Source organism: Agrobacterium sp. CG674 (genome assembly GCF_053521645.1).
The window spans coordinates 626400-1082482 of sequence record NZ_JBNWDZ010000001.1; the positions used below are offsets into that span (position 1 = coordinate 626400).

General features: G+C 56.9%; 455 protein-coding genes, 4 tRNA genes, 1 pseudogene and 1 riboswitch (1 of these 461 only partly in view). Of the genes and pseudogenes, 260 read left to right on the top strand and 200 right to left on the bottom strand.

Going from position 1 to position 456083, the window contains the following annotated elements; all coding sequences use genetic code 11:
- A protein-coding gene (gene ubiA / locus ACQZ51_RS02990) for a 4-hydroxybenzoate octaprenyltransferase (protein WP_448775085.1) crosses the window boundary here: on the top strand, nt 1–54 show its 3' end. It extends 900 nt beyond the left edge of the window; only the last 54 of its 954 coding nucleotides appear in the window; the start codon falls outside the window, past its left edge; its stop codon occupies nt 52–54.
- Nucleotides 55–114: 60 nt separating this feature from the next.
- On the opposite strand, the gene ACQZ51_RS02995 is transcribed toward ubiA, so the two are convergent.
- The 4 genes from ACQZ51_RS02995 to ACQZ51_RS03010 all read right to left on the bottom strand — a co-directional run bounded on the left by ACQZ51_RS02995 (nt 115) and on the right by ACQZ51_RS03010 (nt 4267).
- Nucleotides 115–681: a DUF6101 family protein gene (locus ACQZ51_RS02995; protein WP_042618424.1), complete on the bottom strand. Its 567-nt coding sequence runs from the start codon at nt 679–681 to the stop codon at nt 115–117.
- A gap of 444 nt (nt 682–1125) precedes the next feature.
- Nucleotides 1126–2553 (bottom strand): FAD-binding oxidoreductase, encoded by a 1428-nt coding sequence (locus ACQZ51_RS03000; protein WP_448775087.1) that lies wholly within the window; start codon nt 2551–2553, stop codon nt 1126–1128.
- Nucleotides 2554–2562: 9 nt separating this feature from the next.
- The gene (locus tag ACQZ51_RS03005; protein ID WP_448775088.1) at nt 2563–3552 is read right to left on the bottom strand and encodes an L-threonylcarbamoyladenylate synthase; all 990 of its coding nucleotides are present in this window, start codon (nt 3550–3552) and stop codon (nt 2563–2565) included.
- Between the two features lie 106 nt (nt 3553–3658).
- Nucleotides 3659–4267, bottom strand: a complete 609-nt coding sequence (locus ACQZ51_RS03010; RefSeq protein WP_448775090.1) for a DUF6656 family protein — start codon at nt 4265–4267, stop codon at nt 3659–3661.
- A gap of 322 nt (nt 4268–4589) precedes the next feature.
- On the opposite strand from ACQZ51_RS03010, the gene ACQZ51_RS03015 reads away from it, so the two are divergent.
- The 4 genes from ACQZ51_RS03015 to ACQZ51_RS03030 all read left to right on the top strand — a co-directional run bounded on the left by ACQZ51_RS03015 (nt 4590) and on the right by ACQZ51_RS03030 (nt 8216).
- Nucleotides 4590–5834 carry an aromatic ring-hydroxylating oxygenase subunit alpha gene (locus ACQZ51_RS03015; RefSeq protein ID WP_448775091.1) on the top strand — a complete coding sequence of 415 codons (1245 nt, stop codon included), beginning with the start codon at nt 4590–4592 and terminating at the stop codon, nt 5832–5834.
- Between the two features lie 5 nt (nt 5835–5839).
- Nucleotides 5840–6919, top strand: coding sequence for a 2Fe-2S iron-sulfur cluster-binding protein (locus ACQZ51_RS03020; RefSeq protein ID WP_448775749.1), 1080 nt, complete (start codon nt 5840–5842; stop codon nt 6917–6919).
- Between the two features lie 105 nt (nt 6920–7024).
- Nucleotides 7025–7495, top strand: a complete 471-nt coding sequence (locus ACQZ51_RS03025; protein WP_448775093.1) for a BA14K family protein — start codon at nt 7025–7027, stop codon at nt 7493–7495.
- Nucleotides 7496–7718: 223 nt separating this feature from the next.
- Nucleotides 7719–8216: a BA14K family protein gene (locus tag ACQZ51_RS03030; RefSeq protein ID WP_448775094.1), complete on the top strand. Its 498-nt coding sequence runs from the start codon at nt 7719–7721 to the stop codon at nt 8214–8216.
- Nucleotides 8217–8275: 59 nt separating this feature from the next.
- Here ACQZ51_RS03030 and ACQZ51_RS03035 read toward each other — a convergent pair whose 3' ends face one another.
- Nucleotides 8276–9271: a transporter gene (locus ACQZ51_RS03035; protein WP_448775096.1), complete on the bottom strand. Its 996-nt coding sequence runs from the start codon at nt 9269–9271 to the stop codon at nt 8276–8278.
- 249 nt (nt 9272–9520) lie between these two features.
- Here ACQZ51_RS03035 and ACQZ51_RS03040 point away from each other — a divergent pair, with 249 nt between their 5' ends.
- The 3 genes from ACQZ51_RS03040 (at nt 9521) to ACQZ51_RS03050 (ending at nt 12493) form a co-directional block, all read left to right on the top strand.
- Nucleotides 9521–11305: an acyl-CoA dehydrogenase gene (locus tag ACQZ51_RS03040; protein ID WP_448775097.1), complete on the top strand. Its 1785-nt coding sequence runs from the start codon at nt 9521–9523 to the stop codon at nt 11303–11305.
- Nucleotides 11306–11317: 12 nt separating this feature from the next.
- Nucleotides 11318–12076 (top strand): crotonase/enoyl-CoA hydratase family protein, encoded by a 759-nt coding sequence (locus ACQZ51_RS03045; protein WP_448775099.1) that lies wholly within the window; start codon nt 11318–11320, stop codon nt 12074–12076.
- Nucleotides 12077–12172: 96 nt separating this feature from the next.
- Nucleotides 12173–12493: a hypothetical protein gene (locus ACQZ51_RS03050; RefSeq protein ID WP_448775101.1), complete on the top strand. Its 321-nt coding sequence runs from the start codon at nt 12173–12175 to the stop codon at nt 12491–12493.
- A gap of 3 nt (nt 12494–12496) precedes the next feature.
- Here the strand turns inward: ACQZ51_RS03050 and ACQZ51_RS03055 are convergent, their stop codons facing one another.
- Both ACQZ51_RS03055 and ACQZ51_RS03060 read right to left on the bottom strand, forming a co-directional pair.
- Nucleotides 12497–13747 (bottom strand): class I SAM-dependent RNA methyltransferase, encoded by a 1251-nt coding sequence (locus ACQZ51_RS03055; RefSeq protein WP_448775103.1) that lies wholly within the window; start codon nt 13745–13747, stop codon nt 12497–12499.
- Nucleotides 13744–14496 (bottom strand): TlyA family RNA methyltransferase, encoded by a 753-nt coding sequence (locus ACQZ51_RS03060; protein WP_042618426.1) that lies wholly within the window; start codon nt 14494–14496, stop codon nt 13744–13746. The genes ACQZ51_RS03055 and ACQZ51_RS03060 overlap by 4 nt, the downstream gene beginning before the upstream one ends.
- A gap of 249 nt (nt 14497–14745) precedes the next feature.
- On the opposite strand from ACQZ51_RS03060, the gene ACQZ51_RS03065 reads away from it, so the two are divergent.
- On the top strand, nt 14746–16770 hold the full coding sequence (locus ACQZ51_RS03065) for a methyl-accepting chemotaxis protein (protein ID WP_448775104.1): 2025 nt from the start codon (nt 14746–14748) through the stop codon (nt 16768–16770).
- Between the two features lie 101 nt (nt 16771–16871).
- Here the strand turns inward: ACQZ51_RS03065 and dxs are convergent, their stop codons facing one another.
- The 7 genes from dxs to ACQZ51_RS03100 form a co-directional block, all read right to left on the bottom strand.
- Complete coding sequence (gene dxs, locus ACQZ51_RS03070) at nt 16872–18788, bottom strand: 1-deoxy-D-xylulose-5-phosphate synthase (RefSeq protein ID WP_448775106.1); 1917 nt, start codon at nt 18786–18788, stop codon at nt 16872–16874.
- A 92-nt stretch (nt 18789–18880) separates the two neighbouring features.
- On the bottom strand, nt 18881–19804 hold the full coding sequence (locus tag ACQZ51_RS03075; protein ID WP_448775107.1) for a pirin family protein: 924 nt from the start codon (nt 19802–19804) through the stop codon (nt 18881–18883).
- Between the two features lie 116 nt (nt 19805–19920).
- On the bottom strand, nt 19921–20175 hold the full coding sequence (locus ACQZ51_RS03080; protein WP_042618153.1) for an exodeoxyribonuclease VII small subunit: 255 nt from the start codon (nt 20173–20175) through the stop codon (nt 19921–19923).
- Nucleotides 20176–20177: 2 nt separating this feature from the next.
- Nucleotides 20178–21113: a histone deacetylase family protein gene (locus tag ACQZ51_RS03085; RefSeq protein ID WP_448775109.1), complete on the bottom strand. Its 936-nt coding sequence runs from the start codon at nt 21111–21113 to the stop codon at nt 20178–20180.
- Between the two features lie 33 nt (nt 21114–21146).
- The gene (locus ACQZ51_RS03090) at nt 21147–21710 is read right to left on the bottom strand and encodes a biotin transporter BioY (RefSeq protein WP_448775750.1); all 564 of its coding nucleotides are present in this window, start codon (nt 21708–21710) and stop codon (nt 21147–21149) included.
- A gap of 18 nt (nt 21711–21728) precedes the next feature.
- Entirely contained in the window at nt 21729–22349 is a 621-nt protein-coding gene (locus ACQZ51_RS03095; protein WP_448775110.1) for a CbiQ family ECF transporter T component, read from the bottom strand.
- Complete coding sequence (locus ACQZ51_RS03100; protein WP_448775112.1) at nt 22346–23026, bottom strand: energy-coupling factor ABC transporter ATP-binding protein; 681 nt, start codon at nt 23024–23026, stop codon at nt 22346–22348. The genes ACQZ51_RS03095 and ACQZ51_RS03100 overlap by 4 nt, the downstream gene beginning before the upstream one ends.
- A gap of 112 nt (nt 23027–23138) precedes the next feature.
- On the opposite strand from ACQZ51_RS03100, the gene ACQZ51_RS03105 reads away from it, so the two are divergent.
- Nucleotides 23139–24323: a winged helix-turn-helix domain-containing protein gene (locus ACQZ51_RS03105; protein ID WP_448775113.1), complete on the top strand. Its 1185-nt coding sequence runs from the start codon at nt 23139–23141 to the stop codon at nt 24321–24323.
- A 45-nt stretch (nt 24324–24368) separates the two neighbouring features.
- Here the strand turns inward: ACQZ51_RS03105 and ribB are convergent, their stop codons facing one another.
- The 3 genes from ribB to ACQZ51_RS03120 form a co-directional block, all read right to left on the bottom strand.
- Nucleotides 24369–25469, bottom strand: a complete 1101-nt coding sequence (gene ribB, locus ACQZ51_RS03110) for a 3,4-dihydroxy-2-butanone-4-phosphate synthase (protein WP_042618160.1) — start codon at nt 25467–25469, stop codon at nt 24369–24371.
- Between the two features lie 9 nt (nt 25470–25478).
- Nucleotides 25479–26576, bottom strand: coding sequence for a chorismate synthase (gene aroC / locus ACQZ51_RS03115; protein WP_448775114.1), 1098 nt, complete (start codon nt 26574–26576; stop codon nt 25479–25481).
- 153 nt (nt 26577–26729) lie between these two features.
- Complete coding sequence (locus ACQZ51_RS03120; RefSeq protein ID WP_448775116.1) at nt 26730–29867, bottom strand: EAL domain-containing protein; 3138 nt, start codon at nt 29865–29867, stop codon at nt 26730–26732.
- A gap of 287 nt (nt 29868–30154) precedes the next feature.
- Between ACQZ51_RS03120 and ACQZ51_RS03125 the strand changes: the two genes are divergently transcribed.
- Nucleotides 30155–30415, top strand: a complete 261-nt coding sequence (locus ACQZ51_RS03125) for a DUF1344 domain-containing protein (RefSeq protein WP_042618162.1) — start codon at nt 30155–30157, stop codon at nt 30413–30415.
- Nucleotides 30416–30427: 12 nt separating this feature from the next.
- Here ACQZ51_RS03125 and ACQZ51_RS03130 read toward each other — a convergent pair whose 3' ends face one another.
- The 4 genes from ACQZ51_RS03130 to ACQZ51_RS03145 form a co-directional block, all read right to left on the bottom strand.
- Nucleotides 30428–31030 (bottom strand): histidine phosphatase family protein, encoded by a 603-nt coding sequence (locus ACQZ51_RS03130; RefSeq protein ID WP_448775117.1) that lies wholly within the window; start codon nt 31028–31030, stop codon nt 30428–30430.
- A 146-nt stretch (nt 31031–31176) separates the two neighbouring features.
- Entirely contained in the window at nt 31177–31995 is an 819-nt protein-coding gene (fabI, locus tag ACQZ51_RS03135; RefSeq protein WP_042618164.1) for an enoyl-ACP reductase FabI, read from the bottom strand.
- 174 nt (nt 31996–32169) lie between these two features.
- Nucleotides 32170–33267, bottom strand: coding sequence for a DnaJ C-terminal domain-containing protein (locus ACQZ51_RS03140; RefSeq protein ID WP_448775118.1), 1098 nt, complete (start codon nt 33265–33267; stop codon nt 32170–32172).
- A gap of 218 nt (nt 33268–33485) precedes the next feature.
- Complete coding sequence (locus ACQZ51_RS03145; protein WP_042618429.1) at nt 33486–33935, bottom strand: RT0821/Lpp0805 family surface protein; 450 nt, start codon at nt 33933–33935, stop codon at nt 33486–33488.
- Nucleotides 33936–33992: 57 nt separating this feature from the next.
- Here ACQZ51_RS03145 and pdxH point away from each other — a divergent pair, with 57 nt between their 5' ends.
- On the top strand, nt 33993–34613 hold the full coding sequence (pdxH, locus tag ACQZ51_RS03150; protein WP_448775119.1) for a pyridoxamine 5'-phosphate oxidase: 621 nt from the start codon (nt 33993–33995) through the stop codon (nt 34611–34613).
- A gap of 2 nt (nt 34614–34615) precedes the next feature.
- Here the strand turns inward: pdxH and ACQZ51_RS03155 are convergent, their stop codons facing one another.
- The 4 genes from ACQZ51_RS03155 to ACQZ51_RS03170 all read right to left on the bottom strand — a co-directional run bounded on the left by ACQZ51_RS03155 (nt 34616) and on the right by ACQZ51_RS03170 (nt 37914).
- Nucleotides 34616–35275: an HAD family hydrolase gene (locus ACQZ51_RS03155; protein WP_448775121.1), complete on the bottom strand. Its 660-nt coding sequence runs from the start codon at nt 35273–35275 to the stop codon at nt 34616–34618.
- 16 nt (nt 35276–35291) lie between these two features.
- Complete coding sequence (locus ACQZ51_RS03160; RefSeq protein ID WP_042618167.1) at nt 35292–35729, bottom strand: bleomycin resistance protein; 438 nt, start codon at nt 35727–35729, stop codon at nt 35292–35294.
- A gap of 144 nt (nt 35730–35873) precedes the next feature.
- Entirely contained in the window at nt 35874–37289 is a 1416-nt protein-coding gene (gene tldD / locus ACQZ51_RS03165) for a metalloprotease TldD (RefSeq protein WP_448775122.1), read from the bottom strand.
- Nucleotides 37290–37392: 103 nt separating this feature from the next.
- Nucleotides 37393–37914: an invasion associated locus B family protein gene (locus ACQZ51_RS03170; RefSeq protein WP_042618169.1), complete on the bottom strand. Its 522-nt coding sequence runs from the start codon at nt 37912–37914 to the stop codon at nt 37393–37395.
- 324 nt (nt 37915–38238) lie between these two features.
- Here ACQZ51_RS03170 and coxB point away from each other — a divergent pair, with 324 nt between their 5' ends.
- The 12 genes from coxB to ACQZ51_RS03230 all read left to right on the top strand — a co-directional run bounded on the left by coxB (nt 38239) and on the right by ACQZ51_RS03230 (nt 47824).
- Nucleotides 38239–39135 carry a cytochrome c oxidase subunit II gene (gene coxB, locus ACQZ51_RS03175; RefSeq protein WP_448775124.1) on the top strand — a complete coding sequence of 299 codons (897 nt, stop codon included), beginning with the start codon at nt 38239–38241 and terminating at the stop codon, nt 39133–39135.
- Nucleotides 39136–39153: 18 nt separating this feature from the next.
- The gene (gene ctaD, locus ACQZ51_RS03180) at nt 39154–40848 is read left to right on the top strand and encodes a cytochrome c oxidase subunit I (protein ID WP_448775125.1); all 1695 of its coding nucleotides are present in this window, start codon (nt 39154–39156) and stop codon (nt 40846–40848) included.
- A 118-nt stretch (nt 40849–40966) separates the two neighbouring features.
- Nucleotides 40967–41920: a heme o synthase gene (locus tag ACQZ51_RS03185; protein WP_448775752.1), complete on the top strand. Its 954-nt coding sequence runs from the start codon at nt 40967–40969 to the stop codon at nt 41918–41920.
- On the top strand, nt 41920–42051 hold the full coding sequence (locus tag ACQZ51_RS03190) for a hypothetical protein (RefSeq protein ID WP_448775126.1): 132 nt from the start codon (nt 41920–41922) through the stop codon (nt 42049–42051). The genes ACQZ51_RS03185 and ACQZ51_RS03190 overlap by 1 nt, the downstream gene beginning before the upstream one ends.
- 27 nt (nt 42052–42078) lie before the next feature.
- Nucleotides 42079–42681, top strand: coding sequence for a cytochrome c oxidase assembly protein (locus ACQZ51_RS03195; protein ID WP_448775128.1), 603 nt, complete (start codon nt 42079–42081; stop codon nt 42679–42681).
- A gap of 104 nt (nt 42682–42785) precedes the next feature.
- Entirely contained in the window at nt 42786–43661 is an 876-nt protein-coding gene (locus ACQZ51_RS03200) for a cytochrome c oxidase subunit 3 (protein WP_243256527.1), read from the top strand.
- Nucleotides 43662–43745: 84 nt separating this feature from the next.
- Nucleotides 43746–44132 carry a DUF983 domain-containing protein gene (locus ACQZ51_RS03205; RefSeq protein ID WP_448775130.1) on the top strand — a complete coding sequence of 129 codons (387 nt, stop codon included), beginning with the start codon at nt 43746–43748 and terminating at the stop codon, nt 44130–44132.
- Between the two features lie 31 nt (nt 44133–44163).
- Nucleotides 44164–44874 carry an SURF1 family protein gene (locus ACQZ51_RS03210; RefSeq protein WP_448775753.1) on the top strand — a complete coding sequence of 237 codons (711 nt, stop codon included), beginning with the start codon at nt 44164–44166 and terminating at the stop codon, nt 44872–44874.
- 29 nt (nt 44875–44903) lie between these two features.
- Entirely contained in the window at nt 44904–45950 is a 1047-nt protein-coding gene (ispH, locus tag ACQZ51_RS03215) for a 4-hydroxy-3-methylbut-2-enyl diphosphate reductase (RefSeq protein WP_448775132.1), read from the top strand.
- Between the two features lie 39 nt (nt 45951–45989).
- Nucleotides 45990–46958 (top strand): homoserine kinase, encoded by a 969-nt coding sequence (locus ACQZ51_RS03220; protein WP_448775133.1) that lies wholly within the window; start codon nt 45990–45992, stop codon nt 46956–46958.
- A complete protein-coding gene (gene rnhA / locus ACQZ51_RS03225) occupies nt 46955–47395 on the top strand; it encodes a ribonuclease HI (protein ID WP_042618178.1) in 441 nt (146 codons plus the stop codon). The genes ACQZ51_RS03220 and rnhA overlap by 4 nt, the downstream gene beginning before the upstream one ends.
- Nucleotides 47396–47515: 120 nt before the next feature.
- Complete coding sequence (locus ACQZ51_RS03230; RefSeq protein WP_448775135.1) at nt 47516–47824, top strand: Dabb family protein; 309 nt, start codon at nt 47516–47518, stop codon at nt 47822–47824.
- Between the two features lie 55 nt (nt 47825–47879).
- Here ACQZ51_RS03230 and ACQZ51_RS03235 read toward each other — a convergent pair whose 3' ends face one another.
- The 5 genes from ACQZ51_RS03235 to ACQZ51_RS03255 form a co-directional block, all read right to left on the bottom strand.
- Nucleotides 47880–48779: a metal ABC transporter solute-binding protein, Zn/Mn family gene (locus ACQZ51_RS03235; RefSeq protein ID WP_448775137.1), complete on the bottom strand. Its 900-nt coding sequence runs from the start codon at nt 48777–48779 to the stop codon at nt 47880–47882.
- Nucleotides 48780–48796: 17 nt separating this feature from the next.
- Nucleotides 48797–49669: a metal ABC transporter permease gene (locus tag ACQZ51_RS03240; protein ID WP_448775138.1), complete on the bottom strand. Its 873-nt coding sequence runs from the start codon at nt 49667–49669 to the stop codon at nt 48797–48799.
- Nucleotides 49666–50409, bottom strand: coding sequence for a metal ABC transporter ATP-binding protein (locus ACQZ51_RS03245; protein WP_448775140.1), 744 nt, complete (start codon nt 50407–50409; stop codon nt 49666–49668). The genes ACQZ51_RS03240 and ACQZ51_RS03245 overlap by 4 nt, the downstream gene beginning before the upstream one ends.
- 352 nt (nt 50410–50761) lie before the next feature.
- Complete coding sequence (locus tag ACQZ51_RS03250) at nt 50762–51247, bottom strand: peroxiredoxin (protein WP_192063561.1); 486 nt, start codon at nt 51245–51247, stop codon at nt 50762–50764.
- A gap of 79 nt (nt 51248–51326) precedes the next feature.
- On the bottom strand, nt 51327–52181 hold the full coding sequence (locus tag ACQZ51_RS03255) for a protein-disulfide reductase DsbD domain-containing protein (protein ID WP_448775142.1): 855 nt from the start codon (nt 52179–52181) through the stop codon (nt 51327–51329).
- Nucleotides 52182–52316: 135 nt separating this feature from the next.
- On the opposite strand from ACQZ51_RS03255, the gene ACQZ51_RS03260 reads away from it, so the two are divergent.
- The 3 genes from ACQZ51_RS03260 (at nt 52317) to ACQZ51_RS03270 (ending at nt 54472) form a co-directional block, all read left to right on the top strand.
- Nucleotides 52317–52919: a YqgE/AlgH family protein gene (locus ACQZ51_RS03260; RefSeq protein WP_448775144.1), complete on the top strand. Its 603-nt coding sequence runs from the start codon at nt 52317–52319 to the stop codon at nt 52917–52919.
- A gap of 82 nt (nt 52920–53001) precedes the next feature.
- Entirely contained in the window at nt 53002–53193 is a 192-nt protein-coding gene (locus ACQZ51_RS03265) for a CsbD family protein (RefSeq protein ID WP_042618185.1), read from the top strand.
- Between the two features lie 145 nt (nt 53194–53338).
- Nucleotides 53339–54472 (top strand): zinc-binding metallopeptidase family protein, encoded by a 1134-nt coding sequence (locus ACQZ51_RS03270; RefSeq protein WP_448775145.1) that lies wholly within the window; start codon nt 53339–53341, stop codon nt 54470–54472.
- Here the strand turns inward: ACQZ51_RS03270 and ACQZ51_RS03275 are convergent.
- Genes ACQZ51_RS03275 through thrC form a run of 4 tightly spaced genes read right to left on the bottom strand, consistent with a single transcriptional unit; the run spans nt 54451 to nt 60723 of the window.
- Entirely contained in the window at nt 54451–57366 is a 2916-nt protein-coding gene (locus ACQZ51_RS03275; RefSeq protein WP_448775147.1) for an EAL domain-containing protein, read from the bottom strand. The two genes, ACQZ51_RS03270 and ACQZ51_RS03275, sit on opposite strands and share 22 nt — an antisense overlap.
- Before the next feature lie 4 nt (nt 57367–57370).
- Entirely contained in the window at nt 57371–57961 is a 591-nt protein-coding gene (locus tag ACQZ51_RS03280) for a GNAT family N-acetyltransferase (protein WP_448775148.1), read from the bottom strand.
- A 49-nt stretch (nt 57962–58010) separates the two neighbouring features.
- Nucleotides 58011–59306, bottom strand: coding sequence for a M16 family metallopeptidase (locus ACQZ51_RS03285; protein WP_448775149.1), 1296 nt, complete (start codon nt 59304–59306; stop codon nt 58011–58013).
- A gap of 16 nt (nt 59307–59322) precedes the next feature.
- The gene (thrC, locus tag ACQZ51_RS03290) at nt 59323–60723 is read right to left on the bottom strand and encodes a threonine synthase (RefSeq protein WP_448775151.1); all 1401 of its coding nucleotides are present in this window, start codon (nt 60721–60723) and stop codon (nt 59323–59325) included.
- Nucleotides 60724–60952: 229 nt separating this feature from the next.
- Between thrC and ACQZ51_RS03295 the strand changes: the two genes are divergently transcribed.
- Nucleotides 60953–61504: a PilZ domain-containing protein gene (locus ACQZ51_RS03295; RefSeq protein WP_448775152.1), complete on the top strand. Its 552-nt coding sequence runs from the start codon at nt 60953–60955 to the stop codon at nt 61502–61504.
- A 108-nt stretch (nt 61505–61612) separates the two neighbouring features.
- Here ACQZ51_RS03295 and ACQZ51_RS03300 read toward each other — a convergent pair whose 3' ends face one another.
- A complete protein-coding gene (locus tag ACQZ51_RS03300) occupies nt 61613–62302 on the bottom strand; it encodes an HAD-IA family hydrolase (protein WP_448775154.1) in 690 nt (229 codons plus the stop codon).
- A gap of 125 nt (nt 62303–62427) precedes the next feature.
- Here ACQZ51_RS03300 and ACQZ51_RS03305 point away from each other — a divergent pair, with 125 nt between their 5' ends.
- The 3 genes from ACQZ51_RS03305 (at nt 62428) to ACQZ51_RS03315 (ending at nt 64303) form a co-directional block, all read left to right on the top strand.
- Entirely contained in the window at nt 62428–63108 is a 681-nt protein-coding gene (locus ACQZ51_RS03305; RefSeq protein WP_448775156.1) for a GntR family transcriptional regulator, read from the top strand.
- A gap of 179 nt (nt 63109–63287) precedes the next feature.
- Nucleotides 63288–63866, top strand: coding sequence for a biotin transporter BioY (locus ACQZ51_RS03310; protein WP_448775157.1), 579 nt, complete (start codon nt 63288–63290; stop codon nt 63864–63866).
- Nucleotides 63863–64303, top strand: a complete 441-nt coding sequence (locus ACQZ51_RS03315) for a DUF1284 domain-containing protein (protein ID WP_448775159.1) — start codon at nt 63863–63865, stop codon at nt 64301–64303. Before ACQZ51_RS03310 ends, ACQZ51_RS03315 begins: the two co-directional genes overlap by 4 nt.
- Here ACQZ51_RS03315 and ACQZ51_RS03320 read toward each other — a convergent pair.
- A complete protein-coding gene (locus tag ACQZ51_RS03320) occupies nt 64293–65378 on the bottom strand; it encodes a hypothetical protein (RefSeq protein WP_448775161.1) in 1086 nt (361 codons plus the stop codon). The two genes, ACQZ51_RS03315 and ACQZ51_RS03320, sit on opposite strands and share 11 nt — an antisense overlap.
- Nucleotides 65379–65721: 343 nt before the next feature.
- Here ACQZ51_RS03320 and ACQZ51_RS03325 point away from each other — a divergent pair, with 343 nt between their 5' ends.
- Nucleotides 65722–66867, top strand: coding sequence for a DNA methyltransferase (locus ACQZ51_RS03325; protein ID WP_448775162.1), 1146 nt, complete (start codon nt 65722–65724; stop codon nt 66865–66867).
- Between the two features lie 404 nt (nt 66868–67271).
- Here the strand turns inward: ACQZ51_RS03325 and ACQZ51_RS03330 are convergent, their stop codons facing one another.
- Together ACQZ51_RS03330 and mutY are read right to left on the bottom strand one after the other, a co-directional pair.
- Nucleotides 67272–67883: an HAD family hydrolase gene (locus ACQZ51_RS03330; RefSeq protein WP_448775164.1), complete on the bottom strand. Its 612-nt coding sequence runs from the start codon at nt 67881–67883 to the stop codon at nt 67272–67274.
- A gap of 9 nt (nt 67884–67892) precedes the next feature.
- Complete coding sequence (mutY, locus tag ACQZ51_RS03335) at nt 67893–68984, bottom strand: A/G-specific adenine glycosylase (protein WP_448775166.1); 1092 nt, start codon at nt 68982–68984, stop codon at nt 67893–67895.
- A 98-nt stretch (nt 68985–69082) separates the two neighbouring features.
- Here mutY and ACQZ51_RS03340 point away from each other — a divergent pair, with 98 nt between their 5' ends.
- The 3 genes from ACQZ51_RS03340 (at nt 69083) to ACQZ51_RS03350 (ending at nt 73961) form a co-directional block, all read left to right on the top strand.
- Nucleotides 69083–69592, top strand: coding sequence for a DUF721 domain-containing protein (locus tag ACQZ51_RS03340; RefSeq protein ID WP_042618197.1), 510 nt, complete (start codon nt 69083–69085; stop codon nt 69590–69592).
- Between the two features lie 136 nt (nt 69593–69728).
- Entirely contained in the window at nt 69729–70409 is a 681-nt protein-coding gene (locus ACQZ51_RS03345; protein ID WP_192063573.1) for a DsbA family protein, read from the top strand.
- Between the two features lie 87 nt (nt 70410–70496).
- A complete protein-coding gene (locus ACQZ51_RS03350) occupies nt 70497–73961 on the top strand; it encodes a chromosome segregation SMC family protein (RefSeq protein ID WP_448775168.1) in 3465 nt (1154 codons plus the stop codon).
- Between the two features lie 24 nt (nt 73962–73985).
- On the opposite strand, the gene ACQZ51_RS03355 is transcribed toward ACQZ51_RS03350, so the two are convergent.
- Entirely contained in the window at nt 73986–74210 is a 225-nt protein-coding gene (locus ACQZ51_RS03355; protein WP_448775169.1) for a hypothetical protein, read from the bottom strand.
- Between the two features lie 114 nt (nt 74211–74324).
- Here ACQZ51_RS03355 and ACQZ51_RS03360 point away from each other — a divergent pair, with 114 nt between their 5' ends.
- Both ACQZ51_RS03360 and ppdK read left to right on the top strand, forming a co-directional pair.
- The gene (locus ACQZ51_RS03360; RefSeq protein WP_448775170.1) at nt 74325–76232 is read left to right on the top strand and encodes a HAMP domain-containing methyl-accepting chemotaxis protein; all 1908 of its coding nucleotides are present in this window, start codon (nt 74325–74327) and stop codon (nt 76230–76232) included.
- 200 nt (nt 76233–76432) lie between these two features.
- On the top strand, nt 76433–79159 hold the full coding sequence (ppdK, locus tag ACQZ51_RS03365; protein WP_448775172.1) for a pyruvate, phosphate dikinase: 2727 nt from the start codon (nt 76433–76435) through the stop codon (nt 79157–79159).
- A 4-nt stretch (nt 79160–79163) separates the two neighbouring features.
- On the opposite strand, the gene ACQZ51_RS03370 is transcribed toward ppdK, so the two are convergent.
- A complete protein-coding gene (locus ACQZ51_RS03370) occupies nt 79164–79433 on the bottom strand; it encodes a hypothetical protein (RefSeq protein WP_042618436.1) in 270 nt (89 codons plus the stop codon).
- Between the two features lie 260 nt (nt 79434–79693).
- Between ACQZ51_RS03370 and ACQZ51_RS03375 the strand changes: the two genes are divergently transcribed.
- Nucleotides 79694–80614, top strand: coding sequence for a DUF1499 domain-containing protein (locus tag ACQZ51_RS03375; RefSeq protein WP_448775174.1), 921 nt, complete (start codon nt 79694–79696; stop codon nt 80612–80614).
- A gap of 20 nt (nt 80615–80634) precedes the next feature.
- Here ACQZ51_RS03375 and ACQZ51_RS03380 read toward each other — a convergent pair whose 3' ends face one another.
- A complete protein-coding gene (locus tag ACQZ51_RS03380) occupies nt 80635–81543 on the bottom strand; it encodes an MBL fold metallo-hydrolase (protein ID WP_448775754.1) in 909 nt (302 codons plus the stop codon).
- 242 nt (nt 81544–81785) lie between these two features.
- Here ACQZ51_RS03380 and ACQZ51_RS03385 point away from each other — a divergent pair.
- From ACQZ51_RS03385 to ACQZ51_RS03395, 3 genes are all read left to right on the top strand, one after another.
- Nucleotides 81786–81860: transfer RNA gene (locus ACQZ51_RS03385), tRNA-Gln, on the top strand.
- A gap of 278 nt (nt 81861–82138) precedes the next feature.
- A complete protein-coding gene (locus ACQZ51_RS03390; protein ID WP_448775176.1) occupies nt 82139–82618 on the top strand; it encodes a chemotaxis protein CheW in 480 nt (159 codons plus the stop codon).
- Nucleotides 82619–82708: 90 nt separating this feature from the next.
- Nucleotides 82709–83371: a DUF2161 domain-containing phosphodiesterase gene (locus ACQZ51_RS03395; RefSeq protein ID WP_448775177.1), complete on the top strand. Its 663-nt coding sequence runs from the start codon at nt 82709–82711 to the stop codon at nt 83369–83371.
- Here the strand turns inward: ACQZ51_RS03395 and ACQZ51_RS03400 are convergent.
- Nucleotides 83368–85311, bottom strand: a complete 1944-nt coding sequence (locus ACQZ51_RS03400; RefSeq protein WP_448775178.1) for an AI-2E family transporter — start codon at nt 85309–85311, stop codon at nt 83368–83370. The two genes, ACQZ51_RS03395 and ACQZ51_RS03400, sit on opposite strands and share 4 nt — an antisense overlap.
- A 487-nt stretch (nt 85312–85798) precedes the next feature.
- Here ACQZ51_RS03400 and ACQZ51_RS03405 point away from each other — a divergent pair.
- The 3 genes and pseudogenes from ACQZ51_RS03405 to ACQZ51_RS03415 all read left to right on the top strand — a co-directional run.
- Nucleotides 85799–86140: pseudogene (locus ACQZ51_RS03405) on the top strand (PAS domain-containing protein); the annotation flags it as partial.
- Nucleotides 86141–86194: 54 nt separating this feature from the next.
- Entirely contained in the window at nt 86195–88063 is a 1869-nt protein-coding gene (locus tag ACQZ51_RS03410) for a PAS domain S-box protein (protein ID WP_448775756.1), read from the top strand.
- A gap of 142 nt (nt 88064–88205) precedes the next feature.
- Complete coding sequence (locus tag ACQZ51_RS03415) at nt 88206–89276, top strand: D-alanyl-D-alanine carboxypeptidase family protein (protein ID WP_448775180.1); 1071 nt, start codon at nt 88206–88208, stop codon at nt 89274–89276.
- A gap of 75 nt (nt 89277–89351) precedes the next feature.
- Here the strand turns inward: ACQZ51_RS03415 and mqo are convergent, their stop codons facing one another.
- A complete protein-coding gene (gene mqo / locus ACQZ51_RS03420; RefSeq protein WP_448775758.1) occupies nt 89352–91004 on the bottom strand; it encodes a malate dehydrogenase (quinone) in 1653 nt (550 codons plus the stop codon).
- A gap of 479 nt (nt 91005–91483) precedes the next feature.
- Nucleotides 91484–91894 carry a hypothetical protein gene (locus tag ACQZ51_RS03425; protein WP_042618216.1) on the bottom strand — a complete coding sequence of 137 codons (411 nt, stop codon included), beginning with the start codon at nt 91892–91894 and terminating at the stop codon, nt 91484–91486.
- A 416-nt stretch (nt 91895–92310) separates the two neighbouring features.
- On the opposite strand from ACQZ51_RS03425, the gene ACQZ51_RS03430 reads away from it, so the two are divergent.
- On the top strand, nt 92311–92685 hold the full coding sequence (locus ACQZ51_RS03430) for a tudor domain-containing protein (RefSeq protein WP_448775182.1): 375 nt from the start codon (nt 92311–92313) through the stop codon (nt 92683–92685).
- A 357-nt stretch (nt 92686–93042) separates the two neighbouring features.
- On the opposite strand, the gene ACQZ51_RS03435 is transcribed toward ACQZ51_RS03430, so the two are convergent.
- The 5 genes from ACQZ51_RS03435 to ACQZ51_RS03455 form a co-directional block, all read right to left on the bottom strand.
- Entirely contained in the window at nt 93043–93738 is a 696-nt protein-coding gene (locus ACQZ51_RS03435) for a hypothetical protein (protein WP_448775184.1), read from the bottom strand.
- 151 nt (nt 93739–93889) lie between these two features.
- Nucleotides 93890–95353, bottom strand: a complete 1464-nt coding sequence (locus ACQZ51_RS03440) for a glycosyltransferase family 2 protein (RefSeq protein ID WP_448775186.1) — start codon at nt 95351–95353, stop codon at nt 93890–93892.
- Between the two features lie 144 nt (nt 95354–95497).
- Nucleotides 95498–96973, bottom strand: a complete 1476-nt coding sequence (cysN, locus tag ACQZ51_RS03445; RefSeq protein ID WP_448775188.1) for a sulfate adenylyltransferase subunit CysN — start codon at nt 96971–96973, stop codon at nt 95498–95500.
- Entirely contained in the window at nt 96973–97926 is a 954-nt protein-coding gene (cysD, locus tag ACQZ51_RS03450) for a sulfate adenylyltransferase subunit CysD (RefSeq protein ID WP_448775190.1), read from the bottom strand. The genes cysN and cysD overlap by 1 nt, the downstream gene beginning before the upstream one ends.
- 27 nt (nt 97927–97953) lie before the next feature.
- Nucleotides 97954–98727, bottom strand: a complete 774-nt coding sequence (locus ACQZ51_RS03455) for a phosphoadenylyl-sulfate reductase (RefSeq protein ID WP_448775192.1) — start codon at nt 98725–98727, stop codon at nt 97954–97956.
- A 455-nt stretch (nt 98728–99182) separates the two neighbouring features.
- On the opposite strand from ACQZ51_RS03455, the gene ACQZ51_RS03460 reads away from it, so the two are divergent.
- The 4 genes from ACQZ51_RS03460 (at nt 99183) to ACQZ51_RS03475 (ending at nt 103109) form a co-directional block, all read left to right on the top strand.
- On the top strand, nt 99183–100208 hold the full coding sequence (locus tag ACQZ51_RS03460) for a sulfate ABC transporter substrate-binding protein (RefSeq protein ID WP_448775194.1): 1026 nt from the start codon (nt 99183–99185) through the stop codon (nt 100206–100208).
- Between the two features lie 129 nt (nt 100209–100337).
- Nucleotides 100338–101195 (top strand): sulfate ABC transporter permease subunit CysT, encoded by an 858-nt coding sequence (gene cysT / locus ACQZ51_RS03465; RefSeq protein WP_448775196.1) that lies wholly within the window; start codon nt 100338–100340, stop codon nt 101193–101195.
- Nucleotides 101188–102060, top strand: coding sequence for a sulfate ABC transporter permease subunit CysW (gene cysW, locus ACQZ51_RS03470; RefSeq protein ID WP_243256493.1), 873 nt, complete (start codon nt 101188–101190; stop codon nt 102058–102060). Before cysT ends, cysW begins: the two co-directional genes overlap by 8 nt.
- A gap of 11 nt (nt 102061–102071) precedes the next feature.
- On the top strand, nt 102072–103109 hold the full coding sequence (locus ACQZ51_RS03475) for a sulfate/molybdate ABC transporter ATP-binding protein (RefSeq protein WP_448775197.1): 1038 nt from the start codon (nt 102072–102074) through the stop codon (nt 103107–103109).
- Between the two features lie 310 nt (nt 103110–103419).
- Here ACQZ51_RS03475 and ACQZ51_RS03480 read toward each other — a convergent pair whose 3' ends face one another.
- From ACQZ51_RS03480 to ACQZ51_RS03490, 3 genes are all read right to left on the bottom strand, one after another.
- A complete protein-coding gene (locus tag ACQZ51_RS03480; RefSeq protein ID WP_448775199.1) occupies nt 103420–104421 on the bottom strand; it encodes an NAD(P)H-quinone oxidoreductase in 1002 nt (333 codons plus the stop codon).
- Between the two features lie 108 nt (nt 104422–104529).
- Nucleotides 104530–106323: a GGDEF domain-containing protein gene (locus ACQZ51_RS03485; RefSeq protein ID WP_448775201.1), complete on the bottom strand. Its 1794-nt coding sequence runs from the start codon at nt 106321–106323 to the stop codon at nt 104530–104532.
- Nucleotides 106324–106490: 167 nt separating this feature from the next.
- Entirely contained in the window at nt 106491–106718 is a 228-nt protein-coding gene (locus ACQZ51_RS03490) for a ribbon-helix-helix domain-containing protein (protein WP_448775202.1), read from the bottom strand.
- Nucleotides 106719–106994: 276 nt separating this feature from the next.
- On the opposite strand from ACQZ51_RS03490, the gene betI reads away from it, so the two are divergent.
- From betI to ACQZ51_RS03510, 4 genes are all read left to right on the top strand, one after another.
- A complete protein-coding gene (gene betI, locus ACQZ51_RS03495; protein WP_243256489.1) occupies nt 106995–107606 on the top strand; it encodes a transcriptional regulator BetI in 612 nt (203 codons plus the stop codon).
- Nucleotides 107607–107622: 16 nt separating this feature from the next.
- Nucleotides 107623–109086, top strand: coding sequence for a betaine-aldehyde dehydrogenase (gene betB, locus ACQZ51_RS03500; protein WP_448775760.1), 1464 nt, complete (start codon nt 107623–107625; stop codon nt 109084–109086).
- A 427-nt stretch (nt 109087–109513) separates the two neighbouring features.
- On the top strand, nt 109514–111166 hold the full coding sequence (betA, locus tag ACQZ51_RS03505; RefSeq protein WP_448775204.1) for a choline dehydrogenase: 1653 nt from the start codon (nt 109514–109516) through the stop codon (nt 111164–111166).
- 150 nt (nt 111167–111316) lie between these two features.
- The gene (locus ACQZ51_RS03510; protein WP_448775206.1) at nt 111317–112648 is read left to right on the top strand and encodes a chloride channel protein; all 1332 of its coding nucleotides are present in this window, start codon (nt 111317–111319) and stop codon (nt 112646–112648) included.
- Between the two features lie 69 nt (nt 112649–112717).
- Here ACQZ51_RS03510 and ACQZ51_RS03515 read toward each other — a convergent pair whose 3' ends face one another.
- Nucleotides 112718–113497 carry a DUF3750 domain-containing protein gene (locus tag ACQZ51_RS03515; RefSeq protein ID WP_448775207.1) on the bottom strand — a complete coding sequence of 260 codons (780 nt, stop codon included), beginning with the start codon at nt 113495–113497 and terminating at the stop codon, nt 112718–112720.
- A gap of 76 nt (nt 113498–113573) precedes the next feature.
- Between ACQZ51_RS03515 and ACQZ51_RS03520 the strand changes: the two genes are divergently transcribed.
- The gene (locus ACQZ51_RS03520; protein ID WP_448775208.1) at nt 113574–114575 is read left to right on the top strand and encodes an asparaginase; all 1002 of its coding nucleotides are present in this window, start codon (nt 113574–113576) and stop codon (nt 114573–114575) included.
- A gap of 6 nt (nt 114576–114581) precedes the next feature.
- On the opposite strand, the gene ACQZ51_RS03525 is transcribed toward ACQZ51_RS03520, so the two are convergent.
- Complete coding sequence (locus ACQZ51_RS03525) at nt 114582–115241, bottom strand: glutathione S-transferase family protein (RefSeq protein WP_448775210.1); 660 nt, start codon at nt 115239–115241, stop codon at nt 114582–114584.
- A 347-nt stretch (nt 115242–115588) separates the two neighbouring features.
- Between ACQZ51_RS03525 and ACQZ51_RS03530 the strand changes: the two genes are divergently transcribed.
- Nucleotides 115589–117058 (top strand): diguanylate cyclase domain-containing protein, encoded by a 1470-nt coding sequence (locus ACQZ51_RS03530; protein WP_448775211.1) that lies wholly within the window; start codon nt 115589–115591, stop codon nt 117056–117058.
- Between the two features lie 97 nt (nt 117059–117155).
- The gene (locus ACQZ51_RS03535) at nt 117156–117350 is read left to right on the top strand and encodes a hypothetical protein (RefSeq protein WP_448775212.1); all 195 of its coding nucleotides are present in this window, start codon (nt 117156–117158) and stop codon (nt 117348–117350) included.
- Here ACQZ51_RS03535 and ACQZ51_RS03540 read toward each other — a convergent pair.
- On the bottom strand, nt 117347–117835 hold the full coding sequence (locus ACQZ51_RS03540) for a MarR family winged helix-turn-helix transcriptional regulator (RefSeq protein WP_448775762.1): 489 nt from the start codon (nt 117833–117835) through the stop codon (nt 117347–117349). The two genes, ACQZ51_RS03535 and ACQZ51_RS03540, sit on opposite strands and share 4 nt — an antisense overlap.
- Nucleotides 117836–118033: 198 nt before the next feature.
- Here ACQZ51_RS03540 and ACQZ51_RS03545 point away from each other — a divergent pair, with 198 nt between their 5' ends.
- The 7 genes from ACQZ51_RS03545 (at nt 118034) to ACQZ51_RS03575 (ending at nt 125730) form a co-directional block, all read left to right on the top strand.
- Nucleotides 118034–119557: an MDR family MFS transporter gene (locus ACQZ51_RS03545; protein WP_448775213.1), complete on the top strand. Its 1524-nt coding sequence runs from the start codon at nt 118034–118036 to the stop codon at nt 119555–119557.
- A gap of 88 nt (nt 119558–119645) precedes the next feature.
- Nucleotides 119646–120656, top strand: coding sequence for a ligase-associated DNA damage response exonuclease (locus ACQZ51_RS03550; protein ID WP_448775214.1), 1011 nt, complete (start codon nt 119646–119648; stop codon nt 120654–120656).
- Between the two features lie 4 nt (nt 120657–120660).
- Nucleotides 120661–122286 (top strand): cisplatin damage response ATP-dependent DNA ligase, encoded by a 1626-nt coding sequence (locus tag ACQZ51_RS03555; protein WP_448775216.1) that lies wholly within the window; start codon nt 120661–120663, stop codon nt 122284–122286.
- Between the two features lie 92 nt (nt 122287–122378).
- Nucleotides 122379–123323: an alpha/beta hydrolase family protein gene (locus ACQZ51_RS03560; protein ID WP_448775217.1), complete on the top strand. Its 945-nt coding sequence runs from the start codon at nt 122379–122381 to the stop codon at nt 123321–123323.
- Between the two features lie 88 nt (nt 123324–123411).
- The gene (locus ACQZ51_RS03565; protein ID WP_448775218.1) at nt 123412–124302 is read left to right on the top strand and encodes a L,D-transpeptidase; all 891 of its coding nucleotides are present in this window, start codon (nt 123412–123414) and stop codon (nt 124300–124302) included.
- Between the two features lie 192 nt (nt 124303–124494).
- Nucleotides 124495–125232, top strand: a complete 738-nt coding sequence (locus tag ACQZ51_RS03570; RefSeq protein WP_448775220.1) for a L,D-transpeptidase — start codon at nt 124495–124497, stop codon at nt 125230–125232.
- Between the two features lie 159 nt (nt 125233–125391).
- A complete protein-coding gene (locus ACQZ51_RS03575; RefSeq protein ID WP_448775763.1) occupies nt 125392–125730 on the top strand; it encodes an NINE protein in 339 nt (112 codons plus the stop codon).
- Nucleotides 125731–125750: 20 nt separating this feature from the next.
- Here ACQZ51_RS03575 and ACQZ51_RS03580 read toward each other — a convergent pair whose 3' ends face one another.
- Nucleotides 125751–126209, bottom strand: coding sequence for a MarR family winged helix-turn-helix transcriptional regulator (locus ACQZ51_RS03580; protein ID WP_448775222.1), 459 nt, complete (start codon nt 126207–126209; stop codon nt 125751–125753).
- A gap of 194 nt (nt 126210–126403) precedes the next feature.
- On the opposite strand from ACQZ51_RS03580, the gene ACQZ51_RS03585 reads away from it, so the two are divergent.
- Nucleotides 126404–126826 carry an organic hydroperoxide resistance protein gene (locus tag ACQZ51_RS03585; protein WP_042618244.1) on the top strand — a complete coding sequence of 141 codons (423 nt, stop codon included), beginning with the start codon at nt 126404–126406 and terminating at the stop codon, nt 126824–126826.
- Nucleotides 126827–126917: 91 nt separating this feature from the next.
- Here ACQZ51_RS03585 and ACQZ51_RS03590 read toward each other — a convergent pair whose 3' ends face one another.
- Complete coding sequence (locus tag ACQZ51_RS03590; protein WP_448775224.1) at nt 126918–128483, bottom strand: helicase HerA-like C-terminal domain-containing protein; 1566 nt, start codon at nt 128481–128483, stop codon at nt 126918–126920.
- Nucleotides 128484–128694: 211 nt separating this feature from the next.
- Here ACQZ51_RS03590 and ACQZ51_RS03595 point away from each other — a divergent pair, with 211 nt between their 5' ends.
- The gene (locus ACQZ51_RS03595; protein WP_042618249.1) at nt 128695–129087 is read left to right on the top strand and encodes a DUF937 domain-containing protein; all 393 of its coding nucleotides are present in this window, start codon (nt 128695–128697) and stop codon (nt 129085–129087) included.
- Between the two features lie 10 nt (nt 129088–129097).
- Here ACQZ51_RS03595 and ACQZ51_RS03600 read toward each other — a convergent pair whose 3' ends face one another.
- Nucleotides 129098–129526 (bottom strand): winged helix-turn-helix transcriptional regulator, encoded by a 429-nt coding sequence (locus ACQZ51_RS03600; protein ID WP_448775226.1) that lies wholly within the window; start codon nt 129524–129526, stop codon nt 129098–129100.
- A gap of 103 nt (nt 129527–129629) precedes the next feature.
- On the opposite strand from ACQZ51_RS03600, the gene ACQZ51_RS03605 reads away from it, so the two are divergent.
- Nucleotides 129630–130388, top strand: coding sequence for an SDR family oxidoreductase (locus tag ACQZ51_RS03605; RefSeq protein ID WP_448775227.1), 759 nt, complete (start codon nt 129630–129632; stop codon nt 130386–130388).
- Between the two features lie 55 nt (nt 130389–130443).
- On the opposite strand, the gene ACQZ51_RS03610 is transcribed toward ACQZ51_RS03605, so the two are convergent.
- Entirely contained in the window at nt 130444–131271 is an 828-nt protein-coding gene (locus ACQZ51_RS03610) for an aldo/keto reductase (protein WP_448775229.1), read from the bottom strand.
- Nucleotides 131272–131432: 161 nt separating this feature from the next.
- Nucleotides 131433–132725: a TadE/TadG family type IV pilus assembly protein gene (locus tag ACQZ51_RS03615; protein WP_448775230.1), complete on the bottom strand. Its 1293-nt coding sequence runs from the start codon at nt 132723–132725 to the stop codon at nt 131433–131435.
- A gap of 393 nt (nt 132726–133118) precedes the next feature.
- Between ACQZ51_RS03615 and ACQZ51_RS03620 the strand changes: the two genes are divergently transcribed.
- Nucleotides 133119–134006, top strand: a complete 888-nt coding sequence (locus ACQZ51_RS03620; protein WP_448775231.1) for a branched-chain amino acid aminotransferase — start codon at nt 133119–133121, stop codon at nt 134004–134006.
- A 44-nt stretch (nt 134007–134050) separates the two neighbouring features.
- Here ACQZ51_RS03620 and ACQZ51_RS03625 read toward each other — a convergent pair whose 3' ends face one another.
- Nucleotides 134051–134950, bottom strand: coding sequence for a LysR family transcriptional regulator ArgP (locus tag ACQZ51_RS03625; protein ID WP_448775232.1), 900 nt, complete (start codon nt 134948–134950; stop codon nt 134051–134053).
- Nucleotides 134951–135039: 89 nt separating this feature from the next.
- On the opposite strand from ACQZ51_RS03625, the gene ACQZ51_RS03630 reads away from it, so the two are divergent.
- From ACQZ51_RS03630 to ACQZ51_RS03675, 10 genes are all read left to right on the top strand, one after another.
- Complete coding sequence (locus ACQZ51_RS03630; protein WP_448775234.1) at nt 135040–135648, top strand: LysE/ArgO family amino acid transporter; 609 nt, start codon at nt 135040–135042, stop codon at nt 135646–135648.
- Between the two features lie 69 nt (nt 135649–135717).
- Nucleotides 135718–136272, top strand: coding sequence for an N-acetyltransferase family protein (locus ACQZ51_RS03635; protein WP_448775236.1), 555 nt, complete (start codon nt 135718–135720; stop codon nt 136270–136272).
- A gap of 202 nt (nt 136273–136474) precedes the next feature.
- A complete protein-coding gene (locus tag ACQZ51_RS03640; RefSeq protein WP_042618259.1) occupies nt 136475–137077 on the top strand; it encodes a superoxide dismutase in 603 nt (200 codons plus the stop codon).
- Between the two features lie 96 nt (nt 137078–137173).
- Nucleotides 137174–138019: a metallophosphoesterase gene (locus ACQZ51_RS03645; RefSeq protein ID WP_448775238.1), complete on the top strand. Its 846-nt coding sequence runs from the start codon at nt 137174–137176 to the stop codon at nt 138017–138019.
- A 139-nt stretch (nt 138020–138158) separates the two neighbouring features.
- Complete coding sequence (locus tag ACQZ51_RS03650; RefSeq protein WP_448775241.1) at nt 138159–138794, top strand: LysE family translocator; 636 nt, start codon at nt 138159–138161, stop codon at nt 138792–138794.
- A 161-nt stretch (nt 138795–138955) separates the two neighbouring features.
- Nucleotides 138956–139387 carry a c-type cytochrome gene (locus ACQZ51_RS03655; RefSeq protein WP_448775764.1) on the top strand — a complete coding sequence of 144 codons (432 nt, stop codon included), beginning with the start codon at nt 138956–138958 and terminating at the stop codon, nt 139385–139387.
- 69 nt (nt 139388–139456) lie between these two features.
- On the top strand, nt 139457–140374 hold the full coding sequence (locus tag ACQZ51_RS03660; RefSeq protein ID WP_448775243.1) for a c-type cytochrome: 918 nt from the start codon (nt 139457–139459) through the stop codon (nt 140372–140374).
- 29 nt (nt 140375–140403) lie between these two features.
- A riboswitch (cobalamin riboswitch) is annotated at nt 140404–140659 on the top strand.
- A 152-nt stretch (nt 140660–140811) separates the two neighbouring features.
- Nucleotides 140812–140994, top strand: a complete 183-nt coding sequence (locus ACQZ51_RS03665) for a CbtB domain-containing protein (RefSeq protein WP_042618264.1) — start codon at nt 140812–140814, stop codon at nt 140992–140994.
- A 13-nt stretch (nt 140995–141007) separates the two neighbouring features.
- The gene (locus tag ACQZ51_RS03670) at nt 141008–141721 is read left to right on the top strand and encodes a CbtA family protein (RefSeq protein WP_448775245.1); all 714 of its coding nucleotides are present in this window, start codon (nt 141008–141010) and stop codon (nt 141719–141721) included.
- 1 nt (nt 141722) lies between these two features.
- Nucleotides 141723–142037, top strand: coding sequence for a hypothetical protein (locus ACQZ51_RS03675; RefSeq protein WP_448775247.1), 315 nt, complete (start codon nt 141723–141725; stop codon nt 142035–142037).
- Here the strand turns inward: ACQZ51_RS03675 and ACQZ51_RS03680 are convergent.
- The 3 genes from ACQZ51_RS03680 to ACQZ51_RS03690 form a co-directional block, all read right to left on the bottom strand.
- Nucleotides 142034–142600 (bottom strand): type 1 glutamine amidotransferase family protein, encoded by a 567-nt coding sequence (locus ACQZ51_RS03680; RefSeq protein ID WP_448775249.1) that lies wholly within the window; start codon nt 142598–142600, stop codon nt 142034–142036. The genes ACQZ51_RS03675 and ACQZ51_RS03680 overlap by 4 nt on opposite strands.
- 177 nt (nt 142601–142777) lie before the next feature.
- Entirely contained in the window at nt 142778–144682 is a 1905-nt protein-coding gene (locus ACQZ51_RS03685; protein WP_448775766.1) for a methyl-accepting chemotaxis protein, read from the bottom strand.
- Between the two features lie 310 nt (nt 144683–144992).
- Nucleotides 144993–145481, bottom strand: a complete 489-nt coding sequence (locus tag ACQZ51_RS03690; RefSeq protein WP_448775250.1) for an N-acetyltransferase family protein — start codon at nt 145479–145481, stop codon at nt 144993–144995.
- A gap of 309 nt (nt 145482–145790) precedes the next feature.
- Between ACQZ51_RS03690 and ACQZ51_RS03695 the strand changes: the two genes are divergently transcribed.
- The 3 genes from ACQZ51_RS03695 (at nt 145791) to ACQZ51_RS03705 (ending at nt 147411) form a co-directional block, all read left to right on the top strand.
- Nucleotides 145791–146246: an ankyrin repeat domain-containing protein gene (locus ACQZ51_RS03695; RefSeq protein WP_448775251.1), complete on the top strand. Its 456-nt coding sequence runs from the start codon at nt 145791–145793 to the stop codon at nt 146244–146246.
- Nucleotides 146247–146408: 162 nt separating this feature from the next.
- Nucleotides 146409–146867, top strand: coding sequence for a hypothetical protein (locus ACQZ51_RS03700; RefSeq protein WP_448775253.1), 459 nt, complete (start codon nt 146409–146411; stop codon nt 146865–146867).
- Between the two features lie 145 nt (nt 146868–147012).
- Nucleotides 147013–147411 carry a hypothetical protein gene (locus ACQZ51_RS03705; protein ID WP_448775254.1) on the top strand — a complete coding sequence of 133 codons (399 nt, stop codon included), beginning with the start codon at nt 147013–147015 and terminating at the stop codon, nt 147409–147411.
- A 645-nt stretch (nt 147412–148056) separates the two neighbouring features.
- On the opposite strand, the gene ACQZ51_RS03710 is transcribed toward ACQZ51_RS03705, so the two are convergent.
- A complete protein-coding gene (locus ACQZ51_RS03710; RefSeq protein ID WP_448775256.1) occupies nt 148057–148470 on the bottom strand; it encodes a MerR family transcriptional regulator in 414 nt (137 codons plus the stop codon).
- 130 nt (nt 148471–148600) lie between these two features.
- Here ACQZ51_RS03710 and dmeR point away from each other — a divergent pair, with 130 nt between their 5' ends.
- Together dmeR and dmeF are read left to right on the top strand one after the other, a co-directional pair.
- Nucleotides 148601–148873 carry a Ni(II)/Co(II)-sensing transcriptional repressor DmeR gene (gene dmeR, locus ACQZ51_RS03715; protein WP_042618272.1) on the top strand — a complete coding sequence of 91 codons (273 nt, stop codon included), beginning with the start codon at nt 148601–148603 and terminating at the stop codon, nt 148871–148873.
- A gap of 10 nt (nt 148874–148883) precedes the next feature.
- On the top strand, nt 148884–149912 hold the full coding sequence (gene dmeF / locus ACQZ51_RS03720) for a CDF family Co(II)/Ni(II) efflux transporter DmeF (protein ID WP_448775257.1): 1029 nt from the start codon (nt 148884–148886) through the stop codon (nt 149910–149912).
- A gap of 140 nt (nt 149913–150052) precedes the next feature.
- Here the strand turns inward: dmeF and ACQZ51_RS03725 are convergent, their stop codons facing one another.
- The 5 genes from ACQZ51_RS03725 to ACQZ51_RS03745 all read right to left on the bottom strand — a co-directional run bounded on the left by ACQZ51_RS03725 (nt 150053) and on the right by ACQZ51_RS03745 (nt 156340).
- Nucleotides 150053–150325 carry a hypothetical protein gene (locus tag ACQZ51_RS03725; protein WP_448775259.1) on the bottom strand — a complete coding sequence of 91 codons (273 nt, stop codon included), beginning with the start codon at nt 150323–150325 and terminating at the stop codon, nt 150053–150055.
- Between the two features lie 220 nt (nt 150326–150545).
- On the bottom strand, nt 150546–151640 hold the full coding sequence (locus tag ACQZ51_RS03730) for a quaternary amine ABC transporter ATP-binding protein (protein ID WP_448775261.1): 1095 nt from the start codon (nt 151638–151640) through the stop codon (nt 150546–150548).
- Nucleotides 151633–152541, bottom strand: a complete 909-nt coding sequence (locus ACQZ51_RS03735) for an ABC transporter permease (protein ID WP_448775263.1) — start codon at nt 152539–152541, stop codon at nt 151633–151635. The genes ACQZ51_RS03730 and ACQZ51_RS03735 overlap by 8 nt, the downstream gene beginning before the upstream one ends.
- 99 nt (nt 152542–152640) lie before the next feature.
- A complete protein-coding gene (locus ACQZ51_RS03740) occupies nt 152641–153654 on the bottom strand; it encodes an ABC transporter substrate-binding protein (RefSeq protein WP_448775265.1) in 1014 nt (337 codons plus the stop codon).
- Nucleotides 153655–154240: 586 nt separating this feature from the next.
- Complete coding sequence (locus ACQZ51_RS03745; RefSeq protein WP_448775267.1) at nt 154241–156340, bottom strand: S9 family peptidase; 2100 nt, start codon at nt 156338–156340, stop codon at nt 154241–154243.
- 238 nt (nt 156341–156578) lie between these two features.
- Here ACQZ51_RS03745 and ACQZ51_RS03750 point away from each other — a divergent pair, with 238 nt between their 5' ends.
- The 3 genes from ACQZ51_RS03750 to ACQZ51_RS03760 are packed head-to-tail and all read left to right on the top strand — an operon-like array spanning nt 156579 to nt 158744.
- Nucleotides 156579–156980 (top strand): DUF930 domain-containing protein, encoded by a 402-nt coding sequence (locus ACQZ51_RS03750; protein ID WP_448775268.1) that lies wholly within the window; start codon nt 156579–156581, stop codon nt 156978–156980.
- A 60-nt stretch (nt 156981–157040) separates the two neighbouring features.
- Nucleotides 157041–157961, top strand: coding sequence for a dihydrodipicolinate synthase family protein (locus ACQZ51_RS03755; RefSeq protein WP_448775270.1), 921 nt, complete (start codon nt 157041–157043; stop codon nt 157959–157961).
- A gap of 57 nt (nt 157962–158018) precedes the next feature.
- Entirely contained in the window at nt 158019–158744 is a 726-nt protein-coding gene (locus ACQZ51_RS03760) for a polysaccharide deacetylase family protein (protein ID WP_448775271.1), read from the top strand.
- A gap of 8 nt (nt 158745–158752) precedes the next feature.
- On the opposite strand, the gene ACQZ51_RS03765 is transcribed toward ACQZ51_RS03760, so the two are convergent.
- A complete protein-coding gene (locus tag ACQZ51_RS03765; RefSeq protein WP_448775273.1) occupies nt 158753–159919 on the bottom strand; it encodes an AI-2E family transporter in 1167 nt (388 codons plus the stop codon).
- A gap of 116 nt (nt 159920–160035) precedes the next feature.
- Complete coding sequence (locus ACQZ51_RS03770; protein WP_448775275.1) at nt 160036–160917, bottom strand: VOC family protein; 882 nt, start codon at nt 160915–160917, stop codon at nt 160036–160038.
- 187 nt (nt 160918–161104) lie between these two features.
- Here ACQZ51_RS03770 and ACQZ51_RS03775 point away from each other — a divergent pair, with 187 nt between their 5' ends.
- From ACQZ51_RS03775 to ACQZ51_RS03785, 3 genes are all read left to right on the top strand, one after another.
- Entirely contained in the window at nt 161105–161515 is a 411-nt protein-coding gene (locus tag ACQZ51_RS03775) for a universal stress protein (protein WP_448775277.1), read from the top strand.
- Nucleotides 161516–161646: 131 nt separating this feature from the next.
- The gene (trhA, locus tag ACQZ51_RS03780; RefSeq protein WP_042618284.1) at nt 161647–162315 is read left to right on the top strand and encodes a PAQR family membrane homeostasis protein TrhA; all 669 of its coding nucleotides are present in this window, start codon (nt 161647–161649) and stop codon (nt 162313–162315) included.
- Between the two features lie 67 nt (nt 162316–162382).
- Entirely contained in the window at nt 162383–162886 is a 504-nt protein-coding gene (locus ACQZ51_RS03785) for an N-acetyltransferase family protein (RefSeq protein ID WP_448775279.1), read from the top strand.
- Here the strand turns inward: ACQZ51_RS03785 and ftrA are convergent.
- A complete protein-coding gene (ftrA, locus tag ACQZ51_RS03790; protein WP_448775767.1) occupies nt 162867–163868 on the bottom strand; it encodes a transcriptional regulator FtrA in 1002 nt (333 codons plus the stop codon). The two genes, ACQZ51_RS03785 and ftrA, sit on opposite strands and share 20 nt — an antisense overlap.
- 89 nt (nt 163869–163957) lie before the next feature.
- Here ftrA and ACQZ51_RS03795 point away from each other — a divergent pair, with 89 nt between their 5' ends.
- On the top strand, nt 163958–164368 hold the full coding sequence (locus ACQZ51_RS03795; protein ID WP_448775282.1) for a rhodanese-like domain-containing protein: 411 nt from the start codon (nt 163958–163960) through the stop codon (nt 164366–164368).
- Between the two features lie 83 nt (nt 164369–164451).
- On the opposite strand, the gene bioB is transcribed toward ACQZ51_RS03795, so the two are convergent.
- From bioB to msrB, 3 genes are all read right to left on the bottom strand, one after another.
- Nucleotides 164452–165438, bottom strand: a complete 987-nt coding sequence (gene bioB / locus ACQZ51_RS03800; RefSeq protein ID WP_448775284.1) for a biotin synthase BioB — start codon at nt 165436–165438, stop codon at nt 164452–164454.
- Nucleotides 165435–166004, bottom strand: coding sequence for a biotin transporter BioY (locus ACQZ51_RS03805; RefSeq protein WP_448775286.1), 570 nt, complete (start codon nt 166002–166004; stop codon nt 165435–165437). Before ACQZ51_RS03805 ends, bioB begins: the two co-directional genes overlap by 4 nt.
- A gap of 203 nt (nt 166005–166207) precedes the next feature.
- Complete coding sequence (gene msrB / locus ACQZ51_RS03810) at nt 166208–166618, bottom strand: peptide-methionine (R)-S-oxide reductase MsrB (protein ID WP_448775288.1); 411 nt, start codon at nt 166616–166618, stop codon at nt 166208–166210.
- A gap of 150 nt (nt 166619–166768) precedes the next feature.
- Here msrB and ACQZ51_RS03815 point away from each other — a divergent pair, with 150 nt between their 5' ends.
- The 10 genes from ACQZ51_RS03815 (at nt 166769) to ACQZ51_RS03860 (ending at nt 174990) form a co-directional block, all read left to right on the top strand.
- Nucleotides 166769–169123 carry a putative monovalent cation/H+ antiporter subunit A gene (locus ACQZ51_RS03815; protein WP_448775290.1) on the top strand — a complete coding sequence of 785 codons (2355 nt, stop codon included), beginning with the start codon at nt 166769–166771 and terminating at the stop codon, nt 169121–169123.
- The gene (locus tag ACQZ51_RS03820) at nt 169120–169539 is read left to right on the top strand and encodes a Na(+)/H(+) antiporter subunit B (RefSeq protein ID WP_448775291.1); all 420 of its coding nucleotides are present in this window, start codon (nt 169120–169122) and stop codon (nt 169537–169539) included. Before ACQZ51_RS03815 ends, ACQZ51_RS03820 begins: the two co-directional genes overlap by 4 nt.
- Nucleotides 169539–169916 (top strand): Na+/H+ antiporter subunit C, encoded by a 378-nt coding sequence (locus tag ACQZ51_RS03825; RefSeq protein ID WP_448775293.1) that lies wholly within the window; start codon nt 169539–169541, stop codon nt 169914–169916. Before ACQZ51_RS03820 ends, ACQZ51_RS03825 begins: the two co-directional genes overlap by 1 nt.
- A gap of 16 nt (nt 169917–169932) precedes the next feature.
- Nucleotides 169933–171495 (top strand): Na+/H+ antiporter subunit D, encoded by a 1563-nt coding sequence (locus tag ACQZ51_RS03830; RefSeq protein ID WP_448775294.1) that lies wholly within the window; start codon nt 169933–169935, stop codon nt 171493–171495.
- The gene (locus tag ACQZ51_RS03835) at nt 171492–171971 is read left to right on the top strand and encodes a Na+/H+ antiporter subunit E (protein WP_448775296.1); all 480 of its coding nucleotides are present in this window, start codon (nt 171492–171494) and stop codon (nt 171969–171971) included. Before ACQZ51_RS03830 ends, ACQZ51_RS03835 begins: the two co-directional genes overlap by 4 nt.
- A complete protein-coding gene (locus ACQZ51_RS03840) occupies nt 171968–172345 on the top strand; it encodes a cation:proton antiporter (protein WP_448775297.1) in 378 nt (125 codons plus the stop codon). The genes ACQZ51_RS03835 and ACQZ51_RS03840 overlap by 4 nt, the downstream gene beginning before the upstream one ends.
- Nucleotides 172342–172683, top strand: a complete 342-nt coding sequence (mnhG, locus tag ACQZ51_RS03845; RefSeq protein WP_448775299.1) for a monovalent cation/H(+) antiporter subunit G — start codon at nt 172342–172344, stop codon at nt 172681–172683. Before ACQZ51_RS03840 ends, mnhG begins: the two co-directional genes overlap by 4 nt.
- A gap of 419 nt (nt 172684–173102) precedes the next feature.
- Nucleotides 173103–173531, top strand: a complete 429-nt coding sequence (locus ACQZ51_RS03850; protein ID WP_448775300.1) for a MucR family transcriptional regulator — start codon at nt 173103–173105, stop codon at nt 173529–173531.
- Between the two features lie 222 nt (nt 173532–173753).
- On the top strand, nt 173754–174173 hold the full coding sequence (locus tag ACQZ51_RS03855; RefSeq protein ID WP_448775301.1) for a hypothetical protein: 420 nt from the start codon (nt 173754–173756) through the stop codon (nt 174171–174173).
- Nucleotides 174166–174990 (top strand): DUF6456 domain-containing protein, encoded by an 825-nt coding sequence (locus ACQZ51_RS03860; protein ID WP_448775302.1) that lies wholly within the window; start codon nt 174166–174168, stop codon nt 174988–174990. The genes ACQZ51_RS03855 and ACQZ51_RS03860 overlap by 8 nt, the downstream gene beginning before the upstream one ends.
- Nucleotides 174991–175006: 16 nt before the next feature.
- Here ACQZ51_RS03860 and ACQZ51_RS03865 read toward each other — a convergent pair whose 3' ends face one another.
- Nucleotides 175007–175423 (bottom strand): SufE family protein, encoded by a 417-nt coding sequence (locus ACQZ51_RS03865; protein ID WP_243256430.1) that lies wholly within the window; start codon nt 175421–175423, stop codon nt 175007–175009.
- Nucleotides 175424–175608: 185 nt separating this feature from the next.
- A complete protein-coding gene (locus ACQZ51_RS03870; protein ID WP_448775303.1) occupies nt 175609–176055 on the bottom strand; it encodes a DUF5330 domain-containing protein in 447 nt (148 codons plus the stop codon).
- Nucleotides 176056–176532: 477 nt separating this feature from the next.
- Between ACQZ51_RS03870 and ACQZ51_RS03875 the strand changes: the two genes are divergently transcribed.
- From ACQZ51_RS03875 to ACQZ51_RS03885, 3 genes are read left to right on the top strand one after another with little or no spacing between them, the layout of a single operon-like run.
- The gene (locus ACQZ51_RS03875; RefSeq protein WP_448775769.1) at nt 176533–178065 is read left to right on the top strand and encodes a sensor histidine kinase; all 1533 of its coding nucleotides are present in this window, start codon (nt 176533–176535) and stop codon (nt 178063–178065) included.
- A complete protein-coding gene (locus tag ACQZ51_RS03880) occupies nt 178037–178999 on the top strand; it encodes a peptidoglycan-binding domain-containing protein (RefSeq protein ID WP_448775304.1) in 963 nt (320 codons plus the stop codon). The genes ACQZ51_RS03875 and ACQZ51_RS03880 overlap by 29 nt, the downstream gene beginning before the upstream one ends.
- A 12-nt stretch (nt 179000–179011) precedes the next feature.
- Entirely contained in the window at nt 179012–179356 is a 345-nt protein-coding gene (locus ACQZ51_RS03885) for a DUF1491 family protein (protein WP_448775305.1), read from the top strand.
- 9 nt (nt 179357–179365) lie between these two features.
- On the opposite strand, the gene ACQZ51_RS03890 is transcribed toward ACQZ51_RS03885, so the two are convergent.
- On the bottom strand, nt 179366–180343 hold the full coding sequence (locus ACQZ51_RS03890) for a DUF2336 domain-containing protein (protein ID WP_448775306.1): 978 nt from the start codon (nt 180341–180343) through the stop codon (nt 179366–179368).
- A 736-nt stretch (nt 180344–181079) separates the two neighbouring features.
- On the opposite strand from ACQZ51_RS03890, the gene ACQZ51_RS03895 reads away from it, so the two are divergent.
- Complete coding sequence (locus ACQZ51_RS03895) at nt 181080–181289, top strand: hypothetical protein (RefSeq protein WP_448775307.1); 210 nt, start codon at nt 181080–181082, stop codon at nt 181287–181289.
- A gap of 22 nt (nt 181290–181311) precedes the next feature.
- On the opposite strand, the gene ACQZ51_RS03900 is transcribed toward ACQZ51_RS03895, so the two are convergent.
- The 4 genes from ACQZ51_RS03900 to ACQZ51_RS03915 form a co-directional block, all read right to left on the bottom strand.
- A complete protein-coding gene (locus ACQZ51_RS03900) occupies nt 181312–181860 on the bottom strand; it encodes a DUF1254 domain-containing protein (RefSeq protein WP_448775309.1) in 549 nt (182 codons plus the stop codon).
- Complete coding sequence (locus ACQZ51_RS03905; RefSeq protein ID WP_448775310.1) at nt 181853–182440, bottom strand: DUF1214 domain-containing protein; 588 nt, start codon at nt 182438–182440, stop codon at nt 181853–181855. The genes ACQZ51_RS03900 and ACQZ51_RS03905 overlap by 8 nt, the downstream gene beginning before the upstream one ends.
- A 184-nt stretch (nt 182441–182624) precedes the next feature.
- Complete coding sequence (locus ACQZ51_RS03910; RefSeq protein ID WP_448775312.1) at nt 182625–184085, bottom strand: PQQ-dependent sugar dehydrogenase; 1461 nt, start codon at nt 184083–184085, stop codon at nt 182625–182627.
- Complete coding sequence (locus ACQZ51_RS03915; RefSeq protein WP_448775314.1) at nt 184085–184516, bottom strand: DUF2231 domain-containing protein; 432 nt, start codon at nt 184514–184516, stop codon at nt 184085–184087. The genes ACQZ51_RS03910 and ACQZ51_RS03915 overlap by 1 nt, the downstream gene beginning before the upstream one ends.
- Before the next feature lie 219 nt (nt 184517–184735).
- Here ACQZ51_RS03915 and ACQZ51_RS03920 point away from each other — a divergent pair, with 219 nt between their 5' ends.
- Nucleotides 184736–185068: a hypothetical protein gene (locus tag ACQZ51_RS03920; RefSeq protein WP_448775315.1), complete on the top strand. Its 333-nt coding sequence runs from the start codon at nt 184736–184738 to the stop codon at nt 185066–185068.
- Nucleotides 185069–185162: 94 nt separating this feature from the next.
- On the opposite strand, the gene ACQZ51_RS03925 is transcribed toward ACQZ51_RS03920, so the two are convergent.
- The 4 genes from ACQZ51_RS03925 to ACQZ51_RS03940 form a co-directional block, all read right to left on the bottom strand.
- Entirely contained in the window at nt 185163–185498 is a 336-nt protein-coding gene (locus ACQZ51_RS03925; RefSeq protein WP_448775317.1) for a contact-dependent growth inhibition system immunity protein, read from the bottom strand.
- A gap of 1 nt (nt 185499) precedes the next feature.
- Nucleotides 185500–186234, bottom strand: coding sequence for a hypothetical protein (locus ACQZ51_RS03930; protein ID WP_448775318.1), 735 nt, complete (start codon nt 186232–186234; stop codon nt 185500–185502).
- Complete coding sequence (locus ACQZ51_RS03935) at nt 186231–186830, bottom strand: hypothetical protein (RefSeq protein ID WP_448775319.1); 600 nt, start codon at nt 186828–186830, stop codon at nt 186231–186233. The genes ACQZ51_RS03930 and ACQZ51_RS03935 overlap by 4 nt, the downstream gene beginning before the upstream one ends.
- 181 nt (nt 186831–187011) lie before the next feature.
- On the bottom strand, nt 187012–189189 hold the full coding sequence (locus ACQZ51_RS03940; protein WP_448775321.1) for a transglycosylase domain-containing protein: 2178 nt from the start codon (nt 189187–189189) through the stop codon (nt 187012–187014).
- A 184-nt stretch (nt 189190–189373) separates the two neighbouring features.
- Between ACQZ51_RS03940 and ACQZ51_RS03945 the strand changes: the two genes are divergently transcribed.
- Entirely contained in the window at nt 189374–189850 is a 477-nt protein-coding gene (locus ACQZ51_RS03945; RefSeq protein ID WP_448775323.1) for a YcgN family cysteine cluster protein, read from the top strand.
- A 109-nt stretch (nt 189851–189959) separates the two neighbouring features.
- Nucleotides 189960–190793: a penicillin-binding transpeptidase domain-containing protein gene (locus ACQZ51_RS03950; protein ID WP_448775325.1), complete on the top strand. Its 834-nt coding sequence runs from the start codon at nt 189960–189962 to the stop codon at nt 190791–190793.
- 25 nt (nt 190794–190818) lie between these two features.
- Here ACQZ51_RS03950 and ACQZ51_RS03955 read toward each other — a convergent pair whose 3' ends face one another.
- Nucleotides 190819–191436, bottom strand: coding sequence for a DUF2799 domain-containing protein (locus ACQZ51_RS03955; RefSeq protein WP_448775327.1), 618 nt, complete (start codon nt 191434–191436; stop codon nt 190819–190821).
- 271 nt (nt 191437–191707) lie between these two features.
- On the opposite strand from ACQZ51_RS03955, the gene ACQZ51_RS03960 reads away from it, so the two are divergent.
- Genes ACQZ51_RS03960 through ACQZ51_RS03970 form a run of 3 tightly spaced genes read left to right on the top strand, consistent with a single transcriptional unit; the run spans nt 191708 to nt 194844 of the window.
- Complete coding sequence (locus ACQZ51_RS03960; RefSeq protein ID WP_448775328.1) at nt 191708–194209, top strand: heavy metal translocating P-type ATPase; 2502 nt, start codon at nt 191708–191710, stop codon at nt 194207–194209.
- Nucleotides 194206–194616 carry a Cu(I)-responsive transcriptional regulator gene (cueR, locus tag ACQZ51_RS03965; protein ID WP_448775330.1) on the top strand — a complete coding sequence of 137 codons (411 nt, stop codon included), beginning with the start codon at nt 194206–194208 and terminating at the stop codon, nt 194614–194616. The genes ACQZ51_RS03960 and cueR overlap by 4 nt, the downstream gene beginning before the upstream one ends.
- Before the next feature lie 27 nt (nt 194617–194643).
- Nucleotides 194644–194844 carry a heavy-metal-associated domain-containing protein gene (locus ACQZ51_RS03970; RefSeq protein WP_448775332.1) on the top strand — a complete coding sequence of 67 codons (201 nt, stop codon included), beginning with the start codon at nt 194644–194646 and terminating at the stop codon, nt 194842–194844.
- A 65-nt stretch (nt 194845–194909) separates the two neighbouring features.
- Here ACQZ51_RS03970 and ACQZ51_RS03975 read toward each other — a convergent pair whose 3' ends face one another.
- From ACQZ51_RS03975 to ACQZ51_RS03985, 3 genes are all read right to left on the bottom strand, one after another.
- On the bottom strand, nt 194910–195158 hold the full coding sequence (locus ACQZ51_RS03975; protein ID WP_448775334.1) for a hypothetical protein: 249 nt from the start codon (nt 195156–195158) through the stop codon (nt 194910–194912).
- Between the two features lie 28 nt (nt 195159–195186).
- Nucleotides 195187–195360 (bottom strand): hypothetical protein, encoded by a 174-nt coding sequence (locus ACQZ51_RS03980; protein ID WP_448775336.1) that lies wholly within the window; start codon nt 195358–195360, stop codon nt 195187–195189.
- Nucleotides 195361–195424: 64 nt separating this feature from the next.
- Entirely contained in the window at nt 195425–197140 is a 1716-nt protein-coding gene (locus ACQZ51_RS03985; RefSeq protein ID WP_448775337.1) for a GH32 C-terminal domain-containing protein, read from the bottom strand.
- A gap of 186 nt (nt 197141–197326) precedes the next feature.
- Here ACQZ51_RS03985 and ACQZ51_RS03990 point away from each other — a divergent pair, with 186 nt between their 5' ends.
- Nucleotides 197327–197899 (top strand): YcxB family protein, encoded by a 573-nt coding sequence (locus ACQZ51_RS03990; RefSeq protein WP_448775338.1) that lies wholly within the window; start codon nt 197327–197329, stop codon nt 197897–197899.
- Between the two features lie 213 nt (nt 197900–198112).
- On the opposite strand, the gene ACQZ51_RS03995 is transcribed toward ACQZ51_RS03990, so the two are convergent.
- Entirely contained in the window at nt 198113–199891 is a 1779-nt protein-coding gene (locus ACQZ51_RS03995) for a di-heme-cytochrome C peroxidase (protein ID WP_448775340.1), read from the bottom strand.
- Between the two features lie 205 nt (nt 199892–200096).
- On the opposite strand from ACQZ51_RS03995, the gene ACQZ51_RS04000 reads away from it, so the two are divergent.
- On the top strand, nt 200097–201563 hold the full coding sequence (locus tag ACQZ51_RS04000) for a protein adenylyltransferase SelO (protein ID WP_448775771.1): 1467 nt from the start codon (nt 200097–200099) through the stop codon (nt 201561–201563).
- A 213-nt stretch (nt 201564–201776) separates the two neighbouring features.
- Here ACQZ51_RS04000 and ACQZ51_RS04005 read toward each other — a convergent pair whose 3' ends face one another.
- A complete protein-coding gene (locus ACQZ51_RS04005; protein WP_448775342.1) occupies nt 201777–202877 on the bottom strand; it encodes a saccharopine dehydrogenase NADP-binding domain-containing protein in 1101 nt (366 codons plus the stop codon).
- A 121-nt stretch (nt 202878–202998) separates the two neighbouring features.
- Here ACQZ51_RS04005 and ACQZ51_RS04010 point away from each other — a divergent pair, with 121 nt between their 5' ends.
- Nucleotides 202999–203430, top strand: coding sequence for an Lrp/AsnC family transcriptional regulator (locus ACQZ51_RS04010; protein ID WP_448775344.1), 432 nt, complete (start codon nt 202999–203001; stop codon nt 203428–203430).
- Between the two features lie 9 nt (nt 203431–203439).
- Here ACQZ51_RS04010 and ACQZ51_RS04015 read toward each other — a convergent pair whose 3' ends face one another.
- Entirely contained in the window at nt 203440–205077 is a 1638-nt protein-coding gene (locus ACQZ51_RS04015) for an alpha/beta hydrolase (protein WP_448775346.1), read from the bottom strand.
- Nucleotides 205078–205322: 245 nt separating this feature from the next.
- Here ACQZ51_RS04015 and ACQZ51_RS04020 point away from each other — a divergent pair, with 245 nt between their 5' ends.
- The 11 genes from ACQZ51_RS04020 (at nt 205323) to ACQZ51_RS04070 (ending at nt 214943) form a co-directional block, all read left to right on the top strand.
- Nucleotides 205323–205856 carry a hypothetical protein gene (locus ACQZ51_RS04020; RefSeq protein WP_448775347.1) on the top strand — a complete coding sequence of 178 codons (534 nt, stop codon included), beginning with the start codon at nt 205323–205325 and terminating at the stop codon, nt 205854–205856.
- Between the two features lie 73 nt (nt 205857–205929).
- Nucleotides 205930–207189 carry a DNA-packaging protein gene (locus ACQZ51_RS04025; protein ID WP_448775773.1) on the top strand — a complete coding sequence of 420 codons (1260 nt, stop codon included), beginning with the start codon at nt 205930–205932 and terminating at the stop codon, nt 207187–207189.
- Between the two features lie 405 nt (nt 207190–207594).
- On the top strand, nt 207595–208233 hold the full coding sequence (locus ACQZ51_RS04030) for a hypothetical protein (RefSeq protein WP_448775775.1): 639 nt from the start codon (nt 207595–207597) through the stop codon (nt 208231–208233).
- A gap of 40 nt (nt 208234–208273) precedes the next feature.
- Nucleotides 208274–208582 carry a Dabb family protein gene (locus tag ACQZ51_RS04035; RefSeq protein WP_448775348.1) on the top strand — a complete coding sequence of 103 codons (309 nt, stop codon included), beginning with the start codon at nt 208274–208276 and terminating at the stop codon, nt 208580–208582.
- 50 nt (nt 208583–208632) lie between these two features.
- Entirely contained in the window at nt 208633–209796 is a 1164-nt protein-coding gene (locus tag ACQZ51_RS04040) for a phage portal protein (protein ID WP_448775349.1), read from the top strand.
- A gap of 354 nt (nt 209797–210150) precedes the next feature.
- Nucleotides 210151–210471 (top strand): DUF6107 family protein, encoded by a 321-nt coding sequence (locus ACQZ51_RS04045; protein WP_448775350.1) that lies wholly within the window; start codon nt 210151–210153, stop codon nt 210469–210471.
- A gap of 38 nt (nt 210472–210509) precedes the next feature.
- On the top strand, nt 210510–211082 hold the full coding sequence (locus ACQZ51_RS04050; RefSeq protein ID WP_448775352.1) for an HK97 family phage prohead protease: 573 nt from the start codon (nt 210510–210512) through the stop codon (nt 211080–211082).
- Nucleotides 211083–211123: 41 nt separating this feature from the next.
- Nucleotides 211124–212299: a phage major capsid protein gene (locus ACQZ51_RS04055; protein ID WP_448775353.1), complete on the top strand. Its 1176-nt coding sequence runs from the start codon at nt 211124–211126 to the stop codon at nt 212297–212299.
- 89 nt (nt 212300–212388) lie between these two features.
- Nucleotides 212389–214365, top strand: coding sequence for a recombinase family protein (locus ACQZ51_RS04060; RefSeq protein WP_448775776.1), 1977 nt, complete (start codon nt 212389–212391; stop codon nt 214363–214365).
- 93 nt (nt 214366–214458) lie between these two features.
- Nucleotides 214459–214608, top strand: coding sequence for a hypothetical protein (locus ACQZ51_RS04065; protein WP_448775354.1), 150 nt, complete (start codon nt 214459–214461; stop codon nt 214606–214608).
- Nucleotides 214605–214943, top strand: a complete 339-nt coding sequence (locus ACQZ51_RS04070) for a DUF2958 domain-containing protein (protein WP_448775356.1) — start codon at nt 214605–214607, stop codon at nt 214941–214943. The genes ACQZ51_RS04065 and ACQZ51_RS04070 overlap by 4 nt, the downstream gene beginning before the upstream one ends.
- On the opposite strand, the gene ACQZ51_RS04075 is transcribed toward ACQZ51_RS04070, so the two are convergent.
- From ACQZ51_RS04075 to ACQZ51_RS04085, 3 genes are all read right to left on the bottom strand, one after another.
- Nucleotides 214940–215107, bottom strand: coding sequence for a hypothetical protein (locus ACQZ51_RS04075; RefSeq protein ID WP_448775357.1), 168 nt, complete (start codon nt 215105–215107; stop codon nt 214940–214942). The two genes, ACQZ51_RS04070 and ACQZ51_RS04075, sit on opposite strands and share 4 nt — an antisense overlap.
- 92 nt (nt 215108–215199) lie before the next feature.
- Entirely contained in the window at nt 215200–215520 is a 321-nt protein-coding gene (locus tag ACQZ51_RS04080; protein WP_448775358.1) for a hypothetical protein, read from the bottom strand.
- An 18-nt stretch (nt 215521–215538) separates the two neighbouring features.
- Nucleotides 215539–216030 (bottom strand): hypothetical protein, encoded by a 492-nt coding sequence (locus ACQZ51_RS04085; protein WP_448775359.1) that lies wholly within the window; start codon nt 216028–216030, stop codon nt 215539–215541.
- A gap of 400 nt (nt 216031–216430) precedes the next feature.
- On the opposite strand from ACQZ51_RS04085, the gene ACQZ51_RS04090 reads away from it, so the two are divergent.
- The 11 genes from ACQZ51_RS04090 to ACQZ51_RS04140 all read left to right on the top strand — a co-directional run bounded on the left by ACQZ51_RS04090 (nt 216431) and on the right by ACQZ51_RS04140 (nt 222072).
- Complete coding sequence (locus ACQZ51_RS04090) at nt 216431–217429, top strand: hypothetical protein (RefSeq protein ID WP_448775360.1); 999 nt, start codon at nt 216431–216433, stop codon at nt 217427–217429.
- 73 nt (nt 217430–217502) lie between these two features.
- Complete coding sequence (locus tag ACQZ51_RS04095) at nt 217503–217745, top strand: hypothetical protein (RefSeq protein ID WP_448775362.1); 243 nt, start codon at nt 217503–217505, stop codon at nt 217743–217745.
- Nucleotides 217746–217786: 41 nt separating this feature from the next.
- Complete coding sequence (locus ACQZ51_RS04100; protein ID WP_448775364.1) at nt 217787–218272, top strand: hypothetical protein; 486 nt, start codon at nt 217787–217789, stop codon at nt 218270–218272.
- A gap of 194 nt (nt 218273–218466) precedes the next feature.
- On the top strand, nt 218467–219006 hold the full coding sequence (locus ACQZ51_RS04105) for a hypothetical protein (RefSeq protein ID WP_448775365.1): 540 nt from the start codon (nt 218467–218469) through the stop codon (nt 219004–219006).
- 110 nt (nt 219007–219116) lie between these two features.
- On the top strand, nt 219117–219554 hold the full coding sequence (locus tag ACQZ51_RS04110) for a lysozyme (protein WP_448775366.1): 438 nt from the start codon (nt 219117–219119) through the stop codon (nt 219552–219554).
- Nucleotides 219551–219874, top strand: coding sequence for an endodeoxyribonuclease (locus ACQZ51_RS04115; protein ID WP_448775367.1), 324 nt, complete (start codon nt 219551–219553; stop codon nt 219872–219874). The genes ACQZ51_RS04110 and ACQZ51_RS04115 overlap by 4 nt, the downstream gene beginning before the upstream one ends.
- Before the next feature lie 308 nt (nt 219875–220182).
- The gene (locus ACQZ51_RS04120) at nt 220183–220464 is read left to right on the top strand and encodes a hypothetical protein (RefSeq protein WP_448775368.1); all 282 of its coding nucleotides are present in this window, start codon (nt 220183–220185) and stop codon (nt 220462–220464) included.
- 120 nt (nt 220465–220584) lie between these two features.
- Entirely contained in the window at nt 220585–220995 is a 411-nt protein-coding gene (locus tag ACQZ51_RS04125) for a hypothetical protein (protein WP_448775370.1), read from the top strand.
- Nucleotides 220996–221038: 43 nt separating this feature from the next.
- Nucleotides 221039–221335 carry a hypothetical protein gene (locus tag ACQZ51_RS04130; RefSeq protein ID WP_448775372.1) on the top strand — a complete coding sequence of 99 codons (297 nt, stop codon included), beginning with the start codon at nt 221039–221041 and terminating at the stop codon, nt 221333–221335.
- A 9-nt stretch (nt 221336–221344) separates the two neighbouring features.
- Nucleotides 221345–221755: a hypothetical protein gene (locus tag ACQZ51_RS04135; protein WP_448775374.1), complete on the top strand. Its 411-nt coding sequence runs from the start codon at nt 221345–221347 to the stop codon at nt 221753–221755.
- A complete protein-coding gene (locus ACQZ51_RS04140; protein ID WP_448775375.1) occupies nt 221755–222072 on the top strand; it encodes a hypothetical protein in 318 nt (105 codons plus the stop codon). The genes ACQZ51_RS04135 and ACQZ51_RS04140 overlap by 1 nt, the downstream gene beginning before the upstream one ends.
- Before the next feature lie 19 nt (nt 222073–222091).
- Here ACQZ51_RS04140 and ACQZ51_RS04145 read toward each other — a convergent pair whose 3' ends face one another.
- The gene (locus tag ACQZ51_RS04145) at nt 222092–222967 is read right to left on the bottom strand and encodes a hypothetical protein (protein ID WP_448775377.1); all 876 of its coding nucleotides are present in this window, start codon (nt 222965–222967) and stop codon (nt 222092–222094) included.
- 318 nt (nt 222968–223285) lie between these two features.
- Between ACQZ51_RS04145 and ACQZ51_RS04150 the strand changes: the two genes are divergently transcribed.
- From ACQZ51_RS04150 to ACQZ51_RS04180, 7 genes are all read left to right on the top strand, one after another.
- Nucleotides 223286–224155 carry a hypothetical protein gene (locus ACQZ51_RS04150; RefSeq protein ID WP_448775378.1) on the top strand — a complete coding sequence of 290 codons (870 nt, stop codon included), beginning with the start codon at nt 223286–223288 and terminating at the stop codon, nt 224153–224155.
- 227 nt (nt 224156–224382) lie between these two features.
- A complete protein-coding gene (locus tag ACQZ51_RS04155; RefSeq protein ID WP_448775379.1) occupies nt 224383–225003 on the top strand; it encodes a recombinase family protein in 621 nt (206 codons plus the stop codon).
- A gap of 98 nt (nt 225004–225101) precedes the next feature.
- Nucleotides 225102–226028, top strand: coding sequence for an Abi-alpha family protein (locus ACQZ51_RS04160; protein WP_448775381.1), 927 nt, complete (start codon nt 225102–225104; stop codon nt 226026–226028).
- A 233-nt stretch (nt 226029–226261) separates the two neighbouring features.
- Complete coding sequence (locus tag ACQZ51_RS04165) at nt 226262–227188, top strand: STM4504/CBY_0614 family protein (RefSeq protein WP_448775383.1); 927 nt, start codon at nt 226262–226264, stop codon at nt 227186–227188.
- A gap of 45 nt (nt 227189–227233) precedes the next feature.
- Entirely contained in the window at nt 227234–227587 is a 354-nt protein-coding gene (locus ACQZ51_RS04170; protein WP_448775385.1) for a hypothetical protein, read from the top strand.
- A gap of 22 nt (nt 227588–227609) precedes the next feature.
- Entirely contained in the window at nt 227610–228278 is a 669-nt protein-coding gene (locus ACQZ51_RS04175; protein WP_448775387.1) for a hypothetical protein, read from the top strand.
- Nucleotides 228279–228385: 107 nt separating this feature from the next.
- Nucleotides 228386–228772 (top strand): hypothetical protein, encoded by a 387-nt coding sequence (locus ACQZ51_RS04180; protein ID WP_448775389.1) that lies wholly within the window; start codon nt 228386–228388, stop codon nt 228770–228772.
- A 523-nt stretch (nt 228773–229295) separates the two neighbouring features.
- Here the strand turns inward: ACQZ51_RS04180 and ACQZ51_RS04185 are convergent.
- The 7 genes from ACQZ51_RS04185 to ACQZ51_RS04215 all read right to left on the bottom strand — a co-directional run bounded on the left by ACQZ51_RS04185 (nt 229296) and on the right by ACQZ51_RS04215 (nt 233754).
- A complete protein-coding gene (locus ACQZ51_RS04185; RefSeq protein ID WP_448775391.1) occupies nt 229296–229733 on the bottom strand; it encodes a hypothetical protein in 438 nt (145 codons plus the stop codon).
- 96 nt (nt 229734–229829) lie between these two features.
- A complete protein-coding gene (locus ACQZ51_RS04190; protein WP_448775393.1) occupies nt 229830–230363 on the bottom strand; it encodes a hypothetical protein in 534 nt (177 codons plus the stop codon).
- Between the two features lie 72 nt (nt 230364–230435).
- Nucleotides 230436–231086, bottom strand: coding sequence for an AAA family ATPase (locus ACQZ51_RS04195; RefSeq protein WP_448775395.1), 651 nt, complete (start codon nt 231084–231086; stop codon nt 230436–230438).
- A gap of 77 nt (nt 231087–231163) precedes the next feature.
- Entirely contained in the window at nt 231164–231931 is a 768-nt protein-coding gene (locus tag ACQZ51_RS04200; protein ID WP_448775396.1) for a hypothetical protein, read from the bottom strand.
- Between the two features lie 57 nt (nt 231932–231988).
- Complete coding sequence (locus tag ACQZ51_RS04205) at nt 231989–233032, bottom strand: hypothetical protein (protein ID WP_448775398.1); 1044 nt, start codon at nt 233030–233032, stop codon at nt 231989–231991.
- Between the two features lie 66 nt (nt 233033–233098).
- Nucleotides 233099–233488: a DUF5681 domain-containing protein gene (locus tag ACQZ51_RS04210; protein ID WP_448775400.1), complete on the bottom strand. Its 390-nt coding sequence runs from the start codon at nt 233486–233488 to the stop codon at nt 233099–233101.
- The gene (locus ACQZ51_RS04215) at nt 233488–233754 is read right to left on the bottom strand and encodes a hypothetical protein (protein ID WP_448775402.1); all 267 of its coding nucleotides are present in this window, start codon (nt 233752–233754) and stop codon (nt 233488–233490) included. Before ACQZ51_RS04215 ends, ACQZ51_RS04210 begins: the two co-directional genes overlap by 1 nt.
- 102 nt (nt 233755–233856) lie before the next feature.
- Between ACQZ51_RS04215 and ACQZ51_RS04220 the strand changes: the two genes are divergently transcribed.
- From ACQZ51_RS04220 to ACQZ51_RS04290, 15 genes are all read left to right on the top strand, one after another.
- Nucleotides 233857–235272, top strand: coding sequence for a terminase large subunit domain-containing protein (locus ACQZ51_RS04220; RefSeq protein WP_448775404.1), 1416 nt, complete (start codon nt 233857–233859; stop codon nt 235270–235272).
- A 77-nt stretch (nt 235273–235349) separates the two neighbouring features.
- Nucleotides 235350–237590, top strand: a complete 2241-nt coding sequence (locus ACQZ51_RS04225) for a portal protein (RefSeq protein WP_448775406.1) — start codon at nt 235350–235352, stop codon at nt 237588–237590.
- 10 nt (nt 237591–237600) lie between these two features.
- Nucleotides 237601–237855 carry a hypothetical protein gene (locus tag ACQZ51_RS04230; protein ID WP_448775408.1) on the top strand — a complete coding sequence of 85 codons (255 nt, stop codon included), beginning with the start codon at nt 237601–237603 and terminating at the stop codon, nt 237853–237855.
- A gap of 60 nt (nt 237856–237915) precedes the next feature.
- Nucleotides 237916–238962 (top strand): hypothetical protein, encoded by a 1047-nt coding sequence (locus ACQZ51_RS04235; protein WP_448775409.1) that lies wholly within the window; start codon nt 237916–237918, stop codon nt 238960–238962.
- 16 nt (nt 238963–238978) lie between these two features.
- On the top strand, nt 238979–239932 hold the full coding sequence (locus ACQZ51_RS04240; RefSeq protein ID WP_448775411.1) for an SU10 major capsid protein: 954 nt from the start codon (nt 238979–238981) through the stop codon (nt 239930–239932).
- A gap of 144 nt (nt 239933–240076) precedes the next feature.
- Nucleotides 240077–240307 (top strand): hypothetical protein, encoded by a 231-nt coding sequence (locus ACQZ51_RS04245; RefSeq protein ID WP_448775412.1) that lies wholly within the window; start codon nt 240077–240079, stop codon nt 240305–240307.
- Nucleotide 240308: 1 nt separating this feature from the next.
- On the top strand, nt 240309–240899 hold the full coding sequence (locus ACQZ51_RS04250; RefSeq protein WP_448775414.1) for a phage adaptor protein: 591 nt from the start codon (nt 240309–240311) through the stop codon (nt 240897–240899).
- Complete coding sequence (locus ACQZ51_RS04255) at nt 240896–242434, top strand: hypothetical protein (protein WP_448775415.1); 1539 nt, start codon at nt 240896–240898, stop codon at nt 242432–242434. Before ACQZ51_RS04250 ends, ACQZ51_RS04255 begins: the two co-directional genes overlap by 4 nt.
- 24 nt (nt 242435–242458) lie before the next feature.
- Nucleotides 242459–242755, top strand: a complete 297-nt coding sequence (locus tag ACQZ51_RS04260; RefSeq protein WP_448775416.1) for a hypothetical protein — start codon at nt 242459–242461, stop codon at nt 242753–242755.
- Complete coding sequence (locus ACQZ51_RS04265) at nt 242755–243165, top strand: hypothetical protein (RefSeq protein WP_448775417.1); 411 nt, start codon at nt 242755–242757, stop codon at nt 243163–243165. The genes ACQZ51_RS04260 and ACQZ51_RS04265 overlap by 1 nt, the downstream gene beginning before the upstream one ends.
- Nucleotides 243166–243177: 12 nt before the next feature.
- Nucleotides 243178–244710 (top strand): hypothetical protein, encoded by a 1533-nt coding sequence (locus ACQZ51_RS04270; RefSeq protein ID WP_448775418.1) that lies wholly within the window; start codon nt 243178–243180, stop codon nt 244708–244710.
- A complete protein-coding gene (locus tag ACQZ51_RS04275) occupies nt 244710–246140 on the top strand; it encodes a hypothetical protein (RefSeq protein WP_448775419.1) in 1431 nt (476 codons plus the stop codon). Before ACQZ51_RS04270 ends, ACQZ51_RS04275 begins: the two co-directional genes overlap by 1 nt.
- A gap of 49 nt (nt 246141–246189) precedes the next feature.
- Nucleotides 246190–247176 (top strand): phage tail tip lysozyme, encoded by a 987-nt coding sequence (locus tag ACQZ51_RS04280; protein WP_448775421.1) that lies wholly within the window; start codon nt 246190–246192, stop codon nt 247174–247176.
- Nucleotides 247176–249026, top strand: coding sequence for a hypothetical protein (locus ACQZ51_RS04285; RefSeq protein ID WP_448775423.1), 1851 nt, complete (start codon nt 247176–247178; stop codon nt 249024–249026). The genes ACQZ51_RS04280 and ACQZ51_RS04285 overlap by 1 nt, the downstream gene beginning before the upstream one ends.
- Before the next feature lie 71 nt (nt 249027–249097).
- Nucleotides 249098–250918, top strand: coding sequence for a hypothetical protein (locus tag ACQZ51_RS04290; protein ID WP_448775425.1), 1821 nt, complete (start codon nt 249098–249100; stop codon nt 250916–250918).
- Between the two features lie 92 nt (nt 250919–251010).
- Here the strand turns inward: ACQZ51_RS04290 and ACQZ51_RS04295 are convergent, their stop codons facing one another.
- Together ACQZ51_RS04295 and ACQZ51_RS04300 are read right to left on the bottom strand one after the other, a co-directional pair.
- Nucleotides 251011–251208 carry a hypothetical protein gene (locus tag ACQZ51_RS04295; RefSeq protein WP_448775426.1) on the bottom strand — a complete coding sequence of 66 codons (198 nt, stop codon included), beginning with the start codon at nt 251206–251208 and terminating at the stop codon, nt 251011–251013.
- Nucleotides 251209–251322: 114 nt separating this feature from the next.
- Nucleotides 251323–251583, bottom strand: a complete 261-nt coding sequence (locus tag ACQZ51_RS04300) for a hypothetical protein (RefSeq protein ID WP_448775427.1) — start codon at nt 251581–251583, stop codon at nt 251323–251325.
- Nucleotides 251584–251614: 31 nt separating this feature from the next.
- On the opposite strand from ACQZ51_RS04300, the gene ACQZ51_RS04305 reads away from it, so the two are divergent.
- The 26 genes from ACQZ51_RS04305 (at nt 251615) to ACQZ51_RS04430 (ending at nt 276747) form a co-directional block, all read left to right on the top strand.
- A complete protein-coding gene (locus ACQZ51_RS04305; RefSeq protein WP_448775777.1) occupies nt 251615–252184 on the top strand; it encodes a head-tail connector protein in 570 nt (189 codons plus the stop codon).
- Nucleotides 252185–252187: 3 nt separating this feature from the next.
- Complete coding sequence (locus ACQZ51_RS04310) at nt 252188–252523, top strand: phage head closure protein (RefSeq protein ID WP_448775428.1); 336 nt, start codon at nt 252188–252190, stop codon at nt 252521–252523.
- Nucleotides 252520–252921: a DUF3168 domain-containing protein gene (locus ACQZ51_RS04315; RefSeq protein ID WP_448775430.1), complete on the top strand. Its 402-nt coding sequence runs from the start codon at nt 252520–252522 to the stop codon at nt 252919–252921. The genes ACQZ51_RS04310 and ACQZ51_RS04315 overlap by 4 nt, the downstream gene beginning before the upstream one ends.
- Before the next feature lie 30 nt (nt 252922–252951).
- Nucleotides 252952–253359 (top strand): phage major tail protein, TP901-1 family, encoded by a 408-nt coding sequence (locus ACQZ51_RS04320; protein WP_448775432.1) that lies wholly within the window; start codon nt 252952–252954, stop codon nt 253357–253359.
- Entirely contained in the window at nt 253359–253721 is a 363-nt protein-coding gene (locus ACQZ51_RS04325; protein WP_448775434.1) for a gene transfer agent family protein, read from the top strand. The genes ACQZ51_RS04320 and ACQZ51_RS04325 overlap by 1 nt, the downstream gene beginning before the upstream one ends.
- Nucleotides 253718–253939 (top strand): rcc01693 family protein, encoded by a 222-nt coding sequence (locus ACQZ51_RS04330; RefSeq protein WP_448775778.1) that lies wholly within the window; start codon nt 253718–253720, stop codon nt 253937–253939. Before ACQZ51_RS04325 ends, ACQZ51_RS04330 begins: the two co-directional genes overlap by 4 nt.
- Nucleotides 253940–254014: 75 nt before the next feature.
- Nucleotides 254015–254593 (top strand): phage tail tape measure protein, encoded by a 579-nt coding sequence (locus tag ACQZ51_RS04335; RefSeq protein ID WP_448775436.1) that lies wholly within the window; start codon nt 254015–254017, stop codon nt 254591–254593.
- A 47-nt stretch (nt 254594–254640) separates the two neighbouring features.
- Complete coding sequence (locus ACQZ51_RS04340) at nt 254641–255273, top strand: phage distal tail protein, Rcc01695 family (RefSeq protein WP_448775438.1); 633 nt, start codon at nt 254641–254643, stop codon at nt 255271–255273.
- Nucleotides 255270–256151 (top strand): DUF2163 domain-containing protein, encoded by an 882-nt coding sequence (locus tag ACQZ51_RS04345; protein ID WP_448775440.1) that lies wholly within the window; start codon nt 255270–255272, stop codon nt 256149–256151. Before ACQZ51_RS04340 ends, ACQZ51_RS04345 begins: the two co-directional genes overlap by 4 nt.
- Entirely contained in the window at nt 256151–256585 is a 435-nt protein-coding gene (locus ACQZ51_RS04350; protein ID WP_448775442.1) for a C40 family peptidase, read from the top strand. Before ACQZ51_RS04345 ends, ACQZ51_RS04350 begins: the two co-directional genes overlap by 1 nt.
- Before the next feature lie 3 nt (nt 256586–256588).
- A complete protein-coding gene (locus ACQZ51_RS04355) occupies nt 256589–260386 on the top strand; it encodes a baseplate multidomain protein megatron (RefSeq protein ID WP_448775443.1) in 3798 nt (1265 codons plus the stop codon).
- Nucleotides 260387–260419: 33 nt separating this feature from the next.
- Nucleotides 260420–260626, top strand: a complete 207-nt coding sequence (locus tag ACQZ51_RS04360) for a hypothetical protein (protein WP_448775445.1) — start codon at nt 260420–260422, stop codon at nt 260624–260626.
- Between the two features lie 158 nt (nt 260627–260784).
- On the top strand, nt 260785–261054 hold the full coding sequence (locus tag ACQZ51_RS04365) for a hypothetical protein (RefSeq protein WP_448775447.1): 270 nt from the start codon (nt 260785–260787) through the stop codon (nt 261052–261054).
- A 91-nt stretch (nt 261055–261145) separates the two neighbouring features.
- Entirely contained in the window at nt 261146–261817 is a 672-nt protein-coding gene (locus ACQZ51_RS04370) for a response regulator transcription factor (protein ID WP_042618337.1), read from the top strand.
- Entirely contained in the window at nt 261807–263207 is a 1401-nt protein-coding gene (locus ACQZ51_RS04375; RefSeq protein ID WP_448775449.1) for an ATP-binding protein, read from the top strand. Before ACQZ51_RS04370 ends, ACQZ51_RS04375 begins: the two co-directional genes overlap by 11 nt.
- A 108-nt stretch (nt 263208–263315) precedes the next feature.
- Nucleotides 263316–263744, top strand: coding sequence for a membrane protein (locus ACQZ51_RS04380; protein WP_042618463.1), 429 nt, complete (start codon nt 263316–263318; stop codon nt 263742–263744).
- 175 nt (nt 263745–263919) lie between these two features.
- Nucleotides 263920–265074, top strand: a complete 1155-nt coding sequence (ccmI, locus tag ACQZ51_RS04385) for a c-type cytochrome biogenesis protein CcmI (RefSeq protein WP_448775451.1) — start codon at nt 263920–263922, stop codon at nt 265072–265074.
- A complete protein-coding gene (gene ccmE / locus ACQZ51_RS04390) occupies nt 265071–265556 on the top strand; it encodes a cytochrome c maturation protein CcmE (RefSeq protein ID WP_448775453.1) in 486 nt (161 codons plus the stop codon). Before ccmI ends, ccmE begins: the two co-directional genes overlap by 4 nt.
- On the top strand, nt 265553–267544 hold the full coding sequence (locus tag ACQZ51_RS04395; RefSeq protein ID WP_448775454.1) for a heme lyase CcmF/NrfE family subunit: 1992 nt from the start codon (nt 265553–265555) through the stop codon (nt 267542–267544). The genes ccmE and ACQZ51_RS04395 overlap by 4 nt, the downstream gene beginning before the upstream one ends.
- Entirely contained in the window at nt 267541–268014 is a 474-nt protein-coding gene (locus tag ACQZ51_RS04400) for a cytochrome c-type biogenesis protein (protein ID WP_448775456.1), read from the top strand. Before ACQZ51_RS04395 ends, ACQZ51_RS04400 begins: the two co-directional genes overlap by 4 nt.
- Nucleotides 268015–268208: 194 nt before the next feature.
- A complete protein-coding gene (locus ACQZ51_RS04405) occupies nt 268209–269774 on the top strand; it encodes a Do family serine endopeptidase (RefSeq protein WP_448775458.1) in 1566 nt (521 codons plus the stop codon).
- An 84-nt stretch (nt 269775–269858) separates the two neighbouring features.
- Nucleotides 269859–270617, top strand: a complete 759-nt coding sequence (locus ACQZ51_RS04410) for a response regulator transcription factor (protein WP_155398866.1) — start codon at nt 269859–269861, stop codon at nt 270615–270617.
- Between the two features lie 9 nt (nt 270618–270626).
- Nucleotides 270627–272036, top strand: coding sequence for an ATP-binding protein (locus ACQZ51_RS04415; protein WP_448775460.1), 1410 nt, complete (start codon nt 270627–270629; stop codon nt 272034–272036).
- A gap of 96 nt (nt 272037–272132) precedes the next feature.
- Nucleotides 272133–275072: a bifunctional [glutamine synthetase] adenylyltransferase/[glutamine synthetase]-adenylyl-L-tyrosine phosphorylase gene (locus tag ACQZ51_RS04420; protein ID WP_448775780.1), complete on the top strand. Its 2940-nt coding sequence runs from the start codon at nt 272133–272135 to the stop codon at nt 275070–275072.
- Nucleotides 275073–275110: 38 nt separating this feature from the next.
- Nucleotides 275111–275494, top strand: coding sequence for a VOC family protein (locus ACQZ51_RS04425; protein WP_448775462.1), 384 nt, complete (start codon nt 275111–275113; stop codon nt 275492–275494).
- A gap of 134 nt (nt 275495–275628) precedes the next feature.
- The gene (locus tag ACQZ51_RS04430; protein ID WP_448775463.1) at nt 275629–276747 is read left to right on the top strand and encodes a metallophosphoesterase; all 1119 of its coding nucleotides are present in this window, start codon (nt 275629–275631) and stop codon (nt 276745–276747) included.
- A gap of 65 nt (nt 276748–276812) precedes the next feature.
- Here ACQZ51_RS04430 and ACQZ51_RS04435 read toward each other — a convergent pair whose 3' ends face one another.
- Together ACQZ51_RS04435 and pepN are read right to left on the bottom strand one after the other, a co-directional pair.
- Nucleotides 276813–279140 (bottom strand): PAS domain-containing sensor histidine kinase, encoded by a 2328-nt coding sequence (locus ACQZ51_RS04435; RefSeq protein ID WP_448775464.1) that lies wholly within the window; start codon nt 279138–279140, stop codon nt 276813–276815.
- A gap of 183 nt (nt 279141–279323) precedes the next feature.
- Nucleotides 279324–281972, bottom strand: coding sequence for an aminopeptidase N (gene pepN / locus ACQZ51_RS04440; protein WP_448775466.1), 2649 nt, complete (start codon nt 281970–281972; stop codon nt 279324–279326).
- Between the two features lie 489 nt (nt 281973–282461).
- On the opposite strand from pepN, the gene ACQZ51_RS04445 reads away from it, so the two are divergent.
- Together ACQZ51_RS04445 and ACQZ51_RS04450 are read left to right on the top strand one after the other, a co-directional pair.
- Complete coding sequence (locus ACQZ51_RS04445) at nt 282462–283400, top strand: DMT family transporter (protein ID WP_448775468.1); 939 nt, start codon at nt 282462–282464, stop codon at nt 283398–283400.
- A 337-nt stretch (nt 283401–283737) separates the two neighbouring features.
- Nucleotides 283738–284595 carry a hypothetical protein gene (locus ACQZ51_RS04450; RefSeq protein ID WP_448775469.1) on the top strand — a complete coding sequence of 286 codons (858 nt, stop codon included), beginning with the start codon at nt 283738–283740 and terminating at the stop codon, nt 284593–284595.
- A gap of 128 nt (nt 284596–284723) precedes the next feature.
- On the opposite strand, the gene ACQZ51_RS04455 is transcribed toward ACQZ51_RS04450, so the two are convergent.
- The 3 genes from ACQZ51_RS04455 to ACQZ51_RS04465 all read right to left on the bottom strand — a co-directional run bounded on the left by ACQZ51_RS04455 (nt 284724) and on the right by ACQZ51_RS04465 (nt 287294).
- The gene (locus ACQZ51_RS04455) at nt 284724–284912 is read right to left on the bottom strand and encodes a hypothetical protein (protein ID WP_448775470.1); all 189 of its coding nucleotides are present in this window, start codon (nt 284910–284912) and stop codon (nt 284724–284726) included.
- 150 nt (nt 284913–285062) lie between these two features.
- Nucleotides 285063–285956, bottom strand: coding sequence for a uracil-DNA glycosylase (locus ACQZ51_RS04460; RefSeq protein WP_448775471.1), 894 nt, complete (start codon nt 285954–285956; stop codon nt 285063–285065).
- A 45-nt stretch (nt 285957–286001) separates the two neighbouring features.
- A complete protein-coding gene (locus ACQZ51_RS04465) occupies nt 286002–287294 on the bottom strand; it encodes an Hsp70 family protein (protein ID WP_448775472.1) in 1293 nt (430 codons plus the stop codon).
- Between the two features lie 258 nt (nt 287295–287552).
- On the opposite strand from ACQZ51_RS04465, the gene blaOXA reads away from it, so the two are divergent.
- Nucleotides 287553–288344 (top strand): class D beta-lactamase, encoded by a 792-nt coding sequence (blaOXA, locus tag ACQZ51_RS04470; RefSeq protein WP_448775781.1) that lies wholly within the window; start codon nt 287553–287555, stop codon nt 288342–288344.
- Nucleotide 288345: 1 nt separating this feature from the next.
- On the opposite strand, the gene ACQZ51_RS04475 is transcribed toward blaOXA, so the two are convergent.
- Nucleotides 288346–288549 (bottom strand): hypothetical protein, encoded by a 204-nt coding sequence (locus ACQZ51_RS04475; protein ID WP_448775473.1) that lies wholly within the window; start codon nt 288547–288549, stop codon nt 288346–288348.
- Between the two features lie 70 nt (nt 288550–288619).
- A complete protein-coding gene (locus ACQZ51_RS04480) occupies nt 288620–289408 on the bottom strand; it encodes an SDR family oxidoreductase (protein WP_448775474.1) in 789 nt (262 codons plus the stop codon).
- Nucleotides 289409–289766: 358 nt separating this feature from the next.
- On the opposite strand from ACQZ51_RS04480, the gene ACQZ51_RS04485 reads away from it, so the two are divergent.
- The 9 genes from ACQZ51_RS04485 to ACQZ51_RS04525 all read left to right on the top strand — a co-directional run bounded on the left by ACQZ51_RS04485 (nt 289767) and on the right by ACQZ51_RS04525 (nt 298831).
- Complete coding sequence (locus tag ACQZ51_RS04485; RefSeq protein ID WP_448775476.1) at nt 289767–291431, top strand: electron transfer flavoprotein-ubiquinone oxidoreductase; 1665 nt, start codon at nt 289767–289769, stop codon at nt 291429–291431.
- 205 nt (nt 291432–291636) lie between these two features.
- Nucleotides 291637–292374 carry a pentapeptide repeat-containing protein gene (locus ACQZ51_RS04490; protein ID WP_448775478.1) on the top strand — a complete coding sequence of 246 codons (738 nt, stop codon included), beginning with the start codon at nt 291637–291639 and terminating at the stop codon, nt 292372–292374.
- 3 nt (nt 292375–292377) lie between these two features.
- Nucleotides 292378–293781, top strand: a complete 1404-nt coding sequence (locus ACQZ51_RS04495) for a coniferyl aldehyde dehydrogenase (protein WP_448775479.1) — start codon at nt 292378–292380, stop codon at nt 293779–293781.
- Between the two features lie 85 nt (nt 293782–293866).
- A complete protein-coding gene (locus tag ACQZ51_RS04500; RefSeq protein ID WP_448775481.1) occupies nt 293867–294706 on the top strand; it encodes an undecaprenyl-diphosphate phosphatase in 840 nt (279 codons plus the stop codon).
- A 172-nt stretch (nt 294707–294878) separates the two neighbouring features.
- Complete coding sequence (locus tag ACQZ51_RS04505; protein ID WP_448775483.1) at nt 294879–295658, top strand: ABC transporter ATP-binding protein; 780 nt, start codon at nt 294879–294881, stop codon at nt 295656–295658.
- Nucleotides 295659–295690: 32 nt separating this feature from the next.
- The gene (locus ACQZ51_RS04510; protein ID WP_448775485.1) at nt 295691–296464 is read left to right on the top strand and encodes a transporter substrate-binding domain-containing protein; all 774 of its coding nucleotides are present in this window, start codon (nt 295691–295693) and stop codon (nt 296462–296464) included.
- Between the two features lie 17 nt (nt 296465–296481).
- Nucleotides 296482–297204: an ABC transporter permease gene (locus ACQZ51_RS04515; protein ID WP_113092410.1), complete on the top strand. Its 723-nt coding sequence runs from the start codon at nt 296482–296484 to the stop codon at nt 297202–297204.
- 9 nt (nt 297205–297213) lie between these two features.
- Nucleotides 297214–297903 carry an ABC transporter permease gene (locus tag ACQZ51_RS04520; RefSeq protein WP_042618469.1) on the top strand — a complete coding sequence of 230 codons (690 nt, stop codon included), beginning with the start codon at nt 297214–297216 and terminating at the stop codon, nt 297901–297903.
- Nucleotides 297904–297922: 19 nt separating this feature from the next.
- Nucleotides 297923–298831 carry a homocysteine S-methyltransferase family protein gene (locus ACQZ51_RS04525; RefSeq protein WP_448775488.1) on the top strand — a complete coding sequence of 303 codons (909 nt, stop codon included), beginning with the start codon at nt 297923–297925 and terminating at the stop codon, nt 298829–298831.
- 31 nt (nt 298832–298862) lie between these two features.
- Here ACQZ51_RS04525 and ACQZ51_RS04530 read toward each other — a convergent pair whose 3' ends face one another.
- The 4 genes from ACQZ51_RS04530 to ACQZ51_RS04545 form a co-directional block, all read right to left on the bottom strand.
- On the bottom strand, nt 298863–299144 hold the full coding sequence (locus ACQZ51_RS04530; RefSeq protein WP_448775489.1) for a helix-turn-helix domain-containing protein: 282 nt from the start codon (nt 299142–299144) through the stop codon (nt 298863–298865).
- Nucleotides 299141–299470, bottom strand: a complete 330-nt coding sequence (locus tag ACQZ51_RS04535; protein ID WP_448775490.1) for a type II toxin-antitoxin system RelE/ParE family toxin — start codon at nt 299468–299470, stop codon at nt 299141–299143. The genes ACQZ51_RS04530 and ACQZ51_RS04535 overlap by 4 nt, the downstream gene beginning before the upstream one ends.
- Nucleotides 299471–299569: 99 nt before the next feature.
- Entirely contained in the window at nt 299570–300943 is a 1374-nt protein-coding gene (gene mgtE, locus ACQZ51_RS04540) for a magnesium transporter (protein ID WP_448775491.1), read from the bottom strand.
- 288 nt (nt 300944–301231) lie between these two features.
- A complete protein-coding gene (locus ACQZ51_RS04545; RefSeq protein ID WP_448775783.1) occupies nt 301232–302518 on the bottom strand; it encodes an MFS transporter in 1287 nt (428 codons plus the stop codon).
- Between the two features lie 190 nt (nt 302519–302708).
- Between ACQZ51_RS04545 and ACQZ51_RS04550 the strand changes: the two genes are divergently transcribed.
- The 3 genes from ACQZ51_RS04550 to ACQZ51_RS04560 all read left to right on the top strand — a co-directional run bounded on the left by ACQZ51_RS04550 (nt 302709) and on the right by ACQZ51_RS04560 (nt 305578).
- Nucleotides 302709–303620, top strand: a complete 912-nt coding sequence (locus ACQZ51_RS04550) for a diacylglycerol/lipid kinase family protein (protein ID WP_448775493.1) — start codon at nt 302709–302711, stop codon at nt 303618–303620.
- 111 nt (nt 303621–303731) lie between these two features.
- Nucleotides 303732–305102, top strand: coding sequence for an aspartate aminotransferase family protein (locus ACQZ51_RS04555; RefSeq protein WP_448775494.1), 1371 nt, complete (start codon nt 303732–303734; stop codon nt 305100–305102).
- A 5-nt stretch (nt 305103–305107) separates the two neighbouring features.
- The gene (locus ACQZ51_RS04560; protein WP_448775496.1) at nt 305108–305578 is read left to right on the top strand and encodes an OsmC family protein; all 471 of its coding nucleotides are present in this window, start codon (nt 305108–305110) and stop codon (nt 305576–305578) included.
- Between the two features lie 5 nt (nt 305579–305583).
- Here ACQZ51_RS04560 and ACQZ51_RS04565 read toward each other — a convergent pair whose 3' ends face one another.
- Both ACQZ51_RS04565 and ACQZ51_RS04570 read right to left on the bottom strand, forming a co-directional pair.
- Nucleotides 305584–307080: an ArnT family glycosyltransferase gene (locus ACQZ51_RS04565; protein ID WP_448775498.1), complete on the bottom strand. Its 1497-nt coding sequence runs from the start codon at nt 307078–307080 to the stop codon at nt 305584–305586.
- A gap of 4 nt (nt 307081–307084) precedes the next feature.
- Nucleotides 307085–308059: a glycosyltransferase family 2 protein gene (locus tag ACQZ51_RS04570; RefSeq protein WP_448775500.1), complete on the bottom strand. Its 975-nt coding sequence runs from the start codon at nt 308057–308059 to the stop codon at nt 307085–307087.
- Between the two features lie 141 nt (nt 308060–308200).
- On the opposite strand from ACQZ51_RS04570, the gene ACQZ51_RS04575 reads away from it, so the two are divergent.
- Nucleotides 308201–309148, top strand: a complete 948-nt coding sequence (locus ACQZ51_RS04575) for a lysylphosphatidylglycerol synthase transmembrane domain-containing protein (RefSeq protein WP_448775502.1) — start codon at nt 308201–308203, stop codon at nt 309146–309148.
- 3 nt (nt 309149–309151) lie between these two features.
- On the opposite strand, the gene amn is transcribed toward ACQZ51_RS04575, so the two are convergent.
- The 3 genes from amn to ACQZ51_RS04590 all read right to left on the bottom strand — a co-directional run bounded on the left by amn (nt 309152) and on the right by ACQZ51_RS04590 (nt 312282).
- A complete protein-coding gene (gene amn / locus ACQZ51_RS04580; RefSeq protein WP_448775503.1) occupies nt 309152–310657 on the bottom strand; it encodes an AMP nucleosidase in 1506 nt (501 codons plus the stop codon).
- 94 nt (nt 310658–310751) lie between these two features.
- On the bottom strand, nt 310752–310943 hold the full coding sequence (locus ACQZ51_RS04585) for a hypothetical protein (protein WP_155398867.1): 192 nt from the start codon (nt 310941–310943) through the stop codon (nt 310752–310754).
- 181 nt (nt 310944–311124) lie between these two features.
- Nucleotides 311125–312282, bottom strand: coding sequence for an esterase (locus tag ACQZ51_RS04590; protein ID WP_448775505.1), 1158 nt, complete (start codon nt 312280–312282; stop codon nt 311125–311127).
- Nucleotides 312283–312473: 191 nt separating this feature from the next.
- Between ACQZ51_RS04590 and ACQZ51_RS04595 the strand changes: the two genes are divergently transcribed.
- A complete protein-coding gene (locus ACQZ51_RS04595) occupies nt 312474–312710 on the top strand; it encodes a hypothetical protein (protein WP_448775506.1) in 237 nt (78 codons plus the stop codon).
- Between the two features lie 74 nt (nt 312711–312784).
- Here ACQZ51_RS04595 and ACQZ51_RS04600 read toward each other — a convergent pair whose 3' ends face one another.
- Nucleotides 312785–313123, bottom strand: a complete 339-nt coding sequence (locus tag ACQZ51_RS04600; RefSeq protein ID WP_448775507.1) for a DUF2147 domain-containing protein — start codon at nt 313121–313123, stop codon at nt 312785–312787.
- Between the two features lie 498 nt (nt 313124–313621).
- On the opposite strand from ACQZ51_RS04600, the gene ACQZ51_RS04605 reads away from it, so the two are divergent.
- Entirely contained in the window at nt 313622–313888 is a 267-nt protein-coding gene (locus ACQZ51_RS04605; protein WP_192063714.1) for a sel1 repeat family protein, read from the top strand.
- A 204-nt stretch (nt 313889–314092) separates the two neighbouring features.
- Here the strand turns inward: ACQZ51_RS04605 and ACQZ51_RS04610 are convergent, their stop codons facing one another.
- Both ACQZ51_RS04610 and ACQZ51_RS04615 read right to left on the bottom strand, forming a co-directional pair.
- Entirely contained in the window at nt 314093–315205 is a 1113-nt protein-coding gene (locus tag ACQZ51_RS04610) for a pyridoxal phosphate-dependent aminotransferase (protein WP_448775508.1), read from the bottom strand.
- Between the two features lie 131 nt (nt 315206–315336).
- Complete coding sequence (locus tag ACQZ51_RS04615) at nt 315337–315690, bottom strand: hypothetical protein (protein ID WP_448775509.1); 354 nt, start codon at nt 315688–315690, stop codon at nt 315337–315339.
- A 282-nt stretch (nt 315691–315972) separates the two neighbouring features.
- Here ACQZ51_RS04615 and ACQZ51_RS04620 point away from each other — a divergent pair, with 282 nt between their 5' ends.
- Entirely contained in the window at nt 315973–317190 is a 1218-nt protein-coding gene (locus ACQZ51_RS04620) for an NAD(P)/FAD-dependent oxidoreductase (protein ID WP_448775511.1), read from the top strand.
- Between the two features lie 11 nt (nt 317191–317201).
- Nucleotides 317202–317996, top strand: a complete 795-nt coding sequence (locus tag ACQZ51_RS04625) for an aldolase/citrate lyase family protein (protein ID WP_448775513.1) — start codon at nt 317202–317204, stop codon at nt 317994–317996.
- A gap of 7 nt (nt 317997–318003) precedes the next feature.
- Here ACQZ51_RS04625 and ACQZ51_RS04630 read toward each other — a convergent pair whose 3' ends face one another.
- The 3 genes from ACQZ51_RS04630 to ACQZ51_RS04640 all read right to left on the bottom strand — a co-directional run bounded on the left by ACQZ51_RS04630 (nt 318004) and on the right by ACQZ51_RS04640 (nt 318801).
- Nucleotides 318004–318180, bottom strand: a complete 177-nt coding sequence (locus ACQZ51_RS04630) for a hypothetical protein (RefSeq protein WP_448775515.1) — start codon at nt 318178–318180, stop codon at nt 318004–318006.
- Nucleotides 318181–318254: 74 nt separating this feature from the next.
- The gene (locus tag ACQZ51_RS04635; protein WP_448775517.1) at nt 318255–318605 is read right to left on the bottom strand and encodes a hypothetical protein; all 351 of its coding nucleotides are present in this window, start codon (nt 318603–318605) and stop codon (nt 318255–318257) included.
- Between the two features lie 105 nt (nt 318606–318710).
- Nucleotides 318711–318801 (bottom strand) — tRNA-Ser (locus tag ACQZ51_RS04640).
- Between the two features lie 509 nt (nt 318802–319310).
- On the opposite strand from ACQZ51_RS04640, the gene ACQZ51_RS04645 reads away from it, so the two are divergent.
- Nucleotides 319311–320366, top strand: coding sequence for a porin (locus ACQZ51_RS04645; RefSeq protein WP_448775519.1), 1056 nt, complete (start codon nt 319311–319313; stop codon nt 320364–320366).
- A gap of 297 nt (nt 320367–320663) precedes the next feature.
- Entirely contained in the window at nt 320664–321713 is a 1050-nt protein-coding gene (locus ACQZ51_RS04650) for a porin (protein ID WP_448775520.1), read from the top strand.
- A gap of 134 nt (nt 321714–321847) precedes the next feature.
- Here the strand turns inward: ACQZ51_RS04650 and ACQZ51_RS04655 are convergent, their stop codons facing one another.
- Complete coding sequence (locus ACQZ51_RS04655; protein ID WP_448775521.1) at nt 321848–323923, bottom strand: lytic transglycosylase domain-containing protein; 2076 nt, start codon at nt 323921–323923, stop codon at nt 321848–321850.
- Nucleotides 323924–324305: 382 nt separating this feature from the next.
- On the opposite strand from ACQZ51_RS04655, the gene dapA reads away from it, so the two are divergent.
- Together dapA and smpB are read left to right on the top strand one after the other, a co-directional pair.
- Nucleotides 324306–325190, top strand: coding sequence for a 4-hydroxy-tetrahydrodipicolinate synthase (dapA, locus tag ACQZ51_RS04660; RefSeq protein ID WP_448775523.1), 885 nt, complete (start codon nt 324306–324308; stop codon nt 325188–325190).
- Nucleotides 325191–325296: 106 nt separating this feature from the next.
- On the top strand, nt 325297–325782 hold the full coding sequence (smpB, locus tag ACQZ51_RS04665; RefSeq protein WP_448775525.1) for an SsrA-binding protein SmpB: 486 nt from the start codon (nt 325297–325299) through the stop codon (nt 325780–325782).
- Between the two features lie 35 nt (nt 325783–325817).
- Here smpB and ACQZ51_RS04670 read toward each other — a convergent pair whose 3' ends face one another.
- The 3 genes from ACQZ51_RS04670 to ACQZ51_RS04680 all read right to left on the bottom strand — a co-directional run bounded on the left by ACQZ51_RS04670 (nt 325818) and on the right by ACQZ51_RS04680 (nt 330333).
- Entirely contained in the window at nt 325818–327821 is a 2004-nt protein-coding gene (locus ACQZ51_RS04670) for an HWE histidine kinase domain-containing protein (RefSeq protein WP_448775526.1), read from the bottom strand.
- A 264-nt stretch (nt 327822–328085) separates the two neighbouring features.
- The gene (locus ACQZ51_RS04675) at nt 328086–329582 is read right to left on the bottom strand and encodes a methyl-accepting chemotaxis protein (protein ID WP_448775527.1); all 1497 of its coding nucleotides are present in this window, start codon (nt 329580–329582) and stop codon (nt 328086–328088) included.
- Nucleotides 329583–329760: 178 nt separating this feature from the next.
- The gene (locus ACQZ51_RS04680; protein WP_042618387.1) at nt 329761–330333 is read right to left on the bottom strand and encodes a LabA-like NYN domain-containing protein; all 573 of its coding nucleotides are present in this window, start codon (nt 330331–330333) and stop codon (nt 329761–329763) included.
- Nucleotides 330334–330617: 284 nt separating this feature from the next.
- Here ACQZ51_RS04680 and rpoZ point away from each other — a divergent pair, with 284 nt between their 5' ends.
- From rpoZ to recO, 11 genes are all read left to right on the top strand, one after another.
- Nucleotides 330618–331007 carry a DNA-directed RNA polymerase subunit omega gene (rpoZ, locus tag ACQZ51_RS04685; protein WP_448775529.1) on the top strand — a complete coding sequence of 130 codons (390 nt, stop codon included), beginning with the start codon at nt 330618–330620 and terminating at the stop codon, nt 331005–331007.
- Nucleotides 331008–331145: 138 nt separating this feature from the next.
- Nucleotides 331146–333380, top strand: coding sequence for a RelA/SpoT family protein (locus tag ACQZ51_RS04690; RefSeq protein WP_042618473.1), 2235 nt, complete (start codon nt 331146–331148; stop codon nt 333378–333380).
- A gap of 188 nt (nt 333381–333568) precedes the next feature.
- The gene (locus ACQZ51_RS04695; RefSeq protein WP_042618389.1) at nt 333569–333715 is read left to right on the top strand and encodes a hypothetical protein; all 147 of its coding nucleotides are present in this window, start codon (nt 333569–333571) and stop codon (nt 333713–333715) included.
- 121 nt (nt 333716–333836) lie between these two features.
- Nucleotides 333837–334406: a DUF2062 domain-containing protein gene (locus ACQZ51_RS04700; RefSeq protein ID WP_448775530.1), complete on the top strand. Its 570-nt coding sequence runs from the start codon at nt 333837–333839 to the stop codon at nt 334404–334406.
- The gene (acpS, locus tag ACQZ51_RS04705) at nt 334403–334807 is read left to right on the top strand and encodes a holo-ACP synthase (RefSeq protein ID WP_448775532.1); all 405 of its coding nucleotides are present in this window, start codon (nt 334403–334405) and stop codon (nt 334805–334807) included. The genes ACQZ51_RS04700 and acpS overlap by 4 nt, the downstream gene beginning before the upstream one ends.
- Nucleotides 334808–334927: 120 nt before the next feature.
- Complete coding sequence (lepB, locus tag ACQZ51_RS04710) at nt 334928–335674, top strand: signal peptidase I (protein ID WP_448775534.1); 747 nt, start codon at nt 334928–334930, stop codon at nt 335672–335674.
- On the top strand, nt 335671–336390 hold the full coding sequence (gene rnc, locus ACQZ51_RS04715; protein ID WP_448775536.1) for a ribonuclease III: 720 nt from the start codon (nt 335671–335673) through the stop codon (nt 336388–336390). The genes lepB and rnc overlap by 4 nt, the downstream gene beginning before the upstream one ends.
- An 11-nt stretch (nt 336391–336401) precedes the next feature.
- Nucleotides 336402–337358, top strand: coding sequence for a GTPase Era (gene era, locus ACQZ51_RS04720; protein WP_042618394.1), 957 nt, complete (start codon nt 336402–336404; stop codon nt 337356–337358).
- Nucleotides 337359–337435: 77 nt separating this feature from the next.
- Nucleotides 337436–338188, top strand: coding sequence for a Crp/Fnr family transcriptional regulator (locus ACQZ51_RS04725; RefSeq protein WP_448775539.1), 753 nt, complete (start codon nt 337436–337438; stop codon nt 338186–338188).
- A gap of 147 nt (nt 338189–338335) precedes the next feature.
- Nucleotides 338336–338692 carry a response regulator gene (locus ACQZ51_RS04730; protein WP_243256343.1) on the top strand — a complete coding sequence of 119 codons (357 nt, stop codon included), beginning with the start codon at nt 338336–338338 and terminating at the stop codon, nt 338690–338692.
- Nucleotides 338693–338762: 70 nt separating this feature from the next.
- A complete protein-coding gene (gene recO / locus ACQZ51_RS04735; protein WP_448775541.1) occupies nt 338763–339500 on the top strand; it encodes a DNA repair protein RecO in 738 nt (245 codons plus the stop codon).
- 12 nt (nt 339501–339512) lie between these two features.
- On the opposite strand, the gene ACQZ51_RS04740 is transcribed toward recO, so the two are convergent.
- The 5 genes from ACQZ51_RS04740 to ACQZ51_RS04760 all read right to left on the bottom strand — a co-directional run bounded on the left by ACQZ51_RS04740 (nt 339513) and on the right by ACQZ51_RS04760 (nt 346745).
- A complete protein-coding gene (locus tag ACQZ51_RS04740) occupies nt 339513–340739 on the bottom strand; it encodes an MFS transporter (RefSeq protein ID WP_448775543.1) in 1227 nt (408 codons plus the stop codon).
- 110 nt (nt 340740–340849) lie between these two features.
- Nucleotides 340850–341695, bottom strand: coding sequence for an MOSC domain-containing protein (locus ACQZ51_RS04745; protein WP_448775544.1), 846 nt, complete (start codon nt 341693–341695; stop codon nt 340850–340852).
- 22 nt (nt 341696–341717) lie between these two features.
- Nucleotides 341718–342359 carry an HD domain-containing protein gene (locus ACQZ51_RS04750; RefSeq protein WP_448775546.1) on the bottom strand — a complete coding sequence of 214 codons (642 nt, stop codon included), beginning with the start codon at nt 342357–342359 and terminating at the stop codon, nt 341718–341720.
- Between the two features lie 54 nt (nt 342360–342413).
- Nucleotides 342414–345125, bottom strand: a complete 2712-nt coding sequence (locus ACQZ51_RS04755) for a DUF2339 domain-containing protein (RefSeq protein ID WP_448775548.1) — start codon at nt 345123–345125, stop codon at nt 342414–342416.
- Nucleotides 345126–345170: 45 nt separating this feature from the next.
- Nucleotides 345171–346745, bottom strand: coding sequence for a VOC family protein (locus ACQZ51_RS04760; protein WP_448775550.1), 1575 nt, complete (start codon nt 346743–346745; stop codon nt 345171–345173).
- Between the two features lie 329 nt (nt 346746–347074).
- Between ACQZ51_RS04760 and ACQZ51_RS04765 the strand changes: the two genes are divergently transcribed.
- From ACQZ51_RS04765 to ACQZ51_RS04775, 3 genes are all read left to right on the top strand, one after another.
- Complete coding sequence (locus ACQZ51_RS04765) at nt 347075–348070, top strand: ABC transporter substrate-binding protein (protein ID WP_448775784.1); 996 nt, start codon at nt 347075–347077, stop codon at nt 348068–348070.
- A gap of 112 nt (nt 348071–348182) precedes the next feature.
- Nucleotides 348183–348971, top strand: a complete 789-nt coding sequence (locus tag ACQZ51_RS04770) for an ABC transporter ATP-binding protein (protein WP_448775552.1) — start codon at nt 348183–348185, stop codon at nt 348969–348971.
- On the top strand, nt 348968–349786 hold the full coding sequence (locus ACQZ51_RS04775) for an ABC transporter permease (RefSeq protein ID WP_448775554.1): 819 nt from the start codon (nt 348968–348970) through the stop codon (nt 349784–349786). The genes ACQZ51_RS04770 and ACQZ51_RS04775 overlap by 4 nt, the downstream gene beginning before the upstream one ends.
- 51 nt (nt 349787–349837) lie before the next feature.
- Here the strand turns inward: ACQZ51_RS04775 and ACQZ51_RS04780 are convergent, their stop codons facing one another.
- The 8 genes from ACQZ51_RS04780 to ACQZ51_RS04815 form a co-directional block, all read right to left on the bottom strand.
- Nucleotides 349838–350659 (bottom strand): mechanosensitive ion channel family protein, encoded by an 822-nt coding sequence (locus ACQZ51_RS04780; RefSeq protein WP_448775556.1) that lies wholly within the window; start codon nt 350657–350659, stop codon nt 349838–349840.
- Nucleotides 350660–350736: 77 nt separating this feature from the next.
- On the bottom strand, nt 350737–351255 hold the full coding sequence (locus tag ACQZ51_RS04785) for a tyrosine phosphatase family protein (protein ID WP_448775558.1): 519 nt from the start codon (nt 351253–351255) through the stop codon (nt 350737–350739).
- Nucleotides 351252–351863: a hydrolase gene (locus tag ACQZ51_RS04790; protein WP_448775559.1), complete on the bottom strand. Its 612-nt coding sequence runs from the start codon at nt 351861–351863 to the stop codon at nt 351252–351254. The genes ACQZ51_RS04785 and ACQZ51_RS04790 overlap by 4 nt, the downstream gene beginning before the upstream one ends.
- Before the next feature lie 2 nt (nt 351864–351865).
- Nucleotides 351866–352711, bottom strand: coding sequence for a CAF17-like 4Fe-4S cluster assembly/insertion protein YgfZ (gene ygfZ / locus ACQZ51_RS04795; protein ID WP_448775561.1), 846 nt, complete (start codon nt 352709–352711; stop codon nt 351866–351868).
- A gap of 70 nt (nt 352712–352781) precedes the next feature.
- A complete protein-coding gene (locus tag ACQZ51_RS04800) occupies nt 352782–353519 on the bottom strand; it encodes a hypothetical protein (RefSeq protein WP_448775563.1) in 738 nt (245 codons plus the stop codon).
- 14 nt (nt 353520–353533) lie between these two features.
- Nucleotides 353534–353791, bottom strand: a complete 258-nt coding sequence (locus ACQZ51_RS04805; protein ID WP_042618408.1) for a hypothetical protein — start codon at nt 353789–353791, stop codon at nt 353534–353536.
- Between the two features lie 104 nt (nt 353792–353895).
- Entirely contained in the window at nt 353896–354270 is a 375-nt protein-coding gene (locus ACQZ51_RS04810) for a TIGR02301 family protein (protein WP_448775786.1), read from the bottom strand.
- A 110-nt stretch (nt 354271–354380) separates the two neighbouring features.
- Complete coding sequence (locus tag ACQZ51_RS04815) at nt 354381–354800, bottom strand: NUDIX hydrolase (protein ID WP_448775565.1); 420 nt, start codon at nt 354798–354800, stop codon at nt 354381–354383.
- Between the two features lie 232 nt (nt 354801–355032).
- On the opposite strand from ACQZ51_RS04815, the gene ACQZ51_RS04820 reads away from it, so the two are divergent.
- A complete protein-coding gene (locus ACQZ51_RS04820; RefSeq protein WP_448775567.1) occupies nt 355033–355782 on the top strand; it encodes an SOS response-associated peptidase in 750 nt (249 codons plus the stop codon).
- 39 nt (nt 355783–355821) lie between these two features.
- Here ACQZ51_RS04820 and ACQZ51_RS04825 read toward each other — a convergent pair whose 3' ends face one another.
- The 6 genes from ACQZ51_RS04825 to ACQZ51_RS04850 all read right to left on the bottom strand — a co-directional run bounded on the left by ACQZ51_RS04825 (nt 355822) and on the right by ACQZ51_RS04850 (nt 363564).
- The gene (locus ACQZ51_RS04825) at nt 355822–357090 is read right to left on the bottom strand and encodes a GGDEF domain-containing response regulator (RefSeq protein ID WP_448775569.1); all 1269 of its coding nucleotides are present in this window, start codon (nt 357088–357090) and stop codon (nt 355822–355824) included.
- 309 nt (nt 357091–357399) lie between these two features.
- Nucleotides 357400–357534, bottom strand: coding sequence for a hypothetical protein (locus tag ACQZ51_RS04830; RefSeq protein WP_448775571.1), 135 nt, complete (start codon nt 357532–357534; stop codon nt 357400–357402).
- A gap of 177 nt (nt 357535–357711) precedes the next feature.
- Nucleotides 357712–358569, bottom strand: a complete 858-nt coding sequence (locus tag ACQZ51_RS04835; protein ID WP_448775572.1) for a CDP-alcohol phosphatidyltransferase family protein — start codon at nt 358567–358569, stop codon at nt 357712–357714.
- Between the two features lie 21 nt (nt 358570–358590).
- Nucleotides 358591–359289 (bottom strand): phosphatidylserine decarboxylase, encoded by a 699-nt coding sequence (locus ACQZ51_RS04840; protein ID WP_448775574.1) that lies wholly within the window; start codon nt 359287–359289, stop codon nt 358591–358593.
- A 249-nt stretch (nt 359290–359538) separates the two neighbouring features.
- Nucleotides 359539–361425: an ABCB family ABC transporter ATP-binding protein/permease gene (locus ACQZ51_RS04845; protein WP_448775576.1), complete on the bottom strand. Its 1887-nt coding sequence runs from the start codon at nt 361423–361425 to the stop codon at nt 359539–359541.
- A 120-nt stretch (nt 361426–361545) separates the two neighbouring features.
- The gene (locus ACQZ51_RS04850) at nt 361546–363564 is read right to left on the bottom strand and encodes a LysM peptidoglycan-binding domain-containing protein (RefSeq protein WP_448775578.1); all 2019 of its coding nucleotides are present in this window, start codon (nt 363562–363564) and stop codon (nt 361546–361548) included.
- Nucleotides 363565–363718: 154 nt separating this feature from the next.
- Here ACQZ51_RS04850 and ACQZ51_RS04855 point away from each other — a divergent pair, with 154 nt between their 5' ends.
- On the top strand, nt 363719–364339 hold the full coding sequence (locus ACQZ51_RS04855; RefSeq protein WP_243256320.1) for an LOG family protein: 621 nt from the start codon (nt 363719–363721) through the stop codon (nt 364337–364339).
- Nucleotides 364340–364365: 26 nt separating this feature from the next.
- Here the strand turns inward: ACQZ51_RS04855 and rarD are convergent, their stop codons facing one another.
- The 11 genes from rarD to ACQZ51_RS04910 form a co-directional block, all read right to left on the bottom strand.
- Nucleotides 364366–365280, bottom strand: coding sequence for an EamA family transporter RarD (gene rarD / locus ACQZ51_RS04860; RefSeq protein ID WP_448775580.1), 915 nt, complete (start codon nt 365278–365280; stop codon nt 364366–364368).
- Between the two features lie 169 nt (nt 365281–365449).
- Nucleotides 365450–366406 (bottom strand): prolyl aminopeptidase, encoded by a 957-nt coding sequence (gene pip, locus ACQZ51_RS04865; protein WP_448775582.1) that lies wholly within the window; start codon nt 366404–366406, stop codon nt 365450–365452.
- Between the two features lie 10 nt (nt 366407–366416).
- The gene (locus tag ACQZ51_RS04870) at nt 366417–366881 is read right to left on the bottom strand and encodes a GFA family protein (protein ID WP_448775584.1); all 465 of its coding nucleotides are present in this window, start codon (nt 366879–366881) and stop codon (nt 366417–366419) included.
- Nucleotides 366874–367353: a GFA family protein gene (locus ACQZ51_RS04875; RefSeq protein ID WP_448775586.1), complete on the bottom strand. Its 480-nt coding sequence runs from the start codon at nt 367351–367353 to the stop codon at nt 366874–366876. Before ACQZ51_RS04875 ends, ACQZ51_RS04870 begins: the two co-directional genes overlap by 8 nt.
- Nucleotides 367354–367464: 111 nt before the next feature.
- Nucleotides 367465–368850 carry a cysteine--tRNA ligase gene (gene cysS / locus ACQZ51_RS04880; RefSeq protein WP_448775588.1) on the bottom strand — a complete coding sequence of 462 codons (1386 nt, stop codon included), beginning with the start codon at nt 368848–368850 and terminating at the stop codon, nt 367465–367467.
- Between the two features lie 198 nt (nt 368851–369048).
- Complete coding sequence (locus ACQZ51_RS04885; RefSeq protein ID WP_448775589.1) at nt 369049–369789, bottom strand: SDR family NAD(P)-dependent oxidoreductase; 741 nt, start codon at nt 369787–369789, stop codon at nt 369049–369051.
- A 74-nt stretch (nt 369790–369863) separates the two neighbouring features.
- Nucleotides 369864–371357 (bottom strand): amidophosphoribosyltransferase, encoded by a 1494-nt coding sequence (gene purF, locus ACQZ51_RS04890; protein WP_192063754.1) that lies wholly within the window; start codon nt 371355–371357, stop codon nt 369864–369866.
- Between the two features lie 138 nt (nt 371358–371495).
- On the bottom strand, nt 371496–372083 hold the full coding sequence (locus ACQZ51_RS04895; protein WP_448775591.1) for a CvpA family protein: 588 nt from the start codon (nt 372081–372083) through the stop codon (nt 371496–371498).
- 96 nt (nt 372084–372179) lie between these two features.
- A complete protein-coding gene (gene radA / locus ACQZ51_RS04900) occupies nt 372180–373580 on the bottom strand; it encodes a DNA repair protein RadA (RefSeq protein WP_042618606.1) in 1401 nt (466 codons plus the stop codon).
- A gap of 107 nt (nt 373581–373687) precedes the next feature.
- Nucleotides 373688–374863 carry an alanine racemase gene (gene alr, locus ACQZ51_RS04905; protein WP_448775594.1) on the bottom strand — a complete coding sequence of 392 codons (1176 nt, stop codon included), beginning with the start codon at nt 374861–374863 and terminating at the stop codon, nt 373688–373690.
- 66 nt (nt 374864–374929) lie between these two features.
- Nucleotides 374930–376426 (bottom strand): replicative DNA helicase, encoded by a 1497-nt coding sequence (locus tag ACQZ51_RS04910; RefSeq protein WP_042618605.1) that lies wholly within the window; start codon nt 376424–376426, stop codon nt 374930–374932.
- Between the two features lie 317 nt (nt 376427–376743).
- On the opposite strand from ACQZ51_RS04910, the gene ACQZ51_RS04915 reads away from it, so the two are divergent.
- The 3 genes from ACQZ51_RS04915 to ACQZ51_RS04925 are packed head-to-tail and all read left to right on the top strand — an operon-like array spanning nt 376744 to nt 379951.
- Nucleotides 376744–377199, top strand: coding sequence for a MarR family winged helix-turn-helix transcriptional regulator (locus ACQZ51_RS04915; protein WP_448775596.1), 456 nt, complete (start codon nt 376744–376746; stop codon nt 377197–377199).
- Complete coding sequence (locus ACQZ51_RS04920; RefSeq protein WP_448775598.1) at nt 377196–378866, top strand: MFS transporter; 1671 nt, start codon at nt 377196–377198, stop codon at nt 378864–378866. Before ACQZ51_RS04915 ends, ACQZ51_RS04920 begins: the two co-directional genes overlap by 4 nt.
- Before the next feature lie 17 nt (nt 378867–378883).
- Nucleotides 378884–379951 (top strand): HlyD family secretion protein, encoded by a 1068-nt coding sequence (locus ACQZ51_RS04925; RefSeq protein WP_448775600.1) that lies wholly within the window; start codon nt 378884–378886, stop codon nt 379949–379951.
- Nucleotides 379952–379963: 12 nt separating this feature from the next.
- Here the strand turns inward: ACQZ51_RS04925 and ACQZ51_RS04930 are convergent, their stop codons facing one another.
- Nucleotides 379964–380677, bottom strand: a complete 714-nt coding sequence (locus ACQZ51_RS04930) for an ArsR/SmtB family transcription factor (RefSeq protein WP_448775603.1) — start codon at nt 380675–380677, stop codon at nt 379964–379966.
- Between the two features lie 119 nt (nt 380678–380796).
- Here ACQZ51_RS04930 and ACQZ51_RS04935 point away from each other — a divergent pair, with 119 nt between their 5' ends.
- Nucleotides 380797–381696, top strand: coding sequence for a DMT family transporter (locus tag ACQZ51_RS04935; RefSeq protein ID WP_448775605.1), 900 nt, complete (start codon nt 380797–380799; stop codon nt 381694–381696).
- Between the two features lie 79 nt (nt 381697–381775).
- Here ACQZ51_RS04935 and rplI read toward each other — a convergent pair whose 3' ends face one another.
- From rplI to ACQZ51_RS04960, 5 genes are all read right to left on the bottom strand, one after another.
- Complete coding sequence (gene rplI / locus ACQZ51_RS04940) at nt 381776–382351, bottom strand: 50S ribosomal protein L9 (protein ID WP_042618601.1); 576 nt, start codon at nt 382349–382351, stop codon at nt 381776–381778.
- A gap of 14 nt (nt 382352–382365) precedes the next feature.
- Entirely contained in the window at nt 382366–383340 is a 975-nt protein-coding gene (locus ACQZ51_RS04945) for a DUF2232 domain-containing protein (RefSeq protein WP_448775607.1), read from the bottom strand.
- Nucleotides 383341–383496: 156 nt separating this feature from the next.
- Entirely contained in the window at nt 383497–383745 is a 249-nt protein-coding gene (gene rpsR, locus ACQZ51_RS04950) for a 30S ribosomal protein S18 (RefSeq protein WP_042618600.1), read from the bottom strand.
- 12 nt (nt 383746–383757) lie between these two features.
- Entirely contained in the window at nt 383758–384228 is a 471-nt protein-coding gene (gene rpsF / locus ACQZ51_RS04955) for a 30S ribosomal protein S6 (protein WP_042618599.1), read from the bottom strand.
- Between the two features lie 336 nt (nt 384229–384564).
- Entirely contained in the window at nt 384565–385608 is a 1044-nt protein-coding gene (locus ACQZ51_RS04960; RefSeq protein ID WP_448775609.1) for an aldo/keto reductase, read from the bottom strand.
- 222 nt (nt 385609–385830) lie between these two features.
- On the opposite strand from ACQZ51_RS04960, the gene fabD reads away from it, so the two are divergent.
- The 7 genes from fabD to gmk all read left to right on the top strand — a co-directional run bounded on the left by fabD (nt 385831) and on the right by gmk (nt 392666).
- Entirely contained in the window at nt 385831–386775 is a 945-nt protein-coding gene (gene fabD / locus ACQZ51_RS04965) for an ACP S-malonyltransferase (RefSeq protein WP_448775788.1), read from the top strand.
- A gap of 28 nt (nt 386776–386803) precedes the next feature.
- Entirely contained in the window at nt 386804–387541 is a 738-nt protein-coding gene (fabG, locus tag ACQZ51_RS04970; RefSeq protein ID WP_448775611.1) for a 3-oxoacyl-[acyl-carrier-protein] reductase, read from the top strand.
- Nucleotides 387542–387826: 285 nt separating this feature from the next.
- The gene (locus tag ACQZ51_RS04975) at nt 387827–388063 is read left to right on the top strand and encodes an acyl carrier protein (RefSeq protein WP_006727438.1); all 237 of its coding nucleotides are present in this window, start codon (nt 387827–387829) and stop codon (nt 388061–388063) included.
- 242 nt (nt 388064–388305) lie between these two features.
- Entirely contained in the window at nt 388306–389574 is a 1269-nt protein-coding gene (gene fabF, locus ACQZ51_RS04980; RefSeq protein WP_448775613.1) for a beta-ketoacyl-ACP synthase II, read from the top strand.
- Between the two features lie 248 nt (nt 389575–389822).
- A complete protein-coding gene (mltG, locus tag ACQZ51_RS04985) occupies nt 389823–391046 on the top strand; it encodes an endolytic transglycosylase MltG (RefSeq protein WP_448775614.1) in 1224 nt (407 codons plus the stop codon).
- Nucleotides 391047–391101: 55 nt separating this feature from the next.
- Nucleotides 391102–391989, top strand: coding sequence for a YicC/YloC family endoribonuclease (locus ACQZ51_RS04990; protein WP_448775616.1), 888 nt, complete (start codon nt 391102–391104; stop codon nt 391987–391989).
- Nucleotides 391990–391994: 5 nt separating this feature from the next.
- The gene (gene gmk / locus ACQZ51_RS04995) at nt 391995–392666 is read left to right on the top strand and encodes a guanylate kinase (protein WP_448775617.1); all 672 of its coding nucleotides are present in this window, start codon (nt 391995–391997) and stop codon (nt 392664–392666) included.
- Nucleotides 392667–392731: 65 nt separating this feature from the next.
- Here the strand turns inward: gmk and rsmA are convergent, their stop codons facing one another.
- From rsmA to lptF, 6 genes are all read right to left on the bottom strand, one after another.
- Complete coding sequence (gene rsmA / locus ACQZ51_RS05000) at nt 392732–393574, bottom strand: 16S rRNA (adenine(1518)-N(6)/adenine(1519)-N(6))-dimethyltransferase RsmA (protein WP_448775619.1); 843 nt, start codon at nt 393572–393574, stop codon at nt 392732–392734.
- Nucleotides 393574–394593: a 4-hydroxythreonine-4-phosphate dehydrogenase PdxA gene (gene pdxA, locus ACQZ51_RS05005; protein WP_448775620.1), complete on the bottom strand. Its 1020-nt coding sequence runs from the start codon at nt 394591–394593 to the stop codon at nt 393574–393576. The genes rsmA and pdxA overlap by 1 nt, the downstream gene beginning before the upstream one ends.
- Nucleotides 394594–394609: 16 nt before the next feature.
- Nucleotides 394610–395554, bottom strand: a complete 945-nt coding sequence (locus ACQZ51_RS05010) for a SurA N-terminal domain-containing protein (protein WP_448775621.1) — start codon at nt 395552–395554, stop codon at nt 394610–394612.
- Between the two features lie 286 nt (nt 395555–395840).
- A complete protein-coding gene (locus tag ACQZ51_RS05015) occupies nt 395841–398216 on the bottom strand; it encodes an LPS-assembly protein LptD (protein ID WP_448775622.1) in 2376 nt (791 codons plus the stop codon).
- Entirely contained in the window at nt 398216–399304 is a 1089-nt protein-coding gene (gene lptG / locus ACQZ51_RS05020) for an LPS export ABC transporter permease LptG (protein ID WP_192063770.1), read from the bottom strand. The genes ACQZ51_RS05015 and lptG overlap by 1 nt, the downstream gene beginning before the upstream one ends.
- On the bottom strand, nt 399301–400470 hold the full coding sequence (lptF, locus tag ACQZ51_RS05025) for an LPS export ABC transporter permease LptF (protein WP_448775624.1): 1170 nt from the start codon (nt 400468–400470) through the stop codon (nt 399301–399303). Before lptF ends, lptG begins: the two co-directional genes overlap by 4 nt.
- A gap of 274 nt (nt 400471–400744) precedes the next feature.
- Here lptF and ACQZ51_RS05030 point away from each other — a divergent pair, with 274 nt between their 5' ends.
- The 3 genes from ACQZ51_RS05030 to ACQZ51_RS05040 are packed head-to-tail and all read left to right on the top strand — an operon-like array spanning nt 400745 to nt 403777.
- Nucleotides 400745–402235 carry a leucyl aminopeptidase gene (locus ACQZ51_RS05030; protein WP_448775626.1) on the top strand — a complete coding sequence of 497 codons (1491 nt, stop codon included), beginning with the start codon at nt 400745–400747 and terminating at the stop codon, nt 402233–402235.
- Between the two features lie 32 nt (nt 402236–402267).
- On the top strand, nt 402268–402717 hold the full coding sequence (locus ACQZ51_RS05035; RefSeq protein WP_448775628.1) for a DNA polymerase III subunit chi: 450 nt from the start codon (nt 402268–402270) through the stop codon (nt 402715–402717).
- Between the two features lie 31 nt (nt 402718–402748).
- The gene (locus ACQZ51_RS05040) at nt 402749–403777 is read left to right on the top strand and encodes a diguanylate cyclase domain-containing protein (protein WP_448775630.1); all 1029 of its coding nucleotides are present in this window, start codon (nt 402749–402751) and stop codon (nt 403775–403777) included.
- 19 nt (nt 403778–403796) lie between these two features.
- On the opposite strand, the gene ACQZ51_RS05045 is transcribed toward ACQZ51_RS05040, so the two are convergent.
- From ACQZ51_RS05045 to ACQZ51_RS05060, 4 genes are all read right to left on the bottom strand, one after another.
- Nucleotides 403797–404723 carry a Gfo/Idh/MocA family protein gene (locus ACQZ51_RS05045; RefSeq protein ID WP_448775631.1) on the bottom strand — a complete coding sequence of 309 codons (927 nt, stop codon included), beginning with the start codon at nt 404721–404723 and terminating at the stop codon, nt 403797–403799.
- A gap of 94 nt (nt 404724–404817) precedes the next feature.
- Nucleotides 404818–405660 (bottom strand): polysaccharide deacetylase family protein, encoded by an 843-nt coding sequence (locus ACQZ51_RS05050; RefSeq protein WP_448775632.1) that lies wholly within the window; start codon nt 405658–405660, stop codon nt 404818–404820.
- Between the two features lie 122 nt (nt 405661–405782).
- Entirely contained in the window at nt 405783–407666 is a 1884-nt protein-coding gene (locus tag ACQZ51_RS05055; RefSeq protein ID WP_448775633.1) for an ABC-F family ATP-binding cassette domain-containing protein, read from the bottom strand.
- Nucleotides 407667–407730: 64 nt separating this feature from the next.
- A complete protein-coding gene (locus ACQZ51_RS05060; RefSeq protein ID WP_448775634.1) occupies nt 407731–408771 on the bottom strand; it encodes a GGDEF domain-containing protein in 1041 nt (346 codons plus the stop codon).
- A 217-nt stretch (nt 408772–408988) separates the two neighbouring features.
- Between ACQZ51_RS05060 and ACQZ51_RS05065 the strand changes: the two genes are divergently transcribed.
- From ACQZ51_RS05065 to ACQZ51_RS05075, 3 genes are all read left to right on the top strand, one after another.
- Nucleotides 408989–409681: a glutathione S-transferase family protein gene (locus ACQZ51_RS05065; protein WP_448775636.1), complete on the top strand. Its 693-nt coding sequence runs from the start codon at nt 408989–408991 to the stop codon at nt 409679–409681.
- 100 nt (nt 409682–409781) lie between these two features.
- Nucleotides 409782–410204, top strand: coding sequence for a nucleoside-diphosphate kinase (gene ndk, locus ACQZ51_RS05070; RefSeq protein ID WP_042618581.1), 423 nt, complete (start codon nt 409782–409784; stop codon nt 410202–410204).
- A 102-nt stretch (nt 410205–410306) separates the two neighbouring features.
- Nucleotides 410307–410978 carry a class I SAM-dependent methyltransferase gene (locus tag ACQZ51_RS05075; RefSeq protein WP_448775638.1) on the top strand — a complete coding sequence of 224 codons (672 nt, stop codon included), beginning with the start codon at nt 410307–410309 and terminating at the stop codon, nt 410976–410978.
- Between the two features lie 18 nt (nt 410979–410996).
- On the opposite strand, the gene ACQZ51_RS05080 is transcribed toward ACQZ51_RS05075, so the two are convergent.
- From ACQZ51_RS05080 to ACQZ51_RS05100, 5 genes are all read right to left on the bottom strand, one after another.
- Nucleotides 410997–411461, bottom strand: coding sequence for a molybdenum cofactor biosynthesis protein MoaE (locus ACQZ51_RS05080; RefSeq protein WP_448775640.1), 465 nt, complete (start codon nt 411459–411461; stop codon nt 410997–410999).
- A 2-nt stretch (nt 411462–411463) separates the two neighbouring features.
- On the bottom strand, nt 411464–411718 hold the full coding sequence (gene moaD, locus ACQZ51_RS05085; RefSeq protein WP_448775641.1) for a molybdopterin converting factor subunit 1: 255 nt from the start codon (nt 411716–411718) through the stop codon (nt 411464–411466).
- Nucleotides 411718–412305, bottom strand: coding sequence for a CDP-diacylglycerol--glycerol-3-phosphate 3-phosphatidyltransferase (pgsA, locus tag ACQZ51_RS05090; RefSeq protein ID WP_042618577.1), 588 nt, complete (start codon nt 412303–412305; stop codon nt 411718–411720). Before pgsA ends, moaD begins: the two co-directional genes overlap by 1 nt.
- Nucleotides 412306–412407: 102 nt before the next feature.
- Entirely contained in the window at nt 412408–414450 is a 2043-nt protein-coding gene (gene uvrC, locus ACQZ51_RS05095) for an excinuclease ABC subunit UvrC (RefSeq protein WP_448775642.1), read from the bottom strand.
- Nucleotides 414447–415214 (bottom strand): SDR family oxidoreductase, encoded by a 768-nt coding sequence (locus ACQZ51_RS05100; protein WP_448775643.1) that lies wholly within the window; start codon nt 415212–415214, stop codon nt 414447–414449. Before ACQZ51_RS05100 ends, uvrC begins: the two co-directional genes overlap by 4 nt.
- Nucleotides 415215–415582: 368 nt before the next feature.
- Between ACQZ51_RS05100 and ACQZ51_RS05105 the strand changes: the two genes are divergently transcribed.
- Nucleotides 415583–416242 carry an outer membrane protein gene (locus ACQZ51_RS05105; RefSeq protein WP_448775644.1) on the top strand — a complete coding sequence of 220 codons (660 nt, stop codon included), beginning with the start codon at nt 415583–415585 and terminating at the stop codon, nt 416240–416242.
- A 60-nt stretch (nt 416243–416302) separates the two neighbouring features.
- Here the strand turns inward: ACQZ51_RS05105 and ACQZ51_RS05110 are convergent, their stop codons facing one another.
- Both ACQZ51_RS05110 and ACQZ51_RS05115 read right to left on the bottom strand, forming a co-directional pair.
- Nucleotides 416303–416899, bottom strand: a complete 597-nt coding sequence (locus ACQZ51_RS05110) for a glutathione S-transferase family protein (RefSeq protein ID WP_448775645.1) — start codon at nt 416897–416899, stop codon at nt 416303–416305.
- A gap of 21 nt (nt 416900–416920) precedes the next feature.
- Complete coding sequence (locus ACQZ51_RS05115; RefSeq protein ID WP_448775790.1) at nt 416921–417649, bottom strand: ribonuclease T2 family protein; 729 nt, start codon at nt 417647–417649, stop codon at nt 416921–416923.
- A gap of 208 nt (nt 417650–417857) precedes the next feature.
- Between ACQZ51_RS05115 and ACQZ51_RS05120 the strand changes: the two genes are divergently transcribed.
- Nucleotides 417858–418814, top strand: coding sequence for a lysylphosphatidylglycerol synthase domain-containing protein (locus ACQZ51_RS05120; RefSeq protein ID WP_192063784.1), 957 nt, complete (start codon nt 417858–417860; stop codon nt 418812–418814).
- On the opposite strand, the gene ACQZ51_RS05125 is transcribed toward ACQZ51_RS05120, so the two are convergent.
- On the bottom strand, nt 418815–419660 hold the full coding sequence (locus tag ACQZ51_RS05125) for a 23S rRNA (adenine(2030)-N(6))-methyltransferase RlmJ (RefSeq protein ID WP_448775647.1): 846 nt from the start codon (nt 419658–419660) through the stop codon (nt 418815–418817). It lies immediately after the preceding gene.
- Nucleotides 419661–419677: 17 nt separating this feature from the next.
- On the opposite strand from ACQZ51_RS05125, the gene ACQZ51_RS05130 reads away from it, so the two are divergent.
- The 3 genes from ACQZ51_RS05130 to ACQZ51_RS05140 are packed head-to-tail and all read left to right on the top strand — an operon-like array spanning nt 419678 to nt 423107.
- Nucleotides 419678–421885, top strand: a complete 2208-nt coding sequence (locus ACQZ51_RS05130; protein WP_448775649.1) for a molybdopterin-containing oxidoreductase family protein — start codon at nt 419678–419680, stop codon at nt 421883–421885.
- A 3-nt stretch (nt 421886–421888) separates the two neighbouring features.
- Nucleotides 421889–422485 (top strand): NUDIX domain-containing protein, encoded by a 597-nt coding sequence (locus ACQZ51_RS05135; protein WP_448775650.1) that lies wholly within the window; start codon nt 421889–421891, stop codon nt 422483–422485.
- Nucleotides 422486–422501: 16 nt separating this feature from the next.
- The gene (locus tag ACQZ51_RS05140; protein ID WP_448775651.1) at nt 422502–423107 is read left to right on the top strand and encodes an NUDIX domain-containing protein; all 606 of its coding nucleotides are present in this window, start codon (nt 422502–422504) and stop codon (nt 423105–423107) included.
- A 54-nt stretch (nt 423108–423161) separates the two neighbouring features.
- Here the strand turns inward: ACQZ51_RS05140 and purN are convergent, their stop codons facing one another.
- Both purN and purM read right to left on the bottom strand, forming a co-directional pair.
- On the bottom strand, nt 423162–423821 hold the full coding sequence (purN, locus tag ACQZ51_RS05145; RefSeq protein ID WP_448775652.1) for a phosphoribosylglycinamide formyltransferase: 660 nt from the start codon (nt 423819–423821) through the stop codon (nt 423162–423164).
- A gap of 11 nt (nt 423822–423832) precedes the next feature.
- Nucleotides 423833–424906, bottom strand: a complete 1074-nt coding sequence (gene purM, locus ACQZ51_RS05150; RefSeq protein WP_042618568.1) for a phosphoribosylformylglycinamidine cyclo-ligase — start codon at nt 424904–424906, stop codon at nt 423833–423835.
- A 239-nt stretch (nt 424907–425145) separates the two neighbouring features.
- On the opposite strand from purM, the gene ACQZ51_RS05155 reads away from it, so the two are divergent.
- From ACQZ51_RS05155 to ppx, 4 genes are all read left to right on the top strand, one after another.
- Entirely contained in the window at nt 425146–426300 is a 1155-nt protein-coding gene (locus ACQZ51_RS05155) for an AI-2E family transporter (protein WP_448775654.1), read from the top strand.
- 3 nt (nt 426301–426303) lie between these two features.
- Nucleotides 426304–427017, top strand: a complete 714-nt coding sequence (hdaA, locus tag ACQZ51_RS05160) for a DnaA regulatory inactivator HdaA (RefSeq protein WP_448775656.1) — start codon at nt 426304–426306, stop codon at nt 427015–427017.
- Between the two features lie 152 nt (nt 427018–427169).
- On the top strand, nt 427170–429371 hold the full coding sequence (locus ACQZ51_RS05165; protein WP_448775657.1) for an RNA degradosome polyphosphate kinase: 2202 nt from the start codon (nt 427170–427172) through the stop codon (nt 429369–429371).
- Nucleotides 429368–430888 (top strand): exopolyphosphatase, encoded by a 1521-nt coding sequence (gene ppx / locus ACQZ51_RS05170; RefSeq protein WP_448775659.1) that lies wholly within the window; start codon nt 429368–429370, stop codon nt 430886–430888. Before ACQZ51_RS05165 ends, ppx begins: the two co-directional genes overlap by 4 nt.
- 54 nt (nt 430889–430942) lie before the next feature.
- Here ppx and ACQZ51_RS05175 read toward each other — a convergent pair whose 3' ends face one another.
- The 3 genes from ACQZ51_RS05175 to rnd form a co-directional block, all read right to left on the bottom strand.
- The gene (locus tag ACQZ51_RS05175) at nt 430943–432304 is read right to left on the bottom strand and encodes an esterase-like activity of phytase family protein (protein WP_448775661.1); all 1362 of its coding nucleotides are present in this window, start codon (nt 432302–432304) and stop codon (nt 430943–430945) included.
- A 134-nt stretch (nt 432305–432438) separates the two neighbouring features.
- The gene (locus ACQZ51_RS05180; protein WP_448775663.1) at nt 432439–433464 is read right to left on the bottom strand and encodes an adenylate/guanylate cyclase domain-containing protein; all 1026 of its coding nucleotides are present in this window, start codon (nt 433462–433464) and stop codon (nt 432439–432441) included.
- Between the two features lie 202 nt (nt 433465–433666).
- On the bottom strand, nt 433667–434833 hold the full coding sequence (rnd, locus tag ACQZ51_RS05185) for a ribonuclease D (RefSeq protein ID WP_448775665.1): 1167 nt from the start codon (nt 434831–434833) through the stop codon (nt 433667–433669).
- A 300-nt stretch (nt 434834–435133) separates the two neighbouring features.
- Between rnd and aspS the strand changes: the two genes are divergently transcribed.
- Nucleotides 435134–436924 carry an aspartate--tRNA ligase gene (aspS, locus tag ACQZ51_RS05190; protein ID WP_448775666.1) on the top strand — a complete coding sequence of 597 codons (1791 nt, stop codon included), beginning with the start codon at nt 435134–435136 and terminating at the stop codon, nt 436922–436924.
- A gap of 132 nt (nt 436925–437056) precedes the next feature.
- On the opposite strand, the gene ACQZ51_RS05195 is transcribed toward aspS, so the two are convergent.
- Nucleotides 437057–438247 carry a hypothetical protein gene (locus ACQZ51_RS05195; protein ID WP_448775668.1) on the bottom strand — a complete coding sequence of 397 codons (1191 nt, stop codon included), beginning with the start codon at nt 438245–438247 and terminating at the stop codon, nt 437057–437059.
- Between the two features lie 224 nt (nt 438248–438471).
- Here ACQZ51_RS05195 and parC point away from each other — a divergent pair, with 224 nt between their 5' ends.
- Complete coding sequence (parC, locus tag ACQZ51_RS05200) at nt 438472–440751, top strand: DNA topoisomerase IV subunit A (RefSeq protein ID WP_448775669.1); 2280 nt, start codon at nt 438472–438474, stop codon at nt 440749–440751.
- A 191-nt stretch (nt 440752–440942) separates the two neighbouring features.
- Here parC and ACQZ51_RS05205 read toward each other — a convergent pair whose 3' ends face one another.
- Entirely contained in the window at nt 440943–441410 is a 468-nt protein-coding gene (locus tag ACQZ51_RS05205) for a PRC-barrel domain-containing protein (RefSeq protein WP_042618558.1), read from the bottom strand.
- 113 nt (nt 441411–441523) lie between these two features.
- On the opposite strand from ACQZ51_RS05205, the gene ACQZ51_RS05210 reads away from it, so the two are divergent.
- The 3 genes from ACQZ51_RS05210 (at nt 441524) to ACQZ51_RS05220 (ending at nt 443588) form a co-directional block, all read left to right on the top strand.
- Nucleotides 441524–442009, top strand: coding sequence for a hypothetical protein (locus ACQZ51_RS05210; protein ID WP_448775670.1), 486 nt, complete (start codon nt 441524–441526; stop codon nt 442007–442009).
- 77 nt (nt 442010–442086) lie between these two features.
- Nucleotides 442087–442512 (top strand): ImmA/IrrE family metallo-endopeptidase, encoded by a 426-nt coding sequence (locus ACQZ51_RS05215; RefSeq protein WP_448775671.1) that lies wholly within the window; start codon nt 442087–442089, stop codon nt 442510–442512.
- Nucleotides 442512–443588, top strand: a complete 1077-nt coding sequence (locus tag ACQZ51_RS05220; protein WP_448775672.1) for a beta family protein — start codon at nt 442512–442514, stop codon at nt 443586–443588. The genes ACQZ51_RS05215 and ACQZ51_RS05220 overlap by 1 nt, the downstream gene beginning before the upstream one ends.
- An 18-nt stretch (nt 443589–443606) precedes the next feature.
- Here the strand turns inward: ACQZ51_RS05220 and uvrB are convergent, their stop codons facing one another.
- Nucleotides 443607–446594: an excinuclease ABC subunit UvrB gene (gene uvrB, locus ACQZ51_RS05225; protein ID WP_448775792.1), complete on the bottom strand. Its 2988-nt coding sequence runs from the start codon at nt 446592–446594 to the stop codon at nt 443607–443609.
- Nucleotides 446595–446845: 251 nt separating this feature from the next.
- Between uvrB and ACQZ51_RS05230 the strand changes: the two genes are divergently transcribed.
- Entirely contained in the window at nt 446846–447199 is a 354-nt protein-coding gene (locus tag ACQZ51_RS05230; RefSeq protein WP_448775673.1) for a DMT family protein, read from the top strand.
- A 94-nt stretch (nt 447200–447293) separates the two neighbouring features.
- On the opposite strand, the gene ACQZ51_RS05235 is transcribed toward ACQZ51_RS05230, so the two are convergent.
- Together ACQZ51_RS05235 and ACQZ51_RS05240 are read right to left on the bottom strand one after the other, a co-directional pair.
- Nucleotides 447294–448709 carry a PepSY-associated TM helix domain-containing protein gene (locus tag ACQZ51_RS05235; protein ID WP_448775674.1) on the bottom strand — a complete coding sequence of 472 codons (1416 nt, stop codon included), beginning with the start codon at nt 448707–448709 and terminating at the stop codon, nt 447294–447296.
- A gap of 84 nt (nt 448710–448793) precedes the next feature.
- Nucleotides 448794–449318, bottom strand: a complete 525-nt coding sequence (locus ACQZ51_RS05240) for a DUF2946 family protein (RefSeq protein ID WP_448775676.1) — start codon at nt 449316–449318, stop codon at nt 448794–448796.
- A gap of 72 nt (nt 449319–449390) precedes the next feature.
- Between ACQZ51_RS05240 and ACQZ51_RS05245 the strand changes: the two genes are divergently transcribed.
- Both ACQZ51_RS05245 and ACQZ51_RS05250 read left to right on the top strand, forming a co-directional pair.
- Nucleotides 449391–450923: a DUF1800 domain-containing protein gene (locus ACQZ51_RS05245; RefSeq protein WP_448775677.1), complete on the top strand. Its 1533-nt coding sequence runs from the start codon at nt 449391–449393 to the stop codon at nt 450921–450923.
- Nucleotides 450924–450926: 3 nt separating this feature from the next.
- Nucleotides 450927–452102 (top strand): DUF1501 domain-containing protein, encoded by a 1176-nt coding sequence (locus ACQZ51_RS05250; RefSeq protein WP_448775679.1) that lies wholly within the window; start codon nt 450927–450929, stop codon nt 452100–452102.
- A 72-nt stretch (nt 452103–452174) separates the two neighbouring features.
- On the opposite strand, the gene ACQZ51_RS05255 is transcribed toward ACQZ51_RS05250, so the two are convergent.
- Both ACQZ51_RS05255 and ACQZ51_RS05260 read right to left on the bottom strand, forming a co-directional pair.
- Nucleotides 452175–452561: an acyl-CoA thioesterase gene (locus ACQZ51_RS05255; protein ID WP_042618551.1), complete on the bottom strand. Its 387-nt coding sequence runs from the start codon at nt 452559–452561 to the stop codon at nt 452175–452177.
- Nucleotides 452562–452598: 37 nt separating this feature from the next.
- The gene (locus ACQZ51_RS05260) at nt 452599–453480 is read right to left on the bottom strand and encodes a TrmH family RNA methyltransferase (protein ID WP_448775681.1); all 882 of its coding nucleotides are present in this window, start codon (nt 453478–453480) and stop codon (nt 452599–452601) included.
- A 303-nt stretch (nt 453481–453783) separates the two neighbouring features.
- Between ACQZ51_RS05260 and ACQZ51_RS05265 the strand changes: the two genes are divergently transcribed.
- The 3 genes from ACQZ51_RS05265 to ACQZ51_RS05275 all read left to right on the top strand — a co-directional run bounded on the left by ACQZ51_RS05265 (nt 453784) and on the right by ACQZ51_RS05275 (nt 454642).
- Nucleotides 453784–453868, top strand: a tRNA-Tyr gene (locus ACQZ51_RS05265).
- Between the two features lie 25 nt (nt 453869–453893).
- Nucleotides 453894–453967: transfer RNA gene (locus ACQZ51_RS05270), tRNA-Gly, on the top strand.
- 258 nt (nt 453968–454225) lie between these two features.
- The gene (locus ACQZ51_RS05275; protein WP_448775682.1) at nt 454226–454642 is read left to right on the top strand and encodes a PAS domain-containing protein; all 417 of its coding nucleotides are present in this window, start codon (nt 454226–454228) and stop codon (nt 454640–454642) included.
- Between the two features lie 355 nt (nt 454643–454997).
- Here ACQZ51_RS05275 and ACQZ51_RS05280 read toward each other — a convergent pair whose 3' ends face one another.
- The gene (locus ACQZ51_RS05280; RefSeq protein ID WP_448775683.1) at nt 454998–455630 is read right to left on the bottom strand and encodes a TerC family protein; all 633 of its coding nucleotides are present in this window, start codon (nt 455628–455630) and stop codon (nt 454998–455000) included.
- Between the two features lie 354 nt (nt 455631–455984).
- Here ACQZ51_RS05280 and ACQZ51_RS05285 point away from each other — a divergent pair.
- Nucleotides 455985–456083 (top strand): GTP-binding protein (locus ACQZ51_RS05285; RefSeq protein ID WP_141681087.1); only part of this gene is annotated, 99 nt, incomplete at its 3' end.

The window sequence follows — 456083 nt, forward strand, 5'->3', positions numbered from 1 at the left end:
CGCGTCGGGCTTCTGATTTTCGTCGGTCTGCTCTTGCCGCTAATCTTGCGTTGATACGAAAAACCCGGCGCCGTCTTGAGACGTGCCGGGCTTTGCGCGGAGGAAACGGATGGATCAGCTGCGGGCGATGATTTCCTTGCCCTGGATGCGCATGGTCATGCCCAGCGAGCCGGTGTTGCGACGCACGAGGAAGCGCGGGCGGCGCTCTGCGAAATAGGAATGGCGACGGCGTGGGCGCGTGGTCTTGGTGCGCACCTGGCCGAGATGGTCTTCCAGCGGGCGGGCAATGCCATCGGCCTCAACCATCAGCATCGGAATGCGATAGGCTTCAGACCAGCTGCGCCAATCCGCTGCAATGTCGCACAGGTCGTGCGCCACCAGCAGGGGAATGCAAAGGTCTGGATCGTCATGATGAAGTTCGAGCGTCACGGTCACCTGGCCATCACCATGGTCGATGGCGCGGGCGGCAACACCTTTGAAGGCACGGGCAGGAAGCGCGAAGGAAAGCGGCAGGCCACTGGAGTGGAGGACCTTGCGAAGCACAGCACCGCGTTCATCGAGCGTGATAGCGATATCGGTTGAACTCTTGTCCTTGCCATACGTCAGCTGCTGCGGGAACCGCGTTGGGTCGAGCCGGAGTGTCGCGCCTGCCCAGTCGGGCTTCAGAACAGTGTTGGTCATCATGCTATCCTTGTTTTACCTGAGAGCCGTTTCATGGCCTCGTCTGGGACTTTTCGTCCTCTGATAGGGTGAAGATAGCCGCCGTATCTTCGAGACAGCTTAAAAATCGAGGTTAAGAAAACTTTGCATTCCCAAATGGTTAGCAAAAGGCAGACTGATAAGGTTTCGAATTCCTGAACTGATACGCGCACGATCATGCGGAGGCTTTGGGCAAGCCTGCGGTGTCTGCTTCCTCAATGTCGCAGAAATATGCATGTGCTGTCTCGCACGCATCGCCCTGAAATGCAGGGTGCGCAGGACAATCCTGCTTCGGCAATGGCGAAAAATCCGAAGGCCAAAAATGGGCGGGGATGACGTGTGGGGAGCCCAAAAAAGGGCGACAAACCTGCGCGCCCGGCATGGTCGCAGGGCGCGCTATTGCAGGACGGTGGCGGCGAAACCCGGTTAGACGCTGACGACCTTGCCGGGGTTCATCACGCCCGCCGGGTCGAAAGCTGTCTTGATTCGGCGCATCAGTTCCAATTCGATACCGGGGCGGATATCGGCAAGCTCATCGCGTTTTAACTGTCCAATTCCATGCTCGGCGGAAATCGAGCCGCCATGGGAAAGTACGATGCCGTGGACGATGTGGTTGATCTCGCGCCAGCGGGCAATGAACTCAGCCTTATCGGCACCCACGGGCTGCGAGATGTTGTAGTGAATATTGCCATCGCCCAGATGACCGAAAGCGCAGATGCGCGCACCGGCAATTGCTTGCATGACGGCCGCTTCGGCCTCTGCCATAAATTCTGGTATCTTGGAGACCGGAACGGAAACATCATGCTTGATGGACCCGCCCTCTGGCTTTTGCGCATCCGACATGCTTTCGCGCATGTGCCACAGCGCCGTGCGCTGCGCGTCTGATGAAGCGATGACGGCATTCTGCACGACGCCAGCCTCAAACCCCTTCTCCAGCAGGTCCTCGATCATGGTCTGCGCGGTTTCCGCCGTGTCGGAGGTGGAGATATCGATGAGCGCATACCATGGATGCACCGTATCCAGCGGATCGCGGACACCTGGAATGTGCTTTGTGGTAAAGTCGATACCAATGCGGGGCATGAGCTCAAAGCCCGTCAGCGCCGCGCCACACAGCGTTGAGGCACGGTCGAACAGTTTCAAGGCATCTTCGGGCGAGTTGAGACCGGCAAAGGCAACTTGGTGCCCACGCGGCTTGGGAAAGAGCTTCAGAACCGCGCCGGTGATAACGCCGAGCGTGCCTTCCGAGCCGATGAAAAGGTCGCGCAGATCGTAGCCCGTATTGTCTTTCTTGAGGCGGCGCAGTCCGTTCCAGATTTCGCCCGTTGGCAGAACCACCTCCAGCCCTAGGCAGAGCTGGCGCATATTTCCGTAGGCAAGCACTGCGGTGCCGCCTGCATTGGTGGCAAGGTTTCCACCGATGCGGCAGGAGCCTTGAGAACCGAGCGACAGCGGAAACATCCGCTCAACCTTGTCGGCTTCCGCATGGACCGTATCGAGAATGCAGCCACCATCCACGACAATGATATTGGCGACGGGATCGATATCGCGCACGCCGCTCATCCGCTCCAGTGAGAGAATGATGTCGCTTGCGCCGCTGCGCGGTGTCTGGCCACCCACAAGGCCGGTGTTTCCGGTCTGAGGCACGATGGCCGTGCCGGTCTCGCTGGCAAGTTTCATAATGGCCGCCACCTCTTCAGTCGAGGCCGGTTTCAGCATTAATGGCGAAGCGCCTTTGTAGAGCCCGCGATTTTCCACAAGATGCGGGGCAAGATCAGCCTGATCGCGCACGGCGTTCTTGTCGCCAACGATGGTTACGAAACGCTGGATCAGGTCATCGGGCAAGGCGGTCATCATTATCGGTCCTCAATCAGCTTCGTCAGGGCGGGGGGCAGCGGCACGCGCCAGCCGGTCGTTGATGGCTTCGCCAAGCCCTGTAACCGGAATGGCCGTGATAGCGATGCTGGTTGCACCGCTGGCATCGGCTTTTTTCAAATGGTCGAACAGGTTGACGGCGGCTTGCGCGAGATCGCCACTGCGGCTGAGATCAAGAACAATCGCGGCACGGTCTTCGCCAGCGACGGCTTTGTCACCGAAGCGGATCAAGGCCTCACCGGGTTCAACGGAAACGGCATTCAGCCGCACAGCCGCGCCGGGCGCATAGTGCGAGGCGAGCATGCCAGGAGCTTCGATGGCGGCAGAGGCCTTCGCAGGTCGAACGAGTTTCGATCCGGCAACGCGCTCGATCTCTTCCGCCACCAATCCACCGGGACGAAGCAAGCGCACGGTGCCGTCCTGCTCGACCTTGATGATGGTGGATTCCACGCCGACATCAGCCGCGCCGCCATCCAGAATAAGGCTGATCTTATCACCGAGGTCAGCTTCCACATGGGCAGCGCTGGTGGCGCTGATCTTGCCGGAACTGTTGGCGCTGGGTGCGGCGAGCGGCTTTCCGAAATGTTCGATCAGCGCGCTAGCAAAGCCCTTGGGAATGCGAATGCCGACAGTATCCAGACCGGCTGTGGCAAGCGAATGGATTGCGCCACCTGGCTTCAATGGCAGAATGAGCGTGAGAGGGCCGGGCCAGAACGCCTCAGCCAGCTTTCGCGAGATGGGATCAAACACGGCGTAGTTTTCCGCCATCCCAATGCTGGCCATGTGGCAGATCAGCGGATTGAACTGCGGGCGCCCCTTGGTTTCATAGATGCGGGCAATGGCAACAGGGTTGGTGGCATCTGCGGCAAGGCCATAGACCGTCTCCGTGGGAATGGCGACGGGATGGCCTGAGGACAGGACTTCGACGGCGTCGCGAAGCGCCGTGGCCCGGTCGTTTTCTATGTCGATATGACGCGCCATGAATGCAGCACCTTCCGAGGGCGCGCGGCCTTTGACGCCGCACAGTTTCGCGCGGCATGCTTTAGAGGTTTTCAACCGGGTTGGAAAGCTGTTTGCCGCGTCAGTTTCAAAGTGTGCGGATGAACTTGCGCATCTCATTGGAGCGCGTGCCTAGCATCAGCACATTCTTCAGTGCAACCTTTGGGTCATGGGTGCGAAACAGTAGGCCATCGCGGTGGATGGTCTTGTCGATTTTCACCGACCTGTCACCGGCCACAGCCATCGCAACGGCAAAATACATGCGGGGATGCCGCGCATCGATATTCTCGAAGAACTGGTCGTCGCCGCACAGTTCCGCAAAGAAATTGGCGAAATAGAACGACCAGATCACTGGGTTGCGCAGGTCAAAACTGGTCCGCGATGCCGTGACATGGCAATAGCCCAGATGTGGGCTCTCTTCGATGGTGCGGTGAAATACCATGTTGGGAAAGCGGATGGACTGGTGGAAGGAATTCAGCCGCGAATAGGTCAATTCGCCAGCCGTTTGAAGCTTGCGCCCGGTAATCTCGGCCACCTGTTCATGCGTCAGATAGCGATGCTCACGCGGAACCCATTTCTCTTCATAACGGGCGATCTTGCCTGTGCGCAGGAAATCGGAATGAGCTGTTTTCGTGCGGGGAGGCGCGGGCTTGAGAGCGCTCGCATCAAAATAGCGTATCTGCGTGCTCTTTTCCATCGGAGAACTCCTGTGCCGATTTATGTGTTTTACGCGAAGGAGGTTAAAAAATCCTTTTAGCGCATCGGTCTGCATTAGAGATTATGGCGCACAAGCCCGCGTCACATTGCGACGGGTTTTCGTTTGATCGATCTATAAGTCACTGTTTCCGAAACAAAATCACGCGCTGCAACCGTTATTGCGCGTGTCGCAAATTGTCGCCAATGCGGAAGCCAATGTCGCTGTATGTGGTGCTGAAGATGCGCGTGAATGGTTAGATAATCGGCATCACACGCGGGAGATGGCCCCTAAAGGCTGGCCGCGACTTTTCGAGGACGTGGCCATGGATTTGCGTGACACCGTATTGCGGCAACTGAAAAACCGTCGTGAGGGTTTTACCCTTGATCAGCCTTTCTACGTGGACCAGGAATATTTCCAGCTGGATATGGAAAACATCTGGTACCGAGACTGGCTGTTCGTTGGCCATGATTGCGAAGTGCCAAAGGCCGGAACCTATATGACGGTTCAGATCGGTGACTACGCCGTTGTCATCGTGCGCGGCCGGGATGGCACTATTCGCGCTTTCCACAATTCCTGCCGCCATCGCGGCTCGCGCGTCTGCAGCAGCCAAAAGGGACAGGCAGCCCGGCTAGTTTGTCCCTACCACCAGTGGACCTATGATCTTGACGGCAAGCTTCTGTTTGCACGCCATATGGGCGATGATTTCGACAAGGGTGAATTTGGCCTCAAGCCGATCGCCTGTGAGACGGTTGCTGGATACGTGTTCATCTGTCTGGCCGAAAACCCGGCCGATTTCGCACCGGTCCGCGCCGAGATCGAGGGTTATATGGCGCCGCACCGCGTATGGGAGGCGAAAGTCGCCCATGAAAGCACAATCGTCGAGAAGGGCAACTGGAAGCTCGTCTGGGAAAACAACCGAGAATGCTACCATTGCGCCGCCAACCATCCGGAACTGTGCCGCACCTATCCTGAAAACCCGAGCGTGACCGGCACCGATGGCGGTGCGAGCGATCCCGAAATCGGCGGGCACTGGGCGCGCTGCGAGGCTGCCGGTCTGCCGAGCCGTTTCAAGATCGATCCTCAAGGCCAGTTCCGCGTGGCGCGCATGCCGCTGATTGGTGACGCCGAGAGCTACACCATGTCCGGCAAACGCGCCGTGAGTCGTCCGCTATCGGATGATGTGACGATAGACCATATCGGCGCACTGCTTCTTTTCCACTATCCAACGACCTGGAACCATTTCCTTGGCGATCACATGATTTCATTCCGCGTGCTGCCGCTTGGGCCGCAGGAAACTCAGGTCACGACCAAGTGGCTTGTGCACAAGGATGCGGTGGAGGGTGTCGATTACGATATCGAGAACCTGACCCATGTCTGGAACGAGACCAATGATCAGGATCGCCGTATTGTTGAGGAAAACGCTTTCGGCATCCGCTCTCCTGCGTATCAGCCGGGCCCCTATTCCATGGAAGATGAGGGCGGCGTGATGCAGTTCGTCAACTGGTACTCCGATTTCATGATCGGCCGTCTTTCGGGCGACAAGCAAAAACTCTCGGTTGTCGCATGACGACCATGAACATGAAAACGACATACAAGCATATCGATGAGATGAAGCCGTGGAGCGACAAGCTCCACCTGCTGGAGTGCATCTCCGTCACGCCTGAAACACCAGACGTGATGACTTTTCTGTTCCGCTCCGAAGGTACCAACTGGTTTCGCTATCTGCCGGGCCAGTTCGTGACACTCGAATTGCCTGTGGGGCCGGAGCCGCTGTTTCGCACCTATACTCTGTCATCAAGCCCGTCGCGGCCTTACGCAGTTGCCGTAACCGTTAAGGCGCAGGCCACGAGCATCGGCACCCGCTGGATGTTCGATCATCTGAAGCCCGGTATGAAAATCCGGGCGCTGGGGCCGCTGGGCGACTTTTCCTATGTGCGCCATCCCGGTGACAAATATCTGTTTATTTCCGCAGGCTCTGGCGTCACGCCGATGATGTCTATGGTGCGCGATATGAGTGACCGCGCACCGCAAAGCGATATTTCCTTCATCAACTGCTCACGCTCCCCATCCGACATCGTCTTCCGCCACGAGCTGGAATATCTGGCTCGCTTCATGCCGAACCTGTCACTTGGCTTTATCGTTGAGAACTGTGGGCGCACGGACCTTTGGTCTGGTCTGAAGGGCATGGTGGACAAGGCCAAGATTGCGCTGCTGTCCCATGACTTTATGGATCGCACGGTGTTTTGCTGCGGGCCGGGGCCTTTCATGGCGGCAATCAGCTCCATGCTGGAAGCATCCGGCTTCGATATGGCGCGCTATCATCAGGAAAGCTTTTCTCCCGCAGCGCCTGTGGCTGTCGGCCCAAGCGATTTGCCTGACGATGGCGAAGTGCTTGCCAAAATCAACTTCACGCTGTCCGGCAAGGACGTGCCATGCCAGTCAGGCCAGACCATATTGATGACGGCGCGTGCGGCGGGTGTTCGCATCGGTGCCGCCTGCGAGTCTGGTATCTGCGGCACATGCCGTGTTCTGAAGCTTTCCGGCGAGGTTGAGATGAGCCATAATGGCGGCATTCTCGATGAGGAAATCGAGGAAGGCTATATTCTCGCGTGTTGCTCGAGGCCTTTGACAGACGTTCAAGTAGAGGCGTGATTATACTTGTTCCGTTTTGCGCAATGGAACCAAAAGCAACATTCTCCGTTATTGTGACAATGAAAGCGCGGTCTCGACGCGCATCACAATACGGAGAACATCCAAATGAATTTGCGCAAAACGAGCATCGCGACAGCGGTTATCATGCTCATGACAAGCTTTACGCCATCGCAGGCATTCCAGGTGCCCGTTCCAATGCAGAAGCCTGCACAGACGGCGATGACAGACAATGTCGTTCAGGTGCAGTATCGTCGCGACGAGCGCCGCATCTACCGTGATCGAGGCTTCCGTGGTCGCGATCGTGATTACCGCAGACCAATGGCACGTCAGGGATATTACAACGGCCATCGCGGCTATCGTGATCGTCGTCCAGGCTACCGCCAGCACAACGGCATGTGGTTCCCGCTCGCGGCATTTGCTACAGGCGCCATCATTGGCGGTGCGATGTCGCAGGGTCGTCCGGCCTATGGCAGCAGCCATCAGCAATATTGTGCAAGCCGGTACCGTTCGTACCGCGCATCGGACAATACATTCCAGCCTAACAATGGCCCGCGCAGACAGTGCGTATCTAACTGATCTAGTATTTGAAGGGGCCCGGCATATGTCGGGCCTTTCGCATTTTATCTATTGAGAGCCCATCAATTGACTGTGAACGTGCTGTTAATGCTGGGTTCAGCTAAGTATTTATAAGTTGAGTAACATATAAAATTAGCCCGCAGCGCGGGTGAGAAGACCAAGAAAAAACATCGTTGTTCACAATGCACCGGCAGAGTAACCGGTCGTGGATGGAGGAAATCAGATGCAGAATTATATGAAAACAGCTTGGGCCGTAGGCTTCTCTGTTCTGGCTGTCACGGGTTCAATCGTTCCCGCGCAGGCCATGCCAATCAAGGTTGCTCCACCAGCCGTGGAAAAGGCCGATGACGGCGTTGTCAACGTTCAGTACTGGCGTGACCGTGGATACCGACGCGATTATGGCGGCGGCTACTACCGCGGTCACCGCGGCTACCGCGAATATCGCCCGGGCTATCGTCATCACAACGGATACTGGTTCCCGCTGGCAGCGTTCGGCGCCGGTGCCATTATTGGCGGTGCTCTCGCACAGCCTCGCGAAGTCTACCGTCCAGTGCCTGAGTATCGTCCACGTCCGGTTTACCGCCCCGTCCCGCGCGCTGCTGGCGTCAGCCAGAGCCATGTGAACTGGTGCTTCGGTCGCTATCGCTCCTATGATGCAGGTAGCAACACGTTCCAGCCCTATAACGGCCCACGTCAGACCTGCTATTCGCCTTACGGCTGATTGCTGACAGTGCCGATCTTGAAAGCGCCGCTCCGATGCCTCGGGGCGGCGTTTTGCATTTATAGAATTCCCACGCGGCGTATCAGCACCCATGCCAGCAAAATGGATGCGACAATAAAGCTGGCCGCGTAGAATGTGCCGCTTGCGCCCTCGGTGAAGGGCAGGGCTGATGTGTTCATGCCGAAAAAGCCGGTGACCAGCGTCGGTGGCAAGAGAAACGCTGTCATGAGCGAGAGAATATAGAGATGGCGGTTGGTTTCTGACGAAAGCTTCGAATCGACTTCTTCATGCAAAAGCCTGGCCCGTTCCTGCAAGGCATAGACATCATGATCGATGGCCTCCAACCGGCCTGTCAGCCGTGCGGCAATATCCTCGAAACCGGGTGGCATTTCGTCTTCATCTGCCGCCGAGGCCCTGCGCATGAGGGTCAGCACCGTGCGCAGATGCCGGTGAAGGCGCACGACAGTACGGCGCACGGGCGCAAGCCTTCGCCGTTCATCCCGTGGCGTGGAGTCGTAGACAATGTCCTCGATGGAATTCAGCTCTTCCGTCGTTTCCATGATGAGGGCGATCAGGCTGCGCTGAAACTCGGCAACCAGTCCCTCAAATACGTGTGATGGCGTGGAGTACCGTTTCGGGTTCTTGTCGATCGCGGCGCGCAGCCTGTCCACTGAACGCAATGGCTGAAGCCGCGTGGTGATGATGAAGCGTTCGCCCAGCGCAAAATGCAGCCAGCCGATGTCGCGTGTTTCCTGATCGAATTCGCGCTGGAAATCCACCAGCGTTCCATGCAGCGCGCCATCAACCACCACGATGGAAGGATGCGTTTCATGGGTGGTCAGGCTCGCCTTCATGCTCTCATCAAGGCCCTCCAGGGTTTCCAGAAAGCCCGTGACGCGTGAGTCGGCAAGGTTGAGGTGAAGCCAGAAGAACCCGTCTTCGGTTTGCAACTCGCTAAAGGCGACATCCGGTGGCAATCGCGTGCAGGTCTGCGCGCTGGGGCTGAAGCGATAGGCCCAGACGAGACCGGGTATGGCTGGATGGGGAATGTCCATGGTCGTAAATCCTGAAACGCGATCGCGGGCGGACAGCGGAGCGCAATCCGCTTGTGCGACATATCATGCAGACCAGAGTTTTGCGAAGGTTTGATTACGGCTATCATTGCCGCGGGCCAGACAAGCGCCGATTTTGGCTGAGAGCGAGAAGTTGAACACCTCTCAGATTTTTCAAATTGACGTTTACGTAAAAATCAATTAGCCCCAAAGGCTATCGCATTGCAAGCTGACGCTTCGGGAGGAGGCAGGATGTATATCGCACCGGTAGACGATATCGCTTTTACGCTGAAACATGTGGCGGGTCTCAAGGCCGCGCTTGACGAGGGCGCGTTTGGCGATCTCGACGAAGACACGGTCGATGCCATTCTCCATGAGGCGGGTCGCTTTGCCTCCGATGAGGTCGCACCTCTTGGCGATATTGGCGACAAGCAAGGTTCAAAGCTCGTGGATGGCGCGGTGCGCACGCCCGATGGCTGGGCCGATCTGTACCGCCGTTGGGCGGAAGGTGGCTGGAACGGCCTGACCGCGCCTGAAGAGTTTGGCGGGCAGGCGCTGCCGCATCTTCTGAATGTCGCCGCGCTTGAAATGTGGAACTCCGGTTCCATGGCCTTGGCGCTATGCCCCACGCTCACCATGGGTGCGGTAGAAGCCATTGCGGCCCATGGCAGCAGCGAACTCAAGGCGACCTATCTCGAAAAGCTGGTGTCCGGCATCTGGACCGGCACGATGAACCTGACCGAACCGCATGCCGGATCTGATCTCGCCGCCTTGAAGAGCCGGGCAGAACGCGCCGATGACGGAAGCTACCGTATCTTCGGCCAAAAAATATATATTACCTGGGGCGAGCACGACGCTGCCGAAAACATCATCCATCTGGTTCTGGCCCGCCTGCCGGATGCCCCTCCCGGCACACGCGGCATTTCCCTGTTTCTGGTGCCGAAGTTCCTTCCCGATGCGGCTGGAAATCCCGGCGAACGCAACGACCTCTTCTGCCATGCGCTGGAGCACAAGCTCGGCATTCACGGCTCTCCAACCTGCACGATGATCTTTGGTGACGGACGCTATGGTGCTGAAAAAGGTGCTATCGGCTGGATCGTCGGTGAAGAAAACAAGGGCTTGGCCTGCATGTTCACCATGATGAACAATGCGCGTCTGGCCGTCGGCATGCAGGGCGTTGCCATCTGCGAGGCGGCCACGCAAAAAGCCATCGCCTATGCGAAGGAGCGCACGCAGGGCAAGGCTCCCGGCACCAAAGCAACCGGCATGAGCCCCATCATCGAGCACCCCGATATTGCCAGAACACTTTTGACGATGAAGGCGCTGACGCAAGGGTCGCGTGCCATCTCCTTTTCCTGCGCCCATGCCACAGACATGAGCCACGCCCGGACCGAACCAGCTGAGCGAAAATTCTGGCAGGAGCGCGCTGCCCTTCTGACGCCGATTGCAAAATCCTTTTCCACCGATGCCGGGGTAGACGTCGCATCACTTGGCATACAGGTGCATGGCGGCATGGGCTTTATTGAGGAAACCGGTGCTGCCCGCTATCTGCGCGATGCCCGCATCGCCCCGATCTATGAAGGCACAAACGGCATTCAGGCCATCGATCTGGTCATGCGCAAATTGCCGCTCTCCGAAGGCAGCCACATGCGTGGCTTCATTGCGGAACTGAAAGAGCAGGCACAGGCCGTGCGCGCAGCCAACAATCCTGAGCTTGGTGAAACAGCCCGCTATCTCGACCAGAGCATTGCCGATCTTGAAGAGGCAACGGAGTGGCTGCTCGCTACGCTGGCCAAGGGTGAAGCAGCGGCTGTTCTGGCCGGTGCCACGCCTTACCAGCGTCTGTTCGGCTTGGCGCTGACAGGTGCATATCTGGCCAAGGGTGCGCTGGTGTCTGTTGATGACGGGCAGGGGGCAAAGCGTGTTGCCCTATGCCGCTTCACCGCTGAAAACCTGCTGGCGGAAACATCTGCCTTGAAGGACCGCGTGATCTCTGGTGCCGCGAGCCTTGAAGCCGCGCGCACCGTGCTGGGTTAAGGAGTGCTGTCCGTGGCTGTCGATCCTATTCTCGTTGAACGTCCGCAGGCCGCACCCGGCGTGCAGGTCATTCGCTTCAATCGCCCGGAGAAGAAAAATGCGATCACGGATGCGATGTACCGCACCATGATCGATGCCTTGCAGGCGGCGGATGAGGATGCCAATATTCGCGCCATCGCTTTTCTCGGCTCCAGCGGCTGTTTTTCGGCCGGAAACGACATGGCCGATTTCATGGCTTTCGCCATGTCCGGCGGCAAGGGGCGATTGGCGGCTGCAGATTTTCTGCACGCCTTGGTCGGCGTCCAGAAACCCATCGTCTCGGGCGTCGATGGCCTTGCCATCGGCATCGGAACGACGCTGCATTTGCATTGCGATTTGACCGTCGCGTCCAGCCGCAGCCTCTTCAAAACGCCTTTTGTGGATCTCGCACTGGTGCCGGAGGCTGCGTCCAGTCTGCTCGTGCCGCGCATCATGGGGCATCAGCGCGCCTTTGCGATGCTGGCTGCGGGTGAGAGCTTTTCTGCGGAACAGGCGCTTGCCGCAGGGTTGATCTGGAAAGTGGTTCCCGAGGCTGAAGTCGAGAGCGAGACGCTGAAGATCGCGTCGTCGCTCGCGGCAAAACCGCCCCAGGCATTGAAAATTGCCCGGGATTTGCTCCGTGGAGACGTGGCCGAGGTACGCGCGCGCATCGATGCCGAGATCGTGCATTTTGCAGCACAATTGCAAAGTGCGGAAGCCAGAGCCGCCTTTGAGGCATTCATGCGCCGTTAAGCGTGGACGTTGAAAATAGACGGGTCTTATGGAATTGCTGGCAAAGGCAGTTTAGTCTTTGCGCAAAACTGCCTGTCTTTCAAGAAAGCCTGTAACATGCGCCCTATCGTGCTCGCCACGCTCGCCCTTATGTCCCTCTCCAGCGTTGCGCAAGCGGCAAGCGTTCTGCCATTGCAGATGCCCCAGGCGCACCAGAGCGATGTGATCGAGGTCCAGAATTATAACAGCCAATCCAGGCGGCCTGATCGAAATAACAATTCCGACCGCCGCTATCAGCGCTTCGTCTGCGTTGTGACGCCACCAGATAGCGCCAATCGCTCCCGCCCTTACGTCTGCCCCGTTCAGCAGGGCCGCGTGGGCGGACGTTGCCGCTGCAACGGCGTGGTTGGCAGCGGCAATATCGATACGGCCTGGTAAGGCCTATTTTTCGAGCGTTGCGACCGCTTCCACATGCGGCGACCACAAGAACTGGTCCACAGGCGTGACCTTGGTGATGCGGTATCCACCCTCGACCAGAATGGCGAGATCCCGCGCCAGCGACAGCGGATTGCAGCTCACGGCGACAATCTTCTTGACGGTGCTGCGCGCCAGTTCCTTGCACTGGGCTTCCGCCCCTGCACGTGGTGGATCGAAAACCACCGCGTCGTAGTTTTTCAGTTCCTTGGCGGTCAGTGCGTGGCGGAACAGGTCGCGCTTTTCAATCGTCACGGGCTTCAGGCCCTGCGTATTGCGGGCCGCAAGATCCAGCGCCTTCAGCGCCTTTTCCTCGGCTTCGACTGCATGCACCTTGCCCAGACGCGCAAGGCGAAGCGCAAACGTGCCGGAGCCGCAAAACAGATCGGCAATGCGTTTGGATTTGCCCACATGCTCCAACACCAGCGCCGCCATTGCGTCTTCCGCCTGCCGGGTAGCCTGTGCAAAGCCGCCGGATGGCGGAGTGATGGAAATACCATCGAAATCGATCATCGGCTTTTGCGGCTCGATCAGAATTTCACCCGAGAGCGACACACGCGAGATGCCACGCATGGAGAGTACGGTTTCGGTGACCGCCCGGCGCTGCTTGTCATTGGCTGACTTGATGCCCTCAAACGCAATATCTAGCCCGGACAGTGTTTCCATCACGGCGATCCGGAAGGGCTCCGCATTGGATGCGAGCGGCAGGCTGATGGCTCGGATAGCATCGAGGCGCGAGACGATGCCATCCGAGCTGACGGGACATTCCTCGATAGCGACGATATGGTGGCTGTTGGCCTGGCTGAAACCCAGAAGCATGCCTTTTTCTGTCTTTCGGGCGGTAAAGACGACACGGCGTCTCTCGCCCGGACGACAGTGCACCAGCGTTTCCACCGGCACATCCAGCCCCTTGGACTTCAATGCCGCGACCACGAGGCTGCGCTTGAACACGTGATAGGGCTCATCTGCCAAATGTTGCAGCGAGCAGCCGCCGCAGGTGCCGTTCTTCCCATCCGGCCCGAAGTGGCGACAGGCGGGTTCTCGCCGCTCGGGTGCTGGCGTGGTGATGGACATGACCATGCCCTGATCCTTGACGCGGGCAATCGCTACCGTTTCGCCCGGCAGAGCAAATGGAACGTAGATCGGTCCATCTGAACCATGCACGATGCCGTCACCCTGTGCTCCCAGGCTCTGGATTGTTACTGTCTGGGTTGTCATGGCTTGCGGCCTCCGAGAAGATATTCCTCATTTCCATCGCCACCGGCAATGGGGGAGGGAATAAGGCCAAGGCTGACCCAGCCCATATCTTCCACCAGCCAGCGTTCAAGCTCTGCGGCAACGGCAGGTGCCGTTTCAGGTTCTTTCAGAAGACCGGCCTTGCTGATGGCATCACGCCCTGCTTCAAACTGCGGCTTGACCAGAAGAACGGCAAGCGCACCCGGCTCAGCCAGTTCCAGCGCTGGTGCCAGCGCCAGCTTGAGCGAGATGAAAGACACATCCGAAACGATGAAGCTGATCGGACGGTTGTCGATATCATCGCTGGTCAGGAAACGTGCGTTGAAACCCTCGATGCTGGTCACGCGTCTGTCGTTTTCGATGCGCGGGTGGATCTGGCCATGGCCGACATCGATAGACGTGACGTGGGAAGCACCGCGTTTTAGAAGAACCTCGGTGAAGCCGCCCGTCGACGCTCCGACGTCAAGACATTCGAGATTGCGTGGGTCGAGCTGGAAATGATCCAGTGCCGCAACCAGCTTGAGGGCGCCGCGTGAGACATAATCCTGAGCAGGATCGCTGATCTCGAAGACGACATTTCCAGGAAATGTCAGGCTTGGCTTGGTCACGACCTTGCCGTTGACGCGCACGGTTCCGCGCGCGACGGCGTCCCGGGCGCGAGAGCGGCTGGCGAACAGACCGCGTGAGACTAGAAGCTGGTCCAGTCGGTGATTTTCAGATGAATGAGACATAGCCGTTCAATGACTGTCAAAAGCCCGGAAAGCAAGCGTTTTGTGATGCCGCGACGGTGAGGGACACACCGGTTTGGCCGCCGGGTGGCAATTGTCGTTTAAGCGAAAATAAACGGCTTGATGCAATGGTGGCGCGAAGCTGAGTTCCGGCCCGATATTTCTGCCATGATGGCCCTCCCAGAATTAAACGACGTGATGCCAGTGGCCGTTTGGCCTTCGGTCACATCTGATGTGTCGAAAGATTTCGCTATGTCTTTAAAGAATTTACCTATTATCCTGAAGCTTGTTGCAACCTTCATTGCACTGATGGCAGTTTGCCTCGTCGCAACAGCTGCCGTCTTTTGGCAGACCCTTGAAGCCAAGCGCATTTCATACGAGCAAACCAATACCAGCAAGATCATTTCGACCGTTGATAGTGCTTTGGCTGCGATGCTGGAGCAAGCGGTCAATCAGCGCGGTTACATCCTGTTTCGGAGCGATAGCACATATAATGACGTGTTTGCCCAGCGGGCTTTGATGTTGCAAAAACTGGATGAGGCGCGCGCCCTTGCCGCTGATCAGCCAGATGTTCTGAAGTCCATCGATGACATGCAGACGGCGGCAACTGTGTTCTTCACGCAACTGATCGAGCCCCAGATGGCGGCCCGCAAGAACACCGAGGCCTCGATTGCGGAAGTGATCGAGATTGGACGCAGCAAGGGTAAAGGGCAGCTGGATGGTTTCCGCGCTGCTGCAGCCAAAATCAAGTCAGAGCTGTCAGTTGCTTCCCAAGGCCAGATAGAGGCTCAGGCTGGTGCCCATGATAATCTCCGTCTTGCCCTTCTGGGCGGTGGTGCAGCGGCTGGCGTCGTTGCCGTTCTTTTGATCTGGGCCCTGTCACGCGCAATCGTTTCGCCGATTGTAGGTATGACAAATGCCATGGGCCGCCTTGCTGGCGGTGACATGACCGTTGATGTTCCCGCACTCGACCGTCGCGATGAAGTGGGCAAGATGGCGCAGGCCGTACTGGTCTTCAAGGACGCCGGTATCGAGAAATCTCGCCTTTCGGGTGAAAGTGACAGAATGCGGGCAGCGACAGAGGCTGACCGTCGCCGCGACGAACTCGAAAAGTCACGGATGGAGGCAGAGCAAGCCTTCGCACGGGATGAACTCGCGAAGGGCCTGGAGGCCTTGTCCGATGGAAATCTGGTTTACCGGATCGACACACCGTTCGCAGAGGTTATTGAACCCTTGCGCGTGAACTTCAACAACTCGCTGGAAAAGCTTCAGGCGGCATTGCGCAAGGTCGGAGAAAACGCGTCTGCAATCAATGCCGGTGCGTCCGAGATGCTCTCGTCGGCCGATGACCTCTCGCGCCGCACTGAGCAGCAGGCTGCATCCATCGAACAGACGGCCGCAGCGCTTGAAGAAATCACCACAACCGTAAAGGACAGTGCCAAGGGTGCCGAAGAGGCAAGCGCCCTGGTGCAGCGTGCACGCTCCGGCGCAGAAAAGTCCGGCACTGTCGTTCGCAATGCAGTGTCCGCCATGCAGGCCATCGAGAAGTCATCCGGTGAAATTACCAACATCATTGGCGTCATCGATGATATTGCCTTCCAGACCAACCTTCTGGCACTGAATGCCGGTGTGGAAGCTGCGCGTGCGGGTGAAGCAGGCAAGGGCTTTGCCGTTGTTGCGCAGGAAGTGCGTGAGCTGGCACAGCGTTCTGCCAATGCAGCCAAGGAAATCAAGGCGTTGATCGGCGCATCCAGCCAGCAGGTTGAGAATGGTGTGAACCTCGTTGGCGAGACCGGCAAGGCGCTGGAGCTCATCATCGCCGAGGTCGAGGAAATCAACGCTCACGTCAGCACCATCGTCACCGCTTCCCGTGAACAGTCAACTGGCCTGCAAGAGATCAACACCGCCGTCAACACGATGGATCAGGGCACGCAGAAGAACGCTGCCATGGTGGAAGAGCAGACCGCAGCCAGCCACACACTTGCGCGCGAAGCCGAAGCCCTGAATGACCTCATTGCTCAGTTCAATCTGGGTAATGGCGCGCGCCCGGCACAGAGCTTTACGCCCGCTCCCGAAAAGGCGCAGCGTTCGCCATCCGCGCCAGCGCCTAAGCCAACCTATTCCGCGACGCCGCGCCCTGCCGCAAAGATCGCAAAGCCAACCGCCCGCCCGGTCGCGTCTCCAGCCCGTGCGCTTGGCCAAAGCCTTGCAAAAGCCTTCGCGCCCAGCGCCGATACCACTTCCAAACCTGCAGCGCAGGATTGGGAAGAGTTCTGAGAAACAGACACAGGCTGACATGCAAAACCCGCCGGAGCGATCCGGCGGTTTTTTTTATGAAGTGTGAAGGCAATGTCGCACTTTATGGGTGAACCGATGGTTCAGGCCACGCCGAGACCCACGCGTTTCTGGCCGAGGGCATCAAAAACGGTGGAAACGATGCCCGCCCGGTCGAGTCCGGCATTGGCATACATCACCTCCGGTTTCGCCTGCTCGACCCATTGGTCGGGCAGGGTCAGTGTGCGAACCTTGAGGCCCGTGTCCAGAAGTCCCGCGCTGGCCATGAAATGCAGCACATGAGCCCCAAATCCACCTGCGGCACCTTCTTCGATGGTAATCAGCACCTCATGGTGGCTGGCAAGCTGGCGAATAAGATCAATGTCCAGCGGCTTGGCAAAACGGGCATCCGCAACCGTGGTGGAGAGGCCAGCAGCATCCAGATCTTCCGCTGCGGCCAGACATTCTGCAAGGCGTGTACCGAAAGAGAGCAGGGCGACCTTGCTGCCTTCCTTGATGACCCGGCCCTTGCCAATGGCAAGAATTTCGCCGCGCGCTGGCATTTCGATACCGACACCTTCACCGCGCGGATAGCGGAAGGAAATCGGACCTTCATCATAGGCAGCAGCAGTGCGCACCATATGCTTCAGTTCCGCTTCATCCGCAGCCGCCATAACGACCATGCCGGGCAGGGTGGCAAGAAATGTCGTGTCAAACGAGCCTGAGTGGGTTGGTCCATCCGCGCCGACGAAACCAGCGCGGTCTATCGGAAAGCGCACCGGCAAGGACTGTATCGCCACATCATGCACCAGCTGGTCGTAACCGCGTTGCAGAAAGGTGGAGTAAAGCGCGCAAAACGGTTTGTAGCCATCAGCAGCCAGACCCGCCGCAAAGGTAACGGCATGCTGCTCGGCGATGCCGACATCGAAGCTTCGTTTTGGAAAAATTTCGGCCAGCTTGTCGAGGCCCGTGCCGTTCGGCATGGCGGCGCTGACGCCAACGATCCTCTCGTCCAGCATCGCTTCCTGCACCAGCGCTTCGGCAAACACGCTGGTGTAGCTCGGCGCATTCGGCTTGGCTTTGGCCTGTGTTCCGGTGATGACATCGAACTTGTTGACGCCGTGATATTTGTCGGCTGCGGCTTCGGCGGGCGCATAGCCCTTGCCCTTTTGCGTGACCACATGGATCAGCACAGGGCCTTTCTGGTTGTCGCGGACATTGCGCAGCACGGGCAGAAGATGCTCGAAGGAATGACCGTCGATAGGGCCGATGTGGTAAAAGCCGAGTTCTTCGAAAAGCGTTCCGCCTGTCACATAGCCCCGCGCATGCGTGACTGCGCGGGTAATAGCCCGGTCGATCGACTTGCCGAGATAGGCCGTCAGTTTCTTGCCAAGATCGCGAAAGCCCATATAGGTGCGCCCAGAGGCGAGGCGCGCCAGATAGGCGCTCATCGCACCCGTTGGTGGCGCAATCGACATATCGTTATCGTTGAGGATCACGATCAGCCGGGCGTCCAGCGCACCAGCATTGTTCAGCGCCTCGAAAGCCATGCCTGCGGACATGGAGCCATCGCCGATGACGGAAATCACTTTGCGGTCGCTGCCGTCAAGTTCGGCGGCAACTGCCATGCCGAGACCAGCGGAAATCGAGGTGGAGGAATGGCCCGCGCCAAAATCGTCATATTCGCTTTCGGCACGACGCGTGAAGCCGGAAAGCCCACCCTCCTGACGGAGCGTGCGAATGCGATCGCGGCGCCCGGTCAGAATCTTGTGCGGGTAACATTGGTGGCCGACATCGAAGATCAGCCGGTCTTCAGGCGTGTTGAACACCTTGTGGATTGCAATCGTCAGTTCCACCACGCCAAGCCCTGCGCCCAGATGCCCGCCTGTGGTCGAGACAGCATCGATCATCTCGTCGCGCAATTCCCGCGCAAGCTGCGGCAAATCGCGATCCTCGATCGACTTGAGATCGGAAGGGAATTTCACACGGTCAAGCAATGGTGTCTCTGGCATTCCGGTCAATCGTTCGGCCTTCGCTTTTTTTGTGGTAGATCTGCCGCTTCAGATGGTGTGTAGATCCGTCTTGGGCAAGATTTATTTTGTTTTAACGAATTTCAACCCTGCGGCAAAGGGACAAACTCTTCTTCATCCCCCGGTACGATGTCGAAGCGACCGGTTCTCCACTCATCCTTGGCTTTTTCGATGCGTTCTTTGGACGATGACACGAAATTCCACCAGATGTAGCGCTTGGAATTCAGCGCCGCGCCGCCGAAAAGCATGATGTGGCAGCCATAATTGCCGCCTTTCAACGTAATATCATCGCCCGCGCGAAATACGATAAGCTGATCGGCAGCAAACACATCGCCCGCCACATCCAGTGAACCGGAGAGAATATAGATCGCCCGCTCTTCGTGATCGGCTGGAAAGGGAAACTTGACCCCCGCATCCAGCGTCAGGTCGACGTAAAGCGTATCGGTCAACGTGTTAACCGTCGATGCAGCGCCTGCGAATGCGCCAATGACGACCCGGCCGGTCGCGCCCTTGATATCAATCACAGGCATGGCCTCGCGTCCCGTATGGGAAAAATCCGGCGCGATTTCTTCACTGCCGTCGGGCAGGGCAAGCCATGTTTGCAAGCCGGACATGGAGAGGGGGTGGCCGCGCAGGTTTTCCGGCGTTCGCTCGGAATGCACAATGCCACGCCCTGCTGTCATCAGATTGAGATCGCCGGGGCGGATCACCAGTTCGGTGCCGAGGCTATCGCGATGCTTGATTTCGCCATCAAACAAATAAGTGACGGTCGAAAGGCCGATATGCGGATGCGGTTTTACATCCAGCGCCTGGCCCGCTCTGAGAATGGCCGGGCCCATACGGTCAAAGAAGATGAAGGGGCCAACCAGCCGACGGTCCCGCGTCGGTAATGCGCGCCGCACGGCAAACCCGCCAATATCACTGGAGCGCGGAATAATCAGGTTTTCGATGGCGTCACAGGCAAAAGCATCGCCTGCTGCCGGGTCTCTTCCCGGAAAAAATGACATGGCAATCTCCTGAGATCAGGCGATAGCTTACCATGATTCAAGGCGTTCGTGAGGAATCAATAATGAACGGTCTGTTTTCGTGCCGTCCGTCGAAGCCGAGAACTGGGGAGGGGAGCCTATTCGCCGTCCAGCGGCTCCACGCCAACCGGCTTGCCTGCGCGATCCAGACGGATTTTTTCGATTCGCTTTTCAGCCGCCGTCAGCAGCGTCTCGCAATGCTTCTTCAAGGCTTCGCCGCGCTCGTAAATGGCAATGGATTCGTCCAGCGCCACATCGCCGCGTTCCAGACGGGCGACAATGCTTTCCAGCTCGGCGACAGCCTTTTCAAAAGAATAACCGCTGACATCGGCTGTGTTGGCATTTTCCGTCATGTTCAACCCTTCATCATTCTCAAAATATGCATGGCTGCTGATTCCGCCAACCCTTCCAGATCATAACCACCTTCAAGCAGGCTGACGACCCGGTTGGAGGCAAATTTGTCTGCCATCTCCAGAATTCGGCCCGTCGCCCAGTCAAAATCTTCGCCCACCAGATTGATCTGCGCCAGCGGATCACGGTGATGCGCATCAAAGCCGGCGGAAATGATGATGAGATCCGGCGAGAAATCGGCCAGCGCTGGCAGAACGCGGGACTTGAACGCCTCACGGAAATGGTCGCTGCCGGTATTGGGCGAAAGCGGAGCGTTGACGATGTTGTTCTTGATGCCCGTCTCGCGCTTGTCACCGCTCCAGGGGTAAAGCGGCATCTGGTGCGTGGAGCAGAACAGCACGGATGTGTCGTTCCAGAAAATATCCTGGGTGCCGTTGCCGTGGTGCACGTCCCAATCCACGATGGCGACACGCTCCGCTCCATAGGTTTTTTGCGCGTGGCGTGCAGCAATGGCAGCATTGTTGAACAGGCAGAAACCCATGGCCTTTTCGGTTTCCGCATGGTGGCCCGGCGGGCGGCTTGCCACGAAAACGTTGTCGGCAGCGCCGCTAAACACGTCATCGACCGCCGCCATGGCCGCGCCGATGCCGGTCAGCGCCGCCTGTAGCGATTTCGGCGAGGCATAGGTATCTGCCTCGATGCGGTTGATCTCACCTTCCTCTTCCGGAATTTGCCGCATGATCGAAATCAGATGGCTTTCCGGATGCGCCAAAAGAATGGCATCTTCATTGGCCTGAGGCGCTTGGCGGCGCTCCAGCCGCTCGAAATTGGGGTGCTCAAGCGCGATGTTGAGCGAGCGCAAGCGGTCGGGGCGTTCGGGATGCCCCTGCGGCGTGATGTGTTCCAGGAATATCGGGTGCTCGTAAAGCCGTGTGGCCATGGCGGGGACTCCTGAACAGCCCTAACGGAAGCGTTAGGCGCGTTGCGGCAACAATGGATATCCGGCCATAACGGCGCGGCCTGCGAGCGCTGCCAGCACGGCTTTGACGATATCGCCCGGAATGAAGGCCATCGAGCCGATGAAGGCTTTTTCGAAGCCGATGCCGGTAGCGAATGCGAGATAGGTGATGCCGAAGGCGTAAAGCGTAACCACGCCGCCCGCAGTGCTTGCGACAAAGAAGCCGCCGAGTTGCATGAGGGCCGACTGATCCCTGTTAACAAGCCGCTGCGCCAATGCACCGGTTACCAGTGCCGCAAACACCCAGCCAATCAGATAGCCGGTTGTCGGCGTGTAGAAGATCGACAGGCCACCGCGACCGCCCGACAGAACAGGAAGGCCAATGGCAGCAATGAGAATGGTGAGAAGAACGGCAAGCGCACCGCGTTTCGCACCCAGCACGACACCCGCCAGCATGACGCCGAGCGATTGCGCGGTGATGGGCACAGGAATGAAGCCGAGGGGAATGGGCGGCAACAGGCCAAGTGCGATGATGATTGCCGAAAACAGCGAAATCAGAACGAGGTCACGGGTCTTCATTCTCAACAGGCTTTCTCTTTATAAATCAGAAAACGAGGTTTGGCCTCTGAAACCGCGTGCGTCAATGGCATCGGCAATCGCATCCGCGTCCTTCAACGTCATAATGATAAGCGGAACGAGAATTAAATGTGGCTTGGTCTCTATTCCGCGAGCCCGATGCGCGTCGCGCAATGTATGGTAGCGGCTGATGACTTCCGGCACGAAACGCACGACGAGGCCCACGGCAAGCCCAACATCCGATGCATTGGCCAGCCCCAGCTTTTCGAGAGGGGCAAGCGCAAATGTGATTTCATCCATGAACTGCGAAATGCTGACACTGGCCGTGATCGCCGTTGCGAGCAGCGTCAGCGCGGTGAGCCGCAGCAGGGTAATCGTCGCATCGAGCGGCGAAATCAGCGCAAAGCTGACCAGCGCGATGACGGCTATGGTCAGCAAGACCGGACGAAGTCTGGCCACCGTTTCTCGCCAGCCAAGACCGGCCTGGGCCAGAACGAAAGCGGCCACGCCTAGGGCTGCCAAAAGAAGCAGCGGCTGTCGCGTCATAAACAGCGAGATGCTGAAACCGGCAAGGCCAATCAGCTTGATGCGTGGCGAAAGCCTAAAAAGCCAGCCCGTTCCGTCTACGTGAAGGCTTTTCATGACAGCGCCAGTTCGCGGTACAGCCTGATGGCATCCGCAGGTGATGCATCGGCGTGGAGCCCGCCGTGATGAAACACCAGAACGCGATCAAAGCTCTCCAGCAAGGGCAGGTCATGGGTGATGACGATGAGATCCTGTTCCAGCCCAGCCATCGTGCGCTCCACCAGCGCCCGGTTCCTGAGATCCAACTGGTTGGTCGGTTCGTCCATGATGAGGATTTTCGGGCCGGTAATGGTCAGCGCCGCTAAAGCGCAAAGCTGTAATTCCCCGCCGGAAAGCTCATGCGCCCGCCGCTTTGCAAGATGCTGAATATCGAAGCGATGCAGGGTCGCGTCCACTGCCGCATCAATGGCAGCCTTGTTCATGCCTCTGCTTTTGAGCCCGAAGGCGATGTCGTCACGTATAATGGGCAGGATGATCTGGTTTTGCGGATTTTGAAAAATGAAGCCGACATCGCGCAGGACGGCGGGGCCATCCGTCACCGTATCCAACCCGTTAACGCTGACACGGCCAGTGGTGGGTTTCGCCAGACCGTTGATCATCCGGGCAAAGGTGGTTTTGCCGGAGCCATTCAGCCCGATAATGCCGATGCGCCGCTCGGTCAGCCGCAGCGAAAGCGGCTCCACCGCCACCCGTCCTTCAAAGGACACACCCGCATCGTGAAAGCCTATATCCAAAACAGATCCTCAAAATTCCAAGCATCGTTCTATACCCATATGCCCGGATAAACGGAACAAGGAACAAAAAAAGAACATTGATTTTCGAGCGGCGCGACCCTAGGCTTTTGCCATGGCTATTTTGATTTCGAACGAAGCAGCGAGACGCATCTTTCTGTCCCATCAGGGGCTGTCGGCCCCGCCGGATCGCGTCATGAACAAAGCTGATCTGTTGGCCCTGATCACCGAGATCGGCTTCGTCCAACTGGACAGCATAGCCACGGTCGAGCGTGCGCATCACCAGATCATCTTTTCCCGCAACCAGACCTACAAGCGTCAGCACCTGACGGACCTTCTCGAAAAAGATCGATCACTTTTCGAACATTGGACACACGACGCTTCCATTCTTCCGACAGTGTTTTACCCCTATTGGAAACACCGCTTCCGCCGCCGCGAGCCTGTCATTCTGGAACGATGGCGCAAATGGCACGGGGAGGGGTTCGATTCCGCTTTCGAGGAAACCTATCGCCGTATTGCAGAAGGCGGCCCCGTTATGTCACGGGACATAAAGGCCGAGGGGCATCAGTCCGGCGGCTGGTGGAACTGGCATCCATCCAAGACCGCGCTGGAATTCCTGTGGCACACGGGCAAGCTCGCCGTCTCAGGGCGGGTGAATTTCCAGAAGGTCTATGATCTTGCCGAGCGTGTTATTCCGCCAGAACATCACGATCGTGAAGTAGTCCACGACGAATTCTTAGACTGGGCCTGCCGTCAGGCGCTGTCGCGGCTCGGCTTTGCGACATCGGGTGAGATCGCAGCATTCTTCGACATCATCACACCGCAGGAAGCCAGAGAATGGGTGTCGAACAACCGCGATGAACTCTATGAGGTCACGCTTGCCCATTCCGATGGCGGCAAGGACCGCGCGTCTTACGCCTTCGCAGGCTTTACGGGCGATGATGCTGTGGCGCCACCCCAGCGCATCCGGGTGCTGAGCCCGTTCGATCCGCTGTTGCGGGATCGTGCGCGCACGGAACGGCTGTTCGGTTTTTTCTATCGCATCGAAGTCTTCGTGCCAGAGCCGAAACGGCAATATGGCTATTATGTCTTCCCACTGCTGGAAGGAGACAGGCTGATTGGCCGCATCGATATGAAGGCAGACCGCAAGAACGGCACGCTGGAAGTGAGGCGTCTGTGGCTTGAAAAAGGGGTGCGCGCATCAACGGGCAGGTTGGAAAAGCTGGATGCCGAGCTAAATCGGTTGGCGAAGTTTACCGGTGTGGAAACCGTCCGCTATCTGGATGGCTGGCTGGGTTAAGCAAGACACCCCGCTGAGGTGCGGGGTGCTGCAATGGGCTGCAGATCAACCGATATCGGTCGAGCTTATCCTGATTCCGAACCCTTCAAGGCCGACATAGTGGCGTTCTCTAGACGTCAGAAGTTTGATGGAGCTGATGCCGAGATCCTTTAGGATTTGCGCGCCGAGGCCGATTTCCAGCCACTCATCATCGCGCGTGCGTGCCTGGGCGTGGTCTTCATCGGGGTCGCGGGATCGTCTGCGGCCTGATACCTGGCCGACGCCGACAGAACCCTCACGAAGATAGATGATGACGCCACGGCCTTCCGCGGCAATCTTTTCCATATAGTGCTGCACGGGCTGCTTCTTGCCGAAAACATCGCCGGCCACATTCTCCGGGTGGAGACGCACCGGAATATCGACGCCATCCCTAATATCGCCGAAGATGACGGCCATGTGTTCCATAGGGTCCCAAGGCAGGGAGTAGGTCTGCACCTTGGCGGGGCCGAACGGCGTATCGAGCGTGAATTCCGATTCCATTTCGACCAGCGTTTCCTTGCGCTGGCGATAGGCGATGAGATCTGCGACCGAAACCTGCTTCATGCCATGAGCCTCGGCGAAGGCCGAAACCTGCGGGCCACGCATGACAGTGCCGTCATCATTGACGAGTTCGCTGATGACGCCGATCAACGGCAAGCCTGCAAGCTTGCACAGATCGACAGCCGCTTCCGTATGGCCGGAGCGCATCAACACGCCGCCCTCGCGCGAGATCAGCGGGAAGATGTGGCCAGGACGGGTGAAATCGGCAGCGCTTGCGTTCGGATTGGCAAGATTGCGAACCGTAACGTTGCGGTCACTGGCGGAAATACCGGTCGTCGTGCCGTGTTTGAAGTCTACCGAAACCGTAAACGCCGTGGTGTGAGCGCTGTCGTTTTCCGCCACCATGGCGTTGAGGTTGAGGCGTTTGGCCTCATCCCGGGGCATGGGCGTGCAGACGATGCCGGATGTATGGCGCACGATGAAGGCCATTTTTTCCGGTGTGCAATGCACGGCGGCGACAATCAGATCGCCTTCGTTCTCGCGGTCGTCGTCATCCATGACCACAACGATTTCGCCAGCCTCGAAAGCCCTGATGGCTTCAACGACACGTTTCTGATCATATGCCATGCTTGCTTCCTATTTCAAACGTCCGGTCTGGCCGCGGTCTCTGAGATAATGATCGGCAACCGTGCAGGCCACCATGGCTTCGCCAATCGGTACGGCGCGGATGCCAACACATGGATCATGACGACCCTTGGTGCGCACATCGACATTGTTACCATCGGCATCGATGGACTGGCGCTCGGTCAGAATGGATGATGTCGGCTTGATGGCAAAGCGTGCCACGATGGGCTCACCGGTTGCGATGCCGCCCAGAATGCCGCCCGCATGGTTGGACAGGAAAATGGGATGCCCGTCGTTGCCCATGCGCATCTCGTCGGCATTCTCCTCACCCGTCAATTCGGCAGAGGCAAAGCCTTCACCGATTTCCACGCCCTTGACGGCATTGATCGACATGAGGTTGGAGGCGATATCCTGATCGAGCTTGGCATAGATAGGCGCGCCAATCCCTGCCGGAACGCCCTCTGCAACAACTTCCACGACAGCGCCAATGGATGATCCGGCCTTGCGGATGCCATCCAGATACTCTTCCCAAACGGGTACCATTGCTGCATCCGGGCAGAAAAACGGGTTCTGGTCGACTTGGCGCCAATCCCAGTTGGCACGGTTGATCTTGTGTTTGCCGATCTGCACCATCGCGCCGCGAACAGTGAGGCTCGGCACGACCTTGCGGGCCAGCGCGCCAGCGGCAACACGGGCGGCGGTTTCGCGGGCGGAAGAGCGTCCGCCACCGCGATAATCACGGATGCCGTATTTCAGATCATAGGTAAAATCGGCGTGGCCCGGGCGGAAACTACGGGCAATCTCGCCGTAATCCTTGGACCGCTGGTCGGTGTTCTCGATCATCATGGACACGGGCGTACCCGTGGTAATCATCGTCTCGCCATCCTCGTCCAGCATCACGCCAGACAGAACCTTGACGATGTCGTCCTCACGGCGCTGGGTCACGAAGCGGTTCTGGCCCGGCTTGCGCTTGTCCATCCACATCTGCACCTCGGCAAGCGTGAAGCGAATGCCGGGCGGGCAGCCGTCAATGACGCAGCCAAGAGCCGGACCATGGCTTTCGCCCCAGGTGGAAACGCGGAAAAGATAACCGAACGTATTATGCGACATATGATCAAACCGAAGCAGCGGCATTCCACGGGTGGAACGCATTTCAAGAAAGAAGCGGCCTTTTCATAGGGTAAAACATGAAAAGGCAAAAGCCTTTCTTTCGCGAGCGCGGTTCGCTTGTTTGCAAATCTTTGCAGCCAGCGGCTACGGCCGTCAGGAAACCATTTTCCATTTTTCCGCGGTGACGAATTTTGTGAATTCTTCTGGTGGAAGCGGTTTCGCAAAAGCGTAGCCCTGCAGCATGTCGCAGCCCATTTGCCGCAAAAGCGCAGCGTGGTCGTGTGTTTCCACACCTTCGGCGATGGTCTCCACCCCGAGCGAACGAGCAATATCGACAATTGAGCGCACAAGTGACCGCTCTTGTGGTGAGGTTGTGATGGGCATGACCAACTGCCGGTCAATTTTCAGGCGCTTCGGCTTGAGGCGCAGAAGGCTGATGATGGACGTGTGGCCGGTGCCGAAATCATCGATCTCTATGTCGATACCCATTGCCTTGATGCGTTCGATATTGCTGGTGGCGATATCCTCGTTCTCATCGAGAAAAATGGCCTCCACCAACTCGAATGCCACTTCACCCGGCTTGATCGGTAGTTGCTTGAGACTTTCAATCAGGTGATCGTCATGCAGGCGACGAACCGAAACGTTGACCGATACGCGCGGCACATCGATGCCCTTGATGCGCCAGATTTCCTTGTCCTGAAGCGCGTGTTGCAAAACGATATGGTCGATTGCCGATACGACGTTCAGCTCCTCGGCGATTTTTAGGAACTTGTCCGGCGTCAGAAGGCCGCGCTCCGGGTGGCGCCAGCGCACCAATGCTTCCACGCCGGTCAATGTGTGCGTATTGGCGCAGAATTGCGGCTGGTACCATGCCTCGAACTCGCCACGCTCCAGTCCGGCCAGAATCTCGTCAGCGGTTCGCTTGTGGTTGAGAATTTCCGCCTGGAGGTTTTCTGTGAAGAACTCATAGCGATTGCGGCCTGTTGCCTTGGCACGGTAGAGCGCGAGGTCGGCGTTAATCAGTGTACGGCGCGGATCCGCCGCAATGCCGTCCGAGAAGGCGATGCCTATGGACACGCCACACCGACAGGTAAAGCCTTCGAAATCGAAGGGATGGCTGAAAGCCGCGATGATCTTGGTTGCGATAGCCTTGATGCTGTCCTTATCGGACAGCGGAGAGATCAGGATGACGAACTCGTCGCCACCAATGCGCGCGACGGTATCTTCCTGACGCACGTTTCTGGACAATATGTTTGCCGCATGAACAAGAACCGCGTCACCAGCCGCATGCCCCAGAGTATCGTTGATCTGCTTGAAGCGGTCGAGATCGAGATGAAGGATAGCAAATTGCTTAGGCTCACCTGATGACAGGGCGTCCAGTGCGCCATCCAGCTTGCGCCGGTTGGCAAGGCCGGTGAGGGGGTCATGCAGCGCATTGTGCTCGATGCTGTTTTTGGCTTCCTCAAGCTCGGCGCTTCTGGCTTCGGCCTCGTCCTTGGCGGTGCTCAACTGCTCGGAGAGCAAGACATCTGCCGTCACATCAAAGGCGATGCCGACAATTTTTCTCGTTCCATCCCTGTTCGTGTTGAGACGACCGACAACCTTGACGTGGCGAATGCTGCCATCCGGCAAAATGATACGCTGGATGATCAGGCGGTTGGGATCGTCAGCTGCCCGATTTCCATCGCCGAGTGCGCGAGACCGTTCGTCGGGGTGAAGACAGTCGAGATAGGCTTGCCGGGTTATGCGCTTTTCCGGTTCTGGCGGCAGACCGTAAAGCTCGCACATGCGCTCGTTCCATATGGCCAGGGAATAGTCGTCTGTGGATTCCCATATGCCGCAATTGTAAGATTCCAACGCCAGTTTCAGGCGGCCGGAAAGCTCTTCCAGCTCATGTTCCCGGTTTGAAATTTCCTGCAAGGCAAGTTCGAGTTCGGCATTCTTGATGTCGCTGGTGTCTTTCGCCTCGCGCAGTTTCTGCGCCATGATCATGTCTGCGGAGACGTCCCAAAGGATACCTGTGGTCTGGTGTGATCCGTCGGGCTTGATGTAACTTGAACCAGCGGAGCGCAGATAACGCACGCCGCCGCCCGGCAGCGCGATTCTATACACTTCCGAAGACGTCTGTTGACCGGAGGAACAGTTGAAAAAGAACCGAGCCGCTTTGGACCTGTCGTCGGAAACCAGCGCCGTCAACCATTCCGTCAACAGCAGGCGCTGTTCCAGCATCGGAAAACCATGAAGGCTGGCCGCACGCTCATCCAGATAACAGCGCGATGTGTCATTCTCTATTTCCCAGATGCCGATGCTCGAGGAATCCATCGCGAGCTTGAAACGCTGTGAAAGCTCCAGCAGCTTGGCTTCGCGCTGGCGAAGCGTCTTGATATTGCGGTTTCGTTCGGAAAGAAGCAGCCCCGCAACGATGATCGGCAGCAGCATTGATGTAACAGCGATGATGAGCATCGTGCTCAGCGAGCGATAATAGGGCTTTACCGCATCCCAACCGGTTGCGGGCGTGGCGCGGATTTCCCAGTTGGAACCGGGCAGGTCTACGGGCAAGACAACCGGGTCTTCGTGCAATGGCTCCAGAGCCCGGCCCACGACTTCGTTCGTTACAGTATCGCGAATCTCAAAGCGAATTTTGTCAGCATGGACTTCGAGCGGAATCTCTGTGTCGTAACCAATCGTCCGCAGGAGCTTTTTCCGGTCGACCACGGCAAGGACGAGATCGTTCTGCGCAGCGGCGGCCGAGCCAACAGGCGGCACCGTGACGACGATCATGATGGTGCTGCCTTCCGATGCCTCAAAAACATGTGTCTCGGGCAATCGATCTTTTTCTGGCAAGGCAGCCAGCTTGGCCAACTGGTCGCTCAGCATCGTATTCAGGCGGTCGGTCGGAAAATCCTGCGCCTGTCGTGATGCATAAATCTTCTGGAGCTGGAAATTGCGGGCAAAACCGATGGCGATGAAATGATCGGTCTGTTGCAGTTGATAATCCGTGAGCTTGTCCAGACTTTGCGGCGCGTCAGCCGAGGTGACGGCGAAATGTCCAAGAGAGGTCAGCGTCGCGACGTCGTTGTGCAGACGCATCACCAGGCTGTCATGCAGGAGCTCAAGGGCATAGCGGGCACGGACTTGCAGATCGTCCCGCAGAGCGCTGGCACTTTTGTGATCCACGAGGTGAAACGCACTGAACATGATGCCGGCCATGGCCAGAGCAAGCAGTGCCGCCGCGACCCGCTTTTTCGTTATCTCATTAAGTCGGTCCCCAGCCGCAGCCCAAAAACTCACTCTGCATATCCCTCGGATTCATCGCGTTCTTCCGCTGTACAGACGAAAAAACAATATAGTCTGAATCCGATGATATAGTTCTTGTATCAAGAAATGGTAATTTAAAGCAATTTGCGATGACAGTATTTCTCCACAAGAAGAAACATTGCCTAAAGGCTTGATTAAAGGTTAAAATCCGTTCATCAATTATACCGAAAATGTCATGCTTGTGGGCGAATTCCGCCACATTCCGGAGGCAAATCTTGTTGCACTTGAAGCTCGTCAGCACCCTTAAGAAAGCAATAGCGATGCGTTTGATGATTGCCGCACTTTTGGCCACCGCCGGTCTTTTCGCTCCCTTCAACGCGTCGGCGCAGAGCGTTGATGTCGAATCGACGATCAGTAAGGTCGATGTGAAGGGCCTGACCATTACCCTGGCTGATGGCAAGAGCTATAAAGTGCCCGAGGAATTCAATTTCGATGGTTTGCAGGCCGGCGTGAAGGTTGTCGTTTTCTACACGGAAGTTGATGGCAGACGCGTCGTGGATGACCTTGAGGTCGTCCAGTAAAGGTCTCGCCGATTATTGAACCGGGTCGATCCACTCAGCAGTTCGGCTTTCGGTATCGACTTTTAAAATCCTGTCCTGCGGTATCGCAGTATCAGCGGCAAGCTGCTTTTCCATATCGGTGACAAGGCGGAAAATGGATCTGATAACGCCGCCATGGCCGACGCAGACGGTTTGACGATCAACAGACGATAGCCAGGCCCCGACTCTCCAGGATTGAATCTCATAGCTTTCAGCATCGTCACCGGGCGGAATGAAATCCCACTTCGCAGCTTTGCGTGCTCTGACTTTTTCGCGCTGGGTTAGTTTGAGTTCGGGAAGGGTGTGGCCTTCCCAATCACCGAAACACACTTCAACAAGTCGCTCATCGGTTCGGTAGGCGTGAGGGTCAAGGCCCATGGCGCCACGAACCAATTCCATGGTTTCGCGTGTACGGCCAAGAGGGCTGGCGACAAAATCGAAATCGCTGGCAGTTTCCCCAAGAATGCTGGAGAGCGTGATGCCGTTTGCAACAGCCTGAGACCGGCCAAGATCATTCAGCGGAATGTCTTTTCGGCCTTGCATCCTGCGCGTCGCATTCCAGTCTGTTTGTCCGTGACGGATGATGTAGACCAGCAAGGCGGCGCTCCTGTCTCAAACTACAAACAAAGGGCTATTCCTGTTGGAACACCCGCGTGCTCCGTCGCCTCAATGCCGGCCCATAGGCGTTGATGGCACACGTCGCGCGAAAGCACCTTACACTTTTGCGCGACGTGCGGCGTTCGTCAGTCCTTGACGACGGAAATATCAGGCGCGTCGACGGCCTTCATGCCAATCGCGTGGTAACCGGAATCGACGTGGTGAATTTCACCTGTCACGCCGGTTGAGAGGTCAGACAGCAGATAAAGCGCGGATTTGCCAACTTCCTCGATGCTCACAGTGCGCTTTAGCGGCGCATTGTATTCATTCCACTTGAGAATGTAGCGGAAGTCGCCGATGCCAGCCGCTGCCAGTGTCTTGATAGGGCCAGCAGATACTGCGTTGACGCGAATGCCACGGTTGCCGAGATCGACGGCCAGATAGCGAACGCTTGCCTCGAGAGCCGCTTTTGCAACACCCATGACGTTGTAATTCGGCATGACTTTTTCAGCGCCATAATAGGTCAGCGTCAGCAGCGCACCGCCATCATTCATCAGCGGCTCGGCGCGTTTTGCAACGGCGGCCAGGGAATATACGGAGATATCCATGGTGCGGTTGAAATTGTCGCGGCTCGTGTCGAGATACCGACCCGTCAGCTCATCCTTGTCGGAAAACGCAATCGCGTGGACGACGAAGTCGAACTTGCCCCAGTGCGCTTCAAGATTTGCAAAAACGGCGTCAACTGTTTCAAGATCGGTCACGTCACAGTGGCCGGCCATAAATGCGCCAAGCTCCTGGGCCAATGGTTCAACACGCTTCTTCAGCGCGTCGCCCTGCCATGTGAAAGCCAGTTCAGCGCCTGCATCCGCACACGCCTTTGCAATGCCCCAAGCGATGGAGCGATTGTTTGCGACGCCCATGATGAGGCCGCGCTTGCCAGCCATGAGGCCGGATGTCTGAGCCATTCGATGCTCCCTATACACAAATCAAACCTGCCTATTGCATAGGCTGAACGCAGGTTCAAGCAGGGCGGGATCATCTCGTGTAACCGAACGTAACAAAGGGCGCGTTGTTCACCTCTTTCAACGGGATGCTTCAACGCAAGAGCAGCGGTTACACACGAAAGGGTAGGTCGGCTCCTAGATATAGAGCCCTTCGCGCATATGCCGCATCAGGTCCATGACCTTCGCGTCTGGCGTATCCAGAAGCACAACGCGCAATTCAACGACAAAATCGCCGCAACCACCGGACGCATACTTCAGGCCTTTGCCCTCGATGCGAACCGCCCGGTCGGAGCCGGACCATGGTGGAACGGTCGCTTTCAATTCGCCGTGGGGCGATTGAACGGTCGCCTCGCAACCCAGAACCGCATCGGCAAGCGAGATGGAAAAGGTCGTGTGAATATCGAAATTGCGGATGGAGAATGTGTCATTGCGGGACGAAAGAAGCGTGACCACAAGATCGCCTCGGACGGTGTCCGGCAGTTTCAGCCCCTGTCCCTTCAACCGAACGACATGGCCGTCGGTCATGCCCGGCTCCAGCTGGAAGCGAACCTCCCGGTCCTCGGGCATGCCAATTGTGACCCATTTCTGTTCAAGGAGATCAGACACGGTAACGATTGCTTCTGCGGTGATATCAGGAGCTTTTTCGGCAGCAGGGGCCGTTCCCCGGATGCGACGCAACAGGCCACTGAAGAAGCTACCGACCTGTGCCGCGAGCGCTTCGCTTTTTTCCTTGCGTGCAGCAGCATTTTCTTCGCTGGTCATATTGGGATCGTCGGCTTCCGGCTTTGCTGCTGCCGCATGGGCTTTGGCATTTTCGCCGAAAATACGCTCGAGCATGTCCTCGGCTGATTCAGGCTTTGCGGAATCCTGTTTAGCACTTTCCGGATTGCGCTCGGTCTGGGCACGCGCCTGCGCCTTATCAAGCTCTTCCATGAGCTTCTCGGCAGCCTTGGCACGCTCGGCAGCTTCACGGGCGGCAGCGCGCTGTTGCATAATGGTCTGGTCGCGTTTTTTGGTCTCGGCGGCGCGTCTGGCCTGATCGTAAAGGCCACGCTTTTTCGGATCTTTCAGCAGATCATAGGCTTGACCGATTTCCGCAAAACGCGCTGTCGCGTCCGGGTCGGTCTGGTTTTGATCCGGATGCACGGCTTTTGCCTGAGAACGCCAGGCAGCCTTTATCTCGTCTGAGCCAGCATCTCTCTGAACACCGAGGATAGAGTAGGGATCACGCATCCGAACCACCAATTAAATATGTCGGTTCAGGCCGTATTCTTTCGTCATGAAAAGCCTGCAACACGAAAACCACCCATCTTGAACGTGCAGGCATTCTTTGCGTTGCATCGTTCAGCTTGAAATTGGATTTGACTGTCGCAAGAAGTTGCTAACCAGACCTTTACGCTACGAAGCCATGCGCTGATGCACATGGCCTTATGGCAGACAGGGTAAATGCTTTATTTCTGGCTGAAGCGGGTCATCAGCCACTCGCCAGTCTCCGAGAGACAAGCCTGGCCGCTGTAACTGGCCACACCCTCGAAGGAGTGGCGGGTCGTGTCAAACTCGCGGCACACGAAGCCGGTGTTTCTGTCTTCGCGAATGGCCGTTACCACGCCCGCACTGCCGGTTGCCGCATTGGCCCAAGGCAATGGTGCATCTGAAATCTTGGCAAGGTCTGCCGAGGTAACAGCATTGCGGATCGTTGCGTCATCGGAAAGAGTTTGCGTGTTTTGCTGGTTGGGAACGGAAGCCGTCGACAAGGATTTATCGACCTTCTCGCCGCCAAAAATATCGAGGCTGACGCAACCGGCCAACATGCCCAGCATCCCCAAGGTCGCGGAAACATTGACGACAGAGCTCAGGAAGCGCTTTGTTCGACTGTTCGACTTTGCTATGACGATCACCATCGTTAATCCAGAATCCATCTCTGGTGTGAAAATCAGCTCAGGAGCATTTAATTCAATATGTCGGAAAGTCGGTTAACATCCAGTGACTTTACTGAGGAAAATGAACCTTTTGCACTTTTTGCTAATTGGCTAAAAGACGCAACGGAGTCTGAAATCAATGATCCGAACGCGGTCGCGCTCGCCTCGGTTGACGAAGACGGCATGCCCAGCGTCCGTATGGTTCTCTTGAAACATGCAGACGAGCGCGGTTTTGTATTTTACACGAATTTCGAGAGTCGCAAGGGCACCGAACTGCTCGGCCAGCCCAAGGGCGCCATGTGTTTCCACTGGAAGAGCCTGCGCCGTCAGGTCCGCGTGCGCGGACTGGTGGAGGTTGTCAGCGATCAGGAAGCGGACGAGTATTACGCAACACGTGCTCGCGGCAGCCGCATTGGTGCATGGGCATCGAAACAGTCGCGCCCACTGGAAAGCCGTTTCGCGCTGGAAAAGGCGGTTGCCGCCTATACCGCGAAATATGCGATCGGCGATATTCCCCGGCCGCCACACTGGTCCGGTTTCCGCATCCAGCCGCTGACCATCGAGTTCTGGCAGGACGGCAAGTTCCGCCTGCATGACCGCGTCGAGTTCCGCCGGGAAACGGCAGAGGGCGACTGGGCGAAGGTGCGGATGTATCCCTGACGCTAGCGTGAAGCGGCTCTCAACATCTCTGCGACATCCAGAAGGCTGTCGCAGATCGCAACGCATTTCTCGCGCATCGCATCCGTTGCGGGCGCGACATCTGGCACCATCACGGTTTGCGTTCCCGCACTCCAGGCGGACTGGATGCCGTGGTAGGAATCCTCCAGCGACAGACAATCTTCCGGCGCAAAATTCAGACGCGTCGCGGCCGTGAGATAGGGCAGGGGAGATGGTTTCGGCTCGGCATAATCGCCACGTGCCAGAATATGGTCGAACCGCTTCATGATATCAAAGGGGCCGAGGTGGCGGTTGACGGATTCGTGACCGGACGAGGTCGCAATGGCACGGGGCAATCCTAGCTCATCCAGCAGATCGAGAATTTCGAGGACGCCAGTCTTCAGCGCCACCCCGTCGGCCATCTGCACGGCCAGATGCCGCAGCCACGCATCACGGAATTCTTCCATTGGGAAGTCCTGCCCATAGTCGGCACGGATGGTTGCCGTGATGACATCCCATGGACTACCGCAGACCTTTTGATAGACCTCCACCGCCATTCCATGTCCACCCTCATCCGAGGCGGCCAGAAACGAATCCCGGTAGTGTTTTTCGCTCTCAATCAGAACGCCGTCCATATCGAAGATGACGGCCTTAGGCCTGCGCAATAATTTCACCACAGCCTCAACCGAATCGGAATGGGCGCTCGCCCAGGCTTTCGAACGGACGGACAAGATATCCGTCAGGATCGGCCACGATGAATTGCCGGTTGCCGAGTTCCGTTTCGCCGCGGCGATACCACTTCTCTTCAAGCGGCAGGTAAAGCTCGATACCGGCACGCTCAAGGCGGTCAAGAATGGCTTCCAGCGATGGCACAACGATTTGCAGGTTCATGCCGCGCCCAAATGGATAATTGATCGGCACCTTTCCATCTTCAAACGTCCGTCCCGCACCCAGCTGGTCGATCATCAGTTGCGCATCGCCCAATGCAAGATAGGTGAAACCTTCCTCTGGCCGCTCATAAACCACATGAAAACCAATGAGATCGCAGTAGAAAGAGCGAGACTTTGGCCAGTCACTGACGGCAAGTTCGGGCACGAGAGCATTTGCAGTAAATGTCATTGGGCTGGGTATCACCTTTTGAAAATGAATTGCGCTGGATGTCTTTCCAATAAGCTATGATAACGTCAGACGAGCAGAATTGTTGCAGTGCAGAAGACCTGAGCCCGGCATCAGCATCCTGAAGTCGGGCTTCTCTTTCCGCATTTAAGTCTTGGTTCCACCAACGGTAATCTGGTCCATCCGCAGATGAGGCTGGCCGACACCGACTGGAACCCACTGACCGGCTTTCCCGCAATTTCCGACGCCGGTATCGAGTTTCATGTCATTGCCGATCATCGAAACGCGTTTCATCGCGTCCGGCCCGTTGCCGATGAGCATGGCACCCTTGACCGGCGCGCCGATCTTGCCGTTTTCGATGAGATAGGCTTCCGTGCAGCCGAAGACGAACTTGCCTGAGGTGATATCAACCTGGCCGCCGCCGAAGGAAACTGCATAGATACCCTTCTTGACCGAGGCGATGATTTCTTCCGGTGTCTTGTCGCCACCCAGCATATAGGTGTTGGTCATGCGCGGCATTGGCACATGGGCATAGCCCTGCCGACGGCCGTTTCCGGTGGCCTTCTGCCCCATAAGCCGGGCGTTCTGACGGTCCTGCATGTAGCCGACAAGCCTGCCATTTTCGATCAGCACATTATAGGCCGAAGGGGTGCCTTCATCGTCAATCGTGATCGAGCCGCGACGATTGTCGATGGTGCCGTCATCCACCACGGTCACGCCGGGGGCTGCCACCATTTCTCCCAACAGTCCGGCAAAGGCCGACGTCTTCTTGCGGTTGAAATCACCTTCCAGTCCGTGGCCAACAGCTTCGTGCAGCATGACGCCCGGCCAGCCAGCGCCGAGCACAACGTCCATCGTGCCAGCCGGTGCATCAATGGCGGTCAGGTTGACGAGCGCCTGTCTCAAAGCTTCATCAGCACCGCGCTGCCAGTTTTCTGTGGTGATGAAGTCGCCGAAACCGACGCGACCGCCGATACCGTAAGAACCGCTCTCCTGCCGGTCGCCTTCACCCGCCACGACAGATATATTGATGCGCGTCATGGGTCTGATATCACTGACCCGATGTCCATCGGCGCGCAGAATATCGACCATCTGCCAGCTGGCGGCAACGCTTGCCGTGACTTGGCGAACCTTCGGGTCTTTATCGCGCAGATAGGCATCGATCTCAGTTAGAAGCTTGACCTTCTCCTCAAAGCTCGGTGCGCCGATCGGATTTTCGTCGCCATAAAGTTTCTTGTTGGTGCGCTGCGGTGCGGCCGCATAGGAACCGGAATAGCCCTTCGTGACCGCGCCAACGGCGTCGGATGCGCGCCCAAGTGCGGCAAGGGAAAGCTCGCCCGCATGGGCATAACCCACCGTTTCACCCGCAACAGCCCGCAGACCAAAGCCCTGATCGGTATTGAAGCTGCCGCCCTTTAGACGACCATTATCAAAGGTGAGCGATTCTGCCTGCGCGTGTTCAACGAACAATTCGCCATCATCAGCACCAGAAAGCGCATCGGCGACCTTGGCGCGCAACTGCCCTTCATCGCAATCGAAAAGGGTCAAAAGGTCTTGTGTCATCGCGGGCTCCGGTCCTGGCTGTTCCTGAACATCGGATTGCGCTTTACCACGAACTCGATGCTTGAACGCATTTAAGTGCTGGAGCCCCGGCGCGCAAGATTGATCAAGGAAGCGTGTCGTAGCCTTCGGCAAAGCCGCGCAACTCGATGGGAATGCCCACGCGATCCTGATCGACGGATTCGCGCAAGGCAAACACCGCGTTCTTGCCGGCGCGGAGTACTTTCAGCAATTCGTCGTCAATATCCACTTCCACGTAGCACCCTTCGGAAAAGCAGCGGGTGAAATAGGCACGGCCGATATTGTTGTTGTCGATATAGAGTTCCATCCCGTCCTTCAGCAGTACGCCGAGCGGGGCCAGAATGCGTAGAATGCGGGATTTGCGATCCGCCGTTTTCAGGATGACAACAGAAAGGCCAACCTCCGGACGGTCATCCGCGATGACGTTCTGCATCAGAGCGCATTGCTCTTCAGATGCGCCCGCGGGCTTGTCACAGATGACGGACCACGCACCATGCGTCGATTTGGGCGTGCCGGGCTGCTGTTGCTGGGCAAAACCCGCAGCCGGAACGATAAGGGAAAGACCGGCGGCGATAATAAAACCGCGCGCAATCGGAGACAGACGCATGGATACCTCAGGAATTCGAATCAGTGTGGCTATTTTGACGTCCCGCAGCGGAAAGAAAAGAGCCGCCACCCTCAATTCCAAGCGAGTACGGCCAAAATAGGACTTTGCGGCGCATTGATCGCAGTCTTTATCGCAAACCAGCCGTCGCAAGTGGTGGCTGCGGCGCTTCGCTGGTAAGATGAAGCAGGATAGAGCTAAAAATGGTTCGGTTGCAAACCAAGGCGATATTGCGGCGACAGGCAAACTATGATTTGAAGTCTACTCTATATGCATGGATTCTGCGTTTGAGATTGATCATGATCAAACGCGTGAGGGAGAGGTACCGTGACTAACAGAATTTACGCAAGCTTGGTGGGCGGTATCTGTCTGCTCACGGCTGGCGGCGCAAGCGCCGATCAGCCGAAAGAGTGGCAGATGGGTTTGCAGGAGGCGGCAACGCCCATCATGCATGAAATTCGCTGGTTCGAACAATATACGCTTTGGTTCATTGTTCCTGTCACGCTGTTTGTGCTTGCATTGTTGATTATCGTCGCGGTCAAATTCCGCGCATCCGCAAATCCGGTCCCTTCCAAGACCAGCCATAACACGGCGATTGAGATTGTCTGGACGCTCGCTCCGGTCCTCATCCTGATGTTCCTGGCGTTCCCATCGTTCAACCTGCTGAACGCCCAGCTGACCCAGCCGGAAAATCCGGATATCACGCTGAAGGCGACGGCGACCCAGTGGCAGTGGAATTATGAGTACACGGCCGCCGAAGGTGCCGAGCCCCTGGCTTTCGACAGCTATATGCTGAAGGAAGCCGACCGTGCGACTGCTGGCAAGGTTGATGTGGCTCGCTATCCACGCCTTTTGGCTGTCGATAATGAAATGGTTGTTCCTGTTGGTAAAACAGTTCGCCTGCTCGTCACCGCTGCGCCAACAGACGTTATTCACGCCTTCGCAATGCCCGCTTTCGGCGTCAAGATCGATGCCGTGCCGGGTCGCCTGAACGAAACGTGGTTCAAGCCTGAAAAAGAAGGCCTGTATTACGGCCAGTGCTCCGAGCTTTGCGGCAAGGATCACGCTTACATGCCAATCGCCATACGAGTGGTTTCCGACGAGCAATACGCAACCTGGTATGCCGCTGCCGCCTCAGATCTTGGTGGTGCGAACCGGGCGCTCATGGCGTCGGTGGATGGTGCATCGCGCACCGTTCAGCTTGCCGAAAACGAAACCAAGTAAACGTAGGGAGTGAGCATAATGGCTGGACCATCCGCACACGACAATCACCAATCTCACGTCCATGACGTTCATCATGACGACCATGCGCACCACGCGCACACGCCGACTTTCTTTCAGCGTTGGTTTCTATCGACCAACCACAAGGATATCGGTACACTTTACCTGATCTTTGCAATCATTGCCGGTATTCTCGGTGGTGGACTTTCCGTTGTCATGCGCATGGAATTGCAGGAGCCGGGCATTCAGATTTTCCATGGTCTCGCAACCATGGTTTACGGTTTCGAAGGCGACGCTGCCATTGATGGCGGCAAGCACATGTACAATGTGTTCACCACCGCGCATGCGCTCATTATGATCTTCTTCATGGTCATGCCTGCTATGATCGGCGGTTTTGCCAACTGGATGGTCCCGATCATGATCGGTGCACCTGACATGGCGTTCCCGCGTCTGAACAACATTTCCTTCTGGCTGATCGTTCCTGCCTTCATCCTTCTCCTGCTTTCGCTCTTCGTTGAGGGACCAGCGGGTGCTTATGGTGTGGGTGGCGGTTGGACCATGTATCCGCCGCTTTCGACAAGCGGTATGCCGGGGCCTGCGGTGGATCTGGCGATCTTTGCACTTCACGTTGCCGGTGCATCGTCCATTTTGGGCGCGATCAATTTCATCACCACCATCCTCAACATGCGTGCGCCGGGCATGACCCTGCACAAGATGCCGCTGTTTGCCTGGTCCGTTCTGGTCACGGCTTTCCTTCTGCTCTTGTCCTTGCCAGTTCTGGCAGGCGGCATCACCATGCTGCTGACCGACCGTAACTTCGGCACGACATTCTTCTCACCAGAAGGCGGCGGTGATCCAATCCTTTACCAGCACCTGTTCTGGTTCTTCGGTCACCCTGAAGTTTACATTCTGATCCTGCCCGGTTTCGGCATCATCAGCCACATCGTGTCGACATTCTCCAAGAAGCCGATCTTCGGTTATCTCGGCATGGCCTACGCCATGGTCGCCATCGGCGCAGTCGGCTTCATCGTGTGGGCGCACCACATGTACACGGTCGGCCTTTCGCTGGAAGCGCAGCGCTACTTCGTCTTCGCAACCATGGTCATCGCGGTTCCGACAGGGATCAAGATCTTCTCCTGGATCGCCACGATGTGGGGCGGGTCTCTGACCTTCTCCACGCCGATGATCTGGGCAATCGGCTTCATCTTCCTCTTCACCGTGGGTGGTGTGACCGGCGTTCAGCTTGCCAATGCAGGTCTCGACCGTTCGCTGCATGACACTTATTATGTGGTTGCGCACTTCCACTACGTTCTGTCCCTGGGTGCCGTCTTCGCAATCTTTGCGGGCTGGTACTACTGGTTCCCGAAGATCACGGGCTACATGTACAGCGAGAGGATCGGCAACCTGCACTTCTGGGTCATGTTCGTCGGTGTGAACCTCATCTTCTTCCCGCAGCACTTCCTTGGTCTTGCTGGCATGCCGCGTCGTTACATCGATTATCCTGACGCCTATGCCGGTTGGAACGCTGTATCGTCCTACGGCTCTTACATCTCGGCCGTCGCGGTATTGATCTTCCTCGCCGGTGTTTGGGAAGCCTTTGCAAAGAAGCGCGTCGCGGGTGACAATCCTTGGGGTGAAGGTGCAACGACACTGGAATGGCAGCTGTCTTCTCCGCCGCCATATCACCAGTGGGAACAGCTTCCCCGTATCCGCTGAGGCATTTTGTCCAAGGGTGTCGTTGAGCTGAACGTGATAAATGTCAGCTTCACACTTGGACGAAAGACATCAAGGAGCGCCGCCGTTCTGCGCGGCGTTTCCTATGAAAGCAGGAAATATGACCGTTATCGACAACAGCGATACGCTGGATATGGATGGCCTCAGGCTGTCTGAAGCGGGTGCGCGTGATTTCTTCGAACTGCTGAAGCCCCGCGTTATGTCGCTGGTGGTGTTCACCGGTTTCGCTGGCCTCGTGCTCGCACCAGGCAGCATCAATCCGGTGCTGGCCGTTATCGCCATTCTCTGTATCGCAGTGGGTGCTGGCGCGTCCGGCGCATTGAATATGTGGTATGACGCCGATATCGATGCCGTGATGACGCGCACCGCCAAGCGACCTATTCCATCGGGCCGGATTGAGCCGCGTGAAGCGCTGGCTTTCGGTATGATCCTGTCGGTCTTTTCCGTGGCCATCCTCGGTCTTGCCGTCAACTGGTTTGCTGCTGGACTTCTGGCATTCACGATCTTCTTTTATGCTGTCGTATATACGATGTGGCTGAAGCGCTCGACACCGCAGAACATTGTTATCGGCGGCGCATCGGGAGCATTTCCCCCGATGATTGGTTGGGCCTGCGTCACAGGTGGCGTTTCTCTCGACAGCACGATCCTGTTCATGATCATCTTCCTATGGACGCCTGCGCATTTCTGGGCACTGGCTCTCTTCAAGATGCGGGATTATGGCTCCGTCGGTATCCCCATGATGCCGAATGTGGCGGGTGAACGTTCGACCAAAAACCAGATGATCGCCTATTCGCTTCTGACGGCGGTTGCGGCAGTTGCGCCCTATTTCACCGGGCTTGCAGGCACGGGATACGGTATATTCGCGGCTGTCCTCAGCGCGGTCTTCATATGGTGTTCCATTTTGGTCCGGCGTATGCCTGATGGCGATGAGCGCATGGTTCAAGCCAAGAAGATGTTCGCCTATTCGGTGTTCTATCTGTTCGCGATTTTCTCCGGCCTTCTAGCCGATCATCTGGCGCCATCGTTTCTGACGTTGGTGGGAGGGGCCGCCTGATGGAAACGATCAAACTGAATGACGCGCAGAAAAAGTCGAGACGCGGACGCAACATCGCGCTCGGAATTGTTCTGGCCGCTCTCGTGGTTCTCTTCTACATCATAACCATCATAAAAATCGGCGATTTTTGACCGCCGAGCGGCAGGAGGGGAGGCAACATGGCAGTGAGTGACAAAAGTGCAGCGAAGACAAGCAACGGCTCGATCCTTGTTCTGTGCCTGATTTTCGTCTGCTGCATGGTCGGCATGGCCTATGCATCGGTGCCGCTTTACCGCCTTTTCTGTCAGGTCACCGGCTATAACGGCACCACCCAGCGCGTCGAGCAATATTCGGATGTCATCCTCGACAAGAAGATGAAGGTGACGTTCGACTCCAATACGTCGAATGGCTTGAATTGGGATTTTCACCCTGTCGACAAGATGGTTGAGCCAAAGATTGGCGAGACTGTGCAGGTCATGTTCAGGGCAACCAACCGTTCGGCTGTCGCAACCACCGGGTCAGCGGTGTTCAACGTCACGCCGATGGAAGCCGGAGCCTATTTCAACAAGGTGCAGTGCTTCTGTTTCACCGAGACAACACTTCAGCCCGGTGAAACGTTGGAGATGCCAGTGGTATTCTTCATAGACCCTGAGATCGTCAGCGCTCGGGAAACGAGAAACGTCCATACTTTGACGTTGTCTTATACATTCTATCCGTCCAAGACGGAAAAACCAGTTGCGTCATTGCCGGTAAAGGCTGAACGTGATGAGGCGAAACTTTGAGAGAGGGAGGCGCGACCGTTTTCGGTCGTGCTGCATGGGTAGCCTTCGTTCAGAAGGCTTCTTAATCGAGTGAGACTAGGGAAGAGCCTGCGGGGATCGATCACATGGCAGACACACATCAGAAGAACCACGACTACCATATCATAGACCCCAGCCCATGGCCGCTTCTGGCCTCGATCGGCGCTTTTGTGCTGACCTTTGGTGGCGTCTGTTACATGCGCTATCTTTCTGGCGGCTCCATGAAGATGTTCGGAATGGAATGGGCCAACCCCTGGCTGTTCTATATCGGCCTCGCTATCGTGCTTTACACCATGTACGCCTGGTGGGCCGACACGGTGAAGGAAGGCAATGAGGGCCACCATACCCGCGTCGTCTCGCTGCACCTGCGCTATGGCATGATCATGTTCATTGCGTCTGAAGTCATGTTCTTCGTGGCATGGTTCTGGGCCTATTTCGACGCCAGCCTTTACCCGCACGAGGCCATTCAGGCTGCTCGTGTCGAGTACACTGGTGGGCAGTGGCCACCCAAGGGCATCGAGGTGCTCGATCCATGGCATCTGCCCCTCTACAACACCGTCATTCTACTTCTGTCGGGCACGTGCGTAACCTGGGCGCACCACGCGCTGCTGCACAATGATCGCAAGGGCCTCATCAGCGGACTGGCACTGACAGTTGCACTGGGAGCCTTCTTCTCCTTCGTGCAGGTCTATGAGTACATGGAAGCACCGTTCGACTTCAAAAACTCGATCTATGGCGCGACGTTCTTCATGTCGACAGGCTTCCATGGCTTCCACGTCTTCATCGGCACGGTCTTCCTGATGGTGTGCCTCATTCGCGCCATTGCTGGTGGCTTCACGGCCAAGCAGCATTTCGGCTTCGAGGCGGCTGCCTGGTACTGGCACTTTGTTGACGTGGTCTGGCTGTTCCTGTTTTTCGCCATCTATGTCTGGGGTGGCTGGGGCGCACCGCTCGCCCACTGAGATGACATAGGAGGTTGATCAAAGGGCGGCGCGTGCCGCCCTTTGTTTTTGTGTGAGCCGGACAATCATGTCGAGGAGGATATGATGACCCAAGACGATGAGCCGCAATACCCATCGGTCGACCCGGTGAAGGCTGGCCTGCAGAGCTGCTGCCCGCGTTGCGGCATGGGCGGGCTTTTCGCTGGCTTTCTGAAGCTGAAACCGAAATGCAGCGCCTGCGGCCTTGATTATGCTTTTGCCGATGCGGGTGAGGGGCCTGCCGTCCTTGTCATGCTGATTGTCGGTTTCCTGATCATCGGTCTAGCGCTTTGGTTCGATGCCAGCTTTGCGCCGCCGGTCTGGCTCCATGCCTTGATCTGGATACCCACGGCCATCATTCTGTCCCTTGTTCTTTTGAAGAAGATGAAAGGCGTAATGATCGCATTGCAATATCGCTATAAAGCCAGTGAAGGCCAGATTGACAGTGAGTGACAAAAACCTTCTTCAAGCCAACCATCGTCGCATGTGGTTTGCAGCGCCGCTGGTGCTTCTGGCGCTCGTCCTTTTGCTGGCGCTGGGCACATGGCAGGTCAAGCGCATGTATTGGAAGGAAGGGCTGCTTGCGGATATTCAGCAGCGCACCCAGGCGCCACCCGTGCCGTTGGCCGACATCGAAAAACTAGCAACATCCGGCGGTGATATAGAATACCGAACAGTGCAACTGTCCGGCACGTTCGACCACACCAGGGAACAACATTTCTTCGCAACCTTCCAGGGCCAGACGGGCTATTACATCTATACGCCGTTGAAGCTCGCTGATGATCGCACCATCTTCGTCAATCGCGGCTTTGTGCCCTATGATATGAAGGAGCATGCGACGCGCAAGGAGGGCGAGGTTGCCGGCAACGTCAGTATTGAAGGACTTGCGCGAGCGCGGCTGGGCTCAAAGCCCTCCAGCCTGCTGCCGGATAATGATCTGGCCAAGAATATCTATTACTGGAAAGACCTGACGGCGATGACGAGCCGTTCGGGCCTAGAGCCGGCGCAAGTCCTGCCATTCTTTGTGGATGCCAATGCCGCGCCCAATCCCGGTGGCTGGCCAAAGGGCGGCGTAACGCTGATCGATCTGCCAAATAATCACCTTCAATATGTGATTACATGGTACGGATTGGCGCTCGCCCTTGTCATTGTTGTCGGTTTTGCCTATGTCCGGGGCTTGAGAAAATCGGGTTGATGAACAAGCGGGAGGCTTAAGGAGAAGGAATGAATATCGCCGTTTCCAAACCGCCTCTGACGATCAGGCTCTGCGGCCCACGCGGCTTTTGCGCGGGCGTTGATCGCGCCATTCAGATCGTTGTACTGGCATTGAAGGCCTATGGCGCGCCGGTTTATGTCCGCCATGAAATCGTCCATAATCGTTATGTCGTCGAAGGGCTTGAGGCCAAGGGCGCAATTTTCGTCGAGGAACTGCACGAGATTCCTGCCGAACATCGCCAGCAGCCGGTGGTCTTTTCCGCCCATGGCGTTCCAAAATCCGTGCCGGCGGACGCGCAGGCCAGAAACCTGTTTTATCTGGATGCGACATGTCCTTTGGTTTCCAAGGTCCACAAGCAGGCCATGCGCCACCAGCGCCTTGGTCGCCATGTCATCCTGATCGGCCATGCCGGTCATCCCGAAGTCATCGGCACCATGGGACAGCTGCCTGAAGGCACCGTGTCTCTGGTCGAGACCATCGAGGATGCCGCACGCTACGAACCTGAAGACTCGCAGAACCTGGGCTTCGTCACGCAGACCACGCTATCGGTTGACGATACGGCTGGCGTGATTGCCAAGCTGCAAGAACGTTTTCCGGCCATGCAGGCCCCGGCAGCAGACAGTATCTGTTATGCCACCACCAACCGGCAGGATGCAGTGAAGCAGGCGGCCCCCGGTTGCGATCTTTTCATCGTGGTCGGCGCGCCAAACTCGTCCAATTCTAAGCGCCTTGTCGAAGTCGCCCTTCGCGCCGGTGCCAAACGTTCGGTTCTGGTTCAGCGCGCTGCTGAAATTGATTGGGATGAGATCGGCCCTGTCGAAACGGTTGGGCTATCTGCGGGCGCATCTGCACCAGAAGTCATTGTGGATGAGATTATTCAGGCCTTCAAGGCACGCTACGATACCACGCTTGATCTGGCCGTGACCGTTGAGGAAACAGAGCATTTTCTGGTCAATAAGGAATTGCGCGAAATCGAGCTGACAACGCAGGATATGGCCTTCGTCAATGGCACCGCAAGCGATGCGCTGCCACAAAAGCCAGCATCGCAGCCTTGATCCGCCACCAATCCATTTTTACGCATAAGAGATCACAAATTGGCAGTCTATACGGATATCAGCGAAGACGATCTGAAGCAGTTCCTGACGGAATATGATGTCGGCGAGCTGACGTCCTATAAGGGCATTGCCGAGGGTGTCGAAAACACCAATTTCCTGTTGCACACCACAAAGGATCCGCTGATCCTGACGTTGTACGAAAAGCGTGTCGAGAAGGCGGATCTGCCGTTTTTCCTCGGCCTGAAGCAGCATCTTTTCGAAAAGGGGCTATCTTGTCCCCTGCCATTGCCGCGCCACGACGGGGAATTGCTGGGCGAACTCTCCGGTCGCCCCGCCGCGCTCATCTCGTTTCTGGAAGGCATGTGGCTGCGCAAGCCTGAAGCCCGCCATTGCCGCGAAGTTGGCAAGGCGCTGGCCGCCATGCATCTGGCAGGCGAGGGCTTTGAGCTGAAGCGGCCCAATGCGCTGTCTGTCGAAGGGTGGAAGGTTCTCTGGGAGAAATCTGAGGCCCGTGCGGATGAGGTCGAGCCCGGCCTGCAGCAGGAAATTCGCACGGATCTCGGTTTCCTGGCCACCCACTGGCCGCAGGATCTGCCTGAGGGTGTCATCCATGCCGATCTGTTTCAGGACAATGTCTTTTTCCTGGGCGACGATCTCTCAGGGCTGATCGATTTCTACTTCGCCTGCAATGATATTCTGGCCTATGACGTCTCGATCTGCCTCAATGCCTGGTGCTTTGAGAAGGATGGTGCCTATAACGTGACCAAGGGAAAGGCGTTGCTGGAAGGCTATCAGTCCGTGCGGGCCATGAGCGAGGCGGAACTTACGGCACTGCCATTGCTGGCGCGGGGCTCAGCGCTGCGGTTTTTCCTGACGCGCCTCTATGACTGGCTGACGACGCCGGAAGGCGCGCTTGTGGTCAAGAAGGACCCGCTGGAATATCTGCAAAAGCTGCGCTTCCATCGCACCATTTCCAATGTCGGCGAATATGGTCTGGTCACGCAATGAAGCACGTTGAGATCTACACGGATGGTGCCTGTTCCGGCAATCCCGGCCCAGGCGGCTGGGGCGCGGTTCTGCGTTATGGCGAAACGGAGAAGGAACTCTGTGGCGGCGAGGCGGAGACCACCAACAACCGCATGGAACTGATGGCCGCCATCTCCTCGCTCAACGCATTGAAGTCACCCTGCGAGGTCGATCTTTACACGGATAGCGCCTATGTGAAAGATGGCATTACCAAGTGGATTTTCGGCTGGAAGAAAAAGGGCTGGAAAACCGCTGATAACAAGCCGGTGAAGAATGTGGAGCTTTGGCAGGCGCTGGAACTTGCGCGCGAACGCCACAAGGTCACGCTTCACTGGGTCAAGGGCCATGCCGGGCACCCGGAAAATGAGCGTGCCGACGAGCTTGCCAGAAGAGGCATGGAACCCTTCAAACGCCGCTAGCCCTCAAGCGAACGCGCGCTCGAACCCCACTGCGTTTCGCGCCCACACGCATTCGCACTTGCGCATTGCGCGTGCTCACCTATCTTCCTGCGAAAATACAAAACAGGCGAGGGACATTCCATGATCATGCACTGCGTATTCATACGCTTCAAATCGGCGACCGCAACGGCTGAAAAGCAGGGCATCTATGAGGCCATCACAGCGCTGAAGGATGTCATTCCGGGCATCACGGATGTGAGATGCGGCCAGAATGTATCGTCAGAGGGCCTGAATGGCGGCTTCATGGATGGCTTCATTGTCACGCTTGATAGCATCGAGGCGCGCGATGAGTATCTGGCCCATCCCCAACATATCGATGTTGGCCAGCGTTTGATGGGCCTTGTGGACGGCGGCGCCGCTGGCCTGCTGGTCTTCGATATGGCGACCTGACACATATCGAAAGGGCGCAGACCCACGGGATCTGCGCCTTTCTCTATTGGCGTGATCAGCTTGATTTGTTGATGGCTGCGGCCAGTTGCTCGACATTGTAGCGGAACATCTTTTCATAGGTTGGGGCAGGGCCATTGGCTTTGGACAACGCCTCCACGTAAAGCTCGCCGCCGGGCTTGGCACCCGTGGCCTTGGCAACCTGCTTCACCAGGCGCGGATCATTCGAGTTTTCAAAGAAATAGGTTTTGACGTTCTCTGATTTGATCTGCTCGATCAGCTTTGCAACGCTACCGGCAGACGCCTCGGTTTCGGTGGAAACACTCAGTGGCGACAGGAACGTGACCTTGTAGTCGCGCCCGAAGTAACCGAACGCATCATGGCTGGTCAGCACCTTGCGGCGATCTGCCGGAATGGTGTCGAATTTCGAATGGGCGAATGTATTGAGATCATCCAGCGTTTTCAGATAGGTATCGGCATTGGCCTTGAAGGCCGCAGCGTCCGCAGGATCTGCCGCTGCCAATGCTGTTTCGATATTCTTCACCCACACCTTCACGTTCACAGGGCTGTTCCACACATGCGGGTCGGTGATGGTCTTGCCATCCTCCTCCATGCTGCGGGTCTCGACACCCTCTGAAACGGTGATGGGATTGCCCTTGTAGCCAGAGGCTGAGATCAGCCGGTCCATCCAACCTTCAAGGCCGAGGCCGCTGACGAAGACGACATCCGCAGCTTTCAGGTGCTTGGCGTCTGAAGGCGAAGGCTCGAATTCATGCGGGTCGCCGTCCGGCTTCACGAGGCTGGTCACGGTCACATGCGTGCCGCCCACCTGTTTGGCGATATCTGCCAGCACCGTAAACGAGGCGACGGCCTTCAGTTCGGCAGCAGAAACAGGGGCGCAGAATGCTAAGAAAGCGGGGAGTGCGGCGGCAGTCATGAGAAGTTTGCGGGACAACATGGGGTAGTCTCCTGGGGTTAGCCCTTTAGATGAGGGCGGGTGAAATAGCGCCCGGCAAGCCCCGCCGGTGCGGTCAAGATGGATAGGCCGTAAAGACAGGTCGCAGCCATGATGATGGTCGGGCCCGAGGCCAGCTCGAAATGGTAGGAAACGACGAGGCCGAGATAGCCGGAAATGGCCGCGCTCAAAGCTGCAAGAACCAGCATTGTGGGCAGGTTGCGGGTCCATAATTGCGCGGTGGCTGCGGGCAGCATCATCAGCCCCACTGCCATCAGCGTGCCGAGAGCCTGAAAGCTCGCCACCAGGTTGATGACGACGAGCACCAGAAAGACGACGTGGTAGAGAGGGCCGCGTCCGCCAACGGCTCTCAGAAAGCCGGGGTCGAAGCACTCCGTCACCAATGGGCGGTAGATGATGGCGAGAACGACCAGTGTCAGCGAGGTGATGGCACCGATCTGGTAGAGCGCTGGCGCATCGATGGCGAGGATCGTGCCGAAGAGAACATGCAGGAGATCGACATTGGAGCCGTGCAGGGAAACGATCAGCACGCCGAGCGCCAGCGAGGCGAGATAGAAGCTCGCGAAACTGGCATCCTCCTGCAACGGCGTGATGCGGCTGACGATGCCCGATAAAAGCGCGACGGAAAGGCCTGCAACCAGCCCGCCGACGCCCATCGCGGTCAGCGACAGGGAGCCAGCGATGAAGTAGCCGATGGCGGCACCCGGCAGAATGGCGTGGCTGAGCGCGTCACCCATCAGGCTCATGCGGCGCAGCATCAGAAAGACGCCAATGGGGCTTGCACCTGCCGCCAGGCAAAAGCATGCAACCAGCGCACGGCGCATGAAGCCATAATCCTGAAACGGAGCGAGAAAGATGTCGTAGGCTGTCATTGTGCAGCCTCGCAAATATCGCTGTTCTCATCCCATCGTTCGGCCATGGTGCGGGCACGCAGAAGGTTGCTGGGCGACATGACCTCCTCTGTCGGCCCCCAGCCAATCAATTCGCGGGCAATCAACAATGTGTGCGGAAAATGTGCGCGCACCTGCTCGAAATCATGCAGTACGGCAATCACCGTTCTGCCCTCGCCATGCCAACGCGCAACGATTTCAAGAAGGTCGCGGGTCGTGCGTGCATCGATGGCGGTAAAGGGTTCGTCCAGAAGAATAACCCGCGCATCCTGCATCAGCAGCCGAGCAAACAGTACCCGCTGAAACTGACCGGCAGACAACGCGCCGATAGACCGCGCCTCAAAGCCGGAAAGTCCAACCGTCGCCAGCGCCTCCTGAGCCTGTTTCTCGATTGCTCTGCCGATGCTGCCGAAGGCGCCTGCGGTTTTCCACGCGCCAAGCGTAACGGTCTCGAGAACGGAGATTGGAAAACGCCTGTTGATCTCTGCTGCCTGTGGCAGGTAGCCAAAATCTGCACGGGTCAAGCTGTGCGCAATGCGGCCTTCAGCGGCCTTCAGATCGCCGATCATGGCTTTCAGCAGCGTCGATTTGCCCGCGCCATTCGGGCCAGCAATGGCCGTGAGGCTGCCATCCAGAAAATGGCCGGAAACGTGGTGCACCGCGGGATGGCGGTCATAGGCCACGGTCAGATTATCGAGTGTGAGTACCGCAGCCCCGCTCATGACAGCAATGCCGCCCAGCGGATGGCAAGCCAGAGAGGAGCAATGAGGGCAGACACAAGGAGAAGGCGGGTAGCGACGGATTGTCTTAACAAGCGGTGGAGGGCGAAGTGTTGCAGCATTTCATGCTCACGATAATGTTATATAGTAACTGTAATGATATAACAAATACGGCGGAAAAATGTCCTGACTTTTACAGTGGGGAGAGGTTCCAGAGCTGGCGGGGCGAGAGGCAGCGACTTGGGCTGCTCGGCGGCGGCATGGCATGCGCCTGATCGCAAATATGCGAGACGGGGAAAGGACGTCGTTGAAAACATCCCCGGCGCGGGGCCGGGGATGGGTATCCAATAGGCTATTAAAGCTGTTCGATCATGGTCGCTGCAGAGGAGACCGTGGCCTGGCCTGGATTTTCTTCGATGTTCAGAGACTTCACCACGCCGTCTTCAACGAGCATGGAGTAGCGCTTGGAGCGCACGCCGAGCGCGCCTGCGGACAGGTCGATATCAAGCCCGAGTGCCTTGGTGAAAGATGCGTCCCAATCAGCCAGGAAGTGGATTTTGCCCTGTCCGCCAGACGATTGTGCCCATGCACCCATGACATGCCAGTCATTGACGGACACAACGGCAATATCATCCACGCCACGGGCGAGGATGGCATCACGGTTTTCGAGATAGCCGGGCAGGTGGTTGAGCGAGCAAGTGGGTGTGAACGCGCCGGGAACGGCAAAAACGACAACCTTCTTGCCACTGAAAAGCGCGTCGGTGGTGGTTTCAACCGGGCCGTCGGCCGCCTTTTCCTTGAATGTCGCAGAGGGGAGTTTGTCGCCGATTTTGATGGTCATAATATCGCTCCTGTGGCAATGATCCGGCGCGACTATAGTCGATGAATTGACAAAGTCTCCATCGATTTTTGGGTTGTCCTCACGGAGGAAAATCCAGTGGCGCTTCCATGACCTGATCACCGGATTTGACCAGGATCGTCCACTGCTGGCCCTTCGGATTATAGGACTTTGGCAGCCCCTTGATGTTCATGTAGAAAGCCAGCTTACGCTTGTCGCGCACCATGTTCTGCGGCTCGAAATAGGCATAGCCCGATGGACCGGCCACGAAAATTTCCGTCTCTTTCGGTGCGCCTTCCGGCAGTCGCAACTCCACGCCAAGCAGGGTCTTGTCCGGCGTGATGTGGAAACTCTGGACTTTGAAGTCGTCTGTCGCTGGCATTGGCAAGCTTGTCTTGGCCTGTGCAACAGCCTCGGTTTCTTCCTCGGTTGCGGTCTCGCCCTTGCCCATGTCGATGTCGATGTCGAAACTCGCCTCGAAGGGGATGCAGATATTCAGACAGACGCCGATAAATGCCGTGAGGCGCACATTTCCGCTGTCGATGCCCGGTTGTGATTGCAGCTCGAAAGGCAGGGAAACAGGCGCATCGTAACCGATATCCTCGATCTCTTCATTCTTGATCAGCTTCGGCACCGGAAAGGATAGTGATGTGAGGCGCGCCTTGCTCGCATCATCAAGCGTTATCTTGGGCGGGATGCCCGATTCCCCCGGTTCGCGCCAGTAGGTGATCCAGCCCGGCTTGAGCTCGATCTGCAAAGCCGCCTGAATGCGGCCATCGGCATCGGCGGGCAGACTGACGACCCGCATGCGTCCACCTTCGCTTTGCTGCCACTCCGTCATATCGGCTTTTGCGGTGGCTGGCTGCAATGCCAGTGCAAGCGTGAGAGCAAATAGCGGCAGGGATGCGCGGGCGAAGAGGGAGAGCTTGGCGTTCATTCGTCCGGTCTAACCCAACATCCCCGAAGTGGAAAGTTACGATTTTACGCAGGTTATCATTTTCGGTTGATTGATCCGCGTCTATGCAGCATCTTTGTCGACACGCCAGCGCATCTCGCACAGGAGGCTACCGCGATGTTTGCCACCCTGATGAACAAGGGGGAGACCGGCTTTTTGGAAGGCCATTTTCTCATCGCAATGCCGGGGCTGGAAGGCGGTGTTTTCGAGCGGTCGGTGGTCTATATCTGCGCGCACTCCAGCGCAGGCGCCATGGGCTTCATCATCAACCGCCCACAACAGATCACCTTCACCGATGTGCTGCTGCATCTCAACATGCTCAGCCAGACTGATGCCATCATGCTGCCCGACCAAACCCGGCAGTTCCCCGTCTTGTGCGGCGGACCTGTTGAAGCTGGCAGAGGCTTCGTTCTGCATTCGGATGACTACAGCGGTGATTCCAGCATTCCCGTCAGCGAGGATATTTCCTTGACCTCAACGCTGGATATCGTCCGAGCCATCAGCAGCGGCGAAGGCCCGAAGAAGGCGACCTTGCTTTTGGGATATGCAGGGTGGGGGCCTGGCCAATTGGAGAACGAAATTTCCAGCAATGGCTGGCTGAATTGCCCGGCATCCGAGGACTTGATCTTTGATCGCTCCCTCAACAACAAATATGAGCGGGCGCTGGGCCTGATGGGCGTTGATCCGCGTATGTTATCCGCTGAAGCCGGTCACGCCTGAGTGCGGGAACAAAATTGTGATCCCAACGTTTTTACCTGCGCAGCCAGCTGAATGTCTGGCTTAGAATTTAGGGAGAAATATTATGGGTAGCACATCCGATAAAATCTCTGGCACGGCCAACGAAGTTGCAGGCAAGGTCAAGCAGGGCCTAGGCAAGGCAACCGGCAACGACCAATTGCGCGCCGAAGGTGCTGCGCAGGAAACAAAGGGCAAGATCCAGTCAACTATTGGAAAAGCCAAGGACGCCGTCAAAGGCGCGATTGACCGGGCTTAATTTACAGCATTTCAACCCTAGTGTTGAACACTCCATAAATAAGCGCATGTGTTTTCAAAGCACGTGCGCTTTTTCATCGTCAGCGTCTCATCACTTAAAGCGGCTTGGCGTTTGCGCTCGAAGCCGTTGTTTCCAGGAGCGACCTATGCGCCTATTTTCCTGCGCTGCGTGCGGACAGCCCGTTCATTTCGACAACCGCTCATGCGTCAAATGCGGCCATCGGCTGGTGTTCGTCCCGCAGACACTGTCTATGGAAGCCATCGAGCCTGCCGGTGAGCCGAACTGGTCGCTCGTTGCCAATCCAGAGAAGCAGATCCGTTTTTGCGCCAATGAAGTCAACGATATCTGCAACTGGTCGGTACCATCTGACAGCAACAGCAACTTCTGCCCGGCTTGCAGCCATAACCGGCTGGTGCCGGACGCCACCACCGAAGACGGTATCGAACAGTGGCGCAGGCTGAGCCAGGCGCAGCGCCATCTGTTCTATTCGCTGCTGCGGCTGAAGCTGCCTCACCCGAACCGCGATGTGCATCCCAACGGCCTCGTCTTTGACTTTCTGGTGGATGAAGTAGCACCTGATGGTTCGATCATCCCCGCCATGACCGGCCATGACGAGGGGCTGATTGCCATTCGCGCGGCGGAATCGGATGATGCGACGCGCGAGCAGATTCGCAGCAACATGAACGAGCCCTACAGAACGATGCTCGGACATTTCCGCCATGAGGTCGGCCACTTCATATGGAATATGCTCGTGCGCGACGCACACCGGCTAGAAGCCTGCCGCGAGGTGTTTGGGGATGAACGTGCAGATTATGGCGAGGCGCTGAAGCGCAATTACGAGCAGGGGCCACCACCCGGATGGCAGCAGAATTTCATCAGCGCCTACGCCGCAGTCCATCCATGGGAAGATTTTGCGGAATGCTTCGCGCACTATCTGCACATTGTTGATACGCTTGAGACGGCACACGCCTACGGTATCGCCATCGAGCCCGAGGGACATGAAGCGCTGGAAACCGAGGTTGCTTTCGACCCCTACAGTGCAAGAAGTGCCAAGCAGCTGGTCACGGCCTGGATACCGCTAACACTTGCCCTAAATTCGATGCAGCGCAGCATGGGCCTGCCAGACCTCTACCCGTTCGTGCTGACACAAGCAGTTGAAACCAAGCTCGAATTCATGCACCAGCTGTTGCACGACAGAATACCGGTCGGGCAGCCAGAACTGGCTGATGACGGGTTTCAGCCGATGCAGCAGCAGGATCAGGCTCTCTTGACCACCTGAAAACGCTCCCGAAGCAGCTTCAGCGCTGCGTCGGGCGTATCTGGCGTGCCGAACAGGAAGCTCTGCCCGTAGTGACAATTCATGCGGGCGAGTTCGGCCGCATCCTCAGGCGTTTCGATGCCCTCGGCAACAACCTGCATCTCAAGCGCACGGGCCATGGCAATGATGGAGCGAAGCAGCACGTTGCGCTTGTCGCTTGTATTGGCCACCAGCGCCTTGTCCAGCTTGATCGTGTCAAACGGGAAGCGCGTGAGATAGGCCAGCGATGAATAGCCGGTGCCGAAGTCGTCAAGAGCAAGGCTGAGGCCCGTTTCCTTCAGCTTTGCCAGCACAAGCCGCGCCTGTTCCGGGTTTTCCATGACGATGGATTCGGTCAGTTCCAGCTTGAGCTGTTTCGGATTGCAACGGGTTCGCTGCAACATGCTGCGCACATCATTGTAAAGCTCGTTGTTCAAGAGCTGGGCGCTGGAAATATTGACCGAAATGAAAATCGGCAACTTGTCGATTGCGTGCTGCCAGTCCATCAGGTCAGTCGCTGCACGCTCCAGCGCAAACATTCCGAGCGGCTCGATCAGGCCGGAAGCCTCGGCAATTGGAATGAATTCGCTTGGTGGAATCGGACCGCGCTTGGGGTGTTCCCAGCGCATCAGTGCTTCGAAACCGGCAAGATCGCCGTTGTCGAGCTTGATGATTGGCTGATAGGCGAGTGTCAGTTCCTTGCGCTCGATGGCGCGGCGAAGATCGCTCTCCATTTGCAGCCGGTCGGTGCCGGAGGTGCGGAACGCAGGCCGGAAAGGTTCGACGCGATTTCCACCGGCGCGCTTGGCCCGGTACATGGCAAGCTCGGCATCGCTGAGCAGACCCGCAGCGCTTTCCTGCTGGTCGATCCATGAAACGAGGCCGATGGAGGCGGTCAGCACGATTTCGCGATTGGCGAAGTTGATCGGTACCATGATGGCCTTGTTCACGGCCTCGGCAAAATCCGCCACGCGCTGGGGATCGCGCTCTGACACGAGAATCAGACCAAACTCATCGCCGGAAAGGCGGGCAAGCGTATCCTGTGGCTTCAGCAAGCGGCGCAAGCGGCGCGTGAGCGCGATGAGAATATTGTCGCCCGCAGCGATGCCCAGCGTGTCGTTGACCAGCTTGTAGCGGTCGATGTCGATGGCCATCACCGTCGGGCGAACCGTCTCGCCTTCGGGCGCAAGGTTGAGCACCGATTGCAGCCGGTCAAGGAAGACCTGGCGGTTCGGCAGGCCGGTCAGATTGTCGCTCAATGCATCCTGCAACAGGCGCTCGATGGAGTTCTTCTGCTCGGTAATGTCGGTGATCGTGCCAACGCAGCGAATGATTTCGCCGTTTGAGCCAAGCACAGGCCGTGCGCGAATTTGCAGCCAGTGGAAATGTCCGTCTTCGGCGCGAATGCGGAATTCGTGGTTGAGGCGACCCTTGCGGTGGTCCAGCAACACATCCAGCGTTGCCTTGAAGCGGTCGCGATCGTCAGGATGCAGGCGCGGCAGCCAGTTGCGGGCAGCCCCGTGCATGGTGCCATGGGCGAGCCCGAGCTTGATCGAAACGTCAGGCGTGGTGACAATGCGGTCGCGGGTCACGTCCCAGTCCCAGACGGTGTCGCCGCTGCCAGTTAGCGCTAGCGATTGACGCTCCAGATCGGAAAACAGTCCCTGCTGATAGGCGCTGCCGGCAAAGGCATGCTGGATGACCGTAAAGCCGATCAGCAGCACGATCAGAACCAAACCGCCGCCAAGGGCTGGCTGCACGATGTCGTTGTCCAACTGCCCGGTCACCGTCAGCCAGCTTCCAAACAGCCAGACGAGGATGAGCGCCCATGATGGCACCAGAAGAATGGCACGGTCATAGCGGTTGAAGCCGAGATAGATGATCAGCACCAATCCCGCCGTCGCCGTCAGCGCAAAGGACAGGCGCGCGATGCCGGATGCGATGGAGGGATCATAGATCGCGACGCCGAACAGCGCGCCGAGCCCGATGATCCACGCGAAGGTCGCATAGCCCAGATGGGCGTGCCATCGGTTCAGGTTGAGATAGGTGAACAGGAAGACCACGAAACTGGAGGCCAGTGCCACTTCCGCACCAGCGCGCCATATTCGCTCGTCGCTGGAGGTCACCGAAATCAGCTTTTCGAGGAAGCCGAAATCCACGCAGATATAGGCTAGAACCGCCCAGGAAAGTGCTGCGGATGCAGGCAGAACCGAGGTGCCCTTGACCACGAAGAGAATGGTGAGAAGAACCGCGAGCAGACCGGCAATGCCGAGCACGATGCCACGATAAAGCGTGAACGCATTGATCGTGTCCTTGTAGGCTTCCGGCTCCCAGAGATAGATTTGCGGCAATTGCGGTGTCGAGAGTTCAGCCACGAAGGTGATGACCGCGCCCGGGTTCAGCGTGATGCGAAACACGTCGGCGTCGGCGCTTGGCTGCCGGTCCAGCGCAAAGCCTTCACTGGGGGTAATGGCGATGATGCGCTGCGAACCAAGATCAGGCCAGAACAGCTTGGAATTCACCAGACGAAAGTGCGGCGCGACGATGACGCGCTCAAGCTGCTCTTCAGACACATTGGCAAGAGCGAACACCGCCCAGTCACCCTGGTGGGCGGGGGAGGAGGCGCGAACTTCGATGCGACGGCGGATGCCGTCGGGGCCGGGTGCGGTGGACACCTGAAAGGCTTCACCCTGATTGGCGTGGATATCGGTTGTCGCCGTCAGATCCAGCGCCGTATCGTCTCTGGAAATCTTCACCGGCTCGAAAGCATGCGCTTGAGCGGCGAACAAGATGCAGACAACGGTCAGCAGGGGCGTAAAGCGCGCTGCGGTCACAAGACGTCTGACGAAGTGCGACGCAAGGCTCATATATCTCATCAATCTACTGCGTCCCGCCGGGATTTTGCTTGTCGGTGATGAGGGAGAACATGAGGTGGTCCCGCCATTCGCCGTTTATTTTCAGATATTCCCGCAAGAGACCTTCTCGCTGAAATCCGGCATTTTCAAGCAGCCGTATGCTTTTGAAGTTATCTGGAATACAGGCTGCCTCAATACGGTGCAACTGAAGTCCGTTGAAGATGTAGGGTATTACCAGCTTTAATGCGGCAGACATATGGCCTTGGGCGGCAAAGGCCTCACCCATCCAGTACCCCACCATGCAGCTTTGCGCCGCACCGCGCCTGATATAGCCAATCGTTATGCCGCCCAGAAGTGTCTGCTGGCTGTTGAAAAGCAGCAGCGATATGGCTAGTCCGGAGGAAAATTCCTGCGCATTGCGTGTTACCCGCACGCGGTATGAACTCTCGGTCAACTCATCGCTGCGCCAGGTCGGCTCCCACGGCTGTAGAAACTGGCGGCTTTCCGAGCGCAGTCTGTACCACTGGCGGTAATCGGAATTACGCGGCAGTCTCAGCAGATATTCGGCATTGCGAAGTTCCGGCGCATCGCTGTTGCGGGAAAGAAAACGCAGCATGTAAGGTCAGACCTCATCCAATCGCCACGGTTCCTTAGCCCTTCGGGCGTTAGCCGTTTGCCATTTTGACGGACGGCGTCGCGGAAAGCTCTGCCGTGATATCCGAAAGCGGCAGGAGGTTCTCCAGCGGGCCGATGGCGGATAGTGTCGGAACTGTATCGAAAAACAGTCGTCCCGCAAGATCGGTCAGACGTGTGGTGGTGATATCGCCCAGACGCTGCATCATTTCATCATTGGGGATAGGGCGACCATAGAGCATCATCTGGCGTGCAACCTGTCCAGCGCGTGATGCCGGGCTTTCCTGACCCATCAGCAACTGCGCACGAATCTGTGCGCGGGCGCGGTCGATTTCTTCCTGATGAATGGCCTGAGAGGATTTGCGCAACTCGTCGAGAATGACCGGAACCAGTTCCGGAAGGTCGCTGCTACCGGTTGCGGCATGGATGCCGAAAATGCCGGTATCGGAGAAGCCCCAGTGGAAGGCATAGACCGAATAGCACAGGCCGCGATATTCGCGGACTTCCTGGAACAGCCGCGAAGACATGCCGCCGCCCAGAATGTTGGCGAGGATCTGCGAGCAGTAGAAATCCCGGGCGTGATAGGCCTTGCCTTCAAAGCCGAGAAGCACCTGCGCATCCATAAGGTCGCGCGTTTCGCGGATTTCCCCACCGGTGTAGATGGCTTTTTCCATCACGGGAGTCGCTGCAGGCATCTGCGGCAGGCTGGCGAAGCGCTGCTCTACCTGCTTGACGAAGCTGTCATGGTCCACGGCACCAGCAGCCACCACGAAGATGCGATCGGTGGTGTAATTGCGGGACAGATAATTGCGGATCTGGCCGGTGGTGAAGGATTGAACCGTATCGGGCGTGCCGAGAATGGGGCGGCCAATGGTCTGGTCGCGGAAGGCAACGCCGGAAAAATTATCGAACAGCACGTCATCGGGCGTATCGGTCGCAGCGCCGATTTCCTGAAGAATGACGTTTTTCTCGCGCTCCAGCTCGGCCTCGTCGAAGGCCGATTCCGTGAGGATGTCGGCAAGGATATCAACGGCGAGAGGAACGTGATCTTTGAGAACGCGAGCGTAATAGGAGGTCGTTTCGGTTGATGTGGCGGCATTCACCTCGCCGCCGACATTCTCGATTTCCTCGGCAATCTGGCGGGCTGTGCGCCGAGCCGTGCCCTTGAAAGCCATGTGCTCGAGAAGATGGGCAATGCCATGCTCGTCATTTGTCTCGTTGCGGGACCCGGATTTGATCCACACTCCCAGCGCAACGCTTTCGAGATGCGGCATTTTTTCCGTAACAACGGTCAACCCGGACGAAAGCCGGGTTACATTTACACTCATATCACGTCTTTCCGCGTCACTGACCATTGGCGCGAGCATGTTTGCCGATGTAGGTTTCAACGGCATCCAGCTCAGCATCCAGAATGTCGAAACGCTCCTCCCGGTTCATCAAATCTGACAACCATAGTGGAAGCGCGGGATCGATTGCGCAAGCGGATTTTACAGCGGCAGGAAATTTTGCTGGGTGCGCGGTGGAAAGCGTGACCATCGGAGTGCCTGATTTCTCATGCTTTTTAGCCACGAAAACAGCGGACGCCGTGTGCGGATCCAGAAGGTATCCGCTTTCGGCAAGCGTATCCCTGATCGTGTCGGCAACCTGTTTTTCGGTGGCGCGACCGGCACGGAAATCCTTCTTGATGAACTTCATCGCCTTTTCGGAGATGTCGAAAGCGCCGGATTGCTTAAGGCCGTCCATGGAGCGTTTGACCGCGCCGGAATCGCGACCATAGGCTTCAAATAGCAGGCGTTCGAAGTTCGAGGAAATCTGGATGTCCATGGATGGCGATGTCGTGGCGTGCACGCCGCGCATCTCGTAGCGACCGGTTTTCAGCGTGCGCGCCAGAATGTCGTTGTCGTTGGTGGCAATCACCAGCTTGTCGATGGGCAGGCCCATCTGCTTGGCAACATAGCCCGCAAAAATATCGCCGAAATTGCCTGTGGGCACCGTGAACGAAACTTTGCGATCCGGGGCACCCAGCGAAAGTGCTGCGGTGAAATAATAGACCACCTGCGCCATGATGCGCGCCCAGTTGATGGAGTTCACGCCGGATAGCTTGACGCTGTCTCGGAACTTTCCATCGTTGAACATCTCTTTGACGAGGTTCTGGCAGTCATCGAAATTGCCGTGAACGGCGATGGCGTGGACGTTGGATGCGGTGGAGCTGGTCATCTGGCGCTGCTGCACCGGCGATACCTTGCCATGCGGAAACAGAATGAAGATATCGGTGCGGTCGCGGCCCGCAAAGGCATCAATCGCCGCACCACCGGTATCGCCCGATGTCGCGCCGACGATGGTTGCGCGTTCGTTGCGCTGGGTCAGCGTGTAATCCATCAGGCGGGCAATGAGCTGCATCGCCACGTCCTTGAAGGCGAGCGTCGTGCCGTGGAAAAGCTCCAGAATGAAGGAATTGGGGCCAGTCTGCACCAGAGGGGCGACAGCTGGATGCCGGAAGGTGGCATAGGCATCGTCAATCATCGCGCGGAATGTATCGGCAGGAATTTCGCGGCCGGTAAAGCGGTAGAGCACTTCAAAGGCAATCTCCTGATAGGATTTGCCGCGCAGCGCACGAATTTCCTTCTTGGACATTGTCGGCCATTCGCGCGGGACATAAAGCCCACCGTCGCGCGCCAGACCCGCCAGAAGCGCGTCGGAAAAACCAAGCGATGGGGCGCTGCCCCTGGTCGATACATATTCCACGAGAGTATCCCTTATCGTCTGCCGCTCACCTGCTGAAGGCCTTGATTTACCGCGTTTTAGAGCCAATTTGCGAAATTAGGCCAAATCCGAACACAACCAATCGATTTTTTCCAGCGCCGCTGCTATAGACCATCGCCGACAGGCATGAAAGGCCAATAAATGGGTTCTCTGGTCCTGTCTCGGGATAGTTTTTGAAGGGTTGAACAGAGTGACAGGGAATATTTTGCGTTTGTCCGCCACCATATCGCTTCTGGCCGTGCTCGCCGGTTGCAACTCTTCCAATCCGTCGGAATCGCTGGCGGTGAATGCACCCACGGCGCAGGCGGTGGCACCTGTCGTGCAGGCAAATTGCCCAACCATCACCATTCTTGACGGCAATGCCGTTCGCCGCATCTATGCGGGCGGCGCCAAGGATGATGCATCCAAGCTCGTCTATCAGGCCTCCCTGTCAGACACCACGCGCTCGTGCAGCATGAGTGATTCAACGCTGACCGTGAATGTTCTGGCGCAGGGCCGTCTTGTTCCCGGCCCCCTGTCCAAGCCCGGCCCGGTTTCCCTACCGATCCGCGTGACGGTGAAGGACGGCGATGGCGAAATCTACTCGCAGGTCACGAATTTCTCGGTTGATCTGCCGGCTGGCGAGGCTGGCACGCAGTTCATCTTCAACAGCCCCAATGTCGCCATTCCCAACGGCCCGGGCGGTGCATCGCGCCAGACCAATGTCTTCATTTCGTTCGATAGTGCAGCGTCTACAGGCAAGAAACAGGGTCGCCGTGGATAAGGTGCCGACGGGCACCTTATCTTGCCTTGCCCCAGGGAAGTGGCTTTACGCCACGTGTACCTGGTTTGGGGGTGGCTTTACGCCACGTATGCCTAGTTTGGGAGTGGCTTACGCCACTCCGCCCCATTCAGACAGGGCTTCAATCGTCGCAGGCAGGTCCTGCATCCGGGAAATCACGGTTTCAGCGCCTGCATCCGTCAGGCGGTCTGCATGGCTTGGGTAGGTGTGAGAAGCGCCGGTAAAGCCGATAACGCGCATGCCTGCCGCCCGGGCACCGGTGATGCCGTGCACGGAGTCCTCGATCACCACGACCCTGTCTGGCGAAACGTTGAACTGTTTTGCACCATGCAGGAAGATATCAGGCTTCGGCTTGACGCGATCTGCGCCCAGATCCTTGGCCGAATAGATGTGGCCATCGAAATAGGGCTTGAGGCCAACCTTGGTCAGCATCATTTCCAGCCGCGCGCTGGATGAGTTGGAGCAGATGCAACGCGGTGTCGTCAGGCGCGACAGCGCAACCTTGACGCCTTCGATGATTTTTACGTCACGTTCGAGACGGGCGTCCAGAAGCTTCTCGGATCTTTCCAGCAGCGAGGCGGACAGTGGAATGCTGGCCTCCCGCTCGATTTCGAGAAGAATATTCTTCCAGGTCATGCCCGAGAAACGTTCGCCCATCTCCTCGGTGGAGATCGGGTAGCCCGCTTCGGTCAGCAGGTGTGATTCGACCTGGGCGGCGATAACTTCGGAATCGACGAGAACGCCGTCGCAGTCGAATATGATGAGGTCGAAGCCACTCATGGGCTCTCCTTAGCGATTGATGCGGGAAGATTTGGCCGCTTTTAGCCGATGTCGGCGTCAAGCTCAACCGAAACAGGCGAAACGCTCTTTCTCGACAATATTTCCGCACTGTCCTATGTCATGCCATGGCCAAATCACCCAAATCCAAACCCGAAGACACAATCGCCGCCAAAATCAGCCGGACTCTGGCTGAGCGGATCGTGCGCGGCGAGCTTTCGCCCGGTGAGCGCTTGAGGCAGGACCATGTGGCCGAGGAGTTCGGTGCGTCGCATGTGCCGGTGCGCGAGGCGTTCAGGCGTCTGGAAGCGCAGGGGTTGGCCGTCAGCATTCCGCGCCGCGGTGTGCGGGTGGCTGATTTTGGTCTTCCCGATGTGCAGGAAGTGGCCGAGATGCGTGCGGCACTCGAAGTGCTGGCCCTGCGCCACGCCATTCCCAACATGACCGCGACCATTCTGGATGAGGCGGAAGCAGCAACGCTTGCGGGAGACAGGGCCATGGATGTCCGGCAATGGGAAGAGGCAAACCGGCGGTTCCACCGGCTGATTACCGCGCCCTGCAGTATGCCGCGCCTGATGGAAGCCATAGACGGGCTTCACGCAGCAAGCGCCCGTTTCCTGTTTTCGGCATGGCGGGCAGGGTGGGAGCGGCGTACCGACACCGATCACCGCGCCATTATCGATGCCCTGCGTGGCGGCCGCGATGAGGAGGCCGTTCGCATATTGGAAGGGCATGTGCGCTGGATCGGCCGCACCGCGGTGCGCACATCCGCAGGCGCCACACGAGATGCCTTTGCCATCGTCGGATAAACTATAGATAATTTTATATCGGCATATCATGCTGAAATCGTTGCGCTTATGTGGAATCTATTCACATGGTGGCGGCGCCCTTGCGCGAATCTTCGCGGTTAGGCTGGATTCAGCAAGGGATTCTGCTCTATCAATCATGGTGTCTTTATAAATTATCTATAATTTGAAAGGAAGACATCATGACTGTTCACATTACCAATGCCCCATCGGGATTTCTCGATCTCCCATCGAAATCGTTCATCCAGCAGACGCTGTTTGTTGTCGCCGGAACGCTGGTTCTCGCACTGGCATCAAGGATTTCCGTGCCCATGGTGCCGGTGCCGATCACCATGCAGACATTCGCCATCACGATGATTGGTGCGCTCTATGGCTGGCGGCTGGGCACGCTGACGGTGCTGGCTTGGCTGGGTGAAGGCATGCTTGGCCTGCCGGTTCTGGCTGGCGGAGCATTTGGCCTCGCGCCCTTCGTTGGCCCCACGGCTGGCTATCTCGTTTCATTCCCCATCATGGCCGCACTCGTTGGCTTCATGACGGAAAAAGGCATCAGCGGTGATCGTCCGTTCTCGGGTTTCCTGCTTCACTTCGGTGCCAGCGTTCTGGGCCTTGCGCTCGGATGGGTCTGGCTTGCAGGTCTGCTCGGTGCCGAAAAAGCCTGGATTGCCGGGGTCGCACCGTTCATTCTCGGCGCAGTGCTGAAATCGGCTCTCGCCGTTGCGGTCCTCAAAGTCCTCTCTGTGCGCACACAAGCCGCCAAGTGACGATCCGTCTGAGGGCACATCATTTGCTGTGCATGCTGACCTATGTCGGCAAAGGCTACACGCCCGGCTTCACGGTCAATTATGACCGTGTCGCCGCGCGTCTACAGGATGGCGAAGAGATTGAAATCATATCCGGCCCTGACGATATCTGCGCGCCCCTGCTGGATGATAAGGATGCGCATTGTTTCGGAAAGAGCGTGGTCGGGCGCGATGCAAGCGCGCTCGATGCCGTTGGGCAATGGCTGGGCCAAAGCCTGCACATCGGCCAGCGGCTGGTGCCGGACGCAGCCTTTATCGAAAAGCTGCGCACGGGTTTCAGGCATGGCCATCTTCGGCAACCCTGTTCAGGCTGCGAATGGACAAGCCTTTGCGACCGCATCGCGGGGGATGATTTCTGCGGCGTAAAGACAGCGCCGCAGCCTGATATCAATCGGTAATGTTGATTTCCGTGCGTTCTGCCGCCGTAACTGTGGCGTTGACCAGCTTCGGCTCGCGGCGCGTCTTGTCATCATAGGTCACCTTCACGGTATATTCGCCGGGATGCAGGGTTTCCTGATGCTTGATGTCGTAACGACCGGAAATTTCCTTCTGGGTGCCTTGCAGGTCCTTGGTGATTTCCATGATGTCGATGCGTTGCGCATCCTTGGCTGTCACGGCAAGCACGCCAGCGTCGAGATTGACCGTGACAGTTGTGCGCTGTCCAGCCGTTACGTTGAACGGCGTTTCAGCGGTGACCTTACCCAACCGCGCCCGCATGATGAAGGAGCCAGCGGGCATCTGCATCAATTTGCCGACACCATAGGAGCCGGTGATCGTCTCACGGGTTCCATCCAGCGTTTCATCGGTGGAAACGGTCTCGAAGCGAATATTGTCGGTTTCAACGGCGCGCCCACCATCCTTGTAAACAGCGTTGGCAACCACGACGCCGCTGGGGATGATGAGATCGCGGCTGACCGTCTCGCCAGCCTTGACGGTGATGGTTTCCGAAGCCTGTGCGGGGCCGATACGGCCCTCCAGATTCAGCTCTCCAGCCGGTACGTAAATCTCCTTGGCACCATAGATGCTATCGGTAAAGACGGTGCCCTGCTTGATATCGACACGCGCCTGCGGCTCGGCTTCCTTGCTGTCTGCGCTGCGCTTTGGAACGATGGTCAGCAGTGCTGCATCGAACACGACGTTGACTTGCGCGACCTTGCCATCGGTAATCTCGACAGGAATGGTCTTGGAAACATTGCCGAGGCTTGCGACAGCCACATATTTACCAACCGGGATTTTTTCCTCGAATGTCGCGTCGTAAGCGCCGCCAACATTCTCGCTGCTCGCATTGCCTGCGCTGTCAGCCTTGTAAAAATCCCAGCGGACCTTGTCGCTATCGCCAAGCGATGGACCACCCGAAACGAGCATCGCATCCGTCTTGACGTTGTTTTCCGGCTTTGGAGCCGACGGCGTAGCGGTCTGCGCAAAGGCAGTGCTGGAAAGAAGCGTAGAAATAACAATGATGGAAACGCGCATTCTGAAAATACCCCTGCAACCCATAGCCTTGAACCCATCTCGAGATGGCACCCAAAACTCCGAAATCAAAACGTCAAAAGTGACGTATGGTTCCATTGGTCACCGAGGAATCACGCCGAACGGCAAAATGCTGATTTTAGGGGAGAGGGCGTCACGCCTGTTTCCATGACGACAGCGTATCAGCTGCGAACCCAATTAACCCTGTCCATTCCCGCTTTATGACGAGTCAGCGAATTTTTTTACGCACTTAGCACGTTTTTGCACGCCGCGTTCAGGCTTTGATAACCAACTTCGGTAACCATAAGGGTCAGTTTAGTCGAGTAAGCGTATGGAGCGAGTACCTATGGCATCAGTGTTTCCGCTAGCCGATTTTCGGCGTGCCGGTTTTGATCTTGCAGGTGAAAGCGACGCCTGGAAAGACAGCATCATCAAGGGTGATTGCGTTGCCGCACTCGAGGCACTTCCCAGCCAGTCTGTGGATGCGATCTTTGCAGACCCTCCATACAATCTTCAGCTCGGTGGCACGCTGCACCGCCCGGACCAGTCTCTGGTCGATGCTGTCGATAATGACTGGGATCAGTTCGCATCTTTCGAGGCCTATGATGCCTTCACCCGCGCATGGCTTCTGGCCTGCCGCCGGGTGCTGAAGCCCAATGGCACGATCTGGGTCATCGGCTCCTACCACAACATTTACCGCGTCGGCTCCATTCTTCAGGACATGAATTTCTGGATCCTCAACGACATCGTCTGGCGCAAGACCAACCCGATGCCGAATTTCAAGGGCCGCCGGTTCCAGAACGCGCATGAAACCATGATCTGGGCCAGCCGTGATGCGAAGGCGAAAAGCTACACCTTCAACTACGAAGCCCTGAAAGCGTCCAATGATGACGTGCAGATGCGCTCCGACTGGCTTTTCCCGATTTGCAGCGGCCATGAACGGCTGAAGGGCGATGACGGCAAGAAGGTCCACCCAACCCAGAAGCCGGAAGCGCTGCTGGCCCGCATTATCATGGCCTCCACAAAGCCAGGTGACGTTGTGCTCGACCCGTTCTTCGGCTCCGGCACCACGGGCGCGGTGGCAAAGCGTCTCGGCCGTCACTTCGTCGGCATTGAGCGGGAGCAGGATTATATCGATGCGGCCTCTGCTCGCATCGCCGCAGTCGAGCCTCTGGGCAAGGCGGAACTCACCGTCATGACCGGCAAAAAGGCCGAGCCGCGCGTTGCGTTCAACGTTCTGCTCGAGAGCGGCCTTGTGCGTCCTGGGCAGGTTCTGACGGACGCGAAACGTCGCTACAGCGCCATTATCAGGGCCGACGGCACTATTGCATCCGCTGGCACCGCTGGCTCCATTCACCGCCTCGGCGCAAAGGTACAAGGGCTGGATGCATGCAATGGCTGGACATTCTGGCACTACGAGGATGGCGACGCCCTGAAGCCTATCGATGATCTGCGAACCATTGTCCGCAATGAAATGGCAAAGGCCGGATAAGGCGATCCACCGCTTGCGCTCTTGCCAAAAAGGCGGGTCTACCCGCCGCGCATACTTCGTCCGGTTTTAGTACCTTCAGTCCCGGATGAAGAGTAACAGACGCCCGGCCTTCTCTGAACGCCGGGCGTCTGCGTATCCACCGTTAATCATATCAGAAATTTCTTAAACATATCAATTGCATGGCAAGCCTGGGGCAAGTATGGGTCTTTAGCTAGTTGGTGCAAGGGAGCCATAGCAAGCCGCCAACGGACCTGCCCGGAAATCAGAAATGATGTCAGGGATGCCGGGACCGAAGAGCAAAGACGGCGACTTTCCCGAGATCGAGATTTACTAATCTGGTTGCTTGCAGCCAGACTGGTGCAGGTAGAAGACCGCCATTTTCGCCTGCACCAGGCATTCTCATCTCAAGCGTGGACGCCACGCGCGGCCAGATCCGCTTTCAATGTCTCCGCATCTTTAAAATGAACCGCCTGCCAGCCCGCAGCCTTGGCACCTTCGACATTCGCCAGAGAGTCATCAATGAAGATGCTGGTTGCTGGGTCGAGGCCAAAGGTTTCGGCGTGAAGTTTGTAGATCGCCACATCCGGCTTGATCAGGCCGACATCGCCGGAAACCGTCACGCCGCGAGACAGCGTGAGAAACGGATACATTTTCTGCGCTTCGCGAAATGTGTCGGATGCGAAATTGGTCAGCATCGTCACGTCGTGCCCGCCATCGATCAGACCTTTGAGAATGGCGACGGAATCGTCATAGGCGTGGGACACCATTTCGTGCCAGTGCAGACGGAAGGCGCGAATGTGGTCTTGGCTATCAGGGTGGGTTTCCAGAAGCAGCGCTTCTGCTTCTTCCCAGCTGCGCCCGCGATCCTGTTCCAGGTTCCATTCGTGGGTGCAAACACTCTCGAAGAACCGCGCCCGTTCCTGCGCATCGGGAATGATGCGGCTATAGGGAATGTTCGGATCATAATGGATCAGAACCTTGCCGATGTCGAAAACGATATGGTTGATCTTGGGCATCAATGTTTCCTAAGCAGTGTCGAAGGCCAATGGAATAGCCTGTGCGATGGCTTTTTTCATCACCGTTGGCAGAGCCTGTGCATCAAGATTTGTGACCGGCTCCCACCATCCGTCATTGGTCAGGCGCATCTGCGCGCTCGTTACCTTGGCCCGGTAGATCGAGAGCCGCAGTTCAAAATGGGTGAAGACGTGGGTAATGGTGCCCGCGGGCTCCCAGTCCGCAGAAAATGGCGCGTGGTCTGTGCCGGTGCCGCCATCGATGCGTGACGTCCATGCGGTCGTCGGCACTTCCGTCATGCCACCCAGCAATCCAGTTTCAATCCGGCGGCGAAGAAGGATTTCGCCCTTATCGTTCACCGCAACGAATGCGGCACCCAAACGCACCGGCTTTGCCTTCTTGGCGGCTTTCACCGGAAAACGCTCCGGCTCATCCTGCGCCAGCGCCAGACAGTGCTCCTTATAGGGACAGAGCGCACAGGCCGGACGTTTCGGCGTACAGATTGTTGCACCCAGATCCATCATCGCCTGGGCGAAATCGCCTGGGCGGTCCGCGGGCGTAATCTGCGCCACCTTTGCCCTCATGGCAGGCTTGGAGCCGGGCAGGGGGGCGTCGATGCAAAACAGGCGGGAAATGACCCGTTCCACATTGCCATCCAGTACAGCCGATTGCCGATTAAACGCGATGGCCGCCACGGCTGCTGCCGTATAATCGCCAATGCCGGGAAGTTTTTTCAAGCCTTCTTCCGTGTCGGGAAACGTGCCGCCATGCTCACTGGCAACCACTTCGGCGCATTTTTTCAGGTTGCGGGCGCGGGCGTAATAGCCAAGGCCAGCCCATGCCGCCATCACATCGTCGCTGGGCGCGGCGGCAAGATCCTCGACCCTTGGCCAGAGCGCCAGAAACTTGGCGAAATAGGGTTTCACCGCCTGCACGGTGGTTTGTTGCAGCATCACTTCCGAAAGCCAGACGTGATAGGGATTGGCCCGCAAACCCTTAGCCGTCATGGGCGGTGATGTGCGCCATGGCAGGTCGCGATGGTGCCGGTCATACCATTCCAGCAGCACGTCCGCGTAAGGCGGGTTGTCAGTTTTCTGAAGCATGGTTTGCTGTGGCCCTCATATTGGGCCTATACTTGGTCCATCCGCTTGCGTCGATCAAGCCCATCACATGCAGGCAAAAAAGAGTCCATGAGTAAACAATGAAAAAGCCACGCAGAGGCGTTATCCAGATTGCCGAAATCGCAAACGGCATCATCGATCCCGTTCTGGCCAAGAGAGCCGGTATCAGCACCGCGCTTCTCGGTTCATGGGATGAAATCGCCGGCGCGGACTTTGCCGATTGTACACGGCCGGAAAAGATTACCTGGCCACGCCGCGATGAGGGGCCGGATCGCGGAGGATATCAGGCGGGCGTGCTGACCATTGCCTGCGAAGGTGCGCGTGCCCTGTTCCTGACCCATGCGCAGGGGGAGTTGATTGCCCGTATCAACGGTTTCTTCGGTTTTCCCGCCGTGCGCCAAATCAGGATTGTGCAGAAGCCGGTGTCGCGGACTCTCAACCGTCGCCCCAAGCCACAGCCGCTGCGCGGTGATGCCGCAAAACGGCTGGAAGGCATGATGGACGGCATTGAAAGCGATGTGCTGCGCAAGGCGGTTGAGCGTCTGGGCACTGCCGTTTTGCAAAAGCGTGTCCGCCGTGGCACGATTTGACGCAGGTCTAAGTCCAGACGGTCCTTGACTGGTCACAATTCTTTGACAAGAAGAAAAGAAATGGCCGCTTGTTCTGCTCGGGCAGCCACTATATCGCAATTGTAGACAATTTCAGTCTTTCACACACAGGTGCTAGATGCATTTTCCAGAATTCAATATCTCTCGCCGCAGCCTTCTTGGCGGTGTTGCACTGGCCGCAGTTGCTGTCGCCCTGCCATTCGCACTGACACCGGGCTCCGCCTTTGCGCAGGAATTGCCCGAATCATCCGGCAATGTGGATATGGACGCGGTGATGAAGCCCGGCCCGCTGCCGGATCGTGGCCTTGGAGACGTGAATGCGAAGGTCAAGATCGTCGAATACATGTCGATGACCTGCCCGCACTGCGCACATTTCCACAACACCACATTTGAAGAAATCAAGAAGAAGTACATCGATACCGGCAAGGTCTACTTCGTCATCCGCGAATTCCCGTTCGACCCACGTGCGGCGGCTGCGTTCATGCTGGCCCGTTGCGCGCCAGAGCAGCAGTATTATCCGTTCGTGTCCATGCTGTTCAAGCAGCAGCAGAGCTGGGCAACCGCGCAGGATGCACGCGCAGCCCTGCTGCAAATGTCGAAACTGGCCGGTTTTTCACAGGAGACCTTCGAGGCCTGCTTGACGAACCAGAAGCTTCTGGATGATGTGAACGCAACGATGCAACGCGGTGCGACGGAATTCGGCGTCAATTCGACCCCGACCTTCATCATCAATGGAAAGCGCTACGCTGGAGATATGTCTGTTGAAAAAATGTCGGCGCTTGTCGACAGCCTGCTCTAATAGACGTAACCTGACAAAAACGGGCGACGGATACATCCGTGCGCCCGTTTTTTTTGATGCCGTTTTCTTTAATAATTGGGCAGCGGCATGAAATTCAACAAGCTGCGTCTTCTCGGCTTCAAGTCCTTTGTCGAGCCCTCCGAATTCATCATTGAGCCAGGGCTGACCGGCGTCGTCGGCCCCAATGGCTGCGGCAAGTCCAACCTTGTGGAAGCCCTTCGTTGGGTGATGGGTGAAAACTCCTACAAGAACATGCGCGCGTCAGGCATGGATGACGTCATCTTCTCCGGCTCCGGCAACCGTCCGGCCCGCAACACGGCCGAAGTCGGCCTTTATCTCGACAATTCAGACCGCACAGCGCCCGCCGCCTTCAACGATGCGGATGAAATTCAGGTCACACGCCGTATCGAGCGTGAAAACGGCTCGGTCTACCGCATCAACGGCAAGGAAGCCCGCGCCAAGGATGTGCAGCTTCTGTTTGCGGATGCCTCCACCGGCGCGCGCTCGCCCTCAATGGTGGGGCAGGGCCGCATTGGCGAACTCATCAATGCCAAGCCACAGGCGCGGCGGCAGTTGCTGGAAGAAGCGGCGGGCATTTCCGGTCTGCATTCGCGCCGTCACGAGGCTGAACTGCGCCTGCGCGCTGCCGAGACAAATCTCGAGCGGCTGGAAGATGTTACCGCCCAACTTGAAAGTCAGATCGAAAGCCTGAAGCGGCAAGCGCGACAGGCCAGCCGCTTCAAGATGCTATCGTCAGATATTCGCGCCCGCGAGGCAACGCTGCTGCATATTCGATGGGTGGAAGCCAAGCAGGCGGAAGGCGAGGCGGACAGCGCGCTTAATCAGGCGACCAACATCGTGGCCGAAAAAGCGCAACGGCAGATGGAAGCGGCCAAGGAGCAGGCCATTGCCAGCCTGCGGCTGCCGGAACTGCGCGAAAACGAAGCCAGAGTTGCCGCTGCCCTGCAACGCCTGCAGATTGCGCGGACACAACTGGACGAAGAAACCAACCGTATTCTGCGTCGTCGCGATGAGCTTGCCCGCCGCCTTGCGCAGCTTGGCGAGGATATAGTGCGTGAAGAACGCATGGTCGCCGACAATGCCGACATTCTCCAGCGCCTTGATGATGAAGAGGCGGAAATTCAGGAGATGCTGGCTGATGCTGGTCGCTATTCTGAAGAAACGCGCCAAGCCTTCGCGGAAGCATCAGACAAGCTGGCCCGGAGTGAGCAGGCTTTCACAGCCTTGACGGCGCAGCGTGCAGACGCCGCCGCCAATCGCGGGCAACTGGAACGAACCATTCGTGATCTTGCAGACCGGAAGGCCCGGCTGGACCGTCAGGCATCGGAAGCTGCTGGCGAGATTGAAAACATCGATGAAAAGCTGTCCCGTCTGCCCGATCCATCGGAAAAACGCGAAAGCGTAGAGGCGGCAGAAATTGCGGTCGAAGACGCGATGGTCGTGGTGGAGGATGCCGAGACCGCTGTTGCCGATGCCCGTTCCGCCGAAGCGCTGGCGCGAGGCCCGGTGGAGGCTGCGCGCAACCGCCTCAACGCGCTGGAAACCGAAGCGCGCACCATTTCAAAAATGCTGGCAGCCGGTGCCGTCTCCGGCTCCTTCACGCCTGTAGCCGAAGACCTGACGGTGCAGCGCGGCTTTGAAGCAGCCCTTGGCGCAGCACTTGGGGATGATCTCGAAAGCCCGCTCGATTCCGCCGCTGCCGCATACTGGACTGATAATGGCGATGGTGCCGACGATCCGGTTTTACCAGCAGGTATTGCCTCGCTGCTGTCGCATGTCGAGGGCCCAAGTGCTTTGAACCGCACCCTTCGCCAGACTGGTCTGGTCTCCAGCATGGACGAGGCCATGCGGTTTATGTCCGCGCTGAAACCAGGCCAGCGTCTGGTTACGAAGGACGGCGCGCTGGTGCGTTGGGATGGACACATTGCCGGTGCGGATGCGCCGGGCAATGCGGCGCTCAGGCTCTCCCAGAAGAACCGCCTCGCTGAGCTGGAACATGAGAGCGAAGAGGCGCGCTACGGCCTTGACGAAGCGCAGGAGCAGCTTGCAGCATGCGCCGATGAGATTGGCTCCGCCGAGAGCCAGCTTGCCGATGCGCGGGAAAGAAGCCGTCTGGCATCCCGCCAGCTGGTGGATGCCCGTGATGCGCTTTCGATGGCCGAACGTGCTTCCGGCGATCTTTTGCGCCGCCGCGATGTCGTGTCTGAAGCTATCAAGCAGATCGGCGGACAGATCGAGGAGATCGTCGTTCAGGAAGAAAATGCCCTGATCGAGCTTGATGACGCCGCCGATCTCTCCGATATAGACCTGCGCCTCAAGGAAACCCAGCTGGAGGTCGCAACCGACCGCAGCCTGCTGGCAGAAGCCCGCGCACGGCACGAAGGTCTGAGCCGCGAGGCCGAGGTGCGCCAGCGCCGGATCAACGCCATCGCGCAGGAGCGCGCCACATGGCAGGCGCGGGCGGCAAGCGCCAGCGGCCACATTGCCACGCTTCGCGAGCGTGAAGACGAGGCCCGTGACGAGCTTGCGGAACTGGATATCGCGCCGGAAGAATTCGATGAGAAGCGCCGCAATCTTCTGACGGAGTTGCAAAAAACGGAAGAGGCCCGGCGTCTGGCCGCCGACCAACTGGTGGAGGCAGAAAACCATCAGCGTCAGGCGGATCGCGTCGCAACCATTGCCTTGTCCGAACTGGCGGAAGCCCGTGAAAAGCGCGGACGTGCGGAAGAACGTCTGGTTTCGGCCCGCGAGAAGCGGCAGGAAGGCGAGCACCGCATTCGTGAAGCGCTGAATGTCGAGCCGCATATGGCCTTCCGCTTGACGGGCCTTGCCGTCGATGCGCCCATGCCGGAAATCCGCGATGTCGAGCGGGATCTGGACCGGCTGAAAATCGAGCGCGAACGTCTGGGCGCGGTCAATCTGCGTGCCGAGGAGGAGCAGGCCGAGCTTTCGGCAAAGCTGGCGGCGCTCATCAAGGAACGCGACGACATCATCGACGCCGTTCGCAAACTGCGGGCAGGCATTCATAATCTCAACCGCGAAGGTCGTGAGCGTCTGGTCGCCGCCTTCGATATCGTCAACACCCAGTTCCAGCGTCTGTTCACCCACCTCTTCGGCGGTGGCACGGCGGAGCTGCAATTGATCGAATCGGATGATCCGCTGGAGGCGGGGCTTGAAATTCTCGCCCGCCCACCCGGCAAGAAACCGCAGACCATGACGCTGCTATCCGGCGGTGAGCAGGCCTTGACGGCCATGGCGCTGATCTTTGCCGTGTTCCTCACCAACCCCGCACCCATCTGCGTGCTGGACGAGGTGGATGCACCGCTGGATGACCACAATGTCGAGCGTTATTGCAACCTTATGGACGAGATGGTCGCATCGACCGAAACGCGCTTCGTCATCATCACCCACAACCCCATCACCATGGCGCGCATGGACCGCCTGTTCGGTGTCACCATGGCAGAGCAGGGCGTTTCGCAACTTGTTTCCGTCGATTTGCAGATGGCAGAGCGATTAATCGAAGCCGTTTGAGCGCCTGACCGTCGTTTTTTTTTGTCATTTTACAAAAATAAATGCCTGCGCGGTCGGATCTGACGTAACGGCATGTTTTTGATAATTATCAATTCCTGTTAAGTGCTGCCTTATACTTTCTCTCAATGGTTGGATTTCAGGAAATATTAATAAACTATTACACACCCTCTGATTGGTGTTCTCACCCGGAGCTGTCGCTGCGTGATCAGGCGGCGTGTAAATTGCTGAATTTATTGCCATATCAAACATGATTCATATCTAATTAATAGTTCGATATCACTCTTCATCACGCATTCTGTACATCGTTCAATGCCATACGAGCCACCGCGATTCCGCGGTTCTGTGCTGCTCAAGAGGATATCTATGTCTATTCGTTCTAAGCTTTTATCATGCGTATTTTTTCTTGTTGCAATACTTGCCGTGACCTCCTTGTTCTCTCTTTATGCTTTGAATGAAGAAGGGAAATTGCTGCACAGCATCGTGGCGGACCGTGTTGTCCCCATGGCGCAGCTTAAATCCATATCCGATGATTATGCCGTCAAGATTGTGGACACCGTTCACAAGGTGAGTGGCGGGGCGCTGACCACTGACCAGGGTGTCCAGAGCATCCGGGGTGCTATGCAGAGCATAGAGAAGTCCTGGACGGATTATATGGCGACGTATCTCACGGTGGACGAGAAGCGGCTTGCCGACGAATTTCAACTCCTGCGCCAATCGGCGGACCAGAAACTACAGGGCGTCATCACGCTTTTGCAGGGTGGTAATCTGGAAGAAATCAGCAAATTTGCCGATACCCAACTCTATGCAATCATCGATCCCCTGGGAGAATCCGTTTCGAAACTGATCGACATACAATTGACCGCAGCCAAAGACGGTTTGGTGGCCGGTGATGATCTCAGATCCTTCATCCTACATACCCTGGCTGTCCTCGGTGCGATTGCCTTGGCGCTGGCGACTGTGTGCGTTCTCATTGTCACGCGCGGCGTTATCAAGCCCATTCAATTGATGACGGGCTCCATGTCATCGCTGGCGTCAGGCAATGTCGATCTGGAAATTCCCGGCGCAGACCGCAAGGACGAGATCGGAAAAATGGCACAGAATGTGGTCATTTTCCGCAACAATGCTATTGAGAGGATCCGTCTGGAAGGAGAAGCTGACGCCAATCGCAGCCTGTCCGAGAAGGAACGCCTTGCCCGCGAGGAGCAGAAGGCGAAGGAAGCGGCAGATACCAGCTTTGCTGTCGAAAACCTGGCATCTGCGCTGTCGCGTCTCTCGAACGGCGATGTGTCCTACCGCATCAGCCAGCCCTTTGCCGCCCATCTCGATGCGGTTCGTGCAAACTTCAACGCCTCTGCCGAAAAGCTTCAGTCTGCGCTGAGCCAGGTGGCCGAAAATGCCCGCGGTATCGACGCCGCTGCCAATGAAATACGCGCCGCTGCCGATGATCTGGCCAGGCGTACGGAACAGCAGGCAGCGTCGGTCGAGGAAACCGCAGCGGCTCTGGAAGAGATCACCACCACGGTTAAGGATTCCACAAAACGCGCCCAGGAAGCCGGACACATCGTGGCAAAGGCCCACACTGGTGCCGAGCAGTCCGGTAAGGTGGTGCGCAATGCTGTTGTCGCCATGGAGCAGATCGAAAAGTCTTCGTCTGAAATCTCCAAAATCATCAGCGTCATCGACGAGATTGCCTTCCAGACAAACCTTCTTGCACTGAATGCGGGCGTCGAAGCAGCCCGTGCGGGTGAGGCAGGCAAAGGCTTTGCTGTCGTTGCTCAGGAAGTCCGCGAACTGGCGCAACGCTCCGCCAATGCCGCCAAGGATATCAAGGGCCTGATCACCACATCCAACACGCAGGTCCAGCAGGGCGTGCAACTGGTCGGCGAAACGGGGCGTGCACTGGAAGCCATCGTGGCTGAGGTGCAGGATATCAACCGTCACGTTGTGGCGATTGTGGATGCGGCACAGGAGCAGTCGTCCGGTCTGCAGCAGATCAATACGGCTGTGAACCAGATGGATCAGGACACACAGAAGAACGCCGCCATGGTCGAAGAGCAGACGGCAGCCAGCCATGGGCTGGCCCGTGAGGCGGCTTCGCTCAACCGCCTGCTGGGTCAGTTCAAGCTGGGAGAGGGAGGCTACGAGGCGCCGGTTCGCCAAGCCACCTCAGCGGAACGTCCGGTTCATTCTCCCGCCCGCGCATTGGGCCGCAAGATTGCGTCTGCCTTCAATGGCAATGCCGCTGCCAAATCCGGTTGGGAAGAGTTTTAAGCCCGAGCTCACAGCAGAACTGATCCACTTTAGAGGCTATCCAAACCGCTCGCGCTTGTCGCGGGCGGTTTGATTTTATCAACACATGCGCCGCATTTATGCTGCACTGCCGTGCAATGGTGTAAGAACTGCCGTTTCCAACACTATGACAATGCTGTAAAGGGTTGAAAAATAGAACGCTTCTGGGTGGAGAGCGTAGAATGAAAAAATGGGTCTATACATTCGGCGACGGGGCCGCCGAAGGGCGTGCGAGCGATTTTGCCGTGCTGGGTGGCAAGGGTGCCCATCTTGCCGAAATGGCAAGCCTCGGCCTGCCTGTTCCTCCGGGCCTCACCATCATCAGCGAAGCCTGTGCGCGCTACCATCAGAGTGGCCGCAACCTTCCCGAAGAGTTGAAACTTCAGGTCACCACTGGCTTGCGCGGCATGGAAGCCATTACCGGCTGCACCTTTGGTGCGGGACCTCAGCCGCTGCTTCTTTCGATCCGCTCAGGCGCGCGCGCCTCCATGCCCGGCATGATGGACACGGTTCTCAATCTCGGCCTCAATGACGAAACCGTGCAGGCGCTGGCCGAAATTTCCGGCGACGCCCGGTTTGCCTGGGATAGCTACCGCCGCTTCATTCAGATGTATGCCGATGTCGTGATGGGGCTCGACCATGAAATCTTCGAGGAAATTCTCGAAGACGAGAAGGGTCGCCTCGGCCATGAATATGACACCGAGCTTTCCGCCAGTGAATGGCAGCATATCGTGTCGCTCTACAAGGGCTTGATCGAGGAAGAGCTTGACGATCCCTTTCCGCAGGATACGCAGGTCCAATTGTGGGGTGCCATCGGTGCCGTCTTTGCAAGCTGGATGAACACCCGCGCCGTCACCTACCGCCATCTGCACAACATTCCCGGAGACTGGGGAACTGCGGTCAATGTGCAGGCCATGGTGTTCGGCAATCTCGGCTCGTCCTCGGCCACCGGCGTCGCCTTCACCCGCAATCCATCGACTGGAGAAAAGGAGCTTTACGGCGAGTTTCTGGTCAATGCGCAGGGGGAAGATGTGGTCGCGGGCATTCGCACGCCGCAATCCATTACCGAAGATGCGCGCATCTGTTCCGGCTCCGACAAGCCTTCCATGGAAAAGCTGATGCCGGAGGCCTTCGCGGGATTCATCGGCATTTGCCAGCGCCTTGAAAGCCATTACCGCGATATGCAGGACATGGAGTTCACCATTGAGCGCGGCAAATTGTGGATGCTGCAGACCCGCGCCGGCAAGCGCACGACCAAGGCGGCAATGAAGATTGCCGTCGATATGGTGGCGGAGGGCCTGATTTCCAAGGATGAGGCCATCTGCCGTATCGAGCCCTCATCGCTTGACCAGTTGCTGCACCCCACCATCGATCCATCTGTCGAGCGCCCGATTATCGGCTCTGGCCTTCCGGCCTCGCCGGGTGCGGCATCCGGCGAGATCGTGTTTACCTCCGATGAGGCGGTTGCCGCCAAAGCCGAAGGACGCCGCGTTATTCTGGTGCGCATGGAAACGAGCCCGGAAGATATTCACGGCATGCACGCCGCAGAAGGCATCCTCACCACCCGTGGCGGCATGACCAGCCATGCGGCAGTCGTCGCTCGCGGCATGGGCATACCCTGCGTTTCCGGCGCTGGCTCCATGCGGGTGGATCTGCGCAGCAATGTGTTGATCGGCGTGGGATGCATGCTGAAAAAGGGTGATGTCATCACCATCGACGGCTCGTCCGGCCGTGTGATGAAGGGTGAAGTCCCGATGAGCCAGCCGGAACTGTCTGGCGATTTCGCCAAGCTGATGGAATGGGCCGATAGCACCCGGCGCATGACGGTGCGCACCAATGCCGATACCCCGGCAGATGCCCGCGCCGCACGCGCGTTCGGCGCGGAAGGCATCGGCCTGTGCCGCACCGAACACATGTTCTTCGAGGGCGACCGCATTCAGGTGATGCGGGAAATGATCCTTGCTGAAACTGAAGAGGGCAGGCGCGCCGCACTCGATCAGTTGCTGCCCATGCAGCGTCAGGATTTTACCGAGCTGTTTTCCATCATGCACGGCATGCCGGTCACCATCCGTCTGCTGGACCCGCCACTGCACGAATTTCTGCCCAAGACCGATGGCGAGATCGTCGAGGTCGCCGCCGCCATGGGCATGTCGCAAACCCTGTTCCGGCAACGGCTGGATGCGCTGCACGAATTCAACCCCATGCTCGGCCATCGCGGTTGCCGTCTGGCAATCTCCTATCCGGAAATCGCTGAAATGCAGGCCCGCGCCATTTTTGAAGCGGCGGTCGAAGCTGCTCGCCTGACCGGCGCACCCGTGGTGCCGGAGATTATGGTGCCGCTGGTTGGTCTGCGTTCAGAGCTGGATTATGTCCGCGCTGTCATTGATGGTGTCGCCGTGTCGGTGGCGCGGGAAACCGGCATGACGCTGGAATATCTGACCGGAACCATGATCGAGCTGCCGCGCGCTGCCTTGCGGGCTCACGTCATTGCCGAGGCTGCGGAATTCTTCTCCTTCGGCACCAATGACCTGACGCAGACGACTTTCGGTATTTCCCGTGATGACGCCGCCCGCTTCATCGAAACCTACCAGCGCAAGGGCATTATCGAGCGTGACCCCTTCGTCTCGCTGGATTTCGATGGCGTGGGTGAACTGATCCGCATCGCCGCAGACCGTGGTCGCCAGACCCGGCCAGAGCTTAAACTCGGCATCTGCGGTGAACATGGCGGTGATCCGACCTCCATCCATTTCTGCGAGGATGTGGGGCTGGATTACGTCTCCTGCTCGCCCTTCCGCGTGCCGATTGCTAGGCTGTCTGCGGCGCAGGCAACCCTTGCCATGACGGATAAGCGCAACGCGAAGACCGTTTCGCGGGTCGTGCCGTTCAGGGCTCTTCCGGCGAAGGTGTAACGCTTTAGCGGTTCTGCACGATGATGCGGCGCTCCACCACCACGGGGCGGTAGAACATGTCGCGGCTGGATTGCGCCTGCCAGGCGCGTGTGTCGGCGCGGCGGTCGAGATCGAGATCCAACAGGCATCCGGCCATTGGGTCGGTGTTGGGGCGGAAGCCATAGCCACGGCAGGTCGTTTCGTCGCGGGCGCGCTGTTCTTCTGGCGTCAGTGTCTGGCAGGATGACAGCGATAGCACGGTTGCGATTGTGCCGAGAACGATGGAAACGCGCATGATGATAACTCCTTGATGGCAGCAAGCAGGGCTGCCCTGTGTTTCCTTGATACGATTGTTCGCGCTTTGAGAAAAGTGCAGCTCTGCGCAAAGGTTGGGTAGATTCCATTTGAACCCAAAACCCATTATGACGGGATGTCCCGGCGATTCCCTGCAAAATCGGATGTTTTGCGCGGAACGCTCTTGTTGAAATACTAGGGCATGTTGTGCAAACGGTTTCAGTGTTTGCAGCAGCGACATGCCAAGCCAGGTGCCGCCTTATGACTGTGCGTTTCGTTCGGCCCGTGTCCTATGCGGCATATCTTTCCCGATATCTCGGGCTGGCGGCGCTTCTTCTGTTTCTGATCGCGGCTCCCCTGCATCGCTTCGGCCCGCTGACGCTGCCGGACTTCATTTCGCTCACGCTCATCTCCGCAGCCATTGCCGCTGTCGCGCTGCTATTGGCCCTCATCGGGCTCCAGCGGCTTTGGTCAACAGGCGCGAAAGGCGGGCTGTGGTCGCTCTGCGCCATCTTCTTCGCCGCCATCCCCTTGGGCGTGGTGGCATTTGCGGGTTTTCTCTATTGGCAAAAGCCCCACATTTACGATGTGACGACAGATGTGGTGGACGCGCCGAACTGGCTATCCATTCCAACCGCCAACCAGCAATGGTTGCCACATCCGCTGGTCGTTTCCAAAGCGGAGAGGGATGTACAGGTAGCGGCCTATCCAAGCCTTGCAGGCCACCGCTATGAAGGCGCCATCGACCGCGTCTATGCGGCGGCCCGCAAGGTCGCAAAGGCCGAGCGCATTCGCATTTCCCACACCGATGGTCTGATCGGATCGCTGCCGGATACGCAGCCCGGCATGCCGCAGCAGGACCAGAACGAAGGAGCAAGCGATACGCCGGTCGATGAGTTGCCGGCCAATGTGCCCGTGCCTCTGGCTCGCCCTGCAGAGGCTCCGGCACCGACCTTCTTCAATGGCAGCGGCGTGGTTGTGATGCAGGGCGAGACGCGCAGCCTCATCTGGGGCCTGCGCTTTGATGTTCTCATAAGGCTGCGCGAAGACACTGAAACCACGCTGGTGGATGTCCGCGTTGCGTCGCGCTTTGGCCCCCATGATCTGGGCATGGGCGCGAAAATCGCCGAGGCCTATCTCGATGCGCTGGACGCCGAAATGCAGGGCCTCAACGACAACTGACGTACAGCGCGGCTCGCTCTTCAGGTTGGAAAATAAAGCCCGTTCAAAGACGGGGGACCATCCGTCTGCACGTACCCTTTTTCGAGCAGGTCTTCCATATGCGCGAGGACTGAAAGTGCCGCTGCGCCATGCAAGCGCGGGTCGGTGCTTCTGTAGATGATTTTCACCATTTCAGGAATGGTTCGGTCACCCGCATGGAGACGTGCCAACACTGCTTTTTCGCGCATGCGCCGGTGGGTGCGAAGGCCACGCATGAAGGCCGTGGGTTCGTTGACCGGCCCGCCATGGCCGGGCAGAAACAGCCTGTCGTCCCGCTCCAGAAGTTTTGTCAGCGACGCCATGTAATCGCTCATCGAACCATCCGGTGGCGCAACGATGGTCGTTGCCCAAGCCATGACGTGATCAGCCGAAAAAACGATACCGGTACCCTCAAGCGCAAAAGCGGAATGATTGGCCGTGTGGCCGGGCGTATGCAGCGCCGTCAGCGTCCAGCCATCGCCAGATAGGCTCTGGTTATCGCCAAGTACGATATCCGGCACGAAAGCGGTATCCGAGCTTTCGGCGAATGGGTTCCGCTCGCCCTCGTGCAACGGCCTTGCGGCGCGATGCGGCCCTTCCGCAACGGTCAGCGCGCCGGTCGCCTCGCTCAACCGCGCCGCCAGCGGCGAGTGGTCGCGGTGCGTATGGCTGACGAAGATATGGGTCAGTTCGCGGCCTTCCAGAGCGGCCATCAAGGCGTGAAAATGCGCATCGTCATCCGGTCCCGGATCAATCACCGCAACGGATTTTTCGCCGACAATATAGCTGTTGGTGCCATGAAAGGTGAAAGGTGAGGGATTGTTGACGGTGATGCGCTGCACGCCATCGGCCACAGGCACCGCATTGCCATAAGCGGGCTGAAAATCGCGGTTGAATTCCGGGTCTGTCATAGGCTCAGTCAATGCTCACTCGTATTCGATTTTGATGATGCTCACTGCCTGCATTCATCACAGTGTACGAAGCCCGGTCTTGCGACGATAGGGCAGGCGGCGTCGTACCCCCTGACGTAACATGAAGAATTATACCGACACACAAGAAATATTGCGCGCCACGCAACTTAATGATTGCCGCTGCCATTGCGCTTTGCTAATCAGGCCGCATTCAGGTCGTGGCGCTTCGCCCACTGCCCTGTTGGGGCGTCGCCAAGCGGTAAGGCACCGGTTTTTGGTACCGGCATTCCCAGGTTCGAATCCTGGCGCCCCAGCCATTGCTATTTGATGCAGCCGAATAACTCTCTCATTGAACTTTAAAGTGCTCTTCTTGCCTGTCGCCTTCGGGGTTGAAAATACAAGTAACCCGAGCGCCTCGCTGGCGCGAATTGATTTCGCAATTCCAGCTTGGAAGCGCGTTGCAGAAAATCTTATCTACCGTTAAGGTAGTAGACACCGCTCATCGCCTAGTTGCGCCGTCTGCAAAACGCTTGGTCGGTAAGATAGCGAGTGCTTTTGGAAAGTACTGCGCCTAAGTAAAGCTGGGGGAATTCTGATGTCTGTTATGGAAAGCGGTCCTAACTCGACCGGCACGTTCGAAATCATCGCATTTAGGCTGCACGATCAAACGTTCTGCGTGCTCACAAGAACCATCCGAGAGATCCGGGGATGGGGCCCAGCGATGCCGATCCCAAACTCGCCGCCTGACGTCATTGGTGTTATGAACCTGCGTGGCACGGTTATTCCGATCATCGATCTCGCCAACAAGCTTGGTATGGACAGCACTGAACCCAATGAACGGAGCGCCATCGTTGTGGCTGAGGTTCATGGTCTGGCGATGGGACTGGTTGTTGATCGGGTCTCCGATATTCTGACGATTCCCGAAAACATGCTTCAGCCAGTACCGGAGATCAGCGTATCGCCGGGCATGCGCTATGCAGACGGTATCATCGCGCAGCCGGACGGCATGATCTGCTTTCTCAATCTCGGACGGATGTTCGAAGAGGTTGCGGTCAGAAGCATGACTGCTGCCTGATTGGTGAAGACTTGCACGTGGGGCCTTAGACGGCACATGACGTCCGAGCGTTACCTTGTCCACTACGGGCTGATTTGATAGTCAGTCCGCATGGAAACTTCGCTCTATTTGCCTGTCAAAGCGTTTCTGGAAGCCGCTGGCTTTTCTGTAAAAGGAGAGATCGGCGGGTGCGATCTGGTAGGGCTGAGTGGCGATGATCCGCCTGTTGTGGTCGTGTGCGAGCTGAAGCTGACATTCAATCTCGAACTTATCCTGCAGGCTGTCGACCGCGCTGCGGTGTCTGACGAGGTCTGGATTGCGGCAAGAATTTCGGCCAAGGGCAAGGGGCGGGAGGCTGACAAGCGTTACAGGGATCTGTGCCGCCGCCTCGGCATTGGCATGCTGGGCGTGTCCGATCTTGGCGATGTCAGCATCATCGTTGCATCCGTTTCTCCCATGCCGCGCACCAATGCCAAGCGGCGATCAAGGCTGGTTCGTGAGCACCAGAAAAGGCGAGGCGACCCGGTTTTGGGCGGCAGCACCCGCACACCTGTCATGACCGCCTATCGACAGCAGGCACTAGGTTGCGCAGCGGTTCTTGCTGAGGCTCCCTTGCGCGTTCGTGATGTGAGGCAACGTATTCCCGAGGCCACGAAAATCCTGCAGTCCAATGTCTATGGCTGGTTCGAACGTCTGGACAGAGGCATTTATGGCCTGACGGACGCCGGGCGTGAGGCCCTCATCCGATGGCCTCAGCCAGTGCTGGAAGTCTAGGCGGCCTCTATCGGTTTGGCAGCTTTCAGTCTCGGGCGACCGATCTTTCTGGCGATAACCGTTAGTTCCCTTGGTGTGGATTTGGTCAGGGCAAGCCGCGCTGCCTCACTCATGGATGTTGCGATGAAATCGGCGCTGATTTCGGCGGCATCGATCTGCCCGAAATTCTGTCCGTCGGCGGTTGGCATCAAAATGCCCACCCGCAATTTTGGCCTTGCCCGCTTCAAGCGCCTGATGATCTGGCGGGCATGGGATTTGGAATTGCCATTGAGGAACGAGACCACGACCGTTTCGACACCATCTATGGCAAATCCTTGCGTGCCACGACCGGCAAATCCGGCATAGCTGGCGGATGAAACCTCTGCGCCTTGGATTTCGATGATCTGCGAGAGCATGGCAGCGGCAGCATCGTCTATTGCGCCGCGTCCGCCAAGACACAGGATAGTCTGGCCGCGGCCATCCGGCAACTCGGTGGGGTCATCGACCGTAACGGAGGTCTCAGCCTCGTCCTCTTCGTTTTCCTCCTCGTCGGCAATGTCGGAGAGATTATCGACCAGCGTCAACGAACTGGTGGAAAACAGCCCGATCTGCGCGTCGGACATGACACCGCGCTGGCGGTCCATCTCACCCAGCAGCAGCGCTGGCAGCCCGACCTTGTCGTAATAATCGACGAGATATTCTTCCTTTAGATATTCCTCGGCATTGTCGGTCGCCTCGTTCGGATCGCCCGCCAGCAGTCTTTGATACAGCTTTTCATGGAGCTCCAGCACTGGCTCATTGCCAAGCAGGACGTCGAGAAAGCCGAATTGCGGAACATAGCGCCCCAGAACCACAAGGCACACGGTCAGCGGTGTGGAGAGCATCAGCCCGATCGGCCCCCACAGCCACGACCAGAAGATCGCGGAAACGATGATCGCGAGCGGAGAAAGACCCGTATGGGAGCCGTAAAGCCAGGGCTCCACCACATTGTTGCTGATGACCTCGATCGTGATGAACAGCGCCGCCACCCACGCGACTAGCGACCAGCCGGGTGCAATTGCCAGAGCCAGAAACAAGGGCAGGATCATGCCGATGACGGGGCCAATATAGGGAACGAACCGCAACACCAGCGTCAGCAATCCCCAGAGTATGGCGTTGGGAATGCCGAGCACCCACAGACCAATGGTAATGGGCACAGCGTAGAGCGTATTTACGACGAGCTGCATCAGCAGATATTTGCCAACGCGTTTGCCTGCATCCTGGAGCGCTGCGGTGGTGCGGTGCAGGTCACTCAGGCCCACCAGCCGGATAAAGCGGTCGCGCAGATCTTCCCGCTCCAGAAGCATGAAAACGACGAGAACGATGACAAGGCCCGCCGTTGCAAAGGGGCTGATCAAGGGCAAGATCAGGTTTCCGAGCGTCTGCAACGGGTTGGACCGGGCGATGATTTCGACAGGCATCGGCTCGCGGGGCGGCGCCACGGGCGTCGCCTCATCCTGACTTTCCACGGCCCTTACCTGAATCTCGGCACCCACCCGCTCCGCGACCTTGCTGAGATGGTCCAGCAAACCGTTGCCAGCACCAGCCTGCGCCAGTGTTTGCACCTTGCTCACAATGTTGCGCTGGTATGTGGGAATATTGGCGGCGAGGTTTGAGACCTGGGTCGCCACGATGAAGCTGAAAATGGCGATGGCGGTGAAAGCTGAGATGACGGCAAGAATGACCGCCAGTATTTTCGGCACAGATCGTTTGCGCAAAAATGAAACGATGGGTGCCAGCGTGAAGGATAAGAGCAGGGCGAGCGCCAGCGGAATGAAGATATCCTCACCCACACGCAGCAGAAACGCCACGCCGATTAGGATCAACACCGTTCGTCCTGAGAGCATATTGGACGACGCCCCATCGGTCTTCGGATAGGTCGAACCGGCGGTTACGGCGCTCACAGTTTTCGGAAAGTCCATGTCTTTATCCCGCCTCATGCCCAAAAAGGGTCACATCGTTGGCCTTTTCAACAGGCAGCACAAAGGGCTGTGGGCGGTCGGGCAGGTGAACGTGTGACATGCGCTAGCCTTTAGCATGGCCACGCGAAGCGGTGAACGCATGTGGTGATATGCGGTTCCTTGAAGAACAGAGAAGGACGAAATTCTGTTGAACCCTGTTTCCTCAACACTCGATTTGCGAGCCAGAATGGAGCGCCCATGGATGGCCATGCCTCATATGCAGGGCCGTCATGTCAAAAACTTGCGTTGTGAGGTGAACGAAAACCCCCTTAAAAGCCTTATAGCGTTTTTGCGTCTGGAGTTTTGAATGCCCGCAGGTTCTTCCCGGCCATCCTGTTTGCCCGAAAGCGGCGAGGCGGCCGACGTCATCCATCGCTTCGACTGGTCCAAAACCTCGCTTGGGCCCATTGAGAGCTGGAGCGTGACCATTCAGACCATCGTGGCGACGATGCTGCGTTCTCCCGTTGCCATAGCCACCATGTGGGGCGATGACGGCGTGATGATCTACAACGATGCCTATGTCGAAATCGCGGGCAAAAGACATCCCGGCCTGATGGGCTCCGCTGTTCGTGAGGCGTGGCCGGAGGCCGCAGAGTTCAACGATCATGTCATGAAGTCCGGCATGGCTGGCAAAACGCTATCCTATAAGGATCAGCCTCTGACGCTGTATAGAAATGGCATCGCCGAAGAGGTGTGGCTGGATCTCGACTATTCGCCGGTGGCCGATGAAGATGGCACGACACTCGGCGTTTTCGCCGTGTTGCGTGACACATCCGAGCGGGTCAAAGCGGCAAGGCAGCTTGAAGCGCTGAATGAAGACCTGGAGCGTCAGGTTCTTGAACGCGTGCTGGAACAGGGCACGACCTGGAACATCAACCCCGATATGCTGGCTGTCGTGGACATGGAAGGCCGCTTTCTTGCCACCAACCCCGCTTGGGGCAAGACGCTGGGATATAGCGCCCATGAAATGCGCGACTTTATGTATACCGACCTGCTGCACCCGGACGATATAGCCGGTGCTAAAGGTGCCCTCGCCAGGTTGATCGGCGGTGAAGCCGTTATCGAAGTCGAGAACAGATACCGGACGAAGTACGGTGCGTATCGGTGGTTTTCCTGGGTCTGCGTGCCAGAGAATGGCAAGATTTACTGCATCATCCGTGATGTGACCAATGAGAAAATTGCCCGCGCCGAACGCGACCAGCTCTGGCGGCTTTCGCAGGATATGCTGGCCCGTGCCAGCTATGACGGGGAAATGTCAGCCGTTAATCCTGCATGGGGCAAGGTTCTGGGTTGGAGCGAGCAGGAACTGCTGACCAACCCTTACGTCGATATCATCCACCCTGAAGACGTGCCAGGAACAACGGCGGCACTGGTGGAAATGGCAAAGACCGCCCAGCCGACAAAATTTGAAAACCGCATCCTGACCAAAAGCGGTGTGTGGACGCCCATCGGCTGGACGGTATCGCCAGAAGCCGACAATGTGAATTTCATCGCGGTCGGCCGTGATCTCTCGGATTACAAGGCTCAGGAAGAAGAGCTTGCCGATGCGCAGGAGCAGTTGCGGCAGGCGCAGAAAATCGAGGCCATAGGACAACTCACCGGCGGCTTGGCTCATGATTTCAACAATATTCTAGCTGGCATTGCCGGAAGCTTGGAGATGATGAAGACGCGCCTTGCCCAGGGGCGTGTTGGCGAGTTGGATCGCTATATCGTTGGCGCAACCGGTGCAACCAAACGCGCCGCGGCTTTGACGCAGAGGCTTCTGGCCTTTTCGCGCCGCCAGACGCTGGCCCCGAAAACCACCGATGTGAACGCTCTTGTTACCGGCATGCTGGAGCTTGTCCATCGCAGTATCGGCCCCAGCATCGAGGTTAAAACCGATGCGGCTGACAATCTCTGGACAACCTTTGTCGATGCGGGGCAGCTTGAAAATGCGCTGCTCAACCTATGTATCAATGCGCGCGATGCCATGCCCGATGGTGGGACGTTGACCATCAAGACCGGCAACCACTGGCTGGATGCGCGCGCGGCAAAAGACGTGGGCCTGAAAGCCGGTGAATATATCTGCCTGTGCGTTGCAGATTCCGGCACAGGCATGTCGGCAGAAGTCATGTCGCGGGCCTTTGATCCTTTCTACACCACCAAGCCCATCGGCCAGGGCACAGGGCTTGGCCTTTCCATGGTGCATGGTTTTGCAGGTCAATCAAACGGTGCGGTGCGTATCGATTCCAGAATTGGCGCAGGCACCACGATCAGCATCTACCTGCCGCGCCACGGCGCAGAGGCCGATGCGGAAGAGGGTGGTGAGGCCCAACAGGCACCCGCACCGCAATCGAGCGGCGGCGAAACTGTGCTGGTGGTGGATGACGAACCTCTGGTTCGGATGGTTGCCGTCGAGCAACTGGAAGAGCTCGGATACCGGGTTCTGGAAGCCGATGACGGAAAATCCGCTTTGGCCATCCTCAATGCCGATACCCAGATCAATCTCCTTGTGACCGATGTCGGATTACCCAATGGCATGAACGGGCGCCAACTGGCGGAAGCGGCGCGCATCGCCCGGCCAGACCTCGGCGTTCTCTTCATAACCGGTTACGCGGAAAATGCCGTTCTCAACCACGGCCATCTGGAGCAGGGCATGCATGTGATGACGAAGCCGTTCCAGAATGATGTCTTTGCGCGCAAGGTCAATGACTTGATTGGCCGCCGCCTATGATGCTCAGCCCAGCCGCAGCCCCATTGGTGGCAGCATTTTATCGCAGCTTGCTTATGGACATTCCCTCTCAGGGATTTATGCAGGTGTCGGAAAAACCGCGCAGACGAACACCTGATATGACAGGCTTGGAGACCGACGCTTGATGAAACCAAAATTGGCTCAACACATGTGGGCACGGATTGTTGTCGCCACGTCCCTTCTGGCAGCGGGAACGGCCAATGCCACGCCGGTTCTGGTTGTCGATACCGCCAGCCGTCAGGTCCTTTATCAGGAAGACGCCGGCGTGCCGTGGTATCCTGCATCCACCACCAAGCTGATGACGGCGTTGGTCGTGTTTGAAGCGCTGCGGGCCGGTGAAGTTACCCTTTCCACTCCTGTCATGATGACGCGCAACGCGACAAAGCAGGCCTTCCTCGAATCCGGCCTGACCTTTGGCCGAACCATGACGCTTGAAGACGCGCTTTATGCAGCACTGACGGCGTCTGCCAATGATGTCGCCGTGGCTTTGGCGGAGGCAGTTGCGCCGAGCGAAACTGCGTTCATTCAGCGCATGAATGCGCAGGTGCAACGCCTTGGAATGACAGGCACGCATTTCGCAAGCCCAAATGGTTTGTTTGATCGCAGCAACTATTCGACGGCGCGCGATCTGGCCATTCTCGGCATGGAGATCGAGCAGGCCTATCCGGAATATAGCCGTTTCTTCCAGGGGGCAGCCGTCATCATCGATGGCAAGGAAATCAAGTCCAACAACGCCTTGCTGACCAGCTTTGACGGAACCGTCGGAATGAAGACCGGCTTTCTCTGTGCCTCAGGCCGAAACTATGTTGGTCTTGCCACCCGCAATGGCAAGCGCGTGATGGTCGTGATCCTTGGCGCGACGACGGAGCGCGAGCGCAACGAACGCGCCGCCAAATATCTGACGGAAGCGTTCGACGGCAAGCTTCCTGCATCCGGTTCGCTGGAAGCCATTCAAAACCGCAGCGATGTTGCACCACAGGATATGCGCATCCGGCTTTGCACGGACAAGAGTGTCGCCTATGAGGCCGAGCGCGAAGCACTTTACCCCATGGGGCTTCCGGGCCACGAAACCTTCCTGAAACCCCAGACATCAGGACAGGTTCGGACAATCACCACCTGGGCAACCGCCACAGATCTGCCCGTGCCAACGCCACGCCCGCCGGAGCAGCAGCTGAAAAGCGGCTCGACCGGCTAAGGCCTGCAACGGTTTCCAACGAAAAAGGCACGTCTTGCGACGTGCCTTTTCTCATTCTGTAAAGCTGATGCCTAACTAGAGCGCCATGTCAGGACGCTTTGCCGCTGGCTCACCAACGCCAGCGCCGGGGGCTGCATTGATGGCTGTCATGTCGATCTGCGGCGGGGTTGGAAGCTGCAGGTGCTCGCTTGTGTAAGCCCATTCCTGCATAACCTTTTCGGGGTCTGCGTTCAGCTTCGTGCCGTAGCTTGGAACGATCTCGCGGATCTTGGCCTGCCACTCTGGCGAAGCGACCTTGTCCTTGAAAACCTTCTCCAGCACGTTGAGCATGATGGGAGCCGCCGTCGATGCGCCCGGAGATGCACCGAGGAGAGCCGCGATGCTGCCATCCTTGGCGCTGACGATTTCGGTGCCGAGCTTCAAAACGCCGCCCTTTTCCGCATCGCGCTTGATGATCTGCACGCGCTGGCCCGCCTGCCACAGGCGCCATTCACCCTGTTTGGCGCCCGGGAAATATTCCTGCAACGCAGCGAAACGGTCGTCATCAGACATCATCAACTGACCAGCCAGATATTCCACCAGCGGATACTCGTCGATACCAACGCTCATCATCGGCCACGCATTGCTCATCGTGGTCGATGTCATCAGGTCGAAATAAGAGCCTTCCTTCAGGAACTTCGTGGAGAAGGTCGCGAATGGTCCAAACAGCACGACGCGCTTGCCGCCAATAACGCGCGTGTCGAGGTGAGGAACCGACATGGGCGGAGAACCGACCGATGCCTTGCCATAGGCCTTGGCCAGATGCAGCATGGTCACGTCAGGGTTTTCGTTGACGAGGAACGAGCCCCCGACCGGGAAGCCGCCATAGGCTTCGCCTTCAGGAATGCCGGACATCTGCAACAGATGGATGGCACCGCCGCCTGCACCAACGAAGACGAACTTGGCGTCAACCGTCCGCTCGGAATCATCCTTGAGGTTGCTATATGTCACGCGCCATGTGCCATCGCTGTTGCGCTCGATGGCGGTAACTTCGCTTGAAGTCTGAAGGTTGAAAGACTTCTGCGTTTGCAGATGCGCGACGAACTGGCGGGTAATCTCGCCAAATTCCATGTCGGTGCCGAGCGGAGACCATGTCGCGCCGATTTTCTGGTTCGGGTCGCGACCCTCCATCATCAACGGAACCCATTTCTTGATCTGTTCCGGGTCGCTGGAATACTGCATCCCGGCAAAAAGCGGGCTGGCCTTCAGCGCCTCATAGCGCTTTTCAAGATAGGCGATGTTTTCCTCGCCCCAAACAAAGCTCATATGCGGCGTGTGGTTGATGAAGGAGCGCGGGTTCTTCAAAACGCCGTTGCGCACCTGCCATGCCCAGAACTGGCGCGAAATCTGGAAAGCCTCGTTGATTTCGATGGCCTTGGAAATGTCGATGCCGCCATTGGCGGTTTCTGGCGTATAGTTCAACTCGGCAAGCGCCGAGTGACCGGTGCCTGCATTGTTCCAGCCATTGGAGCTTTCCAGTGCCACCGCGTCGAGGCGTTCAAGCATTTCGATGGACCAGTTCGGCTCCAGCTCGTGCAGCCAGACGCCAAGCGTCGCGCTCATAATGCCGCCGCCAATCAACAGCACATCAACCTGCTTGTCGGCAGCCTGCGCCAGTGCAGGCGCGCCCGGCAGCGCGGCAGCCGCAAGGCCCGCAAACGCCGTGCCAAGCACCTGACGGCGGTTCATGGTAAAGTCGTTGTTCGAGAATTCGGTTGTCAGGCCTTTGCCCTTGTCGTTTCTGCTCACGTCTTTTCCTAAACTAATTGATAATCTTCAATTTGTGCGGCGCAATAACGCATCGATAGCTGTAAGACAACTCGGGGAAGGGCCCAGGGTCAGGCCCGGCTTACGCAAGCCTGGAAAATGCAGCTTCCCGTGAAAAATTTCGCAAACGGCGTTTCAGAACTCAAGGCTGCGACATTTTGCCTTATTTTTCCGTGTCATAGGCCTCATGGCATCATGGGGTGCAAGCGGCGTGTCGGCAGACGCTAATAGGTATCTAATCGATTGAAAGTAAAGGATTGCGCTGTGCGCATATCTGATGTGCGACCTTGCCTTTTTGCGAATATCGGCCTTTTCACGCCTCGGCGCGGACCACGCAATGGCCATAAAAAAGCCCGCCTGATCTAGAAATCGGCGGGCTTTGAGAAGCAGTGGCTCAGGCCTTATTCGCCTGCGAGAAACTCTGCGCAATAGCTCGGGCCGTTGACGCCGGGACGGTCGGAAACGGTGCGAACCGAATTGATCTTGTAGTCGCCGCCAACAACGATCTGCACTGTGCAGGAAAGGCTGGCATTGCGTGCAGCCGAAATCTGGCGTCCGCGCTTTCCGTCCTTGCCTTCTTCGAACTTGGCAGGAATCTTCGCGTTTCTGAAACCACCACGCCATGTATAGGTCGTCGTGCTGCCATTGGTGACGTCAGTCAGCGGCGGGCCAAACTTGGCAAAGAACACGCCTGCAGACTGGCCGACCCAGCGCGTTTCAACAGCGCTTTTAGGTGCCAATGAAGGTGTGGTCGTGGTGCAGGCTGAAAGGGCAATCGCCAGCCCTGCCAATGTTAAGCTGCGAAAACGCATGGAAATTTCCTTTGTAAGCGGTGTCAGAGAGATGGGAGATGATGTCCCCTAGCAGATTTACGGCGGTGCGGCAGTGCCGACATCAGCCCAAATGAATATTTTTTGCCACAATTGCTTTTTTGTAACGATCACGTCCTGAAGAGGCTTATGTCCCTCGGAAAATCAGATGCCGCCACCTCGACCAAAATATCGCTGATACCGAATCGTCCATAATATTTGTGTTTAAATCTAGAATCCCTGCGTGCAATATTATGTTATCAGAATATACGCAGTGTAAAATGAAATAAATCAGTATTGATCTCAAGTATTAATGCCGTGTTCAGTCCATATGGATTACTGAATTTGTGCTTAGTGATTTTGGAGCCGTTTCCGCTATTTGGGCGAGCGAAATTGGGTTTATTCCCAGGGAAGATGTCATGAATAAAATTCTGATCGCAGCGGTTATTCTTGGTTCAGTATCAACATTTGCGTCTGGCGCATCGGCACAGACCAAGGGTGATTGGGTTCTTGGTAACTACAAGGGGGCCGGATATTGGTTTCCGGGCGTTATCGATAGTATTTCAGGTGGAAAAGTCACAATCCGTTATGACGATGGCGATCGCGAGACCGTCGCGATCAGCAAGGTTCGTCCCTATGACTGGATGATCGGCACGCGGGTCGAGTGCAACTACAAGGGCGCTGGCCAGTGGTACGCTGGCAAGATCTCTTCCCTTGCTGGTGAACGGATCGGCATTGCCTATGATGACGGTGACAAGGAAACCACAAAGACCGGTCGCTGCAGAACACAGTAATTCCTGACGGAAGCGTAAATGCTATCGGCGCGAATGCGATGACGATCGACTTTTTAACGCCTTACTCCCATAGCGCTTCGCGTTGGGGATGCATCAACAAGGAACCTTTGCCCCTGAGTTCCGTTAGGTCCACAGGTATAAAGGAGACTATCATGCTAAAAGGTCTGGTTCTGTGGGCAATGGGTGTGCCCCTCGTCGTTATCGTCCTGCTCTACATGTTCTTCTTCTAGTAGAAGGACTGGCTGCGCACGGATGCAGCCACTAACGCCAATACCACTACGGCCACGCTATCGGTTTTAGTAACCATGGCGTGGCCGTATTGTTTTAAAGTCATCCATCACGTCGCTTCAGTTCAGCTCATTTCTGAGCAAGACTGTCCGATACGCCAAAAAGCCACAGCATGCTGCTGGCGTTCAACTTGGGCGTCGCAGGCCGTGGCAGGACCACGCTTCTGTTTTTGGCGCGGCCAGCAAACAGAAAATCCGCATAGCTTTTTTCCAGCTCGCGCTCGTAGTCATCCACGAAAACATGGGTGTCGTTTTTCGCCACAAGCGCCGTCCAGACCAGCGGAAGGGCGCGGCCAGGCAGGTTTGGCATCCAGCCCATCGGGCCATCAACCAGAATAACATCCCATTGCCGTGCCTTGACGCTCTCGGGCAATTGCGCGCTGCGCACCAGTGCGGCCGGGTTCTGCATCGAGGCCGCAACGGTGGAGGGATAGTCCATCTGCTCGATGTTCAACTCGGGATGCTGGCTCTGAACCTTGGCAATCCACTGTGGCGCATTCTCGAAAAACAGCGTGTAGCCGTCGTTGTTCAGGTTGGCCCAGAGGGGGCTGTCATTACCAAGGCCGAAGACCAGCATGTTGCAATGAGGACCACGCGATCTGATGGCTGCCGAAACAGCCTCGATCTGGATATGCGACATCTGGGCGTCAGGGTTGTAATTGTCGCGCAAAACGGCGTTGAGAAAGCTCTCGCCAGACGATGCCTCGCCGCCTTCAATATCATTCTGGCTATCGAACCGTACGGGCATGGAAGAAATCTGGTTCACGTGCTTTGCCTCATTGCCTTGAGTTTTGGTTGGTACTAGAGCAAGTCCAGCAAAAGTGGGAACCGGTTTTGCGTCCGGAATTGCGTAAAAACAAATCGATAGAGCGTTGAAGGTGAATTCCTATTCACCGGAAAGGCTCTAGTGGGTCGGATCAAAGGCCACCGACCACCAGCAAACCGGAGCCGCCAATCGCGTTCACGCAGAAGCGCAATCCGCTGCCAATCGAGCCCCAGAGCGTTGCCGCCTGTGCCTCGGCTGCCTTGTCGGCAATTAGGCAAAACGTAAAGCCGCGCGGCGCCAGATGCGGGGCGATGGCAGACAGTGAGACGGCGGCGCTGCCAGCCGGGACGGTCTTGGAAAGATCGACGACGACCATGTCGAACTTGGTGTCCGGGTCCAGTTCGCGCGTATCTGGAAAGCTGCCGCTGACCGTATCCAGATTGATGTTGACCGGCTCGGATACCGTAATTGTCACCTCGTCGCGCGTGCCGCATAGCCTCAGCCGCAAATCCAGCTCTTCGGCTTCGGTAGCAGATGAACAGAGGCAGGTCAGTTGGCGTCCGGTACCGGAAAGCATGCTTGCAAGGGTCAGTGCGGAGCGTGTGCTGCCGACATGCAGAACACTGGCGTCGTCGGGGCGGGTGTGAACGATGCCGCGCAAAGCCCAGACCTGCTCGGGCGCCAGGCGTACAGGGCCGCAATAGGCCATGGCGTTAACGATGCCTGGCATATCTGCAAGCACGAGATCGCCGGTGATATCACTCCAGGTCTGGGTAGAAGTCGTCATTGTCATGGATTGTTGCCCGTTTGGAACGCTGATTTTTGATTTGTTTGCAATCTGCTCCTGCGGCTTTGGCGCCTCTGCAGGAGCGGGTCGCGTCATGGGAAGCGGGGCCTTGCGAATGACCTCCTGCGCCGATTTCTGCTGGATGGTCGAGTTCAAACCAACGGACTGGCTGTCCAGATTATGATGCGATTGCGGATTTGTGGCGGTGTAGAGATAGGCGTTGGCCGCTAGGAATTGGTAGCGCCTTGTCTGGTCCAGTATCGGCATTGCAATGGCGATATCGCAGGCTGCCTGCAGCCAAGCCCCGTTGCTATCCTTGAAATAATCCTCCGGCACATTGCCCAGAAGCTCGGCGCGGAAGGTGAAGAAATGGCTCGTCTTCCAGCCTTGCTGGCGCGGTGAGATATTGGGGTCCAGCGCCGTGTTGCAGCCGACATGGCCGTTATCCATGGCAAAATTGGTCCAGACCACATCCTTGCCCGCTTTATAGAAAGCCAGCATGGCCTCAAGCACCCGGTTCTCGATCAGCTGGTCGTCGGCATCCACAACGCCAATGAACCGCGCCTTGTCGCTGAGGGGGCGCAAATGCTCCCACGCATTGCGCGCCTTACCAAAGCGGGTGCTGTTGGTTATGAGCGTGTGCCTATCGGGAAAGTGCTGCTCTAAGGCATTGAGTGCTGCGCCACGCGTATCGTCATCCGACATGTCATCGACAAAAAGGATGTGCACATCCTTCAATGTTTGTGCGGATATGCTCTCAACTGCACGGGCGGCGTACTGGGCGCAATTTCGGCCAGTCATGAATATCAGGGCTTCAACGGATTGCATGCTGACCGACTCTCAAAAATGAAGGATCTGCCTTCTGCTTAGCTTGCGAAGCTGTTTCGAGCCTTGTCGCGCAACCGGTGCTGCCAAAAACGAAAAAAGGCGCTGGTTTGCGCCAGCGCCTTTTGCCATTTACGTCGACTAGTCCTAATCCAGTTGATCCAGCAGCCTGGAGGCTGATGCCGAACTCGTGCGACGAATCTCGACTTCATCGCGGCGGCTGGAAAGCTGTTCGCTGGCCAGAAGCGCCTCGGCCAGATCGGCGGGGAGGGAGAGGATCACCCGTTCGCCCTGTGCAATCTTGCCCGTATCAGTGCGTCTGTTCAAGATCATGCCGCCAGCAACGGTGTTGTTGGTGTCGGCATCAATCAGAATGAACGAGCCTGTCGAGCGGTTCTGCTCATAGGGATCGAAGATGGCAGTTTCGTCGAAGGACAGGCGAACCTTGCCGATGGCGTTCATGGCAAGCGTATCGGTATGGGCAAGCCATTGACCGTTCTTCAGATCCAGCTGCGTTATCGGCTGTACGGAAACCCGCTGGCGCCGGCTGCCGCTTTTCAGCCAGTAGCGTTTGCCGGGCTCGATGCCGCCGGGCTGAAGGGCCACGATCTGCGCATCGAAGGCATGGCCCGTCTGCGGCTGCGCCTCGATGGAAACGATCATGTCGCCGCGTGACACATCCACCTGCCGGTCGAGAACAAGCGTAATCGCATCGCCGGAAACGGCGGCATTGCGCACCAGATCAAACGTCACGATCTGCTTGACGTTCGCCACCATGCCCGATGGCAGAATGACGACGGAATCACCGGGCTTTACAGCGCCACCGGCAACAGTGCCCTGATAGCCGCGGAAGCTCTCGCCGGGGCGGGAAACGCGCTGGACGGGAAGGCGGAAGCCGCCTGTCTGGGTGGAGCGAGATGTCGCAAGCTCAAGCGTTTCGGCAAGCGTAGCGCCTTCATACCACGGCATCGCGGCCTTGCCGGAATGCACGACATTTTCGCCCTTGAGCGCCGACATGGGAATGGCGGTAATCTGCTTGATGCCCAGCGACAGCGCAAACTCGCGGAAGTCGTGAGCAATCAGCTCGAACCCGGCCTTGTCGTAGTCGGTGAGGTCGATCTTGTTCACAGCCAGCACGAATTGGCGAATGCCCATCAGAGCGGCGATCGTTGCGTGGCGGCGGGTCTGTTCCAGAATACCGGTGCGGGCATCCACCAGAAGAACAGCCAGATCCGCAGTCGATGCGCCGGTTGCCATGTTGCGGGTATATTGCTCATGGCCGGGTGTGTCGGCCACAATGAAGGCGCGTTTGTCGGTGGCGAAATAGCGATAGGCAACATCGATGGTGATGCCCTGTTCGCGCTCCGCCTGAAGACCGTCCAAAAGCAGCGCGAAATCGGGCAGGCCGAGATCGTTCTGCTTGCCGCTGTCACGGTGCAATGTGGCGGCCTGATCTTCCTTCACCGCCTTGGTGTCCCAAAGCAGGCGGCCAATCAGCGTCGATTTGCCGTCGTCCACGCTTCCGCAGGTGATGAGGCGCAGCGGGCGGGTGTCCTTGACGGCTTTGGCATGTTCCGCAAAGGGCAGAATGGTTGCGGATTGCGCCGTGCTGTTCTGGCTCATCAGAAATATCCTTCGCGCTTTTTCTTTTCCATGGAGCCGGACTGGTCACGGTCGATGGCGCGGCCCTGCCGCTCGGAAACGGTGGCGATCTCAAGCTCGGAAATCACCTCATCCAGCGTCGTTGCATGAGAGTTGATAGCACCCGTCAGCGGGAAGCAACCCAGCGTGCGGAAGCGGATCATGCCTTCCTGCACCACTTCGCCCGGCTGAAGTTCCAGACGCTCGTCTTCCGCCAAAATCATCATGCCGTCGCGCTCCACGTAAGGGCGGTTCTTGGCATAATAGAGCGGCACAAGCGGAATGTTCTCCGCCTGAATGTAGCGCCAGATATCGACCTCGGTCCAGTTGGAGAGCGGGAAGGCGCGAACGCTTTCGCCCTGACGAACCATGCCGTTATAGATGTTCCACAGTTCCGGGCGCTGGTTGCGCGGGTCCCATTTATGATCAGGCGTCCGGAAGGAATAGATGCGCTCCTTGGCGCGGCTGGCTTCCTCATCGCGGCGCGCACCGCCAAAGGCGGCGTCGAATTTGCCCGCATCCAGCGCCTGGCGCAGGGCTTCCGTCTTCATGATGTCGGTGTAGAGCGCCGAGCCATGGCTAAACGGCGTCACGTTTTCGCTCGCGCCACGCGGGTTGGTGTAGGAAATCAGGTCCAGATCGTATGTCTTGACGATCTCATCGCGAAACGCGATCATTTCCTTGAACTTCCAGCCGGTATTGACGTGCAGCAGCGGGAAGGGAATGCGGCCGGGAAAGAATGCCTTGCGCGCAAGATGCAGCAGCACGGACGAATCCTTGCCGATGGAATAGAGCATGACCGGGCGGTCAAATTCTGCCGCGACCTCGCGGAAAATGTGAATGGCTTCGTTTTCCAGCGCCTTCAGATGGGGGTCGAGCGGCTGCTTTGGTGTAGTGACATTGCTGCCTTCCGTTTCCGGAACTGCGTTGGACATTGTAAACTCCGGCAATCTGATAAATCTTCAGGATTGTTGTGAAACGGCTGGAATGGTGGAGGCTTGGGAGGCCTCGGCCACATGCAGACCGCATTCGCGTTTTTCGTCACTCTCCCACCACCAGCGGCCAGCGCGTTCTGCTTCGCCGGGCTTGATGGCGCGGGTACAGGGTTCGCAGCCAATGGATGGATAGCCGCGCGCGTGGAGGGGATTGACGGGAATGTTTTCCGCCGCGACATGCGCGTTGATCCTGTCGATATCCCAGTCCGCAAGCGGATTGATCTTGATCAGATTGCGCTCGGCATCAAATTCCGCAAAGGGCGTGGTTGCCCGGTTGCCGGATTGCCCCCGGCGAAGGCCGGTGACCCAGAAGCTTGCACCATCAAGGGCCTTTGCCAGCGGCACAAGCTTGCGCACGTGACAGCAGGCATGGCGGGCTTCGACGCTGTCGTAAAAGCCGTTGAGGCCGAATTTCGCAGCATAAGCGTCGATATCATCCTGGGTCGGACAGAAGCGTTCAATCGTGAGGCCGTAACGGTCTTCCGTTTCGCTGATCAGGTTGAGCGTCTCGGCAAACAGACGTCCCGTCTCCAGCGTGGCGACGTCCACCGGCAAACGATGGGTGCCGATGGCTGCCGTGATCACCTGATCTTCAATGCCAAGGCTGGTCGTGAACACGGTGCGTCCACCCAGACCCGCTACAAATGCAAGCCGACCTTCCAGATCAAGGCTGGCGAGCTGGCCGTCGAGGGATGCGATATTATGGCTGGAAAATTCATGCTGCGAGGTGCTGATGGTCATTTCGCGGGTTCCATACACTGTTGATGGAAATATCCCCGAATTCGCCCGGCTTGGACAGGAATGGCTATTCTTCTGCGGATGGTGAGAGAGCAAATATCTCTCGTCTGCGGTCAATCTGCGCAAAAGACACCCAGTGGCGCTTTTCCACGCCGCGACCAGAGATAACGCCACCAGGGTTCGATGGATGGCTGTTGGCGGGCCGGCTTCTGGTCGCAAAAAAATTCCGATCAGCCAAAAAATTTCAGGATTCGCAGCGCAAATATGGTTAAAATGCGAACTGGTTTTGCGCGTCAGCTCCTTTTTCCACGTGCTCCGTTGCGTGGTTTAGTCGTCCCACGGCGTGTTTGTTGCGGGTTAAGCAACTGCAATGGAAACACTTTTGCGATTGCGTCTGACGTGATTGACCGTCCGGGCTTTCCCGCTAGTGTTAGAGGCGCACCATAAGGAGGGTATCGATGTCCAAACTTCTTTCCAGCCTGAGCGCGATTGCGCTAAGCCTGTCTTTCACACTGGGAACAGTTGCAACGGCGTCAGCGGATACCAAGCTTTTGAACGTGTCCTATGATCCGACGCGCGAACTCTACAAGGACTTCAACGCAGCCTTTGCGAAGAAGTGGAAAGCCGATACGGGCGAGGATGTCACCATCCAGCAGTCGCATGGCGGCTCTGGCAAGCAGGCTCGCTCGGTTATCGATGGCCTTGAGGCCGATGTCGTCACACTCGCGCTTCAGAGCGATATTGACGCCATCGTCAAGAACAGCGGCAAGATCAATGCGGATTGGCGCACGCGCCTGCCCAACAATTCCGCGCCTTACACATCCACCATCGTGTTCCTCGTTCGCAAGGGCAACCCCAAGGGCATCCACAATTGGGGTGATCTGGTAAAGGGCGATATCCAGATCGTCACGCCAAACCCGAAGACATCGGGCGGCGCGCGCTGGAACTACCTCGCGGCCTGGGCATGGGCAAACGAAGAGTTCAAGGGCGATCAGGACAAGATCAAGGCCTATGTCGGCGACCTCTACAAGCGCGCTCCGGTGCTCGATACGGGCGCACGCGGCTCCACCGTTACCTTCGCGCAGCGCCAGATCGGTGATGTTCTGCTCGCATGGGAAAACGAAGCTTATCTGGCGGGTGAGGAATTCGGCAAGGACGAGTTTGAAATCGTCGTTCCGCCCATCTCTATCCTGGCAGAACCGCCGGTGGCCGTGGTGGACAAGAATGTCGATGAAAAGGGCACCCGCAAGGCTGCCGAGGCTTACCTGCAATATCTCTATTCCGACGAGGGACAGAATATTGCGGCCAAGCATTTCTACCGTCCGTCCAATCCTTCCGTTGTCTCGAAGGATCTGCTGAAGCAACTGCCCGAGATCAAACTCGTCACCATCGATGACCCACAATTTGGTGGATGGGCGAAAGCGCAGCCGGAGCATTTCGGTGATGGCGGCATCTTCGACCAGATTTACAAGCCCGCCAACTAAGCGGAAGATAGGCAACTCGAAAAGGGCAATTGCTCTTTTCGGACCGAAGACACGACCAACCGGCCTTGAGGCCGGTTGGTGGCGCATAAGAGGGCGGCTGAGGATGGCCCCCATATACCCGGAGCCTTGATGAGCAATACGCAATCGCCCACAAAGTGGAAGTGGCGCCAATCCAGCGTCCTGCCGGGATTCGGCCTGACACTGGGTTACACCATCACCTATCTGTTTCTGATCATTCTGATACCCCTTGGCGGTCTGGTCTGGTCCACGGCACAGCTTGGGCTCGCAGAGTTCTTTGCCATCGCGACAGACAGCCGCACGCTGAATGCCCTGCGCATCAGCTTCACGACAGCGTTTCTGGCGGCACTCGTAAATGCCGTCTTCGGCGTCCTCATCGCCTGGGTGCTGGTGCGCTATCGCTTTCCCGGCCGCCGCTTCGTGGATGCCATCGTGGATCTGCCCTTTGCGCTGCCAACAGCCGTTGCCGGCATTGCGCTAACGGCGCTTTATTCCAACCGTGGCTGGGTGGGGCAGATGTTTGAGCCCTTCGGCATCAAGATCGCCTTCACTCCGACCGGCATCGTCATCGCGCTCATCTTCATCGGCCTGCCCTTTGTGGTGCGCACGGTGCAGCCGGTCATGGAAGAGATCGATCGGCAGGTGGAAGAGGTTGCCGCAACGCTTGGCGCAAACCGTTTCCAGACCATCACCCGCATTCTGCTACCCGGCCTGCTGCCTGCCATTCTCACAGGCTTCGCACTGGCCTTCGCGCGTGGGGTAGGGGAGTACGGCTCCGTCATTTTCATTGCCGGGAACATTCCCTATGTCTCTGAAATTGCACCGCTTCTCATCGTGATCCGGCTGGAAGAATTCAATTATCCCGCCGCTACCGGCATCGCCACCATCATGCTGATCATTTCCTTCTCCATGCTCTTCGTCATCAATCTCATTCAGGCCTGGAGCCGCAAGAGGTACGGTTATGCCTGATCAAGCCCGCACACTCTCGTCCAAACCCTTCCGCGATCCCGCAAGCGAAGGTTTTCCGGCAAAGCTCGTTCTGGTCGGCATAGCCTTCCTGTTTCTGGCACTGTTTCTCGTCCTGCCGCTGGTCGCGGTCTTTGTGGAAGCTTTCCGCAAGGGTGGCGAATATTTCTGGGAATCGATCATCGAGCCGGATGCGCTCTCGGCCATTCGCCTCACGCTGCTTGTTGCGGCCATATCGGTGCCACTCAACGTCGTCTTCGGCGTGGCTGCCGCATGGGCCATCGCCAAGTTCGAGTTCAAGGGCAAGGCGTTCCTTATCACGCTGATTGACCTGCCATTCTCCATCTCGCCGGTCATTTCCGGTCTGGTCTATGTCATCCTGTTTTCATCCCACAGCGTGCTCGGCCCGTTTCTGAAAAGCTATGGCATCGAAATCCTGTTTGCGGTGCCGGGCATCGTGCTCGCCACCATCTTCGTCACCTTTCCCTTCGTTGCGCGTGAGTTGATCCCGCTGATGCAGGATCAGGGAACGGGCGATGAAGAAGCAGCCATATCGCTCGGTGCATCCGGCTGGCAGACCTTCTGGTTCGTTACCCTGCCCAACATCAAATGGGGCCTGCTTTACGGCGTGCTGCTGTGCAACGCCCGTGCCATGGGCGAGTTCGGCGCCGTATCCGTGGTCTCAGGCCATATCAGGGGCGAAACCAACACCATGCCGCTGCATGTCGAGATCCTCTATAACGAGTATAATATTGGCGCGGCTTTTGCGGTGGCAACATTGCTGGCGGGCCTTGCGCTGGTCACGCTTGTTCTCAAAACCATTCTTGAAATACGCTTTGGCGCGGGCAACGCCGCCGGCAAGCATTGAAGGGCATGTCCATGGACGTCAAAGTTTCCAACATCACCAAGCAGTTTGATCGCTTTCCCGCATTGGACAATGTTTCGCTGGATATTCGCTCCGGCGAGCTGATTGCGCTTCTCGGCCCATCCGGCTCCGGCAAGACCACGCTTCTGCGTCTCATCGCCGGTCTTGAGCAGCCAACCAGCGGGCAGGTATTTTTCGGCGATGAAGATGCCTCGCACCGCACGGTTCAGGAGCGCAATGTCGGCTTCGTGTTTCAGCACTATGCCCTGTTTCGCCACATGACCGTTGCCGATAACATTGCTTTCGGCCTGAAAGTCCGGCCATCCGCCACGCGCCCGGCGAAATCTGAGATCCGCAAGCGCGTGTCCGATCTGTTGGATATGGTCCATCTGTCCGGTCTTGAGAAACGCTATCCCACCCAGCTTTCGGGTGGTCAGCGCCAGCGCGTGGCGCTTGCCCGCGCCGTTGCCATCGAACCAAAGGTTCTGCTGCTGGATGAGCCGTTCGGCGCGCTGGATGCCAAGGTGCGCAAGGAGCTTCGCCGCTGGCTGCGTGAGTTTCACGATCGCACCGGCCACACCACGGTTTTTGTGACGCATGATCAGGAAGAGGCGCTGGAGCTGGCAGACCGCGTGGTCGTCATGAGCCAAGGCAAGATTGAACAGGTCGGCACGGCCGATGATGTCTATGATACGCCCAACTCACCCTTCGTCTTCTCCTTCATCGGAGATTCCTCCAACCTGCCGGTCACGGTCCGCGATGGTCACATGCTGTTTCAGGGTGAAAATATCGGCCTGCGAGATGCCTGCGAAGGGGATGGCGAGTTGTTCTTCCGCCCGGAAGATGTCGTTCTGACCGATGATGCCGATGCTCTCTACGGCAAGGTCACGATTTGTCGCCGTCTGGCGGGAACGCGTATCGCTGAAATCGATATCGCCAATAACGGCCACGAGCCCCATCATCTGGAAATCGAGGTGCCGCTTGATGCCACCGTGGCTGTCGGCAACCACGTCCGCTTCCGTCCGACCCGCTGGAAAGTGTTCCGCAAGTAGGCGTTGATCTCAAAGCCATAAATAGGAAAAGGGCCGCTTGTGGCGGCCCTTCCATGAGTTTGGTCTTGTTTCAGACCTGGAAACGTTTAGCAACGTCCCGCTGGAAGGCGGATCAAGCCGAGGGCTGCCTCGTCAAAATCAAATCCTTTCCATTGCCTGCTACGAAGACCGAAATCTCATTAGACATTGGATCACCTTCCTTTCACTACGTTGAACATGAGTAGAAGGTAATACGATTCGGCGAGATTGCAAGGGGCTAACCATCAAAAGCTCAGGCGAAGAAACCGCCAGAGCTTTCCGCGCCGCTGGCTCACAAAACCCGCATCACGATCTTGCCGATGTGGTTGCTGGATTCCATCAACCGGTGTCCCTCTGCCACGTGATCGAAGTCGATGATATCGTGGATGACGGGGGCGATGGTGCCTGCTTCCAGCAGCGGCCAGACCTGCGATACCAGCTCTTCACGAATGGCGCGCTTTTCGTCTGCGGTGCGTGGGCGCATGGTGGAGCCTGTCACGGTCAGGCGCTTCACCATGATGGGGCGCAGATCCACCTTTTCGGTGATGTTGCCGCCGAGGAAGGCGATGATGGATAGGCAGCCATCCTTGGCAAGTAACGCCAGGTTCTTTTCGAAATATGATGCGCCGATCATGTCCAGAATGACATCGACGCCCTTGCCGCCGGTCTCGGCCTTGATGACCTCAGCGAAATCCTCCTCGCGGTAATTGATCGCCCGCTTTGCGCCGATCTTTTCGCAGGCATCGCATTTTTCTTTTGAGCCAGCGGTTGTGTAGACCTCTGCACCGAATGCCTTGGCAAGCTGAATGGCCGTCGTGCCGATGCCGCTGCTGCCGCCGTGGATCAGCACGCTCTCGCCTTCGGTCAGCCCCGCCATCTGGAAGAGATTGGCCCAGACGGTGAAGAATGTTTCCGGTAGTGCTGCGGCTTTCACCGCGTCATAGCCCTTGGGAAAGGGCAGTGCCTGGCCCACGGGTATCACGCAATATTGCGCATAGCCGCCGCCATTGGCGAGCCCGCAAACATGGTCTCCAATGCTGAATTCGGTAACGCCATCGCCAAGCGCGACGATCTCGCCTGATATCTCCAGACCTAGAACCGGGCTTGCATCCTTCGGCGGCGGGTAGGCTCCCTGGCGCTGCGCCACATCCGGCCGGTTGATGCCCGCCGCCTGCACCTTGACCAGAATTTCACCGGCTTTCGGGGCGGGAAGGGGGCCGGTTGCAAAGGTCATCACCTCAGGCGCGCCGAAGCTTGGCAGGTCTACAAATCGCATCGTCTCGGGCAAAGTCATGGCGGGCCTCCTTTTGTTTCAGTGGCTTAAACCTAAGCGACACAAAGCCATAATGAAAGGAGGCGTTTTGCCGCGAGACCATTTCTCTTGGTGTCGCAGTGCGTAGCCCTATGCGCCGTAAGTGCGGATCACCAGCCCGGACTCGCTTTCCTTCGCGGCTTTCTTGATGGCGGCAATCTCGCTGCTGATCCGTTCAGGGTTGCCGATAATCAGCCCCTTGGGCAGCTGTAGAACGCCGATGGAGCAGCGCAGCAAGGCAAATTCCCGCTCATTGCCAAACCGGTCGTGACCAAGGATCAGCCCGGCGGCCCGGTCTTCTTCGGAATAGAGATCAACCACATCGTCATGGAAATCCCCGAGCAGACGCTCGAGGATTTCAGTGACTTCGTCCATCGTCCAGTCCCGCACGCCGATGAAAAAGTCATCTCCGCCGATATGGCCGAGAAAGCAATCGCCGGAGAAGAAATAGCGTTTCATCAGCGCCGAGAACAGGCTGATCGAGTGGTCGCCGACATGGAAGCCGTATTTGTCGTTGAAGGGTTTGAAATTATCGAAGTCGCAATAGCAGAAGAACCTGTCTTCGTCGCTGTCGCTGCAACTGTCTTCAATGAAGTTGCTGATGGCGCGGTTGCCGGGCAGGGCGGTCAGCGGGTTCTGCTCCTGCGCTAGCTTCAACTGCTTCTCATTGATGACCTTGATGAGAGATGCCGCCGAAACCACGCCGATATAGCGCATGTTCTCCGTCAGGATCACGCAGGCGCTGCCGCCGGTATTGGCAAACACGTTCATCAACTGGTCGGCATCGGCATCCAGCCCCACAATCGGTGCACCATCGACGAAGTGAGAAATCGTCCGCTCATAGACCTTGTTCTTGAGCAGATCACGTCCGAATGGCTGGTAGATATATTCCTTGAGATGGTGTTCGTTGATGACCCCACGCGGCTCGCCATTGGCGTTGAGAACCGGAAAGAAAGCCTGCGCCGGATTGCGACGAAACAGCTCGAACACACTGTCGATGCTATCGTTTTCATAAACCGTGGGCAACCGCTCGATCTGGCGACGAATGAGGATTTCGTCGAGCGTCTGGCTGCTGCGGCGTGTCTCGCCCAAATGTTGAAGATGCGGGAAGGCGCCCTGCAATTCGCTGACGAAGGTCGTGGGGCGGGAGATGAACCAGCCTTGCACGAGGTCAACGCCGTGTTCACGACAGGCCAAAAACTCGGCCTCGGTCTCAATGCCTTCCGCGATGACCCGCACACCCAGAACATGCGCTATGTTGACGATGTTCTTCACCAGATGCCGCTTGCGCGGATTACGGTCCACGCCTTCGATGAAATAGCGGTCGATCTTGAGGTAATCGACGGGATATTCGCATAGCAGCTTCATCTCGCCATGGCCGACGCCGAAGTCGTCAATGGCCAGCTTGAAACCTTCCTTGCGCATCCGGGCAATCAGCGCAGCAAATTCTGGCACGCTGGTATTGTCGAAACGTTCTGACAGTTCAAAGCAGATGGATGAAGGCGGTATCGATGCCTTGGCGAGGTGTTCCAGAAGCTTGTCGAGGATGCGGTCGCCATGAGGAATGAGCCGCACATCAAGGTTGAGAAAGAGTGTCGCGGTTTGAAAATCAGTGAGTGTTGAAAACTTTGCCAGCGCACGTCCGGCCAGCATCTGCTCGACTGTGACAAGCTGGCCGTCGGCCTCGATCTGGTCCAGAAGCTCCAGCGGATTGGAAAATCCGATTCGGTCGAATCCCCGCATGAGCGACTCGTAGCCGAAAACAGAGCCGGTTGTGACTTCTACGATGGGCTGAAACGCAGTTTCCAGAACCAGTTTGGCCATGGACGCGATCTGCCCGCTTGCGAACCGCCTGATCACATCAGGGTCGATTGCCGTCGACATGCTCATTCTCTCCACTGCGCCCTGTTTTATAATTTTGCGGGCACTTTTAGGCGCGGAGAATGACGAAGAGTCCTCAACAAAAACTTTCGCGTTGATGAAGCTTTGTTGAAATATTTATGACAGCTCGGCGACGCGCTAAAACAGCAATGTCAAACGCGTGCAGATAGTTAGCCGTGTTTTTTAAGAGCGTGAGCGGCATAGAGATCGGCAACATTCATATGTTCGCCCGTCTCTGATGGTACGCGCCTGGCACGCCCTGTTGCGCTGTTTGTGTCAAACCAAAGCCGCAACGCGGCGCGCACAACTTCGCTTCCAGAGGCGTATTCCCCACAATCAACGGCTTCGCGCATCTTTGCAGCCTGCTCCGGGGAAATGGATACTGTTACCATCGGCATCGTGTTTCTCCCTGTTTTGTGGCACGCTCTCGGTCATCTCGAGCATGGCCATCAATGACCTTTTTATACATCCGCGGGTGGTCAATCCTCTGCGAATTTGAATATCGAAATATTAGCACATGCGTGCGTCCACGAGAAGAAACAACCGCGTGTGCTTTTCGTTCCCAAGGGGAAATCTTTTTGCTGAAATCGAATTGGAAGGCCGACAGGTGCCACCAAATTTATTATTGATTGATCAGTCAATCAATAATAAATTGTCGGTTTAGGAGATCGATGATGCCGAAACTTGGAATGGAACCGCTGCGCAAGAAGGCGCTTATGGATGCCACATTGCGTGCCATCGGCCAGAACGGGTCGTTGAACGTGACCATGTCTGATATTGCCCGCGAGGCAGGGGTCTCGGCGGCGCTTGCGCATCATTATTTCGGCAGCAAGCAGCAGCTTCTTCTGGAAACCATCCGCAGCCTGCTGCGTGCTTTGGGGCAGGATGCGGTTGCGGCCTTGAGCCGAGCGGCTGGGCCGCGTGAAAGGCTGAGCGCAATCGTTCGCGTATCGTTTCAGAGCGAACAATTCTCCGATGACACGGTTGCCGCATGGCTTGCCTTTTACATGGAGGCGCAACGTTCCGAAGAGATGCGCCGCTTGCTGGTCATCTATACCAGGCGTCTGCGCTCCAACATCATGGACAGCCTCAATCGCCTGTGCCCGCCAGATGATGCGGCGCGGATTGCCGAAGGCGCTGCTGCCCTGATCGACGGTCTCTATATCCGCCACAGCCTGCACACCGCGCCGCTCGGCCATTCCTCTGCGCCCGCTCTGGTGGAGAATTATTTCGACACCCAGCTCAAACCCTTTTCCGACGCCAAGCCGTCCATTCGTATTCTTTGAGGACCTTTAGATGACACTGAAAGCCCAACCGAAAGCGTCGCATTTCATCGATGGAGATTACGTCGAAGATAGTGCAGGCACTGTGTTTGAAAGCATTTATCCAGCGACCGGCGAAGTCGTCGCACGGTTGCATGCCGCCACGCCCGCCATTGTGGAACGCGCCATTGCCAGCGCCAAGGCGGCGCAGAAGGAATGGGCGGCGATGAGCCCCACTGCACGTGGTCGTATCCTGCGCCGTGCGGCAGATATCATCCGCGCCCGCAACCGCGAACTGTCCGAGCTGGAAACGCTCGATACCGGAAAGCCCATTCAGGAAACAATCGTGGCCGATGCGACGTCAGGCGCAGATTGCTTCGAGTTCTTCGGCGGCATTGCGCCCTCGGCGCTCAACGGTGATTACATTCCGCTGGGCGGCGATTTTGCCTATACAAAACGGGTGCCGCTCGGCGTCTGTGTTGGCATCGGCGCGTGGAATTATCCGCAGCAGATCGCCTGCTGGAAGGCGGCTCCTGCGTTGGTCGCAGGCAATGCCATGGTCTTCAAGCCATCGGAAAACACGCCGCTCGGTGCGTTGAAAATTGCCGAAATTCTGGTCGAGGCCGGTCTGCCCAAGGGCCTGTTCAACGTCATTCAGGGAGACCGCGAGACAGGGCCGCTGCTCGTCAACCACCCTGACGTGGCCAAGGTCTCGCTGACAGGCTCGGTGCCGACAGGCCGAAAGGTGGCCGCTGCCGCTGCCGGTCACCTCAAGCATGTCACCATGGAACTGGGCGGCAAGTCGCCACTCATCGTGTTTGATGATGCCGATATTGAAAGTGCTGTCGGCGGCGCGATGCTGGGCAATTTCTACTCGTCCGGCCAGGTCTGCTCGAATGGCACCCGCGTCTTCGTGCAGCGCGGCGCAAAGCAGCGTTTTCTCGAAAACCTGAAAAGCCGCACCGACGCCATGATGATTGGCGACCCGATGGATGAAGCAACCCAGATCGGCCCGCTGGTGTCCAAAGCACAGCAGGAAAAGGTTCTTGGTTACATCGAAAAGGGCAAGGCCGAGGGCGCGACGCTCATCACCGGTGGCGGCATTCCCAACCACGTTGCGGGCGAGGGTGCCTATGTGCAGCCAACTGTGTTTGCCGATGTGACCGACGGCATGACCATTGCGCGTGAGGAGATCTTCGGACCCGTCATGTGCGTGTTGGATTTCGATGATGAAGAAGAGGTCATCGCCCGGGCCAACGCCACCGAATTTGGCCTCGCAGGCGGCGTCTTCACCGCAGATATGTCCCGCGCCCACCGCGTGGTCGATCAGCTGGAAGCAGGCACGCTTTGGATCAACACCTACAATCTCTGCCCGGTTGAAATGCCCTTCGGCGGCTCCAAACAATCCGGCTTCGGCCGCGAAAATTCGGCAGCAGCGCTCAGTCATTATAGCGAGTTGAAGACCGTGTATGTGGCAACAGGCAAGGTCGAAGCGCCGTATTGATAGGGCGGCTCAGTGCCTCGGTTTGTTGTGAGATCGGATGATGCAGATTATCCGTATCACAATACCCAATGCCAGGGCGGCGTAAATGTTAACTGACGTTAGGAGATGAAAAATCAAAGCTCCAGATATCCAAAGGAAGTCAATAAAATCTGCCCGGATCATCCGGAAGCTTAAATAAAATGGGGAGGTTTCAGCTCCGTGACGGATACGCGGCTTCTTGGAGTTCTCGATATCTGTTTTCAGACGTCCCTCCTCTTGGCTTCTAAGCTTTTCCAGCACCGATTTGCTAAACGCCGTTTTTGACATCCGACTGGATATTTCACCTTTCGCTGCTGATTTTTCAAAGGCTTCAACGGGTAGACACTTCATGTCCTGACAACATGTCATCAGGATTGTAATAATTGGTAATGAGCAAGGGTAAGACTCGATGCAGCAGGCAGATTTCGTCATCGTCGGTTCTGGCTCGGCAGGCTCTGCCATGGCCTATCGCTTATCAGAGGACGGCAAATATTCGGTTGTTGTCATCGAGGCGGGCGGCTCGGACATCGGGCCCTTCATCCAGATGCCGGCGGCCCTTGCCTGGCCCATGAGCATGAAGCGGTATAATTGGGGCTATCACTCCGAGCCTGAGCCGAACCTCAACAATCGCCGCATCACCGCGCCACGCGGCAAGGTCATTGGCGGATCGTCTTCCATTAATGGGCTGGTCTATGTTCGCGGCCATGCGGAAGATTTCAACCGTTGGGAAGAGATTGGAGCGCGCGGCTGGTCCTATGCCGATGTGCTGCCCTACTTCAAGCGCATGGAAACCAGCCATGGCGGCGAGGAAGGCTGGCGCGGAACGGATGGTCCGCTGCATGTCAAGCGCGGCCCGGTCACCAACCCGCTGTTCCACGCTTTCGTGAAAGCGGGCGCGCAGGCCGGTTTCGAACTGACGGATGATTATAACGGCTCCAAGCAGGAGGGCTTCGGCCTGATGGAGCAGACCATCCACAATGGTCGCCGCTGGTCTGCCGCCAACGCCTATCTGCGGCCCGCGCTGAAACGGGGCAATGTCACGCTGGTGCGTGGCTTTGCCCGCAAGGTTGTGATCGAGAATGGCCGTGCCACGGGTGTCGAGATCGAGCGCCGTGGCGTGGTGGAAACCATCATCGCCAACCGCGAGGTCATTATTTCGGCCTCATCCTTCAACTCGCCCAAGCTGTTGATGCTGTCGGGCATCGGTCCCGCGAAGCATCTGCAGGATATGGGTATCGAGGTGAAGGCGGATCGCCCCGGCGTGGGTGCAAATCTTCAGGACCATATGGAGTTTTATTTCCAGCAGGTCTCCACCAAGCCGGTCTCGCTCTATTCATGGCTGCCATGGTTCTGGCAGGGTGTGGCCGGTGCGCAATGGCTAGTCACGAAGGGCGGGCTTGGCGCTTCCAACCAGTTCGAGGCCTGCGCCTTCCTGCGCTCCGAGCCGGGTCTGAAGCAGCCGGATATCCAGTTCCACTTCCTGCCGGTCGCCATTTCCTATGATGGCAAGGCGGCTGCAAAAAGCCATGGTTTTCAGGTCCATGTTGGCTTTAATCTATCGAAGTCGCGGGGCAATGTCACGCTGCGCTCGTCCGATCCGAACGATGATCCGGTGATCCGCTTCAACTATATGAATCATGCGGAAGATTGGGAAAAATTCCGCCATTGCGTTCGCCTGACGCGGGAAATCTTCAGCCAGAAGGCCTTTGACGACTATCGCGGCCCGGAGATCCAGCCGGGCGAGGCCGTCCAGTCCGATGCGGATATCGATGTATTTCTGCGCGAGCATCTGGAAAGCGCCTACCACCCCTGCGGCACCTGCAAGATGGGCGATCGGGATGATCCGATGGCGGTTGTCGATCCGCAATGCCGGGTCATTGGTATCGATGGCCTGCGCGTCGCTGATAGCTCGATCTTCCCGCACGTCACCTATGGCAACCTGAATGGTCCGTCCATCATGACGGGTGAGAAAGCCGCCGATCACATTCTGAACAGACAGCCTTTGCCCCGTTCCAATCAGGAGCCTTGGGTCAATCCGCGTGCAGCGATCAGCGATCGCTGAGACGCCGCCGCATCAGAGTTCGGCGGAAAAACAGAACGGGCGGGCGTCATGCGTCTCGCCCGTTTTTCATGCCAATTGTCGTCCATGAGGTTGCAATCATATGTTCGGGGGCCGATAAACCATCTCTATTTTAGATGATTGAAAAGTGCCATGCCTGCAAAATACCGGAAAATCAAAATGTTCCGCCGTTCCCGCGTCGTTTGGGGAAGCTGGCGAATGTGGAAGCCGCGGGCGGTCTTCTGGGCCGGTGCTTTGGCCGTTGGCGTCATCAGCGTTGGCTTTGCCAAGGCTGCGGATTGGGCGCAGCATGTGTTCTTCGCAACGACATCATCAGGTCCATGGGCATTTCTGCTGCCGCTCATCATCACGCCGGTCGGTTTCGTGCTGTGTGCATGGCTGGCCATGGTGGTGTTTCCCAATTCCGGCGGCAGTGGTATTCCGCAGGCCATCGCCGCCCGGCATTTTCATGATGATGAGGACCGTTCGCGCCTTCTGTCGTTGAAGCTGGCCTTCGGCAAGATCGTGCTGACCATTGCCGGTCTGTTATCGGGCGCATCGATTGGCCGTGAAGGCCCGACGGTTCAGGTCGGCGCGTCCATCATGCTGCAGGCGGCGCGGTTCGGCGGCATGGCGCAGGCCAGAGGCCTCATTCTGGCGGGTTCTGCCGCAGGCATTGCCGCAGCTTTCAATACGCCGCTGGCGGGCATCGTCTTCGCCATCGAGGAAATGAGCCGCACCTATGAGGCCCGGTCCAACGGGCTGGTTCTCACCGCCGTTATTGTCTCGGGCCTCGCGTCGCTGGGCCTCATCGGAAGCTATACCTATTTTGGCACCAGCACCGTGCTGGCGCAGACGGCTGGTGATTGGGGGTTGGTGGTGCTGTGCGGCATTGGCGGCGGGGTGTTCGGTGCGCTGTTCAGCGCCGCCGCCTTGCAGGTTTCTCAACGTATCAGGCGCTGGTCGCATAGCGTGCCGTTGAAACGCATGCTGGTGGTTGCCGGCGTCTGCGGCTTGGCCTCCGCCGTCATCGGCGTTGCCACCGGCGGCGCGACCTTTGGAACGGGTTATGAGCAGGCGCGTGCGGCCATCGAAGGCCATGCCACATCACCGTTCTTCTTTATCGAAAAGCTGGCAAGCACGTTTCTCGCCATGATATCAGGCATTCCCGGCGGCATCTTTGCGCCCTCGCTGTCCGTTGGGGCGGGTTTTGGCAGCACCGTCGCATCCGTGCTGGGTGCCAGTGTCGGGCTGGGTGCCATCGTCGGCATGGCGGGATATTTTGCGGGTGTCGTGCAGGCCCCGATGACAGCCTTCGTCATCATTCTTGAAATGACCGGCAACCATGAAGCCGTGATCCCCATCATGGCGGCGTCCATGCTGGGATATGTCACCTCACGTCTGATTTCCGCAGAACCGCTTTATCACGGCCTCTCACGGGTGTTCATCGCGCAGGTCATCCGCGCAAGGCGGGCGACCCGATAACGCCAGAGCAATTTCAGCAAAAGTGGGCACCGGTTTTGCGTCCGGAATTGCGGCAAAACAAACAGAGCGTCAGGCGCTGACGGGTTTACGTTCCGGGGCGGGTTCGAAAGATTTCGTTCCGAAGTACCCGAGGCCGGGAATTTTGATGCCGGGGTTCATGATATCAAAACCGGCGACAAGACCCAGAAAGTTGATTTCAAAGCCGCTTCGGACACCCGCTGAAACACCAACGAAGCCGCCAAGGGACAAGTTCACGTCTTTCCAGTCATCCGCAATGTGGATGAACTCTCCATTGGGCAGATAATCGCGCCCAACGGCATCCGGTGGCAGCACCACGCCCAGCTCCGGCACGCTGCGCAGCACATGGGCAACGAAGGTGTTGGAGTTTGGGCCGGGATAGATGCGGTAACCACCCGCCTTGCCATAGGGGTAATCGGCAATGGCCTGCGTGATTTTCGGGATCAGTCGCTCGGCCTCTTCGCCGTGAATTTCAGCCACGCGCCGGGGCATGTTGGAATACCAGTAAGCGTCCGGCGCGTAGGCGTTGCGACGGATGGGTGTGCCCCAGCCCACCTTGTCATACCGCTCATAGGTCGTCGCACCCTCGCGTTTCATCACGATCCAGGCGTGGCTGGCCAGTGACCCTTTGAGGCCACCGGTCATGGCGGAGTAGATGTAGATGGCCGCTGGCTTGTCGGCGGGCGCTTCCGGCAAAATGCCTGCGGAAGACCAACGCGCATTGCGATAGCCGGTGGGGTGTTCCTTCATGGCCCACAGTCCGGCGGAAGCCAGCGCGGGCAAGAGGTAGATCAGGAAGACAGCAACCAAAAAACGTTTCGCGAATTTCAATGAAGGAGCCTCGTGCATCGTTACGGCGATTCATCTAAACAACGGGCTTAATTTCGCATTTTTTGAGGCCATACCCATGCACAACCCCGTTACCGTTGAAGTCACGCGCGGAAATCTTACCGAGAGCCGCCATCGTGGCATGGCTGTCGTGGTGGATGGAGATGGCGAGATTGTTTTTTCGGCAGGCGATATTGAGGGCGGCGTGTTTCCCCGCTCGGCCTGCAAGGCCATGCAGGCGCTGCCTTTGATGGAAAGCGGCGCGGCGGATGCGTTCGGTTTTGGCGATAAGGAACTGGCGCTCGCTTGCTCCTCCCACTCAGGTGAAGACGCCCATGCGGCGCTTGCGGCTTCCATGTTGGCGAGAGCGGGCAGGGATGAGAGTGCTCTCGAATGCGGCGCGCACTGGTCGTCGGACCAGAAAACCATAATCCACCAGGCGAAAACGCTGGATAAGCCTTCGGCGCTTCACAACAATTGTTCTGGAAAGCATTCTGGCTTCATCTGTGCCTGCTGCCACACGGGAACAGATGTCGAAGGCTATGTCGGATACGATCACCCGCTTCAGCAGGAAATCCGTGGCACAATGGAAAGCCTGACGGGGGCTGCGATGGGTCAGGATAATTGCGGCGTCGATGGCTGCTCCATTCCCACCTATGCCATTCCTTTGAAAAGTCTTGCCCATGGTTTCGCAAAAATGGCAACGGGGCAGGGGCTTGAAACCATCCGCGCCAAGGCGTCACGCCGCCTGATCGACGCCTGTATGGCGCAACCATTCTATGTGGCGGGAACGGGCCGCGCCTGCACGCGACTGATGGAGATCGCGCCGGGGCAAATCTTTGCCAAGACCGGCGCTGAGGGCGTGTTCGTTGCGGCTCTGCCGCAGCAGGGCATCGCCATGGCGGTGAAGTGTGAGGATGGTGCAACACGCGCGGCAGAAGCCATGATTGCTGCTTTGCTGGCACGTTACTTCGAAGAGGGCAGCACTGAGCAGCAAACGCTGCTGGGAATGGCGAACCGTTCCATGAAGAACTGGAACGGCATCCGTGTCGGCGATGTCAGGGTCACGACCCGGATGTAGTGCGAGTTACGCAGCCTCGCTGTCGCGTGCGCTCCACATGGCCTTGAAGGCGGGGCGCGCCTGGCAGCGGTCCAGCCATGCCTTGACGGCAGGATTGGCCGTAAACAGTGGCGGATGGGCGCTGGCATAGCGCACCACTTCAGCGACATTGATATCTGCCACGCTGAAACGGTTGCCAACAAGATAGTCGTTGGTGGCAAGGTGTTGATCGAGAACCTTGAACGAGCGGCGCAGCATGCGTGCGGCGACTTCAATCACCGCCTGTCCGGTTTCGCTTCCCGCCAGACCTTCTGCTGCCGCAGAAGAAATCTTCAACGCGTTGCTTTCAATCTCCGTGGCCGCAAAGAACGACCACTGCATCATATGTGCGTCTTCAGAAAGATCTGCCGGAGCAAGGGGCGTTCCATATTTGCGCGCAAGATAGAGGTTGATGGCCATGGATTCGTAAAGAACCATTCCGTCATCATCGATGCAGGGAATGGTGCCCATGGGATTGACCGCGAGATAGGATGGCGTGAGCGTGTTCATGGCAGCATCGGCCCCGAGTGGATCGCTGACGCGGCGTGCCTGAATGACCGGCACATGTGTAAACTCCAGCCCAAGCTCTCCGGCCAGCCAGAGTGTGCGCGTGGCCCGCGACCGGTAAACCCCATAGATCGTCAGCATTTCAAAACCCCTTTTGATTCCCTGCCTGCAACCTATTGCTGTGTTCTGGAAAACGGAAGCGCGAATATTAAAAAAGGGCTCAAGTCCGCCCTCAACCCGCCTCGTCTCAGGATTGCATAATATATCTGTTCATCTTATTATGAATTGCGGATATGCAAGAACTGCAAGAATGTTCTTCATTATCATGTAAATATATTGACATGTATAGACAGTGTTTCCGAATATCTTAATTGAGCATAAGTGATTTTGAGCCATTTTTGTCTCTGTTATCATGTATCCGGAAAATACGTTTTCGGTCTGGAAATTAATGAGAGTGAAAAAAACGAACAGGTAAGGGCTTCTGCGGAATGCGTGAAGAAAAAGGCGCTTGCTCTCTTATCGATCTGGAAATGACCACCAATTTAATGATGGGCGGTCTTTCAGATGCCGGAATGTCTTACCTGCTCGACAATATACCTGAGATGGTCTTTTTCAAGGATGCCGAGGGTTACTATACTTATATGAATGTGGCCGCGATGGCTTGCCTCGGTCATGATCCGTCTGTGTTGCGCGGGCGCAGGTTCAACATATACGACATTGCGCCACCGGAGATGGCACGCCTGCTGGATGAGATAGACCGCCGCATCCTTGCAACGGGTGAGGGTGTCTTTGATTCCGAGCAGCGCGTCGTATACGCCGACGGGCAGGTCCGCTGGTACTCGGGAACGCGCGTTCCCGTTCGCAACGATCATGGTGAAATTGTCGGTATTGCTGGCATTTCCAGAGATATTACCGAAGCCAAATGGCAGGAAACCCTGCGTCGCAGCCATGCTGCCCTTCTTGAAATGATCGTGCATGGCAAGCCGTTGCAACTCATTCTCGAAGCAGTGGTGCGGACGGTGGAAGAGCTGCTGGATAATCTCACCGGCTCCATTCTTCTCATAGAGCAGAACCGGTTGCGAAGCTGCGTCGGACCGAACCTGCCTGAGAGCTATGTAGCGGCTGTGGATGGCGTGCAAATCGGCCCTCAGGTCGGCTCCTGCGGAACCGCAGCGTGGCTGCGGGAAGCCGTCTATGTCAGCGATACGTTTCAAGACCCGCTGTGGAGCAACTTCATCGACCTCGTCATGCGCCACGGGCTCCGGTCCTGCTGGTCAACGCCGATCTTCGGCAACAACGGTGTCTTACACGGAACATTTGCGCTCTATTCCGGCACGGTGCGGATGCCCTCTGCCATCGAACGCGAGATCATCGACATGGCGACCAATATCGCCGGCATTGCGATTGATCGCCGCCGTGCGGAAGACAAGGTCAACTACATGGCCCATCATGATCCGCTGACGGGGCTTTCCAACAGAAACCTGTTCTGGAGCCAGTTTCAGCGCGCCATTCATGAGGCCCGACGCGAAAACAGGCTTGTGGCTATTACCTATATCGATCTCGACAATTTCAAGGGGATCAACGATGTCTATGGTCATGGCGTGGGCGACGAAGTGCTGCGCAGCCTTGCCGAGCGGATCAAGAACTGCATCCGCGCATCCGATATTGCTGTCAGGCTGGGCGGTGATGAGTTTGCGATCATTTTCAGCAACCCCCAGCATGACGAGCCCGGCATATTGCAGCGGCTGGAAACCATTCGTGAGCGCGCTGCCGAGCCGATCGAGCTGAATGTCGGTTCCCTCACGGTCACCTGCTCCTCCGGCACTGCGTTTTACCCAAGCGATGGCGAAACGCCGGAGGCGCTTTTGGCAAAGGCGGATGCTGCCATGTATGAGGCCAAGAAAAGCGGGCGCAACGGCGTGCGATTTTTCGAGCAGTCCTGCGGCGACGGTATTTGACGTCGCTCGCGTTGCGCAGGCGTTCGATTTGATTTGTCGCAAATGCCCATGCCGGGTTTGCGTCTAGTGTGATTCCATCAAGCTGATGGAGTTTCCGATGACCGATCCAGACACCGTATTCGACGCAATGGCCACCCCTGTTTATGCAGGCATCGCCATCGTGCTCCTGCTCTCTGCGCGGCAGGTGGAAATCTGGAAAGAGAAACGCCTTGTTGGCGGCAGGTCGTCAGGCACGACAACTCGCCCTGCGCGCGCTGGAAAGGCTCAGAAACCCAGCACCTTCGCCGTCTAGCACTCGTTCTCGCCACCCGGCTGGCCAGGGTTTTCCCGTTGGCTGGCCCTTGCAAGTGCCTCGATGTCCGGAACCAGCCGCTGCTCGAACCGTCCGATAAAGCGGTCAAACAGGCGGGCAAAATCCGCGACGTCCTGTTCCGGCCAGTCACTTACGACATCACGGATGATGTTGACCTTGGCGCTGCGCATCTCTTCCAGAATGCTGTGGCCAAGCGGCGTGATGATAACAACGCTGCGGCGCGCATCTTCCTGCGAAACCTCGCGTTTCAGCAGCCCACGCGCCACCATTTCCGCCACCACCCGGCTGCCGCGAGACGGATCAAGCCGCATGGCCTCGGCAATGGCACCCACCGTTGCGGGCTGTGAGGCCCGGTGCACGATATCCAGCACATCAATGTGAGAAAGCTCCAGCCCCGGCGCGAGCTTCGAAATGGCCATGCGCCCGATGATGCGCCGCCCGATCATCAGGCGCATGCGCGTCATGACGTGGCTGATGTGCAGCACCTCATCGCGCCCGGTGACATCGCACGTCTTCGTTTTCTGTTTGGGCGCTATCGCCTGCTTGCTCATGTGCATGTTCCCCGAACCAATACTCGCACCATATCATGTTAGTTATAAAGATGCCATTGACACATATGTGCGAAAAGCACATAAATTTTCCATGAAATGTGAGAACCCACCATGGATATGTCCGTCACGCCGATAGCGCCGCTCGTTCCTGATCGCCGCCGCAGGCTCTTTGTCTTCTTTCTCCTCATGTCAGCCATGTTCATGGCGACGCTGGACAACCAGATCGTATCGACGGCCCTGCCGACGATTGTCGGTGAGTTCGGTGCGCTGGAACGTTTCGGCTGGATCGGCTCTGCCTTCCTGCTCGCTTCCAGCGCCGTGATGCCTGTCTATGGCAAGTTGGGTGATCTTTTCGGCCGCAAATATGTGATGATCGCGGCCATCGTGATCTTCACCATCGGTTCTCTGGCCTGCGGGCTGGCATGGTCCATGAATTCGCTGATTGCAGCGCGGGTGCTTCAAGGTCTGGGTGGCGGCGGCATCATGGTGTCGATCTTTTCGGTCAATGCCGATCTGTTCGAACCACGGGAAAGAGCCAAATATCAGAGCTACTCCAGCCTCGTCATCATGGCGTCCGGAAGCATTGGTCCTGTGCTCGGCGGCACGATGAGCGACCTTTTCGGCTGGCGCTCGATTTTCCTCATCAATCTTCCCATCGGCATCGCCGTCCTGACCGGTATCGCCTTCCTGCTGCCCTACCGCCGCCCGGAGCGGCAGCCAAAAATCGACTATATGGGCGCGGTTTTGCTGGCGCTGACCATCACCTCCATTGTGTTGTGGGCGGATAGTTCTGAAATATTTGGCTCCATCTTTGCATGGCAGAGCCTCTGCATCGTCGCATTTGCCGCCATTGCAGCCTATCTCTGGGTGCAGGTCGAGCGTCGTGCGCCTGAGCCGGTCGTGCCTCTGCACCTGTTCAAGGACAGCACATTTCCTTTGCTCATGGTCATTTCCCTCATCAGCGGTGGCCTTGGCATTGGCATGGTCAATTATTACGCGCTGTTTCTGCAAACCACGACTGGCCTTTCGCCATCCACCGCCGGTCTGTTCTTCGTCGCCCTCACAAGTGGCATCGTCCTGGGGGCTCTGACGGCGGGACGTCTGATTTCCAGAACCGGCAGCTACAAGCCGTTTTCGGTGGCCAGTCTGACAATTGCCGTGCTGGCCATGCTGGCGCTATCGCAAATGCATGCAGGCACACCGCTTTATATCATCGGCGCCGTCCTGTTTACGCAGGGGCTTGGCGTGGGTCTGGGGCAACAGGCGCCCATTATCGGCGTCCAGAACTCCGCGCCCAAGGCAGATATTGGTGCGGCCAGCGGTGCTGTCACCCTGACGCGCATGGGCGGTGCGGCCATCACCATCTCCATTTACGGCGCAATCCTCTCCTCCAATCTAAAGGGGCTAGGTGCTGATATTCCAGGCGTTGGCAAAATTCAGGAACTGACGCCGAAAATGCTGGCCGAACTACCGGCGGCGTCTCAGACCGCCGTCGCGGCACTTTATGCAGGAGCTTTTACGCCGCTGTTTTATACTGCAGCCTTCACAGCGGCCATCGGACTTGTCGCCGCCATCGCGCTCAAGAACGTCAGACTGCCTGCGGCTGTTGTCGAAAAGCCTGCTGTCGAAGCTTGACCGCGCACCGCCGCGAGAAACATGATGGGTGGGGAACGTGTTGGGCAACCACGCGTTTTCACCCGTCACACCGCAACAGATGGCCCCCATGAAGCCTGACAAACTGCTCTATCCCACGCCGAAAGGCCTCTATTGCCCGGTTGGTGATTTTTATGTGGACCCCGTGCGGCCAGTGCCGCGGGCCCTGATCACCCATGGTCACTCGGACCACGCAAGGGCGGGCCACGAAAAGGTTCTGGCAACGCGCCAGACGCTGGATATCATGCGCATCCGCTACGGCGAGGATTTCACCGGTAGCGAACAGGCAATTGATTTCGGCGAGACGGTTGACGTCAACGGCGTGACCGTAGGCTTTCATCCGGCTGGTCATGTTCTGGGCTCGGCGCAGATTTCCATTGAGCATGGCGGTATCAGGATTGTCGCATCAGGCGATTACAAGCGTGGGATCGACCCCACCTGTGCGCCTTTCGAAGCGGTGCCTTGCGATGTCTTCATCACCGAAGCGACCTTCGGCCTGCCGGTGTTCCACCATCCAAAGCCCGCTCACGAAATCGCCAAGCTTCTGACGTCGATCCGGCAATTTCCCGAACGCACCCATCTCGTCGGCGCGTATTCCCTGGGCAAGGCGCAGCGAGTGCTGAGGCTTCTGCGCGACAATGGGTACAGCGAACCCGTCTATATCCACGGCGCGCTGGCCAAGCTGTGCGATTACTATATGTCGCAGGGCATACAGCTGGGCGATCTGCGTCCCGCCACGCTTGAGAAAAGCAACCCGGAACAGTTCAAGGGCGCCATTGTCGTCGGGCCGCCCTCGGCCTTTCAGGAAAAATGGGCGCGTCGCTTCAACGAGCCGCTGATTTCGTTTGCGTCCGGCTGGATGATGGTGCGCCAGCGCGCCAAGCAGGGCGGGGTGGAATTGCCACTGGTCATCTCAGACCATTGCGACTGGCCGGAACTGCTGGAAACGATCAAGGAAGTTGCACCCTCCGAAGTCTGGGTGACCCATGGGCGCGAGGAGGCGCTGGTGCGCTGGTGCGAGTTGCAGGGCATTCCGGCCCGCCCGCTGCATCTGGTGGGTTACGAGGATGAGGGGGATTGATGGCATGAAAGCCTTTGCAAACCTACTCGACCGTCTTGTCCTTACCCCGTCGCGCAACGGTAAGCTCAAGCTGCTGTCCGATTATTTCCGCGATGCGCCGGACCCCGACCGGGGCTACGGCCTTGCCGCCATTGCTGGCACGCTCGACCTGAAAAGCGTCAAGCCAGCCATGCTGCGCGAGCTGGTGCTGGAACGCATGGACGACGTACTGTTTCGCTATTCCTATGATTATGTCGGCGATCTTGCCGAGACGATCTCGCTTGTCTGGGATACCAGCCAGCCAGAGGACCGGCCTGCCATCGAAGACCCAGGCCTTGGCGAAATCGTCACGCTGATGAATTCGCTGGGGCGAACGGAAGTGCGCCCCGCCGTGCGTGATCTTCTGGATAGGCTGGAGCCGTCTTCTCGCTTTGCCTTCCTGAAACTGGTCACTGGCGGCCTGCGCATCGGCGTTTCCGCGCGTCTTGCAAGACAGGCGCTGGCAGATTTCGGTGGTCGCGATATTACCGAAATCGAAACGCTGTGGCATGGGCTGGAGCCACCCTACGAGCCGCTATTTGCATGGCTGGAAGGCAAATCCGAGCGGCCGGTGCTGGCCACGCCAGCTATCTTCCACTCCGTCATGCTTTCCACGCCCGTCGGCGATAACGACCTGCAAAACCTTGATCCGAAAGACTTTGTTGCGGAATGGAAGTGGGATGGCATTCGCGTGCAGCTTTCCCGTTCGGGTGATACGCGCAAGCTTTACTCCCGGTCCGGCGATGACATATCCGGCGCTTTCCCTGACATTCTCGAGCGCATCGATTTCGAAGGCGTTGTCGATGGCGAGTTGCTGATTGGCGGCACGGCCCGTTCCAATCTCGCGACCCGCACCTTCTCCGATCTGCAGCAGCGCCTAAACCGCAAAACGGTGAATGCCCGCATGCTGGAGGAGTACCCGGCGTTTCTTCGCGCCTATGATGTTCTGTTTGACGGCGAAGAGGATGTTCGCGGCGAGGTGTTTCTCAAGCGCCGTGAGATATTGACGGGCATGATCGAAGACGCGCCGCATGATCGCTTCGATCTGTCGCCTCTGGTGCCGTTTTCCAGTTGGGATGAGCTGGAAACCCTGCGCAAGGCGCCACCTGATCCTGTCATCGAAGGGGTGATGATCAAGCGCAAGGACAGCCTTTATCAGGCGGGCCGCGCCAAGGGGCCGTGGTTCAAATGGAAGCGCGATCCCTTCAACATTGATGCGGTGATGATGTATGCCCAGCGCGGCCACGGCAAACGCTCCAGCTACTATTCGGATTTCACCTTCGGCGTCTGGTCGGAAACAGAGGAGGGCGAGCAACTTGTGCCCGTCGGCAAGGCCTATTTCGGTTTTACCGATGCGGAATTGGAGGTGCTGGACAAGTTCGTGCGCGACAACACGGTGGAGCGTTTCGGCCCGGTGCGTGCCGTTCGCGCCACGCCGCAATTCGGTTTTGTGCTGGAAGTGGCGTTCGAAGGCATCAACCGTTCCAATCGCCATAAATCCGGCGTAGCCATGCGCTTTCCTCGAATCGCCAGATTGCGCGCGGACAAACTGCCATCGGAGGCGGATCGCCTGTCCACGCTGATGGCAATGATTGACGATAAATCGGCTTAAGCTTTCTTGCGCATTCGCAAAACAGTGAATGGACAATTCAATCACTTAGTGGTGAAATTAACGTGCGCTTAATACAATTTCGGACCTCTCATATGGCAGAGAAACCCTCGTCCTCCGGTGCCTTCACTGAGCCGCGCCTCACACGACGCCACCTTCTGGCAGGTGCAGCCGGTCTTGTCGCCGCGTCTTCGCTGCCGCCGCCCGCCCATGCCAACCTGTCCATTCCCGAAGTTCTTCCGCTTGCGCGGGAAGATTATGCCAAGGCGCGCACGCAGTTTCACACGCATCTGCTGCGCAAGATCGCAGCACCTGAAAAATCCACACCGCTCGGAACGCCGCCGGGTGCCACCCGCGTGACCTATCCCGGTGGACCCAACGGCTCCATCGAGCTGGTGGCATGGCTTTCGCAATACGAGCCCAGCAAGACGCTGAAGCCAGCCGTGCTGTTTCTCCATGGCGGCAACGCCACGGGCGATGGGCACTGGGCGCTGATGAAGCCCTATTGGGAAGCAGGTTTCGTGGTTCTCTTGCCATCGTTTAGAGGTGAAAACGGCCAACAGGGCTATTATTCCGGCTTTTACGACGAGACCTCAGATGCGTTGGCCGCGGCATCCTATCTGGAAAACTTGGCCGGAGTGGACCGTAACAGGCTGTTCCTCGCGGGTCATTCCAATGGTGGCACCCTGTCGCTGCTGGCATCGATGACGCGGAAATTCCGGGCATCCGTTCCCATCTCCGCAGGCGTCAACTCATGGCGATACTTCAACCGATATTCTGATGAAATATGCTTCGATGATCGCAACGAGGAAGAGTTCATCATGCGCTCTTCCGTCTGTTTCGGCCCAAGCCTCAAATGCCCGACCTTGCTTTTGCGCGGCACGGAGGAACGCCCTTTCGACGCCGACCACAAGCTTTTGATGGAGCGGGCGCGGTTTGCAGGCATGCCCATCGATAACATGCTGCTGCCCGGCAACCATAATGGCGTGGTCCCCGGTGCCGTTGTCGAGAGTATTCGCTTCTTCAATCAGTTCGCCTGATGGGTGCTATAACCGCCTATGCCTCCAGCTTCGCGCCAGCCGGGTAGGGCAGTGTCGTGGAAACGATGTCTCCCTGTGAAGCGGTTCCATGACACTACACTTGAAAACCTGCCGTCGCCTTGTGTCTTTTGCGGTGATTGCGCTCATGCCGCTTTTGAGCGGCTGCCTGTTCATCACCGACACCAGCCGCATGAACCCTGACGTGTTCGTGCAGGAAACGGCGCCGGTCTTCAATTACAACAATGTCGGCTCCATTCCGCGCCCGCCGTTGCCGCCAACGCCCGGCTCCATCAACAGTCGTCCGCCGCAACTCTTCCAGTCGCAGTTCCAGCAACTGTATGGTCCGCCATCCACCGCAAAGCCCACGGGTTCTGGTCTCACACCTGGCTATAGCAACCAGACGCGTGGTTACGGCCTGCCGGTATCCAACCCTTTGCACCGCGTAATGTATGACCAGATCAGCGATGACGGCCATACATTGCCCGCCATTCCCTATTCGCGTGTCGATCCCCGCTTTCTGCGTCAGGACGTGGACTACCAGACGGCGGAAGCGCCGGGCACGATCGTGGTCGATACCAAGCAGCATTTCCTCTATCTCGTGCAGCCGGGCGGCAAGGCCGTGCGCTATGGCGTGGGGCTTGGCCGCGATGGCTATGCATGGGCCGGTCGCGGCAAGATACAGTGGAAAGCGAAATGGCCGCGCTGGACGCCGCCAAATGAGATGGTGGAACGACAACCGGAATTGGCGTCTGTCTCGGCTGCCAATGGCGGCATGATCCCCGGTCTCAACAATCCGCTCGGTGCCCGGGCGCTTTACATTTTCAAGGATGGCAAGGACACGCTGTACCGGGTGCATGGCACGCCGGACTGGCAATCCGTGGGCAAGGCCACCTCATCCGGCTGCGTGCGCATGCTCAATCAGGATGTTGTCGATCTCTATGATCGTGTGCCGCAGGGCGCGCCGATTGTGGTTATCTGATCACGCACCCCAGGAAAGCTCGTCTCCAGGGTCAGTGTTGCACTAGCGCCACTGCCCGTTAGTTATGTATTAACTACTATACTAATAGGTGAGATGTCGTGGAACAAACGACGTACAGCGAGATTGATGGGTGATTCCGCAAACCCGCGTAACATCCGCCCCCGATCGCTTCGATGTGAGAAAAACGGCCTTATGATGAGCACCGACACAGACTTTTCCAGACGTACCTTCCTTTCCCTCCTTGGCCTTTCCTCCGCATCGCTTCTGGCAGGTTGCGCGTCGTCAGGCTTTAGGCCTTCAAACGGTGCCGAGCCCGGTAGCCTTGCAGGCAGCATTGCGGGCGATTTCCGCTCGATGTTTGCAGGCGGCATGTCCGATTCCGAACTGGCCGTCATGTACGGCACGGTGGAAGATGGCGGCTATGTCATCCCTGCCATTCCCTACCAGAATATCGACCGTCGCTATTATCGCCAGCGCGTTGTCGATCCAACCGGCGAGCCAGCCGGCACCGTGGTTGTCGATACGCGTTCGCGCTTCCTCTACGTCGTCGAGCCCGGCGGTTCCGCCATGCGCTACGGCGTCGGCATTGGCCGTGAAGGCTTCGCCTGGTCGGGCGAGGGCGTCATCCAGTGGCGTCAGAAGTGGCCAAAATGGACGCCGCCAGACGAGATGGTTGCCCGTCAGCCAGAGCTGGTCAAATTCTCCGCCAGAAATGGCGGCATGCCACCGGGCCTCAAAAACCCTCTCGGCGCCCGCGCGCTTTACATCTTCCAGAACGGCAAGGACACGCTGTACCGCCTGCACGGCTCTCCCGAATGGAGCTCCATCGGCAAAGCCGTATCATCTGGCTGCGTGCGCCTCATGAACCAGGACGTCATCGACCTCTACGACCGCGTACCGAACAAGGCGCGCGTGGTGGTTTGGCAGTAAGGCGATCATACGAGGACAAAAGAAGCCCAGACAAAACATCAACTGTCTGGGCTTTTTTCTTGCAAAGACGGCCTTTAATTCAATTTTTGATTGATATTTTCTTTTTCGGCACGATAATTGCTCCTGCGAACACGTCTGGAGAATGCATCATTGGTCAATGTGCCAAAAATTTCCCGAAGCGCTGCTACCAGTTCCAATCAAGAGCCGTATTGGACGAAGCTTCCCGACCGCAAGATCACATGGGTTGCCTATCTTCTTCTTTTAATGGGCGGCGGCGGATTGCTAGGATTCCACCGCTTCTATCTCGGCTATAAGAGATCGGCAAAATTGCAACTCGCGCTGGGCGTGACAGTTTTTCTGTTGCCATTTTTCGCGAGCAGAAATCTTGTCACTGAAGCGCTGTTTTACGCCGCTCTCGTTTGGTATTTCGTAGACATCTTTTTGGTACCTAAGATGGTACGCGAGGCCAATAGTACTCTCGTTGGGGATGGCCACTGATGCAAGTTGCCTGTTAAGAGTTACGAGGATCCGCCGGGATTCTCAAGGCTATCCTTCAGCGCATTCAAACGATCCCTGATCTCCCCCAACTCGTCCAGGCTACACCCGGTTGCCTCGCCAATGGCGCGCATCACGTCGGCTGCCCTGGTTTTCATCTCCATGCCTTCAGGCGTCAGCGCAATCATCACCTGCCGTTCATCCACCGTGCCGCGTTTGCGCGTAATCAGGCCAGCCTGTTCCAGCCGCTTGAGCAGGGGAGAGAGTGTGCCGGAGTCCAGTCCCAGCATTTCGCCCAGCACCTTCACTGTTGCGGTCTCTTTTTCCCAGAGCGCCATTAGAACCAGATATTGCGGATAGGTGAGCCCCAGAGGCTCGAGCAGGGGCTTATAAGCCCGATTGAATGCATGGGACGCGCCATACAGCGCAAAACATATTTGCATGTCGAGCCTCAAAAGGCCTTCCATCGTTCCATCATTCATATCAGGGCTCCAAAATGCGGCTGCGTAGGGAACAATTTATCCCGTCACTCGGTTCCTGCACCATGCACATCGCAACGCAATCTCCGCATCACCTATCGCAGAAACAGAAAAAATCCTCAATGTGCAAAATTATATTGCGCACAATTAAATTGTGGTATATGTAATCTTCAACATTCACACCAAGGAGCAGTGACATGGCAATTCTCTACACAACAAAAGCATCAGCAACAGGCGGCCGCGCTGGCAATGCAAAGTCTGAGGATGGCGTTCTGGACGTTACGCTGACCGTTCCCAAGGAGCTGGGTGGCGATGGCGCAACCGGAACCAACCCTGAGCAGCTCTTTGCTGCCGGCTACTCCGCCTGCTTCCTCGGCGCGTTGAAGAACGTGGCTGGCAAGGAAAAGGTCAAGATTCCAGAAGACACAAGCGTCACAGCAACGGTCGGCATCGGCCCACGCGAAGACGGCACCGGCTTCGGCATCGAAGTGTCGCTGCAGGTCAACATTCCCGGCCTCGACAAGGACACGGCTGAAGACCTGGTGAAGAAGGCGCACATCGTTTGCCCTTACTCCCACGCCATGCGGACCTCCACTGAGGTTCCAGTTTCTGTCGCCTGATCGCGTCCCCCGTCATCAAGCGATAGTGGAAGGGCTGGCCGAAAGGTCAGCCCTTTTTCGTGTGGTCATGCATATGTCTGCGGGTCTGATCTTACCGCCGCAAGCTGCCCAGAAGACCGCGCACCAAGGCACGTCCGACAGAGCTTGCAACCGTGCGGGCGGCACTCTTCATGGCCGCTTCGATAACCGTTTCCCGCTGGTAGCCGCCAGCCTTGCGTTTGACACCTGACGTGGAGGCCTGTGTTGGCTCTTCATCGCCAAAGCCGGGCAGTTTCCAGCGACCGGCAGCGCTGTCTGCCGGTTGGTTGGCTTCTTCTTCGGCAGCGCGTTTGGCGGCTTCCGCCTCGGCTGCCTTCTGGGCGCGTGCGGCCAGCAGCTCGAAGGCCGACTCGCGGTCCAGATCTTCGTCATAGAGACCCGCAACCGGGCTCGTGCTCATGATAGTGCGGCGCTCGTCATCCGTTACGGGGCCGACACGGCCTGATGGTGGACGCACCAGCGTGCGCTCCACGATGGACGGCGCACCCTTGTCGCCCAGCGTGGAAACAAGCGCCTCGCCGGTGCCGAGCGTGGTGATGGCATCTGCCGTGCTGAAGGCCGGGTTCTGGCGGAATGTATCGGCAGCCGTCTTCACGGCCTTCTGCTCGCGCGGCGTATAGGCCCGCAGCGCGTGCTGAACACGGTTGCCAAGCTGGGCCAGCACCGTTTCCGGCACGTCCAGCGGGTTCTGCGTGACGAAATAAACGCCGACACCCTTGGAGCGGATCAGGCGCACGACCTGTTCCACGCGCTCCACCAGGACGCGGGGCGCATCGTTGAACAGAAGATGCGCTTCATCGAAGAAGAAGACCAGCTTCGGCTTGGTCGGATCGCCCACTTCCGGCAGCTCCTCAAAGAGTTCAGACAGCATCCAGAGCAGGAATGTGCCGTAGAGGCGCGGGTTCATCATCAGCTTGTCGGCTGCAAGAACGGAAATCGTGCCGCGCCCGTCGGATGTGGTGCGCATGATATCGGAAATCTTCAGCGCCGGTTCGCCGAAGAAGTGCTCGGCACCCTGCTGTTCCAGCACCAGTAAGCCACGCTGAAGCGAGCCTACGGAGGATTTGGAAACCAGCCCGAACTGGTTGGAAAGCTCTGTCGCATGCTCACCCATATAGTTGAGCAATGCCTGTAAATCCTTGAGATCCAAGAGCGGCAGGCCGCCCTGATCGGCGATCTTGAAAGCGATGTTCAGCACACCTTCCTGGGCTTCCGAAGCATCCATGAGGCGTGCCAGCAATAGCGGCCCCATTTCGGCAATGGTGGTGCGCACGCGGTGGCCTTTTTCGCCATAGAGATCCCAGAAGATGACGGGGAATTGCTCGAAGGTAAGGTCGCTAAAGCCGATCTGCTCGGCGCGCTTCGTCACCCATTCCTTGGCTTCGCCTTTCGCCGCAATGCCGGACAGATCGCCCTTCACATCGGCGCAGAAAACCGGAACGCCAGCCTTGGCAAAGCCTTCTGCCAGAACCTGCAGGGACACGGTCTTGCCGGTGCCGGTTGCGCCGGTGATGAGGCCGTGGCGGTTGCCGAATCGTAAGTCCAGATATTCGCCCTTGTTCAGGCTGTCATCGGCGTTCCGGCTGGTGCCGATGTAGAGCTTTCCATCCTGCAACATCAGGCATATTCCTCCCGTTATCAGGGCATGGGTGCCCTTTATCCAATCTTTGCAATATTCTTATATGAACTGGCTGCGGGCTCAACAACTGTTTGATAAGCTTGTGGAAGCGATGGCAAACTTGGCCCCGCCTTCATTTCCAGCCTTGTGCCCAAACGTCAGTTGTTTTACGTTGACGTTAACGTCATTTATTCGTTTCCGGAGGAACACTATGAGCGAAATCGTAACCCAGGTTGCCGACAAAGTTGGTATCGAACATGACAAGGCCGAAAAAGCACTTGGCATGATGCTGGGCTTCCTTCAGCGCGAAGCTGACGATGCACCTGTTGCACGGATGATCGAAGCCATTCCCGGCGCGCCTGATCTCGTGGCCCGCTTCAATGGCGAAGGCAAGGGCGGCGGCGGTTTGCTGGGCGGCCTGATGAGCGCCATTGGCGGCGGCGGCATCATGGGTCTCGGTCAGCAGCTGATGAGCCAAGGCCTCGGCATGGGCGAGATTTCGGCGCTGGCGAAGGAAACCATCGCCATTGCCCGCCAGCACGCAGGCGATGAAACCGTGGATCAGGTTATTGCATCTGTTCCGGGCCTCAGCCAGTTTGCCTGATTGAAACGCTCTAGATTGCCGGGCGTGGAGGGCGTTCAAAGAAAGCTTTTCGCGCCCTTTCTACGTCGGCATGGTTCTGTTCCGCCCAGACCCAAACGCCGCAAAACGCGCTGCCGAGGCTCGTGCCCAGTGCCGTTAGACTGTAATCCACATGCGGTGGAATAACGGGGTGGACGACGCGGCGCACAAGCCCGTCGCACTCCATCTGTCTAAGGGTCTTGGTCAGCATCTTCTGGCTGATGCCGTCCACATGGTGGCCGATTTGCGTGAAGCGCAAGGTGCCACGCTCTTCCAGCACTTCCATAATGAGCATCGTCCACTTGTCGGCCACCTTGGCGATAATGTCGCGCACCAGCGCCTCGATCACGGGATCGAACGTCTCGGGCGGAGGGTCTTTGAGCCGCTCTTCGATGGCTTCATCGGCCATATGCCTTTTCATGCCGACGCTCTCCTTAGGGTGCGTATAAATCTTTCAGGTGCCTACTGTCTTTGAGAAAGCCTTCTACCTACTCTTTGCACCAGCAACAAGGAAGGATACTCCCATGCAAGTTACAGGCAACACGATCCTCATCACGGGCGGCGGCACCGGCATTGGCCGGGCGCTGGCGCAGGCATTTCACGCGCTGGGAAACCAGGTCATCATCTCAGGCCGTCGCGCCGAGGTCTTGCAGGAGGTGGCTGCTGCCAACCCGGGCATGGCATGGGCCACCATGGATGCGGGCGATGCGGCTGGCATTCGCGCCTTTGCCGATAAGCTCATTGCTGACCACCCCAACCTCAATGCGGTCATCAACAACGCCGGCATCATGAAGAATGAGGACATTACCGCAGCGCCTGATTATCTCGACGTTGCCGAGGAAACGATCACCACCAACCTGCTGGCACCGATCCGCCTCACGGCAGCATTGCTTTCGCATTTCCTGAAGCAACCGCGTGCAGCGGTGCTGACGGTATCATCCGGTCTTGCCTTCGTGCCCATGGTGGCGACACCCACCTATAGCGCCACGAAATCCGCCATTCACGCTTATTCCATGGCCATCCGCGGGCAGTTGAAAGACACTTCCGTTGATGTCATCGAGATCGTGCCGCCATATGTGCAGACGACACTGCAAGGCGAGCATCAGGCAACCGACGAACGCGCCATGCCGCTGGACGCCTATATTTCCGAGGTGATGGATATTCTAACCAACCAGCCGGATGCGACGGAAGTGGTTGTCGAGCAATGCAAGCCACTTCGTTTTGCCGCACAGAACGGCAACATCGATCAGGTGTTCGCAATGGTGAACGGCCTGCATTCTTAAAAGGAAGAGGGCTGGGTACGTTGTCCCAGCCCTCGCTTCCGAATTTGGCTAAAGCCTACTTGTCCCACTCCGGCGCCAGATGGCCGGGATTGACGATGCGGCCATCCGCCTTTGCCAGTGCAAAGACAGCCTGCATCTCGTCGCTTGAAAGTTCGAAATCGAAGATATCGTAGTTTTCCTGCAAGCGGCTTTCGGTCGCCGTCTTGGAAAGCGCGATGAGATCAGGCTGCTGCACGGCCCAGCGCAGTGCCACCTGAGCGGCGGTCTTGCCGTGTTTCGCGCCGATATCCTTCAGAACGGCATCGCCGGGCACCTTGCCATCCGCCATCAGATAATAGGCGGTGATGGAAATGCCATGTTTGCGGGCGGCTTCGATGACCTTCGTCTGGTCGAGATACGGGTGATACTCGATCTGGTTGTTGGCAATGGGCGCGTCAGACAGTTCGACGGCCTCATCCATCAGCGCGACATTGAAATTGGAAATGCCGATATTGCGAACCTTTCCGGCCTTGTGAACCTCGTTCAGCGCGCCGATGCGCTCGGCCAGCGGCACATCGCTCTTTGGCCAGTGCAGGAGCAGAAGGTCGACATAATCAGTCTTGAGCTTCGTTAGGCTTTCATCCACGGATTTGATGAAATCATCGTGGCGGTACTGATCGACCCAGACCTTTGTCGTCAGGAAAATATCGCCGCGGGCAATACCGGACTTGGAGATGACATCACCAACCGACGCCTCGTTCTTGTAGATCTGGGCAGTATCGACATGGCGGAAGCCCAGCTTCAATGCCTGGGGAAGAATGAGTTGGACATCTTCATCCGGCATACGGAAGGTACCGAAGCCGAGCGCTGGAATATGGGCGCCATTGGCGGTTACTGTGTGCATGAAATTTCTCCCGTGTGAATTCTGCCCTGCAAGACGCAGGGCGGGAATGGCATGGGAATAAGTGGGGCGGATGAGATTTGGTTCAAGCAGCGTGGCTGGTTTAAAGCCGTTATCTGCCGGTTGGCACCCTTTCACAGGGTCCCAACCGGAGAGTTTTCAACTCAACTCGTGAGGCGCGGGGAGGTAATGATCCGCTTGAAAAGGGCGGCCATGGCGTCGCTGATGCCCTCCGTCGGGCTCACTTCGAAATAGAGGCCGGGCGTTGCGCATTCTTCCATACGGGTGCTGATCTGCGACTGGAAAGGATTGATCCAGGTGTTGTACCAGTCATCCTCCGGCAGGGGCAGATAGGTGGTGTAGAGCACCGCGATTCTGTAACCCTTTTCCTTCAACGCCGTGCAGAAACGCGTGTCGATTGGCTCTTGGCAGCGCCCATTATTGACCTTCTTGGTGCAGCTGGTCGGCTTGTTGCTGTCACCCACGCCGTCGGATACGAAGAACACCACCTTGTCCGGCGAGGCAGAGCTTGTTCCATTACCGACAGTTCCCATCTTGGTGCCAAGCGCGGTCAGCGTCTTGTCGAAGTCCGTCAACTGGCTTTCGGCATTTTTCTTGGAAAGCGCAGACATCAGGTCAATGGTCGCGGCTTTCTTTTTGGCATTTGCCAGATTGGTCGTGAGGGGCACGACCTCTGTCAGCTCGGCATCCTGCGCCTTCTCGCCGAATGTATAGACTGCCATGCGGTATTGATCGCTGGTCTTGCGCAGTGATGTCGCCGTGTCCATCAGCGCGGCGGTGGCCTGTGCCACCACATTGATGCGCGTGGTCACGCCGAGTTTCTTGGCAAGGTGGTAATAGCTGTTCTGGTCATCGACGCCGTCTATGCTGACCACGTGACAGGCAAAGGCGCATTTGTCCTTGGTATTGTCCACCATCTTCTTCACATCTGCGGGCGTCGCGCCAACGCCCATGGAAGGCGTGTTGTCCAGCAGCAGATAGAAATCGCTGTAGGTTTCAGTCTCGTATTTTGCTGTTGCCTTGCCTCCCACGGTCATGAATGTCTTGCCAAGAATGCGTGCGAGCGATGTCTGGACGGTAGCTTCAAAGCTCACGCGGGATTGCACGACATTGCCGACTTTCTCAACGACGACGTCCACGCTCTCGACCTGAAAATCGTCGCGGCCAACGGCATCAGCTTCGAAAAAGCTCAGCGCCTCACCATTGGGAATGACGATTTTACCATCGCCCTTCATCTTGCGGGCGGCCTCGACTTCCTTCGAGGATTTCGCCACTGCTGCGAGCGCCGCCGCATCGGCTGCGTTCTGCAAATCTTGCTTCACCACCATTGCCTGGCTGATATCCAGCGCAACGCCTGCCGCTCCAAACATGGGAACAGCCAAAAGCGCCGTCAGAATACCGAAATTACCTGCCTTGTCGTGCCAGAAATTACGCACGTTCTACCCTCTCGCTCTATAATCGTGGCAAGAATAGATGGGCGGAATTGAAAACACGTTGCTGGATATAAATAATATATCGTGAATATTTAACGTCAATTACTTAAGTAAAGCATACGAAATTTAGCTTATATAAATTCAGAGTAGCTATTTCTTCACGGTAAAGACGAACAGCCTTGGAAGGCGCAGCAGACGTCGCCCAAGTCGCAGGTCAGACGCTTTTCATCACAAAATCTGATGGGTTGATCGATGCAGTTTGCACGTCGCGCAATAAAAACCCTCTACGAGACTGGTTTTCTGTAACTTTCCATCAAAATCCCAAATCGACCGTTTTTAATCTTGACGCAAAAGGTCGAGAGGCATTCATTCCCGCCATTGCATAAGGAGAACATCATGTCCGTCGATACATCGCCCCGTTCCCCCACCTGGACCTATGTCGATGGTCAATGGCTTCCCGGCAACCCTCCTTTGATCGGACCGACATCGCATGCCATGTGGCTTGCATCGACGGTGTTTGATGGTGCGCGCTGGTTCAACGGTCTGGCACCGGATCTTGACCTGCACTGCCAGCGCGTCAACCGCTCTGCCGTCAGCATGGGCATGAAGCCGACCTTTACGCCGGAAGAGATTGCCGCACTCGCCTTGGAAGGCGTTGCGAAATTCGATGGCAATGTCGCCATCTACATCAAACCGATGTATTGGGCCGAACACGGCATGCCCGGCAGCATCGTGGCACCGGATGCGTCATCCACGCGCTTTGCGCTGTGCCTGTTCGAAGCACCGATGGATGCGGGCGCACCGGTTACACTGACCGTGTCGTCCTTCCGCCGCCCATCGCCGGAAACGGCCATGACGGATGCAAAGGCTGGCAGCCTTTATCCCAATAGCGGCCGCGCTATTCTCGAAGCCCGTTCGCGTGGTTTCAGCGGCGCGTTGATGCTGGATATGAACGGCAATGTTGCCGAAACGTCCTCGGCCAATGTCTTCATGGTCAAGGACGGCGTGGTCTGCACGCCCGTTCCGAACCGCACCTTCCTTGCCGGCATTACCCGCACCCGCGTCATGAGCCTTCTGCGCCAAGCCGGTTTCGAGGTGCGCGAAGCAACGCTCTCCGTGCAGGATTTCCGCGAGGCAGACGAAATCTTCTGCTCCGGCAACTATTCCAAGGTGTCACCGGTGACGAAGCTCGATGAGCGTGAATTGCAGCCCGGACCGGTCACGCGCAAGGCGCTGGATCTCTATATGGAATGGGCGGCAGATCTGGGTGCGCACTCCGAGTAAACCGTGACTATCAGGGCGAGGGGCTAATCCCCTCGCTCTCCCGTTTACTGCACCAGAACCCTTCGCGCTCCATCCATGATGGCTTGTGTCAAAGGCTTCAACTGGTCCGCTGCCAGCCGGTTGACCTGCCAGTAGAGCGGAATATCCAGCGGCGTTTCGGGCACCAGTTCCACCAGCCTGCCGGATGCGAGATGATCTTTCACCAGAAGATGCGGGTTCATGCCCCACCCCATGCCCAGAAGTGCTGCATCCACAAAGGCTTGCGTGGAGGGTAGCCAGTGGGTGGGGTAGACGAGGTCAGCGCCGAACTGTTGCGCGACCCATGTCAGTTGCAGCCGGTCTTTCTGGCTGAAGGTGAGTGCAGGCGCTTCCGATAAACGGGCTTTCGTCACGCCACCGTCAAAATACCTTTTCATGAAATCTGGACTTGCGGTGGCGTGGTAGCGCAGAGCGCCGAGAGGCACCACGCGGCATCCCTGCACCGGCTTCTCCAGGCTGGTCACCGCCGCCAGCACCCGGCCGCGTTGTAGCCAGTCTGCGGTGTGGTCCTGATCATCAACGGCGATATTCAGCAGGTAATTCGAATCGGTGGCAAAGCCCGAGATCGCATTCACAAACCATGTGCCAAGGCTGTCGGCATTGGTGGCTATGTGCAGCGTCACGCGCTGGCCCGGCTCATCCGGCGCAATGAGGGCCGGAAGCTGGTCGAAAAGCTCCATCTCCAGCATGCCCACATGCTCCATGTGGCGGCAGACCCATTCGCCTTTTTCAGTTGCCGTGCAGGGTTGGCCGCGCAGGATGAGAACCGCGCCAAGCCGTTCCTCCAGCTGCTTGACCCTTTGGGAGATGGCCGAGGGGGTGACGCGCAGCGCCAGCGCCGCTTTTTCGAAGCTGCCGGTCTGCACCACCATGGCCACTGCGCGAAACGCCGCATAATCGAGCATGAAATTAGCCTGACTTAATCACGATTAGAAACATTAATTAGATTAATTCAGAAGCTACGACTATCCAAGCGCCGAACGGGGACAGGACAATGGATTTTTCGACATATCTGACGGGCTTTACGATGGGGCTGACTTTGATTGTCGCCATCGGTGCGCAAAACGCTTTCGTGTTGCGGCAGGGGCTGCGCGGAGAGCACGTACTGGCCGTGGTCGCCACCTGCGCCATATCGGAGGCCATTCTGGTCACTGTGGGCGTTGCGGCTTTCGGCCAGATTGCAGCTGTGATGCCGGGGCTGGAACCCGCCATGCGCTATGCCGGTGCCGCCTTTCTGTTCTGGTACGGCGCAAAGAACCTGCAATCGGCGCTGGGTGCGTCCAGTGTTCTCATCGCCGCATCCGGCAAGGTCACGCCGCTAGCGCCCACACTCGTCACCTGCCTTGCGCTGACATGGCTCAACCCGCATGTCTATCTCGATACGGTTGTCTTGCTCGGCAGCATATCCATCCAGTTTCCGGGCGCGAAAGCATCCTTCGGGGCGGGTGCCGTCACCGCCTCATTCGTGTTCTTTTCAACGCTTGGCTTCGGTGCGCGCTGGCTGCGTCCGCTCTTTGCCAACCCAAGAGCATGGCGCATTCTGGAAGGCGTCATCGCGCTGACCATGTGGCTCATCGCCATCAAGCTGTTGACCGGCGGATAGGACTCGAAATAACAATTTTTAGGCGCTTACGAACTGTGCACATTCCATAATCGATTTTCAGGACCTGTCATGCCATCGCAGCTTAAACCCACCGTCACCATCCGCCCCGGCGAAGAGGGTGATCTGGTCACCATTACCGAGATTTACCGCCACGCCGTGCTGCACGGCACCGCCAGTTTCGAAATCGAGCCGCCATCATTGGAGACGATGCGCGAGCGCCGACAGGCTTTGGTCACCGGCGGCTTTCCTTATCTGGTGGCGGAAGTGGAGGGCGCGGTTGCGGGCTATGCCTATGCGGGCCTGCACCGGGCTCGCCCAGCCTATGGCGCGACAGTTGAGGATTCCATCTATGTCGATCCGGAGCGCAAGGGCCTCGGCATTGGCAAGGCGCTGCTTTTGGCCCTGATCGAAGACGCGACAGCCCGTGGCTTCCGCCAGATGGTTGCCGTGGTGGGCGATTCGGACAATGCCGCCTCCATCGGCGTTCATCGCGCCGCAGGGTTCGATATGGTCGGCACGCTGAAATCGGTTGGCTGGAAACACGGTCGCTGGCTGGACATCGTGCTCATGCAGCGCCCGCTGGGCGAGGCTGATACGACCCCGCGTTTCAAGCCAGCGGTGTGAGGCGCAGGTCCGCCGAACGGATTTTCCTCAAACGGTACGCAAGGTCCGGCACGGGGGGTGTGAAGCCATGGCGATGAGAGGAATTTTCTCCGTTACCGGAACATTTTGATATTTCGCAGGTTGCCTCTCGGGGCGTCCGCTCCTATGGTCCGCGCACCAGGTTTCTAGGAGCGGTCACGCCGCTGCAACAAGGAGTAACACCATGGCCTTCGAACTTCCCGCACTGCCTTACGATTACGATGCGCTTTCGCCTTATATGTCTCGCGAAACACTTGAGCTGCACCACGACAAGCACCACAAGGCTTATGTGGATAACGGCAACAAGCTCGCGGCTGAAGCCGGTCTCGCAGATCTTTCGCTGGAAGAAGTGGTCAAGAAGTCCTTCGGCACGCATGCTGGCCTGTTCAACAACGCTGCCCAGCATTACAACCACGTCCATTTCTGGAAGTGGATGAAGAAGGATGGCGGCGGCAACAAGCTGCCAGGCAAGCTGGAGCAGGCAATCACGTCTGATCTCGGCGGCTACGACAAGTTCAAGGCAGATTTCATTGCCGCTGGCACCACGCAGTTCGGCTCCGGCTGGGCATGGCTGTCTGTCAAGAACGGCAAGCTTGAAATTTCCAAGACTCCAAACGGCGAAAACCCGCTGGTTCACGGCGCAGAGCCTATTCTCGGCGTCGACGTGTGGGAACACTCCTACTATGTCGATTACAAGAACCTGCGTCCGAAGTACCTCGAAGCTTTCGTCGATAATCTCATCAACTGGGATTACGTTCTGGAGCGCTTCGAAGCTGCTTCCAAGTAAGACTTGAGACATACCTAAAAACAGACACCCGGCCTTGCGCCGGGTGTTTTCGTTTTGTCATATGGGTGTCATTGCCCCGGCCTATGCGGGGGCATCATGACAGACAAAACCGCACCGCTCTTCTCCTTCGGCATCGTCGCCGATCCGCAATATGCCGATATCCCGCCGCGCCCGGAAATGGGCCGCTATTATGCCGAGAGCCCGGCCAAGCTTTCACAGGCCATCGAGGTCTTCAACGCCCATGATCTCGCCTTCGTCGTCACGCTCGGCGATATCATCGATCGCGGCTGGGAGAATTTCGACGCCATCCTCGCGCCCTATGGCAAGCTCAGGCACCGCTCCGTGTTGTTGCCGGGAAATCATGACTTCGCGGTCGCGCCGGAATATCTGGCGCAGGTGCATGAGCGGCTCGGAATGTCGTCGCCATGGTATGATTTCGTGGTTGGTTATGTTCGCTTCGTGGTGCTGGATGGCAGCGATGTCAGCACATTCGCCCCACCACTAGGGGATGCCCGCCGCGATCTCGCAGCGCAACGGCTGGAAGGCTTGAAACAGGCCGGTGCCATCAACGCCCATGACTGGAACGGCTCGTTCAGCGACACACAACTGGCTTGGCTGGGACAGACGCTTGCGGCGGCGGATGCTGCCGGTGAGACAGCAATCCTCTTCTGCCATTATCCGCTCTACCCGCAAAATGCCCATAATATGTGGGATGCGCCTGATATTCTGGTGCTGCTCGCGGCGCACCCAAGTGCAAAGGCATGGTTCTGCGGTCACAATCACGTCGGCAATTATGCCAGCCTCGGCCACACGCATTTCCTGAATTTCAAGGGCATGGTGGATACGCCTGACGAAAACACCTTCGCCATTGCCGATGTCTACGGGGATCGCATCGATATCAGGGGTTTTGGCCGCGAAGAAAGCCGCACGCTGACGTTCTGAAGAGGGTGCGAAAACCCATCGTCAGCGAGATGATTTCACCACACATATTCATTTGATATTCCCCGGGAAAGCGGCTGATATCCGCGTCATATCGCTCATCTATTTTTTGACGAATGCCGTATTTTCAGGAATATTCGATATGTCTTATTCAGAAAACCTTTGGCTCTATTTCTCGCTCCTGTTCGGCATTATCATCTTGCCCGGCATCGATATGTTGCTGGTTCTGGCAAGCTCTCTAACGGGCGGACGCAAGGCGGGACTTGCCGCCACATCGGGGATCATGGCGGGCGGGGTGGTGCATTCGCTGTATGGCGCCGTTGGCGTCGGGCTTCTGGCCAGCCTCATGCCCGTTCTGTTCACGCCGCTGATGATCTTCGGCGCGGCCTATATGATCTGGGTCGGCATCGGCCTCATGCGCAGCTCCATCGTGGTGGAGGGGGATGAGGTCAGTGCCAGCGCATCCGCCCGCCGTGCGTTTCAGCGTGGCGTCGTTACATGCCTTTCCAACCCCAAGGCCTATCTCTTCATGATGGCGGTCTACCCGCAATTCCTGAAGCCGATTTACGGTCCTGTCTGGATACAGGGCGTCATCATGGGGCTGATGACAGCGGGCACGCAGCTTGCCGTTTATGGTACCCTGGCGCTGACGGCGGGCAAAAGCCGGGACTTGCTGGTGTCTTCACCGCATATCACCATTATCATCGGTCGCGCTGCGGGTCTGCTGCTGGTTGTGGTTGCCGGATTTACCCTCTGGGAAGCTCTTGCTTCCGGGTGATATGCGCCTGATAATGCTTCAAAAAAATCACTGCAATGTGACTTCTTTTTGCCATGTGGAACAGGCATCTTCGCCTTCGTGCGTCGCGCTGTTTTGCCGCAGGGATTACGTGACGACACGCAAGCATTCACCCGCCGATGTGCGGACCCAGGAGAGACATGATGAAGCTTAGAACGATTGCCGCATCCATTATGATAGGCTGTCTTTGCGCCGGTGCGGTTTCCGCAGCCGGCGAGGTCGAAAAGCGCGAAGGCTTGATGAAGGGTATCGGCGGTGCCATGGGCGCGCTGGGTGCCATCGCCAAGGGCGAAAAGCCCTATGACGCGGAAACCGTCAAAACCGCTGTCACCACCATCAGCGCCAATGCCAAGGCTTTCCCGGATCAGTTCCCTGCAGGTTCTGAAGGTGGCTCTGCTTCCCCGGCCATCTGGCAGAACTTCGCAGACTTCAAGGCGAAGTCCGATAAGCTGGCCTCGGATGCAGACATGGTTCTGGCACAGCTGCCAGCAGATCAGGCCAGCGTCGGTGCAGCGTTGAAGACGCTGGGTGCCGATTGCAGCAGCTGCCATCAGGCTTACCGCGTCAAGAAGTAATCAGCCCATCGGTCCGCCGGTCTTCGGCGGGCCTTTTTCATGATATCCATTTAAGAAGCGGAAACGGCAATGGCGTCCATTTGGGCAAAGCTGGCGGGCGGTGCTGTTGTTGCCGGGGTCGTCGGGTTCGGAATTTTCATGGGCGTCACCGCGCCTGAGCGCCAGGCACCCAGCCATTGGGCCAACCTTGGCGAACCCAATCTTGCCAATGGCGAGACATTGTTCTGGGCCGGCGGCTGCGCAAGCTGTCACGCCGCCCCTGATGCGACGGGAGATGCGCTGAAGACGCTGGCCGGTGGGCAGGCGCTGCCAAGCCCGTTCGGGACGTTCCACGTGCCCAACATCTCGCCGGATCCGCAGCACGGCATCGGCGCTTGGACGCTCGCACAATTTGGCGATGCCATGACGCGGGGCGTGGGCAAGGATGGCGAACATCTCTATCCGTCCTTCCCCTATAATTCCTATGCGCGGATGACGCCGCAGGATATCAACGACCTCTTCGCCTACCTGAAATCCCTGCCTGCCAGCACCAATGATGCCCCCGGCCACGATCTGCCATTTCCCTTCAACATCCGGCTTGTTCTTGGCGGCTGGAAGTTCCTGTATTTCGATAAGGGCGAACCACGCGTCGAGATTGCCAATGCCAATGCGCAGGTCGTTCGTGGTCAATATCTGGTGGAAGGCCCCGGCCATTGCGGCGAGTGCCACACCCCGCGTGATGCGCTGGGCGGCTTCATGAAGGGCCAATGGCTTGCTGGCGGACCCAATCCAGAAGGCGAGGGGCGCATTCCCGATATTCGCCCGGAATCGCAAACCATCGGCTCATGGAGTGAAGCGGATATCGCCAACTATCTGGAAACCGGCTTCACGCCTGATTTCGATAGCGCCGGTGGCTCCATGGTCAAGGTCCAGCAGAATATGGCCCGTCTTCCCGCTGAAGACCGCCAGGCCATTGCGGCCTATCTCAAGGCACTGCCCGCTCCCTGAGAAGCCATTGACTCCTCAACCCGTCCGCAGGATAACGGTTGTGTGATGGTCTTTCCGGTTCGCCCGGAAAGTGAAAAGGGAACACGATAGGAGCCTCAAGCTTTGATTCGTGGCTGCCCCCGCAACTGTGAGCGGATAGCCTGAAAACGTATTGCCACTGGTCTGGCGCATCGGCACGAAATTCTCCGGGATTTCGTAAAGCACGATGCGAAACAAAGGACCGGGAAGGTGTTTTCAAGGTTGTGACCCGCGAGCCAGGAGACCTGCCATCACGTGAAGTGTCGTCAATGCCGGCGGGGTGTCCGGAACAGCACGGTTTTCAGGTCGGGATATTCCCGCCTTCAAGACCCTGTGTCTCTTTTCCCCGTGGTGAATGTTGAATGCGGTTCTGTGGCGTTTGATCAGAAATGCGCCCACCCGCACGTGAAAGGGTCACCATGTCTATCCACCAGAATACGGCGGCAAGCGCCGTCTCATCCTCAACATCAAGACTTGCGCAATCGCTAACTGCAGCCTTGCTCGGCCTGTTCATCGTGGGCTTTGTCGGCTTTTCGCAGGTCGAAGCCGTGCACAATGCCGCGCATGATACGCGCCACGCCAACGCCTTCCCTTGCCATTGAGGGGAGGAAGATCATGCCGTTTTTCCGTAACATCGTCTTCACCGCCGTTCTGGTGGGCTTGATTGCCGGTCTGGCCGTCAGCGCCATGCAGGCCATCGGCACCACGCCGCTCATACTTCAGGCCGAAACTTTTGAGAGCGGCGGCGCAGAGGTCGCGCATGTCCACACCCATGAGGCGGGCGCACCCGCAGATCATCACCACGATCCAGAAGCGTGGGCACCCGCCGATGGCTTCGAGCGCAATGCCTACACCATCGCCGCCAATGTGCTGACTGCCATCGGCTATGCACTGGTGCTGACGGCTTTGATTTCGCTGCGCAATTCCGCAGGCGGCTGGCGGGAAGGGCTGCTCTGGGGTCTCGCCGGTTTTGCCGCCGTCATGCTCGCTCCTGCCATCGGCCTGCCGCCTGAACTGCCGGGTAGCCCCGCCGCAGAGCTGGGCGCACGGCAGATGTGGTGGGTGGGAACCGTCGCTGCCACGGCGGGTGGTCTGGCACTGCTTGCCTTCAAACGGGCGGAACCGTGGGCTGCCATTTTGGCTATTGCGTTGATTGCCGCGCCGCACATTCTCGGCGCGCCTTTGCCGCCAGAGGGTGAACACGCGCTGGCACCTCTGCCGCTGGAGCGCCGCTTCATCGTTCTGGCAACCGTGACCAGCTTCGTGTTCTGGATCATCTTGGGAACCCTGAGCGGCCATCTTCTCAAGCGTTTCGACGTTGCGAGATAGTATGGAAACCGCAAGCGAATGGAGCGACGGGCTCGATGCCTTGCGTTTTTCCGTTCCCGGCCATGGCGCACCCTGCGCCATGCACCGGCTGGCCTTTAAGGCTTTGCTTGGCAAAGAGCCGCAAAGGGAAGCGTGTCTTCAGTTCTTTGCTGAGAACCGAGAGGCCTTTCTCAAGGCCGCATCAGCCAAGATCAGCAGCCTGAAACTTGCCGCCGATCGCAGCCTGCACATCAACAGCAGAGACGTCAGGCGTGCGATGACAGAAAATCAGCTTGAGGGGACGGCGCGGGCGTGTCGTGTTCTTGATCGACGCTAGAGATGTTCCGCCGCAAACCCGGCCATCTCGGCCTCCGCCTCCGGCCCCCAGAGATCGAGCACTTTCAATATTTCGCTCGCGAAACTCACAGGTGCGGTTCCAGGTGCCGTGATGATGCCTTGGTCGCTGACGGCTTGGGGCTGGTCGCGGTAGTGTTCGGCACCTTCGTAGGTGATGTAGGTGGAGTGTGATGCCACGGAATTTCCGGTATGGGCCACGTTGTTCAACACACCTGTTCCGGCAAGCGCACTCGCTGCTGCGCAAATGCCGGCCACCACACGGTGCTGGGCGCGAAATCGGTGCACGAGATCGGTAAAATCCGGTGCCATTTTCCGTTCCCAGATCAAGCCACCGGGAATGACCAGTGCGTGAACAGTCTCCGGGTCCAGCGCGTCATAAGCCATGTCAGGCACGATTTTCAGCCCACCCATGGAGATGAGGGGCGCACCATCGGGGGATGCGGTGACGATATCGACGCCCAGATAACCGCGAGCCATTGCCGTCAGAATAGCGGGCTCCCAATCGGCAAATTCCTCGGTCAGTGCCAAGGCGATACGGGGCATAGTCATCTCCTGCAATCATCGATGTTTGCTATGCTATCCGAAAAGCAGGTGAGCAAAAAGACTGAAACGAGAGAACGGTCTGACTGTGAGACCTCTTGAGGGCAATGGCTTAAGCTTTGCGCAACAAAAAACGCGGCATCAGATGCCGCGTTTTCTTTAGATCCAATGTTGTCCTGTTCAGGCTGCGGCGCGGTAGCGCTGGCCTGACTGACTGTTGCTTTCCAACCGGAAACGCTCAAGCTGGGCATGGAGCTGGCGCGCTTCATCGGCCAGAATCTGGCTGGCGGCCGTGGTTTCTTCCACCATTGCGGCGTTTTGCTGCGTCATCTGGTCCATATGGTTGACGGAGCTGTTGATCTCTCCGAGCGCCATGGATTGCTCCGCAGCGGCCCGCGCAATGGTCGTCACATGGTCATCGACGCGGTTGACGAGGTCTTCGATCTCTTTCAGCGCTTCCCCGGTCGATAGCACCAGCGATACGCCACCCTTGACTTCATCTGCCGAGGTGGTGATGAGGCCCTTGATTTCGCGGGCAGCATTTGCCGAGCGCTGGGCCAGTTCGCGAACTTCCTGTGCCACGACAGCAAAGCCACGACCCGCTTCACCGGCACGCGCAGCTTCAACACCGGCGTTCAGGGCAAGAAGGTTGGTCTGGAAGGCGATCTCGTCGATGACAGAGATGATCTGACCGATTTTCTGTGAGGATTGTTCGATCCGGCCCATGGCATCGATTGCGTTGCGGACGATGTTACCGGATTTGCCAGCACTGCTTTTCGTGTCGCGCACCATCTGCGTTGCTTCGTTGGCACGTGCGGTCGATGTTTTGACCGTGGTTGTGATCTCTTCCAGGGCTGCGGCGGTTTCTTCCAGTGAGGCCGCCTGCTGTTCGGTGCGTCGCGCAAGTTGATTGGCCGAAGCGGACAACTCGCCGGAGTTGTCGGTGATGGTTCCGGCCGCATGGCGGATGGTCTGCATTGTGCCGCGCAAGGTGGCCAGCGTCTGGTTGACGTTGGTTTGCAATTCGGCAAAGGCACCCTGATAGCTGCCACTCATTTCCTGGGTTAGGTCGGCTTCAGACAGGGCAGCAATAACGCGGCGAACTTCTGTAACACCCAGATCGACATTGATGACCAGTTCATTGACGCTTTCTGCAAAGGTCTGCAGGTCCGCGTCTTCATAGGTCTTGGCAATGCGCTTGGAAAAGTCGCCAGCCGCAGCCGCAGCAACGATGCCGCTGATCGAGGACTGCAAGTCTTTGCTCTGGGCGGTGAGGGCAGCTTCCTGCGCTTCCATTTCACGCATCTGCGTCTCATTGGCTCTGAAGACTTCGAGCGCGCGGGCCATTTCACCGATTTCGTCCTGACGTTCGACGCCGCCGATCGGGTCTTTCAAATCGCCCTTGGCAAGGCGGCTCATCCGCTCTGTGAGCAGGCGCACGGGACGCGAGATCCCACGTCCGCCGACAAACAGTCCGGCAAGCACACCGCCGCCAATCGAAACGACAGCGGTCGCAATCAGAACCACCATTGTCAGGCTGGACACGGAAAGAGCATGCGCGCGCGACGCTTTCAACTCTTCGCCGGAATAGGTGCTGTAAACCTTGACCGCAGCGGTAACGGCCTTCTGGCCTTCAAGACTGTCTGCAAGACCTGCCTTGAGCGCATCGGTTGTTATGGATGGGGTGGCCGTCAACTTCACCAGCACCCTGATTTTATCGAAATAGGCATTAAGCGCCACGCCGATATCGGCAAGCTGCTTCTTTTCAGTTGCATCGGCAGCCGAAGCGATCTTGGGAAGACGCTCCAGCATTTCCTTAGCGCGTTTCTCGGTTTCCGCTGCAAAGTCTGCAGATTTCTCGGGCGCCAGAACCAGCTGGTATGTCATGCGGCTGATCGCGATAATGTCGACACGCAGATCCATCGCCTCACGTGCAGCTTCTTCCTTGGTGCCGGTATCCTTCAAGGCAGTGCCGAGGGACATGAGGCCTTGCGTTCCGGCGATGGTGATTGCGAAGGCCGCAAGCCCCATGAGCGCAACCACCAGGCTAACCTTCTTCAAAATCGAAATATTGCTGATATTCATGTGGGATACCGGTTGGTTGAACTCTCCATCCTGGAAAGCGGCTACTGCCAACTGCGGCTTCATCCCACAGACATCTGAATTAGTTACACCTAAAACCTTTCTATAATATTGAAATGGCGGGGATATACTGCTTCTACAGAACAGCATTAAAGCCCAATGAATGCCTTGAACTTTGAATGCTCCGCGTTCTCATGCCGCAAAGCCGCGCCGGATAGGGTGGTGACCCTGTTCCGGCTGCTGGAAGGTCCATTGCAGAATGCGCGCTGAGGTAAGGCGGGCAGGCGTTGCCACGCCAAAACGCTTCAATCTCTCAAGCCAGGGCCTGCATGAAGCGCATGCCGGTAACGGGGCGCGGTATGAAATCCATGTTTTCATAGAACTTGTGAGCCGCGAAATTGCCGGTTGCGGCACCCACGGATAGGAAGTCGCAGCCGCAACGCTTGGCGACATCACTGGCGCGCGCCACCAGATGCTGGCCTGTGCCATGGCCACGATGACCATCGCGCACGAAAAGATGGTGCAGCTCCATGCCGCGACGACCCTCCTGGGCGCGGTAGAGCGGCATGAGAATGGCGTAACCGATCAGCGTGTCATCGGCCTCGGCAACCAGCGCCGTAATCCACGGCACATGGCCGAACAGGTCGCGTTCAAGCTTCTCTGCCGTAATCCCCGCGGCATCGCCATGGTGGGCGGCCAGAAGCTCAATCATTTCGTTGAGTTCAGGCAGATCACCCTTGCGCGCAGCACGAATGGTCACAACAGACGGTCTCGGCAAGGTCAGAAGGCTGTCTTCGGTCATTCTCGTGTCCTTCGGGTTCTGGTTTTTGCCGTCAGGACGTTTGAAAACAACAAAGCCGCCTGACGGCGGCTTGTTGACAAAATGATCTGTCGAGCCGCCCTTAAAGGAAGGCCCAAAAATACGTGCAGGAAATCAGTGCGCGTGCGTTGATCATGCGGATTAGATGCGCTGGAATTTGGATTGAGTCAAGTCAGATTTCGGCTTTGCGCCACAAGCGGTCATTGGACCAGCGGAAGATTGCTGATACTGTATGGGCCGCAGTCGCGACGCAGTCTGCACGCTCCACATGAATGTATTTAAGAGGTAAAAATGGCGATCTGGCCGTGGAGAGAAAAACGGGCTAACGTCGATGAGTATGGTAGAAATGCCCTCTGGCATCACGCTGCCGATGGGAACTATGAAGCATTAGACGCCGAGTTGCGTTGTGCTGGCAGCCCTTCCGCCGCAGACCAAGATGGGTTTACCACTCTGCACGTTGCCGCTCAAAACTGCCACCTTGAGATTGTGAGAAGGCTTATCGCGGCACATGCGAAGGTCAATGCTGTGGACCGACATGGAAACGGTCCATTATGGACTGCGAGCAGACAGGCAAGCCTGGCGATCGCCGCGGAACCATCTTTTGAAATCGTAGCGCTGCTTTTGAGCAATGGTGCCGATCCGCACCACCTTAACAACGCTGGAAGATCACCGTCTTTTTGGGCGGCGGGAAGTTCCAGGCTTCGAGAAACATACACCACCGCCGGTGTATCGCTCCTCGCTGGTTGAATGTGTCTCCGAGATTTTATCTACGATAAAGCGTCTTTATTATGCGCAAGGTCCGCACCGGGCCAATGACCGCAATCCGCTTCGCGCAAATCGCGGTCATTGCGTCATTGCGGTGATGGGGACATGCTCTATTGTATTTTCTCGTCACGCCGGGAGATGCTGATGCGGAAGCCACAGGTCGACACCGCAATTCGTAAAGAGATTGACAATTTGCTGGAGCGATCCGGCAAGTTATTTGCATCTGGAGCGTTGCAGTCATCTCTTTCAGTTGCTCTAGAGGCTTGGGACCTGATCCCGGAACCCAAGGAAGCATGGGACTATTATGGGCAGAGCCTGTCTGCAGGTTTTGTCCTCGATTATGCAGACCTCGGCGATAAGCGGAGCTGTCAGAAGTGGATCGAAATTATGGCTCTCATGTACGACGACCTGAACCACGAGGACCATTATGTTCTGATGCAGGAGGGTGAAGCGATGTATAAGCTTGGCGATATAGAAAGGGCCTTTTATGTGTTCTCTCGTGTGGAAGAATTATATGGTGCACGGGGCTTCAAAGGCGAGCAAAAAGCCTATCTTACATTCATTAGGGAGGAACGCGGCAAACGAGCAGCCAGCAGTTCTTGATCCCAAATGAAGCTCTCTTATCCATTCGCCTTGGTTGCTTTGGGTCAAATGCCGCAATGGCGCTGATGCGCCAAAAGGGGTCATTGCCAGCTGTCGGCGAGTACAGCACTGTGGGGGCACGTAATCGTTGAGAACGGTAGTTCGATTGAAACCACCTGCTTGGCAGATCATTCCTTTCGCGGCTGCAGTTGGACCCCTGCTCGGAATGCTTCTGCTGCTTCTTCCCTTCTGGGTGAGAAGCTGGGAAGCCGCCCGGACTCTTCTGGCGATGGGATATGTGTTCGGTCTCGTGCCGTCAGTCGTGGGTGGCGTATTGTTCTCCATACTGCGCTATCGCTTTGGGTCAGGATTTCGTTGTGCCGGTTTTTGCGGCGGATGCGCGACTGGTCTCTGTGAAGCGGTAGCAGCGTACCCCGGCGGGCTGGAGATTTTTTCTTCCGCGTTCTTCTATATGACTGGCATCTGTGGGGTTCTTCCGGCCCTCGGTACCCGGTTCCTGGCCCAATATCTCTTGCCAAATGCTTTTGCGAAGCCTTTGCCATGATGTCGGCTTCGAGCCAAATGCAGCCTTGGCGGCAATGCGTCAATTGCGGTCAATGCGGGTTGTCAGTTCGCCGCCTTGAATTTTTGTAAAAAAGACGGCCAAGAATCCAGCTAATCTGTGTCGCCTTCATCCCCGCATAGATTGCGACGATAACTGTCACGTAAAATATAACTGGGCTGTCAGTGGCTCGCACCAGAGTACTGTGCCTGCGGGTAATTTCTCCCTCGAAAAGCCATCTGACCGGTAAGCCCAATAAGGCTGGGCCAAACATACCCACCCCGATTATGAGGCACCACGTCTGTAGCTTGTCCTTCATACGATCCACCTCCTGCAGACAGACCTTAATACACCCGAGTAGCCGATAGCTATACCTTGACGGTAAGATTCTAGCGATCAAGAGAGGTCCGCAATGGGCCAATCGCCGCCTTTCGTATTGAGCCGCAGGCGGTCGCTAAGCGATGGAAATGCACCGTGTTTGCGGTAGCCCGATGTCGCTGCCACGCTTCTCAACCAGCGCTACGCCGCCGCAAATCGAGCGTTTCGATTCTTGATCGCTTCCTGGGTGAAAGGCAAGAACATTTCCAAGCCAAATTAGATTGCGTGTTTCTGAACCGTGTCCACGAAGGGCCGCAGGTGCATGGCCGCTCAATGCTCATGCTCGCACAATTCGTGGTTTGAGAGCGCGCGGATGACGTAGCAGTCTTCGATGGAGTGGCCGTCGCAGTGGGAGACGATGCGCTCCAGTTCGTATTCTAGCTTTTTGAGCTTTGCGATCTTTTCGCGCACCGTTGCCAAATGGTCGGCAGCGATGCGGTCTGCGCCGTCGCAGGGCATTTCTCGGTGTTGGCTGAGTGCAATCAACTCGCGGATGGCATCGATATTGAGGCCGAGATCGCGGGCGTGGCGCACAAAGGCGAGGCGCTCCAGATCTGACTTTTCATAGCGCCGCTGGTTGCCTTCGGAGCGTTCGGCCGCGCGCAGCAGACCCATCTGCTCATAATAGCGGATGGTCGTGACCTTGACGCCTGTGTTTCTGGATAGATCCCCGATGGAATACATGATCGCCTCATATCTACAGCTTCTATTAGATATGGCTATGAAGCTTACCCATGGCAAGATGGCGGAGGACGCTTGCAACATCATCGCCTCCAATATACCCTACCCCCCTATACTATATTGGGAGAGCATCATGTCACACACGATTGAGAACAAGGACAAGCTGCTGGCGCGCATCCGCCGTTTGAAGGGGCAGATGGAAGCAGTGGAACGGGCGCTGGAAGGTGGCAAGCCCTGCGGCGAGGTGCTGCAATTGCTGGCATCCGTGCGCGGCGCGCTCTCCGGCCTCACGGGTGAGGTGATGCAGGATCATCTGCATGAGCATGTGCTGCATGCCGAAAACGACGAAGAGCGTGCCCGTGCCACGGAAGAACTGGCACAGGTTCTGAAAACCTACATTCGATAAGAGGTGCGCCATGACTGCAGCGACAGATCATCCCCATTCACATCTCCACCCTCATGATCACGGCACGCATGGCCACGTGTTTCTGGGAGAGAACCACGAGCGCAATGAGCGACGGGTCTGGGCGGTTATCGCGCTGACCACCGTCATGATGGTGGCCGAAATTACCGCCGGAAGCTGGTTCGGCTCCATGGCGCTGACGGCCGATGGCTGGCACATGGCTACCCATGCCGGTGCAATGCTGATTTCGGCGCTGGCCTATCTCTATGCGCGCCGCCAGATCAGCAATGCTCGCTTCACCTTCGGCACCGGCAAATTCGGGGACCTCGCCGGTTTTGCCAGTGCGGTCGTGCTGGGCGTCGCGGCTGTCATGATTGCCTGGGAAAGCCTGCTGCGGTTCTTCTCGCCGGTGGAAATCGATTTCAATCAGGCCATTGCCGTTGCCGCCATCGGTCTCGTCGTCAACATCGTCAGCGCATGGCTTTTGAAGGACGACCACCATCATCACCACGACCATGACCACGGTCATTCCCATGGTAGCCACGCCCACCATGGCGATCATGCTCATCACGGAAGTCATGCCCATCATGGAAGTCATGATGGCCATGCCGGCAAGGATAACAATCTGCGCGCGGCCTATCTGCATGTCCTGGCAGATGCGCTGACATCGGTTCTCGCCATCGTCGCGCTTCTGCTGGGCAAATGGAACGGCTGGACGTTTCTGGATCCGGCCATGGGCATCGTCGGCGGGCTGGTCATTGCGCGCTGGTCCTGGGGGCTTTTGCGCTCCACGGGTGCCGTGTTGGTGGATGCGGTGCCGCAGGCGCAAAGCCTGTCCAGCCAGATTCGCAGCATGCTGGAAACGGCTGGCGACAGGATTACCGATTTGCATGTATGGCAGGTAGGGCCGGGGCATCATGCGGCCATTGTCGTGGTCCACACGGCATCTTCGCATGCGCCGTCATTTTACCGGCAGAAGCTGCAATCGATCAAGGAATTGTCGCATATCACGATTGAAATCAACGTCGCCAATCATGGCTGACAACAGCATAGACAGATCATCGAGCCCAAGGCCGGTCTGCCTAGCGGGAGCCGCGATAGCGCGGCTTCAGGTCCGTTAAGTCAATCTTAACGATAAGCCTGTCATCTGATCACGCCTTGGGAAAGGCGTGATGGGAACAATCAGTGTTCGGTGTAGGCCTGGCTGAACCACGGGGATTCGACCTGAGCAGCGCCATCCTGGGAAACGGTATCACTTGCGGTCGCTTCGTTGTTCACGGTCCAGAGAACGTTGGCCAGCGACGTCGCTTCCAGGGCGTTGACGAAGGATATCTTGCTGCCACTGAGGATGGCCTGCTGCTGTTCAGGCGCGACAGCCTCTGTGGGTCGCTTCTCGATGTGCGGTGAGCGACCGTGTTGGGGCGATCCGCCGATGTTGTTGCTGCTGATATTCATAGCAAGCCTCTCTTTGCCTGATTAACGAAGTATTAACGGCTGAAGCTTGCGCGAAGCTTGCGTCGTTGAGGCTGGGAGGGCGTTCACCGCTTGACAGGTGTGAAACTGGTGCTTCGTTTTTGCATTTTACGGACTTGCAAAACGAAAAAATCGGCCACTTGGGCCGATTCTTTGCCTTAAGCCGCCCTTCGCAAAGTGAGTCGCGGAGGGGTGAAGAGAATCACGCGCTGCGTTTTTCCGATTCTGTCACCAGTTGTGGCTTTGGAGGCTCTTCAACGGGCGCCGCATCATCCTGCGTTGCGGGCGTGACCATCGCCGCCATCAGGTTTTCGATGCCGATGCTGCCCACGGTCTTGCCGTCCTCGTCCACCACCTGCGCCGTTGTCTCGTTGGCGTCTGTCATGTCGCGGGCGATGTTTTCCAGCGTATCCGTTTCCAAAACCGAAATACTGTCCGGCGCACTCGTCGCCGGCTCCATCACGGTCGTGGCCTGAAGCACGCGGCTGCGGTTCACATCGCGCACGAAGTCGCTGACATATTCATTGGCCGGATGCTGGATGATGCTTTGTCCATCACCCTGCTGCACCATCTCGCCGTCTTTGAGAATGGCGATATGGTCGCCGAGCCGCAGTGCCTCGTCCAGATCATGGGTAATGAACACGACAGTCTTCTTCAATTCCTGCTGAAGATCGAGCAGCATGGTCTGCATGTCCACGCGGATCAGCGGGTCGAGAGCCGAATAGGCCTCGTCCATCAACAGAATGTCCGCATCATTGGTCAGCGCACGGGCCAGGCCCACACGCTGCTGCATGCCACCGGATAGTTGGTTAGGATAATTTTCCTCATAGCCATCCAGACCCACCCGGTTCAGCCAGTAGCGACCCTTCTCGATGCTGTCCTTGCGGGACACGCCCTGAATATCCAAGCCATAGACGCTGTTTTCCAGAACCGTGCGGTGCGGAAGCAGGCCGAATTTCTGAAACACCATCGCTGTCTTGTGACGACGGAACCCGCGCAGGCTGGATGTGCCCATGGAGCAGACATCCTGCCCGTCATACATCACCTCACCGGCCGTTGGCTCAATCAGCCGGTTGATGTGGCGGATCAGCGTGGATTTGCCGGAACCCGATAGACCCATGACCACGGTAATCTTGCCGCCGGGCATGGTGATGTTGATGTTGTTGAGGCCCAGAACATGATCGTGCTTGTCGTTCAGTTCTGTCTTGCTCAAGCCGTTCTTGACGGCGGCAAGGTGCTTTTCAGGGTGTTTGCCGAAGATCTTGTAGAGATTCCGGATTTCAATGTCCTTAGCCATGCTGCACCTCGCGATATTTCTGCAAACGCTTGCCGAAGGCCTGACTTGCGCGGTCAAACATGATGGCGATAGCCACCAGCGCAAAACCGTTCAGAAAGCCGATTGTGAAGAACTGGTTGTTGATGGCCTGAAGGACATTCTTGCCCAGCCCGCCAACGCCGACCATGGAGGCAACGACGACCATGGCGAGCGACATCATGATGGTCTGGTTGATGCCAGTCATGATGGTGGGCAGCGCGAGCGGCAATTGTACATTCAACAGCTTCTGGGTGTTGGAAGAGCCGAAAGCATCGGCGGCCTCAAGCGTTTCCCGGTCCACCATGCGAATACCCAGATTGGTCAGGCGGATCATTGGCGGAATGGCGTAGATCACAACGGCGATCAGCCCCGGCACCTTGCCGATGCCGAAGATGACGACAACGGGGATGAGATAGACGAAGCTAGGCATGGTCTGCATCACATCCAGACCCGGATTGATGAAGCGCTGCAACCGCTCGGACCGCGCCATGAGAATGCCCAGCGGCAGGCCGATGAGGACGGCGATCAGCGTTGCAATCGCCACGATCGACAGCGTCGTCATCGCATCCCGCCACAGGCCGACCGCGCCGATGAGGCAAAGCGAAACGGCAGTGCCAAGCGTGATGCGGAAACTGCGCCCCGCCAGATGCACCATGGCCAGCAGGCCAAGAAAGATGATGATCCACGGTGTCTGGGTAAAGAAGCGTTCGGATGCGTTCAGAAACAGTTGCAGTGGGTGCACAACGGCATCGATGATATCGCCGTAGCTGCGTACAATATCGCGAAACCCGTCATCGATGGTTTTGCGCGCCACGCGCAGGGTACTGTTGCCAATGGCCGGAAACTTGCACAGCATATCCGGCAGAACATTACAGAGGGCCATTATTGTTTTTTTCCCTAAGGTGTTGATGGAGAAGCTTGTGGGGATGGGTATCCACAGATGCGGAGGCCGCGATCATCTCGCGGCCTCGCCTCATCTTGATTAGATCGAAGCCTTGATCTTCTCAGCCACCTCTGGCGAAACCCACTTCGTCCAGATGTCCTCGTGGTTTTCGAGGAAATAGGCTGCACCGTCTTCGTTGGTGCCCTGGTTTTCATCCATCCAGGCCAGAACCTTGGCAAGTGTGCCGTTGTCCCACGCGCGCTTCTTCACGTATTCGGCCGAAGGGCCGGCCTTTTCGGCAAACGCCTTCGTCACAACCGTATAGACATCGGCAATGGGATAGGCGTTCGGCTTGGGGTCGGCGCAATCGGCCTTGACGATGCATGTGTCATAGGCTTCGCGGTCGAGCGGCACGCCGTCATCCAGCTTCACCATGTCATATTTGCCCATGATGGCCGTTGGTGCCCAGTAATAGCCGAGCCAGCCCGCTTTCTTTTCATAGGCGTTGGAAATCGAGCCATCGAGACCCGCTCCAGATCCGGTATCCACCAGCGTGAAGCCCTTTTCATCTGCCTTGCGTGCCTTGAAGAGATTGGCCGTGGTTGGCTGGCAACCCCAGCCGGGAGGGCAGCCGAACACGGCACCCTTGCTGGCATCTTCCGGTGCCGGGAACAGTTCGGGATGCTTCAGCGCATCTTCAACGGTCTTGATGTCGGGATGTGCATCGGCGAGGTATTTCGGAATCCACCATCCTTCAACGCCGCCTTCGCTTAGGATCTTCACGTCCTGAATGAGGTTGCCGGATTTGACGGCTTCCTCGTAAGGAGCACCGAGCGTGTTCACCCACATTTCAGGTGCCATGTCCGGCTGGCCTTTTTCGTTCATGGAGGTGAAGGTGGGTGTGGTGTCGCCGGTCACGATATCGACCGTGCAGTCATAACCGTTTTCCATGATGAACTTGTCGACGTAAGCCGCGACGCCCGCAGAGGCCCAGTTCATTTCTGCGATGGAGATATTGCCGCATGTCTCAGCGGCGTTGGCGGTGCTTGCGCCAGCGGCAGCGGCAAGGGTGAAGCCCGTGACAATAATGGTCGAGGCGAGGAGTTTCTTCATTGTAAGACCCCCAAGTCTGATGCAGTGTTTATGTTAGACATACCGGGGCACTGCAAAGCCCGGCCTGCCAAAGCGCTGACGCGAACGCGATGTCCGCAGCCAGAACGCAAAGATGAAGCCATGGAGCATCGATTCCGCAAAGCTGTGCGAAAACTCCATGTTGAGTGACATGCGCGGAAAGACGAAAAAATGATCGTCAAATAGAAGCCGCTACGAGGCGACGGAAAAGGCCGCAATCACAGCGGCGAGAAACGCATAAATATGTCAACGGGTTCTATAATACGGCGAGAAGATGATATTGCAACGCAAAAACGCCGCATCGCTGCCATGCAAGGCACTGAGGAACCATTTCGGCGATTCTGTAATACTTTGGAGGGTATGACGTTTACTGTTTTAAATGACGGCTTAACTGCATAAAAAATGAAAATTCAATTAATGATAAATATATATTGCAAGTAGCGACGATGTCGATTTTTTGTGGAAAAAAATCTCACAAAAGTCATTTCAAGAAGTATTTTTCTCCGAATCTGCTGGTTCGTGATGCCCGGGACGTGCCCGAGCATCACAATCACAGAGCTTGCCAGCCTCAAGCCACAGCCTTGCCAGCCACCTTCAGCGCGAACGCATATTCGAAGGCAATCTCCTCCAGCCGCTGGAAACGACCGGACTTTCCGCCATGGCCAGCCGCCATGTTGGTTTTGAGCAGAATAGGGGCTTCACCCGTCGTGTGTTCACGCAGCTTTGCCACCCACTTTGTCGGCTCCCAATAGGTCACGCGCGGGTCGGTCAGGCCGGAAATCGCCAGAAGTGGCGGGTAGGGCTTGTTGCTCACATTGTCGTAGGGGCTGTAAGCGGCGATCCAGCGATACTCTTCTTCCGATTCCAGCGGGTTGCCCCATTCAGGCCATTCCGGCGGCGTCAGCGGCAATGTGTCGTCCAGCATGGTGGTGAGAACATCGACAAAGGGAACAGCGGCGATGATGCCCGCGAATTTCTCAGGTGCCATATTGGCAACCGCGCCCATCAGCATACCACCGGCAGAGCCGCCCTCGGCCACAATGCCGCTATAGGCGGTGAAGCCTTCTTTCACCAGATGGTCTGCAGCGGCGATGAAATCCTTGAAGGTGTTCTGCTTGTGCTCCATCTTGCCGTTTTCATACCACTCGAAGCCCTTGTCCTTGCCGCCACGGATATGGGCGATGGCATAGATAAAGCCACGGTCGGCCAGCGACAGATTGTTGGTGCTGAATGATGCTGGAATGGACATGCCATAGGCACCGTAACCGTAAAGCAGGCATGGCGCGGAACCATCAAGCGGAGTGTCTTTGCGGTAAAGCAGGGAGACAGGCACCAGCGCGCCATCATGCGAAGGGGCCATGATGCGGCGGGTCACGTAATCGTCAGGATTATGGCCCGATGGCACTTCCTGGGTTTTCAAAAGCGTGCGTTCGCGCGTCACCATGTCGTAATCGAACAGCTGGCTTGGCGTGGTCATCGAGGAATAGCTGAAGCGGATGACATTGGTGTCGTATTCGGCGGCACCATGCAGGCCAAGCGAATAGGCTTCCTCGTCAAAGGCAACGCTGTGCTCCTCACCGCTGGTGCGGTCACGGATGACAAGGCGCGGCAGGCCATCGCGACGCTCCAGCCAGATCAGGTGGCGCGCATAGGCGTCGATGGACAGGATCAGGCGGCCCGGCTCATGCGGCACGACTTCAGTCCAGTTTTCCTTGCCCGGTGCCGTCACCGGCGTCTGGCAGATGCGGAAATCCTTGGCGTCGCCATCATTGGTCAGAATGTAGAATACATCGCCGCCTTCACACAGCGAGTATTCGATACCCTCTTCGCGTTCCGCCACGATCTGCGGTTCAGCGGTCAGATCCTTGGTGGAAAGAAGGCGGTATTCGCTGGTTTCATGATCGTGGATGTCGATGAAAATGAAGTCATCCAGCACCGATGCGCCGACGCCCATGAAGAAACCGGGGTCTTGTTCTTCGTATACCAGACGGTCTGATGATTGCGGCTGACCGATAATGTGGTGGTAGACCTTGGACGGGCGGTGGTTCTCGTCCTGCAGCGAATAGAAGAAGCTCTTGCCATCAGGTGCCCAGGCACCGCCACCGGCTGTGTTCTCGATGATGTCAGCCAAGTCTTCGCCGCTTTCGAGCTCACGAATGCGCAGCGTGTAATATTCGGAGCCCTTGTCGTCATATCCCCAGATGCCACGGCTGTGGTCGCTGGATTGGTCCAGCCCACCAAGACGGAAATAATCCTTGCCCTGCGCTTCCTTGTCGCCGTCCAGAAGAACATGCTTGTCGCCACCACCGCGCGGCGTGCGGAAGTAATGCGGTTGCTCGCCACCCGTAACAAACAGCGTGCCATAGGCGAATGGACCGTCATTGACCGGCACGGAGGAATCATCCTGCTTGATACGGCCTTTCATCTCTTCAAACAGCTTCTCCTGAAGTGGCTTGGTATCGGCCATAGCCGCTTCCATATAGACGTTTTCCGCTTCCAGATGGGTGCGAATCTCAGGGTCCAGCAGCGTCGGGTCCTTGAACATGGCCTGCCAGTTATCGGCCCGGAACCAGGCGTAATCATCCGTGCGGGTAATGTCGTGATGCGTGTCACTCAATGGTTTCTTCGCGGCAACGGGCGCTGCGGGCAGATTTTTGAAAATGGACAAGAGTTACTCGCTTTCATGGAAAATCGGTCTGCGTGTATACCAAGATGTAGAGCGCGGGCTGGTGGGTATCAAGGTGGAAAACCGAAAGGGCAGCGCAAGCGCTCCGCAAAATTTGATCGCTTTTCCCTGACATTTTTGAGCGGGATCGCAAATCTGACACATCCGTCCTGTGGAGGTCGCCGCGTGGAATTGCTCCGCGAATCAGAAAAAGAAGAAACGACAAGCTCGACAGGACCCCATGCATAAGCTTACGCCCGTTGCCCTTCTCGCAGCCCTGATATCCGTGCCCATGGCGGCGCCAGCGCTTGCCATCGATGCCAATATTCTGCGCCAGCTGAACGTGCTGGCACCCGAAGAACGCCTTGAGCAGCGTTGCGATATCGAAGCGATGGAGCGCATTGCCAGCGAACAGAAGGGCATGAAGCCCGATAAGGTCATCGCCTATGCCTTTGGTGACCCGGATGTGACCTCAGACAGCATCAAGGCCGCAGGTGCCGTGTTCAGAAGTGGCGGTAACTGGTACCGCCTGCGCTACAAATGCAAGATCGCCACCGCAACCCTCGGTATTCGCGACTTCGACTACAAGGTTGGCGAGAAAGTGCCCGAGGAGCAGTGGGCCAAGCATTATCTTTACGATTGAGATTGCCCGCTGCCATTTTGCCGCATAATCCTATCCTCAACAGGTTTTGGGGATGTGTTCATGAATGTGGGTTTTCACGGGCTTTCGGCGTTTCCACTAACACCGGCAGATGAAGACGGGATAGTCGATGTCGAGGCACTGGCGCGTCTGATCGAGCGTCTGGATGCGGCAGAGGTCGATACGATCGGCCTTCTCGGCAGCACCGGAAGCTACGCCTATCTCTCCCGTGCCGAGCGCCAACGCGCAGTCGAAGCCGCTGCGGCGATCCTCAAGGGCAAAAGACCGCTCATCGTCGGCGTCGGCGCGCTGCGCACCGATCAGTCCGTGGCGCTGGTGAAGGACGCTGAGGCAGCCGGTGCCGATGCCCTGCTGCTGGCACCCGTGTCCTACACCCCGCTGACGCAGGAAGAAGCCTACCACCATTTCGCAGCCGTCGCCGGTGCAACCAGCCTGCCGCTCTGCATCTACAACAACCCGTCCACCACGCATTTCTCGTTTGGCGACGAGCTTCTGGTGCGTCTGGCCTATATTCCGAATATCCGTGCTGTGAAGATGCCGCTGCCGCCTGATATGGCGTTCAAGGCTGAACTAGAGCGCCTGCGCCCACGGCTGGGTGATGGTTTCTCCATCGGCTACAGCGGAGATTGGGGCGCATCGCAAGCCATTCTACAAGGTGGCGATTGCTGGTACAGCGTCATTGCCGGTCTCCTTCCGGTCCCAAGCCTTCGTCTGCTCCGCGCAGCGCAAGCCGGAGACGCTGATGAAGTGCAGCGGATTGAACAGCATTTCCAGCCGCTCTGGTCGTTGTTTCAGGAGTTTGGCAGCTTCCGTGTGATGTACGCGGCCGCAAATCTTTTGTCGCTCACCCATCGCCAGCCACCCTTGCCGGTCATGCCGCTTGGGGTCAGCGATTGTGCGCGGGTGGAGGAGGCACTTTCCAGGCTCGCGGAACTGGATGGCCTGCCATCCGCGACGCCATAATTCCGGCACGTTGCGGGAAGAATGGCTTCTGGCTCGTGATCGTAGAAAGCGCCTGATATGCTGAAGACAATAGCCATCGCCCTCTGGATGGCCTCCGCCGCAACCTCCGCTTTCGCAGGCGATGGGCTGCTGGAACCGACGCTGAAAATGCAGACGGCCAAGGGCGATGCCGTGCGCGTGGCGGTCACGCTGGATGCTTGCATGGGCAAGACGGATTTCCGTATTCTCGACACGCTCGTGGCAGAGAGAATCCCCGCGACCATCTTCGTCACGGCCCGCTGGCTGCGCAACAATCCGCAGGCACTGGCCATCATGCTGGATCACCCTGATCTCTTCGAACTGGAAAACCACGGCGAAAACCACATTCCGGCGGTGGACAAACCCACGCTGATTTATGGAATCGCAGCCGCTGGCTCCAAGGAAGCAGTGCAGCAGGAAGTGGAAGGCGGCATGCGGGCCATCGCCGCTGCCACCGGCCATCAACCGCAATGGTTTCGCGGCGCAACCGCCAAATACACTCGCACCTCCATGGCAACCATCAACCAGTTGGGAGAACGCGTCGCGGGCTTTTCCATCAATGGCGATGGCGGCTCATTGCTGGGTGCGGGCGCGACGGCAAAACATATCGCCTCCGCCAAGGATGGTGATGTCATCATTTCCCACATCAACCAGCCCACCCATGAAGCGGGCGAGGGCGTGGTGAAGGGTCTGCTGGCGCTCAAAGCCCGAGGCGTCATATTCACCCGGCTGGATGACCCCGCTTTCCACCCACCGTCAAACTGATCAGACGATCAGGAGGGCAGGTTCGGCACCACCCGGCGCGATGGGAACAGCTCACGCGCAACCGTCATGCCGATCAGCGAAAGCGGCAGTGCCAGCATGGCACCGGCCGCACCCCACATCCATGTCCAGAAGATAATGGCGACGAAGACCAGAAAAGGGTTAATTTCCATGTTCTTGCCCACCACCGCTGGAAAAGCCAGATTTTCCATCAGCAGGTGAATGGTGAAGAAGACGATGGCGGGCAAAAGCCCGAGGATCAGGCTGTCATGGGTCAGAATGCCGCCAACCGTTAAAGCCAGCGTCATGGCCGTGATGCCAAGGAAGGGCACGAAGCTGGAGAGAAACGCAAACAGCCCCCACAGAAACGGCATGGCCAACCCACCCGCATAGGCGATGATAACCATGCTCACGCCAAGGCCCGCATACATCATCGACGCCGTGGCAAAGTAGGAGCTCAGAACCTGCTCGATGGAGGCGATGGTGCGGATGGTGCGCAGGCGCTGGTGGCGCTGCGGAAAGGCCATGATGGTGGCCTTGCGCAAACGCACACGGCTGTAGAGAAACAGAAGAAGCGCCGCAAAGAAGATCAGGCCCTGCACGATGGCGGGCGTGATGTTCGAGCCCACGACGGAAATGATATCGCCACTGCGCGAGATCAGCGATTCCATCGAGATGGAATTCAGGCTGAAGGTCGCGGAGGATACATTCAGCCAGCGCAGGCTTTGCAGATACGGCACGAAACGGTCGATGGCTTTTTCGACGATCATTGGCCCTTCAGACGCCAGCGTAGAGAGCGGATCGATCAGCGAATTGATGACCAGAAACAAAACCAGCGCAACAGCCGATGAGAGAATGAGCGCCACGGCAAAACCCGGAATGCCATAGGAGTTCAGCTTGGTGGCCGCCACGCCCAGTATCATACCCACCACGATGGCCATGACAACGGGTATGAGGATGAGGGAAAGCGAGTGGATGACACCCATCATGATGACGACAAAAATGCCGACGGTAGACCAGGCAACAGCCACATCCAGCGCCTCACGGCCCAGCGGCTGCTGGCTTCGCTCATCATCCTGCGCGGACCCCATCGCGCCGCCCATCAAAAGCTCCTTATGCTCGGCGGAGATAAGGTTTCGCTCAGCAATTTTCCGGTTTATTCGCGTCTGTTCGTTCATCAAGCGGTCCCCCATCAGGGCGTTGAACGCTCGACTTAAGCACCGGTTCCAAGGTTTCAGAATATTTAAGTGTGGAATGGCGAGGCTACAACCATACTCGCCATTCCGGCCTGTTCTTAAGCCTGCGCAGAAAGCGTCAGGCCGATGCCCCACGGGTCTTTCAGCGTAATGCCATCGCTCTGGCGTGTCGTCGCAATTTCGAGCTTTTCGAGTGCTGCAACGGCACTATCCAAAGCACTTTTCTCGTTGAATTTCAGCGAGTAGCCGGAAAGGCCTGTCATGTTACCTGTGCGGGCCACCGCACCCCGGCTGTTCCAGATATTGGCGGCCACGTGGTGGTGATAGGCACCGGATCCGAAAAAGCTCGCGCCGGGATAGCGCGCCATGATCTTCAGGCCCAGCACATCCTGATAGAAAACATCGGCCTGCGGAATATCGCCCACCTGCAAGTGGATATGGCCAATGGCCGTGCCGTCAGGCGCCTTGGCGAATGTCGCTTTCGGCGCGCTGTCGTAGAGTGCCTGAAGGTCAAGCCGGTTGGTGGCCATGGAAACCGTGCCGTCCGGCTGATAACTCCATTCCTGGGGCGTCCGGTCCCGGTAAACCTCGATGCCGTTGCCTTCCGGGTCAGCCAGATAGATGGCTTCGCTGACGAGGTGGTCGGAAGCGCCCTGAAGCGGCACATTGTTATTGGCAACATGGGTCAGCCACAGAGCGAGATCGCTGCGGGTCGGCATCAAAAATGCGGTGTGGAACAGGCCAGCGGCGCTTGCCGGTGCGCGTGTCGTGCCGTGGCCGGTCGTCAGCGTCAAAAGCGGCTGGCCGCCTGCGCCCAGAACCTCGCCACTTGCCGTCTTCTCGATCACCGACAGGCCGATGATCTTCTGGTAAAACGCCGAGACGCCTGCCAGATCCTGCACCACAAGATGCGCCTGACCCACATAGGCAGGGCGCGTCAATGCAAACATCTCGTCTTTAACCAACTCATGCACTCCCATGAAAACTGTGCCGCTGCGGCACTCTGGAGGCCACTATGCGCGTGTTCCATCGTTCACGAAAGATGGCCGTTTGGTGAAAGAGTGTGCACTCATTGTTGACAATGAGCTGCGTTTGGCTTGACGCGGATCAATTACGCCCTCCGCTTCATTGGGTAGACTAGGGGCATCTGACATGCAGGAGACAGACATGTATAACAGAATTCTTGTTCCGGTCGATTTCAGCGCCGTTGAAAAAGGCGAGAAGATTCTCAAGAAAGCCGAAGCATTGCTTGGCAGGGATGGTGAAATCATCCTGCTGAATGTGGTCGAGGATCTCCCAAATTATCTTGCCATCGATCTGCCGCTCGACATCATTGAAAATGCAATCGATGATGCCAAGGCAAGGCTGACGGCCCTGAAGCAGACTTCGCCTTTTGTCGGCTCAGTCGAGGTCCGCAATGGTTCGGCCGCCCGCGAAATTGTGGCGGCTGCTGCGGATCTGAAAGCGGACCTCATCATCATCGCCTCGCACACGCCGGATATGACCAATTACTTCATCGGCGCGACGGCAGACCGCGTGGTGCGCCACGCCAAATGCTCCGTTCTGGTGGACCGTTAGGCCAGGGGCACCCTGCCAACCTTACTTTTGCGACAGGCGTGAACGCAAAGTGATCGCCTTTCGCAGGACTGGACTTGTTCCTGACTCATAATGGTAGCATGATCTGCTCACTTTCTATTCGGGAACAGACCATGAGTGAGCTATGGCGCTTTGGACGCCGCTATGACCTTCCAGAAATCGTTGCTGATGGCATTGTCCACGGAGTAGGCATCGTCTTTGCGCTAATCGGCGCAACGGCCCTGATCTTCTACGTCACCCTGTGGGGGAGCTTCAGCGCCATCGCGGCTGTCTGGATCTATGCCTTAGGTTTGGTGGCCTGTCTGTCCATATCCTTCACCTATAATATCTGGCCTCACTCCCACGTCAAATGGCTGCTGCGCAGGCTGGATCATTCCGGCATCTTTATCCTCATTGCGGCAACCTACACACCCATTCTCCAGCGCGGCATCGAAGACCCCATGATTGCCGTCACGCTGGCTGGCATCTGGGCGGCGGCGCTGTCCGGCATCATGCTCAAATGCTTCTTTCCCGGCCGGTTTGATCGGCTGACCATCGCTCTCTATCTTGCCATGGGCTGGAGCGGTGTCATGGTGGCGGATCGCCTGTCCTACCATCTGCCGCCCATCAGCCTCTGGCTCATCGTCATCGGTGGCATCATTTATTCCATGGGCGTCATCTTCCACGTGTGGGAACGCCTGCGGTTCCAGAATGCTATCTGGCACGGTTTCGTGGTCACGGCGGCTGCGGTGCATTATGTGGCCGTCATGACCAGTTTCAGCATGGCACCTTCGGTCGCTTAAAACCGCTGCACAGGTCCTTAAGATGCACTATGCTTGCGGCAACATTGATTTGCAGTGAGCATGAAGCATGACAATCGAAATCCGCGACGCCACCCAGAACGATCTTCCCGCCATTATGGATATCTACAACGACGCGGTGCTCAACACGACCGCGATCTGGAACGATGTTCTGGTCGATCTTGAAAACCGAACGGAGTGGTTTAGGGCCCGCAAGGACCGGGGCTTTCCGGTCATCGTCGCCATCAAGGACGGCGCAGTTGTCGGTTACGCATCCTATGGCGATTGGCGCGCCTTCGATGGCTATCGCCACACCCGCGAACATTCCATCTATGTCCATAAGGATGGACGTGGTGCTGGCACCGGCAAGCAGCTCATGCAGGCGCTGATCGAGCACGCGAACGGCAATGACGTCCACGTCCTCATCGGTGCCATAGAAGCTGAGAACACCGCCTCCATCCGCCTTCATGAATCGCTGGGCTTTCGCGTTGCCGGGCGCTTCTCGGAAGTCGGCACCAAATTCGGCCGCTGGCTGGATCTCACCTGCATGGAACTCAAGCTTCCAATAGCGTGAGGCTTTTCGTGCCGAAGCGGGCGCGATAGGCGGCAGGCGTAATGGAAAATTGCTGGCGAAAATGGTGTCGCAGGTTGGCGGCGCTGCCAAGCCCGCTTGTCTGTGCAATGGCCTCGATGCCCATTTTCGAGCTTTCCAGCAGGTCCTTGGCCTTGGAAAGCCGTTGCAGCAAAAGCCAGCGCGCCGGTGTCATGCCGGTTGCAGCCTCAAACCGGCGCAGCAGGGTGCGGCTGCTCATGCCCGCCATCTGCGCCAGCTTTGCCACGGTATAATCCTGGCAAAGGTCGGCCTGAACAGCATCCAGCAGCGGCCCGAGCCGCGCCTTCTCATGGGTCTCGGGAACAGGCTTGTCGATGAATTGCGCCTGTCCGCCATCGCGGTGCGGCACAACGACAAGCCGCCGCGCCACCATATTGGCGGCCTTTGATCCAAAATCGCGCCGCACGAGGTGGAGGCAAAGATCAATGCCAGCCGCACTTCCCGCAGCCGTCAGCACGGTGCCGCCATCCACATAGAGCACGTGAGGAAGAACCTCGATTGCGCCAAACTGCGCCTTGAGCGCATCCGTATAGCGCCAGTGGGTTGTGGCCTGTCGTCCGTTGAGAAGCCCCGCCGCAGCCAGCACGAAAACACCGGAGCAAAGCGAAAGAACCCGCGCGCCGTTTTCATGCGCCTTGCGCAGCGCCACGCACAGCGCCTCCGGTACCGGCTCATGGATGCCTCGCCAGCCCGGCACGATGATGGTCCCAGCCTGCTCGATCAGTTCCAGCCCACCATCCACCGTAAAGCGCACGCCGCCTGTCGCCCGCATCTCGCCCTCATCGATGCCCGCGACCGCGAAGCGATACCAGTCATCGCCCATCTCGGGTCGCGCCAGTCCGAAGATCTCAACGGCAACGCCGAATTCGAATGTGCACAGCCCGTCATAGGCAAGCGCAACAACTAGGCGGTTGGGTGAGGGCGGGGTCGGATGTTTTGGCATGATCTTGATGATATATGGCAATCATGCCATCTGCCAGTCCTTTTCTATCGCGGATACAGTGTCTCCATCGACATCAGAAGGAGACGCCTATGAGCCTCGTATCGCAAACTCCCGCCGCATCTTCAGACGCGGCCATCGAACACTTCTCAAGATTGCTAGCACTAGAAACCGATTGCTGGGACGTGTTCACCAGCATGAGCAACGGCAGCCAAGATTTCGTCCTGCTACACGTCGTTGGCTCGCCTGACGTTTTCGCCCGCAAGCATATTCCGGGCGCGGTACACCTGCGTCATGCTGATATCACCGAAAGCCGCATGGCCGAGTGGCCTGCCGATACATTGTTCGTCGCCTATTGCGCCGGTCCCCATTGCAACGGTGCCGACCACGCCGCGCTCAATCTCGCCCACCTTGGTAGGCCGGTCAAAATCATGATCGGCGGCATGACCGGCTGGGCGGATGAGGGCTTTGAATTCGCGTCCGGCGTGGCGCAAGCGGCTTGAAAGCGAAAGACCACGAAGCCGATGAGGTTCCGTGGTCTTTCTTTAATGCGCAACCCGCTCAATCCTGCGGTTCAAACACCATTCTACGCTGCCGAAGCCGCACATTCCGCCTTCTGCAGCGGGCCGATTGAGGCCAGAAGTTCTGCATCCTCGCCAATCCCGGCATTGGGTGTGGTCAGCAAGGTGTCACCGTAGAAGATGGAGTTGGCTCCGGCCAGGAGACACAGGATTTGCGCTTCACGGTTCAGGCTGGAGCGACCTGCCGAAAGCCGCACGGTGGATTGCGGCATGACGATGCGGGCGGTGGCGACCATGCGCACGAGTTCCAGCGGATCGATGCGCGGGCGTTTGGCAAGTGGTGTGCCTTCCACCGGCACCAGCGCGTTGATCGGCACGCTTTCCGGGTGTGGCGCAAAACCGGCCAGCACCTGAAGCATGGCGGCACGATCACGCACGCTTTCGCCCATGCCGATAATGCCGCCGCAACACAGCTCGATTCCCGCCGCGCGGACGGTTGATAGCGTTTCCAGCCTGTCATTATAGGTGCGGGTGGTGATGATGCGGCTGTAGAAATCCGGGCTTGTATCGAGATTGTGGTTGTAGGCCGTCAGCCCAGCGGCTGCCAGCCGTTCGGCCTGGTGCGGCTTCAGCATGCCAAGTGTGACGCAGGCCTCCATGCTAAGGCCACGCACCCCTTCCACCATAGCAATGACAGCATCGAACTCCTTGCCATCGCGCACCTGCCTCCATGCCGCACCCATGCAAAACCGTTCTGCACCCGCCGCCCTGGCGGTTGCAGCCATATCGACCACCGTCTTCGGGTCCATCAGCATGTCCCGGGTCAGATCGACCTCGCGGTGGTGCGCCGATTGCGGACAATAGGCGCAATTCTCCGGACAGCCGCCCGTCTTGATGGAAAGAAGGCTGGCCTTCTGCACATGGTTGGGGTCGTGAAACTGGCGATGGACGGCATTGGCGCGCCCCACCAGTTCAAGCAATGGCAGTTCATAAAGCGCGGCGATATCATCGACGCTCCAGTCATGGCGGATCGTTCCGTCCGGCGCCGTCATTTGCCGTGCTCCGTCGAGAGGCGTTTGGACAGGGCGGGCGCCGCCAATGCTACAATGCCGATCTTGATGAGATCACCGGCGAGAAATGGTAACAAACCGACTGCAAGCAGTTTGGCCGCAGGCACGTAAAGCGCAAGCCATGCCATTCCCAACGCATAGACTAGGGCAAGGCCAGCCAGCATGGCACCGAAGCGCCCGATAAGGCCTTTGCCCTGGGATAGCCATCCGGTCAGGCCGCAGGCGACAAGAAAGCCCGCAAGATATCCACAGGTCGGTCCCACCATATAGGCAAAGCCAATGCCCCGTTCCGGCGAGCCGGAAAAGACCGGCAGGCCAGCCGCACCCGCCGCGAGATAGGCCATGAAAATCACTGTCGCCATGCGTGGTCCCAGAACCACGGCAAATCCCATCACCGCCACGGTGTGGAGTGTCATCGGAACAGGCCAGAAGGGTATCTGCACCCTTGCCGAAAGTGTCATCAGCGCGACGCCGATGATGACAGTCATGATTTTGAGGGAGAGGGAGGACGATACCCGCAGGGCGGGCCGATGCACTGGAAAACTCATGGTCGATCCTAAAATTATAGATAATTTTGCGATGCCTAGAGCTTAGAGATGCTTCACATGAGGAGTCAATAGGTCAAAAGGAACGAAAAATAGAAGTTTATCTATAAAATGAGAAGACGGTGGCGCTTTTACCGGAAAACCGCGTAAACGAAAGGCCGTGCCACCTTTCGGTGACGCGGCCTTCTTTAACGCTGGGATGATGCTTAATCCTGCGCTTCAAACACCATGGAATGTCCGTTGATGCAGTAGCGCAAACCGGTTGGGGGTGGACCATCCGGGAACACGTGGCCAAGGTGGCCACCGCAATTGGCGCAGCGAATTTCCGTGCGCACCATGCCGAAGGCCGTGTCGCGATGTTCGGTCACGGCGTCAGCCTTGACCGGCTCGAAATAGCTCGGCCAGCCGCAACCGGCGTCGAATTTGGTGTCGGAGATGAACAGCGCCTCATCGCAGGCGGCGCAACGGTAGAGGCCTTTTTCGGTGCTGTTCCAGTAGGGTCCCGTAAACGGGCGCTCTGTGCCGTGTTCGCGCAGAATCCGGTATTGGTCCGCCGTCAGTTCCTCGCGCCACTGCGCGTCGGACTTGGTAATTTTGGGTGCTGGGTGATCGCTCATGAGGAGATCCTTTCGTTTGTCCCCAAGATAGTGCACCAATCGCCCGGTTAAAAGAGGATGCGGGTTAACTTGGCATTCACGCACTGTTAGTCTTGTTGCAAATCGCAACATGAGAGGAAGCCCCAAGGACGGCAGGGGCGGGGGAACGAGATGATCGCAAATGTCACGCTGCTGACATCAGCCGTGCTGTTTTTGCCGTTTGTCATGGCATTATGCGCGCCTGTGGCAATCGGCAGGTTGGGCCACAGGGCTGCATGGCTGCTGGCACTCGCCCCGGCGCTCGCCTTCCTGCACTTTCTGAGTTTCCTTCCGGAAATTGCCGCAGGTGAGGTCGTCACGGGTGGCTATGTCTGGGTGCCGAGCTTCAACCTCAGCTTCTCCTGGTTCATTGATGGCCTGTCGCTCACCTTTGCGCTGCTCATCACCGGCATCGGCACGCTCATCGTGCTGTATGCGGGCGGTTACATGAAAGGCCACCCGCAGCAGGGTCGTTTTCTAGCGTTTCTGCTGCTGTTCATGGGCGCAATGTTGGGCGTGGTGGTGTCGGATAGCCTGATGATGCTGTTCGTCTATTGGGAACTCACCTCGATCACATCCTTCCTGCTCATCGGCTTTGATCACAAGCGTGAAGCGTCACGCCGCGCTGCCTTGCAGGCGCTGGTCGTTACCGGCGGCGGTGGGTTGGCATTGCTGGCGGGCCTCATCTTCATCTGGAACATCAGCGGTACCACCCAGCTATCACTTCTGGTGCATGGCAATGATGTGCTGCGCCAGAGCCCGTTTTATTTCGCCACTTTGCTTCTGGTGCTGGGCGGTGCCTTCACCAAATCGGCGCAATTCCCGTTTCACTTCTGGCTGCCCAATGCCATGGAAGCGCCAACGCCGGTGTCGGCCTATCTGCATTCCGCCACCATGGTCAAAGCGGGCGTCTATCTGTTGATGCGCCTCAACCCTGTTCTGGGAGATACGGCGGCCTGGGAAATCCTGCTGCCCTTCTTCGGCGGGCTGACCATGCTGACCGGTGCGTTTCTCGCCATCCGCCAGACCGATCTCAAGCTGATGCTGGCCTATACGACCGTGTCATCCCTCGGCCTGCTCGTCATGCTGACCGGCATCGGCACCGAACACGCCATCGAGGCGGCCGTCCTTTATCTCGTCGCCCATTCGCTGTTCAAAGGCGCGCTCTTCATGGTCGCCGGCATCATCGATCATGAGGCTGGAACGCGGGATGTGACGAAGCTTGGCGGGCTGCGCAAGGCCATGCCCATCACCTTCATCGCGGCCATGGCCGCTGCCCTTTCCATGGCCGGTCTGCCGCCCTTTCTCGGCTTTCTCGCCAAGGAAGAGATTTATTATGCGCTGGCGCACGCCAATCCACGGGCGATCCTGTTCACCGGCATCGCCATCATTGGCAATGCGCTGATGCTGGCCATCGCTTTTGCCGTTGCGCTGAAACCATTCGTTGGGAAGCCGCGAAAAACACCGAAACAGGTTCATGAAGGCCCGGTCTTGCTGTGGCTTGGCCCTGCCGTTCTGGCCGTTGTGGGTCTTTTGGCTGCGCTGTTTTCCGGCGGCTTCCATGCATTCGTTTCCATGCCCATGGCCACGGCCATTGCAGGTGCGCCGCGTCCGGTCACCATGTCGCTGATACCGCATATCGGCGTGCCGCTGGGCCTTTCGCTGTTGACGGTGGCGCTGGGCGTCGTGGTCTACACCAATCTGTCTCGGGCACGAGGCCTGATGGACCGGGCGCTGGTCTCGGCAGGTCCGGGGCCGGACCGCGCCTTTGATGCCGTCATCTCAGGGCTGGTGAAGCTGTCCTTTTATGTCACCCGCATCATCCAGCCCGGCAGGTTGGAATTCTACGTCACCGTTACCTTCGCCATCATTGCGCTTGTGCTGCTCGTGCCGCTGTTTGCCTATGGCGAACTGCCAGCCATGCCGAGCTGGCCAACGGATATGCTGCTGCACGAATTCACTTTCATCGTTATCGCCATCATCGGCCTCATTGCGGTGCTGACGGCGGCAAGCCGTCTGACGGCTATCGTCGCGCTCGGCATTCAGGGCTTTGCCGTGGCCGTGCTGTTCCTGCTGTTCGGCGCGCCGGATCTGGCCTTCACCCAGTTCATGGTGGAAACGCTGTCTGTCGTCATCCTCACGCTGGTCATGACGCGGCTGCGGCTTTCGCCGTCCGATCACCGCAAGCGCGGGCAGAAGGTGCTGGATGGAATGATTGCGCTCGCCTGCGGCACGGGCTTTGCGCTGATGTTGCTCAAAGCCACCGAGCGGCCCTTCAACACCGGCCTCACGGAGTTCTTCAGCGCCTATTCCAAAATCATCGCCCACGGCAACAATGTGGTGAATGTCATCATCGTCGATTTCCGTGGCACGGATACGCTGGGCGAAATCGCCGTGGTCATGATCACGGCACTTGCGGTCCTCGCCTTGATCCGCATTCGCGCCAAACCGGCAACAGGCACAAAAGCCGGGGAGGGCCGGGCATGAACACGTTGATCTACCGCACAATCGCGCCCGTCATCACCGCTCTCATGCTGCTGTTTTCCGTCTTCGTGCTGCTGCGCGGCCATAACGAGCCCGGCGGTGGCTTCATCGGCGGGTTGATTGCGGCATCGGCCTTTGCTGTCTTCGGCATTGCCTTCGGGGTCGCAAGCGTGCGCCGCGCTATCGTCTTCCATCCGCTGTCCATTGCGGGCTTTGGCCTTCTCATCGCCACGCTGTCCGGTATCATCTCGGTCTTTGCGTCCGTGCCCTTCATGACAGGTCTATGGATATTCCCAAGCCTCGTTGGCGTTGAAGTGCCGCTTGCCACCGTCATCTCCTTCGATATCGGCGTTTATCTGGTCGTGGTCGGAGGTTTCACATCCATTGCCTCGGCGCTGGCAGAAAGTGAGCGCGACTGATGGAACCCATGTTCGCCGTTCTCGTCGGCATCTTCTTCAGTGTCGCCATCTACCTCATGCTCTCACGCCACAGCGTAAGAATGCTGATTGGCATCGCTATTCTGGGCAATGCCGTCAATCTGCTGCTGTTTACCGCAGGGAGGCTGACGCGCGAAGTGCCCCCCATCATAGGCCTTGGCGAAGATGTTCTGGCGGCAAGTACCGCAAACCCGCTGCCGCAAGCCCTCATCCTCACGGCCATCGTCATTTCCTTCTGCTTCTTCTGCTTTCTGGCCGTGCTCATCTGGCGCGCCTTCCAGGAATTGAAAACAGACGACACGGATGCGATGCGCGCCGCCGAACCGGCCCGTGAGCCGCTCCCGCCGCTCGGATATTGAGAAACGGATAAGATATATGGCCGCTTCCGGTTATCCTAACATCGATCTCGCCGCCGCATTGGTGATGCAGCCCACCCCGCTTGCCGATTGGCTCATCGTCGCGCCCTTTGCGCTGTGCATCACTGTCGGTGCCATCCTGATGATGATCAGGCACTCGCCGCGCCTTCATGCCGCCATTGCCGTATCAGGGCTCGGTCTGCTGGTGTTGATCCACGCCGCGCTGCTTTGGAAGGTGGTGGCAGGGGGCCCGTTCACCATGGTCATGGGCCGCTGGCTTCCGCCCTTCGGCATCGCCTTCACGGCGGATCTGACCGGTGCGCTGCTGGGGCTGGCCGGTGCCATCGTCGCACTCGCCTGCGCCATCCATGCCAGCGCCGAGATCGATGAGCCGGGCAGGCGCTACGGTTTCTACCCGTTCCTCATGCTGCTCATGGCAGGCGTCAGCGGCGCGTTTCTGACGGGGGATATCTTCAACCTCTATGTCTGGTTTGAGGTGCTGCTCATCTCGTCCTTTGGCCTCATCGTGCTGGGCTCCACCAAGGAGCAGATCGATGGCGCGCTGAAATATGCCGTGCTCAACCTCGTCGGCACCACGCTGTTTCTGATCGCGGTCGGCTATCTCTATGCCATCTTCGGCACGCTCAACATGGCCGATATCGCCCGCAAGGTCACCGAGACGTCAGATCAGGCACCATTGATGACGCTGGCCGCGCTGTTCACGCTGGCTTTCGCCATGAAGGCTGCGGCTTTCCCGGTCAATTTCTGGCTGCCCGCATCCTATCACACACCCAAACTCGTGGTTTCAGCCCTGTTCGGCGGTCTTTTGACCAAGGTCGGCGTCTATGCGCTGCTGCGCGTCATGATCATGCTGTTTCCGGTCCAGCGGGAGGAGCTGAGCTTCATCATCGCCATCGTCGCGGCGCTGACCATGATCCTCGGCGGCATGGGCGCGCTGGCGCAGAACGATATCAGGCGCATGTTGGGATACGTCGTCATATCGGGCATCGGCATTATGCTGGCAGGCGTTGCCATCGGCTCACCCTCTGCCGTCGCCGGTGCCATTTTCTATGCGCTGAATTCCGTGGTGCTCATGACGGCGCTTTATCTGGCCATTGGCCATGCGGCGCGCATCGGCGGTGGTTGGTCGCTCACGGATCTCAGCGGGCTCTATGCCAGAGCCCCGTGGTTCTCAGGGCTGACGCTGGCGCTATTCTTTGCAGGCTCCGGCCTGCCGCCATTTTCCGGCTTCTGGCCAAAGGCCATGCTCACCAAATCCGCCATCGATATCGGCGCGTGGTGGCTGGCAGCGTCCATCCTCGTTTCCAGCTTTCTCTGCACCATCGCATTTGCCCGCGTCTTCCTGCTCTGCTTCTGGCGCTCAGCGCCCGCTGGCATGAAGGATGTGGCAACGCCTGCCAAGGTGCCCGGCATCGCCCCAGTCTTGGCGCTGACCCTGCTGATCGTCGGCTTCGGCCTGTTTCCGGAAAGCATCATGAAACTCAGCCAGCAGGCAGCCGATGGTCTTGCCGATCCCGCGGCCTATATCCGCTCCGTCTTTCCGCAAGGAGCTGCGCAATGAGCCGTTATGTCCTGGGCTTGCTGTTCGTCATCACCTGGCTTGCCATCTCAGGCAGCTTCACCATCGCCAATACGGTCTTCGGGGCCATCATCGCGGCGCTGTCGCTTGGCATCGTGCGTCGTGAACTTGCGGCAAGCGAGACCTATTGGGCGCGCATCCCAGCCATCCTGTCGCTGGCGCTGCTGTTCGTGCGGGAGCTGGCGCTTTCGGCCTGGACGGTGGCCATGATGGTCATCCGGCCAAGGCTGGTGCTGACGCCGGGCATCTTCGCTTATCCGCTCAAGGTCAAAAGCGATTTCGAGATCACGCTGCTTGCCAATCTCATCACGCTCACGCCCGGCACACTCTCCGTGGATGTCTCCGCTGACCGCGGAATCCTCTTCATTCATGCGCTGGATTGCAGCGATGTAGAGGCTACCAAGCGATCGATTGCAGAGGGATTCGAGAAGAAGATCATGGAGGCATTTCGCAAATGACACCTGAAACCCTGGTTTCCGGCGCAACGATGTTTGCGTTGATTGTCCTGTCTGTTGCTTTTCTGATGACGGTCTATCGCGTCGTTGTTGGCCCAACCTTGCCGGATAGGGTCATTGCACTGGATATGCTTGTTGGCATCGCCATTGGCTTCATCGCAACCATAGCGATCCGTACAGGCGTGTATCTCTATGTTGATATTGCAGTTGCTCTCTGCCTCGTCGGTTTTCTTGCCACAGTTGCATTCGCCCGCTTCATTCAGTCGCGAAGACCAGACCCTGATGCGCATGGAAAAATCGTGCTCGATGGCACGGATGTGTTGCCCGCGCGCGGCGCAGCACGAAGAAGAACGAATGGGAAAAGGGGTCGGTCATGAACTGGGTCATCGCGACAGCCGTTACAGTTCTGTTGGTTTGCGGCGCGCTCTTTTCGCTCGCTGCCGCCATAGGTATAAACCGTTTCCCTGACCTTTATACTCGCATGCATGCTGCGTCTAAAGCTGGAACAGTCGGTTCAGGTCTACTTCTGCTTGCTGTGGGTATCGACGCATTCGAACTGTCGGTTTTCGCACGCGCAGCAATAGGTTTTTGTTTCGTTATTATGACGGCTCCGGTTTCCGCGCATTTGCTAGCAAAAGTTGCGCACGATGCCGGATATCGTCTCGCTAAGATCACTGTAAAAGACGAAATGAAAGCAAACCTGAAGTTGAAATAGCGTATATGCTTGAATGTACTCTCAGCCATAATTCAGACATACATATTTAGTTTCTTACCTGTGATTTCTAATAGGAAGAATAGAGCCTCTAATCTACGAATTATTACAAAATAATAATTGGACTTTTTTTGGTTTGGTGTTATCCCACATCAGGTAAAGTACATGATGTTGATTTGCGTCATGCGAAGATGAGTAGGTCCAGTTAGGTATTTTAAAGATGCGTAATTCATCTTTTCCAAGAGTATCGTCGATATCCATTCGTCATTCGTAGTTTCCATAAGCATCGATCCCTTCTCCTGCGTATATCGGAAGAAGGAATTGATCTTCGGAGGACCCAAATCAGAGGGCGGGGTTAACTTCGTTTCACGCGTTTCAGGTTTTAACCTGTGCCGGTGAAGATATGAACAGGAGACAGATATATGACGGAAACTACATACGGCGGCGCTCAGGATCTGCTTGTCGAACTGACTGCAGATATCGTTGCTGCCTATGTTAGCCACCACGTCGTTCCGGTTACGGAGCTTCCCGGTCTAATTTCAGATGTGCACACCGCGCTCAGCGGCACAGCACTGCCAGTTGTGGCTGCGGTCAATGTGGAAAAGCAGAAGCCTGCTGTTTCTGTCCGCAAGTCGGTTCAGGATGATCAGATCATCTGCCTGGAATGTGGTGGTTCTTTCAAGTCGCTCAAGCGTCACCTGACGACGCATCACAGCATCAGCCCCGAAGAATATCGCGACAAATGGGATTTGCCTGTCGATTATCCGATGGTCGCCCCTGCCTATGCCGAAGCGCGCTCGCGCCTCGCAAAGGAAATGGGCCTCGGCCAGCGCCGCAAGTCCAGCCGCTGATCCGCACTCCATTTGCCTCTTCAAAAGCCGGTCCCTCGTGGATCGGCTTTTTTATGCCTGGAGGCAAGGATGCGAGAGTTTAAAATAAGAAAATAATCCTTGAAAAAATTCAAAGCCTTATGCTTCCGGTTGCGGAATGCAGCCTTTTCAGGGTGAAGGCGCAATTGCAGGTTCAGATTTGATGGTATATGAATTAATTCCTATTCAGTGAGGAGTTGTATCATGACATCAAATCTTCAGGTCTGCGGGCCGCAAACACCTGCCCCTCCCAGCTTTGCGGCTGCGCTGGCCTGCATGCCCCGCCCGCCAGTGCCAAGGGCAAACCGTGCCGCATGCCAGCGTGTGCGTGAAACCACCTGCCAGATCTATACGCAGATCGTGGATCAGGATGCGGTCCGTCGCAACCGGCGCCACGCCATGCTGCATATCCGCCAGATCGCACTCTATGTCAGCCATGTCGCTTTGTCCCTGCCCATGTGGCAGGTGGCCATCTGCTTCGGGCGGGATCAATCCACAGCCAGCCTGACCTGCCAGCAGGTGGAAGATCGTCGCGATGATGCTGGCTTCGATGCTTTTGTGACCATGGTGGAAGAGGCCGTCAAACCGCTTCTGGAGACAATCGAGGTCGAAACCCATGCATGAGATCGAAACCAAGAGCACCGAAAACAACAATTCCTCACTTGTGCGGCTTCTTCGGTTCATCGGCAGCAAGCCTGCTGTGATCACTGAGAGGGGAGGCGATCTCGATGTCTCCACTGAGCGTGCCGATCGACCGCGTCGGTTCGAGCGGCAGGTGGTCGATCTGGGCGTGTCCGCCGGCTTGCTGGTTCTGGATGGCAACTGCCTCCGCGCGCAGCCCGCCACATCCAGTGCCTTCCTCAAGCGCGCTATGGTCAAGGAGCATGATGAGATCTTTCACGAGCAGCATCGTCTCTGCGATGTCGTTTCCATAGACATCGATGGCACAAAGCAAACGGCGCGGCGCAACGAACTGTCCTCACCGCTGTCAGCTTTGCTGCGGCTGAAAGACCGCGACGGGAAGCTCTTTTTTCCAGCGGATGCGCTGGAAGCGGGCGAAAGGCTGGCCGCCGATTTCCATCGTGGCCAACTCAGCCCAAGGATCACGTCGTCCTGGGAGCCACGGCTGGCAAAGCGCACCAAAGGCCAAGGCAATGGCGCGCAGGATATCAGCGATACCGCCATGGCCGCCCGCATTCGGTTTTCTAAGGCCACCGAGGCCATGGGGCCGGAACTGGCAGGCGTCGCCATCGATGTCTGCTGCTTTGAAAAGGGTCTTGAACTGGTAGAGCGTGAGCGGCAATGGCCCGTGCGCTCGGCAAAGCTCATGTTGCGAACGGCCTTGCAGGCGCTGTCGCGGCACTATGCGCCGCCCAGCCCCACAAGCCGCAAGCGAGACAGCCACCATTGGGGTGCCGATGGATATCGGCCAGAGCTATGAAGTAATCCCGAAGCCATCAGGCGGCGAGCAGCTGTGCCTCGCCGCGGATGCGGTTGATCATGGAGCGCAGGCCGTTGGCGCGCTGCGCGGAAAGGTGTTCCACAAGACCGATCTTGCCGAAAACCTCAATGGCGTCGAGACCAGCGATCTCAGAGGCATGTTTTCCTGAGTAGACGGCAAGCACAATGGCCACCAGCCCGCGCACGATATGCGCATCGGAATCACCCTCGAAGGTCAGGACAGGATCGCTCGCGCCATCGCTGTGGCTCACAAGCCAGACCTGACTTGCGCAGCCCTGCACCTTGTTGGCCGCGCTCTTCTTCTCTTCGGAGAGATCAGGCAACGCCTTGCCGAGTTCGATAACGTAGCGATAACGGTCTTCCCAGTCATCCAGAAAGGCAAAGTCATCGAGTATCTTGTCTAGGGAAGCCATGGTGCGCCATCCGTTCATCGTGCCGGTTCACCAGCATATAGGCCAAACCAAACCCCAATTGAACCGCTCACCACAAAAAAAGCCCTGCTACGAAGCTAATCGTAGCAGGGTTACAGTCAGGGCAGTCAGGCTGCCCCAGGGAAGGGCTGCAAGCGGAAGGAAATATGAATGGCGTCTGTCGTCGATCAGGGTGCCGGGCGGCGCTGGGGCATCGGCACGTAAGGCTGCGATTTGATGGTGCCGGTTTTGATGTCGTCGCTGTTGTCGGAGATATTGATCGGTGCGATGGCGGGTTCTGCGGCAGGGCCATGTGCAGGTGCTGCCGCCGCATCGGCAATTTTCGGCTGTTCTTCGCTGCCAGCCAGCTGGGCATCGATCAGCTGATAGGCAACCTTTGCGCCTTCGCGGGCTCTTTCACCCAGCGCATGAAATGTTTCAGCACCCTTCACGCAAACGTCAGGCTTTTCCACGCAGATGGCGGAGACATATTTATAGGCTTCGCTGGCTGCTGATACAGCGCCGGCGACATTCATCTGGGAGTTTGGATTGTTGCTGTCACTGGAGCCGCCAAAATAGGACAATGCAACCAGAACCAGCGAAAACCAGATCGACCCCTTGATCAAGAACCACATTGCGACACCACCCTGTTTGACGTTGCCCTTTGCGGGTCATCCGTGTTGCCCTGTTTCTCGGGCTTGGAATCACCCTAGAACCAACAGACCAACAGCCATTTGCAAAAAACGGCAGAATTTAATTCAAATTGTATCGATTTGTTCCGTAACTGAACCCCGATTGCAATTTTTCTACAAGTTTAACGGCTGGTGTTAAGCATAATTGCGGCGGTCGCCAGCAATTGCAGGGGATAAGGGTGCCCACCCTTGCCATAAAGATTAACGCGAAACGAAAAATCTAACAAAATCCTTTGCTTACCCGTCATTAACCATGAAAGACAAAGTCTGCCCCAAATGCCCCGAAACGGGATTATGCCGGGGTTTAAAGGGGCCGGGAGCCCTCAGGTTTAGGCTTTCCTTAAGCCGCGGCCCTCTATTGTCGGCCATGGTTAAGGGCTGCGTCGCCCGTCAGAATTCGGTGTTTAGGTATTGCGTAAAATTACGGAAAAAGCGATTGCGCTGATTGATCATGCCTCTGGCGTGTGGCTTTCGCGCATGGAAGAAGACGCCAGCGCGCGGATCGCAACGGTCCACGCCCTGCGTCGTCTCGTCGTGTCAGGCATGGCCGCCTTGGCAGTCGTGCCTGCTGCTTTCTGCCTCGCATTCTCCGTCTCCGTCGCATTGCCACTGGGCGTTGCAACAGTCTTCGCCGTTTTTCTCGCCGCCGCCGCTTCGCTTCTGGCCCTGCACCGGCCAAAGCGCCCGCAGGACATGACAGCTGCACCTGCAGACCATGTCATGGTCCGCACAACACAGGTGCCCGGCCTGTTGCTGATGTTTGATGAGCACGGCGTGGTCAAAAGCGTGTCCGGACGCGATGTCGGCCAGTTTCCAACATCCTTCCAGCATTGCGCTGGCCACATCTTCGCTGAACTGGTTCATGTGTCGGATCGCATTGCTCTCATGCAGGCGTTTGACGCCTTGCGCCAGGGCAATGAGAATGCAGTTGCCGAACTGCGCTTCGATACGCCGGTCGCCACCCGCCAGACCCAGTTTCTGCATGCACGCATAGACCTCACGGCGGAGCGGGACTCGTCGGGCAGGCTCACAGCCGTCATCGGCCAGCTTCGCGATGTGACCGAAAAGGAAATCCTGCGCAAGGAAGTTGCCCGCAAGGCAGCGGAAGCCGAATCGGCCAATGATGCCAAGTCGCGTTTTCTGGCAGCCGTTAGTCATGAACTGCGCACGCCGCTCAATGCCGTTCTCGGATTTTCCGATATCCTCGCGGGCGAGTATTTCGGCAAGCTCGAAAATGATCGTCAGCGCGAATATGTCTCGCTGATCCGCCAGTCCGGCACGCATCTTCTGTCGGTGGTCAACACCATGCTGGATATGAGCAAGCTGGAAGCGGGCCGTTACGAGCTGCTGATGGAGCCCTTCCTAATCTCCGATGCCATTGCCACCTGCGAGGGCATGCTCGGTCTTCAGGCAAAGCAGAAGGGCCTGACCCTCACCAGCCGCATTCAGCGCGAAATCGGTGAAGTCGTTGCCGATCAGCGCGCCGTTCAACAGGTTCTTATCAATCTTGCTGGCAACGCCATAAAGTTTACCGAATCGGGCGGTGTTGTCACCATCGATGCATCGCTTGATGGGCCCATGTTGAAGCTGACCGTCAGCGATACCGGCATTGGCATCGCCGCAGACAAGATGGCGTTTCTCGGCCAGCCTTTCATGCAGGTGCAGAACGAGTATACACGGCGCTTTGAGGGCACGGGTCTCGGCCTTGCGCTGGTCAAGGGCCTAGTTGCCCTGCACGGCGGAAGCTTTGCAATGACCAGCCGCGCCGGTGAAGGCACGGTTGTCACGATCCTCTTGCCAGCCGATGGCTCCGGCCAGACGACAGGCCTCGACCATGATGATGCCAAGGGCCCGGTGGTGTTTCCGCCACGCCTCAAGCAGCAGGTCGCAGGTGCAGACAGAATGATGAAGGAGGACGTTGCGGATGGCGGCGCCAAAGCGAAAATCGCCTAGGAAAACTCCGGCCCGCAAGGAGCCGGGTGTCGTTTCCGTGGCCGCTCTGGCCGTGGGGCAACAGATTCTGCGTCACCCCAAACTGGTCGGCGGTTGCACGGCCTTTTTCGTCGTGTTCGGTTTCGTGGCCGCCAATGCGCTCTGGTACCAGCCGGGGCATCACCCATCACCCTTCATGCGCACGCGGGATGAGGAAAATCCCAACGGTATTCCCGGATACCGCCTGGCCTCTGGCCTCGGCGAACAGGGCAACGTCACCACCTTCCGCATCGAGCGGCAGACAGAAGCGCCCACACCTGCGGCCACGCCAGCAGCCGTTAACCCGGATGAAGAGCCAGCCCTTCCGGCTCTGCCAGCACATGCTTCGAACGCGGCCGCACCGCAAGGCCCGTCTCAACTCGTCACCGAAATTCAGCGCGAGCTTGCCCGTCGCGGCCTTTACGAAGGCGAGGCAGACGGCATGACCGGCCCGCGCACCACCGCCGCCATTCTGTTCTTTGAGGAAACGGTCGGCATGGAGCAGACCGGCGAGCCGACGACCCGTGTTCTCTCGGCCCTTAAAATTGATAGCGCCACCACCGTCGCCGCCATTCCCAAAGCCCTGCCGAAGGATCGGCCAGCAGCTGCCAATTCCGGCGGTGTCGCCATTGATCCCGTAGCCGCTGCTATCAAAAATGCAGAGGCTGAAAAGCCTAAGGCGCAGTCCGTCTCGCTGACAACGCAAAAGACGCACACGCCCGTCACCAACGATTTGGTCGCCAAGATCCAACAGGGCCTTGTCAACATTGCCTATGCGGATGTGAAGGTGGATGGCATGGCGGGCGAACAGACGCGTCAGGCCATTCGCAACTTTGAAAAACACTACCGCCTGCCCGAGACCGGCGAGCCCAGCGAGGCCGTGCTGAAAAAGCTGAAATCCATCGGCGCTTTGTGATATCGCATTCCCATGCGCATCAAATCCGAGATTTTTGTTTCAGCACTGATACGGCGCGTTTTTTCCGCCGGTGATTTCGCCGCCGTGGAACGCAAGGGTGCCGATGCGGCAGGCGCAATCTTCATTCGCCAGCGTCTTCGCAGCGGCGCTGAAAATCTCTACAGCCCCGCGCCCCATTGCTTTTCCGATGATGAAGAGGGCAGCGCAGACCGCCGTTTCGAATTGCGGCTAGGCCACGCGGATGCTGCGGATGTTGAGGCTGTGTTAGAAAAAGAGCGCCGCTTCGATAGCGACCTCTGGGTCGTGGAAATCGAGACCGAGACCGTTGACGGTCTGTTCAACGTCGTTTCAGGGTAATCCAGCGCTTCAGCGCCGGACCACCAGCCGTGCCATATCCGTCTGTTCCTGAAGCTCCCGCGAGGTTTCCCGGCTTGGATCGACAGTATAGCTGTCTGCCCGGCGCCAGCTCTCGATGCGGTCTTCGCATTCACTAATGTCCAGTCTGTCCAGCATGGCTTCGGCGCGCGTCATGTCGCCTTCCTGCGCCTTGAGGTGCGGATAGAAACTTTCCAGTACAAAGGCCGCATCGGCAAAATCCATGCCCACGCCAATCATGGTCGTGGCCAGTTGCTGGCCGGAAATATCGAGCATGATGCGTTCCGACAGCCAGTGGCTTGCTGAAAGGGAATCAGACAGCGCCGTGGAGAATTGCCGTGCATTGCGCTCGCGGGCAAAGCGTACCAGCAGGGCTTCCTGCACGTCGGTCAGGCGGCGCACGCCCAGCGTATCGCTGACCGGACGGTGAAGCTGGCGCGCCATGGTGCGAAGCTGGCGGCGTAGATCCTCTTCGCGCTCGGCAATAGACTTCTCAAGGCTTGGCGCGGGTTCGGCAGGTGCCGCGTTTTTTCGGGCAGAGGCAGGGATAGGGTTGTGCGAATGGCGCAGGCCCACCAGCGCATCGACAACGGTGGGCGAAAGATCATCCCGGCGCACAATGGTGCGCGCATGCGCGCCGCCCTGGGTGCGGGCAATGGCAATCAGAGTATCGTCATCAAGGCATTTGGAGGAAACGAGAAAGGGTGCAGACAGCCCGATTGGCTGACTGGCAATGAAGAAGGCAACGGCCGAGGGCACGTTGGGGTTCTGTGACAGGGCCGCAACCGCATCCCGCTTCGCCTCTGGCGTGGAGGCGGCAAACAGCGGCATGAACAGCTCTGCAAACTGCCGTAGCTCTGATTTGGACGGATAAGACAGCCCCTCGAAGCTCGTCACCGTAGCCATAAGGACCACATCCTTCTTCCTCTCGGCACTTGGCCTTTCTAACTCTCGATACCTGTCGGTCAACGCAATACCCAATTTGACGCAGAACAAAACGATCTCATCAAATTAGAGCAAACGTGTTGACGTGCTGTTAACCAGCAATCGCGCAAAGCGGTTTTTTGTGGCTATTCACAGCAAATTTTAAGAGGATGTTTTCGGAATTGTGTGGACCATGAGCCAGCACCGCTGCTGAGCAGGGCGCGCGACAAGGAAGGCGCTGGGTGGTTTGTTCGGGGCACCGTCCACCGTGCCAATGGCAGGAAAGAGCGAGCCCCTAACCGCTATCATGGCGGCTGCCCGCTCTTAAACATGACGATAATGACAGCCGTCAAACAGCCGGTGACGTAAAATTAACCTATGATTTTTTGTAGGGATTGAATTAAGGCTGTGAATCCAACGGCTTTCAAAAAGCACCTGAATTTCAATTCACAGATGTGTGACCACATCCTTTCCAAGACATAGCGCAATTATACGCAATTTTAACGGCTCACAATGCAAGCAAGAATATTAGAATTAACGGATGGTTAACTTATATCTGTTTGTAATCTTGTGAAGAGCCTACAGATACGATGCTGGATTTCGAATTTTCAAATCTGGATTGACCGTCGTAAACGCCTGAGTGTTTACGAAAGCTCGCATCTCACATGCCAGTCTGTGGACTGGAAATGCACAATGTTGTGGTGATGGCATTCCGCGCGTAGTTCATACCGCCGCGCATATATTCAACAGCTTAACGTCATGCCCTTGAGAGGAGAATATTATGACGGAAATCATTTCGTTTTTTGCGGCATCCCGCCGCTTCGCCAAACCCGCCAATCCGCAAAAAGCAACTGATGGCCCTGCCCAGATTCTGTTTTTCACGGGCGTGCGTTATGAGCGGCCAGTGCCGCAAATTCAGATTGAAGATGCGCGCAAGCCACGCAAGCGCAAGACCATTGAAGCAACGACAGAAGCAGCCACCGGCTCCTGATTGATCGTTACCAGCGTGCTGGTCACGGCCATTGCGCCTGCTCGCATTTGGCTTCGCTGAGAAAACGCGTCGCTTCTTCCACGAAGCTTGACTGCGGAACCATGGTCCGCAACACGGCATAGCCTTTGCCCTGGCCAGCCGCGACCAGAATGGACTTCGAAAGTCCCTCAGGCATTGCCTTGCGGATAGACGCAAGCTGCACCTGGTTTGCCACCAGAATATCCAGCTCTCCCCCCGCAGAGGTGCGGTCGTTCATGCTGAAAATCTCGTTGGATGCGCTGTCGAATACGGCGACCGACCAGAAGGGCACCGCCCCGAATGCCGCCAGCCGCACCGGTTTTTGATCCACGGTGAATGTGCAGACGGCAACCCGCATGAAGGGATCTCCGCTGCCAAGCCCGGCCTTTTCGCTTTTCTCATCCAGCAGATGAAACATGTTGGGCGCACCTTCCGCCACGGCCCGTGTATAGGCATCGCGGTTGGAAAAATGCGGAATGGCCAGCAGGATAATGAGATGCAGCACGGCGGCACCAACAAGCCCGACGAAAACGGCAAAGATGGTTTTAAGCATTGCCGCATCCAGTCTTGCGGATATCCGGCATCTTGATGTCGATAAGCCCTGTGCTGGAAGCAACCGGTGTGTCGAGCAGCGTCAGTACCAGCTTGAACCCGGCAGCGGGCGGCACGGCGAGCCAGTTGAACGTCTGCGCGAAGGAGGCAATATTGATATCCATGCCACCTTCAGAACCATGCAACAGGTTGCGGGAGTTGAGCGAAATGGGTCGCCCCGAGGCATCATCAGGCGGATTGCCCTGCTGGTCTGCAGCATAAAGCGTCCAGAACCGGGAAGGGGGTACTTTGCCGGTCAGCTTATAGCGGCAATCGCCAGACAGGCGCTCACCGCTGCTATCCACAGACGCGGTAAAGCTTAAGCCCTCTGCCGTGCCGTAAAGCAGCTTGCCCGCGCGTGCGCGGTGGGATTTTGCGTAAGGGTCAGCTTCAATGGTCTGCGCCTCGGGAAAAGCATCCCAGGCACCAATCTTGATAGAGCCAAAACCCTCGGTCGCTTGCAGAGCTGCAAACGTTGAAAAGATACCCACGCCAAAGGCAATGATGAGCGAAATGGCAACAAGAAATGGAACTCGGAACACGCTGTTTTCCCGTTTTGGAACAGGTGAGGGTTACCATTGATTTCATCGCGGGGAAATGGGCAGAACGCTTCAGATGTAGGCCTTTGAAAAAATCTCCACACAACTTGGCGGCGATTCGCAGTAGGGCCAGCTCTGCCGAAAGCTTCACGCTGCAAAATTCAGCAGCGTGAAGCATGAGCATATTTTAGTTGGCAGGGGCGGGCGCAGGTGCCGCAGGTGGAGTCTGCGCGGCAGGTGCGGTCGGCGGTGCAGCAGGGGCTGCCGCCGTTCCACCCGAAATATCATCGGTGGCAACCGGGGCTGGCGTCATCGTGCCATCAGCTGCGGCCACCCGCCAGACGGAATTTCCGGCATCATCCGCCACAAGTAGCGCGCCGGTTCCGTCGATGCCAACGCCGACCGGACGGCCTCGGGCCTTGTCGCCCTGAATGAAGCCCGTCACAACATCCTGCGTCTTGCCAGCCGGTTTGCCGTTTTCAAACGGCACATAGGTCACGCGGTAGCCATTGAAGGAATCGCGGTTCCAGCTGCCATGCTCACCAATAAATGCGCCATTTGCGTAGGCTGCTGGCATGGCAGAGTTCAGCGTAAATGTCAGGCCAAGCGCCGCGACATGGCTGGATAGCGCGTAATCGGGCTTGATGGCGGTGGCGACGATATCGGGACGCGGCGGATAGACGCGCGGATCGACATGGTTGCCGTAGTAGCTCCACGGCCAGCCGTAAAAGCCGCCTTCCTTCACCGGTGTCATATAGTCGGGAACGAGGTTCGGCCCCAGCTCATCACGCTCATTGATAACGGCCCAAAGCTCCCCCGATTGAGGGTTGAACGCCAGACCATTGGGGTTGCGCAGGCCCGATGCAAACAGCTTGAAAGCGCCCGTCTGTCGGTCCACCTGCAAAATAGCGGCGCGGTTCTTTTCCGCTTCCAGACCGTTTTCAACAATGTTGGAATTGGACCCAACGGACGCATAGAGATATTTGCCATCAGGGCTCAGCGCCAGATCCTTGGTCCAGTGGTGGTTGATCGGCCCACCCGGCAACGGCGTCAGCACTTTCGGCGGTGCGGTGATTTCGTTCTGCCCAAGCTGGTAGGGATAGGCGAGAATTTCGCTGGCGGTGGCGACATAGAGCGTATTATCCGCAAAGGCCAAGCCAAAGGGAGAATCCATCTTCGTCAGCAGATCGTGGCGCTCATCGACCACGCCGTCGCGGTTGGTATCGCGCAAAAGCGTGATGAGATTGCTCTCCTTCTGCGGCCCGGTTTCCCCATGGGAAATCGCCATGATCCAGCCGCGAATAATATCCTTCGGCCGCGATGGCGGCGCGCCCTTCGGCCCGCGAGACTGCACGACCAGCACATCGCCATTGGGCAGCGTGTGCACGGTGCGCGGGTTGGCAAGGTCCTTCTGGTAAAGGCTCACTTTCAACCCTTCGGGCACAGTCGGCAACTCACCATCCTTCCAGCCAACGACCTCGGCCACTTTGAGGTCAGGTATCAGGCTGGCAGATGGTTCCGGCAGCACCGGATCAGCGCCGATCTGCTGAGAAATGTCGAACTTACCATCCTGTTCGCTGCAAGCGGAAAGAATGACGGCGGCACTGCCCAAGAGGACAGCGGTGTGAAGCAGGCGGCGCGCGATCATCATACTCTCCAGGCCAGTCTTGCATATTTGCGGGAAGAAGCGGCAACGCACATCAGCGCCACGCCAAAGGTAACCGCCGAAAGGGCGATCCCATAGGGTACAACCGGCGTCCAGCCATCACCCGCATGCACAAGGCTATTGACGAGCGCCAAGGCCAGCATCACGACAAACAGAAAAATCGCAAAAAACGAAGGCCGCATCGGCCTTGTGCGAGAGCGAAATAGATCCACCAACCCCGCCAAAACCGCCAGTCCGCCAAACACGAGCCCCGCAAAAAGCAACCAGGCCGAAAAATTCAGCCACAGCAAGTTCGCCGTCTGCCAGAAGGCAATATCGGTGCCCAGCGTCATCGAAAAGCAAACAAACGGAAACGGCACGAAAAGGGATTGAAAGGGATAAGCAGAGGATTCTCTGCCAGTCACATCACTCATAGACTGGTCTCCAACCGGAAAGGACTTGCCCTGTATTATGGGCATCAAGACCAAAACGTTCCGGGTGGGGATTGGTTGCAGTGTCATACGATGCCGCCATCGCTTCAGCAGCCGTCGTTCCCGGCGACAGATGGCGGACAGATATCAAAAGCGGTGCAGCGGTGATGTTTCCTCTTGTCAGATTACTCGGGAATGCTATCTGTAATTGCATAAATACTGATGGCTTCATTTGGCCTACCGGTAAAATGGTTTTATCCAAGGTTCTGCATGCATCAAGTTATCAGCCTCTTCATCATCCTAGCCGTCACTTTGCTGCTAAACGCGCGACCGGCGGCTCAGATGGCAAGTGATGGAAACTGGGGTGAGGCTGTCGGCCTATTGTTTTTCGGGCCACTCAGCATTTTCTTCGCAAGTCATACTATGATTTATTTTGCGCTGCGCCTGATACGAGGCTCTTCAACGCTTGGGTCCTATTCGGCTTCAAAATTGAACTACATCGCATTGGGCATAAGTTTGATGGGAATGCTCGGTGCGGTGGCGCAGAACGGTTAGTTATCGGTCGTCTTGTTCTTGCTGCGAGGTGAGGACAATGACCGCAGCAATCAAGTTACCTGGCTGCCGTGAGTTGAAACTGGCTCGTGAATAGCTAATGAAGCGAATCGAAGCGCACATAGCTCTCAGGATCGTCAAGGATCGTTCTGAGCATGTCGAAAAATTGCGGCACTGTCTGCCCTATAATTGCGGGCGTGAAATCGAACCAGTAAAGTCTGGAAAACTCGCCCTCCAGATCGTTGTGGTGCCGTTCGAGGAAGGCCTTCATGTCATCGAACAACTTTTGTTTCTCATCGGATTCCGTAAACCTTGCATATCCAGCAAGTGCTTGCGGAAACGTGTCGTATTCCATATCCATATCCATGTCTTGATGCAGACAGCCAGCGATGAGGCTGGAAAGAGCAGGGAAGTCGTCGTGTATTGCGGTCATCTTAGCGAACATCCGAATCTGCTTCTTTCCGCCGAGAAGCTTCCAGCACTTTTTTGAACTCTAGATCGTGCCGTGCGAGGAGCCGGGCGTGGCTTCCGTTCTCGATGAGCCAGAGCGACTTATCGGAAAAAGATACTATTCTTTCGCAGGCCACCGTCTGGCCAGAGCGTAGTTCGACCGATCCTTTGCGACACAAGAATTCGTCGTCACCGGACTTGGACATCAGCATATTACCGAAAAAACCGATTGCCACAGCGCTTGCTATGACGACGATGATTGTAGGGACGCCAGCTTTCAACGCCAACTTTAGAACTGCGCCGCCAACGATGCAGCACATGATGATCGCGGCTATGGATAGCAGTATCGTCATGCCTGCACCCAATAACAGAGGCATCAGGAATATCGATGTGCCGATCACTGCAACCACATGTCGACGGTCCAACTGTCCGATCCAGTTGCGGAAGCTCCGAAAGTCGGAAAACTTTGAAACCCCAATGTTGACGAAGTAAGCAATGGCGAAAAACAGCCCAAAACGGGAATCAGGCCATGTGGAAAAAACCAGCCACATGGAGCGCCCATCACGCAACAGTTCAGAAAGCCTTGGAAGCTGGACGAGAAAGGCCAGTTGAGCGCCGAGCAGGAAGGTGCAGAACAGCAGCATAACGATGACCAAGAACATGAGAGCTTTGCCATAGCGCGCTAACTTCGTGGGTTGTTTCGTATCTGGCTCGGTCATGCGCTGCGTCCGGAAGTTCTGTCGACCGCGTCCAAGTCAAAGTCGCTCGTCTTGATGAGCCTTGGTTTCGTAGGTCCCTCTACAACTACGAACGGACCGTTGCCCAGTAGGACGACCTGCATGCATGGCATCATTCCACCAGACAGAAGCTGTAAAGTGTTGGACTTGCAATCGTAAACCTGTTGCCTCTGGTCCGTGAGGATCAGGCCAACCAAGATCCCGCCGAATAAGCCGGATGCGGTTCCTAACAGGATGGGCGATAGGCCATTCCGTTCCGCACGAATGTAAACGAGACGATGGAGAATTGTCGCTGCAGCGGTTAGAATAATCTTCAAAAACGTGAAGACGGGAACCACAAACAATAATGGTGTCAAAAGCAATGCAATGCCTATGTAAGCATGGCGGGCAGGTTTGCTCATAGCCCGCAGGCGCTGCTGCGCGTCGTCGATGCTGGCAACATTGTCTATGACCCAAGACGTGCCAGACGCCACGGCCAGAATGAAAATCAGACAAAGGAAACTTGGATTATCCGGACCGTGTGCAAAAACGAGCCACATCGCTTGTCTGTCGTCAATCAGCGTCAGCAAATGTGGCATGTGAAGAAGAAATCCGGCTCGCTCGCCAACAAGTGCGGCCGAGAGTGCAAACAGAAGAGCGGCTACGTCCATAAAGCCGATGCGCGGTTCCGATGCCATATTGCCTTTTGCCGATCAGCCTATCTTGGCATATCTGCTATCACAGGTAGAGGATTTTGCAACCAATATGAGGCGTGGGGACTTACCGCTTCACCCCATCCGTCTCAACCCCGGCCACCTTCTGCACCGTCAACGAAGGCGCTGACGCTTCCTTCAGCCGTTTGCCGATCGAGCGAATAACCCGTGTGGCTTCGGCGGAGAGGGAGCGGGGGCGGGTGAGGGCGGGGAGGGCGTTGGCGTCTGTTGAGGCGACGACTGCGCCGGTGGCGGGTTTGGGGTGCGTGCCATTGGGCAGCGGGTTCTGGATGCCGGGAATGGGGCGCAGTTCCATGCCCTGGTGGGCATAGTCCATCAGTCTCTTGAACGTCATGGCGGGCAGTGCGCCGCCGGTCATGTTGTTCATGGAGGTAAAGTCGTCATTGCCGAACCACACGGCGGCTGTGTAATTGCCGGTGAAACCCACATACCAGGCATCGCGGTAGGATTGTGACGTGCCGGTCTTGCCGCCTGAGACGATGCCGTTGTCCAGTGCGCCGCGCCGCGCTGTTCCTTCCACGGGAATGGTCACCAGCATGCGGTTCATCTTGGAATTGGCGTCTTCGGATAACACGCGCTGTGCCGGTGGCTCGTCGCGCTCGAAATCGTAGAGAACCTTGCCTTCATAATCCAGCACCTGCGCAATGCCGTGGCGGCGTGATTGCATGCCATCTGCCGGGAAAACCGCGTAGCCGGTGGCCTGATCCAGCACGGTCACTTCCGAAGTGCCGAGCGGAATGGTCTTGTCGGTGCGCAGCGGCGTGGTCACGCCCATGGCCTTGGCCGTATCGGCAATGATCTGCGTTCCCAGCACATCCTTGGCAAGGCGCACCGGCACGGTGTTGTAGGATTTTGCCAGCGCCGTCTGCAACGTAACCTTGCCCGCATAGGAGCGGCCATAGTTTTGCGGAGACCAACCGCGCCATGTCACCGGCGCATCTGAAATCAGCGTTTCCGGCTTGTAGCCCTTCTCCATGGCGGCGGAATAGGTATAGACCTTGAAGGATGAGCCCGGCTGGCGAAGGGCCGCCGTTGCCCGGTTGAACTGGCTTTCGCCATAGTCCCGCCCGCCGACCATGGCGCGGATGCCGCCGCCATTTTCGATCATCACAATCGAACCCTGCTTGACCTTGTAGCCTTCGCCAAACTCGCGCAGGCTGCCTTCCAGCGCCTGTTCGGCGGCCTGTTGCAGGCCGGTATCGATGGTGGTGCGCACGATGACCGTGTGGTCTTTGATCTTTCCATCCTTGGCCAGCCGCTGCACTTCGTCAAAGGCCCAGTCGAGAAAATAATCCGGTGCCTTCACGTCTTCCCGGTCGATCACGGTGGCGGGGTTGCGGCGTGCGCCGATAACCTGACCTTCGGTCATCAAGCCGCCCCGCACGAGGTTGGAAAGAACGGTGTTCGCACGCGCACGTGCCGCCGGAAGGTTGACGTGTGGTGCGTATTTCGCAGGCGCCTTGAACAGACCGGCCAGAATGGCGGATTCCGCTAGCGTCACATCTGTCAGGTTCTTGCCGAAATAAAACTGTGCCGCCGCCGCTGCGCCAAAGGTTCCGCCGCCCATATAGGCGCGGTCCAGATAAAGGCTGAGGATTTCCTTTTTCGACATGTTGGATTCAAGCCAAAGCGCCAGAAAGGCTTCCTTGATCTTTCGTTCCAGCGAGCGTTCGTTGGTCAGAAACAGGTTCTTGGCCAATTGTTGCGTCAGCGTGGAGCCGCCCTGCACGACGCCGCCTGCGCGCGCGTTTTCGCTCATGGCGCGAGCAAGGCCAATAAAATCAATGCCGAAATGCTCGAAGAAGCGACGGTCTTCGGTGGCCAGAACAGCCTTGATGAAATGGTCCGGCATCTGGTCGATCGGCACAGAATCTTCGTGGATAATGCCGCGATGGCCGATGGTGTTGCCGAAACGATCAAGGAATGTCACCGCGAAATCACCGCGATAGCGCCAGTCCTTCTTGGTTTCCTCAAAGGCGGGTAGCGCCAGCGCCAGCATCAGCACGGTGCCGGCGGTGCCAACAGTCAGGGCATCATCGGCAATGTTGATGAGAAATTTTTTCCAGCCGCGCACATGCAGCTTGCGCGATGCGATGGTCACATCTTCCCAGAAATCGAAGAAGCGCGACGCGGATGTCCACAGGCTGGAATCGATCCATGAATCGATGCGCAGCAGAAGATGGCGCTTACGGCGCGCCGGTTTCTTGTTGTTGTCTTCCTGCACCTGAAACGTATTCCTGTTCGATCTCGCCAGCATTTGCTTGACGCAGCGACCTTGCGCGGGTCATTCCACCATCACCACTACTCTGCCGGATTTAGCGATTATCTCATAATCCTGTAGATTGCGATATGGCAAACGGGGATCACGTTGCCGCCCGATGCTGCAAAATGGAACGGAAATGTTAACGATGAGTGACGCGCCCTTCTGGAAAACGAAATCACTGGCGCAAATGAGTAACACCGAGTGGGAAAGCCTGTGCGATGGCTGCGGGCTCTGTTGTCTCAACAAGCTAGAAGACTGGGACACCGGCGAAGTCGTGTTCACATCAGTCTCCTGCCAGTTGCTGGATGGAAACAGCTGCGCCTGTTCCGATTACCCTAACCGGTTCGATACGGTGCCGGATTGCATCCAGCTGAACCTGAAGCTCGTCAACGAAATCGGCTGGCTGCCGCCCACTTGCGCCTATGCGCTGGTGCGCGATGGCGAAGATCTTTACTGGTGGCACCACCTTGTTTCGGGTGATGCGGAAACCGTGCATGTGGCTGGCATCTCCGCACGCGGCCGCACCATCAACGAAAAGCAGGTTGATGTGGACGATTTCGAGAATTACGTTGTAGACTGGCCGTTGACGGTGGGGGATGAGCCTGCGGCACAACGGAGATGAAGGGCAATTTGCCCCGTCCTATTGCTGCCCCAACTTGCGCTTAAACCATGCCATCTTTCATCAACGACCCCTTATCGGCATGCATGAGCACCGGTTACAAGGAAAATGAATGCTATCCCGCTGCGCTGTTCTCAAAGCCCTGTGCCTTTCCGCCGCTGGCCTTTCTGGCGCTGGCCTAGTGCCGGGCGGGGCCAATGCAGCGCAGCATGTTTACGAGTGCACCTTCGTGACATCGGTGGAAACCGGTGCCGTCATGACGCAGCAGGGCACGTGTGACAAACGCGTGCCACCGGGCGCGACCTTCAACATTCCCTTAGCGCTGATCGGCTATGATTCCGGCGTCTTGCTGGATGAATTCAACCCCGTCTGGGACTGGCAAAAAGGCATGGATGCCGCCCCGGCAGAGCGCCGCAAGGTGGACCCCAGCGCCTGGCAGAAGGATGGCGTGGGCTGGTACGGCACAGAGATCGCCAGCCGCCTCGGCCCGGAAAAGTTTTTAAGCTACGTCAAGCGGCTGGGCTTCGGCACCACCAGCACGGCGGGCGCACCCGGCACCACGCCGAAGGGCATGGCGGCCTGGATGGGCGGCGCGCTGCAGATCTCCCCGGTCGAACAGGTGGGTTTCCTTCGCCGCCTGATGGGCAACAATCTGCCCTTCGCGCGGGATGCGCAAAACAAGACCCGCGCCATCATGCCGGTGTTCGATGCCGCAGAAGCCTGGAGCGTGCACGGCACCTCAGGCATGGGAAACCTCAACGGCGATGATGGCAAGCCAGACCCGCAGCGCCCCTTCGGCTGGTTCGTGGGCTGGGCAGAGCGCGAAGGCCAACACATCGTCTTCGCCCGCCTGCGCATCAACGACAAACCATCTGACACCCCCATGGGGCAGGTGGTGCGCGATGAGTTTCTGCGAGATATAGCCAGGGTTTCCGTGCGCCGGTGAAGGTGCTCGGCCCCGTATTTTACGATTAATAACGCGCTGGTGCCATCGGCATGCCAGAGGTCTGGCGGAAGTAGCCTAGGTCGCGTTCGGCTTCGCTCAGATCATAGCCGAGGTCGTCGGCCTCGCGGCGCGCGCGGCTGCGGTCTCGTTCCGCATCGTCGATGCGGTCGCGCAGGCTGCGGCGGTCTTTGTCCTCGGCCTTTTTCAGCTCTTCGGAGAGCCGGTTGGCTTCGGATTCCCGTGAAAGGACATCGGACCTCAGAGAATCGATGCGGGAGCGCAAGTCATAGACCCGCTTGCCGAGGCTATAGCCGCGCACAAATCCCGGTTCCATTTCCGGTGGGCAGACATTGTTATAGGCACCGCCGGATTCTCCATGGGAAGCACCGCTCAGGGGCGTGCAAAAGCGTTTGATCCCGGTCTGATAGCCCTGATACCATTGGGTCTGGTTCGGTGTTGCGCCGCTCTTGGAGCAGGATTTCACATGGTCGGCAAAGCGGCTCTGCGGATTATAGCCTGCCGCGCCATCCGTATCGCCCACCACACCCCAGTCAGCCACGCGGCATTCTTCTTTGGACATGGTGCCGCATGAGGCAAGCGTCGTGATGACGGCTGCTAGGCCGATGAATGGCAAGAAACGCATAGATACCCCCGATGAAAAGCCCCGCATTTTTAAAGCATAGGTGAAAGAGATATTCCAGATTTACTGGAAAGAGTTCACAGATCAGTTCAAAGGTGAGGAGATAAGCAGAATTCCGAATTGCTACAGAACAATGAGATCTGCAATAGAACATAAGAAATCAAGAATAGACTGAATTAGATTGCGCTGAAGGGGAGGTGTGGAATAAGGACCGGCAGCCCTTGACCTTCCCATCATGGGAAGCATTACATGGGTCTGTGAAAGGGGAAATCCCATGAACGAGACTGTCAAGATAAACGCCGATACTGGCACCCATTCAGGCACTCAGGCAGAGCCGCTTTCCATCGCTGTCGAAGGCATGACCTGCGCGTCCTGTGTGCGGCGTGTGGAGCTGGCCGCAGCCAAGGTGCCGGGGGTGACGGCAAGTTCTGTCAATTTCGCGACGAAGCGGCTGACGGTGGAACCGGCGGATGGATTTTCGGCCATAAAGCTTGCCGCTGCCGTCAGGAAGATTGGCTATGAGGTCGCGCCCCGCACGATCAAACTCACTGCACATGGCTTGAAAGCTGGCGATGCTGCACGTTTGCAAGCCGTTCTGGATTCTGTCGCCACCACGGTCAGCGTTGTCGTGAATGCCGAGACTGGAGCCGTGACCGTGGAAACCATGGGTGGCGACCGGCAGCGCGAGGCGCTGGTGGAAACGGCGAGACTTGCCGGTTTTGCGCTGAAGGCTCCCGGTTCCGGTGCCGCTCAAACCTCGCAAGCCCATGACCACGGGCAAGATGATGAGGCGCGGTTGAAGCGCGACGTCATCCTGTCTGCCATTCTCACCGCACCGCTCTTCGTGCTGGAAATGGGCGGGCATGTCTATGCGCCCATGCACCATTGGCTTATGGGCGTCATCGAGACGCAGACGCTCTATTATCTCTATTTCGCGCTGACCACGGTCATCATTTTCGTCCCCGGCTGGCGCTTCCTGAAATCGGGTTTTCCGGCCCTTGCCCATGGCGCGCCAGAGATGAATTCGCTGGTGGCGCTGGGCGTGAGCGCGGCCTATCTCTATTCGCTTGTCACCACATTTGCGCCGGGCCTGCTGCCCGAAGATGCGCAGCATGTCTATTATGAAGCCGCTGCCGTCGTCGTCACGCTGATCCTTATCGGGCGGCTGCTGGAAGCGCGTGCCAGCGGCAAGACGGGCGATGCCATCAGCAAGCTCACGGGCCTTCAGGCCAAGACGGCGCGGGTGGAGCGCGGCGGCGCGATGCTTGATCTTGCAACCGATGAGGTCGTCGGCGGTGATATCGTCATCATTCGCCCCGGAGAGCGGTTGCCCGTGGATGGCGAGGTCGTGGAGGGTGCGTCCTTTGTCGATGAATCGATGATTTCAGGCGAGCCGGTGCCGGTGGAAAAGACCGTGGGCCATGCCGTGACCGGCGGCACCATCAATGGCAATGGCGCGCTGAAGTTCCGAGCCACCAAGGTGGGCGCGGATACGATGCTGGCGCAGATCATCCGCCTTGTGGAGCAGGCGCAGGGCGCGAAACTGCCCATCCAGCTGGCTGTGGACCGGGTCACCGCGCTGTTCGTACCTGTCGTGATGGCCATCGCCGCGCTGACCTTCGTCATCTGGGCCATGTTCGGGCCGCAACCTGCCTATACCTATGCCCTCATCAATGCGGTCGCCGTTCTCATCATCGCCTGCCCCTGCGCCATGGGGCTGGCCACACCGACATCCATCATGGTCGGCACGGGCAGGGCAGCGCAGCTCGGCGTGCTGTTTCGCAAGGGCGAGGCGCTGCAAGCGCTGCGATCCGTCAAAATTGTGGTGGTGGACAAGACGGGCACGTTGACCAAGGGCAAGCCTGAACTGACCGATCTGGAGCCGGTGGAAGGCTTCGAGCCTGCGCATATTCTGCGGCTTGTGGCGTCCGTGGAAAGCCGTTCCGAGCATCCCATTGCAGAGGCTATCGTGCGGGCAGCGGCGGCTTTGCCTGACAACCCACCCACCATGACCGACTTTGAAAACCTGCCCGGCTACGGCATTTCGGCCACCGTGGATGGTCGCAAGGTGCATGTCGGGGCAGACAGGTTCATGGTAAAGCTCGGCCTTTCCGTTGACGCCTTTGCAGACACCGCGCAGCGATTGGGTGACGAGGGGAAGACGCCGCTCTATGCCGCCATCGATGGAAAGCTTGCAGCCGTTCTGGCCGTGGCAGATCCGCTGAAGCCTTCGAGCGCCAAAGCCATCAAGGCACTGAAATCCATGGGGATTGAGGTCGCCATGGTGACGGGTGACAATGAGCGCACGGCCAAAGCCATCGGCAGACAGGTGGGCATCGATCACGTGATTGCGCAGGTGCTACCGGAGGGCAAGGTGAAGGCCATCCAGGATTTGCGGCAGCGCCACGGCACTCTGGCTTTTGTAGGCGATGGCATCAATGATGCCCCGGCATTGGCACAGGCTGATATCGGCATGGCCATCGGCACCGGCACGGATGTTGCCATTGAAAGTGCTGATGTGGTGCTGGTGGGGGGTGATCTCATGGGCGCGGTGCACGCCATAGAGATGAGCCGCGCCACCATGCGCAACATCGCCCAAAACCTGTTCTGGGCCTTCGGTTATAATGTGGCGCTGATACCCGTGGCGGCGGGTGCGCTTTATCCCGCCTTCGGCATCATGCTGTCGCCCATGATCGGGGCAGGCGCCATGGCGCTGTCTTCGGTGTTTGTCGTCGGGAATGCCTTGCGGCTGAAAACGGTGAGAGTATCACGATGAATATTGGTCAGGCATCGGAAGCATCAGGCGTATCGGCCAAGATGATCCGCTATTACGAGCAGATCGGCCTCATTACGCCACCAGCCAGAACCGGAAATAATTACCGCATCTATGGCGCAGAGGAGGTGCATACGCTGCGCTTCATCAAGCGGTCCCGCACGCTGGGCTTTTCGCTGGAAGAAACGCAGACGCTTCTGGCGCTGTGGCAGGATAAGACCCGCGAAAGCAGCGCCGTGAAGGACATAGCCACCGCCCATATCGCGGATCTCGAGCGCAAGATCACCGAGATGAAAAGCATGGTGAAAACGCTCTCCCACCTTGCCCATTGCTGCGGCGGCGACAACAGGCCCGACTGCCCTATTCTGGATGATCTGGCGGGCATCGACGGGGCCGACGCAAAGCATTGAAACATTCCAAAACGAAAGGACAATCCCATGACCACAACGACATTTACGGTGCCTGACATGACCTGCGGCCATTGCGAAAAAACCATTCGCGGTGCGGTATCCGAGGCACTTCCCGGCACTGCCATCACCATCGATCTTGCGGCGCACAGCGTGACCATAGACGGCGATGCAGCAAAGGCGGAAGAGGCGATGCGCGAGGCGGGATACAGCCCGGAACGTGCGAACTGAGCACGTAAAAAGGCCGGATCGTCTCAATGACAGACCCGGCCTTTTATGACTCGAAATGCGTAGGATCAGACCTCGTCGAATGCTCCACCCTCGCGGGAAGGGTTGCGGTCTATAACGCGTTCTTCCTCATCGTCGGGCAGAGCCTCATCACTTTCCTGGTAAGGATCGTCTTCGCTCTCTGCCTCTTCTTCCATCAGTTCATGCTCGAACTGCTGGGGAATTTCGCCTTTTGCTGGAAGGTCATCAATATCGAGTTCGACCAGATCCTGATCGAACGCATCTTCACCTGTCGAAATCTTGTCACGCGGATCCATGATGTGTTTCCTGCCTGTTTTGTGGATTTTATGATGATTGGGTGGTCATGATGGCGATCATCGAGAGGTAGATGACGAATGCCATGATGCAAAAGCCAGCGAGCGCGAGGATAATCCCGCGACCGGCCTTCTTCTTCGTGCCCTTGTCCTCTCCCGCTTCGGTGGAGGCCAGCATAGGGTCTCTGTCTTCAATCTTCGTCACGGAGGGTCTCCTTCGGTATTCCTTGACCTAGAGAACGGGCCAAGGGTGCGAAGGTTCCTGAGGGCTATTGTTTCAGCATCCAGGTCGTGGCGTGGGAAACCGCGCCTTGGGCGGCGTTCAAGCGGGCAGACCGCACCGGCTCGAAGCTGTCTATGCGCTTGGTGCCGACGAAGCGACCATGATCCGCAAAGACTTCGATGGAGCCATAATCCACAAAGATGCGCAGGCGGAACGGGCGTGCGCCCTCCGAAATATAGCGCGGCGTCGGTCCTTCGCGGTCATCCTCATAACGTATCCACAGGCCCGTCTCATCGCAGACAACGCCCAGCTTGACGGTCGGGTGGTCCAGTTCCAGATCGAAGGGCAGGCCGGGCTTTTCCAGCTCGAACAGAATTTCGAATGCGCCATTCGGAAACTCGACAGTGTCGCCAGCGGCAAGCCGGGTGCGGTCCAGAATGCGATGGCGCAGGCTTTCCGCAGCGCCGATGGGCGGTGTCAGAAGCGCGCCATTCGAGAAAATCATGCGGCGCGGCAAGGTCATGGCGGTGGGAAAATCGATCTCCGGCGTGGCATCCGCCCAATTGGCCAGCCAGCCGATGCCGACAATGGTATCGCCATCCAGAAATGCCTGGAAGGCATAATTGTCCGTGCCGAAATCCAGCTCCTGGCCGAATTCCTTGACGAAAGTCTTGCCATCGAACCAGCCCACATCGGCCATAGCAAGGTTCTTGCGGCCGGTTACAGCATCTTCCGAATGCATCAGGCCATAGACCAGCACCCAACGGGTGGAGCGGGAATTGGCCGGGCCATCCAGCGGCAGCAGGCAGGGGCATTCCACCGCAGTCGTCTTGTAGCGCGTTTCCACCCACAGCTTGCCGACATAGGTCCAGCCGGATGCCGCAGTAGGGTCTTGTGTTTCGTAAAGCAGAATAACGCCGCCGCCATCGCTCTGGCTTCCCAGCAGCATCTTCCAAAGCCCATCCGGCCCCCGGAACACGTAAGGATCGCGGAAGTCAGGTGTCAGGCCCTGCCCATCCGGGCGGTTGCCGAGGATGACCTCGGCCTGTCCGGCCATGATGAGATCCGAAGAGGTGGCGGTTAGCTGGATTTGTTGTTCGGGAACGCGGTCCTGCACCTGTTCGGTAAAGAACACGCGGATACCTGTGCCTTCCACCAGTGGAATGGTCGAGCCGGAATAGGCCCCGCCGCGCTTGTCTGGCCGTGTCGTGAGTTCCTCAGATGGGAACAGGAAGATCGGCAGGTGTCGCCATCGCAGATAATCCGACGATACCGCATGGCCCCAGTGCATGGTGTTCCAGCGCAGCCCGTGGGAATAATGCTGATAAAACAAATGTGGACGGCCCTCGAAACGGCCAAAGCCATTCGGGTCGTTCATCCAGCCGAAGGGCGGGCGGAAGTGGTAACTGTCGGGCAGTTCCGGTGCGGCATTATCCGGCTTGGTGTGAACAACGGTGATGCCGGTTTCCAGCACATCCGACGCAATGAACCAGTAGATGACAGACACGGCAGTGGTGACCGTGTCGTAGCTCATCTCGATACGCCCGCCGCCAAACACCTGATAGATGCGGAAGTTATACTCATCCACATTGGTGGATGAGACCTCACCGAACTTGCCATTATGGTTGGAGAATGACACCGCCCCCGGCTCATCGGCCTTCTTCGCCTTCAGCCAGACATGGATAGTGGCGTTGACCGGCAGATCGGTTTGTATGGTGCGCACAGCGCTCTCGACCTCAACGGGCAATGCGATGTCATTCATTCCACTATCCTTTCATCTCTGTGGGTGCACAGCATAGGAACGAAAGTGGCAGGTTAAAGTTCAGGAGCTTTATCGTTCGTCGATGAGCAAAGAAGCACAGATTCATCCTTCAGCCATTCACAAAGACAACTCATTTTGGTCTAACAGATGCCGCAGCGGTGGCCGGGAAAAGAGTGAGGGTTGGTGATGCGGGAGATCAGGTACGTGTTCGAGAAGCGGGATTTCGTTGCTCTGACCCGTGCGTTGGTGCGCCCGTCTTTATTGACCACTCTGCTCAAGCTGTTTTTTGCGGTGATCATTGCGGCGAACCCCCTCATTGTTATGGTGTTGAGAGGTGCGGACAATGTGTCGCCTGAATATGTAGAGATCTACACAAGATATCTGCCACTCTGGTTTCTGCCACTCTTTTTCGCTCTTTTTGGCACGCAAGTCGCAGGTTTGGCGGCGGCTTATGTCTTCAAGAGGAACGCGTCTGCAAACAAGGAAATTATTGTGGAGTTGCAGGAGAATTTCATTCTCGCGCGCTCCGAAGACATCAGGAGCGAAGTATCCTGGAAGTCGGTCGTCAGGGTCATCGAGACAGACCGGCATCTATTGCTTGCGCTGTCCAAGCGTGAGGGGCTGACACTGCCTAAGCGCGCCTTTGCGTCGGAGAACGAGATTGCCGACGTCATGCACTTCGTTTCTTCCCATGTCAGCCCGCAGACGCCCATTGTCAAATACAGGGGCTTGCGGACAATCGATATGAGATCAGTCTAACCGCTCTCGCAGTTGGGACATGACCTGCCTGCCGCGCATCTCATCATCCCTAAGCATCTCAAGGCCGATGGCGATGTTTTCACAATGGCGCAGGTCTGGTGAGTTCCCGCTCACCAAGGAAACGCTCTCAGGTGAAATGCAGTCCTCAGATGTGCACACGGCCCCTGCTGGCCCGGCGAACCGGGCAGCAGGGGCCGTGTCGGTCCGCCGCGCTTAAAGGGTCTTCAAATATTCCAGAAGGGCGTGCTTTTCTGCATCCGGGAGCGTGGTGCCGAATTCATGGCCGCAGCGGCTGTTGCCGGAATTGCGGTTTTCACAGCCGGTGGTGACGGTGGTGGAGGTGAGGCCGCTTTGGGCTGACGCCAGGCCAACCTTTTCAATGTCATAGTCCCGGCCGACATTGAATTGCGCAGGGCGTTCTGCGGCTGGTTTGAGAAGATCTGCCAGGGTGGGAACGGAACCGTTGTGCAGGTAAGGCGCGGTTGCCCAGATGCCCTGTAGGACGCGCGATTCATATTTGAAATTGGTCGACCCATCCGGCGCGGTCTTCTTCATGACAGTGCGGCCTTCGCCACGCGATCTCGGGAAAGCTTCCTTCAGCTCCTGCACTCGTTCAGGCAATTGCAGTTCCGGAATGCTGGAGTTTTTGGCTGTCGCAGACGGTGCGGATGCCAAAAGCGATGCACCATTTTTGCGACTATCCAGCAACATGCTGCCATAGTGCTGCAGGATGCTGCCACTCACCGCAACGGTCAGGATATCGATGGACGGTTCGATCTTGCCAAGCTTGTCGTTGAGGAACGGAATGCGCGCACCTTCCATCACGCCGGTCGCCGCCGTCCAGTTCATGATATTATACTCACGGCTATCCGTGCCGACATCCAGAATGGGTGTGGCCCATGTTTGGTTGAACAGGCGTGGTTTGCCAGGTTTGATGCCGTGGCAGTCTGCACAGCCATTATTGCCGGAGCTGTTGAAGATGGCGGCGCCCTTTGCCGCTAACGTCTGATCAACCGGGAAGGGGTATTTCGGCGGGCCCATCTTCTGGATCAGCCCTTCAAGTGTGGAAAGGCCGTTGAAATTGGTGGAATTGCCGCTCAGGTAATCATAACCAAGCAGCGACCATTTTTCTTTTTTCGGCGCGAATTCTCCAAACACGCCGTAGACTTCGCCCACATTGCGGGCAAGGCCCAGAAGATCACTGCCATTGGCCGCAAAACCCGGCCACTGGGTATAATCCTGAATGGAAGCATTCCACAGGAAGGGGTAGCGCACCGGCGCATCAGCCGGCTTGATGTTGGCGACCAGCAGATTGGAAGGCGGCGGGCCGATATCCAGCCCCGTCAGCCGATTGAAGATCATGCCAACCGCATCCAGACGACCGACGCCCCAGCTTTCATGCGGAACGCCGTTGGCGACGATGGCATTGAAACGCTGCGTCCACAGCCGGAATTCCGTTTCCAACCATGCGCGGCTGTTGGCGTCCTGATACTCCGTTCCCAGCACTTCCTTCGCGAAGGCTTCGTAGGCAGTCTTGTCATTGACGACCGCCTGCGTGGCGTTATTGACGTCCACCAGAAGGCCGTGGAAATCCACCAAGGCAGGTCCACCATCGATGCGGTAACGTGTGCCGGAGACAGCGATTTCGCGCGTATGACAGGCGGAACAGGTCATGCCGACCATCTGCTGCGCGTCATCACCCGTAACCGGAAAGCCGACAGGAAGGCCCATGGACGGCCCATCCATGGGCAGGTATCCATAGCGGGACAGACCATCGGCAAGAAAGCTCGTTCCATCCGGATGCTTGAGTGCTCGCAGCCACGACAGCGCGATGAAACGCGAGCCCTGATCCTGGGTGTAGTACAGGTTTCGGGTGTTTGCGTTCCAGTTGTTGCCCTGATCGGTGTAGACGATTTGCTGCGCCGTAACCGGCGCGGTGAGACAGAGCGAAAAGACGCCAGCCATCAATATTGTTGAAAAACGGAATGTCATATCCAAATGCCCCACTCAAGCCCCAATGGAAAACCCCATCGCAGAGTGCTAGCGAAGGTTGTGATATTCAATTATAAATATTCATCTGTAATCTTTTGCGCGCTTAACGGTACTTGCTAAAGAGCTTATGGAGCTTTGCTGTTGCAGACACTCGAATTTGCGCATCGCTGATCCCATATAGGGGCAAACAGGGAGAAAACCCGTGATCCAGTTCGACAATTCCTATGCGCGCCTTCCAGAGCGTTTTACCGCCGCTGCCTTGCCCACGCCGGTTGCAGCACCCTTGCTGCTTGCATTCAACCACCCCTTGGCATCGGAGCTTGGGCTTGGGCTTGAGGTTGAGGGCGTGGATGATGCGCGGTTGGCTGCGATTTTTTCCGGCAATGCCGTGCCGCAGGGGGCAGAGCCGCTGGCCATGGCCTATGCGGGCCACCAGTTCGGCAATTTCGTGCCACAGCTTGGTGACGGGCGGGCGATTTTGCTGGGCGAAGTGATTGATATAACGGGCAAACGCCGGGATATTCAGCTGAAGGGTGCCGGACCAACGAAGTTTTCACGGCGCGGCGATGGGCGTGCGGTGCTTGGGCCGGTGCTGCGGGAATATATCGTGTCTGAAGCCATGCACGCGCTGGGCATTCCCGCCACGAGGGCACTGGCGGCGGTGGCGACGGGTGAGCGGGTGCAGCGGGAAACGGGTCTGCCCGGTGGCGTGGTCACGCGCGTGGCGGCGAGCCATATCCGCGTCGGCACGTTCCAGTTCTTTGCTGCGCGGGAAGATAATGAGGCCATCAAGGTGCTGGCCGATTACGTGATCGACCGGCATTACCCGCATGTGAAGGGCGCGGAGAGGCCTTACTTTTCGATGCTTCAGGCCATTGCCGAGCGCCAGCGTGCACTGGTGTGCCGATGGTTGATGGTGGGGTTCATCCATGGCGTGATGAACACCGACAATGTGGCGATCTCGGGTGAGACGATCGATTTCGGGCCTTGTGCCTTCATGGATGAATATAATCCTAACAAGGTGTTTTCCTCCATCGATGCGAATGGGCGCTACGCCTATAACAGCCAGCCTGGCATTGCCCAGTGGAATATGGCGCGGCTGGCGGAGTGCCTGTTGCCGCTCTTGGATGAGGATGCCGAGAAGGCAGTGGAACTGGCCAATGGTGTTCTGGCGGAATTTGCCACGGATTTCCCGAAACGCTGGCTTTCCGGCATGCGAGATAAGCTTGGGCTTTCGACCGCAGACGACGCTGACGAGCAATTGGTGCAGGACTTGCTGGCACTGATGCAGCGCAACGAGGTGGATTTTACGCTGACATTCCGGCGTCTTTGCGATGCGGCAGATGGCAGCCCGGAGGCGTTTCGCGGCGCCTTTACCGATCTTGATGGTGCCGACGAATGGCTGGCACGCTGGCGGCAGCGGGCATGGCGCGAAAGCGCAACCGAGAGCGACCGCGCAAAGGCCATGCGGGCAGTCAACCCGGCGCGCATTCCCCGCAACCACCGCATTGAGGAACTGATTGCAGCGGCGGTGGAAGATGGTGATCTCGAGCCGTTCCACGCCATGCTGAAGGCGATCCAGCGGCCCTATGAGGATCTGCCGGAGTTTGCGGTTTATACCCAGGCGCCGATGGGGCATGAGCGGGTGTTTCGGACGTTTTGCGGGACGTGATGGTGGGGCTCTTTATCTCTCCCCTTGTGGGAGAGAAAGCGATTTCAACGTCTTAGCCATAGGCTAAGTGTTAGGAATCGCAAGTGAGGGGTTGTTTGTCGGCGCAAGCGGCAAACCCCTCACCTGAAAAATCTATGACTTAGCTTTCAGCTAAGGTCATGATTTTTCTTCCTCTCCCACAAGGGGAGAGGTAACAGAGCAAGCCTTTCGGCCTCATCCAACCTTCGCCAGCCCCTCACGCGGCGCATAATACTGCCCGAAGCGGTTGGCGAGGAAATCGGCCAAGCCGATATCTTCCTGTTTCACAAAGCCTTTTTGCGGCAGTTTGTTCTGCGCTAAGAGGTCCAGAACCGTGGTGATGCCTGCGGCGGTGGTGATCTGGATGGCGCTCATCATGCGGCCGGAAACGGGGCCGGAATAGACCTTGTGGGCGCAGGTTTCCTGCATGAAGCGGCCGCCCTTGGTGCCGCAGACGGTGACGAAGACGATGACGACATCCTGCATGGTGGCGGGCAGCGCGTTTTCAAAGAGGTCCTTCAGAACATCGCGTCGGTTGCGCAGGTTGAGGTCGTTGAGCAGCGCCTTCATGATGGAAACGTGGCCGGGATAACGGATGGTGCGGTAATTCATGGTACGCACCTTGCCTTCCAGCGTGGACGCCAGAGTGCCAAGGCCGCCTGAGGTGTTGAAGGCCTCATAGGTCATACCGTCAAGCGAGAATTCCTCGCGTTCCTCAAGGGCCGGAACGGCGGTAAGGCGTCCCTCGACGATGGCTTCGCAGGGCTCGATATATTCGTTGATCAGGCCGTCCGTGCTCCAGGTGAGGTTATAATTCAAGGCGTTGGACGGATATTGCGGAAGCGCGCCGACGCGCATGCGCACGCTATCCAGCTTATCGAAACGGGCCGCAAGATCGGCGGCGACGATGGAGATAAAGCCGGGGGCGAGGCCGCATTGCGGGATGAGCGCGCATTCGGATGTTTCGGCCAGCTTCTTGACCTTGCGGGTGGATTCCACGTCTTCGGTCAGGTCGAGATAGTGCGCGCCGACGGCAACGGCGGCTTCGGCAATGCCAGCTGTGAGGTGGAAGGGCGCGGCAGACAGCACCGCGAACTTGTCTTTCAACAGCGCCTGAAGGCCGAGGTGATCGGTAATATCGACCACTTCGGTATCGATGCGCTCATGGCCGGGAACATTGGCAAGCTGATCGACCGAGCGATCTGCGACCGTGACCCGGTAATCGCCCGTGACGGCCAGCATCCATGCGATGGCAGAGCCGATATTGCCTGCGCCGATGATGACGATGTGTTTCATGATGTCCCCTCAGACTGAAATATTGAGGTAACAGGATGCCGCTTTTTCGGAAGGATTCGTAGCTTCACTTTGTACGAAACTCCTGCCATATTTACGCATATCGCCAAGGGGAATATGCAGAATGCCGATAAGTGACAAGGACCGGACGCTGCTTTCTCTGCTATCGGACAATGCGCGGATGCCGGTGGCCGAACTGGCGCGCAAGCTGGGCCTTTCCCGAACGACGGTGCAGGCGCGCATAGAGCGGCTGGAAGCCGACGGCGTGATTGCGGGCTACGGCATCAAGCTCTCCGAAAGCTATCTTTCAGGGCTGGTGCGGGCGCATGTGCTGATCACCATAGCGCCCAAAGCCTTGGCAGGCGTGACGGCGGCACTGGCGGCCATCAAGGAAGTGACGACGCTGCATTCGGTGAGCGGCACGTTTGACCTGATTGCCATCCTAGCCGCACCCTCCATCGCCGATCTCGACCGGCTTCTGGACCATATTGGTGCGCTGGATGGCGTGGAGAGGACGCTGTCTTCGGTGATCCTCTCGACGCGCATTTCGCGGTGAGAGTGTGCCTCATGCCGGGTCCGTGCTGCCCCGTCTGGCCTTGAAGAACATTTTCAGGCGCTGGGTGGTTTCGGGTGTCCAGCCCTCAGGCTGGGTGACTTCGAGCCAGGCGTCGATGTAGTGTTCCGGTGCGTAGACGTGGCCGTAGCCGATGGGGGCGGTGGTGGCGGCTGCGACGTCGAGGAGAAGTTGCAGGCCGGTGACGACGGGAAACCAGCGGAAGGATGAGGAGATATCGCGTCCGCGCGGCTGGGCCATCCATTGCGGGCGGCGGTAGAAGGCCGAGGTTTCGAAGAAGGTGATGGGGTCGCTGGCATATTGCAGATAGACGATGCGCATCGGCCCCCATTGCGCATCCGGCATGTGGGCGCTGCTATATTGATCCGCGAAACGGATGACCGAGGAATCGCGGAATTTCGGTAGCCAATAGGGAGTGCCCGCAACGCGGCCTGATGTGGCCATGCGCCATGTGGGGCTGGAAAAGGGCGGGCCGCTCCACAATGCGCCCTGGAATGGATCTGCCAGAACATCGTAGAGATCGGATGATTTCTGGCTGTTGAGAGCGCCGAGGCTGAGGCCGTGCAGATAGAGCTTCGGGCGTGTTTCCTTGGGCAGCGTCGTCCAGTAGCCATATATGGCCTCAAACGATGCACGGGCGGTTTCCACGCCGTAATCGGGCTCTGTGAGAAGGGCGATCCAGCTGGAGAGATAGGAATATTGCACGGCGACGGTGGCGACATTGCCATTGTGCAAATATTCAAGCGTATCAATGGCTTCCGGGTCTATCCAGCCGGTGCCGGTGGGGGCTACGATGACGAGCGTTTCCCGCGCAAAACCGCCGGTACGCTTTAATTCCTCAAGTGCCAAGGCGGCGCGCTCCGCAGGGGTGGCTCCCGCATTCAGCCCGGCATAGACGCGGATCGGCTCCATGGCGGGGCGGCCGGTGAAGGCGGAAATGTCAGTGCTTTGCGGGCCGGTGGCCACGAATTCGCGACCGCGACGACCGAGCGATTCCCACGTCATGAGGGACGCGGCGCTGCCGGTTTTCAAGGGGTTTGAAGGGCGCGGCACATCCGGCTCGATGAGGCTATCAACCTGCTTGAGCGAGCTATCGGCAAAGCGCAAGCCGATATCCAAGATGAGGCCGTTGAGGAGAAAGAAGGCGATGATGGCGGCGGCGGCGATGCCCACGACATTGGCAAGGCGATGCGGCAAAAACCGGCGGCTGCGCTGGGAAAACATGCGCCTGATGATTTGGAAGAGGCGACCGAAACCGAGCAGAAGTGCGGCGATGATGACCGCTATGGCACCCGTTCTGAAGCGGTGGGCGCTATCCAGCGGCTCCAGCTCCATCAACACGCGGATGGAATTTTGCCATGTGGCCGACTGCCACAGAAAGCCTGCCGCCGCGACGATGGCGGCCAGCGAGACGACGAAAAGCACGCCGCGCTTATTGTGCCGCGAGGGTTGCGGCAGGCCGAGATAGATGGCGACATCTTTGAGAAGGATGCCGATGAGATAACCGATGCCGAAGGAAAAGCCGCTGAGGACGCCTTGCATGACATAAGTGCGCGGAAGCAGCGATGGCGTGAGCGACACGCACAGCAACACGGTGCCGAAAACGATGCCCGTGCTCGAAAGGGGCATGGCCAGATGCCTGATCCATCTCAAAATTCTGCGTCCTTCCAAATGTTGAGCTGATTGTAATATGGCCCCGCAGTGGGTGGAAGAGATAATTTTGAAAACAATAGGAAAATAATCCTTGACGGCGTGACGGTCGTTTGATAGGTTTATGGCACAGTCGGAAAAGTGCGGATGAGCCACGGTGTTGGCTCCGGATCTATTCTATTTCGGCTTTGTGTCGTTCCTTTCACAGACGACAAGGGCAACCCATGACAATGACAGATGATTGCGACCTCTCGCTTTACGGCGAGTGGCCGAAGACGTGTGTTTATGGCGCTGACGCTGTGGCACTGGAAACGAAATCTGTTGCTATCGATGCGGCAGCTTCCACCACAGACGGCACCATTGACGGGCCGGATGAGGTTTGGCGGCTGCTGAACGAGATGACGCAGGAAATGCGTGAGCAGTTTCGGTTCTTTCGTGAGTTGCGCGAAGGGGCGGGGGCCGCACTTGAGGGTGTGGCTGATGATGCGGCGGGCAAGCTGGCGCGGGCCGATGTGAAGGCTGCGACCGATGCGATTTCGCTGATCGTCCGCACGCTGGAAAAGATCGACACGCTGCAACGGCAACTGGCCCGAGACCGCGAGACAGTGGCCGAGAGCGAGGCGGATAATCAGGATTATGAGGAGGCCGTGGCCTTCTTCCAGAGGCGGATCGATGAGCTCGTCGAGCAAAAAATGCGGGCAAGACTTGTCGCTGCCGGTCTTTCGCCGGACGAAAACCCGCATGAAGGCGGAAAATGAAGCGGCGCGGTCCAGCGGTATCGCCCTTGATGAGGGTGATGGGATTGGCCGCCATGAGGGCATGCGAGACCGGATGGAAGCGCTTTTGGCACTCAGACATCAGAAACAATTTGCCGCTCGCTTCAACCGCGACTGGCGGTTTGTGGGCAATGATGCGCAGCAACCGCCGCCAGGCGATTGGCGAAACTGGCTGCTGATTGGCGGGCGCGGTTCCGGCAAGACGCGGGCCGGGGCCGAATGGGTTCACCGGATTGCGTCCGCCGGAGACCGTTCCGACCTGCGCATTGCGCTGGTGGCGGAAACGCTGGGGGATGCCCGCGAGGTGATGATTGATGGTGTGTCCGGCATATGCCGGATTGCGCGGAGGAAACGACCGGATTTCGAGGCGTCTCGCCGCAGGCTGGTTTGGCCGAACGGGGCAATGGCGCAGATATTTTCATCCGAAGACCCGGAAAGCCTGCGTGGACCGCAGTTCCACTTTGCCTGGGCCGATGAGTTGGCGAAGTGGCGATACGCGCAGGAAACCTGGGACATGCTGCAATTTGGACTGCGGCTTGGCGAGTACCCGCAGCAACTGATTACGACGACGCCAAGGCCGATACCGCTGCTGAAGACGCTGATGGCGGACCCGGCCAGCCGTGTGGTGCGAATGCGCACCCACGACAATGCCGACAACCTGTCTCCCGGCTTCATCGAGGCCATGATGAAACGCTATGGCGGCACGCGACTGGGGCGGCAGGAGCTGGATGGCGAGCTGATTGCGCAGCGCGACGATGCGCTGTGGAAGCGGGCTGATATTGAGGCCATTTTCGATGAAAAGCCTGACGCTCTCATGCGCATCGTGTTGGCGGTGGACCCGCCAGCGGGAAGCGGCGAGGGCTCCTGCTGCGGCATTGTGGTGGCGGGATTGGGCATTGACGGGCGGCTGTGGGTGCTGGCGGATTGCTCCGTTGAGGGCGCGACGCCTGCCGGTTGGGCAAAGGCCGTGGTGGCCGCCCACCACCGCCATGAGGCCGACCGCGTGGTGGCCGAGGTGAACCAGGGCGGCGAGATGGTGAGCGCCATGCTGAAAAGCATCGACGCCACCCTGCCAGTGACGATGGTGCGGGCAAGCCGGGGCAAGTTTACCCGGGCAGAGCCGATTGCGGCACTTTACGAGCAGGGGCGGGTGCGCCATGCGGGGCGGTTTGACAAGCTGGAGGACCAGATGACGGATTTCGGGCCGGGGGGACTATCCTCCGGCCGCTCTCCAGACCGGCTGGATGCGCTGGTATGGGCGCTGACGGCGCTGGCGATGGAAACCATGGCAGAGCCGAGGGTGCGGGGAATGTGAGAAGGGTGTAACGGGTTTGCGCGGCTTCGGCTTAAACTGCCGATTGCGGGCATGCTTCAAAGAGGGGCACACTGCGCCCCTCTGCCAACTTACTTCTTTGGAGCCTGCGAAGGTTTGGTCTGCGCGGATACTTCGCGCATCTGACGCCACTCGTTTTCAAGACGGTCATAGGTGGTCTGGGAGATCGTCGATGTCATGGCATTCCTCCTCACGGGTGCGGCGCATTCATTGCGCGGTGTGAAACAGAGTAGGGGGCCAGTTGTTCCCGAACTCAAGGTAAATTTTTCCCTTAAATCGGTTCGCAGAAAATAAAATCGATTAGGATTTTTTTAAATCGATTTAACGTGTGTGGATTGATCGAATAAAACCTGTGGTTTAAACTGACAAAGTTCAAGAAGGGTCATGATGGTGTTTGATAGACAGCGTTTCTTTGCAGCGGTTCGCAATGCGCCATTCTCGGGAAAGTTGAGTGGGGGCCAAGTGCAGGGCACTGAGCTGGTGCTGGATGAATTTGAGAGAATTGCACCCGATGGCGATGCGCGGCACCTGGCCTATATGCTGGCGACGGCGTTTCACGAAACAGCGGCGACGATGCAGCCGGTGCGCGAGACATTGGCCGCAAGCGATGATGCGGCTATCATCATTTTAGACCGGGCCTATGCTGCCGGGCGGTTGGGGCAGGTGACGACACCCTATTGGCGGCGCGATGCCGAGGGAAAGAGCTGGCTGGGGCGCGGGCTGGTGCAACTGACGCACAAGCCGAATTACGTGGCGATGTCGGCTGTGACCGGGATCGATCTTGTGGCCAACCCTGATCGTGCGATGGAGCCTGACGTTGCCACCACGATCCTGGTGGACGGAATGCTGCGCGGGAGTTTCACCGGCAGGCGGCTTTCGCAATATTTCAATGCGCAGAGCGAGGACTGGGTGGGTGCGAGAGCCATCATCAACGGGCGTGACCGCGCGGATCTGATCGCCGGATATGGGAAAAGCTTCGGTGCCGCCCTGACAGCCAGCCGGATTGAACCTGCGGCGGTGGGGTGATAGCGATTTCTACCCACAGATTTGCGTCATAGGTGCTTTCATGATCCGCCACATTGTTTTTTTCACCGTGCCCGAAGCCAACCGCGATGCGGTGCGCAAGGGGCTTTCCGGCCTGACCGCGATTTCCCATGCGCTGAAGCTGGAGATTGGCGAGAATGTGAAGAAGGACCAGTGGGGCAATCAGGTCGATTTCATCGTCTATGGCGAGTTTGAAGACGAGGCGGCGCTGGCAGCCTACAAGGCCGACCCGGCCTACCAGCTTTCCACCGAGACGGTGAAGCCGCTGCGCGACACGCGGGTGGCGGCTGATTTCGACAGCGACCGTGCGGTGAAGACGCCGATTGGCTAAGGGGTAAGCCACCGGGCTTGCGCCAGATTTTTCCATAAAGGACAGGATCCATGCGATTTTTTGGTCATCTGCCGTGGCGGCGCCCGGCGGAGCGCGTAGTTGTGCGCGAAGAAAAGGCGGCTGGCGGTTTTCTGGTGCTATCAGGCGAAACGGGCCGGGCGCATTGGTCCGGGCGCGGTTATCAGGCGCTGTCTCGTGAGGGTTTCATGCGCAACCCGGTGGCGCACCGCGCCGCCCGCATGGTGGCGGAGGCTGCGGCTTCCATCAACTGGTTGCTCTATGAGGGCGACCGCGAAATTGGCGAGCATGCGCTGCTGCGCCTTTTGGCACGACCCAACGGGCAGATGAGCGGGCCGGATTTTTTCGAGGCGCTCTACGGCCATCTGCTGTTGTCCGGCAATGCCTATATCGAGCCTGTGATGGTGGGCGAGCGGTTGCGGGAGCTGCATTTGCTCCGGCCTGATCGTGTCAGCATCATTGAAGGGGTTGATGGTTGGCCAGCGGCTTTCGATTACCGTGCCGAGGGGCGCGCTGCACGCAGAATTGCCGCCGACCGGGATGGGATGGGGCTTTTGCACCTGAAGCTGTTCAACCCGCTGGACGACCATTGCGGCTTCTCGCCGCTGGCGGCGGCGGGTGCAGCGCTGGATCTGCACAACGCAGCCAGCGTGTGGAACAAGCGGCTACTGGACAATTCCGCCCGTCCGTCCGGCGCGCTGGTCTACCAGCCTAAGGAGGGCGGCAACCTGACCACCGACCAGTATGAGCGGCTGAAGCGGGAGCTGGAGGAGGGCTATGCCGGGGCGGTGAATGCGGGGCGTCCGCTGCTCTTGGAAGGTGGGCTGGACTGGAAAAGCATGGGCCTTTCGCCCCGCGACATGGATTTCATGGAGGCCAAGAATGGTGCGGCGCGTGACATCGCGCTTTCGCTGGGCGTGCCGCCCATGCTGCTGGGTATTCCCGGCGACAATACCTATGCGAATTATCAGGAGGCGAACCGGGCCTTCTACCGGCTGACGGTGCTGCCGCTGATCAACCGCACGGCGGCGGGGCTTTCCGGCTGGCTGGCACCCCTGTTTGAGGGCGCGGTGCGACTGGAGCCGGATCTGGACCGGATCGCCGGACTTTCCATTGAGCGCGATGCGCTGTGGACGCGGGTGGGGGCGGCTGCATTTTTGAGCGATGACGAGAAGCGCGAGGCGGTGGGGTATTGAGGGGCTGGAGCCTACCTCTCCCCCTGTGGGAGAGGAAGAAAAATCATGATCTTAGCTGCAAGCTAAGTCATAGATTTTTCAGGTGAGGGGTTTGCCGCTTGCGCCGAGGGAGCACCCCTCAATTGCGATTTCTAACGCTTAGCCTGCGGCTAAGACATTGAAATCGCTTTCTCTCCCACAGGGGGAGAGATAACCCGGCGGCACTCTTCAACCAGTTTCTCAAAGCCTGGAATCTCTTTGTGAGGCTATGCCGCCAAGTGATTCCGAAGACTCAACAAAATCGTGACACACGCAAACCCGGTGCTGGGCAACCGGTGCACACCTTCCCCTTACTCTAACCCGGAATGGTTTCTCATGTCTGAATTTGCCAATGAGAGCAGCATCTGGGCTGCTCGTTTTACCGGGGCCGTTGCGGGTGCCGGGGTTTCGCTGATCTATCTGTTGCCGCAGACGCACCATGAGGCAGCGAGTCGGTTTCTGACCGGGCTGGCCTGCGGCATGATTTTTGGTGGGCCAGCGGGACTGTGGATCGTGCAGCGGCTGGATATTGCCGATGGGCTTTCGAGCCAGGAGGTGATGCTGACCGGGTCTGCCGCAGCAAGCCTCTGCGCCTGGTGGGGGCTGGGCGTGATGGTGCGCGTGGCCGAGCGTTACGCGGCCCGCCCCAAGCCCTGACCCGACTTTAACATTTCCCAAAATCGCAGGAGATTTTCATGCACGCTTATCGCGGGCCACGGCCCGCTACGCGCAAATTTGCCAATCTGGAGCTGCGCGGTATTGCCTTTGACGGCACGTTTTCCGGCTATGCCAGCGTGTTTGGCGAGGTGGATCTGGGCCGCGACGTGATCGAGCCGGGGGCTTTCCGCCGCTCCATCGAGGAGCGCGGGGCACCCGGCATTCGGATGCTGTACCAGCACGACCCCAACCAGCCCATCGGCGCGTGGCACACCATTCGTGAAGACGAGCGCGGCCTGTTCGTCGAGGGCGTGCTGGCGCCTGATGTGGCCAGAGCCAAAGAGGTTCATTCGCTGATGAAAACAGGCGCGCTGGACGGGCTTTCCATCGGCTTCCAGACGGTGCGGGCGGGAAAGGTTGCGCGTGGTGGCATTCGCCGCATTCTGGAAGCCGATCTCTGGGAAATTTCCGTCGTGACCTTTCCCATGCTGCCATCCGCCCGGGTTTCCAACGTCAAGCAGGCGCGGTTTTTCCGCGACCGGGAAACCGAGCTTGTGCGCAGCATGCGCCGTGCCGCCAAGACCCTCGCCGATAGCAGCTTCCGGCGTTGAGGCGCGCTTCAATCCCATCCATCACAACAGAGGAAGACCCTATGACAGAACAGACTTGCTTGCAGGCAGTGGCACCGCAGACCAAGGCCGTGCCGGAAACGATGACGGCGGCCTTCGATGATTTCATGGAAGCCTTCGAGGCGTTCCGCGAAACCAATGACCAGCGGCTTGGTGATATCGAGCGCAAGATGACCAGCGACGTGCTGACCCGCGAAAAGCTTGACCGCATCGACAAGGCGCTTGACGATAACAAGCAGGCTATGGACGAGCTTTCGCTGAAGAAGGCGCGGCCTGCGCTGGGTGCGCGTGGTGCGGCATCGGCTCAAACGCAGGAGCACAAGTCGGCCTTCGAGGCCTATATTCGCCGGGGTGACGAGGGTGCGTTGCGCGAGCTGGAGGCCAAGGCCTTTGCGGGCAATGCGGGTGCCGATGGCGGATTTTTGCTGCCGACTGAAACCGACAGCGAGATTGGCAAGCGCATGGCGGTGGTTTCGCCGATGCGTGCGCTGGCCACGGTGCGGCAGGTTTCCGGTGCTGTTCTGAAAAAGCCCTTTGCGCTGGCGGGTCTTTCCACCGGCTGGGTGGCCGAGACCGCAGCGCGCCCGCAGACCAACACGCCACAGCTCGCGGAAATGGCCTTCCCGACCATGGAGCTTTACGCCATGCCGGCGGCGACGCAGGGGCTGCTGGACGATTCCGCCGTGGACATTGAGGCGTGGATTGCCGCCGAAGTGGATGTGGCCTTTGCCGAGCAGGAAGGCACGGCCTTTATTTCCGGCGATGGCGTGAACAAGCCGAAGGGTCTGCTGGCCTATGAGACGGTTGCCAACGCCTCCTATGCCTGGGGCAAGGTCGGCTATCTCGCAACCGGTGCGGCGGGTGCCTTTGCCTCTACCGGGCCGCTGGATGTGCTTGTTGATACGGTCTACTCGCTGAAGGCGGGGCATCGCCAGAACGGCACCTTCCTGATGAACCGCAAGACGCAGTCTGCCCTGCGCCGCTTCAAGGATACGACCGGCAACTACCTTTGGCAGCCGCCAGCCTCTGCGGGGCAGCCCGCCGCGCTGATGGGCTTTCCGGTGGCGGAAGCCGAGGACATGCCGGATGTGGCGGCCAACAGCATGGGTATTGCGTTTGGTGATTTCCGTGCCGGATATCTTGTCGTGGACCGCACCGGCATCCGCATTCTTCGCGACCCCTATTCGGCCAAGCCTTAACTGTTAGTGCAATTTACACTACTTTTGCTGCATCCTAAAAACGCAAGCGCAGCAAGGGCTTAAGGATGCAGCACGAATCACAGAACAGAATGGCTTACTCGTACATTCGTATGAGTACTGAGAAGCAGATCAAAGGCGACAGTATGCGTCGTCAGTTGGAGTGGAGCCAAACCTACGCCGCCCGACATGGATTAGATTTGCAAGATACAAGCGCCTTCGCAGACATTGGTGTGTCCGCTTGGAAAGGCTTGAACCGCAGCAAGGGTCGTCTCGGCGCTTTCATCGAATTGGCCCGCGAAGGTGCGATACCTTCATCCAGTTACCTGCTCATTGAAAACCTTGATCGCCTTTCACGAACAACGCCGCTCGAAGCCCTCGACCTATTCAAAGAAATTCTCCAACTCGGTATAACCGTCGTTGCTCGTGGGGAGTTTGGAGACGAAGAAACTTATACGTGGAACAGCCTCAACTCTAATTCGAACCAGTTGATCAGCACGTTGACCTCGATGTTGCGTGCAAATCGTGAAAGCGAGCGTAAAAGCCAACTGATCCGCAGCGCCATGAAGAACAGGCGAGCAGATGCACGACTAGGGAAGAAGACAAACCAGACGCCGCCGAGTTGGATCACAGCGACAAAGATCACCAAGGGCGAATACGAATATCATCTCAATGATAGGGCCGATGTTGTCCGGTGGATATTCGAGCGCAGCGCAGAGGGTGTCGGCTTTGACCGGATTGCCCGCGACTTGAACGCGAGAGGCGAACCCACGTTGAAACCCAGCAAGCAGGGCTGGTGGCACGCCAACGTTCAGGCAATCGTAACAAGCCGGTCAGCAATTGGTGAATACCAGCCGGGAGAAATGATCGACGGGAAGTACGTCAGTGAAGGTGATCCAATCCTTGACTACTACCCCGCTGTTATCGGCCACGACTTATGGCTTCGCGCACAGAAGATCGTCCACAGGAACAGAAAGGGCGGTCGAGCAGGCACACAGTTCAGCAACCTATTGGATGGTCTTGCGGAATGCGTTCATTGCCGCTCTCGCATGTATATGCTGAACAATAGCCGTAGTGAGAAGCAGTGGAGATATCTTGTTTGCTCTGCAAATTTTCGTAACCTCATGCGTGCTGATGAAGTCACTAGCGAAAATGTCCCGGTATGCCCCACGGGCCGAACCCGTTTCCGCTACGATATGATTGAAAAATCTATTCTCGAAAACGTGACAGAGTTCGGCGGCGATGATCTTCTCAAGCAGGGCAAGGTCACAGCGGAAATCGCGGATATTGACGAAGAACTAGCCAAACTGTCGATGTCACTAATCGACCTCAGAAAGCGCGAGGCTCGACTGACTGAGGTAATCGAAACCGAAGATGGTTCACAAATCGCTGGCCTTTTGAAAGCCTTGAGAGAGCGCACGTTGGAGCGTGAAGACGCAGAGAAGCGTCAGGAAACACTTCGTCATGATCGTGAGGTCATGGCTGCAAAGCACGCGGCTCTTGACCCAGCGAGCGCCATTGAGGCGATGAGAATAGCATGGGAAGCCGCTGATGATGAAACTCGTTATGCTCTGCGAGTTCGAACCAATGCGTCGATGAAGGGGATGATTGATCACGTCGAGTTCGACAGTGAGGGCAACCACTACACAGTTATCATCGAGCAGGGTCGCAGGGCCTACCGTTTCGCCAATGTCAAATTCAAACGTAAGGAATTCAAGAACGTCCCGCAGGTCGCAGACTTCACTCAGCACGCAATTGAAGCGCCATTGGGTGGCTACGGTAGTAATCAACAATCGCCCGAAATGATCGCAACAGCAGAGAGCATTGAACGGCTCAAAGCGTTACCAGTCAAAGACGGTTTGTTGGCAAGAGGAATCAAAAAACTGCGTGTGACCGGTACAATCTTCGGTCGGGAGTTCGATCACATATTGAGTGGCACTCAAGATTTCGCGTCCAGTGACGTGTTTAGGGAAATCTATAAGACTTTGTGGCCGTCGATAGAAGATCGAGCGTCCCATGGGGAGCCTATGAGAGTAGAGTTGAAATCAATGACGCCTCTAGAAGAATAAGAAAAACAGACACTTAAGAGCATTTCTTACTCGCCCTGATACTCAACTGGAAATATTCCTGTTTACGCACTAATGCAAACAGGAGTTGAGCAAATGGGATTTAAGGTCTGGGGTCGAATTGATGGCAAGCGCTTCGAACAAGTGTTCACGAGCGTTGCGGAGTGGCGTGCAGAGCGCAGCATGATCGAACGTGTTGCAGCGGTAGTCGTTCTGGGAATGGCAAGTGTTGAGGTTGCAGCGTGAATATCCTGCTTACACCTGAACTTCGCAAGCATTTACTCGACAACAATGCGTTTGCACGCGAACAAGATCATGTTCCGGTCGTGAAGTGGTTTGCACCCTGGGGTGCTGCGACGTGGATACTCACTGAGATGGAGCAAGACGGAGACACCTGCTTTGGTCTTTGTGATCTCGGAATGGGTGAACCCGAATTAGGCTATGTCAGCCTCAGAGAGATCATGTCGCTCCAAGGCCCATACGGGTTGAAGATCGAGCGAGATGAACACTTCCATCCAACCAAGCCGCTCAGCGCGTATGTCGAGGCTGCTCATCGCGATAGGCGCGTTGTCGAAGTTTAATGAGACTTCGATTTGGCTGTCTGATCCTTCTCGGATTCGGACAGCCTTTTCAATAGATCGCCGAAATCGCCATCATCGGAAACTGGCCGGTCAGACGCGCGTTTGCTGGCCTGTTTGAACATGGAGTGGCCGAGATATTTTGCTAGTTCATGTTGGTGTGACATGTGATCTTCCTGAGTTCCCCACTCAGTCAACTCAAGTACCAGTTGCCGGTTCCAGCCAGAATTATTTTAAATTGTGGATAAACACCGACGACTTACTGATAGTGACGAGCATTGCGATCCTTGAACCGCTCGGCATCCCTGTAATCGGTGTCGTCGATAAAGCGACTGATTTTACCCATGAGGAACCAAGCCCGAATCAATACGATCACGAATGCACCGATAGCCACGTATTGCCAAGTTTCCATCTTCAAGCCTCCGCTACGCAAAAACACAGCGCTATTGCCGTTGATGCCAAAGGGCAACCTCTCATTCAGCCAATGAAAAGCCCGCTTGGAAATGAGCAAACCAAGCGGGCTATCGATCCGAGAGGGAGGAGTAATCCCTATATGCGTGTGGATCAGACGCGCTACCACAACAGCGTCCATTTCTATTTATTGAGATTGCATCGATCCGCGTAGTTCTGCGATCCACTGCGATTTCGTGAGGACACGAACACCAGTATTGCCATCTCGCACGTTGTGGCGATTAAAGCGCTCAGCAATAGCCGTATCACCCAACAGAGCGCCACTCGCTGGTTTGCGTTGTGTCTTTGTGCGCTGACCTATCACGAGGTTCTTCACGCTCCACGATGCCTCTGTGTCGGCCTTTGATATGCAGGAAGTTCCAAACGCCGCTGCAAGGGTTTCGAAGTACGCGGGTGTCTTGAGGAAGAATGCGATCCATTCTTCTGCCGTGATTTCGAATTGCTCTTTGCAGCGCTTCTCACGGTAGTTTCGGAACTGGTGATATTTCTTGCGAAGGATTTGTTCGTCTCTGTTCATGTCCGAAGTATGCAGCCAGTCGAGGGTGAGGGCGATAATGAAATGCCCAAGGGACGTGATTGTCCCTTGGGCTGAGCAGTCAGATGAATTCGTTTCATCCACACGTATTTACGCCTGCATTCAGAGGGTCCACAGGAGGCTCATACAGCGTGGGCTTTTCCTACAGCACTGCGTTGCACGGGAAGCCACAAATGCAGCCAGTGACGCTCCATTGGGCAGGAACTACCGTTTTGCAGGGACAAGCGCTTTGCCTCATTCCGAATGAGGCAGCCGTTTTCTTGGTAGTAATAAAAGGCGCGCATCTATTAAGAATATAATATTGACGCGGAAATTCGAGGTTTTGTATAAATAAAAACGTAATGCTTTTGTCTGGTAAACGAAGTTATTACACTTCGTTGCAGACTAAGCATTTGAATCTTCCTAAAGATACACGGCTATGAAAGTCCTGCTTGTTTTACCAGACGCAAGCAGGACTTTTTCGTATCAACAAAGGAAAGAACAAATGATCACGTCTGGTACACGTAAAACAGCAGCAGAAATCATCGCTTTGATCAAGGAAACCGCTATTGCGAAGGCTGCATCTCAACAAAACGGCTTCAGCCCTGTCATGCAGCAACTCGTGGAAGCAGACCGCGCATCTATTAAGGACAAGCGCGGAAACAACGCATCTAACGCTTTTTTTGTGGATGCAGGCGCGCATCCATTAAGTATTAGAAGTAGAGAGAAGTTACTTAATACATGCGCGCCTGAAGGCGCTGACGACGCATGTAGTGAAGTTGGCTTTTCCGCAAATCAATGTGGAGTGAAGCGCCACGCGGCATCCGCCACGACGGCCAGTGAAGACACGGCTACTTCGCTCTGCTCATCCGCCGAACAAGAACAAGTTGTTAATGGCTGCGCGGACGACACCCCCGACCAGCACGACGACACCACCCACGAACACTTTGATTTCTACGAGATAAAGACGGACCTCTTCGACAACTCCAACAAGGGCAAGAAGTCCACAGTTCACCGGGCAAAACTGATGATCCGATCCGAACCCACAACGTTCGCCAAGGACGCCGATGTGTTCATGTTGGATTTCTACAATCGAAGCCGCGACATCAACAAGCGATTGGCTGAAATGGAGGTTGAGAACGACGAGTGGTATCTGAATTTCAAATTAGAGTTCAGCCGGTATTCCAAGTTGCTCGTGCAATACGAGATCGCTCCAAAGTTGGCGATCCTCAAGGAAATCAACAAAGACGATAAGAGCGCTGACATCATCGCATATGCTGCTGGCATCATGTTCCAGATCGTCAACCAGCCTCCAACGTTGATCCTTTTCTTCGGTGCTAGCCGTTACGAACTGCCGCTGGATTTCGAATTCAACCGCACCTCCGGTAGCCCGATCTACAAGAAGGGTATTTTCCGTGACGCGGCTCGTCAGCACTTGGACGTGGAACTAAGCGCTCCAAAGAAGAAGTTCAAGATCAAGACGATGGCCGATTTCAGCAAATGATCCGTATGAGGGCCAGAACCACGTTCAGGCATAAATAATACGTTAGACATCGCAAAATGAGAAGGAGCCTAAGATGGCACCCAAAGACTACAAACACACACCGGACAGGATTGAGAAAATCCGCCAGTCAAAGGTCGGCAAGAAGCAATCACCAGAGACTATCGCGGCTCGTTTCGCCTACCGTGACACCTCATTTCGGGTGGATGAGGCAGATGCAGTGTTGATTAAAACAGCACTTGAAGGCGCGGAGCGGGCAATCGCAGAAGCGATCTCGTTCTTCGAGGCAAAACTGGATGAGCACGGCAAAGACCGCTGATCACTCGACGAGTCAAAAACAATAAGAAGGTAAAAACCCCAATGAGCATTTCAACTAGCACTTTTGCAGACATTTTCGAAGCGGTTCAAGTCGTCATCGAAACCCATCCCGACACACTGGCACTCGATCCTATTGCGGACCTCAGAGCAAAACCAACCGTGCGTATTCCCTATAAGCGTAAACCCAAGTTGAATGCCTCATCCGCATTCATGACGCTGACGAAGTCGAATAAAAACTGGATCGGCTTGCTGCTTGGCGAGTTGCGTCACTTCGTAACCGGCGCACAACCAGACATTTCGATCATGCATGGCACGGCCAGTGCAAAGAGCAGCACCAAGCGTGCAGCGCAGACATGGTACGAATTCGTTACGGAATTGCATGAGGACAAGATCAACAACCGCAACGACATTAGCGAGGCACAAGCCCGCCAACTCGTCGCATTACTCGCTGAACTCTCCGCAAACGGTCATAAGTTGAAGAACTGCGCTGTGCTGGAATTTCTCGATGAGACAGGGAAGGTGCTGTGATCGTCAGTATCAACGGCGCAGCTTCGTTCACTGTTGCTCACTCCGTGCTCTCGCATATGAAGCCGGTGTATTTGTTAAGGATAAGTAGAAAGTTGAAGTTGGGCAATGAGACCTAAGGCTCTGTTTTAACGATGTTTTTTAGGTTGAGATAATAATCCGCTGGCAATACGTTGCGAGGGTAAAGGAGTAAAGCGATGGCAATAATCGAGGATATTCGAAACGAACTACTGCGTCTTGATGAGAAGATGGGTGAACCCGGTTACAAAGGTGGCCTCGGTTTCTCGATTTCGCGTGATAGCGGCGAGCATTGGAGAACGATCAAACTGTTGCAGGTAGCATCTGGTAAAATGGAAGACGTTACCCATGAAGGCGCGTTCATCCGCTATCCGGGGTTCAGCCTTACTAATGTTTTCGACCGCTTCGTTAGGGAGAAGATTGAAAGCACTAAGCACGTTGTCCTAACCCAGGTGGCGCGCAACTCTCTTGAGGGGTTCAATCACCTTTCGCATACATATGCTGGCAAATGGGACAGTAATTTCGATGATGACGGGTGGGCCGAGGTCGATAAGATGCACCGCGAAGCAGCGGCAGCCGGTGATGCTGAAACCTTTTCAATGGAGATTTTCAACGTGTCGCGACGTAACGCGCACAGGACGCTGACAAGCCTTATATTCGCCAGTTTCAAACCAAGCGCTAATGCGAAGGCTATCGAAATGAAACTGCTTCTCTCTTGATCTGAGCAAACGGCGAAGCTTCGTTCACCAGCGTTCACTCCGTAAAGCCCGTTCCTCAGAGCGGGCTTTCGTCGTCATAGGCCAAGCCATCCAGTAAATATTGGATGGGAATGAACAAAGCATCCATTGATTTAATCAGGCAGTTTGAAGGCTGTGAACTCACAGCATATCTTTGCCCCGCAAAGGTGCCAACCATCGGCTACGGCACAACCAAGGGACTGACACTCGCTGATGTAGGTAAGAAGAAGATCACCGAGGCAGAGGCAACGCGGTTGCTTATTGAGGACGTGACACGGTTTGAGAACGCCATAGCCAAATTGGTGAAGGTCAAACTGACCGAAAACCAGCGCGGCGCTCTCGTGTCTTGGACATACAATCTCGGAGAAGGCAATCTCTCAAAGTCCACGATGCTCAAGTACATCAACGAGGGCAGACCAGTTGCTGATATTGAACGCTCCTGGCTCCAGTGGGTGAACGCAGGTGGCAAGCGGTTACAGGGGCTAGTTCGTCGTCGTCAGGCTGAAATTGCGTTGTGGAAGAAGCCATGAGCGGGCTTCGCAACAATCTGGAAAAGAAGGTTGCCAAGACCCTTGGACCAGAGTTCGAATATGAAGCGCTGCGGCTCTCATACAGGGTCCAGCGCAAATATTTGCCCGACTTCATCGATGTCGCGGGGAAGAAGATCGTGGAAGCCAAGGGGCTGTTCACAGCGGAGGATCGAGCCAAACACAAAGCGATCAAGGCTCAACACCCAGAATACGAAGTGACCATCGTGTTCCAGAACGCACAGCGCACGATCACGAAGACCAGCAAGACCACATATGCGGGCTGGTGCGATGCCAACGGCATCAAGTGGAAACAGGCGTAAAGCAACAATCCACAAGGAACTTAACGAATTTTGAACAAGGGTATTGGCGAATCTACTCGCAATCCGTATATTACAGAGATCAGCCATGTTGGAATACCTCGATGGCTGATTGATATAACCTACTGAGTTATCAGTTGGGAAGCCTAAGTGCTGGCAGCGGCTTCTTTCGGAATACAAAGCCAGATGTAGTGACTTGTTCATGCTGCAGGGAGATGCAGCACAGCCACAAAACCCTGATTTTTGGTGCCAGTACGCCAAAGGGGCTGTAGAACCGGAAACGACATCTTCAACAGTTCAGGAGCACCGTTATGAACGCTAAGTTCATGAAGGGGGTCTTGGGTTGCTTGAGGATGATCGCGACCGCAAAGCGCTACGTAGCGTCGCAATTCCTTGCCGCATCCCCGATCACCCTTGTAGCCGCCTTTATCATCATGCTGTTTGGCGTGGGCGAAGTCATGTCGCATTACGGTTGGAAGTCACTCAAGTTAGCAAGCCTAATTGAGGTGGAAGCCGGAGATCGGCCAGAACCAACAATACCAATGCGCGACACGACGAGAGCCATAGCAGAACTTCTCGGTAAGTCCGAGTAGAGGTCATCGAGCGGTGCTGCGCGTGTATCGGACAAATGAGGCTTCAATCCCCGCTATTCGCTTAAATAGTCGGGCAGAACTCGCAGATCGATGGGTTCGATTTCGAAGGTAGACCCCATCATGTTCGACACTATTACATCAGCCATTGGCACCTTCCTCATCGCCACTGGTATATCGCCATCCCATCTAGTCGCAGGTATTGCCGGTGCATTCGTCCGCACTGTCATCCAAGGCAAACGGCTCAGTTGGGAACTGGTGTCGGCGTGTCTCGTCGGAGCGCTCTGTGCGATGTATCTAACACCGCTAGTGGCGAAGTGGTTCGGTATTGGACTGCTTGATGTGTCCACGATCAACGGCTTGGCCTTTGCCATTGGTATGCTTGGACTGTCACTGGCAGAAGGAGCGTTCAAGATCGCACATCGTTGGGCAAGCAATCCCCGTCTTCCCACATCAATAGACGCCAAGGGCTTTGCAGATGCCCTGAATGACGAGCCACCAAAGCCACGCCGCCGTAATCGTCGTCCAGACTAAGGCATTGATAAATATCTCACACACAACAAGTGAGGTAACAAAAATGAGTAACCGAAACGACGAAGCCTTTGCCGAGTTTATGGTGAGACAGGCGAAGAAGATCGTAGATCGCCACGACGAGAGCGATGCTCGCGCAAGGGCGAAGGCAGATGAATACAATTCAATGATGACGAACCTAGTCTCTCGTGGGACGCTTCCAAACCAGTACCATGAAGTGACCCTCTATCCGGGAGATTATACGGCGCTATTCAACCCCATTCGCTCTAGCGAACTAGAAGTCATCAAAGCCTACTTCAACGGCGAGGACGTGTTGACGACAATCCTCAGCCAAGAACGTTGAGGTGCAGCGATGGCAGATTTAAAATCAATACGCCGAGAAATCGAAACCTCACGCAGCAACATTTACGACCTGATTGCGCGTGTGGGTGTCGGGAAGCCCAATGACTATAACAACCTCACAATACCTCTAGGCCAACTCGACGAGATGGAAGCGGATAGCCGCTGGTGCCTCTTGAGTGAGACGGGGGCCAATTTCGGACCAAACGTTGGATCGCTTGATATTGAGGTAAATGGTCAAAACCTGACAGTGCCGTTTAGAGTGGTTCCGTATGTTGCTTGGCCTGACGTGTCACAAATTGCTGACATCGAGGTGGCGTCTAACGCATTAATAGGTGGCGATCAGCATCATCGAGCCTGTTTCATCCAGTTACCCGATCTGCAAACTGCAATGTTGTTCAAACTCGCCCATGGAGGTGCGTGATGCCCTACACGGTGTTCGTGGAAGTGGACCGGAATGAAGTTCGCAGCGGAGTTTGGCAATTACTGTTCAACGACACGTTCGACCTGACGGAACTGACAAACGCGGACAACGAAAACAGCCAAGCCCATGGATGGGGCATAACCGGCCAACACCACTTGAACGCGGCTGTCGTGAGCCTAATCCTCTATCGAAAACTGCAAGGCCACAGGTGGACGAATGTGCTGAACGTTGAGACAGGCAGCAATGCCGGGGCTGATGTCGAATTTCTGACGAAAGCCGACGCTATGGTGTTTAAACTTTCCTGTGGTGTCCAGTGATGAACAACTGCCAAATACATTATAAGAAGTGATCAGCATCTTGGTGATCATGGGCTCCTTCAACACGGAGTACGAGCCTGTGGGCGATTTCCTTTAGTTCCTCAAGTTCTTTGTCAGATACCTCAACATCTTTGCCGTCATTGTCCTTTCCGTTCCGATGAACGATGTGATGCCGCTTTTGTGCGATAGCCAACAGATTGCCTTTGTGTGTCTCATTCTCAAAAAAGTTAAACTTCACCACTGGCGCATAGAACGCGGCCACACCCTCGAAATCATGGAATGAAAATCGCTGGAGGTAGTCTTTGACATAGTTGAGCGGATAGTCTGCGTTCTTTGCTATGGTGATCAGACTGACGTTGTTGTCTCGAAACTTGGGAGATGAACCAATCAGGGCGATTAGTTTCGATTTGTCGCTGGTTACTGCTTTGATGAGGCGATCGCTCAAATATGCTTCCAAGGCGCTCACGTGGTTAAGGTAGAGCATTCGGTTGAAGGTCTGCTGAACCCTGCCCATGACCTCGGACCCATAGAATAGGTCATCGATTGCATCGACTGCTTTGCGGTACACGTCGTAGGGTTCGCTTGGCTCGTATTCGGCAAGGAACTCTTCATAATCGGTCGAACGGACATCGCGGACCCAAACGCCGAAGTGATCGCGCAAAACATAATGTCGCCCCTGCATACTGGCGTAAGCATCAACGACATAAGTCGTTTTACATGCGGGACAGGTGACGAAGTTCTCAACGTGACCATCCGCTTGATCAACAGGAGCATTCGGATCCCATGTCGCAGGTTGCACTAAGTCGTCTATCGTGACGGGACAAAGTGGGTTTGGACATTCAAATTCGATTTCCACGCTGTCTCTGTTGTCATCGAATACCTCTTCTGCAACCATCGATCACCTCTACCATCAAATTAATCGAGCGTAGGTTTAGCCGACAATGGAAAAAAGAAGCAACAATTCTTGCGGGAGCGAGCGGCAGAAGCAGCGTGCAAGATCGCACACCGTTGGACAATCAATCGTCGCCCGCCACGCTCCATTGATTCCGAGGGCTTTGCAGATGCCCTGAATGACGAGCCACCAAAGCCACGGACCGGTTCAAACTTCCCCACACCTAAACGATCTCTTTGTAGAAAGTTGTGAATTGTCTAAACGACGACTTGGGCGAGAAGTTTGCGGGATCTACTATGGGCTAAGCGAGTAGAGGGCGAAATGGCTGAAATAAAATCTGCGTCTAATGACGAAATTGGCAACGAATACAAACGCAAAGCCACAGTCGCGAGTTGGGTATACATGGGTATCATCACAATAGTCGTGGTGTGGCAGGTATTCCATTACGGAAGTCCCGATGATTGGCTGGAAAAAACGAAGTTAAACAATCTAGGTGATTTTCTAGCCGGTGTATTCGCACCCATCGCCTTTATCTGGGTCGCAGTCGCAGTGTTCATCCAAAGCAGAGAGTTATCGTTGCAACGAGACGAAATGGCTTTGATGCGAGAGGAGTATAAGCGCAACGGAGACATACTGGATCAGCAGGCTAAGACGGCACAAGACCAAGCCGATACTGCTTGGCAGCAACACACAGCGATCATGAGCCAGAACCGGTTAGCAAAGGAGGTAGCCAACGCCAATTATAAAGTCGTCCTCTTTGAGAAGAGGTTCGAGTTGTATAAGTTCTTCAAAGATAAAGAGATGTGGTTCTTCCCTAAAAAATATAGTGACGTCCGAGAAATGACTGACAACGTCGAGAAAACAAAGTTCGTTTTCGGCAAGGAAATATATAAACTTACGGAACCCGTCAGAGACACTTTATTACACTGCGGGCAAGCCATTGCGCATCTTGATTTTAAGCACATTCCTTTCGAAGAGGCTGAAACTCGATTTGGGGCAACAGATGATGCTACAGTTCTCAGTTTTGAAGACACGACATTACGACTGAAATACCTTGAAGCACGTAAGAGTGTTGATGAGGTTTGGGGGGCTCTCGCGACAGCACGGATAAGTGCAGCCATGGAAGAAGCGCTTACAATCAATGGATCAATCGGTGATAGCAAATCTACCGCGTACGAATTAGACATATGAGTGTCAGGTAGAGCCCGACAGAAACAGCGACAAAACAACGTGCTCCACGATTTCCTAAGACTTCACATATGGACAACCCTATCGCCCAGCCCGCTCTTAGTGGCGCGGATAATCCGCAGGGCAGGGTATTGTTAGCCTTTAGCATCAGAGGGCAAGAGTAAAGATCACTCGCCCTTTTGTTTTTTCGGCAGCAGACAAAGAACGCACGTTCACTGTCTGAGGTCGCTATGAAATACGTCGCTTACTACCGAGTTTCCACACAGCAGCAGGGCAAGTCTGGCCTGGGACTGGAAGCCCAGCGCAGCGCTGTTGCAGCGTTTGTTGGCAGTCATCCAATCCTTGCGGAGTTTACAGAGGTCGAGAGCGGTAAGCGCGATGACAGACCTCAACTGGAAGCCGCGCTGGACGCGGCGAAAGCCCACAACGCTATTCTGATCATCGCAAAGTTAGATCGTCTGTCTCGTGATGTGCATTTCATCAGCGGGTTGCTCAAGCGTAATGTTCCGATCAAAGCCTGCGATATGCCAAACGCGGATAACTTCCAGTTCCACATAATGGCGGCTGTTGCGGAGAAAGAACGCGAGATGATTGCCGAGCGGACCAAGGCGGCAATTGCTGCAAAGCGGGCGAGGGGTCAGGAGTGGGGGACAAACAAAGCCCGCACCGAACAGGCCACGGCGTTTGCAGAGGGCATTCACACGCACGTCCAGACGCTCATCCGCAGCGGTACTGATACACCCGCAGCAATTGCTAAAGCCCTCAATGAAGCCGCTATACGGACGCCGCGTGGTGCCGAGTGGGGAACAGGTCAGGTTGTAAGGCTACTTCTAAGATTAGGGCATGTATAAGGGTGCACCACCCCCTATGGGCTCTTTAAATTCTCTAACAGATGCTACACCAATTTTGATATGATTGTCACAAACGCTAACGAGGCTGGGTTGTAACGATGGGTGAGAACAAAAACGACGTTCCCGATATTGTCTTGCTTAAAAGTGAAATCGAGGCTGCTGCCGCCCGAGTTGCTGAGAAGGCAATGAACGATACGTGGGGCGGTTTTGCAGCATTCTCAGGTGATGTATTTGGTGGGCTTGTTGGTGATCGCATAAAACAATGGCGCACAAGAAACTTGATAGACGTTCTAGCCAAAACCCGCGATCACCTGGCAAAGCATGGTGTCAGCATTGAAAATGCCAAGACCCTTCCGATGGGGGAGGTCTATGCGATTTTTGAAGGAGCGAGCAAGACTGATGACGTTGATCTCAGCGACATGTGGGCAGCGTTGCTTTCGAATGAGATGAACCCAAGCAACAAAACGTCAGTAGATCCATCTTTCCAACGGATTTTGAGTGAATTGAGCGGCCTTGACGCCCGAATTATGCATTATCTCAAACGCCACGAAAACCTAAGCGAGGAGCGGCAGAGCAAAAGAGACGAGGTATTGAAACCAAAGGGCGTTGCCTTATCGAATGAAGAAAAAGAACGTCTAGATATCGTCGAGAAACTGAATTTTATTAAAGTAGAATATGAAGGGAAGCAGAAGGCTGCTCGTGATGAAATCGTATCTCATTATTCAACGGATAACATCTCCTACTCCGTTTCAAGTTTGGTGCGCTTGGGGTTGATAAACAACGGGTCGGGCGGTTACGCTGGTGACACTCTGGTACAGGCTGGAATGCGGAGAGGCGAAATAGAATTAGATACCAGTGGTCTTAGAAGCGAACTGCAGTGGGTCTGGGAGCGCTTTGACATGATGAGCGAAGACAACAGGCCCATGCCCAACCTTTGGTATCCATCGTCTGTATCAAAGGGCATGGAATTTCCCAACTATTCGCTCACAGGTCTAGCGGAACGTCTTCTGCATGCCTGTTCGTAATCAGGTCGCCTTGGATTGTCAGCGGCTATCGTGATGGATCGTAGGGATAGCATTTGTCAGCCGCTACAGTTTCTTGAACCCTCGTCAGATGATGCACTAAATTGATGTGAATTCGATACTCTTCTGAGAGGCAAAACGAATATTTTCTTGTGCGTAAACAGCATATGGGAGTTGTACGTGGGGCCATGACTTGGCAGATTGAGTTCAATCAAAAGCGTTACTGAAAGATTTCAATGCCAATAGTAGACATATTCTCGAAAAGGCAGCGCAGGGCGCGGGGCGATGTGATTGATACATATCAGTATGAAACAATGTCCAACGCGCTTCGGACAACCCTTTTTTTTGCGATTCAAGATGGTATGGGCGACTACGGCCGATTTCGGATGAACACTAGTGCAGGAAATACATACGCAGGCATAGTAAAGATATTACGTCGTGAATACGGCGTTACTCAGTTGGTGCCCTACGTATCAAATGAGTTCGAGGAGATTCAAGACTTCTTCGTTAATCGAGCAGAGATCGACGAAGCCCTAGACGTTCTTGAATTATGCTGCGTGACTATCGACAAGAACGTCAGGAGCAACAACTATCTCACGAAGGGAAGTGGCAACGCCTTTTTTGACGGCGTTTTAAGCGAAATCAACCATCGGCTCAAAGAGGCCGGCGTCGGATATCAGTACACGAACGGTGAAATTATCCGTGTCGATTCAGAGTTGATCCACGCCGAGGTTGTTAAACCCGCGCTTCGACTGTTGAATGGTCCCGAATACGCTGGGCCTCAAGACGAGTATCTTTCAGCGCACCAACATTATCGCCATGGCAACAATAAAGAGGCGTTGGTCGACTGCTTGAAGGCTTTCGAAAGCACGATGAAGGCTATCTGTGACAAGCGGGGATGGCAACGTGATTCCAATGCGACCGCCAGCCAGTTGATTAAATTACTCTTCGAAAAAGAACTTGTTCCTGTGTTCTGGCAGACGCAAATGAACGCGCTAAAGAGCAGCCTTGAAAGTGCCGTACCAACTGGTCGAAATAAGTTGGCTGGGCATGGGCAGGGCAGTGAGCCTGTGAGTGTGCCAAATTATCTGGCGAGTTACATGCTGCATATGACCGCCTCTACCATTCTGTTTCTCGTAGAAGCAGAGATTGCGCTCGTCTAAATGCTGAAGAAATTTGCAAGATCAGTTCTTCGGCAAGAAGATCACTTGGCCGCCGATGTGCAACCGGCGATCACGTTTGCAAAAGGCGTGAGAGAGTTCGTATTCACGACTATTGAAAGTCTTGTGGTATTGGCTGCACTGGAAATCGCTTTGGCGAGGCAAGGCGCTCTTTGGTTGTGGGCCATTTACGGTGTCGCATGGCTCGCGCTTCTGACTTACCTTGTGATGTACGCTAGGTACGCAATCAATTTTTTAGCGGAAATCTTGGGGCTCTCTCATAAAAACAGAGAGATGTTCTTGTGGATCGCCGGAACACTTTCGCTGTGTTCATCGTACGCCTTCATGTCCTTCATCCCCGCAGTCACTGCCGCCTTCATCAAAACGAACTTCATGCAATAATTTTAGAGGGTTCAGTCATAACATGAATTGGCCAGTTGTTTTACAGACCGCCTCCGCCATGATTGCTGCGGCTTCCTTCGTGTACGGCGTTGGTGCGTGGCGTCGCACTACAATTGGCCAGAAGCGCATCGATTTGGCGATACAGACGATTATTGCATTCCTAGAAGTCAAACATGCGTTTGAAGAGATCCGGTCTCCGGTAACTGCTACAGGTGAAGGCACCACTAGGCAAATCAAGCCAGGGGAGTCCCAACGTGACGCTGAGATTGGGCGAATGGCATTTGTGGCCATTGAGCGACTTAATAGTAGGTCGGAAAAGTTCATCGCGGTGGCCGCTCTAAGAAATCAGCACCAAGCATATTTTGGCAAAGATAATCTGACTGCTTTCGACAAGGTCGAGGGGATACGTCGTGACATTTTCAAGTCTTCGCTTAAACTCGAATTGCTTTGGAAGCGGCAGGGGCAAACCTTTCGAACCGAACAAGAGAGAGAAAAGCACTTGGCAGATATGGCAGCCGCCGAGGCGGTCTTTTGGGAAACGTTTTCAGAAAACGATCCTGTCGGCACCCGCATCGACGCGTTGATGTCAGATGTCGAAAAGTTTTGCCGTGAAATTATAGAGCCACGTCCGACATTCCAGTCTCTGAAAGAGAAGGTATTTGCCCAACAAAAACATTTTTGGTCTAGGTGATATTATTTTCCCGTGATCCGCGGCAATCTTCGGTTGCCCTGAGTTGTCAACGGCTATTGATAGAGAAGCACGGCAGCAATTGTGCTGCTGGTGCAAGGAACTACACAATGGCAAACGCACTGGAAACTCTCAAGGCGGCAGCAACAACTGGTCACGTTGGCGGTCAGAACCCGGTCGAAATATTCTACGCGAAACTCAAAACACAGATCGATTACGCTGGTCAGGTCAAAGAAGGCAAGGCCATCAATACGCGGTCGCTATGGTTCCGCAAGCAAGGCGCAGAATACGTTGTTCGTATCGGTCGCAACGCTTTCGAAATCGCAGGCAGCAAGTTGTTCAAAGCCGCTGATCTCGATGGAGTGGCGGTAATCCTGAATGCTGCGAAGGAAGCAATTCAGGCGGACACGAAACTCCAAGATAAAATCGCCCTGCACAGCATGGAGCGCAGCGAGCGGCTGAAGGTTGGCCGCTCGAAAAGCAAGAAGGCCAAGTAAGCAGCGATTGTTTGCGCAAGCAATCGGAACGAGCCCCGGCAGCAATGTCGGGGCTTTTCCATGTCCAGCGCATGGCCAGGCGCAGCACGCCGCAGGCCCCTTAGGAGCGTCAGCGGCTGGTTCTTTGTTGTCCCGCGCATCAGCGCCGCGTTAGGGAGCGAACGCGCTGTATGAGCCTCCCATGGTCCCGCTGCTATTGCCGATCTTTAACTACCACTGGCCGCCACACGATCCGTTCCGGCACTCGGTCAAAGCCGTCGGGTTGCAGGAAAATCTCACACGCGCCGGGATCACATTGGCTGCACCTGAATTTAATCGTGCGGTAGTCTCGATGGCGACCGTAAACACCCGCGAGGTCATTGGCGAAAGCCTTGGCTTCGCGCTTGCATTGCTTGCAAGTGGCTACCACCATCATTCGCTTCTCAGCAGCATATCCAAGGCTTCTATCCGGCATAAGACCAGAGTAGAACATAACCAGAACATTACGCAAGGGGGCCCGCGTTCATCCACAGGCAGAACCTTTTCAAACAACCAAGTCGCGGTTCTCGCAGTTCGCCTTGAACTTCTCCACGTCGGCTGCGCTTTCACAACCTACAAGAAACAGTACATCGAAGTTTTCAGTCTCTTCGTTGATTTTACCTTCGGCTAAGAACACATCGCATATCAACACATCAACACCCGCATAGCCTAAGCCAGCGTCCATCATCGTGGCCTGATAATCTTCGGCTACCCGTTTCCGATCATATATGAGCCAATGACGGCCAGAAGTGTTCAACTGCCTCAATAGGGATAGGTCGCTGTCGCGGTCGCCTGAGAACAGCGTGTGGTCGCCACGGCTATAACCCGCTTCACTCGTGCTCAGTGTAAGTCGTCCATAATAGTCAGGCACATTCGCAATGATGCCTTTCAGACGCTCAAACGTCTCGTTCGCGTCGAGTGGGTTCTTGAAGTAATAGGCCATTCACAATCTCCTTGGTTGCACCCATCTACAACCGAAATCGTTACTCCGATATTTCCAATAGACAAAAAAACCCCGGCATCGCTACCGGGGCTTGTCTCATTGTTCAAAAAGATCGGCGTCATCCACTGCGTACCCGTACTTGGGCAACGTTTTAGTTGAGGTGAAGTCAAGCCCGCAGTAGTCATAGGGTTTGATGCCTGAGAGTTTCAGCAGCATCGCATAGTTGGCGAATTTATTGATGTCGCCCTTGACCGCGAATGTACTTGCAATTGCGAGAACCGCTATATCGTTAACTGTAAGCGTGTCTTCTTCATCGAAGTCGGCTTCCTCTGCCTCTTTGACAAACGCCTCTAGAAACCATTGCCAGTCACCATTATCTTGAGACACTTCAACCATCCCTGCGAGACTATGGTAGGTCACATTGAATTTTAATCCCGTCGCAGTGCATTCGGCCCTGTGCGGTATGTCTGGCGCAGGCACTTGGTCATGGGTAAATGGAGTTCTCACAAGGATTTGCTGGTAGGCGATGTCATCATTCCATTCGGTTCGTACCTCAATGAAGTTTGTTAGTAGTGTCCATTGAATATCAAAATCACTGAATGTTTTCAGTGCATCATCTTTCGCGCTCATCACACGTTCCTTTGATTCTCAAATTGTTGGGGAAGAGGAAGTGCTGTTTTAAACAGCACTTCCAGTCGGCTGTTACGGCGCAGTGCCGCGTGTGATGATCTCTTCAAGTACGCCGTACATTTGACGGTAGGAGCACAGGCGAGATGTGTCCGTTGTGAGAGCCGCACGGAGAGTACTGTCGGAAAGTTCGATGCCTTCTCCCGCCAACACGGACTTCGCAACCGGCAGAACGTCTTCGACAGTGGTTGCCGGGACATGCACGGCTTTGCACCGATCCCTGACGGGCGCTGACAACGACTGTAGATGGTTCGTCGTGAGAATGAAGAAGACGCCACTTTCCGTGGATGGATATTTCGTCATCAAGCCTTTGAGGCTTTCCATTCCCTGTCGGCTGAAGTTATCCACCTCATCGAGGATTATCACTCGAAGGCTGCGTGAGTTTACCGGGAATAGCCCAATCATGTTATCGATGCGGCGAACCGCTTCAATGCTGGTGTCGCTGCTTACATCGACGAACGAAACATCGGTCGGATGCATATCTGGGGCCATTCCCATGGCCAGCGCTTTCGCAAACGCTGTTTTGCCGGTGCCATGAACTCCAAAGAGTAGGAGTGGTCTCGTGAATGTCTTACGAATGTACCCATTCGCAGCCAGCAGCAACTTTGGATCGTGGGTGAAATCCTTGATTGCCGACTTCGGGGTGTGTTTCTCTATCAGTCCCATAATGCTTCCTTTCATGGAGGTTTGGGAGCACCGGAAGTCATTTCCGGCACTTTGTTCTGAACTAGGGGTGGGTTGGATTACTTCGCGGGAACCGCGCTTGCGGCTTTGTTGATCGCCGCCTCTTGCTCGTCCGTGACAGGCTCCGCAGGCGTGACCAATACATTGCTGAACCGTGGCTTGATCGGTGAGGACATTGCCTCGCCCATCTTGCGCCACATCGTATCAACCACGTCACCGTCGCTGTAAGCGAAGACAACATCCATATCGCCAGCGTCGTTGAACTTGGCGAGCAGAACCATGTCACCGTTGCCTGCCTTGATATCAACTAACGCTGAATTTGGAGCCGCAATTGTCACCATGGCCTTGTACGGTCCAGAGGCGAGCGCTTTGGCCTTCTGAACATTCCGCATGTTCGCTAACTCACGAGTATTAGCAGCACCCGAACTGTCGGGCTTGCTGATTTTAGCGATGCCCTTGTTTTCGATGATCCACGCGGCCAAGCCTTCCGGTGTGATGCCAGCCGCGTCGGCTTTCTCCATCACAGTGCTGTAGGTGCTGGCAGTGGAACTATCGATGCCACGAAACACGAGTTTCGACGCTATCCCAAAGATGGTCGAGTGCTTCTGTGTGCCAATATTGTTGGCCTTGGCAGCGATCTTCAAAATCTCGATATCGTACTCTTTGCCGATAGCCATGGCATGTTTCATGACTTCGTACAGGGCAGTATCTGCCCGTACGTTCAAGTCCTGCCACGCCTTGAACTTCTTCGCTGCTTCGCCCAGATCAAAGAGTAGCGCGGTGTCTCCAACACCATCGATTTGCTTCTGTGTGATTTCGAGTGTCATTGGCTTTCCTTTGTGTTCGCCGTTTCGATGAACAAAAAGTAGCCCAGACCTAAAAAATCATGGGACGGATAGCGACAGGTAAAAATCGTTTAGAATCATAGACTTAATTTTCTCGTTTTTCTCAAAATAAGAAGCGCCGATCTTTTTGCAGGCGTTCTCATACAAGGAAAAATACCGATTGGCTGTTTCCGCAAGCCCAAGATCAGCCACGCATTCTTTGCTTCCACGCTCTACAGTTTTTGCGCTGAACGCGGCAAGGGCCAGCCGCACGTGATCATTCGACCCGATGTGGGTCAGTTCCTCATATCGAAACCGCTTTCGCAATCTCGCTAGATTGGGCTCACGAATGAGAGGATCATACTTCGCGTAGCCTTCGAGTTCATCGACGATTTGACCGATCATGCGACATGCTTTGTAAACACGACGAAGCCACCAGCGTTGCCGAGCGTTCAGGTAAAGCGTCGTTTGGCGCAGTTGCTCTATTTTCTCTCTGGCTGTCTTACGGACTTTGCGTTTACGACCGCGACCTGGCCGCTTTGATCCACGTAAGGTAAAGCCATCTCGTCGCATAATCCGGCGGTCGTCGGGATCATGGCTGCGTTCGAACGCAAGTGTCTCTTCGGACAGCCCGCTCTCCGTTTCTCCTGACCGGCGCTCCTGCAAAGTTAAGCCATCTTGAAAAGTGACGTTCGAGAGCCGCTGGAACTCTGCAATCTTTGCCGCTCGTTCGGCTTCCGTTAAACGGAACGTACCTGCGTCGATTGCTAAACGCACTTCGCGAAGCCTGTTCAATGTGTAGTCGTTCGACGTGGTTCGGTACGCGAGGACGCTCAGCAGTTCCCGCTTGCGTTCAGTACGGGCTTCTTCTGATGTGAAGTTTCTGTCGGCACGTTTGTAGGTGTGGGGGTAAAATCGGTCGGGATCGAGTTGTGCGATCTCTACGGGCAGAGTGCGCTTTGCCAGTTCGACGCCTTCTTGAAACGACAGTGCAGCATCTAGTTTTTGAAAAACAGACTGATACTCCCTCGCACTGGAAATCGCAGCGCCGAGAACCTGTCCGCGAGCATCAACTTCTTCTTCGTCTGTAGGGCTGCCTACCATACAAATTCCCCAAACTCGAAAATTGGGTTTAGCGTATGAGCCGTAAAGTGTTGCTTAAAGCAGCACTTAGTTGGGAAGGCTTGGTTGCTGGGCGACATCGATCACTTCTGCGTCGATGATCTGACCCTGTAGGGCTTTTCGTGCGCGGGCTGCATCGGCAAGGATATCAGCCATATGTGTGACCTGCACATCGACATCGACTTTCTGCGCGGCCTTGCTGACGAATGGTGCCAGAAACATATCCGTGGCTTTCAAACGCACCATCTCGTTCGTGCTGTTCATCATCAGATGATAGGCCACCTCCACGGCTTCTAGCGTTTTAGCCTGTAACGCTTCCTTGATCTCATCCGGCACAGGAGGGCGACCCTTTGGATTGCCGCTTTGCCCCGGCTTGAAACTGTTACGAGCCAGCGCGGCTTTCTGCGCCTCGCTTAGTTCACGTTCCTTTTTCGCCATTATGCCTCCATCTCATGACCACCAAGCATGGCAAGGAACTTCCGGCCATCGTCATCGTAGGTGAAGTCCACGACAAACGACTTCGAACTGGTCTGTTCGAATTTGTAGTCCTCACTGATCGTCGTCGTGATCCATGTTCCGAAACGTTTTTCGATCCATTGAGTCGTTGCTTCTTCGGCTGCAATGCCGGGATTGATTTTCAGGTACTCGTTAAGCCCGTTCTCTCCGCGCTTATGGCCTTCTGCGATTTCATATTGAATTTTCATAGGTGTGCTCCTGCTGCGAGTATTTAGCCGGAGCAAGCGTTTGAGCGCCCAAAACGTGAGGTGAAAATAAATAGCCGGACTTAAACAGCCGGTAGACAAAATATGAACCTCAATGAAGAGGAGCAAAAGCAGTTCTTGGAACTGCTCAAGCAATTCCACGACGATATAGAATTATTCGCAATCTCATTGTTCGGGCAAGATAATGCCCTTCGCCCCAAGCAGATCGAGTTCTGCAACGCTTTCCGCAACAACAAGCGCATAACGTTCAAGGGTGGCGTTGGCTTTGGTAAAACCAGAGCGCTTGCAATCCTCGTATGGTGGAGCCTGTTCACACACGATCAGGTGCAGGTAACGATCTTTGGCCCGAATGAAGGCCAGATCAAATCGGGCATCTGGAAGGAACTGCAAATCCTTCACGGGAAGATGCGGCCCATCTGGAAAGACCTCTGGGACGTAACTGCAACCCGCATTCAGCGCGCAAAAAATTCAGCCGACTGCTTTGCCGAGTTTCGTCTAGCCAACAAAGACAACGTCGCATCGGCACGCGGTATTCACCAGATCAATAACTTCGTCTTCGTAGACGAAGCCACAGGTGTTCCCGATGAGATTTACACAGAAGCGCTCGTCAACGTGCTTCGTGACCCCAATGGCAAACTGTGCCTGATCTCAAACCCATCCAGCACCAGCGGCTACTTCTGGGAAACATGGAACGGCAATATAGCGCCGATGTGGACAAAGGTGCACGGTCGCATGACCGACGCCCCGCATATCACAGCAGAAGACCTCAAAGCCGCTGAAATTGAATACGGGGGCAGGTTCTCACGCGAATACAGAATTCTCGTCCTTGGTGAATTTCCCCTAAGCGATACTGACGGTCTTATCCCCCGTAACCTCGTTGAGCAGGCCATCGAGAACGAGGACGCAAAGCCCTCTGAGCGCTTGCCCATCATATGGGGGCTTGATCCGGCTGAAGGCGGCGACCGCAGCGTGTTGGTGATCCGTCACGACAACAAGGTGCTGGACGTTCACTCATGGCGCGGACTGGAAACCAAGCAACTCGCCATCAAGGTCCGTGACCTCTATCAGGCAACGCCCAAAGCGCAGCGACCTATCGCGGTATGCGTTGACGCTATTGGTATCGGCAATGGCGTGTGGAGTGACCTCCAATACATGGGCCTTCCCGCGAAGAAGGTCATTGTCTCGTCCAGCCCGACACGACGCGCTGATTTTTACAGCCGCTTGCGTGACCAGTTGTGGTGGGAGTGCAAGGAGTGGTTCGCCACTGAGAACGTCTGCATCCCGAACAACGAAGACCTCGTCAAGGAATTGCTGCTTCCAACGTATGAGAGCGAGAGCGGCAAGATCAAGGTCGAGAAGAAGGCAGACATGAAGAAGCGCTTTAAAGGCGTTTCTCCTGACCACGCAGATGCGTTGTGTCTGACATTCGCGATCAGCCCCACGAGATACGCAAGCAAGTACGAGTGGACGCCTCCGGTCGATCTTCGCCAGTACGAGTGACGGAAACGCGCCTCACAATAAATACGGGACAATCAATAAAAAGAAGAACGGCGGATAAAACCGCTGCGAAAGGCCCAATGGCGAAAATCACCAAGACGAAGAAGATTGATGAAGACGCGATCACTCGCAGCATCGCATTGGCAGTCAAAGAAGCAGTTGGTGTTTCAGTTACAAACATCGCGAACAAGCAGGAAGAAGCGCTTAAACTCTACATGCGTGAACCGTTCCAGACCGACAAGGCTGGTGATGGAAAGAGCAAGTGGATCAGCGCAGACGTTCAGGAACGTACGGATTGGGCAACATCAAATCTAATCCGCGTCTTCGATAGTCAGAACCAAGTCGTGAGTTTTTGCCCCAATGAACCAAACGATCAGCCCATTGCGGATCAGATGACCGACGTTTGCAATTTCGTCGTTCGCTCGAAAAACTCCCACGTCGCAATGCTTAGTCCATGGGTCAAAAACGGCTTTCTCACTGGCCTTGGCATTACAATGGTTGAGTTCCGCAAAGAGCGTGAGGAATTGAAAGAGGAAGTGCTAACCGGCCTCACAGATCAGCAACTGGTTGATCTCGTCGCGCAGGAAGAAGCAGGGCAGATCATCATTGAAGAGCGCGGCGAGACATATGATGCTCCTGCGCAGGCAATGCCGGGAATGCCGGAAGAACTCGCAGCAATCGCAGCGCAGATGAAGCCAAAGGTTCGCGACATCAAAATCCGTCGCATCCGTGAAATTCGTCAAATGAACATCGTGAACCTTCCACCGGAAGATTTCATCGTTTCCAAGGACGCGCAGTTTGACCAGCAGAGCGGCGGTATCAAAGCGAAATTGCAAGGCCACAAGCGCACGCTAAGCCGCGCCGAACTGCTGGAAATGGGCTTCGACAAGGCCAAGGTTGCGTCGGTTCCGTTAGCCAATGCCGAGAGCGATGGCATGGCTTTGCAGCGCTCCAAGGAGACCGATTACGATGATGGTATTGGCGAAGTCGAAGATGATGTGATTGTCTACGAGGTCTACACGAAGATGGCGATCACTGGCGAAAAGCGTCGTCATTACCGCATGGTTTTGGGTGGTGATCTCGAAAACAAGCCAGTGCTGCTCCATTATGAGGAAGTCAGCAAATTCTACCCATACGCCGCATTCGTCCCGTACTCGATTCCGAACACCCTGTTCGGTCAGGGAATGGTTGATCGAGTTGGCCCGACACAGCGCCTTGTCTCGCAGATCACTCGTGCGCAGCATGACAATCTGAACAAGTCGGTAAACCCGATTACCGTCTACAATCCAGACCTCGTTCGTGCTGACGACCTTCTAAATATTCACGCCGGTAAAGCAATCCGCAGTGAAGACCCAAGCGCGGGCATTTCGTGGGTGCAGCATCCATTCACAGCGATGCAGGCGCAGCCGATGCTCGAAAGCCTCAAGCAGGACTTGGATTACACAACGGGTGTTGGTGGTGCACTGGCCTCCGTAAACGCTTCGGATTTGCAAAACACGACAGCAACGGCAAATGCTCAACGCGCTAGCAGCCAGCAGATGCTTGTCGAACAAATCTGTCGTGAGTTCGCAGACACCGGCTACCGCTACCTGTTCCGCATCATCGTTGATCTGTTCGTTTCCAATCCCCAGGACGCGGAAATCTACATTCGTCGCCTCACAGGCAATTATACGCCGATCCAGATCGACATGTGGGATGCTGATATGGACGTAACAGCGAACGTTGCGTTTGGCGTTACCGACAAAATCGGCAATGGCGCAAACCTGAACATGATCCTCGGCCTACAACAGCAGTTGATGCCAATGGGCTTGTCCAATCCACAAACGCTGTATCACACGGCGGTCAAGATTGCTGAAAACAGCGGCGAGAAGAACGCGACACCGTTCTTTGTCGATCCATCGACATTGCCACCGCAGCCACCGGCTCCACCACCACCGGACCCTAACGCTGCGCTGATCGAGGAAATGCGTATCAAGGCGCAACTGGATCAGGAAGCAAAGGCCCGCGAATACGAATTCGAGATGCGCAAACTCATCATCGAAAACGACTTCAAGCGCGACCAGATGGCACAGGACTTGGAAATCAAGCGTACCGAAATACAAGCGAAATACAACGCAGAAGTCGATATTGCACGCATCCAGCAAGAGCAGGCACGAGAGCGCAGCGACGTTGATTTCGCCATCGCAGCGCAAGACGCGCAAGTGCAAATCAAAGCGGCTCAACAGCAGCAGGCACAACAGGAACAAGCAGCGGCGCAACAGGCAATGCAACAGCAGCCTATGACCCCTCCGCAGGCTCCCATGATGCCTCCACAGTTTTAAGGAGTAGACCATGAATCAAGAAATTATTGCACGCGGACAGAACGCAAAGCGCGTTCTGGCATTGCCAGAATTCAAAGCGCTGGTTGACGAGGTGCAGACAGAACTTTTCGATCAGTTCCGCAAGACCAACGTAAACGACCGTTCGGAACGCGAGGAAGTCCATCGCATCGTTTACGCATGTGACCTCTTCATCCATCGATTGGAGAAGTACGTTGCTCTGGCAGAGGACGAAATAAGCCACTCGCAGCAAGTGCCCGACGCATAAGAGCAAGCAAAACGGTGCGCCTCAATAAATACGTTATCACTAACGTTACTGAGGTAATTTATGGAAACGACCAACACTCCCAATGAGGGAACTGGTTACTCTGTGGCGGAAGCCACCGCACACATCGAACAATTCTTGGACTCCGAAGGAACAACCGAGCAAGTAGATGCTGATAACGAAGCCGATGAGGTTTCAAACACCCTAGAAGCAGAAGTCGAGAACGACACGGACACACTGGAAACAGAATCCGACGAAGCCGATCTTGAAGAAGCCGAAGGTGAAACGGAACAAGCAGACGAGCCTACCGCTGTCGATCCAAACGAAATCGTGTTCGAGCATGACGGACAGAAGATTACTCGTGAGGAAGCAACAAAGGGATATCTGCGTCAGTCCGACTACACGAAGAAGATGCAAGAAATCGGATCGCTCCGCAAACAGTGGGTCGTTCAAGAAGTCGAATTTCATCAGGTTCGTGCTCAATCTGAGCAAGCGCTTAACAACCTAGCCGCTCACGTTGCACAGGTATTCGAAATGTCCGATTTCGGCCAAGAGCCGGATTGGGAATACGAATTCCAAACTGATCCTTACGAAGCAAATTTGAAGCGTATTCGTTGGGAAAAGGATCGCAATGCATGGCAGCAGAAGCAGAGCGCCCGTGAAGAAGCCGTCAAGGCGATTTACGATGCACAGAATGAGGTGGCTCGTCAAAACGAGGCTCATCTGCAAGCAAAGCGACAACACGAAATTATCGAAAGTCGCGAAGTCCTTGCAGGGCGTTTGCCCGACGTGTTTGGCGATCCGAAAAAGGCCAATGTCCGCTTGGTGGAAATGTCCTCGTTCCTACAGGATCAAGGTTACAGCCAAGACGAAATCCTGAACGTCACTGACGCTCGCACCATCGCCCTTGCGCATTACGCAATGGTCGGAATGGAAGCGGCAAAGAAAGTCAAAGCGGCGGTTCAGAAGATTGAGGCCAAACCAGCCCTAACAATGCCGGGAACACAGCAGCGTGGGAAAACTACGTCTGCATTGGAGAAGGACGTTCAAAGGCTAAAGCGCACCGGATCGCTAGACGACGCGGCAAGCGCACTCAGCAAACTACTATAATAAGGAGAAGCCAAAAATGGCCACTTACACCAGTTATTCCGCCAAGAACGTCGCAGAAGACGTTGATGGTATCATTAACAACATCGATCCTACAGAGACACCGCTGTACTCATCCTTGAAGAAGCGTTCCGCTTCTAACCGCAAGGTTGAATGGCTGTCCGACGAAATTCGTCCATCTAACCCACAGAACACAGTCGCAGAAGGCGCTAATAGCGTTGATAGCGTTCTGTCTTCCCCAAAGCGCCGCAACAATTACGTTCAGGAATTTCAAGGCGTGGTCAACGTTTCGGATATCGCGAACGCTGTTGGCACTATCGGTTACAAGCAGGAACTTGGCTACAAGATCGGTCTTGAGGGCAAGGCTCTCAAACTCGATATTGAAGAAGCGATCGTTGGTAACAACCCAAGCCGTCCCGGCGTGGAAATGACACAGGGCGGCTTGTTCGCTGGTATGGAATCTTGGATTTCTACAGCAGTTTCACATGGTGCTGGTGGTGACACGGACGGCTTTGATGAGAACACCCATCTCGTGTCCGCTCCTGTCGATGGAACACTCCGCGATCTAACCGAGGAATTGCTGCTTGATACGCTGCAAATTTCCCATGAGGCAGGCGGCAAGCCATCGAAGATCATTCTTCCCGCTGGATTGAAGCGCGCCGTTTCTCGTTTCTCGGGTGACGCTATTCGCAACATGGACACCAAGGATCGTAAGGTCACGAATACGGTTTCGATCATCGAAGGCGACTTCGGGATCTACGAGGTCATGTATCACGACCGCGTACGTTCTCGCACTGTGATCGCTTATGATCCTGACCTGTGGGAATTGGCTACATTGCAGGGCTTCAAGCAAAAGGACCTACCAGCCAACGGTTCGTATCAACGCAAGTTGCTTAATACAGTCGTGTCCCTTGTTTGCAAAAACGAAAAAGGCAACGCGAAGATCGCGGACGTAAAGCGCGCGACTGCTTAATCGCATAACCACTACTGGTGGGGGTCAAAAGGCCCCCACTGCACCCAATAATAAAAATAATAATGGTGCAATTTGAACAGAATTCTTTTTGAGACAAAGCCAGACGGCACGCAGATTTGGTGGCACACGGACGGCGTTCATATCATGATCGAGCACGTGGTCCCGGTCGAGCAAGTGATCGACAATAACAAAGCAGCAGAAGCGGTTTTCAACCGAAGTGGACGCCTCGGTGATCTCGTGCATCAGGCCGAACTCCCGGCGCAAATGTATTTCGACTTGCTAGAGCAGGGCGTGATTGAAGATCGAGACCGCCTCAAGCGCTTCCTGAACGATCCAGATAATAAGTATCTGCGCACGAACAATCTGAGGGTTTAATATGGCCCTCAATACATACGACCAGATCAAGACAGCGGTTGCCGATTACATCATGCGACCAGATGCGCCGATTGATAGTTTCATCGCCCTCGGCCAATCCGATGTCGCGCCTTTCATCAAACACTATTTGCAAGAAGCAACCGTCAATCTAACAACGGCTGCGAATGCGGTCACATTGCCAGCGGACTTTCAAGAAGCCCGTCGTGTCGTGGTTGATGGCGAATTAGCCAATCCCACGAGCATCTACCGCAAGGACTTCATCGCTTGCTCTGACAATTATTACCAGAAGGGCAAGCAATTGGTGTTCGTCCCTGAGAAGGACACGAGCCGCAGCGTTGAACTTTCCTATTACGCACGCTTCCCATTCATCGACACCACACATCCGACGAACTGGCTAACTGAAAACGGCTTCTCATCCGTGATCTTCCACGCTGCGCTCGTTCGTGCTTATCGCTGGATGAAGGACAAGGACAGCGAAGCAGTCGAGAAGAACAGCCTGAACGAAGCCATTGCCAACGTGGTCGCAGATCATAACCGCGCCACAGGCAGCGGCAACCAAGTCGAAATCGACTTTGGAGGGCCACTGTTTTGATCCTCGATAGCGTTTTCGGCCCATGGCGTCCCGACCTTCCAGACCTCAACAATCCCGGTGTCACTGTTGCCCGCAACGTCACTCCTGGCATCGGTGCGCTCAACGGCTCCGTGACCTACAACCCGCTTCGTCGTGCTGCCGTATTCTCAAACACTGCGATGGCAAGTCGCCCAACTGGAACAGCCGTAGGGCAAGACCAGTACGGCAACGCTAAGGTCTATGGTGGCTGCGCAAGCAAACTTTATCGTCTGTCACCAGAGACACGCGCTTGGACGGATATGAGCCGCAGCGGTGGCTACACGAGCGGCAGTCGAGATCGCTGGAACTCTGTTGAATTCGGTTCCTATCAGATTTTCAGCAACTTCAACGATGATCCCCAATACATCGACATGAATAGCGACGATGCACCGGGGACAACATTTAAACCGCTCACGTCGCTGGCTCGTGGCCGCTACATCGGCACCCACAAGGGTTTCGTGATCCTCGGAAACACATGGGACCCGCTCGACGGTGCAAAGATCAATCGCATCCGTTGGAGCGGTCAAGAACTTCCCGGCGATTGGGCATTCTCAGCGCAGACACAAGCGGACTTCCAAGATATTCACGGCTACGGCGCTATTCAGGGCATCGTCTGCAATGACAGCGTTTGGATCTACATGCAGCGTGCCATTGTGCAGATGACCTACATTGGTGCGCCCTACGTGTTCCGCGTTGATACTCGTGTTGAGGGCAAGGGCTGCACAATCCCTGAAAGCCTCATTACGGTTGAGGGCAAGACGTTCTTCTTTAGCGAAGATGGCTTCTACATGCACGAGCGCGGCGACCAACTTGCACCCATCGGTATTGGCAAGGTCAATAAGTATTTCCTAGCCGACGCAGACGTATCGCAGTTCCAATATATGACCGCTGTTGCCGATCCTCGCGAAACGCTCATCTACTGGTCCTACGTTAGCAACGAAGCCGTTGATGGCACGCCGGATAAGATGCTCATCTACAACTACCAGACAGGGGAATGGTCAGAAGCAGAAGCAACCGCCGATTTCCTGTTCAATGCTCGCAGTTTGCCTTGGACGATTGATCAGTTGGACAAGTACGGCAGCATCGACAATGTGCCAGCAAGTTTCGATGATCCAATCTGGGCCGGTGGCAACGCGATGATGTGGGCCATGGACGTGACAGGCAAAATCTACTCGTTCTCAGGTCCGACACTATCCGCGTTGATCGAAACACAGGAACAGCACCTGATTAATTCAGTGCGTGCGGTTGATCCTCGCTTAACAGGTGATCGGACTAACGTACTTGGTGTCAGACCGTTCTTTGAAGGGTTTGGCGCAAGTGTTGCAATCAGTGTTGGGTCGAGAAGCCTCAGCAATGAGGAAGTCACTTGGTCAATACCATCGACAACTCATCCCGATACAGGCTTCGCTCCGTTCCGATTGCAGAACCGCTTTCACCGCTTTCGTCTTCAACTGAATGGCGATTGGCAGAAAGCCTACATGGTTCAAATCGACGCTAATTCTGCTGGCTTCCGCTAAATACGGGAACAGGCGAGGTGAAGCGTGCAAAGCATTTTCAATCCAGACGACAAACGAGCGATGCAACAGGTCATTAATGACCTCGTTCGTCAGTTCGAAAACACTGGAACGGTAACGCTCGCAACTTCAACAACGACGACAACAGTCAGCAATCCCAAAGTGCTGCCGACAAGCGTTGTCGTTCTACAGCCCACAAATATTGGTGCAGCCGCAGTTGCAGCATCAACATTTGTAAGCAGCAAGGCAAGCGGACAATTCACGATCACACACACGAGCACAACAACGGCCCGCGTGTTTGACTACGTGGTTCATGGAGCGTGATGGCAGTTACTAGGATCGATACCGCAGAGCAATTCCACACTGAATATCCTCGTGTTCGTGAATGGCTGGCTAAAGCGTTGAAACGTCAAGTCTCAGGTGGCAGCGAAACTGACCTCCTACAGGGTTTGGTGGATCGCAAATACCTGATGTGGACAAGCGACAATGCTGTCGCGGTTACAGAACTAATCAACGCCGATGGCGCTGATGTTTGCCACCTGTATTTGATCGGTGGGAAGCGAACCAACGCGCTGGACGAAATTCTAGGCGATGGAATGAACGAGGTTGAACAATGGGCAAAATCGAAAGGCTGCAAAGGCTTTTCAGGCATTGGACGACCGGGATGGGAAAGCGCACTCGCTCCACACGGTTTCAAAGTGCAGTCGATCAATTTGTATAAGGATTTTGAATAAAGGAATTGCGACATGGGTGGTAGTACGCCAAAGGAAACAACAACAAAAACAGAGCCTTGGGACGGTGCACAGCCCTATATCCTGAAATATCTGGATCAGGCTGACAAACTCTACTCCGCTGGGAAACCCGAATATTATAAGGGTGACACGGTAGCGGGTCAGTCATCCGCCACTAAAGACGCTTTGGCTCAGCAAGAGGCTCTTGCCCGCTCGGGTAGTGCTGCAAGCGGATTGGCCGGGGCAAGCAATGCGGTGAATAACATCACTTCCGGTAATGCGTTCAGTGGACAGGCGAATAACACCCTGTCTCAGTTGCAGAACGGTATCAATTTGGGAACTAACCCTGCTGCTGGAACCGCTGCAAGCCTAGCCGCTGGCACTACAAATGCGCCGGGGAATGGAACGCTTGCGGCGGGTCAGAATTTCACGAACGCCGCTTTTGGGGCGCAGCAGGCACAAGCAGGGGCTTTGGCTTCCGGCAACAATCCCGCGATGGACTATTTGAAGCAGACAGCGTCGGGTGCGAACATCGGCAACAATCCATATCTGGATTCGATGGTCAGCAATCAGCAGACGAAGATCGCAGACCAGTTCCGAAACATTACCGCTCCGCAGATTGATGGACAGGCTGCAAGTCTTGGCCGCATGGGATCGGGTGCATATGCGACACAGCGCAACAATGCGGAAACGACCGCTGCAACTGCGATGGCCGACGTTGCGACGAACATGTACGGCAATCAATACAACACGGACAAGGATCGTCAGTTGTCGGCTGCTGGACAGTACGGCAATTTCTACAACAGCGATCAGACCAACCAGTTGAACGCTAATCAGAACCTAGCAAGCACGAGTTCCAATCAGCAGGGCTTGCGCAACGATGCTGCGAACGCCTCGAACAGCCAATACCAGTTCGACAAGAACATGCAATTGCAAGGCGCTGGCCTACAAAGCGACATCTACAATTCTGGCATCAGCAATCAATTGCAGAACAAGAATCAGATGCTCAACGCTGCAAACTCGCAGGCTGGCAATCAGGTATCACAGGCTAACACGCAGTTGGCCGGTGCTGGCATGGCTGGTGACCAATACGCAAACCAGTATCTACCAACGGACAAACTTGGTCAGATCGGTTCGCAGATTGATGGCAGAAATCAGGATGTGTTGAACTCGGATATTCAGCGTTGGGACTTCCAACAGAACCAGCCGCTCTCGAATATCGCCAACATGATCAATCTCGCCAATAACGGAAACTACTCGAATACATCAACGCCAGTTTATTCCAATAAGGGCGCACAGGCTATGGGCGGCATAACATCGGTACTCAGCCTACTCGCAATGTGCGACGAGCGAACAAAGATCGTCTTCGAATGCGTTGGTAAATTCCCGAACGGCGTTCCGATGTACCGTTTCGCCTACAAGGACAATCCAGACGAGGTGTTCATTGGTCCAATGGCTCACGAAGTCGAGGCCGTGTTGCCGGATGCAGTCGTTGAGATCAACGGTATCAAACACATCATCACTGACACATTCATGGAGGCAGCGTAATGTTTTTGCCACTCGATATTTTGAAACTATTTGCTGGTCAAAATCCTCCAACAGGCGTGATCGGAACCGCGCAGCAACCTCCAGAAGAAGACGAGGCAAATCAACCGCCTGAGCAGAAGAACTTGCTGGCACGCTTTGGGCCACAAGACCCAGAAGAGCGTGCACAGTTGAGCCAAATGCTGTTGCATATGGGCGCTGGTATAATGGCCGCTGGTGGTCCGAGCAAAGACCCGATGAACTTCGGCAGTGCCGTTGGAAAGGGAATGCAGGACGGTGCCAAGAATTTCGCGGAGCAACGTAAACTAGCCGCTGATGCTGGTGCTTCTCGTATGAAGGCACGTGGCGAGCAAGTGAAACTTCAAAGCGCGGCTGAGGCGCAGGAATTTGCATCCGGTCTGTCACCGAATGGCGAAGGCGCTTACACCATTGCGGACCTAAAGAAACTGCATCAGCGCTATGTCTCTCTTGGCGAATATGCGGCTGCAAACACGATCCTAGAACGCATTCAGCGTCTTGATGATGAGCGTCGCAAGGACGGTATGGTTCTTGGCTCAGATGGCGATTACGAAGTGGCAGGCGGGGTAGGGTCGAGCGTTGGTTCTATCGAACGCCAAAAGGCCGCTGGCCGCGTTCAAGGCGAAGAATTGTTCAAGAAGACCGACGACATTCGCGAATACGAACTCTACACGGATCAAGAGATCAGCGCTGGCCGCTCGCCGCAGGACTTCACCACATGGTCACGTCAGAACAAAAAGTCTGGTTCGACGCAGGTCAACGTCGGTGGCAACAGCGACAAGTTCAAAGAAAAGTCCGACGAACACGCTGCAAAGCGTATCGACGAGATTGCGGCTGAAGGTGCAGGCGCAAACCAGATGATTGGCGATATGGACTTGCTTATCGATCTAGGCCGAAAGGTTGAGACTGGTAAGGGCGCGGAATGGAAAGCCGCTATTGGTCCATACGCGCAAATGGCTGGTGTCAGCGTTGATGGCCTCGATGAAATTCAAGCGTATCAGGCTGTTGTCTCTCGTATTGCTCCTAACCTTCGCCCAGCGGGTTCCGGTGCAACGTCGGACTTCGACGCAAAGCAGTTCCTCCTGAGCATCCCATCTATCGGCAACACTCGTCAGGGTAACGAAATTATCGCAAGCACGATGCAGAGTGTTGCGCAGAACAAGATCGCGGCTGCTGAAATTGCCAACCGCGCACAGCGTGGCGAAATTACGTGGCAAGACAGTTACAAAGAAATGGCGGCACTTCCGAACCCTTACAAGGCGTTCAAAGACTACAAGAGCGGAACTGATAAACAGAAGGACGGGAACAAGCAGCCAGCACAAAGCGGGGCGATTGTAACTGGTGGTGATGGCGTTCAATACCGTTTCAAGGGCGGTGATCGCAACAAAAAAGAGAACTGGGAACCCATCCTATAACCCGCAATAAGCGGAGACATAAGAAGCCCGAAAAGGGACGAGGTGCATATTGGCAAAGCCAAATTTGAACAGCAATGCGATGTATGCGTATCGCTATCTACAGGACAAATACAAACTCCAACCGCATCAGGCCGCTGGTGTCGTTGGAAATCTGATGCAGGAAAGCACGATGAATACCGGGGCTAGAAATCCCGGTGATGGCCGTGATGGCACAGATAGCATTGGTATCGGCCAATGGAACGGCCAACGTGCTCGCAATCTCCGTGCATTCGGTGGAGAAAACGCAGGGTCTCTCGATACGCAGTTGGATTTCGTCATGCACGAGATGGCCGGCAAAGGAGAGAACGGGGCCGGTTCCGAAGCCTATGCCTATAACAAATTGATGGCAGCCGATAACGTCCACGATGCTACGGCTGCGATGATCTCTTTCGAACGTCCACAGGGCTGGACGCGTGCAAACCCCACAGCGGGACATGGCTTTGACAATCGCTTGTCATGGGCTGGTGAAACACTCGGTATGTCGCCGGATCAAATCGTCGCTGCCAGTCCGAAGTCCTCACAATTACCAGTGGTTCAAGCGGGGCAGGCGCCTCAAGCACAGGCACAGGCACAGGCACAGGCAGCAACACCAGATGAGCGCGGTATCGGTAAGAAGATTTTCGACCGTGTTCTAGGCACTGAAACAGCCGATCAAGCCAAAGCGTCATTGATACCGAAATTGCTACCCGACGAATTCATGGGGGTTAACACCAAGAAGGGGATCAACCTTCTCGGAGCGCTCAGTGGTGCCTTTAGTAACTCCGGTCAAGACGACCAACTAAATCAACAGGCACAACAGGCAGCACAAGCAGGGCAATCACGTCGCTACCAGTCGCAGCCAGTTCAGATGGGTTTCATGAGTTCACAGGCCGAAGCGAAGAACGAAGTTCCCGGTGGCATCAATTCACTGGCCGAACTGACGCCGGAAGAACTGATGGAACTGCTTAAGAAACAAAAGAATGGAGGTCTTGGTGGCCTCGGAGGATGGCGCGTATAATGGCAATGCCTTGGGAAATGGACTGGAATCAGCCAGAAAAAGAAAAGACAGTAGATGGTCCTACAGGTGGAATGCCATGGGAACAGGATTGGTCGGCTGAACAAGAGAGCGAACCTGAAACAGTGTTCAGCGGTTCATTGCTACCGTTCAGCAAGGACGAGAACGGCGATGTGAGTTTCGATAGTAATGCGGGTCTTCTCGGTGGTGTTAAACGTGCCTTCATGACCCCCGGCGATGCAATGGCCGGTAAGTTCGATCCATCGAGCGAAGAGGGCATTGCCCGCGCATTCGAGTTCGCGACCACGTTCAGCCCAGCCGGTGCGCGTTTTGCAAGTCCGAAAGTGGCGGAAACAGTTGTTCCTCGAAGTGGCTTCAACCCCGTCAAGAACAGAATAATCGGAGGTGCAGACGAGGGCGCTGTGATTGCGCAGCGCGTCAAGGACTTCGCGGATATCGGCGTGCAGCCCACAACGGGCATGGTTTCCGGTTCAACTCGTGCAGCGGCAAAAGAGCAAGCACTTGCATCGACTGGCGTTGGCACGAACCTACAGGCTCGCATGGCCGATGCTTTCGCGAAACAGGGTGACGAATTCACCCGCGTTGTCGATGGCATTACCACCCGCAACAACCCAGTGGCCAAGACGAACACTCGTCAGGAACTCGGTGATATGCTTCGCGAACAAGCGCAAGCGGCCAAGGACGCAGCATTCGCACGTTCTGAAAGCCTCTACGATGACGTAGGCCGTTTGACCGGCGAACGCGCTGTGTCTGGTGATGCCACAAAAGCGTTCAGCAAAACCCTAGCCGACACGAAAAAGGGTCTTGGAAAGTCCGAGGCAATCAATCGTGGTCCTCAACTGGATCAGGCATTGCAGCAGACAAAGGCGATTGTCGAGGACATGGGCAAGGGCATGACCTTCACCAAGTTGAAGGAAGCCCGCACAGCAATTTCTCAGATCGCAAACCGGCCCGACGCGGACCCTGCATTGAAAGCGCACCTACAGGGGCTTCGTAACGCGATTACAGCGGATATGGAAGCAACAGCACGCGGAGCAGGAGATAACGCCCTACAGGCGTTCCGTAAGGCGAATAACCACTATCGACGCACTGTTGATGCCGACACTGGTTTCGGCAAGGGCAGCGCAGTTAGCACGGTCTTGAACAAAAACACGCCGGAAGAAATCTTCGGCTACGTCATGGGCAAGTCGAAAGAGGGCGGTTCTCGCTTGAATGCGGTTCGTCGTCAGATCGAGAAGTCCGACGATGGAAAAGCCGCATGGGATAATCTCACCGGCTCAGTTGTTGAGCGCATGGGCTTGAAGAGCGCCGATGACGTAAGTTCCTACGATCCCGGCACCTTCTTGCGTAACTGGAAGACGATGGCACCGGAAGCCAAGGACGTACTGTTTAAGGGAACAGGCCGTTCGCAGTATCGTACAGACCTAGATCGTCTGGCTCGAATTGCCGACGACATGGGCCGCTACAATAAGCAGAAGAACCATTCCAATACCCAAACCCATAAGACGATGCTTGAAGAAGCCAATCCCTTCGACAAAACAAGTCTTCTAGCCGCTGCGCTTGGTGGCCCAAAAGCATTCGTATTGGCTGCGGGCGCAAAGGGCGCGAATTTCGCTACAAAAGGATATCAGGCAAAAATGCTTGCTAATCCGGAAACTGTTCGCTGGCTGGCTGGCATTCCAAAGGCCCAGGTCGAGAAGGGTGGACTGCGCACGCACGTTGGTAATCTCGTGAACATCGCACGCAAAACACCAGACGCAGCAACAAGAACAGCGGTCCATGAATACCTGCGCAGCGTGGGCTACGACGTACAAAACGAAGATAACGAGTAAATATCGGAATACGAAGCGGCGAAGATCGCTCGTGACACCCAATAAGAACAATAAGAAAGCGGTGATCGCCAATGGTAGACATTATTGACCCTAAATGGTCTGAACTCGATGCAAGCAATAACAGTGCTGCACCGGACGGTATTCAAGGCAACTACGCCCCAAGCACAGTCGCACCGATCCTTCGAGGCACGAGAGCCGGGGTGAAGCGCTTCTATAACCGCATCAACGCGATCTATACGGCAACAGGTTCAGCATCGGCGCTCGCTCTAACATTCGCACAAGCCCCAAGTGGATATTCGAAGGGCGAACGTATCGCGTTCTTCCCGAATGCCACAAATACCGGTGCAATGACGCTCAACATCAATTCGATGGGTGCAAAGAGCATTCTTTCGGCAGATGGAACACCACTGAATGCCGGTGATATCACAAATGGCCAGTTTACTGAGGTTGTCTATGATGGAACTGCATTCAGGCTTGTTACGGGTGCAGGGCAACGGTTCACAGGAACGATCACGGCAGGTGGTTTCTCCACAAGCGGTCCGTTGACTGCTGGTGCAACGACAGTTCTCAACCTTACGACAAGCGGCACCATAACAACCTCTGCTGGTCTAACCATCAGTGCCGCGGCAGGGACGGATCGTATTGTGGGGTGGAAGACTGCGGGTACACAGCGTTGGTCCGCGTTTGCGAACGCTTCGCCTGAAACTGGCAGCAATGTCGGCTCTGACTTCGCTGTTGCACGATACGCTGATAATGGAAATTACATTGATGCGCCTTTGATTATCAATCGCGCTACCGGCAATATCTCCATTGAAAAGCAACTGACGGTCAAAGGTAGATTGTATGCTGGAACAGCCGGTACATTCTTGGAAACTGATGGAAACGTCGTTTTCACAGGAGGGATGACAACTCACGGTGTGAACCTAGGCGACGCGCTTAGTCGCAAGGCGAACCTCGCAAATCCTAACTTTACCGGTGTTGTGGGCTTGCCGGGTGTATCGGCTAACGAATTCAAGCAAGGTAACGCCGACGGTGCCAGTTACTCGCAGCACAATATTGCGATGAAGGGCTGGTGGGGCTTGGGTATGCAAGACCATACCAACGCTGTAAACGGCTACTACGACTTCCGTTCGGGTAAATGGGACACCAAGGGAGGCTTCTTCAAGAATGGCACCGAAGCCGTTTACAATAATGGTGGGATCTACGGTATTAACATTAGCGGTGCTGCCAACTACCTCAAAGAAGGTGGCTCAAACAGAGGCATGACCTTCAATTGGAACGGCCAAGGGGGTCAGCCTGATTGGTTATGGGGAGGTAATGACGGGACGAGTATGTACGTATATTCGCCAAATAACTTCTCGGTCAAAAACTCAGCCCAATTAGGTGGGCTTGCTGCATCTGATTATGTAACCAAGGCACAATCGGGTTCGACCTTTTTCGGCGAATACACAATAAACGGAACGTTTATCGATATCACCGGTCTCCCCGCGAACATCAAGAATATCTCGCTTGTATTCAAGAACCTCAATGGAACGAACGTAAACGTCAATCCGATGGTTCAGTTTAGAACCGCCGCAGGGGTTATCAGTTCTGGTTACTTGTCAACAACAGTTGCGGTTGCAGGGAGCGCGGCCTCGGCCTCAAGCGTCAATGGCTTTATGATCAATTACATACCACAAACGCCCACTTATCGAGGCGTTCTAAATCTGTATCGTGATAAGCCAGGTGGAAACAATTGGACAGTATCCGGAATTATCTCGCATTACCCATCGCAGCAAACTTTTCCGTCTGGCGATGTCGCACTCAGCGCCGATATTAATGGCCTTAGAATTACATCGACAGCGGGTAATGTGGCCTTCACTGGAACAGTGTCTGTTTGGATAGAACGATAATCGGCGCTGACTCTCTACACCTCGTGAAAGTCTACAGCCGAATAATATTTGAAAGACCGAGACGCTGGAATTCGGCTTCAGCGTGTTCGGGTCTATAGAAAGGTGATCTGAGCGAGACCAAGACGCTCTCGCTCGGCTTCGGCGCAGTCCACGGCTCTGTCCATTTCTGGAAACGAAAGCGCAGTCACTACACCGTGTTCGGTCACGCGAACCGTCCAAAGATCGTCCTGTTGAAACAACTCGACCTTGTTTGCAAGAGCGTCATCAATGATTTTGAAAATGTCTTCCATGCCACCTGCATACCGCCAGGCAATGCGGTATTCCAGTACGACTTTTCATGTGTACGATACCGTACGATATTAGGTTCGTCGTATCTCTTAGGCCAGCATGAGCCAACAACCCAGTTAGCAGGAAAGAGGCGTGATCCTCACCGGTCTCCCGACAACCATCAAACGTTTCGACAAAACGGATTTAGAAAGCGCACGCTGCAAACACTCCCAAAAAAAGTAGTGTAAACACCAGAAAACACTTACGTGCTGTTTTACACCACCAAGCGCGTGGGCGGCGGTGTGCAGAACTTCGAGGCGGTGAAGCTCATCAAGTTCGCCGCCAGCTAAGGCGATCGTTTCATCTTTCAAAAGTGCGTCATGCCGGGTTGCCGACATGACGCTGCATTCCAAAATTCCCGAGGACATCATGACCTATGCACAGATTACCCCGCCGCAAGCGGAGGCGCTGACGCTTGCCGATGTGAAAGCGCATTTGCGGGCAGATGGCAGCGATGAGGATGCGTTGCTGACATCACTGATAAAGACGGCACGCGAATATCTGGAGCGCCAGACCGGGCTGTGCCTGATGCGCCAGACCCTTCGGCTCTATCTCGACGGCTGGCCGCGTGATGGGGTGATTCAGATTGCCAAGGGGCCGGTGCAAGCCATCGAAAAGATTCTGGTTTTCGATGATGCGGGCGACCCTTTTGACGCGACCGCCACAGACACGCTGCTGGACGGGCAGGCACGGCCAGCGCGGCTGTGGCTGCGCCAGCCGCCAGCACCCGGCCAGCCGCTGAACGGCATCGAAATCGATTTTACCGCAGGCTTTGGCGAAAGCGGCGCCGACGTGCCCGACACGCTGAAACGGGCCATGCTGGTGCATATCGCCCATATGTTTGCGTTTCGTGGTGTCGTTTCCGCAGCTGACCAGCCCGCAGGCGTGCCTGCCGGTTATGACAGGCTGGTGGCACCCTTTTGCAGGCTGGGGCTGTAAGCCATGAACCTGACCTTTCTCGACCCCGGCCAGATGACGGCGCGTCTGGACCTGGAAGCACCACAGGACGTGGCTGACGGGCAGGGCGGCGTTGTGGCCGGATGGGTGGTGCTGCGATCTTTCTGGGCGGCCATCGAGCCGGTGTCTCAAGGGCCTTATGAGCGGGCCTCTGCCGATGGTGTGGCGGTGACGCACCGGATCTGGGCCATGTTTCGGGACGATATTGCGGCGGGCATGCGGCTGCGAAAGGGTGCGCGCATCTTTGCCGTGAAGTCCGTTGTCGATGCCGATGAAACGCGCCGCTTCATCATCTGCCGCTGCGAGGAGGAAAGCCGATGAGAGCGGCCAACGCATTGTTGCAGGCCATTCACGCACAGCTGAAAAGCGACGCCGCACTGACGGCGCTGGTGGGCAGCAACGGCATCGTCGACCGGCTGCTGCCACGACCTGTGATGCCCTGCGTGGCCTTTGGCGAAATTGAAAGCCGCCCCTATGCCACTGCGTCCGAAGGCGGTGAGGAGCATATTCTGACACTAGAGGTGTGGAGCGACGATGGCGGGCGAAAGCTGGCGCAGGACATTGCCGTGCGCATTCTGGCGGTTCTGGACGATGCGCCGCTGGTGCTGGGCGGCAATATTGCGCTGGTCAGCCTGTTTTTTCGCTCCAGCCGTTCCGTGCGGCAGACGAAATCCCGGCAGTTTTTGACCGAGATCCGGTTTCGCGCCGTGACGGAATAATCAACTTTATCAATTTTGAAAGGACGAGCCATGGTGGCGCAGAAGGGCAAGGACCTGCTGCTGAAGATCAACAATGCCGGGACTTATGTGACGATTGCGGGCTTGCGCACGAAGCGGCTGGCCTTCAACGCGCAAACCGTTGACGTGACCGATGCGGAAAGTGCCGGGCGCTGGCGGGAGTTGCTGGCGGGGGCGGGCGTGCAGCGCGCCGGATTGACGGGATCTGGCATATTCAAGGACGTGCAGAGCGACGCGCTGGTGCGCACGCAATTCTTTGCCGGGACAATTTTGACCTATCAGATCGTCATCCCGGATTTCGGCACGCTGCAAGGGTCCTTCCAGATCAGCGCGCTGGAATATTCCGGCCGCCATGACGGCGAGGTGCAGTTTGAAATCGCGCTGGAATCCGCTGGCGCCATAACCTTTACGGCCTTGTGATGAGAGCCGCCAATTTTGGGCGCGCCAACCGCAGGCGTGGTGAGGTGGAAGCGGTGCTGGATGGTGAGCGGCGGATATTGTGCCTGACGCTGGGCGCGCTGGCGGAACTGGAAACAGCCTTCTGCGCCGATGATCTGACCGGGCTGGCGGAACGTTTTGCTAGTGGACGGATGAAGGCCGCCGACATGATCCGCGTCATCGGTGCGGGTCTGCGCGGCGCGGGCAATGTTTTTTCCGACGACGACGTGGCGACCATGAGCGTTGAGGATGGAATTGCCGGTTATGCGAAGATCGTGGGAGACCTCCTGACCGCGGCCTTTGCTGGAACCGGCACGGGAGGGGAGGCACACGCTTCCCCCTGAAAGCCGCAGCGGGCGAAGGCCCGGCGCAGGACACCAGACCCTTTCCCTGGGACGAGGTGATCCATGCGGGCCTGAGCCTGCTGCGGCTTTCCCCTGACACATTCTGGGCGCTGACGCCGCTGGAATTCTTCGCCATGACCGGCGGCTTGAGGCGACAAGCGCAAGCCTTGAACCGGCACGGGCTGGACGATTTGATGCGGCAATTTCCCGACGGGTGAGTGGGAAGGCGGTGTAAAAAATGGCTGCAGTTTCAAACCACTGGCTTCTCCACTTGAATCAGAAAGGTAGGGACGATGGCTGATGAGACAAATTTTGCCGACCAGCGGGACGATGCGGAGGCGCTGGTCTCTGTGATGGACGATCTGGAAAAGCGATCGCAGCGGTTTGGATCGGCCCTGACCTCTGCATTGCAGGCCGCCACCACAGGGGGCAAAGGGCTGGATAGCGTTTTGCAGGGGCTGGGAACGCGGCTTTCCAACATAGCCTTGTCTGCCGGATTGAAGCCGCTGGAGAACATGCTGTCGAGTGCCGTCAGCGGCCTGACCTCGGGCGCGGGGTCGCTGTTTGCCTTCGCCAATGGCGGCGTGCCGGGGCGGGTGACGCCTTTCGCCGATGGCGGGGTGGTTTCAAGCCCGACATTCTTTCCCATGGGCGGCGATATGGGGCTGATGGGCGAGGCGGGCAGCGAGGCCATTCTGCCGCTGAAGCGTGGTGCCGATGGCTCACTGGGTGTCGCCGCTGGCGGTGGCGGCGGTGGCACGCAGATCGTGTTCAATGTGACGGCAAGCGACGCGGCGAGTTTCAGGCGCAGCGAGGGGCAGATTTCGGCCATGCTCGCGCGCAGCGTGGGGCGCGGGCAGCGCGGGCTATGAGCCATTCCGCTCAGGAATTCAGACGATAATTCAGGAAAATCAGAACCATGGCGGCATTTCATGAGGTGCGGTTCCCGCTGCGGCTGGCGCTGGGGACCAGTGGCGGACCCGTGCGGCGGACCGATATCGTCAACCTGTCCAACGGGCGGGAAAACCGGAACCAGCGCTGGCGAAATTCCCGCCGGGCCTATGATGCGGGGTCTGGCGTCCGCTCGGTCAGCGACCTCTATGCGGTGCTGGAGTTTTTCGAGGCGCGCGGCGGGCAACTCTACGGCTTCCGGTTTCGAGACCCGGTCGATTTCCGCTCCTGCCCGCCGCTGACCGTGCCGACGGCGATGGACCAGCGCATTGGCACCGGTGACGGCGTGACGGCGTCGTTTCAGATTTCCAAGACCTATGCCGATGTGGCTGGTGGCTGGACACGCACCATTGCAAAGCCGGTGGCGGGTACGGTTGTGGTTTCGGTGAATGGCGTGGCGGTGACGGGTTTCACGACCGACCATGAGACCGGCATCGTGACCTTCGCGGGCCCCCAAGTGCCCGCCGCCGGTGCGGCTATCAGGGCCGGGTTCGAGTTCGACGTGCCGGTTCGTTTCGATATCGATCGCATCGATGTGAGCCTGAGCGCCTTTGAGGCCGGGCGCATTCCTTCCATTCCTCTTGTGGAGATTTTGCCGTGAAGAACGTGCCAGCAGAGCTTGCCGCGCATCTGGAAGGCGAGGCGACGACGACGTGCCAGTGCTGGAAGGTGTGCCTTCGTGATGGGGCCGTGCTGGGTTTTACCGAGCATGATGAGGCCCTCACATTTGGCGGTGTGACTTACCTCGCCGCAAGCGGTTTTCAGGCCGGTGAAAACGACAGCGAAACTGGGCTGGCGGCGGCGAGCGGCGAGGTGGCGGGCGGCTTTTCCAGCGAGGCGGTTGAAGAGGCCGATCTGGCAGCGGGGCGCTATGACGGGGCGAAGGTGGAGCTTTACCTCGTCAACTGGCAGGTGCCGGAGAAGCATGTGTTGCTGAAAGTGCGCGAGATTGGCGAGGTGACGCGGGCGGGCGGTGCCTTCAAAGCCGAGCTGCGGAGTTTTGCCCACAGGCTCAGCCAGCCGCAGGGGCGGGTCTATGGGCGGCGCTGCGATGCGGCGCTGGGGGATGCGAGATGCAAAGCCAATGTCGCGGCTTTTCGTGCAACTGGGTCGGTCGTTTCCATCAATGGCACGGGGCGGATCGTTGTTTCGGGGCTTGGCAGTTTCGCGGAAGGGTTTTTCCGACAGGGCAAGCTTGCCTTTTCCGGCGGGGTGAATGCGGGTCGCAGCTTCGATCTGGATGACCATGCAGTGCGCAGCGGGGTGACGGAGCTGAGTTTCTGGCTGCCGCTGGAGGCTGCACCTGAGGCTGGCGACACGTTCACCGTAACGGCTGGCTGCGACAAGAGCTTTGCGACATGCAAGGCGAAGTTTTCCAACCAACTGAATTTTCGAGGGTTTCCGCATATGCCGGGCGCTGATTTTGCCTATTCCTATGTGACAAGCCGCACGCAACATGATGGCGGGGCACTGTTTTGATGGCCGATATGGGAGAGCAGGTTTTAAGCCTTGGGACAGACTGGATCGGCACGCCCTACCGGCATCAGGCCTCCACCAAGGGTGTGGGCTGCGACTGCCTTGGGCTGGTGCGCGGCATATGGCGCGAGCTTTATGGCGAAGAGCCGGAACTGCCGCCGCCTTACGCCCGCGACTGGGCCGAGCGCAGCGGCGAGGACCGGCTGCTGGCGGCGGCGGCGCGGCATTTCGACAGGGTTGAAAGCCTTGGCGAGGCGCAGCCGGGTGACATGGTGCTGTTTCGCTGGCGGCCGGATTGTGCGGCCAAGCATGTGGGCATTCTGGCGGGGGCGGACCACTTCATTCATGCCTATGAGGGGGCGGCGGTGCTGCGCTCTGCACTGGTGCCATCCTGGCGAAAACGCATTGCCGGTATATTTCGATTTCCGCAGAGGTGAGTGATGGCGACCTTGGTTTTACAGGCGGCGGGTGCCGCCATCGGCAGCATTTTCGGGCCGGTTGGGGCCATGATCGGCAGGGCGGCAGGTGCGCTGGCAGGCAGTGCGCTTGACAGCGCGATGCTCTCCTCCTCGAAAACCGTCACAGGGGCACGGCTTTCCACGGCGCGTATTCCCGGTGCCGAAGAAGGGGGCGCGATAACGCGTGCCTATGGCACGGTGCGCATTGGTGGCACGCTGATCTGGGCCACGCGGTTTGAGGAAAGCGTGACGCGGGAGCGGCAGGGTGGCAAAGGCGGTGGCGGCAGCTCATCGACCACGGTTGAGACCTACAGCTACTTCGCAAATCTGGCCGTGGGTCTGTGCGAGGGTGAGGTGGCGCTGGTGCGCCGGGTGTGGGCGGACGGGCAGGAGCTGGATCTGACCGGCATCGAGATGCGCTTCTACCCCGGCAGCGACGGCCAGCTTCCCGACCCGCTGATCGAGGCGCGGCAGGGGGCTGGCAATGCGCCAGCCTATCGTGGTCTGTCCTATGTGGTGTTCGAGCGGCTGCCGCTGGACAGTTTTGGCAATCGCATTCCGCTGTTTCAGTTCGAGGTGGTGAGGCCCATTGGCAAGCTGGAACGCCAGATCCGTGCCGTGACCATCATTCCCGGCGCGACCGAGCATGGTTATGCCACCGTGGCGGTTTCCGAGCGGGCGGGCGCTGGCGAAAGCCGGGTGATGAACCGCCACACATTGACGGCGGCCACCGACTGGCAGGCCTCGATGGACGAATTGCAGGCGCTGTGCCCCAATCTTGAAAGCGTGGCGCTGGTGGTTTCATGGTTTGGCACGGATATGCGGGCGGGTGAGTGCCGCATTCTGCCGGGTGTGGAGGTGGCCTTCCGTGACCGCGAAAGCGCGCATTGGTCTGTGGCGGGGATGGGGCGCGGGCAGGCGCGGCTCGTGAGCAGGCGCGACGGTGGCCCCGCCTATGGCGGCACGCCAAGCGATGCTTCCGTTTTGCAGGCGATTGCGGATTTGAAGGCGCGGGGCTTGAAGGTGTGTCTCTACCCCTTCGTGATGATGGATATTCCCTCTGCCAACGGCTTGGCCGACCCCTATGGCAAGGCCGAGCAGGATGCCTATGGCTGGCGGGGCAACATTACCTGCCACCCGGCAGCCGGAATGAGCGGCAGCGCCGACAAAACGGCGGCTGCGCGCACGCAGGTTTCCACCTTCTGCAACCGTGCAGACGGCTATCGGCGCATGGTGCTGCATTACGCGGCGCTGGCAAAACAGGCGGGCGGGGTGGATGCGTTTCTGATCGGCTCCGAATTGCGCGGGCTGACGCGGGTGCGCGACGGGGCGAGTGCCTTTCCCTTCGTGGAAGAGCTGGTGCGGCTGGCGGGCGATGTGCGCGCCATTGTGGGGGCCTCCACCAAGCTGACCTATGCCGCCGACTGGAGCGAGTATTTCGGCTATCACCCGGCAGATGGCAGCGGCGACGTGTTCTTTAACCTCGATGCGCTGTGGGCGAGCACTCACATCGACGCAATCGGCATCGACAACTATATGCCGCTTTCCGACTGGCGTGATGAGGATGTGCAGGGTGGCAATCCCGACGGTTTCGACGGGCCTGACGATGCGGCGGGCTTTGGCCGATCCATCACGGCGGGGGAAGGGTTCGACTGGTATTATGGCAGCGATGCGGACCGGGCGAGCCGCACCCGCCGCGCGATTTCGGATGGCATGAGCGGCAAGCACTGGGTCTTTCGCTACAAGGACTTGGGGCACTGGTGGCAGAACCGGCATTACGACCGCATCGGCGGTGTGGAAAGCACTGTGGCAAGCGCCTGGGTGCCGGGCATGAAGCCGTTCTGGTTTACCGAGCTGGGATGCCCGGCCATCGACAAGGGCGCGAACCGGCCCAACACCTTTATCGACCCGAAATCATCCGAAAGTGCCTATCCGCATTTTTCCAGCCGCATGCGCGCCGACAGCCAGCAGCGGCGGTTTCTGGAGGCGCATCATGACCACTGGGTAGGCGGTTCGGCCCCGGCGGGGATGGTCGATCCTAACAGGATTTTCGTGTGGACATGGGATGCGCGGCCCTTTCCGGCCTTTCCGCAGGACACGGCAACATGGAGCGATGGCGCGAACTGGCGCACCGGGCACTGGCTGAATGGCAGGCTGGGCGCGACCACGCTGGCGGACCTGATCACCGCCGTGCTTCAGGACCACGGCTTTGAGGACTTCGACGTTTCCACTGTCACGGGCGATGTGACCGGCTATGCGCAGGCCGATGTGACGGCGGCCCGCAGCCTGCTGGAGTCGTTGCTGGACGCGTTTCAGGTTCACGTGATCGAGGACGGGGGCACGCTTCGGTTCATCTCGCGCGGACGGGCGGCCACAAGGACGAAGGTGATTTCGGCCTATGCCGACAGCGACGATGCCGCACTGTGGTCCGAGGCACGTGGTCACGACAGCGATTTTGCCGCTGAAGCCGTGCTGACGGCGTTTAACCCGGCGCTGGATTATGAGCAGGCCAGTGTGCGTTCCCGGCGCATCGACAATGCCGGAAACCGGGTGCTGCGCTACGATCTGGGCGCGGTATTGGCGCAGGAAACCACGCAGAACATGGTGGAAGCCCTCTTGCGCGACAACCGGCTGGCGCGCCGCACGGTGAGCTTTTCGATCTCGCCCAGCGACATTGCACTGGACCCCGGTGACTGCGTGGAACTGGTGGATGGCCCCGCCGGTCGGTTCATGGTGAGCCGTATCGAGGATGGCGATTTGAGACGCATCGAGGCGCGGGAGTTTGCGCCTGCGGCGCTGACCGTTTCGCTGGAAGAAGCGCCACGCGCGAGCGCAAGCGGCGCATCCAGCGGGTTTGACCCCGACATCGTGCTGATGGACCTGCCGCGATTTGAGGCGGGCGAGGCGCAGAGCTTTGCGCGGGTGGCGGCCTATGCCCGGCCATGGCGGCGCATGGCGCTTTCCGTTTCGGCAGGGACCGAGGGTTATGTGGCACGGGTGCTGCTGGACCAGCCTGCGAAGATCGGCGCGCTTGGCAGTGTCTTGCCGCCGGGCCTTGCGGGACGGTTCAACGGGGCTGGCGCCATCGACCTCATGCTGCCCTATGGCGATCTGTCATCGGCGTCCGATCTGGCCGTGCTGAACGGCGCAAACCGCATCGCTATCCGCAGCGGAAATGGTACCTGGGAGGTGGCGGCTTTTGCGGTGGCGCAGGAGACATCATCAGGCCAATGGCGGCTGACGCGGCTGTTGCGCGGGCTTGCCGGAACAGAGGATGCGATGGCGGCGGGCGCGCTCGCAGGTGCCGAAGTGGTGGTGCTGGATGCGGGCGTCGTTGCCATGGGACTTCGCGCCGAAGAGCGCGGGCTGCAACTGAACTGGATCGTCGAGGCGGCAGGCGCGCAGGTTTCAAGCGTCGGACCATTCGCCTTTGCGGGTGGCACGCGGGCGGAAACGCCGCTTGCGCCGGTGCATCTGCGCGGCCTTCGCACAGCCGCCGGAGTGCGCCTGACATGGATGCGCCGGGGACGTGTGGAGGCCGATGGCTGGGATGCGGCTGATATTCCGCTGGACGAGGTTTCCGAGAGATACCGGGTCGAGGTGCTCTCCGGCAACATGGTTCGGCGCATGATGGAGGTGGGCGAAGCCGCCTGCCTTTATGCAGCAATTGATGAGCTTGCCGATTTTGGCGCGGCACAAAGCGCGCTTTCTGTGCGGGTGCGCCAGCTTGGCCGGGCCGTGCCGCTGGGCATTGCGGCCAGCCGCACGCTCAGCCTTTAAACTTCACAATAACGTCAACCGAAAGGACCTGATATGGACAATATGAAAGCCTGGTATCAATCAAAAACCATCTGGGGTGCGCTGATTGCGGTGCTGGCACCGCTGTTGCATGTGGTGGGCCTAAACCTGCCCGGCGGCTTTGAGAATGAGCTTGTGGAAGGGCTGGTAACGGTTGCGGGCGGCGTCGGCGGGCTGGTGGCGCTCTATGGGCGGTTGGCTGCGACCAGTGCAATCAAATAGCGCGATGCGTTGTTGCACGGCAGCGTAGTGACACGCGCGCTGCCGTGCAACGCAACATGGTGGCCCACATTCATTTGCCATTCAGAAGGTTTGCGCTACATATTTGGCCATGAGTTCGCTTCGGCGTGCATCCGAATTGTCTGTGGAAGTTATTTGCAATGGCATCACCTATCATCATCGCGACGCTAGCAGCCGGGCTTTATGGCCTTCCTGCGCCGCAGGTGGATGTGCCGGAAGCACCTTCGCAGGGCCGGGTCCAACAGGTGGCCAGTGATTGCACCCGCGCCGTATCCCGCGTGGTGCGCGAAACGGGTGGCCAGCTTCTTTCGGTCTATCCTTCCAATGATGGCGAGAATTGCGTCGTGACCGTGCTGGTGCAGGGCAATGGCGAGCGCCCGCGCAAAGTGACCATGCGCGTACCGATGTAGAGCGTCGCAATTCCTCAAAAACTGGTATAGACCTGAGCCGGAATGACCGTCGTGTTGCAGAATCGACGGATGGAATGAAGAGGGACTGACGATGCGCATTCTTGTGGTCGAGGACGATACCAATCTCAATCGGCAGCTGACCGACGCGCTGAAAGAAGCGGGCTATGTCGTCGATCAGGCCTATGATGGCGAAGAAGGCCATTATCTGGGCGAAACCGAACCCTATGACGCCATCGTTCTGGACATTGGCCTGCCGCAGATGGACGGCATTACCGTTGTCGAGAAATGGCGCGCTGGTGGAAAGTCCATGCCGGTTCTCATCCTGACCGCCCGCGACCGTTGGAGCGACAAGGTGGCAGGTATCGATGCCGGTGCCGATGATTATGTGACGAAGCCCTTCCATGTGGAAGAAGTGCTGGCGCGTGTGCGCGCACTGATCCGCCGGGCGGCGGGCCACGCGTCATCCGAGATTGTCTGCGGACCGGTGAGGCTCGACACCAAATCCTCCAAGGCGACCGTCAACGGTGTGACGCTGAAGCTGACCTCGCACGAGTTCCGGCTTCTCTCCTACCTCATGCATCACATGGGCGAAGTCGTGTCCCGCACCGAGTTGGTCGAGCATATGTATGACCAGGATTTTGACCGCGATTCCAACACGATCGAGGTATTTGTTGGACGCTTGCGCAAGAAGCTGGGCGTGGATCTGATCGAAACGATCCGGGGGCTTGGCTACCGGATGCAAGCGCCCGCAGATGCGAAGTAATTCACTCACCGCCCGCGTTCTGCTGCTGGCCTCGGCATGGTCTGTCCTGGCGCTGGTGGTGATTGCGGTGGTGATTTCGACGCTCTACCGGCAGGGCGTGGAGCGCAGCTTTACCGACCTGCTGCGTGCGCAGCTCTACAACGTCATCAACTCCATTACCGTTTCCAACGAAAACACGCTTGCCGGAAGCCCGCAACTGGGTGACCTGCGGTTCTCGCAGCCCGATACCGGCTGGTACTGGGTAGTTGAGCCGCTGGGCAATTTTCAGACGGCACCGCTTGTTTCGTCGTCGCTCGGCGTTTCGACGCTGCCGGTTCCCGGCATTCTGGATGTGCCTTTCGACAATCGCTATGAGCGTTATTACGTTGTGACGGATGGTGCTGGAAACCGGGTGCAGGTGGCCGAGACCGAAGTGGTGCTGGACGGCGAGGGCCGGGCAGCGCGGTTTCGCGTGACCGGCAATCTGAATGTCGTGGAAGACGATGTCCGCGATTTTTCCAACAGTCTCTATCTGGCGCTGGCCGTTTTCGGAGTTGGAAGCCTTGTGGTGAACGGCCTTGCCATTCTCTACAGCTTGCGGCCGCTGGACCATGCGCGTGTGGCGCTGGGCAAGATACGCGGCGGGGATGCAGAGCGGCTGGAGGGTGAATTTCCGAGGGAAATCCAGCCCTTGGCGACTGAGATCAATGCGTTGATTGAGAGCAATCGACGCCTTGTGGAGCGCGCGCGCATGCAGGTGGGCAATCTGGCGCACTCGCTGAAGACGCCGATTGCGGTTCTGTTGAACGAGGCGCGCACGATGGACAGCCACCATGGCGATCTGGTGCGCGGACAGGTGGATGCCATGCAGGCGCAGGTTCAATCCTACCTTTCCCGTGCCCGCATTGCCGCGCAGCGGGGCTCCATTCTGGCGCGTGCCGAGGCAGAACCGGCGCTTGAGCGGCTGGTGAGGGTGATGCGTCGTTTGAACCCGGAAAAGAGCTTTGAGCTGAACATGGAGCAGCCGGGCATGGTGCTGGCCATGGAGCAGCAGGATCTGGAAGAGGCCGTGGGCAATCTTCTGGAAAATGCGGCGCGCTTTGCGCAGTCAAGGGTTGTGGTGACGGTGACGCCGGGAACGCATTCCTCGTCCGACCCGGATGTGACGCGCAGGTCATGGGTGACGCTTCTGGTGGAGGATGACGGGCCGGGCCTTGAGCCGGAACAGATTACCGAAGCGATGAAGCGGGGCAGGCGGCTGGATGAAAGCCGACCAGGTACGGGTCTTGGTCTTTCCATCGTCAGCGAAGTGGTTTCAGAATACCACGGTACCTTTGCCATGTCGCGCAGCCCGCTGGGCGGGTTGAAAGCCGAATTGCTTCTGCCGGGACTTTCGAAAGAGCTTGCATGACGGAAAAAAACTGGCATGACATTGCGTGAGGAATGACCGCGCCAGGATGGCGCGTTGAGAAGGAGTGTATTCTTGGTTGACGTGATAGGCAAAGCCGGATTTGCCGGTATGAACTCCAGCCTTATGCGCCCTGCGGTTGTCTCGCTGCTCTGCATTTCAGTTCTCAGTTCCTGCACAACATCCAATACCCGCAACGCCGGTGGCGGATTGCTGGGTCGCGGCGGTGCCTCTGCAACGCCCTACATTTCCGCGCTTCAGGGCGGGATTGCCGGCAGAAGCGGCCTGCAGATGAGCCGTGGCGACTTCAACAGGGCTATGGAAGCCGAATATCAGGCGCTTGAAACATCACCCGGTGGACAGGCTGTGGTTTGGGGAAGCGGTGATACGCGCGGCGAAGTGGTTGCCAATGCGCCCTACCAGGTGGGCAACCAGAATTGCCGCCAATATGCCCACAGCCTGACCGTTGATGGCAAGCAGGCGAAAGTACGCGGTGCGGCCTGTCGCAACAGCAATGGCACATGGACGCCGCTGACCTGACCTCGATTTGACACATGTCAAGGCAGGCGCAGGATTTGTCGTTCAAAAGCGTAACTGTGGGGACGTTTGCCGAAGTTGTGCCTTGGTGCGACCGCCTGCGGTATATAGCCTCAAATTCACGTCATTCCGCCGCGACTCATTCCAAAGCGGTGCGCATTCGAGTAATTGAAACGGCATGTTCTGGATTATTATCGCTCTTTTGACGGCGGCTGTCGCCATCGTTCTGACCTACCCGCTGATGCGCAGCTACGGCACAGCCGACACGGCCCGTGAGGGCGAGGTCGCGGTTTACCGCGACCAGCTGGCCGAATTGCAGCGCGAGCGCGAAAGCGGGCTGATCGGCGAGACCGAGGCGGAATATGCCCGTGCCGAAATAGGGCGGCGGCTTTTGGCCGCTGCATCCAGCCAGCCGGGCCATGGCGCTGCCATCGCGCCACGTCGCCACAACAGGCTGGCCAGCATCGTTACCCTGCTTCTGCCCCTGACGGGGCTCTGTCTTTACTTGTCCATGGGCAGCCCTAATGCGCCCGACATGCCGCTTGAGGCACGGTTGGAAAAGCCCGGCAACGACATGGAGCTGATGATTGCCAAGGCTGAGCGGCATCTGGCGCAGAAGCCCGACGATGGCGCGGGCTGGGACGTGCTGGCCCCGATCTACTTCAAGACGATGCGGCTTGGTGATGCCGAGATGGCCTATCGCAATGCTATCAGGCTTCTGGGTGAAAACCCGCAGCGCCTAACGGGCCTTGCCGAGACGCTGATTGCCGCCAATCAGGGCATTGTTATCGAAGATGCGCGCGCAGCACTGGAAAAGGCTGAAAAAGCAAGCCCCGGTAATCCCCGCGCCCGCTTCTATCTGGCGCTTTCGCTGGAGCAGGCGGGCAAGACCGCCGAGGCGCGAGGTGCCTTCGCCGGATTGCTGAAGGATTCGCCCGAGGGCGCGCCGTGGATACCGCTGGTTCAGGCGCATCTGCAGAACACCGGCGGGGCCATTGCCGCAGCACCGAAGGCCCAAGCTCCAAAACCGCAAGCGCCAGGTGGGCCGAGCGAGCAGGATATTGCAGCCGCCAGCAATATGTCGCCGCAAGACCGGCAGGCCATGGTGGCTGGCATGGTGGAAAGCCTTGATGCGCGCCTCAAGGAAAACCCGGACAATTTCGAGGGTTGGATGCGTTTGGTGCGGTCTTACGCGATGCTGAAGAACGACGAGAAGGCACGGCAAGCTTTGGCCGATGGTTTGAAAGCCTTTCCGCCCGCAGGGGAGCAGGGCAAACAATTGCTGGCGCTGGCGCAGCAGCTTGGTGTGAATGCGCAGGGAGTGGCACAATGACCCGCAAGCAGAAGAGACTGGCTGTTATCGGCGGCGGTCTAAGCTTCATCATGATCGCGGCGTTTCTGGTGATGTTCGCCTTTGGCCAATCCATTGCCTATTTCTACATGCCCGGCGATCTGGAAAAGACCAGCGTTGCCCCCGGCACGCGCATTCGCCTTGGTGGGCTGGTGGCCGAAGGTTCGGTCAAGCGCGGCGAGGGACGCACGGTAAGCTTTGCGGTGACGGATGGCGGGGCAACCGTTCCGGTAAGCTATACCGGCATTTTGCCGGACCTGTTTCGCGAGGGGCAGGGTGTGGTGACCGAGGGTACTTTCGATGCGGCGACCCATGCTTTCGTTGCCGACAGCGTGTTGGCCAAGCATGACGAAAACTACATGCCCAAGGAGGTTGCCGACCGGTTGAAAGACAAGGGCCTGTGGCAGCAGACACCTGACGGTGCGGCGAAAACTGGATCGGTTGAGACGGGAGCTGCAAAATGATCACCGAAATCGGCCATTATGCTCTGGTTCTGGCGCTGGCTGTCGCGCTTGTGGTGTCCACGCTACCAGCCATTGGCGCACGTCGTAATGACAAGGCGCTGATGGACATCGCGCCTATCGGTTCGGTTCTCCTGTTTCTTCTGGTCGGGCTCTCCTTCGCCGCGCTGACGCATGCCTACGCGGTATCCGATTTCTCGCTGAAGAACGTCTATGAGAATTCTCACTCGCTGATGCCTGTTCTCTACAAGCTGACGGGCGTGTGGGGCAACCACGAGGGATCCATGCTGCTGTGGCTGCTGATCCTCGTGCTGTTCAGCGCGATGGTGGCGGTCTATGGCCGCAACCTGCCCGATACGCTGCGTGCCAATGTGCTGGCCGTGCAGGCCTGGGTGACGACGGCGTTTCTGCTGTTCATTCTGCTGACATCCAACCCCTTTGCGCGCCTTTCGCCAGTGCCAGCCGAAGGGCAGGATTTGAACCCGGTGCTGCAGGACTTCGGTCTCGCCATCCATCCGCCGCTGCTTTACCTCGGCTATGTTGGCTTTTCGGTCTGTTTCTCCTTTGCGGTTGCAGCCCTGATCGAAGGTCGCATCGATGCCGCATGGGCGCGCTGGGTGCGGCCATGGACGCTGGCGGCATGGACCTTTTTGACCGCAGGCATTTCGATGGGGTCCTACTGGGCCTATTACGAATTGGGCTGGGGCGGCTGGTGGTTCTGGGACCCGGTTGAGAACGCATCCTTCATGCCGTGGCTTGCCGGTACGGCCTTGCTGCATTCTGCGCTGGTGATGGAAAAGCGCGAGGCGCTGAAAATCTGGACCGTTCTGCTGGCGATCATGACGTTCTCGCTATCACTGCTCGGCACCTTCCTCGTTCGCTCCGGCGTGCTGACATCGGTCCATGCCTTTGCGACCGATCCGAGCCGTGGCATTTTCATTCTGTGCATTCTGATGATCTTCATCGGTGGCGCATTTTCGCTGTTTGCCTGGCGCGCGCCAATGCTGAAGGCGGGCGGGCTGTTTGCCCCGGTTTCGCGTGAAGGCGCGCTGGTGCTGAACAACCTGATCCTCACTGTTTCGACTGCGACCGTGCTGATCGGCACGCTTTACCCGCTGGTTCTGGAAACGCTGACGGGTGAGAAGATTTCCGTCGGTGCGCCATTCTTCAACCTGACCTTCGGGCTGTTGATGATCCCCATCCTGATCGTGACGCCATTCGGGCCGATGCTGGCATGGAAACGCGGCGATCTGCTTGGCGCATTCCAGCGGCTTTATGTGGCGGCGGGCCTTGCGGCACTGGCCGGGCTGACACTGTGGTACATCGAGCATGGTGGGCCTGTGCTGGCAGCGCTGGGCCTTATGGCCGGGTTCTGGCTGATTTTCGGCGCGCTCGCCGATCTCTGGTACCGCGCCAACTTCGGAAAGCTCGCCTTCGGGATTGCGTTTCGACGGCTGAAAGGCCTACCGCGCTCCACCTTCGGCACGACGCTTGCGCATATGGGCCTTGGCGTGACCGTGCTCGGCATCGTCGTCGTGACCACATTCGAGACGGAAACCGTTGTCGAAATGAAGCAGGGCATGGCGGTGGATGCGGGCGGCTACAGCCTCACCTTCGATGGCATCCGCCACCATGTCGGCCCGAATTTTACCGAAGATCGGGGACATTTCACCGCGCGCAAGGGTGGCGCAGAGGTGGCCGATGTGTGGTCATCCAAGCGGCTTTATACCGCGCGGCGCATGCCCACGACGGAAGCCGGCATCATGACCTTCGGGCTTTCGCAGCTCTACGTCTCGCTCGGCGACCCGATGTCTGACGGCGGTATCGTCGTTCGCATCTGGTGGAAGCCGTTCATTTTGTGCATCTGGGGCGGTACGATCTTCATGATGATTGGCGGGATGGTTTCGCTATCGGACCGGCGTCTGCGTGTGGGTGCGCCAAAGCGCAAGGCGAGAGTGGCCAAGGATGCCGTGCTGGGGGCGGCGGAATGAGTTTCTTTCAACGGCAGATGCGAAACGCAGCCCTTTTCCTCGTCCTGCTCATGACGGCATTGCCTGCATTTGCCTTCAACCCTGACGAAGTTCTGGCCGACAAGGCACTGGAAGCACGGGCGCGTGCGCTGACCGTTCAGCTGCGCTGCATGGTGTGCCAGAACCAATCGATCGATGACAGCAATGCCGAACTGGCGCGGGATTTGCGCGTGCTGGTGCGCGAGCGCCTGACGCAGGGCGACAGCGACGAGGCTGTCATGGACTATGTCGTTTCCCGCTATGGCGAATTCGTGCTGCTGAAACCGCGTGTGAGCGCCCGCACGATTGCCCTATGGGGCGCGCCCATTGCTCTGATCCTGATCGGCGCGACCGCTGTTTTTGTTTTCGCGCGGCGTCGCGTGGCAGTTTCCGAGGGGCAGAGGCTGACGGTGGACGAAGAGGCGCGCATTCGCGATCTTCTTGAAAAATAAGGGCGTTCGGCTGAAAAAGAGTGCTCAGGGCGAGGCTGCTCGACCAGCCCTTTCATAGTATCGCTCAACATTACCGATTTTTCACATGCCAGACACTTCGCAGTAAGGTGCGGGCACCTATATCTTTTGTCATCCACCGCTTAACCCCGGCCAAAACGGGGCTCCAGTCTGAATGAAGAAAGAAGGTAAGATCCATGTCTAATTCGCAAAAGGGACGTCCCTCGCTGAAGACCATTCTCAAGTCTTCCGCCGTTGGTGGTCTGGCTGCTCTGATGTTGACGACCGGCGTAGCAGGGCCAATTGCTCATTCTTTCGCAGCTCCCGTTGAGGTGACAGCGCCGCAGGTGCCGAGCTTTGCCAACGTCGTTGACGCTGTCTCGCCCGCTGTTGTCTCGGTGCGCGTGCAATCCAACGTTCAGCCCGCATCCGACGAAGGTAACGGCTATTCGTTCAACTTTGGCGGTCGTGGCCTCGACCAGCTGCCGGATGACCATCCGCTGAAGCGCTTCTTCAAGGAATTCGGCGGACCGGGTTCCGGTGAAGGCGACAAGCGCGCCGAGCGTGGTCCAAAGGCCCACCGCGACGGTAAAGGCCCGCTTCGCCCAACGGCTCAGGGCTCCGGCTTCTTCATCTCCGAAGACGGCTACATCGTTACCAACAACCACGTTGTCGATGACGGCTCAGCCTTCACTGTCGTGATGAATGATGGCACGGAACTCGACGCCAAGTTGGTGGGTCGTGACAGCCGCACCGATCTCGCCGTGCTGAAAGTCGATGTGAACCGCAAGTTCACCTATGTTCAGTTTGCCGATGACAGCAAAATCCGCGTCGGTGACTGGGTGGTGGCCGTTGGCAACCCATTCGGTCTTGGCGGCACGGTCACATCAGGCATCATCTCGGCCCGTGGTCGCGATATCGGCTCTGGCCCCTATGACGATTATCTGCAGATCGACGCGGCTGTGAACCGTGGTAACTCCGGTGGTCCGGCCTTCAACCTCAACGGCGAAGTCATCGGCATCAACACCGCCATCTTCTCGCCCTCCGGCGGCAATGTTGGTATTGCTTTCGCCATCCCTGCGTCTGTCGCCAAGGACGTGATCCAGGATCTGATGAAGGACGGCAAGGTCGAGCGTGGCTGGCTTGGCGTGCAGATCCAGCCTGTCAGCAAGGACATAGCCGAATCGCTTGGACTTTCCGAGGCAAGCGGCGCGCTGGTTGTCGCTCCGCAGGCCGGTTCACCCGGTGACAAGGCGGGCATCAAGCAGGGTGACATCATCACCGCGCTGAACGGCGACACAGTCAAGGACGCCCGCGATCTCTCGCGTCGTATCGGTGCCCTTTCGCCCAACACCAAGGTTGAGCTTTCCGTGTGGCGTTCTGGCAAGTCCCAGCCTATCACCGTGACGCTGGGTGACCTAGCAAGCGATGATGCATCGAAGGCTTCTCCAGCCCAGGAGAATGATGGCGGCAGCCAGTCTTCAACGGAAAAGGCGCTATCCAGCCTTGGCCTGACGGTTGCACCATCTGAAGATGGCGCTGGCCTTGCGATTACGGATGTCGATCCCGATTCCGATGCAGCGGCCCGTGGCTTGAAAGAAGGTGAGAAGATCACCTCAGTCAACAACCAGCAGGTGGCGTCTGCTGCCGATGTCGAAAAGATCCTGTCGCAGGCCAAGAAGGACGGTCGTTCCAAGGCTCTGTTCCAGATCCAGACAGAGAATGGCAGCCGCTTCATCGCGCTGGATATCGACCAGGGTTGATGTGTGAAAATGGGCGGGAGAGGCGATTGTTTCTCCCGCTCCGCTTTGGCGATTGTCTCGCCGCGAAATCTTCGGAGAAACCCCATGGAAAACAAGGCTCAGGAATTGTCTCCCGCATCCGTTTCCAGTTGTGTGGTGAAGGCGGAGAACGCTATTGTCCCGCACATGAAGATTCTTGTTATTGAAGACGACCTCGAGGCCGCGGCCTATATGACCAAGGCATTCCGCGAAGCGGGCATTGTTGCCGATCACGCCAGTGATGGCGAGGCCGGCTTGTTCATGGGCGTTGAAAACACGTACGACGTGATGGTGATCGACCGCATGCTGCCGCGCCGCGACGGACTATCCGTCATCAGCGAGCTGCGCCGTCGCGGGATTGAAACGCCGGTGCTGATCCTGTCTGCGCTGGGGCAGGTGGATGACCGCGTGACCGGCCTTCGCGCTGGTGGCGATGATTATCTGCCGAAGCCCTATGCCTTCAGCGAGCTTTTGGCCCGCATCGAGGTGCTGGGTCGGCGCAAGGGCAAGCCCGAACAGGACATGGTCTACCGCGTTGGTGATCTGGAGCTGGACCGCCTTTCCCATGATGTGCGCCGCGCGGGGAAGGAAATCCTGCTGCAACCGCGCGAATTTCGCCTGCTGGAATATTTGATGAAGAATGCCGGTCAGGTTGTGACCCGAACCATGCTTTTGGAAAATGTCTGGGACTATCATTTCGATCCGCAGACGAATGTCATCGACGTTCATGTCTCGCGCCTGCGTTCCAAGATCGAGAAAGACTTCGACAAGCCGCTTCTGAAGACCATTCGCGGTGCGGGCTATATGATGAAGGACGAGGGGTAAATCCGCCTCATGGCACGTCTTCGTCTTCTGTTCGGCTCAACAGCCGTGCGCCTATCGGCGCTATACATTCTGCTCTTTGCGCTCTGCGCCGCCTTTCTTGTTTTCTATGTGACGGCACTATCGGAAGGTTTGCTGAACCGGCAGACCCGCGATGCTGTGCAGCAGGAGGTGAACGACGTTCAGCGCATCTATAATCGCGGCGGCATAAACCCGCTGTTGCGCATGATGGAACGCCGTGCCCGCCAGCCGGGTGCGAGCCTTTATGTGATTGCCGGGCCGAATGGTGAAATTCTGGCGGGCAACGTGGCTTCCGTGCAGCCGGGTGTTCTGGACAATGACGGATGGACCGAACTGCCGTTTGGCTATGAGCGCTATTCCGAAAGCGGCGACAGCGTGAAGCATCTGGCGACGGCTCATATTTTCAAGCTTGATAATGGCCTGCGCATTCTGGTCGGGCGCGATCTGGGTGAACCGAGGAAGTTCCGGCTGCTGGTGCGCAACGCGCTGATGGTGGCGCTGGCCATTATGGGCGGTGGTGCCGTTCTCATCTGGTTTGCGATCGGGCGCAACGCGCTGAAGCGCATTGACCGCATGTCTGCGGCAACCAAGAAAATCATGGCGGGCGACCTTTCGCAGCGCCTGCCACAGGGACGGTCCGGTGACGAATTCGATCGCCTGTCGGGTTCGCTGAACGCCATGCTTGGGCGCATTGAAAAGCTGAACGAGGGCTTGCGGCAGGTTTCTGACAACATTGCCCACGACTTGAAGACGCCGCTGACGCGCTTGCGCAACAAGGCCACCGAGGCGCTGGAGGACCGGGACGACGGCAAGCGCCGCGCTGCGCTAGAGGGCATTATTGCCGAATCGGATCAACTGATCCGCACCTTCAATGCCCTGCTGATGATCTCCCGCGTGGAGGCAGGTTCCATCGCCGCCGAGATGAGCGATGTGGATGTTTCCGCAATTGCCGAAGACAGTGCCGAGCTTTACGAGCCGGTTGCCGACGAGGAAGGGTTGACGCTGACGGCCAATATTGCGCCGGGGCTGATAGTGCAGGGTAACCGCGAACTGATCGGTCAGGCGCTGACCAACCTCATCGACAACGCCATCAAATATGCTGGTGGTCACGAGGGCAAGAAGAGTCTGCTGGTGCGGCTGGCCCGAGAGGAGGACGGCATTGTTCTTTCCGTTGCGGATAATGGTCCCGGCGTGCCAGCGCCAAAGCGTGACGAGGTCATCAAGCGGTTCGTGCGGCTGGATGAAAGCCGTTCCAAGCCCGGAACGGGGCTTGGCCTTTCTCTCGTCGAAGCGGTGATGGAACTGCATGGCGGATCGCTTCAGCTTTCCGACACAGACACCGAAAACGCCCAAGCACCTGGCCTGACTGTTTCGATGGTTTTTCCCGTTTCCAAGCCGTAAGCTCAACTCCAAAACGATGAAGCCGATTCCCCGGATTGGGCATTCACAGTTGAAGGGAGAGAGACATTGCAACAAGCGGCAACCGTTGAAAAACGGCTGGAAGACGTGCAGCCGGGGGTTATCCGCCCCTATACCCAGACAGAGCTGAAATCCGTTCTCTCGACCTTGAGGGACGTTGCGAAAAATGAGCCCGATGTCGCAGATCTGCTGGCAAGCGACAGGCCACTCAAGGATTTTATCGCCTATGCGTTGACGCTTTCTCCCTATTTGCGTGATCTCGTGGTGGCTGATGAGGGCGTGTTGAGCCTCGCTGTATCAGCGCCGCTCGAGCCCACGCTTTCCCGACTGGTTGACGATGCGCGCAACAGCTGGCGGCCGGATGCTGAGGGGCGCATACCGACCGAAGCCGAGGTGATGACGCGGCTGCGTACCGCCAAGCGGCGGCTCTCCTTCATTGCCGCACTAGCAGATCTTGCCCGCATCTTCGTGGCCCGAGACACCACCCGCTGGCTGAGCGATCTGGCCGATGCGAGCATTGCTGCAGCCATCGACCACCTTCTGCTGAGCAACCACACAAGCGGCAAGCTGACATTACCTAACAAGGACGCGCCGAGCGAAGGCTCTGGCCTGATCGTGCTTGGCATGGGCAAGCTGGGCGCACAGGAGCTGAACTATTCCTCCGATATCGACGCCGTCGTGTTTTTCGAGCCAACGGCAGGTATCGTTCCTGACCCTCTGGATGCGCTGGAGACTTTTGGGCGGATGATGCGGCGGCTGATCCGCATCATGCAGGAGCGCACGGCGGATGGTTATGTGTTTCGAACCGACCTGCGGCTGCGCCCCGACCCTGGCTCCACACCGCTTGCCATTCCGGTTGAGGCGGCATTGACCTATTATGAGGGCAGGGGGCAGAACTGGGAGCGGGCAGCCTATATCAAGGCCCGTCCTGTGGCAGGTGACATCAAGGCCGGTGTGAATTTCCTACGGGAGCTGACGCCTTTCGTGTTTCGCAAGTATCTGGACTATGCGGCGATTGCCGATATCCACTCCATCAAGCGGCAGATCCATGCCCATAAGGGCCATGGCGCAATTGCGGTGAAGGGGCACAATGTCAAGCTTGGTCGCGGCGGCATTCGCGAGATCGAGTTCTTCGCGCAGACGCAGCAACTGATTGCGGGCGGGCGCATGGCGCCACTGCGGGTTCGTTCGACCGAGGCAGCGCTTTCGGCGCTGACGGAGGCGAAGTGGATCGATGCCAAGACACGTGACAGCCTGACGGATGCCTATTGGTTTCTGCGCGAAGTCGAGCACCGCATTCAGATGGTGCGCGATGAGCAGACGCATATTCTGCCCGATAGTGAAGCAGAACTGAAGCGCATCGCCTTCATGCTGGGCTTTGCCGACACGAAGGCATTTTCCGAAAAGCTGGAAGGCGTGCTGTGGGTGGTGGAGCGCAAATATTCCGCACTGTTCGAGCAGGAGACGAAGCTCTCAGGCGAAAGCGGAAATCTGGTTTTCACCGGCCAGAGAGATGACCCCGACACCCTGAAAACTCTGGCGAGGCTTGGCTTCGAGCGCCCGGAGGACATGTCGCGGGTGATCCGCACCTGGCACAATGGCCGTTACCGCGCAACGCAATCGGTTGAGGCACGCGAGCGGCTGACGGAACTGACGCCGGAATTGCTCAAGGCCTTTGGCGAGAGCAAGCGGGCAGATGAGGCCTTGTTGCGGTTTGATAATTTTCTCTCTGGCCTGCCTGCGGGCATTCAGCTTTTCTCCCTTCTCGGCAACAATCCAGCCCTTCTGGCGCTGCTGGTGACGATCATGTCATCTGCGCCGCGTCTGGCTGAAATCATTGCGGCGCGCCCGCATGTGTTTGACGGCATGCTGGACCCGGCGCTGATGACCGAGATACCGACCCGGGACTATCTCGGACAGCGCATGCAGGGCTTTCTGGCACCTGCGCGCCATTATGAGGACATTCTCGACCGGTTGCGCATCTTTGCCGCCGAACAACGCTTCCTGATCGGTGTGCGGTTGCTGACGGGTGCTATCAAAGGTGACGCGGCGGGACGGGCCTTCACCCACCTTGCCGATCTTGTCATCGAGGCTGCGGTAAAGGCTGTGATGGCCGAGATGGAAGCAGCGCATGGCACCTATCCGGGTGGTCGGCTCGCGGTGGTCGGCATGGGCAAGCTTGGCTCGTTCGAGCTGACGGCAGGTTCCGATGTGGATTTGATCCTGCTTTATGATTTCGACGATGGGATTGCCGAATCCGATGGGGCAAAGCCGCTGGATGCCGTCAGATATTATACCCGCGTGACGCAACGCGTTATCTCGGCTCTATCGGCTCCCACGGCAGAAGGCGTGCTTTATGAGGTCGATATGCGGCTGCGGCCATCCGGCAACAAGGGGCCGGTGGCGACGCGCATTGCAACCTTCGAGAAATACCAGCGCGAGGAAGCCTGGACATGGGAGCATCTGGCGCTCTCACGCGCCCGGTTGATCTGCGGTGACGCGGCCTTGTCAGCGCAGGCGCAGGATATCATTTCCTCCATCCTCTCCCAGACGCGGGATGTGGCTAAGATCGCAGCGGATGTGCAGGATATGCGCAAGCTGATTGCCGAGGAAAAGCCACCCGCCAATAGCTGGGATTTCAAGCTTATTCCCGGCGGTCTGATCGATCTGGAATTCGTGGCGCAATATCTGACGCTGGTCGCCTCTGCCAAAAATCTGCCCCAACACATTGCCGGTGAAAGCACGGCTGATGTCTGGAAGCGGGTTGCCGCTGGCACCATGGATGCTCAATCCCATGACGACTGCATGGCGGCGCTGCACTTGTTCACCGAGCTTTCCCAGATCATTCGCCTGTGCATCGACAGCGATTTCGAGCCAAAACAGGCACCTGCCGGGCTGATCGATCTTGTTTGCCGGGCGGGCGATTGCCCCGACATCGGCACGCTGGAGGGTGAGGTGAAACGGTTGTCGAAAACTGTTCGCAAGGTCTTTACAATGGTTGTGACGGGTAAGGGCTGAAACGCCAAGCTGGAGACGATCGGATGATTGGATACACGATGGTTGGCACTACGGATCTCGACCGTGCCGTGCGGTTCTACGATCCGGTGTTTGCCGAGATGGGGCTGAAGCAGTGCTTCAAAGACGAGCAGGTCTCATTCTGGGGTGACAAGACCGATGTGAATGCACCGCGTTTTGCGACGGGCTATCCATTTGATGGCGGTACAGGCAGCGTCGGAAATGGCGTCATGACGGCGTTTCTGATCAAGGGTTCTGCCATGATCGACAATCTCTACGCCCTTGCCATGGCAAATGGTGGAACTGACGAGGGCGCGCCGGGTTTGCGTCCCGATTACGGCGAAGGGTTCTACGCGGCCTATGTTCGCGACCCCGATGGAAACAAGATTGCGTTCGTCTGTTACGACATCAGCAAAACCGACTAATTATATCGTCAAGGTACGCTTTTGGCATAGCAACCATACCGGAACAGACCTGTTGGTGCAGACGTTGACTGCGTCATTCCATTGATCCGATCGGTGTCTGATGCCGTAAAAAGGTTTTTAACGAGAGCTTTCGCATGTTTCATCTGATGTTTGGACTTCCGTGGCTGCTGGTCGCGACACGCTTTATTTTGCCGCTGCCATGGATCTGGTCACTGAAAATCGCGATTGCGGTGCTCCTGCTGGTCGCGTCCCAATATCATATGTTCAGTCGGCTTTCGTCCGGCTCGGTTTTCTCGCCCGAGTTCCCGAGGTCGTTGGTCATAGCTTTCAACGTCTTGATGGGTACGATACTGTTACTGGCGGTGTTCCAGATTGCGCTGGATCTCATTTCGCTGGTGATTTGGCCCTTCAAAGGTCACTTCCCGGCTGTGCCGGCCGGTCTCAGATACGCAATGGGCCTTACAGCTCTGGGTCTGGCATCTTTCGGTGTCTCGCAAGCCATCCGCGTGCCGCCACTGAAAGATATCGAGATTTCCGTCAAGGGCCTGCCGTCTGCCTTTGATGGCTATCAGATGATCCAGCTGACCGACCTTCATATTAGCCGCCTGTTTACGGCAGAATGGGCTGAGGAGGTAATTGCTAGAACCAATGCCTTGAACGCTGATTTGATTGTCATCACGGGTGATCTGATCGACGGAAACATACAAAGCCGTGAGGCCGATATCGCGCCGCTTGCCAAGCTGAAGGCGCGCGATGGTGTCATCACCATTCCCGGCAATCACGAATATTTCTTCGGTTACGAAGAATGGATGCGCTACTTTGAAGGCCTGAATATGAAGACGCTGGCAAACGGCCACACCGTGATCGAGCGTAACGGTGATCGAATTGTTATCGCTGGCGTAACGGATCTGACCTCGACGCGATCTGGTTTCCCAGCGCCAGATATAGCGGCGGCACTGAATGGTGCGCCGGTGTCTTCGCCGGTCATCTTGCTGGACCACCAGCCGATGGAAGCCGAACGTAATGCGCGGGCTGGTGTTTCCGTCCAGCTTTCCGGCCACACCCATGGCGGAATGGTGCTTGGCCTCGATCAGCTCGTGGCGCGCGCCAACAAAGGATTCGTATCCGGTTTTTACCGAGTGGGCGAGATGCAGCTTTACGTCAACAATGGCACGGCGCTGTGGCCGGGCTTTGCGTTGCGGTTGGGCATCCCATCCGAGTTGACACGTATTACGCTACGAACCGCGCAGTAAGCTGAGCGCATATGAACCTGCATCAACTCGGGACTTTCCCGGATGATGCAGGTTATTCCGAAAACCTATGCGATTTCGCTGTTCGGGATGAACAGGGTGACGACGGTGCCTTTACCCACGCATGAGCGGATTTTCATGGTTCCACCATGCAGCCGCACCAGAGAGCGGGAGATGGCAAGGCCGAGACCCGAGCCGCCCTGGCTCTTGGCATATTGGCTTTGCACCTGCTCGAAAGGCTGGCCGATCTTGTTGATGGCTGCCGAGGGAATGCCGATGCCGGTATCGGCGATGGTCAACATGAGGCCGCTTTGATGAACATGTGTGCGAACTTCCACGCGCCCGCCATTGCCGGTGAATTTCACCGCATTTGACAGCAGGTTGAGCATGATCTGCTTCATGGCGCGGCGATCCCCCGAGATATGCAAGTCCTTACAGACTCGCTGACGGATGGAGATGTTCTTCTGGGCAGCTTGAATGGCTGTGAGGCGAAGCGTTTCTTCCACCAGCGGCACCAGATCGACCTTCTCGCGGTTAATACGCATATGGCCGGCTTCGATCTTTGACATGTCGAGGATATCATTGATGACGTTGAGCAAATGCTTGCCGCTATCGTGAATATCGCGGGCATATTCGCTGTATTTGGGTGATCCAACAGGGCCAAACATTTCCGCCAGCAGGATTTCCGAGAAGCCGAGAATGGCGTTGAGCGGCGTGCGCAGCTCATGGCTCATATTGGCGAGGAACTCGGATTTGGCAGTGTTGGCAGCTTCGGCCCGTTCCTTTTCCGCCTGATAGAGAGCGTTTGCGGACGAAAGCTCGGTCTTCTGGCGCTCCAGCTTGTGGCGGGAGGCAGAGAGATCGCCAATCGTTGCCATCAAACGTTTCTCGGAATCGCGAAGGCGCTCTTCGTGGCGTTTGAGAAGGGTGATGTTGGTGCCGACCGAAACAAGACCGCCATCACGGGTGCGGCGTTCGTTGATCTGCAGCCAGCGCGCATCGGCCAGCTGAACTTCCGTTGTGCGCGACAGGCCTGATTGATCCGGGTCAGCCACGCGGCGCTCCACCACGGGGCGGCAGGCGGCAGCGTTGACCACAGATCGCTCGGTGCCAGCGACGAGAACGCTATCCGGCAGACCATATGCCTGCTGGAAGTGGGCGTTGCACATGACGAGGCGGTCGTTCTTGTCCCAGAGTACGAAGGCTTCCGATGTGCTTTCGATGGCATCTGCCAGACGCTGGTCGGCCTCGGCATAACGCTGCGCCAGACGGTGCTGCTCTGTGATGTCCATGGCAATACCGATGACGCGTGGGCCTGCGGAGGTGTGGATGACCTGAGCGCGAGCACGCAGCCAGACATAATGGCCATGCGCGTGGCGCATGCGGAAAATCTGATCGATCTGGCGAAGGTCGCCGCAGCCGACAGAGCGGGCAAGCTCATAGAGATTACCATCTTCCGAGTGCATCATGCGGGCAGCATCGCTGAACGACAGAGGTTCTGTTTTGGGCGGCAATCCAAGGATTTCGTAAAGCGATGTCGACCAGAACATGCGACGGTTCGACAGGTCAAAATCCCACAGACCGCAGCGTCCGCGAGACAGTGCGGTTTCGACACGAAGGTTGGATTCCACGAAGATTTCATCCGCCGTCCGCGCACGCTTCACCTGCATGTAATAGGCATAGAGAATGACGAGCAGGATTGCGGAAATGCCGGTGAACAACGTGACATTCATGGCCACTTCGCTGCGCCAGAAAGACCGGATCGGCTGCAAGGACCGCGCAGCAATGATCATGCCGCCATCGACGCCCAGCGGCAGCATAGTCGCATAGTGAGGTGTGTCCTCAATATAGGTTTCGATGGTGCCGGGAGCGCCAGGAAAGCGGCGGACGATGGCAATTTCCGGCAGAAGGCTCGTCAGCGATGTGCCGACGTAGAGCGGCGCGCTCTTGCCGATGCCACCGAAAATGCGACCGTTATTGCCAGCCACCAGCAGCAGCGTGTCATCATCGAGACTGCCTGTCGGAAAAGCTGTTCTGAGGCGAGCCTCAGCATCGGCGCGATCCTGCGTGGCAAAGAGGGGTTCGGCATTGTGGAGCGAGGCCCTGGCGGCGAGTGCCGAAAGTGCTGTCGTCTGCCGCGCAGCCTCTTCCATACGCCCGGACTCTGCAACGATGCCCAGCATGCGCGATGTCGCGACGACAACGAGAAAGGCCAGTATTAGGACAGGTATGAGCCGCTTTAGCAGCAATTCTAATTGTGGTAACTGGATACTGCTTCTTGGCACCGTGGCAAAAGCAGTTAAATAACCGGAAAGCCTTTCGCCCCATGCAGCTATGTCAGCAAATTTGGCATACGGGCGCTCATCGCCCGCAATCGCCCGCCGCACATTCGTCATTAATCCGCCTTGATATTCCTCGTGATATTCGAAGCATATTGCTCGAATCTGACACCAGTGAATCAAAGCTGATTCGGCTTGTCCAGAGCTTAAGGTTAAAAGAAATTTAACCCCTTGAACGGACTCTGTATTTTTTTGGGGCAGGTCAGGCGACTCTTTGCGAAGTCGCCTAACTCAGCAAAGTCAAGCCTTTAACACACGTTCAACGATGTCACGAACATCTGCGGACAGTGCCGTCGACCGCTCGATGATCGTCAGTGCATCACGTGCGTGATCAGCCCGAACAGGCTCCAGAGAGCGCCAAGACCGCATGGAAGTGAGGATGCGGGCGGCAAGCTGGGGATTACGCTTGTCTATGGTTACGATCTGTTCTGCAAGGAACCGGTAGGCTTCGCCGTCTGCACGGTTGAAGCCAGTTGGATTTCCAAAGGCGAAGGTGCCGATGAGCGAGCGAACGCGGTTTGGGTTGGTGCTGGTGAAATGCTTGGAGCCCGTGAGTTGCTTGATGCGATCAAGCGCACCACCGCCGGGAATGGCAGCCTGAATGGACAGCCACTTGTCCAGAACCAGCGCGTTGTCGGCAAAGCGGGTTTCGAATGTCGCCAGTGCGTCGGCTGTTTCTGGCGCATCGGGGAAGCGTTGCGTCAAAACGCTGAGGGCATAGGCAAGATCGGTCATGTTCGTTGCGGCCGTGAATGCCGCAGAGGCGCGGGCAGGGCTGCCTTCAACGAAGGACAGATAGCTCATGGCGATATTGCGCAGCGACCGGCGACCGGCACTCGTGGCGTCGGGTGAATAAGCGCCCTTGTCTTCCAAGCCGCTGAAGATTGCTGTGAATGTTTCCACGCCAGCTTCTGCGATGGCGGTCATGGCCGCATTGCGGGCCTTGTGGATGGCTTCCGGGTCATTGTTGCTGCCGATTTCGCGGGCGATGTCAGCCTCGCTTGGAAGGGTCAGCGCCTGCGCACGAAATGCTGGCTCCAACGTTTCATCGGCTGCGATTTCAATCAATGTCGCAATGAAAGCCGCGTCGAACGCCACGGCATCACCATCGCGCATCGCGTGGCTTGCCTTGATGAGGTTCGGCATGGCCAGCGTTGCCAGTGCCTGCCAGCGGGAGAACATATCCGTGTCGTGACGGGCGATTTGCACCATGTCTTCTGCGGATTGTTCCAGATGCAGGTTGATGGGTGCGGAGAAGCCACGGTTGATGGACAGCACGGGCCGGGAAGAAATGCCTGAGAATGTGAATGTCTGGCTTCGTTCAGTCAGATGCAGCACGCCATCGCGGTACTCGCCGCCTTCGACCTTTGACGGTTCGGCAATCTGGCCGTTGTCGAGGATCAGCGCAGTGGAGAGCGGAATATGCAGGGTCTGCTTGTTGGTCTGGCCCGGCGTTGCGGGCACCGTCTGTTCAAGCGAGAGCGTGAAGGTGGCGGAGGTGGCGTCATAGGCTGTGGACGCGCTGACAAGCGGCGTGCCAGCCTGAACATACCAGCGGAAGAACTGACCAAGATCGCGACCGCTTGCATCTGCGAAGCACTTGATGAAATCCTCAACGGTTGAGGCGTCTCCATCGTGGCGCTCGAAGTAGAGATCCATGCCCTTACGGAAATCATCTGCACCTAAAATGGTGGCGATCATGCCGGTAATTTCGGCACCCTTCTCATAGACGGTCGTCGTGTAGAAATTGTTGATCTCCCGATATTTATCGGGGCGCGGCGGATGTGCCAACGGGCCGCCATCTTCCGGAAACTGTTCCGACTTGAGGTGGCGCACATCGGCGATGCGCTTGACGGCGCGCGAGCGCATGTCCGAGGAGAACTCCTGGTCGCGATAAACCGTCAGGCCTTCCTTGAGGCAAAGCTGAAACCAGTCGCGGCAGGTGATGCGATTGCCTGTCCAGTTATGGAAATACTCATGCGCGATGATGCGTTCGATATTGGCGTAATCGGTATCCGTCGCGGTTTCAGGGTCTGCCAGAACATATTTATCGTTGAAGACGTTGAGACCCTTGTTCTCCATGGCGCCCATGTTGAAATCAGACACGGCGACGATCATGAAGATATCCAGATCGTACTCACGACCGAAGTGCTCTTCATCCCATGTCATGGACCGTTTCAGCGCATCCATGGCGTAAGCCGCACGCGGCTCCTTGCCGTGTTCGACGTAGATCTTCAGCGCGACTTCGCGACCGGACATGGTTGTGAAAGTGTCTTCGATCAGGCCGAGATCACCGGCAACAAGCGCGAACAGATAGCTGGGCTTGGGGTGCGGATCGAACCATGCCGCAAAGTGACGGCCTTCATCATAATTGCCACCACCCAGGAAATTGCCGTTCGACAGCAGGAAGGTGTTGCCTTCCTTGGCGGCGATAATGGTGATGGTGTAGGGCGCCAGAACATCCGGGCGATCGGGGAAATAGGTAATGCGGCGGAAACCCTCAGCTTCGCACTGGGTGCAGTACACACCATTCGTGCGGTAAAGGCCCATCAACTGCGTATTGGTTTCCGGGTTGATGTAGTTCGTCACACAGATTTCGAAGGGTTCGGCTTCTGGCAGGTCGCGGATCGTCAGACTGTCCGGCGTCACATCAAATTGTGTGGCTGCAATGTCGATCTGGTCCAGCAGTAGGCCTGAAAGCGTCAGCTCATCACCGTCAAGAACAAGCGGTGCTGTCTTGTCGGCACCTTCGCGCCGGTGAAAAATCAGCCGCGCTTCAACCTTGGTATGTGTCGGGTCGAGTTCGAAGGTGAGGTCAACTCGTTCGAGAACGAAATCGGTAGGGCGATAATTCGCCAGATGAACGATTTGGCCTGTGTCTGTTCGCATGACTATTCCTGAATGAACCTTGCCTGGCGCGCTTCAGGTTTCATGCTGCATGTAACCTGAAAGTAGAACTGAAAATGGGTCACATACATGTGAGATTCGCAAGACGTGATGTCTTGGTAGTGTAGCGCAAGACAAATTGATCATTGATGATCAATGAACATGTCTCGCATTGGCACACCATCCCATTAAATGTTGAACGATTACTGAAATTATCGCCGGGACTAGATTATATTATCATAAAATATCCGCTTGGTTAGCAATTCTATTATCCTCAGCAAATGGCGATGATCCATGGCTTTCCACTGCACCGCTGTTGCTCGTTGCATTTGCGCATGCCCTTGCGGGAAAAATGCCATCTCTGAGCCGCGCGTGGCAAGTTTGCCTGCACGGCGAGTGATTCTCTGTTATTCACTGTGGCACATGCAGGCTGGATCCGTGGTCTGTGAGATGTAACCGGTTCTCCTGCTGAACCATGGAATGCCGATCCCCATGAGTGCCGCCGCATACAATCCCATCAAGGGAATAAGCTTCAAGCTGATATCCGTTGCATTTTTTCTGGTCATGCAGACCTGCATCAAGGCCGTTGGGCCGGATGTGCCTGCCGGGCAGATCAGCTTTTTCCGCTCTCTCTTCGCCATCGTCCCGATTGTCATCTATCTGGCGTGGCTTCGCAGCCTGCACAGTGCATTCCACACCGACAATCTTGCGGGTCACTTCAAGCGGGGAATTCTGGGCATCCTCTCTATGATCTGCGGCTTTTACGGACTGACGCTTTTACCGCTGCCGGAGTTCATCGCGATTGGTTATGCCTCGCCACTGATGGCAGTCGTCTTTGCGGCGTTGATATTGGGCGAAGCCGTGCGCATTTATCGATGGTCTGCGGTCCTAGTGGGTATGACGGGTGTCATTATCATCCTGTGGCCCAAGCTGACGCTGTTGCAGGAAGGTGGCTTTGCTGCGGGCGAGGGCATCGGTGCGCTTTCAGTCTTGCTGGGTGCCGTTCTCGCAGGCCTTGCCATGGTTCAGGTCCGCCAGCTGGTGGTGACGGAAAAAACAGCAACTATCGTTCTCTATTTCTCGCTGACGGGCACGTTGCTTTCGGCACTCAGCCTGCCTTTTGCCTGGGAATGGCTGGATATGTGGCAGACTATGCTTCTCATAACCTCGGGTATCGCCGGTGGCATTGCCCAGATATTGCTGACCGAAAGCTATCGCCACGCGGAAGTGTCGACCATCGCGCCGTTTGAATACAGCTCAATTCTGTTTGGGATCGGCGTATCTTACATTCTGTTCGGAGATATCCCGACGGTAACGATGCTGGTGGGGACCGCGATTGTCGTGTCTGCTGGAATATTCATCATACTTCGCGAGCATCAATTGGGACTGGCGCGCAAAGCAGCCAGAAAGGCATCGACTCCGCAGGGTTGAGGTGGCGCCTGCCTCAATTTCAGCACACTGTCGTTGACAGCCGGAATACTACATTTTTATCAAAGTTTTACCCACACTTCACGTAGATGTGTTATGCAGCGCAGCGGTGGTAAAGGTAATTCGGGTGGCATATCGTGTTTCGGGTAAAATGCACGGGGCTTGATTGCGCGTGCCTGTCGTCTACGGACAGCATCGGCAAGCAATGGGCGAGGGGAATAGGCGCAATATCAGCGTTTCGTGATGGCTCTTATCGAGCGCGCGGCGCTGGCCATGCTGTTTATGCAAGCCCTGCTTTCCTGCCCATGTCATCCATGCAGATGTCTGCGGGGTTGACGTCATGAAATATTCCCATGCCGAGCTGGTCGCACATCCATCATTGCTAGGTGCCATCCGCACATTGGCGCGTCATCTGCGTGCTGCCTATAACGATAATCCGCGCATCGCACGGCTGCTCTCAGCCCACCAGAAATGGTTGATGACGCAGGCGGGCATGGCGCTCAACCTTCGCAACAAGCCGCATGGTTTTACCGTGGCGCAGTTGCGCGAGCTTGTGACTGATAATGGTATCGCCAGCCGCAATACCGTTCAGAACTATCTCGATCAGCTTGAAATCTACCGCTATAGCGAACGCGTATCACCGCTGACCGCGCGTCCTCGACGCTACCGGGCGACGGCCATCAGCGAGCAATCGATGGTGATGTGGTACGCGGCAAATCTGGCGGCGCTGGATAGTATGGATGGGGGAATACGGGCCGCGCAGATGATGGCGCGTCCTGAGCTTGCCCTTTATGCGCAGCCCATTGCCGCGTTGAATTGCATTGCCGACAAGGCATGGGTAGATCCGCCCGAGCGCATTGGCCTGTTTTTGTGGACCGAGGCGGGCGCGCTTGTGATGGACGAGTTCATCAGCCGTATCGAAGACGCTGGCCGTCAGAATGATCGCATCGACATTGGCTATGTCGATGCGCGCGCCTTGGCCGCTGAATTCATGATGTCGCGCACGCATTTGCAGCGCCTGCTCAACAAGGCGGCCGAGCAGGGCACCATGGGCTGGCACGATGACAGCCTTCGAAGCGGGATGTGGTTCTCGCGCGATTTTCTGGACGAATACTGCAACTGGCAGGCCATCAAGTTCGTCTATGTGAACAATGCTTTTGCCGATGCGCTGGACCATTGCGCTGATAGCGCCCCATAGGCGCGCTCAAGCTTGGCCTGGCCCTTCGTTCCATAGAAGCAGAAACGCAAAAGCGCCTCTCCATCGGAAAGGCGCTGCAAAGCGTCATAGCTATACTTCCGTCACAGGTGAACCTGAAGAGAGTTATTTCAGCGTTCGCGGAAGTCTGCGAATACAGCCGATGGACGTGTTGTGCGAACCTGCTGTGCGGATGCGCGGGCTGTCAGCTGTTCGTTGGTTCCACCAAAGCGGTGGTAGCCTTCGCTGGAGCGCGGGCCGATGCCTGCAAGCCTGAGAGTTTCGAAGCCGGAGTGAACCGGACGGAAGCGAGTGGTCATTGCCTTGGTTCCTTAAACCTTTTCCTCCCAAGACGAGATGACTTATTGCAGCGCAGCAGAGATTCGGCAAGAAACGCAAATGGGCCGCTGTCATGCGTAATTTGCATGGCTTTCTTCACAAATGATTCATACTGATCAAAAAGGAAGCATTCACATTTGGCGCAGATGCGCTTGGAACGTCAATAAGTCCTGCCATGCCAATGACTTGCTGGCTGGAGCGTTCAAAAGCTCCTGCGGGTGCAAAGTTGCGATTGCCGGCACGACGCCGGGTCCACATGCGACATCTCGCCACTGTCCGCGCAGCGAATGAATGGTGCCCGTGCTGCCAAAGAAAAAACGTGCTGTGAAGTTGCCGAGAAGCAACAGCACTTTTGGCTCAGCGAGAGCAACCTGACGCTCGATGAATGGGCGGCATATTTCCATTTCAGGGCCAGATGGCGGGCGGTTGCCAGGCGGGCGCCACGGCACGACATTGGTCAACAGCAGATTGGCGCGGTCCAGACCGATTGCAGCGAGCATACGATCGAGCAGCGTGCCGGTCTTGCCCATGAAGGGGTGGCCCTCGCGGTCATCATCAGCATCCGGCATGGGGCCAATCACCATAATGCCGGAGGACGGGTCGCCTTCGGCAAAAATCGTGTTGCGGGCACTGTTCTTCAGATTGCAGCCATTGAAGCTTTCCAGTGCCGATTTCAGCTCGGGCAGAGAACGCGCGGTTTCTGCGGCAAAACGTGCCGCAGCGATTGCCTGTTCATCTGGCATCGCGACATTTGTCTGTGCGGACGGTGCTTGAACTGCGGCGCCGCTGCGGGCGGGCGCAGATTGCGTGGCCCGTTGCGGGCTGGTTCGCGAGGGGGCGCTTGACGCAGCCTCGCTCTGGCGCGGCGCGGCCTCTCTGGCCGGTGCGCGGCTTTGGCGGGTCGCTGCAAATTCTGCGAAACGATCCAGCGCTGTGTCTTCCAACAGCCAGTCAACGCCCGCATCCGCATGAAAATGCAGAAGCGCGGCCAGTTCTGCCGGGGAAAGGTCTTGGGCCGAGATCATGGGTCTAGAATTACCCTATGTGCCCAGCCCGCGTAACCCCTGATATCACGCTGTCCAGCGTTCAATATCGCCACTTTCGCCAATCATTGCGAGGCCGTGGGCGATGGAGAGCAGTTCTCCGCCAGTTTCAATCCTGTCCGCATCGAAACGGCGGGTAAACAACTGCCGCACGGCTGGCACGAATGATGTGCCGCCGGTGAGGAACACCTTGTCGATGGCGTCTGGTGCCGTGTTGGTCTTTTCCAGCACTTCGTCCAGCGCGCCCTCGATCTTAGCGAGGTCATCAACGATCCACTGGTCGAAATCGGACCGCTTGACCATCTTGCGGCCAGCCTTGCCGAGCGGCGAGAAGTTGAACTCGGCTTCCTCCTGCGAAGACAATGCCATCTTGGTTGCGGAAATGGCCTGATAGAGCGGATACCCTTCATCATGATCGACGAGATCGATGAACATTTCCAGCTTTTCAGGCTCGAGAGCAGACCGCACGAGCGATTTCAGATCTGTGAATTCCTTCGAGGTCTTGAAGATGGAGAGCTGGTTCCAGCGCCCGAAATTCACATAATAACCGTTGGGAACATCCAGCACCTTGTCGAAGCTTTTGAACTTGCTGCCCTTGCCGATCTCAGGCGAGACGAGATTGTCGATCATGCGGAAGTCGAAATGGTCTCCCGCCACGCCAACGCCGGAATGTCCGATGGGGGTGGCAGACAGCTTGCCGGCATGGGTTTCGAAACGGATGAGCGAATAGTCGGTGGTGCCGCCGCCGAAGTCGGCAACGAGAACATTGGCGTCTTTCTTGAGGCTCTGCGCAAAGTAATAGGCCGCGGCAACTGGCTCATAGACGTAGTGAATTTCAGGAAAACCGGCGCGGGTTAGCGCATCGTTGTAACGCGCAATGGCAAGCTCTTCATCCGGGTTGGAGCCCGCAAAGCGCACCGGACGGCCTGCAACAACGGTCTGGATATCATCGCGCCATTCGTCTCCTGCATAGGTCTTGAGCTTGCGCAGGAACACTTCCATCAGGTCTTCGAAGCTCTGGCGCTTGGCGTAGACCAGCGTTCCCTGAAACAGCGATGAGGCGGCAAACGTCTTGATGGATTGCAGGAAGCGGCAATCGCCGGGGTTGTCGATGAACTGACGGATGGCGGCGTGGCCTGCTTCCACCTGAAGGGCAGATGCACCGAACGTGCCTGACTTCATGAAGGAAAGCGCCGTGCGCATGCTGTCAGTTGTGCCTGCACTGCTGGTAAAGCGCATGGAGTGGCTGGTGTTGCCGCTGTCCGACATGGCCATGACCGTATTGGTCGTGCCGAAATCGAGCCCGAGTGTTCTTGCCATGGCGCGTGTTTCCTAAGATCAAAGATGGTTTCGCCGCGGGCCCGGAGGCATGCGGTTGTGAACGGGATGCCGAAGCGTCCGCCTGTTTTGAAGAGGGCGCGTGATCGCACAGGCAAATGTGATTGGCAAGCGCGTGAACGTTGTTTTCTCCCCATCCGCCGCAATAATGCCATTCGTTTTCTGCCTATCGCGGCGGGGGAATTCGCATTCTATCGACGCTCAGGGAGGATCACAGTGATCTCAAACACACTGACGGCATTGGCATTTGGTGCCGCCATCACGCTCTCCGGTTTCTACGCAACATCGGTCAAGGCAGCGCAACCGGTGCAATGCACCGTGGTTGTTGACGCAGCAAGCGGCGAGACGCTTCACCGGGACGGAACCTGCGACAAGGCATTTGCCCCGCAATCCAGTTTCAAGCTTCCATTGGCTGTGATGGGTTATGATGCGGGGATCTTGACCGACGCCACGACGCCGCGATGGGACTATAAGCCCGAATGGAAAAGTCCCAAGCGCGATCAGAAATCCGTGGATCCGACCATATGGGAAAAGGACTCTGTGCTGTGGTACTCGCGGGAACTTACGCGCAAGCTTGGACAGCAGAAGTTTGCCGACTACGTGAAACGTTTTGATTATGGCAACGCCGATGTGACCGGCGCGAAGGGCAAGGCCGACGGGTTGACGCAATCCTGGCTGATGTCTTCGCTGAAGATATCACCCGAGGAACAGGTCGATTTTCTGCGACGCTTCGTGAATGGAAAACTGCCAGTTTCCAAGGCTGCTCACGAAAAGACGGTGGCCATTATTCCGACCTTTGAGGCGGCCGAGGGCTGGCGGGTCCACGGCAAGACCGGAGCGGGCCGCATGCGCACCGAAGCGGGCGAGTTCGATGGCAACGACTGGCTTGGCTGGTTCGTTGGCTGGGCCGACAAGGGCGACCGCCGCGTGGTATTTGCCACGCTGAACATCCGCGATTGGACAAGCGAAGAGCCGATCAGCTTCGCCACGCGGGATGCATTGATTACGCAGCTGCCGAAGCTCGTGAAATAGCTCAGCGGGCAAAACGCCGTGCGGCAAAGATCACGGCCAGCCCGACGGCGGCGACCAGCGCACCGCGCAGCATCCAGGGGCGTTGATCGATCATGAAGCTGGAGGCAGGGTAGGGGAAGTACCCGCTGCCCTGCCCAATCCACACCAGTCCGATGAGCGCCAGCAACGCGCCGAGCACAATCAGCGAAACCCGAACTACCTTCATGGTGGACCTCAAATAGATGACATCTTCGGAGCCTAGCCCGAAGATGTTTCAATAGCTACGGTTATGTCTATCAGATGGATTTCGACGCGCCGCCATCCACGCGCAGCATCGTGCCGGTGATGTAGCTGGCGGGCTCAGAGCAGAGGAATGCACCGGCTGCGGCGAATTCCTCGACCTTTCCGAGGCGTCCGGCGGGAATGGTTTTCAGCGATGCTTCGCGCACCTCTTCAACGGTTTTTCCCAGTCTGGTCGCGTTTGCGCCATCCAGTTCATCGATGCGGTCCGTGTGGATGCGGCCGGGCAACAGCAGGTTGGCGGTGATGCCAGAAGCGGCGATTTCCGCTGCCAGCGTCTTGTTCCAGCCCACCAGCGCCCCGCGCAATGTGTTGGACAGCGCCAGATTGGGAATGGGCTCGAAGACGCCTGAAGATGCGACGGTCAGAATGCGACCCCAGCCTTGTTCCTTCATCTGCGGCAGAAACGCGCCTGTCAGCGTGATGACGCGCAGCACCATGGATTGGAAAAAGGTTTCCAGCTTGTCGATGGTCATATCCTGCGCCGTGCCCGGAGTAGGGCCACCGGTGTTGTTGACGAGAATATCAATGCCGCCCAGCTTTTCTTTGACGGCCTGAACCATGGAGGCGACGAAATCGCTCTGTGAAAGATCGCCGCGAACCCAATCCGCCTTGCCTTTGCCTAGGGCATTGATGGCATCCGCATTGGCCGCCAGCTTGTCTTCGCTGCGGCCAACCAGCAGCACATGCGCGCCTTCCTTTGCCAATGCCGTTGCAATACCCAAGCCAAGGCCGCGCGATGATGCGAGCACGAGGGCGCGTTTTTCGGAAATGCCGAGATCCATAGGTCTTCTCCTTCCAGATGCTTTTGACCGTTATAGGTGGGGATCGAACGGATTTGAAAGAGGGCTAGACTCTTTTCGTGGGGTGAGGCCCCCATATGGCAAGCTTGACCAGCATACCGAAGCTGCGATATTACTGTATTACGTGAACGTAAAAGTAAGATATCGGCGTTGCGGCAGACCATGATACGATCTCAAAGCGGTATTTGATGTGGTTCACCTCGACAATGGCTCTTTGCTTTGCCAAGAGAGTTGAACACAATGCTTGGGAAAGACGGCGCGCGTCGCGATTGGAACTCCGTATCGGCGGGCGCGTTGGCAAAACAGAACCGGACGGGACCGGTTAACGGATGAGGACACGATGACTGAGACGATGGAACTGCCGGAACGCGAATCGATGGAATTCGATGTTGTTATCGTTGGTGCAGGCCCTGCCGGTCTCTCTGCCGCGATACGGCTGAAGCAGGTCAATCCTGATCTCTCCGTTGTTGTGTTGGAAAAAGGTGCGGAAGTGGGCGCGCATATTCTTTCCGGTGCCGTTGTTGATCCTACCGGCATCGACCGTCTTCTGCCGGGTTGGCGGGAAGAGGAGGGGCATCCGTTCAAGACCGAAGTGACGGACGACCAGTTCCTGCTGCTCGGTCCTGCCGGTTCCATCCGCCTTCCGAATGCACTGATGCCACCTTTGATGAGCAATCACGGCAATTACATCGTCTCGCTCGGTCTGGTCTGTCGCTGGCTGGCCGAAAAAGCCGAGGCGCTGGGCGTGGAAATCTATCCCGGCTTTGCGGCAACCGAAGTCCTTTATAACGAGGCGGGTGCGGTGAGAGGCGTGGCGACCGGCGATATGGGCGTGGAGCGCAACGGCGAGCCCGGCCCCGCCTTCACACGCGGCATGGAGCTGCACGGCAAATATGTGCTGATCGGCGAGGGCGTGCGTGGATCGCTCGCCAAGCAGCTCATCAACCGCTTTGAACTTTCAAAGGACAGTGATGTCCAGAAATACGGTATCGGCATCAAGGAACTCTGGCAGGTTGCGCCGGAAAAGCATCGTCCAGGTCTGGTTCAGCATTCCTTCGGCTGGCCGCTGGGCATGAAGACGGGTGGCGGTTCTTTCCTCTACCATCTGGAAGACAATCTTGTTGCCGTCGGCTTCGTTGTGCACCTGAACTACAAGAACCCCTATCTCTATCCGTTCGAAGAATTCCAGCGATACAAGACGCATCCGGCCATCCGCGATACGTTCGAGGGCGGCAAGCGGCTTTCCTATGGCGCACGCGCCATCACCGAGGGCGGATATCAGTCCGTGCCGAAGCTGACCTTCCCTGGCGGCGCGCTGATCGGCTGTTCAGCGGGCCTCGTCAATGTGCCGCGCATCAAGGGCAGCCACAATGCGGTGCTTTCCGGCATGCTCGCAGCGGATAAGATTGCCGATGCACTGGCCGCCGGTCGCGCCAATGATGAGGTTATCGAGATCGAGAACGAATGGCGCTCGACCGATATCGGCAAGGATCTGAAGCGCGTTCGCAACGTCAAGCCGCTGTGGTCAAAGTTCGGCACGGCTATTGGCGTGGGTCTCGGCGGGCTGGATATGTGGACCAACCAGCTGTTCGGCTTCTCCATTTTCGGCACGCTGAAACATGGCAAGAGCGATGCGGAAAGCCTTGAGCCTGCGGCCAAACACAAGCCTATTGCTTATCCCAAGCCCGATGGCGTGCTGACCTTCGACCGCCTGTCCTCGGTCTTCATCTCATCCACCAACCATGAAGAAGACCAGCCGGTGCACCTTCAGGTGAAGGACATGGCGCTGCAGAAGCGCTCCGAGCATGACGTCTATGCCGGGCCTTCCACGCGCTACTGTCCCGCCGGTGTCTACGAATGGGTGGAGAAGGACGGCGAGCCGACCTACGTCATCAATGCGCAAAACTGCGTGCATTGCAAAACCTGCGATATCAAGGACCCGAACCAGAACATCAACTGGGTGCCACCTCAGGGCGGCGAGGGGCCTGTTTACGCGAATATGTAAGGGACCAGCGGACCTGCCACTCACTTTCTGGCAAGATTGTCAGGGTATACTGCGCACTGCTGGAGGGGAGGAGCGTTTGGCAAGCGCGACGGTCTCTTGAATGCCATTGAGGACAGAATTGCAGAAGTCGCTCTGGTGCCTTACTACAGGAGTGCAGCGCTTGCGCTGCGTGAGATATCCGGCGGTCCGGATGTGGGAGCAGGTTATGACTATCGACAGACGTCTTACTGAACGCACTGGAAGGCTGATTTGCGGCACGGCGTTCGCACTTTTGGCCGTGGTGGCCATGCCGACACGGAAGAGCGAGGCTGCAAGCTGCCGTGCCGAGGCATCTGCGGAAATCGACTGGAGCAAGTGCAACAAGCGGCTCCTCATGCTGGGTGGAAGTGTTCTGGATGGCGCGGATCTGCGCGCAACCGACTTCACCTTCACCGATCTCCGCGGCTCGTCCTTCAAGAAGGCCAATCTTGAAAAGGCCAAGCTCATCCGTACATCTCTGGCATCTTCGCAGTTGCAGGATGGCAATTTCACCAAGGTGGAAGCCTATCGCGGTGATTTCAGTGATGCGAATGCGGAGAATGCCAAATTCTATAGCGCGGAAATGCAGCGTGCCAATTTTCAGAAGGCAAAGCTGGTCGGGGCCGATTTCAGCAAGGCGGAACTGGGTCGTGCGGATTTTGAGGGCGCGGAGCTGACGGGTACGAAGTTCACCATGTCCAATCTCTCACGCTCCCGCTTTGAGGGCGCAACCTTCACCGGCCCCATCGATTTCGCCAATGCTTTCCTTCTTCTGGCCCGCATCGAGGGCCTGGACCTTTCCACAGCGACTGGCCTTGAACAGAAACAGATCGACATTGCCTGCGGTGATGCCAAGACCAAATTGCCCCAGGGCCTGACGGCACCGGCCGAGTGGCCCTGCCCGGAAGATCCCGACGAGGACTAAAGGATGGGCGCTGGCGATGTCTTGTCCCTGCAACGAGCAGCCTTTTTGCGCGATGCACCGCCGAGCCCTGAGGCACGAAGGATTGATCTGAAGGCATTGAGGGCTGCGATTATCGCCCGAAGGCGCGATATCGAGCACGGTGTAGACGCGGATTTCGACGGACGCTCGCCACGCGAAACGGCGCTGACTGAGGTCTTCGGCGCCGTGCAGGCCATCGATTATCTCGCCCACAATCTCAAGCGCTTCATGCGCCCGGAGCGCCGCCATGTGCCGCTGACGTTCCAGCTTGGCCGCGCCTATGTCGAGTATCAACCGCTCGGCGTTATCGGCATCTTGTCCCCGTGGAATTATCCGTTTCTGCTGGCCATCGTGCCACTCGCAACGGCGCTGGCTGCCGGAAACCGCGCCATGCTGAAACCGTCCGAGCTGACACCGCGCACCAGCCTTTTGATGAAGGAGATGCTGGCCAGCATCTTTCCGGAAGACAAGGTCGCAGTCATACTGGGTGATGCGCAGACGGGCGCTGATTTCAGTGCGCTCGCCTTTGACCATCTGCTGTTTACCGGCAGCACGCAGGTTGGCCGCAGCGTGATGAAAGCTGCCAGTGAGAACCTTGTGCCGGTGACGCTGGAACTGGGCGGAAAAAGCCCCGCCATCATCGAGAAAGGCCATGTGACGGACGCGCATGCAGGCTCCATCGTGTTCGGAAAGCTGACCAATGCGGGCCAAACCTGCGTCGCGCCAGATTATCTCTTCGTCCATGAGGATGATGTCTCTGCCTTCACCGACGCCTTTCAGCGCGCCGTGGCAAAATCCTATCCACAGGGGGCGATGAGCCGCGATTATGCGTCCGTTATCAACGACCGGCATTTTGCACGGCTGAATGCATTGCTGGATGATGCGCGGCAGAAGGGTGGGCGGGTTGTCGAGGTGGGCCGCATGCCTGTGTCTTCGCCTACCAACCGAACGCGCGTGCTGGCGCCGCATCTGGTGTTTGATGTCAGTGACGACATGATGGTGATGCAGGAGGAAATTTTCGGGCCGATCCTGCCGGTGCTCACCTATCGCGACATCAACGCGGTGATTACCACCATCAATGCCAGGCCACGGCCTCTGGCGCTTTACATGTTTGGTGATGCCAACGGCGAAGCCTGCCGCACAGTGCTGGCGCGCACCACCTCCGGCAATGCCGGCATCAACAACACCATGCTGCATGTTGCGCAGGATGACCTGCCTTTCGGCGGCGTCGGGGCGAGCGGCATCGGCGCTTATCATGGCATCGAGGGTTTTCGCCGCATGAGCCATGCCAAGGGTATTTTCGTTCAAGGCAGATGGAGCCTGCCAAGCCTGTTGCGCGCGCCGTTCGGGCGTCTTACAGATTGGGCACTGGCCTTTTTATTGCGCTAAAGAATTATTTTGCATTGCAACATGGAACTGCCCGGATTGCTTCATAACGTCGCGTCCAGGGATATTTAGTCAGGGACGCACAAGCATGACAATTGGTTGGATCGAGGCGGCGATTCTCGGTTTCATTCAGGGACTCACGGAGTTCCTGCCCATTTCCTCCAGCGCCCATCTGCGCATTGCGGGCGAATTTCTTCCCTCCGGCATCGATCCGGGTGCAGCCTTTACGGCCATCATCCAGATTGGTACCGAGCTGGCCGTTCTGGTCTATTTCTGGTCTGATATCATGCGCATTGCCAATGCCTGGCTGCGCCAGAACCTGCGGATCGGCGGCAGTTTCGATCCCGCAGATGCGCGCATGGGCTGGATGATCATCGTCGGTTCGGTGCCGATTGTGCTGCTTGGACTGGTGTTCAAGGATGCCATCGAGCACTCGCTGCGCAACCTTTACATCACCGCCGTCATGCTCATCGTCTTCGGCTTCATTCTCGGCTATGCCGACAAGATTGGCCAGAAGAAGTACCCGATCAAGAAGCTGATCTGGCGTGATGCCGTTATTTTTGGCTTTGCCCAGGCCATGGCACTTATTCCCGGTGTGTCCCGTTCCGGCGGCACCATCACCGCTGGCTTGTTTCTGGGTTACACGCGTGAGGCTGCTGCCCGCTATTCCTTCCTGCTGGCCATTCCCGCAGTCTTCGGCTCTGGTTTCTACCAGCTTTTCAAGAGCATCGGGAAGGATAACCCAGTGGGCTGGGGCCCAACGGCACTTGCGACGGTCATCTCCTTCTTCGTCGGTTATGCCGTCATCGTCTTCTTCCTGAAACTGGTATCGACCAAGAGCTACATGCCATTCGTCTGGTACCGCGTGGGGCTGGGCGTCGTGCTTCTCGTGCTGCTGGGCACGGGCGTTATCAGCGCCACTGCGTAATCTCGGTTTCAATAGGCCTGCCGGTGTAAATTCGGCAGACGCCGATTTTTCTTGAAATCTTTTCCTCGGAATGATTTTTCATGACAGATGTGCAATAGAGCCGTTTATTGCGCGGCAAATTTCTTGTGCTTCTGTAAGTATCATCCGAAATCAGGACAGTCGGGACCCATTGATGAGCATTGAAGGCGGTTACGCGCTTGATGTGGACGATATCCACAAGAGCTTCGGTACCAATGAGGTTCTGAAAGGCATTTCGCTCAAAGCCCGCAAGGGCGACGTCATTTCGATCATTGGTTCCTCCGGTTCCGGCAAGAGCACGTTTCTGCGCTGCATCAACTTTCTCGAAATGCCCGACCGTGGCCGCGTCACGGTCAATGGTGAAGAGGTCGCGGTCCGCATTGGCCGTGATGGCAAGGCCGTGCCGAAAAGCTGGCGGCAGGTGGAGCGGTTGCGCACCGGGCTTGGCATGGTGTTTCAGAATTTCAATCTCTGGGCTCATCGCACGGTGCTGGAAAACATCATCGAAGCGCCTGTGCATGTGATGGGCGTGAAGCGGCAGGATGCGATTGAGAAGGCCGAAGCGCTGCTCAACAAGGTCGGGCTTTACGACAAGAAGGATGTTTACCCCGCCTTTCTTTCCGGTGGGCAGCAACAGCGGGCCGCCATTGCGCGGGCACTGTGCGTAGAGCCAGCCGTGATGCTGTTTGACGAGCCGACTTCGGCGCTTGACCCGGAACTGGTGGGCGAGGTGCTGAAGGTTATCCGCGATCTGGCCGAAGAGGGCCGCACCATGCTTCTGGTCACGCATGAGATGCGCTTTGCCCGCGATGTCTCCAGCCACGTCATGTTCCTGCATCAGGGCCGCGTGGAAGAAGAGGGCGCGCCTGAGCAGGTCTTTGGCAACCCGACCAGCACGCGCACCAGAGATTTTACCGGCGCCATCGCCAATTGATGTTTTCGATATTCCAACAGGAGAAATTTAAGATGAAATTGTTCGCTACGCTGCTCGCCGGATCGGCATTTGCGCTTTCTGCCTTCACGGCCAGCGCCGATGTGCGCTTCGGCATCATGAACGAATCCTACCCGCCATTCTTCGCCAAGGATGCTTCCGGTAAGTGGCAGGGCTGGGAAATCGACCTTATGGACGCCGTCTGCGCGGAAATGAAGGAAAAATGCTCCATCGTCGAACTGTCCTGGGATGGCCTCATTCCAGCACTCGAGGCCAAGAAGTTTGACGTGATCTGGTCTTCCATGTCCAACACGCAGGAACGTCAGAAGGTCATCACCTTCACCGACAAATATTACAACACGCCAAGCAAGCTGATCGGTGCCAAGGACGGCAAGCCGGGCGCGACCGCTGAAGACGTGAAGGGCAAGACCATCGGCATTCAGGTCTCGACCATCCAGTCCGCCTATTATGCCAAGTATTTCAAGGATGTGGCAGACGAAAAGACCTACCAGACACTGGACGAAGCCTTCCAGGATCTGGCAGCTGGTCGTATCGATTACGTCTTTGGTGATTCCCTCGTTCTCGATGCATTCGTGAAAAGCGATGCGGGCAAGGATTGCTGCGCGGATGCTGGCAATGTGGCTGACGACAAGGAAATCCTGGGTCTGGGCGTATCCGGCGGCCTTCGCCAGGACGATACCGAGCTGAAGCAGAAGCTGAATGCCGCGCTTGCTGCCGTTCGCGCCAGCGGCAAATATGATGAGATCACCAAGAAATACTTCGCCTTCGACATTTACGGCGCGAAGTAAGCTGATCGGTTGCGTTGATGGCAAGCATTGAAACCATGGTTCAACTTCTGTCGCCCTATCCTCCGGGATGGGGTGGCACGCTGTTGAAGGGTGCCGTTTCCACGCTTGCCATTTCCGCTGGTGCCTATCTCATCGGCATCCTCATTGGCATGGCCGGTGCGCTGGGCAAGCTGTCCGGCAACAGGCCGCTGGGCATGGTGCTCAGTTTCTATACGACGATGATCCGGGCCGTGCCGGAACTCATTCTGATTGTCGGGCTCTATTATGCCGGAACGGATGGCCTGAACCGGCTGCTGCAATGGGCCGGAATGCCTCCGCTTGAAATCAACGGTTTCGCCGCCGCCATCGCCGTTCTGGGTTTTGTGCAGGGTGCCTATATGACCGAGGTTCTGCGCGGCGCCATTCTTGCCATTCCGGCCGGGCAGATCGAAGCGGCGCGTGCCTTTGGGATGTCGCCCTTTCTGCGCTTCCGCCGTGTTGTGGTGCCAGCGCTGGTGCCGAATGCCTTGCCGGGACTGTCCAATCTGTGGCTGGCGGTGACGAAAGACAGCGCGCTGGTGGCCGTTGTCGGTTATCAGGAACTGGCGCTGGCCACGCGGCTGGCAGGCGCCAGCACCAAGCAATATTTCCTATTCTTCGCCGCAGCTGCGCTGATGTATCTGGCAATCACGCTGGTTTCCAACCTCGTCTTTTCATTGATCGAGCGCCGGGTGCGGCGCGGCCAACCGGCGCTGGCCTGAGGAGACGTGATGGAATTCTCCTGGATCGAAAAATACTGGCCGCTGCTGCTTTCTGGCGCTTATCAGACGGTGGCGCTGCTGGTGATTTCCGTCAGCATTGGGTTCATCCTCGCCATCGGGCTGGCGTTTGCGCAGGTCAGCGGTGGCAGGCTGACGCGGATGCTGGCGCGCGGCTATTGCACGTTTTTTCGAGGCACACCGCTGCTCATCCAGCTCTGGCTGCTCTATTACGGCGTCGGCTCGCTGCTACCCATGATACCCGGCTTGCGCCAGAGCTTCATGTGGCCGGTGTTGCGCGAAGGCTTCTTCTTCGCCGCCGTCAGCTTTACCCTGAACTACGCGGCCTATGAGGCCGAGGTGTTGCGCGGCGCGCTGCTGGCTGTGCCGAAGGGGGAACTGGAGGCGGGCAGGGCGTTCGGCATGGGCAGATTTACGCTCATCCGTCGCATCTGGCTGCCCCGTGCCATCCGCATTGCCCTTCCGACGATTGCGGGTGAAGTGGTCATGCAGTTGAAAGCCACGCCGCTTGCCTTCACCGTTACCGTCATGGATCTCTATGCTGTGGCTTATAAAGTACGACAGGATACGCTGCTGGTCTATGAGCCGCTGCTGGTCGTTACCGTTTTCTATCTCATCCTCACCGCCATCATTGTGCGCTGTTTCGGCTTTGTCGAAGCGCAGGTGCCGCAGCGGCGATAATAATCCAAGGAGTTTTCACATGGGCGATATCCGTATTCTCGACGGCGGCATGAGCCGCGAATTGCAACGGCTGGGCGCGCAGCTGAAACAGCCGGAATGGTCTGCCCTGGCGCTGATCGACACGCCTGACATTGTGCGGCAGGTCCATGCGGAGTTCATCGAGGCCGGTGCCGATGTTGTCACCACCAATTCCTACGCGCTGGTGCCGTTTCACATTGGTGAGGAGCGCTTCCAAAAAGAAGGCGCATCGCTGATTGCGCTGTCCGGCAAGCTTGCCCGCGAAGCGGCAGATGCTTCAGGCCGCATGGTAACCGTCGCCGGTGGCCTGCCGCCGATCTTCGGCTCCTACGAACCGCAGAATTTCGACGCGTCACGAGTGCAGGATTACCTCAAGGTTCTCGTCGAAAATCTCGCTCCCCATGTCGATGTGTGGCTTGGCGAAACGCTGAGCCTGATTGCAGAAGGTGACGCGGTACGCGAAGCCGTGACTGACACAGCTAAGCCCTTCTGGGTTTCTTTCACTCTGAACGACGACGCCGCGCAGGTTGACGGCAACGAACCGCAGCTTCGCTCTGGCGAATCAGTGCGCGCGGCAGCTGAATGGGCCGCAGGCTCTGGCGCTGCGGCACTGCTCTTCAATTGCAGCAAACCGGAAGTCATGAAAGCCGCAGTCGAGACAGCCGCATCCGTCTTCAAGGACAAGGGCGTCTCCATCGAAATCGGCGTCTACGCCAACGCCTTTGAGGGCGAACAGGGCGACGCAGCCGCCAATGAAGGCCTGCACGACACCCGCGCCGACCTGACCGACGACGCCTATTCCCGCTTCGCCTGCTCTTGGGCAGAAGCCGGTGCCACCATGATCGGCGGCTGCTGCGGAATTGGGGCAGCGCATATTCACACGGTTGCGGGCGCTCTTCGGGCGCGGTGACTTGATGGGGCGCTGCTTGAGATGGTTTTGCTCACGCAGCGTCCAAGACCCGCATTTCAACATGAAGTCCAGCGGCCGCTATCATATTGACCAGGGTATCAAGCCCGAACAGGTTGATCTTTCCACGTAACAGGTCAGATATACGTGGCTGGGTGACGCCAAGTGTGCGTGCCGCTTCACTTTGCGTCCATCCCTTGGCTTTTATGTGCCGCTCGAGTGCCATCATCAGCGTGGAGCGCAGCTTCATGTTTTCCGCTTCTGCGGTCGTGTCTTCGATGGCATCCCAAATGCTGTCGAAAGCTTCGTTGCTCATCGGCCTAATTCCTTCACCAGATCGTCGTAGCGTTTCGTCGCAAGATCGATATCTGCCTTGCTGGTCTTTTGCGTCTTCTTTTGAAAGCAATGTAGGACGTAGATCGCGTCGCTGAATTTGGCGACATAGATCACCCGAAACGCACCGCTTTCATCTCTTATCCGTATTTCCTGAACACCCTTTCCGATGGTTGCCATCGGCTTCCAATCGGCAGGCATCTGCTCATGCTGGACTTTGTCCAACTGATAGCCAGCTTCACGGCGCGCCGTTTCAGGAAACGAACGTAGATTACCCAGAGCGCTGCCACGAAACCTGATCGTCTTCATATCATGACTATACAAAAAATTATATAAATTTGGCAAGCATGTTTGGTAGATTTCGTTTCCGGTCGCGTTATGGACGCGACCGGAGGACTTGAGTGTGGCCTAAAGCAACGTCCCGCTCAAGATCAGCAGTGCCACCGAGAAGTAGATCACCAGACCGGTGACATCGACCAGCGTCGCTACAAATGGGGCCGAGGCTGAGGCGGGGTCGAGGCGCAGGCGCTGGAGGAGGAAGGGCAGCATGGAGCCCGTGATCGAGCCGAAGGTGACGATGCCGACCAGCGCGCTGAAGACTGTGAAGCCGACCAGCAGCCAGTGTTCGCCGTAATCATAAAAGCCAGCCTGTTGCCACACGGTGAGCCGCAGGAAGCCGATGGCGCCGAGGATGGCGCCGAGCGTGAGGCCCGTTGGCAGTTCACGCAGCAGCACCCGCCACCAGTCGGACAGTTTCAGTTCGCCCAGCGCCAGCGCCCGTATGATGAGCGATGTGGCTTGCGAGCCGGAATTGCCGCCTGAGGACATGATGAGCGGGATGAACAGCGTCAGCACAACGGCTTTTTCCAGCTCTCCCTCAAAATGCTGCATGGCGCTGGCCGTCAGCATTTCTCCGAGGAACAGGGCGGAAAGCCAACCGGCGCGTTTGCGGATCATGTCGAGAAAGCCCATCGTCATGTATGGCTTACCCAGAGCTTCCATGCCGCCGAATTTATGCGCATCTTCGGTGGTATCGGCGATCATGGTGTCGATCACGTCATCCACCGTAACGATGCCCAGAATATGGTCGTGCTCATCGACAACGGGAATGGCCAGAAGGTCATGCTTGCGGATGAGGCGGGCGACATCCTCCTGCGACATCAGCGGGTCGGCATAGGTAATGCCTTCCTTGGATGCGACGGAGAGGATGGAGGCCGAGGGTTCGCCGGTCACGAGGCGGCGCAGGGTGACAACATTGGCCAGGGTGCCATTTTCGGTCAGCACATAGATGGCATAAACCGTTTCGCGGGACCGCTCGACGATGCGGATATGCGCAAGGGTTTTTTCCACCGTCCAGCGGTCGGGCACACTGACGAACTCCGTCGTCATCATGGAGCCAGCCGTGCGGGGCGGATAGGTCATCAGGTGCTGGATGGCGGTGGCAGTTGCGCGGTCAAGCCGGGCAAACAGCTTTGCGCGTGGCTCGTCGTCCATATCGGCCATCACGTCTGCCACGCGGTCATCCGACATCAGATTGACGAGTGGAACGGCCCGATCCAGCGGAATAAGCGCAAGGATATCGGAAGCTCTGTGCAGTTCGGGACGATCCAGAACGGCAACGGCCTTTGGCTGCGGCATTTTCAGCAGAGCGTCGACGGCGTCGTCCAAGTCGAGCGTGTTGAGATGGTCGACCCGTTCTGCAATGGTGGTTGGGCCAATGCTGCCGGCGCGCAGAATGCGTGCAGCTTTGCTGGCTCTCTGGGAGAGGTTTTGAAAGTTCATGATTGCTCACCTTCCAGTCGATCCGCCAATCACGGCGGAACGTGGTGAGCCGACAGGTGTCAGATCAGTGCACGCATCGCCGTGTTCGGCAAAGGCAATCGACTACTACTGTCGCTAGACATCGAATGATGCTCCGTGAAAATCTGCGCCAGACCGTGGTTTGGCCTGCGCGTATCCAAGCAAATGCGCCCGAAAACAGGGCGAGTCAAGCAGGCCAAATATGAAATTTTGGCAAGGTAAACCGGCGGCCCAAACGACCGCCACGGGTCTTGTCCGGGTGCCTCGAAATCAGACCTTGAGAGCGGTCTTCTCGCGCCGTTCCAGCGCCACGGCTATGCCGAAAACGATGAGGCCTGCAAAGGACAGGACGGCGCCGATATAGCCTGTCGAGGCGTAGCCGTACCCCATGGCAATGGCGAGGCCGCCCAGCCATGCGCCAAGCGCGTTGGCAATGTTGAAGGCGGAATGGTTGGAGGCGGCGGCCAGTGTTTGCGCATCCGCTGCAACATCCATGAGGCGCGTCTGCACGGCGGGGCAGGCTGCAAAGCCGCAGCCTATGAGAAAGACGCAGAGGCACAGCATGTAGGGATTGTGGGCAGTCAGCCCGAACAGTGCCATCAGCACTACATTCGCCGCCAGCATGCCGCCAATCGTGCCGTTTAGCGAGAGATCAGCCAGACGTGATCCGACGACATTGCCGACATTCATGCCGATGCCGAATAGCGCGAGGACCAACGGCACGGAAGCTACCGGCATCATGGCGACATCGGTTGTGGTTTTGGCAATATAGCTGAACACCGCAAACATGCCGCCGAAACCGACCGAAGCTACGGCCAGCGATAGCCACACCTGGCCACGCTTGAAAGCGCCCAGTTCACGCCAGATGCTGGCACCTTCCTGCACCTTGTCACGCGGCTGGAAAAGCCAGAGCAGCGCAACCGTCAGCACCGCAATGCCGCCGACCATCAGGAAAGCTGCCCGCCAAGAGAACAGCTGGCCGAAGAAGGTGGCCAAAGGCGTGCCGAGAAGTGTGGCGATTGTCAGCCCCAGCATGACGCGGCCTACGGCGCGGGCGCGCTTGTGGATGGGTGCCATGGATGCGGCAACTAGCGCCGCCACGCCAAAATAGGCACCGTGCGGCAAGCCGGTGATGAAGCGCAATATCGTGAATGTCAGGAAATCAGGCGCGATTGCGCTCAGAATATTGCCAATTGCAAACAGGCTCATCAAAGACAGCAGCAGCGCACGCCGTGTCATGCGTGCCGCAAGCACGGCAATGATGGGCGCGCCGATGACGACACCGATTGCATAGGCCGCGATCACATAGCCCGCCTGCGGAACGGTGACGCCGTATGTCGTCGCCACATCCGGCAAGAGACCCATAATGGCAAATTCACCAGTGCCGATGCCGAACCCACCGGCGGCAAGCGCCAGTTCGATAAGGGCGATGGAAAGAGGTGTGAGTGCCGTGGGCGATGGCGGCGCAACAGGTTCTACTGCCACGTCTGAGCGGATCTGCGAAGAGCGTGTCTGGGTCATGGCTTCTGTGACGGAGGTAGGCAAAAAAAAGGGCAAGGCCGGGGTCTCGGCCTGCCCTGACTGGAGTTTGGCGGCCACCAAAATGACCTTATCTGCTCGCATACCATAAAGTTGTGCACTGCGGTAGTATTTGATTCGGCAAAATAGTTGCATCACGCGAAATGTGTACGGAACTGAATGGGCGCAGTTCCATTAAGGCTGCGCGTAACGGGGGCTGGATAAGCATATGAAGCTGGTGGCGATTTTTAACCGCGATGGCGGAACCTTCAAAACCACTGATATGGATGCCTATTGCGACCATGCGCGAACGGTGTTCCAGAATGCCGGGCATGAAATCAAATGCCGTACGGTCTCGGGCAAAGACATTGTCGCGGAAATGGAACGCACAGCCGACGACAAGGGGCTGGATGGCCTGATTGCCGGTGGTGGCGATGGCACCATTTCCGCTGCGGCCGGCATCGCCTGGAAACACGGCATCGCTCTTGGCGTCGTTCCCGCTGGTACCATGAATCTTTTTGCCCGCTCGCTGCAATTGCCGCTCGATATCTGGCAGGCAGTGGATACGCTGGCGCAGGGCCACGTTTACAATGTCGATATTGCCAGCGCCAACGGACGGCCTTTCGTGCACCAGTTTTCCGCAGGTCTGCATGCGCGCATGGTGAGATACCGCGACAGAATGGAATATGCATCGCGCTTGGGCAAAATCCGCGCCAATGTGCGTGCCGCCGTTGGCGTCGTCTTTAATCCACCTGTGTTCGATATGGAATATACGGTCGAGGGGGAGACGAAGAACCAGCGCGTCTGCGCCATCTCTGCATCCAATAATGAGTTTGGCCCGAGCCCTTTGCTGGTGGCTGATAATATAACCCGGGGCAGGCTTGGGCTGTACATCGCCGACGCTTTGACGCCATCGGGCGTGGCACGCCTTGCCATTGATATAATGCGCGGCAAGCTGAAGGAAAACGCTGCCGTAACTGCTATGACGGTGACCGAAGCTGAGCTGCATTTCCCCAAGCGCCGCAAGGACGTGCGGTGTGTTATCGATGGCGAACTGCTACCGATGGAGCGGGACGTGATGCTGAAAATTCACGCCGGTGAACTGAAGGTCATTGTCGCAAAAGATTACGCAAGTCTCTGAATTCACATGAATATCGCATAAGCACTCGACTTCCGTGTCGTGAGCGGATGCCCTTGCAAAGCATGCGCGCCATGTTAATCCTCTGAGAGGACAATAGGAGCGAGCATTGCGATGAATGATACTGCCAGGACGATTTCCAACCTAGCCGCCATCGACGCCGCCCACCACCTGCATCCCTTTTCAGACATGGGAAAGCTGAACGCTTCCGGCACCCGCATCATCGAGCGGGCGGAAGGTGTTTTCATCTATGACAGCACCGGCAAAAAATATCTGGATGCCTTTGCCGGTCTGTGGTGCGTCAACATTGGCTATGGCCGTCGTGAGATTGCCGATGCCGTTCTCCGGCAGATGAACGAGCTGCCCTATTACAACGCCTTCTTCGGCACCACGACGCCGCCAGCAACGCTTCTGGCGCAAAAGATCGTGGCCCGTGCCGGGCCGCATATGAACCACGTGTTCTTCACCAATTCCGGCTCCGAGGCCACCGACACCTGGTTTCGCATGGCGCGGGTGTACTGGAAGGCGCTGGGGCACCCCACGAAAACGCATGTCATCGCTCGCCGCAATGGCTATCACGGATCAACGGTCGCGGGCGCATCGCTGGGTGGCATGACCTCGATGCACGAGCAGGGCAACCTGCCCATCGAAGGCGTGTCCCATATCGCCCAGCCCTATTGGTATGCCGAGGGCGGCGATCTTTCACCTGACGAATTCGGCTTGAAAGTTGCACGCGAGCTGGAGGCCCGGATCGATGAACTGGGCGAGGAAAACGTCGCGGCCTTCGTCGCTGAACCCATTCAAGGCGCGGGCGGGGTCATCGTGCCGCCTGAGACCTATTGGCCGGAAATTGCCCGCATCTGCAAGGCGCGCAACATTCTGTTGGTATCTGACGAGGTCATTTGCGGTTTTGGCCGGCTAGGCTCGTGGTTCGGCTACCAGCATTTCGGCTACGAGCCAGATCTGGCTCCCGTCGCCAAGGGACTATCGTCGGGATACCTGCCCATCGGTGGCGTGCTGGTATCGGACCGTGTGGCCGAGGTCATGTTGACCAAGGTGGGTGATTTCAACCATGGCTTTACCTATTCCGGGCATCCTGTCTGTGCTGCGGCCGCACTTGAAAACTTGCGCATCATCGAGGAGGAGGGACTGGTGGAGCGCGTGCGTGACGATATCGGTCCGTATTTCCGGCAGGGCTGGCAAAGCTTGCTCGACCACGAGATGGTGGGTGAAGCCGTCAATGTCGGTCTTATCGGCGGACTGCAACTGACCGTGGACAAGGCAACGCGAAAGCGTTTCGAAAAGCCGGACGAAATCGGCACGCTGGTGCGCAACCACTGCCTGGAAAACGGGCTGGTGATGCGCGCCACGGGCGATCGCATGCTGGCCTCTCCGGCTTTGACCATCAGCCGGTCCGAGGTCGATCAGATCATATCAATCCTTCGCAAGGGACTGGATCACTTGCGCGACAAGCAGGGAGCTTGAACGGCATGGCAGAGAGTGAACATCACTACAAGGTTCGGATCACATGGTCAGGCAACCGCGGAACCGGCACCTCCGGCTACCGCGAATATGATCGCTCGCACGTGATTTCGGCCGAAGGCAAGCATGATATCGCGGCATCTGCCGATCCGGTCTTTCTGGGTGATGACTCGCGGTGGAACCCGGAGGAGCTTCTGCTGGCCTCGGTTTCGGCCTGTCACAAGCTCTGGTATCTGCATTTCTGTGCGGTATCTGGCGTGGTTGTCAGCGAGTATGTGGATGAGCCAGAAGGCACCATGAAGCTGGCGCGAGGCGGCGCGGGTCATTTCAGCGAAGTGGTCCTGAGGCCAATCGTCACCGTTTCCAAGGGAGATCTGGAGACGGCGCGTGAGCTGCATGAAGATGCCCACGAACACTGTTTCATCGCCAACTCTGTCAAGTTTCCGGTTCGTGTCGAGCCGCAGATCAGGTCTGCCTGAAGCCATTACCGTTGGGGGATGGTTTCCCAGGTATAATAAAAGGTATGCCGCTTTTCGGACGCCGTCGCATAGGGCACGTCGATGCGGGTAACGTCTGTCGGGATCGGCAATGATGTTCGCTCGGCGAGTGCTGCCAGCACATCCGCCGGGTCGTGCTGCATCGCGGCCTCTGCGCTGTCGCCTGCCAACAATACTACAGAACCTGCTGGCCAGGAGGTTGGGACGGGCTCCACGTCTCGGTCGCCAACGAAGACAGTGGAATTGGGGAACTGTATTTTCAGATTGCCGCCCACTATGCCACCGATGGCCACGATATATTGCGGCTCCGGGTGCCCATCGCTCCTGAGCAGCTCCGCGAAGCTGTGGTACGGTCTGTGGACCAATGAGTACCGCTCAAAATAGGGGGCGACCACCCCACGGCCGAGGAGAACCAGAACGAAGCCGACTGTGAGCACGGATGTGACTGCCAGCATGGAGGGCAGCCTGCGATCGGCCAGAACACCGGCGGCCTGCACCTTGAGACAGAGATAGAGTGGCCACAGCAGCAGATAGACGGTGACCCATTTCTGGCGAACATGCGTGGCGCCCATATACAACACGATCAGCAGCAGGCACAGGAACGAAAACAGCATGATCCGCCCGATGATGCGGGTGGATTGGTCGGAAGCGCGCAGGATTGCCTTGATGTCCTTGAAAAACAGCGCCGCCAATATGGCTGTGGTCAAGGCGAGGCCTTTCACGAAGGCCAATATCAGTTCGAGCATGCCGCTCAACCCGTGGAAGGTGGCATGTTCTGCACCCTCACGCATTTCGCTGGTGGTTTGAGCTGTCGCGAGATCGAGATGGTCGAGCACCCACAGGAAGTGGGGCGTGACGACGATGAGAGCGGCAGCGGCAGTCATCAGCAGCCGCCAGTCCAGCAGCCGATCCCGCAGATCTTTCTCAAGCGCGATCGCGATGATTGTGGCCAAGGGAATGACGACGAAATTGTATTTCGACACAGCGCCGAGGCCGATGACGAGGCCGGTCAGAATATAGCCCAGCGCTGAGGGCCTCTTCAGCGTGCTGAACAGGACATAGACAAACAGCGACACCGCAAAAAGCGCCAGCACCGTGTGGGTAAGATCGCGTTGCGACATAACGAAGACGGTGGGCAAAGTCAGCACGCCGAGTGTCGCCACATTCACCAGTGCCTTCTCGCGGATGAGCAGGCGTGCGGTGAGCCAGAAAAACAGACAACAGAGAAACAGAAGACCGTTCTTCAGCACGCTCAGCGACGCAATCGACGGGCTGAGGACGGTATTCACGCCATATTGCAGCCAGCTATAGACCGGGGGCTGAGAGCCATAACCCAGAAGCAGGAACTGGGAGAGAATGGCTTGTTGCGCTTCATCAACTTCAAGCCCGGGCGAGCGTATGATCCTGGATAGGATCGCGAACAGGAAGTATCCCGCAATCAGCATCAAAACTACGTCTGGATTGCGGGAAAGCGCCTTACGCATGGTGTCAGGTCTCTTCTGAGGTGTAGGTCTTGCCGACAATGTAGTTGGGTGTCTGTTCGTCGCGATAGTAGAGGCGCGCAATCATCTCTGAGAGAATGCCTGTGGTAATCATCTGCACCGATGACAGAAGCAGGACGACGCCGACCATCAGCATTGGCCGCGTGCCGATATCATTGCCGAAAATGAATTTGTCGACGAAGAGATAGAGCAGAATGAGCGCCGCAAACGCGCCAAGGCCAAGACCCAGCGAGCCGAAGAAGTGGCCCGGACGCGCCTTGTAGCGCATGAAGAACATGACGGACAGCAGATCGAGAATGACGCGGAACGTTCTGGAAATGCCGTATTTCGATGCGCCGAACTGGCGGGCGTGGTGGGTGACCGCCATTTCGCCAATGCGGGTGCTGGGCACAACGCCCGCCACCCAGGCCGGGATGAAGCGGTGCATTTCGCCCATCAGCTTCACCTGCTTGATGACGGATGAGCGATAAATCTTGAGGCTGCATCCATAGTCATGAAGGCGCACACCGGTGATCTTGCCGATCAACCGGTTGGCAATCCACGACGGAACCTTGCGCAGGAAGAGACCGTCCTGCCGGTTCTTGCGCCATCCGACCAGAAGGTCGAGTTCTCGGCGCTCCAGTTCCGAGACCATCATCGGAATGTCCTTGGGGTCGTTCTGAAGGTCGCCGTCGAGCGTTGCGATCAGGCGGCCTTTGGCCGCGTCGATGCCAGCCTGCATGGCCGCTGTCTGGCCAAAATTGCGCTGTAGCGCAACGATCTTCAGATTAAGGCCCGCGCGCGAAAGGTAAGCCCTGGCGTTGGCGATGGTCGCATCCGTGCTGCCATCATCCACCAGAATGAGTTCCCAACCGGCTTGGTACGACAGCATCGACTCTGCAACGCGTTCGATCAATGGGCCGACACTGTCTTCCTCGTTGAAAATCGGAACGACAAGCGATAGGTCCGGTGTATTGTCCATTGAAACCTCATGGCTCATGGAAGTTGGTGTCGGCACCGAGGTTTCTCCTGTAAGGCTTCGATCATATGCTTATGAGGCGGATAGGATGCTGCTTGTTAGTTGTCCAGATAAGGCCGTAGTTTGACAGGGAATCCGGGCAAAATGAAACGGACGGCGTGGCTTACCCGCAACGCGATGACGCTCGGCACCATTCTTGTGGTTGCCGCCTATGCAGCCTTCATTCACTGGACGTGGGGATGGGCAAGCGTGCTGACGCTCTGGCAACATGCAGGCTTTGGCGCCATGGCGCTAGCGCTTGTGCTTCTGGTCGGCACCTACGTGCTGCGAACCTGGCGCATCTATGATTACTTTCGGCATGAAACCGCCGGGCGTTTTGCCCCGCTGTTTCGCGTGGTGCAGATCCACAATCTCCTCAACATCATGCTGCCCTTCCGGTCTGGAGAGACCAGTTTTCCCCTGCTGATGAAGAAGGAATTCGGCGTTCATCTCGTGCGAGGCACATCGGCACTTTTCGTGATGCGCCTGTTTGATCTTCACGCTTTGCTGGCGGCGGCCGGTGTCGGGTTAGCAGTGGAAAAAAGCAACGGCTTGCTGTGGCTCGCTTGGGTTGGTTTTCTATTGCTGCCGGTTCTGGGCTTTGCCACTCGCGCGCCGCTCTTTCGCATGATCGGGCGCGTGTCGTCGCCCAAAATTTCAAAAATCGTCGGCGAGATAGAGGCAGGCCTTCCAGCCGATATCAGCGCTTTTATGCGGGCTTGGGGCATGACGCTGGTCAACTGGTTCGTCAAAATTGCAGTGCTTGCCTGGGTGCTTATGCTGATGGGCAACATCTCGCTGACCGCAGGCTTCGGCGGCGCGCTGGGCGGCGAGCTTTCGTCAGTGCTGCCGCTCCATGCCCCGGGTGGTATTGGCACCTATCCGGCGGGAATAACGGCAGGTGCCGTTGGGTTTGGCGCGAAAGCGGGCGAGGGCTTGCTGTCTTCGCTTGCCCAGGCCGCCGTCAATGTTCACCTGCTGGTCATTGTCTCATCGCTGGTGGGAACAACTCTGGCGCTTTTTGTGCCCGTGAAAAGGCTGCGCCAGAGCTGAGGCCTATTGAAACGCCGTTTCGTAGAAGCTTCTCAATTTGCGCGAATGCAGGGTTTCCGTCGGCATGGCAGCCAGTTTCTGCACGGCACGGATGCCGATTTGCAAATGCTGAGACACCTGCGTCTTGTAAAACTCTGTTGCCATGCCGGGCAGCTTCAGTTCCCCATGCAAAGGCTTGTCTGAGACGCAGAGAAGGGTGCCGTATGGGACGCGAAAGCGGAAGCCATTGGCCGCGATGGTGGCCGATTCCATATCCAGTGCAATGGCGCGTGCCTGTGACAGGCGCTTGACGGGGCCAGCCTGATCGCGAAGTTCCCAGTTGCGGTTATCGATGGTGGCAACGGTGCCGGTGCGCATGATGCGCTTCAACTCGAAGCCCTCATAACCGGTGACTTCGGCAACCGCACCTTCTAGCGCCATTTGCACCTCGGCCAGAGCCGGGATCGGCACCCAGACGGGCAGGTCGTCATCTAGAACGTGGTCTTCACGCATATAGGCGTGGGCCAGAACGTAATCGCCCAGACGCTGGCTGTTGCGAAGGCCTGCGCAGTGGCCGACCATCAGCCACGCATGGGGACGCAGCACGGCAATGTGGTCCGTGATCGTCTTGGCATTGGAAGGGCCGACGCCGATATTGACCAGCGTGATGCCCGCATGGCCCTTTTTCTTCAGGTGATAGGCTGGCATCTGCGGCAGACGCCCCAGCGTCATATCGGTTGTCGGGCGGTCCGAACCGGCTAGCGTGACGATGTTGCCGGGCTCCACGAACTCCGTATAGCCATCACCACCATCGGCCATGATCTTGCGCGCCCAAGAGGCGAACTCATCGATGTAGAACTGATAGTTGGTGAAAAGAACGAAATTCTGGAAATGATTGGCGCTGGTGGCCGTGTAATGGCTGAGCCGCGCCAGCGAATAATCGATGCGCTGCGCTGTAAACGGAGCAAGCGGCGCGGGCTCGCCCGGAACCTGATCATATTCGCCGTTCGCAATCAGATCGTCGGTATTGTTGAGGTCAGGCGTATCGAACAGATCACGCAACGGAACATCGGCGAGCGAGGACGCCGCCGACGCTTCCACGAAAGCGCCTTCGCCAAAGGCAAAATGCAGTGGGATGGGTGTGGATGATTCGGCGATGGTGACGTGAACGCTGTGGTTCTTGATCAACAGGCCCAACTGCTCTTTCAGGTAATGGCGAAACAGCTTGGGGCGGGTAATCGTCGTCGTGTAGACGCCGGGTGATGTGACGTGGCCGTAGGACAACCGCGAATCGACATGGCCGAAGCTGGATGTTTCGATGCTGACCTGCGGATAACAAGCGCGGTAGCGGCCCGTAATCGGGGCGCCCTGCGCCAGATCAGTGAAGGACTTGATGAGGAATTCGGTGTTGCGCTCATAAAGCGCGGTCAAGGCATCTACCGCCGCGGCCGGATCAGTAAAAGTCCGGGGCGCGAAGGGCTCGGGCGTGATGAAAGCGAGGTGCGAGATGGTGTGCTTTGCTATTGTCATGGCCCATTATAGAGAGCCAATTTCGACAGGCAAGCGACAGAAATATGTGCGTTTCAAAAATACGCGGGAAAAATTCAGCCGGCACGCGCCTTCGCTAGAGTGTCACCGAGCAATGGTTGGAAAGGCTGTGCTGGCAGGCAATCGAAGCGCCCACATTCACGCGCTGGAAGCTCCTGTTAGGATTGACCACCAGAGCCGCGAAAGACATGGCAAAAATCGCCATCAACAACACGATGATCGTAAAACGCCGAACCAGAATCGTCATGTCCATTCCCCTTCTCGTCATGGTCTTCCCTCCTGTTGAACGAGAGATTGCCATGCTGGGACTGAACCAACCCTGAGGGTAGGGTTCATGTGGCATTCAGGGTGTTTAACAGGGGGAGTGCGGGGGGGATGGTCCATCGCACACGTTGCCGTTCATCCTTCCGCCGCCTCATCTGGAATAAAGCGGCGGAGGACGTCAGGACCTACTTCTTGAACACTTTCTCCAGAAACGCCGCAAAGGATGGGCGCCAGACGTCCATTTCGTGGCCGAGGTCTTTATACTCGACATAGTCATGGGCGATTTTCTTCTCGTCCAATATGGCTTTCAGCCCGGCAATATCCTTGCCTGTCACAACGTCCTTGGTGCCGACCGTGACGGTGAAGTTGCGCAGAGCTTTGTTGATTTTCTCCGGCTCGTTCAGCGTGGCATCCACGGCCTTGTTGGGAACCGTGGTGGTGGATACGCCGCTGAAATTGGCGATCCAGCCAAAGGTGCCGAGGTGGGAAAGGCCTGAAACCAGAGCCTGATAGCCGCCCTGCGAGAGACCCACAACGGCGCGGCCATCGGCATCATCACGCACCTTGTAATGCTTTTTCATATAGGGAATGAGGTCTTCCACCAGTTCCCGGTCAACCGCATCGGCATTGATGGGGTAGAAGTCTCTGCGACGATCTGCACCGGGGAAGTTTTCGGCGATTGCTTCCGGAATGTCGGCTTCCGTATCGGGAATGACGACAATCATCGGCGCGATTTTTTTCTCGGCAAGGAGATTATCGAGAATCTCTGGCGCGCGGCCCTGTGTGACCCACGAGGCAACCGTGTCGCCAAAGCCGTGATACAGATACATGACCGGCAACGGCTCGGATGCGTCGCTATAGCCCGGCGGCGTGTAAACATAGGTCGCGCGTTGTGATTTCAGCGCCTTTGACGGGATGGTCACCAACCGCAACTCGCCGTGTGGAACGTCCCGCACATCGACAATGCTGCCGGGAACGAGAATCAGGCTGGTGTTCACCTGCCGCTGTGGCTTTGGATAGTTGGTGCCGGTATCGATGCTGCGAAAACCATCGATGTTGAAGTAATATTCATAGAGATTGGGCTTCAGCACATCGCTTTTCGCACTCCAGACGCCATTTTCGGCACGCTTCATCTCCAGCGGAGCGTTGGTCCCAAGCACGACTGAGACGGCTTTTGCCGATGGTGCAAACAAACGGAATGTGATGGCTCCGTCCTTCTCGACGCCCGTCACGAACTCATTCAAGGGCCGGGTTGCCGGGGGTGCGGCAGGCGGCTCCAATGCGAGAGCGGGCACACTCATGATGCAGCCTGCCAGAACGATGCACGGTAGAAACAAACGCATGAAAATTTCCTCCAAGTCATAAAAACCATCCCCCAGCCGAGAGTGACAGATACGGCGGTCGCTTTCAACCATATGAGGATATTGAGGAAACTGGTTTCCATTGGCGCTCGAAAGGCTTTAGGAGTGTCGCTCCGCGCCGTGCCGCCTTGGTGCTGCGCGAGAAAGACGCAGACAATGCTCAAGGACATCAAGTGAAAATTATCAAACTGCTTACAATCGTGCTGATCGCCGCCGTGGCTATATTCGGCTACCGCTGGTACGGCTACGTGACCAATACCGAAAGCCCCTACAACGAAGTGGGTATCGAGTTGAACAGCCGCATGCCAGGCCCGATCAACAAATGGGGCTGCGACAAGCTGCGTGAAACATTTGCCAATATGCTTCCGCCTTATGGCTGCCAGGCTGGTGACGGAACCCAGTGGCGTTGATGGTCTGAGGCTCAAGTTGAAGCACGAATCAAAAAGGCGCCGCTGTGGCGCCTTTTTTAGTTTCTGCAGGCGGCTTAGAGGCGCGACCAGGTCTGTGATTTGCACAGGATCTTCAGGACGCAGCCCTTCATGCTCAGCGATTTGCCGGAAACGGTTCCCGTACCGGCATAGGTCTTATCATTGGCAGGGTCGGTAATTTCGCCGGAATAGCTGTTGCCGGCGCCGCTCATCTTACCAATCTGTTTTCCGGCATGCTTGCCAGTCTTTAATGTCACGCAGAAAGCGGAACCACAGGGCGCGATAACTGCGGTTTCTCCGCTCGCTGTCTTCCAGTTGCCTTCGATGGATTCTGCGGCGATGGCGCTGCCACCCACCAGCAATGCGGCAACAGCCACGATCATCATTCTTTTCATATGGACCTCCCAATCCAGTTGCATGCGAATTCGACGGGCGACATTCGGCACGCGCAACTCCAACAGGCAAATTTATAGTTTACGTGAACGTAAAAGGAAATACGAGGGAGCAGTGAATCCGTTGATTTTTTGCGGGACTTTTGTCGAGAAAATACCGACCGGAAAAAGCGCAGCTTCCAACGTGGTTACGGAAGAGTTGAATTTCATCCGTAAACTTTTCGTAAAAATGGACCGATAATCCTTAATTTCCGGGGCTTGTGATATTTAACAAAAACCCAACTTTACCAATCGTTTGGACTTTGTTTGGCTCCTATTAATCATGGATTTTAAGCGCCCGTTGAAGCCCCTTTGGCATAGTGGGGACATCGAAAGAGCAGGGCTAACCTGCCGACGGAAAAGGCCAGAACAAGCCGCATAAGACGGTAAGGCCTCAACCGGTAAAGCTCCCACAGAGGGGCTGTCGTCAAAAATGCTAACGGGCAAACAGGGTATAGAAAAATGGCACGCTTTGAAGTTCGCGATATCGAAATGGCCGTCGCCGGTGGGCAAAGCCGCGCTGATGTGTTTTGCAATCTGGGCCTGATCTACGCGACAGGCCGGGGTTGCCCGGTGGACCTCATTGCTGCCCACAAATGGCTCAACATTGCCGCGATCAAGGGTTCGGAAAGAGCAGCCTCGCTGCGCGCCGATCTTGCCCGCAACATGAGCAAAGCAGATCTTGCGGCCGCACTCAGCGCGGCTCGCACATGGATGACCTCGCACTGATGCCAGCAAGCGTTTTGCACTGACACGAAACGTTGAAATTCAAAAAGACAGAGCGGTCAGAACCGCCATATTTCCTGCCAGTTCCCTCCAGTCCTGGCAGGCAAACAATCATAAGTCCGAATGGGCATGCGGTCAGATCCACACCGCGAGATCATAAACCGTGACCGGCAGAAACAAGGCCGGCACGGTTTTTTGTTGTTCAACTCAGCCGAGTGCCTTCAAGACCTTCGGTAGGGCGTCTGCAAACAGAGCCATCATATTGTCAGGTCCGGCGCTGACGCGAATGCAGCGGTTGAGTGGCTCTACACCCGGCATGCGGATGAACACGCCGTGGTCCATCAATCCATCTACGATGGACTTGGCATAGGCGCCGTCGCGGCGGCAATCGATGGTGACGAAGTTGGTCGCAGAGGGCAGGGGTGACAGACCATTCTCGCGCGCAACGGCACTGATGCGTTCGCGCGCATTGGCGATGCGTTTGACCACATCACGCAGATAGACCTGATCCTTCAGCGCAGCCAGTGCGGCGGCGACCGAGACGCGGGGCATGCCGAAGTGGTTGCGGATCTTGTCGAATGCCTGCGCATTGCCAAGCGTGCCGATGGCATAACCCACGCGTGCGCCTGCCAGACCGTATGCCTTGGAGAAGGTGCGCATGCGCAGCACATTGGGCATGCCGATCATGGCACGAACGCTGGGAATGGCGCTCTCCGGTGCCGTTTCGCAGTAGGCTTCATCCAGAATCAGCAGACAGTTTTCCGGCAGTGCCTTGGCAAATGTCAGCACTTCGCTCGCTTCCCACCAGCTTCCCATGGGGTTGTCCGGGTTGGCGAAGTAGACAAGGGGTGCGTTCTCTTTCTTGACGAGATCCAGCAGGCCATCCAGATTCTCGTGATCATCCAGATAGGGCGTCGTGACCAGGCGACCGCCATAGCCATTGACGTGATAGTTGAAGGTTGGATATCCGCCAAAGGACGTGACGACGGGCGTGCCCGGTTCCACCACCAGCCGCACGATCTCGCCCAGCAGACCATCCACGCCGTTGCCCACGGCGATGTTGTCGCGCGAAATGCCGTGATAAATGGCCAGCGCCTCGCGCAATTCAAAGTTTTCAGGGTCTGCATACATCCACGTTTCGGATGCGGCCTGCTTCATGGCTTCGAGAACAGAAGGCGCAGGCCCAAAGCCGCTTTCGTTTGCTCCAATCCGCGCTTTGACGAGAAGCTTGCGGTTACGCTCGATTGCCTCCGGCCCGACGAATGGAACCGATGCGGGAAGCGTAGCAGACAGCGATGTGAAGCGGGAAAATGCGGACATTTCAGAGGGTTCCGTTATCCGTTAATGAGACGGCACCAGCATAGAATCAATATTGGCCCGCGCAAGGCAGGCCAATTGAATTTGCTTGAGTTTTAATAGGTTTTCCCCGCTGGACGGAAAACAGCCTTTCGTCACATCGTCATTTCAAAACTGAGGCGACGAACGTGATGAAGAAACTCGGTATCGATCAGCATGTTGAAGCCAATCGTTGCCTTTTCCTCTTCGCGGCGGATCAGCGTGCAGCCAATCTCATCGCGTATGCCCAGCACTTCCAGATAGAAGTTGGTCGGCAGATCCAGATGTGGACTGACCTCAAGGTCTGCGCCATACAGCGAGATATTGCGGATGAGGCAGCGCATCGTGTTGCGCGCGCTGAGGTGATGACCGATGAAGGTTATCTTCCCGGGACGATCAACCAGAAACTTCTCATACATCTGGTCGTGTGGAACGGCGTCGTTTGCTCTGATGTTTACGTTTAGCGCCATGACAACCTCCCGATTGCCTCTTGTCCTGATGTTAACAATAAGCTCGTTTCATTGCCAAAAGCTGAAGGAAAACGTTAGAAACGAAACGTTTCTGCCACGTTATGCCACAGCGGCATGTTTTTTCGAACCGGTATCATCGATTGAAACGTCTATAGTCTCATTAGGTTGCGCCAGACTGTTCAAGACGCCGGTGATCGGCCCGGTCTGCCGAGCGTAAGCGGGTTGACGCGCTACGTACTTGTCGTTACGCCTTCAGCATATCATGGACTGATGGAGCAGCAGATGTCGCGCACACTCGTCATTGTCGGTGCGGGCCAAGCCGCATTTTCCCTTGCCGCCAAGCTGCGGGCTCTCAAGGATGACAGACCGATCACGATCATCGGGTCGGAAGATGTTCTGCCTTACCAGAGGCCACCTCTTTCCAAAAAATATCTGATGGGGGATATGACCTTCGACCGCTTGCAATTTCGCGGCCCCGAATGGTTTGCGGAAAACAATGTCGATATTCGCCTGTCCACCTGGGTGGAGGAGGTGGACCGCGTATCAAAGATCGTGCGCATGCAGGATGGCAGCACGCTTGAATATGACAAGCTGGCACTGGCCACCGGTTCCTCTCCGCGAACCCTACCTGCCGGTGTGGGTGGCGATCTCGACGGTGTGTTGACCGTGCGAGACAAGCGCGACGCCGACCGCCTGATGCAGGATATGAAGCCGGGACGCCGCTTGCTGGTCATCGGCGGTGGCTATATCGGCCTGGAAGCCGCAGCGGTGGCCCGGCAACTGGGGCTCGAAGTTACTCTCATCGAAATGGCTGATCGCATCCTGCAGCGGGTGGCATCCAGCCAGACCGCCGCCATCATGCGCGATATTCACGAGGCGCACGGCGTATCGATACGTGAAAAGACCGGCCTTGTGCGGCTGATCGGGACCGATGGGCACGTTAGTGCTGCCGAATTGTCTGACGGCTCCACGCTGGATGTGGATTTCGTGATCGTCGGCATCGGCGTTCTGCCCAATGACCGGCTGGCGCGCGATTCGGCTCTGGATATTGGAAATGGCATTCTCGTCGATGAATTCACCCGCACCTCGGACCCGGATATTCATGCCATGGGCGATTGCGCGCTTCTGCCATTGAACGGTGAGAAGGTGCGGCTCGAATCGGTCCAGAATGCCGTCGATCAGGCTGAAGCTGCCGCTCTTGTTCTTTCCGGCGATGAAAAGCCTTACCAGCCAAAGCCATGGTTCTGGTCGGACCAGTATGATGTGAAGTTGCAGATCGCTGGTTTCAACGCAGGCTATGATGAGACCGTTTTGCGACCCGGCCAGCGCGAAGGCAGCCACTCCATCTGGTATTTCCGCCAGGGCCGCTTCATCGCCGTGGATGCCATTAATGATGCCAAGGCTTATGTGAGCGGTAAGAAACTGCTCGATCTGGGCCGGGAGCCTGATCGCGCTATCCTTGGCGATCATTCTGCCGACCTGAAACTGCTGCTCGCCTAGGAGAAATGCCGATGCTGGCCAAAGAAAATCGCTTCAAGACTGCCATTCAGCAAGGCAAGACGCAAATCGGCCTGTGGCTCGATATGGCTGAGGCCATCACCGCTGAAATCGCCGGTACTGCGGGTTTCGACTGGCTTGTTATCGATGGCGAGCACGGGCCGAACGATCTGCGCAGTATCATTGACCAGCTGCGGGCGCTTGCCACATCTTCTGCCGAGCCGGTGGTGCGCATTCCCGTTGGCGAAAGCTGGATCATCAAGCAGATGCTGGATGCCGGAGCGCGCACATTGCTCGTGCCGATGGTTGATTCGGCGGCTGAGGCCGAAGCGCTTGTTTCGGCCATGCATTACCCGCCACGCGGGATTCGCGGCATGGGTGCTGTTGTAGCCAGGGCTTCAGGTTTCAATACGATTGATAATTACGCGCAGACAGCATCGGACGGGCTTTGCCTGCTGGTGCAGGCAGAAACGCGTGCAGCAATTGCCGATTTGGACAACATTCTGAAAGTTGATGGAATCGATGGCGTTTTCATAGGCCCCGCAGACCTTGCAGCCGACATGGGCTATATGGGGCGAATCGACGAGCCCGAGGTGCAGGACGCTATAGAGGCTTCGATTTCCAAGATCGTGGCGTCAGGCAAGGCTGCTGGCATTCTGACCTTCAACGAGGTCTACAATAAGCGCTACATGGAGCTTGGAGCCTCATTCGTGGCGGTCGGGGCTGACGTCACGGAGTTCTCAAGCGCGCTCAAATCTCTTTGCGGCCGATATAAAGGTGGAGCAACCGCAAAGCCTTCATCCTACTGACGGTAGATCAGTCGTCGTTGCTCGCATTCAGCTTGTGCGGCGGTATGCCCTGTTCGCCAGAAAACAGGAACCCTTCGCGCAAAAGCCAGTCTCGCAGCACGCGCTGAATGGCTTCATCGCGATCGATTTTGTTTTCCTGTGCGAACACCACCAGGGCTGTTTCGACTTCGTCAGTCAGATGCATGATTTACGTCCCGTTAAAAACAAAAATGGGCAAGGAGATAAGCTCTCCTTGCCCCATCACAGTTAAGCTAGAGCTTAGCGCCAGCGATAAAGGCTGCTGCTCTTGTGGTCTTTCTCAGCGTTTGCAATGAAATAGCCAAGTGCAAAGCCGAGTGCGCCGACGACTGTCAGCACAGATGTAGCAGTACCTGGGTTTTCCTTCACGGCTTCAACCACATTGTGGCCCTGAGCGCGCACAGTCTGAGCGGCCGTTTGTGCGACTCGCTGAACGCGACCGCGCGCTTCGTCCGCAAATTCAGACGCTTCGCTGGAAAATGTACCTGCGCGCGCCGAAACCGACTTGGAGAGTGACGAAATCTGCGAGCGAAGCTCTGCGATCTGATTCTCGACTGTGTCTTCTACAACATTCAATTTGGACTGAGCCATCTGAAATCACCTCTTGCTGTTTCCGAGGTGATAACGCGGCAATCAAGGAAAACGTTCCGCAGTGCAGCGAATTGATGTGTGAAGATGTTTGGATTTTCAGTTTGATGGCGGAGAGGATGGGATTCGAACCCACGATACGCTTTTGACGTATACTCCCTTAGCAGGGGAGCGCCTTCGACCACTCGGCCACCTCTCCGGTGCCGCCTGAGTATTGCGTAAAAAAAATGAATGCAAGGCCTTTTCTATAAAGAGATGAAAAAGAGCCATTTCATCCCGCATTTTTTGACCTGCGCACCGGTACTGCGCAGGAATCAGCAAGGATAAGACAGTGGCAGCGGGATCAACGCTGTCCGAGGAGTTGCCATCTAGATACCTTTAGCCGATTCCAGATGCCCTCTGAGTCGCAGCAGCAATATCCCGCGCAGTATAAGTGTCAGATTCGAAAGTCATTTTTTTAATGTCTTATAAACCTTTGCGATCCCCGGTGGGTCGGATTGTGTTCTTTTGGCAACATTTTGAAACGAAGCAGGTGGGCAAACCTGTCATAACCAGTAATGGAGATTGCAAGCGCGGCGGGCTTACGTATTTTCAACAACGGAAGCGCGGCGGTGGATCGTCCGTTTTCAAGAACACGGGACTGGGGCAGGGAATGCTGTTCTGCAGCTAAAGAACCCAGACCCTTTTGAAACTTGACTGGAGGTCAACATGAACATTAAGAGCCTTTTGATCGGCTCCGCTGCAGCTCTTGCAGCAGTATCTGGCGCACAGGCTGCAGACGCAATCGTCGCAGCTGAGCCAGAAGCACTCGAATACGTTCGCGTTTGCGACGCTTTCGGCACAGGCTTCTTCTACATTCCTGGCACCGAAACCTGCCTGAAGTTCGGCGGTTACGTTCGTTTCCAGACCAACTTTGGTCGTAACCAGTCCGGCACGTCTGACTGGGATTCGTTCACACGCGCTCAGTTCGAAGTTGACACGAAGACTGACACCGAGCTCGGCGCACTGCGCGGCTTCATCGGCTTCCGTGGCAATGCTGACTCCGGCGTCGGCAGCTCGACTGCTGGTACGTCTGGCAATCTCGGCTCCGGCGTATTCGTTGATCAGGCTTTCATCGAACTCGGCGGCCTGAAGGTCGGTAAGTTCTACAGCTGGTGGGATGATGGTCTCTCTGGTGAAGTTGATGAGCTGTCTTCCAACGCTCTCTTCAACTCTGTTCGCTACAACTACGATGCAGGCTCCTTCACAGTTGGTCTCTCGGTAGACGAACTCGAAGGAATCGCGACGCTGTCGGGTGACGACAATAATGTTGGTATCGCTGCTAACGCCAGCTTCACAGTCGGTGGCGTCAAGGGTGCGCTTCTCGGCGGTTACGATGTTGACAGCGAAGAAGGCGCTATCCGCGGTATCTTCACTGCAGCAATCGGCCCAGGTACTCTTGGTCTGGCTGGTGTTTGGGCGTCTGGTTTCAATGCCTATTACAACGAATCCGAATGGGCTGTTGCCGTTGAATACGCTGTGAAGGCTACCGACAAGCTGACCATCACTCCTGGTTTCCAGTATTACGGCTCTGCTGAAGCGGTCGATTCTGATGGCTTCTCTGGTGGCGATAAGTGGAAAGCTGGCGTTGCTGCAAAGTACGACATCACCAAGGGTCTGTACGGCATGGTTTCGGTTAACTACGAAGACACTTCTGACTTCGTAGGCGCCCAGGCTAATGACGATCAGATCTCTGGCTTCGTTCGTCTTCAGCGTACGTTCTAATCTGATCTGACTTCGGTTAGTGACGGAAAGCCCGGCTCTTGAGCCGGGCTTTTTCGTTTTCAGTTCGGGCAGGGCATTCGTTGAGGCTGGATGGTTTGACGTTAAGGTCCTGTTAAATGTTCGGCGGCACTGCGGCCAAGTTGTGACGAAGTTGCAACAGCGTTACGGCAATGGTTGATAGTGATTGCTAATGGAAACCTTTCCAGATTGCACGAATCTGCTGTTGTGGCTTTAATCACTCCAAGGACAGCAACATTCCCACCCGCTGTTTCCTTCTGATTTGACTTGGAGGTCACCATGAACATTAAGAGCCTTTTGATCGGCTCCGCTGCCGCTCTCGCAGCAGTATCTGGCGCACAGGCAGCAGACGCAATCGTCGCAGCTGAGCCAGAAGCACTTGAATACGTTCGCGTTTGCGACGCTTTCGGCACAGGCTTCTTCTACATTCCTGGCACTGAGACTTGCCTTAAGTTCGGCGGTTATGTTCGTTTCCAGACGAACTTCGGTCGTGACGCTTCTAACACTTCTGACTGGGATTCTTTCACACGCGCTCAGTTCGAAGTTGACACACGCACAGACACAGAACTTGGTGCGCTGCGCGGCTTCATCGGATTCCGTGGCAATGCTGACTCCGGCGTTGGCGGTGGCACGGCTGCAACGTCCAGCAACCTCGGCTCCGGCGTATTCGTTGACCAGGCGTTCATCTCGATCGGCGGCTTGACCGTTGGTAAGGTTTACAGCGAATGGGATAACGACCTGAACGGCGAGACAGACATCCTGTCTTCCAACACGCTGTTCAACTCTGTTCGTTACACATACGACGCTGGCTCGTTCAACGCGACACTGTCTGTTGACGAACTGGAAGGCACATTCTCTACAAACGACAACAACGTTGGTATTACTGGCGTAGTTGGCGCGAAGTTCGGCGCAGTCACTGCCACGATCGTCGGCAGCTATGACACCGACCTCGAAGACGGTGCAGTTCGCGGCATCATTTTTGCTGATGTTGGACCTGGCACACTTGGCCTGTCCGGCGTTTGGGCTTCCGGCGTTAACGCTTACTACGGCGTTTCCGAATGGGCAGTTGCAGCAGAATACGCAATTAAGGCAACAGACAAGCTGACGATTACGCCAGCTGCTGAATATATCGGCAACCTTTCTGCTCCTCTCGGCACTGATCCAGCTGCTAACGCTGACTTCTCCAGCAACGACGCATGGACAGCTGGTGTTACTGTTGACTACCAGATCACAGACGGCCTGAAGACAAAGGTTACAGCTAACTACATCGACGAAGATGATGCAGACGACCAGGTTACTGGCTTCGTTCGCCTTCAGCGCGATTTCTAATCTGATTTGACCTTAGGTCATTCAGGAGAGCCCGGCTTTACAGCCGGGCTTTTTCGTTTTGAGCTGTCGGGTTCGTGAACGCAAAAAAAAGCGCCGAGGGATCGGCGCTTTTTGTCATACTCGTGGTTCTTGACTTACTCAGAGCGACCGTTTCGCAGGTCAGTGACGATGTCGGCTTTCTGGCCGAGGCGGGTTTTGTAAACTTGGTAGTTTTCCATTACCCGCTGCACATAGTTACGGGTTTCGGGGAAGGGGATCCGCTCTATCCAGTCGACCACCTCATCGATAGGTTTTCCTCGCGGATCGCCATAGCGGTTGATCCATTCCGGCACGCGCTTGGGGCCGGCATTATAGGCAATGAAGGTCAGAATGTATGATCCGCCGAAGCTGTCTATCTGCTCTCCCAGATAATGTGCACCGAGCGTTGCATTGTAGCCAGCATCGGTCGTCAGTTTCGCTTGCGTGAAATCCATTCCGTGGCGGCTGGCTACGCCTTGCGCGGTGCCCGGCAAGAGCTGAAGCAGCCCGCGAGCATTGGCCGGTGAGACGGCTGCGGGGTTAAACGCGCTTTCCTGTCTGGCAATCGCATAGGCGAGCGCCATTCCGGAGCCGGAAATATTGGCAGTGCCGGGAATGACACCGAGCGGATATGCAAGGGCAGCCGCATCGATCCCACGCCCAAAGGCGGTCTTGCCGATCTGAAGCGAAACCTGATGGTTGTTGTTCTTTTCTGCGCGTGTGGCGAGAATGGCCAGTTCACCGGGGCTATCGATCTGCTCGGCCAATGCGCGGTAAAGGCTGTCTGCCCGCCAGCTATAGCCTGCTGCTTCAAGCCGTTCGATGGCGCGCACGGCTTCGCGAGCTGCAAAGTGCTGACGGTCGGCATCATTTGGCGACGGGTAGGTGACATTGATGGTCGTCGCGCCGATTCGCGCTGCGGCCAGTTGCCCGTAAAATGTACCTGGAAATGCAGCCGACTTGTTGAAATACTCGCTTGCATTGCCCGGCCCTCCGGCTTCTGCGGCGCGGCCCAGCCAATAATAGGCTCGAGAAGCGGAAAGCGGGCGGTTCGAGGTGTCGAGCAGGGCTGTGAAATGCTTTGCCGCGGATGTCGGATCCTGCAAGGCACGCAAAGCATACCAACCCGCATGAAACTCGGCATCGGCAATATCAACGGGTGATGTGGCGGTGTGATGGGAGACGATGTCATAGGCTTGCGCAAACTTGCCTAGATCGGCCAGTCCACGCGCCACGATCCGACGCTCATTCCACCATTCGCCCGGATTGACGAGTTTTGCCGGATCCTTGGGCGCCTGCGCCAGAAGCTTTGCTGCATCCTCGTATTTCTGTTGATGACGCAGCTGTTCGATACGCGCAAACAGGAAGGCGGGGTCGTTGCGGGCGGTGCCCTTGATGGCATTCAATGCTGCGGTTGCGTTTTTGCCTCTCTGCAAAACGGCAGCCCACGCCGTGTATAAATCCTGCGCCTTGCCCAGATCACCAAAGCGTTTGGCTTGGCTGACCCGGCTGCGATACATCAGATAATCCATCCGCGCCTTGTGCTCGGCGGCGGACAGGAATGTGGGAAACTCTGCGATGATGCGATCTTCAAGGGTCGTATCCATGCCCTCGTTGATCCACAGGGATTGGATGAGCTGTTGTGCTCGAGTGCTGTTGCCCGTAGCGTTCAAGGCGCGCGCCAGTGCAAGCGAGCCTTCGGGTGTCTCGGGCGCACTCACGCCAAAATAGCTGATGATCTCGGTGGAGGGCGGACTCTCCCGCAACATGGCGCGTTCGGCATTGGCCCTGAATGTGGTGGTGCCGGGCCAGCCACTCAGCTCGGTCTGCGCCTTAGCAATCTCGCTGGAGGAAACGTCTCTCTGGCCGGAAACGGCAATCGCCCATGTCAGAATATGGCGGTCGATGTTTGTCGCGGGCAGAGCGTCGCGGATCGAGATGGCGCGCAGCGCATCACGGCGTGATAGCGCATCGAGCCCCGACTTCAGATCGGAAACATCAAGAGGTGCGTTTGGACGGGGAATGGAGCCAGTCACTTCGGGTGACGCAAGCGGAAATGGCGTAATGGATGGTGCATTCGGTTTGACATAGGGAAGGGGAAGAGGCGCACCTTCTTGGGCAGGGCCCGCCCATGCGCTCCAAACGGTTGCCGCGAGACCGGCGGCCATCAGGCCAAAAGCTGCTTTTTTCATTCCACTACTCGTCTTCGTGAAACTGCGGGCTTGCGCCACGGCGGGTTTTCTCTCGCCGATCACGGCAAAAGGATTGGTTGGTTCTTCGGTTCTTCGTCTTGTCGAATTCATGCCTTCCATTAGGTGCTTTCAGCATTAACAGAACCTTAATCCAACCCTGCGGGTGCGATCAAATTTCGGTCAGCGAAGGTGTTTAGCGCATCTGCCACTTCATATGATGACGAGGGGGCATCATCGCCAGAGGCTTTGAAACTATTTGCAATTTGAAAGCCAAAAGGCGCTTTTATGCGCTTGTCGGTCGCTTAACCCCACACTAATGTGATATCGTTTTAATCTTGGAATGCGGCTGAAGCATGGACTGGCTCGCCGCAAGGAGTTTTGCATGTTCAAGGGATCCATTCCCGCCCTCATTACGCCGTTCACCGCGCAAGGTGCCGTGGACGAAGCCGCGTTTGCCGCCCATGTGGAGTGGCAGATTGCTGAAGGCAGCAACGGCCTCGTGCCTGTCGGAACCACGGGGGAATCTCCAACCCTGTCCCATGACGAGCATAAGCGCGTCGTTGAACTGTGTGTCGAAATAGCGGGTAAACGGGTTCCGGTCATTGCTGGCGCAGGCTCCAACAACACGCGCGAAGCGATAGAGCTTGGTCTGCATGCGCAGGAAGTGGGCGCAGATGCGCTGCTGGTGGTGACGCCTTACTACAACAAGCCAACGCAGAAGGGCCTTTTCGCGCACTTCTCTGCGATTGCCGAAGCTGTGACACTGCCGATCATCATCTACAACATTCCGCCCCGTTCCGTTGTCGATATGACACCGGAAACCATGGGCTCGCTGGTCAAGGCACATAAAAATATCATCGGTGTGAAGGATGCGACAGGCAAGCTTGATCGCGTATCTGAACAGCGCATTACCTGCGGTCCGGATTTCGTTCAGCTCTCTGGTGAAGACGGGACGGCGCTGGGCTTTAACGCTCATGGCGGAGTTGGCTGTATTTCGGTAACGGCCAATGTTGCGCCGCGCCTGTGTGCCGAGTTCCAGGCGGCGACGATGGCCGGTAACTATGCGCTCGCGCTGGAGTATCAGGATCGTTTGATGCCCTTGCACAGGGCGATCTTCCTTGAGCCGGGTGTTTGCGGCACGAAATACGCGCTGTCGCGCACCCGCGATGGAAATCGCAAGGTCCGCTCACCGCTGATGGATACGCTGGAGCCAGCAACGGAAGCGGCCATTGATGCGGCGCTGAAACATGCAGGCTTGATCAACTGAAGGCATACGAAGGTGCGCTGCTGAAAGCGCATCTTCACTTTTGGCAGTTTGATCACTACATAAGGCCGACCGCAGATGAATGCGGGCGAATGAAACGGATTGAGAAATGGCCCCCAAAGGCAGTCAACGTGTCGTCAACAAGATCGTTGCGGAAAACCGCAAGGCTCGGTTCAATTATGAAATCCTCGATACTTACGAGGCTGGCATCGTACTGACTGGCACGGAGGTCAAATCCCTGCGCGAGGGAAAGGCAAACATTGCCGAGTCCTACGCATCGGATGAGGGCAACGAAATCTGGCTCATCAACTCGCATTTGCCGGAATATTTGCAGGCGAACCGCTTTAATCACGAGCCACGCCGTCATCGTAAGCTGCTTTTGTCAAAGCGCGAAATCAATCGCATGCGCGTGGGCATTAACCGCGAGGGCATGACGCTTGTGCCGTTGAAAATCTATTTCAACGAAAAGGGCCGTGCGAAGCTTGAGCTGGCAATCGCCAAGGGCAAGAAGCTGCACGACAAGCGCGAGACGGAGAAGGAACGTGACTGGAACCGCCAGAAATCACGTATCCTGAAGGGCAGCGGCGCAAACTGATTTTCGAGAGCGTCCTCATGAATGAGGTTGGGCGATTACTCGCCCAATTCCATGACAAGCGATAGCGGTGCGCGGAATGTCGCGATCAGGCCGCTAGGCGTAAAATTCTTCTCCACGTCACCTGTTCCGGCAATGCCCATGCGTATGAGGCGGGAACCAAAGCCCCTCCGCTCCGGCTCCGCTGCAGGCGGTCCGCCTTTCTCTTCCCATTTGAGGGTGAGAATCGGTTTTTCAGAATCATCCGAGACGTGCCAGCTGATGTCCACCTGACCGGCATCTGTGGAAAGCGCGCCATATTTGATCGCATTCGTGCCAAGCTCATGCAGCAAAAGGGACAGAGACAATCCGGCCTTAGGCCCCAGCGGAACCTCGGGGCCGGACATGATGACCTTTCCATCGCCCGCATGAAGATGCATGACGCGGCCGATCACTTCCCGAAGACGCGCTGTCGACCATGATTGCTGCAAGAGCACATTATGTGCGGAACTGAGCGCCTGGAGCCTTCCATTGAAGGCGGCAACGGCTTCTTTTTCCGTCACGTTTCGAAGCGTCTGCGCGGCAATGGCCTGCACAATCGACAGCGTATTCTTCAAGCGGTGGCTGAGTTCCTGATTTAGAATGCGCTGCTCTGATTCAGCATTGATGCGTGCAATCGCGGCATAGGCACGGTCTGCCACACCCCAGGCGAAATCCAGTTCCAGCTTGCTCCAGAAACGCGGCTTTGCATCATGCGCAAACAGAATGCCAACCAAAGCGCCGCGATCCACAATCGGAACTTTGACAAAGGACCGAACACCCATGGCGGCATAAGAGCCGGTGTCTTCGTCCAGCCAGCTCGCGGCATTGATATTCGGCACGGCCAGCGTATCGCCGATTTCGAGCCGCCGGATCGTCGCCTGAAAATCACTTAAAGTGTGATGCCCTGCAATCGTCTCTGTGCCTGGCGCAAGCCAGTTGAACTCGACAAACAGGCTGTTCGTTGCGCTGTTGACCGTCAAATATCCTGCGCGCTTGACGCCAAGACCATCCGCCAGAATCTCGGATGTGATGCGGGAGATATCTTCCACCGTCTTGCCCGCACGCAACCGGTCGCCCAAGGTAAGCAGCGAGGCAATGCGAGCATCCTTGCGTTTCGAATCGGTGATGTCGATGACCACGCCAATCATCTTCACCGGCACGCCGCGATCATCCATGATGAACTGCGCACGGCGCGCCACCCAACGCACACGCTGGTCATTGCCGCGCCTGACACGATACTCAACGCTGAGCGGCGCCATGGCGGTATTCCGGTTGGCAGTGTCGGATGCCGTCTTTCGGTCGGCATCGATAATCAGATTCTGAAACACGGAAGCATGATAGTTTGGCTGTTCCGGCACACCAAAAATGCGGCAGAACTCGTCCGAGACAATCATCTCGTCCGTCGCAATATCGATTTCGAATATTCCGATTTGACCGGCGTCATGGGCCGCTTTCGAACGGGCATCCTTGACGCGGAGCTCCTCGTTTTTCGCGCCCACCCGGCTGACGCGCAGTTGCCGCCGTGCCGAAAGGCGTCGCTCAAGAGTGAGGTCATATGACATTGTCTGAAGCGTGCGGCGCAGTTCGAGATGCGACATGACCTGCCGCGCTAAGCCCTCCAACGCGGCTTTTTGCGCATTTGTCAGCTGCTTTGGCTCATGCCCAAGTACGCAAACCGTACCAATGGGAAGGCCATCGTCCGACTTCAAAAGCACGCCGGCGTAAAAACGAATATGAGGCGTTCCCGTGACAAGCGGGTTGTTTTCGAAACGCGGGTCTTTGGTCGCGTCGGGAATGATCAGAAAGTTATTTTCAAGAATGGCTCGTGCGCAGAATGATGTATCCAGCGGCGTCTCACGCACGCCCAGACCAACCTCTGCCTTGAAAAACTGCCGATCTTCACCAATCAGGTTGATGACAGCGATGGGCGTATCGCAGATCGTGGATGCCAGCAGTGCCAAGTCATCGAAATCCTGCTCGCGCGGCGTATCAAGGACGTTGTAGCTATCCAGTGCAGCCAAACGCCGCTGTTCTTTAGAAGCAAGACCTTCCATGGGACCTTAAAAAATAATCTGCAATTTTGCGTCGGCGCGATCCGCCCGCTCTTCGCTTCATTAGTTACATTAATTCATTCATTAACATAAGAAAAAAAACGTTTTGCTCACGTTTTGCGCACGCTTCATTTCAAGGTTCGCCAGTAGGCTGCCGAAAACGCAAAAGCGCCCATGCGGTGTATGAATACCGCATGGGCGCTTTTTGATATCTCATCGAAAATTGCGTGCCAATCAGGCGGCGCGATAGGCCGGTTGCTGGTGGCGGACTGTGGCCTTTACATTGAACCGGCTGATCAGCGCTGCCAGATTGTTGCTGACATCGTTCAAGCCGTGTGTAGCCGCATTGGTTTCCTCAACCATCGCAGCGTTCTGCTGCGTCAGCTGGTCCATGCTGCTGATGGCGGAATTGATTTGATGAATGCCAACGGCCTGCTCTTGCACGGCGAGCGTAATCGCGCCGATATGTTCCTGGATGTGATCGACCTTGCCTCCGATGGAATTCAGCGCTTCGCCCGTGCGGTTCACCAGTGAAACACCATTCGACACGTCCTGTGACGACCTATCAATCAGCGTCCGGATTTCCTTGGCGGCATTTGCCGAGCGCTGGGCGAGTTCCCGCACTTCCTGAGCCACAACGGCAAAGCCCTTGCCTGCTTCCCCGGCGCGAGCGGCCTCGACGCCCGCGTTCAGCGCGAGCAGGTTGGTCTGAAACGCAATCTCGTCGATAACACCGACGATCTGAGCGATTTTTTGCGATGATTGCTCAATGGCACTCATTGCTTCCACGGCTTTAGTGACAATGTGGCGCGACCGTACAGCTTCCTCGGCCGAGCTCGTCACGATCTCCTTTGCCAGTTCGGTGCGTTGCGCAGACTGTTTGGAAATATTGGTGATTTGATCCAGCGCGGCAGCGGTCTGCTCCAGCGAAGCGGCCTGCTGCTCCGTGCGGCGTGCCATATCGTCCGTGGATGCAGTCAGTTCCCGAGTATTTTCCGAGATTTTGCGTGATTCTTCGATGATTTCGGAAAATGCGCCTGATAGCTTGCTAAGCGCAGAGTTGAAATTGTTTTTCAGCGCGTCAAATTCTTCCGGCAAGACGCTATCGAGGCGAGGGGTCATGTCACCCTTAGCGACGAGGTTCAAAGCCGAGTTCAGAAGCGAAAGAACCTGCTCCTGTTCCTGCTTCATGCGCTGCTGCTCAAATTCGATTTTGGTCCGCTCTTCGGCAAGTGCATCAAGATAGACCGAAACAGAGTAATCGATGTCCAGCAGCGCGGCCTTGACGGCGATCGAAATATCCCGGGCTACTTTCTTGCCCTTGTTCTTGACCATAAAGCTCTGAAACTGGGACTCGATGACGGAGGTGATGATCCCTTCGAGAATGAGGGCGTAGCCGCCAATATACCAGCGCGGTTCAAGGCCGAGACGTGCATGGGTGCGACCGATGGCGGTCACGGCCTCGGTATATTGACTGTCGTAGACGCCCGAAGCGATGGTTTCCCAGTGCTTGATCTGCATGGATTTGGCGTGCTGGATATGGGCGTCGTTGGCGAAGAATTTCGCCGTTGCAGGCACAGCTTTCGCTTTTTTGTAGAAAGCGGTCAGCGAGGCATCAAGAGAGGCCGATATTGCGGGCTTCAGCGCAGCGAGATCTCGTTTTTCTTCTGAGCCAAGTCCCAGAAATTCAAGCCGCTCCGTAAGCTGGAGTGCGTCTTGCTGTCGATTCATGCGCTTAACCCCTAATTCAAAAACACGATCCCCATCGCGTCCAATATGGAATGAAGGTAAGGATTCTTGCTTAATGAAGTGCTAAAGTTGATGAAACCCTTTAATTTTACGGGCGCAAATAAAAAAACGCGCACCCCGGTTAAAGGCACGCGTTTTAATACTGTGATGATGCGAATGCTTACTCGACAGTTTCAGCCGTTTCCACCACGCGGTGGGTCCGTTCGCTTGGATCGCGACCGATTTCTGCTTTCAACGACAGCAAATCGATGAAGTGATCGGCCTGACGGCGCAGATCATCGGCAATCATGGGCGGCTGCGTCGACATGGTCGAGACAACGGAAACCTTGCGGCCACGGCGCTGGATTGCGTCCACAAGCGTTGTAAAATCACCGTCGCCGGAAAACAGCACCAGGTGGTCCACAGTCTCGGATTGCTCCATGGCATCGACAGCAAGTTCGATGTCCATATTGCCCTTGATCTTGCGGCGGCCCATGGCGTCGGTAAATTCCTTGGCGGGCTTTGTCACAACCTTGTAACCATTATAGTCCAACCAATCGATCAGCGGACGAATGGAGGAATATTCCTGATCTTCGATGAGGGCGGTGTAATAATAAGCGCGTAGCAAATAGCCGCGCTTCTGGAATGCTTTCAAAAGTTTGCGGTAATCAATATCAAAACCGAGGCTTTTCGAAGCGGCATAAAGATTGGCACCGTCAATAAAAAGCGCAATTTTCTCGCGTGGGTCGAACATAAAAATCAAATCCTTCCTCGGCTACCGAGTCGCTAATAGTGTCCGCAGTAATGTTTCAGCAAATATGCGCACGTCGTTTTGTACATTATCAACCATTCATATAAGCGTCATTAAGCATCAGTCCAGCCCTAAAGCCAGAATTATGTGTAAAGTTTAATCTATCAAGCCTAAAATAGGCTGCTCACTGCCAGGCAAACAGGCAGTTGAGGAAAAACTTGAAATCTTTGGCCAATGCCTGTATCGGAACGGGTAATCCGCGACATTAAGACCGCAAAGGACAGGCAATGGCCCGTGTCACCGTAGAAGATTGCATTGATAAAGTAGACAACCGTTTCGAACTGGTTTTGCTGGCCAGCCATCGTGCGCGCCAGATTTCGCAGGGGTCGCAGATCACGATCGATCGTGACAACGACAAGAATCCTGTCGTGGCATTGCGAGAAATTGCTGACGAAACACTGTCTCCTGACGACCTGAAGGAAGACTTGATCCACTCGCTGCAGAAGCATGTTGAAGTGGACGAGCCAGAGCCCGATCCAGTCACGATCGCAGCTTCTGCTGGCGATGCTGAAGACGATGATGCGCCCGAAAGCGTTAATTTCGACCAGATGACGGAAGAAGATCTTCTGGCTGGTATCGAAGGCCTTGTGCCGCCTGAAAAGAACGACGACTATTGATTTTGATGAATCGCAACTGTCAGGGTACTGTCAGTTACGCTCTTTAAAGATTTGTCGTCATAATCTGAACGCAGATTATGCAGCATTGTGCGCCTGTCTAACGATTGGCGCGCTTTCTTTTTTCGGGGCATCCCATACATGATGCGACAATACGAACTCGTTGAGCGGGTTCAAAAATATAAGCCTGAAGCAAACGAAGCCTTGCTGAACAAGGCTTATGTCTATGCCATGCAAAAGCATGGCCAGCAGAAGCGCGCCAATGGCGACCCGTATATTTCGCATCCGCTGGAAGTCGCGGCTATCCTGACCGAGATGCATCTCGACGAATCGACCATCGCCGTCGCTTTGCTGCATGATACAATTGAAGACACGAGCGCCACCCGCGCGGAAATCGATGATCTCTTCGGTGAAGACATTGGACGGCTGGTGGAAGGGTTGACCAAGCTCAAGAAGCTTGACCTTGTGACCAAGAAGGCCAAACAGGCCGAAAATCTGCGCAAGCTTCTGCTGGCGATCTCCGATGACGTGCGCGTGCTCCTCGTGAAGCTGGCTGACCGGCTCCACAATATGCGCACCATGGAGCATATGCCCGAGGACAAGCGCAGCCGGATTTCAGAAGAGACGATGGAAATCTATGCGCCGCTTGCCGGGCGCATGGGCATGCAGGATATGCGCGACGAGTTGGAAGACCTTTCGTTCCGCTACCTCAACCCGGAAGCGTTCGAGACGGTGACCAAGCGTCTGCAGTCTCTCGAAGAGCAGAATCAGGGCCTCGTCAAAAAGATTGAAGACGAATTGCGTGAGTTGCTGCTCGCCAACGGCATTCAGGGCGCTTACGTCAAAGGACGGCAGAAGAAGCCGCATTCCGTTTTCCGCAAGATGCAATCGAAGTCGCTGTCTTTCGAGCAGCTTTCCGATGTCTATGGCTTCCGCATTCTGGTGCAGGATCTGCCGTCCTGCTATCGGGCGCTCGGGATTGTCCACACACGCTGGCGCGTCGTGCCGGGCCGGTTCAAGGACTATATTTCGACACCGAAGCAGAACGACTACCGTTCCATCCACACCACAATTGTCGGGCCGTCACGTCAGCGTATTGAATTGCAGATCCGCACCAAGCGCATGCATGAAATCGCCGAATATGGCATTGCCGCGCATTCGCTCTACAAGGATGGCGAAATCCGTGATGGGGATGTCCTGTCGCCGGAATCCAACGCCTATTCGTGGCTTCGCCACACGATTGAAGCCCTTGCAGACGGAGACAGCCCGGAAGAGTTTCTGGAGCACACCAAGCTCGAACTGTTTCAGGATCAGGTTTTCTGCTTCACGCCCAAGGGCAAGCTGATTGCGCTGCCGCGTGGTGCGACGCCCATCGATTTTGCCTATGCCGTTCACACCAATATTGGTGACACGACCGTGGGGGCAAAGATCAATGGCCGGATCATGCCGCTTGTCACGCGGCTGAACAATGGTGACGAGGTCGAGATCATCAGGTCCGGCGTGCAGGTTCCGCCTGCCGCATGGGAAGAGGTGGTCGTCACTGGCAAGGCGCGCTCCGCCATTCGCCGTGCGACCCGCATGGCCATTCGCAAGCAATATGCCGGTCTCGGTTACCGCATTCTCGAGCGCACCTTTGAGCGTGCCGGCAAGCCGTTCTCGCGGGAAGGGTTGAAGCCCGTTCTTCACCGGCTGGCGCAGAAGGACGTAGAGGACGCAATTGCCGCTGTTGGCCGTGGCGAAGTGTCATCTCTTGATGTGCTGCGCGCCGTCTATCCCGATTATCAGGATGAGCGCGTGACTGTGAAGATGACCGGCGACGATGGCTGGTTCAATATGCGCAGCGCATCTGGCATGGTCTTCAAGATACCCGGCAAGTCGCGCTCGGTGCTGGAAGATGACGGCGCTACCGAACTGGTTGAGGGGCCGGACCCGCTGCCGATCCGTGGCCTGTCTGATAATGTCGAGGTGCATTTCGGTGCAGCAGGCGCCGTTCCGGGTGATCGCATCGTCGGCATCATGGAAAAAGGTAAGGGTATCACCATTTACCCGATCCAGTCACCGGCGCTGCAACGCTTCGATGACGAACCGGAACGCTGGATTGATGTGCGCTGGGATCTGGATGAGGCCAACAAGTCTCGTTTCATGGCGCGTGTCATGATCAACGCGCTGAATGAACCCGGCACGCTCGCATCCGTCGCGCAATCCATCGCCACGCTGGACGTGAATATTCGCGGCCTGAATATGGTGCGGATCGGAACCGACTTTTCCGAACTCGCCCTCGACATCGAGGTCTGGGATCTCAGGCAGTTGAACCAGCTCTTGTCGCAGCTGAGTGATCTGGATTGCGTGTCCACGGTCAAACGTGCCTTTGATTGAGGCAGATTTGCCTAATTATTGCCCCTTAAGGGCGCTGCTATGCGCTGAGTGCATGGCAGCGCCCTTGTCCTGTCTGTAGTCACCGAGGCCATTTCGAACTATCTTCACTTCAGAAACTGAAACAGACACGGCGGCCAGCCAAACACCCAAAGATGCTTTGGCCCGCTTGTCTCTGAAAGGAAAAGAAGATGTTTGGACCCCTTCGCAAGATTGCTCGTGCCGTTCGTGGCAAGACAACTCAGGAACGTGAATTCGACTATCTCAGCGATTCCGTATCGCGCATCGACCTGGAATTCCGCCAGCGCGAAGTTGATCGCGGCATGTTCCGTCGCTAATACAAAAATGCATACCGGCCATGCCGGTATGGTGCATGTCGGAGCGCTTCATTGATGCGCTCTTGAGGTCAAGCGCGGTTTTGCTCTTGGCGCAAACGAAACGATGCAATAGGTTCTCCATATGCCGTTTCGTCGCCGTAGACCGTTAAGACTTTCTGAAAGAGTGCGCGCCGCCATCTGGCCGCGCATGGGCTTTCGTCGTTTGCTTCGCTATCTCAAGCTGAAGCTGGTGCGGCTTTCTGCCTCGCCATACTCCATTGCCGCTGGTGTGGCGGTTGGTGTCGGGGTGTCATGGACACCCTTCCTCGGCGTTCATATCATCATCGCCATGGTCATTGGTTTTGTTCTCAGAGCCAATCTTGTTGCCGCAGCCCTGGGCACCACCTTTGCAAACCCGCTGACATTTCCGTTGATCTGGGCCTCCACCTGGGAGATCGGTCACGTCATATTGGGGCGCGGCGACCAGACGGCGTCGGCGCATGTGGATTTTGCCACGCTTTTTAGCCATATGAACTTCATGCAGCTCTGGCGCCCCGTACTGGAGCCAATGACGGTTGGCGCGCTCATTCCCGGCGCTTTCACAGCCATCCTCGCTTATATCAGTGTCTACGCCATTATCCGCAGCGTCAGAACGAAGAAGGATTTGCAGCGTGCTGCCTTGGCCAAACCGTCTCTGGGTGCTGTGAAATGATTATTGGAATGGGCAGCGACCTCATCGATATCAGGCGCATCGAAACATCGATTGAGCGTTTTGGTGATCGCTTCACCTATCGCTGCTTCACAGACGTCGAGCAGGCGAAATCCGACGGCCGCAAGAACCGTGCGGCATCCTATGCGAAGCGTTTCGCGGCCAAGGAAGCCTGCTCCAAGGCTCTCGGCACCGGCTTGGCGCAGGGTGTTTTCTGGAAAGATATGGGCGTCGTCAACCTGCCTAGCGGCAAGCCGACGATGAAGCTGACCAATGGCGCGGCAGAGCGTTTGGCCATGCTTTTACCATCGGGACATGAGGCCGTCATTCACCTCACCATCACGGATGAATTTCCCTATGCACAGGCTTTTGTCATCATAGAAGCGTTGCTGGTGACGAAATAACGTCTGATTCCACTGCTTCCGCTGGTTTCACACCGCCGTCGGCTATGGAAACGCTTTCCTTTGCCCTGGAAAGGTTCTAGAGAAGTCCGTCGAAATCAAAGAACGAGCAGGCAGGTCTAAGTGTCCGAAAAAGCTGAAAAGAAGCAGAGCGCCCTTTGGGAAAACGTCAAGGTCATCGTGCAGGCATTGCTGCTCGCGATGGTCATCCGCACGGTGCTGTTCCAGCCTTTCACCATTCCGTCGGGCTCCATGATGCCGACCTTGCTGGTTGGAGATTACCTGTTCGTCAACAAGTTCTCCTACGGCTATTCAAAATACTCCATGCCGTTTTCTCCCGACCTGTTCTCGGGCCGTATCCTGCAATTCAGTGAGCCTAAGCGCGGCGACGTCGTAGTCTTCCGCCTGCCGCCGAACCCTGAGGTGGATTACATCAAGCGCCTTGTCGGCCTGCCCGGTGACCGCGTTCAGGTCACAAATGGCGTGCTCTTCATCAACGGCACTGCTGTTCCAAAGCAGCCGGATGGCGTGTTCACCTCTGATTACCGTGCCGATCCCGGCGCCAATGTTCCTGTTTTCCGCGAAACGCTGGATAATGGTGTGAACTTCGACACGCTGGACCAGTCGCCGGATTCGCGTGGCGACAACACGCGTGAATTCATCGTGCCGGAAGGCCATTACTTCATGATGGGCGACAATCGCGACAATTCGCTGGATAGCCGCTTTGATGTCGGCTTCGTGCCCGCTGAAAACCTGATTGGCCGCGCAAGCGTCATCTTCTTCTCTCTTGGCAATGACACACCATTCAGCCGTATTTGGGATTGGCCCGCCAACATGCGTTGGGACCGCCTTTTCAAGGTTGTTCAATGAGCAAGGTAAAGCCGCTTTCGACGGAGGAAATCAATCGTCTGGAAGCCCTTATCGGGTATCAGTTCAAGGAAAAGGCCCGGCTTGACCGGGCCTTGACCCATGCAAGCGCCAATGCCGGAAAGAGCGGCAATTACGAGCGGCTCGAATTTCTGGGCGACCGTGTACTGGGGCTTTGCGTTGCCGAACTGCTGTTCACGACATTCCGCACGGCGACCGAAGGCGAGCTTTCCGTCCGCCTGAACCAACTCGTCAGTGCTGAATCCTGCGCGGCCATTGCCGATGAGATGGGTCTGCATGTGTTCATTCGCACTGGTGCCGATGTCAAGAAACTGACCGGCAAGGCGATGCTGAATGTGCGGGCCGATGTGGTGGAAAGCCTGATTGCGGCCATCTATATCGATGGCGGGCTGGAGGCAGGACGTCAGTTCATTTTGAAATACTGGAACGAGCGCGCCACACGCCTGGATGCCGGGCGGCGCGATGCCAAGACCGAATTGCAGGAATGGGCGCACGCAAAATTTGCGGCGACACCCCTTTACAGGATTGACGATCGCACCGGACCGGACCACGATCCAAGCTTCACGGTGACGGTCGTGGTGCCCGGCGTAGCGCCCGAAACGGGTGTTGATCGCTCCAAGCGCGCCGCAGAGCAGGTGGCCGCGACGAAATTATTGGAACGCGAAGGCGTTTGGCAGAAAGCCTCTGCCGCAAACTGATTGGATATCCCATGACCGAGCATGAAATGGACGCCACGCCGTCTGAAGACACCGTTGAAGCCGTTGAGAACAGACCGACCCATTCCGGCTTTGTCGCGCTGATCGGCCCGACCAATGCTGGCAAGTCCACGCTTGTGAACCATCTCGTTGGCGCCAAGGTGTCCATCGTCAGCCACAAGGTGCAGACGACACGCGCCGTGATGCGCGGCATCGCCATCCACAACAATGCCCAGATCGTGTTCATGGACACGCCCGGCATTTTCAAGCCTCGCCGCCGGCTGGACCGCGCCATGGTGACATCCGCCTGGGGTGGCGCAAAGGATGCGGATATCATTCTGCTTCTGATCGACAGTGAACGTGGCTTGAAGGGCGACGCGCAGACGATTCTGGAAGGCCTGAAAGATGTGAAGCAGACGAAAATTCTCTGCCTGAACAAGATCGATCAGGTGCAGCGCGAGGATTTGCTAAAGCTGGCGTCTGCCGCCAATGAAATCGTCAACTTCGACCGCACCTTCATGATCTCGGCGACCAACGGTTCCGGTTGCGACGATTTGATGAACTATCTGTCGGATGAGTTGCCGCAGGGACCGTGGTACTATCCGGAAGACCAGATCTCGGATCTTCCCATGCGGCAGCTTGCTGCCGAAATTACCCGCGAGAAGCTGTTTTTGCGTCTGCACCAGGAATTGCCTTACGCATCCCACGTGGAAACCGAAAAGTGGGAAGAGCGCAAGGATGGCTCCGTGCGCATCGAGCAGGTCATCTATGTCGAGCGTGACAGCCAGAAGAAGATTGCTCTGGGCAAGAATGGCGATGCCATCAAGGCTATCTCGTCATCCTCGCGCAAGGAACTCTCGGCAATTCTTGAGCAGACCGTCCACCTCTTCCTTTTCGTGAAGGTCCGCGAAAACTGGGGTGATGACCCGGAGCGCTTCCGCGAAATGGGTCTGGAGTTTCCTCGGAACTGACGATCCACGGCGGGACCGACGTGGTTTCCGGGTGAATGCTCTGATAGCCTTATCGTTTTCGTTGTTAATGGATACCCATGTCGCCAAAGAAGCCTAACGGAATGTCGACCACCCCTTGCGAGCAATGTCCCTTGCGAGGTCTCAAATATTTCCGCGATTTTTCTCCGGCAGAGCTGGGTTTCGTTTCCCATTTCAAAACCGGGGAGCTTTCTGTGGAGCCCGGCGCCATCGTGCTGATGGAGGGCTCTCACAGCGCTCATCTCTATACGATCCTGCAAGGTTGGGGCTTTCGCTACAAGACGCTGGAGGATGGACGCCGTCAGATCCTCAATTACCTGATGCCCGGCGATCTCGTCGGGTTGCAGGGAACTGTCATGGGCGAGATGCAGCATTCCGTTGAGGCGCTTTCACCGATTACGCTGTGTGTTTTCGAGCGCGGACGGCTCAACAGCCTCTTTGGTGATCACCCGTCGCTCGCCTATGATATTACCTGGATAGCGGCCAGCGAAGAGCGGATGCTCGACAGCCATCTTCTCAGCGTCGGGCGAAGAACGGCGCTGGAGCGTGCGGCATATTTGCTGGCGCTGTTACACAACAAGGCTGTGCGCGTTGGCCTTATGGAGAAGGACGGCCCGATACCGGTGACGCAGCAGCACGTCGCCGATACGCTCGGCTTATCCATCGTGCACACCAACAAGACCCTACGCAAACTTGCCGATAAGGGCTTGATTCGCTGGACAGATAAAGGTTGTATTATTCTTGATGCAACTGGCTTGGCCCAGATTGCGAGTTGGGAACCGGATTTGCGCAATTTGAGACCATTTATCTAGCAATTCTAATATAAAACAGCTCGTTTCGGTATGTCTTTTTTAAATGACGATGTCGACCCGATCTGCGATGTGATAGGAATTGGTTCCGTGAATGTTCATGGATTTTTTTGGTGCTGCGATATTTTAAGCGGCCGGAGAAGATAAAATATGTTGCCTCAGCGGGTCCTCATCGTAGAGGATGAATATCTGGTTGCCATGGATGTGGAAACATCGCTTCAAGCCATGGGCGTTAAAGCGATCGATATTGCTACGACTTTATTCCAGGCCAAGGAGTCACTGCTCCGCGAAAAGCCTGACTGTGTTCTTCTCGATGTCAGCCTTTCCGATGGCATGAGCTATGAGCTTGCGCGCCACCTGAGGGAACACGCGATTCCTTTTGGCTTTGTGAGTGGTTACGGCGACACGAGCGGCTTTCCACCTGACTTCGCCGATTCGCATCTTCTCGATAAGCCCTTTGGTGAAATCGAGTTGAAAACTTTCGTCACGCGCATCATGACGCAGTAAAAGCCCCAAGCGCTCACGCGCCAGATCGGCTATATCTAAACTTTGTAGTAGCAGATCGAGCAACCCATCCATGCAATGGCAGGACGATGCGATTATTCTGGGCGTAAAGCGCCACGGTGAGACGAGCGTCATTGCCGAGGTGATGACACGCACCCGTGGGCGTTATCTGGGGCTTGTGCGATCAGGTCGGTCACGCAGCATGCAACCGGTGCTTCAGCCGGGAAACCGTGTTGATGTAATATGGCGGGCGCGTCTGGATGACCATTTGGGCGAATATCGCATTGAGCCACTGCAATTGCGCGCCGCACAGCTGATGGAAACGGCAACGGCGGTTTATGGCGTCCAAGCGATGGCCGCGTTGCTCAGACTTTTGCCGGAGCGCGATCCGCACCCGCATCTGTTTGAGGCACTTGATGTGATTCTCGACAATCTCTCAGACCCTGCCGATGCAGGCGAGCTTTTCGTGCGCTTCGAACTGGCCGTTCTCAACGACCTCGGCTTCGGCTTGGATCTTGAGGAATGTGCAGCGACTGGCCTGCGCGACGACCTCATCTATGTGTCTCCAAAGACGGGCAGGGCGGTATCGCGTGCCGCGGGCGCGCCCTATGCCAGCCGTATGCTGGCGCTGCCTCAGTTTCTGAACAAGGAAAACTCAAAGGCCGCAGACAGCGAAAGTCTGGCAGCTGCCTTCAGGCTGACAGGCTATTTCCTGCACCGCCATGTCTATGAGCCGCGAGGCCTCAACGAAAATGCCACCCGCGACGGTTTCGTGCAGGCGGCATTGAAGGCTTTGGATAAGGCTTCCTGAAGGCTTCGAGCCTTACGCCGGGGTGGGGCGAACCACCGCGCGCTCCTGGATGGGCCAATGCACCACGGCGGCAAACAGGCCCATGGCAACACCCAGCCACCAGACGATATCGTAAGAACCGAGCATGTCGTAGAGAAAGCCGCCCAGCCATACGCCAAGAAACGAACCGATCTGGTGCGACAGGAACACGACACCGCCCAACATGCCGAGATGGCGTGTGCCGAACATGATGGCGACGAGGCCATTTGTTGGCGGCACGGTGGATAGCCAGAGAATGCCCATCACAGCCGCGAAAATGATGACCGATGTGGGTGAATGCGGCAAAAGCAGGAAGGCCGTGACGGCGATGGAGCGGCCAATATAGATATAGGCCAGCAGATAGGGCTTCGGGTATCGCTGGGCAATAAAGCCAGCGGCAAGCGAACCTGCAATGTTGAAAAAGCCGATCAAGGCCATGGCAATCACGGCATAACGCGGCTCAATGCCGATATCGCCGAGATAGGCGGGGAAATGTGCGGTGATAAAGGCGACCTGAAAGCCACAGACGAGAAAGCCGGTGGCCAGCAGCAGATAGCTTCTGTGGCTGAGGGCTTCGCGCAGGGCCTCTCCAGCCGTCTGCTTGAACTGTGCCTGAGATTGGGTGCCGGACGATGAATTGCCGCGCAGCGGCCATGCCAGGAGTGGCACAAGCAGCATCATCGCAGCCAGCCAGACAAGGCTGTCCGACCATCCATAGGTGGAGATCAGGCCTTGGCTGATGGGCGCGAAAATGAACATGCCCGCAGACCCGGCAGCCGTTCCGATGCCGAACGCCATGGAGCGCTGCTCCGGCGTAACATGGCGCGCAAATGCCGAGAGAATGACGCTGAACGATCCTGCCGCGACGCCTAAGCCCACCAGCACGCCGCCACCCAGGTGCAGCCACAGCGGTGAACTGCCGATGGACATGCAGACAAGCCCCGCCGCATAAATAAGGCCCGATAGGACCAGCACACGAGCCGTTCCAAACTTATCGGCCATGGCACCGAAGATCGGCTGGCCGATGCCCCAGAACAGGTTCTGCAACGCCATTGCCAGCCCGAATGTGGAGCGATCCCACCCCGTATCGGCCAGCATGGGCAACTGGAAAAAGCCCATGGCCGAGCGCGGGCCGAAGGTCAGCACGGCGATCAGCGAGCCAGCGGCGATGATCAGCCACGGCATGGGGTTGGCGAGAGGCGAGCGCGTAGCATTGGACATTGAAAATTTCCCCGACAGGAGAAAAAGACTATCTCCAGCCAGGCCTCTGCACCAGCAACTTTTCTTGACCGATCAATGAGTGCTGTTGATAGGCTGTGTCTGGGGAGGGCTCAGCCCCGGGTCTTGATGGGCCAGCCTTCGCTTCGCTGTCCCACAACCTTCAAGACATCTCCCACAGCGATAGACCCTTCGCCGCGCGGCGTCAGGTTCCAGCCAAAGAGGACGCCGGGCACGCGGCGATCGGCGGACATGCGGATGCGGCTCATGGCTTTTATGGGGGAGGGAACGTCGCGGGAGCCGGTTTGCTGATCTTGTGAGGTCATGATGCAGCGGGTGCAGGGCTTGACGAGATCAAAGCGGATGCCGTTGATCTCGATTGCGGCCCAACGGTCTTCCGCCCATGCCTCATCAGTCTCGACCACGAAGTTGGGCCGGAAGCGTTCCATGCCAACTTCACCTTCGCCATTGGCGGCCATATCATTGTTCAGAGCGGCAAGGGATGCTGTGGTCGTCAGCAGGATCTGGTAGCCATCCGCAAAGGTGACCGGCGTGTCATCCCCTGTCCAGTCGATGTTGGCACTGCGGCGCGAGGTATCATCGAAAAATGCAAGTTTGACATCCCGCTCCAGCCAGCTCGACAAGGCTGCATTGGCCTCATCATTTGCAATGGCCGCATTGACCGTTGATCTCCAGACGGTGGCATCGATCCGCGTGGTCGATGGTGAGGCAAGGACGTGTCCCTTACCGTCGATGGAAAGCGAGTAGCCGCCCTGTTCAGCCTGCGTGATGATGCTGGCTATGTCTGGCAGTTCGCGCTGAGTGATGAATTGCCCCGATGGATCAATCAACATCAGCCGCCGGTCTCCCGGCAACCCCTCGGGCGCGATGAGGCTTTCAGACAGCGAGATGCCTCGGCCACTTTTGAGCGGATAGATGTTGAGTTCGGTAATGCGCATTCCGTTTCCCATGCCTCAGGCCCTAAATCTCATCCAGAAACAGGTCGAGCACCTGTCTCAGCCGTTCGTGACGTTCCCCGGCAATCTGCCGCCCGGCCTCAGTCTGGAAGCCATCTGCCAGTTTGAAAAGCTTGTTTTCGAAATGGTCGATGGCAAAGCGGCGGTCATCCAGCGGGCGGTTTTTTGCCAATGGATCTTGCGGATCATAAAGGGCAGAACCCATGCGGCCTGCAATATAAAAGCAGCGGGCAGCGCCCACCATCCCGATGGCGTCCAGACGGTCGGCATCCTGAAGGATTTTTGCTTCCAGCGTTTCCGGCGCGATATTGGCGGAAAAACTGTGGGTCAGAATGGCGTGGCCGACAGCTTCGATGTTGGCATCGCTCCAGCCCTTAGCCTGCAAGATGCCAGATGCCTTTTCGGCTGCCAGCCGCGATGCTTGCGCACGCAACGGAGAGTTCTTTTCCACCGCCACGCAATCATGCAGGAGAACGCTGGCGGCCAGCACCGCGCCATCGCCACCTTCTTTCGCATGAATGCGCATCGCATTGCGAAAGACGCGATGGATATGCGCCATGTCATGCGATCCGTCATCGCCTTCGGTGGCATGCGGTATCAGCGCTTCTGCCAGTGCCTCGAAAGGTGCGAAAGCCTCTGCCTGCATGTGATTCCCCCCGTTTGAGATGTGTTGTTTAGAGGGGGAGGCACAGGTGCACAATCACCCTTGCGCTTCCTCCGCCTTCGGCTGCGATGTCAAAATCTTCTGATAGAAGAGACCAATGCCGATTAGCACGACGCCGAGACCGATGAAGGACAAGGCGCGCAACACACCTTCCAGATTGCTCATATCGATCAGGAAGGCCTTGGCAACCGCAAGGAAAACCAATGCCGCCGAGGCAAGCCGCAGGCTTTTAGCATCAAATCGCGAACCGAGCACGAGCAACAGCACGCCGATGACGAGCCAGACCACGGAATAGCTGTAAGTCTCGCCCTGAAGGAAGCCCTTCCAATCCGCGATGTTCTCTCCCTGCCAGAAACGGCGAACGGACAGCGTTGCCCAGGCAAAACCGAGTGCTGCGCCTGACAGTGCCAGAGCTGTAACATAGGCGGCTGGACGCTTGTCCCGCGCATACCAGGCAAGGCCCGCATAGGCGATGGCTGGAAGCAGATAGCCGATCAGCAGCAGGTTGAAGAACGGCCAGGGGCCGGTGCTCTCGCCGGTGAGATAGGGGTTGAGGCCGTAAAAATGGGCAATCAGCACATTGGCCATGGCAATCACGCCCGCGACCATGGAGCCGTAGCGGAAAACCGGGCTCGGGCTTTTCATGTCCAGCGTCATCAGCACGCCGGACATGCCAATGGTCAGCAGCGTGTAGATTGACTGTTCACCAAGGGTCGGTGTCGCCGAGTTCAGAACGCCGCCATTCATGGCATGGCGAACAAGTATGGCGATGGCCAGCAGGCCGAGCAGGCTGGCTATGGCTTGCAGAATGTTCTTGACCCGTGCCCCCGGCCAGTCCCGCAGCAGCCATGCGGATGCGATGGCAAGCAGTGCGGGGATGCCATAACCGGGCAGGAGTGCGTTGAACACGGGCGTGGTGCCAAGGTTCTGCGGGCCGACGATGGTCGGTTCCCAGGCAATGCGACCCAGAACGAACAGGCAAGCGAGCACCATGGCCCATGGCTGCGCCGCCCATGAGACGCGCCGCGTTGCCAGCACATAGACAAAGCCGATGGCCGGAATGAGAAGGGTGGTGGTGAGCCCCGATGTCAGCGTGTGAACAATGAAGACAAACGCGAGGAACGAGCCGATCAGCATGATATTGATGGGCGTGGTAAAACCGTCTTCGCATTTCAGAGTGAGCCGATACGCGCCACCCAGCAGCACAAGGGCGACGGCCAGCCCGTAGGCTGCATGCAGCCAGTCCCGGGTGAGATTGCCATATTCCACGAAGCTGATGATGCCGAGGCCGAGTGGAACCGCGACGCCGATAAACGCCCACAAGGCTCCGAAAGACGGATCAAGGGCGGACTTGCGCCGGATGGCCTGCCAGGAGAACAGCAGGAACAGAATGCCCATGATGCGCGTAACCGGAGCCTGCGCGGCCACATCGATGCCAACCGATGATAGAGTGGCAGTTCCATCACCAACGGTCGGCAGGTAGTTGACGCCGAAGCCTGCCAGCAGATTGGCGCAGCCAAGGGCTGCCAGCGAGGCGAAGATGGCGGACCAGACGGCGTGGTTGCGTCCCGCACCCATTGCAGCGAGACCCAACACCAGAACGGCCATGGCAAAGGCCGGGTGCATGGTTATGCCGGTTTCGATGACGGAGAAGGCAAGTGCCGGAAGCACGATGGCCAGAGATAGTGTCACGTTGAGGCTGGCCGGTGGGCGGCCCAGCAGTTCCCGGAGGACAGGAAAACGGCTGTCCGAACGCGGTGCGTAAACAGCCATGCCAGCCGGCTGGCTTACATATTTGCCCGGCCAGATCCAGATGGAGCCGGCGATCATGGCAAGGAGGCTTGCCACCACAGGTTCGGCCTCGATGAGGGGTGCATAGACCATGTAGCCGATAGCCCAGAGGCCAAGCCCGACATTGGCCAAAGCCGGAACGACATGCCAGCGCTGGCTACGCGATGCTGCCGCTGTGGCAAGCCAGGAGGCGGTGAGAAAGCCGAACAGGGCCCAAATATTGGGGGTCTCGGTCGAGATCAGCGCGGGTGTCACCATCGAGCCGAGAAGGCCAAGCCCCGCAAGCGCCTGCCCATGCAGAAGCGACAGACCAATCGTTGCAAAGCCAACCAGCGCCAGCAGGATGAACGCGGTCGTCGGGCCGATATAGTCGTAAATGCCATAGGCCGCATAGGTCACGCCAAACAGGGTGAGGGCGCCCGCGGCGGTGAGAATGCCTGGGATCATGGCGTTGGAATAGGCAGCGGCGATGCCCGGTACGGCCTTGCGGCGAACCGCTTCACCGGCGGCCACCAGCAGCAGGCCGAATGCGGCAGCCATGGCCAGACGCACGGCGGGGCTGAGTAGGCCGCTTTCGATGGAATATTTGACGAGGAAAATGCCGCCCAGTGCCAATGCCAAGCCACCGGCCCAAACCGCCCAGCGTGCACCAAGCTTGCTTTCAAAGCTCTCTTTGGGGCGTGGCACCGCAGCCGGTGGTGTTTCAGCTTGTTCGTCTGCGCTCTCGGCTGAAACATCGTCTTGAGCCGTTGCTGCGACAATGTCCTCTTCGAGAGGCAGCGGCTGTTCCGGCACCAGTTCTGCCAGAGGCGCTTCGCCAGAGGCCATCCGGGCCTTCAAGGCCGTCAACTCTGCCTCGACGGCTGTCAGTCGTCTGGAGTTCTTTATACTCGCATTCAGCGTGTAGAAGAAGGCAAAGACGTAGCCAATAGCGATCAGCAACAGGAGTGATGTCATAACAACCTCAAATATGATCCTGTTTTCTAGGCGCTTTCTCGCTAATTAAGCAAGTTTGCTTGTGGACAACTCCTCTGCCCATCGTTTGGCAAGCACCACATCGTCCACGCCCAACTCGTGGCCGAGCGGCAGAAGTGCCATCTGCGCATCCGCTCCGCTCTGGATCAGATGCTGCTTCAGAATGTCGGCTTTTTCCCGGTGGCGATCGGTCTCGCCGGCTGCCAGCGTGAAGCGTGTGCCGGAAAGATCCGAGTGCGGCCATTCGGTTAAGACAGGCATCGGCCGCAACAGCAGGGCATGCCGTGCCAATTGCGGATGAAGCGCGAAGAATGCCGCCGCGAAGTTTGCCCCGTTCGAGTGGCCGATGAAACTCAACCTGTCCCGGTCGATACCATAGACACCAATGGCCTCTTCCACGAATGAGGCGAAGGCTTCTGCTTCGGAAACAATATCCTTCTCATCGAAGCTGAGATCGCCAAATCGGCGGAACCAGCGGGCGATGTCTTCTTCCGTGCTGCGGCCACGCACGCCCAGCAGGGTTGCTCGCGGGTTGGCGTTGTGGGTAAGCGCCATCAGGCTCGTTTCGCTCCCGCCGGAGCCGTGCAGCAGGATGATGGTGGAGCCATCAGGCTCAGAGGGCGTGTAAAACCGGTGAACGAACGGCAAATCGCGGTAAATAACGCGCTCTTCTCCCGGCATGGAGAATTGCGGCAAGGCCACGCGCACATCATCCTCATCGCGCATGAAAAGTTGGGGGATGAACAGGTGCTCTCCCAATATCTCAACTGGCTCGTCCACCGTCATGCCGGGCGCATCTGTCGCCATTTCGATCAGGACGTCGCCGGGTTCGCGCACATAGAGCGATGAGAAATACTTGCGGTCATGCGCATTGGTGGCGGATGAGTTGAGGGATTGCAGTCCCTTAAGCGTCTCGTCCAGCTCATTCATATCTGCGGCACGAAAAGCAATATGATCCACAGTGCCGGTGCCGGGTGCGCTGGACCAGAAGCCGGTCGCATCCCGCACATCGATCACATCTCCCGATGCTGAAACTGTGCGGCGGATCGAGCCGCTCTGACCTATACGGGTGTAGCCGAAGTGCTTTTTCAGGAAACCTTCCGTTTCTTCTGGGACCTCGCTCAAAACGGTTGCACCACGGATGCGGCGAATAGCGTGTTCGCGGGCAATGCCCGGCGCTTCATGCACATTCGTATCGGCAAAGGCGTGGGTGCCAACCAGTTTCAGGATGATACCATCGGGGTCTTTGAGGCGAATGACCGGCTCGCCAAATTCCTCCATCGGTCCTTCCGTTCTCACACCTGCCTGCAATGCGCGGGTCAGCCAGAAGCCGATGCTTGCCGGATCAATCGCCAGCGACACTTCCAACGTCTGGCCATAACCCACACGACCCTGCGCTCCGTCTTCCCACACAAGGAAGGTCAGAAGAGAGCCGGGAGAGGCCGAATGATCGCCATAGAACAGATGAAGCTGCATGGCATCTTCAAAACCCGCCGTGCGCTTCACCAGCCGCAAACCCAGAAAGCCGACGTAGAAATCCACATTGGCCTGCACCTTGCGGGTAATCATGGTGATGTGGTGGATACCAAGTGCGGATGTCATGCCTGTCTCCTGCGTCGTTTTCTCGTGAGCCCTATGTTCTTCGGCGGCGAAAATTTAGCAATGCGACGGATTGAGAACGATGTGTTCGTTCGATGAACATTCGCGTGAAAACAGCCTCTTTTGCCCGCAAATTATGCGCTTTGCTCGATCCACAATCTAGAAATGATTATATATTGTGCGGAAATTATTTTGAGCAAAATATGTGCGATTTCTGCTTGCTATCGCAAACCAAATTGTTTTCTATGGTCCCAACAACATAAAAAACCTCCAGAGGGAAATTTCAGATGTTCACGCGAAGGCTGTTTTCAAAGACAGCGGCTTTGGCCGCTATGAGTTTGTTTGCCGGTATATCCACCGCACCGATGACAGCCTTCGCGCAAACCCCCATCAAATTCACACTCGATTGGAAATTCGAAGGCCCCGCCGCCGGATTTTTGCTGGCGCTGGACAAGGGATATTTCAAGGCCGAAGGGCTGGATGTGACCATTGATAGCGGCAACGGCTCGGTAGAAGCCATCCCGCGTGTGGCGACCGGCGCCTACCAGATGGGCTTCGGTGATATCAACTCGCTGATGAAGTTTCTGGATGAAGACCCGACCCAAAAGGTCAAGGCCGTCTATATGGTCTATGAGCGCCCGACCTTTGCCGTCGTTGGCCGCAAGTCGCTGGGCGTGACGAATGATCCGAAATCGCTGGAAGGCAAAAAGCTGGGTGCGCCGCCGCCGGATGGCGCATTTGCCCAGTGGAAAGCTTTCAAGCAGGTTGCCAAGATTGATGACAGCAAGATCGATATCCAGTCCATCGGCTTTCCGGTGCGCGAGCCGATGCTGGCCAAGGGCGACGTGGATGCCGTGTTTGGTTTTGCCTTTTCCGTCATCCTGAACCTGAAGGCGCAGGGCATTGCCGATGATGATATTGCGACCATTCTGATGGCCGAACATGGCTTGAATCTTTATGGCAACGCAGTCCTCGTCAACACTGATTTTGCAGCGGAAAACCCTGATGCGGTCAAGGGTTTCCTGAAGGCGCTGGCCAAGGGCTTTGCCGATTCGGTCAGGAACCCGGAAGAGGGCGTTGCAGCCGTGTTGAAGCGTAACGAAACGCTGAACCCCGATATCGAATTGCAGCGTCTTACCATGGCAAATGCCATGAACATCAAGACACCCTACGTGGTTGAAAATGGCATGGGCGGGGTCGATGCGGCCCGGCTTGCAGCCTCCATCGAGACACTGAAAGTGTCGGTCGGTCTCAAGGGCAACGTCAAGGCCGAGCAGGTCTTTGATGCAACTTACCTGCCGCCGAAGGAAGAGCGTCTGCTCCCGTAAGTCCGGGCTGACAAAGCATCTATGTTGCGACAGGGGTATCCCCGGCTCCGGGCCGGGGATGATGCTTTCAATTCAACGCCCTGCGCATTCTCGAAAAATTACAGGAATTGAGATGGCTCAACTTGTTGAAATCGATGGCGTTGATATGCGCTATGGCGGGGCATCCGGCACGCTCGCTGTCAGCGGTCTCGATCTCAAGGTCAAGAAGGGCCAGTTTGCCGCCGTTGTCGGGCCATCGGGCTGCGGCAAATCCACATTGATGAAACTGGTGACGGGCCTGCACATTCCGCAAAAGGGCAATGTCATCGTGGCGGGCCGTCAAGTCACCGAGCCTGTTTCGATTGTGGGGATGGCGTTCCAGAACCCTACCATGCTGCCATGGCGCACGACTCTGGAAAACATTCTGCTACCGCTGGAAATCGTTGAGAGGCATCGCCATCGGTTGCGGGCCAACAAGGCGGAATATGTGGCCAAGGCCGAGCGCCTGCTGGAAATCGTCGGGCTGAAGGGTTTCGGCTCCAAGTTTCCCTGGCAGCTTTCCGGTGGCATGCAGCAGCGCGCCAATCTTTGCCGTGCGCTCATTCATGAGCCGGAACTCCTGATGCTGGACGAGCCTTTCGGTGCGCTAGATGCCTTTACCCGCGAGGAGCTGTGGTGCGTCATCCGCGATCTTCACGCTGCCAAGCGCGTGACCATCATTCTGGTAACGCATGATCTGCGCGAGGCGACATTTCTTGCCGACAAGGTTTTCGTAATGAGCGCAAGACCGGGCAGGATACTGGCCGAGCACAAGGTACCCTTTGCCCGCCCGCGCCAGCTTGATCTGATGTATGAAAAGAATTTCAATGAAATGGTGCAGCAATTGCACGGCGAAATAGCCAAAGCGCGGGTGGCAGCATGAGCATGGTTGTCAAAAACACCGCTACGCCTGCGTCAAGCCTGCCGCTGGTTGCCCGCATCAACTGGGTCAAGGCCGCTCCATGGCTTTACACGATTGTGCTTTTTCTGGCCTGGGAACTGCTGGTCTATGCGCTGAAGATGCCGCAGACCATTTTGCCCTCGCCGACAAGGGTTGCGCAGGCGATTCTGCAATATTGGTCGCCGATCTGGAAGAATTCGCTGCAAACGCTGTACACCACCACGCTCGGCTTCGCGCTGGCGGTGGTGACGGGTTTGGGCATAGGCCTGTTTATCGGCTGGTCGAAAACAATCTATGCCGGGCTTTACCCGCTGATGATCGGTTTCAACGCCGTCCCCAAGGTCGCGCTGGTTCCCATTCTCGTCATCTGGTTTGGCATCGGCACCGTGCCTGCGGTGCTGACGGCATTCCTGATTTCCTTCTTTCCCATCGTCGTCAATGTCGCCACCGGCCTCGCCACCATCGAGCCGGAGACGGAAGACGTGCTTCGAGCGCTTGGCGCGAAGAAAATGGATATCATGCTGAAGGTCGGCATTCCGCGCTCCATGCCTTACTTCTTCGGATCGCTGAAAATCGCCATCACGCTCGCCTTTGTCGGCTCTGTCGTGTCTGAAACGGTCGCCTCCAATTACGGCCTCGGCAACATGATGAGCTCGGCACAAAGCCAGTTCAATGTGCCCTTAGTCTTTGCCGGTCTTCTCATGCTCGCAGTAGAGGGTATTGCAATGTATGCGGTGATGGCCTGGATCGAACGGCGTATGACCGGCTGGGCGCACCGCTCCACCATGGGGCAATAGGCCTGCCAGACGCAATCAAGGCCGGTGTTGCCGGCCTTGAATGACTTGCTGTTACGGCTGCTGCTCGTTCGCTTTCACTGCCCGCGCATCAAACACCATCTTGAGAGACTTGGTCATGTCGCGGGTGGTTGCGAACCAGGTGTCGCTCTTGGCCCAATATCTCAGCGTCACGGTCGCGCTGTCTCCAGTAACGGAATCGACAAACGTCGTCGGTGCAGGATCCAGCAGAACGCGGCTGTCGGAGCGGGCCAGTTCCAGCAGCATTTCCTGCGTTTCTGCCGTGCTTTCGCCAGTCGGTACTGTTACGCTCAGCTCGTGGCGACGCGAAGGGAAGCGGCTGTAATTGGTGATAGGCACGTTCCAGAGCGTGGAGTTGGGCGCGAGGCGATAAAGCCCGTCGCTTGTTTTCAGTTCCGTGGCGAAGAGACCGATCTCCACGATTGTGCCGCTGACAGAGCTGGTTTCAATATATTCGCCCACGCGGAATGGCCGCAAAACCAGAAGCATGATGCCAGCAGCAATGTTCTGCAATGTTCCCTGCAAGGCAAGACCAATGGCCAAACCCGCCGCGCCAAGCGCCGCGAGAACCGATGCTGTCTGCACGCCAAACTGGCCAAGCACCATGACGAGAACGAGAATGAGGACGATGTAGCGAATGGCGCCAGAGAAGAAGCGTGCCAGCGTTTCATCAAAACCGCGAACGCGCGACAGGCCTTCATAGGACCAGCGCTGCAGGAGGGTGGCGGCAAGCCAGCCTATGATGAGGAGGACGATGGCACCGACGATGGAGAAGGAATATTGGACCATCAAGGCGCTTGCCTGACGAAGTGCCGCCTGCGATGCGACGAGAATACCGGTAGCCTGCTGGTCCATTCAAATTCCCTTGTTCAAAGATATTCCACACGTGTTCAATTTCGAAACGAACAACGGGCAAGTGGGTTCCGGTCTATTTATGCGGAAAGCGGAAAAACAAAGGGCACGTTTCCGTCCGTATCCGCGCCTCGGCCAATGGCCTTGACTGCGCTGATGAGCGCGCCTTTGCGGCCAAGCAACCTGTCACCGATTTCGATGATGCGCGCATTGGGCGTGGCGAAAGGGGAGACGGTGCGAAGCCGAGCGGCGAGGATGGCGTCGTCCTCCTCCGGCTTTACCGCAAGCGCCACGATGATGGCCGCCGCCGGTGAGCGGGAAACCCCCATCCAGCAATGGACCAGAAGCGGGGCCGATTGGTCCCATTCTCGCGCAAAATCGATCAATGTTTGAACATGCACATCGTCAGGTGCGATCAGCTTGTCATTGCCCTTGAAGGTAATGTCGTTCATTTCCAACGTCAGATGCCGGTCTGCGGAAATAACCGCCGGGCGGTGAAACGCCTGTTCCTTGGCAATCAACGTCACCATTTCACGCGATTTGTGGCGCACAGCCATTTCGGCAATGCGCGACAGGGGAGACACAATAATTTCGCTCATGCATGGCTCTTTCGAAGCAGTTCTATGGCCTCGAAGCGTTCCACGAAGCGGTGTTGCGCATCAATTGCCGGAAGGGGATCGATGTCTATCATATCCTTGGTAATGCCACGCGGCAGGCCGAAGAACTTCTGGGCTTCGGCCAGGGAAAAACCGGCAAGTTCGGTTGCCTCGAAAAAGGCGGCGACCGTGTCTGCCTTCTTGATGCGGTCCTTCAAGTCCCTGCTGGCATGGGGCGGCAGGCCGAAGCGCAGATGCACAGCCGCTTCCAGCCGCTTTTCGACCAGCTTGTAACCGCCACCCACCACGGATTTGAAAGGGGAAATCATGTCGCCGATGACATATTCCGGGCCATCATGCAAAAGCGCCATCAGCATGTCGTTGGGCGAGGCGCTCGTATTCATGCGGCAGAAGATGGTCTCAACGATTAGGCTGTGCTGGGCCACGGAAAAAGCGTGGTCGCCCCGCGTCTGTCCGTTCCAACGCGCCACGCGAGCAAGGCCATGCGCAATATCTGCAAGCTCGACATCCAGCGGCGAGGGATCAAGCAGATCCAGCCGCCTGCCGGACAACATGCGCTGCCAGGCGCGAGGTGTTTTTGCAGGCGCCACGATCAATCGTCCGCGTTGGTAGCGGGGTCAACAGCGGGAAAGCTGAGGCCGGTCCATGCTGGTAGCGCAACAGTCACCGCCACGTCGGATGCGGTGATGGCAACGCCCGACGCCATGGCATCTGCGGCGCGATCCGTGCGGATGATGGCAAGGCCTTCGGTTCCGGCAACGGTGCCAAGCGTGCCGATTGGCTTTGCCCCAGCCATGATATCAGTACCGCTGTCGGGCAGTTCAGCTTCGCCTGATACGATCACGACACGGCGGCGTGCCGTGCCGCGATGCTTCATACGCGAGACGACTTCCTGGCCGACAAAGCAGCCTTTCCGGAAAGATACGCCGTCATTCACATCCATCAGCACATCATGAGGGAAGGCATCGTTCAGCGCATAATCGGCCCCTGCAACGACGATGCCATTGGCGATGCGTAGCGCATCATAGGCTGAGGCGTCACCGGACGTCGTGCCGGGCAACCGGTAGAGATCGATGCCAGCCATGGCGAAGCGGCTGTCCTTGATGGCGCCATCGGGAGCATCTTCGCCCCAGAAGACGCTCACGCCATCTGTTTCGCCTGCCTTGAGATCAACCGGTGCACGCAGCTTGTACATGGTGAGACGGCGCAGAAGCGCATCCTTCTGGTCCACACCCGTCTCCAGAACAAAGCCTTCGCTACTCCGCCAGATCAGGAACTCGAACATGATCTTGCCCTGCGGGGTCAACAGCGCAGCGGCGCGTGCTTCGCCTGCGGGCAATGATTCGAGATCGGGCGTGATGAGGTTTTGCAGAAAATCCATGGCTCCGGTGCCGGAGACATGGATGAAAGCGCGGTCGTTCAAAAAGGCGGAAGACATCGGCATTCCATTCGGGTTTGTTCACCCTGACAATTAGGGTCTATGAACGCGAACAGCAAGCGCGGCGATATTAGTCACCGGCTGTGAAGAACTTCCACTGGCCATCGGGCGAGATGCCGATGCGGTAAAAGCTGTAGTTGCCATATTCCTGCATGTCGGCTAGATCACCGGCTGTGATGATGCGCAACAGTTCCACTTTTTCCGGTTGCGTCAGCGTGGTGAGCGACTTGCCAGCGAAATAGGGGAAGACATAGGTCTCATCAGGCGTGCCGGCATCGACACGGGCATAGCCGGTGGACAGAAGGTCGATGATGATGGCGAGCACTTCCAGACCATCGGGGTCACCGGAAAAGCTCTTCAACGCGGCAATGGGGTCATTCCCGCTATCTCCATCAATGCGGGCCTGGTTAGGGCCGGTGTTGACGAGCGGGCGAAGCTTTTCGATGTCGCCTGTGGCTGCAGCGTCGATGATGAGCTGGCGCAGACGGCGCACAGGCTCGGGTGCCTTGCTGATATCATGCTCGATCTGCGCTGAAATCTGCGGCTGCTCTGGTGTTGCCTGCTGGCCGGATCCGCGATTCACGAGCGGGTCGGGCAGGGGAATGCCTTCTGCATCACCCTCGATGGCGTCAGGCTCGGTTGCCTGCTGTTCCTGCGCGGGTTTTTCTGTCTCACTTGCCGGTGCCTGCGCTGGTCTCAATTCCGAGAGCGCGTAAGCGTTATGGGTAAAGCTGCCCGTGGCAAGCGTCAGAGAAATCAACAGGGAAAGCGCGGCAGAGGACCGCAGCCCGTTGCGAGAGCAAGACATGACTGAACTCCAGCTTACTGAATAATGCGGTGAGGGGAAAATTCGCCCTCGAGCATCCGCTGGCGTAGCGATTCGAGCATAGCTTCTGCACCGGATTCGCCGTGCATACGGATTGTTTCACGCATGGCCAAAGCAATAGCGGCGTCTGCAATGATCTCTGGCTCGATGCCATCGGCCATACCATCGGCCCATGCTTCGTTCTGATGTTCCAGAGCGACCTGCATTTTTTCATGCACGATCATATCATGGATTTCGTTACGGCTTGTTTGCATCTTTCATCCTCGACAGGCAGGCAACTCGTTACCACCCTGTTAACAACTCTAACAGTCTTTTATCAAAACGGCACGGCCTGCGGCCAAAAGAGGTTAATAAACCGCTAATTTCCGAACCTAGACGCAATTTCTTGTGCCAGTGTTGCCCCTTCGATACGGTATTTCTCTTCGGCTGCGATGGCAGCCGGTGTGCATGCCGTGTGAACTGCTGCGAAAGTGCGGTATCCACGGTTGAATGCAGCCGTCATGCGTTGTTTGCGTTTCGGTTCGTTGGCCGTATCCGCCGCCAACAGATCGTTCATGGATTTGCGCCACTCCTCAGACCCGGTGGCGGGGCACAGCGTGCGCAGATACTGAATGGATCCCAGTATTTCAGACAGCCGTGCCATCTGGTTATCATAAGGGGCGGGCTTTTCTTCCGGCGGTGCCGCAGGCGATATGACAGACGGTTGCGCAGCCGCGTGCTGAACCATCGGCATAGCAATGCCAAGTGCCAACAGCACAGCGATGCAAGTTCGTCTTCTCATCCGTTTACGCATAAACCAACATGTCGTTTCAACAACTTGGCTGCAACTAGCCGCGATTCTGCTCAGCATTGCAACTGGCCCAGCAAACGTTCAGCGCATTGAAGGACACTATCGGGCGTGGGTAATGTGCGGATTTCCTCAAGCGTGTACCAGCCGGCCTCCGCCGCATCGTCAGCCTCCTGCACATCGCCTATGCTCTCGGCTTCCACCGTAAAGACAGACAGAAAGAAGTGGCTGACCAGGCGGCCCTCATCATCATGGCTGGGCAAATCATAGGTCGCGAAAAGCTGTGGATGACGCGCAACAATGCCGGTTTCCTCCTCAAGTTCACGCACCGCCGTTTGTTCCGGTGTCTCTTCCGGCTCGCCGCGCCCGCCCGGAAAAGCGAACATATCCTTTGAGGGAGCGTTGATGCGCCGTATGAGAAGAAGGCGGTCGCCGTTTCTGACGATGGCTGAAGAAGCAGGATGCGGTGATGGCATGCTATATCCCTGATGGAGAGAAACAGTGATTATGCGCTTAACCTTGCAGGAAACGTGGCATGGCCGCGAATTACGGAAAAAACGCGGTAAAATCCTGTTTACCCTTAGTGATGGACCACCCGCAGATCGATGCGGTATAAGCGGCGGGAAACGCCGTCGGAACAGCCAGAATGAAACTCTATCTGATCTATAGCGCAGCACCGCTCATGCTTTTTGCAAGGGGAGCTTAGCCATGTGCGGGCGATTTGTGCTGAACGCGACACCGGACGCGGTCGCGGATTATCTAGCTCTGGCAGATCTGGAGGAATTTCCAGCGCGGTTCAACATCGCTCCGACGCAGCCGATCCTTCTTGTTCTGGAGGGCTCGAGACCTGAGCCGGGCAGCAACCTGCCAAACCGGCAGGCCATGTTGGTGCGATGGGGCTTGATGCCGGGCTGGGTGAAGGACCCGAAGGAATTTCCATTGTTGATCAACGCCCGCTCGGAAACGGCTATCGGCAAGGCGTCGTTTCGCGCGGCCATGCGGCATCGGCGCGCGCTCATTCCCGCAACCGGCTTTTATGAGTGGCGCAGACCGCCGAAAGAGGATGGTGCAAAGCCGCAGGCCTATTACATCAAGCCCAAAACCGGCGGCGTTTTTGCCTTTGCCGCTCTGATGGAAACATGGGCCTCAGCTGATGGTTCCGAGGTGGATACCGGCGCTATGCTGACCACCGGCGCCAACCGCTCCATGGCGCGCATCCATGACCGCATGCCTGTGGTGATTGCGCCTGAAGATTTTACCAGATGGCTGGATTGCAAGACGCAGGAACCGCGGCATGTGCTCGATTTGATGAAAGCACCGGAGGAGGATTTTTTCGAAATGATCCCGGTGTCGGATAGGGTCAACAAGGTTGCAAATACAGGACCAGATCTGCTGGAACCCGTGGACGAAGTTCTGGCTCCCGTGCCGAGTGCAAACGCGCAGCTCTCACTGTTCTAGACCCAGATTATCACCCTCGTTGCGCTTGTGCCTCCCGGGTCAGATGATGTGAGCGGGATAGACGTTGTTTCTGCCATTCGCCTTGGCAACGTAAAGAAACTGGTCGGCAGCCGTCAGTTGCTGGTCTAGCGAGCCGTTCCTGTCGATCTCCACAACGCCGATGGAGACCGTTAGCGCAAGATCGGTATTGTTCAAGCTTTGACCATTGCGCTCCACCTCCAGGCGCATGGCTTCGCAGAAGGCACAAGCATCTTCGCCATTAAGCCCGTTCAGGAAGAGCGCGAACTCCTCGCCGCCAATGCGCGCGGCGACATGATGGCCAGGCGCGCACAGGTCGGATAAAAGCTGCGCCAGCTTCTTCAGCACCTTGTCTCCGGCACTGTGCCCAAGCGTATCGTTAATCGCCTTAAAATGATCTATATCGAGAATGGCGATTGAACCCTGCTCGACCCGTCCCTCACCCGTTTGCATATCGTCGAGAAAAGCATTCACCTGATCGAAGAAAGAACGGCGGTTGGCAAGTCCCGTCAGGTGATCCTTCTCGGCAAGATCACGCAGGCGCGTCAACTGCTTCAGCGTCTCGATATTGTTATCGATACGGCACTGCAACTCTTCCGGCACGAACGGCCTGTAGATGAAGTCCGATGCGCCGGCCTTCAGAAAATGCGCAGAGAGCATCCGGTCGGTGGAGGAGGAGACGCCGACAATGCGAAGATTTTCGGATGAGCGTCTCGCACGAATTTGGCGTGACAGCTCGTAACCATCCATATCCGGCATGTAGTAGTCGGTAATAACGAGTTGAACCGATGGATTGCTGCTCAGCGCTTCCAGCGCTTCAGCGCCGGTATGAGCTTCCAGCACGCTGAAATTCTGCCGCGTCAAGATTTCTACCAGACTGAAGCGTGCCGCCTTGGCGTCATCGACGACGAGAATTGTGAAATGCCGATTGGTCAGAATGCGCTCGACTGTCTTGACCACGGTGTCCACCGTGCGCCGTCCATCCTTGATGATATAATCAATGATCTTCTTTTCAGCGTAGTGCTGCCTCGCCTCCTCGTCGACTGTGCCGGTAAAGACGATGGTTGGCACCTTGTATCGTTCAAGCGCGTTGAGAATTTCCCCATCAGGGGCATCCGGCAGGGTGAGGCCTGTGAGCGCCAGGGTAAACTGATGCTGGTTGAGAAGCTCAATGGCCTGGCTCATGCTATCGCAATGAAAGACCTCTGCCGTCGTGTCGTCTGTCAGCTTGTTTTTCAGCAGGATGGATAAAGCGATGGAATCTTCAACAAGAAGAATTTTGTCCTGCATGGTTCGGTTTCAACCTTTGAAAAACCCATCGTCGCAGAAATGTTTTTTCAATATCGACGAGGGCAGTGCTTCGAATGCAAACGGGGGCAGGGACATGATCAGCGAAAAGAATTGCTCACTCAAATATGCGAGGGGCTTCTCTCGTTTCGCCATTCTGCGAGAAGCGCAGGTTTTACGAGAACATTAAATAAGATACACCTTAATAAAGTCAGAACTTCTATTAACAAAAATGGCACCCGCGAGGGTGCCAAACTGTAACGAGCGAAACAAAACGGTTGGATGTTGAACTTTCAACCGCAGAGGCTGAGATCATGCGGCTTTCGGCTTCTCGGGCTTGCGTGCCAGCATCATCGCCGCTGCCGCAACTGCCTTCAGGCCGAGCGGTCTGTAGTGGCTTTTCAAGTCGGGCTTTGCGGCCGCTTCAGTCTTGTTTGTCTCGCTCATGTCTGTCTCCGGAGTTCCCCTTGGACGCATCGATGTGATGCATTCCTGGAAGCCTCTCTCGAAGGAAATCGTGACAAATTCGAGGCGCTTTCAATCAATTAAAAATTGCCGCTTGCCACATTTCGTGTTCGTGCACAGACATCACGCCGCCACAATGAAGAGGGCGGTTCTTCGCCCTCAAAGGCCGCGATCCATCCCGCCGCCATGCTCATCATGGGCGTCTTCGATTGTGAGCGTGCCGTAACGCTTGTGCCATATGCGGGCGCTGAACGGCAGGAATATCAGGTAGGCGAGCACGGTTACGACCAGTACTTCCCATGTGAAGCTCATCAGCAACGCCACGTAAAGCACCACAATGAGGATCGCGGGAAGAACGAGGTCGCGGCGGATCCGGCTTTCAGACTTGCCAGACCAGACCGGAAGACGGCTGATGAGAAAATACGCGATCAAGACGGTGTAAGCTGCTGACACATAAGCGAATGTCTTGCCGGTCTCGACGCCGATAAAGCCGAGATACACAGGCAGGAGAACGAGCATCGCCCCCATGGGTGCGGGAACGCCGACAAAGAATTCGTTCTGCCACGGGGCTTTGACCTCACGCTCCACCATCACGTTGAAGCGCGCCAGACGAAGGCCCGCAGCGATGACGTAGATGAGAGCGGCAATCCAACCCAGAGACCGCGCCTGATCCAGAAGATAGGCATAGACCACGAGGGCAGGTGCGACGCCGAAATTGACGATATCGGCGAGAGAATCCATCTGCGCACCGAATTTCGATGTCGCTTTCATCATGCGTGCCAGGCGCCCATCGATACCATCCAGGAACGCGGCGAGCAAAACCATGGCAACGGCCAGTTCGAACCGGCCTTCAAAGGCCAGCCGAACGCCGCTCAAGCCCGCACAAATCGCAAGAACGGTGACAAGATTGGGGATGACGAGCCGCAGCGGAATTTCCCGCAGGCGCGGGCCTCTTCCGCTGTCATTCGTCATCTCTTGCTTTGCGCTCGTCGTTGTCTCGGGCTTGGGCGTGTCCATGGTCCGCTCTCCTGTTCAGGCTTAACCGCGACGGCTGATGACCGGACCCTTGACGGAGCCGAATTCTGCCAGAACGGTTTCACCGGCGATGGCAGTCTGTCCTACGGATACGCGGGACTGGAAGCCTTCGGGCAGGAAGATATCAAGACGCGAGCCAAAACGAATGAGGCCGAAACGCTCGCCGGCATCCACAGGCTCGTTTGGCTTGACCCAGCATACGATGCGGCGTGCAACCATGCCAGCGATCTGCACGACGCCGACCTTGCCATGCGCGGTTTCGATCACGAGGCCATTGCGCTCATTGTCCTCGGATGCCTTATCCACTTCGGCGTTCAGGAAAAGGCCGGGGCGGTAAGCGACATTGATGACACGGCCACGCACGGGTGCGCGGTTGACGTGGCAGTTGAAGACATTCATGAAAACCGAGATGCGAACCATCGGCTCCTTGCCGAGTTCCAGCTCCAGCGGCGGAACAACTGTCTGGATGGCAGAAACGGTACCATCGGCAGGGCTGATGACGAGATCGTCATCCTGTGGCGTGACGCGCTCTGGATCCCGGAAGAAGTAGGCGCACCAGGCGGTGAGAACCATGCCGACCCAGAAGAGAGGTTCGGCTATCCAGCCAAGCACCAAGGATGCCACGAAGAAAGCTGCTACGAAAACATAGCCTTCCTTGTGGACCGGCACGATGGTGTTGCGAATGGTGTCGAACAGGTTCATTGCTCTTTCGTCTCCGAGTTTATCTTTTCAGACTGTCTGAGGACGTCGCGATCCTGTGATCAGCGTGTCGCGCCCCAGCCATTTTACAGTTCCTTGCGCCAAAACGGGGAGCCGTCTCGGGCGTATCATGCTGCATATAGTCATTTGGCGACCGATTTCATACCCGGACGCGACAAAACACGCATTGGTGACTACAGGCAATTGGCCTTTACGGCAATGTCTTCCGATGTTTGACCCGCCTTATAACGGTCAACGGGCAGGGTTGCCGCGATCCACCACGCCCAGATCATCCATTTCGCGAACTTCACGCAGCCGCTCCTCTGCCTGAATGGCCTCGCGCTGGCGGCTCCACATGGAGGCATAGAGCCCGTTGGCCTCGATGAGAGATTGATGGGTGCCCCGCTCCGCAATGGTACCATCCTTCAACACGATGATTTCATCGGCACTGATCACCGTTGAGAGGCGGTGCGCGATGACGAGAGTGGTGCGGTTTTGCGATACCAGATCGAGCGCGCTTTGAATTTCCTGCTCGGTGTGCGTATCCAGTGCAGACGTTGCCTCATCGAGGATGAGAATGGGTGGTGCCTTCAAGATTGTGCGCGCAATCGCCACACGCTGCTTCTCTCCACCGGAGAGTTTCAGGCCGCGCTCTCCCACCATGGTGGAGAAACCTTGTGGCAACTTGCTGATGAAGCCGCTGATCTGGGCTGCATTTGCGGCCGCCGTCACATCTGCTTCGGCGGCGTCAGGTCGGCCATAGCGAATATTGTAGGCCAGCGTATCATTGAACAGGACCGTATCCTGCGGCACCATTCCGATGACGGCGCGCAGGCTTTTCTGGGTAACCTCCCGAATGTCTTGCCCGTCGATGGTGATCGATCCGCTTTGAATATCGTAGAAGCGGTAGAGCAGGCGCGACAGCGTGGATTTGCCCGCACCCGATGGCCCGACGATGGCGATGGTTTTTCCAGCCGGAACATCAAATGAAATGCCCTTCAGAATTGGGCGCTCCGCATCATAGGCGAAGTGCACATCGCGAAAACAGAGAGCACCCGCGCCGATATTGAGATCTTTCGCTCCCGGCGCATCGACAACCTCGGCCTGAACCTCAAGAAGATCGAACATCTCCTCGATGTCTGTCAGACCCTGTCGTATTTCGCGATAGACGAAGCCGATGAAATTGAGCGGCACGGAAAGCTGCAACAAAAGCGCGTTGATGAAGACGAAATCACCGATGCTCTGTTCGCCGCGCTGCACCGCTAATGCAGACATGATCATCATGACCATCGAGCCGAGGCCGAAAATGACGCCCTGGCCAAAGTTGAGCCAGCCAAGCGATGTCCAGATGGCAGTTGCCGACTTCTCGTATTTTGCCATGGAAGCGTCGAAGCGATTGGCTTCCATCTGCTCGTTGCCGAAATATTTGACGGTCTCGAAGTTCAGCAGCGAATCGATGGCCTTGGTGTTGGCTGCTGTGTCGCTATCATTCATCGACCGGCGAATGCCGATGCGCCAGTTGCTGGCTCGAACGGTGAACCAGATATAGGCCCACACGGTAATGACCGTAACGGCCACATACCAGAACCCATAGGACAGCCAGAAGATGATGGCGGTCAGCAGGAACTCGATGAAAGTCGGCGCGGTGTTGAGAATAGTGAAGCGGACAATCGTTTCGATGCCCTTGGTGCCACGCTCGATGACGCGAGAAAGCCCGCCGGTCTTCCGCTCCAGATGAAAGCGCAGCGAGAGGCGATGCATGTGGACGAATGTCTTGTAGGCAAGCTGGCGAACCGCGTGCTGACCGACGCTGGCAAACAGGGAGTCCCGCAGCTGGTTCAGACCAACCTGTATAAGGCGCGTCAGATTGTAAGCGACGACCAGTGCCACGGCGCCCAGCAGAAAGACCGGCACGAGACCGGCCATATCCAGCTTGCCGTTCAGCGCATCCGTTGCCCATTTGAAGAAATAGGGAACGGAGATCAGCACGAATTTCGCAAGGACGAGAAAGATGCTGGCCCAGATGACGCGCAACTTCAGGTCTGGTCTGCCCTGCGGCCACATATAGGGCCATAGGTTGATGAGGGTCTGGAACGGATTGCTCGAATCCGCTGAAATCGTTTTCTTCTGATCTGCCATGCTCTGCTCCGGTATCTGCGCAATGGCAGACAGCAAGACGGCGGCCCGTTGATCCGAGCCGCCGTAGTGACAGTGATTAAACGCCCAGCACTGTATTTGCAATGCTGCTAAGGCAGTGGGTTATCTACCCAGAAGCCGCTTGCGATGAATTTCCTCAGCATTGGGCAGGGCATTCTGCGGCACCCCAAAGATCTGGCCGGGTTCGATCAGGTCAGGGTTTTGGATCTGGTCCTGATTGGCAAGATAGATTGTCGTGTAGCGCACGCCCTGACCATAGACCCGGCGCGAAATCTGCCACAGCGTATCGCCGCGACGAATGATGACAGCCGTGTTGCTCTGGGCAAGTGGCGCCTGCTCGAATGTTTGCGGTGCCGTGGATGGCGGATTATTGGAAGCGGGCGCTGCAACGGCTGCGGGCAGCGTTGCGTTCAGTTCAGCAAACCGGTCCGTAAGGCTTGCGATCTGGCGTCCGATGGCGGCCACGTCATTTGGCAATCCATCGATGGTGGAAAGAAGCGCGCGAGCCTTTGCCGAGATGTCGGCTGCAAATGCGGTGAAGGCTGCATCCGCCGTTGCTGCGGTGCGGAACTCCGAAAGGGAGCGCAATGCAATCGACGTTGCCGATTTCGCCGCCGCGACCTGATCCAGCGCTGGCACCTTGCCGTCCTGATACAGGCCGGAAAGAATGCCAAAGGCTTTCGTCACATCCATGCGCAGAGCATCAAATGCCGTGCGATCGCTGACAACACCGGGTGCAGGGTTGGTTGCATTCGAGGTTGGCGGCGTCTGCTGCATGGCGACGGTGGCCTGATCCATCTCAGGGCGAAGGAACGGCACGCGCACACGAACGGTGACATTGCCAGCCGCATCAAGGGCTTCCGCAGTGATGACATGGTTACCAACGGAAAGTTCGACATCGCCTTCGACAACGAAACTTCCAGACGCTTCGGCCTTGTTGGTGCCAATCGGCTTGTCATCCACCAGCACGCGCACAGATGTTGCTTCAGGCGCGGAGCCGGCAACGAAAATTCTGGATCCTTCAAATTCCACGGCAAGCACACGGATGCTTGCAGTTTCGGATGGAGCGGCAGCCGGTGCTGCCCCATTGGCATTCTGAGGCGCGGTTGCAGTGTCTGTCTGTGGCTGACCCGCTGCGGGGGCGGGGACCTGCGCCTGAGTTGTGGCTGGTGCTGCTTCCGGAACGCTCATAAGGCGGCTGGCCTTGCCAGGGGTCGTTACCATGGCAAGCAGCTCGCCATTCTTCTGTGCCGGAACGGAGACTGTGGCAGTTTCCTGCGATTGGACGACGACACCATCCTTGCCGGTGGCGCGCAAAATGATCTGGTGGTCACCGGGCTTTAGCGGGTTTTCGAGAACGGCAACGAAATCGCCGCTGCCTTCAACCGTGGTCTGTGCAATGACCTGACCGTTGTTGATAATTTCAAGCTTGGAGCCTGGCGTGGCCTTGCCCGCAATAACGGCGGAACCATCTGGCTCAACGCGCAGCACATCGAAAGTCGGTGCCTTTGCCGCATCGCCCGTTGTCGGGGCTGGTGTGGATGCGGGCGCTGGTACAGCAGGTGCAGCCGGTGCGACTGGCGCAGGAGCGCCATCGTCGGTTCCGGCAAAAATACCCGGCAGGCGGCGCACCTGCGCGGCAGCGGCGGTGGCATCTGCTGGCAGGCTGCGCAGGAAGGCGATGGTTCTTTCAGCCGCCGAGCGTGCCGTGGTGATCAGGCGCGATGTCGTCTCGTCAATGGCTTCGGGAATTTCGACATTTCCGAGTTCCTTCAGGGAATCTTCCACAGCCTTGCGGGCAGCGGCAAATTCTTCATTGGAGGGAACCTTGTTGTCGGCAAAGCGACCGGTCATGTCTCTGATGGACTGGTTGGCAGATTCTGCCAATCGGCCAACTTTGTCGGCAATGGTCGCTGTGTCCTTGGCTGCATCCGACAAGAGGTCGCCCGCCTTTTCGCTACCCATCTCCACGCTGTTTTTGACGTCGTTGCCAGCCTGATTGATGGCGTCACCAATCGGCTTGTCATCCGTCGACATGCGGGGAAGAACGAAGAAGACCATGAGCAGTGTCGCAGCGCCGAGCACGATAAGTGCCAGCAGTCCGGCCCTTTTGTTGTTCATTATCTGTCTCCGGGTAACGTTCTTGTCTTCACGTTGCGATAGCTAGCGTTTAAGTCGTGCTCGCACAAGCGGTGGCCCTGCAAAACCGGTGTTTCGTGCCGGTCAGTCCCCAAATTTTCTTGACGGATCGGCTGCCCCATAGTTCCTTCGTCCCATGACTGAAGAAAATACAACGATTCGATCCATCTGCGTCTATTGCGGTTCTCAGCCCGGGCGCGATCCTGCCTATATGGAGGCAGGCCGCCTGCTCGGAAAGTCCATCGCCAATCATGGTATCCGTCTCGTCTATGGTGGCGGCACGAAAGGCATCATGGGCGCTGTTGCAAGCGGTGTCCTCTCAAATGGCGGTGAGGTCACCGGCATCATTCCGGATTTTCTGGTCGATATGGAGGCGACGCGCCATTCGCTGGGCCAGTTGAACGAGTTGATCATCACCAAGGACATGCATGAGCGCAAGCACATGATGTTCGAGCGTTCCGATGCCTTCGTGACCCTGCCGGGCGGTATTGGCACGCTGGAAGAGATCGTCGAGATCATGACATGGGCGCAACTCGGTCGCCACGCAAAGCCTATGGTGTTTGCCAACATCAACGGCTTCTGGGACCCGATGCTGGAACTGATCCGCCACATGCGCGATCAGGGCTTCATCCACCGGGCGCATCTCTTGAACCCGCTGGTCATCGATGCTGTTGATAACATCGTGCCGGCGATCATAGAACGCGCTACCGCTCAGCAAAACCCTGAGGGTGATCCGTCGGTGATCTCTCAACTGTGATGCCACTCAGCATCACAGTTTGATTCCTATCTGGCAGACCTACTGCGGATCAATCCAGGCACGGTGTAGATGACCAGTGCGGACCAGATCACGATGAAGGCAATCAGTCTGACCGTGTCGAAGGGTTCCTTGAACACGAACACCGCGATGAGGAAGATCATCGATGGCGCAATATATTGCATGATGCCGATGGTGGACAGTTTTAGCAGTTTAGCGCCATTCCCGAACAGGATCAGCGGTGTTGCGGTAACGAGACCGCTGGCGATCAGTAGCCACGTATCTGTCGGCACACCCGCCATGAAGTGCGCCTGACCGGTGCTCATGAGATAAATGATGTAAGCAAGGGCTGGCGGCGTGAGAAGCAGAACTTCCAGCAAAAACCCTTGTGTGGGGCCGATGGGCAGCGTCTTGCGGAAGAATGCGTAGAAGCCCCATGTTACCATGAGCGCAACCGAAACCCATGGCAGATTGCCCGCATGCCAGGTCAACAGCGCGACAGCCGAGGCCGAGAGCGCAATGGCAAGCATCTGTATGCGGCTTAGCTTTTCGTTCAAGAGAACAGCACCCAGAAAGATGCTGAAGAGCGGGTTGATGAAATAACCCAATGCCGCATCCAGCGCGTGGCCCGCGGCTATGGCCCAGATATAGACACCCCAGTTGATGCTGATCAGAGCTGCCGTCAGGCACGCCATGCCCAGCATGCGCGGTGTCGTCAGCGCTTTCTTGAGTTCAGTGGTTCTGCCAAGCGCGATGAGCACGACAGCGGCAATCGGAACAGACCAGACGACGCGGTGCGCGATGACCTCGAAGGGCGACACATGCGCAACCGCCTTCATGTAAAACGGCAGGAAGCCCCAGAAGATATAGGCAGCTAATGCATAGACAAATCCACGCGCGGCATCGCCGGACTTAGAAGTGTCGATTGTCTGATTCACGGCCATGGATGCTACCAACGTTAATCTGAAAGCACCGGCCTATTCTCATTTGCCGTTGTATTCCAATTCATTTGCGTGAAGCGTGTGGTGGAAAAAGCCTCATTTGCCGAAATAATGGCTGCGTCGACTCACTCGATACAGGAGCCGACGCTTCTACAGCACTGCGATACTTGGCTTATTTGCCAGCAAACCGATCCGTTGCGCGAATAAGCTGATCGAGAATGCCGGGTTCGCTCAGGGCATGGCCTGCCGCTTCCACGATATGTAGATCAGCTTTGGGCCAGGCTTTGGAGAGTTGCCAGGCATATTTCAGCGGGCAGGGCATATCGTAGCGTCCGTGAACGATGACGCCTGGAATATCCTTGAGCTTGCCCGCATCACGAAGCAACTGGCCTTCTTCAAACCAGCCTGCATTGACGAAATAATGCGTTTCGATGCGCGCAAATGCGATGGCATATTGGGCTTCGCCGAAATCGTCCACGCGGGCTTGATCCGTGACCAGCGAAATCGTCGCACCTTCCCACTGGCTCCACGCTTTGGCGCATTCGAGTTTTTTCTGCTCATCCGTGCCTGTGAGATAGCGGTTATAGGCAACCATCATCTCATGGCGCTCAGCTTCAGGAATCGGCGCGAGAAAGGTCTCAAAACGGTCCGGATACATCTCCGATACGCCGAACTGATAGTACCAGTCCAGCTCAGCCTTGGTCAGCGTATATATGCCGCGCAGCACGAGTTCGCTGACACGATGCTGGTGGGTTTGCGCATAGGCGAGCGCGAGCGTCGAACCCCAGGAGCCACCGAAAACCTGCCATGTCTCAAAGCCGAATTTCTCCCGCAAAGCCTCCATGTCCGCGACCAGATGCCAGGTCGTGTTGGCCTCAAGGCATGCATGCGGCGTGGAGCGCCCGCAGCCGCGCTGGTCAAACAGGATGATATCGTAAAGAGCAGGATCAAACACCCGCCGATGGGTTGGGGTCACGCCGCCGCCGGGGCCACCGTGCAGAAACACGGCGGGCTTTGCCCCCTTCGTTCCAACCCGTTCCCAATAGATCACATGACCATCGCCCACATCCAGCATGCCGGTCTCGAAGGGCTCGATCTCTGGATAGAAACTGCGCAAGGCATCGCTCATTCTGGTGTCCTCAATTCACACTGTCTTCGGGCGGCCATACCGCCGTGTCATGGTCCGGGTGCTGGTATGAGACAATGCTGCTCTCGTCCACACTCTGATCGGTGACAGGCTTGTCGAACAGGGTCTTTATCCACGGCATCTGCATATGGACATTAACCTGAACCTGCGGTTCGATGTCTTGCGGATGGTCGAATGCGCCAATGGCGATCTCCACCCCGCCGGGATGATGATAGGTCAGCGGCGTACCGCATTTGTTGCAGAACCCGCGATGGATTTTGGCAGACGACCGAAACAGCGTTGGTTGCCCCCGTGTCCATGTTAGGTGCGCCTGATCGGCTGTTACAAGCGCGCCGAAGAAATTGCCGAACTGCTTCTGGCACATGCGGCAATAGCAGATGGAGGGACGGCCGAGCTTGCCCGCATGAAACCGCACCGCGCCGCACTGGCAGCCGCCGGAATGTCCTGTATCAGTCATGTCTTGCCTCCTGCGGCCATACTTCCGTGTCGTAGTCCGGGTGCTGATGGGATGTCAGACCGGTCAGATAGTCAACAGATGTCAGGTCGTCTTCCGTTGGCACCGAGGGCAGGGTGTGAAGCTGGTCCACGAAGCCGATCTTTCGCTCCACGCCCCATTGCATCGATGGCGGGAACGCCGAGGGATCATCAAATGTACCAGCCGCGATGGCTAGACCATCAGGCGCTTCATAGGTCAGCGGCGTTCCACAATCAGCACAAAAGCCGCGCTTGACAACATCGGAAGACTGAAACCGCTTCGGCTCGCCCCGCGTCCACGTGAAATCTGTGCCACGCACTGAGACCAGAGGCGCATAATAAGCCCCAAACGCTTTCTGACACATGCGGCAATGGCAGATGGAGCTGTCGTTCAAATCCGCATCAACGCGAAAACGGATCGCGCCGCATTGGCATCCGCCGGTGTGCACTGTCATGGGTGTGCTCCTTTGATGGTTCCAATGGTATGGAGACAGACGGTCTCTGATGTCAGCTTAAGTGAAGGACCGGCGAAAACAAGTTAGAGGAGGCAAACCTGATCTGCGCGCCTACCGCTTGATTTCCCAGGTCGTTAACCGCTCGCCGGTTTCCTTGTCCTTGCCGTCCTTCAGCTGAATGCCCTTGGTCAGGAGCTCATCGCGGATGCGGTCCGCTTCGGCGAAGTTCTTCGCTTTCAGCATTTCGAGCCGCATATCCACCAGCGTATCGACGGCGGCGACTATGGCTTGGTCCAGCTCGGCTTCTTTCGGCAAGACGCCCAGCAGTGCTGCGCTGGCTGCAAAAGCGGCAAGTTTTTCCGGGTCGGCATTGGCAGCTTGGGCAAGCGCATGCAGGGCCTGCACCGCAGCGACGGTGTTGAGGTCATCTGCCAGCGCATCCAGCACGGTCTGGTCAGGTGCCATGTCGCTCACGTCGGCTGCGGGCCACTTGGCAAGCAGGCGTTCTGCTTCCTCAAGCCGCTTTACCGAAAAGTCGATGGGTTCGCGGTAATGCGTCATCAGCATGGCAAGGCGCAACACTTCGCCGGGCCACTTTCGACCGCCGAAGGTTTCGGTGTGCAGAAGCTCGTGGATGGTGATGAAGTTGCCGTCGGACTTTGACATCTTGCGGCCTTCGACCTGAACGAAACCATTATGCATCCACACATTGGCCATGACCTCAGTGCCGTGGGCGCAGCGGGATTGGGCAATCTCGTTTTCGTGGTGCGGGAAGATCAGGTCCAGCCCGCCGCCGTGAATATCGAAGGTCTCGCCCAGATAACGCCCAGACATGGCGGAGCATTCTATGTGCCAGCCGGGGCGACCACGGCCCCACGGGCTTTCCCAGCCGGGTTCGTTGTGGCTGGAAAGCTTCCACAGCACGAAATCGCCCGGGTTCTTCTTGTGCACCTCCACGGCAACACGCGCTCCCGCCTGCTGCTCATCCAGCGGGCGCTTGGAAAGCTGGCCGTAGTCGCCCATGGATTTGGTGTCGAACAGGACTTCGCCGCTTTCCACATAGGCATGGCCACGCGCAATCAGCTTTTCGATGATGTCGATCATCTGCGCAATATTGTCTGTGGCGCGCGGCTCGATGGTCGGCTCAAGGCAACCCAGCAATGCAACGTCATCATGAAACTGCTTTGCGGTCTTTTCCGTGACGGCATGGATGGCGTCATTCAGGGCCAGGTGCGGATAGTCGCGCAGCGCACGTGCGTTGATCTTGTCATCCACGTCAGTGATGTTGCGTGCATAGGTCACATGGGCCTCGCCATAGACATGGCGCAGCAAGCGGAAAAGCACGTCGAAAACGATCACGGGGCGGGCGTTGCCGATATGCGCAAAATCATAGACCGTCGGTCCGCAAACATACATGCGCACAGTGTTGGCATCGATCGGCTGGAAGTCAGCCTTCTCGCGGGTCAGGGTGTTGTGAAATTTCAGGCGCAAGGACATGAGGGTTTTCCCTTGGGAGCAAGCAGATGTTCCCAGCCGGAGCGTTTGTCTTTTGAAACGGGATAGACGAAAACGATCTGGCCGGCGTTAGACCAGCAAAAAGTATCTCAGCAACAGGTGCAGATCATCGTTTCCATATCTTGCCTTATGAAACGGCAAGCGGATTTGGTCAAGGCCTGTCCCACAACCGAAAGTACGTCACTCAGGCGCGCGGTAGCTCACGAATTTCTTGTCCCGGACAACGTAGATCTTGCCGGTCTCATTCAAGTCAGGAGATGTGAGCTGCAACATCGCTGCGGCGATTTCAGACGGGTGTGGCAGTGTGTCTGGGTCTTCGCCCGGCATGGCCTGGGCGCGCATCGCGGTGCGCGTTGCGCCTGGATTGACGCTATTGACGCGAAGCGCGGTAGTTTCCGTTTCAGCAGCCCATGTCCGCGCCAGAGCCTCGACAGCTGCCTTGGATGTCGAATAGGCGCCCCAAAACGGACGACAGGAATGCGGCGCGCCGGACGACAGAATGAGGGCGCGACCGGCATCCGATCTCAACAGCAAAGGCTCCACCGAGCGGATCAGCCGCCACGTGGCCGTCACATTGATCGTCATCACTTTTTCGAAGACTTTCGCTTCGATATGCCCGACAGGAGAAATGACGCCGAGAACACCGGCATTGGCAACCAGAATATCCAGCTTGCCCCAACGTTCATGGATGGATGCACCAAGCGCATCGATGGCATTCATGTCCGCCAGATCGAATGGCACGAGGGTGGACGTGCCGCCAACGGCCTTGATTGCATCGTCAAGGTCTTCAAGACCGCCTACGGTGCGGGCGCAGGCAATGACATGCGCGCCAGCCTTGGCGAGTTCAAGCGCGGTGAAATATCCGATACCACGGGAGGCGCCGGTCACGAGCGCGATGCGCCCTTTAAGGTCTGTCGTCATTGTCTCCCCCGAGATCGAAAGGTTCATGCGGCAAGCAGTCGAAAGCCCGCGCTGAGTGCGCGGGCATGTTGATATCATCCGTTGCTGGCCAGCATGGAAATCTTGTTGCCCATCGCTTCGCCGTTCTTATCCAGAAGGCGGGTCGGGTATTCACCGGTGAAGTAATGATCGGTGAACTGCGGGCGGGCAGGGTTGCGGTCCACTCCGCCAACGGCCTGATAGAGCCCGTTGATGGAAAGGAATGCCAGTGAATCCACGCCGATGAACTTCGCCATGTCCTGCACATCGGCATACTGGTTGGCCAGCAGCTTGTCGGCGTCCGGCGTATCGATGCCGTAGAAATCCGGATGGAAAATCATCGGGCTTGCCACGCGAATATGGACTTCCTTGGCACCGGCTTCGCGGATCATCTGCACGATCTTGACCGATGTGGTACCGCGCACGATGGAATCATCGACCAGAACCACGCGTTTGCCCTCGATCATCGCCCGGTTGGCGGAATGTTTGAGCTTGACGCCTAGCGCACGAATAGACTGAGTTGGCTCGATGAAGGTCCGGCCGACATAATGGTTGCGGATAATGCCGTATTCGAACGGAATGCCGCTTTCCTGCGCAAAGCCGAGAGCGGCAGGCGTGCCGCCATCCGGCACAGGTACAACAACATCAGCCTCAAGCGGCGCTTCCTTGGCAAGGATGCTGCCCATGTTCTTGCGGGTCGTATAGACATTGCGACCGCCGACGACGGAGTCGGGGCGAGCGAAATAGACATATTCGAACAGGCAGAGGCGTTCTGGCTGCGGCTTCACCGGCTTGCGCGCATCGATGGTAACGGAACCATCCGGCTGGATCTCGCAGATGATGACTTCGCCATTTTCAACGTCGCGCACAAACTTCGCGCCGATAATATCCAGTGCACAGGTTTCCGAGCAGAAGATCGGCTTTCCATCCAGATCACCCATGACCAGCGGGCGAATGCCCGTGGGGTCGCGGGCGGCGATAAGCTTGGTGCGCGTCATCGCCAGCATCGAGTAACCACCTTCCATCTGGCGGATGGCATCGATGAAGCGATCGGCAGTGGAGGAGTGGCGCGAACGGGCGATGAGATGCAGAACGACTTCCGTATCGGATGTCGACTGACAGATAGCACCCGTGGCGATGATCTGACGGCGAAGGGTCAGGCCGTTGGTGAAATTCCCATTATGGGCAACGGCGATGCCGCCTTCTTCAAGCTCGGCAAACAGCGGCTGAACGTTGCGCATCGCCACTTCGCCGGTTGTCGAGTAGCGTGTGTGGCCAATGCAGATCGAGCCGGGCAGGCGCGCCAGCGTGGCCGGATTTGTGTAGTGGTCGCCGACAAGACCCATATGGCGTTCCTGATAGAAACGCTTGCCATCGAAAGACACCATGCCGGCCGCCTCCTGGCCGCGATGCTGAAGGGCATGCAGGCCGAGAGCCGTCAGTGCCGCAGCATCCGGGTGGCCCAGAATGCCGAAGACGCCGCATTCTTCATGCAGAGTATCGCCATCGAGAATGTCGTTGAGTGTGGAATGCGAAAGCGGCTCATTCATCTGGCGTGCCTTTGCTGAAGTGCCAAAAACAATAACCGCTCTGGCAGGGTGGTGTGCCAGTTTGGTCTGTCTGCTGCCTATATTGAATATGTAGCACAAATAGCGCGCCCTGCGTGGATTGCAAGGCGCACATGATCATCAATTCGCTGGTGCCGGAGTGGTCGTTGCTGGTGCATCGTCCACCGGTGTCTGCTCGGTTGCACCTTCTGGCGGCTTGCCGAGAATGCGGGCCCGGATTTGGGGTTCGATATTATCGGGAAGCGCTGCCTCGAGCTTGGCAACAAGACCATCCAGGAACGGCTTGGATTTAGCCTGCGTGACCCATTCTGGCTGCGTGCGCACATCCACAAGCCAGTTCCAGAAAGCGACGGCAACGACCAGCAAAAGAAGGCCGCGTGCTGCCCCGAAGAGGAAGCCGAGGGTGCGGTCCAGCGCGCCGATGCGGCTATCGATGATAAAGTCGGCGATGCGGGACGTGATGAAGGAAATGACGATCAGCGCGACAAGGAAGATCACGCCAGCCGAACCGGCAATCGCGATCTTGTCGTCGTCGGTATAATTGCGCGCGTAAGGCAACAGCACTGGATAGAGATAATAGGCGGCCGCAACCGAGCCACCCCAACTGGCGATGGACAGGATTTCACGCGAAAAGCCCCGCACCATGGCGAGAACAGCGGAGAACAGGACAACGGCGATAACGATGCCGTCGAAAATTGTAATGGGCATTTACCAACTCCGGAGGTCGCGACACTGAATGGGAGCGCCACTGTGCCAATTTTCGTTCCTCATACACTAGCCGTTTAGCCAGCGAAAGGATCAATATTAGTCTTCCTCAACCTGTCTGAACCGACTTCCCGACCCCGCGATACGTGCGACAAGATCCGGCAGGCTTTCGATTTCCGTCCAGCGTCCCTTGCTGCCTTTTGGTAACTCAGCAGATGCTGACGGCAGAAATGCGGAGGAGAAACCAAGTTTTTCAGCCTCTTTCAACCGTTGACCTGTTTGCGAAACAGGCCTGACCGCGCCCGACAGGCTGACCTCGCCGAAATAGACGCAATCGGCGGGCAGGGCAAGACCGGCAAGGGATGAAACCAGTGCAGAGGCAATCGCCATATCTGCTGCGGGTTCGGAGATACGATAGCCGCCAGCAATATTGAGGTAAACGTCATGGCTGCCAAGCTTCACGCCACAATGGGCCTCCAGAACGGCAAGGATCATGGCGAGGCGCGACGAATCCCAGCCCACGACGGCTCTGCGCGGCGTTCCAAGCGATGTGGGGGCCACCAGCGCCTGTACTTCCACAAGAACGGGGCGCGTTCCCTCCATGCCCGCGAAAACGGCAGCGCCGGGTGACTTCTCGTTGCGCTCGCCCAGAAACAACTCAGATGGGTTGGACACTTCCCGCAGGCCCTTGTCCGACATTTCAAAGACGCCAATTTCGTCTGTCGGACCAAAACGGTTCTTCACGGTGCGCAGAATGCGGTAGTGATGGCCGCGATCGCCTTCGAAATACAGCACCGCATCGACCATGTGCTCCACCACGCGCGGACCGGCGATCTGCCCGTCTTTTGTGACGTGGCCGACGAGCACCATGGTTGCACCGGTCTGCTTGGCAAAGCGGATCATCGCCTGAACGCCAGTACGCACCTGCGTGACCGTGCCCGGTGCGGAATCGGCCGTGTCACTCCAAAGCGTCTGGATCGAATCGATGATGATCAGATCAGGCCGCTTGCCTTCCGATATCGTCGCCAGAATATCCTCGACATTGGTCTCCGCTGCCAGAAGCACGTCTGTATCTGCCGCCCCAAGGCGCTGGGCGCGGAGCCGGACCTGCGCCACCGCTTCTTCACCCGAGACATAGACAATGCGGTGGCCGCGACGGGAAAGGGCGGCGGCTGCCTGCATGAGAAGGGTGGATTTGCCGATGCCCGGATCGCCGCCGATCAGGACTGCCGATCCGCGCACGAAGCCGCCTCCGGTTGCGCGGTCAAGCTCGCCCATGCCTGTTGGAATGCGCGGTGCTTCCTCGATCTCGCCAGAGAGCGAGGTGAGGGTGACGGGTCGGCCCTTTTTCGGCGTTTTGCCGGGCCCAGAGCCGATGCCACCCATCGGGTCTTCTTCAACAATCGTGTTCCACTCGCCACAGCCTTCGCATTTGCCTGCCCAACGAGTGTGGACCGTGCCGCAGTTCTGGCAGATGAATTGTGTCTTGGCTTTGGCCATGAATGTCTATTTTCTTTGCGTTGGGAAACTGAACTGAAGGGACCTTCGATCACCCTTTGTTCTCATTAGCACAGGTTGCCGAGGCTTTCCAAGAGGCAATGACTGCCTCACTCGTCTTCCATAAGATATTGCCGCTCATAACGAAGCCCAAGCCCCGTCAGCATTTCGTAACCGATGGTGCCTGCGGCACGTGCCACGTCATCTACGGCGACGTTCGGGCCGAAAAGCTCGATGTAGTCGCCAGCGCGGATGGCGTTGGGCGGTACGTCCGTCACGTCGAAAATCGTGAGGTCCATGGTCACGCGGCCAGCGACCGGCACCTTGTGGCCATTGATGAAGCCATGAGCGCCGCCATTGCCCATGTCTCGCAGCGGGATGCCTGAACCGGAGAGCGAGCGGTGATAGCCATCGGCATAACCAACCGAGGCGATTGCTAGACGACTGGCACGTTTCAGGCGATGTGTTCCGCCGTAGCTTACCGTCTGGCCTTCACTCGCGTCGCGGATCTGGATGATCCGTGCCTCGGCCTTGGCGACCGGGCGCATCGGGTTTGTCATGTCGTTGACCGCTTCCCCGCCATAAAGAGCGATGCCGGGGCGGGTGAGATCGAAATGGTAATCGGCGCCGAGGAAGATTCCAGCAGAAGCTGAAAGGCTTGATTCGATACCTTCGAAAGCATGGCTAACCTGGCGGAATGATTCGAGCTGTAACGCGTTCATGGGCGAAGATTGCCTATCGGCGCAGGCGAGGTGGGATAGTACAAGGACTGGATCGAAGCTTGCCGGGCGTGTCGAGTCCTCGGCCAAAAACAGTGCATCTTCCAGCGGCAGCCCAAGCCGGTTGAAACCTGTATCGACATGCAGAGCGAATGGATGGTCGCCGCGCTCAGCCACGGTTCCCATCCAAAAGGAAAGCTGTTCTTCCGACGCGATGACCGGCACGAGGTCATGGTTGAAAACCTGTGTTTCCTGACCTGGCCATAGGCCGGACAGCACGAAAATGCGGGCTTCTGGTGCATGCGGGCGCAGGGTGACCCCTTCAGCAACGGAGGCTACGAAGAAATCACGGGCGCCAGCGTGATAGAGCGTCGCCCCGCAATCCTCTATCCCCATTCCATAGGCATCGGCTTTAACAACGGCACTGGCCCGCGCCTTGCCAGAGCGTCTGGCCATGTCGCGCCAATTATCCGCAAGTGCTGCAAGATCGATGGTAACGCGCAGCGGCGCGATGTCGAAGGCATCGTTCTCAGTGTCGGAAAAGCTGTCGTCGAACTCGTCTGTCATGATTTCCATACCGTGAAAAAAACTGCGCCCCGCGCTATCGGTAAGGGCGGGGCGAAATCCGGGGCGTTATGTCTCTTCGTATTGCGTGAATGAAGGGTCTGCAAGGTCTGCGAAGCGGGTGAACTCCGACTGGAATTGCAGCTTCACCGTGCCGGTCGGTCCGTGGCGCTGCTTGGCGATGATGACGTCTGCCGTGCCCTTGACCTTGTCGAACAGGGCTTCCCACTCGCCATATTTCGGATCGGAAATATCGCGGGGTTCCATGTTCTTGACGTAGTATTCTTCACGGAACACGAACAGCACCACGTCGGCGTCCTGCTCGATGGAGCCCGATTCGCGAAGGTCGGAGAGCTGTGGACGCTTGTCTTCGCGGCTTTCCACCTGACGGGAGAGCTGGGAGAGAGCGATGATTGGAACATTGAGTTCCTTGCCAAGCGCCTTCAAACCCGTGGTGATCTGGGTGATTTCCTGCACGCGGTTTTCACCGGATTTGCCGGAACCAGTCATCAGCTGAATATAGTCCACCACCAAGCAATCAAGGCCGCGCTGGCGCTTCAATCGACGCGCGCGGGCGGAAAGCTGCGCGATGGAGATACCACCGGTCTGGTCGATGTAGAGCGGCACTTTCTGCATCATTTGGCTGCAGGCGACGAGCTTCTCGAAGTCGGCCTCGGTGATTTCACCACGGCGGATTTTCGAGGACGACACTTCGGTCTGCTCGGAAATAATACGGGTCGCCAGCTGCTCGGACGACATTTCAAGCGAGTAGAAGCCAACGACGCCGCCATTCTTGGCCTTGTAGGTGCCGTCCGGCTGTATTTCCTGCTCGTAAGATGCGGCAATATTATAGGCGATGTTGGTGGCAAGCGAGGTCTTGCCCATGCCTGGGCGTCCGGCAAGCACGATCAAGTCAGAGCGCTGCAAGCCACCCATGCGGGCATCCAGCGAGTGGATGCCGGTGGAAATGCCCGACAGGTTGCCGTCGCGCTCGAACGCCGCTCCCGCCATGTCGATGGCAAGTGATACCGCGTCATTGAAGGATTGGAAGCCGCCGTCGTAACGGCCCGTTTCCGCAAGCTCGAACAGGCGGCGCTCGGTGTCTTCGATCTGCGTCTGAGGTGGCATGTCCAGCGGCGCATCATAGGCGATATTGACGACATCCTCACCGATCTGGATCAGGGCGCGGCGAAGCGCGAGATCGTAGATGGCGCGGCCATAGTCTTCGGCGTTGATGATCGACACGGCGTCCGATGCGAGGCGCGCAAGATATTGCGCAACGGTCAGGTCGCCAATCTTGCCGTCTGCGGGCAGAAAGGTCTTGATGGTGACCGGGTTGGCGGTCTTGCCCATGCGGATGATATCGCCCGCCACCTCGAAAATCTTGCGGTGAAGCGGCTCGTACAGATGCACGGGCTTCAAAAAGTCGGATACGCGGTAATAGGCGTCGTTGTTGACGAGGATGGCACCCAGCAGCGCCTGTTCCGCTTCAATGTTGTTGGGCGCCTCGCGGTAGAGCGGTTCGGCAGCCGGGGCGGGGGTGATCTTTCTCACAGGGTCGTTCATGGTTTTCTGTGATCTCCCTTGAGGCTGGTTCGGAGCCTTCGTTTCTTGCAAGCCTGCCGGTTTGAAGGCAGTGGCCGCAGCAGTCAAGGACAATGCGGCCACAGTGAGCCAGAGCTTGCCGGATTGGTAACAGGTGACCGCATGCCAGATGTTTTCAACACTAATCCACAGGCTGGCCCGAGGCCTTACCGAATCGTTCCCTGACTGCCATGAGTTTACGGCATGGCAGCTATTTCAACAAAGAGACTTGCAAATCTTTGATCTCAAAAATACATAGGATGGCAATAGGTAGTGTGCTAATTATAAGGTCTATTGACTTGTCTCGTGCGACAGAAAAAGAACAGCTTTTTGATGAGATGGCGGCATTCAACCGCAAGCTCAGATCATTCTTCGATGCAAGGGTGGCAGAGCAGGGGCTGACGCTTGCCCGGGCGCGTGCGCTTTTCGCATTGTCTCGCCGTGGTCCGTTGACGCAAAAAGAGCTGGCCGAGGAGTTGGAAATCGAAACGCCGACGCTTGTGCGCGTGCTGGATGCCATGGAGAAACAAAACCTCATAGAGCGGCGTTCTGATGAAAACGACCGCCGGGCCAAGCGCATACACATGACGCCTGAGGGTATCACGACATTTGAGGATGTGCATATGCAGGCGAAATCCATGCGGGCTGACATCGCTGCCGATATTTCGACTGATGATATCAGCGCGGCTTTACATGTCGTTCGCCGTCTGTCGGCCAATCTGCAAAACCTTGGCGGTGAAAAGGGGCAGTCGTGAGCAACGCCGTTTCAAACATCCCTGACGTGAACGATGCGGCTGCAAAGCCAGCACCAGAAGTGCCTGCTGCGCCCGTTCAACCGCCGGAAAAATCCTTTTTCCAGAAGCTGCTCTATGTCGCTGCCGGTCTTTCCTTTTTCGTGACCCAGGGCATGGGCATGAACATCGTCATGGCCAATATCTATCAGCTGCAAGGTGAGTTTTCAGCGACTGTGGCAGAGGTCGCCTGGCTTTCTGCGGCCTATATGGCCCCTTATGCCACCTTCTCGATTGCGCTGTTCAAGGTCCGCCAGCAATATGGATTGCGGCCCTTTGCCGAGATCAGCATCATCTGTTTTGTGCTGGCATCCTGTCTCAACCTTTTCGTGACGGATATCCACTCGGCAATCGTCGTGCGCTTCGTTAGTGGCATGGCGGCGGCTCCGCTGTCTTCGCTCGGCTTTCTCTACATTCTCGAAGCCTTCCCCGCGCAACGCAAGCTGACACTGGGCCTGAGTATTGCGCTCACGGGCACGCTTCTGTCTTCACCGCTTGCCCGCATCGTTTCGCCAGATCTGCTGGATATTGGCGGCTGGCAGGCGCTGTACACCATGGAAGTGGGGCTTGCTCTCGCTGTGCTCCCCATCATCTACCTGCTGCCGCTTACAGCGCCGCCGCGCGTGAAGGTCATCGAGCGTGTCGATATATTGAGCTATCTGCTCTTTGCCGGTGGGCTTGGCTGTCTTGCCGTGTTTCTCACGCTAGGCCGTTTCTATTGGTGGTTCGAAACATGGTGGCTGGGCGTGTTGCTGGCAACCTCCATCGGCCTGCTGGCGCTGATGGTGATGATCGAGCTACCGCGCAAAAATCCGATGCTGGATCTGCGATGGATCTTCTCACGCACCAATCTGCATCTGATTGCAGTCCTGCTGATCTATCGCGCCGTGTCTTCAGAGCAATCGTCAACAGCGGTCAGCCTGTACCAACAACTGGGCCTGTTGAACGAGCAGACGACCGAACTCTATGCCTTGATTATCCTTGCCACGGTGCTGGGCGGAGCCTTCTGTGCGCTGCTGATGTTGACGAAATATGTCGATACCGCTCATGTGATTGCGCTGACGCTGATTGCCGCAGGCGCCTTCATGGACAGTGGGCTGACCAATGTTGTGCGGCCGGAACAGATGTATCTCAGCCAGGCCATGATTGCGTTCGGCGCTGCCATGTTCCTTCCGCCCGTCATGGCCAAGGGCTTCGGTGCTGCATTGGCGAAAGGCCCGCCTTACCTCGTCAACTTCATCACCATTTTCCTGTTTACGCAGATCACGGGATCGATGCTGACGACAGGGATATTGGGATCTTTCGTCACGCTTCGGGAAAAATTCCACTCCAATATTCTGGTGGAAAGCATTCTCTTGCAGAACCCGCAGGTGGTGCAACGCATCACTCAACTGTCCGGTGGCTATGCCCATGTCATCACCGACCCTGCACTTCTCAAAGCGGAAGGCCTATCGCTGCTTGGGCAGCAGGTCACACGCGAGGCTTATATTCTGGCCTATAACGACACGTTTTTGTTGATTTCTGTGTGTGCTGCTGCTGCTCTCGTCATGCTTCTGCTGCACCTTGCCTGGCTACGGATCAAGCCTCTGCTGAAAAGCGGGCAAGCCACTGTTGCCACGTCTCAATCCTGATTGTCCGGGAAAATAAAATGCTGAAGAAAATACTGACTCCTCTTACTCTCATCGTTCTTCTGGGCGGCGTCGCCGGTGTGGCGCTGGTGCTTTACGCATGGCGCCTGCCGCCCTTTTCCACCTCGGTCGAAATGACCGACAACGCCTATGTGCGCGGCTACGTGACGACCATGAGCCCGCAGGTCAGCGGTTACATTGTTGATGTGCCGGTCAAGGATTACCAGCAGGTCAAGCAGGGAGACCTTCTGGCCAAGGTGGATGACCGCATTTTCCGCCAGAAGCTCGCCCAGGCAGAAGCATCTCTGGACAGCCAGAAGGCCGCGTTCGACAATTCCCGTCAGCTGGAAATAGCTGCCAAGGCCAATATTGCCTCTGGCGAGGCTGCCGTCGATAGCGCGGAAGCTTCATTGAAGCAGGCCCAGCTTGCCTCTGACCGTCAGGACAATCTCGTTCGCAGCGGTGTCGGTACATCAAGCGTACAGGAAGAGGCGCAAGCCAGCCTCGAAAAGGCGCGGGCTGGTCTCTCCCAGTCGAAGGCGGCACTTGAGGTAACCCGGCAGGATCTCCAGACGATCATCATCAACAGAGGCTCGCTGCAGGCGGCTGTCGCAAATGCGGAAGCAGCCGTTGAACTCGCCAAGATCGATCTGCAAAATACCGAGATCCATGCGCCAAGAGATGGCAAGCTGGGCGAGGTCGGTGTTCGCGTTGGTCAATATGTGGCGGCAGGTACGCAACTGATGGCGGTGGTGCCGAACGACATATGGGTTGTCGCCAATTTTAAGGAAACCCAGCTTGCGGGAATGGAAGTGGGGCAGGTGGTTTCGATTTCCGTGGATGCCCTCCATCGCAGGAAACTGACCGGCAAGGTGGAGCGCTTCGCGCCAGCCGCCGGTTCGGAATTTGCCGTTATCAAGCCAGACAATGCGACGGGCAATTTCGTGAAGATCGCTCAGCGCATGGGCGTGCGGATCTTCATTGATCCTGATCAGCCGCTGGCCTCAGAGCTTTCGCCGGGCATGTCTGTTGTGGTGCGTGTGGATAAGAGCAGCGCGCCGACGGCAGTGGCGAAAGCTGGCAACTGAGGTTGTCAGCTTCTAACTGACGTCGTCCCAGCCGGTGGGCAGGCAAAAGATTTCGTGAAAGCCTTGAGCACCGGGAGGCGTGATCCGCAGGGCACGGCTATCATCGCGTCGTGCCAGCCAGCCCAGCTCAAGGGTGCGCTCCATGAGCGCCTGTCCCACACGGCCGCCAATGTGATAACGCCGCTCGCTCCAATCGAGGCAGGTGCGGCAGATCGGCCGTTTCGATCGGCCGTCATTTCCAAGATGAATCCCAAAGCTGCGCAGGAAATCCTCACCCTCGCTGGTCAGGGATGCGCCTTCATCAGAGAGGATGACCCTGCCGCTTGCAGCCAGACTGTCGGCCAAGGCGACGCCGAGCTTACCGGCAATATGGTCGTAACAGCTACGGGCGATACGGATGTCCCGTTCCTTCGGGCCTGTCGGATGGTGCCGCGGCGGGCCATCTGCGGCAATCGTCATCAGCGCATCAATGCCGTGTGCTACCTGCGGCGAGGCGAGCCGGTAATAACGGTGCCGTCCCTGCTTGACGGCAGCGAGCAATTTCGCGTCCACCATCTTTGCAAGATGGCCGCTGCCGGTTTGCTGGGTGACGCCCGCCTGCCGGGAAAGTTCCCCCGCCGTCAGCGCCTGACCGCCCATGAGCGCGCACAGCATGTTGGCGCGGGTCGTATCGCCGATAAGGCTGGCGATGGCGGCAATGGTGTTGGGTGAGGCAATGTTCGTCATTGTCAAACCGTATCACCAACGCTCTGGAACGTCAGCCTGCGATGGTTCGGTCGTCGCCGATACATTGAGTCAGGAGAAGCCCCTATAGGAACAGGAACATCTCCACCAGGGATCATGAAATGAACGATAAAATTGCGCTGTTGCGAGAACTTGGATTGCTTGTCCTGCTCAGTTGCCTTTGGGGCAGTTCCTATACGTTGATAAAGATCGGCATAGAGACCATTCCAACCATCACCCTGATCGCTGCCCGCACCGCGATTGCAGGCGCTGTTTTGGTTGCGATACTCCACATGCGCGGGCTGCGGCTGCCGAAAGATTATCGATTGTGGCAGGGATTCGCCCTCCAGGCCGTCCTCAACAGCGTCGTACCGTTCACCCTCATTGCCTGGGCGGAGCATCACATCGACGCAGGCTTGGCCGTTGTCCTCAATTCGTTGACGCCGGTTTTTACCTTTCTTGTGACTATCCTGATCACGCGCCACGAATCGACAAGCACGAGGAAATTGTTCGGCGTTGTGCTCGGGCTGGCGGGGACTGTCGCCATGATTGGCATGGAGGCGCTCAACGGCTTGGGAAGTGTGGTGCTAGCGCAATTTGCCGTTGTTGTTGCGACCGTCTTCTATGCGGGTGCTGCCATCTTCGGGAAAAGCTTCAAGGATATCGATCCAATGATCCCAGCAGCTGGATCGCTGATCTGCGGCACTGTCATGCTCCTTCCGGCAAGCATTATGGTAGATCACCCGTGGGAGCTGGAACCATCCATGGCTTCGTTGCTTGCCTTGGTGGGCCTGTCCGTCTTTTCAACCGCAGCAGCCTTCACGATCTACTTCAGACTGATGCGGACGTTGGGCTCCTTGGGAGCAACGGCGCAGGCCTATCTGCGCGTGCCAATCGGCGTCGCCATCGGCGTTGTGTTCCTGGGAGAGCAACTTCACCTTACTACGTTGATCGGTCTCGCCTGCATTCTGACAGGGGTTGTGGCAATGACACTTCCAAAACGCCCCGTTGCTGCGGTCTGAACCGGGCGGGCCGGCGCCCAAGCAAAAACCCCGGATGTTGCCATCCGGGGTTTTGCTTTAGCCCGAGAGCTAAGAACGATTACTCGTCGTCGCCGTCGCGGTCTGCGTCTGGATCAAAGAAGTCTTCTGGGCGAAGCGCGTCTTCGTCAACGCCGTAGATGGCGTCAGCAGATGTCAGGCTTTCGCCCTTGGACTGGCGCTCGGCTTCTTCAGCAGAACGGGCAACGTTCAGTTCAACCTGAAGCTCGACTTCGGCATGCAGGTGAAGCGTAACATTGTGCAGACCAATGGTCTTGATCGGTGTGTTGAGCTCGACCTGGTTGCGGCCGATGTTGAAGCCTTCTGCGCCGAGGATTTCGACAACGTCACGGGCAGCAACAGAGCCGTACAGCTGGCCTGTTTCGCCAGCGGAACGAACAACGATGAAGCTCTTGCCAGCCAGCGCGTCTGCAACTGTCTGTGCTTCAGTCTTGCGCTCGAGGTTGCGGGCTTCAAGCGTAGCGCGCTCAGACTCGAAACGGGTCTTGTTGTTGGCGTTGGCGCGAAGTGCCTTGCCCTGTGGCAGCAGGAAGTTACGTGCGTAGCCATCGCGAACCTTTACGGTTTCGCCCATCTGGCCAAGCTTGGCGATACGTTCGAGAAGAATGACTTCCATCTTCTTGATCCTTTCTAGTTTTTGGTTTCGTTGTTGTTGTCGGTTTTCCGTGGTGGAGTGAGAGAGATCGTGCTGCGCACGTCGCTCAGACCCAAGACGAGAATGATGAGCAGCGGAAAGACGAAAACCGCTGAGATGTAGCTGAGAACCAGAACCGGCCAGCGCCAGTCCTTGCCCTTGGATCTGTGATGCAGCGAAGCATAGCCCGCCATCAGGAAGCCCGCGCCGAAGGTGCCGCAAACAACGGCGCCAAGCATGGCAATGGCGCCGCCGACAAAGGTCATGACGATGCCACCGAGGAAGATGAAGATCGCATTGCGATGCATGCGCAAAGCGGCTGCGATGTCCTCACGCGGGCGAAGTCCCTTGCCGAAAGACCGCACCATGCGGCTCGCGAAATAATAAGCGGCAAACAGCATGATGACCCAGAGACCGCCTTGAATCATAGGCAGCATCAGCACAAGCAATGTCTTGGTTTGCCCAAGGGCTGTCGCGTCAGGCGTGAAACCGGCTTCACGCGCCTGCACCGAGCTCATCATCACGTCGACCAGTTGCGAAACGAGTTCAGGGCCGTAGCCGATCATCGTGCCGAGAATGATGACGGAAAGCGTGATGAGACCGCACAGATGCAGAATGATGCCTGAAAGCGGATACCATGCCAGCAGGTCTTCAGGACCACCAAGCTCCGACGCGGGACGCGCCAGATTGGCCAGGTGGGAAAGCCATGCGGCTGGAACAAGCGTGAAAATCGAAATCGTCACAGCAAAAATGGGAGAAACGGCAAGCGCGCCAAGGGCTGCGGCTGTCATCACGGCAACAATGGCCGAAGCATTGCCCCAGCCGAAACCAGCGACAAGCACAGGCATGGCGGATGCAGCGTAAAGCAGGAAAGACATGGACGACTGTGCGGTTGCGCCGAGCGTGAGAAACGCTGCGCATATGCCGGCTAGGATGCCGGGAATCAGCACTGTCTGGTTCAGTTTTGGCACGTCGCTGTCCTGCTGGAATTCTGTAGCAGTTAGAGGATGGTTCAGATGAACCCGATCCCCAACATGGGTTTTCATTTCAAAATCGATCCACGCCCAACGTGGAAGGATGTCGTTCAAAAAACGAGGCCGCGCCGGAGCGCAGCCTCGGATAGCTTATTAAGACAGAACGTAAGGCAGCAGGCCGAGGAAACGAGCGCGTTTGATCGCCTGAGCGAGTTCGCGCTGCTTCTTCTGCGAAACAGCTGTGATACGGGAAGGAACGATCTTGCCACGCTCAGAAATGTAGCGCTGCAGAAGACGTACGTCCTTGTAGTCGATCTTCGGAGCGTTTGCGCCGGAGAACGGGCACGTCTTGCGACGGCGGTGGAAAGGACGGCGTGCCTGGGAAGAGGATGCGTCAGCCATAGTCAATTCTCCTTATGCACGGTCTTCGCGCGGACGGCGCGGACGGTCTTCACGGTCACCGAAACCACCTTCGCGAGGCGGACGAGGACCACGATCGAAGCCGCCTTCACGCGGGCCACGGTCTGGACGGTCGCCATCGCGGCGAGGACGGTCATCACGATCGCGCTTCTGCATCATTGCAGATGGGCCTTCTTCGTGCGCTTCAACAGCGATGGTCATGTAACGAAGAACGTCTTCGTTGATGCGCATCTGACGCTCGATTTCGTGGATCGCCGGTGCAGGAGCATCGATGTCCATCAGAGCGTAGTGAGCCTTGCGGTTCTTCTTGATGCGGTATGTCAGGGACTTCAGACCCCAGTTTTCGACGCGTCCGACCTTACCGCCGTACGATTCGATAACGCCCTTGTACTGCTCGACAAGTGCGTCGACCTGCTGGGCAGTGATATCCTGCCGGGCAAGGAAGATGTGTTCGTAAAGAGCCATTTAAGCTTTGCCTTTCTTGCGTTTCATTCATCACCCGGCAACGGCGCTAAGCCTCAACGACTGCTCCTGATTGGCAAAAGCCAAGGGCAAGAAAAGCGTTGTTCGAGACGGTCGAGAGCGGAGACACGGGAGGCCGGAAAAACCTTATGGTTCCTGCTGTTTCGAAATTCGAAACCAGCCCTCCGTTCAGCCACCAGCCATATGACCGGGTGTTGTGAACAGCGCGCTTATACGGATTTTTGACCGGAATGCAAGGCTATTCACAAATATGACCCGCCATGCTGCCCGGAAAGGCGGTATGGCGGGTTGGGTCTTGGATGCGCAAAGGGCAGAGAATCAGATCGGCATTGGATATTGGCGATGAATCTCGGCGATGCCCTTCAATACCTCTTTCGAAAGCTTGATGTCGGCTGCTGCTATATTCGTCTTCAATTGCTCCATCGTGGTCGCGCCGATGATAGATGACGACATGAAGGGACGCGATAGCGTGAAGGCGATGGCAAGCTGTGCAGGATCGAGGTCGTGTGCGTATGCAAGCTCAAGATAGGCTTTCACAGGGGCTTCCTGCAAAGGCTGCAAGCGGCCACCAATATCCTGATTGATGGAAGCGCGAGAGCCTTCCGGGCGTGCCCCGCTCTGGTATTTGCCTGTCAGAATGCCGCCAGCCAAAGGCGAGTAGGCCAGAAGCCCGACATTCTCGTGATGCGCGACTTCGGCCAGATCGAGATCGAAGGGGCGATAGAGCAGATTGTACTCATTTTGAATGGAGGCGACGCGTGGCAAACCATGGGCCTTTGCAATGTCGATATATTTCTGCGTGCCCCAGGCGCTTTCATTGGAAAGGCCAATGGCCCGGATTTTTCCGGCCTTGACCAGTTCATCCAAGGTTTCCAGCTTCTCGGTGATTTCAGACAGCGTCTTCTCGGTGTTCTGGGTGGAGGCGTCAAAGCTCCAAACGCCACGGAAATGGTAGGTGCCGCGGTTTGGCCAATGGATCTGGTAGAGGTCGATGTAATCGGTCTTGAGGCGTTTCAGGCTGGTTTCGACTGCCTCGCGGATAGAGGCCGCATCGATCTCGCGACCGCCCCTGATATAATCGCGGCCCGAACCCGCAACCTTGGTGGCCAGAACAACGTCCTTGCGCTTGCCGGTCTTTTCAAACCACTTGCCGATGTAATCTTCTGTGCGACCCTGCGTTTCAGCCGAAACCGGGGTCGTGGGATAAAGCTCGGCGGTGTCAAAGAAATTTACGCCCTGCTCAAGAGCGTAGTCCATTTGCGCGTGCGCCTCGGCCTCGGTGTTCTGCGTACCCCAGGTCATTGTGCCAAGGCAGATTTCAGACACGGAAATGCCCGTACGTCCTAACAGATTCTGTTTCATGAAAAATCTCACTTACTCGGAAGGTGGCTAGAACGTAGTATCGAAATACCGCAGCGCAAGAGAAAATATTCCGGTCTATGCCTGTGGATGAGACCGCGTAAATCTGCACAACCCACCCTTAAAAGGTCGTAAGCCTTGACTTCCGAAGCTGGAATGTGAATGGAAATTCACGATTTGCAGGGAAGGCCGGACGACATGGCCGAATACGAAAGAAAAGTTCCCATGGCTATTGCATTCACATTTCCAGGTCAGGGCAGTCAGGCCGTTGGTATGGGCAAAGACCTCGCCGACAACTTTGCCGAGGCGCGTGCCGTCTTCGAAGAGGTCGACGAGGCTCTGGGCCAGAAGCTCTCTGACATCATCTGGAGCGGTCCAGAGGAAACATTGACGCTGACAGCCAATGCCCAGCCTGCACTCATGGCCGTTTCGGTTGCCGTCATGCGCGTGTTGGAAGCCAAGGGCCTTTCGCTCGCGAATAAGGTTTCCTACGTTGCCGGTCATTCGCTTGGCGAATATTCGGCCTTGTGCGCTGCCGGCACATTCTCGCTTTCCGATACTGCGCGTTTGCTGCGCATTCGCGGCAATGCCATGCAGGCGGCTGTTCCAGCGGGTGAGGGCGCGATGGCTGCCATCATCGGTCTCGAGCATAGCGATGTCGAGGCAATCTGCGCAAAGGCCGCTGCCGATGGTGTCTGCCAGATCGCCAATGATAATGGCGGTGGACAGCTTGTGATTTCCGGTGCGAAGGCACCCGTTGAGAAAGCCGCAGCGCTTGCGACGGAAAAAGGTGCCAAGCGCGCCATCATGCTGCCTGTTTCTGCGCCTTTCCATTCCGCACTGATGGCACCTGCTGCGCAGGCCATGCGCGAGGCGCTTGCCAGCGTCGGCAAGCATAACCCAGTCGTGCCTGTTGTTGCCAATGTTCGCGCAGCTCCAGTTTCTGACGCCAATGAGATCGCAGATCTTCTGGTGGAGCAGGTCACCGGGCAGGTGCGTTGGCGCGAGACAGTGGAATGGTTTGCTGCCAATGATGTAACCACACTTTACGAAATCGGATCAGGCAAGGTGCTGACCGGGCTTGCCCGCCGTATAGACAAGTCCGTGACCGGCATTTCGCTCAACACGCCAGCTGATATCGACGCTGCACTTCAGACCCTTCTCGGCTGATCCAAGAGACACAGAAAGGACGAACACGATGTTTGATCTGACGGGCCGCAAGGCTCTTATCACAGGCGCCACCGGCGGCATCGGCGAAGAGATCGCCCGCACGCTCCACGCCCAGGGCGCGATTGTCGGTCTTCACGGCACACGCGTTGAAAAGCTGGAAGCGCTGGCCACGGAACTTGGCGATCGCGTCATGGTCTTCCCGGCAAATCTTTCCGACCGCGCTGAAGTGAAGGCGCTGGGCGAAAAGGCCGAGGCCGATCTGGGCGGTGTCGATATTCTCGTCAACAATGCCGGCATCACCAAGGACGGTCTGTTCGTTCGCATGAGCGATGAAGACTGGGACAATGTCATCGAGGTTAACCTGACCTCCACATTCCGCCTCACGCGTGAGCTGACGCATCCGATGATGCGCCGCCGCTTTGGTCGCATCATCAACATCACGTCCATCGTCGGCGTGACGGGCAATCCCGGTCAGGCGAACTACTGCGCCTCCAAGGCCGGTATGATCGGCTTTTCAAAGTCGCTGGCGCAGGAAATTGCCACCCGCAACGTCACCGTCAACTGCGTGGCGCCGGGCTTCATTGAAAGCGCCATGACAGGAAAGCTCAATGACAAGCAGAAAGATGCTATCATGGGTGCTATTCCCATGAAGCGGATGGGCACGGCGACGGAAATTGCGTCTGCGGTTCTCTATCTCGCATCCAATGAAGCCAGCTACATGACGGGTCAGACCCTGCATGTGAATGGCGGCATGGCGATGATTTAATATCTGCCCCAAACGGTGCGCAGAGGGAAAAATGCCTGTAGAGCAAGATGCTTAGCATTATTTTAAGGCTTTTTTCCCGCTGGAAACCGTGTTAAGCGGGCGAAGACTGTGAACAGTCGTCCCGGAAACAAAAGCGACCGTTGCGATTTCTTAGCGCGATGTTTAGCTTGAGACGGGTTGAACGGGTTTGCCCAAGGCGTCTGCTGAAAAGGCGCCTGGGGGTTTTAACAGGGCAGGATGCCTAAAAAGGGCATTCCTTTCAAAGTAAAGGTCGAGGAAACCGACATGAGCGATATCGCAGAACGCGTAAAGAAAATTGTAGTTGATCATCTTGGCGTTGACGCCGAAAAAGTCGTTGAAGGCGCAAGCTTCATCGACGATCTGGGCGCTGACTCGCTCGACACCGTTGAACTGGTCATGGCTTTCGAAGAAGAATTCGGCGTTGAAATTCCAGACGACGCAGCGGACTCGATCCTCACAGTCGGCGATGCTGTAAAGTTCATCGAGAAGGCTCAGGCCTAATCGTTTGAAGTGCTTAGGGGAGGCCTGCGCCTTCTCGATATGGCCCGGCCAGTCCGGGCCAATATTTTATTCGCTGGTGACTTGCGTCATCAGAGAGGCATCTTAAATGCCTTACGCACGCGTAACCATCAGGTCTACAGCGTGTTATAAAATTGAAATATACGCATTGCCCTTGCGAAAATCGCTTCCGGTTTTCGGGGCGGTGCGCTAGCGATGATAGGGTTAGGGGCGGAGCATTGACGATGAGACGTGTCGTTATCACCGGTACCGGCATGGTATCTCCTCTTGGCTGTGGAACGGAAATCAGCTGGCAGCGCCTTCTCGCGGGCCATAATGGTGCTCGTCTTGTCACCGAGTTCGAAGTCGAAGATCTTCCAGCGAAAATCGCCTGCCGCATCCCAGTAGGTGATGGCACGGAAGGCACCTTCAACGCCGACGACTGGATGGAGCCGAAAGAGCAGCGCAAGGTCGATCCCTTCATCGTCTACGGCATGGCAGCCGTTGAAATGGCGTTGAAAGACGCCAACTGGCATCCATTGACCGGCACGGATGAAGACCAGATCATGACGGGTGTCTTGATTGGATCGGGCATCGGCGGTCTGGAAGGCATTGTCGATGCTGGTTACACGCTGCGCGACAAGGGTCCACGCCGTATCTCTCCATTCTTTATTCCCGGCCGTCTGATCAATCTCATTTCCGGCCAGGTTTCCATTCGCCACAAGCTGCGTGGCCCTAACCACTCCGTTGTAACGGCCTGCTCGACCGGCGCCCACGCCATTGGTGATGCTGCGCGGCTGATCATGTTGGGCGACGCCGATGTGATGGTAGCCGGTGGCGCCGAATCGCCTGTTTGCCGCATCTCGCTTGCCGGTTTTGCCGCCTGCAAGGCGCTTTCCACCCAGCACAATGATGATCCGCAGAAGGCTTCGCGCCCTTATGACCGTGATCGCGATGGTTTCGTCATGGGCGAGGGTTCCGGAATTGTGGTTCTGGAAGAGTTGGAACACGCCAAGGCACGTGGCGCAAAAATCTATGCGGAAGTCGTAGGCTACGGCCTGTCCGGCGATGCCTTCCATATCACGGCACCATCTGAAGACGGTGAGGGCGCCTATCGATGCATGGCCATGGCGCTGAAGCGTGCGGGTCTCGCGCCCTCCGATATCGACTACATCAACGCCCATGGTACATCGACCATGGCTGATACCATTGAGCTTGGCGCGGTCGAGCGTCTCGTGGGTGATGCGGCATCGAAGATCTCGATGTCGTCCACCAAGTCGGCAACGGGCCACCTGTTGGGTGCTGCCGGTGCTATCGAGGCGATCTTTGCCGTGCTTGCCATCCGCGATAACATCGTGCCACCAACGCTCAATCTCGATAATCCCGATGTCGAGACGGCCATCGATCTCGTGCCCCACACAGCGCGCAAGCGTAAGGTCGATGTCGCCTTGTCAAACTCCTTCGGTTTCGGCGGCACCAACGCCTCTCTGGTGTTGCGTCGTTACGAAGGCTGACAAGGCTTTTGCAGGGTCGCATCATGGATGCGACCTTTTTCTCACGTCCAGTCGCTTCTGTACGTCAGTATCGATCAAGCTTCCGCTGTTACAAGCGATCTCGCCTGTTTGGTCGAGGGCTTGGTTTTTCGCTGCTTCGTATATCTTCCGGATGTTGATCTAACTGTGCAGAATAGCCTGCCGAACCTGTTTTTGCCGCATTGACTGCTCATTAAGCCGCTGTAATGCTGAACTGAAAAGGACCGCCGGTGAGCGATACGAGAGAGAACAATCAGGCCCCTCAAGGACGCGAAGGCTTCACTGAGATCAAGGGTGGCCCGATCATTCCGAAATCACCGACTGAAGCTTTAAGACCGGAGAAGGTTCCGTCTCCGCCCAAGCGTTCCCGCAAGGCTCATAGCCAGCTGGTAATCTTCCTCAATTTCCTGATGACGCTGGTTGTCGCTGTCTGCATCATTGCCATCGCTGGCTTTTATTACATGCTGAATTCGTTTCATGAGGCAGGCCCTCTGGAGACGAATACGACGATTACAGTGCGCAACGGTGCCGGACTTGCGGAAATTGCCAGCAATCTGGAGCGGAGCGGTGCGATTTCCAACGCCCGCATTTTCCGCCTGATGGCTGACAAGTATCTCGCGGGTGGCCAGACGCCGAAGCCTGGCGAATACGAAATCAAAGCCCGCACATCTATGAAGGATATCCTGGCTTTGCTGGAATCGGGCAAATCCATTCTTTACTCCGTAGCAATGCCGGAAGGGCTGACGGTCAAGCAGATGTTTGCACGTCTCGCGTCCGAGCAGGTTCTAGAAGGCGACCTTCCTGCCGAACTGCCACCGGAGGGTTCGCTGCGGCCTGATACTTACCCCTTCACCCGTGGCACTCGGCGCGAAGAGGTTGTCGCGCAGATGCGCGTAGCACAGTCGCGTTTGGTCGAATCGATATGGGAACGGCGCGATCCCGATCTTCCGCTCAAGACCATCGAGGAATTCGTGACGCTCGCGTCAATCGTGGAGAAGGAAACCGGCAAGGACGACGAACGCGGGCATGTCGCATCGGTGTTCTACAACCGCATGAAAAAGAACATGCGCCTGCAATCTGACCCGACAATTATCTACGGATTGTTCGGTGGCGAAGGGAAGCCGTCTGACCGCCCGATCTATCAGTCGGACTTGCAGAAAGAAACGCCGTTCAACACCTACATCATTCGCGGCCTTCCACCGCACCCGATTGCCAATCCGGGCCGTGCTGCGCTAGAGGCGACTGCTAACCCTTGGCGCACAGACGATCTCTATTTCGTGGCGGATGGTTCGGGCGGTCACGCCTTTGCCAAGACATTGGACGAGCACAATGCCAATGTTCGCCGCTGGCGCAAGATCGAGGCCGAGAAGGCAGCGGCCGGTGGCACGCCTGAAGGTGTGGTGGACGGCCAACCAGCCGGATCAGAGGCGGAGCGTCCCGCGACAAAAAATTGATATGATACACCGCTGCCGCCCCTTGGGCGCAGCGGTTTTTCAAGGGGTATATTTGATGGCATTGCAATCCATGACTGGCTTTGCGCGGAGCGAAGGCTCGTGCGGGCGGTACCGTTGGACATGGGAACTCCGCTCCGTCAACGGCAAAGGCCTTGACCTGCGTCTAAGGTTGCCAACCGGCATGGAAGCGCTTGAAGGAGACTTGCGGGACATTGCGTCGAAAAGCCTTTCGCGAGGGAATATTCAGGCGGGGCTTAGCATTGCCACGACAGAGGCAAGGCAGGAGGCTGTCATCAACCGCGATGCTCTGGATGCCGTTCTCGCTCTGAAACGGGATCTCGGGACCGTTGTCAGCGATGCGCCGCTCAGCCTTGACACATTGCTGTCCATTCGTGGTCTTGTGGAGTTCAAGGAGCCAGAGGAAAGTGCCGACGCGCAGGAGGCACGCAACCGCGATATCATCGAAGGTTTCGCGGCCGCAATCTCGGCTTTGACCACCATGCGCGAGCGGGAAGGGGCAACCCTTCATACGATCCTGTCCGGCCATATCGACCGCATAGAGCAGCTCACAGCAACCATCGAAGCCGATCCCTCGCGTCAGCCAGAGCAGATCCGCGCGCGCCTTTCGGCGCAGATTGCGTTGATTGCCGGTGGCACCAGTGGGCTGGACAGCGACCGTCTGCACGCCGAGGCAGTTCTGCTTGCCACCAAGGCGGATTTGCGGGAAGAAATTGACCGTTTGAACGGCCATGTTGCGGCGGCAAGGGACCTTTTGAATGGCGGTGTGCCAGTTGGGCGCAAGCTCGATTTTCTTGCACAGGAATTTAACCGCGAGTCCAATACTATCTGTTCCAAATCCAATGCCAGTGCTGTAACCGCTGCTGGTATAGAATTGAAAGTCGTGATCGATCAATTCCGCGAACAGGTCCAAAATCTGGAGTAGACCCCATGGCGTCCGCCAGCAATCCTCCCGTCCATATCGCCCGCAGGGGCTTGATGCTGGTCATCTCCTCGCCATCGGGCGCAGGCAAATCCACCATTGCCCGCAATCTTCTGGAGAAGGACAAGAATATCAGCCTGTCCGTCAGCGTTACGACGAGACCGCGCCGCCAGAGTGAAATCGACGGCATTCACTACCAGTTCATTTCCAAGCGCGATTTCGAGCGCATGCGGGATGGCGAAGAATTACTGGAATGGGCCGAAGTGCATGGCAATTTCTACGGCACACCGCGTGAGCCTGTTGAAATGGCCATGGCCGAAGGCAAGGATATGCTGTTCGATATCGATTGGCAGGGCGCTGAACAGCTTCAGGACAAGATGAAGGCAGATATCGTCTCTATCTTCATTCTGCCCCCCACTATGACCGAGCTGCAATCACGCCTGCACCGCAGGGCAGAGGATACGGAAGAGGTCATACAGACACGCCTGGCCAATTCTCGCTCTGAGATCGAGCACTGGCGCGATTATGATTACGTCATTCTCAACGACGATCTGCAGGCCGCTTTCGAAGCGATTGAAGCCATCGTCAAAGCCGAACGCGTCCGTCGCGACCGGCGCCATGGCATGTTCGATTTCGTGCGCGAATTGCTGGAAGAAGTGCCGGCGCTGCCAAGCCGCTAAGGCCGGCAAAGGTTCTAATCAGATTGATTGATACATCTCGCGGTCTACAAGCCGCGAGATTTTTTTTAGCGTGCGTCGCCCATCATATTCGCCAGTCGCACGAATTCTTCCACAGACAGCGTCTCAGCGCGGCGGGTCGGATCGATACCGGCTTTTTCCAGCAGCGCTTCACCACCAATGGATTTGGCGCTCTGGCGCAGCATCTTGCGGCGCTGGCCGAAGGCGGCTTCTGTCACCTTTTCCAGATTGGTCACTTCGCAGGGCAGAGGCTTTTCTCTGGGCAGAAGATGCACAACCGTCGATGTTACCTTCGGGGGCGGGCTGAAGGCCTGTGGCGGCACGTCGAATGCCATTTCTGGGACCGTGCGCCAACCGGTGAGAACGCCGAGACGGCCATAATGGTTGTCACCTTCTTCCGCCACGATCCGCTGGCCAACCTCTTTTTGGAACATCAGCGTGAGTGACAGCCAGAAAGGTGGCCACTGCCGCGGCGTAAGCCAGTTGATGAGCAGCTGCGTACCGACATTATATGGCAGGTTCGCGATAATGCGCACAGGTTCGCCATGCGCGACCATGGTCTCAAAATCCGTCTTGAGCGCATCGCCCTCGATGACCTCCAGACGCCCGGGATAATGATCGGCGATTTCTGCAAGTGCGGGAATGCAGCGACTGTCGCGCTCGACAGCGATGACTTTCTTTGCGCCAAGCGAAAGGATCGCGCGTGTGAGACCACCTGGACCAGGACCAACCTCAAAGACGGTTACGCCCTCAAGCGGCCCCGCCGTCCTGGCGATTTTCTGCGTCAGGTTCAAATCGAGCAGGAAGTTTTGCCCGAGCGATTTTTTCGCATCCAGTCCGTGCCGCTCGATGACGTCGCGAAGTGGAGGCAGGCCATCAATGCTTGCCATTATGCGTTCGCCCGCCGCGCCGCGATTTCGGATGCCATTTTCAAAGCGGCAACGAGGCTCGATTCGTTGGCGATACCTTGTCCGGCAATGCCGAATGCGGTGCCGTGATCGGGCGATGTGCGGATGAAGGGCAGGCCAAGCGTGACGTTTACGGAATCGTCGAAGCCGAGCGCTTTCGCCGGGATGAGCGCCTGATCGTGATACATGCACACGGCGACATCATAACGCCTGCGTGCGGCATCATGGAACATGGTATCGGCTGGCAGCGGACCAAAGGCGTCGATACCATCCTTGCGCAGCTGCACTGTCGCGGGGTGGATGATGTCACCATCCTCAGTGCCAATCGCGCCATCTTCGCCCGCATGTGGGTTCAATCCGGCAACGGCGAGGCGAGGGGTTTGGATGCCAAACTTTTCCTTGAGATCAGCGGCAATGATGCGGCAGGTCTTGACGATCAACTCTTCTGTCAGTGCGCCCGGAACCTTGGCAATCGGGATGTGGATCGTCACGGGGACAACACGCAGTTTCGGTCCGGCAATCATCATAACCGGCGTGGTGGCCTGTCCTGTCAGTTTTTTGGCAAGCTCTGCAAGAAACTCGGTATGACCAGGATAGCCAAAGCCAGCTTCGTAAAGCACAGACTTCGCAATGGGATTGGTGACAACAGCCGAGACGCGCTTCTCGACGGTAAACTGCACCGCAGTCTCAATCGCCTTGATGGTGGCAAGTGCCGCACCAACATGAGGTTGACCGGCAAGAACATCAAAGCCGACAGGAATTGCAAACACCGGCAAGGCATTGGGGAAAATAGCCGCCGCCTGCTCGGGTTCGCAGATTTGGACAGGGCAATCGATGCCAAGAAGATGAGCGCGGCTGCTGATAACGTCGGGATCGCCAACCAATATGAATGGCGGCAGCCCGAGCTCTCTGCGCTTTGACCAAGCCACAATCGTGATATCGGGACCGATCCCGGCCGGGTCGCCTTGAGTAAGGGCAAGGGTGAGGTTTTGCAGGGTCAAGAAAGACACTTTCTCGTCAGGTGCTGGTAATCTGGGCTTTCTTGCGTAGCTCGTCGAGATATTTCTTCTCGTTAGGGTTCTCGCCTTTTTCAGCCTTTGTCAGGTCTTCCGCACGGAAAACAACCTCGGCTGCGTAATCGTCAGATACCTGCTGCTTCTTGCAGATCGCCAGATATTCGACACCCTTTTCAGTAACGCGCGTTCCGGTGGTGCCGCCTTCCGGTGTCTTTTCCACCAGTGGCTTCCAATCCGGTGGCAATTCAGGCTCGAGCATCCGCCCAAGGTCCTTGATGGAGACATCAAGCATCGTTGCCGCAAATGTCTTGCCCTGTTCGCAGCCGGGATACCGTTTGCGAGAGGCTTCAGCTTCGGACTTGCGCTTGCCTGTGATGGCGTTGCGCTTGGCTTCCGGAATAACAAAAATGATTTGCTGCAGGAAATACTCGTTGGTCACAGGCTTGTCGCCACGCTCTTTAAGGCGCGTGACAAAGTCCTGTGTCGACATCTTGTTCCTGCCGCCATAGCGCGCATTGACCAGACGTGGCCAGCTCATCTGAACCGCGATGAACGACTTGAAGTGTTCAGCGCCAACACCAGCTTGAGCCAGAACCTTGGTCAACTGATCCGTTGTCATCTTGTTGGTGGAGGCGAAACGGGCAAATGACGCATCGACATCAGCCGTGCTGACCGACATCTTGACGCGTCCAATTTCTTCACGCTTCAGCGCTTCGTCGATCAGCTGCTCGCGGGCTTTTTCAGCGAGATTTCCAGACTGGCGCTGCAATTTGAGAAAGGCAACACGTCTGGCAATGTCATCGGTGGTGATGGGTGTCTTGTTGACAACGACCTTAACCGTATTGGCTGCGAAAGCATCCTGCGCGGGCAAGGTAACGATCATGGGAACTGCGAAAATCGCAAAGGCGAATGCTACACTGCGCAACGCCGTCTTTCCGAGTTTCATCCTGTTCTCTCCCTGTCGATAAGCCACTGACCAGCGTCACGGCTTTTTCAAGTATCCTGCTTATCGGATGAAACGGATACATCCGTTCGTCAACCAATATCTCGGGCGGCTGTCTAGTTTAACCGTGAACGCGATTGTCTATATCACCGTAGCGGGCCGAACAGCAATCGCGCAGACCTGTCACCACTGCAGTTATCTTGCGGCAAAACGGTGGCGCGAGACCCGGTCGTCAATCACATCTGCCAAAATCAGCAACGGCGGAGCTTTCACTCCGCCGCAACAGTCATCAGAAATTGTTTGGCTTCCAGCCGATATCGGCGTCATCCCAATCCGTGCTTGCAGAGCCGACACTTATATCACCCAGCGTTCTGAAGGCCAGACGTGCATTGACCGACCAGTCATTGGCAGATTCGCGGACGGAATTGATGCTGCCTTCGTCCGAATAGCTGACGGTGAAGATCGTGCATTCATCCTGATAAAGAATACCGATGCGTCGTTCGCTAGAGAACTTGTTGTTCAGATCGTAATTGATAGCTCCGAACAAGGCCCAGTTATCGTCAAGACGCAGCTTGCCAGATGTCTGGATGATGTCGCGCTTGCGATCATAACCATATTCAGGCTGTGCCTTGACCTGCGTGTAGCTGACTTTGCCTGAAATACGATTATCCGTATAGGCGACAGCTGTCTCAGAGCGATTGATATCGAAGTTGTCCTTGTCGAAGCGGAAGCTTGACGAGAGCGACAAGCCGATGGGAGCGTCGATCGCGGCCATGGCGACATAGTCGGAGCGATCCGTTTCGAGACCGGAGTCTGCACCGGCATTCACGAGATCGTTCGACGCGAACGAGTTGGTGCCGCCGAGATGGAACGACTGGCCGGCAATTCCGCGAATGCCATAGCCATTGTCAAAGGTACCGTTGTAGCGGACACCGAGATTGGCGCGCGTGCCACCTTCGATACGGTCAAAGCCCGAAAACTTGTCACGCTCGAAAAGGTTGGTTGCGTCGAATACAAAGGCCTGGCTGTCTTCGTTGGGAAGCTCACCGGCGTAGGTTTCGTTAGGCCGCACGAAGATCTGCGCAATCGGCTCAATCACGTGGTTGCTGTGCAGCGCAGTGAAGAGAACAGGATAGCGGGCTTCCAGGCCGAATGTCGCCATACCGCGCAACGAAGCGTCATCATTGATCGAGCCATCATAGGACGGGATGCCAGCACCAAAGCTGTTCGTCGCCATGTCGGTCCACAACGCATCTCCACGGGCTGCGACCAGAGGGGTCAGCAAAAGGCCGCTATCAAATGTATAGGTGCGCTTCCATTCAGCTTCGGTGGTGAAACGGGTGTAAGACCCTTCCAGACCGTTGAAGCGGGATGATGAACCGAGATTATACGCATCCTGGCTTTGGCGGGTTATGCTGGTGAAGTTCGTCGTCAACGAAAGTTCGCCGCCATAGACAGAATCCGGGAAGAAGTACCGGTAGTCGAGAGCCGGGTGAACGATCGCCTGCTTGCGTTCCTTAGCCTCCGAATCATCGGTGTCCTGAACGTTGAAATAATAGGCGTTCACGTCAAAGCTGTTACGCTCCCCAAGGCCGGAGAGGTAGATCTTGTTGGTCTGAACGGAGTTCTTGTAATCCTTCAAACCGTAGGTTCGCGAGAAGTTGTTGTCGGTCTGCACCATGGCATCCCAACCGAAAGTCCAGCGTGGATTGATCGTGAACTCACCCTTGGACGCAATCATCGCACGCGTATCGTTCAACGAGTCGCTGGTGTTGACGTCAAAATCCTGAGGATTCATCTGGTTGATACCAGCGGCACGCACCGTGTGCGTTCCCATCTCGAACCGTTGACGCAATTCACCTTCCAGCAACAAACCTTGCGAGGTGTAATAGGTCGGGGTGACGGTGACGTCAGCGGAGTCGGACAGGACCTGATAATAGGGGACGCCGATGCCGAAGCCGAGATTATCCGTCACGCTCATACGCGGGAACAGGAAACCCGACTTACGCTTTACGGTGTTGTCGGGGACCGTGATGAACGGAAGATAGGCAATGGATTTGCCGAAGAGCTCAAAACGAGCTTTTTCCAGCCGCACCGTGTGCGTCTTGCCGTCCTGAATGACGCGTTCAGCCTTGACCTGCCACAGAGGCGCCTTGTCAGGCCGCTCAGAGCAGGGAAGGCATGCGGTATAAACGCCATTGTTCAAGACCATGACGTCTTGCGACAGACGCTCTGCGCTTTCACCGGCGATGCGGGTATTGTCAGTCGTTTCCACACGCAGCGCGTTGACAAAGCCTTGGCCGAAATCGTCGGTCACATCCAGCTCATCCGCATAGATGCGGTTGCCGCCTGGTTCGATCAATTCGATATTGCCACGTGCCAGCACGCGACCAGTTCCCTGATCGTATTCGACACGCTGCGCCACCATTCGGTAACCGGTGTAATGCAGGCGCACGCCACCGGTCGCGACGACGCGTTCCGCATCTTTATTATAGGTCAGTTCGTTTGCTGTTAGCAGGAGTTTTGATTGGTCTTGTGGATCGCCAACAATAACGCCGTCCTCAGCAAATGAGCTTGAGGCAGTCGCCACGTATGCGCACACAGCAGCACCAGTCAGAAGGGCTGTTGTAAGCCGTCTGATATTCCCGCGGTCAAATGCCGCCACTAGCCGTCCTCCTGATGAAGCAGAATAGTCGCCCCCAATGCCAACGCTACGACGACTGGAACCCAGACCGCAACGAAGGGAGGAACGACACCGCTACTCCCGAATGCCCTTACGAGCACGGTTACTACATAAAGCACGAAGCCGGAAACGATTCCACCCAGAATCACTGAGCGAGACTGTGCAAAACGGCTGAACTTTAATGAAACAGTCGCGGCAATGAACGTCATCGCCACGAGAAGAAAAGGCATGGACAACAGGAAGTGGTACTGCGTCTCAAGCGCCTTCGAAGAAATCCCGAAAGACTGAGCTACCTCGATTTTGTGAGAAAGATCAAAAAAAGCAACAGTTTCAGGCTGCGTCAGGCGCTCCTGAACGAATTCCTGTCTCAGATTGGTACTGATTCTCGCGGTCGCTTGCCGGGTCGGCACATGACCGGGGCGGATCTCGGCCACGTCGTTAAGAAGCCAGTAACCATCTTCCAACTTCGCGGACATTGCGTCCTGCCGAAAAAGGATATTGCCGTCCTGATCGAGGTGTACGAGCACCACATCCTTCAGAAGCGTTCCGTTATCTTCAAAGCTCTTGGCACCGATGATTGTGTCTTGGCCACCGCTGCTCTGGCGCAGCCATGGAAGGGTCTGCTGCTGACGGCCTGCGTCACCCTCGTTGCGCCAACCCGACTCAACGGCGAGCGACTTGCTTTCCCCCCATGCCGCGATGGGATTGAGCACTGTCACTGATAGAATACCGAGCAGCACAGCGCCGCCGACAAAGGGCAAAATGAACTGCCACGCTGAAATTCCCGCTGCCCGCGTGACCACCAGCTCGTAGCGACGATTGAGCGAGATCAGCGTCGTCATTCCAACGAACAGCGCGATGAACGGCACCGTTTGCTGAAGAATAAGCGGAAGACGCAGCGCAGTCAGACCAAGGGCCGCTGGGACGGAATATCCCGGCAGACCGGACATGCGTCGGGCTGTCTCGCTGAAATCGGCAAGAAAGATAATCGAGGATACGCCAAGCAGGAACCAGAACGTCGTCATGGCATAGCGCTTGAGGAAATAGCGGGCGAGGGTGCCAAACATCATGCGCCGTTACCTCCGGTGCCTGCTGCCCTGGACGGCGAGAACCGCTTCTGGATATTCTGGATCGCGTTACCGAATGCCTTCGGCAAATGCAGCTTCTTGCCTGTTAACAAGAGGAAGGCAGCGATTGCGCCGCTGACGACAGGAACAGCGTATACAAGCGGAATGAACGCGGCGCTCTGCTTCACCTGATTGGTCACGTAGAAACCAAGCCAGCGCAGCATGAAAGCAGTGATGAGCGCCGCCACCATCGGATGCAGCCGTGCTTCGCGGTGAGAGCGCGCATCACCAGCGACGACCAGCGAAATCAGGGCAAAAACAAAGGGAAACAGCCAATCCGCCAAACGACGATGCAGTTCTGAGCGGAAGCCACCGGGCGACTTCTTGTAGCTGTCTACCTTCTCATCTGGCGACAAAAGGAAGGCGAGACTCGCATCGCTCGATGAAATCGAAGGCTCGGCGTCGGCCTTTTCAGACATGGTGGAGAGATCGAATGCGTAGGACAGGAACTTGACGACGGATACCTTGCCATCTGGCGTCTTCTGCTGGACTTCGCCATCGCGCATCGTCAGCGACGTACCGCCCTCATCGATCATGCCTTCTTTGGCATAATAGATCAGGTCGTAATTGGGATCGCGCCTGTCCGCCACGAACAGTCCACGCAGAATGCGGCCCTGACGTTCGCCTATCTGGACATAGAGGCCGTCCTGAATGGTGCGGAAGGTCTTTTCCTCGATGACGGAGGACAGAAGGTCGGCATAGGCCGCGGCCACCATTTGCCGCGCAGCGGTGCGGGCAGGCGGCTCCGCGAAATTGGTAATGCCGAATGAGACAAGGCTCAGAACCGCACCGAGGATGAGAATGGGCCGGACGATGATCGAGCGCGGTGCGCCGGCTGCATCGATGATCGCCAGCTCCGAATCCGTGTTCATCGCGGTCAGCGTCTGCGTAATGGCAATGACGAGCGCAAATGGCAGAACCACGGGGATCAGCGTCGGCAGCAGCATGGTCGCCAGGGTGGCGAACGAACCCATGGACTGGCCGGTATCCGTGACGAGATTGATTCGCTGAAGAACCTGAATCGTCCAGATAATCGCCAGAACAGGCAGCAGCGCGACCAGAAACATCTGCGTCGCACGTCGCAATATGTATCGTTCAAGAAGCGTCATTCGGTCCCTGATGAGGTCTCTTCATGCCTGTTCCCCCCGCGGGAACGGCTCCTATCTAGCCGCAACAGTTGCGGATGGCTATTCCGCCCGGCTCACAAATCTCATTTGTAAGATCATTTTTATGACCTCTGTGTCTTTTTCTTGATGAGGGTTTTTCGCCATGTCCTTCCACTGATTCACAAAATTGACACTGACACATACGATGGCAGGGTTGCGCCGGGCTGGGAAAAGGCCATGATCGGTCGCATCCTGAAATACGATGATGAGCGAGAACATGTCCGCTAAATTTGATATATCCTTTGCCAATTCCGCCACTCTCGAAGGTGCCAGTGCATTTCTTTTGCAGGTATCCGGTGACAACGCGCCAGCCGGCCAGGCGCAAGTAGACCCTGCCGGTGTGCTTGAGAAAGCGGTCAAAGTTGCCGGTTTTGCCGCCAAATCCATGAGCGTTCTGGATGTGTTGGCGCCTCAGGGTGCCGAAGCAGACAGAATCGTTGTGATCGGTCTCGGCAAAGCCGCGAAACTCACGGCGCATGACTGGTTGCGTGCTGGTGGAGCAGCTGCTGCCAACTTCAAGAGAGCCGAAAAAGTCGTGATCTTTCTCGATGCGCTCGGCGTTGAGGTCGATGGCAAGGCGGCGGCTGATTTTGCGCTCGGTTTGATGCTGCGGGCCTACAGCTTCGATACCTACAAGACGAAAAAGAAGTCCGACGATGAAAAGACGCCGAAAAGCGTCGATGTGACTATTGTCACGGCCGCCCACGCGCAGGCGAAGGCAGCCTTCGAAACGGCTGAGGCGGAGGCTGAGGGCGTTATCCTCGCGCGCGATCTCGTAAACCTGCCCCCGAATGTTCTCGGGCCGGTCGAGTTTGCCGAGAAGGCAGAAGAGTTGAAGAAACTCGGCGTTGAGGTTGAAATCCTTGGCGAAAAAGAAATGAAGAAGCTTGGCATGGGCGCGCTTCTGGGCGTTGCTCAAGGGTCCGTGCGGCCGCCACGTCTCGCCATCATGCAGTGGAAAGGTGGCTCGAAGAAAGACGATCCAATCGCTTTTGTCGGCAAGGGCGTAGTGTTTGATACCGGCGGTATCTCCCTGAAACCCGGCGCTGGTATGGAAGACATGAAGGGCGACATGGGCGGAGCCGCGGCTGTTACAGGTCTGATGCACACGCTGGCTGCACGCAAGGCAAAGGCCAATGTCATCGGCGTTATCGGCCTTGTGGAAAACATGCCTGATGGCAACGCGCAGCGTCCCGGTGACATTGTGACGTCGATGTCTGGCCAGACCATCGAGATCATCAACACGGATGCGGAAGGTCGCCTCGTTCTGGCGGATGCGCTTTGGTACACCAATGATCGCTTCAAGCCAAAATTCATGATCAACCTGGCCACCTTGACCGGCGCTATCACCGTCGCGCTCGGCAATCTTCAGGCTGGTCTGTTTTCAAATGACGATGAGCTTGCAGAGCGGCTGACGTCGGCAGGTGACACCACCCAGGAACGGTTGTGGCGCATGCCGCTGGGCAAGGATTACGACAAGATCATCGATTCGAAGTTTGCAGATATGAAGAACAGCTCTGGCCGTCTGGCCGGTTCGGTTGCGGCAGCCCAGTTCCTCAAGCGTTTCGTGGGTGAGACGCCTTGGGCGCATCTGGATATTGCAGGAACCGCCATGGGCTCGCCGCTCACCGAGATCAACCAGTCCTGGGGTTCCGGTTATGGCGTTCGTCTTCTCAATGAGCTCGTCCGCGCTCACTATGAGGACTGAATATTGATAAGGAAGGGGCTGCGGGCGTTTCGATGACAGAGATACTTTTCTACCATTTGACGGAATCAAAGCTGGAAGATGCTCTGCCGCCGCTTCTCGAAAAATCTCTGGAGCGCGGCTGGAAGGTCGCGGTCCAGACTGCGGGCGTGGAACGCCGGGACGCGCTCGACGTTCACCTCTGGACCTTCAGGGATGACAGTTTCATGCCGCATGCCACAGATGCATCAGACAAAGCGACCGATCAGCCTGTTGTGCTGACGGCAACGCCTGACAACGCCAATGCGGCCAATGTGCGTTTCATCGTTGATGGTGCCGAGCCCCCTTCGCTGGAAACCTATGACCGTATCGTGTTCATGTTTGATGGATATGATGCCGGTCAATTGGAAGGCGCTCGCGCCCAGTGGAAAAAGCTTAAAGGCGAAGGGCATACATTGACCTATTGGCAGCAATCACCGGAAGGTCGCTGGCAGAAGAAGGCTTGAGGTCATCAAGCGTCGCGAGGAGGGTACTTCCATGGCGAAAACCACACCACCTTCAGACAATGACGCGGCACGGCTCATGGCCGTGCGCGAAATATTGCCTCTGTCCGGTGCTGCGCAGGAGCTGAAATCGCTCTCAAGGTTGGCGCGGGAAATGTTCGGCACCTCGCGGGCAGCGGTTCACATTCTCGATGATAACTGGCTGCACATTGTTCACCAGTCTGGCGACGAGGTCAGCGAATGTTCGCGGGATATCACCACCTGCAACGTGGTCGTTTTGACCAATGAATTGGTTGTCATTCCCGATCTTGCTGAAGAGCCAGAATGGCGCTCCATGCCCTATGTTATCGAAAGTCCGCACATTCGTTTCTATGCCGGAGCGCCTATCGAGCTGGAGACGGGGCTGGTGGTCGGTTCGTTTTGCGTTACCGATCCGAAACCGCGCCAGTTCAGCGCGGATGAGCAGGTCAATCTGAAACGGTTTGCGACGATTGCCGGTGCGCTGCTTCGGTTGCAGCGGGCGAATTTCACCATGAGCCTCGCGCAACGGGAGTTGCGGAATGCAGCCATGACAGATCCGCTGACAGGCTTTTTCAACCGTAATGCTTTGGAGCTGGTCGTCGATGAACAGATGAGCGAGGTGTTGCGGGACAACGAAACATTCGGCGCGCTTTATCTGGATATGGACGGTTTCAAATCCATCAATGATGAGCACGGCCACGATGCGGGTGATGCCGTGCTGCAGGAATCTGCTGCGCGTATCAGGCGCTGCGTCCGCTCAAAGGACACGGTTGTGCGCATGGGCGGGGATGAGTTCGCCGTCTTCCTGCCACGCCTGCAGGCACCGGAAACGCTGGAGAAGATTGCCGAGCGCCTGCTTGACGCATTCCGCGAGCCATTTGAAATCAATGGGAAGAGGGTCGTTGCCAATCTGAGCATCGGCGGTGCCATTGCGCCGCAAGCGGGCAATGACAGGGTAGCGCTCTTGCGGCGCGTGGATGAGGCGCTTTATCAGGCCAAAAAAGAAGGGCGCAACCGATTTATCAGCCGCGCCCAGTCATAATGTTTATCGACGTCTTCGCTTAGTCGAAGAACGAATCCACAAACTTGTGGCGACCGAGCAGGAACGCATCGGCGACATGCATGAGCGGTGCAAGGTCGACGTCCGATGTGCCGGATTTGATGATATCCGCGAAGCGTTCGTAGAGGGCAGGATATTCCCGCTCCGGCGCGGCCATTGTCTGCTGGCCGTTGATCGAGAGCTTTGCGCCGCCTTCGGACAGAACCATCTGGCCCGCTTCGGTTTCCGCTACGATATCCCAGCTCTGCTTGCCCGTCTGACGCCAGTCGAATTCCGCATGCACCTGCATCTGCGTCACATCAGAAAAGCGGATGTCGGCAGCGATTGGCGCGTCACGGTTTTCCGGGAATTCCAACGTCGCTTTGGTGATGAAGAGAGCGCGTGGCAGAATGTGGGTGATGATCGACAAGGCATTGATACCGGGATCAAAAACGCCAAGACCACCGGCCTGCCAGATCCATTCCTGATTAGGATGCCAGTGGCGCACGTCTTCCTTCCAGATGACGTGCACGCTGTTGATCTTCGTGGAGGACAGGAAGCTTTTGGCGGCTTCTACAGCAGGCGCATAGCGCGAGTGCCAGCTTGCAAACAGTGAAACGCCCTTGGCATCAGCCAGGCGTGAAAGATCCTGCACTTCAGACAGAGTGGCGCCTGGGGGCTTTTCCAGAAACACATGCTTGCCAGCGTTAAGCGCGGCATAGGCAGCGGTGTAACGATACTGCGGCGGCATGCAGAGAGACACGGCCTGCACATCGGGAACTGATTCGAGCAGAGCCTCAATGGTGCCGTAGGAAGGCACGCCTTCAACCGTACCATGACGGCTGGCAGTGGCGACCAGATCAAAATCCGGATTGGCTGCAATGGCTGGAAGGTGTTGATCGCGAACGATTTTGCCGACGCCGACGATGGCAAGTTTGGTGGCTGACATGAAAGAAAAACCCGTTTGAATGTTTCACTCGAAAAATAGTACTTTATGCAGTTCTATCAGAAACATCGGAGTCGGCAAGGCTCCGAGATGTCCATCAGTTCAAAGACGCGACAACCATCGGCTTGTGGCTGTTTTTCTTGTAGACAAGACGCACGACCTTGTAGCCCTCTGCCTTCAACTGGGTCAGCAATGCGGGCAACATGGCGGCGGTGCGTTTGTGGATATCGTGCATCAATATGATGCCGCTGCCGCGATGACGAAGCGCCGCCATGGTGCGCGATGCGACGACGGCGGGCGCATCCTTGAAATAATCCTTCGAATCGATCTGCACATCCATGATGACCATGCCACGGTCTGAGACCATATGGCGCAGACGGCTATTATCCGACAGATATGGGAAGCGGAAGAATGACGCGCCGTTATCCGTCGCCTTTGAAACCGCGCTGGCACCACGGGAGACTTCCGCCAGTGCGCGATCAAAAGACAGGGCGCGCAAATTGGGGTGGCTATAAGTGTGGCTACCAACGCTGTGGCCGTCTGCAATGACCTTTTTGGCAATGTCGGGGTGAGCCTGCGCCATTTCTCCCACCATGAGGAAGGTGGCCTTGACGCCGAACTCATCCAGCGTCGCCAGAATGCTCTCAGTCTTGCCGGGCACCGGGCCATCATCGAAGCTCAGCACAACTTCCTTGTTGGCAAGGGCGATATCGTCAGCGGAGGAAACGTAAATATCACGCCCCGCAAGCCCGCCCGGGTTTCGCGGACGCATCCAGGCCGCAGGCGAAAGTGCCAATGGATCGTGGGCTTTGAGGGAAGAGCCCACCGGCGCAGATGCCGCAAAGGACGTTTTCAATGAACCATCAACCAGCGGCTTTCCCGCGCAGGCAACAAGGCATGTGGCCAGTACAATATTGGCCAGTATGGTTTGAAATGACATGAAAAACTCGAGGCTGGAATCACTGAAGTGTTACAGCATGGTTTCCATGATTATGGTTAATGACTGGTTACTTACAGGCAGTCTTAGAATAACGCCGATTAACGACAGCATCCAAGAGCCGATTACCCGCTCATTGCTTCTTCATACTCACTGGAAAGCAGCAGCCACTGCTCTTCCGCATCGGCGAGTTTGCTGGCAGCTTCGCCGCGTTCCTTCACTTTCAGCGCGGCTTTGGCGGGAGCCTTTTCATAAAGGCTAGGATCGCCAAGTTCCTTATCAAGCGCTTGAATCAGCTTCTCAAGCTTTGCCGTCAAGGATTCAATATCGTTGATCTTTTTCTTGAGCGGAGCCAGCGCTGCGCGCTTTTCAGCATTCGCCTTGCGCTGGTCCGCTTTTGAAGCGCCGTCTAAGACGACTTCAATTTTTTCGTCTTTTTTTTTACCCGAAGAGACAATCAGATCTCGGTATTCATCCATATCGCCTTCGAAGGTCGTCACCGTGCCGTTGTTGACGAGCCAGAGGCGGTCGACGGTGGCTTCGATCAGGTGGCGATCATGCGAGATGAGAATGACGGCGCCATTATAGTCGTTCAACGCCTCGATCAGCGCGCGGCGGCTATCGATATCAAGATGGTTGGTCGGCTCATCGAGAATGAGCAGGTTCGGCGCGTGAAACGCTGCAAGGCCCATCAGAAGGCGAGCCTTTTCGCCACCCGACAAATCCTTGGCAGGCGTTGCCATTTTTTCCGTTGCGAGACCCATCTGTGCCACGCGGGCACGAACCTTCGCTTCAGGTGCCTGCGGCATCAGCTTGCGCACATGCTCGACCGGGTTTTCTTCCGGCACGAGATCGTCCAACTGGTGCTGGGCAAAAAAGCCGATCTTTAGCGCGGGTGCCAGTCGCAGATCACCGCTCTCGGGCGCGAGACGCCCCGAGATGAACTTGGCGAAGGTGGACTTGCCGTTACCGTTGGAACCCAGAAGCGCGATGCGGTCATCGTTGTCGATGCGCAGGTTCAAGCCTTTGAGGATAGGGTTGCCCGGCTCATATCCCACCGCACCGCCATTAATGGCAACGATAGGCGAGGCGGGCTGCTTTTCTGGTTCCGGGAAGGTGATCGGCTGAACGTGGTCTTCGATAACCGAAGACACGGTGCCCATCCGCTCCAGTGCTTTCACGCGGCTCTGGGCCTGTTTTGCCTTGGAGGCTTTGGCCTTGAAGCGGTCAATGAAGCTCTGCAAATGCTTGCGGGCGGCATCGTTCTTGACCTTGGCTTTTGTCTGCAACTCGTCAGCTTCAGCCTTCTGGCGCTCGAACTGGTCGTATCCGCCGCGATAGAAGGTCAGCTTCTTCTGGTCCAGATGCACGATGGCGTTGACGGCGTTGTTCAGCAGGTCGCGGTCGTGGCTGATAATGATGACAGTGTAGGGATAGCGGCGGATGTAATCTTCCAGCCACAGCGTGCCCTCAAGGTCGAGATAGTTGGTGGGTTCATCAAGCAGCAGAAGGTCTGGCTCAGCAAACAAAACAGACGCGAGCGCCACGCGCATGCGCCAGCCGCCCGAAAAGGATGAGGCGGGGCGAAGCTGAGCTTCCTGATCAAAACCCAGACCGGCCAGAATGCTCGAGGCGCGTGCTTCGGCGGAATGCGCATCGATATCGACAAGGCGCATCTGGATATCTGCAATGCGGCCCGGATCTGTTGCGGTTTCCGCTTCCAGCATCAATGCAGCACGCTCCTTATCGGCAGCCAGCACGATGTCGATCAGGCTTTCTTCCGTCGCAGGGGCTTCCTGAGCCACCTGTCCGAGGCGCGCATTCTTGGGAATGAAGACAGAGCCTGTCTCTGCCCCCAGATCGCCGGTAATGACGCGGAACAGCGTGGATTTACCCGCACCATTGCGGCCAACGAGGCCAGCCTTGGTGCCGGTGGGCAGCGAAACGCTGGCGTGGTCGAGGAGCAAGCGCCCGGCAATACGGGCGGAAACGTCTGAAATGGTAATCATGCCGCCGTTTTGGCCGAACTCAACTCCGAACGCAAGAGCGCGAAAGCCACAGTCTCGACCGCTTTTATCTGCCGATCTGTAGCAAATAACTGTTGCGGGAGCGTTGAGCTACTTCACGGCTGTAGGGAACAACGCAGTTTCGAGCTCCGCTGCGGGCTGCCAGAAGTGCCAGCTCGGCATTTCCGTAAACTTCCGCCGCGCTGATCGTGCCCTCAGACGCGGCCACTCCGATGGACACCGTCAGGCGTTCGCCATCGCCGTCTTTCGTGACGAAACGCAGATTTTCGACAGTGTGGCGCAGGCGTTCGGCGATGCTGAGAGCCGTGTTTTGCGAAACGCCCGTAAACAGGAAGGCAAACTCGTTGCCTTCGATCCGCGCTGCAAAGTCGTCCTTCTTGATCGACTTGCGGAACAGAGCGGCCAGCCGCCGCAAGGCCTTGTTGCCAGCAACAGTACCGTATTTCTCATTGATGTCCCTGAAGTGGTCGATATTCACGAGTGCGAGGCAGACGGATGTGTTTGTCTCACCGTGGAAACAATCTGCGAGCTTGCCCAGAAAGGCGGGGCGGTTCGGCAATGCTGTCAGGGCGTCTTTGAGTGACGCTGCCCGGAGCTGCGTGCTGCGCTCTTCGTGATCAAGAATTTTCTCCAGACCCTGTCGCACAAAATTGTGGAGACTTGCCTGTTCGTGATGAACGTCGAGAAGCAGCTCAGCCATATATTCCGGTGTTACATGCTCCCTCGGTCGGTCGGTTAGATTTGCCAAGAGGGCATCGGAGCGTTCCAGAGCGGCTGTGAGCCTCGCTGCGATCTGTGCGATCATGATAGCCGCTTCCGATGCGGCGTCGGACGCCGCCAGGCGCGAAAAGCTGGGCAGATTGTGTTTCTGGCCGATCATGTCGATGTCATGCTGCTGCGGCGCATTGCCTAGCGCCAGCACATCCTGGCCCATGGCTGCATTGTGCCCGCTCAGCACCTCAAAGAATAGTTCGTAATTACGCGGCAACGGCGCAAGGTTCATTTTCGAGATGAACTGGGTCACCTTCGTCACAACAAGGCTGCCTTTGGATGTGTCCCTGATAGTGCTGACGGTTTGTGAAGCCATGCCCCCGCATCTCCGTGAATATGAACTGCCGATTGGCGCGGCATTTTGCTCGTTGAGCATTCTATTGTTCGCGACGCTTTAAAATACCATAAATGGCAGGCATCATTGTCCATGAATGTACATTTTCGCGCGTAATGGGTTCCATGACATCTAGTCATTTGATCATGGTCCACTTCAGTGATTTGATAGCGACGAAACCACATGAGAAGGACCTGCGATGACCTCCAGAACCCTGTACTCGCTTTGCGGCAAAGACGACGCCCGCCCGTTTTCTCCCCATTGCTGGAAGGCTGTCATGTCTCTGGCCCATAAGGGGCTGGATTTTGAGGAAAGGCCATTGGCCTTCACCGCGATACCGGGCGTGGAGAACGGCTTTTCCAAAACGGTCCCCATTCTTCGAGATGGCGACGAACTGGTGAAAGATAGCTTCGAGATCGCGGTCTATCTGGATGAGGCATACCCCAAAGCGCCGTCGCTGTTTAACGGAGAGGGCGGCAAGGCTCTGTCACGTTTCGTCGAAAGCTGGTCGCAAACGCAATTGCACCCGTCCATCGTCAAGATTGCCGTTCTCGATATTCACGACATGCTAGATGAGGCGGACCGCGCCTATTTCCGTGAAACCCGCACCAAAGCCCTTGGCAAAACTTTGGAAGAGGTGATCGCGGACCGAGATGCCGAGATCGCAGTCTTCCCGGAGAAGCTGGCGCCTATTCGTCGGATGCTGGCGTCACAACCATTCCTGGGTGGAGATACCGCGCTGTTTGCCGATTATATTGTTTTCGGCGCGCTCCAATGGGCGCGTGTCACATCGGGCGTGGACCTGTTCGGAAAGAACGATGCAGTCCGCGACTGGTTCGAACGTTGCCTTGATCTGCACGGCGCGCGCGGAAGAAGTGTGACAGCGGCGTGAAATGTGATGGAGACCTGGGCAAATCCCGCCATACCCCTTGTTTTCGGCCCATTGGGCGGGTAAACACCGCCCACTTTCTCCAAGAATAAGGAATAGAGATATGGCGATTGAACGCACTTTTTCGATGATCAAGCCGGACGCAACCAAGCGCAACCTGACTGGTGCCATCACCAAGGTATTCGAAGACAACGGTCTGCGCATCATCGCGTCCAAGCGCGTCTGGATGAGCAAGCGCGAAGCAGAAGGCTTCTACGCTGTTCACAAAGAGCGTCCTTTCTTCGGTGAACTGGTTGAAGGCATGACATCCGGCCCAACCATCGTTCAGGTTCTGGAAGGCGAAAACGCAATCCTCAAGAACCGCGAAATCATGGGCGCGACCAACCCAGCAAACGCTGACGAAGGCACGATCCGTAAGCAGTTCGCTCTGTCCATCGGTGAAAACTCCGTTCACGGTTCTGACGCTCCTGAAACCGCAGCTCAGGAAATCGCTTACTGGTTCGCAGAAACCGAAATCGTCGGCTGAATCAATCTGCCAGGTATCGGAATCAGTCTCTAAGGCGATTGCCTTAAGCGATTGAACTAAAACAAAAAAGCCCGCGTATTTACGATCTTCTGAAGGATCGAGATGCGCGGGCTTTTTGTTTGTTCAAAACCATGTAGGGTTGAAAGCAATTGGATTTCGGTCAGTAGACAGGGGGGATCGATATTGACTTTGGACCAGACAACTCTTCGCTTTTACGCGGAGGAATCCGAAGCCTACACCTCAAGAGGGCAGCCACACAGTGCGCATCTTGAGGCTTTCCTTAAACGCCTGCCACCCAAGGCCGATATTATCGAGCTGGGGTGCGGGGCGGGGCAAGACAGTGAATTTATGCTCGCCCAAGGATTTAACGTTCGCCCGACAGACGGAACGCCTGAAATGGCAAAAGCAGCATCACAGCGGCTGAATATTCCTGTCGATACTCTGTTGTTCAGCGATCTGGATGAAACGGCGGCCTATGATGGTGTATGGGCAAACGCGTCTCTTTTGCATGTGCCCAAGGCGGAGTTACCCAGCATATTGAGCTTGATCCATAGGGCGATGAAACCGGGCGGAGTGTTTTATGCCAGTTTCAAGGCTGGGCAATCCGAAGGCCGAGACCAGCTTGATCGGTACTACAATTATCCATCGCAAGAGTGGTTGACCAATGTCTATGGCGCCCTTGAGTGGCGTGAGATCGATATCAAAGCCGAAGCCGGCAGCGGGTATGATAAGATGCCTTCGGACTGGCTACATGTTACCGCTATCAGATATTAGCGTCTTAGAGGCGCTGGGCTACTGGCGCCATTTATCCTTCGCAGCGTCGTCGGTATCCTTGGCCGATACCCAGTCGCCCGCTGTGCCGTCTTTGCTGTGCTCCTTCTTCCAGAAGGGGGCGGCGGTCTTCAGATAGTCCATCACGAAGTTCGCGCCATCGAAGGCTGCCTGCCTGTGGCGGGAGGCTGCGATGACGAGGACGATGTTGTCGCCGGTCTCTATGCGACCATAACGATGGATTGCTGTGAGACCGAGAAGTTCGAAGCGCTCGATGGCAAGCTTGGCAATGCGCAGCATTTCGGCTTCCGCCATGCCGGGATAATGCTCAAGCTCAAGGGCTGATAGCGTGCCGCCATCGTCGCGGCAGAGACCGGTGAAGGTCACGACGGCGCCGATGTTTCTGTCGCCCTGCGATAACAGCCGAGCTTCAGCGGACGCATCGAAATCCTGTCGCTGCACACGAATGGTCGGCTCGACCGTCATGACTAGCCACCCGTCATTGGTGGAAAGATACCGATTTCGCGCGCGCCTGCTATGCTCTCATCATGCTCGATATGTTCCTGATTGACCGCGACGCGGATGACATCAGGAAATTCGAACGCGGCTTCATATTCTTCGCCCAGTGTCACCAGATGTTGGATCAGGTCGCCCGCCGTCTTCACGCTGGCAGGAAGTTCGAGATCCTCCTCGGATTTTCCGATTCTCTCGCGTACCCAGGCAAAATAGACAATGTGAACCATTAATCAGCATCCACGATGTGCTTGATGCCCGCCCTGAAATAATCATAACCGGTGTAGATGGTCAGTGCGGCGGCGACCCATAGCAGCGTGATGCCGATTTCTGTCGTGTAGGGCAGCACCTTGTCGCCTGCCGGGCCCGCAAGGAGGAATGCGATTGAGACCATCTGGATCGTCGTCTTCCACTTTGCGATCTGGGTAACCGGCACGGAAACCTTCAACGCCGCCAGATATTCGCGCAGGCCAGAGACCAGAATTTCGCGGCACAGGATCGTGATAGCAGCCCAGAGCGACCAGCCAGCAATTGTCCCATCGGCAGCCAGCAAGAGTAGCACGGATGCAATCAGCAGTTTATCTGCAATCGGGTCCAGCATGCGGCCGATATTGGATGTCTGGTTCCAGATGCGCGCCAGATAACCATCCAGAAAGTCGGTGAGCGAGGCAATGATGAAAAGCCACAACGCTGTCCATCGAGCAAAATCCGAACTTTCAAGCTTCCCCTCTATGAAGAAACACAGAACGATAACCGGAACCGCCAGAATGCGGCCATAGGTCAGAAGATTGGGGATGTTGTATGCGCGCGAAGCCATGGGGGGAACCTGTCATTCGAGATACAGCGTTGATGCAGCCCTAAGCAGCAAGCGTCAACACCCTATTATGTTTTTTTGCGGGTACCGCTCAAAACCATGCACTTAGTCTCGACCACTCTCGTGGAAGTGATTGTAAACCTGCCGCGCTACCGTTTCAGAAATACCGCCAACTGCCATCAGGTCGCTCAGTGCCGCCCGCGACACTGCCTTGGCAGTGCCGAAATGCTGCAAAAGGGCGCGTTTGCGACCGGGGCCGATGCCGCCGATTTCATCCAGCGGGTTCTTGATGAGCTCTTTCTTGCGGCGGGCGCGGTGAGAGCCGATGGCGAAACGGTGCGCCTCGTCACGCATGCGCTGAACGAAATACAGCACAGGATCACGAGGCGGCAGTGAAAAATCGCTGCGCGTATCGGTAAAGAACCGCTCGCGGCCCGCATCACGGTCAACGCCCTTCGCCACGCCGATTGCGGTCACGCAATCGCGGATGCCGAGTTCATCCAGAATGGTGCGCACGGCGGTCATTTGCCCTTGTCCACCATCGATGAGGATAACATCCGGCCATGCGGGGAAGGGCGCGTCAGCGGCGTCTTCCGGCGCTGTGACCTGGGAGCGGTCCGGTCTGCCTTCTTCCTTCAGCAGCCGCGAAAAGCGGCGCGTCATCACTTCGCGCATCATGCCGAAGTCGTCGCCGGGGGTGATGTCGGTCGATTTGATGTTGAACTTTCGATAGTGGCTTTTGGTGAAGCCGTCCGGCCCCGCAACCACCATGCCGCCGACGGCGTTGGTGCCCATCATATGCGAGTTATCGTAAATCTCGATGCGGCGCGGCACATAGGGCAGGGCAAATGTTTCCGCGAAGCCTTTCAGCAACCGGGCCTGCGACGATGTTTCGGCAAGCTTGCGCCCATGCGCTTCGCGCGCGTTTCCTAGAACGTGATCGACCACATCTTTCTTCTCTCCACGCTGCGGCACGGAGATGCTGATCTTGTGGTTTGCTTTTTCAGTAAGTGCGGCGGCGAGCAATTCCTGCTCCTCCACGGCTTCCGATAGCAGGATTTGCCTCGGCACCGGCTTGTCATCGTAAAACTGCGCCAGAAAGGCGCTCAGGATTTCGGATCCGGGAAGGGATGGGTCTGCCTTGGGGAAATAGGCGCGGTTGCCCCAGTTCTGTCCGGTGCGGAAAAAGAAAACCTGAATGCAGGACACGCCACCTTCGTGGTGAATGGCGAAAACGTCCGCCTCATCAATGCCCGCCGGATTGATGCCCTGATGGCTCTGCACATGCGACAGCGCCGCAAGCCGGTCGCGGTAGACGGCGGCGCGCTCGAAATCAAGGTCGTCAGAGGCCTCGTTCATCTGGGATGCGATGGTTGCCTTCACGCTCTGGCTCTTGCCTGAAAGGAAGTCTTTCGCCTCCTTCACCAGTTCAGCATAGCCCTCGTCACTGATCTCATGTGTGCAGGGGGCGGAACAGCGCTTGATCTGGTGCAGAAGACAGGGACGCGTCCGGCTTTCAAAAACGCTATCCGTGCAGGTGCGAATGAGAAAGGCGCGCTGCAGGGAGTTGATGGTTCTGCCGACTGCGCCTGCTGATGCGAAAGGCCCGAAATAATCACCCTTGCGGGCGCGTGCGCCGCGATGCTTGAAAATGGCCGGGGCGCGGTTATCGGCTGTAATGAGAATATAGGGAAAGGATTTGTCGTCGCGCAGCAAAACATTGTAGCGCGGACGCAACCGCTTGATCAGGTTGGCTTCCAGAAGCAGCGCTTCGATTTCCGTGCGCGTCGTCACGAATTCCATATGCGTGGTCAGCCGCACCATCTGGCCGATGCGGTTGGAGTGAAAGCGACCTTGCGCGTAGTTGCTGACGCGCTTTTTCAACGAGCGGGCCTTGCCGACATAGAGAACATCGCCCGCATCATTGAACATGCGGTAGACGCCGGGATTGTTGGGCAGGTGTTTGACGAATTCGCCGATGAGATCCATGCCCTTGAGGCCGGACTCGTTTTTCCATCCCGCATTCCAGTCCATGGATGCAGGCGCGTATTCCGACACCACGTCACTGGTAGCGGAGGCTACGTCATCTTCATCGTCGTCATTATCATCGAAGAGAACGCCGCCATCGGGCAGCTTCTTTCCGTTCATTCAGGTATCTCCGCCACGTCAGGGGTTTCCCAGCCAAGGTGCTGGCCCCCGTCGAGCGCGATCATCTGGCCGGTGATCGACGGGGAGTCATATAGAAAGCGAATGGTGCGACCGAATTCATCCGGCTGCGGCCCACGCTTTAATATAAGGGCGTCGATCTGCGCCTGAAAGTCCTCAGGCTCCTGTCTTTCACTTTTAAACGAAGGGCCGGGCCCGATGGCATTGACCCGCACGCGCGGTGCAAAGCTCTGCGCCATGGTTTTCGTGGCCGTCCACATGGCAGATTTCGAGAGCGTGTAAGAGTAGAAGCGCGGTGTGAGCGCCAGCACCCGTTGGTCTATGATGTTGACGATCAGTCCTGACATGTCCTCAGGCAATTGCCGAACAAGCGCCGCCCCCAAGATCGATGGTGCGCGAACGTGAACGGCGAAGTGGGCATCGAAAGCGGCGCTGTCGAACGCGTCTGCTGAATCGTGTTGGAAAACTGAGGCGTTGTTGACCAGAATTCCGATCGGTCCGAGGGCTGAATTGGCGCTCTCCATCAGTTTTTCTGTCGAGTCGGAATTTTCCAGATCTGCCTGCACAACAGCGGCACGACCACCATTTTGCCTTATTGTGTTAGCGATGGCCTCGGCTTCCTCCAGAGAGGAGCGGGCATGGATGCCCACCGCGAACCCCTGTGCAGCAAGATACTCTGCTATTGCGCGCCCCATGCGCCGTGCGGCACCGGTAATAAGGACCGTCTTTGGTATAGTCTCGTTCAAAGCTGATTCACGCCCTGCTGCTGTGTGTTCTACATGCGAATATAAGTCGAAACATCGAGTTTTGAACAGCGAATGCGCTGATTATACAGATTTATGCCTTCACGTTACGTCCGAAGTAATTTGATTTAAATACATGTAAAATGACGTTTTTTGAAGTTAACCACTCGTTATCCTTAATAGATTTTTGTGTCATTTTAGCAACGTCCCATTTCCGTCACGTCGGTGCCCCAATCAATTCACATTTTGGCTGTGTGATCTCCTCATTCACCCATCATTTTGATCATCAGTCGGGCAAGGGAACAAACTGTTTTACACCGCGTTTTGGGAATATGTGTTTGAGCACCCCGCGGGTATAGAAGGAGAATAGCATGCGTACTATCGTTGCAACACTACTGGCCACCACTATGGCAGCTGCGGCGTTTTCGGCAGCGAAGGCAGCCGACGCGGTGAACGAAGTGCCGCAGGCACCCGTTGCCTACGAGCAGCCAGCGCCAATCAGCAACTGGTCTGGCGCGTACCTCGGTGCGACCGGCAACTATGATTGGGGTCGTTTCACAGGTAACGGCGGCGATCGTGATGCCGACGGCTTCGGCGGCGGTCTCTATGGCGGTTACAACATGCAGAGCGGCCAGATCGTTTATGGTGCTGAAGCAGACGTAAACTTCGGCGATGAGAAGGGTTCTGCTGGAACAGGCAACCTGGGCGAATCTCTCGAAGGCAAGCAGGGCGTCAACGGCTCTATCCGTGCTCGCGTCGGTTACGACATGAACCCGTTCCTGCTCTACGGTACAGGCGGTCTGGCAATTTCTGACAACAAGGTCAGCAATTCCACATCCGACGACAATGCAACAGCGCTCGGCTACACAGTCGGTGCTGGTGTTGAAGCCATGGTTACCAACAACATCACGGCTCGCGTTGAATACCGTTACAGCGACTACCAGAACAAGGACTTCACGCTTGACACAGGAACCGTATCTCGCGGCTTCGACGATCACAGCGTTAAGGCTGGTATCGGCGTAAAGTTCTAATCCCATCAGGGATGAATGTTGAAAGCCGGGGTTCGCCCCGGCTTTTTTTGTTTATGTGTTTCAGGCCGGAGCTTTCATCTCGGCATAGTCCTTGAAGCGCTTGCCGAATTTTTCGGGCCAGTCGGCCAATGTCTTGCGACCAGCAGCCCACTCGCCAGCAAAGCGCAGATCGAGATAGCCGATCGTCGCCGCAAGCGCGAAGTGGCCGCCATGCAGTTTCTTTCCTGTCTTGGGCAGGTTCGCATTCAGGTAATCGAGACCTCTGACGACCTTCGACCACTGCTTATCGATCCAGGGCTGGTGTACAAGGTTTTCCGGGCGTGAGCGCCGCTCGTATACGATCGCAATCAGGCAATCCATGATGCCGTCGCACAAAGCTTCCAGCACTTCTGCTTCCGTCCGCTTGTCATGCTTCTTCGGATAGAGTTTTCCGCCAGAGACCCGATCCAGATAATGCATGATGGCAACGCTGTCATAAATCGATCCGCCATCATCCAGCAGCAGAACTGGTATTTTGCCCAGCGGATTGTTGTACAGCAATGTGGATGGTTCTGCGCTAGTGTCGACTTTGATGTCGGTGATGCCGATGTCGAGATAGCGTGACGCCATTCGGACTTTGGCAGAGTAGGGGGATGCCGGCGAATAGAGGAGTTCCATGTTGGGTCTACCTTCAAGGTTTTAGCGGATGGGAATGATTTCAGTGGTGTTTGATCGGCAGCCCCTGCGGTCCACCTCCGGGCAGGTGCGAAGGCTGAGATCCTTGTTCATGCAGATGCGGACTTCTTCGAGGAGCGGTCCTTCGCAGCTTATGGCTACACCCTGTTTCACCATGCCGGGATTTGCCCCAATGAAGGCGGTTTCCACGGCATCTGCGGAGAGTGTCTTGCTGCTGTTGCCCGATGACAGGTCTTGCGGCACGGTCACGCGCTGATGTGCGGCGCGAATAGTGTCGAAATAGTCCTTCTGCGAAAGACCGCTGCATGATCCATGCTTGCGCCATTGATGGCCGATGAGGCCCATGGATGGCATGATGTCGAACATGCCACGTCCTAGCTCTTGCGGCACGCGCTCTTTCTTGTCCTCGCCGCAAAATTCGGGATAGCCGGTTTCGTTCTGAGGCCACAGACCGTGCACCACGAAGCCATATTTGCGATCGCTTCCGCATTGCTGCCTGTTGTTCTTGCCCGCATCACTGGCGCAGAATGCCGGAGACCACGACAAGGACAGGACATAGAAGTCAAATCCCGAACCGACGGGCGGCTGCAACGTCTGGCGTGGGGAGGGCGCGGTAGCTGCGGTTGTGGCGGGTTGGAGTGAAGTTTCCGTTCCGTGCGGATAGAATATCGACCACCCCGCTGCTGCCAGAGCAAGGACACCCATGGCAATTATGCCAGCATATTGTTTTATCGGGTTCACTTGATGCCCCAGAGCCATGATGACGAAGACTTGATCGCTATCGGCTTTTATACCATCCCAACCCTGTGGCAAACAGGCGACCGAAAAATCAACCATCCATGATAGTGATGGTTGAAACGGGGCTTGCATAAAGAATAAGCTCAGCGAATCCGGCAAAAGGCCAAACTGTCGGGTGGGGAGTGAATCCAGGCATGTCCGTATGAAATTGAAAAAATACATCTGGCCCCTGGTGGGCGTGGCGACGATCGGGTTCTCCGTATGGCTTCTCTATAAGGAGTTACGCCATCTCTCGCTTGATGATGTCTGGGGCAGTCTGGCTGCTATCGATCCCCATCATTGGCTGATGTCGGGCCTGTGCACGCTGGTGGCCTATTCGGCACTGGCGGGATATGACCGGATTGCGCTTCAGCATCTCAAACGCAAAGTCGGCTGGATTTTCATAACGCTGACATCGTTCACCACCTATGCGCTTTCGCATAATGTCGGCGCGTCGGTGTTTTCAGGCGCTGTCGTTCGTTACCGGGCCTATACGTCAAAGGGGTTGAGCGTCTCGGAAATCGGCGTCCTCGTCGCCCTGTGTTCTTTCACCTTTGCCATCGGCACCATCATGCTGATGGGCTTTATTCTGGTGTATGAACCTGAAATCACAGAACGTTTTGTCGGCGTGCTTCCGGTGGAGGCATCGGCCACGACGGGCGTTCTTCTGCTGGGTATTGCGGGGCTTTACCTTCTCGGCAGCCTCTTGAAGCTACGTCCGCTGAAGATCGGGTCATTCACGCTGTTTTATCCGGCCCCGCACCTGGTCATACAGCAACTCGTCATTGGCCCCATCGAACTTCTTGGCGCCGCAGGCATCATCTATTTCGCCCTGCCGGACGCTGGAAATCCCGGCTTCATGGTGGTTCTGGGGATTTTCCTGATATCGTTTTCCGCAGCGCTGATTTCCCACGCGCCCGGCGGTCTGGGCGTTCTGGAGCTGGTGTTCGTCACCGGTCTGCCGGATATGAACCCGGCAGATGTGATTGCGGCGCTTCTTGTGTTTCGCCTGTTCTACCTCATCATTCCCTTCGTGATCGGCCTGTTCATCATCCTCTTTTTCGAGAGGTCACAACTGGCAGCGGCAGAGCGGGAAGAGCGAGAGACAGAGCTTAAATAACTATTCGCCGCGCAGCCAGAACGCGCGGTGCGAGGCATAACGATCTTGCGCCATGGTTACCCTCAGCACCGGCAGCATGGTGTGCAACTCTTCCTTCAATGTGAAGGGAGGATTGACGATGATAAGGCCGGAGCCACTCAACCCTTCCACACGGTCGCTGCGCACCGAAAGCTCGGCGCACAGCATCTTCGGGATATCGTAAGACTGAAGCTGTTCGTGGAAATCCTTGATCGGCGCGCTCTTTTTCAGCGGATACCACAGGCAATAGGTACCGGTTGAAAACCGGCGATAAGCCTTGTGAAAGCCTTCCGCCAACCGCTCATATTCATTCTCTTTTTCGAATGGCGGATCGACCAGCACAAGCCCGCGTTTTTCCTTCGGCGGCAGATGCGCGCCCAGCGACAACCAGCCGTCCAGCTCGGTCACACGCGATTGGTAATCGCCTTCGAACAGACGCGATAAGGCTCTGAAGTCTTCGGGATGAAGTTCCATGGCAGACAAGCGGTCCTGCGGGCGAAACAGCATGCGCGCAAGCTTTGGCGAGCCGGGATAGAACTGAAGGCCGCCATCCGGGTTCAGCTCTCTCACGGCTGTGAGATATGGCTCCAACAGCTCTGCCACCGCTGGCGGCAGATCGGCCTCCAGCAATTTGCCGATGCCGGTCTGCCATTCGCCGGTCTTTTGCGCCTCAACCGAAGACAGATCGTAGAGGCCGATGCCCGCATGGGTATCCAGCACACGAAATGCCTTGTCCTTGTTCTGCAAATAGCGAACGAGCCGTGCCATGACCGCATGTTTGAGAACATCGGCGAAATTGCCTGCGTGGTATATGTGCCGATAGTTCATGCGCGCCGATGCCTTTTATGAATAATCTTGATGGTCGTCACTTGGGCCTTTTGGCCGCATTGCCTTTGCAATATACAAAAGTCATGAATGATGCGACCCCGATTTCCACGAAAGCCGTGACTGGTGCTGTCAGCATCGGCCATACCGTCTGTCCCCATGACTGCCCAAGCGCCTGCGCGCTGGAGGTTGATATCAACGCCGATGGCCGGATTGGCCGTGTGCGCGGTGCCAATGCCAATACTTACACTGCTGGCGTCATCTGCGCGAAGGTGGCGCGGTATTCGGAACGGATCTACCATCCGGGCCGTTTGCTGACACCCAAGCGCCGTAAAGGTGCTAAGGGTGCGGGCGATTGGCAGGAAATCGGCTGGGATGCGGCGCTGGACGAAATTGCCGAGGCATTCGTCAAGGCGGAAGCCAAGCATGGGGCAGAGGCCATCTGGCCCTATTTCTACGCCGGTACCATGGGGCAGGTGCAGCGCGACAGCATAGAGCGTCTGCGCCACGCCAAGAAATATTCCGGTTTCTTCGGCTCCATCTGCACCAATATGGCCTGGACAGGATATGTCATGGGCACCGGTGCGTTGCGCGGGCCGGACCCGCGTGAGATGGCCAAGGCGGATGTTGTGGTCATCTGGGGCACCAATGCGGTGGCGACGCAGGTCAATGTCATGACCCACGCTATCAAGGCCCGCAAGGAACGCGGCGCAAAGATCGTCGTTGTCGATATCTACGATAACCCGACCATGAAACAGGCCGACCTGAAGCTGATCGTGCGGCCCGGCACGGACGCAGCCCTTGCCTGCGCCGTCATGCACATCGCCTTTCGTGATGGATATGCCGACCGCGCCTATATGGCGAGATTCGCGGATGATCCTGCCGGTTTGGAAGCACATCTTGTTTCGAAGACACCGCAATGGGCTGCGGAGATCACCGGTCTCACTGTCGAGGAAGTCGAAAGTTTCGCACGGCTTGTCGGAACCAATAAGAAGAGCTTTTTCCGCCTGGGATATGGCTTTGCCCGGCAGCGCAACGGCGTGGTCGCCATGCATGCGGCGCTCTCCATTTCCACCGTTCTCGGCTCCTGGCAATATGAGGGCGGCGGGGCATTTCACAACAATGGCGATATCTTCCGGCTGGATAAGTCGGAGCTTATGGGCACGGCCTATGCCGACCCCAATGTGCGTCAACTCGATCAATCACAGATCGGCCGCGTGCTGACTGGTGACGCCGAGGCGCTTCGCTATGGTGGGCCGGTGACGGCGCTGTTGATCCAGAACACCAATCCCGTCAATGTCTGCCCAGAGCAGCGGCTGGTGCGCCAAGGCTTCCGGCGTGACGATCTGTTCGTTGCGGTGCATGAGCAGTTCATGACCGATACTGCTGATCTGGCCGATATCGTTCTGCCGGCCACCATGTTCCTCGAGCATGACGATATCTATCGCGCCGGTGGCCAGAACCACATTCTGCTCGGGCCCAAGCTGGTGGAGCCGCCTGAGACGGTTCGCACCAACCTGTTTGTCATCGAGGAATTGGCCAAGCGTCTGGGTGTTGCCGATATGCCGGGCTTTGGCATGAGCGAGCGCGAACATATCGACCGCATTCTGGAACCGGGCGGTTGGGGCGATTTCGATAGCCTTGCCGAAGAAAAATGGATCGACGCCCAGCCTCCCTTCGAGGTTGCCCATTATCTGGGAGGCTTCGGCTATGCGGATGGCAAATTCCGTTTCAGCCCGGACTGGCAGGGCGGTCCATCGCCTAACAAGCCGCCGCACAATGTGCCGGTCATGGGGCCGGTCGCGGAGCTACCGAAATTTCCCGATCAGGTGGATATCATTGAAGTGGTCGATGCCGAGCACCCGTTCCGGCTTGCGACATCACCCGCTCGTAACTTCCTGAACTCGACTTTCGCAGAGACGAAAACATCCGTGCAGAAAGAGGGGCGCCCAGAAGTGATGATCTGTCCCACCGATGCCGTCAGGCTCGGCGTGGCGGATGGTGATGTCGTGCAGATCGGCAATGATCGCGGGCAGGTTCGTATTCATGCGCGGATTGTCGATGGCGCGAAGTCGGGTGTGCTGATTGCCGAGGGCCTATGGCCCAACAAGGCGCATCTGGATGGCGAAGGCATCAATGTGCTGACAGGCGCAGACGCAGCGGCACCTTACGGTGGCGCGGCCTTCCACGACAACAAGGTTTGGTTAAAGACATTTTCGCAGGAATAAGACATGCAGAAATTTGATAATGCGACGATTGAAATTCTCAAAGACGAAACACTTTCAAAGAACTGGTACCACCTTCGCAACATCACCTACAATTACACCAACTCGAAGGGTGAAACGAAGACGCTGAAGCGCGAGGCCTATGACCGCGGCAACGGCGCGACCATTCTGCTCTACGATCCAAAGATTGACAGTGTCATCCTCGTTCGCCAGTTCAGGGTACCGACCTATGTCAACGGCTATCACGGCTGGCTGCTGGAAACGCCTGCTGGCCTTCTGGATGGAGATAATCCGGCAGATGCCATCGCGCGCGAAGTGATGGAAGAAACCGGCTACAAGCTGCGCGACACGCGCTTCCTGTTCAAATCCTTCATGTCTCCAGGCTCAGTCACCGAAATCCTGCATTTCTTCGCGGCGATCGTTGACGCATCCGACCGGATCGAAGAAGGCGGCGGTGCCGACCATGAAGATGAGGACATCGAAGTCGTCGTGGTCCCGCTGGATGACGCCATGAAGATGATCGAAAACGGCGATATCTGCGATGGCAAGACCATCATGCTGCTGCAATGGGCTGCTCTCAACCGGGCATCACTGACGTCATAATCTCACGGAGTTTGATGTGGACGAAAGAACGACGGCAACGCGTGATGAAGACAGGGTAAAGCTCGTCTCGAAAGAGACGGTCTGGAAGCGCTTCGTCCACCTCCAGACTTTGGTCTTCGATCAGAAGATGCCGGATGGTCGTATCATTCGCATCGACCGCGAAGTGCACGACCACGGCAGCGCTGCGGCTATCCTGCTGTTCGATCCCCAGAAAGACGCCATCGTCCTCGTCCGGCAATTTCGCCCTGCGGCCTTCGTCAATGGTGACCCCAGCTTCATGCTGGAAGTTCCCGCAGGCCTTATCGACGACGACCAACCCGATGAGGCCATCCGCCGCGAGGCGATGGAAGAAACCGGCTATGCCGTTAAAGAGGTGCAATATCTCTTCGAAACCTACGCCAGCCCCGGCACGCTGACGGAAAAAGTCGCACTATTTTACGCGCGCATCGATCTCGATGAGAAAGCAGGGGTTGGCGGCGGTCTCGATACGGAAGGGGAGGACATCGAGGTTCTCACCATCCCTCTGGACGATGCGTTCGGTATGATCACGACAGGCGGCATCACCGACGCCAAGACAATCATTCTGCTGCAGTGGGCGATTCTGAACCGGCAGCGATTGTGAGTTGAAAAAATCAAGCTCGACGGCAGATGGGCAGGTGGTCGGCCAGTCGGAGGATCAGGCCGAGATCAGCTTCTGATCGGAGTCGCAAGCATCGGCACTGCGAATAGCCATGCCACCCTCCATCCGCACCTTGCCCTCTGCCAGAAGCTTGAGCGTCAGAGGGTAGAGCTTGTGCTCGATGGTCAGAACGCGTGCTGCAAGCGTCTCAGCGGTGTCACCCACCAGCACAGGCACAGCAGCTTGGCCGATGACCGGGCCTTCATCCATGCCTTCGGTCACGAAATGAACCGTGCAGCCCGTGATCTTCATGCCGCTTTCGATAGCGCGTTCATGGGTGTGAAGGCCGGGGAAAAGCGGCAGGATCGATGGATGGATGTTGATGATGCGGCCTGCGTAGGGCGCGATGAATTCGCCTGATATCAACCGCATATAGCCCGCAAGGCAAATGATGTCGGGATCGATTTCGCCAAGCGCGGCCAATATGGCTTGCTCATGTTCGGTCTTGGTCGAGTAAATTTTGCGCTCGAAGACGAGTGTGGGAATGCCGAGGGATTGCGCCTTGGCAAGCCCGCCCGCCGTCGCCTTGTCGGAAATGACGCATGCGATTTCCGCCGGGAAATCCGGCGCCTGGCAGGCTTGCGCCAGCGCCATCATGTTGGACCCGCTGCCGGAAATGAAAACGACGACGCGCTTGCGGGCAGGGGCAATGCTCATAGGCCCGGCTCTCATAGGCTAAGAGTGCCCTTGTAGATCGTGCCATGTGCCGCATCTTCGCGCGCGACCATGCGGCCCAGCGGAAACACGGTTTCGCCTTCGGCAGTCAGGGCATCCGTCACCGTCTGTGCGTTTTCAGCGGAAACCACAACAATCATGCCGACGCCGCAGTTGAAGGTGCGCAGCATTTCATTCTGCGCCACGCCACCTGTCTTGGCGAGCCATGAGAAGACGGCGGGAACTTTGATGGCTGCCAGATCGATTTCAGCTGCGAGATGCTTTGGCAGAACACGCGGAATATTCTCGGGGAAACCACCGCCGGTAATATGGGCCAGTGCCTTCAGAGCACCCGTCTCGCGGATGGCCTTGAGCAGCGGCTTGACGTAGATGCGTGTCGGCGTGAGCAGGGCTTCGCCCAGCTTCTGACCTTCAGCGAAGGGAGCGGCCGCATCCCAGCCAAGTCCGGAAAGGGTGACGATTTTGCGCACCAGCGAGAAGCCGTTGGAGTGGACGCCTGACGAGGCAAGGCCCAGAATGACATCGCCTTCGGCAATGTCGCCGGCTGGCAGAAGCTGACCGCGTTCGGCAGCACCCACAGCAAAGCCCGCAAGGTCATAGTCGCCATGCGAATACATGCCCGGCATTTCGGCGGTTTCGCCACCAATCAGCGCGCAACCGGATTCCCGGCAGCCAGCGGCAATGCCATTGACGATGGCAGCACCCTGATCGGGATCGAGCTTGCCGGTGGCAAAGTAGTCGAGGAAGAAAAGTGGCTCGGCACCCTGTACGACCAGATCGTTGACGCACATGGCGACGAGATCGATACCGACGGTGTCGTGATAATCGGCATCGATGGCGATCTTGAGCTTGGTTCCGACGCCATCATTGGCAGCCACGAGAACCGGGTCTTTGAAGCCCGCAGCCTTCAGATCGAACAAGCCACCGAAGCCGCCAATTTCACCATCGGCGCCGGGGCGACGGGTGGAGCGCACCGCAGGCTTGATCTTCTCGACCATCAGATTTCCGGCGTCGATGTCTACGCCTGCATCGCTGTAGGTAAGACCGTTCTTGCCTTGTTCGCTCATGGCTCTTGTCTCCACTCGTTCCGTTTGGCGTCGCCATTCGCATGAGACGGGGGACGATGCAAGTATGAGCGCGGCAAAACGCATGTTTTTCACGCCTTTTGGATGTTTTAGCCGTATTGTTATGGGAAAGCCCCACCTGTGTGAATTTGACGAACATGCGACACTTGACCAGTCCGGCCCACGCGTCCTATCTCCTGACCAAGGCGTTATGACCACGGGCGCTTAATAAGGAGCAGGCGATGCAACCACATATCAGAGGCATGAATCTGAGACGTCAGGTGTTTTTCTGGCTCGGTGCTCTCGTTGCGTTCGTGCTGTTCCTGATGGTGTTCAGCTCCGTTTTGTTGCCTTTTGTAGCGGGAATGGCGCTGGCCTATTTCCTTGATCCGATTGCAGACTGGTTGGAACGTCGGGGGTTGAGCCGCATGATGGCGAGCATCATGATCCTGGTCTCCTTCGTGCTTTTGTTTACACTGTCGCTCATCATCATCATTCCGCTTATTGTCGCGCAGGCATCTGAGTTTATCACCCGCATTCCGCAATATATCTCCTCGCTCCAGCAACTGATCGCCGGTGCCGATAGCAATCTTCTGCCGGGCTGGGTCAGCACGCAGATCGATACCGTCAAGGAGAACTTCTCGAAGTTGCTGGCAGAAGGCGCGGGCTTCATCGGCACCTTGCTCACGCAGATCTGGAATTCCGGCAAGTCACTGGTGGATGTCATCTCGCTGCTGGTGGTGACGCCGGTGGTTGCTTTCTACCTGTTGCTGGACTGGGACCGCATGATCGAAAAGGTCGACGGGTGGATACCCCGTGACCACGTTTCGACCGTGCGCCAGATTGCCCGCGACATGGATAGCACGATTGCAGGCTTCATCCGGGGCCAAGGTTCGCTCTGCCTTATTCTGGGCGTCTATTATGCCGTCGGCCTGTCGCTTGTCGGGTTGAATTTTGGCCTTTTGATCGGCTTTTTTGCCGGTGCTATCAGCTTCATTCCCTATGTCGGATCCATGGTTGGGCTGGTGCTGGCGGTCGGCGTGGCGCTGGTTCAGTTCTGGCCTGATTACATCGATGTCATCCTGGTTCTCGTTGTTTTCTTTTCGGGTCAATTCATCGAAGGCAATATTCTGCAGCCAAAGCTGGTCGGCAGCAGCGTTGGCCTCCATCCGGTCTGGCTAATGTTCGCGCTGTTTGCATTTGGTGCGCTGTTCGGCTTCGTTGGCCTTTTGGTTGCCGTTCCTGCGGCGGCAGCGGTTGGCGTGCTCGTACGCTTTGCCATATCGCGCTACCTTGATAGCGATCTCTACCATGGTCGTGCGGCCAACCTGCCGTGGGATGGTGAGGACCAACAGGTTAAGGCGCTTCCGCCGACAAAGACCGATTCCCAGAGCTAGACGATGAGCGATAGAAACAAGCCTGGAGCCATCAAAGCAAAGGCCGAACAACTTCCGCTGGCTTTCTCTCACCAGACAGCGACCGGCCGTGACGATCTGCTTGTGGCCGCTCCTCTGGATGCAGCAGTCAGCATCGTGGACAGCTGGCCGCGCTGGCCGTCGCCGGTTGTGGTCCTCGTCGGGCCGCCGGGCTCCGGGAAATCTCATCTCGCCAGCATCTGGAAGAACATCAGCGGTGCCGCCGATATTCAGCCCGTGGCAGGGGAAGAGGCGGCGCGTGTGGCAGAAAAGGCTCCCGTCCTGTTCGAAGATGCCGACCGCAACGGGTTTGACGACACGGAGCTGTTTCACGTCATCAACAGCGTGCGGGAAAACGGAACCTCACTGCTGATCACCAGCCGGGAATCGCCTTCGCTTTGGCCCGTTACCTTGCCCGATCTTCGCTCGAGGCTGAAGGCGGCAACGGTGGTGGAAATCGGTGAGCCGGATGAGGATCTGCTCGGTCAGATTTTGATGAAACTCTTCGCGGACCGCCAGCTTTACATAGATGACAAACTTGTCAGCTATATCGTTGCGCGGATGGAGCGCTCTCTGGATACGGCGCAGACGATTGTCGAGAGGCTTGATCGTTTGGGACTGGCACGGGGAGCGCGGATCAGCCGGGCAATGGCAGCAGAAGTGCTGACTGAACTTGGTAGCGATGTGGACGATGATTGACTGTCACAGTTCCGTCGTCAAACTGTTATACGGGCTGTAGGCATCGGAAAGCGGTTCTCTATCGCCCCGATGCTTCAACAAGACCTTGAGCATTGCAGGCTTAGTCCTGTCATGGCCTCGAGAAACCGGTTTTAAAGGGCGGGGGATATTTTATGGATTCGGCAGTGCAGGACGGTTCGAACGATGGCACGCAGGCAGCAGCAGAGGTCGCGAACCTGTGGGATAGCCCGACGCGCTTTGTAAACCGGGAATTTTCCTGGCTGCAATTCAACCGCCGTGTTCTTGAAGAAACGCTGAACACTGACCACCCCCTGCTGGAGCGTCTGCGCTTCCTGTCGATTTCCGCTGCCAACCTGGATGAGTTCTTCATGGTGCGCGTCGCTGGCCTCGAAGGGCAGGTACGCCAGTCCGTGACCGTCAAGTCGCCGGATGGAAAGACACCCGCCGAGCAGCTTGAGAATATTCTGAAAGAGATCGACAATCTCCAGATGGAGCAACAGGCTTCGCTTGCCGTTCTCCAGCAATATCTGGGCAAGGAAAACATCTACATCGTTCGCCCGGCTGCGCTTTCCGAGCAGGACCTCGTTTGGCTGGAAAACGAGTTCGAGGCTTTGATTTTCCCGGTTCTGACGCCCTTGTCGATCGATCCTGCGCATCCTTTCCCGTTCATTCCCAATCTGGGATTTTCGATGGGCTTGCAACTTGATAGCGTCAATGGCCGCGAGCCGATGACGGCGCTTCTGCGTCTGCCGCCCGCACTTGATCGCTTCATCCGTCTGCCGGACGAGAACGGTGCGATCCGCTATATCACTCTCGAAGATGTGGTCGGCCTCTTCATCCACAGGCTCTATCCTGGCTACACGGTGCGCGGCTTCGGCACGTTCCGCATTATCCGTGACAGCGATATCGAGCTTGAGGAAGAGGCGGAAGATCTCGTCCGTTACTTCGAAAGCGCATTGAAGCGTCGCCGTCGCGGCTCCGTTATTCGCATCGAGACAGACAGTGAAATGCCGCCAACGCTTCGCCAGTTCGTTGTTCACGAATTGGGCGTGCCAGACAACCGCGTCGCCGTTCTGCCGGGCTTGCTGGCGCTGAACACGATCTCGGAAATCGTCAAGGCACCGCGCGATGACCTGAAGTTTGAGCCCTACAATGCCCGCTTCCCGGAGCGTGTGCGTGAACATGCTGGCGACTGCCTTGCGGCCATTCGCGAAAAGGACATGGTGGTTCACCACCCCTATGAGAGCTTTGACGTTGTCGTGCAGTTCCTGTTGCAGGCGGCACGTGACCCTGACGTGCTCGCCATCAAGCAGACACTCTACCGCACTTCGAATGACAGCCCGATCGTTCGCGCATTGATCGACGCTGCCGACGCTGGCAAGTCGGTGACGGCGCTGGTGGAATTGAAGGCACGTTTCGACGAAGAGGCGAATATTCGTTGGGCGCGAGATCTGGAGCGCGCTGGTGTTCAGGTCGTGTTCGGCTTTATCGAACTCAAGACCCACTCCAAGATGTCCATGGTCGTGCGCCGTGAAGATGGCAAGCTGCGGACCTATTGCCACCTTGGCACCGGTAACTACCACCCGGTCACTGCCAAGGTATATACAGACCTGTCGTTCTTCACCTGCAATCCGAAGATCGCGCATGACATGGCGAATATCTTCAACTTCATCACCGGTTACGGTGAGCCTGAAGAGGGCATGAAACTGGCCGTTTCGCCCTATACGATGCGCTCGCGCATTCTCAAGCACATCAATGATGAAGCGGAACACGCCAGAAATGGTGCTCCAGCGGCAATCTGGATGAAGATGAACTCGCTTGTGGACCCTGAAATCATCGACTCGCTCTATCGCGCCAGTGAAGCCGGTGTGGAGATCGATCTGGTCATTCGCGGTATCTGCTGCCTGCGCCCGCAGGTGCCGGGCCTTTCTGACAATATCCGCGTGAAATCCATCGTCGGACGCTTCCTCGAACACAGCCGTATTTTCTGCTTCGGCAACGGCCATGGCCTGCCGTCCGACAAGGCGCTCGTCTACATCGGATCGGCAGACATGATGCCGCGCAACCTGGATCGCCGTGTTGAAACCATGGTGCCGTTGGTCAATCCGACTGTGCATGAGCAGGTTCTTTCGCAGATCATGCTGGGCAATCTCATTGACAACCAGCAGAGCTACGAGATACTGCCGGACGGTACGTCTAGGCGCATCGAGGTGCGCAAGGGCGAGGAACCGTTCAACGCGCAGCACTATTTCATGACCAATCCAAGCCTGTCGGGACGTGGTGAAGCCTTGAAATCCAGTGCGCCCAAACTGATTGCCGGGCTGGTCTCCGCCCGCAAGAAACAGGCTGAATGACACGATCAGAAGCACAGGGGCGCCTTACTGGTCTCGCCCCCGTTTCCGTCATAGACATTGGTTCGAACTCTGTTCGTCTCGTCGTATATGAGGGACTCTCGCGCGCCCCAGCGGTGCTTTTCAATGAAAAAGTCCTGTGCGGCCTGGGTAAAGGCCTCGCACTGACCGGGCGCATGGATGAAGAAGGGGTGACACGTGCGCTTGCGGCGTTGCGCCGTTTCCGTGCTCTGTCGGAGCAGGCGCAGGCGAAACAGCTCTATGTGCTGGCCACAGCCGCCGCCCGTGAAGCATCCAATGGCCCCGACTTCATTCGCGATGCTGAAAGCATTCTCGGCTGCGAGATCGAGGTTCTATCGGGTGAAAAGGAAGCGCTCTATTCCGCCTATGGCGTGATCAGCGGTTTCCACGATGCTGATGGCATTGCCGGTGATTTGGGTGGTGGTTCGCTGGAATTGATCGACATCAGGGGCAAAACCTGCGGCGATGGCATTACCCTGCCGCTCGGCGGTTTGCGATTGTCGGAACATTCGGGCGGCTCCATCGAGAAGGCTGCGGCTTACACGAAGAAGCAGGTCAAGACGGCCAAGCTGCTTGCAAAGGGCGAGGGGCGCACATTCTATGCGGTGGGCGGCACATGGCGCAACATTGCCAAGCTGCACATGGAAATTACCGGCTACGCCCTGCACATGATGCAGGGCTATGAATTGCCGCTCGCGGATATGCTGAGCTTTCTGGATGAGGTCATTGCCTCAAAGGACAGCAAAGATCCTGCCTGGCAAGCGGTGTCAAAAAACCGCCGCACATTGCTTCCCTTCGGCGCGGTCGCCATGCGCGAAGTGCTGGAAGTGATGAAGCCGGCAAAGATTGCGTTTTCCGCTCAGGGCGTCCGTGAAGGCTATCTATATTCATTGCTGCCTGAGACTGAGCAGGCGTCGGATCCCCTTCTTGTCGTCGCAGATGAACTGGCAATCCTTCGCGCCAGATCCCCAGAACACGCACGCGAGCTTGCCGACTGGAGCGGGCGGACTGTGCCAATTTTCGGCATCGATGAGACCGAGGACGAGGCACGGTATCGTCAGGCGGCGTGCCTTCTGGCTGATATAAGCTGGCGCGCCCATCCCGATTATCGTGGGTTGCAGGCGCTCAACATCATCGCGCATTCGTCCTTCATCGCCATTACCCATCCGGGGCGCGCCTATATAGCGCTTGCAAATTATTATCGCTTCGAAGGCCTCAACGATAATGGCACGACCGAACACCTGACATCGATTGCGGGTGAGAGAATGCAGGAGCTTGCCAAGCTGCTGGGTGGTCTGCTTCGGGTCATCTATCTGTTTTCCGCATCCATGCCGGGCGTTGTCGATCACCTGAAGTTCCGCCGGTCCGAGCAGGACGGTATCGATCTCGAATTCGTCGTCCCGCATGAATATTGCGATTTTGCAGGCGAGCGGCTTGAGGGCCGGTTGCAGCAGCTTTCGAAGCTGACAGGCAAAAAGCTGGCATTCGTGTTCGAGTAATGGAATTTGAAGCGAAGCCCCCAACACATGTTGGGGGCTTCGCTCTTTCACTGATTACTTCGCGTCGAGTAGGTCTTTGACCTCAAGCAGGACGAACTCATTGTCATCTGCCTTGTCCAGGGAGCGGCTAGCCGAGAACGGCAGGTTATTGTCATTGCCGACGATGATGTGCGTCGCGTCCACGCGGTCTACGTTCTCGATGGTAACGAACGGCATTGTGTAAATGCCGTTTGCGCTGCCCTGACGTGCCTTGCCATCGGGATCAGAGATCTTCATGAGATCGATATAGCCGATCTTGCGTGCGGCCTTGCCCACATTCGCGTCGCTCATTTCGATCTTGTAGATGCGCTTCAGCTTGGCCGGAACTGCAAAGCAATTCTCCTCCGGCTTCTTCGGATCGGCGCAGGCCTTGTCCGCTGTGCCAGCGCCATTGTCGCGCTCGATCACCAGCGCCGTCGTATCATCCAGCATGTTGAAGTCGCCAATGGCCTCGCCACCATCTGCCAGCGGGTAGAGCCATGTGCGGCCAGTCCAGCTCTTGGAAGCAACATCCAGCTCGATGATGCGAAGGCCGGTTGCGCCATCCTCAGTCTTCTCCACTTGGCCTTCAGCATTGTACAGCGGACCTTCAAGCAGTCCGTAAGCCTTTGTGCCATCCTTGGACATGGCAAGACCTTCAAAGCCACCGGAACGCTTCAGGTTGAAGGCAGGCAGCTTCTGAGTTGGATTGGCAGGAAGCGTGAGTGCCGGATGGTCAGGGGATTTCACGTCGATCTCGCCAGCCTTGGTCGAGACAACATCGGTGAGTTTGCCATCGCGGGTGAACTTCAGGACATAGGGGCCAAACTCTTCGCCCACCCAGAAGCCGTCGCTTGTCGGCTGGATTGATTCCACATCGAAATCCGCACCGGTCAGATAACGCTTCTCGGAGCCTTCCATGACGATGGGGAAGGGTACCTTCTTGTCCGGGTCGGACAGGAAAACGGTTTCCTGCGCATCGACCTTGCCATTGGCCCAGTCGATTTTCAGGTGATGCAGCATCAGCATCGAATCGCTGGAGTTTGATTTGGAGCCAAAACCGTTGTCGGACAGGCTCCAGAATGTGCCGTCGCTCATCGTCTTGATGCCCGAAAAGCCCTGCATGGCCTGGCCGGCAAACGGCATGGACAAGCCGGTCTTGCGCACGCCATCCTTGCCCGCAACAGTGCTCATGCCTTCGGCGCGCTTGCGATCCGCTGTCGTGAACTTGCCCGATGTCTTCAGATGCTCAGGCGCATCGGCAGGGGGCGCGATGATCGTGTTTGCCGGCAACACCGCCTGTGACACGAGCTTTGCAGGGAATTCCTTCTCCGCCGCGAAGCTTGAGGTGGTGGCGAGCACAAGAATGGCTGCGGAGGCCAGGAGGGTCTTTTTCATGACATTACCTTTGGTTTGCATCTGCAATGCAAGACTTGTGTCTGCATTTGCAATGCATGGACCGTTAGGCACGCTTCATGACAAAGGCTTGAACCCGGGTTGAAGATTTGATGACGCTTATGCACATGCGAGCGTCAGGCGATGATCTCAGCGGAACTGAGGGCACAGACACCGAGTGTCTGCCCGCGGCCTTTCACGGCATGTTCGCCCAGATACTCGCTTTTTACGCCTTTCGGCAGCAGCAATTGATGGGCAAGATCGGACGAGATCAGGATCGGATGACCCAGCATTTTGCTGAGTGATTCCAGCCGTGCCGTGGTGTTAACGGTGTCTCCGAAATAGGTGATCTTGTGGTGATCGACGCCGATTTCAGCCGTGATGACCGGGCCTCCATGAACGGCGAATCGCAGCTTTGGCACCGTGCCAAAACGCGATAGCCATTCGGCGCGATTGTTCTCGATGGCTTTCAGAATATCGAAAACGCAATTGATGCAGGCCGCGCGGCGGATCGCCATATGGTAAGGCCACGTTATGATGGCCGCATCCCCGATATAATCATCGATGACGCCGCCGTGCCGCCGGACCGGACCCGCGTAAACCGAAAAAAGTTCACCCAGATATTCCTGCGCCCGAAGATCACCGTGGGTTTCAGCAAAGGAGGTGGAGCCGACGAGGTCCACAAACAGGAAGACACGCTCTTCACTGACCGGACGGCGATAACGACCGAGGATGAGGTCGATGAAGATATCGCGGCCCAGCAATTCCCGCACGCGCATGATGAAGACGATAATGGCGCATACGCCCAGCGTAAACAGAAGCGTCTGCATTTCTGCATGAACAGCGCTGCGCCAACTCGTCGGCAAGATGCCCGTGGCCCACAGAATGGTGCCCCCAAGGCCAAACCCGCAAAACACCAGAATGGCATAGATGACGAGGCCAAATGCGATATAGGCTGGGGTCGGTAGCATGCTGATGCGCCGCGAAAGCCCGGGCATGATGTAGCCGCGCTCGAAGGCGAGAATGGGCGCGCAGGCAAACAGCGCATAGGTCGCGCCGATAAGGGCGCCGCCGCCATATTCCAGAAATGCATAGGCCACACCGCTCCCGGAAACCGCCAGAAACAGCATGACATAATCCAGCATTGCGAGAAATTTTCTCATCCAGCCTCTTTGTTCGGCAAGGGGACGCAGTGGGAACTACCATCCATGGCGGGGCATCGGTATGATTCCCGTTAGGCGTGAAGCATATTGCGGAAATGATCAGGCCAAAAGTGATGTTTCGGTAATGTCACGGCAAAGAAACCGTCTGTGACGGACTTGCATCAATCTCAAACGGCTTTGTGGCGCAGGGGCGGAGCCTTTGTCAGGCAGTCTCTTCGGCAGTCGGAAGCTCCAGTGCTTCCACTTTCTTGCCAGCGAAGCGAAGTGCCACTTCACCGCGAATAAGCTTCAATGCCGGTTCGCCGAACAGATCACGCCGCCAGCCGGAAAGAGCGGGAACGTCGGCCTTTTCGCCTTCCGATGCGATCTTGTCCAAATCTTCGCTATTGGCAATAACCTTGGCGGCAACGCCGTGTTTATCGGCAGTCAGCTTCAGAAGAACCTTCAACAGCTCAACCGCTGCACCTGATCCCTCAGGGGAATGGCTTTGGCGGGCAGCCTGCGGCATATCGCCCTTTGGCAGGGCAAGTGCCGCATTCACCGTTTCAATAATGGCCACGCCGGATGCGGAGCGCTCCCAACCTTTGGGGATGGTGCGGAGACGTGACAGTGCGTCAGTGTCTTTCGGCTGCTGTTGGGCAATCTCGAAAATCGCATCATCCTTCAACACGCGTGAGCGCGGCACGTTGCGCGAGCGCGCTTCCCGTTCGCGCCATGCAGCGACAAATTTGAGAATGGCGAGTTCGGTTGGCTTGCGCAGACGCGACTTCAACCGCAGCCACGCATCATCGGGATGCATGTCATAGGTTTCGACCGATTCGAGAATATCCATCTCTTCCTTGAGCCAGGAGGAGCGACCATCGCGCTCCAGCTGCGCTTTCAAGGCGAGATAGACGTCACGCAGATGGGTGACATCGGCCAGCGCGTAATCCAACTGCTTTTCGGTTAGCGGTCGACGGCTCCAGTCCGTGAAGCGTGAGGACTTATCGATCTGGACGTTCTTGATCCGCTGGACCAGCTGATCGTAGGAAATCGAGTCGCCAAAGCCGCAAACCATGGCGGCAACCTGCGTATCGAAAATAGGATGAGGGATAAGTCCGCCAAGATGGTGGACGATTTCAATATCCTGACGGGCGGCGTGGAATACCTTGATGACGCTCGTATCGGCCATCAACTCGAAAAGAGGCGTGAGGTCGATATCTTTCGCAAGCGGGTCAACCAGCACTTCCAGCGTCGGGCTTGCCATCTGCACCAGACAAAGCTGCGGCCAGAAAGTCGTCTCGCGAAGAAATTCCGTATCAATCGTAATGAAATCGGATTTCGCCAGTTCCTTGCAGGCTTCGGCGAGTGCTGTTGTCGTTTCAATCATTGCGTCATTCAGCCAGTCACGGAAATCGATCCGTCTTACTTTCCCTTTGGTCGGCCCATGTCAATATGATCAAGCCGTTTCTTGGCTCACATGCGAAGTTTCCCGCACCTAATGTGACCATAAATTGCAAATTTGCCTGTCACATCATCCATAATGATGATTGCGCTCTGCGTGGTGGGGGTGCAAAGAGGGCTATGGAAATTGCGCTTTACCTTGACAAATCGGGTCAGTCATGCGCTTTTCCGGCCAATTTTCGAAAGAGCGGCAGACCGTTGCCGCTGTATTCTTCAGGATCATAAAATGCATCGTTACCGCAGCCACACCTGTGCCGCACTCCGCAAGTCGCATGTCGGCGAAACCGTTCGCCTGTCCGGCTGGGTCCATCGCGTACGAGATCACGGCGGCGTTCTCTTCATCGACCTTCGCGATCATTATGGCATCACGCAGGTCGTTGCCGATCCCGATAGCCCGGCCTTCAAGTCTGCCGAAGTCGTTCGCGGCGAGTGGGTCATCCGTATTGATGGTCTCGTCAAGGCGCGCTCGGAAGACACCGTCAATAAGACAATGGAGACCGGCGAAATCGAGCTTTACGCTCAGGAAATCGAAGTGCTGGCCGCGTCCAAGGAACTGCCGCTGCCGGTGTTCGGTGAGCCTGACTATCCAGAAGATGTGCGCCTGAAGTATCGCTTCCTCGATCTTCGCCGCGATACGCTGCACAAGAACATCGTCAAGCGCACGCAGATCATCTCCGACATGCGCCGCCGCATGGGCGATATCGGCTTTGCTGAATATTCCACTCCGATCCTGACGGCATCCTCACCAGAAGGTGCGCGCGACTTCCTCGTGCCAAGCCGCATTCACGAAGGCAAGTTCTTCGCCTTGCCGCAGGCGCCGCAGCAGTACAAGCAGCTTTTGATGGTGGCCGGTTTCGACCGCTATTTCCAGATCGCACCGTGCTTCCGCGATGAAGATCCGCGTGCAGACCGTCTGCCGGGCGAATTCTACCAGCTTGACCTGGAAATGAGCTTCGTGACGCAGGAAGACGTCTGGGAAACCATGGAGCCCGTCATTCGCGGCGTGTTCGAACAGTTTGCCGAAGGCAAGCCTGTTACACAGAACTTCCGCCGCATCGCCTATGACGACTCGATCCGCACCTACGGCTCCGATAAGCCGGACCTACGCAACCCTATCGAAATGCAGGCTGTGACAGACCATTTTGCCGGATCCGGCTTCAAGGTCTTCGCAAACATGATCGCCTCCAACCCGAAGGTTGAAGTCTGGGCCATTCCAGCCAAGACCGGTGGCAGCAGAGCATTCTGCGACCGCATGAATGCCTGGGCGCAAGGCCAGGGCCAGCCGGGCCTCGGCTATATCTTCTGGAAGGAAGAAGACGGCAAGGTTGTTGGCTCCGGCCCGCTTGCCAAGAACATCGGCGAAGAGCGCACGGAAGCCTTGCGCGTTCAGCTCGGTCTCGAGGCGGGCGATGCCTCCTTCTTCGTTGCCGGTGATCCTGCCAAGTTCTACAAGTTTGCTGGCGAAGCCCGCACCCGCGCTGGCGAGGAACTGAACCTCGTAGACCGCGACCGCTTCGAGCTGTGCTGGATCGTTGACTTCCCGTTCTTCGAATACAACGAGGAAGAAAAGAAGATCGACTTCGCTCACAACCCGTTCTCCATGCCGCAGGGTGGTATGGACGCGCTGGAAAACCAGGATCCACTGACGATCAAGGCCTACCAGTACGACATGGTCTGCAACGGCTACGAAATCGCTTCCGGCTCGATCCGTAACCAGTCGCCAGAACTGATGGTCAAGGCCTTCGAGAAGGTTGGCCTCAGCCAGCAGGACGTGGAAGACCGCTTCGGCGGCCTTTACCGCGCATTCCAGTACGGCGCGCCTCCACATGGCGGCATGGCCGCTGGCGTGGACCGCATGGTGATGTTGCTGACCGGCACCAAGAACCTGCGCGAAGTCACGCTGTTCCCGATGAACCAGCAGGCGCAGGACCTTCTGATGAACGCCCCGGCACCAGCCACGCCAACGCAGCTTCGCGAATTGGCGCTACGCGTCGTGCCGACGCCGAAGAAAGACTGATACGCAATACTGAGCGTTTAGAAAAAAGGGCTGGCGGAAACGCTGGCCCTTTTTGTTTTTCGGAAAAATACGCGCACAAAAAAGCCGCCCTGCGAGTGTTCACAGGGCGGCTCGAAGCTTTTGTATCAAAGACTATTCGTTGGCCGTAACCGTTACGCCCAGCACCTTTGGAATGGTGTTTGGCGCGCCCATGGCTGCACCCATGATCATGGGGAAGGGGACGGGCTTTTCAGGGGCTGCGGAAATTGTGAAGTTCTTCGGATCGTCGATATAGGCGTTTACGGCTGCGGAAACGGCGTTCTGCAGTTCCGGTACGTTAAGCTGCGCCATCATGAGCGGAACCATGCCCTTGATGGTCTGCGACAGCTGCTCGCCCGACATGCCCTGTTCGCCAGCGGCGTAATCGATGGCGCGCTTGGTGATGCTGGCATCATCGAAGCTGATTTCGGCGCTGTTGAAGCTGAGCTGCTGCATGAGGCCAAGCATGGCGAGACCGGCGGCCTGATCTGCCTGTTCCTTGTTCGGATTTTCGGCCTGCGCCTTGACCGCATCCTGCATCGTCTTGATGAAGTTCAGCGTGTAACCGGAGAAGCTGAACGCCATGTTGAGACGGCCGACATCCTTGAGGTCGACTGCGTATTCATCGATGGTCAGCGTGCCTGGTGCGAGTTCCCACGAACCGCTCATGGTCATTTCGCCGGATAGCGTCTGCACCTTGAGCTTGTCGATGGCTTCCTTGGACTTAGGGTCCTGGATTTTGCTGAGATCGGCCTTGAAGCCAGTCGCGTTCAGATCGAAGCTGATGGTGCTGTCATCTTCGCTTTTCGTCAGCGTCGTTGTTGTTTCGGCGAGCGAGAAGGTTTCCGTGCCATCCACCTTGACCGAGACGGGGCCGCTATGGGCCTCATCATAGAGCATCATGGAATCCACTGTGCCAGTGGTTGGATCTGCCGGAACGACAACGCCGGAAACGTAGATATCGCTCACATCAACGGCTACATTTTCGTGAGCGTATTTCACGTTGTCGAAGCTCATCTTGTCGATTGTGTAGCCGCCATTGTCTTCCTCAACGCCTTCAAGCGTGACGTCGCCGACAGGGATCACCTGTTCCTTGGTGGCACTCGCTGCGAAGGTAACGCCGCTGAGCTTGACCGTGGAGCCATCAACAGTAACGGACTTCGCGCCGATTTCCGCGCCCTGAACGTGATAAGCGGCGTTGATTTTCTTGAGGACGTCTGCACCGTCAAGTGCGAATGCAGGCGACGCGAAAGCGACTGCCGCGGCGCTGGCAAACAGAAAATTGCGGGTTGTCTGAAGTCTCATTCTATCTCTTCCCTACAGGTACGAAAAACAGGCATGTTGAAGCTGAAATGGTGCATCTATATCGTATGATGAGCGCCGGTATATTCCATTCATAAGATGCAACGAATGGCTGAATTGCGGCATAAAAACAAGGTCAAAGGAAAATACACGCTGAGTGGCGGTCATCCACAGGCGAAAAGCCCTTGTTTCTTGCCGCAATTAACCCTTTCCGCTAGTCAGGAACTATGGGAAAAAATCTGCTTCCTCCGTCCGGCGGAGACGACGACAATATTATACCTGTTGACCTGAAGGCAGCGCTGGAAGAGCGTTACCTGGCTTACGCCCTGTCGACCATCATGCACCGCGCGCTGCCGGACGTTCGCGATGGTTTGAAGCCGGTGCACCGCCGCATCATTCACGCCATGAGCGAGATGGGCATTCGGCCAAATTCCGCCTTCAAGAAATGCGCCCGTATCGTCGGTGACGTGATCGGTAAATTCCATCCCCATGGCGACCAGTCTGTCTATGACGCGCTGGTGCGTTTGGCGCAGGACTTTTCCCAGCGCTACCCGATTGTCGATGGCCAGGGCAATTTCGGCAACATCGATGGCGATGGCGCAGCCGCCTATCGTTACACCGAAGCGCGCATGACGGATGTCGCAGCTCTCCTGCTCGAAGGCATCGAGCAGGATGCGGTCGATTTTCGCCCGACCTATAATGAGGAAGACGAAGAGCCGGTCGTTATGCCCGGCGCGTTTCCCAACCTTCTGGCCAACGGTTCCTCCGGCATCGCCGTGGGCATGGCCACGTCCATTCCGCCGCACAACGCGCATGAGCTGTGCGATGCGGCCCTTCGGCTGATCAAGAACCCGGATGCGACGGTCGAAGATCTGATGTTCGATCCCGCTCATCCGGAAAGAGGTGGCATCGAGGGACCAGATCTGCCAACAGGCGGCGTCATCACCGAGAGCCGCGAAAGCATGATCGAGGCCTACAAGACCGGACGCGGCGGGTTTCGCGTTCGTGCAAAGTGGGAGATCGAGGATCTTGGCCGCGGCGGCTACCAGATCGTCATCACCGAAATTCCCTATCAGGTTCAGAAATCACGGTTGATCGAAAAGATCGCCGAGCTGCTTCTGGCCCGCCGTCTGCCCCTGCTGGAAGATGTGCGCGACGAATCCGCCGAGGACGTGCGCGTGGTGCTGGTGCCAAAGAACCGCACCGTCGATGCCACGCTGCTGATGGAATCGCTGTTCCGTCTGTCGGATCTGGAAAACCGCATTCCGCTGAACATGAACGTCCTGTCCATGGGCCGCGTGCCCAAGGTCATGGCACTCAACGAAGTGTTGAAGGAATGGCTGGACCACCGCCGCGATGTGCTGCTGCGCCGCTCGCGCTTCCGCCTGGCCGCCATTGACCGTCGCCTTGAAATTCTCGGCGGTTTTCTCATCGCTTATCTCAATATCGATGAGATCATCGCCATCATCCGTGAGGAAGATGAGCCGAAGCCCGTCATGGTGGCGCGGTTCAAGCTGACCGATATTCAGGCCGAAGCCATTCTCAACATGCGCCTGCGCTCCTTGCGTAAGCTGGAAGAATTCGAGATCCGCACGGAATTCGAAGGTCTGAGCAGCGAGAAGGCCGAAATCGAGTCGCTGCTGGCATCGCCGGAAAAGCAGTGGAAGACGGTCTCGGGTGAAATCGAGGATGTGAAGAAGAAATACGCCAAGGCTACCGCGCTTGGCGCACGCCGCACCGTGTTTGCCATGGCACCGACGGCGGATGTGGATGCCATTCAGCAATCCATGATCGAGAAAGAACCCGTCACCATCGTCATTTCCCAGAAGGGATGGATCAGGGCGCTGAAAGGCCATATGGCCGATACCTCGACGCTGACCTTCAAGGAAGGCGATGGCCCGAAGCTGGCCTTCCCGGCGCAGACCACGGACAAGCTGCTGCTGGTAACCACAGGCGGCAAGGCTTACACGCTGGGTGCGGACAAGCTGCCCGGTGGGCGCGGCCATGGAGAGCCGGTGCGTATCATGGTGGATATGGAGAACGATCAGGATATTCTGAGCGCCTTCGTGCATGACCCATCGCGCAAACTGCTGCTGGCGTCTACGGCTGGAAATGGCTTCGTGATTGCGGAAACGGAAATGGTGGCCAATACCCGCAAGGGCAGGCAGATCATGAATGTTGCCATGCCGGATGAGATGAAGATGCTGGTGCCTGTTACTGGTGACCACGTTGCCGTTGTTGGTGAAAACCGCAAGATGCTCACATTCCCGCTCTCGCAAGTGCCGGAAATGTCACGTGGCAAGGGCGTGCGCCTGCAACGCTACAAGGATGGCGGCATTTCCGACATCAAGTGCTTCGCGCTGGCCAGCGGCCTGACATGGGAAGACAGCGCCGGACGCTCCTTCTCCAAAAACGCCGATGAACTGGTAGAATGGATGGCCGACCGCGCCACCGCAGGCCGCACCGTGCCCAAGGGCTTCCCCCGCAGCGGCAAATTTGGCGGGTAAGGGCAGGGACGACCCACGACGTTATCCTCGGGCTTGACCCGAGGATCCAACCACATCTCCACGAGCAGAACGCGGTAGATATCCTCTGCCGGTGCAGCCCCCAACACCCACAAAAAAGCCCACCGAAGTTGGAGCGAACCAACAATCGGTGGGCTTGAAGACCGGCAGAATAAAACTGCCTATCTCATGGATTAGTCGTCCATCTTGTCGTAATCGAGCTTCGGAGCCGCGCCGAGCGCTTCCTTAGTCGTATCTACGTATGCCTTCCATGTGCCATTATCATTGTTGATGGCAACAGAGGCAGGGTCCAGAACAACATAGCTCTTATCGATGCCGAGGAAGCCACCGACGCTGGCAACCAGACCGATAACAGACTTGCCGTCGCCAATCACAACATCTTCAATCTCACCGATTTCCTCGTTCTGGGCATTATAGATGTCCATGCCGTCAAGCTGCGAGGCTGTGAGGTCGGTCTTCTGCACATTGATGAACTTCAATGGACCGCTGGCCTTGGTGCCCATGGTAATGCCAGGACCCGAAAGCATCGCATCTGCACCAGCAGCCGGTGCCGCAGCAGGAGCCGTCGTCGCCGTCTGCGCAAACGCGACAGACGATGTCAGAACTGCAGCAGCAGCAAGCGCGAAAACCTTGTTTTTCATAGTGTTTCTTCCTTTTCAGTATCGAACATAGTGTTCGGGGGAAGAACGGGTTGGGGTGGTTTTTGTTCCGGTGGTGTTCGATCAATTCGCCGATGTGTCTATAATCTCTGATTGTGCTCAAAGATATTTCAAACAAGTATAAGGTAGCGTTGATTCGATATTCGGGCGCGATGGCGATGCAAGATAAAGTACGAAACGAAGCTGAGCCCGATAAAACTCATTTCTGGGTCGTGAGTTGCATGGGCTGCCTTTTTGGTGGCTGGGTAGCTGCCCACTTTACGTTGGTAAGTATTTTCACAAAAGAAGGTGCGGAGAAAGAAATGGGCTTCGAAAGTGCGATCACCATTGTCTTATCTGCCTTGTCTATAATCATAACCGTTCTGGCCATTATTATCGCCGTTGTAGGGACGATAGGATTTAATACTCTTCGAAGAGCTGCCTTTGATGCCGGAACTAAACACGCGGTAGCGCAAATGGCTGACGGTGGGGAGATTCGGAAGATATTGTTAGAACGAGTGGATGAACTCGTTGCAAACGCTGGTTTCAAGCCGGTTCCTGAAAGTGCGTGGGGGAATTCAGAGAAGGAATATGGCGAATGAAAAGGCCGTCTAGTGAGTGGGAGGGACTGAGTTCCACTGTCAAAGAAATGATCTCGTCGTACCACGCTGACATACCAGTGAAGATTGGTGAGTTGGCAAAAGCCCTGGGTCTTTCCGTTAAAGTTAGCACTTTAGACGTTGGTATTTCTGGGATGATTGAGCCTTGCCAAGAATGTCTAGGCGGATTTAAAATTACAATCAACAAGCATGAGCCAAAGCATCGTCAGCGCTTCACGCTCGCACACGAAGTCGCACACTATCTGCTTCATCGCGAGCTAATCGGCGTTGGACTGTCCGACAATATTTTATACAGATCTAAATTGACTGATGAAAAAGAAGCGGAGGCTAACCGTTTGGCGTCAGATATTCTTATGCCGCGCTCAGTGTTGCGCAGCTGGATAGATAACTGTGAGCAAAAAAAAGCTGCTGACTATGTATCTCGAGTTTCGATGGAGTTTGGAGTTTCGGAAGAAGCTATGCGCATTTCGCTGGGACTAAAATAATGACAGTTAATTATATTCCTGTCTTAAGTGTTCGCCCCTCTGAAATTATAGCGCTAACAGAAGTCCCTGACATAGCGAAGGAGCGGATGCTTCCGCTTTTTCTAGTCCGCCCGTGGCTGGGTCAAGGTCCGCTTTTGAGGGCCACAGATCGGGTTCGTCACGCAGTTGGTGCACGCAGGTGGATTGCAAATCTAGACGTGTCCTATAGCGGAGAAGACGACGAGAGCTTAGCAGATATGGCTCGTCTACAAGCCTCCAGCGGTGGCTTTGAGAACTGGAAGAGATTTGTCGATGACATGCCAAACTGTGTTCCCTCAGCCATCGTTTGTGACGACATCGAGGACTTTACAGCGCAAGTGAGTTCATTGAGTGAACTGGGGAGGGGCGTGGCTATTCGTTTCAATAAGCGGGTAACAAACGATATTTCGCCTTACGTCATGGAGCTCTCAAAACTTCAATTACCGGAAGTCTACGTCGTCATTGATTACGGGCAACGCGATATGCGTTTGTTGAATGAAGTTGGAACGGCTATCAGTGACTGCAAGTTAGTGATGGCTGAGTTGCCGGATGTGAATTTAGCTATATCGGCAACCACGTTTCCAAGTAGCTTCGAGGCTGAAAGTGAAACGATTTACGAGAGAGTTTTTCACTCAAGTGTTGCCCAAGGAATTCCGTCGAATACTCTTATTTATAGCGATCACGGTAGTACTCGAGTAAGCGAGCAAAAGGGTGGCGGAACTCCGCGACCAAGGATAGATTTGCCATTAGATAATAATTGGCATTTTTTTCGAAGTAATTTAGTTCGAAAAGAGGATATGGGGAAAGACGAATACATCTCTTTGAGAGATGAAGAGTACAAGAAAATGGCAGAGTTAGCGATGAATAGTCGCCACTGGGACCATTCTTTAAATATCTGGGGGACTCAGTTCATAAAAATCACTCAACTAGGGTCCGGATTCGGAATTAATTCTCCAGCGAAATCGACCGCTTGCAGAATAAATATCCACCTCACGCGGCAAGCGCTGTACGGTGCAAGTATTGCCCCACGCGATTTTGAAGAAGATTGGCAAGACTAGGGGATTTGCGTTAAACTATCACCTCCCTGGCCTTCCAGTCTTCCCCTTCGTCCGGCCCTTGCGCTTCTGCTCGCCCGGGTCCTCATAACTTCCCACACCTACCTTGCCGCGGACGATGGGGCGGGGGTCGTCTTTGGGGTTGGTGGCTCGTTCGGGTTGGCCTTCCAGCAGGGGTGAGAAGCGTTTGCCGTCTTCGGTTTTGGGCTTGGCGGGTGCCGCGCCTTTGACGGGCTTTTCCGTGCGTCCCACCGTCATTTCATCGAGGCTGTTCTTGCGGAACAGGGGTTTGGCGGTGTCGGTGCCGGGGCCCATGTCATCGAGGGAGGGTTTGGCGAAGAGGGACTTTCCGGCTTGCTCACCAGCTTCTGCGCCAATGGACGTATCTCGCGCAGTTGAGGTGCGGGGGCTTGTGCTGCTCTTCTTGCCTTTACCACCGCCCTCCAGCGATTTGGCTTCTTCCTTGGCAATCGGGTCGTCCATGGCGGCGAGTTCGGCGGCTTTGAGGCGTTTGATTTCGTCGCGTAGGCGCGCGGCTTTTTCGAAGTCGAGATCGGCGGCGGCGTCGCGCATGGATTTTTCCATCGCGTTGAGGTGAGCCTGCAGATTGTTGCCAACCATATGGCCGCGATCGGCAAAGCCCTTGCCGGATGCGCCTGAAATATCGGCGCGCACGTGGTCACGCTCATAGACGCTGTCGAGAATATCCGAAATGCGGGCCTTGACGGATTCCGGCGTGATGCCGTGTTCGGTGTTGTAAGCCACCTGCTTCTCGCGGCGACGGGAGGTTTCTTCCATCGCCCGCTTCATCGAGCCGGTGACCTTATCCGCATAGAGAATGACCTTGCCATCCACGTTACGGGCGGCACGACCAATGGTCTGGATCAACGACGTCTCCGAACGCAGGAAGCCTTCCTTGTCTGCATCCAGAATGGCAACGAAGCCGCATTCGGGAATATCAAGGCCTTCGCGCAGCAGGTTGATGCCCACCAGCACGTCAAACGCGCCTAGGCGCAGGTCACGGATGATTTCGATGCGTTCCAGCGTGTCGATATCCGAGTGCATGTAGCGCACGCGCACGCCTTGCTCATGCAGATATTCGGTGAGGTCTTCCGCCATGCGTTTCGTCAGCACGGTGCACAGGGTGCGGTAGCCCTTGGCGGCGGTTTCGCGAATTTCGCCCAGCACATCATCCACCTGGCTGCGGGCAGAGCGCACTTCCACCGGCGGATCGATCAGCCCCGTTGGGCGAATGACCTGTTCGGCAAAGACGCCGCCGGCCTGTTCCATTTCCCAATTGCCGGGGGTGGCCGAAACGGCGACCGTCGGCGGGCGCATCGCATCCCATTCCTCAAACCGCAGTGGACGGTTGTCCATGCAGGAGGGCAGGCGGAAGCCATATTCGGCCAGCGTTGCCTTGCGTCTGAAGTCGCCCCGATACATGCCGCCAATCTGGCTGACGGAAACGTGGCTTTCATCGATGAACAGCAAGGCGTTGTCGGGAATATATTCAAACAGGGTCGGCGGCGGCTCGCCGGGGCTGCGGCCGGTGAGGTAACGCGAATAGTTCTCGATGCCCGCGCAGGAGCCCGTGGCTTCCAGCATTTCGATATCATAACGAGTGCGCTGTTCCAGACGCTGCGCTTCCAGCAGGCGACCGGCCTTTTCCAGCTCGGCAAGGCGGCCCTTCAGTTCCTCCTTGATAGCGCGGATGGCGCCGTTCAGCGTTGGGCGCGGGGTTACATAGTGCGAATTGGCGTAGATCTTCACAGATTGCAGATCGCCGGTTTTCTGGCCTGTAAGCGGATCGAACTCCGTGATCGCATCTATCTCGTCTCCGAACATGGAAATGCGCCAGGCGGCATCTTCCAAGTGGGCAGGGAAAATTTCGATGGTATCACCACGCACGCGGAACGAGCCACGCTGGAAATCCATGTCCCGGCGCTTATATTGCTGGGCCACAAGGTCTGCCAACAGCTGCCGCTGATCCAGCCTGTCGCCAATCGCCATCTGGAAGGTCATGGCGGTATAGGTTTCAACCGAGCCGATACCGTAAATGCAGGAGACTGAAGCGACGATGATGCAGTCATCCCGCTCCAGCAGCGAGCGCGTGGCGGAGTGGCGCATGCGGTCGATCTGTTCGTTGATCGAGGATTCCTTCTCGATGAAGGTATCCGAGCGCGGCACATAGGCTTCCGGCTGGTAGTAATCGTAATAGGAAACGAAATATTCCACCGCATTATCAGGGAAGAAGTTCTTGAATTCGGAATAAAGCTGCGCCGCCAGCGTCTTGTTGGGCGCGAGAATAACCGCCGGGCGTTGCGTGGCCTCGATGACCTTCGCCATGGTGAAGGTCTTGCCGGAGCCGGTCACACCGAGCAGAACCTGGCTGCGTTCACCGGAATTGATGCCTTCGACAAGATCGGCAATCGCCGTGGGCTGGTCGCCCGCCGGTTCGAAATCCGACTGCATGCGGATGGTGATTCCGCCTTCGGATTTTGCCGGACGGGCAGGGCGGTGCGGCGTCCACATCTTGCCGTCCTTGAACAGCGGATTGCCACTCTCGATCAGCGCCGAGAGAGCCTCAACCGTGGCCGTCACCGCGCCGGTGGCGAGGTTCTCCGCGTCCTCAAGGCTCACATCCATGCCGGCAACCGGGTTCAGGCCAGCGGCAGCGCGGGTTTTCGGATCGTTCGAAGCACCGATGGATACGCCCCGGGATGTCTTCTGGGCTGTGGATTTTCCGGCAGCTTTCGGCTTGGCGGCTTCCGCCTCTGCTATGGCCTGTTTGCGCGCCTCGATTTCGATCTTCTTGCGGTGCTTGCCCGCTTTCGATGCGACTTCGCGCTGCGTTTCCACGGAAGACGCTTCAGCCTCCGCTTCCAACTGCTTCACCCAGTCCGAAACGCTGCCGCTGAGAGGCGCGCCTTCAAACTCGGCTTGCGGCATTTCTGCAAAGCCGTCAGAGCGGGAGGTTTTGTCTGCGGTGTTTTTGGGTGATATGGCCATGTCGCGGAATATGGAGAGTGTGGGGTTGAAAGTGAAGAGGCGGGGTCGAAAAACAGAGTACAAACAGGAAACATTTCTGTCGCTGGAACCGTATGCGGGGTTCCGCGTTCTTCACGCGGCCAACATATTCAGCCATCAGAACGGCAAAATCCTGTTTTAGAAAGCCGTGCCCTGCGTTAAGCAATACGCCGAAAGACGAGACAAGTTCCCTTTTTCCATCGTTTTCCTCCCCATTTTTTCGAAGGTCCATCATGCCTTTTTCCATAACACCTGCGCATATCTGGCCGGTTCTCATGTTGATTGCCTCGAATGTCTTCATGACATTTGCCTGGTATGGACACCTCAAGCACAAGGGAAGCCTGTTGTTCATGGCTATCCTGACAAGCTGGGGTATTGCGTTTTTCGAATATTGCCTCGCGGTGCCGGCCAACCGCCTGGGCTCGGAAGTCTATTCCACGGCACAGCTGAAGACGATGCAGGAAGTCATCACGCTCACTGTCTTCGCGCTGTTCTCGGTGTTCTGGCTGAAGGAGAGCCTGACGATCAACCACGCCATAGGCTTCGCCCTGATCGCCTTCGGCGCGTCGTTCCTCTTCAAGTCTTGATGCCAGGTGGTGCATCCATGATAGAGGTGTAGCATCTTAACGCCAGTTGAAGTTCACAGGGGAGATGGCCGGGATTGCTCCCGGCCTTTTTCCTTTACGCCGTGCGGCGTTTGCCTACGGCTTGAACGATGAAGTCCAGCACCAACATCACCAGCAAGCTTAGCCCCACCAGCGGGAAGATAATGCCGCCGATGGCGAGTAGCGCCAGCAGGCCGCGCAGGACACGCTTGTTCTGCGGCATGGGCGGTATGCCGAGGGAGCCTTTCGGACGCCGCTTCCACCACATGGTGCCGCCGGAGACGGCCAGAAGGATGATGGCGAGGCAGACAATGACGAGAAATATCTGGTTTGCGAGGCCATATTGCTGGCCCATGTGGACGTTGATGCCCCATTCAAGACCTTTGCCGAGCGGGCCGTAGTCCGCATAGGTCATGTCGATCAAAGCCTTACCGCTATATTGGTCGAGATGGACGACATGCTGTTTCGAGAGGTCGTCTGGATAGACGGAGCCGCTGTAGACGCCGGTCGGTTTTGTGGGAAGGGCAACCGCGTAACCGGGAAAAAAGCCAAGGGCGTTGAAGCGGGTAATGGCCTGATCGATTCCGATGGGTTGCAGGGTGGAGCTCTTTTCGGGGGCTATAGGTGGCGCTTCGTGGACATGCTGGCCGTGGTCGTGACCTTCCGAGACTGGGATCTTTGCCTGTTCCAGCGACCACGATGTTTTGGCGACGTCATCGAGACGGTCGTTCGACATGGGAACCTGAACGCGCACACCGGCGGGATATCCGAAATTGTTGCCGTTGGCCCATTCATTGACCTTGGCGCCCCAGACGCCAGACCATGGCATGCCGGTAACCGCGAGGAAGACGATGAAAAAGCCAACGAATATGCCGGTTACGGCGTGGGTGTCGCGCCAGAAAACCCGTTTCTTCGGCGTGCCTCGGACGGTTATCACGCCGCCTGTCTGCTTGCGCGGCCACCAGAGATAGATGCCCGTTGCCACGAGAAGGACCGACCAGCCTGCGGCGATCTCTATGAAATAGCGGGCCCATGTGCCGAAATATTTCAGGCTGTGGATGTATCGAACCGTCCACATGACAGTGCCACGGTCTGGCAGGGAGCCTAGCGCCTCGGCGGTATAGGTATTGACGTAAACAGCGCGTTTTCCATCTGCCGTGCTGACGGTGATTTCCGTGGATGCGCCGGGATCGGTAGGAGTGGTGTATTTTACCGCAGTGCCCGGAACGAGGCTGAGTGCGGATGCAACGATAGCGGATGGCGCGGCCGGAGCCACGTTTTGCAATGCCTCGATGCGTTTCAAATCCGAATGGATGATGGCGTCGAACTCATCCCTGAACAGATAAAGACTGCCTGTGATGGCAAGGGAAATCATGAAGGGCAGAACGAAAAGGCCAGCATAAAAATGCCAGCGCCACACGGCGCGATAGAGGTTGATGGATGAGGATTGCGCAGCCTGGCGCTCCCCTTCGAAGGAAGTGATGACGGACATGAAATGTCTCCGCAAGACGATGAGGTTTGCGGCTTGATGCGCACCGGGCTGTACCGCGGGCGCATTTGAAGCCGAAGTTATGTCTCAAAGGTGCGAAAAAAGGGGTGGGCCGCGCGGTTGCGAGTCCCGGTTTGCTGTCGGCGGCGGACTTGTCGCGTCCGGGTAGAAGAAGGCGAGGTCGACGGAGGTGGCGATGCCGCCAGCCAGCTCGGTGGGAGAGGCAAGGAGTGCGGCCGCAGCAGCGAAGGCGAGGCGGCATAGCGTCCCGCAACAGTCGTTTGCCTGCTTTGTTCCCGGGTTCTGGTTCTGCTTGCCACTAGCGCCATCGGGCATGTGGGTGGAGCAGATAACCCCATCTGCGCCAATCGACATGGCTGCCATGTTTCCATGGGCGACGCCAGTGGTCAGGCCCTGCAACAAAAACAGCAAAAGCGCCAGCATGGCGACCGCGCCAGCCGAGCTTCTATCCTGCATTATGCTGCGCACGAACCCCATGAATCGTGATCTGCCACAGTTTTTCCGCAATGTCACTGCGGCAGAATAGGCCAGATCACAGGTCTCGGCATGGCGATGCTGCGTTACAAATTGTCCATGTCCGGAAAATGCCATGGTTTCGCAACCTTTTTGCCCGGATTGACTGTATTCCTAGCTCCAAACTTCATGTTGGCAGGAGTGGCTTAAATGGCTTCGTTTTCTCCAACGGTGGCGGCGGTCCGCTATGGTTACGGGCTCTCGCCCGGGCAAGTGCTGAACAGAGATTCTGACGACCTGTTGGTACAGCTCGCCGATGCGCCGCTCAGAGATTCCTATTTCCCTATCGGCGGTGCCTTTGCAGCGCGGCAGCGATCGTCAGATCTGGCAGACAGGATTATAGCAACAAGTGCCGGTAAAAACGGCGGCGAACTGGATCGCGATGGCCGCAGATTGATCCAGCAACAAGCCGAGCAGAGTTTTCAGCGCGATAGCATGGCGCGCGTGATGCAGGCCGTGTTCTCGCCCTACGGCTTTCATGAGCGGCTTGCCTCGTTCTGGACGGATCATTTTTCCGTCAATGCGCGCAAGGCGCTGCCGATGCGCCTTATCACCCCGCTCTATGAAGTCGAGGCGATACGTCCGAATTTAGCAGGTTCGTTCCGGGATTTACTTCAAGCGGCGGTTCTTCATCCCGCCATGCTGATCTATCTGGATCAAAACCGTTCGGCTGGCCCGGAATCTACGGCTGCTGAAAAAAATAAGCGCGGCCTTAACGAAAACCTCGGACGTGAACTGCTCGAACTTCACACATTGGGCGCTGGCAGTGGTTATACGCAGGCCGATGTGCGCTCAGCCGCGCTTGTGCTGACAGGAATGACGGTGGATGACCGAAATGAAATGCTGTTTCGGCCTCGCATGGCCCAGCCGGGCCAGATTAAGGTTCTCGGCGTTTCCTATGGCGGGCGCAAGCGCACCGCAGACGACTGTCTCGATATGCTCAATGATCTAGCGATGCGGCCTGAAACTGCGGTCCACGTTTGCCGCAAACTGGCGGCGCATTTCATTGCCGACGAGGCGCCACCGGAAATCGTCGCAGCCATGGTGGATGAATGGAAAGCCAGCAAGGGGCATCTGTTGAAAGTCTATGCCGTGATGCTGAACCATCCTCGGGCCTGGGCTGATCCTGGGCGGAAAATGAAGCTGCCCTTCGACTATGTCGTATCCGGGCTCCGGGCATTCGGCATGACTCAGAAGAACTGGCAAGGTAAGATGTCACCAAATGGTGATGACGAGGTTGGGCAGGCCGCAGAGCCAGCTGTAACCAGCGATGCAAACGCCATGCAGCAGGGTGGCGACCAGGCCGCAATGGTCAAGCCGACCGCTGATATGAACGCCAAGGCAGAGCAAACGGCAAAGCCGAAACAGAAGCAGAGCCTTGCACGAACACTCACTCTCGCATCCTTGCGGCGCATGGGGCAGCCCATATGGCAACCGCCGAGTCCCGCCGGGTTTGAGGAAGGTGTCGCATCCTGGCTCTCACCCAGTCAGATGAGCGAGCGGATTCTGTGGGCCCGAAAAGCGTCGAGTTCACTGGGTGGTGACATGGAGCCTAAAATGTTTCTGGAAGCGGCCATTGCCGATCTGGCGCGGGACGACACCATCCGCGTCGTCAGCCAGGCGCCAAGCCGCGTTAGCGGAATGACGCTCGCTTTGTCCTCACCAGAATTCAACAGGAGATAGGATATGGCCTTCTCTCAGGATATGCTGATCAGCCGACGCAGTTTCCTAGCGACCGCATGCTGTGCGGCGGCGTTGCCGGTGCTTTCGCCCGTCAGCTTCGCCGCCATGCCCGGCGACAATCGCTTTGTGACCATTGTCTTGCGAGGTGCAATGGATGGGCTGGATCTGGTTCAGCCTTATGGCGATGCGGCATTTGCCGCATTTCGACCAACCCTTGCTTTGACGCCGGATACAGGTCTGATCGATCTCGACGGTCATTTCGGTTTGAACCCGGCAGCGCAACCCTTGATGCCCCTTTGGCAGAACAAGGAGCTATCCTTTGTTCATGCCGTTTCCACCCCCTATCGGGACCAGAGAAGCCACTTCGATGGGCAAGATATTCTGGAGAGCGGTGCCGACCATGTGCATGGCGAACGTACCGGTTGGCTAAACCGTGCCTTGTCCGCCATTCCGCGCTCGGAGGACCGCAAGGCAATCGATATCAACACGTCGATTGAACTCATTCTCGCCGGGCCAAACGATACGGACGTCTGGGCATCGACGTCCAATATGACGATGGGGCCTGATGATGTAGCGTTTTTCAAGCGGCTCTACGCCAATGACCCGGATTTCAATCGGGTTCTCGCGGAAGCCTTGCGCACCGACATGTCCGCCGAGCAATTGTTTCAGGATGAAAAGCGCGGCGCGGGCATTCGCGATGTCGCCAAGCTTGCTGGCGGCTTATTGCGGGAAGACTACCGAATCGCTGCCTTCTCAGTCGATGGCTGGGATACGCATGCGGGACAAAAAGGCCAGTTTGCACGCACCGTCAAAGATTTGACCATCGCGCTGACAACGCTGAAAGATGCGCTGGGAGCGGATGTCTGGAAAAAGACCGTCGTGCTGGCCATGACTGAATTCGGGCGCACCGTGCGCGAAAATGGCACGGGCGGCACGGACCACGGCACCGGTGGAGTCGCCATTCTGGCAGGCGGCGGAATCGATGGCGGCCGCGTGTTGGGCAAATGGCCGGGTTTGGGTGAGGGCAGGCTGCTCGATGACCGCGACCTCATGCCCACAGGCGATGTGCGGGAAATTGCCGCGGCAATGCTCTATCGACAGTTCGATGTGAGCAGTGAAGCACTGACCAACGGCATTTTCCCCGGACTCAGCTTCGACAGGTCGTCGCCTTATCTCTAGGTTTGATAGCTTGAATGCTTAAACGCGAAAACGAACGAGGGGCGCAAAATGGCTACGCCCCTCTCTGAAATACTATTCCTTGACGATGGGCGTTGGCCGCCCCTCGCTGTCCATCGCCACCATGATGAAGGTGCCAGCGGTTACTTTTTCAAGAATGTCGTATCGAGCGCGCTGCGCCCACGCTTCAACCGTCAGGGTGATAGACGTGCGACCAACGCGGGAGATGGTCGTGTAGATCGACAGAGTATCACCGATCTTTACGGGCAGCTCGAATGCCATTTCTTTGACTGCCGCCGTGACCACACGACAGCGTGCCCGTTCTGCTGCGCGTATTCCGCTTGCCAAGTCCATCTGAGACATGACCCAACCGCCAAAAATATCGCCAGCGGGGTTTGCATCCGCTGGCATGGCAAGCGTGCGAAGCGTCAGTTCGCCGGTTGGCTTGATCTGTTCTGGCATTATGGCCCCCGTAAAGACGTCTGGATGAAAAGCTAGATTACTTTTTGGCTAGAAATTGGCGGCTTGCATAAAGCGCAATAGCGGCGGCATTCGAAACGTTGAGCGATTTGATCTCACCCGGCATATCGAGGCGCGCGAGCAGGGAGACGGTCTCCCGGGTCTTCTGGCGAAGCCCCTTGCCCTCGGCACCAAGCACAAGCGCGATCTTCTCACCCTGAAACGTTCCCTCAAGCGGCGCGGGGCCTTCCGAATCAAGCCCGATGGACGTGAAGCCCAGCTTGTGTAGTTCGGCGAGAGCATCGGCCAGATTGGTAATCTGGATATAGGGAATCATTTCGAGCGCGCCGGAGGCTGATTTTGCCAGAACGCCTGACTCGGTCGGGCTGTGGCGCATGGTCGTAATGACGGCACCGGCATTGAAGGCCACGGCCGAACGCATGATGGCGCCCACATTGTGCGGATCTGTGACCTGATCGAGAACGAGAATCAGCGGGCTGCTCTTCAAAGCGCCGAGCTTCTTGGCGGGCAGGGGCCGGGTTTCCAGCATAACACCCTGGTGGATAGCATCAGGGCCGAGAATCTTGTCTATATCCTGCGGCGAAACCATTTCCACCGGGAAAGGCTGTTCTTCAGCAGATCCAATTTCCAGACGCGCCAGCGCGTTCAGGGTGACGGACAGCTTGATGATCTGCCGTTCCTTGTTGGCCAGGGCTGCGCGCACGGTGTGCAAACCATAGAGATGGACCTGATCGGGCGCCAGTTGCGGTGCCTTCCAGTCTTCACCGCCACGCGGTCTGCGCTTTTGAAAAGCGGGCGTTGGAATTTCGCCACGTTCCCTCTTGGCATCGCGGACCTGACGGCGCAGCGTTGCATAATGGGTGTCGCGGGTGGATTTATCGTTGGGATCGTCTTTGCTCATGATGCCTTATATCGTCAGCAATGCGACAGCACCAGTCCCTCCCAATCCTCTGTTTGCCGCCTGGGTTTGGCGTCCACCCATTTGCGCAAGGACTTAGCGTCAATTGGCTGGGCATCTTTATGCACCACGTGCGGTTAATCCACAGGCCTATGACTCTGTTCGCATTTTTTGCATATTTTCGTCACACATCGTGTTGACAGGCGCGGCGAGGGCAGTCATATACGCGGCCACAGACGACGAAACGGCAACGCGCCGGCCTCGGAAATCTGGTTAAGCTTGGTTGCTTGATCCTCGCAGAATACTGGAGGAATGCCCGAGTGGTTAAAGGGGACGGACTGTAAATCCGTTGGCTCAGCCTACGTTGGTTCAAATCCAACTTCCTCCACCATTCTGCACGGATCGAAACCACCGCCGCGGGTATAGCTCAATGGTAGAGCAGCAGCCTTCCAAGCTGAATACGCGGGTTCGATTCCCGCTACCCGCTCCAACGGTTTTCGATTATCATTTCCAGACATTACATCTTTAAAATTGCTTGCAGAGTTGTCTCTGGCGACCATCCGTCGAGTCGCTGTTTTTCAATCAGAGAGCGTCAACTGTGATGCCGCTTTGCTTCATGCGCGAATATTGCATTATCGCGACACCGCCGGGAACAAAATCGTTGCTTCCAGATTGTTGGAAAGAACAGTGATTGCTACCCCAGATGCAATTCACTCACAGCGGTAAAAACAGTGCCCGGGAATAAGAGATGCTCGATAATAACCAGATCCAAAGATATGTCGCTATCAGCAATGGTGGCTTCTACGCCTGGGACGTATGTTTAAATCTTTTTTGGGCGGATGAGAATTTTGCGAGAATCACAGGCCTTGAGCCAGATGAACTGAATCACGGATTGCCCGCAGAGCGAATGCTCGACCTCATCCACGAGGATGACAGGCCGCATGTCTCGGAAGGTATAAAGAATTCAGTTCTGTCTGGAGAGCCCTTCCAGATGGTGTATCGCGTGCGCCGTGGCAATGGATTTGCGAAAATCACGGAAGTCGGGCGTTGCTACCGATATATTGACGGCGTCGCGTCACTGTTTACCGGTGTGGTGTTTGACAGCACGACGCCCGCGCGCTCTGAAGATGCCTCAAACGGCAATATGCCCGTACTGGTCGATTAGAACCAGTCATCCATTTCTGCTGAGTGATATGCCTAGGTAATACTGTGCGATGATTGCGATGAGGACGAGTGCTGCAAAAGCAAAGCCGAATTTAAAGCGGCGAGAGCGTTTTGCACGTCCACCTGACCAGTCATAAGCCATTGTTCAGACAGCCTTTATGTTTATTAGTGTTGTCGAAACTAATAGCTGTCTAAGCTTGCCCGTGCATTGCGGCAATCATGAAATTGCACAGGCAAAATCTTTGACTTGCGTGACCTGCCTGTAGTGATTTGCGTTCGTTCTTTGGCGCTGTTGCGGCGGCTCATAAAAAAACCGGAGACCTAAAGGCTCCGGTTTTAAAAAGGCTGAACACTGCTCAGCTTATGTAGGGCTGTATATAAGGCCAGACTTCCACGAAGCCATGATAGAGCATGTTGGCGGCGACATAGACGATAACGAGAAGGCCGACATAAGAGATCCAGCGGTGGCGGTGCAAAAGCTTGGCAACATAGTTTGCAGCCAGACCCATCAGTGCGATGGAGACAACCAGGCCGATGATGAGAACGGTGAGGTGATCCTGTGCAGCACCAGCAACGGCAAGCACGTTGTCGAGTGACATGGACACATCTGCAATAACGATCTGTGTGGCGGCCTGGAAGAATGTCTTCTGGCCCTTTGTCAGATCTGCTTCGTCGTTTGTCTCGTCGTCGCCCATATGGACGTTCTGCGAGCGCAGTTCACTCCACATCTTCCAGCAGACCCAGGCCAGAAGAACGCCGCCGAAAAGCTGAAGGCCTACAATTGCCAGCAATTGTACGGTGAGGGCGGCAAAGACGATGCGCAGCACCGTCGCTGCAATGATGCCGACAAGAATGGCCTTGCGACGAAGATGTGCAGGGAGGCCGGCGGCGGCAAGGCCGATAACGATTGCATTATCGCCTGCAAGAACGAGGTCGATGGCGATGACCTGAAGAAATGCCGTAAAACCGGCAGCTGTGAAAATTTCCATATCAGATCCCGAACGGATAGGATGGGTGCCGCGGGAGAAACGGCTTATAGGCGCTTCTAAAAGTGCCTGCAAATTGTTGGATGTCGCCTGTCCCCACAGGTCGATTATCTTGTCAATAGGACACTAAACACATCTTCGTAAAGAGCGCTGGCTGGCTCATACATGCTGTCGCGCGCGAGCGCAGACGTTGACGGCAGGTATCGGGCACACCATATACCCCCCATCGTGCCGCTTTTCACGGCGCATTGGGTGCGCTCGCAATTAAGTCTTGCGCATTCGCTTACAAAGCCTTAAACGGCGACACCAAACCGGTTCGCCGGAAAAACTACTTCACGTTCACAGGAAGCAATTCAGATGGCAAAGAGCAAGTTTGAGCGCAACAAGCCGCACGTCAACATTGGCACGATTGGTCACGTTGACCACGGCAAGACGTCGTTGACTGCTGCGATCACG

Coding starts and splice junctions, on each gene's coding strand:
- ACQZ51_RS02995 (WP_042618424.1), bottom strand. CDS start 681: ATGACCAACACTGTTCTGAAGCCCGACTGGGCAGGCGCGACACTCCGG.
- ACQZ51_RS03000 (WP_448775087.1), bottom strand. CDS start 2,553: ATGATGACCGCCTTGCCCGATGACCTGATCCAGCGTTTCGTAACCATC.
- ACQZ51_RS03005 (WP_448775088.1), bottom strand. CDS start 3,552: ATGGCGCGTCATATCGACATAGAAAACGACCGGGCCACGGCGCTTCGC.
- ACQZ51_RS03010 (WP_448775090.1), bottom strand. CDS start 4,267: ATGGAAAAGAGCACGCAGATACGCTATTTTGATGCGAGCGCTCTCAAG.
- ACQZ51_RS03015 (WP_448775091.1), top strand. CDS start 4,590: ATGGATTTGCGTGACACCGTATTGCGGCAACTGAAAAACCGTCGTGAG.
- ACQZ51_RS03020 (WP_448775749.1), top strand. CDS start 5,840: ATGAACATGAAAACGACATACAAGCATATCGATGAGATGAAGCCGTGG.
- ACQZ51_RS03025 (WP_448775093.1), top strand. CDS start 7,025: ATGAATTTGCGCAAAACGAGCATCGCGACAGCGGTTATCATGCTCATG.
- ACQZ51_RS03030 (WP_448775094.1), top strand. CDS start 7,719: ATGCAGAATTATATGAAAACAGCTTGGGCCGTAGGCTTCTCTGTTCTG.
- ACQZ51_RS03035 (WP_448775096.1), bottom strand. CDS start 9,271: ATGGACATTCCCCATCCAGCCATACCCGGTCTCGTCTGGGCCTATCGC.
- ACQZ51_RS03040 (WP_448775097.1), top strand. CDS start 9,521: ATGTATATCGCACCGGTAGACGATATCGCTTTTACGCTGAAACATGTG.
- ACQZ51_RS03050 (WP_448775101.1), top strand. CDS start 12,173: ATGCGCCCTATCGTGCTCGCCACGCTCGCCCTTATGTCCCTCTCCAGC.
- ACQZ51_RS03055 (WP_448775103.1), bottom strand. CDS start 13,747: ATGACAACCCAGACAGTAACAATCCAGAGCCTGGGAGCACAGGGTGAC.
- ACQZ51_RS03060 (WP_042618426.1), bottom strand. CDS start 14,496: ATGTCTCATTCATCTGAAAATCACCGACTGGACCAGCTTCTAGTCTCA.
- ACQZ51_RS03065 (WP_448775104.1), top strand. CDS start 14,746: ATGTCTTTAAAGAATTTACCTATTATCCTGAAGCTTGTTGCAACCTTC.
- ACQZ51_RS03075 (WP_448775107.1), bottom strand. CDS start 19,804: ATGTCATTTTTTCCGGGAAGAGACCCGGCAGCAGGCGATGCTTTTGCC.
- ACQZ51_RS03080 (WP_042618153.1), bottom strand. CDS start 20,175: ATGACGGAAAATGCCAACACAGCCGATGTCAGCGGTTATTCTTTTGAA.
- ACQZ51_RS03085 (WP_448775109.1), bottom strand. CDS start 21,113: ATGGCCACACGGCTTTACGAGCACCCGATATTCCTGGAACACATCACG.
- ACQZ51_RS03090 (WP_448775750.1), bottom strand. CDS start 21,710: ATGAAGACCCGTGACCTCGTTCTGATTTCGCTGTTTTCGGCAATCATC.
- ACQZ51_RS03095 (WP_448775110.1), bottom strand. CDS start 22,349: ATGAAAAGCCTTCACGTAGACGGAACGGGCTGGCTTTTTAGGCTTTCG.
- ACQZ51_RS03105 (WP_448775113.1), top strand. CDS start 23,139: ATGGCTATTTTGATTTCGAACGAAGCAGCGAGACGCATCTTTCTGTCC.
- ribB (WP_042618160.1), bottom strand. CDS start 25,469: ATGGCATATGATCAGAAACGTGTCGTTGAAGCCATCAGGGCTTTCGAG.
- aroC (WP_448775114.1), bottom strand. CDS start 26,576: ATGTCGCATAATACGTTCGGTTATCTTTTCCGCGTTTCCACCTGGGGC.
- ACQZ51_RS03125 (WP_042618162.1), top strand. CDS start 30,155: ATGCGTTTGATGATTGCCGCACTTTTGGCCACCGCCGGTCTTTTCGCT.
- fabI (WP_042618164.1), bottom strand. CDS start 31,995: ATGGCTCAGACATCCGGCCTCATGGCTGGCAAGCGCGGCCTCATCATG.
- ACQZ51_RS03140 (WP_448775118.1), bottom strand. CDS start 33,267: ATGCGTGATCCCTACTCTATCCTCGGTGTTCAGAGAGATGCTGGCTCA.
- ACQZ51_RS03145 (WP_042618429.1), bottom strand. CDS start 33,935: ATGGTGATCGTCATAGCAAAGTCGAACAGTCGAACAAAGCGCTTCCTG.
- pdxH (WP_448775119.1), top strand. CDS start 33,993: ATGTCGGAAAGTCGGTTAACATCCAGTGACTTTACTGAGGAAAATGAA.
- ACQZ51_RS03160 (WP_042618167.1), bottom strand. CDS start 35,729: ATGACATTTACTGCAAATGCTCTCGTGCCCGAACTTGCCGTCAGTGAC.
- tldD (WP_448775122.1), bottom strand. CDS start 37,289: ATGACACAAGACCTTTTGACCCTTTTCGATTGCGATGAAGGGCAGTTG.
- ACQZ51_RS03170 (WP_042618169.1), bottom strand. CDS start 37,914: ATGCGTCTGTCTCCGATTGCGCGCGGTTTTATTATCGCCGCCGGTCTT.
- ctaD (WP_448775125.1), top strand. CDS start 39,154: ATGGCTGGACCATCCGCACACGACAATCACCAATCTCACGTCCATGAC.
- ACQZ51_RS03185 (WP_448775752.1), top strand. CDS start 40,967: ATGACCGTTATCGACAACAGCGATACGCTGGATATGGATGGCCTCAGG.
- ACQZ51_RS03190 (WP_448775126.1), top strand. CDS start 41,920: ATGGAAACGATCAAACTGAATGACGCGCAGAAAAAGTCGAGACGCGGA.
- ACQZ51_RS03195 (WP_448775128.1), top strand. CDS start 42,079: ATGGCAGTGAGTGACAAAAGTGCAGCGAAGACAAGCAACGGCTCGATC.
- ACQZ51_RS03200 (WP_243256527.1), top strand. CDS start 42,786: ATGGCAGACACACATCAGAAGAACCACGACTACCATATCATAGACCCC.
- ACQZ51_RS03205 (WP_448775130.1), top strand. CDS start 43,746: ATGACCCAAGACGATGAGCCGCAATACCCATCGGTCGACCCGGTGAAG.
- ACQZ51_RS03210 (WP_448775753.1), top strand. CDS start 44,164: ATGTGGTTTGCAGCGCCGCTGGTGCTTCTGGCGCTCGTCCTTTTGCTG.
- ispH (WP_448775132.1), top strand. CDS start 44,904: ATGAATATCGCCGTTTCCAAACCGCCTCTGACGATCAGGCTCTGCGGC.
- rnhA (WP_042618178.1), top strand. CDS start 46,955: ATGAAGCACGTTGAGATCTACACGGATGGTGCCTGTTCCGGCAATCCC.
- ACQZ51_RS03230 (WP_448775135.1), top strand. CDS start 47,516: ATGATCATGCACTGCGTATTCATACGCTTCAAATCGGCGACCGCAACG.
- ACQZ51_RS03235 (WP_448775137.1), bottom strand. CDS start 48,779: ATGTTGTCCCGCAAACTTCTCATGACTGCCGCCGCACTCCCCGCTTTC.
- ACQZ51_RS03240 (WP_448775138.1), bottom strand. CDS start 49,669: ATGACAGCCTACGACATCTTTCTCGCTCCGTTTCAGGATTATGGCTTC.
- ACQZ51_RS03245 (WP_448775140.1), bottom strand. CDS start 50,409: ATGAGCGGGGCTGCGGTACTCACACTCGATAATCTGACCGTGGCCTAT.
- ACQZ51_RS03250 (WP_192063561.1), bottom strand. CDS start 51,247: ATGACCATCAAAATCGGCGACAAACTCCCCTCTGCGACATTCAAGGAA.
- ACQZ51_RS03255 (WP_448775142.1), bottom strand. CDS start 52,181: ATGAACGCCAAGCTCTCCCTCTTCGCCCGCGCATCCCTGCCGCTATTT.
- ACQZ51_RS03260 (WP_448775144.1), top strand. CDS start 52,317: ATGTTTGCCACCCTGATGAACAAGGGGGAGACCGGCTTTTTGGAAGGC.
- ACQZ51_RS03265 (WP_042618185.1), top strand. CDS start 53,002: ATGGGTAGCACATCCGATAAAATCTCTGGCACGGCCAACGAAGTTGCA.
- ACQZ51_RS03270 (WP_448775145.1), top strand. CDS start 53,339: ATGCGCCTATTTTCCTGCGCTGCGTGCGGACAGCCCGTTCATTTCGAC.
- ACQZ51_RS03275 (WP_448775147.1), bottom strand. CDS start 57,366: ATGAGATATATGAGCCTTGCGTCGCACTTCGTCAGACGTCTTGTGACC.
- ACQZ51_RS03280 (WP_448775148.1), bottom strand. CDS start 57,961: ATGCTGCGTTTTCTTTCCCGCAACAGCGATGCGCCGGAACTTCGCAAT.
- ACQZ51_RS03285 (WP_448775149.1), bottom strand. CDS start 59,306: ATGAGTGTAAATGTAACCCGGCTTTCGTCCGGGTTGACCGTTGTTACG.
- ACQZ51_RS03300 (WP_448775154.1), bottom strand. CDS start 62,302: ATGAGTGGCTTCGACCTCATCATATTCGACTGCGACGGCGTTCTCGTC.
- ACQZ51_RS03305 (WP_448775156.1), top strand. CDS start 62,428: ATGGCCAAATCACCCAAATCCAAACCCGAAGACACAATCGCCGCCAAA.
- ACQZ51_RS03310 (WP_448775157.1), top strand. CDS start 63,288: ATGACTGTTCACATTACCAATGCCCCATCGGGATTTCTCGATCTCCCA.
- ACQZ51_RS03320 (WP_448775161.1), bottom strand. CDS start 65,378: ATGCGCGTTTCCATCATTGTTATTTCTACGCTTCTTTCCAGCACTGCC.
- ACQZ51_RS03325 (WP_448775162.1), top strand. CDS start 65,722: ATGGCATCAGTGTTTCCGCTAGCCGATTTTCGGCGTGCCGGTTTTGAT.
- ACQZ51_RS03330 (WP_448775164.1), bottom strand. CDS start 67,883: ATGCCCAAGATCAACCATATCGTTTTCGACATCGGCAAGGTTCTGATC.
- mutY (WP_448775166.1), bottom strand. CDS start 68,984: ATGCTTCAGAAAACTGACAACCCGCCTTACGCGGACGTGCTGCTGGAA.
- ACQZ51_RS03340 (WP_042618197.1), top strand. CDS start 69,083: ATGAAAAAGCCACGCAGAGGCGTTATCCAGATTGCCGAAATCGCAAAC.
- ACQZ51_RS03345 (WP_192063573.1), top strand. CDS start 69,729: ATGCATTTTCCAGAATTCAATATCTCTCGCCGCAGCCTTCTTGGCGGT.
- ACQZ51_RS03350 (WP_448775168.1), top strand. CDS start 70,497: ATGAAATTCAACAAGCTGCGTCTTCTCGGCTTCAAGTCCTTTGTCGAG.
- ACQZ51_RS03355 (WP_448775169.1), bottom strand. CDS start 74,210: ATGTTTGATATGGCAATAAATTCAGCAATTTACACGCCGCCTGATCAC.
- ACQZ51_RS03360 (WP_448775170.1), top strand. CDS start 74,325: ATGTCTATTCGTTCTAAGCTTTTATCATGCGTATTTTTTCTTGTTGCA.
- ppdK (WP_448775172.1), top strand. CDS start 76,433: ATGAAAAAATGGGTCTATACATTCGGCGACGGGGCCGCCGAAGGGCGT.
- ACQZ51_RS03370 (WP_042618436.1), bottom strand. CDS start 79,433: ATGCGCGTTTCCATCGTTCTCGGCACAATCGCAACCGTGCTATCGCTG.
- ACQZ51_RS03375 (WP_448775174.1), top strand. CDS start 79,694: ATGACTGTGCGTTTCGTTCGGCCCGTGTCCTATGCGGCATATCTTTCC.
- ACQZ51_RS03380 (WP_448775754.1), bottom strand. CDS start 81,543: ATGACAGACCCGGAATTCAACCGCGATTTTCAGCCCGCTTATGGCAAT.
- ACQZ51_RS03390 (WP_448775176.1), top strand. CDS start 82,139: ATGTCTGTTATGGAAAGCGGTCCTAACTCGACCGGCACGTTCGAAATC.
- ACQZ51_RS03395 (WP_448775177.1), top strand. CDS start 82,709: ATGGAAACTTCGCTCTATTTGCCTGTCAAAGCGTTTCTGGAAGCCGCT.
- ACQZ51_RS03400 (WP_448775178.1), bottom strand. CDS start 85,311: ATGGACTTTCCGAAAACTGTGAGCGCCGTAACCGCCGGTTCGACCTAT.
- ACQZ51_RS03415 (WP_448775180.1), top strand. CDS start 88,206: ATGAAACCAAAATTGGCTCAACACATGTGGGCACGGATTGTTGTCGCC.
- mqo (WP_448775758.1), bottom strand. CDS start 91,004: ATGAACCGCCGTCAGGTGCTTGGCACGGCGTTTGCGGGCCTTGCGGCT.
- ACQZ51_RS03425 (WP_042618216.1), bottom strand. CDS start 91,894: ATGCGTTTTCGCAGCTTAACATTGGCAGGGCTGGCGATTGCCCTTTCA.
- ACQZ51_RS03430 (WP_448775182.1), top strand. CDS start 92,311: ATGAATAAAATTCTGATCGCAGCGGTTATTCTTGGTTCAGTATCAACA.
- ACQZ51_RS03440 (WP_448775186.1), bottom strand. CDS start 95,353: ATGCAATCCGTTGAAGCCCTGATATTCATGACTGGCCGAAATTGCGCC.
- cysN (WP_448775188.1), bottom strand. CDS start 96,973: ATGAGCCAGAACAGCACGGCGCAATCCGCAACCATTCTGCCCTTTGCG.
- cysD (WP_448775190.1), bottom strand. CDS start 97,926: ATGTCCAACGCAGTTCCGGAAACGGAAGGCAGCAATGTCACTACACCA.
- ACQZ51_RS03455 (WP_448775192.1), bottom strand. CDS start 98,727: ATGACCATCAGCACCTCGCAGCATGAATTTTCCAGCCATAATATCGCA.
- ACQZ51_RS03460 (WP_448775194.1), top strand. CDS start 99,183: ATGTCCAAACTTCTTTCCAGCCTGAGCGCGATTGCGCTAAGCCTGTCT.
- cysT (WP_448775196.1), top strand. CDS start 100,338: ATGAGCAATACGCAATCGCCCACAAAGTGGAAGTGGCGCCAATCCAGC.
- cysW (WP_243256493.1), top strand. CDS start 101,188: ATGCCTGATCAAGCCCGCACACTCTCGTCCAAACCCTTCCGCGATCCC.
- ACQZ51_RS03475 (WP_448775197.1), top strand. CDS start 102,072: ATGGACGTCAAAGTTTCCAACATCACCAAGCAGTTTGATCGCTTTCCC.
- ACQZ51_RS03480 (WP_448775199.1), bottom strand. CDS start 104,421: ATGACTTTGCCCGAGACGATGCGATTTGTAGACCTGCCAAGCTTCGGC.
- ACQZ51_RS03485 (WP_448775201.1), bottom strand. CDS start 106,323: ATGTCGACGGCAATCGACCCTGATGTGATCAGGCGGTTCGCAAGCGGG.
- ACQZ51_RS03490 (WP_448775202.1), bottom strand. CDS start 106,718: ATGCCGATGGTAACAGTATCCATTTCCCCGGAGCAGGCTGCAAAGATG.
- betI (WP_243256489.1), top strand. CDS start 106,995: ATGCCGAAACTTGGAATGGAACCGCTGCGCAAGAAGGCGCTTATGGAT.
- betA (WP_448775204.1), top strand. CDS start 109,514: ATGCAGCAGGCAGATTTCGTCATCGTCGGTTCTGGCTCGGCAGGCTCT.
- ACQZ51_RS03510 (WP_448775206.1), top strand. CDS start 111,317: ATGCCTGCAAAATACCGGAAAATCAAAATGTTCCGCCGTTCCCGCGTC.
- ACQZ51_RS03520 (WP_448775208.1), top strand. CDS start 113,574: ATGCACAACCCCGTTACCGTTGAAGTCACGCGCGGAAATCTTACCGAG.
- ACQZ51_RS03525 (WP_448775210.1), bottom strand. CDS start 115,241: ATGCTGACGATCTATGGGGTTTACCGGTCGCGGGCCACGCGCACACTC.
- ACQZ51_RS03530 (WP_448775211.1), top strand. CDS start 115,589: ATGCGTGAAGAAAAAGGCGCTTGCTCTCTTATCGATCTGGAAATGACC.
- ACQZ51_RS03535 (WP_448775212.1), top strand. CDS start 117,156: ATGACCGATCCAGACACCGTATTCGACGCAATGGCCACCCCTGTTTAT.
- ACQZ51_RS03540 (WP_448775762.1), bottom strand. CDS start 117,835: ATGACGCGCATGCGCCTGATGATCGGGCGGCGCATCATCGGGCGCATG.
- ACQZ51_RS03545 (WP_448775213.1), top strand. CDS start 118,034: ATGGATATGTCCGTCACGCCGATAGCGCCGCTCGTTCCTGATCGCCGC.
- ACQZ51_RS03550 (WP_448775214.1), top strand. CDS start 119,646: ATGAAGCCTGACAAACTGCTCTATCCCACGCCGAAAGGCCTCTATTGC.
- ACQZ51_RS03555 (WP_448775216.1), top strand. CDS start 120,661: ATGAAAGCCTTTGCAAACCTACTCGACCGTCTTGTCCTTACCCCGTCG.
- ACQZ51_RS03560 (WP_448775217.1), top strand. CDS start 122,379: ATGGCAGAGAAACCCTCGTCCTCCGGTGCCTTCACTGAGCCGCGCCTC.
- ACQZ51_RS03565 (WP_448775218.1), top strand. CDS start 123,412: ATGACACTACACTTGAAAACCTGCCGTCGCCTTGTGTCTTTTGCGGTG.
- ACQZ51_RS03570 (WP_448775220.1), top strand. CDS start 124,495: ATGATGAGCACCGACACAGACTTTTCCAGACGTACCTTCCTTTCCCTC.
- ACQZ51_RS03580 (WP_448775222.1), bottom strand. CDS start 126,209: ATGAATGATGGAACGATGGAAGGCCTTTTGAGGCTCGACATGCAAATA.
- ACQZ51_RS03585 (WP_042618244.1), top strand. CDS start 126,404: ATGGCAATTCTCTACACAACAAAAGCATCAGCAACAGGCGGCCGCGCT.
- ACQZ51_RS03590 (WP_448775224.1), bottom strand. CDS start 128,483: ATGTTGCAGGATGGAAAGCTCTACATCGGCACCAGCCGGAACGCCGAT.
- ACQZ51_RS03595 (WP_042618249.1), top strand. CDS start 128,695: ATGAGCGAAATCGTAACCCAGGTTGCCGACAAAGTTGGTATCGAACAT.
- ACQZ51_RS03600 (WP_448775226.1), bottom strand. CDS start 129,526: ATGAAAAGGCATATGGCCGATGAAGCCATCGAAGAGCGGCTCAAAGAC.
- ACQZ51_RS03605 (WP_448775227.1), top strand. CDS start 129,630: ATGCAAGTTACAGGCAACACGATCCTCATCACGGGCGGCGGCACCGGC.
- ACQZ51_RS03610 (WP_448775229.1), bottom strand. CDS start 131,271: ATGCACACAGTAACCGCCAATGGCGCCCATATTCCAGCGCTCGGCTTC.
- ACQZ51_RS03620 (WP_448775231.1), top strand. CDS start 133,119: ATGTCCGTCGATACATCGCCCCGTTCCCCCACCTGGACCTATGTCGAT.
- ACQZ51_RS03625 (WP_448775232.1), bottom strand. CDS start 134,950: ATGCTCGATTATGCGGCGTTTCGCGCAGTGGCCATGGTGGTGCAGACC.
- ACQZ51_RS03630 (WP_448775234.1), top strand. CDS start 135,040: ATGGATTTTTCGACATATCTGACGGGCTTTACGATGGGGCTGACTTTG.
- ACQZ51_RS03635 (WP_448775236.1), top strand. CDS start 135,718: ATGCCATCGCAGCTTAAACCCACCGTCACCATCCGCCCCGGCGAAGAG.
- ACQZ51_RS03640 (WP_042618259.1), top strand. CDS start 136,475: ATGGCCTTCGAACTTCCCGCACTGCCTTACGATTACGATGCGCTTTCG.
- ACQZ51_RS03645 (WP_448775238.1), top strand. CDS start 137,174: ATGACAGACAAAACCGCACCGCTCTTCTCCTTCGGCATCGTCGCCGAT.
- ACQZ51_RS03650 (WP_448775241.1), top strand. CDS start 138,159: ATGTCTTATTCAGAAAACCTTTGGCTCTATTTCTCGCTCCTGTTCGGC.
- ACQZ51_RS03655 (WP_448775764.1), top strand. CDS start 138,956: ATGAAGCTTAGAACGATTGCCGCATCCATTATGATAGGCTGTCTTTGC.
- ACQZ51_RS03660 (WP_448775243.1), top strand. CDS start 139,457: ATGGCGTCCATTTGGGCAAAGCTGGCGGGCGGTGCTGTTGTTGCCGGG.
- ACQZ51_RS03665 (WP_042618264.1), top strand. CDS start 140,812: ATGTCTATCCACCAGAATACGGCGGCAAGCGCCGTCTCATCCTCAACA.
- ACQZ51_RS03670 (WP_448775245.1), top strand. CDS start 141,008: ATGCCGTTTTTCCGTAACATCGTCTTCACCGCCGTTCTGGTGGGCTTG.
- ACQZ51_RS03675 (WP_448775247.1), top strand. CDS start 141,723: ATGGAAACCGCAAGCGAATGGAGCGACGGGCTCGATGCCTTGCGTTTT.
- ACQZ51_RS03680 (WP_448775249.1), bottom strand. CDS start 142,600: ATGCCCCGTATCGCCTTGGCACTGACCGAGGAATTTGCCGATTGGGAG.
- ACQZ51_RS03685 (WP_448775766.1), bottom strand. CDS start 144,682: ATGAATATCAGCAATATTTCGATTTTGAAGAAGGTTAGCCTGGTGGTT.
- ACQZ51_RS03690 (WP_448775250.1), bottom strand. CDS start 145,481: ATGACCGAAGACAGCCTTCTGACCTTGCCGAGACCGTCTGTTGTGACC.
- ACQZ51_RS03695 (WP_448775251.1), top strand. CDS start 145,791: ATGGCGATCTGGCCGTGGAGAGAAAAACGGGCTAACGTCGATGAGTAT.
- ACQZ51_RS03700 (WP_448775253.1), top strand. CDS start 146,409: ATGCGGAAGCCACAGGTCGACACCGCAATTCGTAAAGAGATTGACAAT.
- ACQZ51_RS03710 (WP_448775256.1), bottom strand. CDS start 148,470: ATGTATTCCATCGGGGATCTATCCAGAAACACAGGCGTCAAGGTCACG.
- dmeR (WP_042618272.1), top strand. CDS start 148,601: ATGTCACACACGATTGAGAACAAGGACAAGCTGCTGGCGCGCATCCGC.
- dmeF (WP_448775257.1), top strand. CDS start 148,884: ATGACTGCAGCGACAGATCATCCCCATTCACATCTCCACCCTCATGAT.
- ACQZ51_RS03725 (WP_448775259.1), bottom strand. CDS start 150,325: ATGAATATCAGCAGCAACAACATCGGCGGATCGCCCCAACACGGTCGC.
- ACQZ51_RS03730 (WP_448775261.1), bottom strand. CDS start 151,640: ATGGCTAAGGACATTGAAATCCGGAATCTCTACAAGATCTTCGGCAAA.
- ACQZ51_RS03735 (WP_448775263.1), bottom strand. CDS start 152,541: ATGGCCCTCTGTAATGTTCTGCCGGATATGCTGTGCAAGTTTCCGGCC.
- ACQZ51_RS03740 (WP_448775265.1), bottom strand. CDS start 153,654: ATGAAGAAACTCCTCGCCTCGACCATTATTGTCACGGGCTTCACCCTT.
- ACQZ51_RS03750 (WP_448775268.1), top strand. CDS start 156,579: ATGCATAAGCTTACGCCCGTTGCCCTTCTCGCAGCCCTGATATCCGTG.
- ACQZ51_RS03755 (WP_448775270.1), top strand. CDS start 157,041: ATGAATGTGGGTTTTCACGGGCTTTCGGCGTTTCCACTAACACCGGCA.
- ACQZ51_RS03760 (WP_448775271.1), top strand. CDS start 158,019: ATGCTGAAGACAATAGCCATCGCCCTCTGGATGGCCTCCGCCGCAACC.
- ACQZ51_RS03765 (WP_448775273.1), bottom strand. CDS start 159,919: ATGAACGAACAGACGCGAATAAACCGGAAAATTGCTGAGCGAAACCTT.
- ACQZ51_RS03770 (WP_448775275.1), bottom strand. CDS start 160,917: ATGGGAGTGCATGAGTTGGTTAAAGACGAGATGTTTGCATTGACGCGC.
- ACQZ51_RS03775 (WP_448775277.1), top strand. CDS start 161,105: ATGTATAACAGAATTCTTGTTCCGGTCGATTTCAGCGCCGTTGAAAAA.
- trhA (WP_042618284.1), top strand. CDS start 161,647: ATGAGTGAGCTATGGCGCTTTGGACGCCGCTATGACCTTCCAGAAATC.
- ACQZ51_RS03785 (WP_448775279.1), top strand. CDS start 162,383: ATGACAATCGAAATCCGCGACGCCACCCAGAACGATCTTCCCGCCATT.
- ftrA (WP_448775767.1), bottom strand. CDS start 163,868: ATGCCAAAACATCCGACCCCGCCCTCACCCAACCGCCTAGTTGTTGCG.
- ACQZ51_RS03795 (WP_448775282.1), top strand. CDS start 163,958: ATGAGCCTCGTATCGCAAACTCCCGCCGCATCTTCAGACGCGGCCATC.
- bioB (WP_448775284.1), bottom strand. CDS start 165,438: ATGACGGCGCCGGACGGAACGATCCGCCATGACTGGAGCGTCGATGAT.
- ACQZ51_RS03805 (WP_448775286.1), bottom strand. CDS start 166,004: ATGAGTTTTCCAGTGCATCGGCCCGCCCTGCGGGTATCGTCCTCCCTC.
- msrB (WP_448775288.1), bottom strand. CDS start 166,618: ATGAGCGATCACCCAGCACCCAAAATTACCAAGTCCGACGCGCAGTGG.
- ACQZ51_RS03815 (WP_448775290.1), top strand. CDS start 166,769: ATGATCGCAAATGTCACGCTGCTGACATCAGCCGTGCTGTTTTTGCCG.
- ACQZ51_RS03820 (WP_448775291.1), top strand. CDS start 169,120: ATGAACACGTTGATCTACCGCACAATCGCGCCCGTCATCACCGCTCTC.
- ACQZ51_RS03825 (WP_448775293.1), top strand. CDS start 169,539: ATGGAACCCATGTTCGCCGTTCTCGTCGGCATCTTCTTCAGTGTCGCC.
- ACQZ51_RS03830 (WP_448775294.1), top strand. CDS start 169,933: ATGGCCGCTTCCGGTTATCCTAACATCGATCTCGCCGCCGCATTGGTG.
- ACQZ51_RS03835 (WP_448775296.1), top strand. CDS start 171,492: ATGAGCCGTTATGTCCTGGGCTTGCTGTTCGTCATCACCTGGCTTGCC.
- ACQZ51_RS03840 (WP_448775297.1), top strand. CDS start 171,968: ATGACACCTGAAACCCTGGTTTCCGGCGCAACGATGTTTGCGTTGATT.
- mnhG (WP_448775299.1), top strand. CDS start 172,342: ATGAACTGGGTCATCGCGACAGCCGTTACAGTTCTGTTGGTTTGCGGC.
- ACQZ51_RS03850 (WP_448775300.1), top strand. CDS start 173,103: ATGACGGAAACTACATACGGCGGCGCTCAGGATCTGCTTGTCGAACTG.
- ACQZ51_RS03855 (WP_448775301.1), top strand. CDS start 173,754: ATGACATCAAATCTTCAGGTCTGCGGGCCGCAAACACCTGCCCCTCCC.
- ACQZ51_RS03860 (WP_448775302.1), top strand. CDS start 174,166: ATGCATGAGATCGAAACCAAGAGCACCGAAAACAACAATTCCTCACTT.
- ACQZ51_RS03865 (WP_243256430.1), bottom strand. CDS start 175,423: ATGGCTTCCCTAGACAAGATACTCGATGACTTTGCCTTTCTGGATGAC.
- ACQZ51_RS03870 (WP_448775303.1), bottom strand. CDS start 176,055: ATGTGGTTCTTGATCAAGGGGTCGATCTGGTTTTCGCTGGTTCTGGTT.
- ACQZ51_RS03880 (WP_448775304.1), top strand. CDS start 178,037: ATGGCGGCGCCAAAGCGAAAATCGCCTAGGAAAACTCCGGCCCGCAAG.
- ACQZ51_RS03885 (WP_448775305.1), top strand. CDS start 179,012: ATGCGCATCAAATCCGAGATTTTTGTTTCAGCACTGATACGGCGCGTT.
- ACQZ51_RS03895 (WP_448775307.1), top strand. CDS start 181,080: ATGACGGAAATCATTTCGTTTTTTGCGGCATCCCGCCGCTTCGCCAAA.
- ACQZ51_RS03900 (WP_448775309.1), bottom strand. CDS start 181,860: ATGCTTAAAACCATCTTTGCCGTTTTCGTCGGGCTTGTTGGTGCCGCC.
- ACQZ51_RS03910 (WP_448775312.1), bottom strand. CDS start 184,085: ATGATCGCGCGCCGCCTGCTTCACACCGCTGTCCTCTTGGGCAGTGCC.
- ACQZ51_RS03915 (WP_448775314.1), bottom strand. CDS start 184,516: ATGAGTGATGTGACTGGCAGAGAATCCTCTGCTTATCCCTTTCAATCC.
- ACQZ51_RS03920 (WP_448775315.1), top strand. CDS start 184,736: ATGGCTTCATTTGGCCTACCGGTAAAATGGTTTTATCCAAGGTTCTGC.
- ACQZ51_RS03925 (WP_448775317.1), bottom strand. CDS start 185,498: ATGACCGCAATACACGACGACTTCCCTGCTCTTTCCAGCCTCATCGCT.
- ACQZ51_RS03930 (WP_448775318.1), bottom strand. CDS start 186,234: ATGACCGAGCCAGATACGAAACAACCCACGAAGTTAGCGCGCTATGGC.
- ACQZ51_RS03935 (WP_448775319.1), bottom strand. CDS start 186,830: ATGCCACATTTGCTGACGCTGATTGACGACAGACAAGCGATGTGGCTC.
- ACQZ51_RS03945 (WP_448775323.1), top strand. CDS start 189,374: ATGAGTGACGCGCCCTTCTGGAAAACGAAATCACTGGCGCAAATGAGT.
- ACQZ51_RS03950 (WP_448775325.1), top strand. CDS start 189,960: ATGCTATCCCGCTGCGCTGTTCTCAAAGCCCTGTGCCTTTCCGCCGCT.
- ACQZ51_RS03955 (WP_448775327.1), bottom strand. CDS start 191,436: ATGCGTTTCTTGCCATTCATCGGCCTAGCAGCCGTCATCACGACGCTT.
- ACQZ51_RS03960 (WP_448775328.1), top strand. CDS start 191,708: ATGAACGAGACTGTCAAGATAAACGCCGATACTGGCACCCATTCAGGC.
- cueR (WP_448775330.1), top strand. CDS start 194,206: ATGAATATTGGTCAGGCATCGGAAGCATCAGGCGTATCGGCCAAGATG.
- ACQZ51_RS03970 (WP_448775332.1), top strand. CDS start 194,644: ATGACCACAACGACATTTACGGTGCCTGACATGACCTGCGGCCATTGC.
- ACQZ51_RS03975 (WP_448775334.1), bottom strand. CDS start 195,158: ATGGATCCGCGTGACAAGATTTCGACAGGTGAAGATGCGTTCGATCAG.
- ACQZ51_RS03985 (WP_448775337.1), bottom strand. CDS start 197,140: ATGAATGACATCGCATTGCCCGTTGAGGTCGAGAGCGCTGTGCGCACC.
- ACQZ51_RS03990 (WP_448775338.1), top strand. CDS start 197,327: ATGCGGGAGATCAGGTACGTGTTCGAGAAGCGGGATTTCGTTGCTCTG.
- ACQZ51_RS03995 (WP_448775340.1), bottom strand. CDS start 199,891: ATGACATTCCGTTTTTCAACAATATTGATGGCTGGCGTCTTTTCGCTC.
- ACQZ51_RS04005 (WP_448775342.1), bottom strand. CDS start 202,877: ATGAAACACATCGTCATCATCGGCGCAGGCAATATCGGCTCTGCCATC.
- ACQZ51_RS04010 (WP_448775344.1), top strand. CDS start 202,999: ATGCCGATAAGTGACAAGGACCGGACGCTGCTTTCTCTGCTATCGGAC.
- ACQZ51_RS04015 (WP_448775346.1), bottom strand. CDS start 205,077: ATGCCCCTTTCGAGCACGGGCATCGTTTTCGGCACCGTGTTGCTGTGC.
- ACQZ51_RS04020 (WP_448775347.1), top strand. CDS start 205,323: ATGACAATGACAGATGATTGCGACCTCTCGCTTTACGGCGAGTGGCCG.
- ACQZ51_RS04025 (WP_448775773.1), top strand. CDS start 205,930: ATGGAAGCGCTTTTGGCACTCAGACATCAGAAACAATTTGCCGCTCGC.
- ACQZ51_RS04030 (WP_448775775.1), top strand. CDS start 207,595: ATGGTGTTTGATAGACAGCGTTTCTTTGCAGCGGTTCGCAATGCGCCA.
- ACQZ51_RS04035 (WP_448775348.1), top strand. CDS start 208,274: ATGATCCGCCACATTGTTTTTTTCACCGTGCCCGAAGCCAACCGCGAT.
- ACQZ51_RS04040 (WP_448775349.1), top strand. CDS start 208,633: ATGCGATTTTTTGGTCATCTGCCGTGGCGGCGCCCGGCGGAGCGCGTA.
- ACQZ51_RS04045 (WP_448775350.1), top strand. CDS start 210,151: ATGTCTGAATTTGCCAATGAGAGCAGCATCTGGGCTGCTCGTTTTACC.
- ACQZ51_RS04050 (WP_448775352.1), top strand. CDS start 210,510: ATGCACGCTTATCGCGGGCCACGGCCCGCTACGCGCAAATTTGCCAAT.
- ACQZ51_RS04055 (WP_448775353.1), top strand. CDS start 211,124: ATGACAGAACAGACTTGCTTGCAGGCAGTGGCACCGCAGACCAAGGCC.
- ACQZ51_RS04060 (WP_448775776.1), top strand. CDS start 212,389: ATGGCTTACTCGTACATTCGTATGAGTACTGAGAAGCAGATCAAAGGC.
- ACQZ51_RS04065 (WP_448775354.1), top strand. CDS start 214,459: ATGGGATTTAAGGTCTGGGGTCGAATTGATGGCAAGCGCTTCGAACAA.
- ACQZ51_RS04075 (WP_448775357.1), bottom strand. CDS start 215,107: ATGTCACACCAACATGAACTAGCAAAATATCTCGGCCACTCCATGTTC.
- ACQZ51_RS04090 (WP_448775360.1), top strand. CDS start 216,431: ATGATCACGTCTGGTACACGTAAAACAGCAGCAGAAATCATCGCTTTG.
- ACQZ51_RS04095 (WP_448775362.1), top strand. CDS start 217,503: ATGGCACCCAAAGACTACAAACACACACCGGACAGGATTGAGAAAATC.
- ACQZ51_RS04100 (WP_448775364.1), top strand. CDS start 217,787: ATGAGCATTTCAACTAGCACTTTTGCAGACATTTTCGAAGCGGTTCAA.
- ACQZ51_RS04105 (WP_448775365.1), top strand. CDS start 218,467: ATGGCAATAATCGAGGATATTCGAAACGAACTACTGCGTCTTGATGAG.
- ACQZ51_RS04110 (WP_448775366.1), top strand. CDS start 219,117: ATGAACAAAGCATCCATTGATTTAATCAGGCAGTTTGAAGGCTGTGAA.
- ACQZ51_RS04115 (WP_448775367.1), top strand. CDS start 219,551: ATGAGCGGGCTTCGCAACAATCTGGAAAAGAAGGTTGCCAAGACCCTT.
- ACQZ51_RS04120 (WP_448775368.1), top strand. CDS start 220,183: ATGAACGCTAAGTTCATGAAGGGGGTCTTGGGTTGCTTGAGGATGATC.
- ACQZ51_RS04125 (WP_448775370.1), top strand. CDS start 220,585: ATGTTCGACACTATTACATCAGCCATTGGCACCTTCCTCATCGCCACT.
- ACQZ51_RS04130 (WP_448775372.1), top strand. CDS start 221,039: ATGAGTAACCGAAACGACGAAGCCTTTGCCGAGTTTATGGTGAGACAG.
- ACQZ51_RS04135 (WP_448775374.1), top strand. CDS start 221,345: ATGGCAGATTTAAAATCAATACGCCGAGAAATCGAAACCTCACGCAGC.
- ACQZ51_RS04140 (WP_448775375.1), top strand. CDS start 221,755: ATGCCCTACACGGTGTTCGTGGAAGTGGACCGGAATGAAGTTCGCAGC.
- ACQZ51_RS04145 (WP_448775377.1), bottom strand. CDS start 222,967: ATGGTTGCAGAAGAGGTATTCGATGACAACAGAGACAGCGTGGAAATC.
- ACQZ51_RS04150 (WP_448775378.1), top strand. CDS start 223,286: ATGGCTGAAATAAAATCTGCGTCTAATGACGAAATTGGCAACGAATAC.
- ACQZ51_RS04155 (WP_448775379.1), top strand. CDS start 224,383: ATGAAATACGTCGCTTACTACCGAGTTTCCACACAGCAGCAGGGCAAG.
- ACQZ51_RS04160 (WP_448775381.1), top strand. CDS start 225,102: ATGGGTGAGAACAAAAACGACGTTCCCGATATTGTCTTGCTTAAAAGT.
- ACQZ51_RS04165 (WP_448775383.1), top strand. CDS start 226,262: ATGCCAATAGTAGACATATTCTCGAAAAGGCAGCGCAGGGCGCGGGGC.
- ACQZ51_RS04175 (WP_448775387.1), top strand. CDS start 227,610: ATGAATTGGCCAGTTGTTTTACAGACCGCCTCCGCCATGATTGCTGCG.
- ACQZ51_RS04180 (WP_448775389.1), top strand. CDS start 228,386: ATGGCAAACGCACTGGAAACTCTCAAGGCGGCAGCAACAACTGGTCAC.
- ACQZ51_RS04185 (WP_448775391.1), bottom strand. CDS start 229,733: ATGGCCTATTACTTCAAGAACCCACTCGACGCGAACGAGACGTTTGAG.
- ACQZ51_RS04190 (WP_448775393.1), bottom strand. CDS start 230,363: ATGAGCGCGAAAGATGATGCACTGAAAACATTCAGTGATTTTGATATT.
- ACQZ51_RS04195 (WP_448775395.1), bottom strand. CDS start 231,086: ATGGGACTGATAGAGAAACACACCCCGAAGTCGGCAATCAAGGATTTC.
- ACQZ51_RS04200 (WP_448775396.1), bottom strand. CDS start 231,931: ATGACACTCGAAATCACACAGAAGCAAATCGATGGTGTTGGAGACACC.
- ACQZ51_RS04205 (WP_448775398.1), bottom strand. CDS start 233,032: ATGGTAGGCAGCCCTACAGACGAAGAAGAAGTTGATGCTCGCGGACAG.
- ACQZ51_RS04210 (WP_448775400.1), bottom strand. CDS start 233,488: ATGGCGAAAAAGGAACGTGAACTAAGCGAGGCGCAGAAAGCCGCGCTG.
- ACQZ51_RS04215 (WP_448775402.1), bottom strand. CDS start 233,754: ATGAAAATTCAATATGAAATCGCAGAAGGCCATAAGCGCGGAGAGAAC.
- ACQZ51_RS04220 (WP_448775404.1), top strand. CDS start 233,857: ATGAACCTCAATGAAGAGGAGCAAAAGCAGTTCTTGGAACTGCTCAAG.
- ACQZ51_RS04225 (WP_448775406.1), top strand. CDS start 235,350: ATGGCGAAAATCACCAAGACGAAGAAGATTGATGAAGACGCGATCACT.
- ACQZ51_RS04230 (WP_448775408.1), top strand. CDS start 237,601: ATGAATCAAGAAATTATTGCACGCGGACAGAACGCAAAGCGCGTTCTG.
- ACQZ51_RS04235 (WP_448775409.1), top strand. CDS start 237,916: ATGGAAACGACCAACACTCCCAATGAGGGAACTGGTTACTCTGTGGCG.
- ACQZ51_RS04240 (WP_448775411.1), top strand. CDS start 238,979: ATGGCCACTTACACCAGTTATTCCGCCAAGAACGTCGCAGAAGACGTT.
- ACQZ51_RS04245 (WP_448775412.1), top strand. CDS start 240,077: ATGATCGAGCACGTGGTCCCGGTCGAGCAAGTGATCGACAATAACAAA.
- ACQZ51_RS04250 (WP_448775414.1), top strand. CDS start 240,309: ATGGCCCTCAATACATACGACCAGATCAAGACAGCGGTTGCCGATTAC.
- ACQZ51_RS04265 (WP_448775417.1), top strand. CDS start 242,755: ATGGCAGTTACTAGGATCGATACCGCAGAGCAATTCCACACTGAATAT.
- ACQZ51_RS04270 (WP_448775418.1), top strand. CDS start 243,178: ATGGGTGGTAGTACGCCAAAGGAAACAACAACAAAAACAGAGCCTTGG.
- ACQZ51_RS04275 (WP_448775419.1), top strand. CDS start 244,710: ATGTTTTTGCCACTCGATATTTTGAAACTATTTGCTGGTCAAAATCCT.
- ACQZ51_RS04285 (WP_448775423.1), top strand. CDS start 247,176: ATGGCAATGCCTTGGGAAATGGACTGGAATCAGCCAGAAAAAGAAAAG.
- ACQZ51_RS04290 (WP_448775425.1), top strand. CDS start 249,098: ATGGTAGACATTATTGACCCTAAATGGTCTGAACTCGATGCAAGCAAT.
- ACQZ51_RS04295 (WP_448775426.1), bottom strand. CDS start 251,208: ATGGAAGACATTTTCAAAATCATTGATGACGCTCTTGCAAACAAGGTC.
- ACQZ51_RS04300 (WP_448775427.1), bottom strand. CDS start 251,583: ATGTCGGCAACCCGGCATGACGCACTTTTGAAAGATGAAACGATCGCC.
- ACQZ51_RS04305 (WP_448775777.1), top strand. CDS start 251,615: ATGACCTATGCACAGATTACCCCGCCGCAAGCGGAGGCGCTGACGCTT.
- ACQZ51_RS04310 (WP_448775428.1), top strand. CDS start 252,188: ATGAACCTGACCTTTCTCGACCCCGGCCAGATGACGGCGCGTCTGGAC.
- ACQZ51_RS04315 (WP_448775430.1), top strand. CDS start 252,520: ATGAGAGCGGCCAACGCATTGTTGCAGGCCATTCACGCACAGCTGAAA.
- ACQZ51_RS04320 (WP_448775432.1), top strand. CDS start 252,952: ATGGTGGCGCAGAAGGGCAAGGACCTGCTGCTGAAGATCAACAATGCC.
- ACQZ51_RS04325 (WP_448775434.1), top strand. CDS start 253,359: ATGAGAGCCGCCAATTTTGGGCGCGCCAACCGCAGGCGTGGTGAGGTG.
- ACQZ51_RS04335 (WP_448775436.1), top strand. CDS start 254,015: ATGGCTGATGAGACAAATTTTGCCGACCAGCGGGACGATGCGGAGGCG.
- ACQZ51_RS04340 (WP_448775438.1), top strand. CDS start 254,641: ATGGCGGCATTTCATGAGGTGCGGTTCCCGCTGCGGCTGGCGCTGGGG.
- ACQZ51_RS04350 (WP_448775442.1), top strand. CDS start 256,151: ATGGCCGATATGGGAGAGCAGGTTTTAAGCCTTGGGACAGACTGGATC.
- ACQZ51_RS04355 (WP_448775443.1), top strand. CDS start 256,589: ATGGCGACCTTGGTTTTACAGGCGGCGGGTGCCGCCATCGGCAGCATT.
- ACQZ51_RS04360 (WP_448775445.1), top strand. CDS start 260,420: ATGGACAATATGAAAGCCTGGTATCAATCAAAAACCATCTGGGGTGCG.
- ACQZ51_RS04365 (WP_448775447.1), top strand. CDS start 260,785: ATGGCATCACCTATCATCATCGCGACGCTAGCAGCCGGGCTTTATGGC.
- ACQZ51_RS04370 (WP_042618337.1), top strand. CDS start 261,146: ATGCGCATTCTTGTGGTCGAGGACGATACCAATCTCAATCGGCAGCTG.
- ACQZ51_RS04375 (WP_448775449.1), top strand. CDS start 261,807: ATGCGAAGTAATTCACTCACCGCCCGCGTTCTGCTGCTGGCCTCGGCA.
- ACQZ51_RS04380 (WP_042618463.1), top strand. CDS start 263,316: ATGAACTCCAGCCTTATGCGCCCTGCGGTTGTCTCGCTGCTCTGCATT.
- ccmI (WP_448775451.1), top strand. CDS start 263,920: ATGTTCTGGATTATTATCGCTCTTTTGACGGCGGCTGTCGCCATCGTT.
- ccmE (WP_448775453.1), top strand. CDS start 265,071: ATGACCCGCAAGCAGAAGAGACTGGCTGTTATCGGCGGCGGTCTAAGC.
- ACQZ51_RS04395 (WP_448775454.1), top strand. CDS start 265,553: ATGATCACCGAAATCGGCCATTATGCTCTGGTTCTGGCGCTGGCTGTC.
- ACQZ51_RS04400 (WP_448775456.1), top strand. CDS start 267,541: ATGAGTTTCTTTCAACGGCAGATGCGAAACGCAGCCCTTTTCCTCGTC.
- ACQZ51_RS04405 (WP_448775458.1), top strand. CDS start 268,209: ATGTCTAATTCGCAAAAGGGACGTCCCTCGCTGAAGACCATTCTCAAG.
- ACQZ51_RS04410 (WP_155398866.1), top strand. CDS start 269,859: ATGGAAAACAAGGCTCAGGAATTGTCTCCCGCATCCGTTTCCAGTTGT.
- ACQZ51_RS04415 (WP_448775460.1), top strand. CDS start 270,627: ATGGCACGTCTTCGTCTTCTGTTCGGCTCAACAGCCGTGCGCCTATCG.
- ACQZ51_RS04425 (WP_448775462.1), top strand. CDS start 275,111: ATGGTTGGCACTACGGATCTCGACCGTGCCGTGCGGTTCTACGATCCG.
- ACQZ51_RS04430 (WP_448775463.1), top strand. CDS start 275,629: ATGTTTCATCTGATGTTTGGACTTCCGTGGCTGCTGGTCGCGACACGC.
- ACQZ51_RS04435 (WP_448775464.1), bottom strand. CDS start 279,140: ATGACGAATGTGCGGCGGGCGATTGCGGGCGATGAGCGCCCGTATGCC.
- pepN (WP_448775466.1), bottom strand. CDS start 281,972: ATGCGAACAGACACAGGCCAAATCGTTCATCTGGCGAATTATCGCCCT.
- ACQZ51_RS04445 (WP_448775468.1), top strand. CDS start 282,462: ATGAGTGCCGCCGCATACAATCCCATCAAGGGAATAAGCTTCAAGCTG.
- ACQZ51_RS04450 (WP_448775469.1), top strand. CDS start 283,738: ATGAAATATTCCCATGCCGAGCTGGTCGCACATCCATCATTGCTAGGT.
- ACQZ51_RS04455 (WP_448775470.1), bottom strand. CDS start 284,912: ATGACCACTCGCTTCCGTCCGGTTCACTCCGGCTTCGAAACTCTCAGG.
- ACQZ51_RS04460 (WP_448775471.1), bottom strand. CDS start 285,956: ATGATCTCGGCCCAAGACCTTTCCCCGGCAGAACTGGCCGCGCTTCTG.
- ACQZ51_RS04465 (WP_448775472.1), bottom strand. CDS start 287,294: ATGGCAAGAACACTCGGGCTCGATTTCGGCACGACCAATACGGTCATG.
- ACQZ51_RS04475 (WP_448775473.1), bottom strand. CDS start 288,549: ATGAAGGTAGTTCGGGTTTCGCTGATTGTGCTCGGCGCGTTGCTGGCG.
- ACQZ51_RS04480 (WP_448775474.1), bottom strand. CDS start 289,408: ATGGATCTCGGCATTTCCGAAAAACGCGCCCTCGTGCTCGCATCATCG.
- ACQZ51_RS04485 (WP_448775476.1), top strand. CDS start 289,767: ATGACTGAGACGATGGAACTGCCGGAACGCGAATCGATGGAATTCGAT.
- ACQZ51_RS04490 (WP_448775478.1), top strand. CDS start 291,637: ATGACTATCGACAGACGTCTTACTGAACGCACTGGAAGGCTGATTTGC.
- ACQZ51_RS04495 (WP_448775479.1), top strand. CDS start 292,378: ATGGGCGCTGGCGATGTCTTGTCCCTGCAACGAGCAGCCTTTTTGCGC.
- ACQZ51_RS04500 (WP_448775481.1), top strand. CDS start 293,867: ATGACAATTGGTTGGATCGAGGCGGCGATTCTCGGTTTCATTCAGGGA.
- ACQZ51_RS04505 (WP_448775483.1), top strand. CDS start 294,879: ATGAGCATTGAAGGCGGTTACGCGCTTGATGTGGACGATATCCACAAG.
- ACQZ51_RS04510 (WP_448775485.1), top strand. CDS start 295,691: ATGAAATTGTTCGCTACGCTGCTCGCCGGATCGGCATTTGCGCTTTCT.
- ACQZ51_RS04515 (WP_113092410.1), top strand. CDS start 296,482: ATGGCAAGCATTGAAACCATGGTTCAACTTCTGTCGCCCTATCCTCCG.
- ACQZ51_RS04520 (WP_042618469.1), top strand. CDS start 297,214: ATGGAATTCTCCTGGATCGAAAAATACTGGCCGCTGCTGCTTTCTGGC.
- ACQZ51_RS04525 (WP_448775488.1), top strand. CDS start 297,923: ATGGGCGATATCCGTATTCTCGACGGCGGCATGAGCCGCGAATTGCAA.
- ACQZ51_RS04530 (WP_448775489.1), bottom strand. CDS start 299,144: ATGAGCAACGAAGCTTTCGACAGCATTTGGGATGCCATCGAAGACACG.
- ACQZ51_RS04535 (WP_448775490.1), bottom strand. CDS start 299,470: ATGAAGACGATCAGGTTTCGTGGCAGCGCTCTGGGTAATCTACGTTCG.
- mgtE (WP_448775491.1), bottom strand. CDS start 300,943: ATGAACTTTCAAAACCTCTCCCAGAGAGCCAGCAAAGCTGCACGCATT.
- ACQZ51_RS04550 (WP_448775493.1), top strand. CDS start 302,709: ATGAAGCTGGTGGCGATTTTTAACCGCGATGGCGGAACCTTCAAAACC.
- ACQZ51_RS04555 (WP_448775494.1), top strand. CDS start 303,732: ATGAATGATACTGCCAGGACGATTTCCAACCTAGCCGCCATCGACGCC.
- ACQZ51_RS04560 (WP_448775496.1), top strand. CDS start 305,108: ATGGCAGAGAGTGAACATCACTACAAGGTTCGGATCACATGGTCAGGC.
- ACQZ51_RS04565 (WP_448775498.1), bottom strand. CDS start 307,080: ATGCGTAAGGCGCTTTCCCGCAATCCAGACGTAGTTTTGATGCTGATT.
- ACQZ51_RS04570 (WP_448775500.1), bottom strand. CDS start 308,059: ATGGACAATACACCGGACCTATCGCTTGTCGTTCCGATTTTCAACGAG.
- ACQZ51_RS04575 (WP_448775502.1), top strand. CDS start 308,201: ATGAAACGGACGGCGTGGCTTACCCGCAACGCGATGACGCTCGGCACC.
- amn (WP_448775503.1), bottom strand. CDS start 310,657: ATGACAATAGCAAAGCACACCATCTCGCACCTCGCTTTCATCACGCCC.
- ACQZ51_RS04585 (WP_155398867.1), bottom strand. CDS start 310,943: ATGACGAGAAGGGGAATGGACATGACGATTCTGGTTCGGCGTTTTACG.
- ACQZ51_RS04590 (WP_448775505.1), bottom strand. CDS start 312,282: ATGCGTTTGTTTCTACCGTGCATCGTTCTGGCAGGCTGCATCATGAGT.
- ACQZ51_RS04600 (WP_448775507.1), bottom strand. CDS start 313,123: ATGAAAAGAATGATGATCGTGGCTGTTGCCGCATTGCTGGTGGGTGGC.
- ACQZ51_RS04605 (WP_192063714.1), top strand. CDS start 313,622: ATGGCACGCTTTGAAGTTCGCGATATCGAAATGGCCGTCGCCGGTGGG.
- ACQZ51_RS04610 (WP_448775508.1), bottom strand. CDS start 315,205: ATGTCCGCATTTTCCCGCTTCACATCGCTGTCTGCTACGCTTCCCGCA.
- ACQZ51_RS04615 (WP_448775509.1), bottom strand. CDS start 315,690: ATGGCGCTAAACGTAAACATCAGAGCAAACGACGCCGTTCCACACGAC.
- ACQZ51_RS04620 (WP_448775511.1), top strand. CDS start 315,973: ATGTCGCGCACACTCGTCATTGTCGGTGCGGGCCAAGCCGCATTTTCC.
- ACQZ51_RS04625 (WP_448775513.1), top strand. CDS start 317,202: ATGCTGGCCAAAGAAAATCGCTTCAAGACTGCCATTCAGCAAGGCAAG.
- ACQZ51_RS04630 (WP_448775515.1), bottom strand. CDS start 318,180: ATGCATCTGACTGACGAAGTCGAAACAGCCCTGGTGGTGTTCGCACAG.
- ACQZ51_RS04635 (WP_448775517.1), bottom strand. CDS start 318,605: ATGGCTCAGTCCAAATTGAATGTTGTAGAAGACACAGTCGAGAATCAG.
- ACQZ51_RS04645 (WP_448775519.1), top strand. CDS start 319,311: ATGAACATTAAGAGCCTTTTGATCGGCTCCGCTGCAGCTCTTGCAGCA.
- ACQZ51_RS04650 (WP_448775520.1), top strand. CDS start 320,664: ATGAACATTAAGAGCCTTTTGATCGGCTCCGCTGCCGCTCTCGCAGCA.
- ACQZ51_RS04655 (WP_448775521.1), bottom strand. CDS start 323,923: ATGAAAAAAGCAGCTTTTGGCCTGATGGCCGCCGGTCTCGCGGCAACC.
- dapA (WP_448775523.1), top strand. CDS start 324,306: ATGTTCAAGGGATCCATTCCCGCCCTCATTACGCCGTTCACCGCGCAA.
- smpB (WP_448775525.1), top strand. CDS start 325,297: ATGGCCCCCAAAGGCAGTCAACGTGTCGTCAACAAGATCGTTGCGGAA.
- ACQZ51_RS04675 (WP_448775527.1), bottom strand. CDS start 329,582: ATGAATCGACAGCAAGACGCACTCCAGCTTACGGAGCGGCTTGAATTT.
- ACQZ51_RS04680 (WP_042618387.1), bottom strand. CDS start 330,333: ATGTTCGACCCACGCGAGAAAATTGCGCTTTTTATTGACGGTGCCAAT.
- rpoZ (WP_448775529.1), top strand. CDS start 330,618: ATGGCCCGTGTCACCGTAGAAGATTGCATTGATAAAGTAGACAACCGT.
- ACQZ51_RS04690 (WP_042618473.1), top strand. CDS start 331,146: ATGATGCGACAATACGAACTCGTTGAGCGGGTTCAAAAATATAAGCCT.
- ACQZ51_RS04695 (WP_042618389.1), top strand. CDS start 333,569: ATGTTTGGACCCCTTCGCAAGATTGCTCGTGCCGTTCGTGGCAAGACA.
- ACQZ51_RS04700 (WP_448775530.1), top strand. CDS start 333,837: ATGCCGTTTCGTCGCCGTAGACCGTTAAGACTTTCTGAAAGAGTGCGC.
- acpS (WP_448775532.1), top strand. CDS start 334,403: ATGATTATTGGAATGGGCAGCGACCTCATCGATATCAGGCGCATCGAA.
- rnc (WP_448775536.1), top strand. CDS start 335,671: ATGAGCAAGGTAAAGCCGCTTTCGACGGAGGAAATCAATCGTCTGGAA.
- era (WP_042618394.1), top strand. CDS start 336,402: ATGACCGAGCATGAAATGGACGCCACGCCGTCTGAAGACACCGTTGAA.
- ACQZ51_RS04725 (WP_448775539.1), top strand. CDS start 337,436: ATGTCGCCAAAGAAGCCTAACGGAATGTCGACCACCCCTTGCGAGCAA.
- ACQZ51_RS04730 (WP_243256343.1), top strand. CDS start 338,336: ATGTTGCCTCAGCGGGTCCTCATCGTAGAGGATGAATATCTGGTTGCC.
- recO (WP_448775541.1), top strand. CDS start 338,763: ATGCAATGGCAGGACGATGCGATTATTCTGGGCGTAAAGCGCCACGGT.
- ACQZ51_RS04740 (WP_448775543.1), bottom strand. CDS start 340,739: ATGTCCAATGCTACGCGCTCGCCTCTCGCCAACCCCATGCCGTGGCTG.
- ACQZ51_RS04745 (WP_448775544.1), bottom strand. CDS start 341,695: ATGCGCATTACCGAACTCAACATCTATCCGCTCAAAAGTGGCCGAGGC.
- ACQZ51_RS04750 (WP_448775546.1), bottom strand. CDS start 342,359: ATGCAGGCAGAGGCTTTCGCACCTTTCGAGGCACTGGCAGAAGCGCTG.
- ACQZ51_RS04755 (WP_448775548.1), bottom strand. CDS start 345,125: ATGACATCACTCCTGTTGCTGATCGCTATTGGCTACGTCTTTGCCTTC.
- ACQZ51_RS04760 (WP_448775550.1), bottom strand. CDS start 346,745: ATGACATCCGCACTTGGTATCCACCACATCACCATGATTACCCGCAAG.
- ACQZ51_RS04765 (WP_448775784.1), top strand. CDS start 347,075: ATGAGTTTGTTTGCCGGTATATCCACCGCACCGATGACAGCCTTCGCG.
- ACQZ51_RS04770 (WP_448775552.1), top strand. CDS start 348,183: ATGGCTCAACTTGTTGAAATCGATGGCGTTGATATGCGCTATGGCGGG.
- ACQZ51_RS04775 (WP_448775554.1), top strand. CDS start 348,968: ATGAGCATGGTTGTCAAAAACACCGCTACGCCTGCGTCAAGCCTGCCG.
- ACQZ51_RS04780 (WP_448775556.1), bottom strand. CDS start 350,659: ATGGACCAGCAGGCTACCGGTATTCTCGTCGCATCGCAGGCGGCACTT.
- ACQZ51_RS04785 (WP_448775558.1), bottom strand. CDS start 351,255: ATGAGCGAAATTATTGTGTCTCCCCTGTCGCGCATTGCCGAAATGGCT.
- ygfZ (WP_448775561.1), bottom strand. CDS start 352,711: ATGTCTTCCGCCTTTTTGAACGACCGCGCTTTCATCCATGTCTCCGGC.
- ACQZ51_RS04800 (WP_448775563.1), bottom strand. CDS start 353,519: ATGTCTTGCTCTCGCAACGGGCTGCGGTCCTCTGCCGCGCTTTCCCTG.
- ACQZ51_RS04805 (WP_042618408.1), bottom strand. CDS start 353,791: ATGCAAACAAGCCGTAACGAAATCCATGATATGATCGTGCATGAAAAA.
- ACQZ51_RS04810 (WP_448775786.1), bottom strand. CDS start 354,270: ATGCCGATGGTTCAGCACGCGGCTGCGCAACCGTCTGTCATATCGCCT.
- ACQZ51_RS04815 (WP_448775565.1), bottom strand. CDS start 354,800: ATGCCATCACCGCATCCTGCTTCTTCAGCCATCGTCAGAAACGGCGAC.
- ACQZ51_RS04820 (WP_448775567.1), top strand. CDS start 355,033: ATGTGCGGGCGATTTGTGCTGAACGCGACACCGGACGCGGTCGCGGAT.
- ACQZ51_RS04825 (WP_448775569.1), bottom strand. CDS start 357,090: ATGCAGGACAAAATTCTTCTTGTTGAAGATTCCATCGCTTTATCCATC.
- ACQZ51_RS04830 (WP_448775571.1), bottom strand. CDS start 357,534: ATGAGCGAGACAAACAAGACTGAAGCGGCCGCAAAGCCCGACTTGAAA.
- ACQZ51_RS04835 (WP_448775572.1), bottom strand. CDS start 358,569: ATGGACACGCCCAAGCCCGAGACAACGACGAGCGCAAAGCAAGAGATG.
- ACQZ51_RS04840 (WP_448775574.1), bottom strand. CDS start 359,289: ATGAACCTGTTCGACACCATTCGCAACACCATCGTGCCGGTCCACAAG.
- ACQZ51_RS04845 (WP_448775576.1), bottom strand. CDS start 361,425: ATGGCAGATCAGAAGAAAACGATTTCAGCGGATTCGAGCAATCCGTTC.
- ACQZ51_RS04850 (WP_448775578.1), bottom strand. CDS start 363,564: ATGAACAACAAAAGGGCCGGACTGCTGGCACTTATCGTGCTCGGCGCT.
- ACQZ51_RS04855 (WP_243256320.1), top strand. CDS start 363,719: ATGACTGAAGAAAATACAACGATTCGATCCATCTGCGTCTATTGCGGT.
- rarD (WP_448775580.1), bottom strand. CDS start 365,280: ATGGCCGTGAATCAGACAATCGACACTTCTAAGTCCGGCGATGCCGCG.
- pip (WP_448775582.1), bottom strand. CDS start 366,406: ATGAGCGATGCCTTGCGCAGTTTCTATCCAGAGATCGAGCCCTTCGAG.
- ACQZ51_RS04870 (WP_448775584.1), bottom strand. CDS start 366,881: ATGACTGATACAGGACATTCCGGCGGCTGCCAGTGCGGCGCGGTGCGG.
- ACQZ51_RS04875 (WP_448775586.1), bottom strand. CDS start 367,353: ATGACAGTGCACACCGGCGGATGCCAATGCGGCGCGATCCGTTTTCGC.
- cysS (WP_448775588.1), bottom strand. CDS start 368,850: ATGTCCTTGCGCCTGAAATTTCACAACACCCTGACCCGCGAGAAGGCT.
- ACQZ51_RS04885 (WP_448775589.1), bottom strand. CDS start 369,789: ATGACGACAGACCTTAAAGGGCGCATCGCGCTCGTGACCGGCGCCTCC.
- purF (WP_192063754.1), bottom strand. CDS start 371,357: ATGAATGAGCCGCTTTCGCATTCCACACTCAACGACATTCTCGATGGC.
- ACQZ51_RS04895 (WP_448775591.1), bottom strand. CDS start 372,083: ATGCCCATTACAATTTTCGACGGCATCGTTATCGCCGTTGTCCTGTTC.
- radA (WP_042618606.1), bottom strand. CDS start 373,580: ATGGCCAAAGCCAAGACACAATTCATCTGCCAGAACTGCGGCACGGTC.
- alr (WP_448775594.1), bottom strand. CDS start 374,863: ATGACAGACGAGTTCGACGACAGCTTTTCCGACACTGAGAACGATGCC.
- ACQZ51_RS04910 (WP_042618605.1), bottom strand. CDS start 376,426: ATGAACGACCCTGTGAGAAAGATCACCCCCGCCCCGGCTGCCGAACCG.
- ACQZ51_RS04925 (WP_448775600.1), top strand. CDS start 378,884: ATGCTGAAGAAAATACTGACTCCTCTTACTCTCATCGTTCTTCTGGGC.
- ACQZ51_RS04930 (WP_448775603.1), bottom strand. CDS start 380,677: ATGACGAACATTGCCTCACCCAACACCATTGCCGCCATCGCCAGCCTT.
- ACQZ51_RS04935 (WP_448775605.1), top strand. CDS start 380,797: ATGAACGATAAAATTGCGCTGTTGCGAGAACTTGGATTGCTTGTCCTG.
- rplI (WP_042618601.1), bottom strand. CDS start 382,351: ATGGAAGTCATTCTTCTCGAACGTATCGCCAAGCTTGGCCAGATGGGC.
- rpsR (WP_042618600.1), bottom strand. CDS start 383,745: ATGGCTGACGCATCCTCTTCCCAGGCACGCCGTCCTTTCCACCGCCGT.
- rpsF (WP_042618599.1), bottom strand. CDS start 384,228: ATGGCTCTTTACGAACACATCTTCCTTGCCCGGCAGGATATCACTGCC.
- ACQZ51_RS04960 (WP_448775609.1), bottom strand. CDS start 385,608: ATGAAACAGAATCTGTTAGGACGTACGGGCATTTCCGTGTCTGAAATC.
- fabD (WP_448775788.1), top strand. CDS start 385,831: ATGGCTATTGCATTCACATTTCCAGGTCAGGGCAGTCAGGCCGTTGGT.
- fabG (WP_448775611.1), top strand. CDS start 386,804: ATGTTTGATCTGACGGGCCGCAAGGCTCTTATCACAGGCGCCACCGGC.
- ACQZ51_RS04975 (WP_006727438.1), top strand. CDS start 387,827: ATGAGCGATATCGCAGAACGCGTAAAGAAAATTGTAGTTGATCATCTT.
- fabF (WP_448775613.1), top strand. CDS start 388,306: ATGAGACGTGTCGTTATCACCGGTACCGGCATGGTATCTCCTCTTGGC.
- ACQZ51_RS04990 (WP_448775616.1), top strand. CDS start 391,102: ATGGCATTGCAATCCATGACTGGCTTTGCGCGGAGCGAAGGCTCGTGC.
- gmk (WP_448775617.1), top strand. CDS start 391,995: ATGGCGTCCGCCAGCAATCCTCCCGTCCATATCGCCCGCAGGGGCTTG.
- rsmA (WP_448775619.1), bottom strand. CDS start 393,574: ATGGCAAGCATTGATGGCCTGCCTCCACTTCGCGACGTCATCGAGCGG.
- ACQZ51_RS05010 (WP_448775621.1), bottom strand. CDS start 395,554: ATGAAACTCGGAAAGACGGCGTTGCGCAGTGTAGCATTCGCCTTTGCG.
- lptG (WP_192063770.1), bottom strand. CDS start 399,304: ATGATGTTTGGCACCCTCGCCCGCTATTTCCTCAAGCGCTATGCCATG.
- lptF (WP_448775624.1), bottom strand. CDS start 400,470: ATGACGCTTCTTGAACGATACATATTGCGACGTGCGACGCAGATGTTT.
- ACQZ51_RS05030 (WP_448775626.1), top strand. CDS start 400,745: ATGTCCGCTAAATTTGATATATCCTTTGCCAATTCCGCCACTCTCGAA.
- ACQZ51_RS05035 (WP_448775628.1), top strand. CDS start 402,268: ATGACAGAGATACTTTTCTACCATTTGACGGAATCAAAGCTGGAAGAT.
- ACQZ51_RS05040 (WP_448775630.1), top strand. CDS start 402,749: ATGGCGAAAACCACACCACCTTCAGACAATGACGCGGCACGGCTCATG.
- ACQZ51_RS05045 (WP_448775631.1), bottom strand. CDS start 404,723: ATGTCAGCCACCAAACTTGCCATCGTCGGCGTCGGCAAAATCGTTCGC.
- ACQZ51_RS05050 (WP_448775632.1), bottom strand. CDS start 405,660: ATGTCATTTCAAACCATACTGGCCAATATTGTACTGGCCACATGCCTT.
- ACQZ51_RS05055 (WP_448775633.1), bottom strand. CDS start 407,666: ATGATTACCATTTCAGACGTTTCCGCCCGTATTGCCGGGCGCTTGCTC.
- ACQZ51_RS05060 (WP_448775634.1), bottom strand. CDS start 408,771: ATGGCTTCACAAACCGTCAGCACTATCAGGGACACATCCAAAGGCAGC.
- ACQZ51_RS05065 (WP_448775636.1), top strand. CDS start 408,989: ATGACCTCCAGAACCCTGTACTCGCTTTGCGGCAAAGACGACGCCCGC.
- ndk (WP_042618581.1), top strand. CDS start 409,782: ATGGCGATTGAACGCACTTTTTCGATGATCAAGCCGGACGCAACCAAG.
- ACQZ51_RS05075 (WP_448775638.1), top strand. CDS start 410,307: ATGCGCGGGCTTTTTGTTTGTTCAAAACCATGTAGGGTTGAAAGCAAT.
- ACQZ51_RS05080 (WP_448775640.1), bottom strand. CDS start 411,461: ATGACGGTCGAGCCGACCATTCGTGTGCAGCGACAGGATTTCGATGCG.
- moaD (WP_448775641.1), bottom strand. CDS start 411,718: ATGGTTCACATTGTCTATTTTGCCTGGGTACGCGAGAGAATCGGAAAA.
- pgsA (WP_042618577.1), bottom strand. CDS start 412,305: ATGGCTTCGCGCGCATACAACATCCCCAATCTTCTGACCTATGGCCGC.
- uvrC (WP_448775642.1), bottom strand. CDS start 414,450: ATGAACGGAAAGAAGCTGCCCGATGGCGGCGTTCTCTTCGATGATAAT.
- ACQZ51_RS05105 (WP_448775644.1), top strand. CDS start 415,583: ATGCGTACTATCGTTGCAACACTACTGGCCACCACTATGGCAGCTGCG.
- ACQZ51_RS05110 (WP_448775645.1), bottom strand. CDS start 416,899: ATGGAACTCCTCTATTCGCCGGCATCCCCCTACTCTGCCAAAGTCCGA.
- ACQZ51_RS05120 (WP_192063784.1), top strand. CDS start 417,858: ATGAAATTGAAAAAATACATCTGGCCCCTGGTGGGCGTGGCGACGATC.
- ACQZ51_RS05125 (WP_448775647.1), bottom strand. CDS start 419,660: ATGAACTATCGGCACATATACCACGCAGGCAATTTCGCCGATGTTCTC.
- ACQZ51_RS05130 (WP_448775649.1), top strand. CDS start 419,678: ATGAATAATCTTGATGGTCGTCACTTGGGCCTTTTGGCCGCATTGCCT.
- ACQZ51_RS05135 (WP_448775650.1), top strand. CDS start 421,889: ATGCAGAAATTTGATAATGCGACGATTGAAATTCTCAAAGACGAAACA.
- purN (WP_448775652.1), bottom strand. CDS start 423,821: ATGAGCATTGCCCCTGCCCGCAAGCGCGTCGTCGTTTTCATTTCCGGC.
- purM (WP_042618568.1), bottom strand. CDS start 424,906: ATGAGCGAACAAGGCAAGAACGGTCTTACCTACAGCGATGCAGGCGTA.
- ACQZ51_RS05155 (WP_448775654.1), top strand. CDS start 425,146: ATGCAACCACATATCAGAGGCATGAATCTGAGACGTCAGGTGTTTTTC.
- hdaA (WP_448775656.1), top strand. CDS start 426,304: ATGAGCGATAGAAACAAGCCTGGAGCCATCAAAGCAAAGGCCGAACAA.
- ACQZ51_RS05165 (WP_448775657.1), top strand. CDS start 427,170: ATGGATTCGGCAGTGCAGGACGGTTCGAACGATGGCACGCAGGCAGCA.
- ppx (WP_448775659.1), top strand. CDS start 429,368: ATGACACGATCAGAAGCACAGGGGCGCCTTACTGGTCTCGCCCCCGTT.
- ACQZ51_RS05175 (WP_448775661.1), bottom strand. CDS start 432,304: ATGAAAAAGACCCTCCTGGCCTCCGCAGCCATTCTTGTGCTCGCCACC.
- ACQZ51_RS05180 (WP_448775663.1), bottom strand. CDS start 433,464: ATGAGAAAATTTCTCGCAATGCTGGATTATGTCATGCTGTTTCTGGCG.
- rnd (WP_448775665.1), bottom strand. CDS start 434,833: ATGATTGAAACGACAACAGCACTCGCCGAAGCCTGCAAGGAACTGGCG.
- aspS (WP_448775666.1), top strand. CDS start 435,134: ATGCATCGTTACCGCAGCCACACCTGTGCCGCACTCCGCAAGTCGCAT.
- ACQZ51_RS05195 (WP_448775668.1), bottom strand. CDS start 438,247: ATGAGACTTCAGACAACCCGCAATTTTCTGTTTGCCAGCGCCGCGGCA.
- parC (WP_448775669.1), top strand. CDS start 438,472: ATGGGAAAAAATCTGCTTCCTCCGTCCGGCGGAGACGACGACAATATT.
- ACQZ51_RS05205 (WP_042618558.1), bottom strand. CDS start 441,410: ATGAAAAACAAGGTTTTCGCGCTTGCTGCTGCTGCAGTTCTGACATCG.
- ACQZ51_RS05220 (WP_448775672.1), top strand. CDS start 442,512: ATGACAGTTAATTATATTCCTGTCTTAAGTGTTCGCCCCTCTGAAATT.
- uvrB (WP_448775792.1), bottom strand. CDS start 446,594: ATGGCCATATCACCCAAAAACACCGCAGACAAAACCTCCCGCTCTGAC.
- ACQZ51_RS05230 (WP_448775673.1), top strand. CDS start 446,846: ATGCCTTTTTCCATAACACCTGCGCATATCTGGCCGGTTCTCATGTTG.
- ACQZ51_RS05235 (WP_448775674.1), bottom strand. CDS start 448,709: ATGTCCGTCATCACTTCCTTCGAAGGGGAGCGCCAGGCTGCGCAATCC.
- ACQZ51_RS05240 (WP_448775676.1), bottom strand. CDS start 449,318: ATGGCATTTTCCGGACATGGACAATTTGTAACGCAGCATCGCCATGCC.
- ACQZ51_RS05245 (WP_448775677.1), top strand. CDS start 449,391: ATGGCTTCGTTTTCTCCAACGGTGGCGGCGGTCCGCTATGGTTACGGG.
- ACQZ51_RS05250 (WP_448775679.1), top strand. CDS start 450,927: ATGGCCTTCTCTCAGGATATGCTGATCAGCCGACGCAGTTTCCTAGCG.
- ACQZ51_RS05255 (WP_042618551.1), bottom strand. CDS start 452,561: ATGCCAGAACAGATCAAGCCAACCGGCGAACTGACGCTTCGCACGCTT.
- ACQZ51_RS05260 (WP_448775681.1), bottom strand. CDS start 453,480: ATGAGCAAAGACGATCCCAACGATAAATCCACCCGCGACACCCATTAT.
- ACQZ51_RS05275 (WP_448775682.1), top strand. CDS start 454,226: ATGCTCGATAATAACCAGATCCAAAGATATGTCGCTATCAGCAATGGT.
- ACQZ51_RS05280 (WP_448775683.1), bottom strand. CDS start 455,630: ATGGAAATTTTCACAGCTGCCGGTTTTACGGCATTTCTTCAGGTCATC.